The organism is Amycolatopsis sp. NPDC104587, from assembly GCF_055583645.1.
Genome location: NZ_JBVJNO010000010.1, coordinates 1 through 337,486 on the forward strand (window position 1 = coordinate 1; position 337,486 = coordinate 337,486).

General features: G+C 72.1%; 274 protein-coding genes and 2 pseudogenes. 159 read left to right on the plus strand and 117 right to left on the minus strand.

The window, feature by feature from the left end:
- Positions 1-191: 191 nt before the first annotated feature.
- Both ACZ61C_RS29735 and ACZ61C_RS29740 read right to left on the minus strand, forming a co-directional pair.
- A complete protein-coding gene (locus ACZ61C_RS29735) occupies positions 192-851 on the minus strand; it encodes a response regulator transcription factor (protein ID WP_465311153.1) in 660 nt (219 codons plus the stop codon).
- Positions 848-2,047, minus strand: coding sequence for a sensor histidine kinase (locus ACZ61C_RS29740; RefSeq protein WP_465311154.1), 1,200 nt, complete (start codon positions 2,045-2,047; stop codon positions 848-850). The genes ACZ61C_RS29735 and ACZ61C_RS29740 overlap by 4 nt, the downstream gene beginning before the upstream one ends.
- Positions 2,048-2,180: 133 nt before the next feature.
- On the opposite strand from ACZ61C_RS29740, the gene rpe reads away from it, so the two are divergent.
- The 5 genes from rpe to ACZ61C_RS29765 all read left to right on the plus strand — a co-directional run bounded on the left by rpe (position 2,181) and on the right by ACZ61C_RS29765 (position 5,835).
- Positions 2,181-2,852 (plus strand): ribulose-phosphate 3-epimerase, encoded by a 672-nt coding sequence (rpe, locus tag ACZ61C_RS29745; RefSeq protein WP_465311418.1) that lies wholly within the window; start codon positions 2,181-2,183, stop codon positions 2,850-2,852.
- A gap of 79 nt (positions 2,853-2,931) precedes the next feature.
- The gene (locus tag ACZ61C_RS29750; protein ID WP_465311155.1) at positions 2,932-3,558 is read left to right on the plus strand and encodes a riboflavin synthase; all 627 of its coding nucleotides are present in this window, start codon (positions 2,932-2,934) and stop codon (positions 3,556-3,558) included.
- On the plus strand, positions 3,555-4,883 hold the full coding sequence (locus ACZ61C_RS29755) for a bifunctional 3,4-dihydroxy-2-butanone-4-phosphate synthase/GTP cyclohydrolase II (RefSeq protein WP_465311156.1): 1,329 nt from the start codon (positions 3,555-3,557) through the stop codon (positions 4,881-4,883). Before ACZ61C_RS29750 ends, ACZ61C_RS29755 begins: the two co-directional genes overlap by 4 nt.
- A complete protein-coding gene (gene ribH, locus ACZ61C_RS29760) occupies positions 4,880-5,386 on the plus strand; it encodes a 6,7-dimethyl-8-ribityllumazine synthase (RefSeq protein WP_465311157.1) in 507 nt (168 codons plus the stop codon). The genes ACZ61C_RS29755 and ribH overlap by 4 nt, the downstream gene beginning before the upstream one ends.
- A gap of 47 nt (positions 5,387-5,433) precedes the next feature.
- Positions 5,434-5,835, plus strand: a complete 402-nt coding sequence (locus ACZ61C_RS29765) for a PH domain-containing protein (protein WP_465311419.1) — start codon at positions 5,434-5,436, stop codon at positions 5,833-5,835.
- A gap of 36 nt (positions 5,836-5,871) precedes the next feature.
- Here ACZ61C_RS29765 and ACZ61C_RS29770 read toward each other — a convergent pair whose 3' ends face one another.
- Together ACZ61C_RS29770 and ACZ61C_RS29775 are read right to left on the minus strand one after the other, a co-directional pair.
- The gene (locus ACZ61C_RS29770) at positions 5,872-6,648 is read right to left on the minus strand and encodes an exodeoxyribonuclease III (RefSeq protein WP_465311158.1); all 777 of its coding nucleotides are present in this window, start codon (positions 6,646-6,648) and stop codon (positions 5,872-5,874) included.
- Between the two features lie 72 nt (positions 6,649-6,720).
- The gene (locus ACZ61C_RS29775) at positions 6,721-7,443 is read right to left on the minus strand and encodes a S1 family peptidase (RefSeq protein WP_465311159.1); all 723 of its coding nucleotides are present in this window, start codon (positions 7,441-7,443) and stop codon (positions 6,721-6,723) included.
- Positions 7,444-7,608: 165 nt separating this feature from the next.
- Here ACZ61C_RS29775 and uvrC point away from each other — a divergent pair, with 165 nt between their 5' ends.
- From uvrC to whiA, 4 genes are read left to right on the plus strand one after another with little or no spacing between them, the layout of a single operon-like run.
- Positions 7,609-9,570 (plus strand): excinuclease ABC subunit UvrC, encoded by a 1,962-nt coding sequence (uvrC, locus tag ACZ61C_RS29780; protein ID WP_465311160.1) that lies wholly within the window; start codon positions 7,609-7,611, stop codon positions 9,568-9,570.
- 42 nt (positions 9,571-9,612) lie between these two features.
- On the plus strand, positions 9,613-10,470 hold the full coding sequence (rapZ, locus tag ACZ61C_RS29785) for an RNase adapter RapZ (RefSeq protein ID WP_003101350.1): 858 nt from the start codon (positions 9,613-9,615) through the stop codon (positions 10,468-10,470).
- 1 nt (position 10,471) lies between these two features.
- Positions 10,472-11,464 (plus strand): gluconeogenesis factor YvcK family protein, encoded by a 993-nt coding sequence (locus ACZ61C_RS29790; RefSeq protein ID WP_465311161.1) that lies wholly within the window; start codon positions 10,472-10,474, stop codon positions 11,462-11,464.
- Positions 11,464-12,456 (plus strand): DNA-binding protein WhiA, encoded by a 993-nt coding sequence (whiA, locus tag ACZ61C_RS29795; RefSeq protein ID WP_395923744.1) that lies wholly within the window; start codon positions 11,464-11,466, stop codon positions 12,454-12,456. Before ACZ61C_RS29790 ends, whiA begins: the two co-directional genes overlap by 1 nt.
- On the opposite strand, the gene ACZ61C_RS29800 is transcribed toward whiA, so the two are convergent.
- Together ACZ61C_RS29800 and ACZ61C_RS29805 are read right to left on the minus strand one after the other, a co-directional pair.
- Positions 12,422-13,279, minus strand: a complete 858-nt coding sequence (locus ACZ61C_RS29800) for a hypothetical protein (RefSeq protein ID WP_465311162.1) — start codon at positions 13,277-13,279, stop codon at positions 12,422-12,424. The genes whiA and ACZ61C_RS29800 overlap by 35 nt on opposite strands.
- Positions 13,276-13,686: a DUF6086 family protein gene (locus ACZ61C_RS29805; protein ID WP_465311163.1), complete on the minus strand. Its 411-nt coding sequence runs from the start codon at positions 13,684-13,686 to the stop codon at positions 13,276-13,278. The genes ACZ61C_RS29800 and ACZ61C_RS29805 overlap by 4 nt, the downstream gene beginning before the upstream one ends.
- Before the next feature lie 157 nt (positions 13,687-13,843).
- Between ACZ61C_RS29805 and ACZ61C_RS29810 the strand changes: the two genes are divergently transcribed.
- Positions 13,844-14,842 (plus strand): glucosyl-3-phosphoglycerate synthase, encoded by a 999-nt coding sequence (locus tag ACZ61C_RS29810; protein WP_465311164.1) that lies wholly within the window; start codon positions 13,844-13,846, stop codon positions 14,840-14,842.
- Between the two features lie 4 nt (positions 14,843-14,846).
- Here ACZ61C_RS29810 and ACZ61C_RS29815 read toward each other — a convergent pair whose 3' ends face one another.
- Together ACZ61C_RS29815 and ACZ61C_RS29820 are read right to left on the minus strand one after the other, a co-directional pair.
- Positions 14,847-15,653 (minus strand): phosphotransferase family protein, encoded by an 807-nt coding sequence (locus ACZ61C_RS29815; protein ID WP_465311165.1) that lies wholly within the window; start codon positions 15,651-15,653, stop codon positions 14,847-14,849.
- A gap of 34 nt (positions 15,654-15,687) precedes the next feature.
- Positions 15,688-16,170: a glycine-rich domain-containing protein gene (locus ACZ61C_RS29820; protein WP_465311166.1), complete on the minus strand. Its 483-nt coding sequence runs from the start codon at positions 16,168-16,170 to the stop codon at positions 15,688-15,690.
- Between the two features lie 107 nt (positions 16,171-16,277).
- Between ACZ61C_RS29820 and ACZ61C_RS29825 the strand changes: the two genes are divergently transcribed.
- Positions 16,278-17,039 carry a GntR family transcriptional regulator gene (locus ACZ61C_RS29825; protein ID WP_465311167.1) on the plus strand — a complete coding sequence of 254 codons (762 nt, stop codon included), beginning with the start codon at positions 16,278-16,280 and terminating at the stop codon, positions 17,037-17,039.
- Here the strand turns inward: ACZ61C_RS29825 and ACZ61C_RS29830 are convergent.
- Positions 17,018-17,896: a sterol desaturase family protein gene (locus ACZ61C_RS29830; protein ID WP_465311168.1), complete on the minus strand. Its 879-nt coding sequence runs from the start codon at positions 17,894-17,896 to the stop codon at positions 17,018-17,020. The two genes, ACZ61C_RS29825 and ACZ61C_RS29830, sit on opposite strands and share 22 nt — an antisense overlap.
- 70 nt (positions 17,897-17,966) lie before the next feature.
- On the opposite strand from ACZ61C_RS29830, the gene ACZ61C_RS29835 reads away from it, so the two are divergent.
- Complete coding sequence (locus ACZ61C_RS29835) at positions 17,967-18,575, plus strand: TetR/AcrR family transcriptional regulator (RefSeq protein WP_465311169.1); 609 nt, start codon at positions 17,967-17,969, stop codon at positions 18,573-18,575.
- Between the two features lie 8 nt (positions 18,576-18,583).
- On the opposite strand, the gene ACZ61C_RS29840 is transcribed toward ACZ61C_RS29835, so the two are convergent.
- Complete coding sequence (locus tag ACZ61C_RS29840; RefSeq protein ID WP_465311170.1) at positions 18,584-19,105, minus strand: hypothetical protein; 522 nt, start codon at positions 19,103-19,105, stop codon at positions 18,584-18,586.
- 124 nt (positions 19,106-19,229) lie between these two features.
- Here ACZ61C_RS29840 and ACZ61C_RS29845 point away from each other — a divergent pair, with 124 nt between their 5' ends.
- Positions 19,230-19,598, plus strand: coding sequence for a hypothetical protein (locus ACZ61C_RS29845; RefSeq protein WP_465311171.1), 369 nt, complete (start codon positions 19,230-19,232; stop codon positions 19,596-19,598).
- Between the two features lie 58 nt (positions 19,599-19,656).
- On the opposite strand, the gene ACZ61C_RS29850 is transcribed toward ACZ61C_RS29845, so the two are convergent.
- The 3 genes from ACZ61C_RS29850 to ACZ61C_RS29860 form a co-directional block, all read right to left on the minus strand.
- Complete coding sequence (locus tag ACZ61C_RS29850; protein ID WP_465311172.1) at positions 19,657-22,224, minus strand: PQQ-dependent sugar dehydrogenase; 2,568 nt, start codon at positions 22,222-22,224, stop codon at positions 19,657-19,659.
- Positions 22,225-22,447: 223 nt separating this feature from the next.
- Complete coding sequence (hemF, locus tag ACZ61C_RS29855; RefSeq protein ID WP_465311173.1) at positions 22,448-23,392, minus strand: oxygen-dependent coproporphyrinogen oxidase; 945 nt, start codon at positions 23,390-23,392, stop codon at positions 22,448-22,450.
- Between the two features lie 40 nt (positions 23,393-23,432).
- Positions 23,433-23,870, minus strand: coding sequence for a PPOX class F420-dependent oxidoreductase (locus ACZ61C_RS29860; protein ID WP_465311174.1), 438 nt, complete (start codon positions 23,868-23,870; stop codon positions 23,433-23,435).
- A gap of 62 nt (positions 23,871-23,932) precedes the next feature.
- Here ACZ61C_RS29860 and ACZ61C_RS29865 point away from each other — a divergent pair, with 62 nt between their 5' ends.
- The 4 genes from ACZ61C_RS29865 to ACZ61C_RS29880 are packed head-to-tail and all read left to right on the plus strand — an operon-like array spanning position 23,933 to position 31,506.
- Entirely contained in the window at positions 23,933-25,408 is a 1,476-nt protein-coding gene (locus ACZ61C_RS29865; protein WP_465311175.1) for a hypothetical protein, read from the plus strand.
- Complete coding sequence (locus ACZ61C_RS29870; protein WP_465311176.1) at positions 25,408-26,208, plus strand: hypothetical protein; 801 nt, start codon at positions 25,408-25,410, stop codon at positions 26,206-26,208. Before ACZ61C_RS29865 ends, ACZ61C_RS29870 begins: the two co-directional genes overlap by 1 nt.
- A 10-nt stretch (positions 26,209-26,218) precedes the next feature.
- Positions 26,219-30,679 (plus strand): coiled-coil domain-containing protein, encoded by a 4,461-nt coding sequence (locus tag ACZ61C_RS29875; protein WP_465311177.1) that lies wholly within the window; start codon positions 26,219-26,221, stop codon positions 30,677-30,679.
- A 38-nt stretch (positions 30,680-30,717) separates the two neighbouring features.
- Complete coding sequence (locus tag ACZ61C_RS29880; protein WP_465311178.1) at positions 30,718-31,506, plus strand: TIGR03620 family F420-dependent LLM class oxidoreductase; 789 nt, start codon at positions 30,718-30,720, stop codon at positions 31,504-31,506.
- Positions 31,507-31,512: 6 nt separating this feature from the next.
- Here the strand turns inward: ACZ61C_RS29880 and ACZ61C_RS29885 are convergent, their stop codons facing one another.
- Positions 31,513-32,157: a LysE family translocator gene (locus ACZ61C_RS29885; protein WP_465311179.1), complete on the minus strand. Its 645-nt coding sequence runs from the start codon at positions 32,155-32,157 to the stop codon at positions 31,513-31,515.
- Between the two features lie 175 nt (positions 32,158-32,332).
- Here ACZ61C_RS29885 and ACZ61C_RS29890 point away from each other — a divergent pair, with 175 nt between their 5' ends.
- The 6 genes from ACZ61C_RS29890 to ACZ61C_RS29915 all read left to right on the plus strand — a co-directional run bounded on the left by ACZ61C_RS29890 (position 32,333) and on the right by ACZ61C_RS29915 (position 37,714).
- Entirely contained in the window at positions 32,333-33,514 is a 1,182-nt protein-coding gene (locus tag ACZ61C_RS29890) for a winged helix DNA-binding domain-containing protein (protein WP_465311180.1), read from the plus strand.
- A 384-nt stretch (positions 33,515-33,898) separates the two neighbouring features.
- Complete coding sequence (gap, locus tag ACZ61C_RS29895; RefSeq protein WP_465311181.1) at positions 33,899-34,900, plus strand: type I glyceraldehyde-3-phosphate dehydrogenase; 1,002 nt, start codon at positions 33,899-33,901, stop codon at positions 34,898-34,900.
- A 5-nt stretch (positions 34,901-34,905) separates the two neighbouring features.
- The gene (locus ACZ61C_RS29900; protein ID WP_465311182.1) at positions 34,906-36,120 is read left to right on the plus strand and encodes a phosphoglycerate kinase; all 1,215 of its coding nucleotides are present in this window, start codon (positions 34,906-34,908) and stop codon (positions 36,118-36,120) included.
- Positions 36,120-36,905, plus strand: coding sequence for a triose-phosphate isomerase (tpiA, locus tag ACZ61C_RS29905; RefSeq protein WP_465311183.1), 786 nt, complete (start codon positions 36,120-36,122; stop codon positions 36,903-36,905). The genes ACZ61C_RS29900 and tpiA overlap by 1 nt, the downstream gene beginning before the upstream one ends.
- 127 nt (positions 36,906-37,032) lie before the next feature.
- Entirely contained in the window at positions 37,033-37,263 is a 231-nt protein-coding gene (gene secG, locus ACZ61C_RS29910) for a preprotein translocase subunit SecG (RefSeq protein ID WP_086845181.1), read from the plus strand.
- A 106-nt stretch (positions 37,264-37,369) separates the two neighbouring features.
- Positions 37,370-37,714, plus strand: coding sequence for an RNA polymerase-binding protein RbpA (locus ACZ61C_RS29915; protein ID WP_086671261.1), 345 nt, complete (start codon positions 37,370-37,372; stop codon positions 37,712-37,714).
- A 458-nt stretch (positions 37,715-38,172) separates the two neighbouring features.
- On the opposite strand, the gene ACZ61C_RS29920 is transcribed toward ACZ61C_RS29915, so the two are convergent.
- The gene (locus ACZ61C_RS29920) at positions 38,173-39,372 is read right to left on the minus strand and encodes a sensor histidine kinase (protein ID WP_465311184.1); all 1,200 of its coding nucleotides are present in this window, start codon (positions 39,370-39,372) and stop codon (positions 38,173-38,175) included.
- Positions 39,373-39,662: 290 nt separating this feature from the next.
- Positions 39,663-40,790: an FAD-dependent oxidoreductase gene (locus tag ACZ61C_RS29925; RefSeq protein WP_465311185.1), complete on the minus strand. Its 1,128-nt coding sequence runs from the start codon at positions 40,788-40,790 to the stop codon at positions 39,663-39,665.
- 124 nt (positions 40,791-40,914) lie between these two features.
- On the opposite strand from ACZ61C_RS29925, the gene ACZ61C_RS29930 reads away from it, so the two are divergent.
- Positions 40,915-41,478, plus strand: a complete 564-nt coding sequence (locus ACZ61C_RS29930; RefSeq protein WP_465311186.1) for a TetR/AcrR family transcriptional regulator — start codon at positions 40,915-40,917, stop codon at positions 41,476-41,478.
- 51 nt (positions 41,479-41,529) lie between these two features.
- Here the strand turns inward: ACZ61C_RS29930 and pgl are convergent, their stop codons facing one another.
- The 6 genes from pgl to tkt are packed head-to-tail and all read right to left on the minus strand — an operon-like array spanning position 41,530 to position 49,726.
- Positions 41,530-42,309, minus strand: a complete 780-nt coding sequence (pgl, locus tag ACZ61C_RS29935; protein ID WP_465311187.1) for a 6-phosphogluconolactonase — start codon at positions 42,307-42,309, stop codon at positions 41,530-41,532.
- Positions 42,306-43,355: a glucose-6-phosphate dehydrogenase assembly protein OpcA gene (gene opcA, locus ACZ61C_RS29940; protein WP_465311188.1), complete on the minus strand. Its 1,050-nt coding sequence runs from the start codon at positions 43,353-43,355 to the stop codon at positions 42,306-42,308. The genes pgl and opcA overlap by 4 nt, the downstream gene beginning before the upstream one ends.
- The gene (zwf, locus tag ACZ61C_RS29945) at positions 43,352-44,875 is read right to left on the minus strand and encodes a glucose-6-phosphate dehydrogenase (protein WP_465311189.1); all 1,524 of its coding nucleotides are present in this window, start codon (positions 44,873-44,875) and stop codon (positions 43,352-43,354) included. The genes opcA and zwf overlap by 4 nt, the downstream gene beginning before the upstream one ends.
- On the minus strand, positions 44,872-46,494 hold the full coding sequence (locus ACZ61C_RS29950) for a glucose-6-phosphate isomerase (RefSeq protein WP_465311190.1): 1,623 nt from the start codon (positions 46,492-46,494) through the stop codon (positions 44,872-44,874). Before ACZ61C_RS29950 ends, zwf begins: the two co-directional genes overlap by 4 nt.
- Positions 46,495-46,502: 8 nt before the next feature.
- Positions 46,503-47,615: a transaldolase gene (tal, locus tag ACZ61C_RS29955; protein ID WP_465311191.1), complete on the minus strand. Its 1,113-nt coding sequence runs from the start codon at positions 47,613-47,615 to the stop codon at positions 46,503-46,505.
- An 11-nt stretch (positions 47,616-47,626) separates the two neighbouring features.
- The gene (gene tkt, locus ACZ61C_RS29960; RefSeq protein ID WP_465311192.1) at positions 47,627-49,726 is read right to left on the minus strand and encodes a transketolase; all 2,100 of its coding nucleotides are present in this window, start codon (positions 49,724-49,726) and stop codon (positions 47,627-47,629) included.
- A gap of 294 nt (positions 49,727-50,020) precedes the next feature.
- Between tkt and ACZ61C_RS29965 the strand changes: the two genes are divergently transcribed.
- From ACZ61C_RS29965 to ACZ61C_RS29985, 5 genes are read left to right on the plus strand one after another with little or no spacing between them, the layout of a single operon-like run.
- Positions 50,021-51,001 (plus strand): heme o synthase, encoded by a 981-nt coding sequence (locus ACZ61C_RS29965; protein WP_465311193.1) that lies wholly within the window; start codon positions 50,021-50,023, stop codon positions 50,999-51,001.
- Positions 51,002-51,042: 41 nt separating this feature from the next.
- Complete coding sequence (locus tag ACZ61C_RS29970; protein WP_465311194.1) at positions 51,043-51,489, plus strand: hypothetical protein; 447 nt, start codon at positions 51,043-51,045, stop codon at positions 51,487-51,489.
- Between the two features lies 1 nt (position 51,490).
- Complete coding sequence (locus ACZ61C_RS29975; RefSeq protein WP_465311195.1) at positions 51,491-52,093, plus strand: hypothetical protein; 603 nt, start codon at positions 51,491-51,493, stop codon at positions 52,091-52,093.
- Positions 52,094-52,153: 60 nt separating this feature from the next.
- Positions 52,154-54,391 carry a HelD family protein gene (locus tag ACZ61C_RS29980; protein ID WP_465311196.1) on the plus strand — a complete coding sequence of 746 codons (2,238 nt, stop codon included), beginning with the start codon at positions 52,154-52,156 and terminating at the stop codon, positions 54,389-54,391.
- A gap of 10 nt (positions 54,392-54,401) precedes the next feature.
- Complete coding sequence (locus ACZ61C_RS29985; RefSeq protein WP_465311197.1) at positions 54,402-54,968, plus strand: FKBP-type peptidyl-prolyl cis-trans isomerase; 567 nt, start codon at positions 54,402-54,404, stop codon at positions 54,966-54,968.
- A gap of 97 nt (positions 54,969-55,065) precedes the next feature.
- On the opposite strand, the gene ACZ61C_RS29990 is transcribed toward ACZ61C_RS29985, so the two are convergent.
- Positions 55,066-56,034 (minus strand): quinone oxidoreductase family protein, encoded by a 969-nt coding sequence (locus tag ACZ61C_RS29990; protein ID WP_465311198.1) that lies wholly within the window; start codon positions 56,032-56,034, stop codon positions 55,066-55,068.
- A gap of 79 nt (positions 56,035-56,113) precedes the next feature.
- On the opposite strand from ACZ61C_RS29990, the gene ACZ61C_RS29995 reads away from it, so the two are divergent.
- Complete coding sequence (locus tag ACZ61C_RS29995) at positions 56,114-56,431, plus strand: hypothetical protein (RefSeq protein WP_465311199.1); 318 nt, start codon at positions 56,114-56,116, stop codon at positions 56,429-56,431.
- Positions 56,428-57,291, plus strand: coding sequence for an ATP-grasp domain-containing protein (locus ACZ61C_RS30000; RefSeq protein WP_465311200.1), 864 nt, complete (start codon positions 56,428-56,430; stop codon positions 57,289-57,291). Before ACZ61C_RS29995 ends, ACZ61C_RS30000 begins: the two co-directional genes overlap by 4 nt.
- 35 nt (positions 57,292-57,326) lie before the next feature.
- On the opposite strand, the pseudogene ACZ61C_RS30005 reads toward ACZ61C_RS30000, so the two are convergent.
- The 6 genes and pseudogenes from ACZ61C_RS30005 to mptB form a co-directional block, all read right to left on the minus strand.
- Positions 57,327-57,965: pseudogene (locus ACZ61C_RS30005) on the minus strand (alpha/beta fold hydrolase); the annotation flags it as partial.
- Between the two features lie 89 nt (positions 57,966-58,054).
- Positions 58,055-58,972, minus strand: a complete 918-nt coding sequence (locus ACZ61C_RS30010; RefSeq protein WP_465311201.1) for an acyl-CoA desaturase — start codon at positions 58,970-58,972, stop codon at positions 58,055-58,057.
- 49 nt (positions 58,973-59,021) lie between these two features.
- Positions 59,022-59,993, minus strand: coding sequence for a COX15/CtaA family protein (locus tag ACZ61C_RS30015; RefSeq protein ID WP_465311202.1), 972 nt, complete (start codon positions 59,991-59,993; stop codon positions 59,022-59,024).
- 298 nt (positions 59,994-60,291) lie between these two features.
- Positions 60,292-61,017, minus strand: coding sequence for an ABC transporter permease (locus ACZ61C_RS30020; protein ID WP_465311420.1), 726 nt, complete (start codon positions 61,015-61,017; stop codon positions 60,292-60,294).
- A 53-nt stretch (positions 61,018-61,070) separates the two neighbouring features.
- Positions 61,071-61,997: an ABC transporter ATP-binding protein gene (locus ACZ61C_RS30025; RefSeq protein ID WP_465311203.1), complete on the minus strand. Its 927-nt coding sequence runs from the start codon at positions 61,995-61,997 to the stop codon at positions 61,071-61,073.
- Positions 61,998-62,003: 6 nt separating this feature from the next.
- Entirely contained in the window at positions 62,004-63,626 is a 1,623-nt protein-coding gene (mptB, locus tag ACZ61C_RS30030; protein ID WP_465311421.1) for a polyprenol phosphomannose-dependent alpha 1,6 mannosyltransferase MptB, read from the minus strand.
- 177 nt (positions 63,627-63,803) lie between these two features.
- Between mptB and ACZ61C_RS30035 the strand changes: the two genes are divergently transcribed.
- Genes ACZ61C_RS30035 through ACZ61C_RS30065 form a run of 7 tightly spaced genes read left to right on the plus strand, consistent with a single transcriptional unit; the run spans position 63,804 to position 70,166 of the window.
- Positions 63,804-64,580: a helix-turn-helix transcriptional regulator gene (locus ACZ61C_RS30035; protein WP_465311422.1), complete on the plus strand. Its 777-nt coding sequence runs from the start codon at positions 63,804-63,806 to the stop codon at positions 64,578-64,580.
- Positions 64,577-66,025 carry a Fe-S cluster assembly protein SufB gene (gene sufB / locus ACZ61C_RS30040; protein WP_465311204.1) on the plus strand — a complete coding sequence of 483 codons (1,449 nt, stop codon included), beginning with the start codon at positions 64,577-64,579 and terminating at the stop codon, positions 66,023-66,025. Before ACZ61C_RS30035 ends, sufB begins: the two co-directional genes overlap by 4 nt.
- A gap of 2 nt (positions 66,026-66,027) precedes the next feature.
- Positions 66,028-67,200, plus strand: coding sequence for a Fe-S cluster assembly protein SufD (sufD, locus tag ACZ61C_RS30045; protein WP_465311205.1), 1,173 nt, complete (start codon positions 66,028-66,030; stop codon positions 67,198-67,200).
- A gap of 27 nt (positions 67,201-67,227) precedes the next feature.
- Positions 67,228-67,998 carry a Fe-S cluster assembly ATPase SufC gene (gene sufC, locus ACZ61C_RS30050; RefSeq protein WP_103336133.1) on the plus strand — a complete coding sequence of 257 codons (771 nt, stop codon included), beginning with the start codon at positions 67,228-67,230 and terminating at the stop codon, positions 67,996-67,998.
- Between the two features lie 40 nt (positions 67,999-68,038).
- Positions 68,039-69,328 (plus strand): cysteine desulfurase, encoded by a 1,290-nt coding sequence (locus ACZ61C_RS30055; RefSeq protein ID WP_465311206.1) that lies wholly within the window; start codon positions 68,039-68,041, stop codon positions 69,326-69,328.
- The gene (gene sufU / locus ACZ61C_RS30060; RefSeq protein ID WP_465311207.1) at positions 69,325-69,774 is read left to right on the plus strand and encodes a Fe-S cluster assembly sulfur transfer protein SufU; all 450 of its coding nucleotides are present in this window, start codon (positions 69,325-69,327) and stop codon (positions 69,772-69,774) included. Before ACZ61C_RS30055 ends, sufU begins: the two co-directional genes overlap by 4 nt.
- Positions 69,771-70,166 (plus strand): metal-sulfur cluster assembly factor, encoded by a 396-nt coding sequence (locus tag ACZ61C_RS30065; RefSeq protein ID WP_465311208.1) that lies wholly within the window; start codon positions 69,771-69,773, stop codon positions 70,164-70,166. The genes sufU and ACZ61C_RS30065 overlap by 4 nt, the downstream gene beginning before the upstream one ends.
- Before the next feature lie 10 nt (positions 70,167-70,176).
- Here the strand turns inward: ACZ61C_RS30065 and ACZ61C_RS30070 are convergent, their stop codons facing one another.
- Positions 70,177-70,617, minus strand: a complete 441-nt coding sequence (locus tag ACZ61C_RS30070; RefSeq protein ID WP_465311209.1) for a hypothetical protein — start codon at positions 70,615-70,617, stop codon at positions 70,177-70,179.
- A 130-nt stretch (positions 70,618-70,747) separates the two neighbouring features.
- Positions 70,748-71,515: a DUF4184 family protein gene (locus ACZ61C_RS30075; RefSeq protein WP_465311210.1), complete on the minus strand. Its 768-nt coding sequence runs from the start codon at positions 71,513-71,515 to the stop codon at positions 70,748-70,750.
- 17 nt (positions 71,516-71,532) lie between these two features.
- Between ACZ61C_RS30075 and ACZ61C_RS30080 the strand changes: the two genes are divergently transcribed.
- On the plus strand, positions 71,533-71,865 hold the full coding sequence (locus ACZ61C_RS30080; RefSeq protein WP_465311211.1) for a YnfA family protein: 333 nt from the start codon (positions 71,533-71,535) through the stop codon (positions 71,863-71,865).
- Between the two features lie 39 nt (positions 71,866-71,904).
- Here ACZ61C_RS30080 and ACZ61C_RS30085 read toward each other — a convergent pair whose 3' ends face one another.
- On the minus strand, positions 71,905-73,851 hold the full coding sequence (locus ACZ61C_RS30085; protein WP_465311212.1) for an ABC1 kinase family protein: 1,947 nt from the start codon (positions 73,849-73,851) through the stop codon (positions 71,905-71,907).
- A 168-nt stretch (positions 73,852-74,019) separates the two neighbouring features.
- Here ACZ61C_RS30085 and ACZ61C_RS30090 point away from each other — a divergent pair, with 168 nt between their 5' ends.
- The 7 genes from ACZ61C_RS30090 to ACZ61C_RS30120 all read left to right on the plus strand — a co-directional run bounded on the left by ACZ61C_RS30090 (position 74,020) and on the right by ACZ61C_RS30120 (position 79,282).
- Entirely contained in the window at positions 74,020-74,556 is a 537-nt protein-coding gene (locus tag ACZ61C_RS30090) for a snapalysin family zinc-dependent metalloprotease (protein ID WP_465311213.1), read from the plus strand.
- A gap of 475 nt (positions 74,557-75,031) precedes the next feature.
- Positions 75,032-75,409, plus strand: coding sequence for a transposase (locus tag ACZ61C_RS30095; protein ID WP_465311423.1), 378 nt, complete (start codon positions 75,032-75,034; stop codon positions 75,407-75,409).
- Positions 75,393-75,785, plus strand: coding sequence for a transposase (locus ACZ61C_RS30100; protein ID WP_465311424.1), 393 nt, complete (start codon positions 75,393-75,395; stop codon positions 75,783-75,785). Before ACZ61C_RS30095 ends, ACZ61C_RS30100 begins: the two co-directional genes overlap by 17 nt.
- Before the next feature lie 180 nt (positions 75,786-75,965).
- Positions 75,966-77,183 (plus strand): sensor histidine kinase, encoded by a 1,218-nt coding sequence (locus ACZ61C_RS30105; protein WP_465311214.1) that lies wholly within the window; start codon positions 75,966-75,968, stop codon positions 77,181-77,183.
- The gene (locus ACZ61C_RS30110) at positions 77,180-77,833 is read left to right on the plus strand and encodes a response regulator (RefSeq protein WP_465311215.1); all 654 of its coding nucleotides are present in this window, start codon (positions 77,180-77,182) and stop codon (positions 77,831-77,833) included. The genes ACZ61C_RS30105 and ACZ61C_RS30110 overlap by 4 nt, the downstream gene beginning before the upstream one ends.
- Before the next feature lie 112 nt (positions 77,834-77,945).
- Positions 77,946-78,524 (plus strand): hypothetical protein, encoded by a 579-nt coding sequence (locus tag ACZ61C_RS30115; protein WP_465311216.1) that lies wholly within the window; start codon positions 77,946-77,948, stop codon positions 78,522-78,524.
- Positions 78,525-78,571: 47 nt separating this feature from the next.
- The gene (locus ACZ61C_RS30120) at positions 78,572-79,282 is read left to right on the plus strand and encodes a class I SAM-dependent methyltransferase (protein ID WP_465311217.1); all 711 of its coding nucleotides are present in this window, start codon (positions 78,572-78,574) and stop codon (positions 79,280-79,282) included.
- On the opposite strand, the gene cysC is transcribed toward ACZ61C_RS30120, so the two are convergent.
- A complete protein-coding gene (cysC, locus tag ACZ61C_RS30125) occupies positions 79,279-81,087 on the minus strand; it encodes an adenylyl-sulfate kinase (RefSeq protein WP_465311218.1) in 1,809 nt (602 codons plus the stop codon). The genes ACZ61C_RS30120 and cysC overlap by 4 nt on opposite strands.
- The gene (gene cysD, locus ACZ61C_RS30130; RefSeq protein ID WP_465311425.1) at positions 81,087-82,019 is read right to left on the minus strand and encodes a sulfate adenylyltransferase subunit CysD; all 933 of its coding nucleotides are present in this window, start codon (positions 82,017-82,019) and stop codon (positions 81,087-81,089) included. Before cysD ends, cysC begins: the two co-directional genes overlap by 1 nt.
- Positions 82,020-82,058: 39 nt before the next feature.
- On the opposite strand from cysD, the gene ACZ61C_RS30135 reads away from it, so the two are divergent.
- Genes ACZ61C_RS30135 through ACZ61C_RS30150 form a run of 4 tightly spaced genes read left to right on the plus strand, consistent with a single transcriptional unit; the run spans position 82,059 to position 85,661 of the window.
- Complete coding sequence (locus ACZ61C_RS30135) at positions 82,059-82,538, plus strand: nuclear transport factor 2 family protein (RefSeq protein WP_465311219.1); 480 nt, start codon at positions 82,059-82,061, stop codon at positions 82,536-82,538.
- Positions 82,535-83,725 (plus strand): hypothetical protein, encoded by a 1,191-nt coding sequence (locus ACZ61C_RS30140; RefSeq protein WP_465311220.1) that lies wholly within the window; start codon positions 82,535-82,537, stop codon positions 83,723-83,725. Before ACZ61C_RS30135 ends, ACZ61C_RS30140 begins: the two co-directional genes overlap by 4 nt.
- Entirely contained in the window at positions 83,722-84,510 is a 789-nt protein-coding gene (locus ACZ61C_RS30145; protein ID WP_465311221.1) for an SDR family oxidoreductase, read from the plus strand. The genes ACZ61C_RS30140 and ACZ61C_RS30145 overlap by 4 nt, the downstream gene beginning before the upstream one ends.
- 8 nt (positions 84,511-84,518) lie before the next feature.
- Positions 84,519-85,661 carry a sulfotransferase family protein gene (locus ACZ61C_RS30150; RefSeq protein ID WP_465311222.1) on the plus strand — a complete coding sequence of 381 codons (1,143 nt, stop codon included), beginning with the start codon at positions 84,519-84,521 and terminating at the stop codon, positions 85,659-85,661.
- Here ACZ61C_RS30150 and ACZ61C_RS30155 read toward each other — a convergent pair.
- Positions 85,648-86,853 carry a glycosyltransferase gene (locus ACZ61C_RS30155; protein WP_465311223.1) on the minus strand — a complete coding sequence of 402 codons (1,206 nt, stop codon included), beginning with the start codon at positions 86,851-86,853 and terminating at the stop codon, positions 85,648-85,650. The two genes, ACZ61C_RS30150 and ACZ61C_RS30155, sit on opposite strands and share 14 nt — an antisense overlap.
- Before the next feature lie 41 nt (positions 86,854-86,894).
- On the opposite strand from ACZ61C_RS30155, the gene ACZ61C_RS30160 reads away from it, so the two are divergent.
- Complete coding sequence (locus tag ACZ61C_RS30160; RefSeq protein ID WP_465311224.1) at positions 86,895-87,515, plus strand: TetR/AcrR family transcriptional regulator; 621 nt, start codon at positions 86,895-86,897, stop codon at positions 87,513-87,515.
- A 115-nt stretch (positions 87,516-87,630) separates the two neighbouring features.
- On the opposite strand, the gene ACZ61C_RS30165 is transcribed toward ACZ61C_RS30160, so the two are convergent.
- Positions 87,631-89,295: an EAL domain-containing protein gene (locus ACZ61C_RS30165; RefSeq protein ID WP_465311225.1), complete on the minus strand. Its 1,665-nt coding sequence runs from the start codon at positions 89,293-89,295 to the stop codon at positions 87,631-87,633.
- Between the two features lie 157 nt (positions 89,296-89,452).
- On the opposite strand from ACZ61C_RS30165, the gene ACZ61C_RS30170 reads away from it, so the two are divergent.
- Positions 89,453-89,800, plus strand: a complete 348-nt coding sequence (locus tag ACZ61C_RS30170; protein WP_465311226.1) for an ArsR/SmtB family transcription factor — start codon at positions 89,453-89,455, stop codon at positions 89,798-89,800.
- A complete protein-coding gene (locus ACZ61C_RS30175) occupies positions 89,797-90,432 on the plus strand; it encodes an SRPBCC family protein (RefSeq protein WP_465311227.1) in 636 nt (211 codons plus the stop codon). Before ACZ61C_RS30170 ends, ACZ61C_RS30175 begins: the two co-directional genes overlap by 4 nt.
- On the opposite strand, the gene ACZ61C_RS30180 is transcribed toward ACZ61C_RS30175, so the two are convergent.
- Positions 90,429-90,785, minus strand: coding sequence for a PASTA domain-containing protein (locus ACZ61C_RS30180; protein WP_465311228.1), 357 nt, complete (start codon positions 90,783-90,785; stop codon positions 90,429-90,431). The genes ACZ61C_RS30175 and ACZ61C_RS30180 overlap by 4 nt on opposite strands.
- A gap of 59 nt (positions 90,786-90,844) precedes the next feature.
- Here ACZ61C_RS30180 and ACZ61C_RS30185 point away from each other — a divergent pair, with 59 nt between their 5' ends.
- From ACZ61C_RS30185 to ACZ61C_RS30205, 5 genes are all read left to right on the plus strand, one after another.
- Complete coding sequence (locus ACZ61C_RS30185; protein ID WP_465311229.1) at positions 90,845-92,416, plus strand: deoxyguanosinetriphosphate triphosphohydrolase family protein; 1,572 nt, start codon at positions 90,845-90,847, stop codon at positions 92,414-92,416.
- A 232-nt stretch (positions 92,417-92,648) separates the two neighbouring features.
- The gene (locus ACZ61C_RS30190) at positions 92,649-95,525 is read left to right on the plus strand and encodes a S8 family serine peptidase (protein ID WP_465311230.1); all 2,877 of its coding nucleotides are present in this window, start codon (positions 92,649-92,651) and stop codon (positions 95,523-95,525) included.
- Positions 95,526-95,597: 72 nt separating this feature from the next.
- The gene (locus ACZ61C_RS30195; RefSeq protein WP_465311231.1) at positions 95,598-96,269 is read left to right on the plus strand and encodes an acVLRF1 family peptidyl-tRNA hydrolase; all 672 of its coding nucleotides are present in this window, start codon (positions 95,598-95,600) and stop codon (positions 96,267-96,269) included.
- Between the two features lie 136 nt (positions 96,270-96,405).
- Complete coding sequence (locus ACZ61C_RS30200; RefSeq protein WP_465311232.1) at positions 96,406-98,034, plus strand: ABC-F family ATP-binding cassette domain-containing protein; 1,629 nt, start codon at positions 96,406-96,408, stop codon at positions 98,032-98,034.
- Between the two features lie 178 nt (positions 98,035-98,212).
- Entirely contained in the window at positions 98,213-98,422 is a 210-nt protein-coding gene (locus ACZ61C_RS30205; RefSeq protein ID WP_395924901.1) for a helix-turn-helix domain-containing protein, read from the plus strand.
- Here the strand turns inward: ACZ61C_RS30205 and ACZ61C_RS30210 are convergent.
- Both ACZ61C_RS30210 and ACZ61C_RS30215 read right to left on the minus strand, forming a co-directional pair.
- On the minus strand, positions 98,409-99,722 hold the full coding sequence (locus tag ACZ61C_RS30210; protein ID WP_465311426.1) for a glycosyltransferase 87 family protein: 1,314 nt from the start codon (positions 99,720-99,722) through the stop codon (positions 98,409-98,411). The genes ACZ61C_RS30205 and ACZ61C_RS30210 overlap by 14 nt on opposite strands.
- Before the next feature lie 81 nt (positions 99,723-99,803).
- A complete protein-coding gene (locus tag ACZ61C_RS30215; RefSeq protein ID WP_465311233.1) occupies positions 99,804-100,658 on the minus strand; it encodes an LLM class flavin-dependent oxidoreductase in 855 nt (284 codons plus the stop codon).
- A gap of 72 nt (positions 100,659-100,730) precedes the next feature.
- On the opposite strand from ACZ61C_RS30215, the gene ACZ61C_RS30220 reads away from it, so the two are divergent.
- Positions 100,731-101,168: a MarR family winged helix-turn-helix transcriptional regulator gene (locus tag ACZ61C_RS30220; protein ID WP_465311234.1), complete on the plus strand. Its 438-nt coding sequence runs from the start codon at positions 100,731-100,733 to the stop codon at positions 101,166-101,168.
- 97 nt (positions 101,169-101,265) lie between these two features.
- Entirely contained in the window at positions 101,266-103,140 is a 1,875-nt protein-coding gene (locus ACZ61C_RS30225) for an ABC transporter ATP-binding protein (protein WP_465311235.1), read from the plus strand.
- 125 nt (positions 103,141-103,265) lie between these two features.
- On the opposite strand, the gene ACZ61C_RS30230 is transcribed toward ACZ61C_RS30225, so the two are convergent.
- Together ACZ61C_RS30230 and ACZ61C_RS30235 are read right to left on the minus strand one after the other, a co-directional pair.
- A complete protein-coding gene (locus tag ACZ61C_RS30230) occupies positions 103,266-104,426 on the minus strand; it encodes a serine hydrolase domain-containing protein (protein WP_465311236.1) in 1,161 nt (386 codons plus the stop codon).
- A 114-nt stretch (positions 104,427-104,540) separates the two neighbouring features.
- Entirely contained in the window at positions 104,541-105,269 is a 729-nt protein-coding gene (locus tag ACZ61C_RS30235) for an SIS domain-containing protein (protein ID WP_465311237.1), read from the minus strand.
- A 117-nt stretch (positions 105,270-105,386) separates the two neighbouring features.
- Here ACZ61C_RS30235 and ACZ61C_RS30240 point away from each other — a divergent pair, with 117 nt between their 5' ends.
- From ACZ61C_RS30240 to ACZ61C_RS30260, 5 genes are all read left to right on the plus strand, one after another.
- A complete protein-coding gene (locus ACZ61C_RS30240; protein ID WP_465311238.1) occupies positions 105,387-106,079 on the plus strand; it encodes an alpha/beta hydrolase in 693 nt (230 codons plus the stop codon).
- Positions 106,080-106,172: 93 nt separating this feature from the next.
- On the plus strand, positions 106,173-107,426 hold the full coding sequence (locus ACZ61C_RS30245; protein WP_465311239.1) for a class I SAM-dependent methyltransferase: 1,254 nt from the start codon (positions 106,173-106,175) through the stop codon (positions 107,424-107,426).
- Between the two features lie 97 nt (positions 107,427-107,523).
- Positions 107,524-108,726, plus strand: a complete 1,203-nt coding sequence (locus ACZ61C_RS30250; RefSeq protein WP_465311240.1) for an LCP family protein — start codon at positions 107,524-107,526, stop codon at positions 108,724-108,726.
- A gap of 42 nt (positions 108,727-108,768) precedes the next feature.
- Positions 108,769-109,299, plus strand: coding sequence for a GNAT family N-acetyltransferase (locus ACZ61C_RS30255; RefSeq protein WP_465311241.1), 531 nt, complete (start codon positions 108,769-108,771; stop codon positions 109,297-109,299).
- The gene (locus ACZ61C_RS30260; RefSeq protein WP_465311242.1) at positions 109,296-109,628 is read left to right on the plus strand and encodes a GNAT family N-acetyltransferase; all 333 of its coding nucleotides are present in this window, start codon (positions 109,296-109,298) and stop codon (positions 109,626-109,628) included. Before ACZ61C_RS30255 ends, ACZ61C_RS30260 begins: the two co-directional genes overlap by 4 nt.
- Before the next feature lie 209 nt (positions 109,629-109,837).
- On the opposite strand, the gene ACZ61C_RS30265 is transcribed toward ACZ61C_RS30260, so the two are convergent.
- The 7 genes from ACZ61C_RS30265 to ACZ61C_RS30295 form a co-directional block, all read right to left on the minus strand.
- Positions 109,838-110,299, minus strand: a complete 462-nt coding sequence (locus tag ACZ61C_RS30265; protein ID WP_465311243.1) for a peroxiredoxin — start codon at positions 110,297-110,299, stop codon at positions 109,838-109,840.
- 70 nt (positions 110,300-110,369) lie between these two features.
- Positions 110,370-112,187, minus strand: a complete 1,818-nt coding sequence (locus ACZ61C_RS30270) for a putative bifunctional diguanylate cyclase/phosphodiesterase (protein WP_465311427.1) — start codon at positions 112,185-112,187, stop codon at positions 110,370-110,372.
- 236 nt (positions 112,188-112,423) lie between these two features.
- A complete protein-coding gene (locus ACZ61C_RS30275) occupies positions 112,424-113,884 on the minus strand; it encodes a cytochrome P450 (RefSeq protein WP_465311244.1) in 1,461 nt (486 codons plus the stop codon).
- 186 nt (positions 113,885-114,070) lie between these two features.
- Positions 114,071-115,144: a ribonucleotide-diphosphate reductase subunit beta gene (locus ACZ61C_RS30280; RefSeq protein ID WP_465311245.1), complete on the minus strand. Its 1,074-nt coding sequence runs from the start codon at positions 115,142-115,144 to the stop codon at positions 114,071-114,073.
- A gap of 13 nt (positions 115,145-115,157) precedes the next feature.
- Positions 115,158-118,115: a ribonucleoside-diphosphate reductase subunit alpha gene (locus tag ACZ61C_RS30285; protein WP_465311246.1), complete on the minus strand. Its 2,958-nt coding sequence runs from the start codon at positions 118,113-118,115 to the stop codon at positions 115,158-115,160.
- A 279-nt stretch (positions 118,116-118,394) separates the two neighbouring features.
- Positions 118,395-118,997 (minus strand): acetoacetate decarboxylase family protein, encoded by a 603-nt coding sequence (locus ACZ61C_RS30290; protein ID WP_465311247.1) that lies wholly within the window; start codon positions 118,995-118,997, stop codon positions 118,395-118,397.
- The gene (locus ACZ61C_RS30295) at positions 118,994-119,824 is read right to left on the minus strand and encodes an enoyl-CoA hydratase-related protein (RefSeq protein WP_465311248.1); all 831 of its coding nucleotides are present in this window, start codon (positions 119,822-119,824) and stop codon (positions 118,994-118,996) included. The genes ACZ61C_RS30290 and ACZ61C_RS30295 overlap by 4 nt, the downstream gene beginning before the upstream one ends.
- 139 nt (positions 119,825-119,963) lie before the next feature.
- On the opposite strand from ACZ61C_RS30295, the gene ACZ61C_RS30300 reads away from it, so the two are divergent.
- From ACZ61C_RS30300 to ACZ61C_RS30350, 11 genes are all read left to right on the plus strand, one after another.
- Complete coding sequence (locus tag ACZ61C_RS30300) at positions 119,964-120,755, plus strand: TIGR03084 family metal-binding protein (protein ID WP_465311249.1); 792 nt, start codon at positions 119,964-119,966, stop codon at positions 120,753-120,755.
- Entirely contained in the window at positions 120,752-122,440 is a 1,689-nt protein-coding gene (locus tag ACZ61C_RS30305; RefSeq protein ID WP_465311250.1) for an acyclic terpene utilization AtuA family protein, read from the plus strand. Before ACZ61C_RS30300 ends, ACZ61C_RS30305 begins: the two co-directional genes overlap by 4 nt.
- A complete protein-coding gene (locus ACZ61C_RS30310; protein ID WP_465311251.1) occupies positions 122,437-123,585 on the plus strand; it encodes an acyl-CoA dehydrogenase family protein in 1,149 nt (382 codons plus the stop codon). The genes ACZ61C_RS30305 and ACZ61C_RS30310 overlap by 4 nt, the downstream gene beginning before the upstream one ends.
- Complete coding sequence (locus tag ACZ61C_RS30315; protein ID WP_465311252.1) at positions 123,582-125,180, plus strand: acyl-CoA carboxylase subunit beta; 1,599 nt, start codon at positions 123,582-123,584, stop codon at positions 125,178-125,180. The genes ACZ61C_RS30310 and ACZ61C_RS30315 overlap by 4 nt, the downstream gene beginning before the upstream one ends.
- Before the next feature lie 7 nt (positions 125,181-125,187).
- Positions 125,188-127,137: an acetyl/propionyl/methylcrotonyl-CoA carboxylase subunit alpha gene (locus tag ACZ61C_RS30320; protein WP_465311253.1), complete on the plus strand. Its 1,950-nt coding sequence runs from the start codon at positions 125,188-125,190 to the stop codon at positions 127,135-127,137.
- On the plus strand, positions 127,134-128,300 hold the full coding sequence (locus ACZ61C_RS30325; protein ID WP_465311254.1) for an acyl-CoA dehydrogenase family protein: 1,167 nt from the start codon (positions 127,134-127,136) through the stop codon (positions 128,298-128,300). Before ACZ61C_RS30320 ends, ACZ61C_RS30325 begins: the two co-directional genes overlap by 4 nt.
- A 10-nt stretch (positions 128,301-128,310) precedes the next feature.
- A complete protein-coding gene (locus ACZ61C_RS30330) occupies positions 128,311-129,144 on the plus strand; it encodes an SDR family oxidoreductase (RefSeq protein ID WP_465311255.1) in 834 nt (277 codons plus the stop codon).
- Positions 129,141-129,743, plus strand: a complete 603-nt coding sequence (locus tag ACZ61C_RS30335) for a TetR/AcrR family transcriptional regulator (RefSeq protein WP_465311256.1) — start codon at positions 129,141-129,143, stop codon at positions 129,741-129,743. Before ACZ61C_RS30330 ends, ACZ61C_RS30335 begins: the two co-directional genes overlap by 4 nt.
- Positions 129,744-129,929: 186 nt before the next feature.
- Positions 129,930-130,187 (plus strand): hypothetical protein, encoded by a 258-nt coding sequence (locus tag ACZ61C_RS30340; RefSeq protein ID WP_465311257.1) that lies wholly within the window; start codon positions 129,930-129,932, stop codon positions 130,185-130,187.
- 142 nt (positions 130,188-130,329) lie between these two features.
- Positions 130,330-132,111 carry a murein biosynthesis integral membrane protein MurJ gene (gene murJ, locus ACZ61C_RS30345; RefSeq protein ID WP_465311258.1) on the plus strand — a complete coding sequence of 594 codons (1,782 nt, stop codon included), beginning with the start codon at positions 130,330-130,332 and terminating at the stop codon, positions 132,109-132,111.
- A gap of 127 nt (positions 132,112-132,238) precedes the next feature.
- Positions 132,239-132,727, plus strand: coding sequence for a hypothetical protein (locus tag ACZ61C_RS30350; RefSeq protein ID WP_465311259.1), 489 nt, complete (start codon positions 132,239-132,241; stop codon positions 132,725-132,727).
- Positions 132,728-132,858: 131 nt separating this feature from the next.
- Here the strand turns inward: ACZ61C_RS30350 and ACZ61C_RS30355 are convergent, their stop codons facing one another.
- Entirely contained in the window at positions 132,859-133,818 is a 960-nt protein-coding gene (locus tag ACZ61C_RS30355) for a chitinase (protein ID WP_465311260.1), read from the minus strand.
- A 238-nt stretch (positions 133,819-134,056) separates the two neighbouring features.
- On the opposite strand from ACZ61C_RS30355, the gene ACZ61C_RS30360 reads away from it, so the two are divergent.
- Both ACZ61C_RS30360 and ACZ61C_RS30365 read left to right on the plus strand, forming a co-directional pair.
- A complete protein-coding gene (locus ACZ61C_RS30360) occupies positions 134,057-135,334 on the plus strand; it encodes a GGDEF domain-containing protein (RefSeq protein WP_465311261.1) in 1,278 nt (425 codons plus the stop codon).
- A gap of 207 nt (positions 135,335-135,541) precedes the next feature.
- Entirely contained in the window at positions 135,542-136,744 is a 1,203-nt protein-coding gene (locus ACZ61C_RS30365; protein ID WP_465311262.1) for a hypothetical protein, read from the plus strand.
- 6 nt (positions 136,745-136,750) lie between these two features.
- On the opposite strand, the gene ACZ61C_RS30370 is transcribed toward ACZ61C_RS30365, so the two are convergent.
- Together ACZ61C_RS30370 and ACZ61C_RS30375 are read right to left on the minus strand one after the other, a co-directional pair.
- On the minus strand, positions 136,751-137,710 hold the full coding sequence (locus ACZ61C_RS30370; protein ID WP_465311263.1) for an isopenicillin N synthase family dioxygenase: 960 nt from the start codon (positions 137,708-137,710) through the stop codon (positions 136,751-136,753).
- A gap of 38 nt (positions 137,711-137,748) precedes the next feature.
- Positions 137,749-138,207, minus strand: coding sequence for a nucleoside deaminase (locus tag ACZ61C_RS30375; RefSeq protein WP_465311264.1), 459 nt, complete (start codon positions 138,205-138,207; stop codon positions 137,749-137,751).
- Between the two features lie 111 nt (positions 138,208-138,318).
- Here ACZ61C_RS30375 and ACZ61C_RS30380 point away from each other — a divergent pair, with 111 nt between their 5' ends.
- On the plus strand, positions 138,319-139,275 hold the full coding sequence (locus ACZ61C_RS30380; protein WP_465311265.1) for a helix-turn-helix transcriptional regulator: 957 nt from the start codon (positions 138,319-138,321) through the stop codon (positions 139,273-139,275).
- Between the two features lie 43 nt (positions 139,276-139,318).
- Positions 139,319-140,158: a GNAT family N-acetyltransferase gene (locus ACZ61C_RS30385; protein ID WP_465311266.1), complete on the plus strand. Its 840-nt coding sequence runs from the start codon at positions 139,319-139,321 to the stop codon at positions 140,156-140,158.
- On the opposite strand, the gene ACZ61C_RS30390 is transcribed toward ACZ61C_RS30385, so the two are convergent.
- From ACZ61C_RS30390 to ACZ61C_RS30415, 6 genes are all read right to left on the minus strand, one after another.
- The gene (locus tag ACZ61C_RS30390) at positions 140,155-141,249 is read right to left on the minus strand and encodes a winged helix DNA-binding domain-containing protein (RefSeq protein WP_465311267.1); all 1,095 of its coding nucleotides are present in this window, start codon (positions 141,247-141,249) and stop codon (positions 140,155-140,157) included. The genes ACZ61C_RS30385 and ACZ61C_RS30390 overlap by 4 nt on opposite strands.
- Positions 141,246-141,803: a DinB family protein gene (locus tag ACZ61C_RS30395; RefSeq protein ID WP_465311268.1), complete on the minus strand. Its 558-nt coding sequence runs from the start codon at positions 141,801-141,803 to the stop codon at positions 141,246-141,248. The genes ACZ61C_RS30390 and ACZ61C_RS30395 overlap by 4 nt, the downstream gene beginning before the upstream one ends.
- Before the next feature lie 107 nt (positions 141,804-141,910).
- On the minus strand, positions 141,911-142,540 hold the full coding sequence (locus ACZ61C_RS30400; RefSeq protein ID WP_465311269.1) for a TetR/AcrR family transcriptional regulator: 630 nt from the start codon (positions 142,538-142,540) through the stop codon (positions 141,911-141,913).
- Positions 142,541-142,737: 197 nt separating this feature from the next.
- Positions 142,738-143,157 (minus strand): hypothetical protein, encoded by a 420-nt coding sequence (locus ACZ61C_RS30405; protein ID WP_465311270.1) that lies wholly within the window; start codon positions 143,155-143,157, stop codon positions 142,738-142,740.
- 269 nt (positions 143,158-143,426) lie between these two features.
- Positions 143,427-144,131, minus strand: a complete 705-nt coding sequence (locus ACZ61C_RS30410; RefSeq protein WP_465311271.1) for an ABC transporter ATP-binding protein — start codon at positions 144,129-144,131, stop codon at positions 143,427-143,429.
- The gene (locus ACZ61C_RS30415; protein WP_465311272.1) at positions 144,128-145,204 is read right to left on the minus strand and encodes an ABC transporter permease; all 1,077 of its coding nucleotides are present in this window, start codon (positions 145,202-145,204) and stop codon (positions 144,128-144,130) included. Before ACZ61C_RS30415 ends, ACZ61C_RS30410 begins: the two co-directional genes overlap by 4 nt.
- A 135-nt stretch (positions 145,205-145,339) precedes the next feature.
- Between ACZ61C_RS30415 and ACZ61C_RS30420 the strand changes: the two genes are divergently transcribed.
- Together ACZ61C_RS30420 and ACZ61C_RS30425 are read left to right on the plus strand one after the other, a co-directional pair.
- On the plus strand, positions 145,340-146,551 hold the full coding sequence (locus ACZ61C_RS30420) for a sensor histidine kinase (protein WP_465311273.1): 1,212 nt from the start codon (positions 145,340-145,342) through the stop codon (positions 146,549-146,551).
- On the plus strand, positions 146,548-147,183 hold the full coding sequence (locus ACZ61C_RS30425) for a response regulator (protein ID WP_465311274.1): 636 nt from the start codon (positions 146,548-146,550) through the stop codon (positions 147,181-147,183). Before ACZ61C_RS30420 ends, ACZ61C_RS30425 begins: the two co-directional genes overlap by 4 nt.
- 42 nt (positions 147,184-147,225) lie before the next feature.
- Here ACZ61C_RS30425 and ACZ61C_RS30430 read toward each other — a convergent pair whose 3' ends face one another.
- From ACZ61C_RS30430 to ACZ61C_RS30440, 3 genes are read right to left on the minus strand one after another with little or no spacing between them, the layout of a single operon-like run.
- On the minus strand, positions 147,226-147,987 hold the full coding sequence (locus ACZ61C_RS30430; RefSeq protein WP_465311275.1) for an SDR family NAD(P)-dependent oxidoreductase: 762 nt from the start codon (positions 147,985-147,987) through the stop codon (positions 147,226-147,228).
- Positions 147,988-148,004: 17 nt separating this feature from the next.
- A complete protein-coding gene (locus ACZ61C_RS30435) occupies positions 148,005-148,919 on the minus strand; it encodes an NADP-dependent oxidoreductase (protein ID WP_465311276.1) in 915 nt (304 codons plus the stop codon).
- A 15-nt stretch (positions 148,920-148,934) separates the two neighbouring features.
- Positions 148,935-149,342, minus strand: coding sequence for a PPOX class F420-dependent oxidoreductase (locus ACZ61C_RS30440; RefSeq protein ID WP_465311277.1), 408 nt, complete (start codon positions 149,340-149,342; stop codon positions 148,935-148,937).
- 106 nt (positions 149,343-149,448) lie between these two features.
- Between ACZ61C_RS30440 and ACZ61C_RS30445 the strand changes: the two genes are divergently transcribed.
- Positions 149,449-150,120, plus strand: coding sequence for a TetR/AcrR family transcriptional regulator (locus tag ACZ61C_RS30445; RefSeq protein ID WP_465311278.1), 672 nt, complete (start codon positions 149,449-149,451; stop codon positions 150,118-150,120).
- Between the two features lie 106 nt (positions 150,121-150,226).
- Here the strand turns inward: ACZ61C_RS30445 and ACZ61C_RS30450 are convergent, their stop codons facing one another.
- The 7 genes and pseudogenes from ACZ61C_RS30450 to ACZ61C_RS30480 all read right to left on the minus strand — a co-directional run.
- Positions 150,227-150,772: a DUF2231 domain-containing protein gene (locus ACZ61C_RS30450; RefSeq protein WP_465311279.1), complete on the minus strand. Its 546-nt coding sequence runs from the start codon at positions 150,770-150,772 to the stop codon at positions 150,227-150,229.
- Positions 150,772-151,515: an FAD:protein FMN transferase gene (locus ACZ61C_RS30455; protein WP_465311280.1), complete on the minus strand. Its 744-nt coding sequence runs from the start codon at positions 151,513-151,515 to the stop codon at positions 150,772-150,774. The genes ACZ61C_RS30450 and ACZ61C_RS30455 overlap by 1 nt, the downstream gene beginning before the upstream one ends.
- A gap of 41 nt (positions 151,516-151,556) precedes the next feature.
- Complete coding sequence (locus ACZ61C_RS30460; protein ID WP_465311281.1) at positions 151,557-152,000, minus strand: FMN-binding protein; 444 nt, start codon at positions 151,998-152,000, stop codon at positions 151,557-151,559.
- A 13-nt stretch (positions 152,001-152,013) separates the two neighbouring features.
- Positions 152,014-153,396 carry a ferredoxin reductase family protein gene (locus tag ACZ61C_RS30465; RefSeq protein WP_465311282.1) on the minus strand — a complete coding sequence of 461 codons (1,383 nt, stop codon included), beginning with the start codon at positions 153,394-153,396 and terminating at the stop codon, positions 152,014-152,016.
- Positions 153,397-153,443: 47 nt separating this feature from the next.
- Positions 153,444-154,823 carry a sensor histidine kinase gene (locus ACZ61C_RS30470; protein ID WP_465311428.1) on the minus strand — a complete coding sequence of 460 codons (1,380 nt, stop codon included), beginning with the start codon at positions 154,821-154,823 and terminating at the stop codon, positions 153,444-153,446.
- Entirely contained in the window at positions 154,820-155,512 is a 693-nt protein-coding gene (locus ACZ61C_RS30475; RefSeq protein ID WP_465311429.1) for a response regulator transcription factor, read from the minus strand. The genes ACZ61C_RS30470 and ACZ61C_RS30475 overlap by 4 nt, the downstream gene beginning before the upstream one ends.
- Before the next feature lie 172 nt (positions 155,513-155,684).
- Positions 155,685-155,738, minus strand: a pseudogene (locus tag ACZ61C_RS30480) (MerR family transcriptional regulator); the annotation flags it as partial.
- Between ACZ61C_RS30480 and ACZ61C_RS30485 the strand changes: the two are divergent.
- Complete coding sequence (locus tag ACZ61C_RS30485) at positions 155,737-155,946, plus strand: ATP-binding protein (protein ID WP_465311283.1); 210 nt, start codon at positions 155,737-155,739, stop codon at positions 155,944-155,946. The pseudogene ACZ61C_RS30480 and the gene ACZ61C_RS30485 overlap by 2 nt on opposite strands.
- A gap of 499 nt (positions 155,947-156,445) precedes the next feature.
- On the plus strand, positions 156,446-156,856 hold the full coding sequence (locus ACZ61C_RS30490; protein ID WP_465311284.1) for an ANTAR domain-containing protein: 411 nt from the start codon (positions 156,446-156,448) through the stop codon (positions 156,854-156,856).
- Positions 156,857-157,015: 159 nt separating this feature from the next.
- Here ACZ61C_RS30490 and ACZ61C_RS30495 read toward each other — a convergent pair whose 3' ends face one another.
- Genes ACZ61C_RS30495 through ACZ61C_RS30520 form a run of 6 tightly spaced genes read right to left on the minus strand, consistent with a single transcriptional unit; the run spans position 157,016 to position 159,386 of the window.
- Positions 157,016-157,579 (minus strand): alkaline shock response membrane anchor protein AmaP, encoded by a 564-nt coding sequence (locus tag ACZ61C_RS30495; RefSeq protein WP_465311285.1) that lies wholly within the window; start codon positions 157,577-157,579, stop codon positions 157,016-157,018.
- A complete protein-coding gene (locus ACZ61C_RS30500) occupies positions 157,576-158,103 on the minus strand; it encodes a DUF6286 domain-containing protein (protein ID WP_465311286.1) in 528 nt (175 codons plus the stop codon). Before ACZ61C_RS30500 ends, ACZ61C_RS30495 begins: the two co-directional genes overlap by 4 nt.
- The gene (locus ACZ61C_RS30505; protein WP_465311287.1) at positions 158,100-158,474 is read right to left on the minus strand and encodes an Asp23/Gls24 family envelope stress response protein; all 375 of its coding nucleotides are present in this window, start codon (positions 158,472-158,474) and stop codon (positions 158,100-158,102) included. Before ACZ61C_RS30505 ends, ACZ61C_RS30500 begins: the two co-directional genes overlap by 4 nt.
- A gap of 3 nt (positions 158,475-158,477) precedes the next feature.
- A complete protein-coding gene (locus tag ACZ61C_RS30510) occupies positions 158,478-158,654 on the minus strand; it encodes a hypothetical protein (RefSeq protein WP_465311288.1) in 177 nt (58 codons plus the stop codon).
- Positions 158,655-158,664: 10 nt separating this feature from the next.
- Entirely contained in the window at positions 158,665-158,940 is a 276-nt protein-coding gene (locus tag ACZ61C_RS30515; protein ID WP_465311289.1) for a hypothetical protein, read from the minus strand.
- Entirely contained in the window at positions 158,937-159,386 is a 450-nt protein-coding gene (locus ACZ61C_RS30520) for an Asp23/Gls24 family envelope stress response protein (RefSeq protein WP_465311290.1), read from the minus strand. The genes ACZ61C_RS30515 and ACZ61C_RS30520 overlap by 4 nt, the downstream gene beginning before the upstream one ends.
- A gap of 181 nt (positions 159,387-159,567) precedes the next feature.
- Between ACZ61C_RS30520 and ACZ61C_RS30525 the strand changes: the two genes are divergently transcribed.
- Both ACZ61C_RS30525 and ACZ61C_RS30530 read left to right on the plus strand, forming a co-directional pair.
- Positions 159,568-159,777, plus strand: coding sequence for a CsbD family protein (locus ACZ61C_RS30525; protein WP_465311291.1), 210 nt, complete (start codon positions 159,568-159,570; stop codon positions 159,775-159,777).
- A 67-nt stretch (positions 159,778-159,844) separates the two neighbouring features.
- The gene (locus ACZ61C_RS30530; RefSeq protein WP_465311292.1) at positions 159,845-160,549 is read left to right on the plus strand and encodes a phosphatase PAP2 family protein; all 705 of its coding nucleotides are present in this window, start codon (positions 159,845-159,847) and stop codon (positions 160,547-160,549) included.
- Here the strand turns inward: ACZ61C_RS30530 and ACZ61C_RS30535 are convergent.
- Positions 160,527-161,399 (minus strand): cyclase family protein, encoded by an 873-nt coding sequence (locus ACZ61C_RS30535; protein WP_465311293.1) that lies wholly within the window; start codon positions 161,397-161,399, stop codon positions 160,527-160,529. The two genes, ACZ61C_RS30530 and ACZ61C_RS30535, sit on opposite strands and share 23 nt — an antisense overlap.
- Between ACZ61C_RS30535 and ACZ61C_RS30540 the strand changes: the two genes are divergently transcribed.
- Positions 161,377-161,967, plus strand: a complete 591-nt coding sequence (locus ACZ61C_RS30540; protein ID WP_465311294.1) for a MarR family winged helix-turn-helix transcriptional regulator — start codon at positions 161,377-161,379, stop codon at positions 161,965-161,967. The genes ACZ61C_RS30535 and ACZ61C_RS30540 overlap by 23 nt on opposite strands.
- A 38-nt stretch (positions 161,968-162,005) precedes the next feature.
- On the opposite strand, the gene ACZ61C_RS30545 is transcribed toward ACZ61C_RS30540, so the two are convergent.
- The 5 genes from ACZ61C_RS30545 to ACZ61C_RS30565 form a co-directional block, all read right to left on the minus strand.
- A complete protein-coding gene (locus ACZ61C_RS30545; protein ID WP_465311295.1) occupies positions 162,006-163,169 on the minus strand; it encodes an FAD-dependent monooxygenase in 1,164 nt (387 codons plus the stop codon).
- Positions 163,170-163,212: 43 nt separating this feature from the next.
- Complete coding sequence (locus ACZ61C_RS30550; protein WP_465311296.1) at positions 163,213-163,863, minus strand: TetR/AcrR family transcriptional regulator; 651 nt, start codon at positions 163,861-163,863, stop codon at positions 163,213-163,215.
- 56 nt (positions 163,864-163,919) lie between these two features.
- Positions 163,920-165,527 (minus strand): alpha/beta hydrolase, encoded by a 1,608-nt coding sequence (locus ACZ61C_RS30555; protein ID WP_465311297.1) that lies wholly within the window; start codon positions 165,525-165,527, stop codon positions 163,920-163,922.
- A gap of 169 nt (positions 165,528-165,696) precedes the next feature.
- Positions 165,697-166,599, minus strand: coding sequence for an alpha/beta fold hydrolase (locus ACZ61C_RS30560; RefSeq protein ID WP_465311298.1), 903 nt, complete (start codon positions 166,597-166,599; stop codon positions 165,697-165,699).
- A gap of 29 nt (positions 166,600-166,628) precedes the next feature.
- The gene (locus ACZ61C_RS30565) at positions 166,629-167,018 is read right to left on the minus strand and encodes a tautomerase family protein (protein WP_465311299.1); all 390 of its coding nucleotides are present in this window, start codon (positions 167,016-167,018) and stop codon (positions 166,629-166,631) included.
- A gap of 117 nt (positions 167,019-167,135) precedes the next feature.
- Here ACZ61C_RS30565 and ACZ61C_RS30570 point away from each other — a divergent pair, with 117 nt between their 5' ends.
- Positions 167,136-167,750 (plus strand): TetR/AcrR family transcriptional regulator, encoded by a 615-nt coding sequence (locus ACZ61C_RS30570; RefSeq protein WP_465311300.1) that lies wholly within the window; start codon positions 167,136-167,138, stop codon positions 167,748-167,750.
- A 28-nt stretch (positions 167,751-167,778) separates the two neighbouring features.
- On the opposite strand, the gene ACZ61C_RS30575 is transcribed toward ACZ61C_RS30570, so the two are convergent.
- Positions 167,779-168,381: a TetR/AcrR family transcriptional regulator gene (locus ACZ61C_RS30575; RefSeq protein WP_465311301.1), complete on the minus strand. Its 603-nt coding sequence runs from the start codon at positions 168,379-168,381 to the stop codon at positions 167,779-167,781.
- A gap of 77 nt (positions 168,382-168,458) precedes the next feature.
- Between ACZ61C_RS30575 and ACZ61C_RS30580 the strand changes: the two genes are divergently transcribed.
- Positions 168,459-169,340 (plus strand): SDR family oxidoreductase, encoded by an 882-nt coding sequence (locus ACZ61C_RS30580; RefSeq protein WP_465311302.1) that lies wholly within the window; start codon positions 168,459-168,461, stop codon positions 169,338-169,340.
- A 184-nt stretch (positions 169,341-169,524) separates the two neighbouring features.
- On the opposite strand, the gene ACZ61C_RS30585 is transcribed toward ACZ61C_RS30580, so the two are convergent.
- A complete protein-coding gene (locus ACZ61C_RS30585) occupies positions 169,525-170,739 on the minus strand; it encodes an amidohydrolase family protein (protein ID WP_465311303.1) in 1,215 nt (404 codons plus the stop codon).
- Between the two features lie 92 nt (positions 170,740-170,831).
- Here ACZ61C_RS30585 and ACZ61C_RS30590 point away from each other — a divergent pair, with 92 nt between their 5' ends.
- The 3 genes from ACZ61C_RS30590 (at position 170,832) to ACZ61C_RS30600 (ending at position 172,423) form a co-directional block, all read left to right on the plus strand.
- A complete protein-coding gene (locus ACZ61C_RS30590) occupies positions 170,832-171,440 on the plus strand; it encodes a TetR/AcrR family transcriptional regulator (RefSeq protein WP_465311304.1) in 609 nt (202 codons plus the stop codon).
- 479 nt (positions 171,441-171,919) lie between these two features.
- Positions 171,920-171,985: an FAD-dependent monooxygenase gene (locus tag ACZ61C_RS30595; protein WP_465311430.1), complete on the plus strand. Its 66-nt coding sequence runs from the start codon at positions 171,920-171,922 to the stop codon at positions 171,983-171,985.
- Between the two features lie 3 nt (positions 171,986-171,988).
- Complete coding sequence (locus ACZ61C_RS30600; protein WP_465311305.1) at positions 171,989-172,423, plus strand: hypothetical protein; 435 nt, start codon at positions 171,989-171,991, stop codon at positions 172,421-172,423.
- A gap of 293 nt (positions 172,424-172,716) precedes the next feature.
- Here ACZ61C_RS30600 and ACZ61C_RS30605 read toward each other — a convergent pair whose 3' ends face one another.
- Both ACZ61C_RS30605 and ACZ61C_RS30610 read right to left on the minus strand, forming a co-directional pair.
- Positions 172,717-173,898: an MFS transporter gene (locus tag ACZ61C_RS30605; protein WP_465311306.1), complete on the minus strand. Its 1,182-nt coding sequence runs from the start codon at positions 173,896-173,898 to the stop codon at positions 172,717-172,719.
- A 38-nt stretch (positions 173,899-173,936) separates the two neighbouring features.
- Positions 173,937-175,202, minus strand: coding sequence for an FAD-dependent oxidoreductase (locus tag ACZ61C_RS30610; RefSeq protein ID WP_465311307.1), 1,266 nt, complete (start codon positions 175,200-175,202; stop codon positions 173,937-173,939).
- An 88-nt stretch (positions 175,203-175,290) separates the two neighbouring features.
- Between ACZ61C_RS30610 and ACZ61C_RS30615 the strand changes: the two genes are divergently transcribed.
- A complete protein-coding gene (locus ACZ61C_RS30615) occupies positions 175,291-175,734 on the plus strand; it encodes a MarR family winged helix-turn-helix transcriptional regulator (protein WP_465311308.1) in 444 nt (147 codons plus the stop codon).
- A complete protein-coding gene (locus ACZ61C_RS30620; protein WP_465311309.1) occupies positions 175,731-176,864 on the plus strand; it encodes a VC0807 family protein in 1,134 nt (377 codons plus the stop codon). Before ACZ61C_RS30615 ends, ACZ61C_RS30620 begins: the two co-directional genes overlap by 4 nt.
- Before the next feature lie 145 nt (positions 176,865-177,009).
- Here ACZ61C_RS30620 and ACZ61C_RS30625 read toward each other — a convergent pair whose 3' ends face one another.
- The gene (locus ACZ61C_RS30625; protein ID WP_465311310.1) at positions 177,010-178,368 is read right to left on the minus strand and encodes a phospholipase D-like domain-containing protein; all 1,359 of its coding nucleotides are present in this window, start codon (positions 178,366-178,368) and stop codon (positions 177,010-177,012) included.
- Between the two features lie 396 nt (positions 178,369-178,764).
- A complete protein-coding gene (locus ACZ61C_RS30630) occupies positions 178,765-179,445 on the minus strand; it encodes an SDR family NAD(P)-dependent oxidoreductase (RefSeq protein ID WP_465311311.1) in 681 nt (226 codons plus the stop codon).
- Positions 179,446-179,533: 88 nt separating this feature from the next.
- Here ACZ61C_RS30630 and ACZ61C_RS30635 point away from each other — a divergent pair, with 88 nt between their 5' ends.
- Positions 179,534-180,364: a helix-turn-helix domain-containing protein gene (locus ACZ61C_RS30635; protein ID WP_465311312.1), complete on the plus strand. Its 831-nt coding sequence runs from the start codon at positions 179,534-179,536 to the stop codon at positions 180,362-180,364.
- A 426-nt stretch (positions 180,365-180,790) separates the two neighbouring features.
- On the opposite strand, the gene ACZ61C_RS30640 is transcribed toward ACZ61C_RS30635, so the two are convergent.
- Positions 180,791-181,273 (minus strand): DUF6292 family protein, encoded by a 483-nt coding sequence (locus ACZ61C_RS30640; protein WP_465311313.1) that lies wholly within the window; start codon positions 181,271-181,273, stop codon positions 180,791-180,793.
- Positions 181,274-181,350: 77 nt separating this feature from the next.
- Complete coding sequence (locus ACZ61C_RS30645; RefSeq protein WP_465311431.1) at positions 181,351-181,773, minus strand: Hsp20/alpha crystallin family protein; 423 nt, start codon at positions 181,771-181,773, stop codon at positions 181,351-181,353.
- A 614-nt stretch (positions 181,774-182,387) separates the two neighbouring features.
- Between ACZ61C_RS30645 and ACZ61C_RS30650 the strand changes: the two genes are divergently transcribed.
- Positions 182,388-183,623 carry a hypothetical protein gene (locus tag ACZ61C_RS30650; protein WP_465311314.1) on the plus strand — a complete coding sequence of 412 codons (1,236 nt, stop codon included), beginning with the start codon at positions 182,388-182,390 and terminating at the stop codon, positions 183,621-183,623.
- Positions 183,624-183,642: 19 nt separating this feature from the next.
- Here ACZ61C_RS30650 and ACZ61C_RS30655 read toward each other — a convergent pair whose 3' ends face one another.
- From ACZ61C_RS30655 to ACZ61C_RS30690, 8 genes are all read right to left on the minus strand, one after another.
- Positions 183,643-185,253, minus strand: coding sequence for a carboxylesterase/lipase family protein (locus tag ACZ61C_RS30655; RefSeq protein WP_465311315.1), 1,611 nt, complete (start codon positions 185,251-185,253; stop codon positions 183,643-183,645).
- Entirely contained in the window at positions 185,250-185,876 is a 627-nt protein-coding gene (locus ACZ61C_RS30660) for a TetR/AcrR family transcriptional regulator (protein ID WP_465311316.1), read from the minus strand. Before ACZ61C_RS30660 ends, ACZ61C_RS30655 begins: the two co-directional genes overlap by 4 nt.
- Positions 185,877-185,926: 50 nt before the next feature.
- A complete protein-coding gene (locus tag ACZ61C_RS30665; RefSeq protein WP_465311317.1) occupies positions 185,927-186,496 on the minus strand; it encodes an MOSC domain-containing protein in 570 nt (189 codons plus the stop codon).
- Positions 186,493-187,935 carry a peptide-methionine (R)-S-oxide reductase MsrB gene (msrB, locus tag ACZ61C_RS30670; protein ID WP_465311318.1) on the minus strand — a complete coding sequence of 481 codons (1,443 nt, stop codon included), beginning with the start codon at positions 187,933-187,935 and terminating at the stop codon, positions 186,493-186,495. Before msrB ends, ACZ61C_RS30665 begins: the two co-directional genes overlap by 4 nt.
- Before the next feature lie 81 nt (positions 187,936-188,016).
- On the minus strand, positions 188,017-189,051 hold the full coding sequence (locus ACZ61C_RS30675) for a YncE family protein (protein WP_465311319.1): 1,035 nt from the start codon (positions 189,049-189,051) through the stop codon (positions 188,017-188,019).
- 61 nt (positions 189,052-189,112) lie between these two features.
- Positions 189,113-189,547: a hypothetical protein gene (locus tag ACZ61C_RS30680; RefSeq protein WP_465311320.1), complete on the minus strand. Its 435-nt coding sequence runs from the start codon at positions 189,545-189,547 to the stop codon at positions 189,113-189,115.
- Between the two features lie 2 nt (positions 189,548-189,549).
- Positions 189,550-196,107, minus strand: coding sequence for a golvesin C-terminal-like domain-containing protein (locus ACZ61C_RS30685; protein WP_465311321.1), 6,558 nt, complete (start codon positions 196,105-196,107; stop codon positions 189,550-189,552).
- Positions 196,108-196,352: 245 nt separating this feature from the next.
- A complete protein-coding gene (locus ACZ61C_RS30690; RefSeq protein ID WP_465311322.1) occupies positions 196,353-197,189 on the minus strand; it encodes a helix-turn-helix transcriptional regulator in 837 nt (278 codons plus the stop codon).
- Between the two features lie 182 nt (positions 197,190-197,371).
- Between ACZ61C_RS30690 and ACZ61C_RS30695 the strand changes: the two genes are divergently transcribed.
- The 3 genes from ACZ61C_RS30695 (at position 197,372) to ACZ61C_RS30705 (ending at position 199,919) form a co-directional block, all read left to right on the plus strand.
- Entirely contained in the window at positions 197,372-198,319 is a 948-nt protein-coding gene (locus ACZ61C_RS30695) for an SDR family oxidoreductase (protein ID WP_465311323.1), read from the plus strand.
- Between the two features lie 87 nt (positions 198,320-198,406).
- Complete coding sequence (locus ACZ61C_RS30700; protein WP_465311324.1) at positions 198,407-198,958, plus strand: CGNR zinc finger domain-containing protein; 552 nt, start codon at positions 198,407-198,409, stop codon at positions 198,956-198,958.
- A gap of 127 nt (positions 198,959-199,085) precedes the next feature.
- Complete coding sequence (locus ACZ61C_RS30705; RefSeq protein ID WP_465311325.1) at positions 199,086-199,919, plus strand: SDR family NAD(P)-dependent oxidoreductase; 834 nt, start codon at positions 199,086-199,088, stop codon at positions 199,917-199,919.
- A 3-nt stretch (positions 199,920-199,922) separates the two neighbouring features.
- Here the strand turns inward: ACZ61C_RS30705 and ACZ61C_RS30710 are convergent, their stop codons facing one another.
- On the minus strand, positions 199,923-201,164 hold the full coding sequence (locus tag ACZ61C_RS30710; RefSeq protein ID WP_465311326.1) for an alpha/beta hydrolase family protein: 1,242 nt from the start codon (positions 201,162-201,164) through the stop codon (positions 199,923-199,925).
- A gap of 96 nt (positions 201,165-201,260) precedes the next feature.
- Between ACZ61C_RS30710 and ACZ61C_RS30715 the strand changes: the two genes are divergently transcribed.
- From ACZ61C_RS30715 to ACZ61C_RS30730, 4 genes are all read left to right on the plus strand, one after another.
- Positions 201,261-201,872: a TetR/AcrR family transcriptional regulator gene (locus ACZ61C_RS30715; RefSeq protein ID WP_465311327.1), complete on the plus strand. Its 612-nt coding sequence runs from the start codon at positions 201,261-201,263 to the stop codon at positions 201,870-201,872.
- Entirely contained in the window at positions 201,869-202,399 is a 531-nt protein-coding gene (locus ACZ61C_RS30720) for a MerR family transcriptional regulator (protein WP_465311328.1), read from the plus strand. The genes ACZ61C_RS30715 and ACZ61C_RS30720 overlap by 4 nt, the downstream gene beginning before the upstream one ends.
- A 121-nt stretch (positions 202,400-202,520) precedes the next feature.
- Positions 202,521-203,393: an alpha/beta fold hydrolase gene (locus tag ACZ61C_RS30725; RefSeq protein WP_465311329.1), complete on the plus strand. Its 873-nt coding sequence runs from the start codon at positions 202,521-202,523 to the stop codon at positions 203,391-203,393.
- 200 nt (positions 203,394-203,593) lie between these two features.
- On the plus strand, positions 203,594-204,217 hold the full coding sequence (locus tag ACZ61C_RS30730; RefSeq protein WP_465311330.1) for a nuclear transport factor 2 family protein: 624 nt from the start codon (positions 203,594-203,596) through the stop codon (positions 204,215-204,217).
- Here ACZ61C_RS30730 and ACZ61C_RS30735 read toward each other — a convergent pair.
- Positions 204,207-204,377, minus strand: a complete 171-nt coding sequence (locus ACZ61C_RS30735) for a KOW domain-containing RNA-binding protein (RefSeq protein WP_465311331.1) — start codon at positions 204,375-204,377, stop codon at positions 204,207-204,209. The two genes, ACZ61C_RS30730 and ACZ61C_RS30735, sit on opposite strands and share 11 nt — an antisense overlap.
- Before the next feature lie 50 nt (positions 204,378-204,427).
- Entirely contained in the window at positions 204,428-205,420 is a 993-nt protein-coding gene (locus ACZ61C_RS30740) for a PaaX family transcriptional regulator (protein WP_465311332.1), read from the minus strand.
- 177 nt (positions 205,421-205,597) lie between these two features.
- On the opposite strand from ACZ61C_RS30740, the gene ACZ61C_RS30745 reads away from it, so the two are divergent.
- From ACZ61C_RS30745 to ACZ61C_RS30800, 12 genes are all read left to right on the plus strand, one after another.
- The gene (locus ACZ61C_RS30745; RefSeq protein WP_465311333.1) at positions 205,598-206,515 is read left to right on the plus strand and encodes a transporter substrate-binding domain-containing protein; all 918 of its coding nucleotides are present in this window, start codon (positions 205,598-205,600) and stop codon (positions 206,513-206,515) included.
- Positions 206,512-207,387 carry an amino acid ABC transporter permease gene (locus tag ACZ61C_RS30750; RefSeq protein WP_465311334.1) on the plus strand — a complete coding sequence of 292 codons (876 nt, stop codon included), beginning with the start codon at positions 206,512-206,514 and terminating at the stop codon, positions 207,385-207,387. Before ACZ61C_RS30745 ends, ACZ61C_RS30750 begins: the two co-directional genes overlap by 4 nt.
- Entirely contained in the window at positions 207,384-208,169 is a 786-nt protein-coding gene (locus ACZ61C_RS30755; protein ID WP_465311335.1) for an amino acid ABC transporter ATP-binding protein, read from the plus strand. The genes ACZ61C_RS30750 and ACZ61C_RS30755 overlap by 4 nt, the downstream gene beginning before the upstream one ends.
- Positions 208,166-209,305, plus strand: coding sequence for a CapA family protein (locus tag ACZ61C_RS30760; RefSeq protein ID WP_465311336.1), 1,140 nt, complete (start codon positions 208,166-208,168; stop codon positions 209,303-209,305). The genes ACZ61C_RS30755 and ACZ61C_RS30760 overlap by 4 nt, the downstream gene beginning before the upstream one ends.
- Positions 209,302-210,540, plus strand: coding sequence for a CaiB/BaiF CoA transferase family protein (locus tag ACZ61C_RS30765; RefSeq protein WP_465311337.1), 1,239 nt, complete (start codon positions 209,302-209,304; stop codon positions 210,538-210,540). Before ACZ61C_RS30760 ends, ACZ61C_RS30765 begins: the two co-directional genes overlap by 4 nt.
- Entirely contained in the window at positions 210,537-211,541 is a 1,005-nt protein-coding gene (locus tag ACZ61C_RS30770) for a 2-hydroxyacyl-CoA dehydratase (RefSeq protein WP_465311338.1), read from the plus strand. Before ACZ61C_RS30765 ends, ACZ61C_RS30770 begins: the two co-directional genes overlap by 4 nt.
- Complete coding sequence (locus ACZ61C_RS30775) at positions 211,538-212,773, plus strand: 2-hydroxyacyl-CoA dehydratase (RefSeq protein ID WP_465311339.1); 1,236 nt, start codon at positions 211,538-211,540, stop codon at positions 212,771-212,773. Before ACZ61C_RS30770 ends, ACZ61C_RS30775 begins: the two co-directional genes overlap by 4 nt.
- Before the next feature lie 236 nt (positions 212,774-213,009).
- Positions 213,010-213,645 carry a transporter substrate-binding domain-containing protein gene (locus ACZ61C_RS30780; protein ID WP_465311340.1) on the plus strand — a complete coding sequence of 212 codons (636 nt, stop codon included), beginning with the start codon at positions 213,010-213,012 and terminating at the stop codon, positions 213,643-213,645.
- Complete coding sequence (locus tag ACZ61C_RS30785; RefSeq protein ID WP_465311341.1) at positions 213,642-213,809, plus strand: hypothetical protein; 168 nt, start codon at positions 213,642-213,644, stop codon at positions 213,807-213,809. The genes ACZ61C_RS30780 and ACZ61C_RS30785 overlap by 4 nt, the downstream gene beginning before the upstream one ends.
- Positions 213,810-213,870: 61 nt before the next feature.
- Positions 213,871-215,247, plus strand: a complete 1,377-nt coding sequence (locus tag ACZ61C_RS30790) for a hypothetical protein (protein ID WP_465311342.1) — start codon at positions 213,871-213,873, stop codon at positions 215,245-215,247.
- 152 nt (positions 215,248-215,399) lie between these two features.
- Positions 215,400-215,816, plus strand: coding sequence for an ATP-binding protein (locus tag ACZ61C_RS30795; protein WP_465311343.1), 417 nt, complete (start codon positions 215,400-215,402; stop codon positions 215,814-215,816).
- The gene (locus ACZ61C_RS30800; RefSeq protein WP_465311344.1) at positions 215,813-216,208 is read left to right on the plus strand and encodes an STAS domain-containing protein; all 396 of its coding nucleotides are present in this window, start codon (positions 215,813-215,815) and stop codon (positions 216,206-216,208) included. The genes ACZ61C_RS30795 and ACZ61C_RS30800 overlap by 4 nt, the downstream gene beginning before the upstream one ends.
- A 111-nt stretch (positions 216,209-216,319) precedes the next feature.
- Here ACZ61C_RS30800 and ACZ61C_RS30805 read toward each other — a convergent pair whose 3' ends face one another.
- Positions 216,320-217,063, minus strand: coding sequence for an ANTAR domain-containing protein (locus ACZ61C_RS30805; protein WP_465311345.1), 744 nt, complete (start codon positions 217,061-217,063; stop codon positions 216,320-216,322).
- Positions 217,064-217,293: 230 nt separating this feature from the next.
- Here ACZ61C_RS30805 and ACZ61C_RS30810 point away from each other — a divergent pair, with 230 nt between their 5' ends.
- Positions 217,294-217,788, plus strand: coding sequence for a lactococcin 972 family bacteriocin (locus tag ACZ61C_RS30810; protein ID WP_465311346.1), 495 nt, complete (start codon positions 217,294-217,296; stop codon positions 217,786-217,788).
- A gap of 55 nt (positions 217,789-217,843) precedes the next feature.
- On the opposite strand, the gene ACZ61C_RS30815 is transcribed toward ACZ61C_RS30810, so the two are convergent.
- From ACZ61C_RS30815 to ACZ61C_RS30825, 3 genes are read right to left on the minus strand one after another with little or no spacing between them, the layout of a single operon-like run.
- A complete protein-coding gene (locus tag ACZ61C_RS30815; protein ID WP_465311347.1) occupies positions 217,844-218,890 on the minus strand; it encodes a polyprenyl synthetase family protein in 1,047 nt (348 codons plus the stop codon).
- A complete protein-coding gene (locus ACZ61C_RS30820) occupies positions 218,887-220,320 on the minus strand; it encodes a cytochrome P450 (RefSeq protein WP_465311348.1) in 1,434 nt (477 codons plus the stop codon). Before ACZ61C_RS30820 ends, ACZ61C_RS30815 begins: the two co-directional genes overlap by 4 nt.
- Positions 220,317-221,369 (minus strand): terpene synthase family protein, encoded by a 1,053-nt coding sequence (locus ACZ61C_RS30825; protein WP_465311349.1) that lies wholly within the window; start codon positions 221,367-221,369, stop codon positions 220,317-220,319. Before ACZ61C_RS30825 ends, ACZ61C_RS30820 begins: the two co-directional genes overlap by 4 nt.
- Positions 221,370-221,744: 375 nt before the next feature.
- Between ACZ61C_RS30825 and ACZ61C_RS30830 the strand changes: the two genes are divergently transcribed.
- From ACZ61C_RS30830 to ACZ61C_RS30905, 16 genes are all read left to right on the plus strand, one after another.
- Positions 221,745-222,671, plus strand: coding sequence for a 4-hydroxy-3-methylbut-2-enyl diphosphate reductase (locus ACZ61C_RS30830; protein ID WP_465311350.1), 927 nt, complete (start codon positions 221,745-221,747; stop codon positions 222,669-222,671).
- 23 nt (positions 222,672-222,694) lie between these two features.
- Positions 222,695-224,530, plus strand: a complete 1,836-nt coding sequence (locus ACZ61C_RS30835) for a 1-deoxy-D-xylulose-5-phosphate synthase (protein ID WP_465311351.1) — start codon at positions 222,695-222,697, stop codon at positions 224,528-224,530.
- The gene (gene ispG / locus ACZ61C_RS30840) at positions 224,527-225,678 is read left to right on the plus strand and encodes a flavodoxin-dependent (E)-4-hydroxy-3-methylbut-2-enyl-diphosphate synthase (RefSeq protein ID WP_465311352.1); all 1,152 of its coding nucleotides are present in this window, start codon (positions 224,527-224,529) and stop codon (positions 225,676-225,678) included. The genes ACZ61C_RS30835 and ispG overlap by 4 nt, the downstream gene beginning before the upstream one ends.
- A gap of 69 nt (positions 225,679-225,747) precedes the next feature.
- Positions 225,748-226,056 (plus strand): alpha-L-rhamnosidase C-terminal domain-containing protein, encoded by a 309-nt coding sequence (locus tag ACZ61C_RS30845; RefSeq protein WP_465311353.1) that lies wholly within the window; start codon positions 225,748-225,750, stop codon positions 226,054-226,056.
- 57 nt (positions 226,057-226,113) lie between these two features.
- Positions 226,114-227,433, plus strand: a complete 1,320-nt coding sequence (locus ACZ61C_RS30850) for an MSMEG_0569 family flavin-dependent oxidoreductase (protein ID WP_465311354.1) — start codon at positions 226,114-226,116, stop codon at positions 227,431-227,433.
- Positions 227,430-228,266: an amidohydrolase family protein gene (locus ACZ61C_RS30855; protein ID WP_465311355.1), complete on the plus strand. Its 837-nt coding sequence runs from the start codon at positions 227,430-227,432 to the stop codon at positions 228,264-228,266. Before ACZ61C_RS30850 ends, ACZ61C_RS30855 begins: the two co-directional genes overlap by 4 nt.
- Positions 228,267-228,270: 4 nt before the next feature.
- A complete protein-coding gene (locus tag ACZ61C_RS30860) occupies positions 228,271-228,783 on the plus strand; it encodes an MSMEG_0572/Sll0783 family nitrogen starvation response protein (protein WP_326958427.1) in 513 nt (170 codons plus the stop codon).
- A 9-nt stretch (positions 228,784-228,792) separates the two neighbouring features.
- The gene (locus tag ACZ61C_RS30865; protein WP_465311356.1) at positions 228,793-229,863 is read left to right on the plus strand and encodes an MSMEG_0568 family radical SAM protein; all 1,071 of its coding nucleotides are present in this window, start codon (positions 228,793-228,795) and stop codon (positions 229,861-229,863) included.
- The gene (locus tag ACZ61C_RS30870; RefSeq protein ID WP_465311357.1) at positions 229,856-231,235 is read left to right on the plus strand and encodes an MSMEG_0567/sll0787 family protein; all 1,380 of its coding nucleotides are present in this window, start codon (positions 229,856-229,858) and stop codon (positions 231,233-231,235) included. Before ACZ61C_RS30865 ends, ACZ61C_RS30870 begins: the two co-directional genes overlap by 8 nt.
- Positions 231,232-232,062, plus strand: coding sequence for a carbon-nitrogen hydrolase family protein (locus ACZ61C_RS30875; RefSeq protein WP_465311358.1), 831 nt, complete (start codon positions 231,232-231,234; stop codon positions 232,060-232,062). The genes ACZ61C_RS30870 and ACZ61C_RS30875 overlap by 4 nt, the downstream gene beginning before the upstream one ends.
- On the plus strand, positions 232,063-232,893 hold the full coding sequence (locus ACZ61C_RS30880; protein WP_465311359.1) for a carbon-nitrogen hydrolase family protein: 831 nt from the start codon (positions 232,063-232,065) through the stop codon (positions 232,891-232,893).
- Positions 232,893-233,933, plus strand: coding sequence for an MSMEG_0565 family glycosyltransferase (locus ACZ61C_RS30885; protein WP_465311360.1), 1,041 nt, complete (start codon positions 232,893-232,895; stop codon positions 233,931-233,933). The genes ACZ61C_RS30880 and ACZ61C_RS30885 overlap by 1 nt, the downstream gene beginning before the upstream one ends.
- A 104-nt stretch (positions 233,934-234,037) precedes the next feature.
- Positions 234,038-234,484 (plus strand): hypothetical protein, encoded by a 447-nt coding sequence (locus ACZ61C_RS30890; RefSeq protein ID WP_465311361.1) that lies wholly within the window; start codon positions 234,038-234,040, stop codon positions 234,482-234,484.
- A 25-nt stretch (positions 234,485-234,509) separates the two neighbouring features.
- Complete coding sequence (locus tag ACZ61C_RS30895; protein ID WP_465311362.1) at positions 234,510-235,697, plus strand: sensor histidine kinase; 1,188 nt, start codon at positions 234,510-234,512, stop codon at positions 235,695-235,697.
- Positions 235,697-236,347 carry a response regulator gene (locus ACZ61C_RS30900; RefSeq protein ID WP_465311363.1) on the plus strand — a complete coding sequence of 217 codons (651 nt, stop codon included), beginning with the start codon at positions 235,697-235,699 and terminating at the stop codon, positions 236,345-236,347. Before ACZ61C_RS30895 ends, ACZ61C_RS30900 begins: the two co-directional genes overlap by 1 nt.
- Complete coding sequence (locus ACZ61C_RS30905; protein WP_465311364.1) at positions 236,344-236,832, plus strand: RDD family protein; 489 nt, start codon at positions 236,344-236,346, stop codon at positions 236,830-236,832. Before ACZ61C_RS30900 ends, ACZ61C_RS30905 begins: the two co-directional genes overlap by 4 nt.
- 50 nt (positions 236,833-236,882) lie before the next feature.
- On the opposite strand, the gene ACZ61C_RS30910 is transcribed toward ACZ61C_RS30905, so the two are convergent.
- Positions 236,883-238,271 carry a glycoside hydrolase family 6 protein gene (locus tag ACZ61C_RS30910; RefSeq protein WP_465311365.1) on the minus strand — a complete coding sequence of 463 codons (1,389 nt, stop codon included), beginning with the start codon at positions 238,269-238,271 and terminating at the stop codon, positions 236,883-236,885.
- Between the two features lie 291 nt (positions 238,272-238,562).
- Here ACZ61C_RS30910 and ACZ61C_RS30915 point away from each other — a divergent pair, with 291 nt between their 5' ends.
- Positions 238,563-239,000, plus strand: coding sequence for a pyridoxamine 5'-phosphate oxidase family protein (locus tag ACZ61C_RS30915; RefSeq protein WP_465311366.1), 438 nt, complete (start codon positions 238,563-238,565; stop codon positions 238,998-239,000).
- Here ACZ61C_RS30915 and ACZ61C_RS30920 read toward each other — a convergent pair.
- Together ACZ61C_RS30920 and ACZ61C_RS30925 are read right to left on the minus strand one after the other, a co-directional pair.
- Positions 238,930-239,385 carry a DUF6640 family protein gene (locus ACZ61C_RS30920; protein WP_465311367.1) on the minus strand — a complete coding sequence of 152 codons (456 nt, stop codon included), beginning with the start codon at positions 239,383-239,385 and terminating at the stop codon, positions 238,930-238,932. The two genes, ACZ61C_RS30915 and ACZ61C_RS30920, sit on opposite strands and share 71 nt — an antisense overlap.
- Before the next feature lie 23 nt (positions 239,386-239,408).
- Positions 239,409-240,245, minus strand: coding sequence for an NAD(P)H-binding protein (locus tag ACZ61C_RS30925; protein ID WP_465311368.1), 837 nt, complete (start codon positions 240,243-240,245; stop codon positions 239,409-239,411).
- 121 nt (positions 240,246-240,366) lie between these two features.
- On the opposite strand from ACZ61C_RS30925, the gene ACZ61C_RS30930 reads away from it, so the two are divergent.
- A complete protein-coding gene (locus ACZ61C_RS30930) occupies positions 240,367-241,371 on the plus strand; it encodes an Lrp/AsnC family transcriptional regulator (RefSeq protein ID WP_465311369.1) in 1,005 nt (334 codons plus the stop codon).
- Positions 241,372-241,409: 38 nt separating this feature from the next.
- A complete protein-coding gene (locus tag ACZ61C_RS30935) occupies positions 241,410-241,880 on the plus strand; it encodes a MarR family winged helix-turn-helix transcriptional regulator (RefSeq protein WP_465311370.1) in 471 nt (156 codons plus the stop codon).
- Here the strand turns inward: ACZ61C_RS30935 and ACZ61C_RS30940 are convergent.
- Positions 241,877-243,082 carry an FAD-dependent oxidoreductase gene (locus ACZ61C_RS30940; protein ID WP_465311371.1) on the minus strand — a complete coding sequence of 402 codons (1,206 nt, stop codon included), beginning with the start codon at positions 243,080-243,082 and terminating at the stop codon, positions 241,877-241,879. The two genes, ACZ61C_RS30935 and ACZ61C_RS30940, sit on opposite strands and share 4 nt — an antisense overlap.
- A gap of 21 nt (positions 243,083-243,103) precedes the next feature.
- Positions 243,104-243,565 (minus strand): MarR family winged helix-turn-helix transcriptional regulator, encoded by a 462-nt coding sequence (locus ACZ61C_RS30945; protein WP_465311372.1) that lies wholly within the window; start codon positions 243,563-243,565, stop codon positions 243,104-243,106.
- Between the two features lie 63 nt (positions 243,566-243,628).
- Between ACZ61C_RS30945 and ACZ61C_RS30950 the strand changes: the two genes are divergently transcribed.
- Entirely contained in the window at positions 243,629-244,234 is a 606-nt protein-coding gene (locus ACZ61C_RS30950; protein ID WP_465311373.1) for a DUF3159 domain-containing protein, read from the plus strand.
- A 17-nt stretch (positions 244,235-244,251) separates the two neighbouring features.
- On the opposite strand, the gene ACZ61C_RS30955 is transcribed toward ACZ61C_RS30950, so the two are convergent.
- From ACZ61C_RS30955 to ACZ61C_RS30975, 5 genes are all read right to left on the minus strand, one after another.
- Complete coding sequence (locus ACZ61C_RS30955) at positions 244,252-245,496, minus strand: PP2C family protein-serine/threonine phosphatase (RefSeq protein WP_465311374.1); 1,245 nt, start codon at positions 245,494-245,496, stop codon at positions 244,252-244,254.
- A gap of 56 nt (positions 245,497-245,552) precedes the next feature.
- Positions 245,553-246,602: a ketoacyl-ACP synthase III family protein gene (locus tag ACZ61C_RS30960; protein ID WP_465311375.1), complete on the minus strand. Its 1,050-nt coding sequence runs from the start codon at positions 246,600-246,602 to the stop codon at positions 245,553-245,555.
- Complete coding sequence (locus tag ACZ61C_RS30965) at positions 246,592-246,882, minus strand: hypothetical protein (RefSeq protein WP_465311376.1); 291 nt, start codon at positions 246,880-246,882, stop codon at positions 246,592-246,594. Before ACZ61C_RS30965 ends, ACZ61C_RS30960 begins: the two co-directional genes overlap by 11 nt.
- 349 nt (positions 246,883-247,231) lie before the next feature.
- Complete coding sequence (locus ACZ61C_RS30970; protein WP_465311377.1) at positions 247,232-247,849, minus strand: hypothetical protein; 618 nt, start codon at positions 247,847-247,849, stop codon at positions 247,232-247,234.
- A 17-nt stretch (positions 247,850-247,866) separates the two neighbouring features.
- Positions 247,867-248,337: a hypothetical protein gene (locus tag ACZ61C_RS30975; RefSeq protein WP_465311378.1), complete on the minus strand. Its 471-nt coding sequence runs from the start codon at positions 248,335-248,337 to the stop codon at positions 247,867-247,869.
- 249 nt (positions 248,338-248,586) lie between these two features.
- Between ACZ61C_RS30975 and ACZ61C_RS30980 the strand changes: the two genes are divergently transcribed.
- The gene (locus tag ACZ61C_RS30980) at positions 248,587-249,747 is read left to right on the plus strand and encodes a cytochrome P450 (RefSeq protein ID WP_465311379.1); all 1,161 of its coding nucleotides are present in this window, start codon (positions 248,587-248,589) and stop codon (positions 249,745-249,747) included.
- 1 nt (position 249,748) lies between these two features.
- Here ACZ61C_RS30980 and ACZ61C_RS30985 read toward each other — a convergent pair whose 3' ends face one another.
- Positions 249,749-250,510 (minus strand): DeoR/GlpR family DNA-binding transcription regulator, encoded by a 762-nt coding sequence (locus tag ACZ61C_RS30985; protein WP_465311380.1) that lies wholly within the window; start codon positions 250,508-250,510, stop codon positions 249,749-249,751.
- A 44-nt stretch (positions 250,511-250,554) separates the two neighbouring features.
- Positions 250,555-251,352, minus strand: a complete 798-nt coding sequence (locus tag ACZ61C_RS30990) for a thioesterase II family protein (protein ID WP_465311381.1) — start codon at positions 251,350-251,352, stop codon at positions 250,555-250,557.
- A gap of 179 nt (positions 251,353-251,531) precedes the next feature.
- On the opposite strand from ACZ61C_RS30990, the gene ACZ61C_RS30995 reads away from it, so the two are divergent.
- From ACZ61C_RS30995 to ACZ61C_RS31025, 7 genes are all read left to right on the plus strand, one after another.
- Complete coding sequence (locus ACZ61C_RS30995; RefSeq protein ID WP_465311382.1) at positions 251,532-251,798, plus strand: hypothetical protein; 267 nt, start codon at positions 251,532-251,534, stop codon at positions 251,796-251,798.
- A 22-nt stretch (positions 251,799-251,820) separates the two neighbouring features.
- The gene (locus ACZ61C_RS31000) at positions 251,821-254,556 is read left to right on the plus strand and encodes an AAA family ATPase (protein WP_465311383.1); all 2,736 of its coding nucleotides are present in this window, start codon (positions 251,821-251,823) and stop codon (positions 254,554-254,556) included.
- A 64-nt stretch (positions 254,557-254,620) separates the two neighbouring features.
- Complete coding sequence (locus ACZ61C_RS31005) at positions 254,621-254,911, plus strand: hypothetical protein (protein WP_465311384.1); 291 nt, start codon at positions 254,621-254,623, stop codon at positions 254,909-254,911.
- An 88-nt stretch (positions 254,912-254,999) separates the two neighbouring features.
- On the plus strand, positions 255,000-255,857 hold the full coding sequence (locus ACZ61C_RS31010) for a 3-hydroxyacyl-CoA dehydrogenase family protein (RefSeq protein ID WP_465311385.1): 858 nt from the start codon (positions 255,000-255,002) through the stop codon (positions 255,855-255,857).
- A complete protein-coding gene (locus tag ACZ61C_RS31015; protein ID WP_465311386.1) occupies positions 255,858-256,133 on the plus strand; it encodes an acyl carrier protein in 276 nt (91 codons plus the stop codon).
- Positions 256,126-257,247, plus strand: coding sequence for an acyl-CoA dehydrogenase family protein (locus ACZ61C_RS31020; RefSeq protein WP_465311387.1), 1,122 nt, complete (start codon positions 256,126-256,128; stop codon positions 257,245-257,247). The genes ACZ61C_RS31015 and ACZ61C_RS31020 overlap by 8 nt, the downstream gene beginning before the upstream one ends.
- A gap of 26 nt (positions 257,248-257,273) precedes the next feature.
- Positions 257,274-258,344 carry an HAD-IIIC family phosphatase gene (locus ACZ61C_RS31025; protein ID WP_465311432.1) on the plus strand — a complete coding sequence of 357 codons (1,071 nt, stop codon included), beginning with the start codon at positions 257,274-257,276 and terminating at the stop codon, positions 258,342-258,344.
- A 120-nt stretch (positions 258,345-258,464) separates the two neighbouring features.
- Here ACZ61C_RS31025 and ACZ61C_RS31030 read toward each other — a convergent pair whose 3' ends face one another.
- Positions 258,465-259,130 (minus strand): O-methyltransferase, encoded by a 666-nt coding sequence (locus ACZ61C_RS31030; RefSeq protein ID WP_465311388.1) that lies wholly within the window; start codon positions 259,128-259,130, stop codon positions 258,465-258,467.
- A gap of 41 nt (positions 259,131-259,171) precedes the next feature.
- Positions 259,172-260,248, minus strand: a complete 1,077-nt coding sequence (locus ACZ61C_RS31035) for a DUF742 domain-containing protein (protein WP_465311433.1) — start codon at positions 260,246-260,248, stop codon at positions 259,172-259,174.
- 296 nt (positions 260,249-260,544) lie between these two features.
- Here ACZ61C_RS31035 and ACZ61C_RS31040 point away from each other — a divergent pair, with 296 nt between their 5' ends.
- From ACZ61C_RS31040 to ACZ61C_RS31085, 10 genes are all read left to right on the plus strand, one after another.
- Positions 260,545-263,391 (plus strand): AAA family ATPase, encoded by a 2,847-nt coding sequence (locus ACZ61C_RS31040; protein WP_465311389.1) that lies wholly within the window; start codon positions 260,545-260,547, stop codon positions 263,389-263,391.
- 6 nt (positions 263,392-263,397) lie between these two features.
- Positions 263,398-266,208 (plus strand): AAA family ATPase, encoded by a 2,811-nt coding sequence (locus ACZ61C_RS31045; protein WP_465311390.1) that lies wholly within the window; start codon positions 263,398-263,400, stop codon positions 266,206-266,208.
- Positions 266,209-266,607: 399 nt separating this feature from the next.
- On the plus strand, positions 266,608-267,297 hold the full coding sequence (locus tag ACZ61C_RS31050) for a helix-turn-helix transcriptional regulator (protein WP_465311391.1): 690 nt from the start codon (positions 266,608-266,610) through the stop codon (positions 267,295-267,297).
- A 314-nt stretch (positions 267,298-267,611) separates the two neighbouring features.
- A complete protein-coding gene (pfkB, locus tag ACZ61C_RS31055; protein WP_465311392.1) occupies positions 267,612-268,547 on the plus strand; it encodes a 1-phosphofructokinase in 936 nt (311 codons plus the stop codon).
- 77 nt (positions 268,548-268,624) lie between these two features.
- Positions 268,625-269,737 (plus strand): mannitol-specific PTS transporter subunit IIC, encoded by a 1,113-nt coding sequence (gene mtlA / locus ACZ61C_RS31060; RefSeq protein ID WP_465311393.1) that lies wholly within the window; start codon positions 268,625-268,627, stop codon positions 269,735-269,737.
- A gap of 34 nt (positions 269,738-269,771) precedes the next feature.
- Positions 269,772-270,080 (plus strand): PTS lactose transporter subunit IIB, encoded by a 309-nt coding sequence (locus ACZ61C_RS31065; protein ID WP_465311394.1) that lies wholly within the window; start codon positions 269,772-269,774, stop codon positions 270,078-270,080.
- A complete protein-coding gene (locus ACZ61C_RS31070; protein WP_465311395.1) occupies positions 270,070-270,525 on the plus strand; it encodes a PTS mannitol transporter subunit IIA in 456 nt (151 codons plus the stop codon). Before ACZ61C_RS31065 ends, ACZ61C_RS31070 begins: the two co-directional genes overlap by 11 nt.
- A complete protein-coding gene (locus ACZ61C_RS31075) occupies positions 270,522-271,577 on the plus strand; it encodes a zinc-dependent dehydrogenase (RefSeq protein ID WP_465311396.1) in 1,056 nt (351 codons plus the stop codon). The genes ACZ61C_RS31070 and ACZ61C_RS31075 overlap by 4 nt, the downstream gene beginning before the upstream one ends.
- Positions 271,578-271,612: 35 nt before the next feature.
- Positions 271,613-273,280 carry a phosphoenolpyruvate--protein phosphotransferase gene (ptsP, locus tag ACZ61C_RS31080; protein ID WP_465311397.1) on the plus strand — a complete coding sequence of 556 codons (1,668 nt, stop codon included), beginning with the start codon at positions 271,613-271,615 and terminating at the stop codon, positions 273,278-273,280.
- 25 nt (positions 273,281-273,305) lie between these two features.
- The gene (locus ACZ61C_RS31085; protein ID WP_465311398.1) at positions 273,306-273,590 is read left to right on the plus strand and encodes an HPr family phosphocarrier protein; all 285 of its coding nucleotides are present in this window, start codon (positions 273,306-273,308) and stop codon (positions 273,588-273,590) included.
- A gap of 167 nt (positions 273,591-273,757) precedes the next feature.
- Here the strand turns inward: ACZ61C_RS31085 and ACZ61C_RS31090 are convergent, their stop codons facing one another.
- Complete coding sequence (locus tag ACZ61C_RS31090; protein WP_465311399.1) at positions 273,758-274,813, minus strand: DegT/DnrJ/EryC1/StrS family aminotransferase; 1,056 nt, start codon at positions 274,811-274,813, stop codon at positions 273,758-273,760.
- A 194-nt stretch (positions 274,814-275,007) separates the two neighbouring features.
- On the opposite strand from ACZ61C_RS31090, the gene ACZ61C_RS31095 reads away from it, so the two are divergent.
- The 4 genes from ACZ61C_RS31095 to ACZ61C_RS31110 all read left to right on the plus strand — a co-directional run bounded on the left by ACZ61C_RS31095 (position 275,008) and on the right by ACZ61C_RS31110 (position 337,358).
- Positions 275,008-276,039 (plus strand): GDP-mannose 4,6-dehydratase, encoded by a 1,032-nt coding sequence (locus ACZ61C_RS31095; protein WP_465311400.1) that lies wholly within the window; start codon positions 275,008-275,010, stop codon positions 276,037-276,039.
- 136 nt (positions 276,040-276,175) lie between these two features.
- Positions 276,176-302,749 carry a type I polyketide synthase gene (locus ACZ61C_RS31100; protein WP_465311401.1) on the plus strand — a complete coding sequence of 8,858 codons (26,574 nt, stop codon included), beginning with the start codon at positions 276,176-276,178 and terminating at the stop codon, positions 302,747-302,749.
- Between the two features lie 27 nt (positions 302,750-302,776).
- Positions 302,777-327,904: a type I polyketide synthase gene (locus ACZ61C_RS31105; protein WP_465311402.1), complete on the plus strand. Its 25,128-nt coding sequence runs from the start codon at positions 302,777-302,779 to the stop codon at positions 327,902-327,904.
- A gap of 7 nt (positions 327,905-327,911) precedes the next feature.
- Positions 327,912-337,358, plus strand: a complete 9,447-nt coding sequence (locus ACZ61C_RS31110; protein WP_465311403.1) for an SDR family NAD(P)-dependent oxidoreductase — start codon at positions 327,912-327,914, stop codon at positions 337,356-337,358.
- Positions 337,359-337,486: the final 128 nt, after the last annotated feature.

The window sequence follows — 337,486 nt, forward strand, 5'->3', positions numbered from 1 at the left end:
CACCCGCTATGCCAAACGCGCCGCTTACTACCAGGCAGAACTCACCATCGCCGCCATCGTGCTCTGGCTCCGATGACTTACAGGACAGTGCCTAGTCCCTTTGCATGTGTGCCGGGCGCGGCCGTCAGGTGAGCACCAGGTGGCCGCTGCCCGAACTCATGGCTTCCCGCGGGTGACCGAGAGCACGTCGGTTATTGACCGGCGAGGTGCCCGGGCCGGACGACGCCCGATTCGTACGCTATGACCACTGCCTGGGCGCGGTTGCCCGCGCCGAGCTTCGCGAAGACGTTGCCCACGTGCGTCTTCACCGTCTCGAGGCTGATCACCAGCGCGGCCGCGATGTCCTGGTTGGACAGTCCGGTGGCGATCAGCCGGAGCACCTCGGCCTCCCGCCGGGTCAGCGTCTTCGCCGCCCGCGCGTGCGTCCCGCCCGGCTGTCGGGCGGCCACCAGCCGCCGGATCGCTTCGGGGAACAGCAGCGACTCGCCGGCGGCGACGGTCCGCACGGCGTGCGCGATCTCCTCCTTGCGCGCCCGCTTCAGCAGGAACCCGCTGGCCCCGGCCAGGAGCGCTTCGTGCACGTAGTCGTCGTTGTCGAACGTCGTGACGACGAGGACCTTCGGCGGCTCGGTGGTCGCCGCGAGCAGCTGCCGGGTGGCCTCGATGCCGTCGGTGCCGGGCATCCGGACGTCCATCAGCACGACGTCCGGGCCGGTCCGGCGCACCGCGGCCAGGACCTCCGAGCCGTCGGCGGCCTCGCCGGCCACGGTGATGCCCTGCTGCTCCAGCAGTGCCCGCAGGCCGGTGCGGACCAGCGGCTCGTCGTCGACGAGCAGCACGGTGGGGCTCATGCGCCCGTGCGCAGCGGGATGGTCGCGCGCAGCCGCCACCGCTCGCCGTCCGGCCCGGCGTCGAGCTCGCCACGCAGGGCTTCGACGCGCTCCGCGAGCCCGGCCAGCCCGTGCCGCCCGGGCCGCGGCTCCGCGCCGCGCAGGGGGTTGACCACGGCGATCGCCAGCCGCTCGGGCCCGGCGAAGACACGGACGTCGACCGTGCCCGGGCCGGCGTGGCGCAGGGCGTTGGTCAGGCCCTCCTGGACGATCCGGTACCCCTCGCGCGACACCGCGGCGGGCAGCGCGCCGACCGGCCCGTCGACGGTCAATCGGACGTCGAGCCCGGCTTCGCGGGCGCGCACGGCGAGGACGTCGACCTCGGCCAGCGTGCGGGTCGGCTCCTTCGTGGCGGGCTCTTCGCGCAGCAGGCCGAGCACGTGGTCGAGGTCTTCGAGTGTGCCGCGGGAACTTTCTTCGATCGTGCCGAGCGCGCGCCGGACCTGCGCCGGGTCGGTCTCGACCAGCTCGGCCGCGGCGGCCGCCTGGATGGTCGACGTCGTGAGCGTGTGCCCGATCGAGTCGTGCAGCTCGCGGGCCAGCCGGTTGCGCTGGGCGAGCACGGCCGCGCGGCGCTCGGCCAGCGCCGCGCGCTCGGCGGCGGACGGGCCCAGCAGCGCCGCCGCGCCGGCCCGGAAGCCGCGGGTGGCGGCGGCCGCGAGCAGCAGCGCGGCCCCGAGCATGACCACGGCGACCGGCACCGTCCACGGCCCGGCTTCGGCGGTCGCGCCGAAGAACGAGAACTGCCCCTGGTCGCCGTTCAGCCACATCACCGGCACGAGGACACCGAGCAGCAGCACCCCTTCGACCACGAGCAGCAACCCGCCCAGCGCGGCGTGCAGCACCAGCCAGGCGGCCGAGCGCAGCCGGTCCGGCCAGGCGGGCCGGGCTCGTCCCGGCGCGGGCAGGTCCGTCCCGAGCATGGCGTTGGCCACGGCCACGCCGAAGCGCCGCGTCGGCCCGGCCAGCCCGGCGAGCCCCAGCACAAGGGCGAGCGCGGCCAGCGCGAGGACGAAGTGCAGCTGGGGCGGGCCCGGGATGAGCGCCACGACGAGGGCGAAGGGGAACGCGGGCAGCGTCAGAGCGGTCCCCAGCAGGGCGTAGGGCACGCTGAGATAGCCGCCGGGACGCAGCAGGGAACGCGGGAAACCGGACATGACCTGAGGTTATGGGGACTCCGGCCCCGGGTGCTTCCCCCTGCGGAGCCAGATCGGGAGCCGGATCCTGGTCACAACCGGTTAGCGAGCGTTAGCAGTGCCCTCCTACACTCAGGACGTGGCTGACCGACCCCTGATCGCCCCCAGCATCCTGTCCGCGGACTTCGCCCGGCTCGGCGAGGAGATCGCCGCCGTGGCCGGCGCGGGGGAGACCCGCGCCGACTGGGTCCACGTCGACGTGATGGACGCGCACTTCGTGCCCAACCTGACCCTCGGGCTGCCGGTGGTCCAGGCGCTGCTCAAGAGCACCGACGTGCCGATCGACTGCCACCTGATGATCGACGACCCGGACCGCTGGGCGATCGGGTACGCCGAGGCCGGCGCCTACAACGTCACTGTGCACGCCGAGGCCGCGAAGGACCCCATCGCGCTCGCGAAGAACCTGCGTGCCGCGGGCTCCAAGGCCGGCCTGTCGGTCAAGCCGGGCACCGCGCTCGAGCCGTGGCTCGACGCGCTCAAGCACTACGACACGCTGCTGGTGATGTCGGTCGAGCCGGGCTTCGGCGGGCAGTCGTTCATCGCGGACGTCCTCGAGAAGGTCCGCACCGCGCGGCGGCTCGTCGACACCGGGCACCTGAAGCTGGTCGTCGAGATCGACGGCGGGATCAACACCGACACCATCGAGCAGGCCGCCGAGGCGGGCGTCGACTGCTTCGTCGCCGGGTCCGCCGTCTACGGCGCCGAAGACCCGGGCAAAGCGGTCGCCGCGCTGCGCGAGCAGGCGGCCCGGGGCCGGGCCGGCTGATCACGCGGCGGCACCGGAGAAGCTTCCGGGCCGCGGCGGGTGTTGGATGGGAGGACCGGCTCACTAGGAGGCAGCGGACGTGTTCACCGGCATAGTCGAGGAGATCGGCGAGGTCACCGCGGTCGAGCAGCTGACCAACGCGGCACGGCTGCGCGTGCGCGGCCCGCTGGTCACCAGTGACGCCGGGCACGGCGACTCGATCGCGGTCAGCGGCGTCTGCCTGACCGTCGTCGAGGTGGCCGGCGGCGAGTTCACCGTCGACGTCGTGCACGAGACGCTGCAGCGCTCGAGCCTGGCCAAGGTCGCGGTCGGCGACCGGGTCAACCTGGAACGCGCGACCCCCGCGGGCGGCCGGCTCGGCGGGCACATCATGCAGGGGCACGTGGACGGGACCGGCGTGTTCCTCTCCCGCGACGAAACCGGCGTCACGACCTTCGCGCTGCCGGGGCACCTGGCGCGCTACGTCGTCGAGAAGGGGTCGATCGCGGTCGACGGGATCTCCCTGACGGTCGCGGCGGTCACCGACGAGCAGTTCAAGGTCGCGCTGATCCCGACCACGCTCGAGGTGACCACGCTCGGCGGCCGCGAAGCCGGCGACCTGGTCAACCTCGAGGTCGACGTGGTCGCCAAGTACGTGGAGAAGCTGGCCGAGGCACATATCCGCGATCAGGCGCACAATCGGGGCGGCACGGAGGAGCGGTCATGAGTGAGACGAGCGCGGCAGAGCCCGAAGCGGGCTGGACCCCGTGCGGGACCGGCGCGGTGTTCGACGCCGACGCCATCGAGCGGGCGATCGCCGACGTCGCGGCGGGGCGCCCCGTCGTCGTGGTCGACGACGAGGACCGCGAGAACGAGGGTGACCTCATCTTCGCGGCCGAAAAGGCGACGCCGGAGCTGCTGGCGTTCATGGTCCGCTACACCTCGGGCTACGTCTGCGTGGCGCTGACCGAGGCCGAGGCCGACCGGCTGGACCTGCCGCCGATGTACCACACGAACCAGGACGCGCGGGGCACCGCGTACAGCGTCACGGTCGACGCCGCCGACGGCATCAGCACCGGCATCTCCGCCGCCGACCGCGCGCACACGATCCGGCTGCTGGCCGACCCGGCGTCCACCGCGAAGGACTTCCGCCGTCCCGGGCACGTCGTGCCGTTGCGCGCGAAGGAAGGCGGCGTGCTGCGCCGCCCCGGGCACACCGAGGCCTCGGTCGACCTCGCCCGGATGGCCGGCCTCGCGCCGGCGGGTGTGCTCTGCGAGATCGTGTCGCAGAAGGACGAAGGCGACATGGCCCGCCGCGACGAGCTCGAGGTCTTCGCCGCCGACCACGACCTGGCGATCATCACCATCGCCGACCTGATCGCCTACCGCCGCCGCACCGAGAAGCAGGTCGAGCGGGTCGCCGAGGCGCGCATCCCGCTGGCCGCGGGCACGTTCCGCGCCGTCGGCTACGACAGCCTGCTGGACGGCATCGAGCACGTAGCGTTCGTCTACGGCGAGATCGGCGACGGCCAGGACATCCTCGTGCGCGTCCACTCCGAGTGCCTGACCGGTGACGTCTTCGGCTCGCTGCGCTGCGACTGCGGCCCGCAGCTGGAGGCGGCCCTGGAAGCGGTGGCCGCCGAAGGCCGCGGCGTCGTGCTCTACATCCGCGGCCACGAAGGCCGTGGCATCGGCCTGCTGCACAAGCTGCAGGCCTACCAGCTGCAGGACGACGGCGCCGACACCGTCGACGCCAACCTCGCCCTCGGCGTCCCGGCCGACGCCCGTGACTACGGCACCGGCGCGCAGATCCTCTGCGACCTCGGCGTCCGCACCATGCGGCTGCTGTCGAACAACCCGGCCAAGCGGATCGGCCTGGAAGGCTACGGCCTGCGCGTCACCGGGCGGGTGCCGCTGCCGATCTCGCCGAACCCGGAGAACCTGCGCTACCTGCGGACCAAGCGCGACCGGATGGGCCACGACCTCGCCCAGCTGGAGCACTACGACCAGGTCGGCGCGGGCGCCGAGCACCCCGACGGAGGAGCGCTGTGAGCGGCGAAGGCCGGCCGGAGGTCTCGCTCGACCTGACCGGCTGCAAGACCTTGAAGCTCGGCATCGTCGCCACCCGGTGGAACGCGGACATCACCGACGTCCTCCTGGAGCGCGCGCTGGTCGCCGCCCGTGAGGCCGAGCTGGAAGAGGACCCGACGGTCGTCCACGTCGCGGGCGCGATCGAGCTCCCGGTCGTGGTGCAGGCGCTGGCCCGCAACCACGACGCGGTGGTCGCGCTCGGCGTGGTGATCCGCGGCGGCACCCCGCACTTCGAGTACGTGTGCGACGCGGTGACGGCGGGCCTGACCCGGGTGGCGCTCGACGAGAGCACCCCGGTCGGCAACGGCGTGCTGACGTGCGACACGCACGAGCAGGCCGTCGACCGGTCGGGCCGTCCCGGGGCGAAGGAAGACAAGGGTTACGAGGCGACCGTGGCCGCGCTGGACTCCGCGCACGTGCTGCGGAGCCTGCGCCAGCCGTGGACCGAGCGGGGTTTTGTGTGAGCGTGGCTACTTCGACGGCGACCCTGGTGTTCCGGCCCCGCCGGGCGATGATCATGTGCAGCGTGATGGCGGTGGCGCTGCTGGCGGTGTTCGTGGTGGTGGCGGTGCTGCTGCGCAACGGCGACACGGGCGTCCACTTCCAGCGCTCCGACCAGGCGGCGATGATCGGCATCGGCATCCTGCTGGCGTGCGGCGTGATGCTGTTCGCGATCGCCCGCGTGCGTGCGGACGCCGAGGGCATCGAGGTCCGGAACGTCCTGGTGACCCGGCGGTTCGCGTGGACCGAGGTCCTGTCGGTGAGCTTCCCGGACGGCGCCTCGTGGGCCCGGCTGGAGCTGCCGGACGACGAGTACCACTCGGTGATGGCGGTGCAGGCCGTCGACCGGGGCCGCGCGGTGGAAGCGGTCCGGGCCCTGCGGAAACTGCACCGCGCGGCCATCGGCGGCTGACCGCTCTGACGTCTCGGCCCCCGTTTCGGGGAGCGGTCAGAGGTCCAGGTCCACCACGATCGGCGCGTGGTCCGACGGGCCCTTGCCCTTCCGGGCTTCACGGTCCACATAGGAATCCGTCACGGCCGAGGTGAACCCCGCGTTGCCGTACACCAGGTCGATCCGCATGCCCTTGTTGTTCGGGAAGTTCCCCGCCCGGTAGTCCCAGTACGTGAACGGGTGGTCGTACTTCAACGGCCGCGGGAACACGTCCGTCAGCCCCAGGTCCCGCAGCCGGGCCAGGGCGTCGCGCTCCGGCTTCGTCACGTGGGTCGACTCCGCGAACAGCGTGATGTCCCAGACGTCCGCGTCCGCCGGGGCCACGTTGAAGTCACCCAGCACCGCGAACGGAGCGTCCGAAAGCTCGGAAGAAACCAGCGACCGTAACGCCTCCAGCCACTCCAGCTTGTACGCGTAGTGCGGGTTGTCCGGCTCGCGCCCGTTCGGCACGTACACCGACCACACCCGCACGCCGCCGCAGGTCGCCCCGATCGCGCGGGCCTCGGCCGCGCCGTCGAACTCCGGCTCGCCCGGCAGGCCGCGGACCACGTCGGACAGCCCTGCCTTCGACACGATCCCGACGCCGTTCCAGCGCCCGAGCCCGTACGCCGCGACCTCGTAGCCCAGCGCTTCGACCTCGGCAGCCGGGAACTTCTCCGTCGTGTTCTTCAGCTCCTGCAGGCACAGCACGTCCGGCGCGCTCTGCTCCAGGAAGTCCAGCACCCGGGGCAGGCGGGGGACGATGGAGTTCACGTTCCAGGTGGCGATCCGCATGCCCGCGAGTTTCGCACACCCCATCGACAGAACCGGGGCGGCGCCGAAGCGCCGCCCCGGGAAAACCCGGCCTCAGACCCCCGCGGTCGACCGGATCCAGGACCGGCTCGACGCCACGCTCGCGTAGTTGTTCGTGCCGCGCGTGTTCGTCCCGCTCTGGTTCTGCACCGTCGAGGCGACGCCGACCTGCACGCCGTTGGCGACCTCGGGGCCGCCCGAGTCGCCCTTCCACGCCGCGCCGTTGATGCCGACGCTCTGGATCGCCCGGCCGCCGTAGGCGTCCGACGACCGGCCGGTGACCTGCACGTTCGCCACCTTCAGCGCCGACGCCGGCGGGCCGGTCGGGGTGGTGCGGCCCCAGCCGTAGAGCTGGTTGGTGCTGCCCGTCGCCGGGTCCGCGCTGCCGAGCGAGATCGGCCCGGTGCCGGTCGCCGAGGCCAGGTGCAGCAGGGCGATGTCGCCGTTCGGGGACTCGTACTTGCCGTCGACGGCGATCTCGGTGCCGGCGAACAGCGTGTTGCTGCCGACCTTCACGTGCATGCCCGAGCCGTCCTGGTCGAGGCAGTGCACGGCCGTCATGACCCAGCGGGCGGCGATCACGGTGCCGGAGCAGTTGAAGCCCTCGAAGTCGCGGCCGGGCGTGTTCACGTAGACCTGGGCGCCCCAGGAGACGGCCGGGGCGGTCCCGCCGCCGACGATGTTCGGCTGGACGCCGGCGGAGGCGGCCGCGCCACCGGCGAGGGTCAGCGCGACGGCGGCCGCGGAAGCGGCGCCGAGGATACGAAGAGAGCTCACGGTGGTGATCCTTTCGGATGGGGCCCGGACCTGCTGGGTCGGAAAGTAACCACCGCGTCACCCGGGGCGACACCGCCGAAGGTCGCAACCGGACGAACACCCTACTTCCGGCGGGCGAACCGGGGGCGTGCGAGAACTGTCGGTGCCGCGCCATAGGCTGGGGGAGTGGCTGACCCGACCACCTACCGTCCCTCGCCGGGGAGCATCCCGGATGCCCCTGGCGTGTACAAGTTCCGTGACGCGACCAGGCGGGTCATCTACGTCGGCAAGGCGAAAAGCCTGCGCAGCAGGCTGAACTCGTACTTCGCCGACCTCGCCGGCCTGCACCCGCGCACGCGGCAGATGGTCACCACCGCCGCGAGCGTCGAGTGGACCGTCGTCACCACCGAGGTCGAGGCGCTCCAGCTCGAGTACAACTGGATCAAGGAGTTCGACCCCCGGTTCAACGTCCGCTACCGCGACGACAAGAGCTACCCGGTGCTCGCGGTGACGCTGAACGAGGAGTTCCCGCGGCTGCACGTCTACCGCGGCCCGCGCAAGAAGGGCGTCCGCTACTTCGGGCCGTACGCGCACGCGTGGGCCATCCGCGAGACGCTCGACCTGCTGCTGCGGGTGTTCCCGGCGCGCACCTGCTCGGCCGGGGTGTTCCGGCGCCACGGCCAGATCGGCCGGCCCTGCCTGCTCGGCTACATCGACAAGTGCTCGGCGCCGTGCGTGGGCCGCGTCTCGGCCGACGAACACCGGGACATCGTCGAGGACTTCTGCGACTTCCTCGCGGGCAAGACCGACGCGATGATCCGGCGCCTCGAGAACGAGATGGCCGCGGCGTCGGACGAGCTGGAGTTCGAACGCGCGGCCCGGCTGCGCGACGACCTCGGCGCGCTGCGCCGCGCCATGGAGAAGCAGGCCGTGGTCTTCGGCGACGGCACGGACGCCGACGTCGTGGCGTTCGCCCACGACGAGCTCGAGGCCGCCGTCCAGGTCTTCCACGTGCGCGGCGGGCGGGTCCGCGGCCAGCGCGGCTGGGTGATCGACAAGGCCGAGGAGATGGACGTCCCGGCGCTGGTCGACCACTTCATCACGCAGTTCTACGGCGAGCAGGCCGAGCTCGAGGCGCGCGACGACGTCGACGCCGGGCCGGTCGTGCCGCGTGAGGTGCTGGTGCCCGAGCTGCCCGCCGACGCCGACGCGCTCGCCGAGTGGCTCACCGGCCTGCGTGGCTCGCGGGTGCAGGTCCGGGTGCCGCAGCGCGGGGACAAGAAGGCCCTCGCCGAGACGGTCGAGCGCAACGCGGGGGAGGCGTTCACCCAGCACAAGCTGCGCCGCGCCGGCGACCTGACGGCGCGCTCGGCGGCGCTGACCGAGCTGCAGGAGTTCCTGGCCCTGGACACCGCGCCGCTGCGCATCGAGTGCATCGACATCAGCCACATCCAGGGCAGCGACGTCGTGGCGTCGCTCGTGGTGTTCGAAGACGGGCTCGCGCGCAAGTCCGAGTACCGGCGCTTCGCGCTGCGCGAGGCGGCCGAAGAGGGTGACGTCGCGTCGATCGCCGAAGTCGTGCGAAGGCGCTTCTACCGCTACTTGAAGGAAACCGCCGACGAGACGGACTCTTCGAAGCCCGGCATCGACCCGGAGACCGGGCGGCCCAAGAAGTTCGCCTACCCGCCGAACCTGCTGGTCGTCGACGGCGCGGGCCCGCAGGCCACGGCGGCCGCGGACGTGCTCGCCGAACTGGGCATCACCGACATCGCCGTGATCGGGCTGGCGAAGCGGCTGGAAGAGGTCTGGCTGCCCGCCGACCCCGATCCGGTGATCCTGCCCCGGACGTCGGAGGGGCTCTACCTGCTCCAGCGGCTGCGCGACGAGGCGCACCGGTTCGCCATCGCCTACCACCGCGAGAAGCGCTCCAAGCGGCTGCAGACGTCCGAATTGGACAGTGTGCCCGGGCTGGGGCAGGCTCGCCGCACCGCGCTGATCAAGCACTTCGGCTCGGTCAAGAAGCTCAAGCAGGCCAGGATCGAAGAGATCGAGGCGGTGCCCGGCTTCGGCAGGCGCACCGCGGAGGCCGTGGTCGCCGCGCTGGCCGGGGAGTCCGGCGCGAGCAACGGCACACAAGCAGGGGAGTAGGGAAAGACAGTGAGTGCGCAAGAGGAGATCCGCGGGTCCGGCATGGAGGTCGCGGTGGTGTCCGGGCTGTCCGGGGCCGGCCGCAGCACCGCGGCCAAGTGCCTGGAGGACCTGGGCTGGTTCGTCGTCGACAACCTGCCCCCGGAGCTGATCGCCACCATGGTCGAGCTGGGCGCGCAGGCGCGCGGCGCGATCACCAAGGTGGCCGTGGTCATGGACGTGCGCTCGCGCGCGTTCACCGACGACCTCGCCTCGGTGATCAAGGACCTGGACGCACGGGGCTACAAGCCGCGCGTGCTGTTCCTGGAGGCGACCGACGCGGTGCTGGTGCGGCGCTTCGAGGCCGTGCGCCGCGGGCACCCGATGCAGGGTGACGGACGGCTCGCCGACGGCATCACCGCGGAGCGGACGCTGCTGGAGCCGCTGCGCGAGGAGGCCGACCTGGTGCTCGACACCTCGTCGCTGTCGGTGCACGACCTGCGGGCCAAGATCGAGGACGCGTTCGGCTCCGAGGCGAGCACGCAGACGCGCGTCACGGTGCTGTCGTTCGGCTACAAGTACGGCCTGCCGATGGACGCCGACCTGGTGATGGACGTCCGGTTCCTGCCGAACCCGTTCTGGATCCCGGAGCTGCGCGAACACACGGGCCTCGACGGCGAGGTCCGCAACTACGTCCTGTCCCAGGAAGGCGCCGAGGAGTTCCTCGACCGCTACCACCAGCTGCTGCGGCTCATCGGCGCCGGGTACAAGCGCGAGGGCAAACGGTACCTGACGCTCGCCGTCGGCTGCACCGGCGGCAAGCACCGCAGCGTGGCGCTGTCGGTCGAGCTCGCCCAGCGTCTGTCCAAAGAGGACGGTATGGCCGTGAAGGTGGTGCACCGCGACCTTGGTCGTGAATAACGTGCGGGCGGTCGCCCTCGGGGGCGGCCACGGGCTGCACGCCACGTTGTCCGCGGTGCGGCGGGTGACCCTCGACGTCACCGCGATCGTGACCGTGGCCGACGACGGCGGGTCGTCCGGCCGGCTGCGGCGCGAGCTCGGGCTGCTGCCGCCGGGCGATCTCCGGCAGGCTTTCGCCGCCTTCGCGGCGGAGGACGGCGGCACGCTCTGGGCTGAGGTCTTCCAGCACCGCTTCGGCGGTGACGGCGCGCTGGCCGGCCACGCGGTGGGAAACCTGCTGCTGGCCGGGCTCTTCGAGGTGCTCGGCGACCCGGTGGCGGCGCTCGACGAAGCGTGCCGCCTGATGGGCGTCTCGGGCCGCGTGCTGCCGATGTCGCCGGAGCCGCTGGAGATCGAAGGCCAGGTCAGCGGTCTGGACAGCGAAAACCCGGAGGCGCTGCGCACGATCCGCGGGCAGGTCGCGGTGGCGTCGACGCCGGGGCAGGTGCAGCGCGTCAGCCTGCGGTCGCCGGGTGGCTCGGGGCGGCCGCCGCTGGCGTGCGAGGAAGCGGTCGAGGCGGTGCTCGGCGCCGACGTCGTTTTCCTCGGTCCGGGCTCGTGGTTCACGAGCGTTTTACCTCACCTGCTGGTGCCCGGCCTGCACGACGCGCTCGTGAAGACCACCGCCACGAAGGTGCTCGTGCTCAACCTTGTCCCCCAGCCGGGGGAAACCGCGGGATTCTCGCCGGAGCGGCACCTGGACGTACTCTTCGAGCACGCGCCCGATCTGCGGGTCGACGCGGTGATCGCGGACCGCGATTCCGTGCCCGACCCGGCGAATCTCCGGCGCGCGGCGGAACGGCTCGGCGGGCGCGCGCACCTGGGGGCGGTGGGCGACCCGGAAGTGGCGGGACGGCATGATCCTGATGCGCTCGCGCGATGCATGCGGGAGGCTCTCGGTCTCGGCAGGGACGGGGAGCACGGGGGAGGAGCGAAAGGCAGGGAGGGGCAGTAATGGCGATGACCGCCGCGGTGAAGGACGAACTGAGCCGGCTGGAGATCACGAAGATCGGGCCGCGCCGGGCGGAGGTCGCGTCGCTGCTTCGCTTCGCCGGCGGGCTGCACATCGTGGCCGGCCGGGTCGTTGTGGAGGCGGAGCTGGACACGGGCTCGGTGGCGCGACGGCTGCGCAAGGAGATCCACGAGCTGTACGGCCACCACTCGGACGTCCACGTCATCACCGCCAGCGGCGGCCTGCGCAAGGGCACGCGCTACGTCGTGCGCGTGGTGAAGGACGGTGAGGGCCTGGCCCGCCAGACCGGGCTGATCGACCAGCGCGGCCGGCCGGTGCGCGGGCTGCCCGCGGCCGTGGTGTCCGGCGGGGTGGCCGACGCCGAAGCGGCGTGGCGGGGCGCGTTCCTCGCCCACGGCTCCCTGACCGAACCGGGCCGCTCGTCGTCGCTCGAGGTGACGTGCCCCGGTCCGGAGGCGGCGCTGGCGCTCGTCGGCGCGGCGCGCCGGATGGGCATCCAGGCGAAGTCCCGCGAGGTCCGCGGCGCCGACCGTGTGGTGGTCCGCGACGGCGACGCGATCGGCGCGCTGCTGACCCGCCTGGGCGCGCACACGAGCGTGCTGCAGTGGGAAGAACGGCGCATGCGCCGCGAGGTCCGCGCGACGGCGAACCGCCTGGCCAACTTCGACGACGCGAACCTGCGCCGCTCGGCCCGTGCGGCCGTCGCGGCGGCGGCCCGGGTCGAGCGCGCGCTGGAGATCCTCGGCGACACGGCCCCGGACCACCTCCTGGCGGCGGGCAAGCTGAGGTTGTCGAACCGGCAGGCGTCGCTGGAGGAGCTGGGTCAGCTGTCGGACCCGCAGATGACGAAGGACGCGGTGGCCGGCCGGATCCGCCGCCTGCTGGCGATGGCGGACAAGCGGGCCAAGGACCTGAGCATCCCGGACACCGAGTCCGCGGTCACCCCGGAGATGCTCGAAGAAGAAGACGCCTGACGAGGTCCCGCAGCCACGGCTCGGTGATGGCGGGTTCGCGCTGCAGGGTGCGGGCGAGCCGTTCCCGGACCGCGGGAGTGCGTCCGGCTTCGACGATCGCCGCGGCTTCGGCCAGCGCGCGGCGGATCCGGTCGTCGCGCGCCGGTGCCCGGACTTCTTCGGCGGCCCAGAGGTCGCGGCCGAACGACCGGGTGAGCTTGACCTGCCGGTCGGCGAGATAACCGAACAGCGCCCGCTCGACCGAGACGTTCCGGACGGTCAGGTCCCGCGCCCACTCGGCGTGCTGCTGCCAGCGGCGGGTGTTCGGGCTGGTGTGCGTGCGTTGCGTCAGGCCGACGATCCGGACCCGGCGCCGCACCGCGGGCCAGTCACCGCGTTCGTCGGCGGTCCAGGCGCGCAGGATGTCCAGGAGCTGCCCGAAGGTCCGGCCCGTCGAGACGACGTCGACGAAGGTGAGCGGCCGGGAGCCGCGGGCGAGGCCGGCGGGGTCGAGCCCGTGCGCGGCGAGGTTCGCGCGCAGCTGCGTCACTTCGGCGGGGTGCAGCCGGTCGAGCAGCGGGTGGTCGACGAGCGCGGTCGACAGCGGCAGCAGGTGCAGCCGCGCCGGATCCGGCAGGGCGCCGCCGAGCAGGTCGAACACCGAGTCCACGGACCGGCCGACGAAGTACAGCTCGCCGTCGTCGGAGCGGGCGAGGACCTTGGCGGCGCAGTCGACGAGGTCGTCGAGGAACCCCAGGTCCGGTTCGGGGAGGCCGTCGAGCAGGGTGCCGAGGTGGTCGGGGCGCAGGAGGTCCCAGCGGAACGGGCGGACCGGTTCGATCATGCCGGCATCGAGCGTTCGTGCTCGGCCACCAGCTCGGCGAGCCGGTCGGGCCCGGCGGCCCCACCACCCGGGATGTCCCGCGTCGAGGTCCCGGCCGGGCCGTCGAGCGCGGGCAGGGCGAGCGCGCCGCGACGAGCCAGGACGGCCGCCGTCGCCACGAAGCCCTCCAGCAGCGCTCGCTGGATCGGGTGTGACGTCGCGCGGTACTCGGCTACCAGGGTGTCGGCGAACTCCGCGAAGGTCGCGCCGTCGATCGGGTGGTCGTCGGGATCACCCGGGGTCACGCCGATCCCGGAGGGCCGGCCCGCGAGCGGGACCAGCGCCTCGGCGAGGTGCGCGAACAGGGTGCCGGGCCCGTTCGAGGGGTTCCAGACGGCTCGGCCGTCGATGCTGAAGCACTGGCTCATCACCGGCGAGCCTACGGACCGCCGCCAACCGGTTTTGGCGCGTCGCGTTAACGGGAAGCGCCACTTCGTAACACCCCGGTAGCACCACGGCGCGATCGCCGAAACGCGGGACCTCGAACCTCGGGGAGGGATAGGCCGAACGAGGGAAGGGGAAAGCATGCGTGACGCACGCTTGCAGGTGTCGCCGGAGGTCGGCACCTGGCTCGCCCGTCGGAGCAGCAAGGTCGGCGACCGCACGATCGACGAGCTGGTCGCGGCCAAGCGCGGCACCACCGTCTCCGTGGTCATCCCGGCCCGGAACGAGGAAGCCACCGTCGGCGCGATCGTCACGGCGATCCGTGAGGAGCTCCAGGGGATGCTCGTCGACGAGATCCTCGTCGTCGACAGCCATTCCACGGACGCGACGGCCTCGGTGGCCGCGGCCGCGGGTGCGGCGGTCGTCGCGCAGGACGCCGTCTTCCCGGCGCTCGACGGCTTGCAGGGCAAGGGCGAAGCGCTGTGGAAGGGGGTCGCGGCGACGACGGGCGACCTGGTCGTCTTCGTCGACGGCGACCTCTACGACTTCACGACGGACTACGTCACCGGTCTGCTCGGCCCGCTGCTGACCGACCCGTCGGTGGCCTACGTCAAGGGCTTCTACCACCGCCCGCTCAAGGGCGAGGCCGACGGCGGCGGCCGGGTCACCGAGCTCGTCGCGCGGCCGCTGCTGAACATGTTCTGGCCGGAGCTGGCGGGGTTCGTCCAGCCCCTGGCCGGCGAGTACGCGGGACGGCGCGAGGTGCTGGAAAGCATCCCGTTCGTGGTGAACTACGGCGTCGAGATCGGCCACCTCATCGACCTGGCGGAGCTGCGCGGCCTCGACGCGCTGGCCCAGGTCGACCTCGGCCACCGCGTGCACCGCCACCAGAGCACCCAGGCATTGGGCCGCATGTCGGGCCAGATCATGCAGACGCTGTTCGACCGCCTGGAACGCTACGACCGCCTGGTGACAGCGGTCCCCCCGGCGTCGATCCTCGCCCAGTTCCAGCGGGGGACGTCGGCGGACGGCGTCGAGCGCGAGCTGGTGCTGACGGATGTGACTTCCCGCCAGCGGCCACCGCTGAACAGCTTGCCGGCGGTGATCCGGCCGGAGAACGCCCTGCAGGAGACGGCGTAGCCGCTCAGCCGAGCCGCCAGCGCGCGTAGTCACGAGCGGTCCGGGCCAGGGAGGCGGCGGCCTTGGCGGTCCACAGCCCCGCAACGTAGGCGGCGAAGGCCGTCACCGCTTCAGGGGGCGCCGAGGCCCAGCGGGTGTGCGCCCGCGCCCAGGCTTCGGCGTCCGCGGGCCGATGACCCGCTGCGACGAGCCGGATGACGAGGAAAGCGGGGTCGACCCACGGCGCTCCGGAAGCGGGCCAGCCCCAGTCGACGACGTGGACGTCGCCGTCTTCGTCGAGCAGGAACTGGTCGCCGTGCAGATCGGTGTGGAGGAGTCGGCTTCCGGCGACGAGGTCCGGAGCCTTCTCCTCCCACGCGGCGAGCTGCAGTACGTCCAGCTCACCGGACAGCTCCGGCCGCGCGGCGGCGAGGCGGGGCCACCAAGGGGATTTCCATCGATCGGTGAGCGACCGCACGTGCGGTGCGTCGATCGCGCCGATCCGGTTCACGGCATCCGCGACGGCGCGAAGATCCGGTGAGCCCGGCCCGAGGGCGGCCGACCGCCCGGCGAGATGGGTGAAGCCGACGACGAGCCATTCGCCGACATCCTGGTGGAACAGAACATCCGGCCCGAGCCCGCCCACGAGCGGCGCGGTCTCGACTTCGTTGCGCAGCCACCGCATCGCCGGCGACACGCCTCGGATACCCTTGAGGAACACCGCCGGCAGCGCGTCACGGACTAGTGTCATGGCGACGCTCGAACTCTGTGCCGCGGCAGCGGGAACGGTCTCCCTGATCGGTCCGAGGTGGCGATGCACCACTTCGCGCACTTCGCCCGGCAGCTCGCTCCAGTGGTACAGGACGTCACCTTCCGTTCGTGTCGGTGTTTTCGTTGCCGTCCTTGCCGGACGCGCGACACCCGTCGTCCCCGCTGGTGCAGTTCGCCGCGCGGAGCGACCACAGGTCCGGATCCACGGGGAAGCCGGCCGACGCGATCGCGGAAACGGCCCGCGTCAGCTCAGTGTGCCGGTCCACGATCGACATGCCGGGTTCGGCTCGCTCCGGCACGTGGTGGATGTAGCCGCCCGCCACCCGATGGCAGAACTCGGCGTAGTCCCTGGTGTGCAGGAGGAAGGTGTGCCATCCGACGTCCACGAGCGGAGACGGGTTCAACCCGTAGCCGCGGTCGGCGGCGCACGCGCACAGGAAAGCCAGCGCCTGCTCCATGATCCGCTCCGCGAGCCCGCGGGGCACGTCTTCGGTGGCGGAGATCCGGTCCACCAGACGGTCGAACAGCTCTTCAGAGACGAGGGACCGGGCGGCGACGGTTCCGGTGACGACGGTCATGACTTCTCCTGTCGGCCTTCGCAAACTGGTAAAGACGTCAATACCAGTACGATGACAGGTGGACTGCCAACTGGTCAAGACGAGTTACCCAGTGGAAGGATGGTCACATGGTCGATCGCCGAAGTGGGGTTCCTGCCTTCCGGCAGGTCGCAGCAGACCTGCGCGACAAGATCACCTCGGGTCGCCTGGTGCCCGGCGAACAACTTCCCAGTGAACGCGACCTGGTCGACCAGTACGGCGTTTCGCGGCCGACGGTTCGCGATGCGGTGAACCTGCTCCGGTCCGAGGGGCTGGTGACCTCCGAGCACGGGCGTGGCGTGTTCGTGCGCCCGCCGGCAAGCATTCAGCGGCTCGCGCGGAGCCGTCTTTCGCGAGAAGCGCGTGGACGCAACCGTGGTGCGTTCCTCGCGGACGCCGCGGCACGCGGGTTCACGCCGTCGACGTCGGTCAAGATCTCCTTCGAGGAGGCCGATGAGCGAGTGGCCGGCTACCTGGCGGTCGACGCCGGCGCCGAGGTCACCGTGAGGGACCGGGTGATGCGCGCCGACGGGCTCGTGGTCCAGCTCGCGGTGTCGCGGCTTCCTCGGGAGCTCACCCGCGACACCGCGATCGAGCAGGTCGACACCGGACCGGGCGGCACTTATGCCCGGTTGGAAGAAGCCGGGCACCGATTGGCGTCCTTCGTGGAACACGTCGGCGCCCGGATGCCGACGCCGGACGAAGCTTCCCTGCTCCAGCTCGCCGAGGGCGTGCCGGTCGTGACCGTGACGCGCGTGGCCTTTCGCGAGGACGGCACGCCGGTCGAGATGAACGACATGGTCCTCGCGGCGGACCGCTACCAGCTGTCCTACGAGTGGGCGGCCGACTGAAGCCGGTCGACGGCGGGCCGCCACCCCGGCGGCCCGAGCACGTACCCGGCCCGCTCCCGCCAGGTCCGGGCCCCGCGCAGGTCGCGCAGGATCGACCCGTATTCGTGGAAGCCGACCTTCAGCAAGTTGTACGTGGTGATGTTCTTCGTCAGCCCGTACGTCGGCCGCTTGCCCTCCGGGACGAAGCTGCCGAACATCCGGTCCCAGATGATCAGGATTCCGCCGTAGTTGGCATCAAGGTATTCCGCGTCGCTGCCGTGGTGGACGCGGTGGTGGGACGGGGTGTTGAAGACGTACTCGAACCAGCGCGGGAGCTTGCCGACCTTCTCCGTGTGCACGAAGAACTGGTAGACCAGGTCGATCGACAGCCCGGTCAGGATCATCCACGGCGGGATCCCGCACAGCGCCAGCACCGACCAGAACGGCAGCTGGAAGTACGGCGTCCACTTTTGGCGCAGCGCCGTCGAGAAGTTGTAGTGCTCGCTCGAGTGGTGCACCTGGTGCCCGGCCCACAGCAGCCGCACGCGGTGGCTCGCCCGGTGGTAGGCGTAGAAGACCAGCTCCTGGCCGAGCAGCATGAGCACCCACGTCCACCAGTCGCGCGGGTCCAGCCGCACCGGCGCCAGCTCGAACAGTCCCGCGAAGACGAAGAGCATCACCAGCCGGAACAGCGCGTTGACGCCGACCGCGACCGTGCCCATCAGCATGCTCGTGCGGGTGTCCGCGGGGCTGTAGCCGATGACGTTGCCGTCGTGGCCGAGCACGTGCACCGCGACGATCTCGATCACCACGAACAGCAGGAACACCGGCACCGCGAACAGCACGGGGTCGCGCAGGTGCGCCAGGAACTCGGCCATGTCGCCTCCTCGGATCTGACCTGACGGTAACTTACCCTGTGGTCACTTTACGCACGGTAGGCTCTCGGGCGTGACGGAGTCAAGGGCGGTCGGGACCAAGGGCATGCCGCGCGAAGAGCGCGAGGCCCAGCTCGTCGTGGCCGGCACCGAGGAGTTCGGCCGGGCGGGCTACGCGGGCGCGTCCATGGTCGAGATCGCGCGCCGGGTCGGGGTCACGAAGCCGTTGCTGTACCAGTACTTCGGCTCGAAGGACGGCCTGTACCTCGCCTGCCTGCACCGCGCGGGCGACCGGCTGACCGAGGGCGTCGCGACGACCATGGCGGCGGGCGGCGAGCCCGACCAGATGCCGCTGAAGGTGCTTTCGGCGATCTTCACGACGTTCGACCACGACCGGTACGCCTGGCGCCTCCTGCGCGATGAGACCGTGCCGGGCAGCGGCGACATCGCCGCCGCGGCCGCGGACTACCGGCGTCGCCTGGACGCGTTCGCCGTGCTCGGCGCGACGCAGCTGATGACCTCGCGCGGACTGGCCGACCCGGTGGACATCGAGGCGATCGCGCAGGTCTGGACCGGGGTGGTCGACTCGCTGATCAGCTGGTGGATCGACCGCCCGGACGAGGACGCGGACGCGATGTCGGCCCGCTGCGCGCGCATCATGGCCGGCCTGTTCGGCTGGTGAGCACGGCGTCAGCCCGGCAGCGCCCGCGCGAAGCCGTGCCAGTACGCGGCAACCTCGCTGTGCTGCCGGACGACGACGTCGGACGCCGGCGGCGCGGGCCAGAACTGCAGTAGGTACGAATCACGCCCGGGTTCGCCGTCGACGCGGGTGTCCAGCGCGCGGCCGGCGTCCATCCCGGTGGCGCTGTAGCGGACGCGGTGGTCGCCGGGCGTGAGCCCGAGATCCCACGAGTCGCCGCCGCCCCAGGTCACGACCATCGCGCGCCCCTCGGCCCGGAACGAGACCTCGACGACGTCCTCCGCGCCGCTGTCGGGCGGCTCGCTCTCGTGCACCTCGGCGGTGAACCCGACGTCGCCGGTGTCCAGCCCGGTGAGCAGGAAGAGCGTCCCCGGCACGGCGGCGCCGCACAGCCCGTTGCGCTGACCGGTGAAGCACGCCGAGAGGTCGCCTTCGAAGGGTTCGCCGTCTTCGCTGTGGACGTAGATCTGTCCATAGTGGACATGAACGTCGCCGTGCAGCACGGTTCGCATGCCTGTCATTCTGCCGACGACCACCGACAGTTTCCGAACCCGGCGGATCCGTCCCGCTAATGGCGTAGCGAAACGGGTCCCGCTCGCGACTAAGAAGGGTAGCTGTCCCGTCGAGAGGTGTCGCATGTCCGAAATACCCGAAACCGCCCTGCTTGCGCAGCGGTTCACGGACGATCTCCTCGACGGCTGCCGGGTGCTGGCCCGGGACTACGGTTACCGGCCGGCCCAGTTCGAGCGGATGGTGCGGGAGCACGGCGGGGTCGAAGCGGCCCGGATGCTGCTGCGCGGGGCGGGCACCGCGGGCGGGTTCACCGTCCTCTGGGAGAAGAACCAGCTCGGCCTCAGCTCCGAGGCGACGATGCTCCGGCCGGGCTACGCGGACCTGTTCACCCCCGACGAGCTCCTGCTCGCCCGCCGGCGGCTGGAGGAGCACGGCTTCGACGTCGACGCCCACCTCCGCCGGGTAGCCGGCGAGGCGGACCAGGTCGTCTGAAAGGTAAGGGCGGCAGGGGGTGACCGGCGCCGCTCCGGTCACCCCCTGCCGCGGCTTTCTAGGCCGCCGCGCTGGACTTCCCGCGCAGCTGCACGTTCGCCGTCGACGCGCCCTTGATCGCGGTTTCGATCTGGGCCATCGTCGAAGACGAGCTCAGGCCGGGGACCGTCGCGGTGTTCAGGGCGTAGAGCGTGAACGTGTACGGGTGGCTGGACCCGCCCGGGCAGGGGCCGAAGTACTTCTGCGCGTTCGCCCCGCTGCCCATGGCCTTCTGTTTCGCGCCACCCTGGTTCGGCACGGTGTACCCGGCGCCGAGGCCTTCCGGCAGCGAGCGGGCCGCCGCCGGGACGTCCCAGATCGCCCAGTGCAGCTTGTTGCCGCTGTTCGCGGTGTCGGCGAACACGATGGCGTAGCCCTTCGCGCCGGTGGACGCGCCCCACGCGAGCGGCGGTGACGGGTCCTGGCCCGCCGTGCCGTCGCCGGCGCAGGTGTACTTGTCCGGGATCGTCGTGTTGTCGCCGAAGGCGGAGCTGGTCAGCTTGAAGTCACCCGGCGTCGAGCCACCGGGGAACTTCAACCGCACGATGACGTTGTCGATGCCGCTCGGCGAGCCGCCGTTCTTGTCGTCGTTCGTCGAGGTCAGCCACAGTCCGCCGTCCGGGGTCTTCGTCACCGAGCGCAGGCGGCCCCAGCGGCCGGAGAACAACGTCGACACCGTGCCGACCCCCGTGCCCGCCGCGGTGATCTGCGTGGCGAACATCTGCTCGCCGGTGACGCCGGCGATGTAGATCCAGTCGTTGACGATCTCGATGCCGGACGGCCCGGCCTGCGACGTCGACCAGGTCTTCTTCGGGGCGATGAAGCCGCTGCAGCTGCCCTGCGTGCCTTCGCAGCTCGGCCAGCCGAAGTTGCCGCCCTTCTGGATCAGGTTGAGCTCGTCCTGGCTGCTCTCGCCGAACTCCGCCGCCCACAGCTGGCCGCGCGAGTCCCAGGCCAGGCCCTGCGGGTTGCGGTGGCCGTAGCTGTAGACGTACCGGGCGTTGCCGCCGGTGGCGTAGAACGGGTTGTCGGCCGGGGCCGAGCCGTCGGCGTTGAGCCGCAGGATCTTCCCGTTGAGCGAGCTCTTGTTCTGCGCGTTGTCGCTGTTCTTCGCGTCGCCGACGGTGGCGTAGAGCTTGCCGTCCGGGCCGAACTTGATCCGCCCGCCGTTGTGGTAGCGGTTCTTCGCGATCCCGGTCAGGACCGGCGTCGACGTCGAGGACAGCGTGGTGCCGTCGTAGGTCATCTTCACGATCCGGTTGTCCCCGGATGCCGTGTGGTACAGGTAGATCGTGTGGTCGCTCGACCAGTTCGGCGAGATCGCCAGGCCGAGCAGGCCGCCTTCGCCGTTCGTGCCGACCGCGCCCGGGACCTTGCCCAGCGTGGTCTTCTGGCCGGACGGCGTCACCAGCAGGACTTCGAAGCGGTCCCGCTCGGTCACCAGCGCGTTGCCGTTCGGCAGGAAGTCCACCGACCAGCCGAGGTCGACCTTCGTGATGTCCTTGTCGTACTCCGGGATGCCCCCGGCGCCGCCCGGAGCGCTGGTCTTCGCGGTCACCGCGTTGCTGGCCGCCGAGCTGTTGCCGTCGGGGTCGCGCGCCTTCACCGTGAACGTGTAGGAGGTGTTCGGGTTCAGGTTCGTGACGGTCGTCCCGAGCGACGTCGTCGTCGCGACCTTGGTGCTGCCTTGGAAGACGTCGTAGCCCGCGACCGTGCCGCCGTTGTCCGTGGAAGCGTTCCACGCCAGCGAAACGCTGTTCGCGGTGACGCCGGTGGAGCGCAGGTTGCCCGGCACGGTCGGCGGGGTCGTGTCGTCGCTCGGCGGCGTGGTGAAGGTGACCACGTTGCTCTGCTGCGACGGGTTGCCCGCGGCGTCGAACGCGCCGACGGAGATGTCGTAGGCGGTGTTCGGGGTCAGGTTGGTGACCGTCGCCGACGTCGTGGTCCCGTCGACGGTCTTGAGGATGTTGCCACCGCGGTTGATCTCGTACCGCACCACGCCGACGTTGTCGGTCGCGGCGGTCCAGGAGAACGTCGCGGCGGTGGGCAGGATGTTGCTCGCGACCAGGTTCGACGGCGGCGTGGGCGGCTCGCCGTCGGTCGGCGCGGTGAAGGTGTCGGTGAGCTTGTCCGCGTTCGGGCCGCCGTTGGCGGTGGTCGCCGTGGTGCGGATCTTGTTGACACCGGCGGTCAGCTGCATGCTCGCGGTGACGGTCTTCCACGTCGTCCACGCGCCGGTGCCGGGGAAGTCGACGGTGCCCTTGTCCCCGCCGTCGACGACCAGCTTCACCGGCCGGTTGTCGGCGGTTCCGTTGGCGTAGCGGAAGGTCAGCGTGTGCGTGCCCGCCTGCGCGGCGTTCACGGAGTATTCGACGTAACTGCCGACGACGTTGTCGAAGTTGACGAACCCGGTGCCGGAGTACCCGGCGTGGTTCGACTCGACGGCGCCTTGCGAGACGACGGCGTTCTCGGACTCGTAGTCCGTTGCCGCGGCGGCGAAAGCGCTTACCGGGGAGAGCGCGGTCAAGCCGAGCGCCGCGACGGCGGTGCCGGCCAGGACCACGCGCCACGGTGGGCGGGGTGCCACTGGGAGCCTCCTGCGTGGGTCGAGGGGACCGGGGCGGAATGGTCGGCGGACCACCGGAACTGAACTTAATAGTTAGGAAACTTTCCTATCTATAAGGAGAGATCTCACACCCTCCGAGCGGGTCGTGTCAATACTCGACACGGGCGCTCACCCTTGGTGAAGAAGGGTTTCCCGCTCACCGGTGCGCGGCCCCGCCCAGCGCGAACCACACGGCGGCGCGGACTCAGCCGGCGATCCGCGTGTCCGGGAGCGCCTCGTCGCCGGCCCAGTCCCGTGGCACGAGGAACGACGCCAGCGCCGCCTCCGGGCTCCCCGGCTCCGGCGTGAACTCGAACTCCCACCGCGCCAGCGGCGGCAGCGCCATCAGGATGGCCTCGACGTAACCGCCGGTCTGCAGGCCGAACCGCGTGCCGCGGTCGTGGACGAGGTTGAACTCGACGTAGCGGCCGCGGCGGTAGAGCTGCCACTGCCGCTCGCGCTCGCCGTGCGGGAGCTCGTGGCGGCGGCGGACCAGCGGGAGGTACGCCGGCGCGATCGTGGCGATGCCCGCCGCGGTGAACGCGGCCACGCGCCGCCAGCCGTCCGGGCCCGGGAGGTGCAGGTGGTCGAAGAAGATGCCGCCGACGCCGCGGGTCTCGCCGCGGTGGGGCAGCCGGAAGTAGTCGTCGCAGGCGCGCTTCGCCTGCGCGTGGAACGCCGGGTCGAACGTGTCGCAGTAGTTCTTGAGCACCCGGTGGAAGTGCGCCGCGTCCTCGGCGAAGCCGTAACACGGCGTCAGGTCCGCGCCGCCGCCGAACCACCACGTGCCGCCCGACTCGAAGTACCGGAAGTTCGCGTGGAACGCCGGGACGTACGGGTTGCGCGGGTGGATCACCACCGACAGCCCGGTCGCGAAGAACCCGCCGTCCGGGTCGAGGCCGTGCTGCGCCGCGACCGCCTCGGGCAGGGTTTCGCCGTGCACGGCCGAATAGTTGACGCCGGCGCGCTCGAAGACGTCGCCGTTCTCCAGCAGCCGCGCCTGGCCGCCCCCGCCTTCCGGCCGCTGCCACGTGGACCGCCCGAAGCGGCCCCCGCCGTCGAGGCGTTCCAGTTCCGCGACCAGCTCGCGCTGGCCGGAGCTCATCATCGCCTTGACGGCGTCACGTCTGCTGTCCTCACCCGAAAGCATGGCCCCCACCCCCGGGAGGCAGGCTACCAGCGAACGCAGGTCAGCCGGCGATTTCCGCGCGCGCGACGACCTTGGTGATCTTCGCCCGGACGAGTGCTTCTTCGGGCACTGCGTTGCGCTTGCCGTACTCCTCGGCGCGGTCGGCGCCCATGTACCGGCCGCCGAGGCGGGTCGCCCACGCCAGCGTCTCGTCGTGGTCGTGGGTCAGCCGGGCTTCGGCGGTGAACTGGACGTAGGAGTACGGCGGCCGCTGGTCGTCGACGACGAGCGAGATCCGCGGGTCGCGGGTGATCGCCTTGCCCTTGATGGTCTCGGTGCCGGTGTTGAAGATCAGCTCGTCGCCGTCGGGGCCCTCGTTCAGCAGGAACCAGATCGGCGCGACGATCGCGGCGCCGTTCGCCCGGACCACGGCCAGCTTGCCGGTCCGGGTGCCCTCCGACGCGAACTGCCACCACTCTGAACGGCTCATCTCACGCATGAGAGGGACGTTAGCCCGTCACCCGCGCGTGCGCAGAGGGTGGCCGACTAGCCTGGCCTGCTGTGCGAGACGACGAGACCGGCGGCCCGGGCCTGGCCGACGAGGGGCTGACGCGCCGCCTCAAGGCGCTGGCCTGCACCGCGCCGCTGCACGACCTGGACGCGCGCAAGGCCCTGCTCGACTGGGCCGACGCCACGATCTACCAGATGGCCGAGATCGCGCTGCACACGATCGACCAGGTCACCATCGCGATGGACTTCGACACCGGCGCCGGCCACGACGAGGTCATCGACCGGCTGCTGCCGTTCATCGCCGCCCAGGCGCCGTCGCGGATGCCCGAAGAGCACGTCCGCGTGGCCAAGTGGGTCCTGGACAACCTGATCAACGTCGGCACGACCGACCGCGGCTTCCGGCGCGTCTACGGCTCGATGGGCCCGGGCGGCTACCAGCGCCGCCAGTTCGACTTCAAGCTGCTGGTCGAGCTGGCCGCCCCGGACGGCGAGGTCTACCTGCGCGCCACCGACGAGGCGATCAACGTCCTGGTCGGCGCGCTCGACACCGACGTCGAGTCGGCCCAGATCGCCGCCGAGGTCAAGCTCGAGAACCTGATCAACCGCGGCCGCCTCGCCGACGCGAAGCTGGCCGCCGAGCAGGCCCGCTACCGGACCGTCCAGTACGGCGAGGTGCTGCGCGCGAAGCTCGACGCCACCCGCCGCGACGTCCGGTCGGTCGACTGGGAGCGCGAGGTCCCGGAGCTGCTCGACAGCGCGTTGAGCCACATCGAGGCCCGCTTCCGCGCCGAGAACGCCATCCTGAAGAACATCACCACCGCCCGCGACGAGACCGAGGACCTCGACCGCAAGCGCCGCGCCGCGGAGCTCGTCGACATCGTCGGCGACTGCATCCGGCGGCACACGCGCCTGCAGTCCCGGCTGGCCGACGCGGGCGCGGTCTTCCGCGCCGAGCAGGACCGCCAGCAGTTCTCCGGACCACCCCAACGGGCGACGCTCGACCTGTTCGGCCAGCTCCTCGTGCCGACGCTCGGCCTGCCGCTGGCCGACGCCGTCGCCCCGGCCGAGCACTTCTTCCACGCCGCGGCGGGCATCACGGCGCCGGTCGTGCCGTCGCTGTCGAGCCTGGTCTCGCTGCTGCTGCGGCCCGCGCCCGAGCGTGACCAGCTCGTCGGCGAGATCCCGGAGCCCGAGCTGATGCCCGCCGAGGTCACCGACAAGTTCGGCGACGACGTCTGGCGCGCGGCCGACGAGCTGCTCGACCTGCCGGAGGTGCCGCGCCGGCTGTCCGGCCTCATCGAAGAGGCCCGCCGCAGCCGCCAGCCCGGCCTCGCCGCCCTGGTCGCGCTGCGCGCCGTCCACGCCTACAGTCCCGGGATCGGCGCCGCCCGGCGCCAGGGGGACCGCTCGGTGCTGCTCGCCGTCGACGACGGTGTCCTCCTGGACGACCCGGAGTTCGGTGGCGCCGACCTGCTGCTGTCCACCGCCGCCGTAGAGCGTGCCGACGAAGAAGAGGAAGTCGCGTAATGGCGCTGTCCCACAGCAGCGTGGACGCCGAGGCCGCGGCCCGGCTGGTCGCCTTCGGCATGCGGCCGAAGCAGCTGCCCGCGCGTGACGTCGTCTACGGCGACCTCGTGCGCCGCTACGGCGAGGACAACGCGTTCAAGGCGCTCACCCATGCCGTCGCGGCGGGCCTCGGGCTGATGGTGCTGGAGGTCAACCAGCAGGCCGGCGCGGTGCTCGCGGCCACCGACGAGTCCGTCTTCGAGATCAAGATGGACTCCTACGCCCGGCAGGCCAAGATCCGCGAGCGCCGCGAGACGGAGAAGGTCCTGCACGGCCTCATCCACCTCGCCACCGCCGCGCTCGGCTACCCGCGCCCCGACGACCTCGCCAACGACACCTATATCGGCCGCGTCAGCGTCGAGCAGGTCGACGCGATGGTCCGCGAAGCCGCCCGCATGCTCGACGAACGCGCCGCGGCGGCCGAGGCCAACAACGACCCGCTGGCCGACGCACCCGAGCTCGAACAGGCCTGGCGCGCCTACGCCCGCCGTCCCGCGGCCGCGGCCACCAAGGACGGGCGCCTGGCCGCCGACACCACCCGCGGCATGGTCAGCCGCGCCCTGCGCTTCCTCGCCGACCAGGGCTTCCTGGTCCCGGTGAGCGACGAACAGGGCGGCACCTACCGCACCACACCGCGCTACCAGATCCAGGTCCGCGAACTCGCCGCCGACGCCGCCTTCGACGACCTGCTCGCGCTGGACGTCGTGGCCGTCGCGAACGCCGGGGGCACGTTGCGCGCCACGGCGTCGGACACGCTGTAGAGGGGAATCGATGTACGAGCTTTCGCGGGTCCGCCTGCACTCGGTGGGCCCGGCGGGCGCCCGCTACCAGGACGTCGTCCTCGACTTCAGCGGGGTCGGCGCCAGGATCACCGCGCCCCAGCAGGACGCGCTGTTCAGCGCCGGCATCCACGCGACCGGGCCGGCCGAGCTGCGCCGCCCGTCCCCGGCGAGCGTGCTGTTCCTCGAGAACGGCGGTGGCAAGTCCGTCCTGATCAAGCTGATCTTCTCGGTCATGCTGCCCGGGCGGCGCCAGGTCGTCGGCACCACCAGCACGAAGGTGCTCGAGAAGTTCGTCGCCGCCAAGGACGTCTCGCACGTCGTGCTGGAGTGGCTGCACGTCGAGAGCGGGCACCGGATCATCACCGGCAAGGTCTCCGAATGGCGCGGGCACGTCGTGTCCGCCGACTCCGAGAACCTCGTCGACTCCTGGTACTGCTTCCGCCCGACCGCCGCGCTGGCCCTCGGCTCGCTGCCGATGACGCAGGACGGCCGGCTGCTCACCATGTCCGGCTTCCACGACAAGCTCGCCGCCGCGCAGCTGGCCGAGCCGGAGCTGGAGCTGTCCTGGACCCGGCGCCACCACGAGTGGACCGGCCGGCTCGACACGCTCGGGCTCGACACCGAGCTGTTCCGCTACCAGCGCGCGATGAACGCCGGCGAGGGTGAGGCGGCGGACGCGTTCGCCTTCGGCACCGACGACGCGTTTGTCGAGTTCCTGCTGCGTGCGGTGATCTCCGAGGACGAGCCGAAGGACCTCGCCGAGGTCGTCTCGACCTACGCGCACAACCTTGCGCAGCGCGGCGACCTGCTGTCGGAGCGCGACTTCGTCGCGGGCGCGCTGGATCTGCTCGGCCCGCTGGCCGCCGAAGAAGGTGTCGCCGCGGAGTCGCGGAAGATCGCGGAGTCCGCGAAGGCCGACATGGCGTCGCTCGCCGGCCGCGTGGTCGCGCGCAACGAGCTGGAGAACGCGCGGCTGTCCGGGCTCGAAGACCACGTCACCGAGGTCAAGTCCGCGGAGAAGCTCGCCGAAGGTGACCACCGGCGGCTCGCGGCCGGGGTCACGGAGCTGCGCCGCCTGGTCGCGGTGCTGCGCCTGGACGAGGCCCAGGAGGCCCGCAAGCGCGTCGACGCCGAACTCGTGACGGCGAAGACCGCCGCGGAAGCGTGGCGCGAGACGGCGACCGTGCTCAACCAGCTGAACGCGGCCCGCAAGGCGAAGGACCTGCGCGAGCTCGTCGGCAGCCGTGAGGAGAAGGCGCGCCCGGCGCTGCAGGCGCGCAACAACGCGGCGTCCGCGCTGGCCCGCGGGCTGCATTCGCTGGCGCAGGACGCCCAGCGTCAGGCCGACAAGGCCGAGGCGCACGCGGGCGCGTTGCGTGCCGAAGCGGAGAAGGCCCAGACCGAGCGTGACGAGGCCGCGAACCTCGCCGCCGCCCGGCGGGCCGAGGCGCGCGGGCTGACCGCGCGGATCACCGAGCTGCGGGAAGAGGTCCAGAACGCCGTCCGCGGCGGGCTGCTGTCCTCGGGCGCCGACGTCGCGGACGCGTCCCGGGCCGCTCGCTCGGCGGCGGAATCGGCGTCCGCCGAGCTGGCCCGGCGGGAGCAGGAGCTGGACCGCGTCGCGGCGGATCTCCAAGCGGCGCAACGGGCCGTGAACGAGGCGCACCAGCTCGCGGGCACCACCCAGGACCGCTTCGAGCGCGCCACCGAAGACCTCGACCGGGCGCATCGGCGCACCGACGCGCTCGCGGCGGAAAGCCGGCTCGTCGAGCTGCTCGGCGCGGACGACGTCGCCCTCGAAAGCGACCTGCCGGTGCTGCTGGAACGGCTGCGCGAAGCGAGCGCGTCCGTCGAGAAGGAGCAGACCGCGCTGCGGATGGAGGAGTCCGCCGACGAGCGCGCGCTGGCCGCCCTCGGCTCGGGTGGGCTGCTGCCGCCTCCGGAGGACGTCCAGGCCGCGTTGGACGCCCTGGAAGAAGCCGGGATCACCGCGTGGTCGGGCTGGCGCTATCTGTCCAAACTGGACTCTTCGCGCCGGGACGAGGTGCTGGAAAGCCTGCCGCAGCTGGTATCCGGTGTCCTCCTGAACGACGCCGCCCACACCGACCACGCCCGCGAAGTCCTGACGAAGCGGCGGCTGCTGCCGTCCGCGATCATCGCCGTCGGCACCACCGAGGCCGCACTTTCACGTGAAAGTGCGGCCCCTGGGGTGGAGTTCCTCGTGCCGCCGAACCCCGCGATGTACGACGAAGAAGCCGCCGACGCCGAGCGGGAAGCCGTGGCCCGGCGGAACACCGAGCGCCAACGGCGGCTGGAGTCGTTGTCCGCCAAGCTGTCCGCGGACGGCGCGTTGACGTGGAAGCTCACGACCTGGCGTGAGGACTACCCGCCCGGCGCCATCGCGACGCTCGCCGAGCAGGCCCAGGCGGCCCGCACCGCGCGCGAAACCGCGCGCACGGCGCTGGAGCAGGCGGACGCGGAGTTCGCGCGGCTCAGCGAAAAGACTGCGTCACTGCGTGAGCGCGTCCCCGAGCTGCGCGCGGCCGCGGCCGAAGCCGAAGAGAAGGCGCGGCGACTCGGTGAGCTGGGGGCGCGCGGCGCCCGGATCGCGGAGTGGACCGAGGACGTCGAGCGCGCCACCGAGGTCGCCGAGCGCGCCGACCTGCAGGCCGCCGACGCCGCCGGCAAGGCCGCGCGGCTGCGTGAGCAGGCGGGGGAGGAGCAGCGCACCGCCGACGGCCACCGCCGGACCGCGACCACCGCCCGCGCCGAGCTGGCCGAGGTTCCCGGTGCTTCCGACGCGGCCGACGGTGAAGTGCCGTCCGAGCCGGTCGACGCGCTGCGGCGGACCTACCTGTCGGCGTCCGAGTCGTACGCGAAGGTCGAGGTCGGCAGTGACCTGCGGGCCGAGCTGGAGCAGGCCGAGTCGGCCGAAGCGGCCGCGGGTTCGGCCGTCGAGTCGCTCGACGAAGCCGTCCGTTCGCGGGCCGCGGAACTGCTGGAAACCCCCGACGGCTCCGACGCCTCGGCCCGCGCGGCCGCGTTGGCGCGCGCCCGCCGGGTCGTCGACGGCCTGGAGGACGAGCGCACCGAGGCGATCGGCCTGGTCTCGACCCGGCGCGCCGAGCTGGACGCGCTGCCGCTGCAGAACGGCGTCACGGGGGAGAAGCCGCGCGACATCGAGCACGGCCTGGAGCTGATCGACGCCGCCGGGCTGGAAGTGTCCGTGGCCGCGCGGAAGTGGGAAGAGCTGCAGGAACGCCGGGCCGCGGCCGAGGCGACGCTGGAGTCGGCTCGCAACTCCGCCTCCGGGTTCGCGCTGCTGGCGGAGTCGATGGCCCACCTGGTCACCGACACCGATGCAGCGGCGTACGACGGCGACGTCGAGACCGCTCGTGCCCAGCACAGCCGTCTCAACGCGACGCACGGCCAGGCGCAGGAAGCCGCCGACGCCGGTGACCGCCGGGTGCGTGCCGCCGCCGACCAGCTCGCGCAGTACGCGACGGAGAAGCGGTTCGAAAAGCTGAGCACGCCGGTGCGGCAGCAGGTCATCTCCGTCAAGCGCGACCAGCTCCCTGCGCACGCCGCCGAGTGGGCCGAAGCGCTGCGGCCGCGGCTGCGGTCGCTCACCGACGACCTCGCGCAGATCGACCGGCACCGCGGCGGCATCATCACGCGCCTGCAGGGCATGGTCGACGGCGCGCTCCGGCAGCTGCGCTCGGCCCAGCGCGTCTCCCGGCTGCCCGACGGCCTCGGCGACTGGTCCGGGCAGGAGTTCCTCCGGATCCGCTTCACCGAGCTGGAGGACAACGCGCTCACCGAGAAGCTCGGGGAGGTCGTCGACGAGGCCGCCGTGGGCAAGACGGCGGACGGCCGCGACGTCAAGCGCGACGGGCTTTCCCTGGTGCTGCGCGGAGTCCGGGCCGCGGCGCCGAAGGGCTTCCGCGTCGACATGCTCAAGCCGGACTCGGTGCTGCGAACCGAACGCCAGCGCGTCTCGGAGATCCGCGACGTCTTCTCCGGCGGCCAGCAGCTGACCGCGGCGATCATCCTGTACTGCACGCTGGCGGCGCTGCGGGCCAACAACCGCGGCAAGGTCCGCAACCGGCACTCGGGTGTGCTGTTCCTGGACAACCCGATCGGCCGCGCGTCCGCGGGGTACCTGCTGGAGCTGCAGCGCGCGGTGGCGGAAGCGCTGGGCGTGCAGCTGATCTACACGACGGGCCTGTTCGACGCGGGCGCGTTGTCGGAGTTCCCGCTGATCGTGCGGCTGCGCAACGACGCCGACCTGCGGGCGGGCCGCAAGTACCTGTCGGTCGACTCGACGATCCGCACGTCGCTGGCGGACCTGGGCGAGCCCGACGGCGTCGCGCGCCTCTCGGCGACGCGGATGTTCTCCCGGACCGCCGACGAGCCCGAGGATTCCGCCGAAGGCGAACAGCGCGCCTGACCCGGAACACCCCGGGGGCGCGGGAGGTTGACGCGCGCATGACGAACCTGGGGGCGCTCGGCGCCACGGTGGGCACGACCGGGCCGGAGACAGTCACGGCCGCCGCGGAGCTGGACGAGCTGGGCTACGCCACGCTGTGGCTGGCCGGCGGGCAGGGGAACAACCTGCCGCTGATCACCGACGTGATCCACGGGACGGCGAAGATCCCGGTGGCGAGCGGGATCCTGCCGGTCGACCGGGTGCCCGCGGCCGACGTCGCCCGGGCGTACGCGGACCTGCCGGCCGGGCGGTTCGTCGTCGGCCTCGGCGGCGCCCAGGGCCCGCGTCCGCTGGCCACGCTGAACGACTACCTCGACGAGCTGGACGACACCGTCCCGGCGGCCGACCGCATCCTGTCGGCGCTCGGCCCGAAGATGCTGGAGCTGGCGCGGGACCGCGCGGCCGGCGCGTACCCGTTCCTGGTGACGACGGACTACGTCGCGTCGGCACGGGAGATCCTCGGCGCGGGGAAGCAGCTGGTGGTGCTGCTGAGCGTCGTCCCGGACTCCGACGTCTCCGCGGCCCGCGAGAAGGCCCGTTCCGGCTCGCTCCGGTTCCTGGCCGGGATGCCGGGTTACGCGAACAACTTCCGCCGCATGGGCTTCACCGACGCCGACATCGCGGACCTGTCGGACCGGCTGGTCGACGGGCTCACCGTGCGCGGCGACCTCGACGCCGTGGTGGCCCGCCTGCGCGAATACTGGGCGGCGGGGGCGGACCAGGTGGTCGTCCCGGCCGGTGACCTGCCCCGCGAGTGGTGGCCCGCGCTGGCGGAGGCCATCCGCTGACCGTGTTCAGTCACCCCGGCCGGTGAAGGCCAGCGTGGTGCCGAGGCCGATCATGACGAGGCCGCCGGTGCCGCCGACCATCTCCAGGCGCTTCGGTGAGCGGGCGAACCACGCGCGCGCGGTGCCCGCCACCAAAGCCCACGCGGTGTCGGTGGCCAGCGCGATCGCGGGCAGGCACAGGCCGAGCAGCAGCATCTGCGCCGGCACCGACCCGGCCGCCGGGTCGACGAACTGGGGCAGCAGCGCCGCGAGGAATACGATCGACTTCGGGTTGGCGAAGCCGACGACAAAACCGTCGCGCAGCACGGTGAAGACGCGGCCCGCGGTGGTGCGCACCTTCGCCGCCATCGCGTCGGACAGCTTCCGCCGGTGCCGGAACGCCTGGATCCCCAGGTACACCAGGTAGATCGCGCCCGCGATCTTGATCCCGGTGAACACCGCGGCCGACGTCGTGACGAGCGCGCCGAGGCCGAACGCGACCGCGACGACCTGCGTGTAGACGCCCGCGGAGTTGCCGAGGACGGTGAGCAGCGCGTCGCGCCGGCCGACGGTGAGCGCGCGGCTGATCGTGAAGAGCACGCTCGGGCCGGGGACGACGACCATGAGGAAGGTCAGCGCGGCGAAGGCCGCGAAGTGCGTACCGGAGACCATGCCGCGAGCGTACTGTGCCGATCGTCACCGATCCGACCACAGTCACGGCCGAACGGCTTTCGCGGCGACGGGCGCTTGCCGCTCCGGGGGTCGGCCTTCTCGTGGTCGAATCGGTAACCTGCCCCCGACCGGGCAACCAGGCGTTTTTGTCGGTGCGGGGTGGTAAGACCAGCGGGTGCCTCCGCCGAAGATCAGCACCGAGCAGCGCCGGGCCCGTCTCGCCGTCCGGCACCACCTGGCCGCGCCCGCGGCCACGGTGGCCGACGCCGTGACCGGGGTGGTCGCGCTGCACGCCACCGACCCGGCGACCGTCCACCTGTCGGCGTGCGCGCGGCTCGCGTCCCCGGCGATCGCCGCGGTGGAACAGGCGCTGTACGAGGACCGCACGTTGCTGCGGCTGCTGGGCATGCGCCGCACGGTGTTCGTCACCGGCCTGGACACGGCGGCGCTCGTGCAGGCCGCGTGCTCCGCGGACATCGAGGTCAAGCAGCGGAAGCTCCTGGAGCAGCACCTCGGGCAGCAGGGCCACCCGGAAAACGTGCCGGAGCCGGGGAAGTGGCTGGCCGAGGTCGAAGCCGCGGTGGAGGCGGCCCTGCGCGCCCGCGGCTCGGCGACGGCGCAGCAGCTGAGCGAGGACGAGCCGAGGCTGCGCCAGCAGCTGCTGATGGCGGCGGGGAAGCCGTACGAGGCGATCGGCAACGTCACCAGCCGGGTGCTGTTCCTGCTGGCGGCGAGCGGCCGGATCGTCCGCGGCCGCCCGCGGGGCAGCTGGATCAGCACCCAGTACGTCTGGCACCCGATGGATGCCTGGGCGCCGGGGTTGCGTCCGTGGGAGGCGGAGGAGGCGCGGGTCGAGCTGGCCCGGCGCTGGCTGCGGGCGTACGGCCCGGCGCCGGTGACCGACCTGCGCTGGTGGACGGGCTGGACGGCCGGCCAGACGAAGAAGGCGCTGGCCGTGCTGAAGCCGGCCGAGGTCGATCTCGACGGCGTCCCGGGCGTGGTGCTGCCGGACGACGTTTCACCGGTGCCGTCGCCGCCGCCGTGGGTGGCGTTCCTCCCGGCCCTGGACCCGACCCCGATGGGCTGGCAGGAGAGGGACTGGTTCCTGGGCCCGCACCGCCCGGCGCTGTTCGACCGCAGCGGCAACATCGGCCCGACGATCTGGCTGAACGGCCGGGTGGTGGGCGGCTGGGCCCAGCGCGCCTCGGGCGAAGTCGTGTTCCGGCTGCTGGAGGAGGTGGGGAAGGAGGCCACGGCAATGGTCGAGGCGGAGGCGGACCGCTGCGCGGGCTGGTACGGCGAGGTTCGTGCGGTGCCGCGGTTCCGGACACCGCTGGAGCGGGAGCTGACCGGGTGAAGCGGTCTCGCTGGATCGGTCGAGTCACGGACCTCACGCCCGCTCCCGCGCGCCCGGAACCCGGCGTCGGACAGCGGCCGGAAGCCGCCTTCCGGCCCGATCGACTGAATCGTTCCAGCGCCTCGCGGAACACCTCCTCGTCACCCGCCCGCACCCCGCACTCCCAGCCGGAACCGCCGAACCGCGAGCCTCACCGGTCCACCGTGGTCCACCCGGCGGACCCACCCGGAAACCACCAGACTTCTTAATCGATTCTTGACCCGTTCGCCAAGTGGTGGAAGTCTCGTCAGGGCAGTCAGGGACGCGCATGCCCGCACGCTAGGGTTGCCGCGAGCCCGCAAGTCACGGCCGGGACTCCGGCCGATCCTCAGAGGAGTGGCAGCAGTGACCGTTCGCGTAGGTGTCAACGGCTTCGGCCGCATCGGCCGCAACTTCTTCCGCGCCGTGCAGGCCAGCGGCCACGACATCGAGGTCGTCGCCTTCAACGACCTCGGCGACGTCGCCACCATGGCCCACCTGCTGAAGTACGACTCCATCCTGGGCCGGTTCCCGGGTGAGGTCAGCGTCAGCGACGAGGGCATCGTCGTGGACGGCAAGACCATCAAGGCCCTCGCCGAGCGCGACCCGGCCAACCTGCCCTGGGGCGACCTGGGCGTGGACGTCGTGGTCGAGTCGACCGGCTTCTTCACCAACGCCGACGCCGCCAAGGCGCACATCGCCGGCGGCGCGAAGAAGGTCATCATCTCCGCGCCCGCCAAGGGCGAGGACCTCACCATCGTGCTGGGCGTCAACGACGACAAGTACGACGGCTCGCAGAACATCATCTCCAACGCGTCGTGCACCACGAACTGCCTCGGCCCGCTGGCCAAGGTGCTCAACGACTCGTTCGGCATCGAGCACGGCCTGATGACCACGATCCACGCGTACACGCAGGACCAGAACCTGCAGGACGGCCCGCACAAGGACCTCCGCCGCGCCCGCGCCGCCGCGCTGAACGTGGTGCCCGCCTCGACCGGCGCCGCCAAGGCGATCGGCCTCGTGCTGCCGGAGCTGCTGGGCAAGCTGGACGGCTTCGCCTTCCGCGTCCCGGTCCCGACCGGCTCGGCCACCGACCTCACGGTGACCCTGAAGAAGTCCGCCACCGTCGAGGAGATCAACGCCGCCTACCAGGCCGCCGCCGAGGGCCCCCTCGCCGGCATCCTGCGCTACTCGGTCGACCCGATCGTGTCCTCGGACATCGTCACCGACCCGGCGTCCTGCATCTACGACTCGCCGCTGACCAAGGTCATCGGCAACCAGGTCAAGGTCGTCGGCTGGTACGACAACGAGTGGGGCTACTCCAACCGCCTCGCGGACCTGATCAAGCTCGTCGGCTCGAAGCTCTGAGCCGGATGTCCGTCAAGAACCTCGACGACCTGCTGGGCGAGGGCGTTCAGGGCCGGTACGTACTCGTGCGTTCCGACCTGAACGTCCCGCTCGACGGGTCTCGCATCACCGACGACGGCCGGGTCCGCGCCGCGCTGCCGACGATCAAGAAGCTCGCCGAAGCGGGCGCGAAGGTCGTCGTCACCGCGCACCTCGGCCGCCCCAAGGGCGAGCCGGACCCGAAGTACACGCTGGCCCCGGTCGCCCAGCGGCTCTCCGAGCTGCTCGGCGCCGACGTCACCCTCGCCGGTGACCTGGTCGGCGACTCCGCGAAGGCCCTGACCGCCGGCCTGGCCGACGGCGGTGTCGTCCTGCTGGAGAACGTGCGCTTCGACGCGCGCGAGACCAGCAAGGACGCCGTGGACCGCTCGGAGCTGGCCGCCGAGCTGGGCGCGCTCGTCCCGGGCGGCGCGTTCGTCTCCGACGGCTTCGGCGTGGTGCACCGCAAGCAGGCCTCGGTCTACGAGGTCGCGTCGGTGCTCCCGGCGTACGCGGGCGGCCTGGTGCTGGCCGAGCTCGACGTGCTGAAGAAGCTCACCGACGACGTCCAGCGGCCGTATGTGGTCGTGCTCGGCGGCGCGAAGGTGTCCGACAAGCTCGGTGTCATCGCGAACCTGCTGACCAAGGTCGACCGGCTGCTCGTCGGCGGCGGCATGGCGTACACCTTCCTCAAGGCCCAGGGCCACGAGGTCGGCCAGTCGCTGCTGCAGGCCGACCAGCTCGACCAGGTCAAGGGCTTCCTCGCCGAAGCCGAGAAGCGCGGCGTCGAACTGGTGCTGCCGGTCGACGTCCTCGCGGCGATGGAGTTCGCGGCCGACGCCGAGAACGAGGTCGTCGACGCCACCGCCATCCCGGCCGACCGACAGGGTCTCGACATCGGCCCGAAGACGCGCGAGCTGTTCGCCGGCAAGCTGGCCGACGCCAAGACCGTGTTCTGGAACGGCCCGATGGGCGTGTTCGAGTTCGAGGCGTTCTCCGGCGGCACCCGTGCCGTCGCGGAAGCCCTGGTCAAGAGCGACGCGTTCACCGTGGTCGGCGGCGGCGACTCGGCGGCGGCCGTCCGCCAGCTCGGGCTGCCCGAAGACGGCTTCTCGCACATCTCCACCGGCGGCGGTGCCTCGCTGGAGTACCTCGAGGGCAAGGAACTGCCGGGCGTCACCGCCCTGGAGGAGAAGAACTAGTGGCACGCAAGCCGTTCATCGCCGGCAACTGGAAGATGAACCAGAACCACCTCGAGGCGATCGCGCTGGTGCAGAAGATCGCCTTCGCGCTGCCGGAGAAGTACTACGCGAAGGTCGACGTGGCGGTGCTGCCGCCGTTCACCGACATCCGCAGCGTGCAGACCCTGGTCGACGGCGACAAGCTGTCGCTCACCTACGGCGCCCAGGACATCGCGCCGCAGGACTCCGGCGCCTACACCGGTGACATCTCGGGCCTGATGCTGGCGAAGCTGGGCTGCAAGTTCGTCACCGTCGGGCACTCGGAGCGGCGCGAGTACCACGCCGAGACCGACGAGCTGGTCAACAAGAAGGTCAAGGCCGCGCTCAAGCACGGCATCACGCCGATCCTCTGCATCGGGGAGAAGCTCGAGGTCCGCGAGGCCGGCGAGCACATCCACCACACCACGACGCAGCTGATCGAGGGCCTGAAGGGCCTCAAGGCCGAGCAGGTCACGAGCGTGGTCGTCGCGTACGAGCCGGTCTGGGCGATCGGCACCGGCAAGGTCGCCTCCTCGGCCGACGCCGAAGAGGTCTGCAAGGCCATCCGCGCCACCCTCCAGGAGAAGTACGGCGACGAGGTCGCTTCGTCCGTCCGGGTGCTCTACGGGGGATCGGTCAAATCGGGCAACATCAGCGAGCTGGTGGGCTGCGAGAACATCGACGGTGCCCTGGTCGGCGGAGCGAGCCTCGACGGCGAGGAGTTCACGAAACTCTGCGCACTCGCCGCGGGCGGGCCGCTGCCCTGATCGAGGCCACGACCGGGTAACCTGTGTATCCGGTCCGTCACACAGCAGTGGACGAGTCCAGGGGTACGGTGGTGGTCGGAAACGACCATGCCGTACCCCTGCATTCTCCTAGAGCCCAGAGGATGACATGAAGCTGTTCCTGCAAATCCTGTTGATCGTCACCAGCGTGTTCCTCGTGGTGGCGGTTCTCCTGCACCGTGGCCGGGGTGGTGGCCTGTCGTCGCTGTTCGGCGGTGGGATGCAGTCCAGCTTGGCGGGGTCGAGCGTGGCCGAGAAGAACCTCGACCGGATCACCCTGCTGCTGGGCGCGGTCTGGCTGATCAGCATCGTGGGGCTGGGCCTGCTGCTCAAGGTGTGACGTCCGGCGTCACGTCGTCGATCGAGACCGGGTCACGGCGGCAGGGCGCAGCGATTCGGCGTGCCTATTGGGGGGCGCGCCGCCGATTCCATAGGTGTGAGGATTCATGGTTGGCGGTAACGCGATTCGGGGCACCCGGGTGGGTGCCGGACCTACGGGCGAATCGGAACGAGGTGAGTCGGCGCCGCGACGCCGCGTCGGCTACTGGTGTGCCAACGGGCACGAAGCCCGCCCGTCGTTCGCGCTCGACGCGGAGATCCCCGACGAGTGGGACTGCCCCCGCTGCGGGCTCCCCGGCGGGCAGGACGAGAAGAACCCGCCGGCCGCGCCGCGGACGGAGCCGTACAAGACCCACCTGGCCTACGTGAAGGAGCGGCGCAGCGACGCCGACGGCGAGGCCATCCTGGCCGAAGCCCTCGAGCGCCTGCGTCAGCGCCGGGAGATCATCTAAGCGTTTGCCGGCCGGAGACCACCCCGGGACACCTCGGGGTGGTTTTCGCGCGTTCCGGGGCCTGAATACTCCGCGGCCCGGACCGCGGTCTCCAGGAGCACGAGTCGCTTCTTCGGGTGCGTGACCCGCCCCCCGGGCGCGTGTGTCGGCGCTTCAATCACGCGAGTTGACCGCTCAATCACGCGAGTCGACCCTTCAGACACGCGAGCTGACTCACGAGGCACGCGAGTCGCCCCTCCAAGCACGCGAACCGGCTGCCGGAGCACACGCAGGCCTTTCCGCGCCTGAGCAGCCCCCGTTTCCACGCTACGGCAGGACCCCGACAGTTCCCCGGCCAAGAAAGCCGCGAACGGCAGATCCCGGCCACGAAAGCCCGGAATCCGCCGTTCGCAGCTCCTGTGAACCCGAAACCGTCCGACCCCACCCGTAAAATGGAGACCGGGGGCCGGCGGCCGCCCTCAGCGGTCCAGGGGATAACGAGCCCGGACCCGGAACCCGCCGTCCTCGGTGCCCGACGTCTCGAAACTCCCGCCCAGCAGCCGCGCCCGCTCGGCCAGTCCCGTCAGCCCGTGCCCACCCGAAGGCAGCTTCTCCGACGGCCGGTTCGCGCGCTCGTTGCGGACCTCGATCTTGAGGGCGCCGTGCTCGCCGTGGATGCGGATCGTCGCCGTTGCGCCCGGGGCGTGTTTGTGGACGTTCGTCAGGCACTCCTGCACCGTCCGGTACGCCGCCGCCGAGACCTGGTTCGGCAGGGCCTCCGGCAGGTGCTCCACCGACAGGTGCACCGGGACCTCCGACGTCCGGATCAGCCGGTCGAGGTCGTTGATCCCGGGGCGGGGGCCGTCGTCGCCGTCGTCCGCGCGCAGGACGCTCAGCAGGGAACGCAGCTCCTCCAGCGTCCGCTTCGACAGCGTGCGGATGACCTGCGCCGTCTCCTGCGCGCGGTCGTCGGTGGTCTGGGCCTGCAGCGCGCCCGCCTGCATCGCGATCAGCGTGATCTGGTGCGAGACGACGTCGTGCATCTCGCGGGCCAGCCGGGCGCGCTCCTCGGCGCGGACGGCGTCGGCGTGGAAGCGGCGCTCGCGGTCGCGGCTCGTGGCCAGCTCGGCGAGCTTGTTCGCAACCTCGGCCCGCGCTCCGATGAGCAGGCCGATCGCGATCGGCATGCCGGCGACCAGCACGCCGTAGATGCCGTCGAGGATGTGCTCGCGCCAGGAGAGCTCGGCGAAGTCCTCCAGGGGCCACTGCACGAACCGGCAGATCCACACCAGCCCGGCGCCGACCCAGACCTGCCAGTGCAGCTGGCGGCGGGTGGCGAGCATGCCGAGGGTGATCATCGACGCGAGCTGCGCCCAGCCGGCCAGGAAGCCGGGCACCGCGACGAGCACGGCGAGGAACGGGAACTTCCGGCGGAACACGACCGCGAGGCACGCGGCGCCGGACAGGTAGATCGAGTACGGCTGGGCCTTCTCGGGGATCACCAGCCAGACGTCGAGCACGGCCAGGATGACCGCGGCCGCCTCGATGGCGAACGTGACCACGGCGGGGCGGGGCACCGAGCCGAACAGGCTCAGCCCGCGCTTTCGGACCCGCTCGGCGGCCGACGGCCCCGAGGCTCCGATCGAGATGCCTGGAATCGAGAGTCCCTCTGTACTCATCGCTGGCGACCCCATTCGTCTTGTGGACTTGATGGTGAGAGGTGCTCAGGGCCCGATCGGGACGCGCAGCAACGGACAAATGTGCGGATGCTAACGAGGTGGCGTACGAAGACGGTAAGTTTCACCCGCCGTCGGCGTTCCGGCGTCCGGATTTCGCAATCGACTGGTCCATCCGGGCGATAGCCACGGACGGGTGCTACCGAGAGTGGGAGCTCTGCTTCCCAGCGTGCACCAAGACGACCACATCGTGGGAATCATGTTACCCACGTGTGGCCGTCCGGCGGTAGTTCTCAGGCCGCCATCGACCGGAGGTCGTCGCTGAGCAGGTCGTGCAGACCCGAGGCGCACGCCTTCGCCGTCTCGATCGACCGCGGCAGCATCCCGGCCTCGTAGGTCCGGACGGCCTCGCCGACGCTCGACGCGGTCGCCAGCGCCGTGGCGAGCTCGGTGCCGTCCAGGAGGGCGAGGTTCGCGCCGACCCCGAGCGGCGGCATCAGGTGCGCCGCGTCGCCGAGCAGCGTCAGGTGGGGCGTGTGGGTCCACGCGTGCGGGACCGGCAGGACGTACAGCGGCCGCGGCGTGAACCCGCCGTCGAAGTCCCGCAGGTACGCGAGCAGGCCCGTGTCCCAGCCGGCGTAGCGCTCCAGCAGGCCCGCGCGCACGGCGGCCGTGTCCGCGAAGTCGACACCGGCGACCCAGTCTTCCGACGCGTAGAAGACGGCGTAGCAGCGGATGTGGCCGTTGCTGTTGCGCTGCGCGAAGAGCGCCTGGCCGCCGACCTTCGTCATCATCGTGCCCTGGCCGGTCAGCGCGGCGAGGGCCGGATGACGGCGGTCGGCGTCGTCGAGCCCGAACTCGACGAACGTGACCCCGCTGTACTCCGGCCGGACGCCGGTGAGGGCGCGGCGGACGCGCGACCACGCGCCGTCGGCGCCGATCACCAGGTCGAAGTCCTGGGCGGTGCCGTCGGCGAAGGCCAGACGCCCGGTCGTGGAGACGTCGGTGACCGGCCGCCCCCAGCGGACGGTGCCGGGCTCCAGGGAGCCGAGGAGAAGCCCGCGGAGCTGGCCGCGGTCGATCTCCGGGCGGAAGTCCGCACCGTCGGCGAGGACCTCGTCCACGACGACCTCGCCGCTCGACGGGTCGAGGGCGCGCATCTGCTGGCCTTCGGGCCGGGAGAGGGCGCGGAACTCGTCGTGGAGGCCGGCGGTGCGCAGCGCGACCTGGCCGGTGTCGCCGTGCATGTCGAGCGTGCCGCCCTGGGGGCGGGCGTCGGCGGAGGCTTCTTGTTCGAACAGGGTGACGTCGAGGCCGCGCAGCTGCAGGACGCGGGCACAGGCGAGCCCGCCGAGCCCGGCGCCGACGATCGCGATCCTGGCGGTGTCGATCTTGAGAGTGTCGATCTTGGTGGTGGTCATGGCTTCCCCCTGGAAGTCGGGGCCACCGGCGGTCCGGCGGCGTGACTCCAGAAAAGCACAGTGACTCAAAAAGTGCAACGACTCAACTTTTGAAGTGAGTCCACGATCACGTAGGCTGGAGCCCATGACCGAAGTGATCGGGCGCCGCGAGCGCAAGAAGGCGCAGACCCGGCAGGCGCTGGCCGACGCGGCACTGGAGCTGTTCCTCGAGCGGGGCTACGACGCGGTCGGGGTGAAGGAGATCGCGGACGCGGCGGACGTCTCGGTGACGACGTTGTTCAAGTACTTCCCCAGCAAGGAAGCACTGCTGTTCGACCAGGACGACGACATCGAGGCGGCGCTGGTCCTCGCGGTCCGCGGCCGCCCGCCGGGCCACACGATTGTGGACGCCCTGCGCGAGCACGTCCTGCGCGACATCGCCGACGGCGGCCCGAGCCCCGAGTTCCTCAGCCTGATCGAGAGCACCCCACCCCTGCGCGACTACGGCAGGCGGATGTGGATGCGCCACGAGACGGCGCTGGCCCGCGCGATAGCGGAGGAGCAGGGCGCCCCCGAGGACGACGTCTCGTGCGCGTCGCTGGCCCGGTTCGCACTGGCGTCCCGGGACCTGATCGTGGCCCACGAGAACCCGCGCAAAGCGGCCGAGGAGATCTTCGGCAACCTGGGCCGCGGCTGGCGGACGAAATAGCCGCGCAAAAGAACGAAGGCCCCCTGCCGAAGCAGGGGGCCTTCAAGAAACTCACGCCGTAGGCGGCTGATACACCTTCGTCAGCTTCCCGGCCGCAGCCCGATCCAGCAGCCACAGCGTCCGCCGATGCCCCCGCGCCCCCGCCACCGGGAGCTGGACTTCGCCCGCTCCCGACAACGCCAGCGCCACCGCGTCGGCCTTCGCGTCGCCGGCCGTCATCAGCCAGACGTCCCGCGCCCGCCGGATCGCCGGCAGGGTCAGCGAAACCCGTGTCGGCGGCGGCTTGGGGCAGTTGCGGACCGCCACCACCGAACGCTCGGTCTCGTACACCGCCGGGGACTCCGGGAACACCGACGCCGTGTGCCCCTCGCCGCCGAGGCCGAGCAGCATGATGTCGAACGACGGGACGTCGCCGTGGTCCTCCGGGTCCGCGTTGTCCGCCAGCACGTGCGCGTACGCCGCCGCGGCGGCGTCCACGTCGTCGCCGAACTCGCCGTCCGAGGCGGCGATCGCGTGGACCCGCTTGGGATCCAGCGGCACGTGGTCCAGCAGGGCCTCGCGGGCCTGCTTCTCGTTCCGCTCGTCCGAACCCGCCGGGACGAACCGCTCGTCGCCCCAGTAGATGTCCAGGCGCGACCAGTCGATCGCGTCCCGGGCCGAGGACGCCCGCAGCTCGGACAGCACCGCGATGCCGGTGCCGCCGCCGGTGAGCACGAGCGACGCCGAGCCCTTGGCGGCCTGGACGTCCACCAGCCGCGTGACCAGCCGGGCGGCCGCGGCGGCCGCCAGCAGGTCCTGGTTCGCGTAGACGACCACCTCGGTCTTGCTCATGAAGCGCTCTTCTTCCCCGCAGCCGCCTTCTTCGGCGCTTTCTCGGCAGCCGGTGCCTTCTCGGCGGCGGCCGCGGCCCCCGCGGAGGTGACGTCGGGCTTGGCCGGCGCGCCGGTCTTGCCGTTCGTACCGGACGTGATCTTGCCCAGGCCGTGCAGCGACGCCTCGTAGACCTCGTCCGGGTCGAGCCGGCGCAGCTCCTCGACCAGGCAGTCCTGGGTGCTGCGCCGCTGCAGGGCGATCCGCCGGGTCGGCTGGCCCGGCTGGGTCAGCGTGCCGACGCGGCCGTCCGGCCGGTGCAGCTCCACCGCGCCCGAACGACGCTCCAGGTTCACCGAGATGATCCCGGCCGCGCCCGAGCTCTTGACCCGCTTGACCGGCACCTTCAGGTACTCCGCCAGCCACGCGGCCAGCAGCTCGGTCGACGGCGAGTCGGCCTCGCCGGTCACTGTCGCGGCGGTGACCTTCTCGTACGGCGGCAGGTCCAGCGCCGACACGAGCTGGGCGCGCCAGTGCGTCAGGCGCGTCCAGGCCAGGTCGGTGTCGCCCGCCACGTACGCCTTCGCCCGCGTGGTCAGGGCCCGCACCGGGCTCTTCTCCGCGGCCGAGTCGGTGATCCGGCGCTGGGCCAGCTCGCCGAGCGGGTCCTTATCCGGGTCCTTCGGGCCGGCGCCGGGCCACCAGGTGACGATCGGCGCGTCCGGCAGCAGCAGCGGCACGACCGCGCTCTGGCCCTGCGCGGCCAGCGGGCCGTAGAGCCGCAGCACGATGACCTCGCTCGCGCCGGCGTCGCCGCCGACCCGGATCTGGCCGTCGATGCGCGGCGACGCGGTGCGCGCCCCCTTGGCGACCACGATCACCCGCGACGGGTGCTCACGGCTCGCGCCGTTGGCCGCTTCGATCGCCGCCTCGAGGTGGCTGTCGTCGTCGGCCACGATGACGAGCGTCAGCACCCGGCCGAGCGCGACTTGCCCGCCCTGTTCGCGGATCTCCACCAGCTTCTTGTTGAGCGCCGAAGTCGTGGTGGACGGCAGGTCGATGATCACGGGCGCCTCCATTTCCGGCCGGTGCGCTCCAGCATTTCGTCCGCCGACGGCGGGCCCCAGGTGCCCGGCGGGTACTGCTCCGGCGAGCCCTCCTTGGCCCAGTGCTCCAGCACCGGGTCGAGGATCTTCCAGGAGAGCTCGACCTCTTCGTTGACCGGGAACAGCGACGGCTCGCCGAGCAGGACGTCGAGGATCAGGCGCTCGTAGGCCTCGGGGGAGGACTCGGTGAACGCGTGCCCGTAACCGAAGTCCATGGTGACGTCGCGGACCTCCATCGTGGTCCCCGGCACCTTGGAGCCGAACCGCAGCGTGATGCCCTCGTCCGGCTGCACCCGGATGACCAGGGCGTTCTGCCCCAGCTCCTCGGTCGACGTCGAGTCGAACGGCAGGTGCGGCGCCCGCTTGAACACCACGGCGATCTCGGTGACGCGGCGGCCGAGCCGCTTGCCGGTGCGCAGGTAGAACGGCACCCCGGCCCAGCGGCGGCTCTGCACCTCCAGGGTCACCGCGGCGTAGGTCTCGGTCTTCGAGTCCTTCGCGAAGCCCTCTTCCTGCAGCAGGCCCGGCACCTTCGTGCCGCCCTGCCAGCCACCCGCGTACTGGCCGCGCGCGGTGGTCTGGCTCAGCGGCCCGATCGCGCTGGTGCCCGAGAGCACCTTGATCTTCTCCGCGCGCAGGGCCCGCGGCTCGAACGAGAGCGGCTCCTCCATCGCGGTGAAGGCGAGCAGCTGCAGCAGGTGGTTCTGGATGACGTCGCGCGCGGCGCCGATGCCGTCGTAGTACCCCGCGCGGCCGCCGAGGCCGATGTCCTCGGCCATGGTGATCTGCACGTGGTCGACGTAGTTGGCGTTCCAGATCGGCTCGAACAGCTGGTTCGCGAAGCGCAGCGCCAGGATGTTCTGGACCGTCTCCTTGCCGAGGTAGTGGTCGATGCGGAACACCGACTCCTCGGGGAAGACGTCGTTGACGATCGCGTTCAGCTCTTCGGCGCTCTTCAGGTCGTGCCCGAACGGCTTCTCGATGACCACGCGGCGCCAGGTGTTCTCGTCGGCGTTCGCGAGCCCGGAGCGGGCCAGCTGCTTGGTCACCACCGGGAACGCGCCGGGCGGGATCGACAGGTAGAAGGCGGTGTTGCCGCCGGTGCCGCGTTCCTTGTCGAGGTCCTTGACCGTCTGCGCGAGCCGGTCGAAGGCGTCGTCGTCGTCGAAGGTGCCCTGGACGAACCGGATGCCTTCGGCGAGCCGGTTCCAGACCGACTCCTTGAACGGCGTGCGCGCGTGCGCCTTGACCGAGTCGTGCACGAGCTCGCCGAAGTCCTGGTGCTCCCAGTCGCGGCGGGCGAACCCGACGAGCGAGAAGCCCGCGGGCAGCAGCCCGCGGTTGGCCAGGTCGTAGATGGCGGGCATCAGCTTCTTGCGGGCCAGGTCGCCGGTGACCCCGAAGATCACCAGGCTGGACGGCCCGGCGATGCGCGGGAGCCGTTTGTCCCGCGGATCGCGCAGCGGGTTGCGCCAGGTCATGCGTCGACCTCCTGTACCGCGCGGACGACGGCCGCGAGGCCCGCGGCCCGGTCGGTCAGGTGCAGGCGCAGCACCGGGCGGCCGTGCTCGGCGAGCACCTGCCCGTCGCCCAGGGCCTGGGCGTGCTGCAGCTGCCCCAGGGTGTACGGCCGCTCCGGCACCTCGAGGTCCTGCTCGACGGCGCCGGACAGCTGCAGGAAGACCCCGTTCTGGTGGCCGCCCTTGTGGTACTGCCCGGTGGAGTGCAGGAACCGCGGGCCCCAGCCGAACGTCGTCTGCAGCTGCGTGCGCTTGGCGATCTCGCCGCGCAGCAGCTCGGTCGACGCGTCGTCGAGGCGGTCCAGGTAGGCCTGCACCGCGATGTAACCGGCTTCCGGCGCCGAAGCGAAGAACGCGCGGAGCACGTCGGTCAGGCTGCCGTCCGTGGAAACCCCGTCGCTGCCGAAGATCTCGACCGGTCCATCCACAGTGGACGGCTCTTCGCCGCCCTTCAGCTTCTCCGGGTCGTCCAGCAGCGCGCGCGCCGCCTTCTTGGCCGCTTCGACGTCGGGCTGGTCGAACGGGTTGATCCCGAGCAGCTGGCCGGCCAGCGCCGTGGCGAACTCCCAGAGCAGGAACTGCGCGCCGAGCGAGCCGGTGACGGCGATCTTCGCCGCGCCCTTCGGGGCGCCGACCGCGACCGGGGTGGCGTCGGACTTCGCGTCGGCGAAGCCGGGCGCCTCCGTGCCCTCGACCGCGACGGGCAGCAACCCGGTGCCCTGCTTGCCGGTGGACTCGGCGATCAGCTGCTCGGCCCAGTCCGGGAAGCCCTTGATGCCGGAACCGGAGTCGGCCAGAACGACCTTCTCGGCGCCGGTCTCGTGCGCGGCGGCCCACGCGGCGGCCAGCTTGACCGCCGGGTTGTCCACCGAGTCCGCGGCGAGGTCCTCGGCCACCGAGGCGGCCTGGTCGAGCAGGCGGGCGACGTCCGCGCCGGCCAGCCCGGCCGGGACGAGCCCGAACGCGGTCAGCGCCGAGTAGCGGCCGCCGACGTGCGGGTCGGCAAGGAAGGTCTTGCGGTAACCCTCCTTTTCGGACAGCTCCTGGAACGGCGAGCCCGGGTCGGTGACGACCACGATCCGCCGGGCCGCGTCGATCCCCGCGTCGGTGAACGCCTTCGCGAAGATCCGCCGGTGGCTGTCGGTCTCGACGGTGCCGCCCGACTTCGACGACACGACGATCACCGTGCGCTCGAGGTCGCCGGCGAGCGCGTCGGCGACCTGGCCCGGGTCGGTCGTGTCGAGCACGGTCAGCGCGACGTCGTCGGTGCCGGTGATGACCTCCGGCGCCAGCGACGAGCCGCCCATGCCGGCCAGCACGACGCGATCGACACCCTCGGACCGCAGCTCGGTCCGCAGGGCTTCGATCTCGCCGATCAGCGGCCGGGACGACTTGTGCAGCGACGTCCACGAGAGCCGGATCGACGCCTCGGACTCGGCGTCCGGACCCCACAGCGTGGCGTCCTGGGCCGCCAGCTTCGACGCGGCCTGGTCCGCGACCAGCCGCTCGGCCAGCGGAGCGGCCCGCTCCGCCAGCGCGGCGTCCACGATCTCGACGCCGGTGTTTTCCCCTGTCGTCATGTCGTGCTTCAGCCCTTCGCCTTTTCGAGCTGGCCGTTGACGGTGTCGAGCAGTTCCGTCCAGGACTTCTCGAACTTCTCGACGCCCTCGTTCTCCAGGACGAGGAACACGTCGGTGATGTCGATGCCGACGGCCTCGAGCTGGTCGAAGACCTGCTGCGCGTCCTTGCCGTGGCCGCTGACCCGGTCGCCCTGGAGGTCGGCGTGCTCGGCGACTGCGTCGAGGGTCTTCTCCGGCATGGTGTTGACGGTGTCCTTGACGACCAGGTCGTCGACGTACAGCGTCGGGGAGTAGTCCGGGTTCTTCACGCCGGTCGAGGCCCACAGCGGGCGCTGCGCGTGGGCGCCGTCGGCCGCGAGGGCCTTCCAGCGATCCGTGGCGAAGAGCTCCTCGAAGGCCGCGTAGGCGAGGCGCGCGTTGGCGACGGCGGCCTTGCCGCGCAGGGCCAGCGCCTCGTCCGAGCCGATGGCCTCCAGGCGCTTGTCGATCTCGGTGTCCACACGGGACACGAAGAACGACGCGACCGAGTGGATGCCGCGCAGGTCGTGGCCGTTGGCCTTCGCCTGCTCCAGGCCGGCGAAGTAGGCCTCGATGACCTTCTTGTAGCGCTCGACGGAGAAGATCAGCGTGACGTTGACGCTGATGCCCTCGGCCAGCGTGGCGGTGATCGCCGGCAGGCCCTCTTCGGTGGCCGGGATCTTGATCAGCACGTTCGGCCGGTCGACGGTCTTCCACAGGTCCTTCGCCTCGGCCACCGTCTTGCCGGTGTCCTTGGCCAGGCGCGGGTCGACCTCGATGGAGACGCGGCCGTCGACGCCGTTCGTGGCGGTGTAGACGTCGCGGAACAGGTCCGCGGCGTTGCGCACGTCGGTCGTGGTCAGGTCGCGGATGGTCGCCTCGACGTCGGCGCCCTGGGCGGCCAGCTCGCGGGTCCGCTCGTCGTAGGCGTCGCCCTTCGACATCGCGTTGGCGAAGATCGTCGGGTTGGTCGTCACGCCGACGACGTGCTTGTCGCGGATCAGGTCGGCGAGGTTGCCGGTGTTCAGGCGTTCGCGCGAGAGGTCGTCGAGCCAGATCGATACGCCGGCTTCGGACAGTGCGGCGAGCTTGTCGTTGCTCATTACTATCCCCTTCAGTTCTTGGTGTTGGCGATCGAGCGGCGGGCCGCGTCGACGACTGCCTCCGTGGTGAAACCGAACTCACGGAACAGTGTGGCGGCATCGGCGGAGGCGCCGAAGTGCTCGATCGAAACGTTCACCCCGGCGTCACCGGTGAAGCGGTGCCACGACTGGGCGATGCCCGCCTCGACGGACACGCGGGCCTTCACCCCGGCCGGGATGACGGACTCGCGGTAGGCCGCGTCCTGCGCGTCGAACCACTCGACGCACGGCATCGACACGACGCGTGCCTTGACGCCGTCGGCCTCGAGGGTCTTCTTCGCCTCGACGGCGAGCTGGACCTCGGAACCGGTGGCCATCAGCACGACGTCCGGGGTGCCGTCGGAGTCGGCCAGGACATAACCGCCCTTGGCGACGCCTTCGGCGCTGGTGCCCTCGAGCACCGGCACGTTCTGGCGGGTGAGCGCCAGGCCGGACGGGTGGTGGATGTCCTCCAGCACGGCCTTCCACGCGTAGGCGGTCTCGTTGGCGTCCGCCGGGCGGACGACGTTGAGGCCCGGGATCGCGCGCAGCGCGGAAAGCTGCTCGATCGGCTGGTGCGTCGGGCCGTCCTCGCCCAGGCCGATCGAGTCGTGCGTCCAGACGTAGGTGACCGGCGCCTTCATCAGCGCGGCCAGCCGGACCGGCGGGCGCATGTAGTCGGAGAAGATCAGGAACGTCGCACCGTACGGGCGGGTGCCGCCGTGCAGCGCGATCCCGTTGAGGATCGAGCCCATGGCGTGCTCGCGGACGCCGAAGTGCAGCGTCCGGCCGTACGGGTTCGCCGCCCACATGTCCGTGGCGGCCTTCTCGGGGCCGAACGAGTCGGCGCCCTTCATCGTGGTGTTGTTGCTCTCGGCCAGGTCGGCCGAACCGCCCCACAGCTCCGGCAGCGGCTCGGCGAGGGCGTTGAGCACCTCACCGGAGGCCTTGCGGGTCGCGATGCCCTTGGGGTCCGGCTCCCACTTCGGGAGGTTGTCGGCGAAGCCCTCGGGCAGCGTGCGGGTGGCCATCCGGTCGCCGATCTTCTTGCGCTCCGGGTTCGCGGCGCCCCACGCCTCGTACTTCTCCTGCCATTCGGCGTGGGCGGCCTTGCCGCGCTCGAGCGCCTGGCGGGTGTGCTTGATGACGTCGTCCTCGACCTGGAACGACTGCGCCGGGTCGAAGCCGAGGATCTCCTTGACCGCCGCGACCTCTTCGCCGCCCAGCGCCGCGCCGTGCGCCTTGCCGGTGCCCATCTTCTTCGGCGCCGGGTAGCCGATCACGGTCCGCAGCGCGATGAACGACGGGCGGCCGGTCTCGGCCTTCGCGTTCTTGATCGCCTCTTCGATCGCGACGACGTCCTCGCCGCCCTCGACGACCTGGGTGTGCCAGCCGTAGGCCTCGTAGCGCGCGACGGTGTCTTCGGAGAGCGCGATGTTCGTGTCGTCCTCGATGGAGATCTTGTTGTCGTCGTAGAAGACGATCAGGTTCCCCAGCTCCTGGCGGCCCGCGATGGACGAGGCCTCGGAGGTGACGCCCTCTTCGATGTCGCCATCGGAGGCGATCGCGAAGATGTAGTGGTCGAAGATGCTCTCGCCGGGCGCGGCGTCCGGGTCGAGCAGGCCGCGCTCGCGGCGGGCGGCCATCGCCATGCCCACGGCGTTCGCCAGGCCCTGCCCCAGCGGGCCGGTGGTGGTCTCGACACCGTCGGTGTGGCGGTACTCCGGGTGACCCGGGGTCTTCGAGCCCCACTTGCGCAGCTGCTTGAGGTCCTCGAGCTCGAGGCCGTAGCCGGCGAGGTACAGCTGGATGTAGAGCGTCAGGCTCGAGTGCCCGGCCGACAGGACGAAGCGGTCACGGCCCGGCCAGTTCTGGTCGTTCGGGTCGTGCCGCAGGGTGCGCTGGAACAGCGTGTAGGCCAGCGGCGCCAGGCTCATCGCGGTGCCGGGGTGGCCGCTGCCACAGTTCTCGACCGCGTCCGCGGCGAGCACCCGGACGGTGTCCACGGCGCGGGTGTCGGTGTCGGTCCAGTCGGCGGGGACGTTACGCCGGAGGAGTGGGTTGTTCTCGCTGGTAGGGGCGGTTTCGGACACTGAACTCCAACTCCCGGTCATGATGGTTGCGGCTGGTCTTCCTCGTTCCGGTTACCCGTGCGCACGGACATCTATCTCAATCGATCCCGAAGGGACGATATTCCTGCTCGCGGCCGTGCGCAGGGGTAATCGCGGCCCGTCGCGGCCAGCCTAGTGCTTGGACCCGTTCCAGACCCGCGATCACCCACGGGATTCACCACGTCTAACATCGTTCGAGGGTTCACACCGGCGGTTTTCAGCGGCACCACACGCCTCCGGCAGCGGGCCCACCCCGAACCTGACGCAGGGAGTGAAATGTCGTTGGTGAACGCTGCGCACGGACGCAGTGACGACACCAGCGCCGTGCACCCGACCGGTGAACGACCGCACGGTGACCGGCGAAGCATCCGCCAGGTCGTCGGCGCCTACGCCGCACTGGCGAAGCCGCGGGTGATCGAGCTCCTCCTGGTCACCACCATCCCGGCGATGTTCCTCGCCGGCCGTCAGATCCCGTCGCCGTGGCTGGTCCTGGCCACGCTGGTCGGCGGGACGATGGCCGCGGGCAGCGCGAACGCGCTCAACTGCGTGATCGACGCGGACATCGACAAGGTGATGAACCGCACGAAGCGCCGGCCGCTGGTGAAGGACTCGGTGCCGCGGCGCGGCGCGCTGATCTTCGGATTGGTGCTGGGCGTCGCCTCGGCCGCCGTGCTCTATTTCACGGTGAACCTGCTGTCGGCCATCCTCGCGGTCGCGACGATCCTCTTCTACATCTTCGTCTACACGCTCGGCCTCAAGCGGCGCACGTCACAGAATGTGGTCTGGGGCGGCGCGGCGGGCTGCATGCCGGTGGTCATCGGCTGGGCGGCCGTCACCGGCACCGTGCAGTGGCCGGCGTTCGTGATGTTCGGCGTCATCTTCTTCTGGACGCCGCCGCACACCTGGGCGCTGGGCATGAAGTACCGCGACGACTACGAGCGCGCGGGCGTCCCGATGCTGCCGGTGGTCGCCACCGCCCAGCACGTCGCCCGGCAGATCGTCATCTACTCGTGGGTGATGGTGGCGTGGACGCTGCTGCTGCTCCCGGTGACGTCCTGGCTGTACGGCACGTTCGCCATCCTGGCCGGCGGCTGGTTCCTCTTCTACGCGCACAGCCTGCAGGCGGCGGTCCGCCGCGGGGAAGAGACCAAGCCGATGGCGCTGTTCCACCGGTCGAACACCTACCTGATGATCGTGTTCGTCGCGCTGGCCGTCGACTCGGCGATCGGCCTGCCGACCCTCGGCCTCCCGTTCTGAGCCCGGCGGGGTTCTTCGCCGACGTCATCGAGTCGGGCACCGTGCTCGGGGCCGACCACACGTGGTCACCCGAGCGGGTGGTGGAGCTGTTCGGCGACGATTACGGCGACAACCCGTCGAAGCGTTCCCTGTTCCGTGACCACGGTCTCGTCGAGTTCTTCTGGGAGCGGATCGAGGGGCGCTGGTCGGGGACCCACTTCTCGGTGCAGGCCCATCGCCTCCGGTATCCCGGGCCCGGGCTGGTCAACCGGGTGATCCGCGACCGCTACGGCGACTTCCCCGGTCTGGTGACGTTCGACGAGGTCGGCGCGGTGCTCGCCGACCGCGGGGTGCCGCTGCGGGAGGTGCCCTACCGGGCCGAAGCGGGCGAACTGCGCGCCTACTGGCAGCCGGACGCCCAGATCGTGGTTTCCGTCGTCGAGGGGGCGTACTACGGGCGGGCAGGCGACCTCCACCGAGTCGCGAGCTCGAGCACCGGAATCCCCTGACATGATCCGGAAGATCGGCCTCGGCGCGGTCGTGGTCGTCGTGCTCGGGCTGCTGGTGCTCCTCGGCCGCGGCCGGGTCGAGCTGGACCAGAACCGGCTGCTCGGCACCGGCTGCGCCATTCCGGCCCGGATCACCGCGGTCCCGGGACCGGCGCCGGACGGCGGCGTCGTGAGGGTCGCCGAACAGGGACCGGGCGCGGCTGTGCTGGAGAACACGAGCACCCTGGCCGCCTACCGGATCCCGGTGACCTCGGGCTCCCGGACGGTCGAGGTGCCGCTGCTGCTGCCGGGGGAGCGGATCGGCATCGCCCTGGACCGGCCCGAGCCGGGCCCGGCGACGTGGTTGTCTCCGGAGTCCCTCGGCGGCTTCACGCCGGTGACCGCCACCGTCGTCCCCGGTGGTGTCCGGTACCGCTCCGCGAACTGCCGCGCGCTGACCAGCCGTGGGGCCACCGTGCTGTTCCGTGCCCCGGACGGGCGCATCACCGGTGGCGAGCAGGTGCCGCCGGCTGACGTGTCGTGCGCGCCGGGGGAGAAGGTGCTGCCGGTCGCCCTCCCGCCCCCCAGCGAGGTCTCCCCGTACTGCGCCCTCGGGCCGGAATGATCGCGCCGCCGGGGTCGTTAGACTTGACCGGCTCTTTTCCTTGAGGCGAAAGCAGGATCTTTGTCTTCGGACGGCTTCCCCGCCGAGCTCGCGCGCGAGCAGGCGTACGTCACCACCCTCTACGCGAAGCTCGACGCCGAGCGCGTCGACGCCCAGCGCCGCCTCGACGAGACGCTGCGCCAGACCGGCGGGACCCCGCAGGCCCGCACCGAGCGCGACGTCGCCACGACCCTCTACACCGACCGGCTGGCCCAGCTCGGCTCGGTCGAGCAGGGGCTGGCTTTCGGCCGGCTCGACTTCGTTCCCGGCAGCGCCGAGGAAACCACCTACATCGGCCGGCTCGGGCTGTTCGACGAAGACGACGACTACAAGCCGCTGCTCGTCGACTGGCGGGCGCCGGTCGCGCGGCCGTTCTACCTCGCCACCGCGGCGTCACCCGACGGGGTGCGCCGGCGGCGGCACCTGCGGTCGCTGACCCGCAAGGTCACCGGCTTCGACGACGAGATCCTCGACCTCACCGCCGCCGACCAGGGCCAGGACCTCGGCCTGGCCGGCGAGGCCGCGCTGCTGGCCGCGCTCGAACAGCGGCGCACGGGTGAGATGAGCGACATCGTCGCGACCATCCAGGCCGAGCAGGACCGGATCATCCGCGCGCCGCTGGGCGGGGTCATGGTCGTGCAGGGCGGCCCTGGCACCGGCAAGACCGCGGTCGCGCTGCACCGCGCGGCCTACCTGCTCTACACCCACCGCCAGCAGCTCACCACGCGTGGCGTGCTCGTCGTCGGGCCCAACAGCACCTTCCTGCGCTACATCGGCCAGGTGCTGCCGTCGCTCGGCGAGACCGGCGTGCTGCTCGCCACGATCGGGCAGCTCTACCCGGGCCTGGACGCCGACGGCGCCGAGCCGAAGGAGACGTCGGAGGTCAAGGGCCGGCTGGTGCTGGCCGAGGTGCTCGCCACCGCCGTCCGCGACCGCCAGCGGGTGCCCGAGCCGGTGGTGGAGATCGAGTACGAGCACGACGTCCTGCGGCTCGACCGCAAGACGTGCGCCGACGCCCGCACCCGCGCCCGCCGGTCGCGCCGCCCGCACAACCCGGCGCGGCGCCTGTTCGTCTCCGACGTCCTGGACGCGCTGACGCGCCAGGCCGCGCGGAAGCTCGGGGACGACCTGCTCGACGGCCAGGACCTCCAGGACATCCGCGCCGAGCTGGCCGCGGACGAGAACGTCGCGAAGGCGGTGAACGAGCTGTGGCCGGTGCTGACCCCCGAAGGGGTACTCGACGACCTGTTCGCCGACCGCGAACGCCTCACGAGCGCCGCCGGGAAGCTGCTGTCCGCCGACGAGCGCGCGCTGCTGGAGAGCGGCCGCGACACGAAGTGGACCCCCGCGGACGTGCCGCTGCTCGACGAGCTGGCCGAGCTGATCGGCGTCGACGACACCGAGGCCCGCGTCGAGCGCAAACGCCGTGAGCGCGAAGACCGCGCGTACGCCGAGGGTGTGCTCGACATCCTCGAACAGGACGAAGAGATCATCGACGAGGAGCTGCTGCGCGTCTCCGACGTCCTCGACGCCGAGCTGTTCGCCGAGCGCCAGGTCGAGCGCAGCGAGCTGACCGCGGCCCAGCGCGCGGCGCAGGACCGGACCTGGACGTTCGGGCACGTGATCGTCGACGAGGCCCAGGAGCTCTCGGCGATGGACTGGCGGCTGCTGATGCGCCGCTCGCCGAACCGGTCGATGACGCTGGTCGGCGACGTCGCGCAGACCGGCGCGGCCGGGGGCGCGCGGTCGTGGGACGAGGTGCTCTCGCCGTACGTCGCGGACCGGTGGCGGCTGGAGCAGCTGACCGTGAACTACCGCACGCCGGCCGAGATCATGGCGGTCGCGGCGCGGGTGCTGGCCGAGGTGGATCCCGCCTTGTCGGCGCCGTCGTCGGTGCGGGAGACGGGAGTGCCGCCGTGGTCGGCGAACCCCGCTTCCCTCGAGCACGCGCTGCCGGAGCTGGTGACCCGCGAGCTGTCCGAAGTGGACGGCGGCACGGTGGCGGTGCTGGTGCCCTCCGGGCGTCTCGAGCAGGTTTCGGCGTGGCTCGCCGACCGGGACGAACGGCTGAGCGTGCTGACCGTCGAGCGTTCGAAGGGCCTGGAGTTCGACTCGGTGGTGCTCGTCGCACCGGACGAGGTCGTGGCGGGCTCGCCGCGCGGGCTCAACGACCTGTACGTGGCCCTGACGCGGGCGACCCGGCGACTCGGTGTGGTCCGGACCGGTGACGAAGTACCGGCACTCTCCGTGCTTGGCTAGGGTGCCCGGCATGCAGAAAATCGGGAAGATCGTGGTCGTCGCCGCGGCGGCGCTGTCGCTGGCCGCGTGTGGCCAGGACGCCAAGACCGAGACGGCCGCCCCCGCGGGCCCGCCGGTCCCGTCGTCGGACGCCGCTCAGGCGACCCAGAGCAAGGGCCGTGAGTGCACCGCGGACGACGTCAAGACGACGGGGAAGTTCGGCGAAGCGCCGACGATCACCATTCCCGACAACTGCGACCCGCCGAAGAAGCTGATCACGAAGGACCTGTCCGAGGGCACCGGCAACGGCGCGAAGGCCGGCCAGAACCTGAAGATGAACTACTCGCTGGTGACCTGGTCGGACAAGCAGAAGCTGGACAGCTCGTTCGACCGCGGTGAGCCGTTCGACCTGCAGCTGGGCGCCGGCATGGTGATCCCGGGCTGGGACCAGGGCCTGGTCGGCATCAAGCAGGGCGGCCGCCGCCTGCTGATCATCCCGCCGGACCTCGGGTACGGCCAGGGTGGCCAGGGCATCAAGCCCAACGAGACGCTCGTCTTCGTCACCGACGCCGTCGCGGTGCCGACCGACAAGGGCTGAGTCCCACCCGCCCCAATGTGGCCTTCGGTGCGTTGAACGCACCCGATGTGGCCTTCGGTGCGTCAGACGCACCCAAGGCCACATTGGGGTGCTCGGGTCAGGGGATGAGCAGCAGCTTGCCCGTCGTCCGGCGGCCCTGAAGGTCTTCGTGCGCCTTCCGGGCGTCGGCGAGCGGGTACTTGCCGCCGACCCGGACGGTGAGGTCGCCCGCCACGACGGCGTCGAACAGCTCTTTCGACCGCCAGTCGATCTCGTCGCGGCTGCGCGTGTAGTGCGCGGACGTCGGGCGGGTCAGGTAGAGGGAGCCGCCGGAGTTGAGGCGCTGCGGGTCGACCGGGGGCACCGGGCCGCTGGAGGCGCCGAACAGGGCGAGCAGGCCGCGGACCTTGAGGCTGGCGAGGCTGCCGTCGAACGTGTCCTTGCCGACCCCGTCGTAGACGACGTCGACCCCGGCGCCGCCGGTCAGGTCGCGGGTGAGCTTCGTGAAGTCGTCGCGGTCGTAGCGGATGACCTCGTCGGCGCCGGCCTCGCGGGCGAGCTTCTCCTTCTCCTCGGTCGACACGGTGCCGATCACGCGGGCGCCGCGCGCCTTCGCCAGCTGGACGAGCAGCAGGCCGACCCCGCCCGCGGCCGCGTGCACCAGCACGTCGTGGCCCGGTTTGACCTCGAACGTGGACGCGACCAGGTAGTGCGCGGTCATGCCCTGCAGCATCGTGGCGGCGGCGGTCTCCAGGGAGACGGCTTCGGGGACCTTGACGGCGATAGCGGCCGGCACGATCTTGCGGGCCGCGTAGCTGCCGAGCGAGCCCTGCCACGCGACGCGGTCGCCGGGGGCGAAGCCGCTGCCGGCGCCGGCTTCGGCGACCGTGCCCGCGCCCTCGAGGCCGAGCACGAACGGCAGGTCGATCGGGTAGATGCCCTGACGCTGGTAGGTGTCGATGTAGTTCACCCCGGCGGCGGCGACGTCGACCAGCAGCTCGCCGGCCTGCGGCGCCGGGACGTCCACATCGGCCGTGGTGAGCACCTCCGGGCCGCCGGTCTTCGTCACCTGCACTGCGGTGGGCATGGGTCCTCCTCGAGTCGGTTCTCCCGGGCACAACTATGGCCGACGCCACGCTGTTCCGCGTTCCGGCCGCGGGTTGGTTATGGTTCGGGACGTGGCTGAGGAAACTTCTGAGACCGTCGCCCCGCCGTCCGGCGCTCAGCTGGGCGCGGCGCGCAAGTTCGTGAAGGCGCACGGCAAGCCGTCCCGCGCGGTGGTCGAGAACATCGGCCGGGCCGGGGCCCGGGTCGTGCTGGTCGGCGCGGACGGCGCGCTCGGCGACGTCGTGGTGGCGTCGGTGGCGACCGGCGAGGCGCTGGTCGAGGCGGTCGAAGACCTCGAAGCCGCGTCGTGGGACGCCGAGACCGTGCAGGCCACGAAGATCGGCCCGGAGCACCGCCGCAAGATGGCCGGCCGGTGAGCCGCACCGCGATCCTGGTCGGTTGCGCGGAGCTCCCGTCCGGCGACGGCGACGACGACGCCGTGGTGCCCGCCCTGACCGCTCTGGGCTTCGACGTCTCGTGGGCGGCCTGGGACGACTCTCGCGTCGACTTCGGCGCGGCCGACGCGGTGATCCTGCGGGCCACGTGGGACTACGCCTCCCGCCGCGCGGAGTTCCTGTCGTGGTGCGAGTCGGTGCCCGCGCTCTTCAACGCGGCCCCGGTGGTGCGCTGGAACACCGACAAGTCGTACCTGGCGGAGCTGCTGGACGCCGGGGTGGCGGTCGTCCCGACCACACTGGTCGGGCCGGGCGAACCGGCGAAGTTCCCGAAGTCGGCGTACGTGGTCAAGCCGTCGGTCGGCGCGGGTTCCCGCGGAGCGGCCCGGTTCGACGCCGGCGCCGACGCGGCCGAGCACGTGGCGGCGCTGCACGCCGAGGGGCACACGGCGATGGTCCAGCCGTACCAGTCCAGTGTGGACACCGAGGGCGAGCTGGCCCTGTCCTACTTCGGCGGCATCTACTCCCACGCGTTCACGAAGGGCGCGATGCTCGGGTCCACATTGGACGAGTCGGGGCTGTACCTGTCGGAGAAGCTGGCGGCGGCCGAGCCGCCGGCGGACGCCGTGGCGCTGGCCGAGGACGTGCTGGACGCGGCGTCGGGCCTGCTGGGCATCCTGCGGGCGGAGCTGCTGTACGCCCGGGTGGACCTGGTCCGCGGCGCGGACGGCAAGCCGTTGCTGCTGGAGCTGGAGCTGACCGAGCCGTCGCTGGGCTTCCGCCAGACCGACCCGGCGGCCGCGATGCGGTTCGCCTCGGCGGTGCGGCAGCAGCTGGCTTGACCGGCGGCGGCCTCGATGATCGCCGTCAGCTCCGCCGGGTGCGACAGGAACGGCGAGTGCGACGACGGCAGCCGCTCGACGTGCCCGGCCCGCCGCGCCATGGCTTCCTGGGCGAACACGGGAATGGCGTTGTCGTCTTCGCACACGACGTACGTGCTGGGCACCGTCTTCCACGCGGCCGCCGTGAGCGTCTCGCGGGCGGCCGCGTAGCTCTGCGGCCGCAGCCGGGCTACCGCTTCCGCGGCGACCTCCGGATCGACGTCGCCGAAGAAGATCTCCTGCGGCGTCAACGGGCTGAAGAGGTCACCGTCGACCTTCCACCACGACGGTGGCTGCCCGCCCACCGTGCCGAGGAGCGACTCACCCTCGTCGAGCTGGAAAGCCGTGACGTACACGAGGTGCGTGACCTGGGACGCGCCCGCCGCGCCTTCGCTCACCGGCGCCCCGCCGTAGGAGTGGGCCACGACGACCGCGGGCCCGTCGATCGTGTCGAGGGCTTCGCGCACCGCGCGGGCGTCGTCGTGCAGCCCGGGCCGCACGGCCGGGGGCGCGACGCTGGGCAGGTCGACGGTCACCACGGGAAACCCGTGGGCGGCCAGCCGCGTCCGGACGGGCTCCCAGCACCAGGAGCCGTGCCAGGCGCCGTGGACGAGCAGCAGGGTGGGTGCGGTCATCGGGACTCCACGGGTTCGCGCGGTTCAGGCGCGCCCAGCTCAGTTCAAGCGCGGCGAATCGGCCAGCCGCGTTTCCACTGGGCGGAAGCTCAGGCGCGCTTCGCGGCCAGCCGGTCCGCCCGCGGCCACCGCACGTCGCTGGCCCAGCCCAGCTGCTCGAAGGTCCGGATCACCCGCGCCGAGACGTCCACCTGGCCCCGCAGCACCCCGTGCCGCGCGCAGGTCGGGTCGGCGTGGTGCGAGTTGTGCCAGGACTCGCCCATCGACAGGATCGCCAGCGGCCAGAAGTTCGCCGCCTTGTCGCGGCTGGCGAACGGGCGCTCGCCGATCAGGTGGCAGATCGAGTTGACCGACCACGACACGTGGTGCAGGAACGCGATCCGCACCAGGCCGGCCCAGAAGAACGCCGTCACGACGCCCCACCACGACCACGACAGCAGGCCGCCCAGGACCGCCGGGAGGGCCAGGCTCAGCGTGATCCACAGCCAGAAGTAGCGGTTCACCACCCGCAGGTCCGCGTCCGCCACCAGGTCCGGCGCGAACCGGTCGGCGTTGGTCACCTCGCGGCCGAACATCCAGCCCATGTGCGCGTGCCAGAAGCCGCGCAGCAGTGCCGAGGGCGACGTGCCGAACAGCCACGGGGAGTGCGGGTCGCCCTCGCGGTCGGCGAACGCGTGGTGCCGGCGGTGGCTGGCCACCCAGAAGATCACCGAGCCCTGCACCGCCATGCTGCCCGCGACGGCCAGCACGATCCGCAGCGGCCGGTTCGCCTTGAACGCGCCGTGGGTGAAGTAGCGGTGGTAGCCGACCGTCACCCCGAGCGTCGCGAACACGTAGAACACCGCGGCGAGGACCAGGTCGACCCAGCTCATGCCCCAGCCCCAGACCAGCGGGACCGCGACGAGCAACGCCACGAACGGCACCAGGAGGAACGTCTTCAGCACGATCATCTCGCCGGTGCCGCGGCGGTGGGAGATCAGCGGCTTGGGTGCGGCGCGCGAGGTCATGGCCCAGACCGTAGCGGTAGCGAGTTACGACGGCGTGGCCGACGGTTGCTCAGGTGGTGGCGAGTTCCGGTTGCTTCGGCGCGGCCGTCAGCGAGACGACGGGGCCGCGGTCGCGGCTGCCGGTCCACAACGTCGCCGTCGCGACGATGACCGCCATCGCGCCGAGGACGTGGAAGGAGACCATGGCCTCGGGCACGCCCAGCGCGTACTGCAGCGAACCCAGCCCGCCCTGCGCGACGGCGACCACCCAGACCCAGGTGTAGCGCTGCCAAAGGCTCTTCGGCGCGTTGACGCGCATCAGCTGCAAGCCGAACACCGCGAGCAGCAGCAGGTACAGCACCAGCAGCCCGCCGTGGACCTGGGCGAGCGACTCGACCGGGACAGCGAGGCGGTGGGTGTTGATGTCGCCGCTGTGCGGGCCCGCGCCGGTGACGGTGGTGCCGGCCGCGAGCACGAGCCACATGACCACGGCGAGCGCCACCAGCAGCTTGCGCCCGGACGGCGGGACCAGCGACCGGGCGGGTTCGTCGCCTTCGCGGAACGCGCGCAGCAGCAGGACGGCCAGCCAGACCAGGGGAGTGGTGGCGAGGAAGTGGATCGCGACGGTCCACCACTCGAGCTTCGCGAGCACGGTCATGCCGCCGACGACGGCCTGCAGCACCACGCCGCCGGGCATCGTCCAGGCGAGCTTCACCAGGCGCTTGCGGGACGGGTGGTCGATCTGGACCCGCCACGCGGTGAGGACGGCGATCGCGGCGACGGCGATGACCACCCCGGTCAGCATCCGGTTGCCGAACTCGATCCACTGGTTGAGCGCGTGGACGCCGGGGTGGTTCACCGGCACCAGGCTGCCGGCGACGCACTGCGGCCAGGTCGGGCAGCCGAGGCCGGACCCGGTGACGCGCACGACGGAGCCGGTGACGCCGATCAGCGCCTGCGCGAGCACCGCGGCGATCCCGACGGCCCGCTGCACGGCGGCGGAGGGAAACGGCAGGCGGGCGACGAGGCTGGTGAACGGCACGACACCGATGGTAGAGCGCGCGGAAAAGCGGCTTTCGGCAGGTCCCGGCGTCCAGAACGGCGTCGCCGGCGCAAGGGACCTAGGTCATCGATGACCGGCACCGAAGGTCGGGCGCGGCCCATCGCGCCGGGCACCGCGCGGTCCGAGATCGCCCAGCAGACGGCCAGTCCTGGGGCAGCGGAAGGATCGCCGTCGAGGTGACTCCCGCGCGCCGGCCGCCCAGGTAGGCGATCACCTTCTGCTCGCCTTGCCCAGGTACGCCGTCGCCGCTGTGGTAGGGCCCGCCGCCGGTGCCGGGTCAGGTCAGCTTCGTCGTGCGGGAAGCCAGCGCTCCCGCGAGAACCGCCCACACCACCAGCACCGCCATCGGCCCGGGCGCGAACGCGCCGTCGACCAGCGCCGCCCGCATGCCCTCGGCCAGCGCTCCCGACGGCAGCAGCTCGACCACCACCGCGAGCCCGGAAGGCAGCGCGGAAGGCGCCAGCAGGATGCCGCCCGCCAGCAGCAGGATGAACCAGACGACGTTCGCCAGCGCCAGCACGGCTTCCGCGCGCAGGGCGCCGCCGAGCAGCACGCCGAGCGCCCCGAACGCCAGCGTTCCCAGCACCAGCAGCAGGATCGCCGAAGCCAGCCCGGCCGGCGAAGGCGACCAGCCGAGGAACGCCGCCACCACGCCGATGATCACCGACTGCAGGGCCACGACGACCAGCGCCGCCGCCACCCGGCCCGCCACCAGCAGCCACCGCGGCAGCGCCGTCGCCGAGAGGCGCTTCAGCACGCCGTAACGCCGGTCGAAGCCCAGGGCGATCGCCTGGCCGGTGAACGCCGAGGACATCACCGCCAGCGCCAGGATGCGCGGGGTGATCCAGTCCACTTTGGACGCCGAGCCGAGCTGGGCCGCGGGCAGGATGTCCAAGAGGGACAGGCCGATCAGCAGCGCCAGGGGGATGAGCAGGGTCAGCAGCACCTGCTCGCCGTGGCGCAGGGTCAGGCTCGCTTCGATCCGCGCGTGCGTGCGCAGCATGCGCCCGAGCGAGCCGCGCCCGGGCGCCGGGGTGAACGTGCCGGCCGGAAAGGTCACGCGCGCAGCTCCCGTCCGGTCAGCTCGAGGAAGACCTCTTCGAGCGTCCGCTTGCCGACCTGCAGCTCTTCGGGCAGGACACCCTGCTGCGCGCACCAGGCGGTCACCGTCGAGACGACCTGCGGGTCGACCGAGCCGACCACCACGTAGGTGCCCGGCGCCGACTCGCGCACGGCGTACCCCTCCGGCAGCGCCGCGGTCAGCAGCTCGGTGTCCAGCCGCGTGCGGGCCTTGAAGCGCAGCCCGGCCGCGCCGGTTTCGTCCATGGTCAGCGACTGGGGCGCGCCGGAGACGACGACCTTGCCGTGGTCGACGATCACCACTGTGTCGGCCAGCGCCTCGGCCTCCTCCATCAGGTGCGTGGTCAGCAGCACCGAGACGCCGTCGGCGCGCAGCGCGCCCAGCAGGTCCCAGACCAGCCGGCGGGCCTGCGGGTCCATGCCCGCCGTCGGCTCGTCGAGGAACACCAGCTCCGGGCGCCCGATCAGCGCGCAGGCCAGGGAAAGCCGCTGCTGCTGCCCGCCGGAGAGGCGCTTGAACGGCGTCCGCCGTACCGAGGCCAGCCCGAGGACGTCCAGCAGCCAGGCCGGGTCGAGCGGGGACGCGGCGCAGGAGGCGACCAGGCGGAGCATCTCGTCGGCCCGCACACCCGGGTACGCGCCGCCGCCCTGGGGCATGATCCCGACGCGGGGGCGCAGGTCGGCCGACTGTCGCACGGGGTCGAGGCCGAGCACGCGGACGGTGCCGCCGTCAGGCCGCCGGAAGCCTTCGCAGACCTCGACGGTGGTGGTCTTGCCGGCCCCGTTCGGGCCGAGCAGGGCGAGCAGGCTGCCGCGCTCCATCCGCAGGTCGAGACCGTCGACCGCGCGGGTGGAGCCGTAGCTTTTCACCAGCCCGGTGATCTCGACGGCGGGGGCACTCACATCGGGTCACGATACGGCGTCGGCATGCGCGGGCAGCCGCGGGGACGGCCTGGACAGCAACACGGGAGCCAGCCGCCGCACGATCAGCATTCCCGCGCCGCACACGACGATCGCCGCGACGTAGGCGAACGGCAGCACGTACGGGCGGCCGTCGAAGGTGCTGCCGGTCGGCGGCAGCAGGAACGGCAGGGCCGCGGACAGCACCGTCGCGGCGACCCGGAACCGGGACGTCCCGGCGGCCGCGGCGAGCGGGATCACCGCCCACAGCACGTACCAGGGCTGCAGGTTGATCTGCAGGATCATCACCGCGCCCAGGGAGACGCCGAGCCCGATGATGGGCCGGTAGCGCCACTTGAAGCTGTCCCAGAGGAACTTGACGGTGATGGCGACGGCGATGAGGTAGCCGAGCGCGCCGAGGATCGGCACCAGGGCGTTGGTGTGGTTGCCCAGCCCGAGCGCGATGCCGAGGACACCGGACAGGTTGGCCAGCTCGGCCGTGGGGGAGATCCACGCGCGGACGAGGCCGGGTGTGTTGAACGTCGCGCCGACCCAGCCGAAGCCCAGCCCGGAGCCGAAGCAGACGGCGGCCAGCACCACGCCGAACCACGCCGCCATCGGCGCCCCGGCCAGGAACAGGTCCTTCAGCCGGCCGTGCCAGCGGCGCGCGACCATCACCGCGAAGAACGGCAGCGCGAGCACCGCGGGCACCTTCACCGCGACGCCGAGGGTGATGATCGCCACGCCCAGCCCGATGTAGAGGAGCTCGCCCCGCGCGAGTGGCGGGGGTGTGTCGCCCTTCACCCGGATCGGCAGCTTCCGGATGCCCACCTCCAGCCCGGCGAGCATCAGGCCGACGGCGAGCGCGTCGTTGTGGGCGCCGGCGACGAAGTGGAAGATCAGCAGCGGGTTCAGGGCGCCGAGCCACAACGCGGTCGCGGGCTGGACGCCGAACCGGCGGGCCAGCCGCGGCAGGGCCCAGACGATGAGGACCACACCCGCGAGCGCGAGCACGCGCTGCAGCAGCACGCCGACCGCGATGCTGTTGCCGGCCAGCGGGGCGAGCCAGCCGCCGAGGCGCAGCACCAGCGGCCCGTACGGCGCCGGCGTCTCGCGCCACATGTTCGACACGCCCGCGGTGTAGGGGTCGGCGACACCGAGCGCCTGCGCCGGGCCGAGGACGTACGGGTCCATGCCGCGGTGCACGATCTCGCTCTGCGCGAGGTAGCTGTAGACGTCGCGGGAGAACAGCGGCGGGATGACCAGCAGCGGCAGCACCCACAGCGCGATGGTGCGCGCCAGCTGGCCCTGCGACGCGAGCCGGGCGCGGTCGGGCCGGGCGAACTTGCCGAGCATCAGCCAGCTCAGCACCAGGATGCCCATGCCGGAGATGGCGATCGCCAGCGACACCGTCGGGATGCGGGTGAACAGCCGCAGCACCGGGATCTCCTGCACCGGGTTGATCACCGGGGCGGCGCCGGCGCCGAGCGAGCCGAGGGCGAGGAAGAGCGAGCCGACCGTGCCGAACCGGCGGACGACGTTCAGCCCGCGCTGCTCGTCGGCTTCAAGGGGGAGCGGCTCCAGCGGGCGGATGGGCGAAAGCGTCACCGCGTGGGCACCCTCGGTGCGCACGTCCGTTTCCCGCTCCTGCCGCGCAGGATGTTCACCCACAGCCACGCGTGCAGGGTATCGGTCCGCCCCGGAGTGAGTCGGGTCACTGCCCGGCACCCCGCCTTTGCCGACCGCCGGGAAATAAGACACACTTGTGTTGTGAAAAAGACGGAGGCGGGTGAGCAGGTGGGCGGCGACATGCCCCGCGCCGCACTCCCGCACGTTCCGTCGCAGGTCAGCGCCGAGGGCAAGACCCGGCACGAGGTCGCGCGGCTGCTCCTGGAACAGGGTCCCATGACCGCCGTCGTGGTCGCGGAGCAGCTCGGGATCAGCCCGGCCGCCGTCCGCCGGCACCTCGACGCGCTTCTTTCGGATGGCGAAGCCGAGACGAGGGACGCGCCCCGGCGTGGTCCCCGGGGCCGGGGCCGTCCGGCCAAGCTCTTCCTGCTGACCGAGTCCGGCCGCGCCCGCTTCGGGCACGCCTACGACGACCTGGCCGTCTCCGCCATCCGTTTCCTCGCCGAGCACGCCGGTGAAGACGCCGTACGCGCCTTCGCCGAGCGTCGTGTCGCCTCGCTGGTCGAGCCCCACCGCCCGGCGATCACCGGATCGAGTGATCCGGCGGCACGCGCGGAGGCCCTGGCGACCGCTCTGACCAGGGAGGGCTACGCTGCGTCGACCCGTCAGGTCGGTGCTCCGGCGCCGGGTCAGACGGTCGGAGCGCAGCTCTGTCAGCACCACTGTCCGGTCGCCCACGTGGCCGCGGAGTTCCCGCAGCTGTGCGAGGCCGAGACGGAGGCGTTCGCGAAGCTGCTGGGCACCCACGTCCAGCGGCTGGCGACCATCGCACGCGGTGACTCCGCGTGCACCACGCACGTGCCCGTCACGACGGGTAACCCGGCCCATCCCGAGCCGGGAAGCACGGTGCCCTCTGGGCGCGAAGCACGGATCCCGAATGGAGGGAAACCCGCATGACTGCCGCTGCCGAGCAGCGCACTCCCACCACCGCGCCACTGAGCCAGGAAGAGACCATCGAGTCCCTTGGCAAGTACGCGTTCGGCTGGGCCGACTCCGACGAGGCGGGCGCCAGCGCCCGTCGCGGGCTGAACGAGGATGTCGTCACCGACATCTCCGGGAAGAAGTCCGAGCCGGAGTGGATGCGCGAAGCGCGACTGAAGGCGCTCAAGCTCTTCGAGAAGAAGCCCATGCCCAACTGGGGGGCCGACCTCTCCGGGATCGACTTCGACAACATCAAGTACTTCGTCCGCTCCAGCGAGAAGCAGGCTGCGAGCTGGGAAGACCTGCCCGAGGACATCAAGAACACGTACGACAAGCTCGGCATCCCCGAGGCGGAGAAGCAGCGCCTCGTCGCCGGTGTCGCGGCCCAGTACGAGTCCGAGGTCGTCTACCACTCGATCCGCGAGGACCTCGAGAAGCAGGGCGTGCTCTTCCTGGACACGGACACGGCGCTCAAGGAGCAGCCGGAGCTGTTCGAGGAGTACTTCGGCTCGGTCATCCCGGCCGGCGACAACAAGTTCTCCGCGCTGAACACGGCGGTCTGGTCCGGCGGCTCGTTCATCTACGTGCCGAAGGGCGTGCACGTGGACATCCCGCTGCAGGCCTACTTCCGGATCAACACCGAGAACATGGGCCAGTTCGAGCGCACCCTGATCATCGTCGACGAAGGTGCGTACGTGCACTACGTCGAGGGCTGCACGGCGCCGATCTACCAGTCCGACTCGCTGCACTCGGCGGTCGTGGAGATCATCGTCAAGAAGGGCGCCCGCTGCCGCTACACGACCATCCAGAACTGGTCGAACAACGTCTACAACCTGGTCACCAAGCGCGCCAAGTGCGAAGAGGGCGCGACCATGGAATGGATCGACGGTAACATCGGTTCCAAGGTGACCATGAAGTACCCGTCGGTCTTCCTCATGGGCGAGCACGCCAAGGGTGAGGTCCTCTCGGTCGCGTTCGCGGGCGAGGGCCAGCACCAGGACGCGGGCGCCAAGATGGAGCACCTCGCGCCGTACACCTCCTCGACGATCGTGTCGAAGTCGGTGGCGCGCGGCGGCGGCCGCACCTCCTACCGCGGCCTGGTCCGCGTGGCGAAGCGGGCGCACCACTCGCGGTCCAGCGTCGTCTGCGACGCCCTGCTGGTGGACACGATCTCGCGCTCGGACACCTACCCGTACGTGGACATCCGCAACGACGAGGTGTCCATGGGCCACGAGGCCACGGTGTCGAAGGTCAGCGAAGAGCAGTTGTTCTACCTGATGTCGCGCGGTCTCGACGAGGCCGAGGCGATGGCGATGATCGTGCGCGGGTTCGTCGAGCCCATCGCGCGCGAGCTGCCGATGGAGTACGCGCTCGAGCTGAACCGCCTGATCGAGCTCCAGATGGAAGGGTCCGTCGGCTAGTCATGTCGGTTACCGAGAACAATGTTTCGGAGTCGCTTCGCGAGGGGGCCGTCATTCCGGCGGCCTCCCGCGCGGAGCGCTTCACCTCCTACGACGTCGAGGCCTTCGAGGTCCCGGGCGGCCGTGAGGAGAACTGGCGCTTCACGCCGATGAAGCGGCTGCGCGGCCTGCACGACGGCAGCGCGGTCGCCACCGGCGAGATCACGCTGGAAGCCGACGCGGCCCCCGAGCTCACCATCGAGACCGTCGGCCGCGACGACTCGCGGCTGGGCGCCGCGGGTGTCCCGAGCGACCGCATCGCCGCGCAGGCGTACTCCTCGTTCACCCAGGCCACCGTCGTGACGGTGCCGAAGGAGACGAAGGCGTCCAAGCCGTCGGTGCTGCGCATCCACGGCCCGGGCGAGGACAAGGTGGCTTACGGGCACCTGCAGGTCCGCGCAGAGGCGTTCGCCGAAGCCGTCGTCGTCCTCGACCACGTCGGCTCCGGCACCTACGCCGACAACGTCGAGTTCGTGATCGGTGACGGCGCCAAGGTCACCGTGGTCAGCGTCCAGGACTGGGCCGACGACGCGGTGCACGTCTCCGAGCAGCACCTGAAGCTGGGCCGCGACGCCGCGCTGCGGCACACCGTGATCACCCTGGGCGGTGACCTGGTCCGCGTCTCGCCGACGGCGACCTTCACCGACAAGGGCGGCGACGTCGACATGCTCGGCGTCTACTTCGCCGACGGCGGCCAGCACCAGGAGCACCGCCTCTTCGTCGACCACGCGGTGCCGAACTGCAAGTCGCGCGTGGGCTACAAGGGCGCGCTGCAGGGCGAGGGCGCGCACACGGTCTGGATCGGCGACGTGCTGATCCGTGCCGCGGCCGAGTCGACCGACACCTACGAGTTCAACCGCAACCTGGTGCTCACGCCGGGTGCGCGCGCGGACTCCGTGCCGAACCTCGAGATCGAGACCGGCGAGATCGAAGGCGCCGGCCACGCGAGCGCGACGGGAAGGTTCGACGACGAGCAGTTGTTCTACCTCCAGTCGCGCGGGATCGCCGAAGAAGCCGCCCGCCGTCTGGTCGTGCGCGGGTTCTTCCACGAGATCCTGGTGAAGATCGACGTCCCCGAGGTGCGCGAGCGCCTCGAAGCCGCGATCGAGGCCGAGCTCGAAGCCGTTGGCGCCTGACCGCTCTCTGACTTAGGAAACGAAGAAATGGCTACCCTGGAAATCAAGGACCTGCACGCCTCGGTCGACACCGACGAAGGCGCCAAGGAGATCCTCAAGGGCGTGAACCTGACGATCAAGTCGGGCGAGACGCACGCGATCATGGGCCCCAACGGCTCCGGCAAGTCCACCCTGTCCTACGCGATCGCCGGTCACCCGAAGTACCAGGTGACCTCCGGCGAGGTGCTGCTCGACGGCGAGAACGTGCTCGAGATGAGCGTCGACGAGCGCGCCCGCGCCGGCCTGTTCCTGGCCATGCAGTACCCGGTCGAGGTGCCCGGCGTGTCCATGTCCAACTTCCTCCGCACCGCGGCCACCGCGGTCCGTGGCGAGGCCCCCAAGCTGCGCCACTGGGTCAAGGAGGTCAAGGAGGAGATGGGCAAGCTAGAGATCTCGCAGGAGTTCGCCGAGCGCTCGGTCAACGAGGGCTTCTCCGGCGGCGAGAAGAAGCGCCACGAGATCCTGCAGCTGGCGCTGCTCAAGCCGAAGTTCGCCATCCTCGACGAGACCGACTCCGGCCTGGACGTCGACGCCCTGCGCGTCGTCTCCGAGGGTGTCAACGCGTACAAGGCTTCCAGTGAGGTCGGCGTCATGCTGATCACGCACTACACGCGGATCCTGCGGCACATCACGCCGGACTTCGTGCACGTCTTCGCCGGCGGCAAGATCGTCGAGTCGGGCGGCAAGGAGCTGGCGGACGAGCTGGAGGAGAACGGCTACGTCAAGTACGTCGGCAAGCCCGAGCCCGCCGCACTCTGACTTTCGCCAGTACACACCGAGAACGAGAGGAGTCGGCCCGATGACCACCACCTCGGCCAGCTCTCTGCCACTCGACGTGGCGGCCCTCAGGGCCGACTTCCCCATCCTGTCGCGCACCGTCCGCGACGGGAAACCCTTGGTGTACCTGGACTCCGGGGCGACGTCCCAACGTCCGACCGCGGTGTTCGAGGCCGAACGCGACTACGTCTTCACGTCGAACGCGGCCGTCCACCGCGGTGCGCACCAGCTGTCCGAAGAGGCCACCGACGCCTACGAGTCCGCGCGCGCGAAGATCGCGGAGTTCGTCGGCGCCGACCCCGAAGAGCTGGTGTTCACCAAGAACGCGACCGAGGGCATCAACCTCGTCGCGTACTCGATGAGCAACGCCGCCACGGCCGGCCCGGAAGCCGCGCGCTTCGTGGTCGGGCCGGGTGACGAGATCGTCATCACCGAGATGGAGCACCACGCGAACCTCGTGCCGTGGCAGCAGCTGTGCCAGCGCACCGGGGCGACGCTGAAGTGGTTCAAGGTGACTCCCGATGGCCGCCTCGACCTGTCCGATGTGGACGAGCTGATCACGCCGCGCACCAAGGTGGTCGCGTTCGCGCACCAGTCCAACGTGCTCGGCACGGTCAACCCGGTCTCGCTGCTGGTCGAAAAGGCTCGCGCGGTCGGCGCACTCACCGTGCTCGACGCCTGCCAGTCGGTGCCGCACTTCCCGGTCGACTTCCACGCGCTGGGCGTCGACTTCGCGGTGTTCTCCGGGCACAAGATGCTCGGCCCGTCCGGCATCGGTGTCCTTTATGGACGCACCGAGCTGCTGTCGGCCATGCCGCCGTTCCTGACCGGCGGGTCGATGATCGAAATGGTCCGCATGGAGGGCTCCACCTTCGCGCCGCCGCCGCAGCGGTTCGAGGCCGGCGTGCCGATGACGTCGCAGGCTATCGGCCTCGGCGCGGCCGTCGACTACCTCTCGGCCGTCGGCATGGACCGCATCGCGGCGCACGAGCACGAGCTCGCCGCGGCGGCCCTCGAAGGCATCGGCGCGATCCCGGGTGTCCGGATCGTCGGGCCGACCGACGTGGTGGACCGCGGCGCCACGGTGTCGTTCGTGATCGACGGCGTGCACCCGCACGACGCCGGCCAGGTGCTCGACAGCCTCGGCATCGCGGTCCGCGTCGGCCACCACTGCGCGTGGCCGCTGCACCGGGCGTGCAACGCCCAGGCGACCGTGCGCGCGTCGTTCTACCTCTACAACACGCTGTCCGAAGTGGACGCCCTGGTAGCGGGTGTTCGCGAGGCCCAGAAGTTCTTCGGGGTGGCGCAGTGAACCTCGAAAGCATGTACCAGGAGATCATCCTGGACCACTACAAGAACCCGCACGGGCGCGGTCTGCGTGACCCGTTCGACGCCGAGTCGTTCCAGGTCAACCCGACCTGCGGCGACGAGGTGACCCTGCGGGTCAAGCTCGACGACGGGAAGGTCGCCGACGTCTCCTACGACGGCCAGGGCTGCTCGATCAGCCAGGCGTCGACGTCGGTCTTGACGGATCTCGTCGTGGGGCACACCCTCGAGGAAGCGTTCACCACCATGGACGCGTTCGTCGAACTGATGCAGGGCAAGGGAAAGGTCGAACCGGACGAGGAAGTGCTGGAGGACGGCATCGCCTTCGCGGGCGTCGCCAAGTACCCGGCACGGGTCAAGTGCGCCCTCCTCGGCTGGATGGCCTTCAAGGACGCCGTGGCCCGGACCACCAGTGGAGCTGAGAGCGCATGACTGAAGAGACCGCCACTCGTGAGGGGCGCACCGCCGCCGACCTCGACGCCGAGACCACCGCGAAGCAGGACCTCGACCTCGCCAAGATCGAGGACGTCGAAGAGGCGATGCGCGACGTCGTCGACCCGGAGCTCGGCATCAACGTCGTCGACCTGGGCCTGGTCTACGACATCCGCGTCGAGCAGGACAACACGGCGACCATCGACATGACCCTGACGTCGGCGGCCTGTCCGCTGACCGACGTCATCGAGGACCAGACGTCGGCGGCGCTGACGTCCGGTGGCCTCGTCCAGGACTTCCGGATCAACTGGGTCTGGATGCCGCCGTGGGGCCCGGAGAAGATCACCGAGGACGGCCGCGAGCAGCTGCGCGCCCTCGGTTTCACCGTCTGAGCTTTCGGCATCAAAGCGTCTCCGCCAAGGCCCGGATCACGGCAAGCAGGGGCGGGGCGGGAGGAATCCCGTCCGAGCACGAAGCCGGCGAAATGATCCAGCTGAGATATTCGCCGGCGACGTGGCTCGGCGGAAGCGGAATCCGTTGAGGAGCGTCCAGCAACGACACGAAGTGGGCGGTCGGCTGGAAGATTCCGGCGGCCGGGCGGGTGGCGAGGAAGACCCATCGGCTCCGCGGCCCGGGCAGCGGGGCGATCGGATACCCAAGACCGTGGGCGGCAAGCCGATGGCTCAGCTCGCCGCCGAGCGCGGCCGGGAGCGCCAGGCCGATGACGCGCGACCCCAGACGAAGCATGAGCTGGTTGGCAACGACGTCCGTGCGCCATTTGTAGCTGTCTTCGTAGCCCAAGGCGACTTCCTGGAGCATCTCTTTGTCCAGCGCGTCGGCCACCGAAGGGCGGACGCGGGGTGCTCGCGTGAGCGACGCCGGGGGCATGCTGACCTCCTGAGAAGGTGAATGCGTCCAGCGTCACACCCGATCTTGGCGTGCGGTGCGATCTTCAGTCTTTTTGTCTGCCAGGTCAGGCCTTTCGCGCAACGGCCCGTCTTGTGTATAACGACCTATGCCGCCCGTGCCAGGCCAGCGCGTACAGGACGAGCGCGGCGAGGAACCCGCTGCCGGCGCCGGTGACCGCGAGGTAGGTCGCGTTGCCGACCACGCCGGCGCGGGTCATCGGATCGTGGTGGGCGAGGAACGGAAGGACGCTCGTCAGCACGCCGGTCAGCGATCCGACGAGGAGCAGCGCCACCACCGGCTTGCGGTGGCGGGTGGGCCTCGGCGCCGGGCCGGTGGGTGCCGTGCGGTACCAGCGCACCAGCCACCAGGCGAGGATCCCGGCCCCGGCGACCGTGCTGACGAGCTGGATCAGCCGTCCGACGTCGACGCCGGTGACCAGCGGGATCCGCAGGAAGGCGAACCCGTCGTGCTCGTGGGTGAAGGCGTCCCAGCCGACGTGCGTGGCGGCGCCGAGCACCAGGGACAGGGCGATCCAGCCCGGCCGTCGCCAGGTGAAACCGCCGGGCAGCCGTCCGGCGAGCGGGCTTGGTGCCAGCGCCACCAGCGGCCGCTTCAGGAGCACGTGGAAGATGGCCAGCAGGGCGAGCGCGAGCAGCGGGTCGAGCCAGAGGACCGAGGCGAGTTCGTGGGTCTTGGTCAGGCCGACACCGGGCAGCCGCGGCACGAACCAGAAGACGTCCGGCGCGACGGACCCGGCAACGAGCGCGGAGGGCACGAGCGGCCGTCTCGCCAGCGGCAGCACGGCGGCGGGATGACTCAGCGTGAACGGCACCCGGTTAGTATCCCGAGGTGGTCCTGCGCTCGATCCTCCTGTTCCTCGCGGCGGCGGTGTGCGAGATCGGCGGCGCGTGGCTGGTCTGGCAGGGCGTCCGCGAACACCGCGGCTGGCTGTGGATCGGCGGGGGACTGCTGGCACTCGGCGTGTACGGCTTCGTGGCAACGCTCCAGCCGGACGCCCACTTCGGCCGCATCCTCGCCGCGTACGGCGGCGTGTTCGTGGCGGGCTCCCTGGCCTGGGGCGTGGTGGCGGACGGTTACCGGCCCGACCGCTACGACGTGATCGGGGCCCTGCTGTGCCTGGCGGGTGTCGCGGTGATCATGTACGCGCCGCGGACGGGATAAGGTTTCCGAACTCGCCGGAACACGGACACCGCACCGGGCTCACCGGGGTGATCGTGTCCGCGGTCCGGACCGCTGGAAGACGACGAACAGCAGCCGCAGGCCCACCAGTGCGCTGATCACCAGCAGGTTGTAGCCGAAGACCTGGTGCAGCGTCAGGCCTTCCGCGATGCGCGGCCCGCCGTCGCCGGTCAGCAGGAGCACCGCCATCAGGCCGGTCGCCGCGCCCACGAACGCCAGCAGGACTTCGTGGACCAGGCTCGTGACGACGGCGCGGTCGCGCTCGTCGGAGAACAGCCGGACGTTCACCGACAGCCGGCCCTCCTCCAGGGCCGCGCCGACGCGGTCGACGCGGCGGGGGAGGCGGCGCAGCACCGGCAGCAGCGCCATCAGCTCGTTGACCGCGGTGGTGCGCACCGACTCCGGGCGCAGCCGGGCGCCGACCTGCTCGACCGCGAAGGCCCGGGACTCCGCCACGACGTCGAACCCGGGGTCGAGCGTCGCCAGCGTGCCTTCGACCGTCGCCAAGGCGCGGAACACCGCGGCCACCGGCGGCGGGACGCTCAGCCGGAAGTCCGCGACCACCCGGAACAGCCCGGTGAACAGGTCGAGGTCCGGGGTGCGGCCGGGCCCGAAGTGCCGGGCGACCAGGGCGTCGAGCGCGCGTTCGAGCCGCTGTTCGTCGATCTCGACGGTGCGGTCGACGATCTCCAGGAGCCCGTCGCGCAGGCCCGGCGGGTCGCCGCGGTCCAGGGCCAGCAGCAGGTTCTGCAGACCGCCGCGCAGCCCCGCGTCGAGCCGGCCGACCGAGCCGAAGTCGAGCAGGCCGAGACGGCCGTCGTCGAGGAGCATGAGGTTGCCGGGGTGCGGGTCGGCGTGGAAGACCCCGCCGGTCATCACCTGGTCGAGCAGGCAGCGCAGGAGCGTCCGGGCCAGCCGCTTGCGCTCGGGCGCCGGTGCGGTTTCCAGGGGCTTTCCGACGAGCCTCGACATCACGAGCACGCGGTCGGTCGACAGTCCCTTGTGGACCTTCGGCAGCACGACGTCCGGACCGGAAGCCGCGGCCACGGCGGTGATGTTGCGGGCTTCGATGGTGAAGTCGAGCTCCTCGGCGAGAGCCTGGGCGAACCCGTCGGCGAGTTCGGCGACACCGAGTGAGCGCGCCCAGTCCGCGCGTTCCTCCAGCGCGGCGGCGACGCGGCGGACGATGTCGACGTCGCGTTCGGCCTGCTCCCGCACGCCCGGGCGCTGGACCTTGACCACGACGTCCTCGCCGCTGCGCAGCTTCGCCCGGTAGACCTGCGCGACCGACGCGGCGGCGAGCGGTTCGGGGTCGAACTCGGCGAAGACGTCGTCGGGCGAGCCGCCGAGCTCGGCGGCCAGCACCGCCCACACGGCGTCGGCCTTCGCGGGCGCGACCTGGTCCTGGAGCTTGCCGAGCTCGTCGACGAAGACCGGGGGCAGCAGGTCGGCGCGGGTCGAGAGCAGCTGGCCGAGCTTCACGAACGTCACGCCGCCCTCCTCCAGCGCCCGGCGAAGGGAGCGGGCGAGCTTGGCGTGCCGCCCGGGCGGGAGGCCGGGTTCGCGGCGGCCGGCGAGGTACCGGCCGAGGCCGTGCTTGATGGCGATCCGGCTGATCTGCGAGTACCGGCGGGTGCGGGAGAGGCGGGCGCGGAGTGAGCGCAGGCGGCCGAGCGGGCTGAAGCCGCTCGGCAGCGCCATCTCGGCGACGAACAGGAAGATCAATGTCGCCAGGAAAGCGCTGCCCGCCAACGGGATCAGCAGGCCAAGTGCCGCTGAACCGTTGTGCAGCAGGGAAAGCGGGAAGGCCTTCCCGATCCCGCCGGCGACGAGCCAGCCGAACCCGGCGGCGCACAACGCGCGGACGGCGCCGATCCGGACACCGAGCACCCGCCGCGACGCGACGACCAGCGGCCACAGCACGAGCGCGTAGAGGGGGAGGGTCAGCAGGCCCAGCAGGATGTCCACGCCGCAGAGCAGACCACGGCGGCGTGGCGGGGCGGCTCACGCAGCGGCGGGACCGGCCTCCCTCTCGCGAGGGAACTACTTTCGGCCGTGGTCCGGCCACGGGTGGACTTCTAACCTGATCGCGCGAACCACGGTGAAGTGTTCTCTAAACCGGACGAAGGAGACACGATGAACGGACGCGTGATCGGCCGGGTCGTGGCACTGGCCACGGCCGTCGCGGCACCGCTGGGCCTGGGCCTCGCGGCGGCACCGGCCGCCTCGGCGGCCGCGGTCACGACGCTGTACTACACCTCGTCGGGCGCGCCGGACTACGTCAGCCAGATCGACGGCGGCGCGGCCAACTGGAACGCCGCGGTCACCGACGTGAAGCTGGTGAAGCGGAGCTCGGGCGCCACGATCGTGTTCCACGAGATCCACAGCGGCGGCTCGTACACGAACACGAACGGTCACGGCCGCGGCGACATCTACCTGGACACGAGCCAGGTGGCCGAGGGCTTCGACCCGACCCGCATCGCGGCCCACGAGCTGGGCCACAACCTCGGCCTGCCCGACCACTACACGGGCCCGTGCACGGAGCTGATGTCCGGCCACGGCCCGGGGACGGCGTGCAAGAACGCGAAGCCTTCGCCGGCGGAAGCGGCGAAGGTGCAGTCGTTGTGGGTGAACGGTTTCGCGGCGACCCAGGTGCGGAAGGTCGCTTACTAGCCGGCTGACGCCTGGTTGTGCACAGGTCGGTTGAGTTGTGGACAACCAGGCGTCGACGGCGGCCGATCCGGCTTTTTGTCCGGGGGCGCCGATAGACTGGAGCGGGGCCGGACCCCCGGGAGGGCCAGGGTCCCGGCAAAGTCGTGTTGTTGCAGGCAGGCACGGCCCGCTCTGGTGATCATGTGGTTGTCGAAGCCCATGATCTGCGAGAGAGCCCGTGCCTGCTGTGACATCGTCTCGTATTCCTGCCGTGTTGTCCGGACTGACCCCGGTCGATCTTGAGCGGGTCCTCGCATCGCTGGGGGTACGACGTTGCCGCAGGTCAGGGCGATATGAGGCGCCGGATGAGGCCACCGTAGGACGGGCCTTGTCGATCGTGGACGGAGATCGCTTGGACGCCGCGATCAGCGCATGGATCCGCCACCGGGTCAGCGGGCACAGCGCCCCGGAAGCGATCGCGGTGGACGGCAAATCCGTGCGTGGCACCTTCGCCCGCACCGGCGGGGCCGGGGTGCATCTGCTGTGTGCTGTGACCCATCAGAGCGGGGTCGTCCTCGGCCAGCAGGACGTGAGGACCGGGACCAGCGAGATCGTGTGGATGCAGCCGCTGCTGGACCAGATCGACCTGGCCGGGGTGGTGGTGACTGCCGACGCACTGCACACCACCCGCGGTCTGGCCGTCTACCTCGCCGGCCGTGGCGCGCACTATGTGCACCGTCAAGGAAAACCAGCACCGGCTTCACGCCCGCCTGCAGACTCTGCCCTGGCCTCAAGCCGCCCATCACACCACCACCGGGATCGGGCACGGCCGCCTCGAGCAACGCGTCATCGAAGTCCTGCCCGCTTCCCATGATCTCGGCTTCCCTGACGCGGCGAGGGTTTTCCAAGTCACTTGCTACCGCACCGACCGCACCACCGGCACCCGCGAAACCCACACCGTTCACGGGGTCACCAACCTCACCACGGCGCACTGCGCCCCCGCCGGCATCGCTGCGCACCTATGCGGTCACTGGCAGATCGAGAACCGGTTGCACTGGGTCCGCGACGTCACCTACAGCGAAGACGCCTCCCGCGTCCGCACCGGCGCTGCACCCCGCGCGATGGCCAGCCTCCGCAACCTCGCCATCAGCGCATTCCGCCATACCGGCCATACCAACATTGCCGCCGCCCTCCGAAAAACCGCCCGCGACCCCAACCGGCCACTCACACTCTTCGGAATCACCCCATGACCAGAACAAACAACTTTGCCGGGACCCTGCCCGGGAGGGTGGGGGTTGCGTTCCTGCCGTGGGAGGGGCGCGGTTCCGCCCGGGCTCGGCGGGCAGGGGCCCCTCGGCTTCCGCCGAAGCCATCACCCGTTCCCGCTCAAGAGGGAAGCGCTCGCCCCACCTACCTGCGAAGATCGGCCCGTGCGTGTACTCCGCCCCCTGACGAGCAAGGCGACCTACCGCCGCTGGGTCTACCTCGTCCTCGGCGGTGCCATCAGCGTGCCGTACCTGCTGCTCGCCGCGGTCGCCGTGCCGTCGCTGCTGCCCTTCGTCACCACCATGGAGCGCGCCGCCGTCGTCGGGGGGCTGATCACGCTGCTCGTGCTGGCCGGGACCGCCTTCCTGCCCGCCGTGCACGTGCTCGAGTCCACCGCCATCCGCGAGCTGCTCGACGACCCCGTCCCCGACGCGCCCGCGAAGCCGCACACCCGGCAAGGCCGGCTGCATGCCGCGACGATGTTCGTCCTGCACGTCGTTTCCGGGTTTGTCGTCAGCTTCTTCAGCCTCGTCGCGCCGGTCATGATCGGCCTGTCCATCAGCGCCGTGTTCACCGGACACTTCCTCCAGACCACCGAAGGCGGCGAGGTCACCGTGCCTACCGGCTGGGCGTCGGCCTGGCTTCCGGTCGTCTTCGCCTTCGCCGTGGTGCTGCTGATCTACGTCGTCTGGGTGGTCGGCGGGCTGCTGCGCCGGGCCGCGGCCGGGCTGCTCGGGATGACCGCCGCCGACCGGATCGCCCGGCTGGAGCGGCGGACCGAACAGCTCGCCGAGCGCAACCGGCTGGCCCGGGAGCTGCACGACTCGGTGGGGCACGCGCTGAGCGTCGTCACCGTGCAGGCGGGCGCGGCCCGGCGGACGTTGCGCACCGACCCGGACTTCACCGAGCGCGCACTGGGCGCCATCGAGGAGTCGGCCCGCACGGCGCTCGACGACCTCGACCACGTGCTCGGGCTGCTGCGCGAGGAGGCCGCGAGCCGGACGCCGCAGCCGGCGTTGACTGAGCTGGAGACGCTGCTCGCGACGACCCGCCTGGCCGGGACCGAGGTCACCGCCGACGTCCGCGGCGAGCCGGGCGCCGTGCCGCCGGTCGTGTCGCGCGAGGTGTACCGGATCCTGCAGGAATGCCTGACCAACGCGGTCCGGCACGCCGGTAGGGTCCCGGTGACGGTGGTCGTCGACGTCGCGGCACACGGGCTGGTCGCGCGGGTGGCGAACCCGCTGGGCGCCGGCACGGGCCGCGCCGGCGGCGGCCGTGGCCTGCGCGGCATGACCGAGCGGGCCGCGGTGCTCGGCGGCGAGCTGTCGGCCGGGCGGGTGGACGAGCGGTGGGAGGTCGTGGTGCGGGTGCCGTGGAAATGACCGTGCGCGTGCTCTTGGTCGACGACGAGCCGCTGATCCGCGCCGGGCTGCAGGCGATCATCACCAGCGAACCGGGCCTGAGCGTGGTGGGCGAGGCCGCCGACGGCGCCGAGGTCCCCGGGCTGGTCGCCCGGCTGCGCCCGGACGTCGTGCTGATGGACGTCCGGATGCCCGCGGTGGACGGGATCCGGGCCATGACACACCTGATGTCCACTGTGGACAGGCCACCGAAGGTGATCGTGGTGACCACCTTCGAGAACGACGACTACGTGTACGACGCCTTGGTCGCCGGCGCCAGCGGGTTCCTGCTCAAGCGGGCGCGGCCGGAGGAGATCGTCGCGGCGATCCGGACGGTCGTGACGGGCGAGTCCCTGCTCTTCCCGGCGGCGATCCGCCGCCTGGCGGCCCAGAATACACCGGCCGTGTCCGGAGACGGCCTGGCGGGCGCCGGGCTGACCGGCCGCGAAGGTGAGGTGCTGCGGCTGATGGCGGCCGGACTGTCCAATGTGGAGATAGCGGGCGAGCTGTACCTGGGTGTCCAGACGGTGAAGACCCACGTGGGCAACGTGCTGGCGAAACTGGGGGCGCGGGATCGGACCCAGGCGGTGATCCGGGCGTACAACTCGGGCTTCGTAACCCCCGGCGGTTAGTTCGGGCTGTGGGTGCGCCATTCACAACGTCGAAGTTCCCCTGTGAAGGGGTGTAACAAAGCCGACGTCGAGCCGACTTGGTTGACGAGGATCGAAGCCTGGAGGGAGTGGGATGGCGGTCTCCGACGAGGAAATGGCTGTCGAGCCTTCCGACGTGAACGACATCATCGGTGACGCCGGGTTCGCGCGTGACCTTCTTCTCGCGGAGTATCGGACGCTGCGCGACGAAATCCTGAAGAAAATGGATCATCGGACTTCACTGGTGGTCTGTTCGGTCACGGTGAGCTCCGCTGTGCTGGGGTTCGGCATCGAGCGCAAGAGCGCATCACTGCTTCTGGTGTCTCCCCTGGTTTCGCTGCTCCTCGGAATTCTCATCGCCTTCTACAACATGCAGATCGGAATCGCTTCGGAGCACCTTCGGAGGCGCTACGAACAACCAGTCGCTCGTCGATTCGCGGGGTTCATCGGCTGGCACGAGGGTATGGGTGACCCGGACATCCGGCTGCTACAGAGACTGGTTCCGTATCACCTTCCGCTGATCTTGATCGCCGTCGCTCCCGCCATCGTCGCAGTCCCGCTGGCCTTGTCCGCAGGGAGCACGTTCGTTGCGGGCATCCCCGTTCTTGTCGTCGTGGCTTGCCTGCTGGTCGTCTACGTCGTCGAGCTGCTGCGACACCGAAAGCTGCTCTGATCCGGGCTTCGCGACCCCCGGCGGTTAGTTCGGGCACTATGGGGCGCATGACTTCCGTTGCCGAATACGACAACTTCGCCGAAGCGTACACGGCCGAGAACGAGTCGAGCCTCATGAACGCCTACTACGAGCGGCCCGCGGCCCTGGAGCTCGCCGGGGACGTCGCCGGGCGGCGGATCCTCGACGCCGGTTGTGGCTCGGGCCCGCTGTTCGCCGCCCTCCGTGAGCGGGGTGCCGTCGTGAGCGGGATCGACCAGAGTGCCGGGATGCTGGAGCAGGCTCGGCGGCGGCTCGGCCCCGACGCCGAGCTGCGGGTCGCCGACCTGGCCGAACCGCTGCCGTTCGAGGACGGCGTCTTCGACGACGTCATGGCGTCCCTGGTGCTGCACTACCTGCGGGACTGGGAGCCGACGCTCGCGGAAGTGCGGCGCGTGCTGAAGACCGGCGGCCGGCTGATCGCGTCGGTCAACCACCCGCTCATGGTCAACCTCACGCATCGCCAGGCCGGGCCCCGCCCCGACTACTTCGAGCACTACACCTGGACCGACGAGTTCGAGATGCACGGCGAAACCGCGCGCATGACCTTCTGGAACCGCCCGCTCCACGCGATGACCGACGCCTTCACCGCCGCCGGGTTCCGGATCTGTGTCCTCAGCGAGCCGCATCCCGTGCCGAAGGCCCGGGAGCTGTTCCCTGACGACTTCCCGATCCTCGACACCTTCCCGAGCTTCCTCTTCTTCGTCGTCGAGGCCACCTAGCCGAGGTCGTCGAGGAGGGCCTGGATCGCCGCCGCCATGGTGGCCGGGTCGCCATCCGATGGCCTCAGCACCAGGTCCGGCGACGACGGCCGCTCGTACGGGGCGTCGATGCCCGTGAACCCGTGGATCTCCCCGGCGCGCGCCTTCGCGTACATCCCCTTCGGGTCGCGTGCCTCGCACACCTCCAGCGGCGTGTCGACGAACACCTCGACGAACGGCAGATCCCCGGAGATCTCGCGCGCCGAAGCGCGGTCCGACGCATACGGGCTGATCAGGGACGCGATCGCGACCACCCCCGCGTCCGCGAACAGGCGCGCCACCTCGGCCACCCGCCGGACGTTCTCGGCGCGATCCGCAGGGCTGAACCCCAGGCCCGCGTTCAGCCCGTGGCGCAGGTTGTCGCCGTCCAGGAGGTATGCCGGGCGGCCGGCCGCCACCAGGCGGCGTTCCAGCTCCACCGCCACCGAGGACTTTCCCGACGCCGACAGGCCGGTGAGCCAGACCGTCGCGCCGCGGGTCGGGCGGTCCTCGCGGCGGACCGCCGCCGTGTGCCAGACGACCGGGGACGCCGGGGCGCCGGTGATCATGCCCGCCGCGACCGTGTCGCCCGTGTGCTCGTCCACCAGCAGGAACCCGCCCGTCGCGCGGTTGCGGCGGTACGGGTCGAACAGCAACGGCGCCCGCGTGCGCAGGCGGATCCGGCCGATGTCGTTCAGCGACAGCGCGTCCGCCGGGGAGCGGTGCAACGTCGTCACGTCCAGGCGGTACTCCAGCCGCTCCACCGAACCGCGCGTCTCGGTCGTCGTGTGCCGGACGACATACGACGCACCAGGCGTCAGAGACGACCGCGGCGAGAACCAGCACACCAGCGCGTCGACGTCGCGGGCCTGCTCCGCGCGGTTGCCCGGGCGGCACAGCATCGCGCCGCGGCCGAGATCGAGGTCGTCGGCCAGCTCCACCGCCACCGCCTGGCCGGTGAAAGCCTCCGAAAGCGGCGTGCCGCCCGGGCCCCACACCGCCCGGACCGTCGAGGTGAACCCCGACGGCAGCGCCACCACCTCGTCACCCGGCTTGAACACCCCGCCGGCGACCGTGCCCGCGTAGCCGCGGAAGTCCGACCGGCGGATCACGTACTGCACCGGGAACCGGGCGTCGATCAGGTTGCGGTCGGACGCGACGTGCACCTCTTCCAGCTGGTGCAGCAGCGAAGTCCCTTCATACCACGGCATACTCGCGCTGCGGTGGACGACGTTGTCGCCGTGCAGCGCCGAAACCGGCACGAAAGTCAGGTCGGCGACGTCGAGTTTCATCGCGAACCGCCGGAAATCTTCGCGGATCTCCTCGAAGCGCGACGACGACCAGTCGACGAGGTCCATCTTGTTGACACACACCACGAGGTGTCCGATCCCGAGCAGCGACGCGAGGAACGCGTGCCGCCGCGACTGCTCGAGCACCCCTTTGCGCGCGTCGACGAGGATCAGCGCCAGGTCCGCAGTGGACGCTCCGGTCACCATGTTCCGCGTGTACTGCAGGTGCCCCGGGGTGTCGGCGATGATGAACTTCCGCTTGGGCGTGGCGAAGTAGCGGTGCGCGACGTCGATGGTGATGCCCTGCTCGCGCTCGGCACGCAGGCCGTCGGTGAGCAGCGCGAGGTCCGGGTAGTCCTCGCCGCGCTCGCGGCTGGCGCGTTCGACGGCGGCGAGCTGGTCGGTGAAGATCGCCTTCGAGTCGAACAGCAGCCGGCCGATCAATGTGGACTTGCCGTCGTCCACGCTGCCCGCCGTGGCGATCCGCAGCAGCTGCATCAGAAGTAGCCTTCCCGCTTGCGGTCTTCCATGCCTGCCTCGGAAATCCGGTCGTCGGCCCGCGTGGCACCCCGTTCGGTGACGCGCGTCGCGGCGACCTCGGTGACCACTTCGGACGGTGTCGCCGCCGACGACTCGACGCAGCCGGTGCACGTCGCGTCACCGACGGTCCGGAACCGCACGGTCGCCTCGTACGGCGTCTCGCCGTCCACAAGGGACAGGAACCGGGTCGCCGCGAGGAGCATGCCGTCGCGCTGGACCACCGGACGGCGGTGCGCGTAGTACAACGGTGGCAGCGCGATGCGCTCGTCGCGGATGTACTGCCAGATGTCCAGCTCGGTCCAGTTCGACAGCGGGAAGACGCGGATGTGCTCACCACGCCGGTGCCGCCCGTTGTAGAGGTTCCACAGCTCCGGGCGTTGCGCCCGCGGGTCCCACTGGCCGTGCTCGTCGCGGAAGCTGAAGACGCGCTCCTTCGCGCGGGCCTTCTCCTCGTCGCGGCGCGCGCCGCCGAAGACGGCGTCGAACCCGCCTTCGCGGATCGCCCGCAGGAGCGTGGTCGTCTGCAGCCGGTTGCGGCTGGCGCCCGGGCCGGTGTCCTCGACGACGCGCCCGGCGTCGATGTCGTCCTGCACGCTCGCGACGACCAGCCGGAGGTTCAACGCGGCGACCGTCTCGTCGCGGAAGCGGAGCACCTCGTCGAAGTTGTGGCCGGTGTCGACGTGCAGCACCGGGAAGGGGAGCGGCGCCGGCCAAAACGCCTTCGCGGCGGCGTGCAGCATCACCACCGAGTCCTTGCCGCCGGAGAAGAGCAGGACGGGGCGCTCGAAGGTCGCCGAGACCTCGCGGAAGACGTGCACGGCCTCCGCTTCGAGCGCGGCCAGGTGCGAGAGCTCGTACGAGGTCACGGACACCGGAAAAAAGTAGAACATGTTCTTGTCATCGGTCAAGCGGTGCGGGACCCTGGGACGATGGACCTGGTCGTACTCGAAGAGATCCGCCGGCTGAAGTACCGCTACCTCCGCGCGGTCGACCTGAAGCAGTGGGACGAGGTGGCCGACACCTTCACCGCCGACGCCACGGCCGACTACGGCACCCGCGCGACCGGTGAGGACGGGAAGCACTTCGACGGGCGCGACGCCATCGTCGCGTTCCTCACCGAGAGCCTCGGCAACGGCATCATCACCGTCCACCACGCAGGTCAGCCCGAGATCGAGGTGGACGGCGACACCGCGACCGGGCGCTGGGCGTTCACCGACAAGGTCATCGTGCCCGAGCACAAGGTGATCATCGAGGGCGCCGCCTTCTACGAAGACGCCTACCGCCGCGAGGCCGACGGGGTCTGGCGGACGACGCACATCGGGTACGTCCGCACCTACGAGTCGATGCTCTCGTGGGCGGGCAACCCAGGCTTCCGGCTGCTCGCGAACCGCTGGGCCGTGCCGGCATGATCGAGAACGAGTTCTCGTTGACCCGCTCGTTCGCCGACGCGATCGCCGAGGCCGAGAAGCTGATCGCCGAGGCTCCGCCGGCGCAGACCGAGCAGGGGCTCCTGGAGGGGTACGACTACCTCGCCGGGAGCATCCGCGCGTCGCTGCAGATGGCCTGGGCCTACCAGCGCGACTTCCCGTACTTCACCGCGTCCACCGGGCCGTACACGAAGATGGGCCTGGACAACCCGGACACGCTGTACTTCAACGCGAACATCCGCGACGACCGCGAGTACCTGGTCACCGGCGTCCGCGGGACCACCGCCGACCTGAGCTTCCAGGTCCTCAACGGCGACTACTCGCCGGTCGTGGTGCCCGACAGCCTCGCCGCGTTCGACGACCGCGCTATCGAAATCGGCGAAGACGGCCGGTTCGAGCTGCGCTTCGGCCCGGCTCGCGAGGACGCGGGCCCGAACTACTTCGTCCTGGGCAAGGGCTCGTCGATGCTCGTGGTCCGCGAGGTCCACAGCGACTGGGCGACCGAGAAGCGCGGTGAAATCCGGATCCGGTGCGTCGACACCGCCGGGCAGGCGCCGCCGGTGCCGGACCGCTCGGCGCTGGCCAAGCGCTACGGCGTCACCGGCAAGATGCTGCTGAGCCGGCTGAAGACGTTCCTGGCCTTCCCGAAGTGGTTCTACGACAACCTGCCGGTGAACACGATGACCGAGCCGCGCTCGACCCCGGGCGGGCTGACCACGCAGTTCTCCTCAGCCGGGCACTACGAGCTCGGCGACGAAGAGGCCATGGTCGTCACCGTGCCGCGCTGCGCGGACGCGCCCTACCAGGGCATCCAGCTCGGCAGCCTCTGGTACGTCTCGCTCGACTACATCAACCACCAGACGAGCCTCACCGCCGACCAGGCGCGGGTCGACCCGGACGGGAAGATCCGGTTTGTCATCAGCGAGCGCGACCCGGGTGTCGCGAACTGGCTGGAGCGCACCGGGCACGACCGCGGGTACGTCCAGATCCGCTGGCAGCGGCTCGCGCGGGACCTCGGCCCGGAGGACGGCCCGGTCGTCGAGGTGGTCAAGGTGGACGAGCTGCCCGACCGGCTGCCGTTCCACGAAGAAGCGCGGGTGACGCCGGCCGAGTGGTCGGCGCGGATCGCGGCGCGGCAGGACGCCGTCGCCGCCCGGATGCTGGGGTGAGCGTGGAGAACCTGTTGCAGGGCAAGGTGGTCGTGGTCTCGGGCATCGGCCCCGGGCTCGGCCGGTCGATCGCGGTGCGCAGCGCCATGGCGGGCGCGGACGTCGTGGTCGCCGCGCGCACCGAGTCGCGGCTCACCGAAGTCGCCAAGGAGGTCACCGATCTCGGACGGCGAGCCGTCGCGGTCCGCACCGACATCGACGACGAGGACTCGGCCGCGAACCTCGTGAGCGAGGCCGTCGAGGCGTTCGGCCGGGTGGACGCGGTGGTGCACAACGCCTTCGCCGTGCCGCCGCTCACCGATCTGGCCACTGTGGACCTCGACGCCGTCCGTAAGGGGTTCGAGACCGCCGGGATCTCCGTGCTCCGGCTGACCCGGCTGTTCCTGCCCGCGCTCAAGGAGAGCAAGGGCTCGCTGGTGATGATCAACTCCGCGGTGCTGCGGCATTCGCGGCGGACGTTCGGCGCGTACAAGATGGCGAAGTCGGCGCTGCTGTCGCTGTCCCAAAGCCTCGCGAGCGAGCTCGGGCCGGACGGGATCCGCGTCAACACCGTCGCTCCCGGCTACATCTGGGCGCCGAACCTCAAGTGGTACTTCAACTATCTGGCCAAGGAACGCGGCATCACGCCCGAAGAGGTGTACGCCGAGACCGCGTCCACAATAGACCTGCGGAAGCTGCCGGAGCCCGACGAGATCGCCGACGCGGTGGTGTTCCTCGCCTCGCCGATGGCGCGCGCGATCACCGGGCAGTGCCTCGACGTCAACGGCGGCGAGTACCACCACTAGGAGGCGCCATGCTCCCCGGACGGGACGACCTGGGCACGTTCGAGGACCTGCACGCCTCGGCGTCGAAGCTCACCGGGCTCGACGACTTCGGCGGCGACGAGTACACCGAAGGCCTGCGGGTGCTGCTGGAGTCGTACGAGGCCGACGAAGAGCTGACGCCGTTCGGCAACAAGGTGCACCGGGCGATGCTGCGCGGCGCGCTCGTCGCCCGGCTGCTCAGTGAGGCCGGCTGGAAACAGCACCCGGCCTCCGTGGACGTCCCGGTGGAGCGGCCGATCTTCGTCACCGGCCTGCCGCGCACCGGCACGACGGCGCTGCACCGGCTGCTCGTCGAGGACCCCGCGCACCAGGGCCTCGAGGTGTGGCTCGCCGAGGTGCCGCAGCCCCGGCCGCCGCGCTCGACGTGGGCGGAAAACCCGGTGTTCCAAGGGATCCAAGCCGGCTACGAACGCCACCACGTCGAGCACCCGGAGTTCATGGGGGTGCACCACATGTCCGCCGACCAGGTGGAGGAGTGCTGGCAGCTGCTGCGGCAGTCGATGCGGTCGCTGTCGTTCGAATGCCTCGCGCACCTTCCGCGCTACTCCCGTTGGCTGGCCGAACAGGACTGGACGGACGCCTACGCGCGGCACCGGCGCAACCTGCAGCTGATCGGGCTGCCGGACGCGGGCGAGCGCTGGGTGCTGAAGAACCCGAGCCACCTGTTCGCGCTGGACGCCCTGATGGCGAACTACCCCGACGCGCTGGTGATCCAGACCCACCGCGCGCCGCGCACCATCATGGGCTCGATGTGCAGCCTGGCCGAGAAGGCCGCGGACGGCTGGTCGACCAAGTTCCGCGGTGAGGTGATCGGCCGCGGCCAGCTGGAGCTGTGGGCGCGCGGCGCCGAAGAGTTCCGCTCGGCGCGGGCCCGGCACAACCCGGCGCAGTTCTGCGACGTGGCGTACGAGGACTTCGTCGCCGACCCGGTCGGCACGGTGTCCACTGTGTACGACCACTTCGGGCTGACGCTGACCCCGGAGGCGCGGGCGGCAATGACGGCTGTGCACGAACAGAGCCGGACGGGTTCCGCGAAACCGGTGCACAAGTACAGCCTGGCGGACTTCGGGTTGACGGCCGAGGAGGTCGACGAGCGCTTCAGCTCTCCGTGACCAGCTTGACGACGTCGTCCATCGCCGGTCCGGCGGCCATTTCGGCGGCCAGCTCCCGCGCCCGGTCCCGGTAGCGCGGCTCGGTCAGCACGGCGTGGACGTCCCGCCGGATCGCCCGCGGTGACGCCGAGGCGCGGGCGCGGCCGATCCCGGCGCCGGACCAGGTGACGCGGGCGGCGACCTCGCGCTTGTCTTCGCTGGCGCCGACCACGACGAGCGGCACGCCGTAGCGGAGCGCGTGGTTGACGCCGCCGTACCCGCCGTTGCCGAGCATCACGGCGCAGCGGGGGAGCAGCTCGTCGTACGGCAGGAAGTCGGCCACGCGGACGTTCCCGGGCAGCGGGCCGGGCCGCAACCGCCCGCCGCAGGTCGTCACGACGACCAGCACGTCTTCGCCGGCAAGGGCGTCGATCGCCGGTTCGACGAGCCGGCCCAGGTCGTCGTTCGCCACCGTCCCCTGGGTCACGTGCACGACGGGACGGGAGCCGTCCAGGTCGGCCCACCACGGTGGCAGCGGGTGCTCGCCCGTGCCGCTGACCGTCGTCGGGCCGATGAAGTGCAGCGGCGCTCCGGGGCGGGGGTACTCGAAGCCCGGGCAGGTCATCTGCAGCACGCCGTCGCTGTGCAGCGGCCAGTCCGTGAAGAGCATGCCGGGGTCTTCACCGAGCAGGTCGCGGGCTTGCCGCTGGGCGGGGCCGAGCACCCAGGGCGCGAGTGTCCTGAGGACCGCGCCGCGAAGGCGGTCGGCCGGTCCCTTCGGCGGCGGGCCGCTCGGCACCGGGGGCAGGAACGGCAGGAAACCCAGGGTCAGCAGCCGTGGCCGGGGTTCGCGGCGCACCAGCGCCAGGCCGGCCGTGAAGAGCGGGTCGCACAGCACGACGTCGACGTCGAGGTCCAGGACGCTCAGCTGGGCGGGCAGCACGCGGACGAAGTTCGTCAGCTCGAACCGGGCGAGCTTGAGGCCCTTCAGGCCGGCGCGGCCGGGGATGGAGCCGTCGAGGTCGGTCTCGTCGAAGTCGGCTTCCGGGGGCAGCACGCGCACTTCGGCGCCCAAGGCCTCGAAGGTCGCTCGGTAGCGCGCTCCGGTGACGACGGTGACGTCGTGGCCGGCGGCCCGGAGCGCTTCGACGATCGGCTTGGTCGGCCCGACGTGCCCGCGAGCGGGCTGGACGCACACGAGTACCGACGCCATGGTTCCCCCTTGATTGACCGATACGTTGTACTATCCAATGGATGACGATACCCGAAGGCGAACGGCGGCGTTACGAATCGCCGGTGCGCGAGGCCCGGGCCCGCCGCACCCGGGCGCACGTGGTGGCGACAGCGGGCCGGCTGTTCGCCGAGCGCGGGTACGCGGGCACGAGCATGCGGCAGATCGCCGCGGCGGCCGAGGTGAGCCTGGAGACCGTGACGCAGGCCGGGCGCAAAGCGGACCTGCTGCTCGCCGCGTTTCGCGACGGCTTCGCGGGCAGCCCGGACGCGGTGAACCTGGACGCGCTGGTGGGGCCGGCGGAGCTGCCGGACCTGCCGGAGGTGGTCGGCCGGGTGGCCGCGGGGGTGCGCCGGTCGTTGCCGATCTGGCGGGCGTTCACCACCGCGGCGGCGGCCGACCCGGCGGTGGCGGCGGTGCGCGCGGAGCTGGCGGTGGCCCGCCGGGCGGAGATCGTGGCGCGGCTGGAGGAGGCGGGGCTGGCGCCCGAGGGGGATCGCGGCCGGGTGGCCGACGCGATCGGGTTGCTGACCTCGCACGAGGCTTACGACCACTTGACCGGGGTGTGCGGCTGGGGGCACGAGGAGTACGTGGCCTGGGCCGCCGCGTCGATCGGGACTCAGCTCACGCTCGACTGGCGATGAGGTCCCGGCGCGCGACTCCTGCGTCCCAATGTGGCCTTCGGTGCGTTGAACGCACCGAAGGTCCCCTTGGGTGCGTTGAACGCACCCAAGGCCACATTGGGGCGTGGGGGCAGCGCTAACCCGCGGCGGCCTGCAAACCCCGGGTTCCGATGCCGCGCAGCACTTCCACGCGGTCCGAGCCCGGACGGCTCAGCACCCAGCTCGACCCGGGCACCGCCTTCGCCCGCTTCTTCAACGGCGCCAGCAACCGCGAAACCTCCTGGTACGACGGGACCGCGCCGCTCGCGCAGACCAGCGTCGCCAGGGAGACCGTCACCGGGAGGCCGTCCGCCGACCAGCGGCGGTCCAGCAGCGCGCCCGCCACCGTCGCGATCTCGTCGACGTCGCAGACCACCAGGAAGTCGTCGCCGCCCACGTGGCTCACCCGCATGCGGCGCAGGCCGCCGGACAACGCCGTCAGGGCCGCGCCCAGCTCGCGGATCAGGTCGTCGCCCGCGGCGAAGCCCGCCGTGTCGTTGACCGTCTTGAACGAGTCGATGTCCAGCCACGCCGCGACGAACGGCTCGCCGATCGTGATGCGGCGGGCGACGTCGCGGGCCACCGTGTCGCTGCCGGGCAGCCGGGTCAGCGGGTTCAGCGCCGCCGCGGCTTCGACCTTCGCCTCGGCCACGCCGCGCACCACCTGGGTCACCAGCACCACGCCGAGGCAGCGGCCGGCGTCGTCGACCACGACGACGTCGTCGCCGGTGCGGCCCCAGTCGGCGTCGGTCACCAGCTCGAGGAACTCCATCGCGCCGGCGCGGGCTTCGATCGTGTGCGGGGTGTCGGCGAGCCGGGCCGCGGAGCGCTTCGCGTGCAGCGCGTGCCCGTACGGGCCGGTGACCGCGACCAGGAACCGCGTCCGGTCGATCGACCAGCGCGGCCGGTTCAGCTCGTCGACCCCGATGACGCCCGAAGGCGCGTCGGCCGCCGCGAGCACTTCGCGCACCTGGTCGCACGTCGCGGTTTCCGGCAGCGTCGTCGCCGGGCGGAGGAAGTCGCCGACGCACGGCGCCAGCGCGGCCGGGGCGGGCGCGACGCGGGGCCGCGTGAGCAGCGCCGGGGCCGGGCCCTCGGCGGTCGGCGGGGCGAGCAGGTTGCCCTGCGCGATCCGGATGCCCAGCCCGCGCACGGCGTCCAGCTGGAAATCGGTCTCCACACCGGTCGCGACCAGCCGGGTGCCGGTGCGGTTCGTGTAGTGCAGGAGCGCTTCGACGACGGCGACCGCGGCCTGCTCGTCCGGCAGGCCGCGCAACGCGCTGCGGTCGAGCTTCACCAGGTCGATCGGCGCCTCGACGAGCAGGTTCAGCGGCAGGTCGCCGCGGCCGAGGCCGTCGAGCGCGAGCCGGAAGCCGAGCTCGGTGAGCGCCCGCATGCCGGCGAGCGCGCGCTCGGTGGGCACCGGCGCGAACGGCGGCCCGATCTCCAGCACGACGTCGCGGGTGCGGCGCCCGGCGTCGCCGAGCTCGGCCAGGAGGTCGTCGAACATCGCCGGCGGCGCGGCGAGCGTGCGGGCGGAGAGGTTCAGGTGCAGGGGGAGGGCCGTCTCGTCCTGCCGGACGGCGGCGATCGCGAGGCCGAGGTCGACTTCGGCGAGGCGGCCCTCGCGGCGCGCCTGGGTGAGCAGTTCGGGGACGGTTCCGTGGCCCGGCCTGGCCAGCGCTTCGTGAGCCACGACGCCCCCCGTGTGGAGGCTGTACAGCGGCTGGAAGGCGAAGCGGACCGCGCGTGGCGACTTCACGGCTTCGATCGTCGCGGGTCTCGCGGCGAAACGAAACCGATGTCGACTGATGTTCACCGCGCAGGAACCCGGGTTACCTGAATCGGAGCAACACGCTGTGACACCTGCCACTGTTTCAGTCTTGACTTATATAAGCAAGAACTTGTAGCTTGGCGGGGTGCACGCGTTCGACGTCCTCGGTGACCCGGTCCGCCGCCGGATCCTCGAGCTGCTGGCCGACGGCGAGCGGGCGGCCGGCGAGGTGACCGGGGTGATCCGGGCCGAGTTCGGCATCTCGCAGCCCGCGGTGTCCCAGCACCTCAAGGTCCTGCGCGAGAACGGCTTCGCGCTCGTCCGCCAGGAGGGCACCCGGCGGCTGTACGCGGTCGGGCACGAGCCGCTGCGGGACATCGACGGCTGGCTGGACCGGTTCCGCCGGTACTGGACCCCGCCGCTGGACGCGCTGGCCACCGAAATCGCCCGCGGCAAGCGCGCGCGGCGCCTCACCGAAGGAGAAGGTTCGTGATCGACGTCAGCCACCAGATCAGCGCCGTGCGCCGGACGCTCGGCGACCGGGTGCTCGAAGGCAAGGAGGCCCGGGTCCTGACCATCGGCCAGGTCTACGACACCGACGTCGACGACCTGTGGGACGCCTGCACCAACCCCGAGCGCATCCCGCGCTGGTTCCTGCCGGTCAGCGGTGAGCTGAAGCTCGGCGGCAAGTACCAGTTCGAGGGCAACGCGGGCGGCACGGTCGAACGCTGCGACCCGCCGAAGAGCTTCGCCGCGACGTGGGAGTTCGGCGGCAACGTCAGCTGGATCGAGGTCCGGCTGACCCCCGAGGGGGCCGGGACGCGGTTCGAGCTGGAGCACGTCGCGCACGTGGACGAGCGCTGGGACGAGTTCGGCCCGGGCGCGGTCGGCATCGGCTGGGACGGCGCCCTGGTCGGCCTGGCCCTGCACACGGCCAACCCGGGCTCGGCGGTCGACCCGGAGGCGGCGATGGCCTGGATGATGTCGCCCGAGGGCATCCGGTTCATGACGGCCTCGGGCGAGGCCTGGTACGCGGCCGACGTCGCCGCGGGCGCGGACCCGGAGCAGGCCCGCGCGGCGGCCGACCGCACGCTGAAGGCGTACACGACCCCGCCGGAGGCCTAACGCTCGTCCGCCTTGACCGCGGTCAGGGTGATCACGGCGTCGGGCGCGACCTCGGTCCCGGCGGCCGGGTCCTGGCCGGTCTGGACCCAGTTGCGGTCGATGACCAGCGCGCGGCCCTGGCCGGTGCCGTCGACCTCGCGCAAGTTGTAGAGCCCGGCCTTCTGCATCGCGTTCTGGGCGTCCTGGTGGTTCATGCCGGAGACGTCCGGGACCTTGATCCGCTTCGCGGCCGCCGAAGCCGAGGTGTCCGCCTTGGGGGACGTCGGCGACGTGCCGGCGTCCCCCGGCGGCGCGCCGCACGCGACCAGGGCGAAGGCGAGGGCGGCGAGCGTCGTGACCATGCGTCGGGACATACCGGTGGGGTACCCACGCACCCGCCCGCCGATCGGGTGAAGCCGGATAGGGTCGGCGCATGGATCAGGGCACCGAGCACACCGACCCGCGGGCGGGCCGGCGCGACCCCGTGGCGAACGTCGGCGGGTTCACCGACCTGGCGACCAGCCCGTTCCGGATCGACCGCGACCGGATCGCCGCGTCGCCGTTCTTCGCCCGCCTCGGCGGGGTGACGCAGGTGGTCAGCGCCGGCGGCGCCGGCCTGCTGCACAACCGGCTCACCCACAGCCTGAAGGTCGCGCAGGTCGCCCGCGCCGTCGCCGAGCGGATCACCGCCGGGGACGACGCCGAGCTCGCCGCCAAGCTGGGTGGCTGCGACCCGGACGTCGCCGAGGCCGCCGCGCTCGCCCACGACCTCGGGCACCCGCCGTTCGGGCACCTGGGGGAGCAGACGCTCGACCGCATCGCCCGCCACCGGTTCGGCCTCGCCGACGGCTTCGAGGGCAACGCGCAGTCGTTCCGCATCATCACCACGACCGACGTGCGCGGCCCGTCGGCGATCGGGCTCGACCTCACCGCCGCCGTGCGCGCGGCCGTGCTGAAGTACCCCTGGCTGCGGCTGCACCACCCCGCGCCGCACCCGTCCGGGATGGCGGTGCCGCCGCGCGGGGCCGGTGAACCGGAGGACCACCCGGGCACCGGCGCGGCCAAGTTCTCCGCCTACGCCACCGAGCTCGACGATTTCGAACAGGCCCGCGCGGCGTTCGCCGGACGCGTCGAAGGCTGGCAGCAGACGGTCGAAGCGTCCGTGATGGACACGGCCGACGACATCGCCTACGCCATCCACGACCTGCAGGACTTCCACCGCATCGGCGTCCTGCAGCACGCGCCGGTCGCGGCGGAGCTGGGGCAGTGGCTGGAGCACGCGGACGAGCTGGCCGCGCTGGACGACGAGACGCTGCACGCGGGCCTGCGCCGACCCGGCCGGTCGCTGGAACGCCTCCGCCGTCGCATGCACGCGAAGGACGCCTGGATCGTCGACGACGACGCGTTCGCCGCCGCGGTGGCGCGGGTGCGCGCGGAGCTGGTGGACGGCCTGCTCGCCGGCGAGTTCGACGGCTCGATCGAGGCCGAGCAGGCGACGGCCGCGTTTTCCGCGAACTGGACGGCGCGACTGGTCGACGGCGTGTACGTGGTCGCCTCGCCCTCCACCCGCAGCGGGCACGTGTCGCTGCGGCCCGCGCAGTGGCACGAGGTCCAGGTGCTGAAGTTCGTGCACCGCCGGTTCGTGCTGCTGCGGCCGGACCTCGCGCTGCACCAGCGCGGCCAGGCGGGGGTCGTGGCGAGCCTGGTCGACGCGCTGGACGCGTGGCTGCTCGACCGCGACGAGGTGTCCCGGCTGCCGCGCCGGCTGCACGACCTGGTCGAGCTGGCGCGCGCGGAGTACTCGGAGCTGGCGCGCTCGGCGCCGGAGCTGCTCGTCGGCGCGACCGGCGAGCCGGTGACGGGCGCGGACGCGGTGCGCGGGCTGGCGCGCGGCCGGGCCGTGGTGGACTTCGTGGCGTCGCTGACCGACAAGCAGGCGGTGACCCTTTTGGACGCGCTGTCCGGGCGCGCCGCGCAGCCGTGGTCGGACTCGTTTGTCCTGTAGCTGTCCGGTGGGAAATTCACGGTTGGACTGAACGGCCTACGACCTCTGGCCGGTTCGGGAAATTATCCGTCCTTTGTCACTCGAACGGCGGGTTTTTACGGAGAACTCACCGTACTTGACTGGGTCTCGCCGGTGATCACCGGCGATCGGTCAGCGTGAGTCGGGGCACGCGCCTGGAGATAATCGGAGGGCGCACGTGCGTCATACCCGTTCCACGAGATCGAGATCCACCGTGCTCACTGCCGGGGCCGCGGCGTTGCTCGCCGCCCTCGGCCTCGTGTCGCCGCCCGCCGCGGGCGCCGCCACCGCGTCCACACCGGACGCTTTCAGCGAAGTCGCCCAGCAGCAGATCGCCGCCCTGCAGGCGGTCAAGGCCGGGCGCACCGGCGCCGAGTCCAAAGTGGACAGCAACCTGCTCGCCGCCCGGAAGGGCGTCACGAAGCAGCTGAACGCCTTGCAGTCGGGGGCCAAGGTCTCCCCGGCCGGGACCGTCCTGGTCGACATCCGCGCGAGCAAGGTCTCGCCGGACCTCATCGCCGGGCTCACCAAGGCCGGGGCGGGCATCCGCGCGGTGTCCGACCGGTACGGCAGCGTCCGGGCCGAAGTGCCGCTTTCCGCCGTGGACGCGATCGCCGCGCGCGGCGACGTCAAGCGCGTCGAGCAGGCCGACCAGGCCATGACCGCGCGCGAGCTGGCCACCCCGGCGACGACGCCGGTCAAGACCGAGACCAAGCAGCAGAAGGCCGACCGCATCGCCGGTGAGCTGCAGAAGGCGGTGGCGAGCAAGTCGCAGCGCAGCGCGGCCGCCGCCGCGACCCTGACCAGTGAAGGCGACCGCGCCCACAACGCCGACATCGCCCGCCAGCAGTTCGGCGTCACCGGCGTCGGCGTCAAGGCGTGCGCGCTGTCCGACGGCGTCGACTCCCTGGCCGCTTCACAGGCCAAGGGTGAGCTGCCGCCGAACGTCGACGTCATCGCCGGCCAGGAGGGCGACGGCGACGAAGGCACCGCGATGCTGGAGATCATCCACGACCTCGCGCCCAACGCCGCGCTCGGCTTCGCCTCGGCGTTCAACTCCGACGCCAGCTTCGCGGACAACATCCGCAAGCTGCGCTTCGAGTCGCACTGCGACGTCATCGTCGACGACGTCATCTACTTCAAGGAATCCCCGTTCCAGGACTGGATCATCGCCCAGGCCGTGAACGACGTGACCGCGAACGGCGCGCTGTACTTCTCCTCGGCGGGCAACGAGGGCAACGTCCTCGACGGCACCGCCGGGCACTGGGAAGGCGACTTCGTCGACTCGGGCAAGTCGGTCGGCAAGTTCGCCGGCGCCGCGCACAACTTCGCGGGCTCCGCGGGCAACCAGATCTACGAGCCCGTCTCGGACGCGTCTTCGGCCGGCGTCCCCGTGACGCTGCACTGGTCGGACCCGCTCGGCGCCTCGTCGAACGACTACGACCTCTACCTGCTCAACTCGGCGGGCGCGGTGGTCAGCTTCAGCCAGAACGTCCAGGACGGCACCCAGGACCCGTACGAGATCCTGCAGACGCCGGTCTTCGGCGGCACCGGGCTGCGCCTGGCCGTGGTGAAGTTCTCGGGTCAGGCCCGGTACCTCTCGCTTTCCGCGCTGCGCGGGCGGTTCAAGGACTCGGCCGACGGCCTCAAGGCCTACAACACCCCGGGTGTCACGGTCGGCCACTCGGCCGCGCGCGACGCCTTCAGCGTGGCCGCCACCCCGGCGGCCGCGGCGTTCGGCCGGCCCCTCGAGCCGGGCGACCCGGCCAACCCGACCGGCCCGTTCCCGGGTTCGTTCAGCGCTGCGTCGAAGGCCGAGCGGTTCAGCTCCGACGGCCCGCGGCGCGTGTTCTACGAGGCCGACGGCACCCCGATCACCCCGGGCAACGTCTCCTCGACCGGTGGTGAGGTCCGGAACAAGCCGGAGATCACCGCGGCGGACGGCGTGAAGACCAGCGTCACCGGCTTCAACCCGTTCTTCGGCACCTCGGCCGCGGCCCCGCACGCGGCGGCGATCGCGTCGCTCGTGCTTTCGGGCAACCCGGGCCTGCCGCCGGCGGACGTCCGTGAGGCGCTGATCAACACGGCCGTCGACATCGAAACCCCCGGCCGCGACAACGTGACCGGCTCGGGTGTCATCCTCGCCGACAAGGTGCTCGCCTACACCGGCGCCAGCCCGCAGCCGCTCGCGGTGGCCAAGCAGCCGACGGTCACCCCGGCCGACGGCGGCTCCGCGCTCGACCCGGGTGACACCGCCAAGGTGACCCTGCCGGTGACCAACGACGGTGACGGCGCGGCCGTGTCCACCAGCGTCGTGCTCACCAGCCCGACCCCGGGTGTCACGGTGGCGCCGCGCTCGAAGTCCTACGGCACCATCAGTCCGGGACAGACCGGCGTCAACGACTTCACCATCACCGTCCCGGCGAGCCAGCAGCTCGGCGTGCCGGTGGTGCTGAACGCCAAGGTCACCTTCGCCGGCGCCCACTCGCCGACGACGTCGACGTTCTCGCTCCCGGTCGGCACCCCGTCGCCGGTCGCGCAGGACTTCGCCTACACCGGCGCGCCGGTGGCGGTGCCGGACAACAGCCCGGTCGGCGCTTCGGTGACCATCCCGGTCACCGGGGTCGGCCGCGCGTCCAAGGTGACGTTCTCGGTGGACGGCACCGCGTGCAGCACCGACCCGACGTCGACGACGGTGGGCCTGAACCACTCCTATGTCGGTGACCTGGTCGGCACGCTGACCGCGCCCTCGGGCGCCAAGGCGACGGTCTTCCAGCGCAACGGCGGCTCCGGCAAGAACCTGTGCCAGGTCGTCTTCGCCGACAACGCCGCGGCCGCGTTCAGCACGGTGACCTCGGCGAACGCGCCGTTCACCGGCTCGTGGCGGCCGACGCAGGCCCTGACCGGCGGCCTCACCGGGGCGGCCGTGGACGGCACGTGGACCTTCGGCGTGGTGGACGCGGCCGGCGGCGACGTCGGCTCGATCCGCTCGGTGGCCCTGCACATCAACGGGTTCGTCCAGCCCCCGGCGGCCGGCGCGCCGTCGAACGTGCGGGGAGTGACGAACAACGGCCCCGTGCACCCGCTGTGATGGCCATGCAGTGAACTGAACAACCCGAACGGGGCCGTCGCGGTGACGCGGCGGCCCCGTACCGTTTCTCCCATGGCGAAGCCCCGGCAGGTCGCGGGCGGCGGCCGTGCGGTGGAGGTGCCGCCCGACCGCCTGGCCGGCTGGTTCGACCGCTTCTCCGCCCGGCACGAAGGGGTCGTGACGACGGAGGTCGCGGAGCGCGCGGTGCACGTGGTGGCCGTCGACGGCGCCACGGCGACCGCGACCGTCCCTTTCGGACCGCTCGAAGCACCGCCCGGGACCTACGACGGCCTGGTCGTCGACGCGCTCGTCGCGCACGCGCTGGTGCCGAGGCGGGTCGCGCTCGTGCTGGCGCGCCTCGGCGGGCACAGCGTCGGGGTCGCGTGGGACGGCCGGATCGAGGTCTCCCGCACCGGCCGGCACCTCGTGCAGGGCCGGTCCGCGGCGGGCGGCTGGTCGCAGCAGCGTTTCGCCCGGCGTCGCGCGGGACAGGCGAAACAAGCGCTGCAGGCGGCCGCCCAAGACGTCTTCGAGGTGCTGCTGCCGCGGCTGTCCGAAGTGGACGCCGTCGTGCTCGGCGGTGACCGGCGGGCGCTCGACGAGCTGCGCGCGGACCGCCGGCTGGCCCCGCTGTTCGCGCGCGCCGAACCGCGGGTGCTGGAGATCGGCGAACCGCGGCGGACCGTCCTCGAAGAAGCGGCCGTGCGCGCGCTGTCGGTGCAGGTCACGCTGCGCGACGGGTGAGACCGCACACGTCCGGAAAAACCCGTCGACCGCAGCCCGTACACTGGTGTCCGTGGATATCCAGCTGGAGTGACGCCGCGGCCCGCATGGCCGCCCGAAGCTGTCCTCCGTACGCCCCCTTTCCACGGGAGTTCCCTTGATCACGGCCACCGGCCTTGAGCTGCGCGCGGGTTCGCGCATCCTGCTCGACGGCGTCACCCTCCGCATCCAGCCCGGCGACCGCATCGGCCTCGTCGGCCGCAACGGCGCGGGCAAGACCACCTCGCTGAAGGTCCTCGCCGGCGAAGGCGAGCCGCACGCGGGCGAGGTCCGCCGCACCGGCGAGCTCGGGTACCTGCCGCAGGACCCGCGCGAAGGTGATCTTTCGGTCACCGCGAAGGACCGTGTGCTTTCCGCGCGCGGCCTCGACAAGCTGATGCGCGACATGGAAAAGGCGCAGGCCTCGATGGCCGAGCTGGTCGACGACGCCGCGCGCGACAAGGCCATCAACCGCTACGCCCGGCTCGAAGAGCGCTTCGCCTCGCTCGGCGGGTACGCCGCGGAGAGCGAAGCCGCGCGGATCTGCTCGAACCTCGGCCTGGCCGACCGGATCCTGGCGCAGACGCTGCAGACGCTGTCCGGCGGGCAGCGCCGCCGCGTCGAGCTGGCGCGGATCCTGTTCGCCGCGGCCGAGGCCGGCGCGGGCGGCAAGTCCGAGACGATCCTGCTGCTCGACGAGCCGACCAACCACCTCGACGCCGACTCCATCAACTGGCTGCGCGGGTTCCTCAAGCAGCACGACGGCGGCCTGGTCGTGATCAGCCACGACGTCGAGCTGCTCGCCGACGTCGTCAACAAGGTCTGGTTCCTCGACGCCACCCGCGCCGAGCTCGACCTGTACAACATGGGCTGGCAGCGCTACCTCGACGCGCGCGCCACCGACGAGAAGCGCCGCCGCCGCGAACGCGCGAACGCCGAGAAGAAGGCGTCGGCACTGCAGCAGCAGGCCGCGAAGCTCGGGGCGAAGGCGACGAAGGCCGTGGCGGCCAAGAACATGGCGCGCCGCGCGGAGCAGATGCTGTCCGCGCTCGAGGACACCCGGCAGGCCGACAAGGTCGCCCGGATCAAGTTCCCCGACCCCGCGCCCTGCGGCCGGACCCCGCTCACCGCGGAGGGCCTGTCCAAGTCGTACGGCTCACTGGAAATCTTCACCGGCGTCGATCTCGCGGTCGACCGCGGTTCGAAGGTCGTCGTACTCGGGCTGAACGGCGCGGGAAAGACCACTTTGCTCCGGCTCCTCGGGGGAATGGAAACCCCGGATACCGGTGAGATCGTACCGGGTCACGGAATGCGTTTGGGCTATTACGCACAGGAACACGAAACTCTTGATCATGATGCGTCGGTGTGGGAAAACATCCGACACCTCTCGCCGGACACCGGCGCCCAGGAGTTGCGGAACCTGCTCGGCTCGTTCCTCTTCACCGGCGAGCAGCTCGACCAGCCGGCCGGGACGCTTTCCGGTGGCGAGAAGACCCGGCTCGCGCTGGCGGGCCTGGTCTCCAGCGCTGCCAACGTGTTGCTCCTGGACGAGCCCACGAACAACCTCGACCCGGCCAGCCGTGCCCAGGTCCTGGACGCTTTGCGGAGCTTCGTCGGCGCCGTCGTCCTGGTGACGCACGACCCCGGCGCGGTCGAAGCGCTGGAGCCCGAGCGGGTCATCCTGCTGCCCGACGGCACCGAGGACCACTGGTCGGCGGACTATCTGGAACTTGTCCAGCTAGCGTGACCGGTGCGTCCATTCGGGTGCAAGATCGCTCGGCATCAGGCACTGGAATGGCCCAATGTGATCGCGGTTTCGGCTGTTTTGGGTCTGTCGTCTAGCAATCCGGCGCTCAGTGTTCGATCATTGCCCCGGCAGGGGCCGATATGTGGCCCAGAACACTCTCGGCGGGAAGGCGATCGACGTGGCTGATCTCAAGAAAGGCGCGCGGATCACCGGCAACACGCGCGACAAGCTGGCCGCTGACCTGAAGAAGAAATACGAGAAGGGCCAGAGCATCCGGGCGCTGGCGGAGTCCACCGGGCGCTCCTACGGGTTCGTCCACCGGGTCCTGTCGGAGTCCGGGGTCCAGCTGCGGGGGCGCGGCGGGGCCACCAGGGTCAAGAAGAAGTAGTCGCGGACTGCTGCGCGGGGGGCGCAGCGGGAGCTTCGGCCACGCGGAACACCAGGTGGGCCCCGAGCAGGACCAGCGGGTACACCAGGTAGCCGTAGCGGGTGGCCGGGGTCAGCAGGATCAAAGCGCCGAGTCCGACGGCGATGCGCAGCACTGCGTCGGAGCCGTTCGCGGGGGGCCGGCGCACCAGCCAGACCAGCATGGCCACGGCCGCGACGCCGACCAGCGCGAACGCCGCCACCTGGCCGAAAACGCCGGTCTCGGCGATCAGGTGGCCCGGGAGCGGGCTGGCCGCGGGTGAGCGCACAGCACCCATCCCGAGCGGGAACCGGAAGACGTGTTCGACGAACGCGGCCGGGTCCACCAGGTACACAGGCAGGTGCACGGCGGCCGTCGTCGCGACGAGCGCGGCCGCGAACCGCCCGAGCGCGGGCCAGTCGAGCCCGTTTTTGCGGCTGCCCCGGCGGACCAGCACGAACACCGCCAGGACCGCGGCCGCCGGCGCGACGATGAGCTTCGCGCTGATCACCAGCGCCAGCACCAGTCCCGACCAGGCGATCTTCCCGGTGGCGGCCAGCGCGCACGCGAGCACCAGCAGGCCGACGATCGCGAGGTCCGGGCCGGCGACGGCCCAGGTCAGCGCGGTGAGCGGGCAGGCGAGCGCGAGCTGCGCGGCGCCGACCGGAACCTTCGGCCACTTCAGCAGTTTCAGCGTGCCCAGCACACACGCGCAGGCGGCGAGGGCGAACATCCAGCGCGCGTCGGTGAGCGCGTTCGCCGGCGGAGAGCCGCCGAACAGCGCCCGGGGCAGGCCGAAGACGGCCATCACCGGGCCGTACGGCGTGTAGTCGTTCACCTCCGGCGCGCGGCCGAGCGCGGTGACGTCGACGTACGGGGTTCCGTGGTGCAGCAGCAGATCCGCGGACCGCTCGATCACCCACACCTCGGGCTGCGCGGCCCACGAGCCGGGCGTGACCAGCCAGTCCACTCCGGTCAGCCGGCGGATCACCAGGAGTGCCAACGGAAGGATCATTGCCAACAGGCCGACCGCGGCGATGGCGCACCAGCGGGAACCGAGTGCGCCGGTCGGCGTACGGCCCTTGCGTGCGGACAGCAGCAGCCAGCCGCTGTGCAGCGCGCCGAGCCCGTACGCGACCGTCGCGAAGTTGCCCCAGACGCGGTAGCCGTAGAACTCGGACTTCAGCGCCGTCGGCAGCGCGAAGGCCAGGCAGCCCAGGTAAAAGACCAGGTCCCAGCGCAGGGCCGCGAGACCGGGAGGGTACGAAGGCGCGGTGAACAGCCGTGCCGCGCGCCGCCATGCGGGCGCCCGGCCCACCTCCGTTTCCACCCCGTCAGGCTACCGACGGCGCTTTGGTCCGCTTCAGCCGACGTCACGCAGGCGGGGGAGCAGCTTCGCGGCGGCTTCAGCCGCCTTGACCACGTTGTCGTGGCCGGTCGGCATGAGGACGAGCTCGGTGAACCCGGCTTCGACGTAGCTCTGCGCGAGGCGCAGGGCACTGTCCGCATCGGACGGCAGCCGGAACTGCACGGCCCGGCGGATTTCCGCCGGATCGCGGCCCACTGCCGCGCAGTGGCGGTCGAGGACGGTGGAAAGCCGTTGCAGCTCGGCGGTTTCCGTGCCCGGCAGGGCCGCGTTGAGCCAGACGTCGGCGTGCTCGGCGACCACGCGCAGCCCACGCTTTTCGCCGCTGCTGCCCAGCCACAGCGGCGGTTTCGGTACCTGCACGGGCTTCGGGTCACTGATCGCGTCGGTGAGCGTGTAGTGGCGACCGTGGAAGCCCACGCTCGGCCGCGTCCACAGCAGACGGAGGATTTCGCAGGTTTCGGCCAGTCTTTCGACACGTTCGACCGGTGCCGGCGTCGGTGTGCCCATCATCCGGTCGGTGTGGGTGTCGCCGCCCGCGCCGAGGCCGACGTCGAGCCGGCCGCCGGAGAGGTGGTCGATGGTCGCGGCGATCTTCGCGAACGTGCCCGGGTGCCGGTTGGTGTTGCCGGAGACGAGGCAGCCGATGCGGACCCGTTCGGTCGCCTCGGCCATCGCGGCCAGCAGACTCCAGCCGTCGAAGACGTCGCCGGTGCGGTCCGGGCCCATCGGCGCGAGGTGGTCGAACACCCAGCAGCCGTCGAAGCCGGCGTCGTCGGCGATCGTCCAGACCTCGCGGAGGGCGGAGATGGCTATGTGCTGCTGGGACGGTTTGATCCCGACGGTCGTCACGAGGCGCTCCTGATTGTCAGGTTTTCAAATCGTCAGTGAGACTGACGATCAGCGTAAGTGTAGAGTTCTCGCATGTCCAGTGACCTCGGTGTGCCGTCCGCCGTCACCCGCCGGCTCGGGTACCTGCTCAAGCACGCCCAGGCCCGGCTCGCGGAGCTGGCCGAGCCGCTGTACGAGCCGCTCGGCGTCACCGGGCGGCAGCTGGCGCTGCTCACGCTGTTCGGCGACGGGCCGGCGCAGTCGCAGCAGGACGGTGCGGCCCGCCTCGGCGTCGACCGCACGACGATGGTCGCGCTGGTCGACGAGCTGGAGACGAAGGGGCTGGTCCGGCGCGAGGTCGCGCCCGGCGACCGCCGCAAGCGGCTGGTGCGGCTGACCAGCGAGGGTGAGTGGGTCCGGCACGCCGGTGAAGCGGCGACACGCGAGGCCGAGGCGCTCCTGCTGGCGCCCCTCGGGGATGATGCGGAGCGGCTGCGCGCCGCACTGCACCTGGTTGTTCGCGGCGAGTGAACGCGGCCGGGAAGCAATCGGACGGCGACCGCGTTGTCCAGGTCATATCCGAAGAAAACCTCAGCTATGGTAGAGGTTTTGGAACTGGGGGTCTCCCGTGGACAACACCTGGGCGCTGCTCAGCTCGGCGATGCGCGCCAACGACGTCCCGAAGGGGCTGACGCGGGGCACGTTCAAGCGCGTCGCCCGCTTCGCCCGCCCGCACTGGCGGCGGCTGCTGGCCTTCCTCGTGCTCACCGTCGTCTCGGCGGTCCTCGCGGTGTCGACGCCGGTGCTGGCCGGCAAGGTGGTCGACGCGATCGTCGGCGGGCACGACCTGCCGCTGGTCATCTGGCTCGCGGTCGTGATCGCCGGGCTCGCGGTCGCCGACGCCGGGTTCGGCCTGGTCGAGCGGTGGCAGTCCGCGCGCATCGGCGAGGGCATCATCTACGACCTGCGGCGCGCGGTGTTCGAGCACGTGCAGCGCATGCCGATCGCCTTCTTCACCCGCACCCGCACGGGCGCGCTGGTCTCGCGGCTGAACAACGACGTCATCGGCGCGCAGCGGACGTTCACCGCGACGCTGTCCGGCCTGGTCACCAACACGATCCAGCTGGCGCTCTCGCTGGCCGTCATGCTCACGCTGTCGTGGCAGGTCACGCTGCTCGCGCTGGTGCTGCTGCCGATCTTCGTGCTGCCCGCGCGCCGGCTCGGCCGCCGGATGGCCGGGCTGCAGCGGGAGTCCGCGAACCTCAACGCGGGCATGACCACGCAGATGACCGAGCGGTTCTCCGCGCCGGGCGCGACGCTCGTCAAGCTCTTCGGCCGGCCGGTCCAGGAGGCCGACGACTTCGGCCTGCGCGCCGGGCGGGTCCGCGACATCGGCATCCGGACCGCGATGCTGACCCGCTGGTTCATGACCAGCCTGACCCTGGTTTCGGCCTTGGCGCAGGCGCTCGTGTACGGCCTGGGCGGGTACCTCGCGCTGACCGGGGTGCTCGCGCCGGGCACCGTCGTCGCGCTGGCGCTGCTGCTGACCCGGCTGTACGCGCCGCTGACCGCGTTGGCCAACGTCCGCGTCGACGTCATGACGGCGCTGGTGTCGTTCGAGCGCGTCTTCGAGGTCCTCGACCTGAAGCCGATGATCGAGGAGAAGCCGGCCGCGCGGTCCCTGCCCGCCGCGTCCGGGGGTGTTTCGGTGGAGTTCTCCGACGTCCGGTTCGGGTACCCGGCGGCGGACCGGTACTCGCTGGCGTCGCTGGAAGACGTCGCGACGCTCGACCACCGCGGCGGCGAAGAGGTGCTGCACGGGATCTCGTTCCGCGCCGAGCCGGGGCAGATGGTCGCGCTGGTCGGGTCTTCGGGGGCGGGGAAGTCGACGATCGCTTCGCTGCTGCCGCGGCTTTACGACGTCGACGCCGGCTCGGTGCGACTGTCCGATGTGGACGTCCGGGACCTGAGTTTCGCTTCGCTGCGGGAAACCGTCGGGGTGGTCACGCAGGACGGGCACCTGTTCCACGACACGATCCGCGCGAATCTCGCTTATGCGCGCCCCGGCGTCACCGACGACGAGATCTGGGCGGCGCTGGAGCAGGCTCGCCTGGGCGAGCTGGTGCACTCGCTGCCCGACGGCCTCGACACGACGGTGGGGGAGCGCGGTTACCGGCTTTCCGGCGGTGAGCGTCAGCGGCTGACGATCGCACGGCTGCTGCTGGCGCGGCCCAAGGTCGTCGTCCTCGACGAGGCGACCGCGCACCTGGACTCCGAGTCCGAAGCGGCGGTCGGCGAAGCCCTGACCCACGCCCTCGCCGGCCGCACGGCTCTGGTCATCGCGCACCGCCTCTCGACGGTCCGCGCGGCCGACCAGATCCTGGTCCTGGAGCACGGCGAGATCGTCGAACGCGGCACGCACGAGGAGCTCCTGGCCGCCAACGGCCGCTACGCAACTCTCCACGCAACCCAGTTCACCGAAGAAGAATCCGCCGTCGCGTGATCACCGACGGAACTCGCGTGATCGAGCCCGTAACTCGCGTGATTGAAGCCGGAACTCGCGAGTTCCGGCTTCAATCACGCGGATCACGGCTCTGATCACGCGAGTTACGGCCTTGGTCACGTGGGTTACGTGTTCGGGAGGGACTTATAGAGGGCGGCGACCAGGGCCATTTTGCGGGGGTCGTCGCGGATCAGGGGGCCGAGCTGGTTGAGGGTGTAGCCGAAGGCGATGCCGTTTTCCGGGTCGGCGCCGCCGGTGGAGCCGCCGAGGCCGTCGTGGCCGAAGGCCGCCGGGTTCGGGCCGAAGCCGCGGGCGTCGCTGCCGAGGTAGAAGCCCAGGCTCCACTCGTTCGGCAGGCCGAGCACCGCGTCGACCTCCTTGCCCTGGCTCTCTCGCGCCTTGGCCAGGGTCGGGGCGGACAGAAGCGTTCCGTCGACGAGCCCGCCGTAGATCGTCGCGATCGCGCGGGCCGTGCCGTGGCCGTTCAACGCCGGCATGACGGCGTGGCGGAAGGCCGGTTCGTTCGCGTGGTGCCCCGTGAGCCGCGGGTTGGTCAACGCCGCCTGCGCGACCGGGCCGGCCGCCGCGAACGCCGTGGCCAGCGCGTTCGCCATCTCCTCGGTCATGACCGGGTCGACGAGCGTCGCGCACCGCTGCAGGTCGGCGTCGGGCGCCAAGCCGATCGAGAAGTCCGCGCCGAGCGGTCCCGCTACCTGTTCGGCGAAGAACTCGCGGATGCCCTGCCCGGCGATCCGCCGGACGACCTCGCCGACGAGCCAGCCGTAGGCGAGCGCGTGGTACCCGCCCGCGGAACCGGGTTCGCACAACGGTTCCTGGGCCGCGAGCAGCGACGTCATCAGGTCCCAGTCGTAGAGCTCCTCGACCGCGACCGGCCGCTCGAGGCCGATCCCGGGCACACCGGAGCGGTGAGTGAGCAGCCAGCGCACCGGGACGGCGCCCTTGCCCGCCGCGGCGAACTCGGGCCAGTACTTCGCGACCGGCGCGTCCACGTCCAGCTCACCGGCGTCGACGAGCTTGTGCGCGCAGATCGCGGTCATGCCTTTGGTCGTCGACCAGACGTTGGCCAGGGTGTCCGCCCGCCACGGCCGCGCGCGGTCCGGACCGGACCAGCCGCCCCACAGGTCCACCACGACCTCGCCGTGCCGGATCGCGGTGAACGCCGCACCCAGCTCGCGGCGCTCGCGGAAGTTCGCTTCGAAGGCCTCGCGCACCGGCTCGAACCCGGGGGCGCACTCGCCGTGCACCGTCGCCGTGGAAACGTCCATGAAGACCTCCTCCGACCGCCCGACCGGACCACACCGACCAGTCGGTATGTCGACGCTAAGGCGGCCGGGCACGCCCCGTCAAGACGTGCCCGGCCGGAGCTTTTTCACCAACAGCTACTTCAGCCGCGGCACGATTTCGCCGTACTTCGCCAGCAGCGCCTCGTTGGCCTGGTCGCCGCCTTCCACATTGGAGCTGCGCCACAACGGGACGTCGAGACCCTCGGCCGTCCCGCGGTCGTAGACCTGCGCGAGCACCAGGTTCCACAGGAACGCGTTGACCACAGTGGACAGCGGCGCGGTGCGCGGGGCGTCCGGCGGGTAGCTCGCGTCGCCCGGGACCACCAGCGAGTCCAGCACGACCGTGCCCTGCTCGACGAGGGTGCTCGACGACCGCTTCGGCGCCGCCGCCACGCAGGCCCGCGACGTGATCGCGATGACCGCCGCGCCGCGCTTGCGCGCCTCGATGCACAGCTCGACCGGGTACGGGTTCGACCCGGACGTCGAGAACACCACCAGCACGTCGGCCGGCCCCGGCGCGCGCTCGGCCAGCACCTCGGCGGCCAGCCCGCTGCGCCGCTCGGTCTTCGTGCTGCTCACCGCGCCGTGCAGCGGCAGCAGCTCCGGGTGGTACAGCGGGTAGACGCAGGCCAGCCCGCCGGCCCGGTAGAACGTCTCGGCGACGGCCGCCAGCGAGTGCCCGGCCCCGGCGGTATAGACCAGTGCGTCGGCCCGGATCACCCCCAGCACCAGATCCGCCGCTTCGCGCACTGCTTCGGCGTTGGCCTGCTCGACGTCGGCCAGCTGCTTCGCGACGCTGCCCGAGATGTCCGTGGCGCTCACCACACCCACCCTTCCGTAGGGGATCGGGCGCCGAATCTACCGCGAAGATGGTGGTGCGCGGTGGAATAGCCCGGTGGGCGGTCGCGGTTGACCCGGATGCGGGCGAGGAGGAGGACGCGGGTGAGCGAGGCGGAACCGGCGGTGTCGGTGTGGCCGGCACGCGGGCGGACCGAAGCGGTCGTGCTCGTGCTGCACGGCGGGACCGAGCACAGCACGGGCGGCGTGCCGCCCTGGAAGCTCGCCTACCTGCGGATGGTCCCGATCGCACGCGCCCTGCACCGCGCCGGCCGCAAGGCCGGTGTCGAGGTGCGGCTGCTGCGCAACCGCCGGTACGGCTGGAACGCGCCCGCTCTCGACCCCGTCCAGGACGCCCGCTGGGCCCTCGACCGCATCCACGCCGACCACCCCGGCGTGCCGGTCGTGCTCGTCGGTCATTCGATGGGGGGACGCGTGGCGCTGCGCGTCGCCGACGACCCGGCCGTGCGCGGGGTCTGCGCCCTGGCTCCCTGGACCCCGCGGGGCGAGCCGGTCGAAGCCGTCGCCGGCCGCGCCCTGCTCGTCGTGCACGGCATCCGTGACCGCATGACGAGCCCGGTCGAGTCACACGCCTTCGCCGAACGAGCCGAAGGCGTCGCGGCCCGGGTCGCGCGGTTCGAGATCGCCGGCGAAGGCCACGCGATGCTGCGCCGGTCGTCCGTGTGGACCCGGCTGACGATTGCTTTCACACTGGAAGTGTTCGCCGGGGAAACCGGCGGAGAACTTCGCGAGGCGTGGGCCGCACCGGGGCCGCAGCGGCTGCGAATACCCGTGTGACACCGCTCCGAACAGGGCATATTGCGAAGCGTGCCGTGGGGTGCGGCGACTAAGATCGATCACCGGCGAAGCTGGCCGGCCGGAGGGAGAACCGTGACCACCTCGAGTGTTGACCGCGCGTCGGCCCAGGACGTCCCCGACGAATCCCGGTGGCCGGGCCTGGCCACCCCACCGCACTCCGCGCTGCGGGCGCGCATCGCGGCCACGCTGTTCCGCCGCGCGGTCCGCCCGCTCGACGTGCGGGTGGTGTTCCCGGACGGCACCGTGCTCGGCGCCGGCGGCCCGGAGTCGCCCGAAATGCGTATTTTGCGACCGGAAGCCTTTTTCCACCGCCTGGGCGTCGACGCCAAGATCGGCTTCGGCGAGTCCTACATGGCCGGTGACTGGACCGCGTCCGACCTGGCCGAGGTGCTGACGCCGTTCGCCGCGCGGATGGCCACCCTGGTGCCGCCGGTGCTGCAGAAGTTCCGGAAGATCGCCGAGCGCACGCAGCCGCCGCAGGAGGAGAACAGCCTCGAAGGCGCGCGGGCCAACATCCACCGGCACTACGACCTGTCGAACGACCTCTTCGGTGCCTTCCTCGACGAGTCGATGATGTACTCCTCGGCGTTGTTCGGCCCGGCCGACGACCTCACCGCCGCCCAGCACCGCAAGATCGACAGCGTGCTCGACTACGCCGGGGTCCGCGCGGGCAGCGAAGTCCTCGAAATCGGCACCGGATGGGGTGAACTCGCCATCCGCGCCGCGGCCCGCGGCGCGCAGGTGACGTCCCTGACCATTTCGGAGGAACAGCGCGCGCTGGCCACCGAACGCATCGCCGCGGCCGGGTTCGCCGACCGCGTCGACGTGAAGCTGTGCGACTACCGCGAGTCGAGCGGTCAGTACGACGCCGTGGTCAGCGTGGAAATGATCGAAGCCGTCGGCGCGTCCTACTGGCCGACGTTCTACTCGACCATCGGCGAGCGGCTGCGCCCCGGCGGGCGGTTCGGCCTGCAGGCCATCACGATGGACCACGACCGGATGATGGCCTCGTCCCGTGCCTACACCTGGATCCACAAGTACATCTTCCCCGGCGGCATCATCCCGTCGGTTCGCTCGATCGAGGACGGCCTGCGCGCGAACACCCGGCTCAAGCTGGCCGGGATGCGCGAGTTCGGCCAGGACTACGCGCACACGCTACGGTTGTGGCGCGAACGGTTCCTGCACCGCTGGGCCGACATCGCCGGGTTCGGGTTCGACGACGTCTTCCGCCGGATGTGGGAGTTCTACCTGGCCTATTCCGAGGCGGGGTTCCGCTCCGGGTACCTGAAGGTCCACCAGTTCGGTTACGAGGTGACCGACAAGTAACCTCGGGCGGCCAACCCGACCCCGGTCCCGCACGTCCTCCTTTCGAGGGCGTGCGGTGTACTGAAGACGACACTTTTGTCCGGATCGGGATTGGGTGATGGTGATGACGTACCGTGGCGACGACGGCGGGCGCCGGATGCCGCCGCCCCGGCCGCCCGCCGGCCGCCCCCGGGAGCACCAGCGCGCGCAGATGATGCCGCTGCCCGGGCGGGGCCGCAGCCCGTACGACGAGCGCACCCGCCCGATGGGCGACCCGGAGCCCCAGTACGCGCCGCCCCCGCCGCCGCGCCGTGACCCGCCCCGCACCGACGAGGACTACCCGCCGTCCCGGCCGCCGCGCCGGCGTCGCCGCTGGGGCTTCGGCCGGGTCCTGATGACCCTGCTGCTGGTCTTCGTCGTGTTCCTCGCGGGGATCTGGGTCTACCTGGAGTTCTCCATCAAGCGCGTCGACGCGCTGGCCGACTACGAAGGGCGCCCGGTCGCGGCGGCCGGCACCAACTGGCTGATCGTCGGCTCCGACAGCCGGGAGGGCCTGACCGCCGAGGACGAGGAGCGCCTGGCCACCGGCGACGTCGCGAACGCCGGCGGGCAGCGCACCGACACGGTCATGGTCGCGCACATCCCGGACAACAGCACCAAGCCGACGCTGCTGTCGCTGCCGCGCGACTCGCAGGTGACGATCCCCGGCCACGGCAAGAACAAGATCAACGCGGCGTTCTCCCTCGGCGGGCCGGCGCTGCTGGCGAAGACCGTCGAAGGCGCCACCGGGCTGCACATCGACCACTACGCCGAGATCGGCTTCGGCGGGTTCGCGAAGATCGTCGACGCGATCGGCGGCGTCGACATGTGCATCGACAAGGACATGAGCGACACCTTCACCAACATCACCATCAAGGCCGGCTGCCAGTCCCTCGACGGCCGCTCGGCGCTGGGCTTCGTCCGGATGCGCCACAGCGAGGCGACCCCGCGTTCGGACCTCGACCGCGTCGCCAACCAGCGCAAGTTCATCGGCGCGCTGGTCAGCCAGATCGCCAGCCCGGGCACGCTGCTCAACCCGTTCCACTTCTTCCCGCTGCTGTCCTCGGGCCCGGACGCGCTGACGCTGGACTCCGGCGACCACGTGCACAACCTGGTGGGCCTGGCGCTGGCGATGCGCGGCATCTCCTCCGGCGGGGTCGTCACCACGACCGTCCCGGTGACCAGCGCGTCGGCGGAGAACTGGGACAGGAACAAGTCGAAGCAGCTGTTCGACGCGCTGAAGAACGACTCGGAGATCCCGGACAGCGTCATCGTCAATTAATTCGGGAGCGCTCGAACACCCGGCCGGGGCACCATGGAAGCCATGGAGACCCCGGCCGAGTGGTATGCCCGTGACGAGTTCGTGCTGACCCGGTGGACCCCCGCCGACGCACCGGCGCTCACCGCGACGGTCGCCGGGTCCCTCGACCACATCGGTGCCTGGATGATCTGGGCCGCCGACGGTTACACCGCCGAAGACAGCGCCGAGTTCCTGCGGCGCACGGAAAAGAACTGGGAGAGCGGCGAAACGCACGACTTCGCCCTCCGCGTCGACGGCTCGATCGCCGGCGCCATCGGCACGATGGCGCGCGAAGGCGGGGTCGAGATCGGCTACTGGCTCGCCCGGGAGCACACCGGCCGCGGCCTGGTCACCCGCGCGGCGGAACTGGTGACGGAAGAGGCGTTCCGGCTCGGCGCGGGCTACGTCGAGATCAAGCACGACGTGCGGAACGTCCGAAGTGGAGCGGTGCCCGCCCGCCTGGGTTTCACGAAGGTGCGTGAGGAGCCGGTCGACAAGCCCCTGCCCCCGCTGTGTGCGGGCACGAACCACGTGTGGCGCAAGGAGAAGCCGTGAAGGAGCCGTTTCCCAAGCGCACCAACGAGCAGTGGGAATCAGCCGGTGGGTACGAGTGGGCGATCCGCGTCGACGGCGCGCTCGCGGGCGGCATCGGTGCGATGACCCGCGAGGGCGGGGCCGAGATCGGCTACTGGCTCGCCCGAAAGCACGCCGGCCGTGGGCTGGTGACCGAGGAGGCGTCCGGGTTCGGCGCGGGATACGTCGAGGTCAACCACGACCGAGCGAACGTCCGAAGCGGAGCCGTTCCGGACACGGAGTCCTCGGACGCGGATCGCGCGCCGGCGTGCACCGGCACGAACAACGTGTGGCGCAAGGAGAAGCCGTGACACAGGTCTTTGCCGAAGTGACCCAGCCGAGCCGGCGCTGGCTGTGCGAGCGCCAGGGTTTCCCCAACCGCGCCGCGAAGCGCGGGACCCGTGCGGAAGCGCACGAGTACCCGGTCGGACGACGGCGTCGGCATGACGGCCTGAGAAGGTGGCAGGCGGCCGGCGCGCGAGTGCGCCGGCCGCGGCCGTGGCCGCCCCGCCGGTGACAGTCAGGAGACCTTGTTGCGCTCCCGCAGCACCTTGAGCGCCTGGTCGGCGTGGAGGGTGAAGTTCAGCTCGCTCTTGATCTTCTCGAGCACTCGCCGGTCTTCGCCGATCACGAACGTCGCGCGCTTGGTGTGCAGGGGGATCAGCTTGCGCCACACGCCGAACTGCTTGGCGACCGCACCCTCCACATCGGACAGCAGTGGGTAGTCGAAGTCGTTGGCCGCGGAGAACTGCCGCTGCTTGGTGACCCCGTCCGGGCTGATCCCGACGCGGTGCGCCCCGACCTCCGCGAACTCCGCGGCCAGGTCGCGGAAGTGGCAGCTCTCCGCGGTGCAGCCGCCGGTCATCGCGGCGGGGTAGAAGAACAGCACGACCGGCCCGGTGGCCAGGAAGTCCGAGAGCTTGCGCTCACGGCCCTGGTCGTCGGGCAGGCTGAAGTCGGGGGCGAGGTCTCCGGCGTCCATGGACGTCCCTTCTCGTCGGCAGCAGAACCCATCCTGCCGGGTCTTCGGAGCCGCCCCGCCACCGGCTTGGTCAGCCGCCCGGGTGACGGGCGATCAGCTCGTCGACCTCGTCCCCGGTCGCCGACGCGCTCACGAACTCCCCGCGCGCCGCCAGCACCCCGAGCTGCCGCAGCCGTGCCGCCTGGTCGTGCGTGCGCACGCCCTCCGCGCCGACGCGCAGCTGCAGCTCGCGGGCCCGGGTGATCAGCTGGGTGAGGTGCCGCAGGTCGGTCTCGGCCGGCTCGTCGGTGTCGAGCGCGTCGACCACCGGGCCCGAGAGGATCACGTGGCGGACCGGCAGGTCGTGCTGGGGGATCAGCTCCAGGTCGGCCGAGCCCGAGATCGTCAGCACCAGCTGGGTGCCGAGGTCGGCGAGCACCGTGAACGACTCCAGGACCTCGCCGGCCGGGTCGAGGACGGACTCGCGGTCCGTGCACAGCCGCAGCGCCTTCGGGGAGAGCTCGTGCTTGTCCAGCTGCTCCTTGACCAGCAGCACCAGGTCCGGGTCGATGGCCAGCCGCGCGGGCAGCCGGACGCAGACGTCCGGGGCCGCGTCGCCGAAGCGGGAGCGCCACCGGGCCGTCGCGGCCAGGGACTCGGCCAGCAGCCAGCGCCCGAGCGGCACCGTCATGCCCGTCGTCTGGGCCAGCGGGTAGAACTCGGCCGAGTCGAGCTCGCCCTTCTCCGGGTGGTTCCAGCGCAGGCCGGCGTTCACGGCGGCGAGCTCGTCGGTGCGGGCGAGCTTGACCGTCGGCTGGTAGACGAGCGAGAACTCGCCGTTCTCCAGCGCACCGGCGATCACCGCGCCCAGCTGGTAGCGGCCGCGGTCGCGGGCGTCCAGCTCGGGGTCGAACAGCATCCACTGCGCCTTGCCGGCCTCCTTGGCCCGGTGCAGCGCGATCTCCGCCGCCCGCAGCAGCTCGGCCGCGCCGCCTTCGACGGCCGCGCGCACCACGATGCCCGCGCTCGCGCTGACGCCGATGCCGTGCCCGCCGAGGTAGATCGGCTCGTTGAGGTCCTCCAGCGCCCGCTCGACGAGCTCGACGACCTCGGCCGGGCTGAGCTCGCCCCGCAGCAGCACCGCGAAGCCGTCGCCGGACAGCCGCGCGACGAACCCGTCGTGGTGGCCGGTGAACACGGCCGAGAGCTTGCCGGCGATCCCGCGCAGCACCTGGTCGCCGACGCCGGCGCCGAGGCCGTCGTTGACCACCTTGAAGCCGTCGACGTCGAGGTAGACCAGCGCGATGTCGTCGCGCGCGCCGGCGCCGAGCGCGGCTTCGAGCTTGGTGGTGAACGACGACGCGTTGGGCAGCCCGGTCAGCGGGTCGTGCACGTTCTGGTGCAGCAGCCGTTCCTGCAGCAGGTGCAGCTCGTTCGCGTCGGACACCATGAGCACCGGGTAGATCGACCCCGGCCGGTCGCCGGGCAGCCGGGCGAGGGTGACGTCGGTCCAGAGCTGCCCGTCTTCGGTGTGGTCGAGCAGCATCCGCTCCTGGTAGCGCTCACGCCCCAGCCGCACCTGCTCGAGCCCGGCCTTGAGGCGCGAGACGTCGTGGTCGGTCGAGCCGAGCTCGGTGAGGTGCCGGCCGTGCAGCTTCTCCGGTGGGCAGCCGAGCAGCTGGCCCAGCGCGAGGTTCGCTTCGACGATTTCGCCGTCCGGGTCGGCCAGCGCGATCCCCATCGGGGACGCCGCGTAGAGCGCGGTGAACCGGTGCAGCGCGCCGTCCGGTTCCGGCGCGACGTGATCGACCGCGTCGTGCGCGATCTCGAGCAAGAGCAGTTCGAGCTCCTCCGGGGGAAGTGTTACTCCTTTGGTGTCGGCCAACGTGGCCGCCCACCTGCGCGCCACGTCCAGCAGCCCCGGCGCGGCACCGAGCTCAGGCACACTCCACCTCTTCACGCACAGGTCAGCCCAGTTCAGACACGGTGCCGGGGATCATGAAGCCACACTAGGTACCCCTCGGCATCGATCGATGCCACGCCATCATGCGCATAACGGGGTGTCTACCGGCTGAACGAGTGAACGAATCTCCACATGTGGTGACCTTTTGTCACCGCGTGTATGCAGTGGTGGACAGTCCCGCGTCACCGCGGCGTCAGGCGCACCGGGAGACCGTCGGCGGGGACCGGCAGCGAGACGTAGTCCCAGCGCGCGGTGTAACTCTCCGGAACCGACCAGCGGTACGCGCGCAGCATTTCGTGCATCAGCACCTTCACCTCGAGGCCGCCGAAGTGGAGCCCGATGCACTTGTGCGCGCCGCCGCCGAAGGGCATCCACGCCATCCGGTGCGACTTGTCCTCGCGGCGCGGTTCGGCGAACCGCTCGGGGTCGAAGGTGAACGGGTCCGTCCAGCACTCGGGCGAGAAGTGGTTCACCGTCGGTGAGACGCCGACCAGCGTGCCCGCCGGGATGTAGTGCCCGAGGACCTCGGTGTCCTTGACGGTCTGGCGGGTCAGCGTCGGCACCGGCGCGACCAGGCGCAGCGCCTCCTTCATGACGAGGTCGAGCGTCTCCAGCCGGTCGATGGCGGTGATGTCGAGGACGTCGTCCCCGAGCGCGAGGGACTCTTCGCGCGCCCGCTCCTGCCACTCCGGGTGTTTGGCGAGGTAGTAGGCCATGGCGCTGCTGGTGATGGTCGTCGTGTCGTGCGCGGCCATCATCAGGAAGATCATGTGGTTGACGATGTCGGTGTCGCTGAACCGGTCGCCGTCCTCGGTGGTGGCGTGGCAGAGCGCGGAGAACAGGTCGTCACCGTCGGCGGCGCGCTTGGCGGGCAGGTTCTCGCCGAAGTAGCGCTCCAGGACCTTCCGGCCGTGCAGCCCGGCCGCCCAGCGGCCGCCGGGCACCGGGACGCGCACGAGCGCGGTGCCGGCCCGCACGGAGCTGACGAAGGCGCGGTTGATCCGGTGCGCGTCGGCGCCGCTGCGCATGCCCATGAACACGCGTGTCGCGACGTCGAGGGTGAGCTGCTTGAGCGCCCAGTACAGTCGCGGCCGCTCGCTCGAGCCCCAGGTCGCGACGCCTTCGCGCAGGGCGGGCCCCATCTCGTTGACGTAGCCGGTGAGCCGGTCGCGGGTGAAGGCCTCCTGCATGATCCGGCGGTGCAGGTGGTGCTCGCCGAAGTCCATCAGCATCAGGCCGCGCTCGAAGAACTTCTCGATGAAGAACTTCCAGCCCTCCTGCGAGAACGCCTTGTCCTTGTTGACGAGCGCGATCTGCGTCGCCTCCGGCCCGGACAGCGCGACGATCCGCCTGCCGAACCCGCTGGTCCACGACACCGGGCCGTAGAGCTCGTAGCGGCGCAGGCCGAAGGCGGGGCCGAAGCGCATCATCTCGAGCATGTGCCCGACGACCGGCGGGCCCTCGTCACCGAGAACGGGCTTGAGGCCGCTGCCGGCGGGCGGGGTCGCGAGCTCCTGGACGGGCCAGCGCGACTGCAGCCAGCGCTCGTCGACTTTGCGCGGCAAGGGGAGCGCGGTGAGGGGCGGCACCCGTTCACGCAGTGCTTCGGCGGCTCGGCCCACGGTGCTCGTCAAGGTGACCATCTCCCCGTCGAGATCGGCTACCCCTTCACGATGCACCCTTGTTGACGACCTGACAACAGGTTGGGGTGTCCTCTTTTCGGGTGGTCCGTGACAACGCCCCGATGTGGCCTTCGGTGCGTTAGGCGCAACCAATGTGGCCTTCGGTGCGTTGGACGCACCGAAGGCCACATTGGGGTGGTCGGGGCGTCAGTCCCAGTCGAGGGCGCCGCCCGACTGGTACTCGATGACGCGGGTCTCGAAGAAGTTCTTCTCCTTCTTCAGGTCCATCGCCTCGGACATCCACGGGAACGGGTTCTCGGTCTCGCCGAAGATCGGCTGGAGGCCGATCTGCTGCGCGCGCCGGTCGGTGATGAAGTGCATGTACTGCTCGCACAGCTGCGCCGACAGGCCGAGCATGCCGCGCGGCATCGTGTCACGGGCGTACGCGACCTCCAGCTCGCACGCTTCCTTCAGCATCCCGCGGACCTCTTCCTGGAACTCCTCGGTCCACAGGTGCGGGTTCTCGATCTTGATCTGGTTGATGCAGTCGATGCCGAAGTTCAGGTGGATCGACTCGTCGCGCAGGATGTACTGGTACTGCTCGGCGATGCCGACCATCTTGTTCCGGCGGCCCAGCGAGAGGATCTGCGCGAAGCCGGTGTAGAACCACATGCCTTCGAAGATCACGTAGAACGCGACGAGGTCACGCAGGAACGCCGTGTCGGCCTCCGGCGTCCCGGTCTCGAAGTCCGGGTCCTCCAGGTGCTGGGTGTACTTCAGCGCCCACGCGTCCTTGTCCGAAATGGACGGAACTTCGCGGTACATGTTGAACAGCTCGCCCTCGACCAGGCCGAGGCTCTCGCAGATGTACTGGAAGGTGTGCGTGTGCACGGCTTCCTCGAACGCCTGGCGCAACAGGTACTGGCGGCACTCGGGGTTGGTGATCTGCCGGTACACCGCGAGCACGATGTTGTTGGCCACCAGGGACTCCGCGGTCGCGAAGAAGCCCAGGTTGCGCTTGAGCATCTGCCGCTCGTCCTCGGTGAGGCCGTCCTTCGACTTCCACAGCGCGATGTCGGCCTGCATGGCGACCTCGGTCGGCATCCAGTGGTTGTTGCAGCCGGCCAGGTACTTCTCCCAGGCCCAGGTGTACTTCATCGGCAGCAGCTGGTTGACGTCGGCGCGCGCGTTGATCATGCGCTTGTCGTCGACGTTGATCCGGGCGGCGCCGACCTCGATCTCACCGAGGCCGGTCGCGCCGGTCGTCTCCACGTTGGTCATTTCCTCGGGTTCCTTACTGGCAGGCTTCGCAGTCGGGGTCGTCGATGCGGCAGGCGGCGCCTTCGGTGGCGACGAAGTCGACGTCGGTCTTCGGCAGTTCCTTGGACTCCGGCTTCGGAGCCGGGGTCACCGGGACGGCCGGGACCGCGGCGGCGGGCGACGGGGACGGCGCGGGCGTCGGCGCGGGGGCCGGGGCCGCGGCGGGAGCCGCCGGGGCCGGGGTGGCCGAGACGGCGTTCAGCTTGCCGTCGGTGCCGCGCAGGGTGCTCTTCTCCACGTGCGTCGCGGACCGCGCCCGCAGGTAGTACGTGGTCTTGAGACCCTTGTGCCACGCGTAGCGGTACAGCTCGTCGAGCTTGCGCCCGCTCGGCGCCGCGATGTAGAGGTTCAGCGACTGCGCCTGGTCGATCCACTTCTGGCGCACCGAGCCGGCGTCGACGATCCACTTCGACTCGATCTCGAACGCGGTCGCGTACAGCGCCTTCAGGTCGTCCGGCACGCGGTCGATCTGGCCGAGGGAGCCGTCGAAGTACTTGAGGTCGCTGACCATGACCTCGTCCCACAGCCCGCGCGCCTTGAGCGAACGGACCAAGTGCGGGTTCACGACGGTGAAGTCGCCGGACATGTTCGACTTGACGAACAGGTTCTGGAACAGCGGCTCGATCGACTGCCCGACGCCGGAGATGTTGGAGATCGTCGCGGTCGGCGCGATCGCCATCACGTTGGAGTTGCGCATGCCGACGGTCTTGACGCGCTCGCGCAGCGGCGCCCAGTCCAAAGTGGACGAGGTGTCGACGTCGAGGCCGTCACCCTGGCGGGCGTCGATGAGCAGCTGCAGCGAGTCGATCGGCAGGATGCCCTTGCTCCACAGCGAGCCCTCGAACGACTGGTACTGCCCGCGCTCCTCGGCGAGGTCGGTCGACGCCGAGATCGCGTAGTAGGAGAGGTGCTCCATGGAGACGTCGGCGAACTTCACGGCCTCGTCGGAGGCGAACGGGACGCCGATCTCGAACAGCGCGTCCTGGAAGCCCATGATGCCCAGGCCGACCGGGCGGTGGCGCAGGTTGGAGCGGCGCGCCTCCGGGATCGTGTAGAAGTTGATGTCGATCACGTTGTCCAGCATGCGGACAGCCGTGCGCACGGTCTTCTCGAGGCGCTTCGTGTCCAGGCCCTCGGGGGTGACGTGCTTGAGCAGGTTCACCGAGCCGAGGTTGCAGACCGCGACCTCTTCGCTGTTGGTGTTCAGCGTGATCTCGGTGCACAGGTTGGACGAGTGCACGACGCCGACGTGCTGCTGCGGCGAGCGCAGGTTGCACGGGTCCTTGAACGTGATCCACGGGTGGCCGGTCTCGAACAGCATGGTCAGCATGCGGCGCCACAGCTCCACCGCGCGGATCTTGCGGAACACCTTGATCTCGCCGCGCTCGGCCATCGCCTCGTACTCGCGGTAGCGCTCCGCGAACGCGTTGCCGTAGAGGTCGTGCAGGTCCGGGGTCTCGTTCGGCGAGAACAGCGTCCACTGCGCGTCGGCCTCGACGCGGCGCAGGAACTCGTCCGGCACCCAGTTGGCCGTGTTCATGTCGTGCGTGCGCCGGCGGTCGTCACCGGTGTTCTTGCGCAGGTCGAGGAACTCCTCGATGTCCACGTGCCACGTCTCGAGGTACGCGCAGGCCGCGCCCTTGCGCTTGCCACCCTGGTTCACCGCGACGGCGGTGTCGTTGGCGATCTTGAGGAACGGGACGACACCCTGCGACTGGCCGTTGGTGCCCTTGATGTGCGCGCCGAGGCCGCGGACCGGGGTCCAGTCGTTGCCGAGGCCGCCGGAGTACTTGGCCAGCAGCGCGTTGTTCTTGTACGCCTGGAAGATCGAGTCCAGGTCGTCGTCCACCGTGGTCAGGAAGCAGGACGACAGCTGGGCGCGCGTGGTGCCCGAGTTGAACAGCGTCGGGGTGGACGCCATGAAGTGGAACGTCGAGAGCAGCTCGTAGAACTCGATGGCGCGGGCTTCGCGGTCGTCCTCGCGGATCGCCAGGCCCATCGCGACGCGCATGAAGAACGCCTGCGGCAGCTCGAAGCGGGTGCCGTTGTGGTGCTGGAAGTACCGGTCGTACAGCGTCTGCAGGCCGAGGAAGCCGAAGTCGAGGTCACGCTTGGCCTCGATCGCGGCGGTGATCTTGTCGAGGTCGAAGGACAGCAGCTCGCCGTCGACCAGCTCCAGCTCGACCGCGCGGCGCAGGTAGTTGCGGAAGTACGCGGGGTACTCGGCCGCCATCTCGTCCTGGCTGGCCAGGCGCGGGCTCTTCGCGAGGTAGCTCAGGGCCTCGCCGCGCAGCTTGTCCAGCAGCAGGCGGGCGGAGACGTAGGAGTAGTTCGGCTCCTGCTCGACCAGCACCCGGGCGGCCATGATCTGGGCCAGGGCGAGCTCGTCGGCGCTGATGCCGTCGTAGAGGTTGCGCTTGGCCTCGGCCAGCACCGGCTCGGCGGTGACGTCTTCGAGCCCGGCGACGGCCTCGCCCACGACGTGGGACACGCGCGCCCAGTCGAGCGGGCGCAGGACGCCGTCGACACCCTTGACGTTCAGCGCGACCTCGGTGGTGGCGGGCTTGACGGCCTCGCGGGCCTTGGCGCGCTCGTCGCGGTAGAGGACGTAGGCGCGGGCGACCTTGTGGTGCTCCCCGCGCATCAGCGCGAGCTCGACGATGTCCTGGATCTGCTCGATGTGCAGGGCGGTCTCGGGACCGGCGTGGCGCAGCAGGGTGGTCTCGACCTGCTGGGTCAGCTCGGCGACGACGTGGTGCACGCGGGAGGACGCGGCGGCGTCGCCACCCTCGACCGCGAGGAACGCCTTCGTCAGCGCGACCGAGATCTTCCCGGCGTCGAACGGCGACACGCTGCCGTCCCGCCGGATGACCCGGATCGCGGTGGGGGTGTCGGCGGCGGCGGGCGGCCGCTGACCGGTTTCGACGGACATGCGTGTCTCCAAGCTTTCGGGCGCGTTCGATCGCCACACGGCGTCGGTGAGGCCGTGCGCTGCAGGTTCTTCAAAGCTGCCCGGCAGTACTCTGCAGCGGTCTCCCCGTCGCTGGGCCCTGCCGGTCACCAGAGACTACATGTAGGGGTCATTGCCCGCACGGGACCCCAGATGGCGTGTCGCACGCTTAACCCTGGCGGGTTAAGTGATCACCCAGAGAAGCAGTTCGGGGTGCGCCCGGGACGCCCCGGGGGTAGGTTTAGACGCCGTTCGGCCGGGTCAGGCGCCGAAGCGCAGCTGCGAGCCGGGCAGCTCCAGGCTCGCCACCGGACGCCGTCCGGACAGGTGGCCGAGCGGGCCCGCCGGGTTGAAGCTCCAGTCCGCCGCCGCGGCGCGCGGGCTGATCTTCGCCGAAACCGGCGTCCGCAGCAGCGTGCCGTCGAGCAACTGCGCAACCTCGAAGACGGTCGGCACGCGCAGCGGCAGCCCCCCGCGCCGGCGGAACGCGGCCGTGGCGATCCAGTCGTCGGAAGTGGCCGCCGTCGCCGTGAACGAGCGGTCGCCGGTGAAGCCGAGGGTCGCCAGGTCCTTCGGGATGCCCCACAGCTCGCGGCCGCCGGCCAGCGAGACTTCGCTGTCGACCCAGATCTCGCTGATCGAGCACGAGACGCGGCGGCCCTTGACCGCCGTCGCGGCCAGCAGCTCGTGGTAGGCCAGCTGACCGGGCGGGGTGTAGTCGATCCACGCCGTGAACACCGACGCGTGCCCCGCGACGAGCAGCGGTTCAGCCGGCAGTTCGGGCAGGTCGGCCGCCGGGACACGCCAGATCGACACGCGCGCGTCGGCGACCAGGTTCCAGGGCTGCGGGGGATAGGCGGTCATGCGTCCAGCCAGGGGAGGTAATCGGGCAGGTCCTTGTCCACGCGCATGCCCCACGACGGCGGCCGTTTCTGCAGGAACGACATGACCCCTTCGACGGCGTCCGCGTTCGTGCCGAGGCCGCCGATCAGGCGGGAGTCGAGTTCGTGGACCGGGAAGGGCGAGTCCGCGCTCGCCATCCGGTAGAGCAGCTGGCGGGTGACAGCGACCGACACCGGCGCGGTGTTCGTGATGAGCTCGTGAGCGAGCTTGTAGGCCTCCTCCAGCACCGTGCCGGTGGGGAAGACCTGGTGCACCAGGCCCTTCGCGAGGGCCTCGGCCGCGGGGAAGACCCGGCCGCTGATCATCCAGTCGAGCGCGGTGCCCATCCCGACGAGCCGGGGGAGGAACCAGGCCGACGCGCCTTCGGGGTAGATGCCGCGGCGGGTGAACACGAAACCGAACCGGGAGTCCTCGGAGGCGAGCCGGTAGTCGCAGGGGAGCGTGATCGTGCTGCCCGCACCGACCGCCGCGCCGTGCAGGGCCGCGATCACCGGCTTGTTCATCGTGAAGATCCGTTTGGAGCACCGGCCGGCGGGTTCCTGCCACGACGCGTCCGGGCCGGTCGCCGGGTCGAAGTCGAAGCCGCCCTGGGACAGGTCGGCGCCGACGCAGAAGTCCTTCCCGGCGCCGGTCAGCACCACCACGCGGACGTCCTCGTCGCGGTCGGCGCGGTCCATCGCGGCGCCGAGCTCGTCGGCCATCCGGATCGTGTAGCCGTTGCGCGCCTCGGGGCGGTTCAACGTCACCGTGGCGATCCGGTCCGCGACGGCGTAGGTGGTCTCGGCCATGCGACGAAACTAAGGCAGTCCGGCACTACTGGCAAGATGTCAATAGTGTGTCCGCAGCGTCCGGGGTGAAACAATCAGGCGTGCTTGATTTTTCTCGGGGCCGGTGCCACGCTGGGCGCCAGTACGCAAGGAGGCGGCGATGGCGGACCTCGGCGTGATCCTCGGGGATCTCGACGCGGAATCACGGACGATCGACGACGTGGTGGCGGACCTGCCCGCGTCGGACTGGGCGCGGGAAACCCCCGCCGAGGGGTGGACGATCGCGCACCAGATCGCGCACCTGGCCTGGACCGACGGGAAGGCGCTGATCGCGGCGGCCCACCCCGAAGACTGGCAGGCCGAGGTGGAAAGCCTGCTCACCGTCGGCGAGCACTACGTCGACGAAGCCGCGGCGGAAGGGGCCCAGGCGCCCCCGGAAGAGCTGCTCGAACGCTGGCGGACCGGCCGGGAACGGCTGGCCGAGGCCCTCGCCGCGGTGCCGGACGGGCAGAAGCTGCCCTGGTACGGGCCGCCGATGAGCGCGGCGTCCATGGTCACCGCGCGGCTGATGGAGACCTGGGCGCACGGTCAGGACATCTACGACGCCCTCGGCCTGACGCGCGAGCCGACCGCGCGGCTGTGGCACATCGCCCGCTTCGGCACCCGCACCCGCGACTTCGCCTACCTGCTCAACTCCCTCGCGCCGCCGGCCGAGGAGTTCCGCGTCGAGCTGACCGCGCCCGACGGCACCACCTGGGCGTTCGGGCCCGAAGATGCCGAGCAGAAGCTGACCGGCAGCGCCGTGGACTTCTGCCTCGTCGTCACCCAGCGGCGGCACCCGGCCGACACCGACCTGGTGGCGCACGGCGCCGACGTCGAGGAGTGGCTGACTGTCGCGCAGGCCTTCGCGGGCCCGCCCGGGGAAGGCCGGAAACCGGGGCAGTTCGCATGACCTATCGCATCGGCAACGCGTCCGGCTTCTACGGCGACCGCTTCTCCGCCGTGCGCGAGATGCTCACCGGCGGCCCGCTGGACGTCCTGACCGGCGACTACCTCGCCGAGCTCACCATGCTCATCCTCGGTCGCGACCGGATGAAGGACCCGAACCGCGGGTACGCCAAGACGTTCCTCCGCCAGCTGGAGGAAAACCTCGAGCTGGCGCGCGAGAACAACGTCAAGATCGTCGCCAACGCCGGCGGGCTCAACCCGGCCGGGCTCGCGGACGCCCTGCGCGAACTGGCCGACAAGCTCGGCCTGGACGTGAAGATCGCGCACGTCGAAGGGGACGACCTGGTCGCCCGCGCCGACGAGCTTTCGCTGGGGAAACCGTTGACCGCCAACGCTTATCTCGGCGCGTGGGGCATCGCGGAGTGCTTGAACGCGGACGCCGACGTCGTGGTCACCGGGCGGGTCACCGACGCCTCGGTGATCGTCGGTCCGGCCGCCGCGCACTACGGCTGGGCTCGTGACGACTACGACGCGCTCGCCGGCGCGGTCGCGGCCGGGCACGTCATCGAGTGCGGCGCCCAGGCCACCGGGGGCAACTACGCCTTCTTCACCGAGCACTCCCTGGGCGTGCCGGGCTTCCCGATCGCCGAGATCGAGGCCGACGGCTCCAGCGTCATCACCAAGCACCCGGGCACCGGGGGAGTGGTGAACGCCGGGACCGTCACCGCGCAGCTGCTGTACGAGATCACCGGTGCCCGCTACGCCGGGCCGGACGTCACGACCCGGTTCGACACGCTGTCGCTGACCGAAGACGGGCCCGACCGCGTCCGCATCTCCGGGGTCCGCGGCGAGGCTCCGCCGCCGACGCTGAAGGTCGCGCTGAACACGCTGGGCGGGTTCCGCAACGAGACGACGTTCGTCCTCACCGGACTCGACATCGAGGCGAAAGCCGCACTGGTGCAGGAACAGCTCGAAGCCGCGTTGAAGGAACGGCCGCCCGCCGACGTCAAGTGGACGCTGGCCCGGACCGACCACACCGACGCCGACACCGAGCAGACCGCGAGCGCGCTGCTGCACGTCGCGGTCAAGGACGCCGACCCCAAGGTCGCGGGCCGGGCGTTCACCGGCGCCGCGGTCGAGCTCGCGCTGGCCAGCTACCCCGGGTTCCACGTCACCGCGCCGCCGTCGGATGCCTCGCCCTATGGCGTTTACACCGCGGCCTATGTGGACGCAGCTCTGGTGCGGCACGTCGCGGTGCTGCCGGACGGGATGCGTGTCGACATAGCGCCCCCAGCGTCCACTGTGGAGCTGTCCGATGTGGATGAACCTGTGCTGCCCGAGCCGCCCGCCCACGGGCCGGTGCGGCGCGCGCCGCTCGGCCGGGTTGTCGGGGCCCGCAGCGGGGACAAGGGCGGCAACGCCAACCTCGGTGTCTGGGTGCGGTCCGACGAGGCCTGGCGGTGGCTCGTGCACCGGCTGACCGTCGCCGAGCTCAAGCTGCTGCTGCCGGAGACCGCGGACCTGCCGGTGACGCGCCACCTGCTGCCGAACCTGCGGGCGGTGAACTTCGTCGTCGAGGGCATTCTCGGGGAAGGCGTCGCCTCGCAGGCGCGGTTCGACCCGCAGGCCAAGGCCTTCGGTGAGTGGCTGCGGTCCCGTGAGATCGACATTCCCGAGGTGCTCCTGTGACCGATCCTTTTCGGACGCCCGAACGGGCCGAGCTGCGCAAGACCGTGCGGAAGTTCGTCGAGCAGGAGGTCCTGCCGCACCTCGACGACTGGGAACGCGCCGGTGAGCTGCCGCGCGACCTGCACCGCAAGGCCGGTGAGCTGGGCCTGCTCGGCGTCGCCTTCCCCGAGGAGGTCGGCGGGGGCGACGGCAACTACCTCGACGCGCTCGTCGTCGCCGAGGAGATGCACTACGCGGGTGGCTCCGGCGGGCTGTTCGCTTCGCTGTTCACCTGCGGCATCGCCGTCCCGCACATCGCCGAGGCGGCCGACCCGGTGCAGATCGAGCGCTGGGTGCGCCCGACCCTCGCCGGGGACAAGATCGGCTCCCTAGGTGTTACTGAACCGGACGGCGGTTCCGACGTGGCCGGGATCCGGACGACGGCGGTGCGGGAGGGCGACGAGTACGTCATCAACGGCGCCAAGACCTACATCACCTCCGGCTGCCGCGCCGACTTCGTGACCACCGTCGTGCGCACCGGCGGTGACGGCGCGCACGGGCTGTCGCTGATCGTCGTCGAACGCGGGACGCCCGGGTTCACCGTCTCCCGCAAGCTCGAGAAGATGGGGTGGCTCTGCTCCGACACCGCCGAACTGTCCTACGTGGACGTCCGGGTGCCGGTCGAGAACCTCGTCGGCGCCGAGAACAGCGGGTTCGCGCAGGTCGCCACCCAGTTCGTCACCGAACGGCTTTCCCTTGCCGTGCAGGCGTACTCGCACGCGCAACGCGCACTTGACCTGACGCTCGACTGGTGCCGGCTGCGCGAGACGTTCGGCCGTCCGCTCATCTCGCGCCAGCTCGTGCAGCACAAGGTGACCGAGATGGCCCGGCGGGTCGACGTCGCCCGCACCTACGCCCGGCAGGCCGCGATCCGGCACGTCTCGGGTGAAGAGGTCATCGCCGAAGCCTGTTTTGCCAAGAACACCGCCGTCGAGGCCGCCGAGTGGGTGGTCAACGAGGCCGTCCAGCTGCACGGCGGGCTCGGGTACATGCGGGAGGCCGAGGTCGAGCGGCACTACCGCGACGTCCGGATCCTCGGCATCGGCGGCGGCACCAACGAGATCCTCACCGGCTTGGCCGCGAAGCGATTGGGATACACCTCATGACGACCCTGAGGTCCACAGTGGACACGCGGGCCGCCGAGTTCGGCGCGAACCGCGAGGCGATGCTCGAGAAGCTCGCCGAGATCGACACCGAGCAGGCCAAGGCCGTCGCCGGTGGCGGGGACAAGTACGTCGAACGGCACCGCAAGCGCGGCAAGCTCCTGGCCCGCGAGCGGATCGAGCTGCTGCTCGACGAGGACTCGCCGTTCCTGGAGCTGTCCCCGCTGGCGGCCTGGGGCAGCGACTACCGCGTGGGCGCGAGCCTGGTGACCGGCATCGGCGTGGTCGAAGGTGTCGAGTGCCTGGTCTCGGCCAGCGACCCGACGGTCAAGGGCGGCGCGAGCAACCCGTGGACGGCCAAGAAGTCCTACCGGGCGGCGGACATCGCCGCGCAGAACCGGCTGCCGACGATCAACCTCGTCGAGTCCGGCGGCGCGGACCTGCCGACGCAGAAGGAGATCTTCATCCCCGGTGGCCGGATCTTCCGCGACATCACGCGGGCGTCCGCCGCGGGCTGCCCGACGGTCGCACTGGTGTTCGGCAACTCGACCGCCGGCGGGGCGTACCTGCCGGGCATGTCGGACTACGTCGTCATGGTCAAGGAACGCGCGAAGGTGTTCCTCGGCGGGCCGCCGCTGGTCAAGATGGCCACCGGTGAGGAGTCCGACGACGAGTCGCTCGGCGGCGCCGAGATGCACGCGCGGACCTCGGGCCTGGCCGACTACCTCGCCGTCGACGAGCAGGACGCGATCCGCCTGGGCCGCAGCATCATCAAGCGGCTCAACTGGACGAAGCAGGGGCCGTCGCCCAAGCCGGAGTACGACGAGCCGCTCTACGACGTCGACGACCTGCTCGGCATCGTGCCGACCGACCTCAAGGTGCCGTTCGACCCGCGCGAGGTCATCGCCCGCGTCGTCGACGGCTCCGACTTCGACGAGTTCAAGCCGCTGTACGGCTCGTCGCTGGTGACGGGCTGGGCGAGCATCCACGGTTACCCGGTCGGCGTGCTGGCCAACGCCCAGGGCGTCCTGTTCGGCGAGGAGTCGCAGAAGGCCGCGCAGTTCATCCAGCTGGCCAACCAGATCCACACGCCGCTGGTGTTCCTGCACAACACGACTGGCTACATGGTCGGCAAGGAGTACGAGCAGAGCGGTATCATCAAGCACGGTGCGATGATGATCAACGCCGTCTCGAACTCGAAGGTGCCGCACCTGTCCGTCCTCATGGGAGCGTCCTACGGCGCCGGGCACTACGGGATGTGCGGCCGCGCCTACGACCCCCGCTTCCTGTTCGCCTGGCCGAGCGCGAAGTCCGCGGTGATGGGCCCGGCACAGCTGGCCGGCGTGCTGTCGATCGTGGCCCGCGCGGCCACCGAGGCACGCGGCCAGGAGTACAGCGAGGAAAACGACAAGGCCATGCGCGCCATGGTGGAAGGCCAGATCGAAGCCGAGTCGATGCCGATGTTCCTCTCCGGCATGCTCTACGACGACGGCATCATCGACCCCCGCGACACCCGCACCGTGCTGGGGCTGAGCCTGTCCGCGATCCACAATGGACCAGTGAAGGGCGCCGAGGGCTTCGGCGTCTTCCGGATGTGAGTGAGCGATGATCCAGAACCTGCTGGTCGCCAACCGCGGTGAGATCGCCCGCCGCGTCTTCTCGAGCTGCCGCGACGCCGGGATCGGCACGGTCGCCGTGTTCTCCGACGCCGATGCCGCCGCACCCCACACCCTCGAAGCCGACGCGGCCGTCCGGCTGCCCGGCAACGCGCCGTCCGAGACCTACCTGCGCGCCGAGCTGCTGGTGAAGGCCGCGGCCGACACCGGCGCCGACGCCGTCCACCCCGGTTACGGCTTCCTGTCCGAGAACGCCGCGTTCGCCCGGGCAGTTGTCGACGCCGGGCTGACCTGGGTCGGGCCGCCGCCGGAAGCCATCGAGACGATGGGCTCCAAAGTGGAGTCGAAGCGGCTGATGGCCGCCGCCGGGGTGCCGGTGCTGTCCGAACTGGACCCCGCGTCGGTCACCGAGGCGGATCTTCCGTTGCTGGTCAAGGCGTCCGCCGGTGGTGGCGGCCGCGGCATGCGGGTGGTGCGCGAGCTGTCCGAACTCGCCGAAGCGGTGGAGGGCGCGAGCGCGGAAGCCCGGTCGGCCTTCGGTGACCCGACGGTGTTCTGCGAGCGCTACCTGGAGACCGGGCGGCACATCGAAGTCCAGGTGCTGGCCGACCGGCACGGCACGGTGTGGGCGGTGGGGGAGCGGGAGTGCTCGATCCAGCGCCGCCACCAGAAGGTCGTCGAAGAGGCGCCCTCGCCGTTTGTCGACGAAGCGATGCGCGCCGAGCTGTTCGACGCCGCGCGCAAGGCCGCCCAGGCGATCGACTACGTCGGCGCGGGCACGGTCGAGTTCCTCGCCGGGCCCGACGGCCGGTTCTACTTCCTGGAGATGAACACCCGGCTGCAGGTCGAACACCCGGTCACCGAGAACGTCACCGGCCTGGACCTGGTGGCGCTGCAGCTGCGTGTTGCCGACGGGGAACGACTGCCCGCCGACCCTCCGCCGACCGTCGGGCACGCAATCGAGGTCCGGCTCTACGCCGAAGACCCGGCCGCGAACTGGCAGCCGCAGAGCGGCACGCTGCACACCTTCGAGGTGCCCGATGTGGACCGGTCGTTCACCCGTGGTCCGGGGCTGCGGCTCGACTCCGGCTTCGAGACCGGTTCGGTCGTCGGGGTCCACTACGACCCGATGCTCGCCAAGGTGATCACCTGGGCGCCGACCCGCGCGGAGGCCGCGAGACGGCTCGCCAAGGCGTTGGCCGCGACGAAGATCCACGGTGTGGTCACCAACCGCGACCTGCTGGTCACCATCCTGCGTCACGACGCTTTCCTGGCCGGGGAGACCGACACGGCGTTCTTCGACCGGCACGGCCTGGACACCCTGGCCGCGCCACTGGCCACTGTGGACACCGAGCGCGTCTCCGCGCTCGCCGCGGCGCTGGCGGACGCGGCGGGCAACCGCGCGTCGGCGACCACCCAAGGACGGCTCCCCAGCGGCTGGCGCAACGTCCGCTCGGCCGGGCAGCGCAAGGTCTTCTCGGTGGGCGAGCGCGAGTACGAGGTGGTCTACACGCTCGGCCGAGACGGTCTGCGGGCCGAGGGGTACGACGCGGAGCTGGTCACCGCCGAACCCGGCCGGGTCGTCCTGGACGTCGCCGGGGTGCGGCGCACCTTCGACGTCGCCCGGCACGACGGGGTGTCCTACGTGGACTCCGCGCTCGGCTCGGTCGCGCTGACGGCGGCGCCGCGGTTCACCGACCCGGACGCCGCGCTGGCCGCGGGGTCGCTGGTCGCGCCGATGCCGGGCACGGTCGTCCGGCTCGCCGTGCAGGCCGGGGACCCGGTCAAGGCGGGCGATCCGTTGCTGTGGCTCGAAGCGATGAAGATGGAACACCGGATCGCCGCTCCCGCCGACGGTGTGGTGGCGGAACTGCCGGTGACAGTGGGACAGCAGGTCGAAGTCGGCACAATTCTGGCCGTGGTGGGAGAAGAAGCATGAACGCGATGAACTTCGTCGAGCCGGAAGAGCGGATCGCGCTCCGCAAGGCCGTCGCCGAACTGGGCGCCAAGTACGGCCACGAGTACTACGCGCGCAAGGCCCGCGCGGACGAGAAGACCCACGAGCTGTGGGACGAGGCCGGCCGGCTGGGCTACCTCGGCGTCAACATCCCCGAGGAGTACGGCGGCGGGGGCGCGGGCATCGCCGACCTCGCCGCGGTGCTCGAAGAGCTCGCCGCCGCCGGTTCGCCGTTGCTGCTCATGGTCGTCTCGCCGGCGATCTGCGGCACCGTGATCTCCCGCTTCGGCACCGAAGAGCAGAAGAAGCAGTGGCTGCCCGGCATCGCCGACGGCAGCAAGCGGATGGTCTTCGCCATCACCGAGCCGGACGCCGGGTCGAACTCGCACAAGATCACCACCACCGCCAAGCGGGACGGTGACGGCTGGGTCCTCAGTGGACGCAAGGTCTACATCTCCGGCGTCGACGAGGCCGACGCGGTGCTCGTCGTCGGCCGCATGGAGGACGCGAAGACCGGCAAGCTCAAGCCCGCGCTGTTCATCCTGCCGACCGGCACCGCCGGGTTCGAGTACACGAAGATCCCGATGGACATCATCGCGCCGGAGAACCAGTACTCGCTGTTCCTCGACGACGTCCACCTGCCCGCCGAGGCGCTCGTCGGCGAGGAGGACGCGGCGATCGCGCAGCTGTTCGCCGGCCTCAACCCGGAACGCATCATGGGCGCGTCGTTCTCCCTCGGCATCGCCCGGTACGCGCTGGCCAAGGCCGTCTCCTACGCCAACCAGCGCCAGGTCTGGGGCACGCCGATCGGCGCTCACCAGGGCCTCGCGCACCCGCTGGCCGAGATCAAGGTCGAGCTGGAGCTGGCCAAGCTGATGACGCAGAAGGCCGCGTCGCTCTACGACAACGGTGACGACTTCGGCGCGGGGGAGTCGGCCAACATGGCCAAGTACGCCGCCGCCGAGGTCGCGATCCGCGCGACCGACCAGGCCGTGCAGACCCACGGTGGCAACGGCCTCGCCACCGAATACGGCCTCGGCACGCTGGTCACCGCCGTCCGGCTGGGCCGGATCGCCCCGGTCAGCCGCGAGATGGTGCTCAACTTCGTCGGCCAGCACAGCCTCGGCCTGCCCAAGTCCTACTAGGAGGGTCGCCGTGTCTACATTGGACGGCAAGACCATCATCATGTCGGGCGGCAGCCGCGGCATCGGCGAGGCGATCGCCCTACGCGCCGCGGCCGACGGCGCCAACGTCGCGCTGCTCGCCAAGACCGCCGAACCGCACCCGAAGCTGCCCGGCACGATCTACACCGCCGCGGAGGCCATCGAGAAGGCCGGCGGGCACGCGCTGCCGATCCTCGGCGACGTCCGCGACGACGACGGGGTCGCGGCGGCCGTGGCGAAGACGGTCGAGCAGTTCGGCGGCATCGACATCGTCGTGAACAACGCCAGCGCGATCGACCTGACGCCGACCGAGCAGGTCAGCATGAAGCGCTACGACCTGATGCAGGACATCAACGCGCGCGGTACTTTCCTGCTGTCCAAACTGGCCATTCCGCACCTGCGCGCGTCGGCGAACGGGCACATCCTCACGCTGTCGCCGCCGATCAGCCTCGACGAGAAGTGGTTCACCGCCGGCCACCTCGCCTACAGCATCGCGAAGTACTCGATGAGCCTGGTGACCGTCGGGCTCGCGGCGGAACTGCGAGAAGACGGCGTCGCGGTCAACTCGCTCTGGCCGCGCACGACGATCGACACGGCGGCGATCCGCAACGTCGTCGGCGCCGAGCTGGCCGACCGCAGCCGCACGCCGGAGATCATGGCCGACGCCGCGTACGCGATCCTCACGAAGCCGAGCCGCGAAGCCACCGGGAACTTCTTCCTCGACGACGAGGTCCTGCGCGCGGAAGGCGTCACCGACTTCGCGAAGTACCGCATCGGCGGCTCGGAAGAGGACCTCCAGCTCGACTTCTGGGTCGATCCGGCTTGACCGGCGTCCGCGAACCCCAGCAGGAACGCAGCCGCACCACGCGGCGGCGGCTGATCGAGGCCGCGCTCGACAGCTTCGGCGAGCGCGGCTGGCACGGCGTCACGGTGGCCGGGATCGCCGAACGCGCGGGCGTCTCCCGGGGCGCCGCACAGCACCACTTCCCGACGCGGGAGGACCTCGTCGCGGCGGCGGTGGACCTGCTGGGCGAGGCGCAGATCGACGAGCTCCGCGCGCAGGCCGCCGACCTGCCGACCGGCGCGTCCCGCATCGAGCGGGTCGTCGAGATGGTGCTGAACCTCTACACCGGGCCGCTGTTCCGCGCCGCCCTGCAGCTCTGGTCGGTCGCGGCGACCGACGAGGCCCTGCGGGCCGTGCTCGTGCCGCTCGAGGCCCGGGTCGGGCGGGAGGCGCACCGGGTGACCGTCGAGCTGCTCGGCGTCGACGAGTCCCGCCGGGGCGTGCGGGAACTGGTCCAGGCCACTCTCGACCTCGCCCGCGGCCTCGGCCTGGCCAACCTGCTCACCGACGACACCCGGCGCCGCCGGCTGATCGTCCGGGAGTGGGCCCGCACCCTGGAACTGCGGCTCGCGGGCGGCTGAGGCCGGGCCGCTCGTCGCACCGGCCGTGACCTGTGGGCGCAACCGGGCCGCCGTTCGCCGTGCCCGCGCCGTCGGGCTCCTTACCGGAACCGACCGGGTCTAGTAAACGTCCTAGTGCGGTAGCTAACACAATTGGCGCAATGGACGATGACCCGTAGTAGCAGGTTCGAAGAGGAAGGCAGTCCGGTGTCCGGTACAGGAGTCGAGCTCACCCACCGCGCGATGGCGATGCTGAGGGCGGTGGGAGCCGGCCGCGCGCAGATGTCGTGCAGCTGCGAGCCGGACCTCTTCATCGACGGATTCGCGTGTTGTGATCAGATCACGGCCCACGCCCTGGCCCACGGCGGCTACCTGAAACCCGCGGCCGAGGGAGCGACCGGGCGAGTCCCGGCCGAGCTGACCGAAGCGGGGCGCGCCGCCCTGGAGATCAGCCTCGCCGCCTGAGTACCTGAACGTGCGTTACGTAGTGTGGTCGGTTCGCTCGCGCGTTCGGTGCCGGAGCGTGGCGGCGGACGCGGCCCGCCGAACGCGGTGAACTGCCCGGCACCCGGTCCCGCCCGTGGCACTGACCTGGCAGTCTGGTCCCATGGCGGAGCACCCCCCACCGGCGGACGACCAGGCGACGGTCTTCCTCCCCAGCGAGCTGCGCGGCCCCCACTGGCCCACTCGCGACCTCGACGTCTCCCGGCGGCCCTACGACGAGTTCGCCACCCAGATCGTCGCCCGGCCGCCCGCCTCGCCGGTCAGCGCCGGCCGGGGTGAAGGCGCCGGCTCGTCGCTCGCCCGCTCCAGCGGCCGGATGGCCGTCGCCTCGACCGTCAGCCGGATCACCGGGTTCGTTGCGAAGCTGCTGCTCGCCGCCGTGGTCGGGACCGGGGTGGTCAACGACTCCTTCACCGTCGCGAACACCCTGCCCAACATCGTGTTCGAGCTCCTCTTCGGCGGTGTGCTGGCCAGTGTCATCGTGCCGCTGCTGGTCGGCTCGCAGGACGACCCGGACGGCGGCCGCGCCTACACGCAGCGGCTGATCACGATGGCGCTGGTGCTGCTCACCGTCGGCACGGCCGTCGCGGTGGCGATCGCCCCGCTGTTCACCGCGCTCTACGTCGACAAGTCGTCTCCGACGGCCAACCCCGGGTTGACCACCGCCCTGGCGTACCTGCTGCTGCCGCAGATCCTCTTCTACGGCCTCTTCGCGCTGCTGTCGGCGATCCTCAACGCCCAGAACGTCTTCGGCCCGCCGGCTTGGGCGCCGGTGCTGAACAACGTCGTCGTCACCGGCACGCTCGTCGTGTTCGCGGTGGTGCCGGGGGAGCTGACGCTCGACCCGGTCCGGATGAGCGACCCGAAGCTGCTCGTGCTCGGCCTCGGCACCACGCTCGGCATCGTCGTGCAGGCGATGGTGCTGATCCCCGCGTTGCTGCGCACCGGGTTCCGGTTCCGCTGGCGCTGGGGCTTCGACCCGCGGATGAAGGAGTTCGGCGGGCTCGCCGCGTGGATCCTCGGCTACGTCGTGGTGAGCCACGTCGGGTTCGTCGTCACCACGCGCGTGCTGACCGGCGGCACCAGCGGCGGGGTCACGGCCTACAGCTACGCGTCCCTGCTCTTCCAGCTGCCGTACGGCATCCTCGGCGTCTCGCTGCTGACCGCGCTGATGCCGCGGATGAGCCGCGCCGCCGCGGACGGCGACACCGTGTCGCTGGTCGGCGACCTCTCGCTCGCCTCCCGCATCTCGACAGTGCTCTTCGTGCCGATCTCGGCGGTGCTCGCGGTGGTCGGCACGCCGGTCGGCATCGCGATCTTCACCTGGGGCCGCGGCACCCTGGACGACGCCGAGCGCCTCGGCCAGACCCTCGCCGTGTCCGCCGCCGGGCTGCTGCCGTTCGCGCTGGTGATGCTGCAGCTGCGGGTGTTCTACGCGATGAAGGACGCGCGCACGCCCACGCTGATCATGCTCGTGATGACGGCGGTGAAGATCCCGTTGCTGCTGCTCTGCCGCGGGCTGCTCGACGGTGAGCACATCGTCTACGGCGTGATGCTGGTGAACGGCGCGGGGTTCGTCGTCGGCGCGGTGCTCGGCCAGGTCTGGCTGTGGGTGCGGCTCGGGCACCTGCGCAGCAAGCGGTCGCTGCGGGTCGGGCTGATCACGCTCGGGGCCAGCGCCCTCGGCGTCGGGGCCGCGGTGCTCGCCGGGTACGCGGTGCCGGGCTCGCTCGGCACGATCCCCGCCGCGTGGGTGAAACTCCCGGTCCAGACCTTGCTCGGGATGGCTGTGCCGTTCGGGTTGCTGGCGGTGCTGAAGCTGCCCGAGTTCACGCCGGTGACCCGGCGCGTGGGCGGCCTCCTGCGGCGGCTCGCGCCTCGTTGACGACTACGGCCGGAAAGCCGGTCCGGATGTCTCGAAACGATAACGAGAGCGCTGCGATCAGCGCGTTTACAATTCCGGCGCGGCTTCTTAGTATCCAGCGGGATCAGCGATGGGGTGGAGGTCGTGCATGACGCGCAGCGCGCGCAGGCGGCGGGACAGGGTGACGGTCGACGAACTGCTGCGGGAAGCCGGAGCGCGGCCGCGGAAACCCGGCTCACGGTCGGCCGAAGCGGCCGCCCGGCGCGGTCCTTCGCCCCAGCCGCGCGGTGCGGGCGGCCGGCTGGCCCTGGCCTCGGCGGTGCTCGTGGTCCTGGGCGGCTTCGCGCTGGCGCTGGCGACCCGGCCGGAGCCGGTCCCGGGGACCACGCGGTTCCCCCAGCTGCAGCCGGCCACGGGCGCCCCGACCTCGGCGATCGCCGTGCCGACCCGGACGACGACGCCGTCGCCGGTGGTGATGCACGCCCGGCAGACGCCCACGCCGACGCCGACGGTCACGGTCGAGCTGCCGCGGCCGTCGGATCCGGTGACGACCGTGGTCATGCCCCCACCGTCCACAACGGACTACTACCGGTGTTATCCGTACGGGTGCCGCGGGCACGGAACGCCGGTGCGCTGAGGTCCGCGGTCCGGGGAGGAAAGCGGTTCCCGGTGACCGGAACCGTTACCGCTCACCGGAACCCGCGAAGACCCCCTCACCGGCCCCGATGCCGGTGAGAGGGCCTCCGACAGCCCCACTACGGGTCTGTGTCAGCCGGCGTAGCCGGCGACGATCTTGGTGAACGCGTACTTGTCCTGCGAGATGCCGGAGCACTCGCCGCCGCCGCTGCAGTCGCGGTTGGTGGCCCAGAACGTGAAGCGGGCCAGGTGGTGGCTCGTCGCGTAACCGCGGATGGAGTTGAAGTTCGCGACCGTGACCGTCTCACCCGCGTTGTCGGTCTTGCCGTTCATCGAGGAGAGGCCGCTGTGCCGGTAGGCGGTGTCGTCGTTCCAGCCGAACGTGGTCTTGAGCTGGTTCTTCAGCCCGTCGACCGCGGACTTCGTCATGGCGGCCATGTCGCCGCCGCTGGAGAAGTCGAACGGCATGACCGACCAGACGTCGACGCCGGCGCCGATCGCCTTGGCCTGGTTGATCAGGCGCTTGCCCCAGGAGTCGGGGCCGGTCGTGGTGGTGCCGATGGTGATGACGACCTTGAGGTTCGGGTTCTTCTGCTTGGTCAGCTTGACCGCGTTGAGGATGCGGTCCTGCACGGTGGTGTTCTGGAACTCGTCGGTGTTCTCGATGTCGAGGTCGATCGCCTTCAGGCCGTAGGCGTCGATGACCTTCTGGTACGCGCCCGCGAGCGCCGAGGCCGACGTGCACTTCGAGCCCAGCTTCGTGCCGGACCAGCCGCCGAAGGAGGGGATCACGTCCCCGCCCGCGTTGCGGATGTTCTGGATCATCGTCTTGTCCGAGCCGGTCAGCGAGCGGCTGCCGTCCCACTTGGGGTTGCAGGTGCCGTCGGACAGCACGAACGCGAGGGTAAACGCTTTCACGCCGGACGCGGACATCGCCGCGGTCGGGCTGGTCTGCCCGCCCCACTGGTACAGGTACGGGGATGCGAGCACCGGGTCCACCGCGGCCATGGCCTGCGGGGCGAGACCCACGGCCGTCGCCATCGCGGCTCCGGCCGCGACCGCGAGGGTCACCAGACGGCGCACTGATTTCATGGGGGGTCCTCCAATTGTGAGTGGAGCACCTCCGGTTTGAGGCGGCGGGATCATCCCGGGAGGAGCGCTGTGTGCCCCCACACAGTGGACTAGACCAATGTTGCGTGTCAACCCTTCTTCGGTCGGAAAAATGACCCACTGTGTGCGTTCGGCTCCCGAGCGTCCCGTTGCTCAGGGCGATGTGAGATTCCCCTGAAGGCGGAGTGACACGACGCCGCGCACCGGCTACTTTGCCGAAATGGTGGGGGATTCCACGGTCGCAGCCGGCGGGGGACGCCGCCCCGGCCGGTTCCCGTCCGCCGTGCTCCTGCAGCGGTGGGCGCTGTGGCGGCTGCCGCGCCGCGGCCAGGTCTGCTACCTCGTCCTGATCGACGTCCTCGCGGTCGCCGCGGTGGTCCTCGCCGCCGTCCGGTTCCCGCCGCTGACCACGATGCTGACGCCGTTCGCGCTGCTCCTGGCCGGGATGCTCGCCTCGGCGGAGCTCGCGCGCCCGATGGAACGCCACCGCGAAGAGACCCTCCTCGGCCCCGGCGTCGACACGGCGTGGATCTTCGCCGGCGTCGTGGTGCTCCGGCCCGGTCTCGCCGTCGCGCTGATCGCGCTCTCGGCGTTGCACCAGTGGGTCCGGGTCCGGAGAAGACCCGTCTACCGGCAGGTGTTCGGCGCCGCGGCGACGGCGCTGGCCGGTCTGGTCGCCGGGGCGTTCCTCACCGCGACCGGCGTCCGGCCGTTCGGCACGGTCCTGGACACCCGCGCGGTCGCCCTGCTCGTCGTCGCCGGGGTGGTGTTCCTCGCCGTGAACGCCGCGCTCGTGACCGCCGCCGACGGCCCCCGCGGCCCCCGTGAAGCCCTGCCGGGACACGCTTTCGATGCCGCGATGACCACGTTCGGCCTGCCGCTGGCCTGGGCCGCCACCGCCGCGCCGCTGCTCGTGCCCCTGCTGGCCGGCGCCACCGTCGTCCTGCACCGCGGCGGGCTGGGCCGCGGCCGCCGCGAGCACGTCACCGTGGATCCCGGCACCGGCGTGCTGACCTCCGCCTCGTGGCGGGGCGCCGCCGAAGCCGAGGTCACGCGCCTCGGCCGGCACGGCCCCGGCCAGGCCGTGCTCCTGCTCGACCTCGACCACTTCCGCCAGCTCAACGACCGCTACGGCGCCCGGATCGGCGACGCGGTGCTGCGCGCGGTCGCCGACACCCTGCGCGACGAGGTCCGCGCCGCCGACCTCGTGGGCCGCTCCGGCGGTGAGGAGTTCGCGGTGCTGCTGCCCGGCACCGGCCGCTTCGACGCGATGGCGATCGCCGAGCGGATCCGGCTCCGGGTCGCCTCGACGCTGGTGGCGCTCAAGGCGTCCGGCGACGGGCCCCAGTTCGTCGGCGTGACGGTGTCGATCGGCGTGGCGGGCTGCGCGGCCGACGAGCCCCTGGCCGACGCGCTCCTGGCCGCGGAGGCGGCGTTGCTGCGGGCCAAGGCGGCGGGCCGGAACCGCACGATCTGCGCGGAGCCGGACCCGGGCTAGCTCATCGCTGACGAGCCTCTATGACTGGCTTGACACTCGGCTCCGGTAACAATCGGTTGCCGTCGAGCGACCAAGAGGCCGACCAAGCCCGCCGCGAAGGGAGCCTGCAACGTGCTCGACCCAGGCGGCTGGCGGTGGCGTCAGCATCAGAAACACGAGAACGCCCGTTCGGTGATCAGGCCGGGACGTCGGCCTGTGGAGCCACGCGTGCTCAGCGTGCGGGCACTGCGCCGGATCGGCTTCGGCGAAGTCTGTCCCGACGCACTCCACGACCAAGCCAACGCAGGTCGCATGTTCAGCGGCTCGGTCACGGCTGCGACGGTGGTCGGGCTGGTGGCGAGCTCGATGGTCCTGGGTGGATTCGGGCTGTTCGCCGCGGTAGGGCTGGTCGCCGGCGGGATCGTCATCGTGCTGCTGCTCAGTATGGCGGGTTTGCTGACCCCGACGCTCGACCTCTTGATCCTGCTGGGTCTGTGGCTTGCGGCGGGTGCCGTCCTGATGACGGAGCAGCGCGGCGCCGCGTTGATGGTGACTCATCTGGTGCCGGTGGCGGTGACCTTCGTCGGCCGATGGAGCCTCCGCGCTCTGGAGTTGGCCTTGCGTATCCCGATCTTCGTACCGGCCGCGCTGGTGATCGTCATCGCCCCGCTGCTCACCGAGGATCCGTGGCATTTCGCTGCCGCGGCGAAGGGGCGGCTGGCATTGCTGGCGCTGTTGTCGATCGTGCCGTTGCTGATGCTGGTGCTCGTGCGGCTGCGAAGGGTGCGGGTAGACAAAGTGTTCGAGCGAGCAGCGGCCACCGTTGCCGAGAACGTCGACGCGGCAGTCGCCCGGGGCGTGGTGACTCTGCACTCGCGATGTCTGGTGAGAGAAAGGTGGCCGGAGAGCCGAAGGCTTGACCGTTACCAACGCCAGGCGTTCGCCCCGCACGCGCTGCCCGGAACGGCCGCTGATCTGGCAAGGCTGGTTGCGTCCGGATTCCGCCGACAGTGTGCTGTCCGCCTCTGCACGCTCATGCTGGGTGTCCTCGCGATCACGTTTGCGCTGATCTACGTCCTCGCCGTCGCGGCGATGCCGGTGCAGCTCGCCGAGACGTGGTCGGGGACCGAAATGACCTATTTCGTGATCGGAGAGTTGGGTCTTTCCCTGCCGCTGTGGCCGTACGCCGGAGTCGCCCTGCTGTTCGCAACTGTGGCTGCAGTGGGCTTCCTTGCTTTCGCGATCACGGAAGAGACATACACGACTTCACTCGTCGACGCCGTGCACGGCCACTTGGCCGTGAAACTGATCGTCGCAGGCGCGCCCTACCTGTTCCACGGCCGCGGACCTGTCACGGCGATCGTTCCGGTCGCGCCAGCCGAAGACAGGCCCAAGAAACCGATCCGGGTCCACAGCAAACGGCGGCGGTGAGCCGGGCTAGCTCATCGTGATCGCATCGAGCTTCTCCCGCAGGTAGTCCGCCGCGATGACCTCGGGGTAGATCCGCCGGCCCAGCGGCGGCGCGAGCGACGTGATCCGCGCGTCGTGGTCGGTCTCGTAGAAGAAGACCAGGGACATCAGGTCCTCGTCGGGCGCCGTCGCCGCCGGCGGGAGGACGCGGTGGCGGGTCGAGCGCCAGCGGTCACCGGTCCAGCGGGCCATCAGGTCGCCGATGTTCACCGTCAGCGCGTCGGGGTGGAACGGCGCGTCCTCCCACTCGCCGGCGGTGTAGACCTGCAGGCCGCCGACGCCGGCCTGGCGGTCGAGCACCGTCACGGTGCCGAAGTCGGTGTGCGGGCCGATCCGGAACTGATCCGGCTCGGGGGCGCCGACGCGGGTCATCGGCGGGTACCAGTTGATGTTGAACGTGTACGTCGGGTGTGCGGTGTGCCGCGTGAAGTGGCTCTCCGCCAGGCCGAGCGCCGCCGCGAAGATCTCCAGCAGGTGGTCCGACAGCGCGCGCATCCGGCGCATGTACTCGGTGGCCGCCTCGGCCAGGCCCGGCACCTCGTCCGGCCAGACGTTGGGCTGGAACCAGAACCCGTCGACCTCGGCGACGCCGATCCGGGTGTCCGCGCCCGCCGAGTAGGACTCCTTGAGGTCCGGCGGGGTCTCGGTGCCCTCGGCGTAGCCGTTGGCCTCGACGCCCGGGGGCAGCCAGCCGCGGCCGCCGACGGTGACGGCGTAGCGCTGCTTGACGTCCTCCGGCAGCGCGAAGAACCGCCGGGCCAGGTCCCGGGTCCGGCGGCGCAGGTCGTCGGCGACGCCGTGCCCGGTGACGAGCAGGAACCCGGATTGCCGCAGCGCGCGGTCGACCTGCCCGGCCACCTCGGCCCGGCCATCGGAGGTGCCCGCGAACCACGGCGAAAGGTCCACGAGCGGAACGGATGACGGCATACCGGCTCCTCGCAAGCGCTGTGCTGGAAAGCACTGTCCTATCCGGACTTTTCGACCCCGATGTCCTCGAACCACAGGTCCGGGCGCGTGCTGATGAACTCCGTCATCAGCGCCGTGCACGCGGGGTCGTCGAGCAGGGTGATCTCCACGCCGAGGCCGGCCAGCCAGTCGTGCCCGCCGTGGAAGGTTTCCGCTTCGCCGATGACAACGCGCCCGATGCCGAACTGACGGACGAGCCCGGAGCAGTACCAGCACGGCGAGAGCGTGGTGACCATGATCGTGTCGCGGTAGTGCGGGCGCCGGCCGGCGTTGCGGAACGCCGAGGTCTCGGCGTGCATCGACGGGTCGTCGTCCTGCACGCGCCGGTTGTGCCCGCGCCCCAGCAGGGTGCCCGCGGTGTCGAACAGGGCGGCCCCGATCGGCACGCCTCCCTCGGCCTTGCCCAGCTCGGCTTCTTCTCGGGCGACGGCGAGCAGGGCGCCAGGGTCGATCGGCATGCGCCACTCTTTCCGCCGGGGGCGGTGCCTGGCAAGTCTTTGACCGCACGGCTGCACCATCCGGCCGATCGAGGACCGGAACTGTCCGCGATGTCTGGCACACTGCCGACCATGTACGGCACTTCGGAACGCCTGCTCAGGCTGCTGTCACTGCTGCAGGCCCGGCGCGACTGGCCCGGCGCCGACCTCGCGACGCGCCTCGAGGTCGACGTCCGCACGATCCGCCGCGACGTCGAGCGGCTGCGGTCGCTCGGGTACCCGGTGCACGCGACACCGGGGGTGGCCGGCGGGTACCGCCTCGGCGCGGGCGCCGCCCTGCCGCCGCTGCTGCTGGACGACGACGAGGCCGTCGCGGTCGCGGTCGGCCTGCGCACGGCCGCGAGCGGCACGGTCAGCGGCATCGAGGAGACGTCGGTGCGCGCGCTGGCCAAGCTCGAGCAGGTGCTGCCGGCCCGGCTGCGGCCGCGGGTGGGCGCCCTGCAGGCGGCGACCGTGTCCCTGCCCGGCGGCGGGCCGACGGTCGACGCGTCGGTGCTGACCGCGATCGCGGCGGCCTGCCGTGACCAGGAGCGGCTGCGCTTCGGCTACGGCGACCGCTCCGGCGCCGAGAGCGAGCGGTCGGTGGAGCCGCTGCGGCTGGTCCACACCGGACGGCGCTGGTACCTGGTGGCGTTCGACCTCGACCGGGCCGGCTGGCGCACGTTCCGCGTCGACCGCATCACCGGCGTCCCGGCGCCGAGCTTCCGGTTCACCCCTCGCGAACCTCCGGCCGAGGACCTGGCCGCGTACGTCTCGCGCCAGATCTCGTCGGCGCCCTACCCGCACCAGCTCGTGCTGCGGGTCGCCGCGCCGGCGGCGGTGCTGGCCCAGCGCGTCCCGCCGACCAGCGGCGCGGTCGAGCCGATCGACGAGCACAGCTGCCGCGTGCGGACCGGGGCGAGCTCGCTCGACGCCGTGCCGTACTACCTCGCCCAGTGGGGTTACGACTTCGTGGTCGAGGAGGCCCCGCCCGGGCTGGTCGAGCGGCTGCGTGAGATCGCCGACCGCTTCGCGCGGGCGGTCGGCTGAAAACCGGATGCCGTCGCTCCGGCCGTGGTGTGTGATCGGGGGCATGGGGATCTTCGTGGACGAGCCGGCCGCGGGGGGCCTGCGCGAGGCTGTGGCCGCGCTGCGCGAGTGGCAGGACGACGCGGCGCCGATGCAGCTGCACCCGGGGGACATCGGCTGGTTCTGGCGGTTCGGCGCGGAAGCGACGGCCGCGGCGGTCCGGACCTGGCGCCGCGACGGCCGGATCGTCGCCGTCGGGCTGCTGGACGGGCCCGGGCTGCTGCGGGTGACGTTCGCGCCGGACGCCCGGGGCGACGAGGAACTGGCGCGGCAGCTGGCGGACGTGCTGCCCCCGGGCAAGGCCGACATCGAGGCGCCGCGGGACGCCGTGGTTCAGGACCTGCTGCCGGCGGCCGGGTGGCGGGCCGACGAGCCGTGGACGCCGCTGCGTCGCTCCCTCGCGGAGCCGGTGGAAGAGCCGGGCGTCCGGATCGAGGTGATCGAACCGGCGCGGGCGTGGGCGCACGCCGCGGTCGTGCGGGCGGCGTTCGCCAAGTCGACGTTCACCGAGGAGCGCTGGCACGCGATGGCTTCAGGTTCGCCGTACGCGGACGCCCGGAGCCTGGTCGCGCTCGACGGCGGTGACGCGGTCGCGGCGGTGACGGTGTGGTCGGCCGGCGCGGGCAAGCCGGGGCTCTTGGAGCCGATGGGCGTGCATCACGACCACCGGGGGCGCGGGCACGGCAGGGCGATCACGCTCGCCGCGGCGGCCGCGCTGCGGGAGCTGGGCTCGTCGAGCGCGCTGGTCTGCACGCCGAGCGCCAATGTCGGCGGGGTCGCGACCTACGCCGCGGCGGGGTTCGAGCCGCTGGCCGAGGTCCGCGACCTGCGCCGGGACGGCTAGGTTTTCTCGATCCGCACCTGGTCGTTTTCGCCGTCGGACAGGAACTTCGCGAGCTCGGCGCCCTCCTCCGCGACGGCGCCGCGGTCGGCCCGGCCGAGGCGGCCCAGCGGCGTGACAATCACGGTTCCGGCGTCGGTCTTCCACGTCGCGGCGACGCGGCCGTCGACCAGGACGACCCGCTCCCCGGCCACCGAGAGCAGGCGATGAGCGTCGTCGATGATGCGGCCGCGGTCGTCGTAGCCGAGGATCGCGTTGTCGAACGCCGGCAGGAACCGCACCGGCGCCGGGGTGTCCGGGTCGGGGCGCGGCGCATCCGGCAGGTCCAGGAGTTCGCGGCCGCGCTCGTCGCGGAAGGCCACCAGCTCCTCGCGCACCGCCTTCACCGCCGCCGGCAACCCGGCCAGACCGCTCCAGGCCCGCAGGTCCGCCGTGGCCGCCGGGCCGAACGCCGCCAGGTAGCGCCGCACCAGGGCCTGTCCGACGGGGTCGGCGCCGTCCGGGGCCGGCGGGTCGACGTCGCGGCCGAGCCAGGCGGCCAGCGGCAGGTTGCGTACGCCGCCCTTCGTGCGCCACAGCCCGCGGGGCGGCAGCTGGGCCGTGGGGATCAGCGCGGCGATCAGCATCTCGCCGAGCGGCCGCGGTCCCGGGTCGGGCCAGCGGTCGCCGACCGCCCGGGCGATCTCGCCCATCGAGCGTGGCTCACCGTCGGCCAGCACGGCCCGGCCCGCCGCCGCGAGCTCGTCGAGGTCGACGCCGTCCAGCTCCCGGCGGTAGGTGCCGAGGACACGCTGGCGCAGCATGCCGTCGAAGCGGGAGCGCCAGGTCAGGACGTCGTCGGCGGTGAGCAGGTGGACGGTCCGGCGCATCAGGTGGGTCCGCACGACCCGCCGTCCGGTCAGCAGGTCCGACAAGCCCGCCGGGTCGAAGGCGCGCAGCCGGGACCACAGCCCGGCGAAGGGTTCCTGCGGTTCCTGCGCCTGCAGGCCGCAGAGGTGCGCGACGGCGTCGTGCGCGGACAGGTCGGCGCGGTCGAGCAGCAGCTGCCGGGCGAGCGTGGCGCGGTTGAGCGCCCGGGTGTCCAGAACGCTCACGTCGACTTCCGGCCGTCGAGCGTCTCGCGCAGGATGTCCGCGTGCCCGGCGTGCTGGGCGGTTTCGGCGATGACGTGCATCAGCACCCGGCGCACGCTCCGCTCTTCGCCCGGCGGGCTCCAGGGCGCCTCCGGCAGCGGGTGCTTCGCGGCCAGATCGGGCAAAGCCGTGATGATCTCCTCGCTGCGCTTCGCGACGTCCTCGTAGCGCGCGACGATTTCGGCCAGGGTTTCGCCGGGCAGCATCCGGAAGTTGTTCTGGTGGTCGATCGCCCACTGCGGGACCTCACGAGCGGTCCCGGCAGCCATGTCCGCCCAGGTCACGCCGTCGGGGAGCGCAAAACTCAGCGAGGCCGGGCCGTCGACGACGAAGCGCAGCCAGCCTTCCTCGATGGCCGCGACGTGCTTGACCAGGCCGCCCAGGCACAGCGCGCTGACGGTGGGCCGGGCGCCGGCCTGCTCGTCGGTGAGCCCGTGCGTCGTCGAGATCAGGGCGCTCCGGGCCGTGGCGAGCTCGGCGACCAGGTCGGCTCGCTCGTCTTCGTTGTTCGGCATACGGCCACTGTGTCAGGAGAAGCGGGCAGAGTGTGTCCGCTATTGCGGACAAGATCGGGTGCTGCCGGAACTTTCGGGCTTCCCGGTTCGACGTTCTGACCGACCGCTCAGTCTGTGACCTGAGTCTCAGGCTTCGCACCGAGCATCCGCAGCACGAGCTCGCCGTACTCCTTGCCGAGCGCGGTCGGCGTCTGGCGCGCCCGGTCGGTGTACCAGCGGGCGACGTCGACCCCGAGCGAGAGCACCGCGCGCGCCGAGATGTGCGGGTCGGAGACGGTGAAGACGCCATCGGCGGCGCCGGCGGTGATGACGTCGCGCACGATCCGCTCGATCCGCCGCCGCAGCTCGGCGACCACCTCGAACTCCTGCTCGGGCAGGGCCTGCAGCTCGTACTGCACGACCCGGGCCACGGTGTGGCGCCGGGCGTGCCAGGCCACGAAGTCCTCGACGATCAGCCGGATCCGCTCAACGGGATCCGACACCTTCGCCACGACGTTCTCCACGAGGGCGAGGGTCTGCTCGTGCCCGTACCGGCTGATGGCGAACAGCAGCGCGGCCTTGGACGGAAAGTGCACGTAGAGCGCGGCCGGGCTCATCCCCGCGGCACCGGCGATGTCCCGTGTGGTGGTGGCGTGGTACCCGCGTTTGGCAAAGGCTTCGACGCCGGCCAGCATCAGCCGCCGAGCGGTCTCGGGCTGAACGTCCGGCCACAGTTCGGCCGACAGCGACATCGTCATCCGGTGATCCTCCCAGATCGCACCGCCCCGAGTGCCGGGCACGAGGGCCAGCCCCGATCGGCCCATTGTAAGCGAGCGCTTTGTCGGCGAACCTGGGGCCAGTTTTGCCGCGGTCAGCAACGGCCGGCTGTCAACTGAGGATCAGTCGTCGACAAAGGCACCCGTCGCACAACACGGTGGGGGAGGGCTCGCGCAGCTCAGCTGACGGCAGTCTGGCCTTCCGGTGGCTGCTCCGGCGCTTTGCCGGAATCGGCGGGATCCTGGTTCTTCGTTGACTTCGCGGACGTGTCGCCGGGTTCAAGGAGCCACCACGCCTCGAAAGACCCCGACAGCAGCAACCACACGCACGTCCCGGCGAGAAGCTGGAGCCTCCAGCCGCCGGGGTCGAACGCGGAGACCACCACCATGGAGTAGACAGCCAGGGACAGCAGGCTTCCCCACAGCTGAAGGCGATCGAAGCCGGAGGGCGTGGTCTTCCGCTCCTCAAAGAAATAAGCGGTCCGATGAACGAGCACCATGACGAGCCCCAGGCCGCCGGCCAAGGCGGCACCGAGCTGCCACGGGTGATCGCCCATCGCCGTGATCATCGCGGTGAGAAGGGGAACGAAGAGCTCCACCAGAGCAGCGACCGCGGCGACGAGCTGTGGTGGTGAAGAAGGTGTTCCTGTCAGGTGACGTACGGACCTCCACTCGGTGAGGGGACGCCTCATATCGCAGTGCGACGCTCGCCGTTCAGGCGATCGACCGGCCCGTCCACTCGCTCGTCGGCGTCGAGCTTCTCGCGCATCGTCGCCGGACGTCACGTGGGCGAAGGCTCGGCGCCCTGTGCAGGCCGGCAGGCCGTGCCGATCGCGATCATCGCGCTGATCCTGCCCGAGTTCTGGAGCTACTGGCGCAGGCTGCTGATCGATGAAGACCGGGCCGGCGGCCGCAAGCGTCCATCGTGGACTTCGACGACCTGGTCGACGGTGGTGAGGTGGGTGCGGTCGTGGGTGACCAGGACCGTCGCGGTGGCCCGCTGGTGGGTGAGGCGGGTGAGGAGATCGATGACGGCGGCGCCGCGTTCGTGGTCGAGGGCGCTGGTGGGTTCGTCGACCAGCAGGACCGTCGGGTCGTTCATCAGCGCGCGGGCGATGTTCACGCGCTGGCGCTGGCCACCGGAGAGCTGGTGCGGGCGGCGCCCGGCCTGGGGGGCGAGGCCGACGGCGTCGAGCAGGTCCAGTGCACGTCCGCGGGCTTTGGCCGGGGAGCGGCCGTTGATCCGCGCCATCACCTGGAGCTGTTCGGCGGCGGTGAGGGCGGGCAGCAGGTTGGGTTGCTGGAAGACGATGCCGATCTTGGTGCGGCGAAGGTCGGCGAGCTCTCCTCGGCGCAGGCCGGTGGCCGGGATGCCGTCGACGACGACGGTGCCGGCGTCGGGGGTGACGAGCGTGGCGGCGACGGCCAGCAGGCTGGACTTGCCGGAGCCGGAGGGGCCGGCGACGGCGGTCAGCTTGCCGCGCGGGACGTCGAGGGTGACCTGGTCGAGTGCGGTGATGCGGGTGTCGCCGTCGGGGTAGGTGAGGGTGATGTCGGTCAAGGTGAGGCTCATCGGGTGCTCCCGAGTGCGGTCAGCGGGTCGACGGAGGTGATGCGGCGGATCGCGAGCGCCGCGCCCGCTGCGCCGAGCAGGACCGTCACGGCGGCCGGGACGAGCACCGTGGCGGGGGTGAGGACGAAGGGAATCGCGGAGCCGGTGAGTGCCACGCCGAGCGCGGCGGCGAGGCCGGTGCCGACGAGCGTCCCGGCGGCGAGCAGGACGACGGCCTGGCCCAGGGCGTCCTGGAGCAGCCCGGCCGTACTCGCGCCCAACGCCTTGAGAATGGCGACGTCGGCGCTGCGCTGGATGGTCCACACGGTGAAGAACGCGCCGATGACCAGCGCGGAAATGGCGAACAGGAGGCCGCGCATCAGCTGCAGGGAACCGTTTTCGGACGTGTAGGAGCCGATCGCGGACAACGAGTCGTCCAGGGAGACCGTCTTGGTGCCGGCCGCGCGGTCGGTGGCCTCGACGGCGGCGTCGGAAGTCGTGGTCAGGGCGATCACGGTCGCGTCGCCGCCGGTCGGCGGGGCGATCGCCCGCCACGTCTCGAGGGTGGTCCAGACGACCGGCGTGTGGCTGAAGGAGGCGTCACCCGACACCGCGGCCACGGACAGCTGCCGTCCGGCCAGGGTCATCCGGTCTCCGGGACGGAGTCCCAGGTCGGCCGCGGCGGACGCGGACAGGACCACGGAGCTCCCGGTGAGCTCACCGCCGCCCGGGGCGAGCGCGGAACCGGCTCGGACACCGAAGGCCGAGACACCGGCGCTCCGGTCACCGGCGGTGGCCTTGGTGGTGGTGATGCCCAGCGGTTCGGCGCCGGCCACTCCGGGTGCGGCGGCCCACTGCCGCCACTGCGCCTCGGTGACCGTGGAGTCGGCGAACGACAGGCCCTGGTCACCGCTGGGCGCGGCGAAGACGACCTTGTCGGCGGGCAGGCCGGTGACGGCGGAGACGTTCTGCCGGCCGAGCCCGGCGGTCAGCCCGGACAGCAGGCCGACCAGGAGGGTGATCAGCACGATGACGGCGGCCATCAGGGCGAAGCGCCCTTTGGCGAACTTCAGGTCTCTCCAGGCAACGAACATGACGTCGATCGTCGCCGCGAACCGGAAGCACGGCATCGGGCGGGGGATGGCATTCACCGGGCCGGAGGACGGCGCGCCGGTTCCACCTTTTGACAGAGGTCCTTCCCGCCGTAGGTCCGTAGCCTGGGAAGCACTGTGAACGCCGCGCCCGCCACGACCCCGCCCAACCGGGTGCTGACCTGGTGCCTGCACCTGCTGCTCGTCGCCCTGCTCGCCCTGGCCGCGGTGCGGGCTGTCACCGGGGAACAGCCCCGCGCGGGCGCGGTCGTCGCGGTGGCCGCGGCCTGCGGAGTGCTGTACGCGGCGGGGCCGCTTCTGCCGCACGTCCGCGCTTCCCGGCGGGTGGCCGCGGGGTGGCTGGGTGTCCTGTGTGCCGGCTGGCTCGTCTTGGTGGTCCTGACCGCCGACGCCGTGTGGGTCGCGTTTCCGCTGTACTTCCTGCAGCTTCACCTGCTTTCGCGCCGAACCGGGCTGGCCGCGGTGATCGCGACGGCGGTGGCCGCGATCGCGGCGTTCGCCGCACACCAGGGCGCATTCAGCCCGGCGGCGGCGATCGGGCCGGCGCTCGGTGCGGCCGTCGCCGTTGCCGTGGTGTGGGGGTACCAGGCGCTGTACCGGGAAAGCGAGCGGCGGCGGCGCCTGATCGACGATCTGACCGCGACCCGCGCCGACCTGGCCGAGGCCCAGCACGAGGCCGGGGTGCTGGCCGAACGGGAACGCCTGGCCCGTGAGATCCACGACACGCTCGCCCAGGGACTGTCCAGCATCCAGCTACTGCTGCGTGCGGCCGGCCGGTCCCTGCCCGAAGGCGCCGAGAACGCCGCCCGCTACGTGGACCAAGCTCGTCAGGCCGCCGCGGACAACCTCGCCGAAGCACGCCGTTTTGTGGCCGCCCTCACCCCGCCGGCGCTCGACGACACCACGCTGTCCGGTGCTCTGGCGCGCCTTTGCGCCACCACCAGCGGCCGGCACCGGATCACCGCGCGTTTCCACCTCGCCGGTGACGCGGCGCCGCTGCCGACCGCGCACGAGGTCGCGCTGCTGCGCATCGCCCAAGCCGCCCTCGCCAACACCGTCCGTCATGCCGGCGCAGCCGCGGTCGAGCTCACGTTGAGCTACGCCGATGACGAGGTCACGCTCGACATCGTCGACGACGGCGCCGGGTTCGACCCCGGCGGCCTGCCGGCGGCCGACCCCGGCGAAGGTGGTTTCGGGCTGGCGGCGATGCGGGCGCGCACTCGAGCCCTGGGCGGCACGTTCGCCATCGAGTCGGCGCCCGGCCAGGGCACCGCCTTGGCCGCGCGGCTTCCCCTCTCCGACGACGCCCGGCGGGAGGTCCGTCCGTGACCGACACCCCGATCCGCCTGCTCCTGGCCGACGACCATCCCGTGGTGCGCGCGGGACTGCGTGCCGTCCTGGAGACCGAGCCCGGTCTCGTCGTGGTCGCCGAGGCCGCGACGGCCGAGGCCGCGGTGGCCCGGGCGGCCGAAGGTGACATCGACGTGGTCCTGATGGACCTGCAGTTCGGCGCCGGGATGAGCGGCGCCGAAGCCACCGCGGCGATCACCGCCCGCGCCGGCGCGCCGCGCGTCCTGGTCGTCACCACCTACGACACCGACGCCGACACGCTGCCCGCCATCGAGGCCGGCGCCACCGGGTACCTGCTCAAGGACGCCGATCCCGACGACCTGGCCGCCGCCGTGCGCACCGCCGCGGCCGGGCGCACCACGTTGGCGCCGACGGTGGCCGACCGGCTCCTCGACCGGATGCGCCGGCCCGCGATCGCGGTGACCAGGCGAGAGATCGAGGTGCTCGCGCTGGTCGCCGACGGGCTGTCCAACCGGGCCATCGCGCAGCGTCTGCACCTCACCGAGGGAACGGTGAAGTCGCACCTGGCCCGCTGTTACACCAAGCTCGGCGTCGACTCACGCACCGCCGCCGTCGCGGCCGCCACCGCGCTCGGCCTCATCCGCCGCTGATCCGCACGGCGACGGCTTGGCGCCGCGCGTCTCGGCCAGGACTCACATCGCCACGACCGCGTTCTTTCCTCCGTCGACGGAAAGCGTTATTCCCTGGATGTAGGAGGCCTGCGGGGAAACCAGGAACCGGATGGCTTCGGCGACTTCTTCGGGCTGGGCGCCGCGGCCGGCCGGGAGGGTGGCGAGGTAGCCGCCGAACATGGCGCGGATGTGCTCGTTGACGCGAGTCAGGACGTAGCCGGGGTCGACGGAGTTGACCCGGACTCCACGGGGGCCGTACTCGGCGGTCCAGGACTTGGTCAGCATGCTCAGGGCGGCTTTCGCCGCTTGGAAAGCGCTGGTTCCGGAAGCGGCCATGGTGGTGCTGAGGCTGCCGACGTTGACGATCGCGCCCCGGCCGCGTTCGGCCATGGCGGGAGCGAACGCGGCGGTCAGCAGGTAAGGCGCTTTGACGTTGAGGGCGAACGCCGTGTCGAACATGTCCTCGGTGGTGTCCTCGGTGGGCGCGAACCCGCCGCCGCCGGCGTTGTTGACCAGGACGTCGACAGTGCCGCCCGCGGTCGCTTCGCGCGTCTCGGAGATGAGCCGGCGGACTTCGGCGGGATCGGCGAAGTCGGCGATCAGGGCGACTGCGCGGCCGCCGGTGGACTCGATTGTCTTGCGGGTTTCGGCGGCCCGGTCGGTGTCGCGACCGCAGACCACGATCGCGTAGCCGTCTTCGGCCAGTTTCAGGGCGGTCTCGCGGCCGATGCCGCTGGTCGAGCCGGTGACCAAAGCCCAGGAGGCCGGTTCGGTGCTGCTCACTGGGAGTTCCGTCCCTTTCAGTTGACGATGAGGACGAGGCGGCCGCGGACGTGGCCGGTTTCGGCGGCGTGGTGGGCATCGGCGATGTCGGCGAGGGGGTAGGTCCGTTCGACCGGCAGCCAGAACTTGCCGGCTTCGATGAGATCGCCGATGGTGGCCAGGGCGTGGAAGGCGTTGCCGTCGGCGAAGCCGTTGCTGAAGTGGACGCCGTGGGCTTCGGCGCCGGCGAAGTCGGCGACGGTGATCACGTTCTTCGGCTCGCCACCGGCGAGCGCGATCAGTTCGGGGAGCACGCCGTTTCCGGCGACGTCGAGGGCGACGTCGACGCCGTCGGGAGCGAGGGCGCGGACGCGGTCGGTCATGCCGTCCCCGTAGACCACCGGTTCCGCGCCCAGGGTGTGCAGGAAGCCGCTGTTGCGGGCGCCGGCGGAGCCGATGACCCGGGCGCCGCGGGCGAGGGCGAGCTGGACGGTCGCGGTGCCGACCCCGCCGGAGGCGCCGTTGACGAACAGCGTGGTGCCGGTGGTGACGTGGAGCTGGTCGAGACCGCGAGTGGCGGTTTCGAGGGCGGCGGGAATGCCGGCGGCGTCGACGAACCCGAGTGACGGCGGGATTTCCGCCCGGAAGCTCAGCAGCGCGTACTCGGCGGCGGCGGCTTGGTCGTCGGAGATGCCGAAGATCCGGTCGCCGACGGTGACGTCGGTGACACCGTCGCCGATTTCGTCGACGATGCCGGCCACGTCGGCCCCCGTGGTTTGCGGCAGGGTGGCGCCGAAGCTGAGTTCGCCGGAGCGGATTTTGGTGTCGCTGGCGCTGATCCCGGCCGCACGGACCCGGATGCGGACCTGGCCGGGTCCGGGGTGCGGGTCGGGCAGATCCACGAGTTCGAGGACTTCGGGGCCGCCGTACTGCTTGAACTGCGCTGCTTTCATGGTGATGGTCTCCGGTCAGACGTCGCGGCTGCTGGGGGTTTGCTGGGTGTAGTCGACGTCCCAGTCCTCGACGCCGATGGCGATGATGCGCTGGGGGTGGACGCGGATCATCGCGTTGTCGTGGTGGCCGGGGGTTTCGACGTCGGAAATCGCCTCGGCGTGGCCGCGGATCTCCAGGGAGCGGACTCGCCAGGGGTCCGTGCTGGGGACGTCGTCGATGACGAGCGCGATGCGGCCGTTGTCGGCGACGTTGCGGAACCGGCGGCTCTTGCGGAGGTTGAGCCCCATCAGGTCGATGGTCTGCGTGTCGGGGTTGTAGGTGAAGCCGACCGGGCTGACCTGGAGGGTGCCGTCGGGCTGGGCGGTGGCGACGCGGCACAGGGGCTGGTCGTCGAGATAGTGGATTTCCTTGTCGGTGAACATGCGTCTCCTCGGAGCCGGTGTCGTGGAAACTTCACGAGCTTGACTTACCGACGTTATATTAACTTACTGTTGGTAAGTCAAATGTCGGCCGGTAAGGTCCTCGACCGTGACCCAAGACGTCTTCTGGCTGCGGGACGAGGCGCCACGACCGCCCAGGCGCAACACGCCGCTCACGCTGGAGCGGATCATCGCGGCGGCGATCGCCGAGCTCGACGCGTCGGGTGTGGAGCGCTTGACGATGCGCAGGCTCGCCGAGCGGCTCGAGGTGACGTCCACCGCGCTCTACTGGCACGTCTCGACCAAGGAAGACCTGCTCGATCTCGCGCTCGACCACGCCGTCGGCGAGGTGCCGCTGCCCCCACCCGGCTCGGCACCCCGGACCGGCCTGCGGACGCTGCTCATCGGCTGGCGCGCCGCGATGCTCGCTCATCCGTGGTCACCCGCGCTGCTCGGTCGTCCGCTGCTGGGGCCCAACGTGCTGGCGCGCACCGAGTTCATCCAGGCGATGCTCGTCCGGTCCGGGCTGACCGGGCTCGACCTGGCCGCAGCGACCAGAACGCTCGCGGGCTTCGTGCTGGGGGCGGCGATGGCGGACGCCACCTGGCGCCGGCTGGACGACCCGGCCGCGATCGCCAAGGTCCGCGCGCACATCCTCGCGTCCGCCGAGCGCTATCCGACGCTCAGCACGTCCGGGTTCGTCGATGCCGGCTGGCCGGACGACGAGCTGTTCGCCTTCGGGCTCGACCGGGTGCTCGACCAGCTTCTCGCCGGGACCTGATCGGGGCCGGAGGACATCGGCGAGGTGCCGCCCCGCGCCCGGTCCGTCCGGACAAGCGGCACGCCGGCACCCGCCGGCAGCGGACGAAGCATGCGCACGCGGGACGTCATGGGCGAGGACCTCGGGGGGCCGGTGTGGTGCTGAACTGGCCCTGCCAGCTGGCCTGGGCGCCGGAATCGCCGATGCGGTAGATGTCGTAGAACGTCGCGCCCGCGGCCACCACGGCCAGGACCGAGAGCACCACGGTGACCGCGGTGGATGCCGGGGCGAGGAACGGGCGACGGCGGGTGGCGACCGCTGCCGACTTCGGGTCAGCCGCCCGGGGCGCGAGACTTTCGCGGTGACGCCACCACACGACGAGCGCGAGCAGGGCGACCGGGATCGCCGCCCAGATCGCCGTGTCGCCGAGCTCGGTGTGGGTGCGGACCAGCGGGGTCGACGCGACGCGGCGTTCGAGCCATTCACCGGCGTCCGTGGTGATCGGGACCAGAACCACGACCAGGACGGCCAGGATCGCGTTCGGACCGGCCAGTTTCGCGCGAGCGGCGGGCCACAATGCGCTCAGCACCAGCAGCAGCGCGGCCAACGGCAGCAGGACGACGATCGCGTGCACGAGCAGGATGTGGGCGGGCAGGCCGTTGAGGGTGGTCATCATGTCCTTTGTGGAGTGTGGTGGGATCGGCCGGGGGAAAGGGGTTCAGGCGCCCGGGCGAGCGCCGCCACCTCGTAGCCGGGTGCGCGCGTGGCGACCCAGCGGGCGACGTTCCCGCCGCGGGCGAACGCCGCCGTGGCGTACACGTCGGCCCACAGCAGGGCCGGACCCGTCACCGTCACCGAGAGCAGGTTGCTGGTGCGCAGCCCGGTGTGGGGGTCGACGATGTGGGCGCCGCGAGCGGCCGTGCCGGACGTCGCGATGCCGCCGGTGCGCAGGTCGAGGACGGCGAGGAAAACGGCCGGGTCGGCGGGGTCTTCGACGCCGACCCGCCAGGCCGGGGAACGGGCGGTGTTGAGGCGGGCGGTGATGTCGCCGCCGGCGTTGAGGTAGTGGTCGTACCCGCGCAGCCGGGTGAGGTGGGCCGCGGCTCCTTCGGCGGCCCAGCCCTTGACCAGGCCGGACGGGTCGAAGCCGCCGGGGAGCCGCCACGGGTCGAAGTAGCCGTCGGTGCGTTCCCGGGCCTGTTCGCAGAGTCCGACCACCTCGGCGACCCAGGGGTGCCACTGCTCGCGGGGGAGCTCGCCGCGTCGGATGGCCGTGACCTGGCTGTCGGCCCGGTAGGTGCTGAACAGCTCGTCGGCGGCGCGCAGGTGCCCGAAGACCGCGGCGACCGCCGGCTCGACGGCGGGGTCGGAGTCCACCCGCGTGCCTCGGAGGTGGAGGCTGACCTGGGTGCCCATGGCCGGCCGGGTCCACGATCGGCGGTGCCGGTACGCGGCAGTCACCGGTGGGCCTGGTCGATCGCCGACTGCAGGGACTGCTGATAGCCCTCGGACGTGTACGTCGCGCCGCTGACGGTGTCGATCTGTGCGCTCTGGGCCTGCAGCGTCTCCTGGTTGAGCTCGGGCACGGCGGCGGAGTTGATCCGGACGTCGCGGCCGCTCTCCTGGGGGTACTGGACGGCCTGGGCATCGGTGATCTTGCCGCCGGTGACGGTGATCTGCACCTGGACTGGACCGTAGCGGGTGTCCGCGGCTTCACCGGTGAAGGTGCCGGCGCCACCGGGGGTGCCGCCGGACACCGTCGGGCTCGTGGTGTGGGGCGGCTGTGCGCCACCGAGCGGGCGCGCCGCGGTGACCGGCGTCGAGCCGGTGCTCGTGCGGTAGCTGAACAACAGCACGACGATCGAAACCGTCGCGGCGAGAGCGATGGCGATCCGGCGCATCGGAAGTCCTTTCCTACCAGGCGAACCGCTCGGCGTGGACGCGGTCGGCGGGGACACCGGCGCGGCGCGCGCTGTCGAGCACGGCGCCGGTCCAGGCGTCGGGGCCGCAGACGTAGATGTCGTGCTCGGCGATGTCGGGCACCAGGTGGCGCAGCACCTGCTCGTCGGGCACCGGCGCGTAGCCGGTGGGCAGCCAGGACGCGCGGTCGCGGGCCCGGCGGCCGAGCAGGTAGTGGATCCGGACACCACGGCGGGCGGCCAGGTCTGTCAGCTCCCGGCGGAACAGCAGGTCCGCCGGGCGGCCGGCGCGGTGGAACAGCACGGCTTCCCCGGGGCGATAGGGGAGTTCGTCCAGGAGCGCGCGCATGGGCGTGATCCCGATGCCGGAGGCGAACAGTGTGATCTTCCGTCCTTTGCGGACAGTCCCGGTCAGCCGGCCGTACGGGCCTTCGAACAGCACGGGCGTGCCGGGGAGCAGCTTGGCCAGCCGGCGGCTGCCCGCGCCGAGGTCCTTCGCCGTGATCCGCAGCCGGTGCCCGTCCGGAGCGGCCGAGAGGGAGAACGGCTTGCCGCGCGTCCAGCCCGGCCCGGAGACGAACCGCCAGACGAAGAACTGGCCCGCCGCCACCGGCAACCGGTCGAGGTCACGGCCGGTCAGGTAGACCGAGACGACGCCGCGGCCCTCGGGCTCCACCTGCTCGACGACCAGCCGGTGCCGGAGGTTGAGCCACCCCGGCAGCCCGAGCCGGAACACGAGCACGGCGCCCGCCGCCGACGCGTAGGCGGTCCACCAGAACGCCGTGGCCGCCGGCGAGGGGGTGAAGTCGGCGCCGGTCCACAGCTGGTGCGGCAGCGCCAGGCCGGCGCCGAGGTAGGCGTAGAGGTGCAGCAGGTGCCAGGACTCGTACCGCAGGCGGCGGCGGGCCGCGCGCACCGACGTCACGGCGACCATGGCCAGCGCGGCCGTTCCCGCGGTCGCCAGGAGCATGCCGGGGTAGGTCGTGACCAGCGCCCACGCCTCGGAGACCACACCGGAACGATCGGCCGCCGCGTACCCGAGGGTGATGAACACGAGGTGCGCGGCCAGCAGCGTGATCGAGGTGAACCCGGTGAGCCGGTGGCGGCGGGCCAGCTCGTCCTGGCCGTAGCTGCGCTCCACCCAGGGGATGCGCGCCATCAGCAGCACCTGCAGCAGCAGGAGGTCCGCCGACACCAGCCCGGTGAGCCGTCCGGCCGAGGTGAAGAAGTCGGTCCCGAGGTCCTGCAGGCCGCGTCCGGACACCCAGAGCGCGACCACGAAGAGGACGCTCAGCCAGGCGGTCAGCCCGGCGGCGTCGCGCCACCACGCGCGGATCGCGGGCCGCGCGGCGTGGCGGGCGACGAGAGTGGCGGACATCGGGCTCCTCGGGTGATCGTTCTCCGGTCCACCCTCCCCGAGCCCGGTTAGCCGCCGACGTGACCAGGGTGAGAACTGGGTAAGAGAACATCGGCGCCGACGGTGAAGCCGACCACCGCGCCGCCGCCCGGCCGCGGCTCGGCGAACACCGATCCGCCGTGGGCCTGGGCGATCTCGCGCACGATGGCCAACCCGAGGCCCGACCCGGGCAGGCCGCGGGCGCCGTCGGCCCGGTGGAACCGGTCGAACACGCGTGCCGCGTCCGCTTCGCCGATACCGGGGCCGCGATCGAAGACCTGGATCCGCCCGTCGCGCACTTCTACTTCGATCGGGCCGTCCGGGGCGAACTTCACGGCGTTCTCCAGCAGGTTCGTCACCGCGCGCTCGAGTGCTTTCGCCTGCCCGGTCAGCGTGGTGGCGTCGGCATCGACGGTGATGGCGCGTCCTGAGCGGTGCCGGACCCGGCCGGCGGCGCGCTCGACGAGCTCACCCAGCTCGACGGGTGCGGGCTCCTCGGCTTCGTAGCGGTGGGTGGCGAGCTCGACGAGCTCGTCGATCAGGTGGGTCAGCTCGCGGGTTTCCCCGTCGACGTCGTCGAGCAGCCGGGCGCGGGCATCGGGGCCGAGCTCGGCGAACCGGCGCAGGACACTGGCGTTGGTGCGCAGGCTGGTGAGCGGGGTCCGCAGCTCGTGCGCGGCGTCCTGGACCAGGCGTTCCTGGTCGGCGCGGGCGTCGGCGAGGCGGCCGAGCATGCGGTCGAACGACGTCGCCAGGCGTCCGACCTCGTCCCTGCCACCGGTCGGGACGGCGACGTCGTCGAGGCGGCCGTCGCTGACCTGCTCGGTCACGTCGGTCAGGCGGACCAGCCGCCGGGTGATCTGGCGGGCGAGCAGCCAGCCGGCCAAGGCCGCGACGACCAGGACCAGGGCGCTGACGCCGGTGATGCGGGCGGCCAGGGCGCTCAGGACGTGCCGGGACTCGTCGACGTCGATGCCGAGCTGGATGGCTCCCCGGCCCGGCCCGAGGGCGACGGTGATCACGCGGTAGTCGTCGCGGCCGGCGGTGAAGTCCCAGTAGCGGTGGTCGCCGAGGGAGCCGGTCGCGGCGAGGGTCCGGTCTTCGTCGGCGACGGGCAGGCTCACCGGGCGACCGCCGACCGGCCGGGTCGTCTCGTCCGGCTCGAGGGACTGCGCGGCCATCGGCTGGGCTTCGTCGTGGTCGTCGTCATCGGGGCCGCGGGTGACCGGGCTCGGGGCCAGGACCTGGGTCGCGCCGGCCGCGACTTCCGCCGAGGTCGTGAGCAGCGACCGGTCGAGTTCGGCGTCGATGCGTTCGGAGGCGGCTTGGTAGCTCAGGACGCCGACGAGGATCGCCGCGGCGGCGCCGACGCCGGCGAACGCGATCGCGAGCTTGCTGCGCAGGTTCATGCCGGCCGCACCGAGTAGCCCACGCCGCGGACGGTGTGGATCAGGTCCGCGGCGCCGGCCTGTTCGAGCTTGCGCCGGAGGTAGCCGATGTAGACGGCGAGGTTCTTCGAGTCCGAGCCGAACTCGTAGCCCCAGATCCGCTGGTAGATCGTGGTGCGGTCGAGCACGATGCCGGCGTTGCGGACGAGCAGTTCCAGCAGGTCGAACTCGGTCTTGGACAGGGTGATCTCGGTGCCGTGCCACCAGACGCGGCGGGCGGCGGGGTCGACGGCCAGCTCGTCCAGCCGCAGCGTGCGCCGAGCTTCCGGCTCGGCCGAGGTGCGGCGCAGCAGGGCTCGCAGCCGGGCGAGGAGCTCGTCGAGCTCGAACGGCTTGGGCAGGTAGTCGTCGGCGCCGGCGTCCAGGCCGGCCACTCGGTCGGGGGTTTCGACCCGCGCGGTCAGCATGAGGATCGGGGTGCGGTCGCCTTCGGCGCGCAGGACGCGGCACACCCCGAGCCCGTCGACACCGGGCATCATGACGTCGACGATCAGCACGTCGAACTCTTCGCGCCGGGCCGTGGCCAGCGCGCTCACGCCGTCGGTCACCTCGGTGACGGCGTAGTTCTCCAGCTCGAGCGCGCGCACGAGCGATTCGCGGATCGCGCGGTCGTCGTCGGCGAGCAGGACACGGTGCGGCATGTCCGCCATCATGCCTGCCCGGCGAGACGCCGTCTTGCCGGCGATTGCCTGGCCGGCGGTCGGCGGCGTCACCGTGTGCGACCGTCGGTATCCCGGACAGCCGCATCCAAGCAAGGAACACCAGGTACCGCAACGCTTCCGTGCTGTAAGCGCGATAGTCGCTGCTGTCGCGGCCGACCTCGACGAGCCCTGCTCGCTCGTAATGGCGGAGCGTGTGCGGCGAGGTGTCCAGCATGCCGGCGACCTCGGCGATGATCGACCGCCTGGTCCATCACGCCGAAGTCCTCACCCTCACCGGTGACTCCTACCGCACCCGCCAACGCCGCAACCTACTCCGCGACCAACAGCAGGATCCGGACAAAACTGATCACACCCTGCAGTGCCCTCCGTTGTCATCTGGGCTGCGCGTCGGAACGTCCGTGAAAAGTTGGCGCTACTTGTAGCGCGAGTGCCGGGGCCTGTTCGAGTCTCTTCTGCTTCCGACGAGCGAGAACTGCTCAAATTGGTCTTCGGGAGGCGGTTCGACGTAATTTTCGTCGGCACACAAGCGGATTTCACTGGGACGGCGAACGCCGGCGACCCTTCAGTGGGTCGTCGAGGGCGCGGTGCGGGTAGTGCCGGAGGCGGATCTGGTCAGCATCACCCTGCGCGCCGGCGAGGGTGGGTTCCACACCCCCGTGCTGACCGACGACACGGCCGAGGCGCTGGACGCGATCCAGTACCGGACGGGCGAAGGACCCTGCCTGGAAGCCGCCCGGCAAGACGGCCCCGGGCACGCCCTGACCAACGACCTCGCAGCATCGACGGCGTTTCCCGAGCTCGGGACCCGGGCCGCGCAGCTGGGCTTCGGCTCACTGCTCGCCACGACTCTGCTTGCGAACCCGGCGTCGGATTTGCCGCCGGGCGCGAGCAACCTCTACAGCCGCCGGACCGACGCCTTCGATGACGTGGCGGTCGGTCGATCACGCGCTGATCCTGTCCTCGCACGCTTCTCCGGCGCTGGCCGGTGCGTCCGCTCGCACTGCGGCGGAGCTGCGACAGCAGCATCTGCAGCGCGCCGTCGACAGCCGGGAGCCGATCGGCCAGGCCAAGGGCATCTCGATGAACCGCCGAGGCGTGTCCGCCGACGAAGCGTTCGACATCTTGCGTCGCACTTCTCAGCAGCTCAACGTCAAGCTGAACGTTCTGACCCACACCCTCACCGAGCGACATCACGAACTGGACGACGCTGCTGGTGGTGACCGAATTGGTCAGCAACGCCTGCGAACACGGCGGCGGACCCTGCACCTGCGGTCGTCCGTTCCCCGTTGTCGGTGTTGCGGGGCCGTGGCCTCGTGCTGGTCGAGGCGCTGAGCGTCGACTGGGGTGTGCGTTGTTCGTCCGAGTCGGACGGCAAGACCGTGTGGGCCCAGGTGCGCTGTGACGGCGCCGGCCAAGTCCGCTGCGTCGACGGCCGATGAGGAACCTTTTCGTGCCGGCGTTACCCGGGGATGGTCGGCTCGGCAGGGGCCGTCATGCGACGCGGGAGCTGACCGCGGTGGTGAAGCGCAGTTCGACGTGGGTGGGCAGGTCGTCGAGGTCGAGGGCCTGGCACAGCCTGGGCACCCCCTCGTCGCGGATGCGGTCGCGGATCTCGGCGGGGTCGCCGTCCTGCTCGACCGAGACGACCGCGAGGAGCTCGGGGTGGTCGCGGGGGCCGCTGAGGGCCGCCGTCGCGGTACGCACGCCAGGGTAGCCGCGCACTTCTTCGGTGAACGGGGCGACGGCCGTGGTGGTGGCCAGATCCGTCGTGCCGGCGTCTGGATCGGTTTCGAAGTGCCAGATGCGGTTTCCGGGTTTGCGGCTCAGCTGGGCGGCCAGCCAACGCAGCCCGGCCAGCGCGACGACGATCCCGGCGGCTGCGGTCACGTACCACGCCCAGGTCGGCGGCAGTGCGGTGCCCGGCACGATCGGCCGGTCCGCGCCGAGCGCCGGGAGCCAGTGGAAGCGGATCGCTGCCGGGACCGCGCCGCCGGCGAGCAAGAGCAGCCCGAGGATGACGAGCAGGGTGCGGTTGAGTCGGGCGGGACGGTTCACGACGTGCTCCTCACTGCGCGAAGACGGACCTTGACCTCGGGACGGCGGACCGGGTCGATCCGGTCCAACCGGTTCGCGACGGCGACGCGAACCGCGTCGGCGATGCCGTCGGGGCGGGTGCGGCGGGTCTGCACCCGGACGCGGACGCTGCGCCGTCGCACCTTCAGCCGCGCTTTGTCCACGCCGTCGACCCGTTCCGCGGCCGCCCGCAAGGTCGAGCCGTAGCTGTGGCGCGAGGCGCCCGAGTCCAGGTCGCCGCGCAGCGGGAGCACGGTGAGCTTGCCCGGCAGTACCGCCGCGAGCACGAGCGTCAGGCCGAGCAGGGCGACGACCCCGCCGGTGACGACGACGGGCAGGTCGGCCCAGCGCAGGTCGTGCAGCCGTCGTGCGATCGCGCCGTAGTCCAGCCACGGGCGTTCGCCGAGGATCATCTGGATGGCGACGATCGCGGCGAGCGCACCGGCCGCGGTCACGACCAGGGCGGTCAGGGCGGCCGGCGTGCTGCGACGGGGGCGGCGTTTCACGAGACCCTCCTGGAGGACGTGGTCAGCGGGTGCAGCGCGGTGACGGTGATGTCGACCTGCTCGACGTCGAGCCCGGTCAGTTCGTTCACCCGCTCGCGCAGGTGAGCTCGGGCCTTGTCGGTGGTGCGAGCGACCGAGGCGGGGTAGGTGATCGACAGCCGGGTGGTCAGCCGCACCCGGTCGCCGTCGACCTCGGCGTCGACCTTCACCGAGCGGTCGGCGTCTTCGCCGCCGAGCGCGACCCCCAGGACGCGCCCGGCGGCGCCGCCGACGTCGCCGAGCTCGCGGGCGGCGTGCGCGGCGATCCGTTCGACCGCGTGGCCGGAGATGACCAGGTCACCCCGCTCTTCGGCGGGCACAGTGGTGGTCATGGCTCAGCTCCGGTCCCGGCCGAAGAGCTGGGCGAGGTCGATCTTGCCGTCGAGGTGGCGGCCGATGAGGAAGCCGATGGCGCCGAGCACGAGGACGGTCAGGAACGCTCCGAACCCGCCGAAGGCGAGTGCGAGGCCGAGCGCGAGACCGGTCAGCAGACCGGTGCGGGTGGCATTCATGGAACCTCCGTCAAGAAGTGGTGGGTGTGGCCACGTCGCCGACGAACACGCGCACAGGCCGGTCGAGCGGGCCGATCGTGACCCGGACCGCGGTCGCCGCCGCGGAGGCGGTCACCGGGTAGCGAAGCACGATGCCGATGGTCACTTCTTCGTTACCGACGCGGACCCCGGCAACGCGCCGGCCGGGCAGCAGCGTCGCGATTTCCCCGACCCGGCCGCCGTGCGGGCCCGCCACCTCGGGCAGGCCCGCCAAGGCGCCGGCGATCGCGACTGCGTCGGGTGTCACTGCACCCGGCCGGTGTCGGCGACCTGGTCGTCGGCGTCGTCGCCGGGCAGGTTGAGGTCGCCGACGGCGATGTTGACCTCGACGACCTCGAGGCCGGTCATCTGCTCGACGGCGGTGATCACGTTGCGTCGGACCGAGCGCGCGAGGTCGGCGATCGACACGCCGTATTCGACGACGATCTGCAGGTCGACCGCGGCCTGCTTCTCACCCACCTCGACCGAGACGCCCTGGCCCGCCGACGCGGTCGCACCCGGGATGCGTTCGCGGATCGCGGAGAAGGCGCGGGCGGCGCCGCCGCCGAGGGAGTGCACCCCGGCCACCTCGCGGGTGGCCAGACCGGCGATCTTCTGCACGACGGTGTCGGCGATCGTCGTCGAGCCCTGGCTGGTGACGAGGTCGCCGGTCGCCTTGGTGGTGGCGGGGGTCTTCGTGGTCGTCTCGGCCATGGTGTTCCTCCTTCGTCGGGTGAACCGTTGTGCCGGAAGGACCCGGGGCGCAACGGAATCGTCACGGCCACGTTCGAGTGAACACGGTCACGCGGCCGGGGAAATGACGAATGGGTCGCCGAGGTGTCTTGATGGGCATGGCCGTCCACAGGGGACGGGACCGGTACGGGAGGAGCGGCTCATGTCGTTGGGCGACAAGATCGGGAACAAGGCCGAAGACTTCGGTGGCAAGGCGAAGGAGACGGCGGGCAAGGTCACCGGGGACGACGAGCTGCGCGCCGAAGGCCAGGCCGACCAGGCCAAGGCTGGTGTGAAGGACGCGGTCGAGAACGTCAAGGACGCGGTCGGCGATGCCGTCGACAAGGTCAAGAACGTGCTGAAGAAGGACTGAGTCCCAACGGGACCGGTGGCCGGCCAGGGAGCGGCCGCCCACCGTCCGGGGCGGAGGGAAGTGTTCGATGTCGACGCTCGAACGATCCCGGGGTCGCGGCTTCGTGGGCCTGCTCGCCGGTGTGTTCGCGGCAACCTCGGTGTTCGTGGTGCTGACGATTTCCGTGTCCGGTAAGCCTGGTTGGACGGCGGAGTTCGACGACGTCCTCCACACGTGGTTGGTCACCCACCGCACCGCGCCGCTGGACGTGCTCGCCCGGGTGGTGACCTTGACCGCGACTCCGGTGTTCGCCACGGTGTGGGTGTTCGCGATCGCGGTGGCTGTCTGCTCCGGCACGGCGGTCGAACGGCTGCGCCGTGCGATGGCCCTGGCGGCGCTCATGGGCGTCACCCTGGTGGCCCGGTACGTCGTGTCCCAGCTCATCGCCCGCCCACGTCCGCCTCGCACGGATTGGGCGTGGCACGCCACGGGGCAGTCATTCCCCTCCGGGCACACCACCGCGGCCGCGCTGGCCGCCGGTATCGTCGGCTGGTTGACCATCCGCCGCGTGCGCGGGCGGTTCCAGCGGTGTCTTTTGTGGACAGTGGCGGCGGGTTACGTGCTGGTGATCGCGTGGACGCGCACCTATCTGGGGGTGCACTGGCCGACCGACGTCCTGGCCGGTGCTGCTTTCGCCGTCGCCGTGATGTTTTTGGTTGCCGCCGGAAGGGCGGCACGGCTCACCGGGACGTCGCCGCGTGGTGCCGGGGTCAGAAGACGGCCAGCGGGTTGACCGGTACCCCGGTGGCGCCGTGGAGCCGGGGCGGCGCGATGGTCAGCAGGAAAGCGTACCGGCCGAGTTCGGCGCAGAGCGTGGCCAGTTCGCCGACTTCGGCGCTGTCGATCAGCGGCAGCCCGAGGTGGGCCAGCCCGATTCGGTGCAGGGGCATCGGCTCCTGCGGGTCGAGGGGCGGGAAGGCGTCGCCGATGTCGCCGGCGTAGACCGACACATCGCGTCGCTGCAGCCAGGTGACCGCGTCGGTCGTCAGGCCCGGGGTGGGTGCCTCGCCGCCCCAGCCGAAGGTCCAGCCGCCTCGGACGACGACGGCGTCGCCGGGCTCCACGCGGACCTCGCCGTGGCGCTCGGCGGCGTCGAGGTCGGCGCCGGTGACGGCGTGGCCGGCGGGGAGGCGGTCGCCGGGGGCGAGGTCGAGCAGGACGCCGCGGGTGAGCACGCCGCTCGCGAACGCCGTGGTCGAACCGTGCTGGATGCCGCCCGGGGTGACGGCTTCGGCCAGCGGGCGGCCGGGGTAGACGAGCCCGTCGACCGGCAGGTGCGCCACGGCGTCGAGGTGGGTCAGCGCCGGGTGGTGCGGGGTCACGACCAGTATCTCGGCCATGCCCATCGGCGGGATGCCGGTGTGCAGCAGGGCTTGCTGCACCGGCGGGGAAGCCGGCGCGGCCGGGGTGAAGGGGCCGCCCAGCATCGACGCGGGTTCCACCGGCCGGGCCAGGGACACCCACCGGCCGGTGCGGGCTTCGGCCACGGCCCGGGCGCGCACCTCGTCGGTGATCAGGTTGAGGGTGCCCAGCTCGTCGCCGGCCCCCCAGCGGCCGCGGTTGCCGTCGATCGTTTCGGTCATCTTCGGTGGCCTTCCGGTGTGGCACGATGATCCCCAGACGTACTTAGTCTATCAAGTACTTAGATTATCGAACAAACCGACAGCTGAGGAGAATGTGGTGTCGGGAGAAGCGAACCGGCCGGTGCCCCCGGAACTGGCGGAGCTGGACCCCGCGACCGATGCGGTGCGCGGCCTGATCGACGCGTCCCAGGACCTTGCCGTGCGCATGGCGCGGGTGATGGGCATGCACGCCACCGACATGCGGGCGGTCATGGTGCTCAGCGAAGCCGGCCCGCTGGGGGCCACCGAACTCGCGAGCCGTCTCGGGCTGACCGGAGCCTCGGTCACCGCGCTGGTGGATCGGTTGGAACGTGCCGGTAACGTCGAGCGGGTCCGGGACGTCGCCGATCGCCGCCGGGTCACGATCATCGGAAACCCCGCGGGCAGGCTGGCGGTGCTGACGGCGTGGGCGCCGGCCATCCGCCGGATCGACGAGGTCTGCCGGAGTTTGACCGGCACCGAACGGGAGCTGGCGCTCACCCTCTTGGCCCGGCTGACCGCGGCGGTGCAGGAGGGCGGTCAGTCGTGACGGCAGTGGTCCGAAGCCGGCGCTGGGCGCTGAGCGGATCACCGGGTGAGCGACGCCGGCCGTGCGCTCTCGTAGTCGTCGAGGTCGATGTCTGTCGCGAAGTGGTCGCTGAGCTTCATCAGCGGCCTGAAGAAAGCGGACACCGAGAAGAGCCGGTTGCGCGCCCGGATGCCCCACCGCGACGCGGGTGCGAGCAGCCGCCCGGCGTTGACCTTCTGTGACACCTTGGCGTAGCCGAGCATCGCGGTCTCGTAGCGCCGGAAAGCGGCGCCGTGTTCTCCGGCGGCGCGCTTGAGCTCCCCGGCGAGCACGTACGCGCCCACGAGGGCCAGCCCGGTGCCGAACCCGCCCAGCGCGTTGCCGTACGCGGCGTCTCCCACGAGCGCGACCCGGCCGGTGGTGTACCGGTCCATCGTCACCCGGCTGATCGAGTCCAGGTAGAACTCTTGGGCCGCCGGAAGCAGGTGCAGGAGCTCGGGAATTCGCCACCCGCCCCCCGCGTACGCGGCTCGCACGATTTCCTTCTGTGCGGCGGTGTCCTCGCGGTCGTACTCGATCGGTCCGGAGGCGAAGACGAAGAACGCGGGCGCCTTGCCGCCGAGCGCCACCGAGCGACCCGGTTCGGAGTACAGCACGTCCTCCTCGTCGGTCCCGAGGTCGGCCAGGGCGTAGTGGTAGCCGAGGTGGCGGACGTAGTCCCGCTCCGGCCCGAAGGCGAGGCCGCGCACAGCGGAGTGAATGCCGTCCGCGCCGACCACCAGGTCGTAGGTTCGAGGGGGAGCGTGGGTGAAGGTCACGTCGACGCCCTCGGCGGTCTCGGCCAGAGCCGTGATCGAGTCGCCGAAGAGGTATTCGCACGTGTCGGCGGTTCGTTCGTGCAGCAGCACCGCGAGATCACCGCGGGGGATGTTCAGTTCGCCACCGCCGAACTCGCCGGGCACCTTGCCGATGCGGCGGCCGGTGGTGTCGACGATCGCGCCGTCCGGCGATTCCACGTGCCGGCGCAGGGCCGCTTCGAGCAGCCCCATCCGGCGCAGCACGGTGAGGTGGGTGGCGCCCTTGAGGTCGACGGCCTGGCCGCCCGGCCGGACACCGGACGCTTTCTCCACGACCGTGACGTCGAAGCCGTGGCGGTCCAGCCAGAAGGCCAGCGCCGGCCCGGCGATGCTCGCGCCGGAAATCAGGATTCGGGTTCTGGGCATGACGAAGTCCTTCGTGGGCGGGGTGCGGGTGGTGCCGGAGCGGTCAGGTGGTCGCGCGCCGGTCGGAGCTGTGGACCGTGCGGAAGTGGTGGTCGAGGTCGTCGAGGACCGCGTCGACCACGTCGACGAGCTCGTCGGCCAGCGCATCGGGCGGCGTCGCGTCGAGGATGCCCCGGCCGGTGCGGTCGACGATGAGCTGGAAGACCGACACCAGCGCGGCGGCGTGCGCCCGGGCGACACCCGGGTGGATGGCGGGGAAAGCGGTGCGGATGGCGGCGGCCGCGGTGTCGGCCTGGTCGTCGAACATCTCCAGCGCGAACCGGCGGATGGCCGGGCTGGCGGCGCACAGCGCGGGCAGCTCGCCCCGCGCGGTTTCGGTGGTCGACTCCCGGTACCGCTCGATGTCGATGTGCGCCAGGGTGCGCACGGCCTGCGCCGGACTGGTCCCGGCCGAGCGGTCGAGCAGGGCGTGCGAAAGCCGTTCACGGAACTCGTCGACGCGGTCGAACACCAGGTCGCGTTTGTCGGGGAAGTAGTTGTGGACGGTCTGGTCGGAGACGCCGGCGGCCCGGGCGACTTCGGCGATCGACACCTCGTCGTAGCCGCGGCCGGCGAACAGCAGTGCCGCGGTGTCGGCGATGTGCTGGCGCGTCTGCGCTTTCTTGCGTTCGCGGAGTCCCGGCTGGCGTGGCATAGCCCCGACTTTAGCGCGAAATCTTGGGGTCGTCAAAAATTTGTACCTGTCAAAAATTACCAGGCTGTCGGCGGGTCGAACGGCCGGTGGTCGGGGGCACAGACCGTGCCAGGCGACGGCAGGACCAGGTCGACCAGGTAGTCGTCGAGCCGGCGGTCGACGCACTGGCTGCGCCCTCCGTAGGCGACGCCGTGCCCGGCGGTGTCAGCGGTGAGCAGACGGGCCGAGCCGAGCAGCCGGCTGGTGTCGACGGCGTCTTCGTACGGGGTGGCCGGGTCGCCGAGCCGGTTGCCGACCAGCAGCAGCGGGTGCGCGGTGGGGCGGTTCCACGGGCCGGTGTAGCGGTCGGGATCGGTGACGGGCCAGCTCGCGCAGGGCAGCGAGCGGTAGGTCCAGGCGGAGGCGAACCCCGGCGCAGAAGGTTCGGCGAGGCGCGCGTAGCGGCCGACGGCCCGGGGGTCGCGGGGGTTGTCGGAGTCGGTGCAGGCGACCGCGCTGAACCAGGTGTTGAACGCGTTGAGCGGCTCGTCGTCCGTGGGGGCGAACCGCGTCGAACCCGCTACGGGGACGCGGATGCCCGCCGAGGCCGGGGGCTGCTGGGCGGCTTGGTGCAGGGTCTGCAGGAACGGGGTCAGACTCACCGCTGCGTCGGGGTCGTACAGCCCGGTGAGCATCCGGTTGACCAGGTCGCGGTAGGTGATCTGCCGGGCGTCGCCGTGGGAGTCGAGGTAGGTCAGCGGGCCGCGGCGCACCGTGGCCAGCAGGGCGTCGTACTTGCGGTCCAGGCTCTGTTCGGTCGCGCCGGGTTCGCCGAACGCGCACTCCGGGTGGGCCGCGCACTCCCGCACGACGGTGCGCAGAGCCGTCTGGGCACCCAGGAACGGCGCGACGCGGTAGGTGAACGGCTGGGCGTTCTCGCCCGGCGCGCGCCCGGTCGTCCACTCCTGTGGGTTCAGCACCCCGTCGAGCACCATGGCCCGGACCCGCCGGGGGAACATGTTGGCGTAGACCTCGCCGAGGTGGGTGCCGTAGGAGGTGCCGAGGTAGGTCAGCTGGGGGTCGCCGACGGCGCGGCGCAGCAGGTCGAGATCGCGGGCGACGTTGGCGGTGGACATGTGGCCCAGCAACGGCCCGGCGTGCTGGGCGCAGCGGGCGGTGACGTCGCCGACCCGTTGGATGACCGCGGTTTCCTCGGCCGCGGTCACGGGGAAGTCCGGGCTGAGGGCCGCGTCGTCGGCAGAGTCGTCGGAGCAGGTGACCGGGCTCGAAGCCTTGGTGCCGCGCGGGTCGAAGCCGACGATGTCGAAGCGCGCGCTCACGACCGGTTCCAGCCGGGGCGGGATCCGCCCGCCGGCGCCGGGTCCGCCGGGGTTGGCGAACAAAGTGCCGATCCGGTGCTGCGGGTCGGTCGCGGGTCGTTTGCTCAAGGCGAGGGCGATCCGGGGGCCGCCGGGATCGCGGTAGGACAGCGGCACCTGCGCGGTGGCGCACAACAGGTTGCCGCCGGAACCGCAGGTGGTCCAGTCGAGTACGGGAGTGGCGGCCCGGTCGGGGTCGGCGGAGCCGGTCGTGGCGTGGGCGGCGACGGCCGTCCCGGCGGTGACCGCCAGGGCGACGGTGCCGATGGTGAGGGCGCGGCGAAGCCCGTGGTGTTCTGCCCGCATCGGGAACTCACTCCTCGTGGTGCCGGGGGGAGCGGTGGCTCCGGGTGACCGTGCGGACGTTAAGCGGGCGGGCCCGGCCGCGGAACGGCCGGTCAGCCGGGAAAAAGGAGCCGTTCGGCCGATGCCGGACGACGTTCCGCCCGGCCGCCGCCGGGCCCGCCGGCGGTGGTCAGCGCTCCGATGCCGTGCCCGGCAAGAAAGAACGCAGCTCCTCCAGCACCGCACCCGGGACCTCTTCGGGCAGGAAGTGGCCGGCGGGCAGGCCGCGTCCGGTGACGTCGGTGGCGTACTCGCGCCAGACGTCCAAGGGCTGATAAGCCCGGCCGACGAAGGACTGCTCGCCCCAGAGCACCAGTGTGGGTGCGGTGACCTTGTGCCCGGCCTCGGCGGAGGCGTTGTCGTCGGCCATGTCCGAGGTGGCGCCGCAGCGGTAGTCCTCGCAGGTGGCCGCGATGGTGGCCGGGTCGCTGAACGCGCGGACGTAGTCGGCCATCACGTCGGGTTCGATGGTGACGCCGCGGCCGAGCAGGCGGTCGATCATCGTGTGGATCCAGAACCCGGGGTCGTGGCCCAGGAGCCGTTCGGGGATGCCGCCGCCGGCGGCGGCGAGGAACCAGTGGAAGTACGCCGAAGCCATGGTGTGGTCGACGTGGGTGAGCACGTGCCGGGTGGGCACGATGTCCAGCGCGGCGAACCTGTCCACGGCCTCCGGGTGGTCCAGGGCGAGCCGCTGGCCGACGCGGGCACCGCGGTCGTGGGCGACGAGGTGGAAGCGGTCGAACCCGAGGTGCCGCATCACCGCGAGCTGGTCGGCGGCCATGGAGCGTTTGGCGTAGACGCGGTGTTCGGCGTCGGGGGCGGGTTTGGCGCTGTCGCCGTAACCGCGCAGGTCGGTGGCGACCACGGTGAAGTGCTCGGCGAGCGCGGGTGCGATGTGCCGCCAGATGAGGTGAGTCTGCGGGTAGCCGTGCAGCAGGAGCAGCGGCGGGCCACTGCCCGCCACGGCGGTGGTGATCATCGTGCCGTTCGCGTCGATCTGCTGGTAGCGGAACGGGCCGGGAAGCCGGGCCATGGAGCACCTCCGGATCGGGTCGTGGCGGGTCAGTCGACGTCTTCGGTCCGGTCGGCCTGCGGAAGGCCGTTGTAGCCCCACGACTTGCCGGGGATCTCGTGGACTTCGATGTAGAAGATCGGCGCGAGCTCGCCGAGGATGCGTTCGAGCGCGGCGTAGGCGTGGTCGATGAACCGGGCTTTCTCGATGTCGGTGTTGATCCCGGTCGAGACGCTGACTTCCAGATGTCCGCCGGTGCCGGTCACCGGCTGCGAGCCGATGAACCACGAGCCGGCCTCGACGAGGTTGATCTGGACGACCGTGATCCGGGCGATCTTGCCGAGGTCCTGGGCCAGCAGGTCGGTCAGCGCGGTGGCGAGTTCCTTCTTGGTGGTGTCGTCGAGGGTGGGGTCGTTGAGGGTGAGGCGGACGAACGGCATGGGGGTGTCCCTTCTCCGGCCGGTGGAGCGAGCCACCGGCGATGTTTTGGGCTGACCAGACCATTCCTACTCGACGAAAAATGGTCTGTCCAGCCCAATTTTGGTAAGGTGATCGGCGTGACAGAAGTCGATGAGCGATCGCTGACGCCCAAGGGGCAGGCCACCCGGGCTCGCGTCCTCGAGGTGGCGGCCGAGCTGTTCTACGAACGGGGCAGCGGCGGAACCACCAACGAGGACCTGCGGGCCGCGGCGGGGGTCAGCGGTTCGCAGCTGAACCACTACTTCCCGAGCCGGGCGGCACTCGTGGGTGCCGTGCTGCGCAGGCGGGTCGCCGACGCCGTGGACCCGGCGCGGTCCGACGGATCGGGTGTTCCGGACTCGCTGGCGACCCTGCGGTCGTGGGCCGACTCGTACGTGCGGCGCTACGAAACGCTGGCCGGGGGGTGCAAGGTCGGCTCTCTGGCCGGCGAGCTGCTGAAGACGGCGCCGGACCTGCGCTCGGAAATCAGCGACGGGTTCGAGCGCTGGCGGCGGTCCTTCCGCGACGGTTTAAGCACCATGCGGGCGAACGGCGAGCTGGCCGGGGACGCGGACGTCGACTACCTCAGCCTGGTGCTGCTGTCCTCGTTGCAGGGCGGCCTGCTGCTGACGCAGGCGTCCGGGACGACGGTGGCGCTGCGGGCGGCCCTTGACGGCGCCATCCAGGTCGTGACCGGCTACGCCGTGAAGTAGCCGGTCGTCGGCATGGCGTGGTCGCCGGTCACGCTCGGGCCGGCGCCGGAATCTGTGGCTCGGCCAGGGGGGCCGCGGCCACGCGCAGCTCGTCCAGGGCTTCACGCATGCGGTGGCCGAGGTCGACGTCGTCGACCTCGGTGCACCAGCGGGCGAAGCCGCGGTTGACGGCCAGGGCGCCGAACTGTCCCGCGAGGGTCGCGGTGGCTTCGGGAACGCCTCGGCGCTGGAGAGCGGTGGTCATCGCCGTCGCGAGTTCGGCGGTCTTGAAGGCGGATCGTTCCCGGAGCTCGGGACTGGCCGCGACCGTCGCGCCCAGGCTGGCGCCGAACGCGCGCTGTTCGGCGGTGAAGGACTCGGCGAGCCGGGACAGGCCCGACGACAGTGCTTCGTGGAGCGCGGCGTCCGGTGGCGCCGCGCCGATCCCCGCGGACAGCAGGTCGGCGTGCTCCTGTTGACCGGCGAAAAGCACTTCGCGTTTGTCGGGGAAGTGGCGGAAGAACGTGGCGCGGCTCAGTCCGGCTCGTTCGGCGATCTGGGTCGTGGTGATCGCCTCATAGCCCTGCTCCGCGCTCAGCTCGACGGCGGCGCGCACCAGGCGCATGCGCGTGTCCGGTTCCCAGCGGCCCATGGTGGCCAGCTTACTGATGAGACGCTGTCTCGTCGACGTGCTACGGTGACGAGACAACGTCTCATCAAGGAGTGATCATGCAGGTTTTCGTCACCGGCGGCACCGGCACCATCGGCTCGGCCGTCGTCACCGAACTGCTCACCCACGGCCACACCGTGCTCGCCCTGGCCCGCTCGGACCGCTCCGCGCACACCCTGGAAACCGCCGGTGCCACCGTGCTGCGCGGCGACCTGTCCGACGTCGGGCTCCTGCGCTCGGCGGTCGCGCGGTCCGAGGGGGTGATCAGCCTGGCGTTCGGCCGGGACAACGCCAGCCCGGAAACCCTGGCCGCGGCAATGGCCGAAGAAAGCGCCGCGACGACGGCGATGGGGGACGAACTGGCCGGCACCGGCCGGCCGATCGTCACCGTGTCGGGCACCCCGTGGATCCCGGGTCGCTTGGCCACCGAAGCCGACCCGCTGCCGCTGGAGGGCCCGGTCGCCGACCGCGCGCGTTCGGTGACCGCTCTGCTGGAGCTGGCCTCGCGCGGGGTGCGCAGCTCGGCGGTGCGGATGCCCCGAACCGTGCACAACGACGGGCAGGGCGGCTTCGCCGGCCTGCTGACCGACGAGGCGCGCCGCAGCGGCGTGGCGGGCTATCCGGGTGACGGCACCCAGCGCTGGCCCGCGGTGCACGCGCTCGATGCGGCGGTGCTGTTCCGGCTGGCGCTGGAATCGGCGCCGGCCGGCACGGCGTGGCACGCGGTCGCCGACGAAGGCGACGCGGTCCGCGATATCGCCGAGGTCATCGGCCGGCGGCTCGGCCTGCCCGCGCAGTCGGTGCCCCAGGAGACTTTCGGGCCGCTGGGACCGATCTTCGCGATGGACCAGCCTGCCTCCAGCGCGCACACCCGCGAGGCGCTCGGGTGGAAGCCGGTGTACCCCAGCCTGCTCGAGGACCTGGAAAACCTCCAGGCCTGAACGTGCGCGCCCGACGGCGGCAGGCGTTGTGCGGTGCGTACCGGCTGCCGCAAATGCGGGATCGCATTCAGCGGTCACGATGGGGGCGTACGCCGTCTCGGCGCGAGTTCGCGTGCATCCGCTACCCGGGGTCGGGGCTGTTGCCACAAAAGTGCTGCGAAGACCCTGGTGGGAGAGTGTCAGTTCAGGCGGTTGCGCCGGAGCATTTGCGCCCGCCACGCCACACGCCCGCGATGGAGAGGGTGTCGCCGATGGTGGCCGTCGGGTCCCCGTCGACGAGCAGCAGGTCCGCGCGCAGCCCGGCGGAGACGCGGCCGCGGTCGTCGAGACCGAAGCGCCGGGCCGGGACCGAGGTGGCCGCGCGCAGAGCGCGCACCGGCGAGAAGCCGGCCTCGACGAGCAGCGCCAGCTCGTGGTGCACGCTCGCGCCGTGGGCCAGTCCGCCGCCGGTCGGGAAGTCGACGGAGGCGTCGGTGCCGACGAGGATGTCGACGCCGGCGGCATCGAGGGCGGCGACACTGGCGAGGGAGTTGTCGAAGGGCGCGTTCCAAGTGGACAGGGACCGACCCAGCGCCGCGGTCCAGTTCGGGGCCAGTCTGCTGCTCACGCGGGGGTCGGCCGCCAGCTCCGGGGCGGCGAGGCCCATGAAGGAACGGGCCAGCACCAGGCACGGGGTCACGAAGGCTCCGGAAGTGGCGATCGTGTCGACGAGCTGGTCGTCGTGGGGGCGGTCGATGAACAGGTGGACCAGGGCGTCGGTGCCGCTGCGCGCGGCCTGGGTCCAGGTGGCCGCGGTCTGCGCGTGCGTCATCACCAGGCGCCCGTGTTCGTGGGCAGCCCGCACGCCGGCGTCGTAGGCGTCGTGGACCAGCAGCGGGAGACCGGGCATACCCATGACGGTGCCCTCCTCGAGGATGAACTTGATGTAGTCCGACCCGCCGCCCACGAGCCGCTCGACCAGGGTGCGCGCCTCGCCGGGCGAACTGGTCTGCGGGAACTGCGAGGGGTCGGGCACACCGGGGCCGGTGAGGTTCGCGAACAGCTGGGTGGGGTGGCCGTGCGGGGCGGTGACCGGCTGCCCGGCGCCGCGAACGTCGGCGCTGTCGGGGCGGGCCGCCCACTCCGCGCGGTCCTGTGCGGACGCGGGGCCGCCCATGTCCAGCACGGTGGTGACCCCGAAGCGCAGGGCAGTGGCGAGGTCGTCGGGTCCGGCGTGGGCGTGGGCGTCGAGCAGGCCGGGCAGCAGGGTGCGGCCGGTGCCGTCGACGGTCACGTCGATGTCCGCGAGGAGTTCCGGCCCGCCGACGGCGGCGATCCGGTCCCCGTCGACGACGACCGTCGTCGACGGGTGGACCTGCTCGCCGTCGAAGACGCGGACGTGGGTGAAGGCGGTGCGCATGTCTGAGGTCCTTCCGCGGTGATCACGAGCCGAGCGATGTGTACGACCATACACATATGTGTTCGAGCGTACACATCAGCTACAGTGCGGGCGTGACCGAGACGGAGAGCAACGCGAACAGTGATGCCGGACGGGCTGCGGGCGGGCGGGCGCGCGATGCGGCCCGCACCCGGGCGACGATCCTCGCCGAGGCTCGTCGCCAGTTCGCGACCGCCGGTTACAGCGCGACCGTGCGAGCCATCGCGGACGGCGCGGGGGTCTCGCCGAACCTGATCACGCGCTACTTCGGGGGTAAGGACGGCCTGTTCCTCGCCGCCGCGCAGGTCCACCTTGACCTCGCTGAGCTCGACGGGCCACGCGACACCCTCGGCCGGCGGCTCGCCGATGCGGCCGTGGCGCGGTGGAGCGGCATCCAGGGCGAGGACCCGCTGCTCGTGCTGCACCGGGCCTCGGGTGAACGCCCCGAGGCCGCCCGGGCCTTGACTGCCTTCCTCGACGAGGAGTCGCTGCGGCCGTTCACCGAACAGCTGCTGCGTTACGGTCTGCCGCCTGCTGAGGCCGCGGCGCGCGCCGCGGCGGTCGACGCGCTCGTTTTGGGGGTGAGCACGCGGCGGCGGGTGCTGACCGATGACCTCGGCGACCTCGATGTGCTGCGCGACTGGCTCGCCGCCGCGGTCCAGCGCCTCGTCGACGCTCCCTGACCGGCATCTCGTGGCAAACGGACTGGCCGTGGCCTCGCGGACCAGCGTAGACGTGACCTCGGGTGTCGGCGAACCCAGCCTAGGGCCGAGGCCGCCGGCCACGATGGTCGATTCGACGAGGACGCCGATTCGCCGGTTGTCGTGTTCTGTCTCGCCGCTGCCCGGGACCCTCGGCTGGGCGGCGCAGAGGTGCTCGCCTCCGAACCGGGTTGCGGTCCCTGCCGGTTCCGCACGGCCACGCCGACCCAGGACGCGCAGCCCCATTCGCGGCGATGCCGAGCGTCCTGGCCGGTCCGTCCTGGCCGGCGCGCTCGTAGACGCGCACGTCGACTTGACGGCTCGCTCGCCGACCGGCAACGCCGGGGTCCATCGTGGATCACCGTTGTGGACGAACACTTGATCTTCAGCGCCACGTACCTGATCGCCACCAGGCGCGCATGCACGAGGGACGCTGATGGCTGGCGGGGGACGCCGCACACGTGCACAGTCCCGCGGGCGGGCAGGGGATGAACACCGGCCTGAAGGATGCGGTGAACCTCGGCTAAAAGGTGGCGGCGGTCGTCCGCGGGTTCGCCGGGGCGGAGCTGCTCAAGACCTATTCGGCCGAGCGGGTGCCCGTCGGGGCCGCCCTGCTGGACTCGATCGCCGCGGTAAGCCGGTATGTCACCGGTGACGACCTTCGCGGGGCCAGCGCGGCGGCGTTGGCCGAAACCGGACGGACCATCATCGGAGCTGCCAACGGGCTCGGCGTGTCCTACCCGGACAGTCCCTTGACGACACCGCGCCGCGGAGAGCCGCGGCGCGGTCCACCTCCCGGCGAACGGGTCGCCCAGGTCGACGCGGAACGAGCGCGTTCGGGGTGGCGCGACGTGCTCGCCGCGGTGGCCGAGCCCGGTTGGACGCTCGTGCACCTCAGCCACGCCGATGGCCACCGCGCGCCGCGGCCCGGTGCACCACCACGGAAATCGACGACTCGGAGCTGACCTCGGCGCGGAGCCGGATGGCTGGCTGCTGCTCTGCTCGGACGGCTACCTCGTCGCGGGCGGGGCCCGCGAGGCCGAGGTCCCGACCCATTCGGTTACTTCGCATAGCTCAGGTGGGAAGTCCGAGCCCACTTCGGATGGGCTGAAGTTTCGCCGGAGTCCGGTCACCTCTTGATTGCGTACGGTCGACTCCGCAGGTCGGCAGGTGGTAAGGGGCACGGCCCTGGCCTGGGCGTATCCGGACGATCTTCTTGGGGCGTTCCCGCATCTGGCATGCGTCCCCATGTCCCGGTTCAGGCGGTGTGCAGTCGCCGGGAGTGGTGGCGGGCACTGCGGTGAAGCGTGGCCGTGAGTGCCGCGGCTGCGAGAAGTGCTGCTGCGAGAGCGGCGACGATCGCGACGGCGAGTGTCGCGCGGCCCAGTGCGGCGGTCAGCACACCGGTGAGCACTGCGGCGATGCCTTGGGTGACCCGGAGCAGGGTGCTGGCCAGTGCGCTGACGCGGCCGCGGACCTGGTCGGGTAGCAGGTGCAGCAACCTCGTCTGCGCGGGCGCGAGGGTCATCGATCCTGCTCCGGTCAGAGCGAACAACGTGAAGACGAGCCAGGCCGGGGGCGTCAGCGGCAGCACGAGCAGCGGGGCGACGGTGAGGGCGGCCAAGGGCCACAGCAGGCGGTTCTGGGTGTCGCGGCCGAGCCGGGTGAGGGTGAGACCGACCAGGAGCAAGCCGATCGAGTCGACGGCGAGCAGCGCACCGACCGCTGTTTCGGGGACGCCCACCTCGGTGGCGAGCGGGACGATCACCGCGGTCGCGGCGGTGCTCAGTCCGGTCGCCGCCGGCACCACGAGCAGAGCCAGCACCTCAGGGCGTCTGCGCAGCCGGATGGCCGGTGCGCGGTTCGGCGCGGCGGCGGACCAGGCGGTCGCGGCCGGCCGGTGGCTGACGCCCAGCCGCAGGATCGCGGCCGCGGCCAGGAAGCTGACGGCGTCGACGATCAGGGCCGGTACCGCGCCGATCGCGACCACCGCGATGCCGCCACCGGCGAGGCCGAGCAGCATCCCGGCCTCGCGTACCACGAACAGCAGTGGCCGGGCTCGGGCCGCCGCGCCGTCGCCGAGGATGTCGCCGATCAGCGTGGTCTGCGCGGCCTTGCACACCGGTCCGACCGCGCCCACAACGCCGCTGCCCACCGCAAGCAGCGCAGTCGGGGCACCACACGCGATGACCACGGCCAGCACCACGGCTTGGCTCAGGGCACCGACCACCATGACCTCGCGGCGGGGGAACCGGTCGGCGAGCCAGCCGAGAGTGGTGCCGGTCAGCAGTGGCGGGAAGAACGTCAGCCCGTAGGCCAGGCCGCCGAGTGCGGCCGAGCCGGTGCGGTCGAACACGGTGACGGTGAGCGCGACCTTGCTGAACTGGTCGCCCAGCACCGAACACACTTCGGCCGCGATGACGGCGCGTTGCTGCACCACCGGAGGACGCGGTGTCCTCGGCGATGGTCTCGGCCGAGTCATCGGTCCTGCTGTCGCCGGGCCGGGTCTGCGCCGGTCGGGGCCACTGCGCTCGCCACGACTCCTGCCATCGGTAGCAGCGTCCGCAGCAGGGGGCGTCCCGCTCGTGAGGTGAGCCTGCGCTGCCAGCGCAGCGGTGCCACCGATTCCCGGATGACGGCCGGTGCGTAGGTGGCCATCGCCCGCTGGAATTCGTGCAGGGCAACGGGGACGGCGGCGAAACCCGGGGTGCCGAGCAGGTGGGTGGTGAGCAGGTCGGCGTCGCGGATGGCGGTGGAGGCGCCTTGCCCGCCGGTGGGGGGCACGGCATGCACGGCGTCTCCGAGCGCGGTCGCGGCGCGGGCCGGCCACGGGGTCAGGTCGGCATCGGGGTCGGCGGCGTAGTACGGGAACTGCGTGACCGTGCCGGTGTCGGAGGCCTCGACGAGCTCCGTGAGCCAGCCCGCCCAGCCGGCCAGCCGGTCCCGGGCCGCGGTCACCGCGCCGGCCCCGGTCAGGGGATCACCGGTCACCGGGTTCGGGTCCACGATCCCCCACACCACATACGGTGCCTCGATCAGCGCCGGCACGTCCCGGCAGGCGTCCGCGGCGATCGCGGCGGTGCTCGTGTCGTGCAGCGACAGGAACACCGCGGTGCCGTCCGGTCCGAGCACGAACGCCGGCCCGGCCCGCAGGTCGGCCGGCAGGCCCCTGCGCAGCTCCTGGTGCAGGGCGGTGCGTCCGGCCAGGCCCGATGCCGAAAGCGGGCGGGCGGTGGGACGCCCGGCGAGTGCGGCTGCCACGCGCGAACGTGCCCCGTCCGCGCCGACCAGTACATCAGCGGTCGCGCCGGCGCCGTCGGCGAACGTGGCGGTGACGGTGCCGTCGCGGTTGTGCTCCAAGGCCTCGAACGTCGAGCCCAGCACCAGAGCGTGGTCCAGTCCGTGGCCCAGCAGCCGGCGCAGCGGGATCCGGCCGATCATGACGTGCTCGCCGTCACCGCCGCGCGGGATCCGTGCCAGCGTGCGCAGCCGGTGGTCCAGCACCGCGAACTGGCGAAACGACCTCGATGGCACGGCACTGGCCAGCAGGGCCTGGTAGATCGGGACGGGAAGACGGCGTCGCAGCGCCGCCAGGGCCACGGGATCCAGGTGCAGGCGGTATCCGCCGGTGCGGGCGAGGTCAGTGTCCCGCTCGTGCACCGACACCGCCACCCCCGCCGCCCGCAGGCCCTGCGCCAAGACCAGCCCACCCATGCCCGCACCGATGATCACCACTCGCGACATAGCGCCATTATCAATAATCTGATACTTCGACGCAACCGAGCTCCGGACTGGCAAGTTCTAGAATCCTATTTCTGATAGTGTGCTGGCTGTGTCCGAGCTGAACGATCTGCCGACCTGGGCCGTGGTGCAGGCCTACCACGCGGTGTCACGCGACCTCTACGAGTTGTTCGCCGGGCATGGGTTGACCCCGGTCCAGTTCGGGGTGCTCGCCCAGTTGTCCGCGGCGCCCGACCTGACGCAGGCCGAACTCGCCCGCCGGGTGCTGATCCGCCCGCAGAGCATGACCGCGGTCATCACGCAACTGGCCGAGCGCGACCTGCTGCGCCTGCTGGGACCGGGCGGGCGTGGGCGACCCCTGCCCGTGCGCCTGACCGACGCCGGGCAGGCGTTGCTGGCGGCGGCCGAGGCTGATCTGCGTGCGGCCGGCGAACCCGCCGCGCTGGGTCTGGAACCGTACGAGGCGGGGATGCTCACCGCTCTGCTGCACAAGCTCATCGCCGCCCGAGCCACCCGCGGCAGCGAAGAGTCGTGAACCGGTCCTGGACGCGGCTGCTCGCCGCGGTCGCCGAGAACATCGGTGTGCCCGTCGGGGCCTACCTGCTGCTCACCGCCATCGGGTGGGCACCGGTGTGGGCACTGGTCGGTGCGGCCGGCGCGTCGGTTCTCGTGCTCGCCGTGCAGTACCTCCGCCATCGGGAGCTGACCGCGCTCGGCGTGCTGGTCCTGGTCCGGTTCGCGCTCGGCATCGCGGTGGCGGTGATCACCGGCGACCCGCGGCTGGAACTGGCCAAGGATTTCGTCGTGACCGCCGTGATCGGGGTGTTCGCCGCGGTGTCGCTGGCGTCCCGCAGGCCGTTCATCGCGCGGGTCCGCCGTGATCTCAGCGGCGATCCCGAGGACTTCGACCACCGCTGGACCACCGATCCCGGTTTCCGGGCCCTGCATCGCCGGCTGACCCTGCTGTGGACCGCCGGGCTGCTCGTCGAAGGCGCCGCGGCGGTCCTGCTGATCTACACCGTCCCGCTCACCGCCGCCGTCATAGCCACCAACGTCCTGGCCCCGGCCACCCTCGTCGGACTCATCGGCCTCACGGAATGGCGCGCGCGCCGCTACACCGGTCCGCCGGCCTCGTCCCGCACGCCGGACATCTGTGCTGCCGGAGAGGGCGAGAATGGCCAAGTGACGTCGCGTGAGCCGGTGGGACCGGGTGAAGAGTCAGTGTGGGATTACCCCCGTCCGCCTCGGGTCGAGCCGGTGCGGCGGCGCGCGGTGCTCGTCGTCGCCGGCACCGTGGTGGCCGACACCGATGACCTGGTGAGAGTGCTCGAGACCTCGCACCCGCCGACGTACTACCTGCCCAGGGCGGCCTTTGGGACATACCTTCGCCGGGCACCGGGTTCGTCGTTGTGCGAGTGGAAGGGAGCGGCCGCCTACGTCGATGTCGTGGTCGGTGACACCGTGCTGGAGCGCGTCGGCTGGTACTACCCGAGACCGTCCTACCCCGCGCTCGCCGACCGGGTGGCGGTTTACGCGGCCCCCTTCGAATCGGTCACCCTCGACGGCGTCCCGGTGGTTCCGCAGCCAGGCGGGTTCTACGGCGGTTGGGTGACGCCGGAGGTTCGCGGCCCGTTCAAGGGCGGCCCCGGAACCCGGGGCTGGTGACCACCCGCGGCGACGCGCCCGTGCCGGGCTGTTTCGCGATACCCCGCCGCAACCTGGTGGAACCGGCCGGCCGCCCCGGCCGGTTCCTCTCAGATGGCCTGATCTCGATCACGGCCGTCGGGTCAGCCGGGTGACCGTGTCGCTCTCACCACTCGTAGTCGCAGATCGCGGCGTTCTTCGAGTAGAGCCACTGGGGATCGAGGAACTCGGTGGTGAGCTGCGCGGCCGCCCTCCTGTCCTCGATGAAGAACCCGTGATCCTGGGTCGTGTCGGGATACACGTTCCGGGAGCCGACGTAGAACGCCGTGTCGTCGACGACGACCAGCTTGGTGTGCAGGCGGTACTTGTACCCGTCCGGCCAGGTCTGCTCGTTCGAGGCGCGAAACGGCGCCAGTTGCAGGTTGTGCCTCAGCACCCGGTGGGCCTGCGCGTCGTAGGTGGTCGTGAGCCGGACCCGGTCGTAGAGCGACTTGTAGGCCACGGCCAGACTGTCGATGTTGGAGTAGTCCGGACGCCCGGGGTTGCTGATGACGATCCGGACCTTGACCCCGGCTGACATCTTCGCGGCGATCACGTCGAGCAGCCGGACGTCGAACAGGGCGTGCCTCAGCGGGGCGCCGGCGAACCCGTTGATGTCCTGCTGGGACAGCACGATCTTCGTCTCGGCCCGGGAGATCAACGCCCGCAGGGCGTTCGCGTCGGGGTTGACCGTCATGAAGTCGCGGTCGGTGTTGGTCTCGTTGTTCGTCCCGGTCGCGGCCTGCTCCACGTCCTGGACGAGGTGCAGCACGTAGTTGGACGACTCATCACGTTCCTGGATCCCGTAGCCCAGGCTGCCGACCGAAATCACGTCGAGGTTTCCCGGAGCGGGCGGGGTGAGCCCCTGGTACAACGACCCGATCGAGGGGGAGTCGGGTTCGTCGAGCGCCAGCCAGGCCGGGTGGAGCTTGCTGTATTTGGTCCGGCTGCCCTTGGCGTGCGCCCACTTCCACAGCTCGTCCAGGAACTTGCCCGCGGAGGTGGCGGCCGGACCGCGCAACGCTATGTCCAGGTCCGTCACCGGCGCCTTGTCGCCGAACCCGCGGCTGAACAGGGGACCGTCTTCGACGTAGTAGTTCGTCATCCAGTTGATGCCACCGTGCATGGCGAACTCGCCGTCCACGATGACGAGCTTGGTGTGGTTGTAGGACGACATGCCGCGGGTCGTCATGGAAGCGACCCGGAGATCGACGACCGCGGCCGCCTTGCCGAGCCTCTCCTTGACCATCCGGTGGAAAGCCCACGGGTCGGCGGTGATGTCGCCGCGCACCACCCCGGTCAGGAACCGCACGGTCAACCGGGTGCCCTCCTTGGCGGCGCGTGCGGCCGCGAGGCTGAGACCGGCGCACATGGCCTCCAGGAACTTCCCGTCCGGGAAGGGACCCGCGGGAGAGCCGATGACGTCGGGTACCCCGAAACCCGTGATGTCCACCGTTCTCTTCGCGCCGGCGATGCTGTTCTGCACCCTGACCAGGAGCGCTCTGACACCGGGCTTTGCCTCGCCTTTCGGGACACCTGTCTGCGGGGTCCAGCCCCAGCAACCGGGGACCTGCAAAATCCACGACGCCGCGCCGTCACCCGCAGTGTCGAGACTGTTCCCGGAAGTCCGCTCCCACAGTTTCCCCCTCGTTCCCGGTGATAGACGAACCAGTTCCTGTTCGACCGCGTCCAAGTAGACCATTTCCCCATCATTGCACCGGCGAACGCGTGCGAGGGGTGGATTCGTGGCCCCGAGGTGCCCGTTCCTTGTCGGCAAAGGGACAGACGCGGCATTGTTCGCCGGGAAAGGCGGACGTTCTCCCGGAAATTCATTCGTTCAGCGGTTTCCGGCCGGTACTGGTCGTGGCCGCCGGTGCGGTGATCAGTAGCCGATGCGGCCACGCCGGTCGTGGAACTCGCCGGTGGGGCCGTGCTGATCGAGCAGCGCGAGCGCGACGGTCGCGTCGGTGCCCTCTGTCACCGTTTGGTGGCCGGTGTGCCCGGTCATGTCGGTGGCGGTGTAGCCGGGGTCGGATGCGTTGACCCGCATGCCGGGCAGGTTCTTGGCGTACTGGACGGTGAGGGTGATGACTGCGGCTTTCGACGTGGGGTACTGGATGCTGGCGAACGGGAACTCGCCGGCGTCCGGATCGTGCAGGTAGCGCGGCCAGCCGGCGCCGGAAGCGACGTTGACGATCACCGGGTTCGCCGAGCGCCGCAGCAGCGGCAGCGCCGCCTGGGTGACGCGCACCACGGCGACGACGTTGGTCTGCAGCACCGTGTCCATGTCGTCGGCGGTGAAGTCGTCGACGTCGAGCAGCGGTCCCTGGATGCCGGCGTTGTTGACGAGGACGTCGAGCTCCGGCAACCGGGCGATCGCGGCGTCGACTGAGGCCTGGTCGGTCACGTCCAGCGCGACGACACGGGCGCCGAGAGCGCGGGCCGCGTCGCCTTTGTCCGGGTCGCGCATCCCCGCGTGGACGATGTGGCCCGCTTCGATGAGGCGACGGGCCGTCTCGAGCCCGAGGCCCTTGTTCGCCCCGGTGATCAGTGTCGTGGTCATGCACCGATCGTGACCGCCGGTCCGGAGCGGACGGTATGCCCTGGCGGTACCACTGTGCGGACCGGGCGGGCGGGGGAGAATAGGTGGTATGACGGAGTTCGCTGAGGTGCTGCGGGCCTGGCGCGACCGGTTGCGCCCGGAAGAGGCCGGGTTGCCGGCCGGGGCGCGCCGCCGCGCGCCCGGTCTGCGCCGCGCCGAGCTCGCCGCGCTCGCCGGGGTCAGCGTGGAGTACCTGGTTCGGCTGGAGCAGGGCCGCGCCACTCACCCGTCCGCGCAGACGCTCGGTGCGCTCGCGCGTGCCCTGCGGTTGACTGACGCTGAGCGCGACCATCTGTTCCTCGTCGGTGGGGCGTCGGTGCCGTCGCAGCCGGTTGTGCCGCGGCACATCACGCCCGGGGTGCAGCGGGTGATCGACCGTCTCGCCGACATGCCGCTGGCCGTGGTGTCGGCGGCGTGGGACCCGATCCACTGGAACCCGCTGTGGGCGGCGGTCACCGGTGACCCGCAGCGGTTCAGCGGGATCGAGCGCAACGTCGCGTGGCGGCACTTCGTGCTCGGCCCCGGCACGATCGAGTTCGACGAGCGGCACGCGGAGGACTTCGCCGCCGACCTGGTCGCCGATCTTCGTGAGGCGTTGGGCCGGTACCCGGCCGACCGTGACCTGGCGACGCTCGTCGCGCGGCTGCGCCGCGACGCGCCGGAGTTCGCGCGGCGGTGGGGTCAGGCGCGGGTGGCGCGGCACCTGTCGAGCCGCAAGACCGCCACCAGCACCCCGGTCGGGCCCATCACCGTCGACTGCGACGTGCTGACGGTGCCCGGAAGCGACCTGCGCATCGTTGTCTACACGGCCGCTCCCGGTACCGAGGACGCATCGAAACTCGACCTCCTCCGGGTCACCGGGCTGCATGAAGTCCGGTGACGCCTCCCCACATCAGCCGACGACGAAAGCCAACAGCGGCCGGTTGGAGGCCGGCGTGTCGAGGGTGGTTGACCGGCTCGGCGGACTTGGGGCCAGGCATTCACCCGGAGTGAGACCTCGAGCCGGTTCGCGCCTCAGGTCGTGGTTCGCACCTTACGGTTCACTCGCGACGGCGACGCCGTGAGGGTGAGGTCGTACTCCGAAGTGATCGCGGACGTCATGCGGCGGTGAGGCGCTGCCCGTGGACCGCGGGTTCCGGCTCCCTCCGCGAGGATGTGTTCGGCCTCGGCGAAGTAGCTGTCGATCGTTCGCAGGCTTGCCGCGGTGCGTCGGCGTCGGCTTCGGTGCGCGCGAGTTCGAGCAGGCGCTGGACGCGGTTGCCGATCGCCGCCGGCTCGGCGGGGGCGCGGATGTCCCGGTCGAGGTTCAGAAGCCGGATTTCGTCGCGCAGGTCGACGCGGTGTTCCCGGGAGTTTGCGCCGTTCTCCTGGCGGAGAGGAGAGCTTGCAGCTCGGTGAGCGTGCCGGCGGCGCGGATGGTGGGCGGGTCCAGGCGGCCGATGTGGTGGTCGTCCTCGCGCAGCGCCGTCAACAATCGGGTGATGTCCTGGGGCGCGGGGGTGACGGTGGTGCCGTCGAGGTAGCGGATGACGAGGAGGTCTTCACCGGAGTGGGTCTCGATGGCGGCCGCCCAGCCGTGGATCTCGTCCCACAGCAGGGCGATGTCGCGATCCGGGTAGCCGGGCAGGTGTTCGTCGAGGGCGATGTAAACGGAAACCGGGCTGTCGTGGTCGACGGCGCAGGACTCGAGGCCGACGCCTACGGTGCTGGTGACGTCGGCGAGGTAGGTCTGCAGCTCGATGAAGGCCGGGTGGGGGTGGCCGGTCGGGGTGTGCAGCGATGCGGTCACGGGGCGAATTGCCTTTCTGGGACAGCGGGCCGCGCAGGACCGGCTCGGGGTTGCCGGTCCTGCGCCGGGCCGGGGCCTCAGGCCTGGATTTCCTTCCGGTCGGACGGGGCGCTCGCGATGTCGATGCGGCGTGGCTTGGCCTTTTCGGCGATCGGGATGCGCAGGGTCAGCACGCCGGCTTCGTGCTCGGCGGTGATCCGGTCGGTGTCGAGGGTGTCGCCGAGGAACAGCTGGCGGGAGAACACGCCGAGCGGACGTTCGGTGACCTGCATCTGGACGTCGTCGCCGGCAGGGAGGGGCCGTCGCTCGGCCTTGACGGTGAGGACGTTGCGTTCGATGTCGAGCTCGATGGCGTCGGGGGTGACGCCGGGCAGGTCGAAGCAGACGACGAACTCGTCGCCGGCGCGGTAGGCGTCCATCGGCATCGCGGCCGGCTTGGACCAGGTGCCGGGTGTCACGTTCCCGAAGACCTGCTGGGCGAAGCGGTCCAGCTCGCGGATAGGCGAGCAGCAGGTCGAACCGGGGTGCTGCGGCCAGGAGGACGCGGTCTCGGAGCCGGACGCCACACCGTGTCCGCAAGGTTGCCGGGATCCGAAGGCGGCCTTTCGTCACCAGGCCTTCTGCGCCGCGCTGGTCGCGATAGAAGATGCTCACCGAGGTGCCTTCAGCGGTTACGGTCATGCGGTCGTCCGTCGATCAGCCGAGGGCACGCAGGACTGCCTGCTCGGACACGCGGCCGGAGTCGTCGACGCGGCATAGACCGTAGGTCCACTGCGCGACGCTTGGTTGGGACAGCAACTGCGCCAGAGGTCGGCGGGGCGCGGCTGTCCAGACCGGCCGCGCGGGAGGTGTGACATGTCGGTCAGGCATGTCGACTCCCCTGCGGAGGCTGCGACTTTGCGTAGTCGAGCTGGTCGAACCTGCTGTTGCTCGGTCGGGGACAGGTCCCCCAAGATCGCCACAAAGCGAGCGCTTGGTACCGGAAAGCTCGGCTGACTGCCTGCCCCGGCTCGGCCGACCGGGTTGTCCGTCCGGACGGCGGTTAACACGGGCGCGGCCCCCGGCGACTCCCGTCACGGCTGACCGGCACGAGGCGACGAGGAGCGGACCACAGATGTTGATCAAGGGCTCGGCGTGGGGCAAGGGCATCCAGGACGGCGACAAGGCCAGGTTCGCGGCCCTGGTGACGACCGGCGAGGAGAAGATGGTCGACGGTGTCATGGTCATGCAGTACCTGGCATCCACCTCGGATCTGTCCGTCCCCGACCTGACCGAGCTGCGCGGCATCCTCGGTCGCGGCCGGGCGCCGTGGGTGGAGGACGTCGCGCTCAAGGAGATGGACGTCGTCCTCCGGCAGCGCAACGACCCGCTCTGGATCGCCGAGCAGAAGGAGAAGGCCGAGCGGCGGGCGGCCGCGCAGGCGGCCACCGAGGCCGAACTGCTCCGGCTGGGCCTGGCGAAGCTGGGGGGCGCGGGCGACACGTGGGCCGAACGCAAGCGCGAGATCGACGCGTGGTGGTCGCGGGTGCGCGACGCCGAAGCAGCCGAGACGTGGCGGACCGCATTCGCGCAGAACCGGATGTCGGCGCGGCAGATCGGGTCGACGTCGGTCATGGGCGGCACGTTCACCGTGCAGAACAAGTTCGACCGGAAGAACGCGGCGCGCAGCCGCAAGATCGTGCTGGACCGGGGCGCCGGCGGCATCCTGGCGCGGCTGGTGCCCACGAACTTCTTCGACCCGGAGACCGGGCGCCGCCGGAAGGACGAGCTCGGCCTGCACGACCTGAGCGCGACGCTGCTGGACAGCACGAAGGAGCCGCTGACCGTTCTTGGCCAGCTCAAGCCGTACAAGGACTCCATCGTGGTGTTCATGCCGGTGCCTGCCGAGGACGACGCGCAGATCTTCCACGCGATCACGACCCTGCGCGACCCGGACGGCACCGACCTGCGTGGCAAGCGCAGTTCGTTCACCCACCTCCGGTTCGCCCAGGGCAGTGACATGCACACGACGCTGGTCGACGTGAGCGAGCGGCCGGAGGACCCGCCGAATATCCGCTACGGCGTCACCGGCCGGGTCCAGCGGGCGCGCGGCGAGGACGAGGTGATGGCGGACGACACCGACCTCGCCGCCCGGCGGACCAACGCCCTGCAGCACAGCGTGATCCTCGGCGCGGGCGCCGTGCAGAAGGTGAACGAGGTCGTGATGGCCTACCGCGCGCACCGCTCCGCGCTGTTCCCGTTGTTCGCGAAGTGGGACGGGAACACGAAGCGGTTCAACGCTCTTGACAGGACGACGATGCGGCCCACCGGCGCCTACCTCACCGAGAGCGGCGAGTGGCACGACCGCTGACCGGTCGAAGCCTTCCCCGTCAGTGTGGTTGCGTGGCCTGCCAGAAGTCGCACTGGTGGGTGGCCGAGGTGTCGTCTGCGCGGGTCGCGTCGGGCGCCAGGGCGAGAACGGAGCTGGAGTCCGGTGTCATGGCCGGCATATCCGGTGCGCCAGGCGCGGTCGGCACGCCGGTGCGGGCGAAACTGCTCCAGTAGCCGATCATCGTGTCGGCCAGCCGGGCCTTCGCCGGGTCGGTCACCAGGTCGCGTCCGCCGAGGTCGAACAGGAACGGCAGGTCCGTGGCGTGGGCGGCGCCGCCCTGGGGAAGGCCGGGGACCACGTTGCCGTTGATGTTCGGCGGGTTCGGGTCGGCGAACTCGTAGCCGTACACCTTCGTCTTCGCGGCCATCGCGCGGTTGCCGGACAGCGTCTGGCAGCCCCAGGTGCTGTCGGAGGTCACCTTGGCCCAGGCCGCGGGTGCCGACGGGAACCTGCTCAGCGGGTAGCGCGCCAGCACCTGCGGCGCCGCCGCGCCGTAGGCGGCCTGGACCAGCGCCGGGTAGGTCGCCGCGGTGATCGTCGTCGGGTCGGCCGCGATGTCTCCGGCGACGAACGCGTTGTGCTCGTCGCGGTTTCCGCCCGACAGCACCGGAACGTCGGCGACCTTGCCCGCCCGCAGCGCGTCGGCGGGCGCCTCGGGCAGCAGGTCCGTGCCGTAGGTCAGGCCGTTGGAGAAGTCCGTGTTGAGCTTCGTCAACGCGGACACCGGCTGCTTGCGCAGGCACTCGATCGGGTCGGAGCCGGTACAGCCCAACGTCTTCGCGGCCGCGTCGCCGCGTTGTTCGGTGACGGCCAGCGGCTTGTACGGCGTGTCGGCGGGCAGGCCCGGGTAGATGACGCCGGCGGGCCAGTTCAGCAGGCACGAGCCCGAAGAGATGGCCACCCGGTGCGCGAGGCCCTTGGCCGCCGGGGAGGTCAGGAACGCGCAGGCGGACATGCCGCCCGCGGATTCCCCGAACACGGTGACGTTGGCGGGGTCACCGCCGAACGAGGCGGCGTTCTGCTTCGCCCACCGGGTGCTCGCGATCTGGTCGGCGAGCCCGAAGGTGCCGGAGCCGGCGAGGCCGGGCAGTCCGAAGTAGCCGAACACGCCGAGCCGGTAGTTCACCGTGACCACGATGACGTTGCCGCGTGAGGCGAGGCGTTGCGCGTCGTAGGCGGCGCCGGAGCCGGAGGTGAAGCCGCCGCCGTGCCACCACACCATCACCGGGAGCTTCGCGCCGGCCGGCATCCGGCGTGGTGTCGTCACGTTGAGGAACAGGCAGTCCTCGGCGGCCGAGGGTTCGGCACCGGGCAGCGTGGACGCCTGCGCGCACGCCGCCCCGGGTTTGGTCGCTTCGACGACGCCCGGCGCCGCAGGCGCGGGTTGGGGAGCCTGCCAGCGCAGCGCCCCGACCGGGGGCTGTGCGTAGCGCACACCGAGGAATTCCCTGGCGGTGGGTGTGTTCAGGCCGTGCAGGCTGCCGCTGGTGGTCTGCACGGTCAGCGGTGAGTCCTCGGCGGCCGGAGTGTCGGGAGTGGACGAACACGCCACGAGTGTGCTCGCCAGCGCGGCCAAGGCTACGGAAAAGGGTGCGGTGGTGCGTTTCACGTGTCCTCCTTGCGGGTGGCGGCATCCAGCGTGCGCAGCAGTTCGTCGCGTACGTGGTCAGCTCGGCTTCCTCGGGAGAGGTGTCGCGCGGCCGCGTCGAGCGCGGCGCGGACGGTGGACGCCATGAGGTCGGCGTCGAAGTCACGGAACTGACCGTCGCGTTGTCCCGCGAGCAGGACCTCCCGGACGTCGGTCATCTCCTGGTTGTGCGCCGCGGTCTGCGGACGGGCCGGAGCATCGGTGTGCCGTGCGGCGCCGAAGATCTCGCCGAGCGCGGCGACGTGGTTCGGGTAGGCGGCGTAGAAGTCCACGCTGCCTCCGATGAACGCCAGCAACGCGTCCCGCGGGCTTTCCGCGGCGGCGACGGCCGGTCCCACCTCGCGGACACCGAGCTCGTACACGGTCTGCAAGACCTGGTCGATCAGGTCGGCCCGGTCCCGGAAGTGGTGGGTCAGCACGCCTCTGCTGACGCCCGCGTGCTGCGCGATCACGACCGTGGAGGCGTTGTCCAGGCCGTCACGCGCGATCACCTCGATCGCGCACTCGACCAGCTGGGCCCGCCTGGCCGCGCGGATGAACGAGGGCCGCTTGGTGCGATCGGTCGGCTCGCCGGCTGCTGTCATGTGGTTCACCATACAGGGCTATTCGGAATCGAACAGTCCTGTTTGTAATCTCAGGTCCCCGGCGGCGCGTCCGCCAGGACCGCGGGGGAGCGCGCCACGGTGAGGGTCGCGGGACCGACTCGCAGGATCCCGTCGTCGAGAGGGGCGCAGCGCACGCCGCCGTGCCCGCGGAGGGCGCGGAACGCGCCGGGTGCCAGCACCACGTCCATCCAGGCGCACGGGTGGGCCGGGCGGTAGGCCTGGAAGCGGACTTCGCCCGCCCCCGAGTCGAGGCCGAAAACGGCTCCGGTTCCGCCACGCGGCGCGGCCAGCTCGTCAACGGGAAACCCGCGGACGACGATGTTGCGTCGCGCCAGGTGCGGATCGGGCACCACGTCGAGCCCGAGAGCGTCGAGCGACTCGGCGGCGAAGAGGGTGACGGCGGCGCGGCGGTGGGCGGGCCGGTTGAAGTACCGGTCGCCGACGATCCCGAGCGTGGCGCGCACGGCCACCTCGGCGCGCTCGACGGGTTCCGGGTCGGGCCGCGGGCCGTCCGCGGGGCGCCCTTCGAAGGCGTGTGCGGAGGAGACCAGCAGCGCGACGATCTCCACCGGGGCCGAGATCGTGCCCGGCGTCCTCACTGCCCGTCGATGTCGCTGGTGAACAGGGTGCGGTAGTCGCCGTAACCCGCGTCTTCCAGGTCGTCGAGGTGGATGAACCGCAACGACGCGGAGTTGATGCAGTAGCGCATTCCGCCCTGGTCGAGCGGGCCGTCGTCGAAGACGTGGCCGAGGTGGCTGTCCCCGTGGAGTGAGCGGACCTCCGCGCGGATCATCCCGTGGCTGAAGTCTTCCCGCTCGACGACGTTCGCCTTGACGATCGGCTTGGTGAAGCTCGGCCACCCGGACCGGCTGTCGTACTTGTCGACCGAAGCGAACAGCGGCTCACCGGACACGACGTCGACGTAGATCCCCGGCTCGTGGTTGTCCCAGTACGCGTTCGCGAACGGCCGTTCCGTGCCGTCCTGCTGGGTCACGCGGTACTGCTCCGGAGCCAGCTGCGACACGGCGTCCGGGCTCTTGTGGTACTCGGCCTGCTGGGACACAGCTCTCCCTTCCCCGCCTTGCGGCGCGAAGCTGGGGCGCCAGGTGAAACGCACCTGCACGTACAGCTGTACAGACGTGCGGCGTACCCGCTCTATTCCGACAGGCGGCCGTTCGTCACCAGGTCCCCGCCGCACCGGGCGTCCGGGGACGCCCGGCCGGGTGTTCCCGGACGGACGCCCCCGCGCCCGAACGGCCCGTCGCCTGGGATGAACGGCGAGCCGTCGGCTGGGAGACCGGCTTCCCGGCGGATCGGCGGATCCTTTTGCGTTGCCGGTGGAGAGGTTGTCGAAGACCCGCACCGAGGACAGCAGCCGGCTTTCGGAGTAGTCCTCGACCGCGAGTCCGATGCCCGCCTTGGTCTTCTCCCGGGTTCCTCCCACCACGTTGGCGTAGACGTCCACCGTGGACGATGAGTCGATGTAGATGTCGGGGCCGCGGTTGCCGGCGTCGTCGTCGGAAGAGCCCGACGCGATGCTGAGCGCCTCGTGGTCGGCCGAGGTGCCACGGGAGTTGGTGCCGTGGATGTCGCACCCGGTGACCCGGACCCGCTGGACGCCGATGAGGACCAGGCCTCCGTCGCGGGAGCCGTCGACGCCGAAGCGGTCGAAGACGAGGTCGTGCGCGCCTGCCGCGTAAGCGCCGAAACCGGTGGAGCCGGCGACGGTGATGTCGGTGAACTCCTGCCAGGAGTGACCACCGATCGCCAGCAGACCGCCGCGCGCACCGCCACCGGTGAGCACGGCGGTGCCGCAGGCGCCGGTGAAGCGGATCGGCCGGCCCGCGGATCCGTCACGGCTGACGGTGAGGCCGCCGGAGTAGGTTCCGGCCGCGATCGCGACCGTGTCGCCCGGCTGCGCGACGTCGGCGGCCGCCTGGACAGTGCTGTACTCGGCTCCGGGGCCGACGTGGAGGGTTCGTGGCTGCGCCCCGGCGAACCCCAAGATCGCCGGGACGGCCACGTTTCGCGTCACCACGTCGATTCCCACCTCGCTCCGCCGATCGCGTCTCTTTTTAGAGGAGCACCGTGGGGACCGGTCCCCGGCGGGCTTTCGGAACTACGTCGTGGCGTTGAGGACGACGGTCAGGCCGGGCCGGGGCTGGTTGTCGTGCTGGCTGATCACGAACAGCCGGTTCTGGTCCGCGGACCAGGCGAGCCCCCGCGGGGCGACGACGTCGCCGGCGGCGAGGGTCACGGTCCGGGAGGGGAGGCTCGTGCCCAGCTTGTAGACCAGGACGTCGTTCTCGTCGCCGGTGATGGCGCCGGTCGCGATGAAGGTGTTGTCGGCGTTCAGCGCCACCGCGTCCGGGCGGGGCCGAACCGGGTACGCGCCACGGCGAGCCAGGTCAGTCGGCGAGAACGCGTCGACGCGGTCGCGGGAGCCGGCGGCGCTGAAGAGAGTGGTGCCGTCGGGGGTGAGGTCGAGGTCGGTGAGGGTGGCGCCCACGACATCGCCGGTGGCACCTGCGGTGAGGGTGCCGGTCGCGCTGGGGGTGTAGACCTGGATGGTCGACGAGCTGAGGGCGAGCTGCCCGGCCACGAGCGGTCCGGTCGCCGTGCCGGCGGCGGTGAGCAGGGGAGCGCGCTGGAACCGGGCCGCACCCTGCTGATCCCCGGTGGCGACGGGCGTGGTGGCGGCGGTGTCGAGCTTGCCGATCTTGCCGGTGAAGGTTCCGTCGCAGCCGTAGCCGAACCAGAGCCACGTACCGGTGCGGGCCAGGTGCGTCGGGCAGGTGCCGGCTCCGGTGCTGTAGCGAACGGTCTCGGCGAGGGTGGCGGTGTCGATGACGGAAACGGCGTCACCCGCGGCGAGGCCGGCGTAGAGCTTGGAACCGTCGGCGGACAGCTCGAGACCGGTGGCCCCGAGCTCGTTGTCGATGGTTTTGGTGACGACGCCGAGGAAGTTGGTGACGACGATGCTGTTGGCGGACGGACCACCGCTGACGAACACCTGCTGGTGCGCCTCGTCGACGACCATGTCGCCGTAGGCGGGGAGCGGCAGGGTGAGCAGCGCGGCAGAGGCCGCTGGTGCGGTCAGGGTGACGGCGGCCAGCGCCGCCGAGGCAATGCAGAAAAAGCGCCGACTTCTCATTCTTCCTCCGATTTTGCACAGGAAAGACTTCCTGTCTCTCCTGAGTGCTGGTCGTCGTCCGCTATGAAGCGGCCTCGTTTGCCGCGGCCTCGAATGCGGACCCGTCGCTGATCGCGTGGTAGGCCTCGTAAAGTGCGTCGAAGGATGCCGCCATCGAGTCCTTGAGTGCGTATGAGACAGCCGATGCGGCACGTGCTCGGAAAAACGCGGAGAGGTACTCCGACTCTCCTCTTCGGCCCTCGTCGACTTCGTCCTTGATGGACCAGGCAACCTCGTCAAGCTGTCCCACGAGTGCATCGAGACGCTCGTGGAGCTCTCTTCCGTCGAAATCGTTGCGGTTGATCCTGTTCAATGCCTCATGGATGACGTTGTGGTCGAGCCTGGTTTTCCGGATTGCCGCAGCGCAAACCTTTTCGACGATCAGACGGCGTTCGGCGTCCGTGCTCGAGTGCAGTTTCTCGGCAACTTCGGGAGAGACCGACTTCAGTGCGTTCATGCTCACTTCAGCGGACTCCCTGGTATGGCTCCGGCTTCATCGATCGCGGCTGCGCACACCGGGCAAATCGGGCGTCCAGCCGCCACCACCTTCGGGACTATGTCGTTCTGTTTCATGTAGTCGAGGATAGATGTTTCGGCGTGGCCGGGTCCGGTGGCCAGGTCTTCTCCCGGCCTGATGGCGTCGCGCACGCCCGGCCGAAGGTACCCGCCGGGTTCGCTCGTCCCGACGACCGTTCGGGTCGCTCCACTCGAGTCGACGCCTTCGCCGACGCCCATGGTCACCCGGCCGCGGGAGCCGGTGGGGAGCATGTCCTGCAGTTCGGCCGCGCGGTCACCTACCGGGCAACCGGAGTTGTGCACGAGCGCGGGTGACGTTCCCGCCAGCACGTAGTAGGTGTGAACGCCTGCGATGCTCAGGTTGTGCACTCGCTGGTGCTGCTGTGTCCATCCGCGGATGGAGATGACGAGCAGCCGCTGTCCGACCTCGTCGCGTAGCCAGTCGCCGGCTCGCAGATCGGTGGCGTCGACCCAGCGGCCCCGATCGGCAACCCAAAACGGATGGTGGTCTGTCGCGACGACGGTGCCGGTAGCGGCACCGTCGCCGCCGTCGGTGTCGACGGTGATCTCGACCAGGTTCTTCGTGCCGTCTCCCGTGATGACGGCGGTCACCGGCTGGGCGGTCAGGCTGCCCGGCCCCTGGCCGGGATCAGTGCTCGCAACGAGGTCGCCGACACGGACGTCCTCGATGGGCATTGTGCTGCCGTCGGCCATGACGACCTCGGTTCCGGGCACGAAGCTGTTCCCGGTGCAACTGGCGGCCGTCGCGCTGGTGCCGCCGCCGTTGGCCGCCGCGCCACCGCCTTCGCCCGCCCCCGAGGGTGTCTTGCCCGCCGGTGCGCTCGCGGGTCCGCCCGGCCCCTTCGGCGCCGGAACCGAGTTCGGTGCGGTCTTCGCGCCGTTGAGGCCGTTCTCGGCGGCCTTGCTCGCGATCTTCTCGTCCCGGATCGCGGCCGTGGCGACCTTCGTGGCTCCGTTGACCGTGGCCACCGCCTCGGCGCCCTTGACCGCCGCCTTGCCCAGCTTCACCGCGCTCGCCACCGCGCCGGCTCCGGGGACCGCCGAGGCGAACGACATCACCGAGTTCGCGACGTCGCCTTCCGCGGCGTACCACGCGCCGTTGACCACGGCCGCCGCCGTGCCCACGACCGGGATTGCGCTGGCGACGTCGAGGATCGCGTGGCCGATGTCCGCGTGGTCCTCGATGAAGCTCACGGCGTCGTCGAACCAGCCGTGGCCGTCCAGCTCCACCTGCGACAGCGGGTTGCCGGAGCCGAACGTGTAGCGGTTGTTCGTCCACGGGTCGGCGCTCATGCCGAGGTCGGACAGCGCCCCGTTGTAGAGGTCCAGCGTCAGGAAGCGGTTGGTGCCCGGCGAGTAGTCCCGGAAGCCCATGTCGTAGGAGTCCGACGACTTGTCGTGGCGGGCGGTGTTGAACCGGTAGGAGTTCTTCTCCGGCTTGTCCGGGTTCGCCGCGTCGGTCTTGTCGTCCCCGGTGGCCTGCTTGAGGTCTTCTTCGCCGTAGGCGGTGTAGCCGTACGTCGACTTGGTGTTGCCGTTCTTGTCGGTGACCTGTTCGACGTCGGAGTGGGTGTTGAAGCCCATGAAGACGTCTTCGGCCGCGCCGTTGCCGTCGTCGCCGAAGCGGACCTGGCCGAGCATCTCCCCGTCGGGTGAGTACTGGTAGATCTTCGTCAGCTTCGAATTGACCGTCTCGGTCAGCACCTGTTCGGTCAGGCCGAGGTAGTTCATGGCCGTGACGCGCTTGCTGCCGGTCGCGTCTTCGGTCTTGGCGGTCTGGCGGTCGAGCGGGTCGTAGGTGTAGGTCGTCGTCCGTTCGGGGTTGCCGTCGTCCGGGGTGTCCTTGACCAGCTTCGTCTTGCGGTCGAAGCCGTCGTAGGTGTACTCCTCCGTCGCCTCGCCGTTCTGGCTGACGCGCTCGAGCCGGCCGTAGGCGTCGTAGTCGTAGTCGGAGTCCGTGCCGGACCGCTTGCTCGTCTCCAGCCGGTTGCGGTCGTAGCCGAACTGGGTCTGGACGCCGTCGACGGTCTGGTCGTAGACGTTGCCGTTGTCGTCGTTGTGGTACTGCTCGGTGCCGCCGCCACCGGCTCCGGACTTCGTCACCTGGCGGACGCGGTCGCGGGGGTCGTAGGTGTAGGTCTTGGTGAAGGACCCGGAACCGCCGTTGTCGGCGTTCTGCAGGGTGCCGGTGTCCTTGGTCTTGTTCGAGTCCGGGTCGTAGGTCAGCTGGTGGTCGGCGACGACCGTCGAGCTGTTCTTCTTCTTTTCCGTCTGGCGCTTGAGCAGCCCGTCGAGGTAGTAGGTCGCGTCGAGGGTGTTGCCGTTGCCCTTGACCTGGTGCTTGACGTGCGCCTGCTTGTCGTAGTCGAAGGTTGTGGTCTTGCCGGCGTCACCGTCGTTCCGCTTGGTGAGGATCGACTTGACGAGGTCCCGGCTGTCGTAGGTGAACACCGACGACTTGTCGTCCATCCGGGCCGAGGTGATGTTGTCGTTCTCGTCGTAGCCGTAGGTCGTGGTGTGCAGGACCTTCCCGGACTTCGACTCCTTGACCGACTCCGCGAGATCGACTTCGTCGTAGCCGATGTCCCACGCGTCCGCCGGCGCTCCCGGCGACGAGTCGGTCATCCGGGTCATGTTGTCGTCGGGGTCGTAGGACATCGTGAACGTCTTGCTCTCGTTGTCCACGTCCCCCGAGTTGTCCCGCACCAGCTTCACGGCGTCGGCGGTGACGGTCCCGTTGCTCTCGCCGGCGAGCGCGATCTCCTTGGTGTCCCCGGCGGTGAAGGAGTACTTGCCGAGGCTGACCCAGCGGCCCTGGTTCTTGCTCTGGTCGACCACGGCGGTGGACGTGCCACCGTCACGCGCGACGAAGTAGGTCGCGTCGGTGGCGGTGCCCTCCGGGTACCAGACCTGGACGTCGTAGCGCCCGGTGCGCGGGATCGTCGCCTTCCAGATGAAGTAGTCGTCGTCCGCGTGGGTGGTGATCGTCGAATACTCGGTGCCCTGGTAGCCCTTCGGCGACTGCGCGGTGCTCCAGCCGTCGTCGGCGTACGTCCGGCGCTTGTCGGCGTTGTCGACGAGGACCGCGGCCGCGCCGACCGGCACGCCGCTGTCGGACCGGGTCCGCTGCTTGCCGCTGGGGTAGTAGGTCCAGCTCTGCGTCCGCGGGGCGGACCCGCCGGAGCCGCTCACCGTGCGGGTGCTCTGCTGTCCGGTCTCGTTGTAGTCGTAGCTCGTGACGATGTCGAAGGGATCGGTCGAGCCGCGGACCCAGCCGTTGTCGTAGAACGACTGCCGGGTCACCACCCGGGTGCCGGTCCCGTGGGACGGCGGCGCGCTGATCTCGGTCATCCGGCCGAGCGGGTCGTAGGTGTAGATCGTGCCGGCGGCGGTCTTCGCCTCGGAGTCGGCCGGGTCGTAGGGCAGGATCTCCGCGCGTTTGCGGTTCAGTTCGTCGTAGACCGTCTCCTTGACGAAGTCGTCGGCGACGTTCGCGGTGTCGGCGCCGCGGGGGTTGATCGTCTTGGTCTTGTTGCCGACCTGGTCGTACTCGTACCGGGTGGTGAAGTACTGGGTCGTGCCGTTCACGGTGTCGTGGGGTGCGCGGACCTCGGTCTGCTTGGCGCGTTCGTCCAGGGTGATGAGGGTTTCGGTGCCGTCCTCGTCGGTGTTGCCGACGACGTTGCCGTCCCGGTCGTAGCGGGTGCGGGTCGCGTTGCCGAGCGGGTCGATCGTCGAGACGACCTGGTGGTTGAGGTCGAACACCCACTTGGTGGCGTAGTCGTTCGGGTCCGCGGTGCGGTTGGCCCGCGCGTCGATCTTGGTGACGAGGTTGCCGACGAGGTCGAACTGCGCGGTGACGCGGTCACCGTTGACGTCCTTGGTTTCGACCCGCTGGTTCGCTTCGTTGTAGCGCAGGCTTTCGGTGAAGTCGTTCTGGTCGCCCGAGGTGAGGTTTCCCTTGGGCTTGGTCATCTTGGTGACATTGCCGGCGGCGTCGTAGGCGAGCGTGGTCAGCTTGTCGGGCCCGGCGGGGGTGTCTTTGGGCGCGTAGACCGCGACGGTCCGGTCCATCTCGTCGTAGACGGTGCGGGTCACCGAGCCGCGGGCGTCGGTGGCGGTGAGGACGTTGTCGTTCGCGTCGTACCGCGCGCCCGGTGTGGTGATGAAGACGCCTGCGTCCTGGTCCTTGGGCAGCTTGCTGTCGAGCGGGCGTTTGAAGACGTCGTAGCTCGTCGTGCCGACCTTGCCCAGTGCGTCCATCGTGGACACCGCGTTGCCGGCGGAGTCGTAGCGGTAGCGGGTGACGCAGCCGAGCGCGTCGGTGACCAGGTTCGGGTAGCCGACCGCGTCGTAGTCCCCGTAGACCGTCTTGTGGTTGTTCGCGTCGACCTGCTCGATCAGGTGGCCGAGCTCGTCGTAGGAGTAGCGCGATGTGTAGTCGTTCGGGTCCGGGGTCGCACTGCCCTTGGGGTCGGTGACGGCGACCGGGTTGCCGTGGTCGTCGTAGACGAACTTCCAGTGACGGCCTTCGGGCGTGGTCTTGTCGGTGAGATCGGCGACGTGGCCGTCGAGGTCGGAGCGGTAACCCAGGACGGTGGCCGGGGTGTTCTGGCGGACGGCTTCGGCGTCGCGGATTTCCAGGGGGAAGCCGGTTTTCTGGTCGTAGACCCAGGTCTTCACGGCGCCGTTGGCTTCGGTCTGGCGGACGACGTTGTTGTCGGCGTCCCAGATGAGTTTCGTGGTGCGGTTCAAGGCGTCGGTGCGTTCGGTGAGCCGGCCGTAGCCGTCGGTCCGGTACCGGCTCGTGTGCCCGTTGCCGTCGGTGACGGTGGTGGCGGTGTCCGGTCCGCCGGCGCCGTCGGGGTCGGCGTAGTCGAAGCCGGTGGTGGCGGTGCGCCGGTCGGTGACAGTCCGGGTGGCGCCGAACCGGAGGGAGTCGCCCGGATCGGTGAAGTAGGTGATGCCGGTGCCGTGGCCGAGCGGGTCCACGACGGTGATCAGCTTGTTCGTCGAGGGGCCGTCGGTGGCGTAGAAGAACTGGAAGGTCTTCTGGTCCGGATTGCCGGCGGCGTCGTCGACTTCGCGCAGCGCGCCGTTGTCGCCGTAGACCAGGTTGACGACCCGGCCGGTGATGTCGGTGACGGACTTGAGCTGGTTGACGACCGCCGCGGCGCTCAACGCCTTCGTCGAGGTCCTGCGGTTGCCGGTGATCAGCGGAGCGGCTTGGCCGGCTTGGTAGTAGTCGAAAGTCAGGGTGCGCCGCCCCGCGGCGTCGGTGACGGCGTGCAGCACGCCGGTGTTGCGGTTGCCGATGACCACGCGGTCGTAGGTGAACGACATCGTGTTGCCGTTCTTGTCGACGGTCGCGGTCTGGTAGCCGTCGGCGTCGAAGAAGAACTGCGTGCGCTCCGGCGCGGTGAACACCCAGCGGCGGTCGTCCGGCTCATCGGCTCGGTACTGCAGGTACAAGTTGACGCCGGCCGGCGAGGCGTAGGTCCAATCGCGAGGCAGGGCGCTGCCGTGGCGGTCGAGGGTCCAGCGGTGGCTGGTTCCGTCCCCGTCGGTGAGCACGACGTTCTCGGCGTACCCAGGTCCGTCGAAGGCCAGCGGCGTGCCGAGGCGGTTGAGCGTCGACGCGCTGATCGACCAGCCCGGCCCGCCGAAGGCGTTCGAGGCGTCACGGCTGTTGTAGTTCAGCCGCAGGAAGCTGGACGGCCCGTGGCTCGGGTTGGAGAAGACGTCGTAGCTCCACTCGGCGTTGCCGGTGGACTGCTCGACCGAGACGGTTCCGCCGGCTCCGGTCTTGACCTGGCCGTAGGAGTAGAAGCCCTCGAGACCCAGGCGGTCGGAGGTCGGGTTTTCGACCTGGACACCCTGGTCGAGCGTCGGAACGCCGTCCGTGGCCGAGAGCCAGGTGCGGGTGGCGGTGTCGTAGACGTCCCAGCGCAGGGTGAACTGCTCGCGGGCGTTGGCGGCGGTCGGGACCGGCGCCTTGATCAGCGCGTCGAGGGTGACCGAGGCGCCGGCCGCGAGATCGGCGGGCAGCCGGGTTTCGCGCCGGTTGGCGTCGGAGGTGACGTCGGTGCCGGAGCCGGAAATCCAGTGGTACGAGAGCACCTTGGTGGCCGCGGGAAGCGGTTGGGCGGTCGTGTTGGTGACGGTGACGGGGGAGTGGTATTCGCGGTCGGGCACCATGCGCCGCGCGGTTTCCGGCGCGGCGTAGGCGTTCGCGGCAGTGGCCCTGGCCGCGGCCTTCGGTGCGGCGAGAGGTGCGGGTACGGGTGCCTGGGTGGCCTTCGGCGCGGCCAGCGCGGCTGTGGTGGCGCACCGGGGTGACGGCGGTACCGGGAACGCGGCCGCCGCAGCCGCGGGTGCGGCCGCGGCGGCCTGGCCCAACCCGGTCGCACCGGTCGTCGCGACGGCCAGGAGGCTCGCGAGCGCGACGCCGCGCAGCCAACGCCGATGTGTTCTGAACATGGGCCCCCGCCGTCCGATCCTGGGAAAGGCAAAAGAAATCCGAAGTGACCCCGGCTTTCCCGCAGAAAGCGCTCACCCCTGGGTCTCGGCGAGAGCATAAGCCGGTAGAAGTTGATGTCGGCAGCGGCTGAAAGGGTGAACGAAAAAGTGCGCGGACTACTGAGAATAGCTTTTGTTTTCTGTCGAAAATTTCTATTATATTCGCACGGTTCGGGGACCGGTCCCGGGAAAGCGGCGTGGGGTCGTCAGGAAAGCGTCTGCGTGCCGATGACGGACAGCATCTGCAGCTTCTCGTGGCTCTCGCTGCCGGGAACGGCGGTGTAGACCATCAGCGAGTGAGCCTGTCCCGGGTCCACGAGGCGTTGACAAGTCAGCTCCAGTGCACCGACTTCGGGATGGACGAAGTGCTTGACCTCGTGCGGACGGATCCCGATCTCGTGGTCGTCCCACACGCGGCGGAACTCCTCGCTCGAGCCCAGGAGGAGCTCGGCCAGGTGCGCGGCCCGCGATCCGGGGCCGCGGAGGGTGACGAGCTCGCGCAGGCCGGCCGCGTACATCCGGGTGAGGAACGGGTGCTCCTCCGGCGCGTAGAGCCGCCGGACGGCGGGGTCGGTGAACCACCGATACCCCGAGCTGCGGGCAGGTCCGGTGTACCGGGTGGTGTCGCCGGTGAGTGCCACGCCCATCGGCGACTGCCGCAGGGTTTCCCCGAGCTCGGTGACGATCTCCGCCGGGGTGTCGTCCAGGCGGTCGAGCACCCGCAGCAGGCCCGGACTGATGTGGTCACCTGCACCCCTGGCGGGCGGGCTGTGGCCGGCCAGGCGGAACAGGTGGTCGCGTTCGTCGATCGACAGGTGCAGGCCCTGCGCGATCGAGGCGAGCATCCGCTCGGAGGGCTGCGGACCGCGTTCCCGCTCGAGCCGGGAGTAGTAGTCGGCGGACATGTGGCACAGACCCGCGACCTCTTCGCGCCGCAACCCGGCCGTCCGGCGGCGGGGCCCGCGGGGCAGGCCGACGTCTTCGGGTTGCAGCGCCTCACGCCGATGGCGGAGGAACTCCGCGAGCCCAGTGCGGTCGATCACGACGCCCCCTCTTCGAATGCTGCCTCGTTTCTACCGTCCGCCGCACCAGCGAGCCACGACTCGTCGATCCCCCTCTCCGCTCCCGGAAGGGTGATCTTGGTGAGCCTCTGATCGAGAGGTCCTGGATAGCCCCGCACCGGCGGCCGAAGATCGAGGACACGACCACTCGGAGGAGCCCGGCCATGCCACGCGAGAAGATCGACATCGACGTCCCCGACCTGACCGGACGCCGCGCCGTCGTCACCGGCGCGAGCGACGGGATGGGACTGGGTATCGCGGCCCGGCTGGCCGCGGCCGGCGCGGAGGTGATCATGCCCGTCCGCAACCCGCGCAAGGGCGAGGCCGCCGTCGCCGAGATCAGGCGGGCCGTCCCCGCCGCCGACGTCTCGCTGCACGCCCTCGACCTGTCCTCGTTGGAATCGGTCGCCGCGCTGGGCGAAACCCTGCGCGGCGACGGCCGTCCGATCCACCTTCTGGTCAACAACGCCGGCGTGATGACCCCACCGGACCGGCAGACCACCGCCGACGGGTTCGAGCTGCAGTTCGGCACCAACCACCTCGGCCACTTCGCGCTGGTCGCCGGGTTGCTCCCGCTGCTCCGCGCCGGCCGGGCTCGCGTGACGTCGCAGATCAGCGTCGCCGCCGCCCGCGGCCGGGTCAACTGGGACGACCTGAACTGGGAGCGTTCCTACGACGGCATGCGCGCCTACCGCCAGTCCAAGATCGCGTTCGGGCTCTTCGGGCTCGAACTCGACCGGCGCAGCACGGCCGGGGGCTGGGGCATCACGAGCACCCTGTCCCACCCCGGTGTCGCCCCCACCAGCCTCCTGGCCGCCCGCCCCGAGCTCGGCCGGGGCAGGGACACCCTCCAGGTCCGGCTGATCCGGGCGCTCTCGGCTCGCGGCATCCTGATGGGCACTGTCGAGACCGCGAAGCTGCCCGCGCTGATGGCCGCGACCGATCCCCGGCCCGGCACCCTCTACGGCCCGAGCGGCCCGGGCAACTTGGGCGGCCCGCCCGCCGTTCAGCGCCTTTACCCGCCGTTGCGCGGCGAGGAAGAAGCCCGGCGCGTCTGGCAGACGTCCGAGCGGCTCACCGGGACCGTCATTGCTTCCTCCGCCGGGTTGTGACCCCAAGCTGCTAGCCGGCATCGAGCCGACGTTCGGGCCCAACGTCGGTTGGGCTCGTCGGGGAAACGGTCGCGCTACGCTGTCAGTATGGTCGAGAGCGAAGCAGGCGAGGCGGTGCTGCGGTTCGTGAACACGCACGCCGACGCCGGAGGGCGTCCGGAGCTGTTCGGAACCGCGAAGGGCTTCGCCGACTGGGCCGCCGAGCACGAGCTGCTTCCGTCGGAGGTCGTGGTCACCGAGTCCGACGCCGTCGCCGCCCGGGAGCTGCGCGACGCGCTGGTCACGGTCTTGCTCGCGCACGCGGGCGATCCGGCTCCGGGTCTACCGGAGGCTGAGAGGTACCTGGAGCAGGCCGGCTCGCGCTACCCGCTGATCGCCGTGGTCGAACGTGCGGGCGTACGGCTGCGACCGGCGGCAGGCGGAGTGCCGGGTGTGCTGGCCGGAGTGCTCGGCGCTGTCGCCGAGACGTCCCACGGGGATGCTTGGGGCCGCCTCAAGGCGTGCTGCAACCCGCCCTGCCACTTCGGGTTCTTCGACCGCACGCGCAACCGGTCCGGGCGGTTCTGCAGCTCCGGGTGCAGCTCCCAGGTCTCCATGCGTGCCATGCGCAAGCGCCGCAAGGATGCCGGGACGGCTTAGTTTCGGCCACGCGAGACCTGTCGCCGGGCGACGCCGTCGTCGCCTGATGGTTCGCACTCCTCGCACAAGCAACTGTAACCGTCGTCACTCTTGAGTGGTTATGAGCTAATGACTTATGGTCACAACCATGATGAATGCAGCGAACACCAGCGAGACCACGTCCTCCCGCGTCTGGTTCATCACCGGCGCCTCCTCCGGCATCGGCCGCGAACTGACCGAACAGGCCCTGGCTGCCGGCGAGTCGGTCGTCGCGCTCGCTCGCGACGCGGCCAAGCTCGACGACCTCGGCTCCGCCGAACGGCTGCTGGCCATCAGTGCCGACGTCCGCGACGAAAACGCGGTGCGGCAGGCGGTCGAGCAGGCCGTCGCCCGGTTCGGCCGGATCGACGTCCTGGCCAACAACGCCGGCTACGGCGTCTTCGGCGCCGTCGAGGAAGCCACCGACACCCAGGCCCGCGCCTTGTTCGACACCAACGTCTTCGGCGTGCTGAACGTGCTGCGCGCGGCGCTGCCGGTTCTGCGCGCCCAGCGGTCCGGGCACATCCTGCAGGGCTCCTCGATCTTCGGGCAGACCGCCGCGCCCGGCTTCGGCATGCTCGCGGCCAGCAAGTACGCCGTCGAAGGTCTCTCCGACGCCCTCGCGCTCGAGGTCGCGCCGCTGGGCATCAAGGTGACCCTGGTCCAGCCCGGCCCGACCGCCACCGCCTTCGGCGCCAACGTCGATCCCGCCCAGGGTGCGCACGCCGACTACGACGCGACCGTCCGCGGGCCGCATGGCGACACCCCCGCCTCCGCCGCGGACAAGGTCGCCGAGGGTATCCGGGCCGCGGTCGCCGACCCGAACCCGCCGCGGCGCCTCGCGCTCGGCGTCGTCAGCGTCACCGGGATGCGCGACGCCCTCACCGCGCGGCTGGCCGACCTCGACGCCTGGGCCGGCGTCGGAGAGAAGGTCGACGCGTGACCTTCAAGCTGCCGACGGTGGCAACAAGGTCCGCAGCGCGGTCGGTGTGCCGGACGGTTTCGAACCTGGTTGTCCTTGGCGGCCGAGAACGGTGTCGAGCCAGTCGAAGGTGCGCTGGTTGAAGAGGAACAGCGCACCTTCCTGGCAGTGCTCCCCGGCGCCTTCGTCCTCGCGGAAGAAGATCAGCTCCTTCTCACAGGTCAGTTCGTCGAGCACACGCCGGGGCTGGCCGCGGAAGAACTGGTCGTCTTCGGCGTCGAGGACCAGGGTCGGGCAGGTGATGCGGTCGGTGATACCGGCCATGGTGTAGGCCTTGGTCGCCTCGACCACGTCCTCGAAGGTGGACATCCCGAAGGACCACATTCCGGTGCGCACCACCCAGCGCGCCATGGTGTTCTGCTCGATCAGCGCGTCGAGACCACCCGGGGTGGATGCGGCGCGCTCGGCGACGGCGGCGAAGGGCTCGTACAGGTCGTAGACGCCGTCGTAGAGCACGCACGCGGCGATGCGGTGCTCGAAGGCGGCCGCTCGCCCGGCGAGGTAGCCGCCCAGGCTCATGCCGATCAGCGCGATCTTGTCGTTGTCCACTTCAGGTAGCGACAGGGCGACGTCGACGGCGGGGGTGACCACGGCTTCCCAGTCGGGCCGGAAGTACAGGCCCTGCCGGCGCAGCGGGGCGCCCTGGCCCGGGCCGTCGAAGGCGAGGACGTTGAAGCCGCGCCGCAACGCGCCGACCGCGCTCGCGACGTAGTGCTCCTCGAGGGTGGAGTCGATCCCGCCGTGGAAGATCACGGTGGGCCGAGGGGTGCCCGAGTCGTCGACGAGGAACAGGTACGCGGGCAGAGTCGTGTCCTCGTACGGGATCTCCAGGGCACGGGCCGGGGTGTCCAGCAGCGGGGCCGCGTCGGCGAAAGTCTGCTGGGACGCCTTGTCGAGCCGTGCCGACTCCTCCTCGTGGACGCCGTCGGTGCGGAGGTAGAAGTCGGCGACGCGGTAGTAGTTGGACGCCCGCAGCAGCGCGTCCCGCGCGCTGACCCGATGCCCGGCGGCCAGGGCGTTCCGGCCGATGCCCTCGACCCGGGCGGCGGTCGCGGCCCACTGGGCCGCCCACGCCGCTTCGTCACCTTCGGGGATGTTCCAGCAGGTGACCAGGACTTCGCCGAGGTCGGCGCCGGCGTGGGCGGTGTAGCCGGCGGCGCGCAGGGCCTCGAAGGAGAAGGACTCGTCGTCGAAGAGGAACTTCATCGGATGCCTCCCGAATTATGCGAACGGAACGGTCTCGTTCCGTTCTAACGCGGTCGAACAGGGAACGCAACCGTTCCGTTCGTTAGAGTGGGTGGCATGTCCACCCAGGAAGAAAGCGCGCGGGCGGTGAGTGGCGGGGCGGTGTTGCGGCGGCAGGTGACGGACGCGATCACCGAGGCGGCTTTCGCGGAGCTGGCCGAGACGGGGTACGCGCGGACGTCGATGGACGCGGTCGCCCGGCGCGCCGGTGTCGGCAAGGCCGCCCTGTACCGGCGGTGGCGGTCGAAGCAGGCGATGCTCGCCGAGCTGATCCGGGGCAAGGTCGCCGACGCGCTGCCGCCCACCCCGGACACCGGCGCCCTGCGCACCGACCTGCGTCAGCTGTTCGCCACCTTCCGCGCCCAGCTGGACAACCCGCTCATCACCCGGGTCGGCGCCGGGCTGCTGGCCGAAGCCGAGTACGACGCGACGCTCGCCGAGGTGCTGCAGAGCTGCGTGGCCGAGCCGCGCCGGGCGGCGGCGCGCGCGATCCTGCGGGCCGCGATCGACCGCGGCGAACTCCCGTCCGACCTGGAGCTCGAGCTGGGCACCGACCTGCTGATCGCGCCGCTCGCCTTCCGCCTGCTCGTGCTCAAGAGCCCGATCGACGACCGGTACCTCGAGACGTTGACGCGGGCGATCGAGGCGGCGTTGAAGGCGTCGTCGTGAGCGACGAGGCGCCACGCTCGATCACCGAGGTCGCCGTGGCTTTCGGGCTGCCGATCTCGACGCTGCGCTACTACGACCGGATCGGGCTGGTTCCCGCGTCGCACCGGCGGGGCCGGGTCCGGCACTACGACCACGCGGACCTGCGGCGCCTGGCCTACGTCCAGCTCTGGCACGGCGACGGCGCCCTCAGCATCGACCGGACCAGCGCGATCGTCGGCAGCGTCGAACGCGCGCACCGCAACGACGTGATCGAGCGGAGCCGCCGCGAGCTCGCCGACCGCATCGCCGTCCTGACCGAGGCCCACGAGCTGCTGAGCCACCTCACCACCTGCCGGTACGACGACCACACGGCGTGCCCCATCGTCGGTGCGTACCTGGTGGAACGAGTCGACACCGCACTCCACCGGCCTGGCAGCGCAGGCCGACGGGAAGAATCGGTCTACACCGCGATGCGGCGGGCCAAGGCCACCCTCGCGGAAGCCGGGCCGGACGGCGACCCCGGATCTCCCGGCGTGGCGACCCGATAGCGGCCTTTCCCCTTGCACTGAAGTCGACTTCAGTCGGCACACTTCCGATGGGCGTCACCCGAGGGCGCCCGACGAGCATCGGCGTGCCCGGACGGGCATGCTGCCGAACCGAAGGTGAACCGTGCACACCCCTATCGCCAGCCCCGGCCTGCCCGGGGTCGACCATCGTCAAGTGCGGCTCGCCGGCGGCGTCGAACTGCACGTCGCCGTCGCGGGCGCCGACGGGCCACCCATCCTCCTGGTCCACGGGTTTCCCGAGACCTGGTGGGCGTTTCGCCGGCTCCTGCCCATACTGGCCCGTTCCCACCGGGTCCACGCCGTGGACCTGCCGGGCTTCGGCTCCTCCCCGTTCGCGGGCGAGCTGAACAGTGCCGAGCTCGCCGAGGTGCTCGGCGCGCTGGTCGAAGCGCTGGACCTGGGACCGGTTCACCTGGTCGGCCAGGACATCAGCGGCCCGATGACCTACCGGCTCGCCGCCGCCCGGCCCGACCTGGTCGCCGGCTACACCGCCATCGAGACCTTGTTGCCGGGCTTCGGCTGGGAGGCCGTGGCCGACTTCGGCCACGGCGGCGCCTGGTACATCGGCGTGCTCGCCACCCCCGGCGTCGCCGAGCTCCTGCTCGCCGGACGCGAGCGCGAGTTCATCGCTCACCACGTCCTCGGCCCGCAGATCCGCGTCGACGAGGTGCCCGACCAGCTCGACCTCGACGTTTTCGCCGCCGCCTACAGCGGCCCCGACGGCTTCCGGGCCGCGGGCGCGATCTACCGGTCGCTGGTGGCGGAAGGTGAGCAGATCCGCGCCCTCGCCGCCGAGCCGCTGACCCGGCCCGTGCTGGTCGTCAGCAGAGAAGGCGGCGACCGCGTTCCCGCCTCCTTGCGCAATGTCGCGCCGGAGCTCACCCACGTCGGCATCCCGGGCGTGGGCCACTACGTGGCACTGGAGGCACCGCAAAGCCTCGCGAGCGCGCTCACGGAGTTCATCCGGAAGGTCTGACGGGCAGTGAGCGGCTGTGGTGTGCGGGAAGGTCCAGATGACCTCGTCTTCGAGGAACGAATTGCGTGGTGGCTGCCACAGCCGGCTCCTCTTGCGCTGAAGTCGGCTTCGGTCGCGAAGGGTGTTCAGCGGGCGCCTGAGCGGTGTCCACTCGCCCCCGGCCGGGGACGAGTCCGTCCACAGCAGAAGGAGCGGCCGCGATGCGTGTGCAGCCGACCCCGTCCGCGGAGCGGGCAGCCCGTGACCGCGCGGCCATCGCCGAACTGATGACGGCGTGGGCCGGGTATCGCGACGCGGGGCGCTGGGAAGAGCTCGCCGGGCTGTTCACGCCCGCCGCGACCGTCGAGCTGACCTGGACGCGGACCACCGCCGCCGAGTTCGTGTCCGCGGCACGGGCGCACGCCCCCGGTCCGCTGCAGTCCAAGCACGTCGTCTCCGCGCCGCTCGCTGTCGTGCGGAGCGACCGGGCGATCGCCGAGACCGGCGTGGTGCTGGTGGCCGACCACCGCGCTCTCGACCTGGGCGCGGTGACGCACGCCCGGTTCCTCGACCGGCTCGAGCGGACCACTGCGGGCTGGGCGATCGCGCGCCGCGTCTCCGTGTACGACTCCTGCGGGTTCAGCTTCCCGTTCGGTCCGGTCAGCGTGGACCAGGACGTTGTCCGGCGTTTCCCCCGCGAGTACGCGGGCCTGGCTTACCTGCTGGTCGCTGCCGGGTACCACCCGTCGACCGACTCGCCGACCCGCGACGGTGCCCGCGAGCACGCGGTCCGCGTCGAGGACGCCGCCTGGCTGAACGGGTCCGACCTCGGGGTCAGGGGGTGAACTTTTCCAGTTCGTCGGCCGGGAAGTAGTTCTGCGTGACGTCGCTGACGCGCACCAGGTACTTCTCCCGCTTCTCGTCGAGGTGCACGACGGTGCCGACGTTGCCCGTCATGGTCTTGCCGGTGATCCGGACTGTGTCCCCGACCGCGAAGTCTTCCATGATCGACGACCCTAGCCTCGGGAGTCGATCGCGGCTGGGCGGCCGGGTTCTCACGGCCGTCGCGCGTCGTCCAGCCGGCGGGCCTCGGCGGCCTGCTCGAACGGCGTGTCGCCGGCCGGGTGGCGGTCGCCCAGTGCGGCGAACAGCGCGGCCACCTTCACCGAGTCGTGGTGGGTGGCGAACTCGGCCAGCGCCGGGTCGGTGGCCGCCAGCACCTGCCGGAACCGGAGCTCGGCGAGCGGGCCGAGCCGGTCGTAGATCTGCAGGAACACCTTCTGGGCCCGGTCGCGCGCCCAGCCGGCCGGCAGCAGCTCGGCGGGCAGGTCGGGGTCGGTCTCCGGGAACCGGCGCCAGTCGACGCGCAGCTCGGTGCGGGTGCGCAGTGCCTGCGCCGGGCTGATCAGACCTGCCTCCAGGCCGGTGAGCACCGCTTCGTAGCGCTCGACGAACTGCTCGTACTCGCGGGCGAGGGGCTCGAGGTCGAACGCCGTGACCGCCGCCGCCGCCGAGCCGGGGACCTCGGTGGCGCGGAAGACCGTCGCGCTCCCGAGGCCGAGCTCGCGCAGGGCCGTGAGCGCGGGGCCGGCCAGGTCGTGCGGGCTGACCCACACCCCGTCGTAGAGGGCGGCGAAGCGCAGGACCCGCAGGCGTGACCGCAGGGCCGTGCGCAGCGCGCGGTCCTGCTCCGGCACCGAAAAGGTGACCACGGTCCACTGCCCGTCCCACTCCGGCGCGGTCGTGCCGAAGGTCAGCATCCGGTGCGTGCGCTCGACGATCACCTCGGACGTGCGTGCGGGAATCCCGTACGCCGTCGTCCGCCCGCTTCGCGACACCGTGAGCAGACCGCGGGCGGCGAGCCGCCGGATCGCCGCCCGCGCGCTCGCCGGGCTGATGTCGAACTCGCCGAGCAGCTCCACCAGGGCGGCCGACGGGATGCGCTCGTCGCGCCAGTACCAGAAGTCGCCGAGCAGGGACGTCAGCAGCAGCTGGGGTTCGGCTCCCTGCTGGGAACGGGGCAGCGGCCCCGAGGACGTCGCTGTCATCGCGTGCTCGCCTCTTCCGGGTTCGGCGCGGGGGTCGGCCGGGGTCGCCCACCGCCGGTGTCCATGGTCGCAGTGGGCGTCCGGGACGGCGCACCGAGGGGTTGAATCACGCGACACATCATGCGACGATCGGCGCTCACTTAGCAACCTATTGCCTTCCCTCAGGAAGTAACCGACATGGGTTCCTCTCTTCGTCAATGGCGTCGAAGCTCGCTGACGGCGGTCGCCGCCGGGCTCGTCCTGGCCGGTTGCACGGTCGACGACGGCGTGGCCTCGGCGCCCACCGCCGCCGCTCTGACCACCGACCAGGCACTGCACGACCAGCTCCCGCAGGTGGTCAAGGACTCGGGCGTCCTCCGGTTCGCCGGGGACTCCCACCCGCCGTACCGCGCCGTCGGCCCGGACGGCAAGACGGTCACCGGCATCGACCCCGACTTCCAGCAGGCGCTCGGCCAGCTCCTGGGCGTGCGCACCGAAACCACCATCGTCAGCGGGCTCCCGGCCGCGCTGCAGGGCATGCTCAGCGGCCGGTACGAGGCGTTCAACGGGCCGGTCAAGGCCACCGCCGAACGCGAGAAGCAGTTCGACACCGTCACCTGGATGACCACGCGCACCGCATACGTGATCCCCGAAGGCTCCGCCGCCGGGATCGAGCAGGCCGCCGACCTCTGCGGCAAGCGCGTCGCGGTGGTCACCGCCAGCGTCGTGGAGGGCCAGCTCGCCAAGCTGTCCGCGTACTGCGAGGGCAAGCAGCGGCCGGCCGTGCAGGTGGTCGGGCTCGACGACACGAACGCCACCCTGCTGGCCGCCAGGTCCGGCCGCGCCGACGCCGCCGGGATGACCCAGGCCGCCGCGATCGACGTCACCAGCCAGCAGAAGGGGCAGTACGAATACGTGACGCAGACCGAGGAACAGGGCGCGACGAAGGACAGCCTCGCGCTCTACACCCCGAAGGCCGGGAAGCTGGGCCCGGTGCTGCAGAAGGCTTTCGAGGAGCTGTTCCGCAACGGCACCTACACCCGGATCATGCAGAAGTGGGGTCTGGCCGACGTCACGGTTCCGCAGCCGCTGTTCGACGTGGCGTCCGCGAAATGACCGCGATGTCCACTGTGGAGGAAAGCGTGGCGGCCCGGGACGACGTCGCCTCGGCCCGCGGTCGCTTCCGCCCGCTGCGCTGGCTGTTCGTGCTCGTGCTGGTGGTGCTGCTCGCGCAGCTCGCCGTCTTCCTGACCGGCAACTCCCGGTTCCAGTGGGACGTCGTGGCGAAGTACCTCTTCGAGAAGAGTGTCCTGGCGGGCCTGGGCACGACCGTCGTGCTCGCTGTGGCGGCGATGGTCCTCGGCTCGCTGGTCGGCGGGGTGGTCGCGGCGATGCAGCTGAGCGGGTTCGGGCCCGCGCGCTGGGTGGCCACGCTGTGGGTGGGCCTGTTCCGCGGCATCCCGCCGCTGGTGCAGCTGATCTTCTGGTTCAACCTCGCGTACCTGCTGCCGAAGCTGTCGCTCGGCATCCCGTTCGGCCCGGTCTTCGGGACGTGGGACGCCAACACCGTCATCACGCCGCTGACCGCCGCCGTCCTCGGGCTGTCGCTCGTGGAGTCGGCCTACCTGGCGGAGATCTTCCGCGCCGGGGTGAGCTCGGTCGACCCCGGTCAGCGCGACGCGGCCCGCGCGATGGGCTACCGGCCGGGGCAGACCCTGCTGCGGATCGTGCTGCCGCAGGCGATGCGTGTCATCATCCCACCCGCGGGCAGCCAGTTCATCAACGTGCTCAAGGGCACCGCGCTCGTGTCGGTCATCGCGATGTCGGACCTGCTGCACGCGGTGCAGGTCATCTACAACCGCACCTACGAGATCGTGCCGATGCTGCTGGTCGCGTGCTTCTGGTACCTGGTCGTGGTCACCGCCCTGACGGCGGTGCAGCGCCGGCTGGAGCGCCGGTTCTCGCGCGGCCACCGGAGTCTCCGATGAGCGCGCCGGTGCTGCGGGTCAGCGAAGTCCGCAAGCAGTTCGGGCCGGTGACCGCGCTGGCCGGGGTCAGCCTCGACGTGCACGAAGGCGAGACGGTCGTGGTGATCGGGCCGTCGGGATCCGGCAAGTCGACGCTCGTCCGCTGCGCCCACCAGCTGGAGCCGATCGACGGCGGGGCGATGTACCTGGACGGCGAGCTGCTGGGCCACCGGCGCGCACCGGGCGGCCTGCGGGTCCTGACCGAGCGGCGGATCGCGGCCCAGCGGCGGCGGATGAGCATGGTCTTCCAGCAGTTCAACCTGTTCCCCCAGTTCACCGTGCTGCGCAACGTGACCGATGCGGCGGTCCGCGTCCACGGGCGTGACCGGTCCACAGTGGAGCGAGAAGCGCGGGAACTGCTGGAGCGCATCGGCCTGGCCGGGCGCGAGGACCACTACCCGCGGCAGCTCTCGGGCGGGCAGCAGCAGCGGGTCGCGATCGCGCGGGCCGTGCTGGTCCGGCCACGGATCATGCTGTTCGACGAGCCGACCAGCGCCCTCGACCCGGAGCTGGTCGACGAAGTCCTGGCCGTCCTGCGGAATCTGGCCGCGGCGGGCACCACGATGGTCGTCGTCACCCATGAGATGGCCTTCGCGCGTGAGGTGGCCGACCGGTGCGTGTTCATGGAGGCGGGCCGGATCGTCGAGGAGGGCCCGCCCGGCGAGCTGTTCACCCGGCCCCGCACGGATCGGCTGCGTGCCTTCCTCTCCCGCCATCTGTCCGAAAAGGAGGGTGTCTCGTGATCACTGTCGGCGCCGTCGGCGACCTCATCCTGGACGAGCCGGACCCCAGGTCGTTCCTCGCCCCGGCCGCGCCGGTGCTGCGCGGGATGGACCTGGCGATCGGGCACGTCGAGGTGCCGCACTCGACCACGGCGGTCCAGAGCAGCACCGACGTCCCCGCGCCCCCGGCGGACCCCGAAGCGCTGAAAGCGGTGGCCGACGCGGGCTTCGCGGTCGTCACCCTCGCGGGCAACCACATCTGCGACGCCGGTGACGGGGGACTGGCCGACACCATCGCCTACTCCCGTGCCGCGGGGATGCTGACCGCCGGCGCCGGGCCGGACCTCGCGCAGGCCCGGCGCCCGGCGATCGTCGACCGCGGCGGCCTGCGGATCGGCGTGCTGTCCTACAACTGCGTCGGCCCGCGCGAGTCCTGGGCGACGTCCCGCAAGCCCGGCTGCGCGTACGTCCACGTCCTCACCCACTACGAACTCGACCACGCGAGCCCGGGCGGCCCGCCGAAGATCTACACCTTCGCCGATCCCGAAAGCCTCGAGGCGATGACCGAGGACGTCCGCAGCCTGCGCACCGAGGCCGACGTCGTGCTCGTGTCACTGCACAAGGGCGTCGGGCACACGCCGATGGTCGTCGCGATGTACGAAAGCCCGGTCGCGCGGGCGGCGATCGACGCCGGCGCGGACGCCGTGTTCTCCCACCACCCGCACATCATGCGCGGCATCGAAGTCCACAGAGGACGGCCGATCTACCACGGTCTGGGCAACTTCGTCACCGTCACGCACGCTCTGACCCCGGGCGCCGGGTTCGGCGCGGACGAACTGCGCGCGTGGGCCGAACGACGCACGAAGCTCTACGGCTTCGCGCCCGACCCGGACATGCCGTTCTTCCCGTTCCACCCCGAAAGCCGCAACACCGCCATCGCTTTCTGCCGCTTCGACGAGACCGGGCTGCGCGAGGCGGGGTTCCTCCCGTGCCGGATCGACGACCGGGGCCGCCCGGTGCCGGTCGGCGGCACCCCGGAGGGCGAGGCCGTGGCGAACTACGTCGAGGACATCACCCGCGGGGCCCGGCTCAACGGCCGGTTCACCACCCGCGGCGCCGAAGTGCTCGTCGATCTCACCGAAGGGGGCTCTTCATGACCGACCAGCCACTGGCCGGGCGCACCGTCGTCGACCTGACCACCGCGCTCGCCGGGCCGTACGCAACGCTCTTGCTCGCCGGGCTCGGGGCCACCGTGATCAAAGTCGAAAACCCGGCCACGGGCGGGGATTCCTCGCGCAACAACGCGCCGTACGTCGGCCGCGACGGGCTGAATCTCGCCCGGCGGCACGACGACGACCTCTCGGTGTCGATGCTCCTGCGTGGCCGCAACAAGCTCAGCGTCACCCTCGACCTGAAGAACCCGCGGTCCCACGCCGTGTTCACCGACCTCGTCCGGGACGCCGACGTGCTGGTGGAGAACTACAGCCCGGGCGTCACCGACCGGCTCGGCATCTCCTACGAGGACGTCCGCGAGATCAACCCGCGGCTCGTCTACACCTCGATCAGCGGGTTCGGCGCCCAAGGCGGCCCGGGGTCGGGCAAGGCGATGGACTCGATCATCCAGGCGCTGAGCGGCGTGATGATGACCGCCGGCGAGCCCGACGAAGGCCCGGTCCGCTTCGGCCTGCCGATCGGCGACCTGCTGGCGCCGCTGTTCGCCGTCGTGGGCACGGTGTCGGCGTTGCTGCAGGCCGAGCACACCGGTGAAGGGCAGCGTGTCGACGTGTCGATGCTCGGCGCGCTGACCTCTCTGGTCGCGTGCGAGCCGTTCGACGCCTTCGAAGCGGTCGGCCTGCCGCAGCGCACCGGGTCGATGGTGCCGCGGCTGGCGCCGTTCGGGATCCTGCCGGCCCTGGACGGCCATCTCGCCCTCTGCGCACCGACGGACGCGTTCGCGCACGGCGTCCTCCGCGCGATCGGCCGGCCGGAGCTCGCCGACGACGACCGCTACCGCACCCGGGACCAGCGGGTCCGGGCCGCCGACGCGCTCCACGAGCTGATCCGCGAGTGGTGCCGGGCGCGGCCGCTGGCCGAGATCCTCGCCGCGTTCACCGCCGAGGGCGTTCCCTCGGCCGAGGTCCGCGAACCGCGTGAGGCGGTGCGGGATCCGCTGGTCCGGGCCCGCGAAGAGGTCGTGCCGCTGACGCACCCGCGGCACGGCGCGGTGGCCGACCTGGCCGGGACCGGCGTGCCAATCCGGTTCTCCGGAGCCCGCGTCTCCCTCGACCGGCCGGCGCCAAGCCTGGGGGAGCACAACGAACACGTCTACCGCGAGCTGCTCGGCTACACCGAACAGCAGCTGGCGGAGCTCGCCGCGGAGGCGGTGATTTGAGCACCGTCGGATACGCCGGCGCCGACGTCCCGGTCGAGCTGATCACCGCGGCGGGGCTGCGGCCGCTGCGGCTGACCGGGAAGCCGGGTGCGGACAGCGCTCTCGGCGACCGTTACCTCGGTCGCGGTGTCGACCCGGTCGCCCGGTCGATCCTGACGCGGATCCTCACGGCGGACTACGGGTCGCTCGAAGCGATCGTGGTCTCCCGCGACTGCGAAGCGTCGCTGCGGCTGTTCTACGCCTTGCGGGAGCTGCACCGGGTCGAGCCGGAGCTGGGGTTGCCGCCGGTGCGGCTGGTGGACGTCCTGCACCTGCCGCACCACACCACCACCCGCTACGTCCACGCGAAGATCGCGCAGCTGCGCGCGTGGCTGGGACGCTGGCGACCCATCTCCGACGACGACCTCGCCGAGGCGATCACCGCCCACGACACCCTGCGTCGGTCACTCGGCCGGGTCGCCGCCCGGCGCCGGGCGAACCGGCTGAGCGGCACCCGGTTCCTCGAGATCGTCGCCGCTACCACCGCGGTGCCGGTCACCGAGGCCACCGCGCTCGTCGAGCGCGCGCTGGCCACCGACCCACCCGAGGTCAAGGGGACGAGGCTGTTCCTCACCGGCAGCTCCCACGACCACCCCGGTGTCTACGAAACTTTGGAGCGCAACGGCTTCCTCGTCGTGGGGGAGGACCACGACTGGGGTGAGCTGCTCTTCGCCCGGACGTGCGCGGCGCCGACGGAGCTCGCGCTCGCCGAGCGGTACCAGCACAACGGCCCGACCGCGCCGCGCGCCTCGATCCGGCAGCGCGCGGCGCACACCGCCGCGGCCGCCCGGGCCTGCGACGCGGAAGTGCTGCTGTCCTACGCCCGGGTCCACGACGACGCACCGCCGTGGGACTTCCCGGAGCAACGCGCCGCGACGGGCGTGCACGCGGTCCTGGCCGAACACCAGCCCTACGGCGAACTGACCTCCGATGCGCTGGCGGCGTTGGGTGCGGCCGCATGACCGCCCGGCTGGCGTCGGCGACCACCGCGACCGCCTACCAGCGCGAGTGGTTCGCCCGGGTCCGCGCCGCCCAGGGTCCGTTGGCGCTGGTCAACGCGGACGCGCCGCAGGAGGTCTTCCGCGCCATGGACATCCCGTACGTCGTCAACCAGTGGTGGGCCTCGATCGTCGCGGCGAAACGCCAGACCCAGCGTTATCTCGGCCTGCTCCGCGAGCGTGGGTACCCCGACTACATCGAGCAGTACAGCGCCACTTCGCTGGCGTCCGCGTTCGAGGACGACCCCGGCCAGGCACCGTGGGGCGGGCTGCCGACGCCGTCGATCGTGCTCGGCGAGACCACCGGCGACGCGTCCCGCAAGATCTTCGACGTCTGGGACGGCCGGCCCGGTGTCACGTACTACCCGCTGGAAAGCGCGGCGGAGAACGAGGTCCCGGAGCGGTGGTGGGAGCTGATGCCGCACCGCTGGGAGGAGGTGATCGGCACCGACCGCCTGGACCTGCTGACCGGCGAGCTGACCGGGCTGATCCGGTTCCTGGAGCAGACCACCGGCCGGGTGTTCTCCGAGACCCGGTTCCGCGAGGTCCTGGCCCTGGTCAACGAGCAGCAGGAGTGGAACCGCCGGACCCGCGACCTGATCGCGGCCGCCCGGCCGTGCCCGATCACCGTCACCGACGGCATCCCGAGCGTCATGGTGCCGCAGTGGCACCGCGGCACGGAATGGGCGCGTGACGCGGCCCGGGCGTTCCACGACGAGGTGCGCGACCGGATCGACGCCGGGGTCGCGGTGTGCCCGCACGAGCGGCTGCGGCTGATGTGGGTCGGCCGCGGGCTGTGGTTCGACCTCGAGTTCTACCGGCGGTTCGAGGAGTCGCACGGCGCGGTCTTCGTGTGGTCGATGTACCTCGCCATCGCCGCGGACGGTTACCTGCGCTACGGCGACGACCCGCTGCGGGCGCTGGCGGCGCGGTTCGCCGCGTTCGGCGACCAGCTCTACACACCGCCGTGGTCGGCGGAGTGGTACGTCAAGGAAGCCCGGCACCACGGTGTCGACGGCGTGGTCCACCTCGTCTCCGACGACGCGCGGGGGAGCTACTTCACCACCCGTGCCCTGCGTGCGGCGGGCATCCCGGTGCTGGAGCTGCACTCGGACAACGTTGATGCCCGCGCGGGAGACGACCTGACCGCACGGATGACCGAGTGGATTTGCTCAGTTCAAGGGGCGAACGTTTGACAAGTAGTTGCTCTTCGTGGCTGAAGTGCTTTGTCGCGAACGGATCGATCTCACCGGTGATGAAGTCGGAGCGGAACAAGCTTGAACAAGGAGACGGATTGTGCGGCGATCGCCGCCGCATTAGCAACCTGTTGTGTGCGGAGTCTCACGGCCGTGACGCGGTTTCGAGTCCGACAGCCGACCTCGGCCAAGGAAGTCGTCCCATGCGGTCCCCCCTTCGCCGTCGAAGCCGGAGAATGCTCTTCGCGATCGCCGCCGCCCTCGCGGTGACCCCCACCGGATGCACGGTGGGCAGCAGTTCCCCCACCCTCTCGACCGCGACGAACCTCCCGGTGGTGCAGTCCTTGCACGACGCGCTGCCGCAGGCGATCAAGGACGCCGGGGTGCTCCGCTTCGCCGGCGACTCCCACCCGCCCTACCGCACGATCGGCGGCGACGGCGTCACGGTCACCGGGATCGACGCCGACTTCCAGGCCGCGATCGGGCAGGTGCTCGGGGTCCGGACGCAGACCGTCGTCGTGACCGGGCTCCCGGCCGCGCTGCAAGGCATGCTGAGCAACCGCTACGACGCGTTCAACGGCCCGGTCAAGGCCACCGCCGAGCGCGAGAAGCAGTTCGACACGATCACCTGGATGACCACCCGCACGGCCTACGTGTTCCCGACCGGGTCGACCGCGGGGATCACCCGGGTCGAAGACCTCTGCGGCAAACGCATCTCGGTGGTGACCGCCAGCGTCGTCGAGGAGCAGCTGAACAAGCTGTCCCGCTTCTGCACGCAGAGCAAACACCAGGCCACGCAGACCGTCGGCCTCGACGACACGAACGGCACGTTGCCGGCCACCGCTCGGGTCGCGCGGACGCGGCGGGCATGACGGAGGCCGCGGCGATCGACGTGACGCAGAAGCAGGGCGGCTACAAGTACGTCACCCAGACCGAAGCGCAGGGGGCGAGCAAGGACGTCGGGATCATGTCCCGCTGGGGGCTCGACCAGGTATCGGTCCCGAAGCCGGTCTTCAACGCGGCCACTCCGCGGTGACCGTCCGAAAAGGACCCTCGACGCCGAAGGCGCCGGTGGGATCTTCCGACAGGAGCAGCGCATGGGCACCAGGATCACCTTGCTGGCCGCGGCCGTCGGCCTCGCCGCGACCCTGCCCGCCACCGCCCACGCGGCGGCGGCCGGAACGCCCTGCCCGGCCTCGGCGAGGTGCGTCGAGGGGCAGCTGACCGACGGCACGCCGTACGGCTTCGCCAGACCGGACCGGTGGAACGGCGCCGTGCTGGTCGACCTCGACTTCGCCGCCGGCGGCCTGGCGAGCCCGCTCACCGCGAGCCTGCTCGAACGCGGCTACGCGGTCGGCGGCACCGCGCGCACGATCATCGGCTGGAACATCGCGCAGGCCATCACCAACCAGGAGGCGGCGCTCGGCCGTTTCGAAAGCGCGTTCGGCCGCGCCCGGTACGCGATCGCCGAAGGCCGCTCGATGGGTGGCCTGGTCGCGGCGGGCGTCGCGCAGGTCCACCCCGGCCGGTTCGACGCTGCGGTCCCGATGTGCGGGGGCCTCGGCGGCTCGGTCGGCCAGTGGAACCAGAAGCTGGACACCGTGTTCACGCTCAAGACGCTGCTCTTCCGCGACACGGGCCTCCCGGTGACCGGCATCCCCGCCGACGTGCCCGGACTCCAGCAGCGGTGGATTTCGGCGATGACCTCGGCCCAGACGACCGCGGCCGGCCGGGCGCGGATCGCGCTCGCGGCGACGATCGGCCAGCTGCCGGGCTGGGGCCTGGCCGCCGACGGCGCCCCGACCCCGGTCCCGGCCGGCCACGACGTCACCGCCGTCGAGGAGGGCATGTTCCTGGCCCTCGCCGGCGGGCCGCTGCCGTACCTCGGGCAGGCGGTCAGCAGCCGCCGGGCGATCGAGCAGCTGGCGGGCGGGAACCCGTCGTGGAACACGGGAGTCGACTACGCCCGCCAGCTCGCGACGGCCGAGCCGAGCCGGCGGAACGCCGTCCGGCGGCTGTACGAGCGCGCGGGGCTCGACCTGCGCGCCGACCTCGGCCGGCTCGCCGCCGAACCCCGCGTGAGCGCTGATCCCGCCGCCGTCCGCTATCTCGAGCGCGGCATCGTGTTCACCGGCGGGCTGCGGATCCCGGTGCTGACGGTGAACGGCACCGGTGACCAGATCTCGACCGTGGCCCAGCAGCAGTCGTACGGAACGCTGGTCCGCCGGGCGGGCAACGCTTCCCTGCTCCGGCAAACCTACGTCCGGACGGCCGGGCACTGCACCTACACCACCGGCGAACAGCAGGCGGCGATCGACCGCGTGCTGACCCGCCTGCGCACCGGGCACTGGCCCGACACCACACCCCGGACGATGAACGGGCTAGCCGCGGCCGCGGACGGGGTGCCGGGGCGGTACCTGTCCTGCACACCGCCGCGGTTCAACCGGATGTACCCCGCCGTCGGCGGGTGGTGACCGGCCGCGGCTCGCCCGCCGCGGGGTCACCCGCGCGGGCGAGGACGCGGGGAATGCCGCCGGCCGTGCATGCGCCGCTCCCGGTCGGGGTAGGACCAGGAGGACCGGTCGGGGGCCGGTGACGACCGTCCCGAGCGACCCTGGGGGAGCCGATGTCCGCTGACCAAGCCGAGTCGACCGAAGCCGGAACCGCGGTTCTCGTCCTCGATGTCGCCGACGAGCTCGGAGAGCTGGCCCGGGTCCGCGCCTGGGCCCGGGCCGCCGTGCGCGACCTGGCCGAGCCGGCACGCGTCGACGTGATCGCCGTGCTCGACGAGCTGACGTCCAACGCACTGCGGCACGGCGCCCCGCCGCGGCGGGTCCGGCTGCTGCGCCGGCCCGGGCGGCTGCGGATCGAGGTGGACGACGCCTGCCGGGATCCTGCGGCGCCCCGATCGCCGTCGGACGACGGCGGTCGTGGGCTCGGCCTGGTCGACGCCTGCACGGCCGGGTGGGGGCAGGAGCGGCGGGAGACCGGCAAAACCGTGTGGGCCGAGCTCGCGACGCACGGATCGTCCGGCCCGCGGTGAGCCGGCCGGAGCACGATCCTTCGTGGCGGCCGAGCTACGACGTCACCGTGGTCGACCGCGGTGACGTCGTCATCGTCGCCGGGAGCGGTGAGCTCGACCTGGCCGCGGACCCGCTGCTCGGCGCGACCCTGGAACAGGTCGTCGCACTGGGGCGGTCCGTGGTGGTCGACTTCGGCGCGGTGACGTTCTGCGCCTCCTGCGTCCTGGGCCAGCTCGTGTACGCCGCCCGGCGCCTGCGGGAGGACGTCCGTTCGCTGGCCCTGGTGGCGACGGCGACGGCGGTCACCCGGCCGCTGACGGTGCTCGGGCTGGACCGGATCCTGACCCGGACGGACGGTCTGGCCGCCGCGTTCCGCTCGCTGGGGCTGCCGGTCGGCACCGACGTCGGATAACGGTGTTCAAGAATCGCGCGAGCCGGGTATCCGCCGGGCTGAGTCACCTCCCGTGCTTGGCGGTGATTCGGCGAAGGCGCCGGTTCAGCAGCGAGCCGGCGCCTTCGTGCTTCACCGGTCCGGCGCGGCCAAGGCGGTCTCGACGAAGTCGTGGGCGATCTCGCGGAGCTTCACGTTCCGCTCCTGCGACGCCTTGACGAGCAGCTGGAAGGCGTCGTCGGCCGGGATGCGATGCAGGGCCATCAGGATGCCCTTCGCCTGGTCGATCTCCGCGCGGGAGGTCAGCGCCGTGCGCAGCTGGTCCATGGTCTCGCGGGCAGTCTGGTGCCGGCGGGTGCTGCGAAGAGCGGCTTCGGCGGCGGCGGTGTAGAGCTCCAGCAGGGCCCCGTCGAGCGCGCCGAAGCTGTTGCCGCCGGTGTCGTACAGGTTGAGCGAACCGTGGTACTGGTGGTCGACGAACAGCGGGGCGGACAGGTAGGCGACGATCGAGGACTCGCCCGCGGCCGCGGCGAACTCGGGCCACCGCGGAGCCGCCTCGGTCACCTTGACCCGCTGGAGCTCGCCGGTCCGGGCGGCCTCCAGGCAGGGACCGCGTCCGGCGGCGTACTGCGCCTGGTCGACGTGGTGCGCGCTGTCCCCGGTCGCCGTCGCGGTGTACGGGGCGCCGTCGCGCAGCAGCGTGATGCTGGCGATCTCCGCGTCCGGCACCGCGTGCATGACCTGCCGGCACACCCGGTTAAGGACCACCAGCAGGTCGTCTTCCTCCGCGAAGGTGCCGGCCAGCCGGTCCAGTGCGGAAGTGACGTCGTCCACTCTCCGCGCGGCGTCGCGCTCGTGCAGCAGGTTGTCGTCCATCGGGCGCTCCCTCGGGTGGCTGTGTCCGGTCGTCGGTTGCAGCCTGACTTCCCAAGGTGGGGTTCTCGCCAAACGGTTTCAGCCGGTTCCACGTGGGTAAGCCTGCCGGGCGTGTCGAGGCGGCTGTTCGTGTGCCGGGCTAAACCACGAAGTGGATCTACGCGTGTACGCCTTGTAGGCAGTCAGCTGACGCGGCGTCGCAGAGCGCCGTGTCTTCAGGGAGGAGAGGCATGCCCGAGGAGTATTCGAACCCGGACCGCACTCGGCCGGACGAGCGGGTCTCCCGCCGTCGCGCACGGTGGGCCACCGCTGCCGGGGTCGCGGTGATCGCGGCCGGCGGGGTGCTGGGCGCGGCATCGACGGCGACGGCGAGCACTCCGGATTCCGGCATCCACGTCGTGGCGCGGGGAGAGACCGCGGAGGGCGGCTGGGTGGCGTTCACCGGCGTCGGTGCGGTCAAGGTCGGCGGGGCCACCGGTGGCGCGCAACCGCGAGGGGTGAAGGAGGTCGGCGGGGGCACCTGGTCGTACGGGGCGTCGGTCAACGCGATCGGGCAGAAGGTCTGCTACTCGCAGTACGAGCACCTGCAGGTCAAGCACGGCGCGTCGGTGAAGATGAACGGCAAGGCGGACGCGGACAACGGGGTCGCGCCGGGCGGGCTCGCGGCTGCTTCGCTGCACGAGTACACGACGGCGACCTGCTACACGTACTGGAACAAGAGCTGACCGTCGCGCAGCTCCGATCACGGGAGTGATCGGAGCTGCGTGGTCGCCGCCGAGGTCAGTGCCGACGTTCGATGAGGACGTTCGCCAGCTCGGTGAGCATGGCGGTGCCCGCCGGGCTCAGGTGGTCCGAGATCCTCGACAGCGCGTCGATCGCCTGAGCCGAATGAGCCGCAGCAGCCTGGCGCGTCACTTCGAGGCCGCCGGTTTCCCGGACGACACGGACCGCCATGGCCGCGGCGGCGCGGTCTCCCTGTCGAAGCAGCGTGCGAAGGGCAGGACGCTCGCGGAGCGCGTGCACCACCGGCAGCGTGTAGACGCCCTCGACGATGTCGTGTCCGGCCGGCTTGCCCAGCGCCTCGGCCGACGACGTCACGTCGAGCAGGTCGTCCACCAGCTGGAACGCCAGGCCCAGGTGATGGCCGTAGTCGGCCAGTGCGTCGGCGGCGGCCGCGGGCAGGCCCGCCGCCATCGCTCCGAGGCGGCAGGCTGCCGCCAGCAGCGCTGCCGTCTTGCCGGAGATCGCTTCGAGGTAGGACTCTTCGGTCCGGTCCACGTCGAACAGCGCGGCGGACTCGCGGGCCTGGCCTTCGCAGAGCCGGCTGAACGTGCGCGCCGCGATCGCGCCCTCCTCCGCGCCGAGGCGGGCGCCGGCCAGCAACCCCTGGGCCAGCAGGTAGTCCCCGGCCAGCACCGCGCGGATGTTGCCCTCGCGGATGTTGACGCTGTCGACGCCGTGGCGGGTCGCGGACTCGTCCATCACGTCGTCGTGGACCAGGCTCGCCAGGTGCAGCAGCTCGACCACCGCGCCGGCCTCGACCGCCCGGTCCCGCGCCCGCGGTGCCGGCGGTGGTGCCGCCGCGTAGGCGGTCGCCAGCGTGAGCAGCGGGCGCAGCCGCTTCCCGCCCCCGAGCATGCGGGTGACCACGTCGGAGACGATCAGCGGCTCGGCGGCCGCGACCTCGCCGATCCGGCCGAGGCAGCCGGCGAGGTCGGCGGCGAGGACGTCCGGGCCCGCCAGCTTCGCCACGATCCGATGCGGCGCGGACGTCATCACCCCGGCGACGTTCGCGCCGGGGGTACCTGTGTTCAGCGCAGTGCTCATGACGCTTCTTTCGTCTCGTGCGCCACCGGACATCCGGTGGGCGCGGCCGGCGGCGCGGACCGGTCGGCGACGCGGGCGACGGGTTCCGGCACCATCGGCAGCGGGCCGGTGCCCAGCGACGCCTTGGGCGCGGTGCTGATCCGGTGCCCCGGCACCGGCCGCAGCCGCCACCGCGCGACGGTCGCCGCCAGCGTCAAGGTCGTCTCGGCGATGCCGAAGTTGTCCCCGATGCACTTGCGGTTGCCGTGCCCGAACGGGAGGACGGCGTTGCGCGGCAGGTGTTTCGCCCGCTCCGGCAGCCAGCGGTCGGGGTCGTAGCGGTCCGGGTCCGGGAACATCTCCGGGTTGCGGCCGAGGAGGTAGGAGCTGTAAAAGACGGGCGTGCCGGCGGGAAGCCACTTTCCGGCGATCTCGACGTCGCGGGTCGTCGTGCGGGACAGCAGCCACGCCGGCGGGTACATGCGCAGCGTTTCGGTGAGCACACGGTCGGTGTACTGCAGGGCCGGCAGGTCGGCGATGGTGGGCAGCCGCCCGCCGAGGACGGTGCGGACTTCCTCCTGCAGCCGGTCCTCGATTTCGGGGTGGGTGGCCAGCAGGTGGAACGTCCAGGCCAGCGTGTTCCCGGTGGTTTCGGTGCCCCCGATGAGCACCGTCATCACCTGGTCGTGGATCTCCTGGTCGCTCAACCCCAGGCCGGTGTCCTCGTCGCGCTGGTTGACCAGGATCGACAGCACGTCGCCCTGGTCGACGCCGGCCCGCCGGTATTCGGCCACGGTGTGCGCGATGACCTCTCGCATCCGCGTCTGGGCCTGCGCGAAGGCGCGGTTTCCCTTGCTGGGGATCTTCTCGATCAGCGAGGTCGGCGAGATCATCCGGTGGTAGACGCCCCGCATGATCACCGGCATGCACTCGGTCACCGCCCGCACGGCGTCGTCGCCGATCCGGGTGGCGAACATGGTGCGCGCGGTGATGCGCAGCGTCAGGCCGTGCGTGATGTCGCTGACGTTGAACGCGGCCCCGGGGTGCCACGACGACAGCTCGGCGTCGATCTCCTCGGTCATGAGCTCGGTGTAGTGCGCCATCCGCGCGCGGTGGAAGGCCGGCTGCACCAGCCGCCGCTGGCGCCGGTGGCTCTCGAACCCGGAACTGACCAGGCCGTCGCCGACCAGCAACCGGGCCTTCTCGAAGAGCGGACCGCCCTTGTCGAACGTCCGCGAGTCGTTCAGCAGCCGGGTGACCAGGTCGTGGTGGCAGGCGATGTAGGCGAGCCGCGGTCCGAGCCGGAACGCCACCAGGTCGCCCTGGGCCGGCAGTGAGGTGAGAAAGTCCAGCGGCTTGCGCCGCAACAGCGGCACATGGCCGAGAAGCGGGACGCGGCCCGGCGCCTCGCCGACGGTGTAGGTGGGCGAGTTTTCTTTGACGATGGTCACTTCCACTCCCAGGTCCGGTCGTTCGCGGGGGCCGGACGGAACCGGGCCACCGGTGCGGTGAGGTCGAGCCAGCCCGACGTCGTGCCGTCCCACACCGAGCCGTCGCCGAAGTACCGGGGCGTGAGGTACTCGAACTCCTGGCTGCCGCCGATGAGCAGGTCCATGCCCTTGAGGTACGCGTGGACGTCCGCCCGCTGCCCGAGCGGGCCGGCCAGCACCCGGTCACGCGCGGCGATGTAACCACGCTCGTGGTGCTCGACGAGCTCGCAGAGGCGGTCGACCGCGGCCTGCAGTCCGCGGCCCTCCTTCTGCCACAGCACGCGCACCGCGGTCATGGTGTCACCGTCGGCGTGTTCCTTGCGCCAGGAAAGGAGGTCGTTGACCAGGATCATCTGCCGCATGGAATGCGTGTGGATTTCGACGAATTCGGGCGTTTCCCGCAGTTCGGTCATGTCGACGCCGGCGGCGTACTCGGTGAACAGCTCCAGGAAGTCGCAGCCGAAGCTGTCCTGGCGGACGGCCATGCACGTTTCGTAGTCGGGGATGTCGTCGGTGAGCTTCGACTCGATCTCCGTCGCGCAGCCGCGCAGGAACGCCTCAAGGCTCCCGACCAGCCGCTTCACCTGCTCCGGCGCGAGGCCGGCACTGATGCGCAGCCAGAGGTCGCGCGCCGCACGTCCGTACGGAAGCTTGCTGGCCAGCGCGTCCGCGTCGTCCACATCGGCCAGGATCGCGGCGAAGACCTGCCTCGCGTTGTCGTGGCTGGCGCCCAGCGCCGTCCGGTCGGAGACGAAACTGTCGATGACGGTGACGAACTGGTACCAGTCGGCGATGTTGCGCGCGCGGTCCTCGTCGGCGTGCGGCACGGTCATCGGGCCGTAGATCCCGTTGCGCTGCCGGAGAAAGTACAGCAGCGACTCTTCGTCGGCGAAGCACTCGCCGAGGAGCTTCCGCACCCAGCCGTTCGACGCGATCTCGATCTGCGCGGCCTTCGGGTGGTAGGCGTAAGGAAGAAGTCTTGGCAGCTCAGGAAGATGGAACTCCTGCACCCCGGAAACGGTGGATGTCGCAGTCATACGGTGGACCCCCATGCTCAGGCAGTACACAGATCGGCCTGCTCGATGCCGACCGATTCTGCTGACGCCGGCCGAACGGGTCCACTCCGAGCGTGCTTCCCGGAAAGGATCCGCATAGGACAGAAACCTTTCCGTGCAATGGCGACCGGGGAGAGGGCCTCGGGCACGACGGGAGTGGACGCGACTCACTCGAATGCGCGAAGGTGGACGGACGTCGGCAGCCGCGATCTGGGGTGTTGTATTTCGTGAAGTTGCCGCGCCGCACTGACTCGCATCCTCCTGACGCCGAGGCGAGGACCGAACCGCATGAACACATCGTCCACTGGGCTTTCCGCGGAACGTCGTGCTGTGGGAAGGAAAATCATCCTCGCCGAGCCTCGCGGCTTCTGCGCCGGAGTGCGGCGCGCCATCACCACGGTCGAGCGCGCCCTCGATCTTTACGGCGCACCGGTCTACGTGCGCAAGCAGATCGTGCACAACCGCCACGTCGTCGACTCGCTCGCCCGGCGTGGCGCTGTCTTCGTCGAATCCGAAGACGAGGTCCCTCCGGGGAGTGTGTGCGTGTTTTCCGCGCACGGCGTGTCCCCGGCAGTACGGGAAAACGCCGCCCGGCGCGAGCTGCGGGTGATCGACGCGACCTGCCCGCTGGTGTCCAAAGTGCACCAACAGGCCCGCCGCGACGTCCGCGACGGCAGGATCCTGGTGCTGATCGGGCACAACGGACACGAGGAAACAGAAGGTACGCGGGGGGAATCGCCCGAGCGAACGCTCGTCGTCGAGTCCGTGGAAGACGTCGCGCGGCTCGACCTCGACGACGACACCCCGCTCGCTTACCTGACCCAGACGACACTTTCCGTCGACGACACCGTGGACGTCATCGCGGCGCTGCGCGAACGGTTCACCGACCTTTCCGGGCCGCCGGACACCACGATCTGCTATGCCAGCCAGAACCGGCAGACCGGTGTCAAGTCGATGGCCCTCCGCAGCGACCTGATCCTGGTCGTCGGCGCGGAGAACTCCAGCAACTCGGTCCGGATGGTCGACGTCGCCATCCAGGCGGGCGTCCGCGCCCATCTGGTGCCCGAAGTGTCCCAACTGGACGAAGCCTGGCTCGAGAACGTGGACACGGTCGGGGTCAGCTCCGGCGCCAGCGTGCCGGAAGTGCTGGTCCAGCAAGTACTCGACCGCTTGGCAGAGGCCGGCTTCTCCGACGTGGAGATCGACTTGACCGCCGAAGAGGACGTCGTCTTCGCCACGCCCTCGGCGCTGCGATGAAGACCAAGCCAGCGAAGGAGGAGATGTCCGTGCTCGAATCCATCCGCTGTCCCGCGGACGTCCGCGCGATGCCCGCGGAGCACCTGCCCGCGCTCGCCACGGAGATCCGCCGGTTCCTGATCGACAAGATCACCCGGTCCGGCGGGCACCTCGGACCCAACCTCGGGGTGGTCGAGCTGACCATCGCGCTGCACCGCGTCTTCGACTCACCGCGGGACCGCATCGTGTGGGACACCGGTCACCAGGCCTACGTCCACAAGATCCTCACCGGCCGCGCGGGCGAGTTCGACGGCATGCGCAAGCGCGGGGGGCTGTCCGGCTACCCTTCGCGGGCCGAGTCCGAGCACGACGTCGTCGAGAACTCCCATGCTTCGACCGCTTTGTCCTATGCGGACGGACTGGCCAAGGGGTACCGGCTGCGCGGGGACGACCGCGCCGTCGTGGCGGTGATCGGCGACGGCGCGCTGACCGGCGGGATGGCCTGGGAGGCGCTGAACAACATCGCCGCCGCCCGGGACACCCCGGTGGTGATCGTGCTCAACGACAACGGCCGGTCGTACGCGCCGACCGTCGGGGGACTGGCCCGGCAGCTCGCGGCCGCGCGGATCTCCCCGGACTGTTTCCCGAAAGGTGGCGAGGACGCCTCGGCGCCGCAGGTCATGTTCGAGGAGCTCGGGCTGCACTACCTCGGCCCGGTGGACGGGCACGACCTCGAAGCCGTCGAGGCGGTGCTGCGCCAGGCGGCCCGGCTCGGCGGCCCGGTGGTCGTGCACTGCGTGACCAGCAAGGGGAACGGCTACGTCCTCGCGGAGAACGACGAGGCCGACCGGTTCCACGCGGTGTGCGGGATGGATCCGGAGACCGGCCGGCCGCTCGTGGCCGCGCCGCCGTCGTGGACCTCGGCGTTCGGTGCCGAAATGGTGAGGCTGGGGGAGACCCGGACGGACGTCGTCGCGATCACCGCGGCGATGCTGCGGCCGACCGGGCTCAGCGCGTTCGCGAAGCGGTTCCCGGAGCGTGTCTTCGACGTCGGCATCGCCGAGCAGCACGCGGTCACCTCGGCCGCGGGACTGGCGATGGCGGGCATGCGACCCGTTGTCGCGGTGTACGCGACCTTCCTCAACCGGGCCTTCGACCAGGTGCTGATGGACGTGTCGCTGCACCACTGCCCGGTGGTGTTCGTGCTGGACCGAGCCGGCCTGACCGGTGACGACGGCGCGTCCCACAACGGAATGTGGGACCTCTCCCTGCTGAACCTCGTACCCGGCCTGCGGATCGCCGCGCCCCGCGACCACGCGACACTGCGGCGGGCGCTCGACGAAGCGATGGCGGAGACGAATGCGCCGTGCATGATCCGGTTCCCGAAGGGTGCCCTGGGTGAGGACATCGCGACGATCGGCGTTCACGAAGGCATGGATGTCTTGCGCGCCGGTGCCCCTGCGGACGTGCTGATCGTCTCGGCGGGCGCGCTCACCAGGCTGTGCCTGGACGTCGCCGACCGGCTCGAAGGCCAAGGTCTCGGTGTCGACGTGGTCGACCCCCGCTGGCTCAAGCCGGTCAACCCGGGCCTCGTCGCCATGGCGGCGGAGTACCGGCTGGTCGTGACGGTCGAAGACGGCCTGCGCGCCGGAGGCTTCGGCTCGGCGGTCGCGGCGCGGCTCAGCGAAGAGAACGTGGCCACCCCCGTGCTGCGCTTCGGTGTGCCGAGCCGGTTCCTCGGCCACGGCAGCCGTGCCGAAGTCTTGGCGGAGTGTGGCCTCACCCCGGCGGAGATCGCCGGCGCCGTGGGCGAACGCATGTCGGAACTGCTGTCCTGGCGGGGCGGCACGAGCTGGGAAATGAGCGACAGCGCATCATGAAGATCGACTTGGGAACTCCCGGTTTCGCCCCGACGGTGCTGGGCAAACGCCGCAAGACCCGCCAGCTCCAGGTGGGCCCGGTCGGTGTCGGCAGCGAGCACCCGATCTCCGTCCAGTCGATGACCACGACGCTCACCTCCGACGTCAACGCCACGCTGCAGCAGATCGCGGAGCTGACCGCGGCGGGCTGCGACATCGTGCGGGTCGCGTGCCCGTCGGCCGACGACGCCGAGGCGCTGCCCGCGATCGCGCGCAAGTCGCAGATCCCGGTGATCGCCGACATCCACTTCCAGCCCAAGTACGTGTTCGCCGCGATCGAGGCCGGCTGCGCCGCGGTGCGCGTGAACCCGGGCAACATCCGCAAGTTCGACGACCAGGTCAAGGAAATCGCCCAGGCAGCCAAAGACCACGGCACACCGATCCGGATCGGGGTCAACGCCGGTTCGCTGGACAAGCGTCTGCTCGAGAAGTACGGCAAGGCGACCCCGGAGGCGCTGGCGGAGTCGGCGTTGTGGGAGGCGTCGCTGTTCGCCGAGCACGACTTCCACGACATCAAGATCTCGGTGAAGCACAACGACCCGGTGGTCATGGTCCGCGCCTACGAGATCCTCGCCGAGCAGTGCGACTATCCGCTGCACCTCGGGGTGACCGAGGCCGGTCCGGCGTTCCAGGGCACGATCAAGTCGGCGGTGGCGTTCGGGGCGCTGCTGCGCCAGGGCATCGGGGACACGATCCGGGTGTCGTTGTCGGCGCCGCCGGTGGAAGAGGTCAAGGTCGGTATCCAGATTCTGCAGTCGTTGAACTTGAAGCAGCGGAAGCTGGAGATCGTGTCGTGCCCGTCGTGCGGGCGCGCGCAGGTCGACGTGTACACGTTGGCCGAGCAGGTCACCGCGGGGCTGGAGGGCATGGAGATCCCGCTGCGCGTGGCCGTCATGGGCTGCGTCGTCAACGGCCCCGGCGAGGCCCGTGAGGCTGATCTGGGTGTGGCCTCGGGTAACGGCAAGGGGCAGATTTTCGTGAAGGGTGAGGTCATCAAGACCGTGCCGGAGCACGCCATCGTCGAGACGCTGATCGAGGAGGCCATGCGCATCGCCGAGGAGGCCGGGGAGTCCCTCGGCCAGGGCGAGCCCGTGGTCACCGCCGGCTGAGGGCGAACCAGGCAAGCATCACCACCGTGCTCACGACGAGGACGGCGCCCGCGTTGGTGAGCGGGGTGCATGGCGGCGCTCGAAGCCGATCTCGAGGCCCACCCGGGGTACGCGTCGATCACGATCGCCCCGCAGGTGCCGCCCGGCCTCGGCCACGTCGCGGCGTCGATCAACACCGTCCGCGGGGTGGTGGCGTCGGAGTGGACGCAGACCGGCTTCCGGTTCGACCTCACCGTGACCGTGCCCGGCAACTCGACCGCCACGGTCACCCTGCCGACGGGGACGCGGACCCAGGTCGGTTCGGGGGTGTCGAAGTTCAGCGCCCGCCGGATGTTAAGCGGCACCGGGGAAAGTTGTCACGCGGCGGCGCTCCGGTAATACGCCGATGTTCCGGAGGAAACCGTCCGGAAATGGTTTGCCGGTGCACTGATCGGCATGAACCTCCAGCTCGACGGCCTGCACCGGCCGGTGATCGTGGTCGGCGGCGGCCAGGCGGGACTGTCGATGTCCCACTGCCTGACCACTGCCGGGGTCGGGCACCTCGTGCTCGAACGCGAGCGCGCGGGGCACGAATGGCGGACCCGCCGCTGGGACAGTTTCTGCCTGGTCACCCCGAACTGGCAATGCCGGCTGCCCGGTTTTCCCTACGCGGGTGACGATCCGGACGGGTTCATGGTCCGGGACGAGATCGTCGCCTACCTCGAGTCCTACGTGAAGGACTTCGACGTCCCGCTGCACGAGGGTGTCGAAGCCACGCGGCTGCGGCAGCTGCCCGGCGGCGGGTTCCGGCTCACGACGTCGGCCGGCGAGCTGACCGCCGACCACGTCGTGCTGGCCACCGGCCCGTACCAGGTCCCGCTGAAGCCGCGGCTGGCCGAACGGCTGCCCGAGCACGTCGTCCAGCTGCACTCGGCCGAGTACCGGAACCCCGCGCAGCTTCCCGACGGGGACGTCCTGGTCGTCGGCACCGGGCAGTCCGGCTGCCAGATCGCCGAGGACCTGCACCTGGCCGGGCGCCGGGTGCACCTCGCCGTCGGGTCGGCGCCGCGGGTCGCCCGGCGCTACCGCGGCCGCGACGTCGTGGCGTGGCTGGACGACATGGGGTACTACGGCCGGGGAATCGACGAGTTCGCCGACGCGGACGCCGTGCGGTTCCGGGCCAACCACTACGTCACCGGCCGCGACGGCGGCCACGACATCGACCTGCGTGCGTTCGCCGCCCAGGGCATGCGGCTCCACGGCCGGTTGTCCGGCATTCGGAACGGACGGCTGGAGTTCGCCGACGACCTGCGCCGCAACCTCGACGCCGCGGACGCCGTCTCCGAAGGCATCAAGGACTCGATCGACGGGTTCATCACCCAGCGGGGGATCTCCGCGCCGCGGGAGGAACGGTACAAGCCGGTCTGGGAACCCGTCGACGGCCCGCGCGGTCTCGACGCGGAAGCGCTCTCCGCGGTCGTCTGGAGCACCGGCTTCGGCCGCGACCACCGCTGGATCGACGTCCCGGTCTTCGACGGCAAGGGGTACCCGACGCACCACCGCGGGGTCACGAGCTGCGCCGGCCTGTACTTCCTCGGCCTGCCGTGGCAGCACACGTGGGGCTCGGGCCGGTTCTGCGGGGTGGCCGCGGACGCCGAGTACCTCGCGCGGCGGATCACCGGCGGCGGCCGCGGTGACGTCCGGTGGCTCTCCGGCACGCCGGTGAGCACGTACCCGGCCGACGACGACTGGGTCGCACCGAGGACGGTCGCATGAAGTGGACGAACGACGCCCACCGCCACCTGGGCATCCTCCCGGCGTTCCCGTTCTACGGCGGCCCGCCCGTCGCGCCCGCGATCGGCAGCCGCGCGACGATCGTCGAACTGCTGTCCGATTTGGACCGCGAAGGCACCGAACGTGCTTTGGTGATCCCGAACTACGGCGTCCCGGACCCGGCGATCGCGTTCTCCTTCAACGAGCTCTGCGTCGAGGCGGCGGGCAAGGACGACCGGATCAGCGCCGCGCTGTGGGTGTCCCCGCGAGCCGAAGACGCCGGGCGCACGGAACAAGCCTTGAAGCTCGCGGGTGAGGAAGGCGTGCGAGCGCTTAAGCTCAGCTTCCTGCTGGGCGGCAAGGCATCCGACCCCGTGTGCAAGCCGCAGCTCGACAAGATCTTCGCCACGGCGAGGGAACACGACCTCGTCGTGCACGTCCACACCTCGCCGGGCGCGGCGTCGGACATCGACGAGGTCGGCAAGCTCGTCGACACCTACGCCGACGACGTCAAGCTGCACCTCGTCCACTTCGGCGGCGGGATGAGCGGGCACATCAAGCTCGTCGGCGGCCGCTTCTTCGACTGGATCGCCGCCGGGAAGCAGGTCTACACCGACCTGTCCTGGGCGATCGGCTTCACGCCCCGCTGGCTCGTTGACGAGATCTCGCGCCGTGGTATCGGCCACGACCGCGTGCTGTTCGCCTCCGACGAGCCCTGGGGTGATCACGAGGGCGAGCTCGCCAAGCTGGCCGCCGCGGCCGGCGACAGCGAGCTCACCGACCTGGTTTTCCGCGGCACGTTCGACGTGCTGTACGGACCGAAGAAAGGGAAATAGACCGATGGCAGAGCTGACCGACACCGAAAAGACCAGCCTCGACGAGATCCCGCACCCGTCGCTGCCGCAGGGCTCCAACCTGTACGGCGGGACCAAGGTCTTCCCGGACTACCAGGCCGAACCCGGCCAGAGCTACTTCACGCTCGTGCACGGCATCGCACACGAGTCGTCGGTGAGCTTCGTCGCGATCCTGCAGGCGACCCGCGCGCTGCGGAAGGGCTTCGAAGCCGCGATCTACTTCTACGGCCCGGGTTCGCTGAACTGCCTGGCCACACGCGGCTTCCCGACCACCGGCAACGCCGCGTTCCCCGGTGAGCTGAACATCAACGACCAGCTCAAGACGTTCATCGGCGAGGGCGGCAAGGCCTACTGCTGCCGCTTCGGCCTCTCGCTGCACGGCGCGCGCGAGGAGGACCTCATCGAGGGCGTCATCCCGACGCACCCGCTGGACGTCCAGGACGCGCTGATCCACTACGCGCGCAAGGGCGCGATCATCAACTCCACCTACATGTTCTAGGAGCGGTCCGTGCGCGTTGGCATCGAAGAGGATTTGGAGACCCGCGCCGACATCGCCGTCCGCGGGGTGCGCGTGGACGCACCTGTGCAGCGCAGCAAGGGCGCCGGGCCGAGCGACGACGGCCACCTGGTGGTCGACGGTGCCAACGCCACGCTGCCGCTGAACCCCGACAGCCCCTACGACGTCCGCGCCGGCCGGATCCACCGCGGCCGGGTCGACCTCGGCCTGAGTGTCGCGCCGGTCGGCCGGCCGCGGTTCTACGACCTGTCCACTTCGGACGGTGTGCCGTACCGGAAGATCGCCCTGCTGCACGGACAGGACGTCCTCGCGACGACAGTCGTCCAGACGTGCATCCGGTACACCGAGGACCAGCGCTGCCGGTTCTGCACCATCGAGGAGTCGCTGCGGGCGGGGTCCACTGTGGCCGCGAAGACACCCGCGCAGCTCGCCGAGGTCGCCGAGGCGGCGGTGCGGCTCGACGGCGTCCGGCAGATGGTGATGACGACCGGCACGACGTCCGGGCCCGACCGCGGCGCCCGGCACCTCGTGCGCTGCGTCCGCGCGGTGCTCGACGCCGTACCGGGACTGCCGATCCAGGTGCAGATCGAGCCGCCGGGCGACCTCGGCGTGCTCCGGGACCTGCGGGACGCCGGGGCGACGTCGATCGGCATCCACGTCGAGTCCCTGGACGACGACGTCCGGCGGCGCTGGATGCCGGGCAAGTCGGCCGTGCCGATGGCGGAGTACGAAGCCGCGTGGACGGAAGCGGTCCGGGTGTTCGGCCGCAACCGCGTCTCGACGTACTTGCTGATCGGCCTCGGCGAGGACCCGGACTCCCTTGTGGACGGTGCCGGTCGGCTGATCGACATGGGTGTTTATCCCTTCGCCGTGCCGATGCGGCCGATGGTCGGCACGCTGGCCCGGCGGGACGGGGCGACCGCGCCGTCACCCGCGCTGGTCGCCGACGTCACCGGCCGGATCGCCGCGCTGCTGCGGGCGGCCGGGATGACCGGGGCCGACCAGGGCGCGGGCTGTGCCGCGTGCGGCGCCTGTGGCCTGCTCAGTGCGGCGGGTGGCTGAGGTGGACCACGACATCCTCGCGTTGCTGGGCGACGTCCGCAGCGTCGCGGCGCGCCCGGCTTTCAGCATCGGCGAAGCCGACCCCGGTGGACTGACCGCCTATCGCACCTTGCGCCACGAAGCATTCGTCGCTCGGCAAGGACTTTTCGCCGGGCACGACTTGGACGACCACGACACCGACCCGCGCACCCTGGTCCTGGTAGCCATGGACAGGGCAGGCGAAGTGCTCGGCGGTGTCCGGCTCGGCCCGGCGACCGATGGCCCGGACCTCGGCTGGTGGAAGGGCGGCCGCCTGGTCGTCGCGCCCGGGTCACCACGTGGGCTCGGCTCGGCCCTGGTCCGCGCGGCCTGCGCACGAGCCGAGTCCGAAGGCGCGCTGCGGTTCGAAGCGACCGTGCAGACCCGCACCGAAAAGCTGTTCACCCGGCTCGGCTGGCAGCGCGTCCGGCCGGTGACCGTCGCGGGTCACGACCACGTGCTGATGCGGTGGCCGATCGGCCGGATCGCCGCGCTGGCCCGCTCGACCAAGGCCGCGCTCGGCCCGCTGCTGCGCGGCATGACCGGCGTGCCCGGCTTTGTCGGCGACGACGGTGTCCCGCTGCCCGGCACGGACGTCGTCGCGGCCTGCGACGCGATCATCCCGTCGATGGTCGAGCGCGACCCCGAATGGGCGGGCTGGTGCTCGGTCCTGGTCAACCTCAACGACCTGGCCGCGATGGGCGCCACCCCGACCGGCCTGCTCGACGCGCTGGGCGCGCGGGACGCGTCGTTCGCCGCCCGGGTCCTCAGTGGACTGCGGAAGGCGAGCGAGGCGTACGGCGTCCCGGTTCTCGGCGGCCACACGCAGTTCGGCGTCCCGGTATCGCTGTCGGTCACGGCGTTGGGACGCACCGAAGACCCGGTGCCCGGCGGCGGTGGCAAGCCGGGTGAGCGCGTCTGGCTCACCGCCGACCTCGGCGGCGGCTGGCGGCCCGGCTACACCGGACGCCAATGGGACTCGACGAGCTTCCGCCGCACACCACAGCTGCGCGCCCTGCTCGGCTCCGTCGCGAAAGCCCGGCCGAGCGCGGCCAAAGACGTCTCGATGGCCGGGATCGCGGGCACCCTCGGCATGCTCGCCGAGGCGTCCGGCTGCGGCGCGATTTTGGACGTCGGCAAGGTGCCACGGCCGCGCGAAGCGTCCACAGGGGACTGGCTGACCTGCTTCCCGGGGTTCGCGATGCTCACCGCCGGCGCGCCTGCACCCGCGGATCCGGCGGTGACCGCGGACTGCGGCGAGCTGGTCGCGGGCACCGGCATCACGCTGCGCTGGCCCGACGGCGAACGGACGCCCGCCATCGACGGCGGCGTCACCGGATTGGGGATTTCATGACCACACTCAGGATGGCCGCGGCCGCCGCGCCGTTCGACCGCGACCTCGAAGGCGACTTCGCGCGCATCGAGAAGCTCGTCGGCGAGGCGAAGGCCGAGGGCGTGCGGCTGCTGGCCCTGCCCGAGGCGGCGCTCGGCGGTTACCTCGCCAACCTCGACGGCGGCGCCGAGGGCCCGCCCGCGCTGGCCGTGGACGGCCCGGAGATCAAACGGCTGGCGGCCCTGGCCGGTGACCTCGTCCTCACGGCGGGGTACTGCGAACTCGCCGGTGGCCGCCGCTACAACTCCGCGGTCTGCGTGACCGGCGACGGCGTCCTCGGCAACCACCGCAAGGTGCACCAGCCCCTGGCCGAAAACGCCAGTTACGGCGCCGGCCGCGGGTTCGCCGCGTTCGACACGCCGGTCGGACGCCTCGGCATGATGATCTGCTACGACAAGGCCTTCCCCGAGTCGGCGCGGGCGCTGGCCCTCGACGGCGCCGAGATCGTCGTCTGCCTGAGCGCGTGGCCGGGCAGCCGGACCAACGCGGCTCCCGACCTCGCGCAGGACCGCTGGAAGCGGCGGTTCGACCTCTTCGACCGGGCGCGGGCGCTGGAGAACCAGATCGTCTGGCTCTCGGCCAACCAGTCCGGCGCCTTCGGCGACCTCCGGTTCGTCGCGAGCGCCAAGGTCGTCGACCCCGGCGGCGAGATCGTCGCCGACACCGGCGTCACGGAAGGACTGGCCGTCGCCGACCTTGACGTCCAGGCGGCGCTCGCGACCGCGAGGCGGTCGATGGGGCACCTGGCGGACAGACGGCCCGACGCCTACCCGGTTAGTGTCCCGTGAATGGGGCAGATCCGCATCGCCGCCGTGGCCGCGCACTTCGGCCGCGACCTCGACTTCGACCTGCAGCGCATCGCGACGCTGATCGACCACGCGCGCTCGTCGGGCGCCGCGCTGCTGGTGCTGCCGGACGCGGCCCTCGGCGGGTACCTCGCCGACCTGCGCCACCCGGACCCGGACGCCCTGCCCCCGGCACTCGACCCCGGCTGCGCGGAGCTGAAGACGATCGCCGCGCTGGCCGCGGAGATGGTCGTCTGCGTGGGCTACTGCGAGGCGGACGGGCCGCGTCGTTACAACTCCGCGGTCTGCGTCACCGGCGACGGTGTGCTCGGCCGGCACCGCAAGGTGCACCAGCCGCCGGGGGAGAGCGTCGCCTACGAGCCGGGTGACGCCTTCGCCGCGTTCGACACGCCGGTCGGGCGGCTGGGCATGCTGATCGACTACGACAAGACGTTCCCCGAGTCGGCACGCACGCTGGCGGTCGACGGCGCGGAGGTGCTCGCCTGCCTCAGCGCGTGGCCGACCAGCATCACCAACCGCGCGCCGCGGATGGCGCAGGACCGCCAGTCGCGCCTGTTCGACCTCTACGACCAGGCGCGCGCGGCGGAGAACCAGGTGGTGCTCGTCTCGTCCAACCAGACCGGTGCGATGGGCGGGATGCGGTTCCTCGGCCAGGCCAAGGTGGTCGGCCCCGGCGGTGACATCCTCGCCCGCACCTGGTCCAAGGCCGGCATCGCGGTCGCCGAACTGGACGTCGGCCAGGAGATCGCGAACGCCCGGCGGGTGCTGCACCACCTGGGGGAACGCAAACCGTCGGTGTACCGGGAGGCCTGATGCGCATCGCCCTGCTGAGCTACTCCACCAAGCCGCGCGGGGGAGTGGTGCACACGCTCGCGCTGGCCGAGGCGCTGGCGGAGCTCGGCGAAGACGTCACCGTGTGGACGCTCGGCCGCGGCGGTGACGCCGGGTTCTTCCGGCCGGTCGACCCGCGGGTGCGGCTGGCGATCGTCCCGCTCCCGGACGTCCCGGGGGAGTCCGTCGGCGCGCGGATCCTGCGCTCGATCGCGGTCCTGCGGTCCGCGTTCACCCCGGACGACTACGACGTCGTCCACGCGCAGGACTGCATCAGCGCCAACGCCGTCGACACGTGCGTCCGGACGATCCACCACCTCGACACCTTCACCACCCCGGAGCTGGCGGCCTGCCACGAACGCGCCATCGTCCTGCCGTACGCGCACGTCTGCGTTTCGGCCTCGGTCGCGGCGGAGGTCCGTGACGGCTGGGGCATCACCGCGACGGTGATCCCCAACGGCGTCGACTACGACCGCTTCGCCACCGCGGCCCGGTCACCGGAACGCGGGCGGTACGTGCTGGCGGTGGGCGGGATCGAGCCGCGCAAGGGGTCGCTGGACCTGCTGGAGGCGTACGCGCTGCTGGCCGAGCCGGATCTCCGCCTGCTGATCGCGGGAGGCGAGACGCTGTTCGACTACCGCGACTACCGCACGCGCTGGGAGAAACGCGCGGCCGAGCTGGGCGTCGCGCCGGTCGTGCTGGGCCCGGTCGCCCACGACGAGCTGCCGTCGCTGATGGCTTCGGCGGCGGTGTTCGCCTTTCCCTCCACCAAAGAGGGCTTCGGGCTGGCCGCGATGGAGGCCCTGGCCGCCGGGGTGCCGGTGGTGACCCGCGACCTGCCCGTGCTGCGCGAGGTCTTCGGCGGCGCCGCCCGGTTCGCGGCCGACCCGCCCGGCTTCGCCCGGGAGCTGCGAGCCGCGCTCCACGACGCCGACCTCGCGCCCGGGCGAGCGCTGGCTCGCCGCTACACGTGGGCCGCGGCCGCCGAAGCCCACCGGGCCTTCTACCGCGGAGTGTCCTGAACGGACTCGAAGAGCAGGCCCGAGCACAAGGCCGCCTCGGCCGAAAGTACGAGACGGGCACGACTCGGCGCGTGCCGGGCAGCGTGGAGTCCTAATTTCCCGGTATGACTACCGAGACAGCGCGGGGGAACCCGCCCAGCACGATCATCGCCGCCTTCTTCGGCTTCCTGGTGTCCACGGTCTCCGCGATCGCCGGCGGGCTGCTCGTCCTCGGCGCACGCGACGAGATCGCGGCGACGCTGCGCCGCACCAACCCCACTGCGCCGCCGGAGCAGCTCGACCGGCTCACCCTGTTCGCGCAGGTCGTCCCGGTCGCCGTCGCCGTGGTCGTCGCGCTCGTCTACCTGTGGCTGTCGTTCAAGCTCAAGGCCGGTCGCAACTGGGCCCGCGTCACGCTGACCGTCTTCACGGTCCTCCAGGCCGCTTCGCTACTGACCACCCAGCCCTCGTGGGCGGCCTACCTGAGCTGCGGGGTGGCGGTCGTCGCGACGGTGCTCAGCTACGCGTCGCCGTCCAACCGCTACGTCGCCGGGGTCCGGCGCGCGGGCTGACGCCGGTCGGCGGATCATGACGGCCATGCGCGGAGCGGGCACGACAGCGCGGCGCGGCATGCTCGGCGCCGAGATCGCCCTGCTGGCCGTGGCCGTCGTCGCCGACGTCGTGCTGATGCTGCGGCTGCCCGCCGGGAACCACGGCGGGCTCGCCCCGCTGGCCGGGGTCCTGGCGTCCACGGGCACGGCGATCCCGGTGCTGGCCGTGCTGCGGCGGCGGTTCCCCCGCCACGTCGGCGTGCTGGGGAGCGTGGTCGCCGTGCTGTCGGCGGTCGGCACGGTCGTGCCCTTCGCCGGGCACGTCCGGACCCAGCCGCCGGTGGCCGAGATCGTGGCCGCCGGCATCCTCGCCGCCTCGGCCAGCCGCAAGCTCGAACCGAAGCACGCGGCCGCGCTGGCGCCGGCGCTCGGTGTCGTGATGATCGCCGCGCCGCTGCTGCGCTACGGCGCCGGCGTGCCGGCGGCGTTGCTGGCGGTGGCCGCCGCCGCGTACTGGGGCGCCTGCCTCGGCGTCGGGCTCATCCTGCGGGCGGCGGACAACCGGCAGCTGGACGCGCTGGAGCGGGCCCGCGGCCAGGAACGCCTGCAGCTGGCCAGGGAGCTGCACGACCTGGTGTCCCACCACGTCAGCGGGATCGTCGTGCGGGTGCAGGCCGCCCGCGCGATCACCGAGGCGAACCCGGACGCCGGCGACCACGCCGCGGTCTACCGCGAGATCGAGGAGGCCGGCGGCGCGGCACTGGCCGCCGCGCGCCGGCTCGTGGGCATGTTGCGGGACACCGAAGACGTGCCGCCACCCTCCGGCGCCGCGCTCGGCGACGCGCTGCGCGCGGCCGCCGGTTCCTTCGCCCGTGCGGAGGTCGCCGAGGAGCTGGACCAGCTGGCCGTGCCGGCGCAGCTGGCCACGACCGTCCACCGCGTCGTGACCGAGGCGTTGACCAACGTCCGCAGGCACGCGCCGGAAGCGACGCGAGTGTCGGTCTCCGCCCGCGTCGAGGCCGGCGACCTGGTGCTCGAAGTGCTCAACGACGGCGTCCCCGCGACCCCGCCGCCGTCACCGGGCGGCTTCGGGATCATCGGCATGACCGAACGCCTCGTGATGCTGGGCGGTAGCCTGACCGCGGGACGGGACGGTTCGTGCTGGCGGGTCACGGCTCGTCTGCCGCTCGGCGCCGAGGATGCGCCGTTCGGGTCGTTGCCACGGGGGATCTGATGACCATCCGGGTGCTCGTCGCCGACGACCAGGTCATGGTGCGCACCGGTTTCCGGCTGGTGCTGGACGCCGCACCGGACATCGAGGTGATCGCCGAGGCCGCCGACGGGGAGTCCGCGGTCCGGCTGGCACGGCGGCTGCGGCCGGACGTCACGCTGATGGACATCCGGATGCCCAAGGTGGACGGCCTGCGGGCGACCGAGCTGCTCGCCGGCACGGCGGTGACGCACCCGCTGCGGATCGTGGTGGTGACGACCTACGACGCCGACGAGAACGTCTACGCCGCGCTGGTCGCCGGCGCCTGCGGGTTCCTGCTCAAGGACGCGGGTCCGCGGATGCTGGTGGACGCCGTGCGCGCGGCGGCCAGGGGCGAGGCGATGGTCTCGCCGTCGGTGACCGTCCGCCTGCTGGCGCGGTTCACCCAAAAGGCCCGGCGGCGGGCCCGGCCGGTGACGACCCCGCTGACCAGTCGTGAGTCCGACGTCGTGCTCGCGGTCGCCCGCGGCCGGACCAACGCCGAAATCGCCGACGATCTCCGCGTCTCCCTCTCGACGATCAAGACGCACCTGGCCGGCGTCCAGCGCAAGCTCGAGCTCCGCAACCGCACGGAGATCGCGGTCTGGGCCTGGCAGCAGGGATTGCTCGAGTGACGCCGGCGCTGGGGATGGCGGGCCGCCGGGTCGCCCAGGCGGTGCTGGACCGGGCTCTCACCGTCGGGCTGGGGGTGTTCGCCGCGCTCGCCGTCGGCTTGGTCGTCATTCCGTTGCTGCAGTGGGGTTTCGTGCCGCCGAAGCTGATCCTGTGGGGGCCGCTGGTCACGTTCATCGCGGTTTCCTACGCCGCTGACCTCGTGGTCCAGATCTGGGTTCCGGTGCGCAGCGGCGGGATCACGCCGGGCATGCTCGTGATGGGACTGCGCGTGGAAACCCTGCGGGGCGAGCAGCCGAAGGCGCGCGCCTACTTGATCCGGTGGGTCCTGCTCACCGTCGACGGGCTCCTGCTGGGGCTGGTGGCCGTGGTCAGCATCGTGGTGACCCGGCGCCGTCAGCGGCTCGGCGACCTGGTGGCGCGGACGGTGGTGGTCCGCGTTCCGGAACTCGTGTCCGCCCGGGGCGGCGTTCCGGGTGCCGGCTAGAACCGCGAGCCGGACGAGCACGGCCCGTGCTCGTCCGGCGGTCGTGGGGCTCAGGAACAGGACGCTCCGTTCAGGGTGGGGGACAGGAAGGGCGGGGTGCCGCCGCTGAAGTCCGCGTTGTAGCCGACGGTCGCGGTGGCCCCGGTGCCGAGGTTCCCGTTCCACGAGGCGTTCACGACGCGCACGGTGTCGCCGGTGTCGGTCCAGGTGCCGTTCCAGCCCTGGCCGACGGTCACGCCCGGCGCGGAGAACGTCAGCGTCCAGCCGGTGACGGCCGCGCCCCGGTTCTCGATGACAACCTCGCCGGTGTACCCGTTCTGCCACGAGCTGACGACCCGGTGCGTCACCTTGCACGAACCGCCGCCCGACGGGGTTGTCGGAGTGGTCGGCGTGGTCGTGGCGCTCGTCGGGGTGGTGCCGGCCGGCGGCGCCCCGGCGGCCGCGAGGTCGTACGCCCGCTGCGGGACGAACTGCCCGGCCGCGGCGAGGCAGCCGTCGGCCTCACCCGGCGGCTTGACCCAGAGGTACGCGGCGATCTGCGCGTCCCCCGTGGCGTCGGTGCTGGGCGTGCCGATGGCCCGCCCGGCCGGGTCGCACCACTCGCTGCCCAGCGGGCCGTTGCCGTTGCGGCTCGTGTCGATCACCGCGCGCAGCCGCGAGTCGCCGACCGCGTTCAACACCGCTTTGGCGAACGCCGCTTCGTCGCCGGTCGACCGGTAGTTGGACACGTTGGTAGCGATGCCGTCGGCGCTGTTCGAAATGTCCGCGGCCCGCACCCGCGACGCGGCTTCGGCGGGCGAGAGCCACGCGGAGTGGCCGACGTCGTAGTACACCTTCGTCTGCGTCGACCCGGACTTGAGCTTCTTGCCCGCGTAGGCCACCGAGGCCTTCGTCTGGTTCTGCTGGTCGGCCGACTGGCAGTTCGTCATCAGCGCGAGCACGTCGGGCTCCAGCACGATCGCCGCGGCGCGGCCCGCGATGCCGGCGGACACCTGGTCGATCCACGCCCGGTAGGCGTCGTGCGACGGCGCCCCGCCGCCGCTGGCGCCGCCGCAGTCGCGGTTGGGGATGTCGTAGACGACCATGATCGGGACCTTGCCCGCCGCCGCGGCGGCGCCGACGTAGGCGTCGACCTCGGCGCGCACCGTCGAGGTGTTGGTGGTGGTGAACCACCTTCCCTGCGGGGTGGCGGCGACGCGGTCCCGGATCATCGGCGTCCGTGAGTCGCCGGGGTTGGCGGCGACCCACTGGGCCGCGTTGGTGCCCGGGTCGACGTAGAACGGCGAGGCGGCGGCTTGGGCGCTGCCGCCCACCACGAGGGCGGTGGCGCCCGCGAGGAGTGTCGCGCCCAGGGCCGCGACGGCGACCCTTCTCGTCCCGGGCCCGGTCGGGTGGGTGGTGCGTCCGTGGGGAACGCGTACCTGTTTTGTCGCTCTCATGAGTCCTCACAGCGTCGTCGGCGTTGGCGACTGGGAGCGCTCCCATCGGCGTACTGTAACCGGCCGAAGGCGACAGGGAAAGAGCGTCCGGTGAGTCGTACTCATCGGGTGAGGCACGCTGCCGGCAGGGGCACCTGACCGGGCAGAGCGTGCTGCACGACCGCGGCGACGACTTCCACCGGTGCGTCGCCGCCGCGTCCGGCGGGCCCGGGTGGCCCGGGCACTTCACGGCCGTCGCGGTGGGTCCACAAAGGACCGGCGGGGCGTGAAAGTTACATTTCCGCGTTCCTGGTGCGGCCGCTTGTCGCCCGGGTCGCCACCAACGGCCCGACCGTGCGGCCGACGTGGTTCCTCTGGGAAGAACGGGCGTTCTGGATCCTGACCGGTCCGTGGGCGAACCTGCTGCGCCGGGTGCGGGCGGACCCCGCACTGGCGCTCGTCGTCGACGAGTGTGACCTCACGACCGGACTGGTCCGGCAGGTCATCGCCCGTGGGCACGCCGAGATCCTGCCGTTCGACGTGCCGCGCGGACGGCGCAAACTCGTCCGTTACCTCGGCTCCGACGAGACGACCTGGGATCAGCGTTTTCTCGGCTATCTGCTGGATGATCCGGAGCAGAAGGGGATCAGGTGGCTGCGGCTGCGTCCGGACTCTCTCGTCAGCGAGGACCTGAGCTACTCCGTCGGACCTCCTGCCGGCGGCGTTCCAGAGCGTAGGACAGCGCGTTGACGAGCAACGCGGTGCCGGCGACGACCGTCTGGGGACCGCGCCACCGCGGCGGCGCCGTCCGTCCGGTGCCCGGCCGGGCCCGGTCGAACAGTGCCGTGCCCGGGTACAGCGTGGCGGAAAGCTGCGTCACCCAGTAGACCGACGCGGCCGCCGTGGTGACCTGCAGGCGTTCCTTCGTCCAGGCGCCGCGCCGGCCCCACAGCAGGTACGTCGCCGTGGCACCCAGGACGGCGCCCGTGCTCATCGTCTGTGCATTGTGGAACTTCGCGTGGGGTGGCCAGTCCGGGTTGTGGATGTGGGTTTCGTTCCAGTCGAAGCGGTACGACCCGCACGCCGACCAGACCGAGCTGAGCGTGAGCAGGACCTTGCCGACACTGACGTCCATGGTCTTTTCCTCCGTCAAGGGACTCAGGCGAACGAAGCCGCGTGCTCGGCCGCCCACCGGGCGAACGGCAGCGGCTCGCGGCCCAGCACTCGTCGTGCGGTGGTGGTGGCCGGGGACTCGCCGGCGGCCGAGCCGGTGATGAAGCCGATGATCGATTGTGCGACGTCGGGTGTTTCGAAACGCTCGAAGTGCTGCTGTGCCTGGGAAACCGAGAGCTCTTCGACCCGGATGGGCCGCCCGGTGGCTTCGGCGAGCAGTTCGACCTGACGTCGTTGGGACAGCAGTTCGCCGCCGGTCAGCAGCTCCGAGACGCCGTCCGTGCCGGGATCGAGCAGCGCCGCGACCGCGACGGCCGCGATGTCGCGTTCGTGGATCGGCGCGGTCGCGGCTTCCGGGTGCAGCACCCGGACCACGCCCTCCGCGCGGACGGAGTGCGCCCAGTCGAGCGCGTTGTTCGCCAGCACCAGCGGCCGGACCGGCGTCCACGGCACCCCGGAGTCCGCGAGGATCCCCTCCACCTCCCGGTGGTGCTCGGTGATCACGTTCCCGCGGGTACCCGGGAGCAGCACGCTGCCCGAGGACAGGAGCACGACGTGCTCGACCCCGGCAGCACGCGCCGCCCGGGCGAAGGCCGCGGTGCCCGTCGCGGTGGCGTACAGGAACACCCGGCGCACGCCGGCCAACGCGGCCTTCAGCGTTTCCGGGGCGCCGAGGTCGGCGGCGACCACCGGAACGTCCGGCGGCAGCCCGGCTTTCGCCGGGTCGCGCACCGAAGCGCGCACGGCCTCGCCCGCGGCCGTCAGCCCGGCCAGGACATGGCGGCCGACTCCACCCCGGGCCCCGATCACCAGCGTCGTCACGGTGTTTCCTCCTTGTTCGCTTCTTCTCCGAGCATGTCCGACCTGCGCGATGCGGGACCATTCAGAACCCAGAGGACGTCACTTAATGCCGTGCGATCGGCGTTCATGCGACACTTCCGGCATGTTCGACGTAGTTGACCTGCAGATCCTCCACGCGCTGCAATGCTCTCCCCGGGCGTCGTTCCGGCGGATCGGGCAGCTGGTCGGGGTGTCCGAGCAGACGGTGGCCCGCCGGTACGCGGCGCTCCGCGGCGAGGGAGTGCTGCGGGTGCTCGGCCGGAGTGCGCCCGCCGCGGGCCGGCACGACGAGTGGGTGGCGCGGATCCGCTGCCGGCCCGACCGGGTCGACACCGTCGCCGACGCGCTCGCCCGGCGTCCGGAGGTTTCGTTCGCCCACATCACCTCGGGCGGCGCGGAGGTCATGTGCCTGCTGCGCGCCGGCAGCGGATCGGACGGCAACGACGTGCTGCTGCGGCAGCTGCCGAAGTCCGTTTCCGTGCTGGGCGTGCGCATCGACCTGCTGCTGCACCGGTTCGGGCCGCGCGGCGCGTCGGACTGGACCGGGTACGACGGCCGGCTGAGTCCCGCGCAGGAACGGGAGCTCCGGGACGAGCTGCCCCCCGTCGCCGGACCGCCGATCGAACCTTCCGCCGAGGACGCCGGACTGCTGGCCGTGCTGGCGTCGGACGGTCGCGCGACCCACGCCCGGCTCGCCCGCGAGACCGGTTCGACCAAGGCGCGGGTGGCGCGGCGGCTGGCCGCACTGGAGACGTCCGGCGCGCTCTACTACGACGTCGACCTGCTGCCCGAGCGGCTCGGCTACCACTCCCACGCGACCATCTGGATCCGGGTCGCCCCGCGGCACCTGGAAGAGGTCGGCGAAGAGCTGGCGCGGCACGACGAGGTCGCCGTGACGCTCGCGGTCAGCGGGCCGGACAACCTGATGGCGGTGGTGGCCTGCCGGGACCCCGAGGCGCTCTACCGCTACCTGACGACCCGCATCGCGAAGATCCGGGCGATCGACGGGTACGAGGTCAGCGTCCGGGTGCGGCCGGTGAAGCAGGCGGGTTCCCTGGTCGCCGGCGGCCGGCTCCTGGCGGCGACCTCCCTGTTCCGTATCGAATGAAACCGTATCACCCGACGCACTGGGGGTAGGGTGCTCGCATGACCGCGAAGCCCAGGACCCGCGCCACCGACCGCCCGGGAGACGCGTCCCCGTTCGCGTTGGGGTTGCTGCTGCGCCGGGCGCACGCCCGCGCTGCCGGGGCGATGGCCGCCGCGATGCGGCCGCACGGGCTGGAGCTGCGGCACTTCGCCGTGCTGCTCGTCCTCGTGGACCGCGGGCCGACGATGCAGCGGGACCTGGTCGAGGCGACCGGTTCGGACAAGGCCGGGGTCATGCGGGTCGTCGATGACCTCGAGGCGAAGGGGTTCGCGGTCCGCAACGCCGTGCCGGGGGACCGGCGGGTGCGCGAGGTCGAGATCACGCCGGCCGGCCTGAAGGTCTTCGACGCCGCGCACGACGACGCGCTCGCCCCGGCCGAAGAGCTGGTTTCGCACCTGCGCGCGGGTGAACCGGCGAAGCTGATGGACCTGCTGACCAGGTTCACCTATCCGCCCGGTGACGAGGCTTAACCCGGTGCCGCAGCACCTCCTCGAGGGACCGGAAACAGACGCTGTTTGACCGGCGGCAGGGCTTCGGCGAGGCGCAGGACCGTCCGGAAGGCGTGGCGCGGCAGGCGGGAGGTCGTCGCCGCGCCGCGGGCGTTGCGGGTGGACAGCGCCAGCGCCGCGTTGGCGTAGCCACGCATTTCGGCTTCGTAGCCCGGCACGCCGCCGTCTCCGGCCAGGTGGCGGCACAGCGTGTCGGCGTCCCGCAGGGCCGTGTTGGCGCCGATCCCGGCCATCGGGGTCATGGTGTGGATCGCGTCGCCGAGCAGGGTGACGGCCGTCGGCGCCCAGTCCGGGAGCTGCGGCATCGTCTTGAGCGGGATCGCCGCGACGGTCGCGGGATCGGTCTCGGCGATGATCCGCCGGAGCGGGGACGCCCAGGCGGCGGTCCGGTCACGGACCAGGTCGAGCAGGTCGGTGGCGCCGAGGTCGCCCGGGTAGGTCGAGCGGTCCGCGGCCCACGCCCACACCAGGTACCGCGCCTCGGCGCCGGTGTCCCATGTGGACAGGAACAGCCAGCCGGGCCGGGCGGGCACGACGTTGTTGACGGCGCCGTCGACGAGCGTCGGCGGTAGCGCGTCCGCGAGCTCGGGGGTGAGCCGGACGCGGCCGGCGACGTTGACGATGCCCAGGTCCTGACGCCGGAGATCGGGCAGCCGCTGCTCGCGGACGCGGGAGTTCGCCCCGTCGGCCCCCACGAGCAGGTCCGCGTCGATCGAGTGGCCGTCGGCGCTGTGCACGCGGACGCCCTTGCCGAGGTGGTCGAAACGCTCGAAGGCCGTGCCCCATCGGATGAGCTCGTCGCAGCCGAGGAGCAAGGCGTCACGCAGCGAGTCGCGGTTCACCGCCCGCCGGCGCGTGACGGGATCGGCGTTGGCCGGGGTGCCGGTGTGGTCGCGTTCGGCGAGCACCCGCAGCTCCTGGTCGTGGAAGCGGACGATGTCCGGTGCGGGCGTGGACGTCTCGACCAGCCGCGTCCAGTTCTCCTTGGGGAGACAGGAGTGCAAGGCGTGCAGGCCGTCGGCGTTGAGGTGGATGCCGTAGCCGGCGGGCCGGGCGTGCGGGGTCGGGTGGCGTTCGAGGACGACGACGTCCACGCCGGCCCGGCGCAGCCCGTGGGCCAGGCACAGGCCGCCGAGCCCGGCGCCGGCGATGACGACTCGCATGATGGTTCTCCCTTGTCGGTGTCAGGCTTCGCCGGGAAAGGCGAGCTGAGTCAGCAGGTGCAGCAGGAGCCGGACATCGCCGAGTCCCTCGCTCAGGCGCGCGGCGACAGGCTCGGCGTTGCGGTGGGCGGTGTCGAACACGGCCGTCCCGGCGGAGGTCGGGGTGATCGTGTGCACGCGGCGGTCGCCGGGCCGCGGATCGCGGGTGACGAGCCCGGCGCGTTCGAGGTCGTCGACCACGCGCACCATCGTGGCTTTGTCACTGCCGACGGCGCCGACGAGCGCCTGCTGGCTCATCGGCCCGCCGGTGTGGAGTGCGACGAGCACGATGAAGTGCCGGAACTCCAGCCCCAGCGGCCGCAGGACGGCCAGCAGCTCCGCCGCGACGCGGTCGTGGGCGCGCCGCAGCAGCAGGCCGAGGGCGAACGGGGACTCGTCGCCCGGCCGGTCCGTCGCTCTCGCTGTCTCCAGCCGCATCGTCATGACCGAGAACGTATCAGTCGATACAAGCTTGCGCAAGAACGTTTCATGTGAGACGTTTCCGGTGTGAACACGAACCAGGAAGTCCTCGCCCCGCCCGAGCCCGCCGGCCCGCCGCGGAAGAACCGCTGGGAAGGCATCGCGGTGACCGCCGCGCCGACGGTGGCCTTCGTGGCCGCCAACGCCGCCGGTGACCTCACCGCGGGCCTGGTGGCCGCCGCGGTGACCGCGATCGCCGCGTTCGGCTGGCGGCTGGGCCGGCGTCAGCCGGTGCGCCAGGCCGCGCTGGGCCTGCTGCTGGTCGCGGCGTGCGCGGTGGTGGCCGCCGTCACCGGTGAGGCGCGCGGGTTCTTCCTCATCCCGGCGCTCATCCCGTTCGCGGTCATCGCCGTCTGCGTGACGACCGTCCTCATCGGACGTCCGCTGACCGGGCTCCTCCTCAACCGGGTGGCCGGCGGCCCCGCGGACTGGCGGTCGGTGCCCCGGCTGCGGCGGATCCACACGGTTTCGACGCTCACCTGCGCGGCGGTCAACGTCGTCAACGGCGCGCTCCAGGTGGTCTACTACCGCGGCAACCAGCCTCTGGTCCTGGGGGTGGTGCACATCGCGACCGGCCCGGTGTTCGCCGTCATCGTGGCGGTGACGATCGCTTGCGTCCGCCGCCGTTCCTGACCGTTGCGCGCGGCGGCCTACGAGTTCCGGCGGATCGCCAGCAGCACCGTGTCGTCCGCGTACACGACGACGTCGTGCATCCGGGCGACCACCTCGGCCGGCAGCAGCGTCGCCGGGTGGCTCGTGTGCGTGCCGGCCACCTCCAGCAAGCGGGCCTGGCCTTCGTCGACGTCCTTGCGGGATTCGACCAGCCCGTCGGTGTACAGCAGCAGGGTGGCGCCCGGCTCCAGGTCGACGTCGACCAGGCAGGGGCTGCCGGGGTTCGGGAAGCCGACGCCGCGGCCGACGCGGGCCGGGCGGAGGAGCCTCGTTGCTCCCGCACTGTCGGCCAGGACGGGCTCCGGGTGGCCGCCGTTGGCGAGCTGGGTGTGGCCGGTCGTGGGGTCGACGCGGGCCAGCAGCACCGTGGCCATCAGCGTGGGGGCGATCGGGGCGAGGGCGCGGGACGCGTGCGCGATCAGGTCGGCGAAGGGGCGGCCTTCCAGGGCCAAGGTGCGGATCGCGTGGGTGACGGTGAGCGCGTCCCTCGTCGAGGTGACGCCGTGGCCGACCGCGTCGACCAGGGTCACGTGCAGGTGGCCGTCGGGGAGGACGAACCAGTCGTAGAGGTCGCCGCCGGTGGGGGAGTCCGGTTCGGTCGGGGAGTAGCAGACGCCGAGCTCCAGCCCCGGGACCTCCGGCGGCGGCGGGCGCAGGGCGTCTTCCAGCTCCTGGAAGATCCGGGCGTGGGCGTTGCGGAGCTGCTCGTCGCGTTGCTCGAGCTCGACGTACATGGCCAGCACGCCGCTGTTGGTTTCCGCCAGCTCGGTGCGCAGGTCCTGCTGCTCCCGGGCCTGCGCGTCCGCGGCGGCGACCAGCGCGAGCATCTCCTGCCGGGTCGCCCGCTCGTCGTCGGCGGGCGCGGGGACCGGTCGGCGCCCGGTGGCGACCTGCCAGCCGACGGTGCCGTCGGCGCCGGCGACCGCCGGCAACGGCAGGTCGTCGAGGACCGGCCGGGACGCGGTCTCCGGCAGCCGAACGGCGACGGTGAGGACGTCTTCGGTGACGGCGGTCGTGAGGGTGACCACGCCGCCGTCTTCGAGAACCGGCTCGACGACGAGGGTGACCGCCAGGACCAGCCGGGCACGGTCTTCGACCGGAACCCCCGCTTCGCCGCACGCGTCGCGGACACGACGGCGCAGCGAGGCGGCGGTTCCGGCCTGCTGGAGGCCGGGGGCGGCAAGCGTCCGGTCCGGAGCCTGCTCCGGACGGGACAGATCCACCCCTTCACTCTGGCATCCCGCCGCCGAACCGGCAGAACGGATTCAGGCGATCACGGTCACGCCGCCGGGCGCGCGGACGCCGGGCCGAGCTGCAGCACGACCGCCGTCCACGTCATGCCCACGCCGATGCCCAGCAGCAGCACGTGGTCGCCCGGACCGGCCTCACCCGTGCGGAGCAGGTGCTCGAGCGCCACGATCTGGTCGCTGGCGCCCAGGTGGCCGACCCGCAGGCCCAGCTCGGTCATCGTGCGGTGCTCGGGGATGCCGAGCGGGCGCAGGATCTGCGTGTGCACCAGGCGGCGGCCGTAGTGCGGGGCGCAGATCCGGGTGATGTCGGGCAGGTCGACACCCGCGTCGGCCAGCGCCGTCTTCACGACCGCCGTGACGCCGTCGGCGTTGCGGCTGTCGACGTGGGCCGGCCCGCCGTGGCGGCCGAGCCACTGGCGCTTGCGGCTGCGGATGTCGAGGGACCGGTGGGCGGTGATGCTGGCGGAGCGGAACGGTTCGTCGCCGCGTTGCAGGCCTTCCAGGGACGGGTCGGTGTAGGAGGCGACCGCGCGGACCCGCGCCAGTCCCGGCCGGCGGGACAGCACGACCGCGCTGCCGGCGTCGCCGTAGACGATGCCCGTGTCGGTGGTCCAGTGCGGGAAGCCGGGGCCGCCGAACCGGTCGCCCGCGGTGATGAGCGCGGCCTCGTGGTCCGGGCGGCCGCGCAGCACGCTCGCCGCGACGTCCAGGCCGGCGACCAGGCTGTTGCTCATCGCGCCGAGCTCGAGCGTGAGGCCCGGACCGGCGCCGACGCCGAGCTGGTCGCGCACGTAGGACGCCGCGTGCCAGAAGTCGATGCCGGGGTGGTAGATCCCGGCGTGCAGGCACAGGGTGGGCCACACCGGCTCGCCGCTCGTGGTCTCCGCCTGGCGCAACGCTTTCCGCCCCGCGCGCACGGCGAGCTCGGGGCCGGGCAGCCCGGCGACGGCGGTGGAGAGCTGGCCGGTCCGGCCGGCGTCGGCTGCGGTGAACTCGCCGGCCGCCAGCGAGACGGCGACCGGGGTCAGCGCGCCGACCTCGACGCCGATCCCGGCGAGGTGCAGGTCGTCAACACGCATCGGCGGCCACCTCCGGCAGGGCGGCTTCGATCTCCGACAGGGTGTCGTCGAGGTGGAGCGGGGGAGCGGAGACGCACCCGGCGGCGGCGAGCTCGGCGGCGACGGCTCCGGGGCTTCCCGCGGCGAACCGGTGGAAACCCGCGAAGCGGGCCGGACCGGCGCCCGGAACGGCGATGGCCAGGTGCGCCCAGCCGGTTTCCCGGTCCCACCGCACGACCAGCCGGGTGGCCCCGGTGGTGGCGGGCTCGCTGAGCACCTGTGTCAACGTCGTGGCGGTCAAGCAACTTCCTTTCGGCACGGCAAAACAGCCCGCACCACGGGGCGCGCGCTGGCTTGGGGGATGGCGGGGACGCGTCGTCGGGCCCCTGTGAACGGCGAGAAACCTACCGTGATGATCATGCGACACTTGTCGCCACCCCGATACACAGAGTGATCGCATGGACTGCTACGCGATCGGATCTGCCGAAGTCAGCTCGGTTTCACCGGTCGGTGATCATGAGGATCCTTCGGGTGTTCGTCACTCTGGGTAGTTCGCCGTCTGCCGCCCACGGCAAGTGCCGGTGCGGGGTGGCGGCCGCCGAGACGAGCCAGGCCGCCGCCGGATCGCCTCTCCGGCGGCGGCCGTCGGCTCAGCCGCAGTGCTCCGTGCGCTCCTGGTCGGTCATCGGGGCGGTGTGCTGGGTGATGTCGCCGGTCGAGCCGGGGACCGGGCCGTCCGCGTCGAAGTCCTGGTACCAGATGTAGTGGTCGTAGAACCGGTCCGGGAAGTGCATCTCATAGGTGCCGTGGACCTTCTGCATCTTCGGCGCGCGCTCCACCCAGCCCTTTTCCCCGGGCCGGACGTCGACGTTGGTCGCCTGTCCTTCGGTGTGCGAAGACTCCCACGTGTGCTGGTAAGACGTCTCGATGGACACCTTGAACACTTCCGAGAACCCGTATTCGGCCGAAAGGGAGACGCCGAAGCTGTTCGACTCGCCGGTGGTGTCGGACCAGTTCACCGTGCTGCGCTGCAAATCGCCGGTGCAGTTGTAGGCCGCCTCGCCGACCTGGTGCCCGGCCCCGGTGTGCTCCTCCGGCGGGCCCGCCGGGTGGAACACGCACGAGTCCGTGCCGTTGTCGCACTTGTCGAGCAGTTCCCGCGCGGTGGGCTGGCCGTCGGCCGACGCGCCGGGTGCGGTGAGCACGAGCCCGGCGGCGGTCAGCAGGCCGAGGCCCGCCGCCGTCCATGCGGTGCGCTTGCTGGTCATGGTGGTCACTCCTTCGCTCAGCTGAAACCGATGGACTGGGTGCGGTCGTCCATGAAGGACCCGACGTTGCCGGTGTTCTCCTTGAACGGGCCGTCGCGGTCGCCGCCGAGGTTCGGCTCCGGGTAGAGCCAGATCCAGCAGTCGCCCCACGGCTGCACGGACGAAATCTTGTTCTTCCAGTCGTCACCCAGGTCGAACTGCCAGTTGACCCAGCCGTCCTTCTTGCACAGTTCGGGTCCGGTGATCGTGAGCGAGTTCCCGCTGTAGTCGGGACCGTCGAAGAAGGTGCCCTGCACGACCTGCCCGTCCGCCTCCGCGTCGGCCACCGAGCGCTGCGTTCCCGTGGAACAGTGCTGCACACCGGTTTCCGAGTTCAGCACGCAGTGCCGGGTGACGTCCGCGGCCGCGGCGGGAACGGCGCCGAGCAGGGAAACGGCCGATGCCGCCGCCGCGGCCGTCATGGCTGTTCTGGCCCAGGTGTTCGCCATTGTGGTTCCTTTCTCCGGAATCGGAAAAGAATCTTCGTCCTCGAAAGTACGTCGACGCGGACGAAGCGTCGCCACCATTGCCCGCCGGACCTTCCGGGTCTGCCCCATTCCCCTGAGGACACTGCCGCCGGACTGCGCGCGAAACGTGACCGGGGTACGCTGCGCCGGCCGGGTGGGCCGCCTAGGGGTTTTTGCAGACTTCCGCCGCCGAACCGGGATCCGGGCGGGGCGGCGCGGTAGAACCGGTGCATGGTGAGTACGGAACCCGGCGTCGTCGACTTCCCGCGGCGGGCGCCCGGCCAGGTCACGCCGCCCGATGGCTACGCGGATCTGCGGGCCCGGCCCGGGCTCTGCCGCACGATGCTGCCCGGCGGCACTCCCGTCTGGCTGGTCGCGCGGCACGAGGACGTGCGGGCCGCGCTGACCGATCCGCGGCTCAGCTCGGATCCGGCGAAGCCCGGTTTTCCCGCCACCGGCGGGGCTCCCGAGGCACTGCCCGGGTGGTTCGTCGCGATGGACGCGCCCGAGCACACGCGGTTCCGGAAGCTGCTCATCCCCGAGTTCACCGTGCGGAAGGTGCGGGACCTGCGCCCGGGCGTCCAGCGGGTCGTCGACGAGCGGATCGACGCCATGCTCGCCGCCGGGAACTCCGCCGACCTCGTGTCCGCCTTCTGCCTCGTGCTGCCCTCGCTCGTCATCTGCCAGCTGCTCGGCGTGCCCTACGAAGACCACGAGCACTTCGAGTCGCGCACGCGGGTCCTGGTCAACCTGGCTTCGACCGCCCGGCAACGGGAAGTGGCGCTGGGCGAGATCAACACCTACCTCACCGAGCTCATCGCGGCCAAGCGCGAGCAGCCCGCCGACGACCTCATCAGCCGGCTGCTCGCCGGCGGCGCGCTGGACGACGCCGAGCTGCTCGGGGTTGCCATGCTGCTGCTGGTCGCCGGGCACGAGACGACCGCCAACATGCTTTCCCTCGGCGTGGTCACGCTGCTGAACAATCCACAGTGGATCGGCCACGACGGCGTCGTCGAAGAGCTGCTGCGGTTCTACTCCATCTCCGACGTGGTCAGCCTGCGCGTTGCCACCGAAGACCTCGAGATCTCCGGCCAGCTCATCCGCCGCGGCGAAGGGGTCGCGCCGCTCGGGCTGGCCGCCGGGCACGACGGCACCGTGTTCGAAGACGCCGGTGAGTTCTGCCCGGCCCGCTCGGCGCGCCACCACGTCGCGTTCGGGTACGGGATCCACCAGTGCATCGGGCAGAACCTGGCGCGGCTGGAGATGGCGGTCGCCCTGGACACGCTGTTCGCGCGGGTCCCGCGCCTGCGCCTGGCGGTGCCGGCCGACGAGCTCGAGTTCAAGCACGACGGAGTCCTCTTCGGACTCTACGAGCTGCCGGTGCGCTGGTAGCTCAGGCGGTCCGGACGTTCACGCCTTCGCGCTCGATCTCGGCGGCCACCGTCGAGTCGATGCCGCCGTCGGTGATGAACGTGTCCACTTCGGACAGCTCGGCGAAGCGGGCGAAGTGGTCGTTGCCGACCTTGGTGTGGTCGGCCAGCAGCACCACGCGGCGGGCGCCGGCGATCGACGCGCGCTTCACCATGGCTTCCGCGGGGTCCGGGGTGGTCAGGCCGCGCTCGACGGACAACCCGTTGGTGGCCATGAAGGCGACTTCGACGAACGTCTCGCTGAGCGAGTGCAGGGCCCACGAGTCGACCGACGCCAGCGTGCGCGCCCGCAGGCGGCCGCCGACCAGCATCACCGTCAGGTTGGGCCGCTTGGACAGCGTCAGCGCGATGTTGACGGAGTTGGTGACCACGGTGAGGTTGCAGTCGATCGGCAGCGCCTCGGCCAGGTGCGCGGTGGTCGTGCCCGCGTCCAGCAGGATCGCGCCCTCCGCCGGGAGCTCGGCGAGCGCGGCCTTGCCGATCCGCTTCTTTTCCCCCGTCATCACGCTTTCGCGGGTGTTCAACGCGGGTTCGAAGCCGAGCCGCTCGATGGGGATCGCCCCGCCGTGGACGCGGCGCAGCGACCCGTGGCGCTCGAGGGTGGTGAGGTCGCGGCGGATCGTTTCCGTCGTCACCGCGAACTCGCCGGCCAGCTCGGCCACGTCGACCCGGCCGTTGGAGCGCGCTCGCTCGAGGATCAGCTGCTGACGCTCTTCCGCGTACACCCGCGACCCCCGCCATGTCGTTCTGTGTGGTTGGTGATGTTACTTTATGTTGAATCACGCCCGGAGTGCAATGCCGCGGCGGGAGCGGTGAGGGCGTGCAGCTCGCGTTCGATCTCGGCGTTCACCGCGCTCTGCTGACGGGCCAGGAAGAAGTGCCCGCCGGGAAACGCTTCCAGCCGGAAGCCGCCTTCGGTGTGCTCGCCCCAGTTCCCCGCCTCCTCGGCGGTCACCTTCGGGTCGCGCTCGCCGATGAGGACGGTCACCGGGCAGCGGACGCGCCGGTCCGGCGGGCAGCTGTAGGTTTCGATCGCCCGATAGTCGGCGCGGATGGCGGGCAGCGCCATCCGCAGGATCTCGTCGTCGCCGATGACCGTTTTGTCCAGCCGGTTGAGCTCGCGGACCTCGTCGAGGATCCCGTCGTCGTCCCGTTCGTGGACCCGCTCGTCGCGGAAGGTCGACGGCCCGCGCCGGCCGGACGCGATCACCGCGCCGGGCGCCCGGACCCCGCGCCGTTCGAGCCGCCACGCGGTTTCGAAGGCGAGGACCGCGCCCATGCTGTGTCCGAAGAAGACAGCCGGTTTGTCCGACAGGGCCGCCAGTTCGTCGGCGACCAGGTCGGCGAGCGCGGCGATGGAGTCGAGGTTCGGCTCCCGGCGCCGGTCCTGGCGCCCCGGGTACTGCAGGGAGACGACGTCGACGGCCGGGGCGAACCGGGCCGAGACCGGGTGGAAGTAGCTCGCCGAGCCACCGGCGTGCGGGAAGCAGACCAGCCGGGTCCCCGCGCCGGGGGCGGGGTGGTACCGGCGGATCCACGACGTGGTGGCGTTGTCCGCGATGTTCACGAGAGCTCTTCCCTTCGACGCGGGTTCAGATCAGCCAGTCAACGCCGCTCCCGGCCACGGATTCCCTAGTGTTGCCGCTCACACCCGCCGGACCGCCGCGAGGTCCGGGGTTTTCCGGGTGCGAAGCCGCCTAACGTCGGCCGGGCCACGGGACACTGCCCTGCCCGAGAGGAGCCCCGATGACTGCCGACGCGCTCACCGCCGCCCGGCGCAAGGCGACCGAACTGCGCCGAGCCATCCAGTCGCTGCACCGGATCCACGGTGACACCCCGCCGATGCGGCGCCTGATGAGCGACCTCGGCTGGATCGAAACCGGGCTGGGGGAGCTGCCCGTGGTCCCGCTCGGCGTGGCCACCGACCGGATCCCGGTGCCGGACGCGCCGTACGCGCGGGAAATGTGGCACGGCGCCGACGACGAAGGACTGGGCGGCCGCCGCCTTCCGTGAAAGTGGGGTGAGGATGGCGGAGGTGACGGCTGTCGCCGGTCGCGTGGTGGGCCGGCGGCGGGAGCTGGAGGTCCTCGGTTCGGCGTTCGCCAACGCGCGGGCCGGTTCGGCGACCCTGGTGCGGGTCCGCGGGGCGACCGGCACCGGCAAGACGGCGCTGCTGGCGGAGTTCGCGCGGGTCGCGGGTGACCGCGCGACCGTGCTGTCCGAAACCTGCCGTCGTCCCGGCGGCAGCGCCGGGAACGCCGTCGAAGGGCTGCTCCCGGACGCCGGGGGCCGCTACGGGATGCCGGTGGCGGTGCTTTCGCGGCGGCTCGGCCGCCGCCTGGCCGAGCTGACCGCGACCGGCCCGGTCGTCGTCCTGCTCGACGACTTCCACCACTGCGACGAGGCCTCCGTGCGGGTGCTGGCCCACCAGGCGCACCGGGGGGCCGAGCAGCCGCTGCTGGTCGTCGTCGCGCAGCGGCCCGCCGACCGGCCGCTGTGGCCGCCGATGACCCTGCCGCCCGGTGACGTCGCGACCGTCGACCTGGGCGCCTTCAACGAGCCCGACGTCGCCGAGGCGGTCGCGGCGTGGTGGCCCGAGCGGCCGGGGCCCGGCTTCACCGCCGAGCTGGCCGAGCTGACCGGCGGCAACCCGGCCCTGCTCGGGGAGATCTGCGCCGCGCTGCACCTCGACGGCTTCGCCCCGGAGGAAGCGGCCCTGGCGCGAGCCCGGGCGCTGGCCCCGGCCGCCCGCGCCCGGCTCGTCGAGCGGGTGCTGGCCGGCCGTCCGGAGCACGTGCGGCGGGTGGCCGAAGCCGTGGCGGTGTTCGGCCGGCCCGACGTGGAGCTCGCCGGCCTGCTCGGCGGGGTGCCCGAACCGCTCGCCGCGGACGCCCTCGGGGTTCTGGCCGCCGAACACGTGCTGCGCGCGGACGGGCGTGAGCTCGCCTCCGCCGCGGTCCGCGACGCCGTGCTGGCCGGCGTGCCCGAGCGGCGGCTGGACCCGCTGCGGCTGACCGCGGCCCGGCTGCTCAACGACCGCGGCCGCGCCCCCGAAGACGTCGCCGGGCACCTGGTCGGGCGTCGCCGGCTGCCGGAGCGCTGGATGCGGGACGTGCTCGCCGAAGCCGCGCGCACCGCCGAGCGCGCGGGCCGGCCGCACGACGCCGCGCGCTACCTCGGGGTCCTCGTCGCCGACCGGCCCCAGGACATGCCGGTGCGCATCGAGTTCGCCCGGCTCGTCGGCGTGCGCGACCCGCTGGCCGCCTACGCGACGCTCGCCGGGATGTCCGGGCTGGCCGAAGACACGGGCAGCCGCGCGCGCATCTCGCTGCAGCTGGCCATCGCCGCGCTTTCGGCCGGCGAAGCGGCCGAAGCGACCAGCCTGCTGACCGGCGCGCTCGAGCAGCTCGACGCCGACCCCGCCGGGGACGCCGGCCGGGTCCTGCGCACGGAGCTGGAGGCCGCGCTGCTGGCGGTCGCGTTCGAACAGCCCGGCACCCTCGAGCTCGTCGGCGCGCGCCTGCCGTCGATGTCCGCGCTGACCGGCCAGACGTCGGCCGAGGTGAGCGTGCTGGCCCTGGCGTCGCTGGCGCACATGATCCGCGGCGCCGACCGCGACCTCGCGGTCTCCTGCGCGCGCCGGGCCCTGGAACGGCCGGAACCCTCGGTGCGGTGGGCCTGCTCGCTGGCCGCCTTCGTGCTGTTCGCCGCGGACGAAGTCGACGAGGCACTGGCCGCCCTCGGCGGGCTCTCGCCCGGGCCCGTGCGCGGCGACACCGGCTGGACGGAAGTCGTGACGCTGACCGCGCACTCGTGGCTGACGTGCGGCGCGGGCGACCTTTCCCGTGCCCTGTCCGACGCTTCGGCGGCCGTGCGGGCGGCCGAGCGCGACGACCGCGCCGAGCTCGCGACCGCACCCCTGGTCGCCCAGGCGTTCGCCCTGCTGCAGCAGGGCGACACCGAAGGCGCGGCCGCCGCGCTGGCCCGTGCCGACCGCTTCGGCCTCGACGGGTCCGTCCTGCGCTTCCCCGCCCATCTGCTGGCCCGCGCGCGGCTGGCCGAGGCGCGCGGCGACCTCGAAGGCGCGCTGGGCCACGCCCGCCGCTGCGGCGACTCGCTGCGGGCGGAGGGCGGGGCCAACCCGCTGTTCGTCCCGTGGTGGCTCGACGGCGCCCGTGTGCTCGTCCGGCTCGGCCGGCGTGAGGAGGCCGCCGGGCTCGTGGCGCACGGCGAAGAACTGGCCCGGGCGTGGGGAACCGCGTCCGCGCGTGGCCTCGCGCTGCTGGGCCGCGGGCTGGTGGCCGAAGGCGGCGCCGCCGTCGACGGGCTGACCGCGGCGGCCGAGGTGCTCGCCGGCACCGCGGCGTCCTGGCACCTGGCCGAGGCGGAGACTGCGCTGGGCCGGGCCCTCCTGCGCGCCGGTGACCACCAGGGCGCGCGCCGGCGGTTCCGGTCCGCTGTGGACCGTTCGGTGCGGTCCGGGTTCTGGGGCCGGGCCGAGGAGGCCCGCGCGGGTGTCACCGCGGCCGGCGGGCGCAACTACGCGGTCACCGGCAGCGTCACCGACGTGCTGACCCTGGGCGAACGGCGGGTCGGGGAGCTCGCCGCGACCGGCGCCACCAACCGGACCATCGCGGACGCGCTGCAGCTGGCCGTGCGGACCGTCGAGATCCACCTGACGAGCGTCTACCGCAAGCTGGGGGTCACCGGCCGCACCCAGCTGCAGGAGCGGTTCCCCGGCGGCCTGCTCGCGCCGGAACCGGCGCTGTGACGAGGATGCGGCCGCACGGGGGCCGCACGCGCCCGGCGGCGCACGGAGAACCCGGGGGAGCGCCATGCGTCCGGTGCCCGGGCTAGCGGTGGTCGTCGACGACACCGGCGTGCTCGAAATGGTGCTGCCCACCGGGGAGCACCGCGTGCTCGCCAGCGGGCTCGGCGCGGCGATGTGGATCGCGCTGGCCCAGCACGACTGGGATCCCGCGGCCGCGGCGGGCGCCCTCGCGCCCACCTGCGGTGTCGAACCGGCGGAGCTGACGGGATCGCTGCGCGCCTGGATGGGCGATCTCGCGGCGCTGGGTGTGCTGCGCGCCGATCCGGACGCGGCCGGGCCGGACGGAAAACCCTAGAGTTGCCGCCGGTTCGTTGACCGCGGCCACCGCCGTGCCCGACGCTTCCTTCGCACCACGGAAGAATCCCGGAGACTCAGGAGGCGCGGTGGGCGGGCAGGCGCAGGATCGGCCGGCCGTGATCGGCGGCGGGGTGATGGGCTCGGCCATCACGGCGATGGCACTGGGACACGGGGTTCCGGTCACGCTCGTCGAAACCGACGGCGAGGCGGTGGCATCCGCGAAGCGGCGGGTGGCGCAGCAGCTGCGGCACGGCCGCCTGATGGGCGCGTTCCCCGACGTCGCCGAAGGCGAGCTGACCGCGACGACCGGCTTGGGCGCGGCGAAGGACGCGACGGCGGTCATCGAAGCGGTCATCGAAGACGACAAGGTCAAGGCGAGCGTGCTCGGCGAGCTGGCGGCGCTGGTCGCCCCGGGGACACCCTTGATCACCAACACCTCCGGCATCCCGGTGGACGAGCTGGCCGACGCGGTCGAGCGGCCCGCGGACCTGCTGGCGACGCACTTCATGAACCCGGCCTACCTCATCCCGAACGTCGAGGTGGTCCGCGGCCCGCGCACCGGGCAGTCCACTCTGGACTCGGTGCTGGGCCTGCTGGAACGGCTGAGCCGCCGCCCGATCGTCGTGCGCGACTCGCCCGGGTTCGTCACCAGCCGGCTGCTGCACCCCATGATCAACGACGCCGCGCGGCTGGTCGAAGAGGGCACCGCGTCGGTGGAGGCGGTCGACGAGCTCATGCAGGGCTGCCTCGGCCACCCGACCGGCCCGCTGCGCACCGCCGACCTGATCGGCCTGGACAACCTCGCGGACGCGCTGCGGGCGCTCGCCGAGCGCACCGGCGACCCGCGGCACGCCCCGTGCGCGCTGCTGCAGTCCAAAGTGGCCGACGGCCACCTCGGCCGGAAGACCGGACGGGGCTTTTACGAGTACGGGAAGGTGTTCTGAGTGAACGACGTCTCCACCACCGCAACCCCGGCACGCACGCCGGAGGCCGTGACGCGGGAGATCCGGGAGTTCCTGACCGGGCGCGTCAAGCAGGACGTGCCGGTCGACCAGGACCTCTTCCGCACCGGGCTGGTCTCGTCGATGTTCGCCATGGAGCTGGTCGTGTTCCTCGAGCAGACCTACGGCATCGCGATCGTCGGCCCGGACCTGAAGCTGGACAACTTCCGCACCGTCGAGGGCATGACCTCGCTCGTGGGGCGTCTGCTCGATGAGTGACAACCCCCTCGAGGCGGCCGCCGCCGAGCTGACCGCGCGGGTCGGCGACCGGGCGGCGGCCTGGGACGTCGACGGCCTGCTGCCCGAGGACCTGCTGCGCGCGCTGGGCGCCCGTGGCCTGCTGTGCGCCGAGGTGCCCGCCATGTTCGGCGGCGTCGGCGCCAGCAGTATCCACAATGGACAGTTTACCGCGCACGCCGGCTCGCTGTGCAGCTCGCTGCGCAGCGTCATGACCTCCCAGGGCATGGCGGCGTGGACGATCCAGCGCTTCGGCGACCGGGCCCAGCGCGCCCGCTACCTCGGCCGGCTCACCTCGGGCGACCTCGCCGCGGTGGCGTTCAGCGAACCCGCCGCGGGCAGCGACCTGTCCACAGTGGCCACGACGGTCCGCGCCGACGGCGACGACGTCGTGGTCAACGGCGAGAAGGTCTGGATCACCGCCGCGGCCTACGCGGACCTGATCGTGGTCGTCGGCGAGCTCGACGGCCTCGGCACGGCCGTCGTCGTCCCGGCGGACGCCGAGGGCGTCACCGTCGAGCGCGTCCCGTACCCCAGCGGGTGCCGCGCCGCCGGCCACTCGACCGTCCGGCTCCACGACGTCCGGCTGCCCCGCTCGGCGGTGCTCGGCGGCGGCGGGGTCGAGCTGTCCATGCTGGTCACGACCGCGCTGGCCTACGGCCGGATCTCGGTGGCGTGGGGCTGCGTCGGCATCCTGCGGGCCTGCCTGGCCGCCGCCGGCGCGCACGCCACGCGGCGGCACCAGGGCGGCCTGCCGCTGGCCGACCGCCAGCTCGTCGCCCGGCACCTGGCCGACCTGTACGCCGACGAGCAGGCCGCGACGCGCGTCTGCGAGCACGCCAGCCGCGCGTGGGACGAGCGCTCACCCGAGATGGTGGTCGCGACCGTGCTGGCCAAGTACGTCAGCTCGACCGCGGCGGCCCGCGGCTCGGGCGCGGCGGTGCAGGTGCTGGCTTCGGCGGCGGCGCAGGACGGCCACGTGGTCGCCCGGGCGCACCGCGACGCGAAGCTGATGGAGCTCATCGAAGGCAGCAACGAGATCTGCCAGCTCATCCTGGCGGGGCACACCCGTGTCCTCGTGAATTCCGGCGACTGAGGAGGAGTCCGGTGGCTAGCACGACCATGGTCAAGTGCCTGGTGTGGGACCTCGACGACACCCTGTGGAACGGCACGCTGCTGGAGGACGGCTCGGTCGAGGTGGCCCCCGCGGTCCGCGAGCTGGTGAAGACCCTCGACGCGCGCGGCATCCTCCAGTCCGTCGCGAGCAAGAACGACCACGAGCACGCCTGGGCGCGGCTGGAGGAGCTGGGGCTGGCGGAGTACTTCGTGCTCCCGCAGATCGGCTGGCACCCGAAGTCCCAGTCGGTCAAGGCGATCGCCGACGACCTCAAGTTCGCCCTCGAGACGATCGCGTTCGTCGACGACCGCGACAGCGAGCGGGCCGAGGTGACCTACCACCACCCGCAGGTGCGCACCTACCGCGCCGAAGACGTGCTGGAGCTGGCGGGCCTGCCGGAGTTCAGCCCGGCCACGGTCACCGTCGACTCGCGGCGGCGGCGCCAGATGTACCAGGCGTCGTTCCGCCGTCAGGAGGCCCAGGCCGGGTTCGCCGGCCCGGACGAGGACTTCCTGCGCTCGCTGGACCTGCGCATGACGATCCTGCCGGCGACCGACTCCGAGCTGTCGCGCGTCGAGGAGCTGACGCGCCGCACGAGCCAGATGAACGCCACCGGCATCCACTACTCCGACGAGAAGCTGCGCAGCCTGCTCGGCGACCCGTCGCACCGCGTGCTGGTGGTCAGCATGCAGGACCGCTTCGGCCCGCACGGCGCGGTCGGGGTGATCCTGCTCGAGACGTTCGACGAGTTCTGGCACCTGAAGCTGCTGGCGACGTCGTGCCGCGTCGTGTCGTTCGGGGCGGGCTCGATCATCCTGCGCTGGCTGGCCAACCAGGCCGCGACCGCCGACGCGCACCTGGTCGCCGACTTCCGGCCGACCGACCGCAACCGGATGATGGAGATCGCCTACCGCTTCGCCGGGTTCGCCGACGACGCGTGCGCGTGCGCGGCCGTGCTGCCCGACGGCGAGGCGCCCGGCCTGCAGCGCCTGCACCTGGAGCCGGCGCCGCAGGAGGAGCCCACGACGGTCACCCTGGTGGCGCCCGACCTCACCGAGCCCGCCGGGGTGCGGTGAGCCGTTTCCCGCAGAGGCCCGTCTCGCGACCCGCGAGGCGGGCTTCTCCGTTTCCGTTGTGCGGGCAGGGAAAAAGACCGCCACGGGTCGGGCGTGGCGGTCTCTTTCGCTTGCGGGGGTTCAGTTCGCCCGGCGGATGAGCGTGATGCCGTCGGCCATCGGCAGCAGCGAGATCTCCACCCGCGGGTCGTCGCGGACGAAGCGGTTGAACTCGCGGATGGCGACCGTGTCGGGGTCCTGCGCCTCGGGATCGGTGACGCGGCCGAAGAAGAGCGTGTTGTCGACGACGATGAGGCCGTCGGGCGAGAGCAGGCCGAGCGCGGCCTCGTAGTAGGCGGCGTACCCGACCTTGTCGGCGTCGATGAAGACCAGGTCGACGGTGCCCGGGCTGTACTCGTAGAAGAGCGTGTCGAGCACTGTGATGGCGGGCGCGATCCGCAGGTCGATCTTGTCCTCGACCCCGGCCCGCCGCCAGTAGGGCCGGCCGAAGGCGGGCCAGCGGTCGGTGACGTCGCAGGTGATGAGCAGGCCGGTTTCGGGCAGGGCCCGGGCCAGGCAGAGGGAGCTGTACCCGGTGAAGGTGCCGACCTCCACCACCAGCTGCGCCCGGGTGAGCTTGACCAGCATCGCGAGCAGCCGGCCTTCTTCCGCGGACACCTGCATCGCCGCCCCCATGGGCAGCGCCGCCGTCTCGTCGCGCAGTTCGCGCAGGATCTCGTCCTCGGCTTGCGAATGCTCGCTGACGTAGCTCAGTACGTCGGAGGACGCCAGTAGTTGGGTCGCCATGCCCCGAAGCGTAGGTTCGCCCGTTCCTGGAAGTGTCTAGTTCACAGCCGGAGCAGTCCCTGGTGAACGCGGTGCAGCAACGCGAGCGGCGGCCGCCCGGCAACCCCGAGCTCGGCGGCCGCGGCGACGAGCAGCCCGGCGTCGACACCTTCCCGCACGAGCGCGCGGGTGTCGTCCAGCGACCGCAGCAGGTAGGCGGAGACCTCGGCGACGGAGGTGGGGATCTGGCACATCCGGCACACGGCGGCGAGATCGGGCGCGAGCACCCCCGCCCGCCGGTGCCGCCCGGTGGCGCTGACGATGACTTCGGGCGGGAGGAGGTCCCGAGCCGGGGGAGGCGGGGGGATGCTGCCGCGGATGTAGGGCGGGAGCGGGCGGGTTTCGGCGGGGGATACGGCGCGGCCGGGGGTGCGACGCGTGTGGGTGGCGGGTTCCGGGGTGCGGTGGGTGGGAGTGCCGCGGCTCGGGGTGGGGGCGGCGGTTTGGCCGGGGGTTGTTCTGCCTCGGGGGGCGGCGGTCTTGCCGGGTGTCGCCGTGCCTCGGGGAGCTGGGCCGCGGTCGGCGGTCTCGCCGGGCGTTGTCCTGCCTCGGGCAGTGGTGGCGCGGCCGGCCGCATCGCCGGGCTTGGTGTTTCCGTGCGCGGGAGTGCCGCGGCTTGGGGTGTGGCCGGCGGTCTCGCCGGATGCCGTCTTGCCTCGGGGCGTGGTCGTGCCGTCGGCGGCCCTCGCCGCGCTTCGGGGACCGGCGGCATCGTCCGCGCGCAGGGCGGCTTTGCCCCGGCCCCGGGTGCGGTCACCGTCGCGGGAGCCGGCGCTCTCGCCGGGGCGGCGAGCCGGGGCCGGTTGGTCGCCGCGCGGCCGCCGGCGACCGCCTCGGGCGGCCGGCTCACCCTCGGTGGCCCCGGCGCCGGCCTCCTCGCCGCGACCACGCCGCTCGGCCGGTCGGGCCGGACTGTCACCCTCTGGTCGCGCACCGTCACCATCCGCCGGCGGCGTGGGGCCGGAATTGGGTTTGGGTGTGAATCCATGTTCGGCCCACACCGTGTAGTCGCCCCAGCCGCCGAAGGACAGGGCCGTCGCCGAGCTGGTTGCGACGCGGCGATCGTGGGACTTTTTCATGTTCGCGGCCTCGAAACGGATCCGACAGGGCTGGTGAGTCACCTTCACCGACCGCCCTGCCCGGGTGTCAAGCTCGCGGTCCGGAATGTAGGGGTTTCTGGGTCTACGTGGGTAGTGCGTTGACGCTGGGGGTCAAGTACAGACAAAACGAAGGCGCCGGACTTGTTAAACCAACATTCATCGTCTTAGGCTGCATAGCCACGTCACTCTTTCGTGAACCTCGGGTGACGGCAGGAAACCGCTGCTGCGGGCGGAGGGTGATGGTGGTGCCCGGACCAGGTAGAGCCGGATCGGCGTTGCCGGTCGCGCCTGTCCTGCGCACTTCCGGACGGCCCGCCCTCCCGGTCGCCGCGCCGGTGCTGACCGTGCCGTGGCTCGGGGAGCGGGACGACCGCTCGCGCCGCACCGCCGGTGGCCGGCTCGTCGAGCGGGACGACGAGCTCGGTGTGCTGCGCCGCGGCATCCGCGGGCTGCTGGCCGGGCGGTCCGGTCAGGTGACCGTCGCCGGGCCGCGGGGCGCCGGGCGCAGTGCGCTGCTCGACGCCGTCGTGCGCGAGGCCAGGACCGCCGGGGTGACCACCGCCTTCGCGTCCTGCTCGCCCGGGGAGTCCGCCGTGCACCGCGGGGTGATCAACCGGCTCTTCGCCGACCTCGCCGACGCCGACTGCCGCCTCGACGGCGGGGCCCGCTCCTGCGGCCGCGCCTCGGCCGACCGCTCGATCCCGACCCTGTGCGGCGACTTCGTGGGCGTCGCGAGCCAGGGCCCGCTGCTGATCGCCGTCGACGACGTCCAGTGGGCCGACCCCGGCTCGACGGCCTGGCTCGAAGCGATGGAACACCGGCTGCAGCAGGCGCCGATGCTGCTGGTCCGCTCGGTGCTGGCCACCGGCGAGCCCCCGGCCGCGCTCGACGGCGAGACCGCCGTCGTCCGGCTGCTCACCGAAGACGGCCTGCGGGAGCTGGTCGCCGGCCGCTTCCCCGGCAGCCACGCCGACCCGCGGTTCACCGCCGGGCTGCACGAGGCCACCGGTGGCCGGCCCGCGCTGGTCGCGCCGGTGCTCGAACGGCTCGCCGCCGCCGGGCAGGACCCGGTCGCCGCGCACCTGCCCGCCGTCACCGCGCACCTGGCCGACGTCCGCGCCGGCGAGCTCGCCGTGTCGATCGCGGCCCTGCCCGCCGACGCCCTGAACCTGCTCCGGGCCATCGCGGTGTGCCGCGGCCTGCTCGACTTCGACCTCGTGACGACGCTGGCCGGCCCGCTCGCCGGCCGCGTCGGCGACGCCCTGCGCCAGCTGGTCGGCTTCGGCCTGGTGCGCGAGGACGCGCCGACGCGCATCGCCGACGACGCCACCGCCGACGCGGCGCTCGGCTCGCTGAGCGCCGCCGACCGCGGCGAGCTCGCCACCCGGTGCGTCGAGCTCGCCTACCGCGCCGCCGTGCCGGACGACCAGCTCGCCGAGCTGCTCGCCACCGTGCGCCCGGTCGGCGCGTCGTGGGCCGTCGCGACCCTGCGCCGGGCCGCGGAGCAGCGCCGGGCCCTCGGTGACGACGCCGGCGCGGCCCGGCTGCTCGGGCGGGCCCTGCGGGAGCCGGTCAGCCCGGCCGAACGCCGGAAGCTGATGCTGGGCCTGGCCCTGGCCGAGATCGCCGACCAGCCGGAGCTGAGCGACCAGCGCCTGCAGCGCGTCCTGCTCGACACCGGTCCCGAGGTCTCCGGCGCGGTCCTGCTCGAAGCCGCCGACCACCTGCTCGCCCGCGGGGACACCCGCACCGCGCACCGGGTGATCGCCGCGACCTGCCGCCGGCGCAGCGCGTTCGCCGCCGGGACGGCCGCGCTGGCCGCGCTCGGCCGGCTGGCGCAGGACGACTGCTCGGCGGGCCCGGTCGTCCCGGTCCCCGGGTTCGACGCGCCGGAGTCCGCGCCCGGCGACACCCATCCGGTGCGCGCGGCGACGAACGCGGTGCGGCTCGCCCGCAGCGGGCGGCGGCCCGGCCGCGCGCGGGAGCTCGCCCGGCTGGCGCTCGAACCGGGCGCGAGCCTCCCGTACACGCTGCGACTGCAGGCCGCGTGGGTGCTGTTCTGCGCCGACGAGCTTTCCGAAGCCGTGCTCAGCCTCACCGACGTCCACCAGGACGCGACCCATGCCGGGGCGCGCGCGGCAGCGGCGAACGCACTGCTGCTGCGGGCGCGCTGCGAGGTGCGGCGCGGCAACCTCGGCCAGGCCGAAGCCGACCTCGACGCCGCCGTGGCGCGGCTGCCGGAGCGGGCCTGGCACCCGCGGGCGCTGCCGGGCCTGCTGGCCGTGCGCGCGGAGGTGGCGCTGGCCGCGATGCGCGTCGACGAAGCCGAACGCGCGGTGGGCGCGGTGCTCCCGGCCGGCGCCGAAGACGGCTCGGCGGCGGGGTACCTGTTGGTGCAACGCGGTTTCGCGCACCTGGCCAAGGGAGACGCGCGGGCCGCGCTCGAAGCCTTCACCGCGGCCGGCCGCGGCGCCGCCGGGCGGCGCGAGGGCAACCCCGTCGACCTGCCGTGGCGGACCGGCGCGGCGCTCGCCTCGGCCCGTTCCGGCGCCGACGCCGGCGAACTGGCCCGCGAAGCGCTCGACCGCGCGGAAACCTGGGGGGTGCCGGGCGCCCGCGGCGCCACGAGCCTGCGGCTGGCCGAGATCTTCACCGGCGCCGAGCGCCGGGCACACCTCGAACGCGCCGTGTCCCTGTTGGAGGGCACCGCCCGCCGCGTCGACTTCCTGACGGCCGTCACCGAGCTGGCCGCCGCACGGCTCGAAGACGGCGACACCGCCGAAGCCGCCGCGCTGCTCGGGCGGGTGGCGACCCTGCGGCCGCAGCTGCTGCCGGCCGGACTGGCGGAGAAGATCCGCGAGGTTTCGGGCGGCCTGGCCCGCCACGGCTCCGACCCCGGTTTCCGGGCCGCGCCCGGCGCCCCCGCCGGCGCCCTGTCCGAACAGGAGGCCCGGATCGCCGCGCTCGCCGCCGCGGGCCGCACGAATCCGGAGATCGCCCGGGCGCTGCAGCTGAGCGGCCGGCTGGTCGAGCTGCGCCTGACCCGGATCTACCGCAAGCTGACCGTGACCGGCCGGGGGCAGCTCGCCGAGCTGATGAGCCCCGGCACCGCGGCGAGTTGATGACCGGTGCTGCTGGAGCGTGACGCCGAACGGGCCGCGATCGCGACCGCGTTGAACGCGGCCGCGGGCGGTGACGGCTCGCTGCTGCTGATCAGCGGCCCGGCCGGCAGCGGGAAGTCGGCGCTGCTGCGCGACACGACGGCCGCGGCGCTCGGCGCGGGGGCGCGGGTCCTGCGCGCGGACGCCACCCGGTTGGAGGAGGACTTCGCGTTCGGCATCGCCCAGCAGCTGTGCCGCCCGGTGCTCGTCGCCGCCGGCGAGGCCGAACGGGACCGCTGGTTCCAGGGCGCGTCCGAGCAGATCCTGCGCGCGCTGACCGAGGAACGGCTCATCACCAACGGCCACGAGCACTACCTCCCGACCGAAGCCGTCCTTTATGGACTGCACACGGTCGTGCACGCGATGTCCCACGACGACCTCGTCGTGGTGATCGTCGACGACCTGCAGTGGGCCGACCAGGGATCGCTGCGGCTGCTGGGGTACCTCGCCAAGCGGCTGAGCGGGTCGCGGATCCTGCTGGCGCTGGCGCTGGCCGACGAGTGCGAGGCGCCGAAGTACCCGCTGGTGCACGAGCTGGTGACGGCGGCCGCGCGGATCGTGGTGCCCGCCCCGCTTTCGGCGTCCGGGGTCGCGTCGATGGCCGAAGTCGCCTTCGGCGAGCGCGCGGAAGAGCCGTTCACCGCGATGCTGCACCGCGTCTCCGGCGGCAACCCCGCCGACGTCGCGACCGTCCTCACCGGACTGGTCGCCGAGGGGCTGCGGCCGATCGCCGCGCAGACCGCCGCCGCAGAGGCCGAAGCGGTGCGGGTGCTCGACCACCGCGTGCTGATGTCGCTGGGGTCGCAGCCGCCGGCGGTGCTCGCGCTGGCGCGCGCGGTCGCGGTGCTCGGCGACCTCGCCGAACCCGGGCTCGCCGCCGACCTCGCCGGCCTCGACGACGTCGAGTACTCCTCGGCGGTGCAGCACCTCGAACGGCTGCGCCTGGCCGACCGCCAGGACGGCCGGATCGGGTTCGTCACCACGAGCGTGCGGGACGGCGTCGAGTCCGCGATCCCGGTGGAGCTGCGGGAGACCCTTTACCGGCGCGCCGCCCGGCTGCTCTACGACCACGGCCGCCCGGCCGAGCGTGTCGCCGAGACGCTGATGAAGGTCGGCACCGCCGAAGACCCCTGGGAAGTGCGGATCCTCAGCTCGGCTGCGGTGACCGTGCTCGAGCGCGGCGCGGGTGAGCTGGCGGCGCGCTACCTGCGCCGGGCACTGCTGAACACCGCGCCCGACAGCGAAGAGCGCGGCCGGCTGCTCGTCGAGCTGGCCGCCGCGGAACGCGGGTTCGACCTCGTCGCCGCCGCCCGGCACCTGTCGCAGGCGTTGTCGCTGCTGCCGGCCGGGCCGCAGCAAGCCGAAGCGGCGCTGTGGATCCCGCCCGCGTTCGCCGCGTCGGCGCCGAGCCTCGGCGCGGCCGTGCGCGCCGCCGTCGAACCCGCGTTGCGCGCGGGCGAACCGGTCGAGCTCACGCTGCGGGCCGAGGCGCGCGGCTGGTACCCGGGGATCGGGCAGCCGCCGGGTGGTGATGCCGCGCTGGCCCGGCTCACCGAGCTCGACCGGGCCGAACGGCTGGACTCGCCCGCGGGCCGCGAGCTGGCGGTGGTGCTGCTGCACGCCGCGGTGCTTTCGGGCAGCGTCGCGGCCGACGACGTCGAGACCGTCCTCAAGCGACTGATCAGCGAGGAGCCGCTCGACCCGCGCCACGCCTACACGTCGTTGCCGCTGCTGGTGTCCACGACGGTGCTGGCCGACCGCGCCGCGGTGCTCGAGCCCGCGCTGACCGCGGCCGCGCAGGCGGCCCAGGAACACTGGCCCGGCACCGCGCCGCTGATCGCCGCCGAAACCGCGGAAGTCAAGCTGGCGCAAGGGGAGCTGGCCAAGGCCCGGCGGATCGCGCTCGGCGTGCTCGAAGGCCCCGGCCACGACGCCTGGCCGGACGCGCTCGCGCGGTCGGTCACCACGCTCGCCCAGGTCGCCCTGGAAACCCAGGACCCCGAGCTGGGGGAGCGGTTGCTGGCCGTGCCGATGGACAGCACCGACCACCGGGTGTTCGCCGCCCGGCGGCTGACCCGCGGGATGGTCGACCTGGTCCGCGGCGACCCGGCCACGGCGCTGGGCCGGTTCCTCGACTGCGGCCGCCGGCTGGAGCGCGAGGGCTGGGTCAACACCCCGCAGTACCCGTGGCGGATCTGGGCCGCGCTGGTGCGCCAGCGCCTCGGCGACCTGGCCGCCGCCCAGGCGCACGCGTCCGAGGAGGACCAGTACGCGCAGCGCTGGGGGACACCGCTCAGCGTCGGGCGTTCCCTGCGCCTGCAAGGCATGCTGACCGGCGGCGCCGAGGGCATCGCGCTGCTGCAGGAGGCCGCCGGCATCGTCCGCGAGTCGGAGAACGTCGTCGAGCGTGCCCGCACCGCCGTCATCCTGGGCACCCGCCTGCTCGACGCCGGGCTGCCGGAGGCCGAGGAGCTGCTGGCCGAGGGCCGGGAGCTGGTCAAGCTGATCGGCGCGTCCTGGTTGGACGGCAGCGGGGAGACCGAGCTGAACGGCCCGGTGCTGCGGCTTTCCGGTGACAGCATGGGGAACCTGACGAAGACCGAGGCGACGGTCGCGCGGCTCGTGGTGCGCGGCTGGACGAACCAGCGGATCGCCGACTCGCTCGGCGTCACCCGGCGGGCGATCGAAAAGAACCTGACCGGCACCTACCGCAAGCTCGAGGTGAGCGGCCGCTCGGAGCTCGTCGAGCGCCTCGGCGCGCTCGACCCCGAGAACTGATTTCCCTTGCCGCACCGCGGGGTGCGGGGTCCGTACCACCCGGCGTGCGGACCGGTGCGGGTCCGCACCACGGTTCGGAGCCCGGTGCGGCGCGCGGGGTGCTGGTTCGGACCCCCTTTTCCCAGGCCGAAAGTGCGAAAGGGCAGCGATTTTGCCCGTGCGGTACGGGGTTCGGTACCGCACCGCACCCCACCGCCCTCCGTACCTCCGTACCCCCGCCGCCACCGCACCACAGTGTTAAGACCAGGTGTCCGGATTGTGTTGCCGGTGATAATCAAGCGTGCATAACATGATCTGCATCACCCCGGAGAGCGGCTCACACGGTCACCGAGACCTTCCCCGCCGCCGGCCTTTTCGCCCCGGGTGGTTCAGCTTCCAGCCGGAGAAAGGAATGCCTTCATGAGTGCGGACGTTGCGGATCTGGCTGCGGGTGTCGGTGTCGTCCTGGTGGACCGGGGCGCCCGGACCGCTCCGCGCAAGCCCACGCTCCACGCGGTCACGCCCGAGATGTGCATGGTGAACCTCGACCACCGCCTGCGCGTGGTGTCGGCCAGCATGGAGTTCTTCCGGGTCTTCGAGCGCAGCTCGGACGCGGTGACCGGGACCAGCCTGTGCGACCTGCTGCACCCCAGCGTGCGGAGCAAGGTGGAGAACCAGCTGCGGCTGCTGGCCCGCGGCGAACGGCGCCGGTTCGTCGAGCGCATCCTCGTGATGCGGGAGAACGGCACGACGCTCTCGGGCGAGTTCATCGGCTCCACGGTGCACGGCCTCGGCGACCGGCTCGACAGCCTCACGGTCGTCTTCCGGCCGGACAAGAACGACCGCGGCCACCAGGTCGCGTGCCACAAGAAGAAGGTCCTGTCCGAGATGGACGCGCGGATCCTCGAAGGGGTGGCCTCCGGGGTCTCCACGATCCAGCTGGCCGCCAACCTGCACATGAGCCGGGGTGGCGTCGAGTACCACGTGACGACGCTGCTGCGGAAGATGAAGGTGAAGAACCGGCCGGCGCTGATCTCGAAGGCCTACTCCATGGGCATCTTCGGGGTCGGGTCGTGGCCTCCGCGCGCGCTGCCGGACTTCGTGCGGTGACCCCGGTGGTGGCCGCCCGGCGGACCGGCCGGAGCGGTGTGACGTGCGGGAACTCGGCGGCGGGCCGGGCGATCTTCCGGATTCCGGAGGGTCACCCGGCCCGCCTTGCCGTACCCAGGGGCGGTGTTGGCGATATTGCTTTGTGTTGGTTTTTGACTTCGCCGCGTGTGCGGAGTTCTTCCAGGCCAGGGCGGGAAGATCACGATCTCCCGATGATAACGGTTGAACTTTGGGTGAAGTCGGGTCTTGCAAACGAAGATGAACACAGGCAATATCAACCAAACCAACGAGGACCCCGGTGGAGGTGTGCTGAAGTGTTCGTGACCCTGACGGCGAACCCGAGCGTCGACCGGACGGTCGAGGTCGACCGGCTCATCCGGGGCGAGCTGCACCGGGCGACGGGTGCGCGCGTCCAGCCGGGCGGCAAGGGCATCAACGTGGCCCGTGCGCTGGTCCGCAACGGACTCAAGGCCCGGGCGGTCGTGCCCGCCGGTGGCGCCGACGGCGACCACCTGATCGGCCTGCTGCACGACTACAACATCGACGTCGTCCGCGTGCGCACCGCCGAACCGGTGCGCAGCAACATCAGCGTGGTCGAGCCGGACGCGACCGTCACCAAGGTGAACGAGAGCGGCCCGCACCTGTCGGGTGCGGAGCTGGAGACCCTGTGCGACACCCTGATGTCCCATGTGGACGACGCGGAATGGGTGGTGGCGGCGGGAAGCCTGCCGCCCGGCGCCGGTGACGACTTCTACGCCGACCTGATCGCGCGGCTGGCGACGACCGGCGCCAAGGTCGTCATCGACACCAGCGGCCCGGCGTTCCGCGCCGCGGTCAAGGCCGGCCCGGCCCTGGTCAAGCCGAACCTCGACGAGCTCGAGGAAGCGGTCGGCCGGCAGCTGGGCACCGTGCGCGACGTCGTCGACGCCGCCCAGGAGCTTCGCGCCCTCGGCGCGGGGAAGGTACTCGCCAGTCTCGGCAGCAAGGGCGCCGTGCTGGTGGAAGACGCGGGAGTCTGGTGCGCCAACGCATCGGCCGAACCGCGGAGCTCGGTCGGAGCCGGCGACGCGATGCTCGCCGGGTTCCTGGCGGCAGGGGGGAGTGGCCCGCAGGCGCTGGCCACAGCCGTCGCCTGGGGAGCGGCCGCGGTGTCGCTGCCCGGGAGCACGATGCCGGGTCCCGAAGACGTGGGGGCACGTCGAGTGCGGGTGGACCCGCGTCCGGAGTGGGACGAGAAAGTGCGCGAATAGCACCGCCTTCGTCCCGCTCGACGCCATCGCTGGATGGCAAAACCCTCCAAACCCTTTTCCAGAGAAGGAAGCCAACGATGACTACCACTGCGGAGCGCGAAGAGGAAGCAACTCCGTCGAGGGCCGAACGCGCACGGGTCACCATCCAGCGATTCGGCGGCCATCTCGCCGCCATGGTCATGCCCAACATCGGCGCGTTCATCGCCTGGGGCTTGATCACCGCGCTGTTCATCCCGAGCGGGTGGACGCCCAACGCGCACATCGCCGAGCTCGTCGACCCGATGATCAACTTCCTGCTGCCGGTCCTGATCGGGTACACCGGCGGCCGGATCGTCCACGGCCAGCGCGGCGCCGTCGTCGGCGCGGTGGCCACGGTCGGCATCGCCGTCGGCGCGTCGATCCCGATGTTCCTCGGCGCGATGATCGTGGGCCCGCTGGGCGGCTTCCTGATCAAGCTCTGGGACGACAAGGTCGGCAGCAAGACCGCGCCGGGCTTCAAGATGCTCGTCGACAACTTCAGCGCCGGCATCATCGGCGGCACGATGGCGGTGCTGGGCATGCTGGGCATCGGCCCGGTCGTGCAGGGCATCACCAAGGGCCTCGGCAACGGCGTGCAGGCCCTGATCGACGCCCACCTGCTGCCGCTGGTCTCGATCATCGTCGAGCCGGCCAAGGTGCTGTTCCTCAACAACGCGATCAACCACGGCGTGCTGAGCCCGCTGGGCGTCGCCGACGCGCTGCGGGACGGCAAGGCCATCCAGTTCCTGATCGAGCCGAACCCCGGCCCCGGCCTCGGCATCCTGCTGGCGCTGACCCTCTTCGGCGCCCGCAGCGCGCGGGCCACCGCGCCGGGCGCGATCGTCATCCAGTTCCTCGGCGGCATCCACGAGATCTACTTCCCGTACATCCTGGCGACCCCGCGGCTGATCCTGGCCGCGATCGCCGGTGGCGCGGCGGGTGTCGCGACGTTCAGCATCTTCAACGCGGGCCTGACCGCCACGCCGTCGCCGGGCAGCATCATCGCGGTCCTCGCGGTGACGCCGAAGGGCGGCTACCTGGGCGTGATCGCGGGGGTCGTGATCGCGGCGGCCGTGTCGTTCATCATCGCGGCGGTGCTGCTCAAGTTCGGCCGGGACGCCCGGAAGGAAGAGCGCGAGCTGGCCGTGGCCAACGGCGGGGCCGTGGCGTGACGATCACCGTCGATCGAAGGAAGGAAGCACGGGAATGAGCAGCATCGAAGGCAAGGAAGTCAAGAAGGTCATCATCGCCTGCGACGCCGGGATGGGCAGCAGCGTGATGGTCGCCTCCCAGCTGGCCAAGCGGCTGAAGCCGTACTCGGTCAAGGTCGAGCACACGCCGGTCAACGAGATCCCCGGCGACGCGCAGGTCGTGCTGTGCCAGTCCACTTTGGTCAGCCGGGCGCGCAAGGCGAACACCACCGCCGTCATCCTGGGGTTCCAGAGCTTCCTCGGCGACCCGGTGTTCGACCGCGTCGAACAGGCGATCCGGGACGGCGGTTCCCTTGCCGACTGACGCCGTCATCCTCGGGCCGGAGTCCGTGCTCATCGGCCGCACCGCCCCCGACCAGGCCGACGCGATCGCCCAGGTCGGCCGGAAGCTCCTGGAGCTGGGGGCGGTGGAGCCGGAGTACGTCGACGCCATGCACGAGCGCGAAAAGTCCGTCTCGACCTACCTCGGCGAGGGGGTCGCGATCCCGCACGGCACCGACGAGTCCCGCAAGTTCGTCAAGCGGACCGCCCTGGCGATCCTCCAGTTCCCCGACGGGGTCGACTGGGACGGCAACGACGTCCGGCTCTGCGTCGGCATCGCGGCGAAGGGCTCGGAGCAGGTCGGGATCCTGTCCTCGCTGGCCCGGATCCTGATGGACGCCGACCAGGTCAAGGAACTGCGCGAAGCGCCGGACGCCGAAACGATCCTGCGACTGTTGAACGAAGTGGACGAGGAGTTTTCCCGATGAAGGTGGCACGTTTCTACGCGCCGGGCGACCTGCGGGTCGAAGACGCGGACGAACCGAACCCCGGCCCGGACGAGATCAAGATCCGGGTGCACAACACGTCGACGTGCGGTACGGACCTGAAGATCTTCCGGCACGGGCACCACCACATCGACCCGCCGCGCGTGATCGGCCACGAGATCGCCGGCGAGGTCGTGGAGACCGGCTCGAACACGTCGGGCTGGGCGCCCGGTGACCGCGTGCAGGTCATCGCGGCCATCCCGTGCGGCGAGTGCAAGCAGTGCCGCAAGGGGCTGCAGCAGGTCTGCCCGAACCAGCTGTCGATGGGCTACCACTTCGACGGTGGCTTCGCCGAGTACATGATCGTGCCGAAGCAGGTCCTCAAGGTCGACGGCGTCAACCGGATTCCCGAGGGCGTCAGCTACGCCGAGGCGTCGGTGGCCGAGCCGCTCGCGTGTGTCCTCAACGGACAGAACTTCGCGCAGGTCGGCGAGGGTGACGTCGTGGTGGTCGTCGGCGCGGGCCCGATCGGCTGCCTGCACGTGCGGCTGGCCAGGGCCAAGGGCGCGGCCGCGGTGTACCTGGTCGAGCTCAACCGGCACCGGCTGGACCTCGCGGCCGACCTCGTCAAGCCGGACGTCGCGATCTGCGGCAGCGAGGTCGACGTGGTCGAGAAGGTCCTCGAGCTCACCGGGGGCGACGGCGCCGACGTGGTCATCACGGCCGCGGCGGCGGGCAAGGCCCAGGAGGACGCGCTGAAGATGACCGCGCGCCGCGGCCGGATCAGCTTCTTCGGCGGCCTGCCGAAGGACAACCCGGTCATCGCGTGCGACTCGAACCTGGTGCACTACCGCGAGCTGACCATCTACGGCGCCAACGGGTCCAGCCCGGACCACAACCGCCAGGCGCTCGAGCTGATCTCCTCGGGCAAGGTCCCGGTCGACGACCTGATCACCCACCACCTGCCGCTGTCGGACGTGCTGAAGGCGATCGACGTCGTCAGCAGCGGCGAGGCGATCAAGGTGACGATCGAGCCGGGCGCCGTCCCCGCGTGAGCGGGCGGTGCGGACCTTAGAGGAGGCGACCCACGGTGGTTGACGAACTGCGCGGCAACCCGGCCAGCCCGGGTGCGGCCGCCGGCCCGGTGGTGCGGCTGACGCCGCCCCCGGTGCTGCCCGAGCACTGGGACGCGCCGTCGGCTCCCGAAGCGGAGCTGGCGGCGGCGGGCGAAGCGCTCGACACCGCGGTGGCGGACCTGGAGAAGCGCGCGGCTTCGGTTTCGGGCGAGTCGAAGTCCATCATGGACACCCAGATCATGATGGCGCAGGACCCGTCCCTGCGGACCGGCATCGCGGACGCGGTGACCAACGGCCGGCCGGCCGCCTGGGCGATCCGGGACGCGTTCGGCAAGCACGTCGCCGCGCTGGAAGCCATCGGTGGTTACCTCGGCGAGCGCGCGGCGGACCTGATCGACATCCGCGACCGCGCGATCGCCGCCGCGCTGGGCCTGGCCCAGCCGGGCATCCCGGCCGTCGAGGGCGCGTTCGTGCTGGTGGGCCAGGACATCGCGCCCGCCGACACGGTGCTGCTCGACCCGGCGAAGGTGCTCGGCATCGTCACCGAGAAGGGCGGGCCGACCAGCCACACGGCGATCGTCGCCCGGGCGCTGGGCATCCCCGCGGTGGTCGGCTGCGCCGGCGCCGCGGGCCTGGCGGACGGGACGCGGATCGCGGTCGACGGCACCCGCGGCACCGTCGCGGTCGACCCGGACGACGACCACGTCCGCCGGATCGAGGCGGAAGCGGTGTCCCTGAAGGAAAAGCTCGCGGCGCACAGCGGTCCCGGCGCCACCGCGGACGGCCATCCGGTCAAGCTCCTGCTCAACGTCGGCAGTGCCGGCGGCGCGGGGTCGGACGCGGCGGCCGACTCGGAAGGCGTCGGACTGTTCCGCACCGAGTTCCTGTTCCTGGACCGCACGGAAGCTCCGACGGTCGAGGAGCAGCGGGCGGCCTACGGCGAGGTGCTGCGCGGGTTCGGCGGCCGTCCGGTCGTCCTCCGCACGCTCGACGCCGGGGCCGACAAGTACATCCCGTTCGCCAACACCGAAGACGAGCCGAACCCGGCTCTGGGGGTGCGCGGGTACCGCGTCGGCGTCCGCAACCCCGGTCTGCTCACCGCGCAGCTGAAAGCGATCAGCCTGGCGGCGGCCGACCACGACGCGGACGTGCGGGTGATGGCGCCGATGATCGCCACCCCGGCGGAGGCGGCGGCGTTCCGCGAACTGGCGCGGGAGCACGGGATCGGCAAGATCGGCGTGATGATCGAGGTGCCGGCCGCGGCCATCCGGGCGCGGGACATCCTGGCGGAGGTCGACTTCGTCAGCATCGGCACCAACGACCTGTCGCAGTACACCTACGCCGCCGACCGCATGCTCGGCGAGCTGGGCGAGCTGCTGGACCCGTGGCAGCCGGCGCTGCTGGCGCTGGTGGCCACCGTCGCGGCGGCGGCGAAGGCGGCCGGCAAACCCGCCGGCATCTGCGGGGAGGCGGCGAGCGACCCCGGGCTGGCGCCGGTGTTCGCGGGGCTGGGGATCACCAGTCTCTCGATGTCGGTGTCCGCGGTCCCGGCGGTGCGGGCCGCGTTGAAGGACTACACGCTCGAGCAGTGCGAAATCCTGGCCGGCGAGGTGCTGGGGGCCCCGGACGTGCCGTCGGCGCGCAAGGTGGTCGAAGAGTTCTCGGCCCGATCGGTCGACTGAGCGTTCACAAGATGGGAAGTTCCTGATGTCCAGTAGGAAAGTGGTGATCGGCTCGCCCGTCGGGCTGCACGCGCGGCCGGTGAAGCTGCTCGTCGAGCTGGCCGGGCGCCAGCCGGTCCCGGTCAAGATCGGCCGGGACGAGAGCCAGCTGGTCGACGCGTCGAGCATCCTCGGGGTGATGGCGCTGGGTGTCCGCGGCGGCGAAGAGGTGCTGCTGACGGCGGACGGCGAGGGCGCTGAGGAAGCGCTTTCGGCGGTGGCGGACCTGCTGGCCCGCGACCTCGACTCGGCGGAGCAGCCCGCAAGCTGAGCACCCTGCCGCAGCCTGTCGTGAGTGGTAATTGGGGTTCTAACCCCAATTACCACTCACGACATCTTCTCCTGACTTCCGGCGGGCTGTCCTGGTCACTGCGGACGGCCCGCCGGATCCCCACCCACGAGAACCGCCCACCGGAGTCCGGTGGGCGGTTCTTCGCGTCAGCGCACCCCGTAGAACTCCCGGACGCGGTCGGCGATGTGGTCCTGGTCCGCTTCGGACAGTCCCGTGTGCGTCGGCAGGCACAGGCCCTCGGCGGCGAACCGGGCGGCCTTCAGCTCGGTCCAGGACTCGCGGAAGTACATCGGCTGGCGGCTCATCGGCGGGAAGAACGGCCGGGTGTCCACCCCCGCCGACGTCAGGTGGGCGCGCAGCTCTTCGCGGTCGTCGGCCAGCAGGTCGTACATCCACAGCACGTCCCGGCCCGGCATCCGCGTGACACCGGGGAAGTCGAGGCGCTCGTCGTAGCGCTTCTCGATCTGGGCACGCAGCTCGAGGATCTCGTCGAACCGCTCCACCTGGGCCAGCGCCACCCCGGCCTGCAGGTTGGTCATCCGGAAGTTGTACGCGAGCTGCTTGTGGACGAAGTCGTGGGCCTTGCCGGCCGCCATGCCGCGCAGGTGCGCCATCTGGGCGGCCAGCCGCGGGTCGTTCGTCAGGCAGATGCCGCCCTCGCCGGACGACACAATCTTGTTGGCGTACAAAGAGAAACACGCGACGTCGCCGACCGGGCGGACGCCGTGCGCCTCCGCGGTGTCCTCGACGACGCGCAGGTTGTACTGGAACGCCAGGTCCATCACCGCGTCCATGTCGCAGCGGCGGCCGTGCACGTGGACCGGCATGATCGCCTTGGTGCGCGGGGTGATCGCGGCCTCGGCCAGCACCGGGTCGAGCGTGAGGTCGCTCAAGCAGTCGACGAACACCGGGGTCGCGCCGGTGTAGGTGACCGCCCACGCCGAGGCCACGTAGGTGAACTCGGGCACCAGCACCTCGTCGCCCGGGCCGATGCCCAGCGCGCGCAGGGCGAGCGTCAGCGCCGCCGTGCCCGACGAGCAGGCGACGCCGTGCGCCTGGTCGTTCCACGCGGCGAACGCCTCCTCGAACCGGCGGACGAACGGCCCCTGAGCGGAGATCCAGCCGGTCTCGACCGCTTCGGTGACGTAGTCGATCTCCCGGCCCGTGAGGTACGGCTGGGAGACGGGGTAACGGATGGCCATCGGGTCCTCGCAAGCCTTCGGGGATACCGGAAAGCTGCAGGATGGGCCGGAACGGCAAGGGAAATCACCAGTGATCGCCGCGGAACCGGGGCATTGTCGAGTGTTTTCCCGAGTCGGCGGGGCGTCCAATGATGGCGATCAACGGCAGTCTCGGGTAGCCGTGGGCGTGGCCGGCCGGTGGACGTGGGAGAACCATGACAAAACGAGCATTGATCACGGGCATCACGGGGCAGGACGGCTCCTACCTCGCCGAGCACCTGCTCGGCCTGGGGTACCAGGTCTGGGGCCTGGTGCGCGGCCAGGCCAACCCCCGCAAGTCGCGCGTGAGCCGGCTGGCCGCGGAGCTGAACTTCGTGCACGGCGATCTGCTCGACCAGGCGAGTCTCGTCGCGGCGGTGGACCTCGTCCAGCCGGACGAGGTGTACAACCTGGGCGCGATCTCGTTCGTCCCGATGTCCTGGCAGCAGGCCGAGCTCACCACCGACGTCAACGGCATGGGCGTGCTGCGTGTGCTCGAGGCGATCCGGATGGTCTGCGGGCTCGACAAGTCGCGGGCCGCGCCGGGCGGGCAGATCCGCTTCTACCAGGCCTCGTCGTCGGAGATGTTCGGCAAGGCGGCCGAGACGCCGCAGAACGAGCTGACGATCCTGCACCCGCGCAGCCCGTACGGCGTCGCGAAGTGCTACGGCCACTACATCACCCGCAACTACCGCGAGTCCTACGGGATGTACGGCGTCTCCGGCATCCTGTTCAACCACGAGTCCCCGCGCCGCGGCATGGAGTTCGTCACGCGCAAGATCTCCAACGCCGTCGCGCGGATCAAGCTGGGTGTGCAGGACGAGCTGCGGCTGGGCAACCTCGACGCGGTCCGCGACTGGGGCTTCGCCGGCGACTACGTGCGCGCCATGCACCTGATGCTGCAGCAGGACGAAGCCGTCGACTACGTGATCGGCACCGGCCGGATGCACACCGTCCGCCAGGCGGCCGAAATCGCGTTCGCGGCGGCCGGGCTCGACTGGCGCGACCACGTCGTCGTCGACCCGGGCCTGGTGCGCCCGGCCGAGGTCGAGGTGCTCTGCGCCGACGCGACCCGCGCCTACGCCGGGCTGGGCTGGCGGCCGACCGTGTCGTTCGAAGAGCTGATGCGGATGATGGTCGAGTCCGACCTCACCCAGACCAGCCGTGAGCTGGACCTGGGCGAGGCGCTGACGGCCGCCGTCTGGTAGGCACGCGCTTTTTCCCGAGAGGGACACCAAAGACATTCGCGCCCCGGGCGGCAGGCCGCCGGGCGCCGGGTTGGGCGGAGCAGCAGCCGTCCCGGGGCGCACCGCTCGCCGTCGTGTCGGGATGGGTTGCTGATTCATGGACAACGAACAGAAGCTCCGGAGCTACCTCAAGCGGGCGAGCGCGGACCTCGTGCGCACCCAGCGGAAGCTCGAGGAGCTGGAGAGCCGCGCGGCCGAGCCGGTCGCGATCGTCGGGGTCGGCTGCCGCTACCCCGGCGGGGTCGCCGGGCCCGAGGACTTCTGGGAGCTGCTGAGCTCCGGGCGCGACGGCGTCACCGGGCTCCCGGCCGACCGCGGCTGGGACCTCGGCGCGCTCGCCGCGGACGGCGGCGAGGCGGCGATGTCCGGCGGCTTCCTGCTCGACGCGGCCGAGTTCGACGCGGGCTTCTTCGGCATTTCGCCGCGGGAGGCGGCCGAAATGGACCCGCAGCAGCGGATCCTGCTCGAGACGGCGTGGGAGGCGGTCGAACGCGCCGGGATCGTGCCCGCGACGCTGAAGGGCACCCGGACCGGCGTGTTCGTCGGGGCGATGGCCCAGGAGTACCTGACCGGCGCGGCCGGCCCGTCCGAAGGCTTCCTGCTGACCGGCAACACGAACAGCGTGCTGTCCGGCCGGCTGGCCTACGTCCTCGGCCTGGTCGGCCCGGCGGTCACCGTGGACACCGCGTGCTCGTCGTCGCTGGTCGCGATCCACCTGGCCGCGCAGTCGCTGCGCGCGGGGGAGTCCGAGCTGGCCCTGGCCGGCGGGGTCACGGTGATGTCCGCGCCGACGACGTTCGTGGAGTTCAGCCGCCAGGGCGGGCTGTCCCCGGACGGCCGCTGCCGCTCGTTCGCCGACTCCGCCGCCGGCACCGGCTGGGCCGAGGGCGCGGGCGTGCTGGTGCTGGAACGGCTTTCCGACGCCCGCCGCCACGGCCACCCGGTGCTCGCCGTGGTCCGCGGCAGCGCGGTCAACTCCGACGGCGCCACGAACGGCCTCACCGCGCCCAACGGCCCGTCCCAGCAGCGCGTGATCCGCGAGGCGCTGAAGGCGTCCCGGCTCGCGCCCGCTCAGGTCGACGTCGTCGAGGCGCACGGGACCGGCACCACGCTGGGCGACCCGGTCGAGGCGCAGGCGCTGCTGGCGACCTACGGGCAGGACCGGCCGGCGCCGCTGCTGCTCGGTTCGGTGAAGTCGAACTTCGGGCACACCCAGGCCGCCGCGGGGGTCGCCGGGGTGATCAAGGTCGTGCTGGCCATGCGCGCGGGCCTCGTGCCGCCGACGCTGCACGTCGACACGCCGTCGTCCCATGTGGACTGGACCGCAGGGAGCGTCGAGCTGGCCACGGCCGCGACGCCGTGGCCGGAGACCGGTGAACCGCGCCGCGCCGGCGTTTCGTCGTTCGGGCTGAGCGGCACGAACGCGCACGTGATCCTCGAGCAGGCCCCGGCCGCCGAGGAACCGGCTCCCGAGCGCGTCACGCGACCGGTGCCCATCGTGGTCTCGGGCCGGTCCGAGGACGCGGTGCGCGCGCAGGCCGCGCGGCTGGCCGACCTGCTCGACCGGGGCGCTCCGCTCGCCGACGTCGGGTTTTCGCTCGCCACCGCGCGCACGGCGTTCGACGTCCGGTCCACTGTGGTCGGTTCGGAGCCCGCCGCGGTCGCCGAAAGCCTGCGGGAGCTGGCGTCCTTCGGCTCGCCGCGGCTCAAGGGACGGACCGCGTTCCTGTTCACCGGTCAAGGCTCCCAGCACCTCGGGATGGGCCGGGTGCTGCACACCGCCTACCCTGTGTTCGCGGCCGCGTTCGACGAAGCCCTCGACCGGCTCGAGCCCGGCTTGCGCGACGTCGTGTGGGGGACCGACGCCGACCGCCTCGCGGACACCGCCCAGGCCCAGCCCGCGATCTTCGCCGTCGAGGTCGCGCTTTTCCGGCTCCTGGAGTCGTGGGGCGTCCGGCCGGACGCCCTGGCGGGCCACTCGGCGGGGGAGATCGCCGCCGCCCACTGCGCCGGGGTGCTCTCGCTCGACGACGCCTGTGCGCTGGTGTCCGCCCGCGCCCGCCTGATGGGCGCGTTGCCCGCCGGGGGTGCGATGGTCGCGGTGCGTGCGTCCGAAGAGGACGTTCGCGCGGCCCTTGTGGACGGTGTCGACATAGCGGCCGTCAACGGCCCGGCGTCCGTCGTGGTGTCCGGTGTGGAGGATGCGGTCCTGGCCGTCGCCGCGCGGTTCGAGCGCACGACGCGGCTGCGCGCCTCCCACGCGTTCCACTCGCACCTGATGGACCCGATGCTGCCCGCGTTCCGCGAGGTGGTCTCGGCGCTGACCTTCACCGAGCCGTCAGTGCCGCTGGAGACGGCGGGCGACGTCACCGACCCGGAGTTCTGGGTGCGGCACGTGCGCGACACCGTCCGGTTCGGCGACGTCCTCGCACGCCTCGCCGGGTCGGGGGTGAACCGGTTCGTCGAGGTGGGGCCGGAAGCCGCCCTGACGCCGCTGGTCGACGTGCCCGGCGCGCTCGCCGTGCCGATGCTGCGTAAGGACCGCGACGAGACCACCGCCGTCGCCGAGGCGCTCGGCCGGCTGCACGGCGACGGCGTCGCTGTGGACTGGACCGCTTTCTTCGCCGGGACCGGCACCCGGGCCGACCTGCCCACCTACGCCTTCCAGCGGCAGCGGTTCTGGCCGCGTGACACCGGCCGCGGCCGCGGCGACCTGCGGTCGGCAGGGCTGCGCAGCGTCGACCACCCGCTGCTGGGCACGGCGGTCGAGGTCGCCGACGCCCGCGGCCTGCTGCTGACCGGCCGCCTGGACGCGGGCACGCACGCCTGGCTCGCCGACCACCGCGTCGGCGGCGCGGTGGTCGTGCCCGGCACCGCGCTGCTGGAGCTGGCCGTGCGCGCCGGCGCCGAGACCGGCTGCCCGGACGTCGAAGACCTGACGCTGACCCGGCCGCTGGTGCTCGGCGCGGAGCGGATCGTCGTGCAGGTCTGGGTCGGCGCCCCCGACGAGCAGGGCCGCCGGCCGGTGGCCGTGCACTCCCGCCCCGACGGCGAGGTCAGCTGGACCTCGCACGCCGTCGGCCGGCTGGCCGAGCGTCTCGGCACCACGGCCGAGGTCCCCGAGACCTGGCCGCCCGCGGACGCCACGGCCGTCGACCTCACCGGCTTCTACGACGAACGCGAGTACGGCCCGGCGTTCCAGGGCCTGCGGGCGGCCTGGCGGGCCGGCGACGACGTCTTCGCCGAGGTCGCGCTCCCCGACGACGTCGAGGCCGAGACCTTCGACCTGCACCCCGCGCTGTTCGACGCGGCCCTGCACGCGGCGGCGCTCTTCGGCGGCCCGGGCGGGGTGCCGTTCTCGTGGCAGGACGTCGCCGTGCGCGCGGTCGGCGCGACCGCGCTGCGCGTCACGCTGCGCAAGACCGGCGACGAGACCCTGGCGCTTTCGCTGACCACGCCGGACGGCGACCTCGTCGCGGCGGCCGGATCGCTGACCGTGCGCCCGATCGTGACCGAGGCCCCGGTCAGCGGCGGCGGGATCCACCGCGTCGACTGGACCGAGCCCGTCACCGGCGTCACGGACGCCGACGCCGACGTCGTCACCCTGGCCGTCCCGGACGGCACCCCTCCCGAAGCCGCCCGCGCGCTCGCGGAAGAGGCCCTGGACCTGGTGCGCGAACGGCTGACCGAGGACGCGCGCCGGCTGGCGCTGGTCGTTCCGGCCGGGCTGCCCGGGGCCGCCGCGCGCGGGCTCGTGCTGGCTGCGCAGCAGGAGCACCCCGGCCGGTTCGTGCTGGTCGAGTCCGCCGAGCCGGTCGCCGCGGACGTCCTCGAGACGGCTCTGACGACCGGTGAGCCGCGGCTCCTGGTCCGTGACGGGCGGATCCTCGCGCCCCGGCTGGTGCGCACGACGACCGGCGAGCCGGGGGAGTGGAACCCGGCCGGGACCGTCCTGGTCACCGGCGGCACCGGCGAGCTCGGCCGCGCCCTCGCCGGGCACCTCGTGCGCGACCACGGCGTCCGGCACCTGCTGCTGGTGAGCCGGCGCGGAGCCGCGCCGGAGGGCCTGGTCACCGAGCTGGCCGGGCTGGGCGCGGACGTCACCGTCGCCGCCTGCGACGTGGGCGACCGCGACGCGCTGGCCGCGCTGCTGGCCGGGATCCCGGCCGCGCACCCGCTCACCGCCGTCGTGCACGCCGCCGGCGTCCTCGACGACGGGCTCCTCGACCGCCTCGACGCCGGTCGCCTCGCGAAGGTGTTCGCGCCGAAGGCCGACGCCGCGTGGCACCTGCACGAGCTGACCCGCGACCTCGAGCTCGACGCGTTCGTGCTGTTCTCCTCGCTGGCCGGCACGCTCGGCGCGGCCGGCCAGGCCAACTACGCCGCGGCCAACGCGTTCCTGGACACCCTCGCCCGGGAACGCCGGGCCGCGGGACTGCCCGCGGTGTCGCTGGCGTGGGGCCCGTGGGGCGGTGACGGCATGGCGGGCGCCGCCGGTGGCCGCTTCGCCCGGCTGGGCATCCCGGCGCTCACCGAGGCCGAGGGGTTAGCCCTGTTCGACGCCGCGCTGGCGGCCGGGGAGCCGGCCGTCGTGCCGGTCCGGTTCGACCTGCCGGTGCTCGCCGCGCAGCCGGACCCACCCGCCCTGCTGCGTTCGCTGGCCGGCGGCCGCCGCGCGGTGCGGGCCGCCGGGGGCGCCGGCCGGCTGGCGCAGCAGCTGTCCACTTTGGACGACGCCGGCCGGGTCGCGCGGGTGACCGACCTGGTCCGCCGCGAGGTCGCCGCCGTGCTCGGCCACGCCGGCGCCGCGGCGGTCGAGCCGTCGCGCTCGTTCGCCGAACTGGGCTTCGACTCGCTGACCGCCGTCGAGCTGCGCAACCGCCTCGACGCCGCGACCGGCCTGCGGCTATCCGCGACCACCGCGTTCGACTACCCCACCCCGGCCGCCCTCGCCGACCACCTGCGCGACCGGCTGCTCGGCGCCGACGCGGGCGCTGCGGTCCGCACCCGGGCGGCCGTCGCCGACGACGACCCGATCGTCATCGTCGGCATGAGCTGCCGCTTCCCCGGCGGCATCACCTCGCCGGAGGACCTCTGGACGGCGGTGGCCGAGGGCCGCGACACGACGTCGCCGTTCCCGGTCAACCGCGGCTGGGACCTCGGCGCGCTCTACCACCCGGACCCCGACCACCCCGGCACGTCCTACACCCGCGAAGGCGGTTTCCTGCACGACGCGGGCGAGTTCGACGCCGCGTTCTTCGGCATGAGCCCGCGCGAGGCCGAAGCCACCGACCCGCAGCAGCGCCTGCTGCTGGAGGCGTCCTGGACGGCGATCGAGCGCGCCGGCATCGACCCGCGCACCCTGCGCGGCAGCACGACCGGCGTGTTCGCCGGCGTGATGTACCACGACTACGGCCTGGTGCTGGCCGGCGGCGACTTCGAGGGCTTCCAGGGCAGCGGGACGGCGGCCAGCGTCGTGTCCGGCCGCGTCGCCTACACCCTCGGCCTCGAAGGGCCCGCGGTCACCATCGACACCGCGTGCTCGTCGTCGCTGGTGGCACTGCACTGGGCGACCCAGGCGCTGCGCTCGGGGGAGTGCTCGCTCGCGCTCGCCGGCGGGGTGACGGTGATGTCCACCCCGAACTCGTTCGTCGAGTTCTCCCGCCAGCGCGGCCTTTCCCCCGACGGCCGGTGCCGGTCCTACGCGGACGACGCCGACGGAGTCGGCTGGTCCGAAGGTGTCGGTGTGCTGGTGCTGGAGCGGCAGTCGGACGCGCGCCGGCACGGGCACCGCGTCCTGGCCGTGGTGCGCGGCTCGGCGGTGAACTCCGACGGCGCGTCCAACGGCCTGACCGCGCCGAACGGGCCTTCGCAGCAGCGGGTGATCCGTGCGGCGCTGGCCACCTCCGGTCTGTCCACTGCGGACGTCGATGTGGTCGAAGGGCACGGCACGGGCACGACTCTGGGCGACCCCATCGAAGCGCAGGCACTCTTGGCCACCTACGGCCAGGACCGCTCGACGCCGTTGCTGCTCGGTTCGGTGAAGTCCAACATCGGGCACACCCAGGCCGCGGCGGGTGTCGCGGGCATCATCAAGATGGTCCTCGCGATGGAGCACGGCACGGTGCCGGGCTCACCGCACGCGGGCGAGCCGTCGTCCCATGTGGACTGGACGGAAGGCGCGGTGTCGCTGGCTTCGGCCACGACGCCGTGGCCGGTGTCGGACCGGCCGCGACGCGCGGGTGTCTCGTCGTTCGGCATCAGCGGAACCAACGCGCACGTCGTGCTCGAAGCGGCCCCGGCCGTCGAGCAGGCGGCCGTCGACACGCTCGAAGACGCGCCGCTGGTGCTTTCGGCGCGGACCGCCGAGGGGCTGCGGGCGCAGGCCGCGAACCTGGCCCGGCTCGACTTCCCGCGCGGTGACCTGGCGTGGTCGCTGGCGACGACGCGGACGGCGTTCGAACACCGGGCCGTGGTGCTCGGCTCGACGGATGCGCTGGCCGCGCTCGCCACGGGTGCGCCCGCGCCTGGTGTGGTGAGCGGCGTCGTCACCGGCGGCGGCCTCGCGTTCGTCTTCCCCGGCCAGGGTGCGCAGCGGCTCGGCATGGGCCGCGAGCTGGCCGCGCGGTTCCCGGTGTTCGCCGACGTCTTCACCGACGTGCTGGACCGGTGCGACCCGGGTCTCCGCGGCGTGGTCTGGGGTTCGGACGCGGCCGCGCTGGAGCGGACCGGGAACGCGCAGCCGGCGCTGTTCGCGTTCGGCGTGGCGGCGTTCCGGCTGCTGGAGTCGTGGGGCGTGCGCCCCGATGTCGTCGCGGGGCACTCGGTCGGTGAGATCGCGGCCGCGCACGTGTCGGGAGTGCTGTCGCTGGACGACGCGTGCACGCTGGTGTCCGCCCGGGCGCGGCTCATGGAGGCGCTGCCGGGCGGCGGGGCGATGGTCGCGGTGCGCGCGTCCGAAGAGGACGTTCGTGCGTCTCTTGTGGACGGCGTGGACATCGCCGCGGTGAACGGTCCTGCGGCCGTGGTGCTGTCGGGGGTCGAGGAGGCCGTGCTGGCGGTCGCGTCCCGCTTCGGCAAGTCGACGCGGCTTTCGGTGTCGCACGCGTTCCACTCGCACCTGATGGACCCGATGCTGCCCGCGTTCCGCGAGGTGGTCTCGTCGCTGACCTTTTCCGCGCCCTCGCTGCCTTTCGTCTCCCACGGCGACGTGTGTTCGCCGGAGTACTGGGTCGAGCACGTACGCGCGACGGTCCGGTTCGCGGAGACGGTCGAGGACGCGGCGTCGACGTACCTGGAGCTGGGTCCGGACGGCACGCTGTCGGCGCTGCTGGACCGGCCCGGAACGGTGCCGCTGCTGCGCAAGGACCGGCCCGAGCCGGAGTCGGCGGTGTCGGCGCTGGCGACCCTGCACACGCGCGGCTGCCCGGTGAACTGGCGCGAGTACCTGGGCGGCGGACGCGTGGTCTCGTTGCCGACGTACCCGTTCCAGCGTGAGCATTATTGGGCTTCGGCTGCTCCCCGGCTTGCGGAGCAGCCGGAGGGCCCGCTGTGGGAGGCGATCGGCCGCGGCGACGCATCGGAGCTGGCCGGGTTGCTGGACCTGGGGGAGGAGCAGCGCTCATCCCTCGAGACGCTCCTCCCGGCATTGACCGGCTGGCGCGACCGCCGGGCGGCCGAGGAGACGGCGAAGTCCTGGCGGTACCGGACGGAGTGGCACCCGTTCCGGACGGCGGAAGCCCCGGTGTTGGGCGGCCGTTGGCTGCTGGTGACGGAATCGGCGGAGGAGGGAGCCGAGCTGGAAGCGGCCCTCGCCGCCCACGGCGCAACGGTGACCCGCATCGTGACCTCGGATCTCGATGAACCTTTCGACCGCGCCGCCCTCGCCGTCGCGCTCGCCGCTGCCGGGCCCGCCGACGGCGTCATCCACCTCCCCGCCGCCGATGACCACGGCCTGCGCGACCTCCTCACCCTCGTCCAAGCCCTCGGCGACGCCGACCTCGACCTCCGCCTCTGGTGCCTCACCACCGGCGCCGTCGCCACCCCCGGTGACCACGCCCCCGATCCCGCCACCGCGCGCCTCTGGGGCTTCGGCCGCACCGTCGCGCTCGAACAACCCGCGCTCTGGGGTGGCCTGATCGACCTCCCCGCCACCGTCGACCTCCCCACCGGCCGCCGCCTGGCCGCCGTCCTGGCCGGCACCGGTGAAGACCAGATCGCCCTGCGGGCCCAAGGCGCCTTCGGCCGCCGGATCACGCGGTACCGGCCGGTCGACGCTCCGGGCCGCTTCCAGGCGCGCGGCACCGTCCTGGTCACCGGGGGCACCGGCGCCCTCGGCGCGTCCGTCGCGCGGTGGCTCGCGAACGCCGGGGCCGACCACCTCGTGCTCGTCAGCCGCCGCGGCTCCGACGCGCCCGGTGCGGACGAGCTCGAACAAGAACTCACCGCCGCCGGGGCGCGCGTCACGATCGCGAAGGCCGACGTCGCGGATCGCGCCGCCGTCGAAGCCCTGCTCGAGCAGCACCCCGATCTCACCGGCGTCGTCCACACCGCGGGGGTCGCGCAGGCGATGGACCCCGTGCACACCACGGACTTCGCCGAGCTGACCCGCGTCACGGCCGCCAAGACCGACGGCGCCGCGCACCTCGATGCCCTGCTCGCCGGGCACGACCTCGACTTCTTCCTGCTCTTCGGCTCCGTCGCCGGCGTCTGGGGCAGCGGAGGCCAGGCCGCCTACGCCGCCGGGAACGCCTACCTCGACGCCCTCGCCGAAGCACGCCGGAGCAACGGCCGCCGGGCGACCGCCATCGCTTGGGGCGCCTGGGCCGAAGAAGGCATGGCCACCGACGAGCACGTCGCCGGTCAGCTGAGCCGCCGCGGCCTCGGCTTCCTCTCGACCGAAAACGCCCTCGCCGAGCTCGAACGCGCCCTCGTGCGGGACGACACCACCGTCGTGGTCGCCGACGTCACCTGGGACACCTTCCTGCCCGTCTTCACCGCCACCCGCCCCACCCGGCTCTTCGACGCGTTCGCCGAGGCCCGGCCCGAACCAGTGAGCGCCGTCGTCAGCGCCTTCGCCGCCCGCTTCGCCGGGATGTCCGAGGACGAACGCGACCGCGCCCTGCTCGACCTGGTCCGCGCCGAAGCCGCCGCCGTGCTCGGGCACGTCACCGCGGACGCCGTCGCCGAAGAACGCGCTTTCCGCGACCTCGGCTTCGACTCGCTCACCGCCGTCGAGTTCCGCCGCCACCTCGCCGAAGCGACCGGCCTCGCCCTGCCCGCGACGCTGGTCTTCGACCACCCGACCCCACTCGCGCTGGTCGCGTTCCTGCGGGCCGAGATCGACGGTTCGGGCACCGCCGACGCCGTCGTCGCGACGACCGGCGCCACCGACGAGCCGATCGCCATCGTCGGCATGGGCTGCCGCTTCCCCGGCGGGGTCACCACGCCCGAAGAACTCTGGACCCTCGTCACCGGCGGCGTGGACGCGATCTCGCCGTTCCCCGGCGACCGCGGCTGGGACGCCGCCGGCCTGTTCGACCCCGACCCCGAACGCGGCGGCAAGACCTACTCGACGCTCGGTGGTTTCCTCGAGAACGCCGCCGAGTTCGACGCCGGCTTCTTCGGCATCTCGCCGCGCGAGGCGCTGTCGATGGACCCGCAGCAGCGGCTGCTGCTGGAAGTCTCGTGGGAAGCGTTCGAACGCGCGGGTGTCGACCCGGCCACCGTCCGGGGCAGCCGGACCGGCGTCTTCGTCGGCTCGAGCTTCCAGGACTACGGCGTCGCCACCGGTGACGGCACCGAGGGCCACCTCGTCACCGGCACCATCCCGAGTGTCCTTTCCGGACGGTTGTCGTACCTGTTCGGCTTCGAAGGCCCGTCGGTCACCGTCGACACGGCGTGTTCGTCGTCGCTGGTCGCGCTGCACCTGGCGTGCCAGTCGCTGCGCTCCGGCGAATCCGAGCTGGCCATCGCCGGCGGCGTCACGGTGATGGCGTCACCGGACCCGTTCGTCGCGTTCAGCCGCCAGCGGGCCCTCGCCTTCGACGGCCGCTGCAAGGCGTTCTCCGACGAAGGCGACGGGATGTCGCTCGCCGAAGGCGCCGGGATGCTCGTGCTGGAAAGGCTTTCCGAGGCCCAGCGGCTCGGTCACCCGATCCTCGCGGTCGTCCGCGGCACCGCCGTCAACTCCGACGGTGCGTCCAACGGCCTCACCGCGCCCAACGGCCCGTCGCAGCAACGGGTCATCCGCCAGGCGCTGGCCAACGCCGGGCTCGCACCGTCCGAAGTGGATGCCCTCGACGCGCACGGCACCGGCACCGCCCTCGGCGACCCCATCGAAGTCCAGGCGCTGCAGGCCACCTACGGCCGGGACCGCGAGCGGCCGCTGCTGGTCGGCTCGGTGAAGTCCAACATCGGGCACACCCAGTCGGCCGCGGGCGTCGCCAGCCTGATCAAGATGGTGCACGCCATGCGCCACGGTGTGCTGCCGCGCACGCTGCACGTCGCCAAGCCGTCCACGAAGATCGACTGGGCGGCCGGGGCGGTCGAGCTGCTTGCCGAGGAGACGGCCTGGCCGGAGACCGGGCACCCGCGCCGGGCCGGCGTTTCGTCGTTCGGCATCAGCGGCACCAACGCCCACGCGATCATCGAAGCGGCGCCCGCTCTCGACGTGGTACCGGAGCCGTCGCACTCCGGAACGGTCGTGTGGCCGCTGTCGGCGAAGAGCGCGCCCGCGTTGAAGGCGCAGGCCTTGCGGCTCGTGGACTTCCTCGACGAGCAGCGCCTTGTCGACGTCGGCTGGACCCTCGCCCACGCCCGCGGGACGTTCGAGCACCGGGCCGTGGTGGTCGGCGAAGACGCCGCCGACCTGCGGCGCGGCCTGACCGCGCTGGTCGGCGACACCGCCGATCCCGCGCTTGTGCAGGGCGTGGCCAAGCGGTCGGGCGCGCCGGTTTTCGTTTTCCCCGGCCAGGATTCGCAGTGGCCGGGGATGGCCCGCGAACTCATGACGTCGTCGCCGGTGTTCGCCGCCCGGCTGGCCGAGTGTGCGGCCGCGCTTGAGCCTTTTGTGGACTGGTCGCTCGCGGACGCGCTTCACGACGACACGGTGACGAGTGTCGACGTCGTGCAGCCGGTGCTGTGGGCTGTGCTGGTGTCGCTGGCGGAGCTGTGGCGTGCGCACGGCGTCGAGCCGGTCGCCGTGATCGGGCACTCGCAAGGGGAAATCGCTGCCGCGTGTGTCGCTGGTGCACTGTCCCTTGAGGACGGTGCACGGGTGGTGGCGTTGCGGTCGAAGCTGATCGCATCGGGTCTTTCGGGGCACGGGGCGATGCTGTCGGTCGTCGCGGGCGGCGACGAGGTGCGTGCGCTGATCGGCGACCTGGCCGACCGGATCGCCGTCGCCGCGGTGAACGGGCCGCGTTCGGTGACGGTGTCCGGCGAGCCCGCCGCGCTGGCGGAGTTCGAGGTCCGGCTGGCCAAGGCCGGGCTGATGCGCTGGCGGCTGGACGGGGTCGACTTCGCGGCGCACTCGCCGCAGGTCGACGGGATCGCCGCCGAGCTGGCCGAGCTGCTGGCTCCGGTGTCCCCGCGCGACACCGGCGTCCGGTTCTACTCGACGGTCACCGGCGGCCTCGTCGAGCCGGGGGAGCTGACCGGTGACTACTGGTGCCGCAACCTGCGCGGCACGGTCGAGTTCGCGGCGGCGCTGGCGGCCGCGGTCGCCGACGGGCACGCGGTGTTCGTCGAGTCGAGCCCGCACCCGGTGTTCGGCATGGCGATCGGGGAGCTGGCCGAGACGGCCGGCGTCCCGGTCACGGCGCTCGGCACGCTGCGCCGCGACGACGGCGGCGCCGGCCGGTTCCTGAAGTCCCTCGCCGAGGCGCACACGCGGGGGGTGGCGGTCGACTGGGCGGACACGCTCACCGGCGGCCGCCGTGTGGACCTCCCGACCTACGCGTTCCAGCACGAGCACTACTGGGCCATCGACGAAGCTCCAGCCCCCACCGCGCCGGCCGACGACGAGCTGTGGCAGGCCATCACCCACGACGACCGTGCCGACTTGCTCGGCCTCGACGACCGCCAGCAGACGGCGCTCGAGGACTTGCTCCCGGCGTTGTCGGCATGGCACGCCCGCCGCGACGAAGAGTCCACGGTGGACTCCTGGCGCTACCGGATCACGTGGCGCCCGGTCCGCCCGGCCGGGACGACGCTGTCCGGCACCTGGCTGGTCCTCGGGGACGGCGCAGACGTTGCCGAAGTCCTGCGTGGTCACGGCGCGGACGTGCGCGAGATCGCTGTCGACGGTGACGTGGCAGCCGCGCTCGGCGACCTCGAAGGCATCACCGGGATCGTCTCCCTCCTCGCCGCCGACCACACTCCGACCGACCACCCCGGGCTCGACCGCGGCCTCCTCCGCACCCTTTCGCTCGTCCAAGCCGTCGCTGGGTGTGAGCCTGCTCCGCGCGTCTGGGCGCTTACCCGCGGGGCCGTCTCCACCGGGCCCGCCGATCCCGTCCGTGACCCCGCGCAAGCCCAGGTCCACGGCCTCGGCTGGTCCGCCGCCCTCGAACACCCCGCGCAGTGGGCCGGGCTCGTCGACCTGCCCGAAACCCTCGACCCCGCCGCCGCCCGGCGGCTCGTCGCCGTGCTCGCCGGGGCGGGACACGAAGACCAGCTCGCCGTCCGCTCAGGTGGCGTCTTCGCGCGGCGGCTCGTGCCCGCCCCGGTCAAAGACACGCCGCGGCGGGCCTACCGCGCCCACGGCACCGCCGTCATCACCGGGGGGACCGGCACCCTCGGCCCGCACCTGGCCCGCTGGCTCGCCGCCGAGGGCATCGAGCACCTCGTGCTCACCGGACGCCGCGGTCCGGACGCGCCCAACGCCCAAGCGCTCCGAGACGAGCTCGGGACCTCGGCCGAGGTCGTCTCGCTCGACGTCACCGACCGCGACGCCGTCGCCGGCCTGATCACCAGGCTGAAGAGCGAGGGCCGGCGGATCACCAGCGTCGTGCACACCGCCGCCCACATCGCGCTCGCCCCGCTCACCGGCACCACCCCGGCCGCCTTCGCCGAGGTCCTCGACGCCAAGGTGACCGGCGCCGCCAACCTCGACAGCGTCCTCGACGAGCTGCTCGACGAAGGCGAGCTCGAGCACTTCGTGCTGTACTCCTCGACCGCCGGCCTGTGGGGCAGCGGGGACCACGGCGCCTACTCCGCGGCCAACGCCCACCTCGTCGCCCTCGCCGAGCAGCGGCGCGCCCGCGGGGTGCCCGCCACCACCGTCGCCTGGGGCATCTGGGCCGACGACCGGGAGCTGGGCCGGGTGGACCCCGGCCGGATCCTGCGCAGCGGCCTGCGGTTCATGGAACCCCGGCTCGCGCTCGCCGGGCTGAAGCGCGCGCTGGCCGACGACGAGACCTCCCTGCTCATCGCCGACCTCGACTGGGACCGCTACCACCCGGTGTTCACGTCGGTGCGGCCGAGCCCGCTGTTCTCCGAGCTGCCCGCGGTCCGGCGGCTCGCCGCGACGGCCGACGACACCGCCGACGCCTCGGCGTTCGCGAGCCGGGTCCGGGCGCTGCCCGCGACCGCCGCCCGCCGGCTCGTCATCGACCTCGTGCGGGCCGAGGCCGCCGCCGTGCTCGGGCACACGAGCGGGGACGCCGTCGAGGCCGACCGCGCGTTCCGCGAGCTGGGCTTCGACTCGCTCACCGCGGTCGACCTGCGCAACCGCCTCGAGGTCGTGACCGGCCTCAGCCTGCCCAGCACCGTGGTGTTCGACTACCCGAACGCGGCCACCCTCGCCGGCTTCATCCTGTCCACAGTGGATGGTCCGGTGGTGGGCGAGACCGCCGTCGCGGCGACCGCCGTCGACGAGCCGATCGCCATCGTCGGCATGAGCTGCCGGTTCCCCGGCGGGGTCACCTCGCCGGAAGCCTTGTGGGAACTGGTCATCGGCGGTGGCGACGCGATCTCGTCGTTCCCGCCCGACCGCGGCTGGGACGCCGCCGGGCTGTTCGACGCCGACCCGGACCGCAGCGGCAAGACCTACTCGACGCTCGGCGGTTTCCTCGACGGCGTCGCGGACTTCGACGCCGGGTTCTTCGGCATCTCGCCGCGTGAGGCGTTGTCGATGGACCCGCAGCAGCGACTGCTGCTGGAAGTCGCCTGGGAGACCTTCGAACGCGCCGGGGTCGACCCGGCCGCGGCGCGGGGGAGCCGGACCGGGGTGTTCGTCGGCGCCAGCTACCAGGACTACGGCTCGACCGTGCTCAACGCGGCCGAGGGCTCCGAAGGCCACATGATCACCGGCGCGGTGTCGAGCGTCCTTTCCGGCCGGATCGCCTACCTGTTCGGGCTGGAAGGCCCGGCCGTCACGCTCGACACGGCGTGCTCGTCGTCGCTGGTCGCGCTGCACCTGGCCTGCCAGTCGCTGCGCTCCGGGGAAAGCTCGCTCGCCCTCGCGGGCGGGGTCACGGTGATGGCCACCCCGGCGCCGTGGATCGGGTTCAGCCGCCAGCGCGCGATGGCGCCCGACGGCCGCTGCAAGGCCTACTCCGACAACGCCGACGGCATGAGCCTCGCCGAGGGTATCGGGCTGGTGCTCGTCGAACGCCTGTCCGACGCCCAGCGCAACGGCCACGAGATCCTCGCGGTGGTCCGCGGCTCGGCGATGAACTCCGACGGCGCGTCCAACGGCATGACCGCGCCGAACGGCCCGTCCCAGCAGCGCGTGATCCGCCAAGCCCTCGCGAGCGCCGGACTGTCCACGTCGGACATCGACGCGGTGGAGGGCCACGGCACCGGCACCCCGCTCGGCGACCCGATCGAGGTTCAGGCGCTGCAGGCCACCTACGGCCGCGACCGCGAGCGGCCGCTGCTGCTCGGCTCGGTCAAGTCCAACCTCGGCCACACGCAGATGGCGTCGGGCATCGCCGGGGTGGTCAAGCTCGTCATGGCGATGCGCCACGGCGTGCTCCCGAAGACTCTGCACGCGGACACACCGTCGTCGCACATCGACTGGTCCGGCGGGGCGATCCGGCTGCTCGACGAAGTCGCGGACTGGCCGGATACCGGTGCACCCCGGCGAGCCGCCGTGTCCTCGTTCGGGCTGAGCGGCACGAACGTCCACACGGTACTGGAGCAGGCACCGGAACCGGCCGAGGCGCCGGAACCGAAGACACTCGGGACCGTGCCCGTGGTGGTGTCGGCCCGGTCGCCGGAAGCCCTGCGCGCCCAGGCCACCCGGTTCGGGGCGTGGTCCGGCGAACCGGCCGACCTCGCCTTCACCCTGGCCACGGCCCGCGCCGACCTGAGTCACCGCGCGGTCATCCTGGCCGCCACCCGCGACGAAGTCCGAAGTGGCCTGAAGGCGATCGCCGAGGACGAACCCGCCGCGCACGTCCTGCGTGGCATCTCGACCGCCCGGCCCACGACGGCGTTCTTGTTCACCGGCCAGGGCAGCCAGCGGCCGGGCGCCGGACGGGAGCTGTACGAGCGGTTCCCGGTGTTCGCCGAGGCCCTCGACGACGTCCTCGCGCATCTCGAGCTGGACCGGCAGCTGCTCTTCGCCGAGCCGGGCACCCCGGAAGCCGCGCTGCTGAACGAAACCCGCCACGCGCAATCGGCGCTGTTCGCGATCGAGGTCGCGCTGGTCCGGCTCCTGGAGTCCTGGGACGTGCGGCCCGACCACGTCGCCGGGCACTCCGTCGGCGAGATCGCCGCCGCGCACGTCGCCGGGGTGCTGTCCCTGGCCGACGCGGCCACCCTGGTGCAGGCCCGCGGCCGGCTCATGCAGGCCCTCCCGGCCGGCGGCGCGATGGTCGCGATCCGCGCGACCGAGGCCGACGTCCGCGCCCAGCTCCCCGACGACGTCGACGTCGCCGCGGTCAACGGCCCGGAGTCCATTGTGGTCTCCGGCCCCGAGGACGCCGTGCTCGCCTTCGCGGAGCGGTTCGAGAAGACCCGCCGGCTCACCGTTTCCCACGCGTTCCACTCCGCGCTGATGGAGCCGATGCTGGCCGAGTTCCGCGCCGCCATCGCCGGGCTCACCTTCTCCGCGCCGGAACTACCCTTCGTCTCCACCGTCGCCGGTGCGGACCTCGCCGACGGCCCGGACTACTGGGTCCGGCACGCCCGGGAAGCCGTCCGGTTCGCCGACGCGGTCACGACCCTGGACGAAGCCGGGGTCACCGCCTACGTCGAACTCGGTCCGGACGCGGTGCTGTCGGCGATGACCACCGCGAAGCCGATGCTGCGCAAGGACCGGCCGGAGGACGAGACTGTCGCCGCGGTGCTCGGCGACCTGCACACGCGCGGGTACCGGCCCGACTGGGCCGCGTTCTTCGCCGGGACCGGCGCCCGCCGGGTCGACTTGCCGACGTACGCGTTCCAGCGGTCCCGCTACTGGCCGGAGCCCGTGCCCGCGGCGCCGGAGGCCGACACCGGTTTCTGGACCGCGCTGGAGGCGGCGGACGTCGAAGAGCTGTCGTCCACGTTGGACGTCGACCGCGCCGCGCTCGGCACCGTCCTGCCCGCGCTCACCGCCTGGCGCCACCGCGTGCGCGAAGAGTCCGAAGTGGAAGACTGGCGCTACCGCGTGGTCTGGCGCCCGGTCCGCACCGAGCCCGCCGCGCCGAGCCGCGTGCTCGTCGTGGCCCACGACGACCCGTGGGCGCACTCGGTCGCCGAAGCCATCGGTGGTACCCGTGTCGAGCCGGGCGCCGAGCTGACCGAAGCCGACCACGTGCTTTCGCTGCTGACCGACCCGGCCGAATCCCTGCGCCTCGCGCAAGCGGTCGGGGACCGGGCCCCGCTGTGGTGGGCCACCCGCGGCGCCGTCAGCACCGGCGCGGCCGACCCCGCGCCCGACCCGCGCGCGGCCGCGCTCTGGGGCCTCGGCCGGGTACTGGGCCTGGAACAACCGCACCGCTGGGGCGGGCTCGTCGACCTTCCCGAGGTCCTCGACGCCCGCGCCGTCGGCCGCCTGTTCGCCGTCCTGCGCGGAATCGGCGACGAAGACCAGGTCGCCATCCGCCCCTCGGGCGTCTTCGCCCGCCGCCTCGCCACCGCACCAGCCGCCCGTATAACGGACTACACCCCGCGCGGCACGGTGCTGGTCACCGGTGGCACGGGCGGCCTGGGCGCGGAGGTCGCACGGCAGCTCGCCGACGCAGGCGCTGGACACCTCGTGCTGCTCAGCCGCCGCGGCCTGGACGCACCGGGGGCAGCCGAACTGGCCGCCGAGCTGAATGCGACCGTCGAGGCTTGCGACGTCTCCGACCGCAACGCGCTGGCCCGGGTCATCGCGGCGATCCCGGACCTGACCGCCGTGGTGCACACCGCCGGTGTGGTCGACGACGGCACCACCGGCTCGCTGACCGCCGAGCAGTTCGAGAACGTGTTCGCGGCCAAGTGCCGCGGCGCGGAGCACCTCGACGAGCTGACCGCGGACCTCGACCTCGACGCGTTCGTGCTGTTCTCCTCGACCGCCGGCACGTTCGGCGCGGCCGGGCAGGGCAACTACGCGGCCGCCAACGCCCACCTCGACGCGCTCGCCGCGCGCCGCCGGGCCGCCGGCCGGGTCGCGACGTCGATCGCGTGGGGCCCGTGGGCGGGCGCCGGCATGCTCGGCGGCCAGGCGGGGGTGCAGGACCGCGTCGGCCGCGGCGGGCTCGCGCTGCTGCCGCCGGAGCGCGCCGTCGCGGCGATGCGGCGCGCGATCGGCGCCGGCGACACCGAGATCCTCGTCGCGGACATCGACTTCACGCGGTTCGTGCCCGCCTTCACCCTCGGCCGGCCGTTCCCGCTGCTGGCCGACCTGCCGCGCGCCAAGGCCGTGCTCAGCGAGGCGCGGGAAGCGGAGGAGCGCGGCGACCTGCGCGGGACGCTGGCCGGGCTGCCGCCCGCGGACCGCGAGAAGCACCTGCTGGGCCTGCTGCGCACGCAGGTCGCGATGGTGCTCGGCCACGCCGACGCCGGCGCGGTCGCCCCGGACGCCGCGTTCGCCGACCTCGGGTTCGACTCGCTCACCGCGGTCGAGCTGCGCAACGGCATCGGCGCGGCGACCGGGCTCACGCTGCCGTCGTCGCTGGTGTTCGACCACCCGACCCCGCGCGCGCTCACGACGTTCCTGCTCGGCGAGCTGCTCGGCGCCGACACGCCGGTGACCACCCAAGTCATCACCCGCGCCACCGCGGACGACCCGATCGTGATCGTCGGCATCGGCTGCCGCTTCCCCGGCGGCATCACCTCGCCGCGCACCTTCTGGCAGCTCCTGGAAGACGGCGGAGACGCGATCGGGCCGTTCCCGGCCGACCGCGGCTGGGACCTGGGGAAGCTCGGTGACGGCCACGGCGGGTTCCTGCCCGACGCCGCCGGGTTCGACGCCGCCTTCTTCGGCATCTCCCCGCGGGAAGCCCTGGCGATGGACCCGCAGCAGCGCCTGCTGCTGGAGACGTCGTGGGAGTCGCTGGAGCACGCCGGCATCAACCCGGCGAGCCTGCGCGGCACCGACACCGGCGTGTTCGTCGGCACCAACGGCCAGGACTACACCGGTCTGCTGCTCACCTCCGACGCCGACGTGGCCGGGCACATGGCCACCGGCACCACGGCGAGTGTCCTTTCCGGACGGTTGTCCTACACGCTCGGCCTGGAGGGCCCGGCCGTCACGGTCGACACGGCGTGCTCGTCGTCGCTGGTCGCCCTGCACTGGGCGGCCCGTGCGCTGGCCGACGGCGAGTGCTCCCTGGCGCTGGTCGGCGGGGTCACCGTGATGACCAGCCCGTTCTCCTTCACCGAGTTCGACGCCCAGGGTGGCCTCGCCGGCGACGGCCGGTGCAAGGCGTTCTCCGACCACGCCGACGGCACGGCCTGGTCGGAAGGCGCGGGGGTGTTCGTCGTCGAGCGGCAGTCCGACGCGCTCCGGCACGGCCACGAGATCCTCGCCGTGGTGCGCGGGTCCGCGATCAACCAGGACGGCGCGTCCAACGGCCTGACCGCGCCGAACGGCCCGTCGCAGCAACGCGTGATCCGCGCGGCACTGGCCGACGCCGGGCTGTCCACTTCGGACGTCGACGTCGTCGAGGCGCACGGCACCGGCACCACCCTGGGTGACCCGATCGAGGCCCAGGCGCTCCTGGCGACCTACGGCCAGGACCGCGAGACGCCGGTGCTGCTGGGGTCGGTGAAGTCCAACCTCGGGCACACCCAGGCCGCCGCGGGTGCCGCGGGCGTGATCAAGATGGTGCTTTCCCTCGGCCGCGCCGTGGTGCCGAAGACGCTGCACGTCGGCGAGCCGTCGTCCCATGTGGACTGGACGGCCGGGTCCCTGGACCTGGTCACCGAGCCGACCGCGTGGCCGGAGACGGCCCGTCCGCGTCGTGCGGCCGTGTCGTCCTTCGGGGTCAGCGGCACGAACGCGCACGTCATCCTGGAAGCCCCGCCCGCCCGGGACGTGGTGCCCGGGACCGCGCCCGCAGTGGTGCCGTGGCCGGTGTCGGCGCGTTCCGAGACGGCGCTGGCCGCGCTGCTGTCCACGGTGGACGGCGAGGCGCTCGACACCGGGTTCACCCTGGCCACCGGCCGGGCCGCGCTCGACCACCGTGCGGTGCTGGTCGGCGGCGAGGTCGTGAGCCGGGGCGTGGCCCGCGAGCGGGTCACCGCGTTCCTGTTCTCCGGCCAGGGCGCCCAGCGCCTGGGCATGGGCCGCGGGCTGTACGCGCGGTACCCCGTGTTCGCCGATGCCTGGGACGAGGTCTGCGCGCACCTCGGGACGGCGCTGGGCGACGTCGCATGGGGCGAGGACGCGGCCGAGCTGGACCGGACCGGCTGGGCGCAGCCCGCCTTGTTCGCGTTCGAGGTCGCCGCGTTCCGGCTCCTGGAGTCGTGGGGCGTGCGCCCGGACTTCGTGGCCGGGCACTCGATCGGCGAGGTTGCCGCGGCCCACGTGGCCGGGGTGTTTTCGCTGGAAGACGCGTGCACGCTCGTCGCCGCCCGCGCCCGGCTGATGCAGGCGCTGCCCGAGGGTGGCGCGATGGTCGCGCTGCGAGTGTCCGAAGAGGACGTTCGCGCGCGGCTGACCGACGGGGTCGCGATCGCCGCGGTCAACGGCCCGGAGTCCGTCGTGCTCTCCGGTGAGGAAGACGCCGTGCTGGCGGTGGCCGAGATCTTCGGCGGCGGACGGCGGCTCACCGTGAGCCACGCCTTCCATTCGCCGCTGATGGACCCGATGCTCGACGACTTCCGGGCCGCCATCACCGGGGTACGGTTCGCGACCCCGGTCATCCAGCTGGTCACCGGTGGTGATGTCACCGATCCCGAGTACTGGGTGCGCCACGTCCGCGAGACCGTCCGCTTCGGCGACACTCTCGACCGGCTGGCCGAGGTGACGCTGTTCGTCGAGGTCGGGCCCGATGCCGCGTTGGCGCCGCTGGTCGACGATCGCCTGGTCGTGCCGCTGCTGCGTCGTGGAAGGTCCGAAGAGGACAGTGCGGCGATCGCGCTGGGCGCGGTGTTCACCGCGGGCGTGAACCCGGACTGGGCCGCGTGGTTCGCCGGCACCGGCGCCCGTCGCGCGGAGCTGCCGACCTACCCCTTCGAGCACGAGCGCTACTGGCCCGAGGTGGTCACGGGCGGCCCGGCCGACGACGGTTTCTGGGCCTCGGTCGACCGCGCCGACACCGCCGGGCTGGCCGAGCAGCTCGCTGTCGACCCGGCCGCGGTCGACGCGGTCCTGCCGGCCCTCGCCGCCTGGCGGCGCAAGAAAGCCGAGGTGGCCGCGGCCGACAGCCTGCGCTACCGGATCGCCTGGCAGCCGGTCACCGTCGCCGAGCCGAAGCCCGCGAACATCGTGGTCGTCCCCGGCGACGACCCCGAATGGGCCGAGCGGGTCACCGAAGCCCTCGGAGCCGGCCGCGACCTAGCAGGCGCCGACCTCGTCGTGTCGTTGCGGGAAACCGTTGCGGAAACAAGGGAACTGCTCGCCGAGGTCGACGTCCCGATCTGGTGCGTGACGCGCGGCGCCGTCGCCGTCACCCCGGCCGAGAGCGTCGGGGGCCCGGCCGCGCTGTGGGGCTTCGGCCGAGTCGCGGCCCTGCACGACCCGATGCGCTGGGGCGGGCTCGTCGACGTCCCGGCCGAGCTGGACACCCGGGCCGCGGCGCGGCTGCGCGCGGTGCTCGGCGGGGACGAAGACCAGGTCGCCGTCCGCGCGGCCGGGGTCTACGGCCGCCGCCTTACCCGCGCCACCGCGGGCGGGGAACGCTGGGAGCCGCGTGGCACCGTGCTCGTCACGGGTGACGGCCCGGCCGCGCTCCTCGCGGACCACTTGCCCGGTGTCGACGTCGTCCGCGATCCGGCCGCACTCGCGGGACCGCCGGACGCGGTCGTCCACAGTGGAAGCCTCGAAGAGGCCCGGCGGTACGCGGAGTGGCCGCTCGAAGCGTTTGTTCTGCTCACCTCGGTTGCCGGGGTCTGGGGCGTGCGCGGCCGCGGGGACGAAGCCGCCGAGGCCGCCGAACTGGAAGCCTTCGCCCGGCAGCGGCGGGACCGCGGGGAACCGGCGACCGTGGTCGCGTTCTCGGCCTGGGCGGGCGCCGGTGAGGACGAAGCCCACCTGTGGGACAGCGGGCTGCCCGTGCTCGACCCGGCCGCCGCGACCACCGCGCTGCTCGCCGCGGTGCGGTCGGCCGACCTCACCACGGTCGTCGCCGACGTCCGGTGGGACCGCTTCGGCCCGGCGTTCACCGCGCCTCGCCCGAGCCCCCTGCTGTCACCGCTGTTCACCCCGGCTCCGGCGACCGGGCCCAGCCTGCGCGACGTGCCGCCCGGCGAGCGCTCCGACGTCGTCCTGGAGCTGGTCCGGACGGCGGCCGCGACCGTGCTGCGCCACACCGGCACCGACCGGATCGAACCCGGCCGCGCGTTTTCCGCGCTGGGCTTCGACTCCCTCACCGCGATGGACCTGCGCACGGCTCTGAGCGCCGAAACGGGGCTGCGGCTGCCGGCGACGCTGGTCTTCGACCACCCGACCCCGCGCGAGCTGACCACGTTCCTCCTCGCCGAGCTCTTCGGCGACGAAGAAGAAGTCACCACCGAAGCCGCCCCGGCGGCGCTCGGGGACGACCCGGTTGTCATCGTCGGCATGAGCTGCCGCTACCCCGGCGGCATCGGCTCACCCGAGGACCTCTGGCGGGCGGTCGTCGACGAGCGGGACGTCGTCGGCGGCTTCCCCGCCGACCGCGGCTGGGACCTCGCGACGCTGACCGGGGACGGCCCCGGCAGCAGCGCCGCGAAGGAAGGCGGCTTCCTGCACGACGCGGCCGAGTTCGACCCCGGCTTCTTCGGCATCGCACCGCGCGAAGCGATCGTGATGGACCCGCAGCAACGCCTCGTCCTCGAAGTGGCCTGGGAGGCGTTCGAACGCGCCGGCATCAACGCCACCGGGCTGCGCGGCGGTGACACCGGCGTGTACATCGGCGGCGGCTCGGGCGACTACACCCCGCCCACCGACACCCCCGGCCACCAGGCCACCGCGCAGGCCGCCAGCCTGCTCTCCGGCCGCGTCTCCTACACCTTCGGGCTGGAAGGCCCGTCGGTGAGCATCGACACCGCGTGCTCGTCTTCGCTGGTCGCGCTGCACCTCGCCGCCCAGGCGCTGCGGTCGGGGGAGTGCTCCCTCGCCGTCGCCGGCGGGGTGATGGTGATGTCGAGCCCCACCGGGTTCGTCGAGTTCGGTGAGATGGGCGCGCTGTCGAAGGACGGGCGCTGCAAGGCCTTCGCCGACGCCGCCGACGGCACCGGCTGGTCCGAAGGTGTCGGCATGATCGTGCTGGAACGCCAGTCCGACGCGCGCCGCCACGGGCACCGGATCCTCGCCGTGGTGCGGGGTTCGGCGGTCAACTCCGACGGCGCGTCGAACGGGCTCACCGCGCCCAGCGGCCCGGCCCAGCAACGCGTGATCAAGCGCGCCCTGGCCGTGTCCGGGCTGGCGCCGTCCGAAGTGGACGCCGTCGAAGCGCACGGCACGGGCACGAAGCTCGGCGACCCGATCGAGGCGCAGGCCCTGCTGGCCACCTACGGCCGCGAGCGCGAACGGCCGCTGCTGCTCGGGTCGGTGAAGTCCAACCTGGGCCACACCCAGGCGGCGGCCGGTGCGGCCGCGGTGATCAAGATGGTGCTGGCCATGCGGCACGGGCTGCTGCCGAAGACCCTGCACGTCGACAAGCCGTCCGAGCACGTCGACTGGTCGGCCGGCCGCGTCGCGCTGCTCACCGAAAGCACGCCGTGGCCGGAGACCGGGCACCCGCGCCGGGCCGGGATCTCCGCGTTCGGCGCCAGCGGCACCAACGCCCACCTGGTGCTGGAGCAGGCGCCGCCGGCCGAGCCGCGCCCGGCCGGCGCCCCCGCGACCGTCCCGGTCCGGCTGTCCGCGCGCGGCGACGACGGCCTGCGCGCCCAGGCCCGCGCCCTGCGCGACCACCTGGTCGCGCATCCCGAGCTCGAGCTGTCCGACGTCGCCTTCTCGGCGGCGGCGACCCGCGCGTGGTTCGAGTCGCGCGCGGTCGTCGTGGCCGGGGACCGGGAAGAGCTGCTGACCGGGCTCGGCGCGCTCACCGCCGGGACGCCGTCGCCTCTGGTGCACACCGGCGAGCCGGCGACCGGGAAGCTCGCGTTCCTGTTCTCCGGCCAGGGTTCGCAGTACCCGGGCATGGGCCGCGACCTGTACGAGCGGTTCCCGGTGTTCGCCGCCGCGTTCGACGAGGCCTGTGCGCACCTGGACCTCGAGTTGCCCGGCTCGCTGCGTGACGTCGTCTTCGGTGACGACGCCGACCTGCTGGCGCAGACCCGGTGGTCGCAGCCGGCGGTGTTCGCGGTGGAAGTCGCGCTTTACCGGCTCGTCGAGTCGTGGGGTGTGCGGCCCGACCACCTCGCCGGGCATTCGATCGGCGAGTTCGCCGCCGCGCACGCGGCCGGCGTGCTGTCGCTGGCCGACGCCTGCACGCTGGTCGCCGCCCGCGGGCGGCTCATGCAGGAGCTGCGGGGCGGGGCGATGGCCGCGCTGCAGGTCACCGAAGCCGAAGCGGAGGAGCTGATCAGCGGGCGGCCGCTGTCGATCGCCGCGGTCAACGGGCCCGAGGCGGTGGTCGTCTCCGGCGACACCGACGCGGTGGCCGAGGTCGCGGACCTGGTCGCGGCCCGGGGCCGAAAGTCTAGACTTTTAAGGGTCAGCCACGCGTTTCACTCGTCGCATATGAACGCGATGAGGGACGAGTTCGGGCGGATCGCCGCGGGGGTGCAGTTCGCCCCGCCGGCGCTCCCGGTCGTGTCCACCGTCACCGCGTCGCCGGTCACCGACGAGCTGGGCACGCCGGAGTACTGGGCCGACCACGTCCGCCGGCCGGTGCTGTTCGCCGGCGCCGTCGCCGCGCTCGACGGCCTCGGCGTCACCAAGTACCTCGAACTGGGCCCGGACAGCACCCTCGCGGCGCTGACCCGGACGCTCACCGGCGAGTCCGCCACCGTCACCGCCGCCCTGCGCGCCGGCCGTGAAGACGCGCCGACGCTGGTCTCGGCCCTCGCGCGGCTCGACGTCACGGGCACGCCGGTCGGCTGGGCGGGCCTGTTCGACGGGGCGCGCCCGGTCGACCTGCCCACCTACCGGTTCCACCACGAACGCTTCTGGCCGGACACGCCGGCGGTCACCGTCACGCCGGACTTCCTGACCGGCCTCGACGCCGACGTGCTCGCCAAGGAGATCGACGTCGACCCCGCCGCGCTCGACGCCGTGCTGCCCGCCCTGCTGGACCTGCAGCACCGGCGCGCGCAGCAGTCCACTGTGGACGAACTGCGGTACCGCGTCGGCTGGAAGCCGCTCGGCGGCGCTCCGGGTGCGGTGCCGGACGGGACGTGGCAGGTCGTCGTGCCCGCCGGCTTCGCCGAAGACCCGTGGGTCGCCGGTGTGGTCGAGGCGCTCGGCGCCGAACTGGTGGAGTTCACCGGCCCCGAGAGCGTGGAACGCGCCGATGTCACCGGCGTCGTTTCCCTGCTGGGCCTGGACGAATCCACCCCGACCGCGGGCGCCGCGGCCACCACCGCCTTGCTGCAGGCCCTCGCGGCCACCGGCAGCGCGGCCCGGCTGTGGTGCCTGACCCGAGGCGCGGTCACCGCCGTGCCGTCGGACCGGGTCACCTCGATCGCGCAGGCCGCGCTGTGGGGCCTGGGGCGCGTCGCGGCGCTGGAGCAGCCGCAGCGCTGGGGCGGTCTGGCCGACCTGCCCGCCGACCTCGACGACCACGCTTTCGCCCGGCTGGGCGCGGTGCTCGCCGGGACCGAGGACCAGGTCGCGGTGCGGGCGGCGGGCACGTTAGCCCGGCGCCTCGTGCGCGCCCCGGCCGGACCGCCGGCGCGGGCATGGCGGCCGCGCGGCACCGTGGTCGTCACCGGCGGCACCGGCGCGCTCGGCAAGCACGTCGCCCGCTGGGTGCTCAGCGAAGGCGCCGCGCGGGTCGTGCTCACCGGCCGCCGCGGCCCGGACACTCCCGACGCCGTTGCGCTGCTGGCCGACCTCGGCCCGCGGGCTTCGGTCGTCGCGTGCGACCTGACCGACCCGGCCGCCGTCCGCGAGCTGCTCACCCCCGACGTCACCGCGGTCATCCACGCGGCGGGCGTGCTCGACGACGGGGTGCTCGAAGGCTACGGCTCGGACCGGTTCGACAGCGTCTTCGCGGCGAAGGCCGCGTCCGCGCTGGTGCTCGACCGCGTGTCCCGCGAACTCGAGCTCGACGTCTTCGCGTTGTTCTCCTCGGCGTCCAGCTCGGTCGGCAATGCCGGCCAGGCGAACTACGCCGCGGCGAACGCCGTGCTCGACGCCGTCGCCGAACGCCGGCGCGCGGACGGCCTGCCGGGCACCTCGATCGCCTGGGGCGCTTGGCGGGCGGGCATGGCCGAGACCGCCGACGCGGCGGCCCGCGCCCAGCGCACCGGCACCCGCCCGGTGCCGCCGGAGCTGGCGCTCACCGCGTTCGCGCAGGTCGTGCTCGCGACCGACGCGGCGCCGGTGGTCGCCGACATCGACCACGCGACGTTCCTGCGCGCCTTCACCGCGGCCCGGCCGGCCCCGCTGCTGACCGACCTGCCGGAGTACCACCGCCTCACCGCGGAAGCGCCGGTCACCGCGGGTGCGGTGCTGCGGGAGCGGCTGGCCAAGCTGCCGGTGTCGGACCGCGAGAAGGCCGCGCTCGACGTCGTCCGCACCCAGGTTGCCGCCGTGCTCGGGTTCTCCGGGCCGCACGCGGTCGACCCGGAGCGGCCGTTCTCCGGGCTCGGGTTCGACTCCCTGAGCGCGATCGAGCTGCGCAACCAGCTCGCCGCGGCGACCGGGCTCGACCTGCCCGCGACCCTCGTGTTCGACCAGCCGTCCCCGGCCGTGCTCGCCGCCGACCTGGTGCGACAGCTCGCCGGTGACGAGCAGGACCCCGGCGACGTCGACACCGAGCTGCGGGCCCTGCTCGCGGCCGTTTCCCCAGCGCGCCTGCGGGAAAGCGGCGTGCTGGACACCTTGCGCCGCCTGGCCGGGCCCGACCCGGCCGGGGACGAGGCCGCCGACTTCGACGGCATGTCGGTCGACGACCTGGTCCGCGCGGCACTCGACGGCGAGGCCACCTGACCCCCGATGAACCTACGGAGCTGACACATGTCCACCCCGAGCGACCGGGTCGTCGAAGCACTCCGTGCCGCGATGAAGGAGTCCGAGCGGCTCAAGCGGCAGAACCAGGAGCTGCGGGCCGCCGCCACGGAACCGATCGCCATCGTGGCCATGGGCTGCCGGTTCCCCGGCGGCGTCCGCGGCCCCGAGGCGCTGTGGCGGCTCGTCGAGGACGGCGGGGACGCGATCGGGCCGTTCCCGGCCGACCGCGGCTGGGACGTCGAGGCGGTCACCGGCGCTCGAGTCGACGAGCGGGGCATGGGCGTCAGCCAGGCCGGCGGGTTCCTCGACGGCGTCACGGACTTCGACGCGGGGTTCTTCGGGATCTCGCCGCGCGAGGCGGTGTCCCTGGACCCGCAGCAGCGGCTGCTGCTGGAGGTGTCCTGGGAGGCGGTCGAACGGGCCGGGATCGACCCGCGGCGGCTGCGCGGCAGCCGCACCGGCGTCTTCGCCGGGACGAACGGGCAGGACTACGCCTACCTGATGGTCCGGTCGCTGGCCGACGCCGACGGCTCGGTCGGCACCGGCATCGCGGCGAGCGCGCTGTCGGGCCGGATCGCCTACACCCTCGGCCTCGAAGGCCCGGTCGTCACGGTCGACACGGCGTGCTCGTCGTCGCTGGTCGCGGTGCACCTGGCCGCGCAGGCGCTGCGCGCGGGGGAGTGCACCCTCGCGCTGGCCGCGGGTGTGAACGTGATGTCGACCCCCGGGTCGCTGCTGGAGTTCAGCCGCCAGGGCGGGCTGTCGGCCGACGGCCGCTGCAAGGCGTTCTCCGACGCCGCCGACGGCACCGGCTGGTCCGAGGGCATCGGCGTGCTGGTGCTGGAGAAGCTGTCGGACGCGCACCGCAACGGGCACGACGTGCTCGCCGTGGTCCGCGGCACCGCGGTGAACTCCGACGGCGCGTCCAACGGCTTCACCGCGCCGAACGGTCCTTCGCAGCAACGTGTCATCCGCGCCGCGCTGGCCTCGTCCGGACTGTCCACTTCGGACGTCGACGTCGTCGAAGCGCACGGGACCGGCACCAGGCTCGGCGACCCGATCGAAGCCCAGGCCCTGCTGGCCACCTACGGCCAGGACCGCGAGACGCCGCTGCTGCTGGGGTCGGTCAAGTCCAACATCGGGCACACGCAGGCCGCCGCCGGCGTCGCCGGGATCATCAAGGTGGTCGAGGCGATCCGGCACGGGGTGGTGCCGCGGACCCTGCACGCCGAGACGCCGTCGTCCCATGTGGACTGGAGTGCCGGCGCGGTCCGGCTGGCCACTTCGAACGAGCCTTGGCCTGAGGTGGATCGCGCGCGCCGCGCCGGTGTTTCGTCGTTCGGGGTCAGCGGCACGAACGCCCACGTGCTGATCGAACAGGCACCCGCCGCGCCGGTCACCTCGGTCGACCGCACGCCGATTCCCGCGCCGTGGCTGCTTTCCGGGCGGACCCCGGCCGCGTTGCGCGCTCAGGTCGCCCAACTCGTCGGCATCGACGCGGATCCCCTGGACGTCGCTTGGTCACTCGCCACGACCCGGTCGGCGTTCGAAGAGCGGCTGAGCGTCCTGGGGGCCGACCCCCGTGCGGCGCTGTCGGCTTGGCTGGAAGACGGTGACGCACCCGGCGTCGTCACCGGATCGGTCGAACAGCCGCCCGCGCTCGCGTACGTCTTCACCGGCCAGGGCGCGCAGTGGCTGGGCATGGGCCGGGCGCTGGCCGCGCGGTTCCCCGTCTTCGCCGACGCCCTCGCCGCGTCGCTCGACCGGCTCGACCCCGCCGTGCGGGAGGTGCTGCAGGGCACCGACGCCGCCGCGCTGGACCGGACCGGGCACGCGCAGCCCGCGCTGTTCGCGGTCGAGGTCGCGCTGTTCCGGCTCCTGGAGTCCTGGGGGATCCGGCCCGACCTCGTCGCCGGGCACTCGGTCGGCGAGCTCGCCGCCGCGCACGTGTCCGGGGTGCTGTCGCTGGACGACGCCTGCGTGCTCGTCGGCGCGCGGGCCCGGCTGATGCAGGCGCTGCCCGCCGGCGGCGCGATGGTCGCCGTCCGCGCGAGCGAGGCGGACGTCCGGCCGTACCTGGGTGACGACGTCGCGATCGCCGCGGTGAACGGGCCGCGGTCGATGGTGCTGTCCGGGACCGAGGACGCCGTGCTGGCCGCCGCCGCGCACTTCGAGCGCCCGCGCCGGCTGTCGGTGTCGCACGCGTTCCACTCGCCGCTGATGGACCCGATGCTCGACGACTTCCGCGCGGTGGTCGACGGGCTGACCTTCGCCGAGCCGGTGCTGCCCTTCATCGCCTCCGGGGACGTCACCACGGCCGAGTACTGGGTGCGTCACGTCCGCGAGCCGGTCCGGTTCGCCGACGCCGTGGCGAAGCTCGCCGAGGCGGGGGTCTCGGTGATCGCCGAGCTGGGCCCGGACGCCGCGCTCACCCCGATGATCGAGGACGTCACCGCGGTTCCGATGGCCCGCCGGGACTCCGACGAGCCCGCGGTGCTCACCGAAGCGCTGGCCCGGTTGCACACCGCCGGGGTGCGCGTCGACTGGACGAAGTTCTACGCCGGAACCGGCGCACGCACGATCCCCCTGCCGACCTACCCGTTCCAGAGCCAGCGTTTCTGGCCGTCCACTGTGGACTTCGCTGCCGACGCCACCGGGCTCGGGCTCGACCCCGTCACGCACCCGCTGCTCGGCGCGTCCCTGGCCCCCGCCGGGTCCGACGGGCTGCTGCTGACCGGGCGCGTCTCCGCGCGCACCCACCCGTGGCTCACCGACGGGGTGTTCCCGGGCACCGGGTTCGTCGAACTCGCCCTGCGCGCGGGCCTCGACCTCGGCTGCGACCTGGTCGAAGAGCTCACCCTCGGCGCTCCGCTGGAGCTGGCCGCCGACGAGGCCGTCGACCTGCAGCTTTCGGTGGGGGAGCCGGACGAGACCGGCCGCCGCCGCCTCGACATCCACACCCGGGCTTCGGACAGCTGGGTCCGCCGCGCGGAGGGTGTCCTCGCCACCGGCGCGCACCACGAAGACTTCACCGGCTCGGACATCGAAGTCGCCTTCGGTGAGGAAGAGGCCGAGACGGCTCGCTTCGGCCTGCACCCGCGGCTTCTCTCGGATGTGCTGGAGGCGGCGGGGATCACCGGGTACCCCACCCGGTGGAGCCGGGTTTCGCTGCACGCGGCCGGTGCTGCTCGCGTTCGCGTCCAGGTCGGTGCCGACGGGGCGTTGGCCCTCACGGACATCGCCGGACAGCCGGTGGCGTCGGTCGGTTCGGTGCGTGCGGAAGCCGTGGCCGCGGAGTCCGAAGTGGACTCGCTGTTCGAGCCGCGCTGGGTGCCGGTCGTGCTGCCCCCGGCGGCCGCCACCGACGTCACCCTCGTCCGGCTCACCACCGGTGACAGCCCCCTCGACGGCCTCACCACACTGACCACCCGCGCCCTCGAACTGGCCCAGAACTGGCTGACAGACGGTTCCGCGACGTCGCGGCTGGTCTTCGTGACCGAAGCCGGCGACCTCGCCGCCGCGGCCGTGTGGGGCCTGATCCGCACGGCCCAGGCGGAAAACCCGGGCCGCTTCGTCCTGGTCGACACCGACACCGAGACCACCGACGACGTCATCCGGCGTGCCCTCGCCCTCGACGAACCCCAGCTGCGGCTGCGCGCCGGCACCGCCCACGCGCTCCGCCTCGCCCGCGCCACCCCGGAGCTTTCACGTGAAAGTGCCCACCTGGGGGCCGCACTTTCACGTGAAAGTGCGGCCTGGAACCCGGACGGGACCGTCCTGATCACCGGGGGTACTGGGGGGCTGGGGGCGGAGCTGGCCCGGCACCTCGTGCGGAAGCACGGCGTGCGGCACCTGCTGCTGCTCAGCCGCCGTGGGCCGGACGCACCCGGCGCGCGGGAGCTGACCGACGAGCTCGGCGTCGAGATCCGCGCCTGCGACGTCGCCGACCGCGACGACCTGGCCGCCGCGCTCGCGGCGGTCCCGGCCGAGCACCCGCTCACCGCGGTCGTCCACGCGGCCGGCGTGCTCGACGACGGTGTCGTCACCGCCCTCACCCCCGAGCGGCTCGCGCCGGTCCTGGCCGCCAAGGCCGCCGCCGCGTGGCACCTGCACGAGCTGACCCACGACCTCGACGCGTTTGTGCTGTTCTCGTCGGTCGCCGGGATCATGGGCGGCGCCGGGCAGGGCAGCTACGCCGCCGCCAACAGCTTCCTCGACGCCCTCGCCGCGCACCGCCGTGCCGAAGGGCTGCCCGGCCTGTCCCTGGCCTGGGGTTCCTGGACGGTCGGCATGGCCGGCTCGCTCGTCGAGGCCGACCTCGCGCGAATGGCCCGCTCGGGCATGCCGCCGCTGGAACTCGAGCACGGCCTCGCACTGTTCGACGCCGCCCTCGCGCTGCCGCAGCCGGTGGTCGTGCCGGTCGCCGTCGACCTCGCCGCGCTGCGCCTGCTCGACGAGCTGCCGCCGATCCTGCGCGGCCTCGCCGGGGGCATCCGCCGCTCGGCCGCCACGACGTCCGCCGCGGCCGCCGACCTCGCCGGGCAGCTCCGTGCCCTGAGCGACGACGAGCGGCTGGCGAAGGTCACCGACCTCGTCCGCGGCCGCGCCGCCACCATCCTCGGCCACCCCGATCCCGCCGCCGTGGGGGCCGGGAAGTCGTTCTCCGAACTGGGTTTCGACTCGCTGACCGCGGTCGAGCTGCGCAACCGCCTCGCCGCCGTGACCGGGCTGCGGCTGCCGTCGACACTCGTGTTCGACCACCCGACCCCGGTCGCGGTCGCGCGGCTCGTGGTGGCCGAACTGTTCGGCGCCACCGACGTACCCACCGCGGTGACGACCGGTCGCCGCGACGACGACCCGATCGTCGTGGTCGGGGTCGCCTGCCGGTTCCCCGGCGGGGTGGAAAGCCCCGAAGACCTCTGGGACCTCGTCGCCGACGGCCGCAGCGGGGTGTCGAGCTTCCCGACCGACCGCGGCTGGGACGCGGCCGCGCTCGCCGCGTCCGACACCCGCGCCGGCGGGTTCCTCTACGACGCCGCCGAATTCGACGCCGGGTTCTTCGGCATTTCGCCGCGTGAGGCGGTCGCGATGGACCCGCAGCAGCGGCAGCTGCTCGAAGTGTCCTGGGAGGCGCTGGAACGCGCCGGGCTGGACGCGACCGGCCTGCGGGGTTCGCGCACCGGCGTGTTCGTCGGCACCAACGGCCAGACTTACTCCGACCTGTTCCTCACCGGCGACGTCGAGCTGCGCGGCCAGACCGGCACCGGCATCGCGGGCAGCGTTGTGTCCGGCCGTCTTTCCTACGTACTGGGCCTGGAGGGCCCGGCGATGACCATCGACACGGCGTGTTCGTCGTCGCTGGTCGCGATGCACCTCGCGGCGCAGTCGCTGCGGGCGGGGGAGTGCGACCTCGCGCTCGCCGGTGGCGTGACCGTGATGGCCACGCCGGGCGGGTTCGTCGGGTTCAGCGGCCAGAACGGCCTCGCCCCGGACGGCCACTGCAAGGCGTTCTCCGACGACGCCGACGGCACCGGCTGGTCCGAAGGGGTCGGTGTGCTGGTGCTGGCGCGGCAGTCGGAGGCGCTCCGGGCCGGGCACGAGATCCTCGCCGTCCTGCGCGGCTCGGCCGTGAACCAGGACGGTGCCTCCAACGGCCTGACCGCGCCGAACGGCCCGTCGCAGCAGCGGGTCATCCGCGCGGCGCTGGCCGACGCCGGTCTGTCCACTTCGGACGTCGACGTCGTCGAAGCGCACGGCACCGGCACGACGCTCGGCGACCCGATCGAGGCGCAGGCGCTGCTCGCGACCTACGGCCAGGACCGGTCGGCGCCGCTCCTGCTGGGGTCGGTGAAGTCGAATATCGGGCACACCCAGGCCGCCGCCGGGGTCGCCGGGGTCATCAAGGTGATCGAGGCGATGCGGCACGGGATCGTGCCGAAGTCGCTCCACGTCGGTCAGCCGTCATCCCATGTGGACTGGGAAGCCGGGGCCGTCGAGGTCGTTGCGGAAGCCGTCGAGTGGCCCGCGGTGGACCGGGTGCGGCGGGCCGGGGTTTCGTCGTTCGGGATCAGCGGCACCAACGCCCACGTCATCCTCGAAGCCCCCGAGCCGCGCCCGGTTCCGGCGTCGCGACCGGACGTCCCGGTCGTGCCGTGGGTCATCTCCGGCAAGACCGAGGACGCCCTCACCGCCCAGATCGAGCGGATCACCTCCGCCGGGCTCGACCCGCTCGACACCGGGCACTCCCTGCTCACCACCCGCGCGGGCTTCCCGCACCGCGCGGTGCTCCTGGCCACGCCGGACGGCGTCCGCGAAGCCGCGCGCGGCACCGGGGACGCCCCGTCGACCGGGTTCCTGTTCACCGGCCAGGGTTCCCAGCGCCTCGGCATGGGCCGTGAGCTTTACGCCGTGTCGAAGCCGTTCGCCGACGCCCTCGACGAGGTCCTCGTGCACCTCGACCCCGGCCTGCGCGACGTCCTCTGGGGCGACGACCCGAGCCTGCTCGCCGAGACCGGCTGGGCGCAGCCCGCGCTGTTCGCGCTCGAGGTCGCGCTGGCCCGGCTGGCCGAGGCACACGGCGTCCGGCCGGCGCGGGTCGCGGGGCACTCGGTCGGCGAGATCGCCGCCGCCCACATCGCCGGTGTCCTGTCCCTCGAGGACGCGTGCGCGCTGGTGACCGCCCGCGGCCGCCTGATGCAAGCGCTTGCGCCGGGTGGCGCCATGGTCGCGGTCGAAGCGTCCGAAGAGGACGTTCGCGCCCGGCTCGTCGACGGTGTCGACGTCGCCGCGGTCAACGGCCCGCGCGCGGTGGTGCTGTCGGGCACCGAAGACGCGGTGCTGAACGTGGCGTCGCAGTTCGAAAAGACCAAGCGGCTGTCCGTCAGCCACGCGTTCCACTCGCACCTGATGGACCCGATGCTCGACGAGTTTCGCGCGGTCGTCGCCGGGCTGACCTTCGCGCCGCCGCGGATCCCGGTTGTCACCACCGGCGACGTCACCGACCCGGAGCACTGGGTCCGGCACGTCCGCAACACCGTCCGCTTCGCCGACGTCCTCGCCGCGCTCGACGTCACGGCGTTCGTCGAGGTCGGTCCCGACGGCGTCCTTTCGGCGATGGTCGACGCGCCCGGCGCGCTCGTCACGCCGCTGCTGCGCAAGGACCGCCCGGAACCGGAGGCGTTCCTCACCGGGCTGGCCCGGCTGCACGTGGCCGGCGCGGGGGTCGACTGGACGCCGTGGTTCCCCGGCGCCCGGCGGATCACCCTGCCGACGTACGCCTTCCAGCGCCGGCACTACTGGCCGCGGGTCACGCCGGGCCGCGGTGCCGTCGAGCGCCTCGGGCTCACCCCGGCCGGGCACCCGCTGCTGGACTTCGCCGTCGACCTCGCCGACTCCGGCGGGGTGGTGCTGTCCGGGCTGCTGTCGACCGACACGCGCCCGTGGCTGGCCGACCACGTCGTCGGCGGGCACGTGCTGTTCCCCGGCACCGGGTTCCTCGACCTCGCCGTCCGCGCGGCGGACCAGGTCGGCTGCGCCGCCGTGCAGAGCCTGTCCATCGCCGCGCCGCTGTGGCTGCGCCCGGAGGAGCCGGTGCTGCTGCAGATCGCCGTCGGCGGCCCGGACGACGCCGGGCGCCGCGAGCTGACGATCTCCTCGCGCGGCACCGGCCCGCACGCCGGGTGGGTGCCGCACGCGTCCGGCTTCGTCGCCGTCGGCGAGCACCCGGCCGCGCCCGCGGGCGACTGGCCGCCCGCCGGCGCCACCGAACTCGATTTGTCCACTGTGTACACCGAGCTGGCCGCGACCGGCCTGGCCTACGGGCCCGCCTTCCGCGGTCTGACCCGCGCCTGGCTGGACGGCGACACGCTGCTCGCCGAGGCCGAGCTGCCCGGCGACGCCGACGGCGACTACGGCCTGCACCCGGCCCTGTCCGACGCGGCCCTGCACGCCCTCCACCGTCTCGACACGGTCGCGGGCGGCCTGCCGTTCGCGTGGTCCGGCGTGACGCTGCATGCCTCGGGCGCGACCCGCATCCGCGCCCGGATCACCCCGGTGGACCGCGAGTCGGTGGCGATCGCCGTCACGGACGAGACCGGCGCGCCGGTCCTGACCGTCCAGTCGCTCCAGCTGCGCGAAGCGGCCCAGCGCGACGCGGACGACGACTCTCTGTTCCAGCTCACGTGGGTCCCGGCGGCGCTGGCCAAAAACGCCCCGGCCGGAACGTGGGCCCTCCTCGGCGACGACCCGCAGCTGGCGAAGGTGGCCCGGCCGTGCGCGGACCTCGACACCGCGCTGGCCCTGGAGCCGGACGTGCTCCTGGTCCCGCTCGGCGCCGCACCGAACGCCATGAATGAGTCATTCATGGCAGCCGGTGCGGCCGGGCACCCGCTGCCGGCCGCGGTCCGGGAAGTCACCGCCCACGCGCTGACCGTCCTGCAGACCGCCCTCGCCGACGAACGCGCCCGGCGGGTCGTCTTCGTGACCCGCGAAGCCGTCGCCGTCGAGCCCGGCGACCGGATCGCCGATCCCGCCGCCGCGGCGGCCTGGGGGCTCGTCCGCTCCGCGCAGTCCGAGCAGCCGGACCGGTTCGTTCTCGTCGACCTCGAAGCCGGCGCCGCGCTGCCCGGCACCGGGTTCGTCGTCTCCGGGGAGCCCCAGTTCGCCGTGCGCGGCGAAAGCGTCCGCGTCGCCCGGCTCGGCCGGCTGGCCGGCAACGGCGACCTCCTGCCTCCCGCGGGACCGGCGTGGCGGCTCACCGCCGGCCCCGCGGGGATCGACGACCTGGGCGCCGAGGCGTGCCCGGACGTGCTCGACGACCCGCCCGCGGGCCAGGTCCGGGTCCGCCTCGAAGCGGCCGGGCTCAACTTCCGCGACGTCCTGTCCGTGCTCGGCATGTACCCGGGCAAGCTCGGGAACCTCGGCGCGGAAGGCGCCGGCGTGATCGAAGCGGCCGGCCCGGGTGTCGACCCCGCCCGCGTCGGCGAGCGCGTGTTCGGCATGCTGCCCGGTTCGTTCGGCACGCACAGCGTCTCGGACCTGCGCTACCTCGCACCGGTGCCCGACGGCTGGTCCGCGCGCACCGCCGCGTCCGTCCCGCTGGTGTTCCTGACCGCCTACTACGCCCTCGTCGACCTCGCGGACCTCAAGCCCGGCCAGAAGATCCTGATCCACGCGGGCGCTGGCGGCGTCGGCATGGCCGCCATCCAGCTGGCCCGCCACCTCGGCGCCGAGGTCTTCGCGACGGCGAGCGCGGGCAAGCAGCACGTCCTGCGTGAGCTGGGCGTCGCCGACGACCACATCGCCTCCTCCCGCTCGCTCGAGTTCGAGGCCGACTTCCGCCGCGTGAGCGGGGGCGTCGACGTGGTCCTCAACGCCCTCACCGGCGACTTCGCCGACGCCTCCCTGAACCTGCTCGCCGACGGCGGCCGCTTCCTCGAGATGGGCAAAACTGACATACGCGACGCCGCCGCGCTGCCGCGGATCCGCTACCGCGCGTTCGACCTCGGCGAGGCCGGCCCCGACCGCACCGCCGAACTGCTCGTCGAGCTGCTGCGGCTCTTCGAAGACGGCGTCCTGACGCCGCTGCCGATCCGCAGCTGGGACCTGCGCCAGGCCCCGGCCGCGTTCCGGCACATGAGCCGCGCCAAGCACGTCGGCAAGATCGTGCTGACCCTGCCGCCGCGCTGGGAACCCGACGGCACCGTGCTCATCACCGGCGGCACCGGCGGGCTGGGCCGCGAACTGGCCCGGCACTTCGTGCGCACCCACGGCGTCCGGCACCTCCTGCTCACCAGCCGCCGCGGCCCCGACGCCCCCGGCGCGGCCGAGCTGCGGGCCGAGCTGGGCGACGGCGTCACCATCGAAGCCTGCGACGTCGCCGACCGCGACCAGCTCGCCGCCGTGCTCGCCCGGATCCCGGCCGCGCACCCGCTGCGCGCCGTCGTGCACACCGCGGGTGTCCTCGACGACGGCGTGGTCGCCTCGCTCGACCCCGCGCGCCTGGACACCGTGCTGCGGCCCAAGGTCGACGCCGTCGTCCACCTCGACGAGCTCACCCGTGACCTCGACCTGTCCGCGTTCCTCGTCTTCTCCTCGGTCGCCGGCACGGTCGGCTCGGCCGGGCAGGGCAGCTACGCCGCCGCCAACGCCTTCCTCGACGCCTTCGCCCAGCGCCGCCACCGCGAGGGGCGCGCCGCGCTGTCCCTGGCCTGGGGCGGCTGGGAAACCGGCATGGTCGGCACGCTCACCGACGCCGACCGCGAGCGGATGGCCCGCGGCGGGGTGCCGCCGCTGACCGTCGAGCAGGGCATCCGGCTGTTCGACCGGGCGACGCGGTCGCCGAGCCCCGTCGTCGTGCCGATGCGCGTGGACATGACGGCCATGCGCGCCCAGGGCGAGCTACCGTGGCTGCTGCGCCCGGTCGCCAAGCCGGGCCGCCGCCGCGCGGGCGGCGACGCCGAGCACGTGCGCGGCTCGCTGCGCGAACAGCTCGCGGGGATGCGCCCGGCCGAGCAGCTGCGGCTGCTCGTCGGCCAGGTCGCCACCGAGGCCGGCGCCGTCCTCGGCCACGCGCCCGACGACGTCGAGCCGACGCGGGAGTTCCGCGAGCTGGGCTTCGACTCGCTGACCGCGGTCGAGTTCCGCAACCGGCTCGCCGCGGTGACCGGGCTGCGGCTGCCCTCGACGCTGGTGTTCGACTACCCGACCCCGGGCGCGGTCGCGGAGTTCCTGCGCGGCGAGCTGGTCGGCTCGGGGAACACCGGGACCGCCGTGGTGGTCGCCGGCCCGGTGTCCGACGACCCGGTCGTGGTCGTCGGCATGGCCTGCCGGTTCCCCGGCGGGGTCACCGGCCCGGACGGGCTGTGGGACCTGGTCGCTTCGGGCGGCGACGCCGTCGCCGGCTTCCCGGCCGACCGCGGCTGGGACGCGGCCGCCCTGGCCGCCAGCGACACCCAGGCGGGCGGGTTCCTCTACGACGCGGCCGAGTTCGACGCCGCGTTCTTCGGGATCTCGCCGCGTGAGGCGGTCGCGATGGACCCGCAGCAGCGGCTGCTGCTCGAAGTGTCCTGGGAGGCCTTCGAACGCGCCGGGCTCGACGCGACGCGGCTGCGTGGCTCGCGCACCGGCGTCTTCGTCGGCACGAACGGCCAGACCTACTCCGACCTGCTCATGACCACCGACGCCGACCTGCGCGGGCAGACCGGCACCGGCCTGGCCGCGAGTGTCGCCTCGGGCCGCCTGTCGTACGTGCTGGGCCTGGAGGGCCCGGCCATGACGATCGACACCGCCTGCTCGTCGTCGCTGGTGGCGCTGCACCTGGCCGCGCAGTCACTGCGCGCGGGGGAGTGCGACCTCGCCCTGGCCGGTGGCGTGACCGTGATGGCCACCCCGGGCGGGTTCATCGGCTTCAGCGGCCAGAGCGGTCTCGCCCCCGACGGCCGGTGCAAGGCGTTCTCCGACGACGCCGACGGCACCGGCTGGTCCGAGGGCGCGGGGCTCCTCGTGGTCGAGCGGCAGTCCGACGCGCTGCGCCACGGGCACCGGATCCTCGCCGTGGTAAGGGGTTCTGCTGTCAACCAGGACGGCGCGTCCAACGGGCTCACCGCGCCGAACGGCCCGTCGCAGCAACGGGTCATCCGCGCCGCGCTCGCGAACGCCGGACTGTCCACTTCGGACGTCGACGTCGTCGAAGCGCACGGCACCGGGACCACCCTGGGCGACCCGATCGAAGCCCAGGCGCTGCTGGCGACCTACGGCCAGGACCGCACGCGGCCGCTGCTGCTCGGCTCGATCAAGTCCAACATCGGCCACACCCAGGCCGCCGCCGGGGTCGCCGGGATGATCAAGGTGATCGAGGCGATGCGCCACGGCGTCGTGCCGAAGTCGCTGCACGTCGGCGAGCCGTCGTCCCATGTGGACTGGGAAGCGGGTGCGGTCGAGGTCGTTTCCGAAGCCGTCGAGTGGCCCGCGGTGGACCGTGTCCGCCGGGCCGGGGTCTCGTCGTTCGGGATCAGCGGCACCAACGCCCACGTGATCCTCGAAGCCGCCGCGCCCCGCCCGGAAGCACCCCGCGAGGAGGCCACCGCGACGCCGGTGCCGCTCGTCGTCTCCGGCCGGACCGCCGAGGCGCTGCGCGACCAGGCCGCCCGGCTTGCGGCCCGGCTCGAAACGCCCGGTCAGCTGCTCGACATCGCCTTCGCAGCGGCCACCACCCGCGCGAGCTTCGCGCACCGGGCGGCGATCGTCGCCACCGAGCCGGAAACGGCGATCCGCGAGCTGCGGGCGCTGGCCGGGTCCACCGAGACCGGCCGCCCGCCGCGCCAGGCGTTCCTGTTCACCGGTCAGGGCGCCCAGCGGCTCGGGATGGGCCGCGAGCTGGCCGAGGCCTACCCGGTCTTCGCCGCCGCGCTCGACGAGGTGTTCGCCTTCTTCGAGCCCGGCCTGCGGGACGTCGTCTGGGGCACTGATGCCGACGCCCTCGCGCAGACCGGGCACGCACAGCCCGCCCTGTTCGCCATCGAGGTCGCGTTGGTGCGGCTGCTGGAGTCGTGGGACGTGCGGCCGGACTTCGTCGCCGGGCACTCCGTCGGCGAGATCGCCGCCGCGCACGTCGCCGGCGTGTTGTCCCTTGAGGACGCTTGCGCGCTGGTCTCCGCGCGAGGACGCCTGATGCAAGCGCTTGCGCCCGGGGGCGCGATGGTCGCGGTCGAAGCGTCCGAAGAGGACGTTCGCCCGCTGCTGACCGGCGAGGTCGGCCTCGCCGCGGTGAACGGGCCGCGCTCGGTGGTGCTCTCGGGCGCCGAAGACGCGGTGCTGGCAGTGGCGTCGCGGTTCGGGAAGACCAAGCGGCTCAGCGTCAGTCACGCGTTCCACTCGCACCTGATGGACCCGATGCTCGACGACTTCCGCGCGGTGGTCACCGGGCTGACGTTCGCCGAGCCGGAGATCCCGGTCGTCACGTCCGGCGACGTCACCGACCCCGAGCACTGGGTCCGGCACGTCCGCGACACCGTCCGCTTCGCCGACGCGGTCGCCGGACTGGCCGAACGCGGTGTCACGGCGTTTGTCGAGGTCGGGCCGGACGCGGTGCTCACCGGGCTGGTCGACGTCCCGGGCACGGCGCTCGTCCCGGTGCTGCGCCGCGACCGCGACGAGCGTGCCGCCGTCGCCGCGGCGGTGGCCGCCCTGCACGCCGCCGGCACCCGGATCGACTGGGCCGCCTGGTTCGCGGGTACCGGCGCGCGTGTCACGGAGTTGCCCACCTACGCCTTCCAGCGCCGCCGCTACTGGCCGGAGCCCGCCGTGCGGACCGCCGCGGACGACTCGTTCTGGTCGGTCGTCGAGCACGGCGACCTGGCCGAGCTGGCCGCCGACCTCCAGGTCGACGCCCCGGCGCTGGCGTCGGTCGTCCCGGCCCTGTCCGCCCTGCGGGCCCGCCGCCAGCGGCAGTCCGTTGTGGACGGCTGGCGTTATCGCGTCGAGTGGCGGCCCCTCCCCGCCACGACGGCTTCGACCGGCGACCGGCTGGTCCTCGTCCCGCCCACGGACGACCCGTGGGTGCGCGAGGTCGCGGCCGCGCTGGGCACCTCGCTGACGGTGTCCACTGTGGACCGCGCCGAGCTGGCCGACCTCTTGCGTGACCACCTCGCCCCGGTGGTCGTCTCGCTGCTCGCGCTCGACGGGACCACCGCGCTCATCCAGGCTCTGGACGACCTCGGCGCCGACACGGCGTTGTGGTGCGTAACCCGCGGCGCCGTCTCCACCGGCCCCGCCGACCCCGTCACCGCGCCCGCCCAGGCCGCGATCTGGGGACTCGGCCGCGTCGCCGCGCTGGAGTACCCACGCCGCTGGGGCGGCCTCGCCGACCTCCCGGCCGAGCTCGACGCCCGCCTCCTCGCCCGCTTCGCCGGGGCCCTCGACGGTGACGACGACCAGATCGCCGTCCGCGCCTCGGGTGTCTACGGCCGCCGCCTCACCCCGGCCGCCGCCGCGACCACGCCGTGGCAGCCGCGCGGGACCGTCCTGGTCACCGGTGGCACCGGCGCGCTCGGCCGCCACGTCACGAAGTGGCTGCTCGGCCAGGGTGCCGACAAGGTCGTGCTGGCCAGCCGCTCCGGCGGTGAACCCGGCCCCGACGAGCGCGTGGTCGTCGCGCGCTGCGACGTCGCGGACCGTGCCCAGCTCACCGGGCTCCTCGAAATCCACCGGCCGGACGCCGTCGTGCACGCTGCCGGTGTCCTCGACGACTGCGTCCTCGGCAGCCTCACCCCGGACCGCTTCGACGCCGTGTTCCGCGCGAAGGTCGAGTCGGCGCTGCTGCTCGACGAGCTGGCCGGCGATCTCGACGCGTTCATCCTGTTCTCCTCGGTGGCCGGCGCCGTCGGCAACCCGGGTCAGGCCAACTACGCCGCCGCCAACGCCGTGCTCGACGCGCTCGCCGAAGCCCGGCGCGCCCGCGGGCGGGCCGCGACGTCGATCGCCTGGGGCGCCTGGGCGGGCGACGGCATGGCCGCCGGCCTCGGCGGCGGCCTCGACCCCGACCTCGCCGTCACCGTGCTGGCCGACGCGGGCGGCCCGGCCGCGCAGCTGGTGGTCGCCGACATCCAGAACGCCGACGTCCTGCGGCCGCTGCTGAGCGTCCGCCGCAGCCCGCTGCTGGCCGACCTGCCGGTCGTCCGCCGGGTCCTCGCCGAGCTGGCGGCCGAACCCGCGGCCGGCGGCGCGCTGGCGACGAGGCTGCTCGCGACCCCGGCCGCCGAACGCGCGAGTGTGCTGCTGGAGCTGGTCCGCGAGCACGTCGCGACCGTGCTCGGGCACGCGGGCACCGCCGAAATCGGGGCTACGCGGGCGTTCTCCGACCTCGGGTTCGACTCGCTGACCGCGATCGAGCTGCGCAACCGGCTCGACGCCGCGACCGGGCTGCGGCTGCCCGCGACGCTGGTGTTCGACCACCCGAACCCGCTCGCCCTGGCCGAGCTCCTCCTCGCCGAGGTCCTCGGCGGTGACGCCCCGGTGACCGCCGTGGCGGGCCCGGCGAGCACCACCGACGACCCGATCGTCGTGGTCGGCATGAGCTGCCGCTTCCCGGGTGGCGTCCGCTCGCCCGAAGACCTGTGGACGCTGCTGGCCGAAGGCCGTGACGCCATCACCGGCTTCCCGGGCGACCGCGGCTGGGACATGTCGGCCCTGGCCGGCGAAGGCCGCGGCAGCAGCTACGTCGACCGCGGCGGGTTCCTGCCCGACGCCGCCGACTTCGACCCCGAGTTCTTCGGCATCTCCCCGCGTGAGGCCCTCGCGATGGACCCGCAGCAGCGCGTGCTGCTCGAGACGTCGTGGGAGGCCGTCGAGCGCACCGGCATCGACCCGACCGGCCTGCGCGGCAGCCGCACCGGCGTGTTCGTCGGCACCAACGGCCAGGACTACGCTGGGGTGATCGTCCGCTCGGCCACCGACGTCGAGGCGCACGCGGGCACCGGTGTCGCGGCGAGCGTCGTGTCCGGCCGGCTGTCCTACGTGCTCGGTCTCGAGGGCCCGGCGATGACGATCGACACGGCGTGCTCGTCGTCGCTGGTCGCCCTGCACCTGGCGGCGCAGGCCCTGCGCGCGGGGGAGTGCGACCTCGCGCTCGCCGGCGGTGTCACGGTGATGGCCACGCCGGTCAGCTTCGTCGGCTTCAGCCGGCAGAACGGCCTCGCGCCGGACGGGCTGTGCAAGGCCTACTCCGACTCCGCCGATGGCACGAGCTGGTCCGAAGGCGCCGGTGTCCTGGTCGTCGAGCGGCTGTCGGACGCACGACGGCACGGCCACGACGTCCTTGCGGTGGTCGCCGGTTCGGCGATCAACTCCGACGGCGCGTCCAACGGCCTCACCGCCCCGAACGGGCCTTCCCAGCAGCGCGTGATCCGGCAGGCACTGGCGAGCGCCGGGCTGCGTCCGTCCGAAGTGGACGTGGTCGAGGGCCACGGCACCGGCACGACCCTCGGGGACCCGATCGAAGCGCAGGCGCTGCTGGCCGCCTACGGACACGACCGGCCGGCCCCGCTGCGGCTCGGCTCGATCAAGTCCAACCTCGGCCACACCCAGGCCGCGGCGGGCGTCGCCGGGGTGATCAAGATGATCCTGGCCCTGCACCGGGAACGGATCCCGGCGTCGCTGCACGTGACCGAGCCGTCGACGCACGTCGACTGGACCCCGGGCGCGATCGAGCTGGTCACCGAGCCGGTCGACTGGCGGGAGAACGGGCGCCCGCGCCGGGCCGGCGTCTCGTCGTTCGGGCTCTCCGGCACCAACGCGCACGTGATCATCGAGCAGGCCCCGGCGCTCCCTTCGGCGCCGCCGGAGCGGGCGGTCACGCCGGGCGTGGTGCCGTGGCTCGTGTCCGGCCGGTCCGAAGCCGCCCTGGACGCCCAGCTCGCCGCCCTGCCCCAGGGGTTCGACCCCCTCGACACCGGCTTCTCGCTCGCCACCACCCGCTCGGCGTTCGAACACCGCGCCGTGCTGGTCGACGGCACCCCGGTCGCCCGCGGGACCGCCCGTGAGCGGACGGTCGCGTTCCTGTTCACCGGCCAGGGTTCGCAGCGGCTCGGCATGGGCCGGGCGCTCTACGAGCGGTTCGGCGTGTTCGCCGACGCCTTCGACGCGGTGTGCGCGCACCTCGACCCCGCTCTGCCGCGTCCGCTGCGCGAGGTCGTCTTCGGCGAAGACGCCGCGCTGCTCGACGAGACCGGCTGGGCCCAGCCCGCGCTCTTCGCGCTGGAAGTCGCGCTGTTCCGCCTGGTGCGCTCGTGGGGGGTGCGGCCGGCGTTCCTCGCCGGGCACTCGGTCGGCGAGATCGCCGCCGCCCACGCCGCCGGGGTGCTGTCGCTGGCCGACGCGTGCACGCTCGTCGCGGCGCGCGCCCGGCTCATGCAGGCGTTGCCGGCCGGCGGGGCGATGGTCGCCGTGCGCGCCACCGAGGACGAGGTTCGGCCGCTGCTGACCGGCGACGTCTCGCTCGCCGCGGTGAACGGGCCCTCGTCGGTGGTGCTGTCCGGCGCCGAGGACGCCGTGCTGGCCGCGGCCGCGGGCTTCGAGCAGACCAAGCGGCTCACCGTGTCCCACGCCTTCCACTCGGCGGCGATGGACCCGATGCTCGACGACTTCCGCGCGGTTGTCGCCGGATTGACCTTCGCCGAGCCCGAAATCCCGGTGGTCGGCGACTTCACCTCGCCGGAGTACTGGGTGCGGCAGGTGCGCGACACCGTCCGCTTCGCCGACACGACCGCGAACCTGCTCGAAGCGGGGGTCACGGCGTTCGCCGAGCTCGGCCCGGACGCCGTGCTCACCGCGCTCGTCGACGGTGAGGTTCTCGCGCCGGTGCTGCGCGCCGGGCGCGACGAAGAGACCACCGCCGTCACTGCGCTCGCCGCGCTGCACGTCAACGGCGTGCCGGTCGACTGGGCGGCGCTGTTCGAGGGGACCGGCGCCCGGCGGGTTCCGCTGCCGACGTACGCGTTCCAGCGGCAGCGGTACTGGCCGCGGCTCGTCCCGGGCGCGCACCAGCTCGGCATCACCGCGGCCGGGCACCCGCTGCTCGGCGCGGTCACCGAGGTCGCCGGCTCCGGCGAGGTCGTCTTCTCCGGCCGGCTCTCGCCGTCGTGGGTCGAGGACCACGTGATCGGCGGCCAGGTGCTGTTCCCCGGCGCCGGGTTCCTCGAGCTGGTGGTGCGGGCCGGTGACCAGGTCGGCTGCGGCCGGGTGGAGGACTTCACGGTGGCGGCGCCGCTGGTGCTGTCCGGCGCTCCGCTCGTGCAGGTCGTCGCCGGCGCCCCGGACACCGACGGCCGCCGCGAGGTGAGCGTGTCTTCGCGCGCCGACGCCGAGTGGGTCCGGCACGGCACCGGCGTCCTGGCCCCGGGCACGCTCCCGGCCGGCTTCGACGCGGCGGAGTGGCCGCCCGCCGGAGCGTCCGAAGTGGACTTGACCGGGTTCTACGAGAACTTCGCCGAGGCGGGTTTCGCCTACGGTCCCCAGTTCCGCGGCCTTAAGCGGGTCTGGCTGCGTGACGGTGAAGTGTTCGCCGAAGCCGAGCTGCCCGGCGACGACGCCGAGGAGTACGGCCTGCACCCAGCCCTGCTCGACTCGGTCCTGCACGCGATCTCTTTCGCTGATTCAGTGCCGGGCGGGCTGCCCTTCTCCTGGGCGGGCGCGGAACTGCACGCGACCGGCGCCCGCCGGGTGCGAGCGCGGATCGCGCGGGCCGGCGACGACTCGGTGACCCTGGACCTGGCCGACGAGACCGGCGCACCGGTCCTGTCGGTGGACTCGCTCACCCTGCGCGCGGCAACGCCGGTCGAGTCCGGCCCGGAGTCGCTGTTCCGCCTCGACTGGCTGCCGCTGCCCGGCGGCACCCCGGACGGCGCGTGGGCGGTGCTCGGCTCCCGGCTCGCGGACCTGGGCACCGAATACGCGGACTTGGCGGCGGCACTGGCCGCCGAGCCGGACGTGCTGCTGGTCCCGGTGCACGGCGGCGGCGACGTGCTCGCCGACGTCCGCCGGGTCACCGCCGAGGTCCTCACCATCCTGCAGACCCCGAACGACACCACCCGGATCGTCTTCGTCACCGAAGGCGCCGTCGCCGGGGAAGACCTCGCCGCCGCCGCGGTCTGGGGGCTCGTCCGCTCCGCGCAGACCGAGAACCCCGGCCGGTTCGTGCTCGCCGACGTCGACGACGCCTCCCTGGCGGGACTCCCCGCCGCCATCGCGACCGGCGAACCGCAGCTGCTCCTCCGCGACGGCACCGCCCGCGCCGCCCGGCTCGGCAACGCGGCACTTTCACGTGAAAGTGCCGCTTGGGACCCCGAGGGCACGGTCCTGATCACCGGCGGCACCGGCGGCCTCGGCCGCGTCTTCGCCCGGCACCTCGCCGCCGAGTACGGCGTCAAGCACGTCCTGCTCGCCAGCCGCCGGGGCGGGAACGCCGACGGGATCGTCGAGCTCGTCGCCGAGCTCGCCGCGCACGGCACCGAAGTCACCGTCGCCGCCTGCGACCTCGCCGACCGCGACGCCGCCGCGAAGCTGCTGGAGGGCATCCCGGCCGACCGGCCGCTGACCGCCGTCTTGCACGCCGCCGGGGTGCTCGACGACGGGGTGGTCGGCTCCCTCGACGCCGAGCGCCTCGAGACCGTGCTGCGCCCGAAGGCCGACGCCGCCTGGAACCTGCACGAGCTGACCGACGGCCTCGCCGCGTTCGTGCTGTTCTCCTCGGTCGCCGGCACCATCGGCTCACCGGGGCAGGCGAACTACGCCGCCGCCAACGCCTTCCTCGACGCGCTCGCCGCCCACCGGCACGCCCGCGGCCTCGCCGCGACGTCGTTGGCCTGGGGCGCCTGGGAGACCGGCATGGTCGGCACGCTCACCGACGCCGACCGCGAGCGGATGGTCCGCGCGGGCATGCCGCCGCTGCCGGTCGAGCAGGGCTGCGCGCTGTTCGACCGGGCCGTGACCCTCGCCGAACCCGCGCTCGTCCCGGTGCTGGTCGACCTGCCGCGCGTCCGCGCCCTGCCCGAGCCGCCGTGGCTGCTGCGCCCGGTCGGCCGCAAGAGCCGTCGCGCGGGCCGGGCCACCCCGGCCGCGAACGCCCTGCGTGACCGGCTTTCCGGCCTGCGGGAGAGCGAACAGCACAAGGCGCTGCTGGAGGTCATCCGCACCCAGGTCGCCACCGTCCTCGGCTTCGACGCCGCGAAGGTGGACGTCGAACGCGAGTTCCGCGGCCTCGGCTTCGACTCGCTCACCGCGGTCGAGTTCCGCAACCAGCTCGCGACCGCGACCGGCCTGCGCCTGCCCGCGACCCTGGTGTTCGACCACCCCACGCCGGTGGTGCTGGCCGGTTTCCTGCGTGGCGAGCTCGCCGGCGAGGACGTCCCGGTCGCCCGCACCACGGTCCGGGCGCCGGTCTCCGACGACCCGATCGCCATCGTGTCGATGGCCTGCCGCTACCCGGGCGGGGTCACCTCGCCCGAAGAGCTGTGGCAGCTGGTGCTCGACGGCGGCGACGGCGTCGGCCCGTTCCCGGCCGACCGCGGCTGGGACCTCGCCGGGCTCTTCGGCGCCGACCGCGGCCGTTCCTACACCCGCGAAGGCGGTTTCCTCGGCGAAGCCGGGATGTTCGACCCCGGCCTGTTCGGGATCTCGCCGCGGGAAGCCCTCGCGATGGACCCGCAGCAGCGGCTTCTGCTGGAGACCTCCTGGGAGGTCGTCGAACGCGCCGGTGTCGATCCGCTTTCTTTGCGCGGCAGCAAGACCGGGGTGTTCGCCGGGGTGATGTACCACGACTACGGCCAGGGTGTGCAGTTCCCGGAGGAGGCCCTCGGCTTCCTCGGCATCGGCACCGCGGGCAGTGTCATGTCCGGCCGCGTGGCTTACGCGCTCGGCCTCGAAGGCCCGGCCGTCACGATCGACACGGCGTGCTCGTCGTCGCTGGTCGCGATGCACTGGGCCGCGCAGGCCCTGCGGGCCGGGGACTGCGAGCTGGCGATCGCCGGCGGGGTCACGGTCATGGCGACCCCGGGTGCCTTTGTCGATTTCTCGGCCCAGGGCGGCCTCGCCGCCGACGGCCGGTGCAAGTCGTTCTCCGACTCCGCCGACGGGGTCGGCTGGGCCGAAGGCGTCGGGGTCGTGCTGCTGGAGCGCCTTTCCGACGCGCGCCGCAACGGCCACGAGGTTCTCGCCGTGGTGCGCGGGTCGGCGGTCAACCAGGACGGCGCGTCCAACGGCCTCACTGCGCCCAACGGTCCGTCGCAGCAGCGGGTGATCCGCCAGGCGCTGACCGTCTCCGGCCTCACGACGTCCGATGTGGACGTTGTTGAAGGGCACGGCACCGGCACCCCGCTCGGCGACCCGATCGAGGCGCAGAGCCTCCTGGCCACCTACGGCCGTGACCGCGAAACGCCGCTGCTGCTGGGTTCGGTGAAGGCCAACATCGGCCACACCCAGGCCGCCGCGGGTGTGGCGGGCGTGATCAAGATGGTGCAGGCGATGCGCCACGGCGTTGTCCCGAAGTCGCGGTACTCGGCCGAACCGTCGTCCCATGTGGACTGGACCGAAGGCGCGGTCGACCTGGTGCCCGACACCACGGCCTGGCCCGAGGTGGACCGCGTCCGCCGCTCGGCGGTGTCGTCGTTCGGGATCAGCGGCACCAACGCCCACGTCATCCTCGAGCAGCCCGCCGATCGGCCCGCACCGCAGCCCGCCGCGCCGGACGCCGGTCCGGTGCCGGTCGTGGTCTCCGGCCGCACACCCGAGGCCCTGCGTGCCCAGGCCGCTCGCCTGGCCGACCACCTCGAAACGACCGATGCTCCGGTGCACGACCTGGCCCACGCGACGGCAGTGACCCGGGCGGCGTTCACGTACCGCGCCGCGGTTGTCGGCAGCGAACTCACCGAGGTCGTCGCGGGTCTGCGCGCCATCGCCGCCGGGGACGCGGCCGTGCAGGGGGAGGCCCGCGTCGCTCCGCCGGTCGCGTTCCTCTTCTCCGGTCAGGGTTCACAGCGTGTCCACATGGGACGCGACCTCTCCGCCGCGTACCCGGTGTTCGCGGCCGCGTTCGACGAAGTCCTGGCCTTGCTGGACCCGGAGGTGCGCCCCGCTCTCGACGACGAGCGGATCGACCGCACGGAGTTCGCGCAGCCCGCGCTGTTCGCGTTCGAGGTCGCGCTGTTCCGGCTCCTCGAATCCTGGGGGGTGCACCCGGACTTCGTGACCGGCCACTCGGTCGGCGAGATCGCCGCCGCGCACGTAGCCGGCGTGCTGTCCCTGCCGGACGCGTGCGCGCTGGTGTCCGCGCGCGCCCGGCTGATGGGCGCGCTGCCCACCGGTGGTGTCATGGTCGCGGTGCGGGCGTCCGAAGAGGACGTTCTCCCGTTCGTCGGCGAAGGGGTCGACGTCGCCGCGGTGAACGGCCCCGGCTCGGTGGTCCTTTCCGGACACGAAGAAGCCGTTGTCGCCGTCGCCGCGAAGTTCGCGAAGCACCGGCGCCTGCGGGTCTCGCACGCCTTCCACTCGGTGCTGATGGAACCGATGCTCGCCGAGTTCGGCGACGTCGTCGCGAAGCTGGCGTTCGCCGAGCCGCGGGTGCCGGTCGTGTCGGCGGGCGACGTCACCTCCCCGGCGTACTGGGTCAGCCAGATCCGCGAGACCGTGCGCTTCGGCGACGCGATCGGGCGACTCACCGAGGCCGGGGTGACGGTCTTCGCCGAGCTGGGCCCGGACGCCACGCTCACCGCGGTCGTCGACGAGCCGGCCGCGCACGTGATCCCGGTGCAGCGCAAGGACCGCGACGAAGCCACCGCGGTCGCCGAAGCCCTCGCGCGGCTGCACGTCGCCGGGGTCGCCGTCGACTGGGCCGCCCGGTTCCCGAAGGCCCGGCCCGTCGCGCTGCCGACGTATGCGTTCCAGCACGAGTGGTTCTGGCCGCTGCCGGCCGCCGGGGGTGACGCCACCGGCCTCGGCCTGGCCCCGGCCGGGCACCCGCTGCTCGGCGCGACGCTCGCCCTGGCCGACTCACCGGGTGTGGTGTTCTCCGGACGGCTGGCCGCGGCCACCCAGCCGTGGCTGCGCGACCACGTCGTCGGCGGCACGATCCTGTTCCCCGGCGCGGCTTTCCTGGAACTGGCGGTCCGCGCGGCCGACGAGGTCGGCTGCGCGGCGGTCGAGGACCTGACCCTGGCCGTGCCGCTCGTGCTCGACCCGGACGGCGCCGTCGTGCTGCAGCTGGCCGTGGGCGAGCCCGGCGAAGGCGGCCGCCGGGAGCTGACGATCTCCTCGCGGGCCGACGACGACTGGACCCGGCACGCGACCGGCACGCTCGTCCCGCGTGCGGTGGCGGCCGAGCCGCTGCCGGACGTGTGGCCGCCCGCCGGAGCCGTCGAAGCGGATCTCACCGGCTTCTACGCCCAAGCGGCCGAAGCCGGGTTCGCCTACGGCCCCGCGTTCCAGGGCCTGCGGCGCGTCTGGCGCTCCGGCGCCGAGGTCTACGCCGAACTGGCCCTGCCCGACGGCGCGGAAGCCGGCCGGTTCGGCTTGCACCCGGCGTTGCTCGACGCGGCCCTGCAGGCCATCGGGTTCGGCGAGGGCGCCCCGGCCGGGCTGCCGTTCGCCTGGACCGGTGTCACCCTGCACGCGTCCGGCGCGAGCCGGGTCCGCGTCCGGATCACCCCGGCGGGCGGCGACTCGGTGTCCCTGGCGCTGGCCGACGACGCCGGGAAGCCGGTCCTGACCGCCTCCGGCGTCACCCTCCGCGCGGCCGAGGCCCCCGCCGAGGCCGACGCGCTGTTCCGGCTGCGCTGGACGCCGGTCCCGGTGCCCGAGCCGGGCGCCGAAACGTGGGCGGCCGTCGGGGACGAGCTCGCCGCCGCTCTCGGTGTCGACGCCCAGCCGGACTTCGCAGCCGCGCTGGTGTCCGGCGCCGACGTCGTCGCGATCCCGGTCACCGGCGGTCCCGACGCGGCGGCTTCGGCCCACGCGCTTACCGCGGAAGTGCTGACCTACCTGCAAAGTCCCGCACCGCGGCTGGTGTTCGTCACCCGCGGCGCGATCGGCGGGGACGACGTCGCCGCGGCGGCCGTCTGGGGCCTGGTGCGCTCGGCGCAGTCCGAGGAACCCGGCCGCTTCGTCCTGCTGGACGTCGACGAGCCCGACGGCGACACCCTCCGCGCGGCCCTGGCGACCGGCGAACCCCAGCTCCTCCTGCGCGACGGCGCCCTGAGCGTCGCCCGCCTCACCCGAGCCGCACTTTCACGTGAAAGTGCCGACCTGGGCCCCGCACTTTCACGTGAAAGTGCGGGCTGGGATCCGGAGGGGACTGTGCTGATCACCGGGGGGACCGGGGGGCTGGGGCGGGTCTTCGCCCGGCACCTCGTGGCCCAGGGGGCGCGGAAGCTGCTGCTGCTCAGTAGGAGGGGGCCGGCGGCCGAGGGAGTCGACGAGCTGGTGGCGGAGCTGGCGGCCGACGTCCGGGTGGTGGCTTGCGACGTCAGCGACCGGGATGCCCTTGCCGCGGTGCTCGCTGAAGTGCCTGATCTGACTGCGGTGGTGCACACCGCCGGTGTGGTCGACGACGGCGTGCTCGCGTCGCAGTCCCCGGAGCGGCTGGCGAAGGTGTTCGCGCCGAAGCTCGACGCGGCTTGGCACCTGCACGAGCTTGTCGGAGACCGCGCGGCGCTCGTGCTGTTCTCTTCGGTGGCGGGCACCATCGGCACCCCGGGGCAGGCGAACTACGCGGCGGCGAACGCCTTCCTCGACGCCCTCGCCGAGCACCGCCGCGGCCGGGGGCTGGCCGGGGTCTCGCTCGCCTGGGGCGCGTGGGACACCGGTATGACCGGCGACCTGACCGACGCCGACCGCGAACGCATGGTCCGCGGCGGCATGCCCCCGCTGGCCGCCGAACAGGGTGCGGAGCTGTTCGACCGCGCGGTCGGCGGCGACGTCGCGCACGTCGTCCCGGTGCGCGTCGACTTGCCGACGCTGCGCACCCGCGGCGAGCTGCCGTGGCTGCTTCGCCCGGTGGGCCGGCCCGGACGCCGTAGCGCGGCCGCCGGTCCGGACCGGGCCGCCGCGGCCGACCTGCGGGCGCAGCTGGCCGGGATGCGGGAGAGCGAGCAGGAACGCACCCTGCTTTCCCTGGTGCGCACCCAGGTTTCGGCGGTGCTCGGGCACCCGGCCGAGCAGGTCGGGGCCGGGCTGGAGTTCCGCGAGCTGGGCTTCGACTCGCTGACCGCGGTCGAGTTCCGCAACCGGCTCACCGCCGCGACCGGGCTGACCCTCTCGGCGACGCTCGTCTTCGACTACCCGACCCCGGCCGGGCTCGCCGGGCACCTGCGGGCGGAGCTGGCGCCGGCGCCGGTCGTCGCGACCTCACTGCCGGACGGGCTCGACCGGCTCGAAGAGCTGGTCGCCGCGGGCACCGCGGGTGAGCTCGCGGAGGCGGACGTCGCGGCCCGGCTGCGCCGGCTCCTGGCGAAGATCGCCGACGCCGAGCCCGCGCGCGAAGACGTCTCCGAGCGGCTCGGCGCGGCCAGCACGGACGAGGTCTTCGCCTTCATCGACCACGAACTGGGCCGGCTCGGCGACGGGTCCGGACTCGAGCAGGAGGGCTGAGGCCGTCATGACCGAGGACAAGAAGCTCGTCGAGTACCTGAAGTGGGTCACCGCCGACCTGGCCAAGACGCGCAAGCGCGTCGAAGAGCTGGAGGCGGCGGAGCCGGAACCCGTGGCGATCGTCTCGATGGCCTGCCGCTACCCGGGCGGGGTCAGCTCGCCCGAGGGGCTGTGGGACCTCGTGCTCGACGGCGGCGACGGCATCGGCGCGTTCCCCGAAGACCGGGGCTGGGACCTGGGAGGTCTGTTCGGTGACGAAAGAGGACGTTCGTACGTTCGTGAAGGCGGTTTTCTCGACCGCGCGGGCCGCTTCGATCCTGGGCTCTTCGGCATCTCCCCGCGGGAGGCGCTGGCCATGGACCCGCAGCAGCGCCACCTCCTCGAGGTCTCCTGGGAGGTGATCGAACGCGCCGGCATCAACCCGCTTTCGCTGCGTGGCAGCAAGACGGGCGTGTTCGCCGGCGTGATGTACCACGACTACGGCCAGGGTGCGCAGTTCCCCGAAGAGGCCCTCGGCTTCCTCGGCGTCGGCACCGCGGGCAGCGTGCTGTCCGGCCGCGTCTCCTACACCCTCGGGCTGGAAGGCCCGGCGGTCACGGTGGACACGGCGTGTTCGTCGTCGCTGGTCGCGATGCACTGGGCCGCCCAGGCCCTGCGCGCCGGGGACTGCGAGCTGGCGCTCGCGGGCGGAGTCACGATCATGGCGACCCCGGGGTCCTTTGTAGACTTCTCGGCCCAGGGCGGCCTCGCGCGGGACGGACGGTGCAAGTCCTACGCCGAGTCCGCCGACGGGGTCGGCTGGGCCGAAGGGGTCGGTCTCGTCCTGCTCGAGCGGCTGGCGGACGCGCGCCGCCACGGGCACGAAGTTCTCGCCGTACTGCGCGGGTCGGCGGTCAACCAGGACGGCGCCTCCAACGGTCTCACCGCTCCCAACGGTCCCTCTCAGCAGCGCGTGATCCGGCAGGCGCTCACGAGTTCCGGGCTGACTGTGTCCGATGTGGACGTCGTCGAAGGGCACGGCACCGGCACCCCGCTCGGCGACCCGATCGAGGCGCAGAGCCTGCTGGCCACCTACGGCCGCGGCCGCGAGACGCCGTTGCTGCTGGGTTCGGTGAAGTCGAACATCGGGCACACCCAGGCCGCCGCGGGTGTCGCGGGGGTGATCAAGATGGTGCAGGCCATGCGCCACGGCGTGGTGCCGAAGTCGGTGCACCTCGACGAGCCGTCGTCCCATGTGGACTGGACGGCGGGCGCCGTCGAGGTCGTCACCGAGCACACGCCGTGGCCGGAGACCGAGCGCGTCCGCCGGGCGGCCGTGTCGTCGTTCGGCATCAGCGGCACCAACGCCCACGTGATCCTCGAACAGCCGGAGCCCGTCGAGCGGACCGCCACCGAGGCGCGACCCGGGGTCCGCGCGTTCGTCGTGGCCGGGCGCACCGAGGCCGCGCTCGCCGCCCAAGCCGCCCGCCTGCGCGAGCACCTCGACACCGCCGGCGCCGAACCGGCGGACATCGCGTGGTCGCTGGCGCACTCCCGGGCCGCGCTCGAACACCGCGCCGTCATCGTCGCCGAGGACCCGAGTGACGACCTCGCCGCGCTGGCGGCCGGCACCCCCGGCCCGGCGGTCACCACCGGCGTCGCCGACGTCGACGGCCGGGTCGTGTTCGTCTTCCCCGGCCAGGGCGCGCAGTGGGCCGGCATGGGCGCCCGGCTGCTCGACGAGTCGCCGGTGTTCGCCGCCCGCATCGCCGAATGCGAAGCCGCGCTGGCGCCGTACCTCGACTGGTCGCTGACCGACGTCCTGCGTGGTGTTTCGCCGCTGGACCGCGTCGACGTCGTGCAGCCCGCGTCGTTCGCCGTCATGGTCGGGCTCGCCGCGTTGTGGCGGGCCCACGGGATCACCCCGGACGCCGTGGTCGGGCACTCCCAGGGGGAGATCGCCGCGGCCTGCGTGTCCGGCGCGCTCAGCCTCGCCGACGCTGCCCGCGTGGTCGCGCTGCGCAGCCAGGCCATCGCCCGCCGGCTGGCCGGCGCCGGGACCATGCTGTCGGTTTCCGTGCCCGCCGCCGACGTCGATGCCCGGCTCGCCCGGTTCGAGGGCAAGCTGTCGGTCGCCGTGGCCAACAGCCCGTCGTCCGTCGTGGTCGCCGGTGACCCGGCGGCGGGGGAGGAGCTCCTGGCCGAGCTGACCGAGGCCGGCCTGCGGGCCCGCCGCATCGACGTCGACTACGCGTCGCACTCCGCGCACGTCGAGCTGATCGAAGGCGAGCTGGCGACCGCGCTGGCCGGGCTGAAGCCGCGTCCGCCGGAGATCCCGTTCTTCTCCACTGTGGACGGTGAGTGGGTCGACACGGCCCGGCTGGACGCCGGCTACTGGTACCGCAACCTGCGGCAGCGCGTCCGGTTCGAAGAGGCGATTCGTGAGCTGCTTTCCCTGCAGTACCAGGCGTTCCTGGAGATCAGCTCGCACCCGGTGCTCACCGTGCCGCTGCAGGAGATCGCCGAGGACGCCGGTGCCCGCGCGGTCGTCACCGGCACCCTGCGCCGCACCGACGGCGGCCTCGACCGGTTCCTGACCTCGGTCGCGAAGGCGCACGTCCGCGGGGTCAGCCCGGACTGGGCGAGCTTCCTGGCCGAGGGCGCGAAGGTCGTCCCGTTGCCGACCTACGCCTTCCAGCACGGGAACTACTGGCCCGAACCCGCGGAGGTGAGCACCGCGGACCCGGCGGAGACCGCGTTCTGGACCGCGGTCGACGACGCCGACTTCACCGTGCTCAGCAGCACCCTCGACGTCGAAGAGGACGCGCTCACCCGTGTGCTGCCCGCCCTGTCGTCGTGGCGTCGCCGCCGTGGTGAACAGTCCGTTGTGGACGGCTGGCGGCACCGCGTCACGTGGAAGCCGGTGCCCGCCGGGACTCCCGCGCCCGGCCGCTGGCTCGCGTTGGTTCCCGAAGGTCTGGACCTCCCGCTCGACGCCGACCGCCTGGTCGTGGCCCCGGACGCCGACCCGGTCGAAGTGCTGCGCGACGGGCTCTCCGGCGAGTACACGGGCGTCGTCTCCTTCCTGGAACTCGACGGGACGACGTTCACCACGACCGCGGCTCTGACCGAGTTTCTCGCCGAAGCCGACCCGGTGCTGCCGCTGTGGGCTGTGACCCGGGGCGCGGTGTCCGTCGGCCGTTCGGACCCGCTCGCCGACCCCGCCCGGGCGGCCCTGTGGGGCGCCGGGCGTGTGCTGGCCCTGGAATACCCGCGTGCCTGGGGCGGCCTGATCGACCTGCCCGAGACCCTCGACGAACGCGCCGCCGCCCGGTTCGCCGCCGCCCTCGGTGGCGCGGAAGACCAGGTCGCCGTCCGCGCGTCCGGGCTCTTCGGCCGCCGGCTGGTGCACGCCGCGGCCGGGGGCGCCGCCGAGCCGTGGCGCCCGCACGGCACGGTGCTGGTCACCGGCGCCGGCGAGGGCTTCGGCGCGCGCGTCGCCGAATGGGTGACCGAGTGCGGCGCCGAGGTCGTGACCGGCGTCCCCGAAGACCGGCCGCTGACGGCCGTCCTGCACACCGCCGGGATGACCGGCGACCCCGACGCGTGGGCCACCGCCGTCGAGCTGGACAGCACCCTCGCCGAGACCGAGCTGGAAGCCTTTGTGCTGTTCACGTCGGTGAGCGCGGTGTGGGGCGCCGAAGGCCAGCGCGACCGCGCCGCCGTCGACACCGGTCTCGAGGCACTCGCCCGGCACCGCCGTGACCGCGGCCGCGTGGCGACCGCCGTCGCGTGGAGCGCCTGGGCCGATACCGGCGTCGCCGAAGACGAAGAGACCGCCGGGTTCCTGCGGGCCCGTGGCCTGCCGCCGTTGCCGGTCGAGCAGGCGCTGCTCGCGCTCGGGCAGGCCGTCGCCCACGACGACACCGCCGTGGTGCTCGCCGACGTCCGGTGGGACCGGTTCGTCCCGGCCCTCACCTCACGCCGGGACGGCACGCTGCTCGACGAGCTGCCCGAGGTCCGCGCGCTCGCCGACACGGGTTCAGGCGACGTCACGGCGACGTCGGGGCTGCTGGCCCGGCTGCGCGAAGCCGACCCGCGAGAGCGGGAGAACCTCCTGCTGGACCTGGTCCGCGAACAGGTCGCCGGCCTGCTCGGGTACGCGGGCGCGGCCGCGGTCGAGCCGCGCCGTCCGTTCAAGGACCTGGGCTTCGACTCCCTCACCTCGGTCGAGCTGCGCACCCGGATCAACGCCGCGACCGGCCTGGCCCTGCCGGCCACCCTCGTCTTCGACCACCCGCGCCCGGACGCCGTCGCCCGGCTCCTGGCCGCCGAGCTGCTCGGCGACGAAGAGCAGGCCGTCGCGCCCGCCGCGGCCGGGGTGCTCGACGGCGACCCGATCGTCGTGGTCGGCATGAGCTGCCGCTACCCCGGCGGGGTCCGCTCACCCGAGGACCTGTGGCGCCTGGTCGCCGACGGGACCGACGCGATCACGGAGTTCCCCGGCGACCGCGGCTGGGACCTGCTCGGTCTCCAGGGCGGCGCGTCCTACGTCCACGAGGGCGGCTTCGTCGACGGCGTCGCCGACTTCGACGCCGGGTTCTTCGGGATCTCACCACGGGAAGCCCTGGCGATGGACCCGCAGCAGCGGCAGCTCCTGGAAGTGGCGTGGGAGCTGTTCGAACGCGCCGGTGTCGACCCCGAAGGCCTGCGCGGCAGCACGACCGGCGTCTACGTCGGCGGCTCCGGCAACGGCTATTCGCCGCCGCCGGAGCTGGCCGGGCACCTGCTGACCGGGGCCGCCACCAGTGTCCTGTCCGGCCGGATCTCCTACCTGTTCGGGCTGGAAGGCCCGTCGGTCACCGTCGACACCGCCTGCTCGTCGTCGCTGGTCGCGCTGCACATGGCCGCGCGGGCGCTGGCTTCGGGCGAGTGCTCGCTGGCCGTCGCCGGCGGGGTCACGGTGATGGCGACGCCCAGCGCGTTCGTCGAGTTCAGCTACCAGGGCGGCCTCGCCCCGGACGGCCGCTGCCGGTCGTTCGCCGAGACCGCGGGCGGCACCGGCTGGTCCGAAGGCACCGGCCTGCTCCTGCTGGAACGCCTGTCCGACGCCCGCCGCAACGGCCACCCGCCGCTGGCCGTGCTGCGCGGCACCGCCGTCAACTCCGACGGCGCGTCCAACGGCCTCACCGCCCCCAACGGCCCCTCGCAGCAACGGGTGATCCGCGCCGCGCTCGCGAACGCCGGACTGTCCACTTCGGACGTCGACGCCGTCGAGGCGCACGGCACCGGCACCTCCCTCGGCGACCCGATCGAAGCCCAGGCCCTGCTGGCCACCTACGGGCAGGACCGTTCCGAGCCCCTGCTGCTGGGCTCGGTCAAGTCGAACCTCGGGCACGCCCAGTCGGCCGCCGGCGTCGCCGGGGTGATCAAGATGGTCGAGGCGATCCGCCACGGCGTGCTGCCCCGGACCCTGCACCTCGACGAGCCGACGTCCCAAGTGGACTGGACGGCGGGCTCGATCTCGCTGCTGACCGAAGAGCGCGCGTGGCCGGAGACCGGCCGGGCCCGCCGGGGCGCTGTCTCGTCGTTCGGCGTCAGTGGGACGAACGCGCACGTGATCCTGGAACAGGCCGAGGAGACCGCGCCGGTTCCCGTCGCGGTCACCGGCCCGGTGCCGGTGCTGCTGTCGGCTCGCACCCCGGAACGGCTCGCCGCGCAGGCCGCGCAGCTCGCGGAGTTCGCTGCCACGCAAACGGATCTCACCGATCTCGCGGCCGCGCTGGCGACTACTCGCACCCACTTCGACCACCGCGCGGCGATCGTCGCCACCGATCGGGAGTCGTTGCTGGCCGGACTCCGGGAGCTCGACGGGCCGACCCTCGCCGGACCCGAGGGCAAGCTCGCGATCCTGTTCGCCGGGCAGGGCAGCCAGCGCCTCGGCATGGGCCGCGAGCTGGCGGCGACGTACCCGGTGTTCGCGGACGCGCTCGACGCCGTGCTCGCGCACCTGGACGTCGAGCTCGACCGGCCGCTGCGCGAGGTCATGCACGGCGATGACGCGGACCTGCTCAACCAGACCCAGTACGCGCAGGCGGCGATCTTCGCGTTCGAAGTCGCGCTGGTCCGGCTGCTGGAGTCGTGGGGGATCACCCCGCACCAGCTCGCCGGGCACTCCGTCGGCGAGATCGCGGCCGCGCACGTCGCCGGCGTGTTCAGCCTCGCGGGAGCGTGCCGGCTGGTCGCCGCGCGCGGCCGGCTGATGCAGGCCCTCCCCGCCGGTGGCGCGATGCTTTCCGTGGTGGCGAGCGAAGAAGAGGTCGTCCCGCTGCTCGGCGACGACGTCGTGATCGCCGCCGTCAACGGCCCGCGCTCGGTCGTCGTCTCCGGCGCCGAAGCCGGGGTGCTCGCGGTGGGGGAGCACTTCGCCAAGACACGCCGGCTGGCCGTCTCCCACGCCTTCCACTCGCCGCTCATCGAACCCGCGCTCGCGGAGTTCGGCCGGGTCGTGGCGGAACTGGAGCTGGCGGCGCCGTCGATCCCGATCGTCTCGACCGTCAGCGGCGACGCCGACTTCACCTCCCCGGAGTACTGGGTGCGGCAGGCGCGGGAAGCCGTGCGGTTCGCCGACGCCGTGACGACTTCGGCCGAGTCGGGGGTGACCACGTTCCTCGACGTCGGCCCGGACGGCGTCGCCGCCGCGATGGCGGCCGAGAGCCTTACCGGCGGCGAGGTCGTCGTGGGCGTGAACGCCGGACCGCGGTCGCTGGTCACCGCGCTGACGAAGCTGCACCACGCGCGCGTGCCCGTCGACTGGCCGAAGTTCTTCGGCGGCGGCCGCCCGGTCGCGCTGCCGACGTACCCGTTCGCCCCCGACCGCTACTGGCCCGAGGGTTTCCACGGCGCGAACGGCGACCTGCGCCTGTCCGGCCTGCACTCCGCCGAGCACCCGCTGCTCGGCGCCGGGGTCGCGCTGCCGGAGTCCGGCGGGTTCCTGTTCACCGGCGCGCTGTCGCCGCAGCTGCAGCCGTGGCTGGCCGACCACACCGTGGACGGCGTGATCGTGTTCCCGGAAGCCGGGTTCGCCGAGCTGGCCGTGCGTGCGGGTGACGAGGTCGGCTGCGACCTCGTCGAGGAGCTCACCGTCGAGGTCCCGCTCACGCTGCCGCCGGTCGGCGGGGTGCACGCGCAGGTCGTCGTCGGGCCGGAAGGTCCGGCGGGGACACGGGAGCTGACCGTCTGGACCCGGCCGGAAGGCGCGGGGGAGCAGGTGTGGACGCGGACCGCGGCCGGCCGGCTCGCGCCCGGCGCCCCGGAACCCGCCGTGGACCCGGCCTGGCCGCCCGCGGCCGTGGAGCTCGAGCTCGACGGCTTCTACGAGGAGCACGCCGAGATCGGCGCGGCCTTCCGCGGCCTGCGGGCGGCGTGGCGCTCGGGTGACGACGTCTACGCGGAGATCGAGCTGCCCGCGGCCCGCCGGGACGACGCGGCCAAGTTCGGCCTGCACCCGGCGTTGCTGGACGCGGCCCTGCAGACCGTGACGCTGCTGGACCTGCCCCGGCGCCCGGCGACGGGCTGGACGCGGTTCGCGCTCCACGCCGCGGGCGCCGCCGCCGCGCGGGTCCACCTGCGCCGGGACGGCGACACGGTCACCCTCGTCCTGACCGATCCGGGCGGTGCGCCGATCGCGTCCGCGCAAGCCCTTTCGTTCGGCGAAGCCGCTGCCGCGCCGCGGCAGGGGCACGACTCGCTGTTCCACCTCGAGTGGACGCCGCTGCCGGAGGTGTCGTCGTCGGGCAAGCGGTTCGTCGTGTTCGGCGAGGACACGACCGACCTGACCGGCGATGCCGTGGTCGTGGTGCCGGTGGACACGAGTGGCGACCCGGTCGCCGCGACCCACCGGGCGACGACGCAGGTCCTCGACCAGCTGCAGTCCTTCCTGGCCACCGACGATGTCCAGGTGGTGTTCCAGACCGGCGACGGTCCCGCGGCCGCCGCGGTGCAAGGCCTGGTGCGGGCGGCGCAGTCGGAGAACCCGGGCCGGTTCCTGCTGGTCGAGGGGGACGCGGTTGACGCCGCGGTGGCGTCGGGCGAACCGCAGATTTCGGTGCGCGACGGCGTCCCGCACCGCGCCCGGCTGGTCCGGGCGCCCGCGGCGGACCGGCCGGAACCCGGCTTCGGCGACCCGGACGGCACGGTGCTCGTCACCGGCGGCACGGGCGGGCTGGGCCGGCTGCTGGCCCGGCACCTGGTGACCCACCACGGCGTCCGGCACCTGCTGCTGGCCGGCCGGCGGGGCCTCGGCTCCGCCGGCGCCGCCGAGCTGGTGACCGAGCTGAAGGGCCTGGGCGCGGACGTGCGCGTCGCGGCGTGCGACACCGCCGACCGCGACGACGTCGCCGACCTGCTGTCCGCCGTGCCCGAGGCGCACCCGCTGACGGCGGTCGTGCACGCGGCCGGCGTCCTCGACGACGGCGTGGTGGGGTCGCTGACCCCGGCGCGGCTGAGGAAGGTGTTGCGCCCCAAGGTGGACGGCGCCTGGCACCTGCACGAGCTGACCCGGGACCTCGACCTGGCGGCGTTCGTCCTGTACTCGTCGGCGAGCGGTCTGCTCGGCGGTGTCGGCCAGGGCAACTACGCGGCGGCCAACTCGTTCCTGGACGCGCTGGCGGCTTCGCGGCGGGCGGAAGGGCTGCCGGCGGTGTCGCTGGCGTGGGGCCCGTGGGCGCAGGCGGACGGCATGGCGGGCACGCTCGCCGACGTCGACGCGCAGCGTCTCGCGAAGTCGGGCATGCGCCGGTTCACCCCGGAAGAGGGCCTGGCGCTGTTCGACACGGCGGTGGCGTCGCCGGCGGCGATGGTGGTGCCGGTGGGGCTGGACCTGGCGGTGCTGCGCGGCCACATCGTCCCGCCGGTGCTGGGCGAGCTGGTCCCGAAGACCCGCCGCACGGCCCGCATCGACGCCGACGGCGTCCGCTCGTTCGTCCCGAAGCTGGGCGAGCTGGCCCCGGAGGCGCGTGGCCGCGAGCTGCTGGAGCTGGTCCGCGAGCTGGCGGCGAGCGTCCTGGGCCACGGCTCCCCGGCGGCGATCGACGCGGACACGGGCTTCACGGAGATCGGCTTCGACTCCCTGACGGTGGTGGAGCTGCGCAACCGCCTGGGGTACGCGACGGGCCTGACCCTGCCGGCGACGGTGCTGTTCGACCACCCGAACCCCCGGGTGCTGAGCGCGCACCTGCTGTCCCTGCTGAGCCCGGAGCCGGTGGACCCGGCGGCCCGGGTGCTCGACGAGCTGGGACGGTTCGAGCAGCTGACCGCGTCGCTGACCCCGGAGACGCTGGGCATCGTGACCACCCGGCTCCGCTCCCTGCTGGACCGCCTCGACACCGGTGACGGCGAGTTCCTCGAGTCCCTGGACTCCGCCAGTGACGGCGAGCTGTTCCGCCTGATCGACTCGGAGCTCAACGCCGACTGAGCCCCGGTGCCAGTTGTCGTGGGGGGGGAGTTGGGGTTTCACCCCCACCGCCACTCCCGCAAAACGCAGCAAGCCACCCCCATGACGTGCAAACAAAAACCGGGCGGGGGTCGCCTCCCCTCGTGGCT

Coding starts and splice junctions, on each gene's coding strand:
- ACZ61C_RS30730 (WP_465311330.1), top strand. CDS start 203,594: ATGCGTGTGCAGCCGACCCCGTCCGCGGAGCGGGCAGCCCGTGACCGC.
- ACZ61C_RS30065 (WP_465311208.1), top strand. CDS start 69,771: ATGACTGAAGAGACCGCCACTCGTGAGGGGCGCACCGCCGCCGACCTC.
- ACZ61C_RS30275 (WP_465311244.1), bottom strand. CDS start 113,884: ATGGTCACCTTGACGAGCACCGTGGGCCGAGCCGCCGAAGCACTGCGT.
- ACZ61C_RS30885 (WP_465311360.1), top strand. CDS start 232,893: ATGCGCATCGCCCTGCTGAGCTACTCCACCAAGCCGCGCGGGGGAGTG.
- ACZ61C_RS30460 (WP_465311281.1), bottom strand. CDS start 152,000: ATGCGCCGGATCGCCATCGCTCTCGCCGCGACGGTTTCGATCGTCGTG.
- ACZ61C_RS30920 (WP_465311367.1), bottom strand. CDS start 239,385: ATGGACGTCAGTGTCGGCAAGGTCCTGCTCACGCTCAGCTCGGTCTGG.
- ACZ61C_RS31065 (WP_465311394.1), top strand. CDS start 269,772: ATGAGCAGCATCGAAGGCAAGGAAGTCAAGAAGGTCATCATCGCCTGC.
- ACZ61C_RS30295 (WP_465311248.1), bottom strand. CDS start 119,824: ATGGCCGAGACCACCTACGCCGTCGCGGACCGGATCGCCACGGTGACG.
- ACZ61C_RS30580 (WP_465311302.1), top strand. CDS start 168,459: ATGCAGGTTTTCGTCACCGGCGGCACCGGCACCATCGGCTCGGCCGTC.
- ACZ61C_RS29985 (WP_465311197.1), top strand. CDS start 54,402: ATGCAGAAAATCGGGAAGATCGTGGTCGTCGCCGCGGCGGCGCTGTCG.
- ACZ61C_RS30795 (WP_465311343.1), top strand. CDS start 215,400: ATGTCCGCTGACCAAGCCGAGTCGACCGAAGCCGGAACCGCGGTTCTC.
- ACZ61C_RS30120 (WP_465311217.1), top strand. CDS start 78,572: ATGACTTCCGTTGCCGAATACGACAACTTCGCCGAAGCGTACACGGCC.
- ACZ61C_RS30380 (WP_465311265.1), top strand. CDS start 138,319: ATGTACGGCACTTCGGAACGCCTGCTCAGGCTGCTGTCACTGCTGCAG.
- ACZ61C_RS30180 (WP_465311228.1), bottom strand. CDS start 90,785: ATGTCCCGACGCATGGTCACGACGCTCGCCGCCCTCGCCTTCGCCCTG.
- ACZ61C_RS29820 (WP_465311166.1), bottom strand. CDS start 16,170: ATGACCGTCGTCACCGGAACCGTCGCCGCCCGGTCCCTCGTCTCTGAA.
- ACZ61C_RS30385 (WP_465311266.1), top strand. CDS start 139,319: ATGGGGATCTTCGTGGACGAGCCGGCCGCGGGGGGCCTGCGCGAGGCT.
- ACZ61C_RS30195 (WP_465311231.1), top strand. CDS start 95,598: ATGGCGAAGCCCCGGCAGGTCGCGGGCGGCGGCCGTGCGGTGGAGGTG.
- ACZ61C_RS29950 (WP_465311190.1), bottom strand. CDS start 46,494: ATGACGACAGGGGAAAACACCGGCGTCGAGATCGTGGACGCCGCGCTG.
- ACZ61C_RS30745 (WP_465311333.1), top strand. CDS start 205,598: ATGGGTTCCTCTCTTCGTCAATGGCGTCGAAGCTCGCTGACGGCGGTC.
- ACZ61C_RS30110 (WP_465311215.1), top strand. CDS start 77,180: ATGACCGTGCGCGTGCTCTTGGTCGACGACGAGCCGCTGATCCGCGCC.
- sufD (WP_465311205.1), top strand. CDS start 66,028: ATGTCGGTTACCGAGAACAATGTTTCGGAGTCGCTTCGCGAGGGGGCC.
- ACZ61C_RS31095 (WP_465311400.1), top strand. CDS start 275,008: ATGACAAAACGAGCATTGATCACGGGCATCACGGGGCAGGACGGCTCC.
- ACZ61C_RS30935 (WP_465311370.1), top strand. CDS start 241,410: ATGACCGCGAAGCCCAGGACCCGCGCCACCGACCGCCCGGGAGACGCG.
- ACZ61C_RS31085 (WP_465311398.1), top strand. CDS start 273,306: ATGTCCAGTAGGAAAGTGGTGATCGGCTCGCCCGTCGGGCTGCACGCG.
- ACZ61C_RS30815 (WP_465311347.1), bottom strand. CDS start 218,890: ATGAGCACTGCGCTGAACACAGGTACCCCCGGCGCGAACGTCGCCGGG.
- ACZ61C_RS30475 (WP_465311429.1), bottom strand. CDS start 155,512: ATGGCGGACATGCCGCACCGTGTCCTGCTCGCCGACGACGACCGCGCG.
- ACZ61C_RS30715 (WP_465311327.1), top strand. CDS start 201,261: ATGTCCACCCAGGAAGAAAGCGCGCGGGCGGTGAGTGGCGGGGCGGTG.
- ACZ61C_RS30435 (WP_465311276.1), bottom strand. CDS start 148,919: ATGAAAGCAGCGCAGTTCAAGCAGTACGGCGGCCCCGAAGTCCTCGAA.
- ACZ61C_RS30980 (WP_465311379.1), top strand. CDS start 248,587: ATGGTGAGTACGGAACCCGGCGTCGTCGACTTCCCGCGGCGGGCGCCC.
- ACZ61C_RS30535 (WP_465311293.1), bottom strand. CDS start 161,399: ATGACCGAAACGATCGACGGCAACCGCGGCCGCTGGGGGGCCGGCGAC.
- ACZ61C_RS31050 (WP_465311391.1), top strand. CDS start 266,608: ATGAGTGCGGACGTTGCGGATCTGGCTGCGGGTGTCGGTGTCGTCCTG.
- ACZ61C_RS29915 (WP_086671261.1), top strand. CDS start 37,370: ATGGTTGGCGGTAACGCGATTCGGGGCACCCGGGTGGGTGCCGGACCT.
- ACZ61C_RS30370 (WP_465311263.1), bottom strand. CDS start 137,710: ATGCCGTCATCCGTTCCGCTCGTGGACCTTTCGCCGTGGTTCGCGGGC.
- ACZ61C_RS30940 (WP_465311371.1), bottom strand. CDS start 243,082: ATGCGAGTCGTCATCGCCGGCGCCGGGCTCGGCGGCCTGTGCCTGGCC.
- ACZ61C_RS30285 (WP_465311246.1), bottom strand. CDS start 118,115: ATGTCCGTCGAAACCGGTCAGCGGCCGCCCGCCGCCGCCGACACCCCC.
- ACZ61C_RS31100 (WP_465311401.1), top strand. CDS start 276,176: ATGGACAACGAACAGAAGCTCCGGAGCTACCTCAAGCGGGCGAGCGCG.
- ACZ61C_RS30860 (WP_326958427.1), top strand. CDS start 228,271: ATGGCAGAGCTGACCGACACCGAAAAGACCAGCCTCGACGAGATCCCG.
- ACZ61C_RS30585 (WP_465311303.1), bottom strand. CDS start 170,739: ATGCGCACCGCCTTCACCCACGTCCGCGTCTTCGACGGCGAGCAGGTC.
- ACZ61C_RS30280 (WP_465311245.1), bottom strand. CDS start 115,144: ATGACCAACGTGGAGACGACCGGCGCGACCGGCCTCGGTGAGATCGAG.
- ACZ61C_RS30230 (WP_465311236.1), bottom strand. CDS start 104,426: ATGGACGTTTCCACGGCGACGGTGCACGGCGAGTGCGCCCCCGGGTTC.
- ACZ61C_RS31030 (WP_465311388.1), bottom strand. CDS start 259,130: ATGGCGACCCAACTACTGGCGTCCTCCGACGTACTGAGCTACGTCAGC.
- ACZ61C_RS30630 (WP_465311311.1), bottom strand. CDS start 179,445: ATGACCACGACACTGATCACCGGGGCGAACAAGGGCCTCGGGCTCGAG.
- ACZ61C_RS30455 (WP_465311280.1), bottom strand. CDS start 151,515: ATGGGCACCCAGGTCAGCCTCCACCTCCGAGGCACGCGGGTGGACTCC.
- ACZ61C_RS30290 (WP_465311247.1), bottom strand. CDS start 118,997: ATGACCGCCTATCCCCCGCAGCCCTGGAACCTGGTCGCCGACGCGCGC.
- ACZ61C_RS29770 (WP_465311158.1), bottom strand. CDS start 6,648: ATGCGGATCGCCACCTGGAACGTGAACTCCATCGTCCCCCGCCTGCCC.
- ACZ61C_RS29965 (WP_465311193.1), top strand. CDS start 50,021: ATGTCGTTGGTGAACGCTGCGCACGGACGCAGTGACGACACCAGCGCC.
- rapZ (WP_003101350.1), top strand. CDS start 9,613: ATGGAGGTCGCGGTGGTGTCCGGGCTGTCCGGGGCCGGCCGCAGCACC.
- ACZ61C_RS30320 (WP_465311253.1), top strand. CDS start 125,188: ATGATCCAGAACCTGCTGGTCGCCAACCGCGGTGAGATCGCCCGCCGC.
- ACZ61C_RS30970 (WP_465311377.1), bottom strand. CDS start 247,849: ATGACCAGCAAGCGCACCGCATGGACGGCGGCGGGCCTCGGCCTGCTG.
- ACZ61C_RS30765 (WP_465311337.1), top strand. CDS start 209,302: ATGACCGACCAGCCACTGGCCGGGCGCACCGTCGTCGACCTGACCACC.
- ACZ61C_RS31090 (WP_465311399.1), bottom strand. CDS start 274,813: ATGGCCATCCGTTACCCCGTCTCCCAGCCGTACCTCACGGGCCGGGAG.
- ACZ61C_RS31035 (WP_465311433.1), bottom strand. CDS start 260,248: ATGAAAAAGTCCCACGATCGCCGCGTCGCAACCAGCTCGGCGACGGCC.
- ACZ61C_RS30250 (WP_465311240.1), top strand. CDS start 107,524: ATGGTGATGACGTACCGTGGCGACGACGGCGGGCGCCGGATGCCGCCG.
- ACZ61C_RS30010 (WP_465311201.1), bottom strand. CDS start 58,972: ATGACCTCGCGCGCCGCACCCAAGCCGCTGATCTCCCACCGCCGCGGC.
- ACZ61C_RS29885 (WP_465311179.1), bottom strand. CDS start 32,157: ATGGTCTCCGGTACGCACTTCGCGGCCTTCGCCGCGCTGACCTTCCTC.
- ACZ61C_RS30155 (WP_465311223.1), bottom strand. CDS start 86,853: ATGGCGTCGGTACTCGTGTGCGTCCAGCCCGCTCGCGGGCACGTCGGG.
- ACZ61C_RS30880 (WP_465311359.1), top strand. CDS start 232,063: ATGGGGCAGATCCGCATCGCCGCCGTGGCCGCGCACTTCGGCCGCGAC.
- mtlA (WP_465311393.1), top strand. CDS start 268,625: ATGACTACCACTGCGGAGCGCGAAGAGGAAGCAACTCCGTCGAGGGCC.
- ACZ61C_RS30610 (WP_465311307.1), bottom strand. CDS start 175,202: ATGTCGCGAGTGGTGATCATCGGTGCGGGCATGGGTGGGCTGGTCTTG.
- tal (WP_465311191.1), bottom strand. CDS start 47,615: ATGAGCAACGACAAGCTCGCCGCACTGTCCGAAGCCGGCGTATCGATC.
- ACZ61C_RS30400 (WP_465311269.1), bottom strand. CDS start 142,540: ATGACGATGTCGCTGTCGGCCGAACTGTGGCCGGACGTTCAGCCCGAG.
- ACZ61C_RS30220 (WP_465311234.1), top strand. CDS start 100,731: ATGTCCAGTGACCTCGGTGTGCCGTCCGCCGTCACCCGCCGGCTCGGG.
- ACZ61C_RS30930 (WP_465311369.1), top strand. CDS start 240,367: ATGTTCGACGTAGTTGACCTGCAGATCCTCCACGCGCTGCAATGCTCT.
- ACZ61C_RS30810 (WP_465311346.1), top strand. CDS start 217,294: ATGCCCGAGGAGTATTCGAACCCGGACCGCACTCGGCCGGACGAGCGG.
- ACZ61C_RS29995 (WP_465311199.1), top strand. CDS start 56,114: ATGGTTCGGGACGTGGCTGAGGAAACTTCTGAGACCGTCGCCCCGCCG.
- ACZ61C_RS29860 (WP_465311174.1), bottom strand. CDS start 23,870: ATGCGTGAGATGAGCCGTTCAGAGTGGTGGCAGTTCGCGTCGGAGGGC.
- ACZ61C_RS30150 (WP_465311222.1), top strand. CDS start 84,519: ATGCTCCCCGGACGGGACGACCTGGGCACGTTCGAGGACCTGCACGCC.
- ACZ61C_RS29990 (WP_465311198.1), bottom strand. CDS start 56,034: ATGCCCACCGCAGTGCAGGTGACGAAGACCGGCGGCCCGGAGGTGCTC.
- ACZ61C_RS30160 (WP_465311224.1), top strand. CDS start 86,895: ATGACGATACCCGAAGGCGAACGGCGGCGTTACGAATCGCCGGTGCGC.
- ACZ61C_RS29830 (WP_465311168.1), bottom strand. CDS start 17,896: ATGGCCGAGTTCCTGGCGCACCTGCGCGACCCCGTGCTGTTCGCGGTG.
- sufB (WP_465311204.1), top strand. CDS start 64,577: ATGACTGCCGCTGCCGAGCAGCGCACTCCCACCACCGCGCCACTGAGC.
- ACZ61C_RS30315 (WP_465311252.1), top strand. CDS start 123,582: ATGACGACCCTGAGGTCCACAGTGGACACGCGGGCCGCCGAGTTCGGC.
- ACZ61C_RS30695 (WP_465311323.1), top strand. CDS start 197,372: ATGCCACGCGAGAAGATCGACATCGACGTCCCCGACCTGACCGGACGC.
- ACZ61C_RS30975 (WP_465311378.1), bottom strand. CDS start 248,337: ATGGCGAACACCTGGGCCAGAACAGCCATGACGGCCGCGGCGGCGGCA.
- ACZ61C_RS29805 (WP_465311163.1), bottom strand. CDS start 13,686: ATGAGCCAGTGCTTCAGCATCGACGGCCGAGCCGTCTGGAACCCCTCG.
- ACZ61C_RS30785 (WP_465311341.1), top strand. CDS start 213,642: ATGACGGAGGCCGCGGCGATCGACGTGACGCAGAAGCAGGGCGGCTAC.
- ispG (WP_465311352.1), top strand. CDS start 224,527: ATGAAGATCGACTTGGGAACTCCCGGTTTCGCCCCGACGGTGCTGGGC.
- ACZ61C_RS29810 (WP_465311164.1), top strand. CDS start 13,844: ATGCGTGACGCACGCTTGCAGGTGTCGCCGGAGGTCGGCACCTGGCTC.
- ACZ61C_RS29765 (WP_465311419.1), top strand. CDS start 5,434: ATGATCATGTGCAGCGTGATGGCGGTGGCGCTGCTGGCGGTGTTCGTG.
- ACZ61C_RS30705 (WP_465311325.1), top strand. CDS start 199,086: ATGATGAATGCAGCGAACACCAGCGAGACCACGTCCTCCCGCGTCTGG.
- ACZ61C_RS30395 (WP_465311268.1), bottom strand. CDS start 141,803: ATGCCGAACAACGAAGACGAGCGAGCCGACCTGGTCGCCGAGCTCGCC.
- ACZ61C_RS30710 (WP_465311326.1), bottom strand. CDS start 201,164: ATGAAGTTCCTCTTCGACGACGAGTCCTTCTCCTTCGAGGCCCTGCGC.
- ACZ61C_RS31020 (WP_465311387.1), top strand. CDS start 256,126: ATGAGTGACAACCCCCTCGAGGCGGCCGCCGCCGAGCTGACCGCGCGG.
- ACZ61C_RS29930 (WP_465311186.1), top strand. CDS start 40,915: ATGACCGAAGTGATCGGGCGCCGCGAGCGCAAGAAGGCGCAGACCCGG.
- ACZ61C_RS30465 (WP_465311282.1), bottom strand. CDS start 153,396: ATGTCCGCCACTCTCGTCGCCCGCCACGCCGCGCGGCCCGCGATCCGC.
- ACZ61C_RS30565 (WP_465311299.1), bottom strand. CDS start 167,018: ATGCCGTTCGTCCGCCTCACCCTCAACGACCCCACCCTCGACGACACC.
- ACZ61C_RS30835 (WP_465311351.1), top strand. CDS start 222,695: ATGTCCGTGCTCGAATCCATCCGCTGTCCCGCGGACGTCCGCGCGATG.
- pgl (WP_465311187.1), bottom strand. CDS start 42,309: ATGAGCAAGACCGAGGTGGTCGTCTACGCGAACCAGGACCTGCTGGCG.
- ACZ61C_RS30995 (WP_465311382.1), top strand. CDS start 251,532: ATGACTGCCGACGCGCTCACCGCCGCCCGGCGCAAGGCGACCGAACTG.
- secG (WP_086845181.1), top strand. CDS start 37,033: ATGAAGCTGTTCCTGCAAATCCTGTTGATCGTCACCAGCGTGTTCCTC.
- cysC (WP_465311218.1), bottom strand. CDS start 81,087: ATGCAGCTGCTGCGGATCGCCACGGCGGGCAGCGTGGACGACGGCAAG.
- ACZ61C_RS29845 (WP_465311171.1), top strand. CDS start 19,230: ATGTCCGAAATACCCGAAACCGCCCTGCTTGCGCAGCGGTTCACGGAC.
- ACZ61C_RS29920 (WP_465311184.1), bottom strand. CDS start 39,372: ATGAGTACAGAGGGACTCTCGATTCCAGGCATCTCGATCGGAGCCTCG.
- ACZ61C_RS30350 (WP_465311259.1), top strand. CDS start 132,239: ATGACGCGCAGCGCGCGCAGGCGGCGGGACAGGGTGACGGTCGACGAA.
- whiA (WP_395923744.1), top strand. CDS start 11,464: ATGGCGATGACCGCCGCGGTGAAGGACGAACTGAGCCGGCTGGAGATC.
- ACZ61C_RS30375 (WP_465311264.1), bottom strand. CDS start 138,207: ATGCCGATCGACCCTGGCGCCCTGCTCGCCGTCGCCCGAGAAGAAGCC.
- ACZ61C_RS30550 (WP_465311296.1), bottom strand. CDS start 163,863: ATGCCACGCCAGCCGGGACTCCGCGAACGCAAGAAAGCGCAGACGCGC.
- ACZ61C_RS30020 (WP_465311420.1), bottom strand. CDS start 61,017: ATGCTGCGCACGCACGCGCGGATCGAAGCGAGCCTGACCCTGCGCCAC.
- ACZ61C_RS30700 (WP_465311324.1), top strand. CDS start 198,407: ATGGTCGAGAGCGAAGCAGGCGAGGCGGTGCTGCGGTTCGTGAACACG.
- ACZ61C_RS31025 (WP_465311432.1), top strand. CDS start 257,274: ATGGTCAAGTGCCTGGTGTGGGACCTCGACGACACCCTGTGGAACGGC.
- ACZ61C_RS30485 (WP_465311283.1), top strand. CDS start 155,737: ATGCCGGCGACCTCGGCGATGATCGACCGCCTGGTCCATCACGCCGAA.
- ACZ61C_RS29755 (WP_465311156.1), top strand. CDS start 3,555: ATGAGTGAGACGAGCGCGGCAGAGCCCGAAGCGGGCTGGACCCCGTGC.
- ACZ61C_RS30555 (WP_465311297.1), bottom strand. CDS start 165,527: ATGCGGGCAGAACACCACGGGCTTCGCCGCGCCCTCACCATCGGCACC.
- ACZ61C_RS30440 (WP_465311277.1), bottom strand. CDS start 149,342: ATGTTCACCGACAAGGAAATCCACTATCTCGACGACCAGCCCCTGTGC.
- ACZ61C_RS30415 (WP_465311272.1), bottom strand. CDS start 145,204: ATGTTCGTTGCCTGGAGAGACCTGAAGTTCGCCAAAGGGCGCTTCGCC.
- ACZ61C_RS30675 (WP_465311319.1), bottom strand. CDS start 189,051: ATGAGAAGTCGGCGCTTTTTCTGCATTGCCTCGGCGGCGCTGGCCGCC.
- ACZ61C_RS30355 (WP_465311260.1), bottom strand. CDS start 133,818: ATGAAATCAGTGCGCCGTCTGGTGACCCTCGCGGTCGCGGCCGGAGCC.
- ACZ61C_RS30775 (WP_465311339.1), top strand. CDS start 211,538: ATGACCGCCCGGCTGGCGTCGGCGACCACCGCGACCGCCTACCAGCGC.
- hemF (WP_465311173.1), bottom strand. CDS start 23,392: ATGCTTTCGGGTGAGGACAGCAGACGTGACGCCGTCAAGGCGATGATG.
- ACZ61C_RS30635 (WP_465311312.1), top strand. CDS start 179,534: ATGACGGAGTTCGCTGAGGTGCTGCGGGCCTGGCGCGACCGGTTGCGC.
- ACZ61C_RS29875 (WP_465311177.1), top strand. CDS start 26,219: ATGTACGAGCTTTCGCGGGTCCGCCTGCACTCGGTGGGCCCGGCGGGC.
- ACZ61C_RS30115 (WP_465311216.1), top strand. CDS start 77,946: ATGGCGGTCTCCGACGAGGAAATGGCTGTCGAGCCTTCCGACGTGAAC.
- cysD (WP_465311425.1), bottom strand. CDS start 82,019: ATGTTCTACTTTTTTCCGGTGTCCGTGACCTCGTACGAGCTCTCGCAC.
- ACZ61C_RS30685 (WP_465311321.1), bottom strand. CDS start 196,107: ATGTTCAGAACACATCGGCGTTGGCTGCGCGGCGTCGCGCTCGCGAGC.
- ACZ61C_RS30790 (WP_465311342.1), top strand. CDS start 213,871: ATGGGCACCAGGATCACCTTGCTGGCCGCGGCCGTCGGCCTCGCCGCG.
- ACZ61C_RS29740 (WP_465311154.1), bottom strand. CDS start 2,047: ATGTCCGGTTTCCCGCGTTCCCTGCTGCGTCCCGGCGGCTATCTCAGC.
- ACZ61C_RS29870 (WP_465311176.1), top strand. CDS start 25,408: ATGGCGCTGTCCCACAGCAGCGTGGACGCCGAGGCCGCGGCCCGGCTG.
- ACZ61C_RS30650 (WP_465311314.1), top strand. CDS start 182,388: ATGTTGATCAAGGGCTCGGCGTGGGGCAAGGGCATCCAGGACGGCGAC.
- ACZ61C_RS30255 (WP_465311241.1), top strand. CDS start 108,769: ATGGAGACCCCGGCCGAGTGGTATGCCCGTGACGAGTTCGTGCTGACC.
- ACZ61C_RS31075 (WP_465311396.1), top strand. CDS start 270,522: ATGAAGGTGGCACGTTTCTACGCGCCGGGCGACCTGCGGGTCGAAGAC.
- ACZ61C_RS30300 (WP_465311249.1), top strand. CDS start 119,964: ATGGCGGACCTCGGCGTGATCCTCGGGGATCTCGACGCGGAATCACGG.
- ACZ61C_RS30895 (WP_465311362.1), top strand. CDS start 234,510: ATGCGCGGAGCGGGCACGACAGCGCGGCGCGGCATGCTCGGCGCCGAG.
- sufC (WP_103336133.1), top strand. CDS start 67,228: ATGGCTACCCTGGAAATCAAGGACCTGCACGCCTCGGTCGACACCGAC.
- ACZ61C_RS29825 (WP_465311167.1), top strand. CDS start 16,278: ATGGTCGATCGCCGAAGTGGGGTTCCTGCCTTCCGGCAGGTCGCAGCA.
- ACZ61C_RS30855 (WP_465311355.1), top strand. CDS start 227,430: ATGAAGTGGACGAACGACGCCCACCGCCACCTGGGCATCCTCCCGGCG.
- ACZ61C_RS30265 (WP_465311243.1), bottom strand. CDS start 110,299: ATGGACGCCGGAGACCTCGCCCCCGACTTCAGCCTGCCCGACGACCAG.
- ACZ61C_RS30960 (WP_465311375.1), bottom strand. CDS start 246,602: ATGCGTGTTGACGACCTGCACCTCGCCGGGATCGGCGTCGAGGTCGGC.
- ACZ61C_RS30525 (WP_465311291.1), top strand. CDS start 159,568: ATGTCGTTGGGCGACAAGATCGGGAACAAGGCCGAAGACTTCGGTGGC.
- ACZ61C_RS30530 (WP_465311292.1), top strand. CDS start 159,845: ATGTCGACGCTCGAACGATCCCGGGGTCGCGGCTTCGTGGGCCTGCTC.
- ACZ61C_RS30875 (WP_465311358.1), top strand. CDS start 231,232: ATGACCACACTCAGGATGGCCGCGGCCGCCGCGCCGTTCGACCGCGAC.
- ACZ61C_RS30780 (WP_465311340.1), top strand. CDS start 213,010: ATGCTCTTCGCGATCGCCGCCGCCCTCGCGGTGACCCCCACCGGATGC.
- ACZ61C_RS30850 (WP_465311354.1), top strand. CDS start 226,114: ATGAACCTCCAGCTCGACGGCCTGCACCGGCCGGTGATCGTGGTCGGC.
- ACZ61C_RS29800 (WP_465311162.1), bottom strand. CDS start 13,279: ATGATCGAACCGGTCCGCCCGTTCCGCTGGGACCTCCTGCGCCCCGAC.
- ACZ61C_RS30510 (WP_465311288.1), bottom strand. CDS start 158,654: ATGAATGCCACCCGCACCGGTCTGCTGACCGGTCTCGCGCTCGGCCTC.
- ACZ61C_RS30740 (WP_465311332.1), bottom strand. CDS start 205,420: ATGACAGCGACGTCCTCGGGGCCGCTGCCCCGTTCCCAGCAGGGAGCC.
- ACZ61C_RS30560 (WP_465311298.1), bottom strand. CDS start 166,599: ATGGCCCGGCTTCCCGGCCCGTTCCGCTACCAGCAGATCGACGCGAAC.
- ACZ61C_RS29880 (WP_465311178.1), top strand. CDS start 30,718: ATGACGAACCTGGGGGCGCTCGGCGCCACGGTGGGCACGACCGGGCCG.
- ACZ61C_RS30035 (WP_465311422.1), top strand. CDS start 63,804: ATGCCCCGCGCCGCACTCCCGCACGTTCCGTCGCAGGTCAGCGCCGAG.
- ACZ61C_RS31105 (WP_465311402.1), top strand. CDS start 302,777: ATGTCCACCCCGAGCGACCGGGTCGTCGAAGCACTCCGTGCCGCGATG.
- ACZ61C_RS30325 (WP_465311254.1), top strand. CDS start 127,134: ATGAACGCGATGAACTTCGTCGAGCCGGAAGAGCGGATCGCGCTCCGC.
- ACZ61C_RS30090 (WP_465311213.1), top strand. CDS start 74,020: ATGAACGGACGCGTGATCGGCCGGGTCGTGGCACTGGCCACGGCCGTC.
- ACZ61C_RS30520 (WP_465311290.1), bottom strand. CDS start 159,386: ATGGCCGAGACGACCACGAAGACCCCCGCCACCACCAAGGCGACCGGC.
- ACZ61C_RS29735 (WP_465311153.1), bottom strand. CDS start 851: ATGAGCCCCACCGTGCTGCTCGTCGACGACGAGCCGCTGGTCCGCACC.
- ACZ61C_RS30755 (WP_465311335.1), top strand. CDS start 207,384: ATGAGCGCGCCGGTGCTGCGGGTCAGCGAAGTCCGCAAGCAGTTCGGG.
- ACZ61C_RS30185 (WP_465311229.1), top strand. CDS start 90,845: ATGGATCAGGGCACCGAGCACACCGACCCGCGGGCGGGCCGGCGCGAC.
- ACZ61C_RS31110 (WP_465311403.1), top strand. CDS start 327,912: ATGACCGAGGACAAGAAGCTCGTCGAGTACCTGAAGTGGGTCACCGCC.
- ACZ61C_RS30890 (WP_465311361.1), top strand. CDS start 234,038: ATGACTACCGAGACAGCGCGGGGGAACCCGCCCAGCACGATCATCGCC.
- ACZ61C_RS30945 (WP_465311372.1), bottom strand. CDS start 243,565: ATGACGATGCGGCTGGAGACAGCGAGAGCGACGGACCGGCCGGGCGAC.
- ACZ61C_RS30660 (WP_465311316.1), bottom strand. CDS start 185,876: ATGACAGCAGCCGGCGAGCCGACCGATCGCACCAAGCGGCCCTCGTTC.
- ACZ61C_RS30575 (WP_465311301.1), bottom strand. CDS start 168,381: ATGGGCCGCTGGGAACCGGACACGCGCATGCGCCTGGTGCGCGCCGCC.
- ACZ61C_RS30140 (WP_465311220.1), top strand. CDS start 82,535: ATGATCGAGAACGAGTTCTCGTTGACCCGCTCGTTCGCCGACGCGATC.
- ACZ61C_RS30910 (WP_465311365.1), bottom strand. CDS start 238,271: ATGAGAGCGACAAAACAGGTACGCGTTCCCCACGGACGCACCACCCAC.
- ACZ61C_RS30135 (WP_465311219.1), top strand. CDS start 82,059: ATGGACCTGGTCGTACTCGAAGAGATCCGCCGGCTGAAGTACCGCTAC.
- ACZ61C_RS30450 (WP_465311279.1), bottom strand. CDS start 150,772: ATGACCACCCTCAACGGCCTGCCCGCCCACATCCTGCTCGTGCACGCG.
- ACZ61C_RS30490 (WP_465311284.1), top strand. CDS start 156,446: ATGACGTGGCGGTCGGTCGATCACGCGCTGATCCTGTCCTCGCACGCT.
- ACZ61C_RS30805 (WP_465311345.1), bottom strand. CDS start 217,063: ATGGACGACAACCTGCTGCACGAGCGCGACGCCGCGCGGAGAGTGGAC.
- ACZ61C_RS30845 (WP_465311353.1), top strand. CDS start 225,748: ATGGCGGCGCTCGAAGCCGATCTCGAGGCCCACCCGGGGTACGCGTCG.
- ACZ61C_RS30680 (WP_465311320.1), bottom strand. CDS start 189,547: ATGAACGCACTGAAGTCGGTCTCTCCCGAAGTTGCCGAGAAACTGCAC.
- ACZ61C_RS30505 (WP_465311287.1), bottom strand. CDS start 158,474: ATGACCACCACTGTGCCCGCCGAAGAGCGGGGTGACCTGGTCATCTCC.
- ACZ61C_RS30470 (WP_465311428.1), bottom strand. CDS start 154,823: ATGAACCTGCGCAGCAAGCTCGCGATCGCGTTCGCCGGCGTCGGCGCC.
- ACZ61C_RS29840 (WP_465311170.1), bottom strand. CDS start 19,105: ATGCGAACCGTGCTGCACGGCGACGTTCATGTCCACTATGGACAGATC.
- ACZ61C_RS31005 (WP_465311384.1), top strand. CDS start 254,621: ATGCGTCCGGTGCCCGGGCTAGCGGTGGTCGTCGACGACACCGGCGTG.
- zwf (WP_465311189.1), bottom strand. CDS start 44,875: ATGACCTGGCGCAACCCGCTGCGCGATCCGCGGGACAAACGGCTCCCG.
- ACZ61C_RS30545 (WP_465311295.1), bottom strand. CDS start 163,169: ATGCCCAGAACCCGAATCCTGATTTCCGGCGCGAGCATCGCCGGGCCG.
- murJ (WP_465311258.1), top strand. CDS start 130,330: ATGGCGGAGCACCCCCCACCGGCGGACGACCAGGCGACGGTCTTCCTC.
- ACZ61C_RS30410 (WP_465311271.1), bottom strand. CDS start 144,131: ATGAGCCTCACCTTGACCGACATCACCCTCACCTACCCCGACGGCGAC.
- ACZ61C_RS30360 (WP_465311261.1), top strand. CDS start 134,057: ATGGTGGGGGATTCCACGGTCGCAGCCGGCGGGGGACGCCGCCCCGGC.
- ACZ61C_RS29975 (WP_465311195.1), top strand. CDS start 51,491: ATGATCCGGAAGATCGGCCTCGGCGCGGTCGTGGTCGTCGTGCTCGGG.
- ACZ61C_RS30750 (WP_465311334.1), top strand. CDS start 206,512: ATGACCGCGATGTCCACTGTGGAGGAAAGCGTGGCGGCCCGGGACGAC.
- ACZ61C_RS30735 (WP_465311331.1), bottom strand. CDS start 204,377: ATGGAAGACTTCGCGGTCGGGGACACAGTCCGGATCACCGGCAAGACC.
- ACZ61C_RS30055 (WP_465311206.1), top strand. CDS start 68,039: ATGACCACCACCTCGGCCAGCTCTCTGCCACTCGACGTGGCGGCCCTC.
- ACZ61C_RS29900 (WP_465311182.1), top strand. CDS start 34,906: ATGTCCGTCAAGAACCTCGACGACCTGCTGGGCGAGGGCGTTCAGGGC.
- ACZ61C_RS30900 (WP_465311363.1), top strand. CDS start 235,697: ATGACCATCCGGGTGCTCGTCGCCGACGACCAGGTCATGGTGCGCACC.
- ACZ61C_RS30305 (WP_465311250.1), top strand. CDS start 120,752: ATGACCTATCGCATCGGCAACGCGTCCGGCTTCTACGGCGACCGCTTC.
- ACZ61C_RS29925 (WP_465311185.1), bottom strand. CDS start 40,790: ATGACCACCACCAAGATCGACACTCTCAAGATCGACACCGCCAGGATC.